Annotated in this window: 420 protein-coding genes, 2 tRNA genes, 24 pseudogenes and 1 CRISPR repeat array (2 of these 447 only partly in view); of the genes and pseudogenes, 254 read left to right on the top strand and 192 right to left on the bottom strand. The window is 66.0% G+C overall.

Translation table 11 applies throughout. From position 1 onward, the window contains the following. A protein-coding gene (locus tag HEQ16_06690; GenBank protein MCO4053728.1) for an autoinducer 2 ABC transporter substrate-binding protein crosses the window boundary here: on the bottom strand, window positions 1–146 show its start. It extends 856 nt beyond the left edge of the window; only the first 146 of its 1,002 coding nucleotides appear in the window; its start codon is at window positions 144–146; its stop codon lies off the left edge, out of view. A 427-nt stretch (window positions 147–573) separates the two neighbouring features. On the opposite strand from HEQ16_06690, the gene HEQ16_06685 reads away from it, so the two are divergent. The 10 genes from HEQ16_06685 to xylB all read left to right on the top strand — a co-directional run bounded on the left by HEQ16_06685 (window position 574) and on the right by xylB (window position 11,597). Further along, window positions 574–1,599 carry an alcohol dehydrogenase catalytic domain-containing protein gene (locus tag HEQ16_06685; protein MCO4053727.1) on the top strand — a complete coding sequence of 342 codons (1,026 nt, stop codon included), beginning with the start codon at window positions 574–576 and terminating at the stop codon, window positions 1,597–1,599. Window positions 1,600–1,624: 25 nt separating this feature from the next. Then, complete coding sequence (locus HEQ16_06680; GenBank protein ID MCO4053726.1) at window positions 1,625–2,980, top strand: sugar ABC transporter substrate-binding protein; 1,356 nt, start codon at window positions 1,625–1,627, stop codon at window positions 2,978–2,980. A 144-nt stretch (window positions 2,981–3,124) separates the two neighbouring features. Beyond that, a complete protein-coding gene (locus HEQ16_06675) occupies window positions 3,125–3,676 on the top strand; it encodes an SIS domain-containing protein (GenBank protein MCO4053725.1) in 552 nt (183 codons plus the stop codon). Window positions 3,677–3,713: 37 nt separating this feature from the next. Further along, window positions 3,714–4,658 (top strand): sugar ABC transporter permease, encoded by a 945-nt coding sequence (locus HEQ16_06670; GenBank protein ID MCO4053724.1) that lies wholly within the window; start codon window positions 3,714–3,716, stop codon window positions 4,656–4,658. After that, complete coding sequence (locus HEQ16_06665; GenBank protein MCO4053723.1) at window positions 4,658–5,482, top strand: carbohydrate ABC transporter permease; 825 nt, start codon at window positions 4,658–4,660, stop codon at window positions 5,480–5,482. The genes HEQ16_06670 and HEQ16_06665 overlap by 1 nt, the downstream gene beginning before the upstream one ends. A 21-nt stretch (window positions 5,483–5,503) precedes the next feature. Continuing rightward, window positions 5,504–6,403 (top strand): TIM barrel protein, encoded by a 900-nt coding sequence (locus HEQ16_06660; GenBank protein ID MCO4053722.1) that lies wholly within the window; start codon window positions 5,504–5,506, stop codon window positions 6,401–6,403. 41 nt (window positions 6,404–6,444) lie between these two features. Beyond that, the gene (locus HEQ16_06655; GenBank protein MCO4053721.1) at window positions 6,445–7,395 is read left to right on the top strand and encodes a helix-turn-helix domain-containing protein; all 951 of its coding nucleotides are present in this window, start codon (window positions 6,445–6,447) and stop codon (window positions 7,393–7,395) included. Next, window positions 7,392–9,020 (top strand): ribulokinase, encoded by a 1,629-nt coding sequence (locus HEQ16_06650; GenBank protein ID MCO4053720.1) that lies wholly within the window; start codon window positions 7,392–7,394, stop codon window positions 9,018–9,020. The genes HEQ16_06655 and HEQ16_06650 overlap by 4 nt, the downstream gene beginning before the upstream one ends. A 2-nt stretch (window positions 9,021–9,022) precedes the next feature. Next, a complete protein-coding gene (ugpC, locus tag HEQ16_06645; protein ID MCO4053719.1) occupies window positions 9,023–10,108 on the top strand; it encodes a sn-glycerol-3-phosphate ABC transporter ATP-binding protein UgpC in 1,086 nt (361 codons plus the stop codon). A gap of 1 nt (window position 10,109) precedes the next feature. Then, complete coding sequence (xylB, locus tag HEQ16_06640; GenBank protein ID MCO4053718.1) at window positions 10,110–11,597, top strand: xylulokinase; 1,488 nt, start codon at window positions 10,110–10,112, stop codon at window positions 11,595–11,597. A gap of 419 nt (window positions 11,598–12,016) precedes the next feature. Here xylB and HEQ16_06635 read toward each other — a convergent pair whose 3' ends face one another. The 9 genes from HEQ16_06635 to HEQ16_06595 form a co-directional block, all read right to left on the bottom strand. Further along, window positions 12,017–12,505 carry a hypothetical protein gene (locus tag HEQ16_06635; GenBank protein ID MCO4053717.1) on the bottom strand — a complete coding sequence of 163 codons (489 nt, stop codon included), beginning with the start codon at window positions 12,503–12,505 and terminating at the stop codon, window positions 12,017–12,019. A 125-nt stretch (window positions 12,506–12,630) separates the two neighbouring features. Next, window positions 12,631–13,011, bottom strand: a complete 381-nt coding sequence (locus HEQ16_06630; protein ID MCO4053716.1) for a hypothetical protein — start codon at window positions 13,009–13,011, stop codon at window positions 12,631–12,633. A gap of 31 nt (window positions 13,012–13,042) precedes the next feature. Next, a complete protein-coding gene (locus HEQ16_06625; protein ID MCO4053715.1) occupies window positions 13,043–13,957 on the bottom strand; it encodes a polysaccharide deacetylase in 915 nt (304 codons plus the stop codon). An 11-nt stretch (window positions 13,958–13,968) separates the two neighbouring features. Continuing rightward, window positions 13,969–14,940: an ATP-binding cassette domain-containing protein gene (locus tag HEQ16_06620; protein MCO4053714.1), complete on the bottom strand. Its 972-nt coding sequence runs from the start codon at window positions 14,938–14,940 to the stop codon at window positions 13,969–13,971. Further along, entirely contained in the window at window positions 14,937–15,950 is a 1,014-nt protein-coding gene (locus HEQ16_06615; GenBank protein MCO4053713.1) for an ABC transporter ATP-binding protein, read from the bottom strand. Before HEQ16_06615 ends, HEQ16_06620 begins: the two co-directional genes overlap by 4 nt. Further along, window positions 15,947–16,726 carry an SDR family oxidoreductase gene (locus HEQ16_06610; protein ID MCO4053712.1) on the bottom strand — a complete coding sequence of 260 codons (780 nt, stop codon included), beginning with the start codon at window positions 16,724–16,726 and terminating at the stop codon, window positions 15,947–15,949. The genes HEQ16_06615 and HEQ16_06610 overlap by 4 nt, the downstream gene beginning before the upstream one ends. Before the next feature lie 18 nt (window positions 16,727–16,744). Continuing rightward, window positions 16,745–17,608, bottom strand: a complete 864-nt coding sequence (locus tag HEQ16_06605; protein MCO4053711.1) for an ABC transporter permease — start codon at window positions 17,606–17,608, stop codon at window positions 16,745–16,747. After that, a complete protein-coding gene (locus tag HEQ16_06600; GenBank protein MCO4053710.1) occupies window positions 17,605–18,528 on the bottom strand; it encodes an ABC transporter permease in 924 nt (307 codons plus the stop codon). Before HEQ16_06600 ends, HEQ16_06605 begins: the two co-directional genes overlap by 4 nt. 19 nt (window positions 18,529–18,547) lie before the next feature. Next, window positions 18,548–20,041, bottom strand: a complete 1,494-nt coding sequence (locus HEQ16_06595) for a peptide ABC transporter (GenBank protein MCO4053709.1) — start codon at window positions 20,039–20,041, stop codon at window positions 18,548–18,550. A 254-nt stretch (window positions 20,042–20,295) separates the two neighbouring features. Between HEQ16_06595 and HEQ16_06590 the strand changes: the two genes are divergently transcribed. Next, window positions 20,296–22,659, top strand: a complete 2,364-nt coding sequence (locus tag HEQ16_06590; protein ID MCO4053708.1) for a penicillin acylase family protein — start codon at window positions 20,296–20,298, stop codon at window positions 22,657–22,659. Between the two features lie 361 nt (window positions 22,660–23,020). On the opposite strand, the gene HEQ16_06585 is transcribed toward HEQ16_06590, so the two are convergent. Together HEQ16_06585 and motA are read right to left on the bottom strand one after the other, a co-directional pair. Continuing rightward, complete coding sequence (locus tag HEQ16_06585; protein ID MCO4053707.1) at window positions 23,021–23,884, bottom strand: chemotaxis protein MotB; 864 nt, start codon at window positions 23,882–23,884, stop codon at window positions 23,021–23,023. A 22-nt stretch (window positions 23,885–23,906) separates the two neighbouring features. Beyond that, window positions 23,907–24,770: a flagellar motor stator protein MotA gene (gene motA, locus HEQ16_06580; GenBank protein MCO4053706.1), complete on the bottom strand. Its 864-nt coding sequence runs from the start codon at window positions 24,768–24,770 to the stop codon at window positions 23,907–23,909. Window positions 24,771–25,173: 403 nt separating this feature from the next. Here motA and HEQ16_06575 point away from each other — a divergent pair, with 403 nt between their 5' ends. From HEQ16_06575 to HEQ16_06540, 8 genes and pseudogenes are all read left to right on the top strand, one after another. Next, entirely contained in the window at window positions 25,174–26,331 is a 1,158-nt protein-coding gene (locus tag HEQ16_06575) for a diaminopropionate ammonia-lyase (protein ID MCO4053705.1), read from the top strand. Window positions 26,332–26,703: 372 nt separating this feature from the next. Beyond that, window positions 26,704–27,222: an oxidoreductase gene (locus tag HEQ16_06570; GenBank protein ID MCO4053704.1), complete on the top strand. Its 519-nt coding sequence runs from the start codon at window positions 26,704–26,706 to the stop codon at window positions 27,220–27,222. Between the two features lie 26 nt (window positions 27,223–27,248). Beyond that, window positions 27,249–29,879: a response regulator gene (locus HEQ16_06565; GenBank protein MCO4053703.1), complete on the top strand. Its 2,631-nt coding sequence runs from the start codon at window positions 27,249–27,251 to the stop codon at window positions 29,877–29,879. A gap of 65 nt (window positions 29,880–29,944) precedes the next feature. Next, window positions 29,945–31,381, top strand: a complete 1,437-nt coding sequence (locus tag HEQ16_06560) for a sigma-54-dependent Fis family transcriptional regulator (GenBank protein ID MCO4053702.1) — start codon at window positions 29,945–29,947, stop codon at window positions 31,379–31,381. A 234-nt stretch (window positions 31,382–31,615) separates the two neighbouring features. Then, on the top strand, window positions 31,616–31,897 hold the full coding sequence (locus tag HEQ16_06555) for a hypothetical protein (protein MCO4053701.1): 282 nt from the start codon (window positions 31,616–31,618) through the stop codon (window positions 31,895–31,897). Window positions 31,898–32,109: 212 nt separating this feature from the next. Next, a complete protein-coding gene (gene tnpB, locus HEQ16_06550) occupies window positions 32,110–32,487 on the top strand; it encodes an IS66 family insertion sequence element accessory protein TnpB (GenBank protein ID MCO4053700.1) in 378 nt (125 codons plus the stop codon). Continuing rightward, window positions 32,478–32,549, top strand: a tRNA-Ile gene (locus HEQ16_06545). Before tnpB ends, HEQ16_06545 begins: the two co-directional genes overlap by 10 nt. 248 nt (window positions 32,550–32,797) lie before the next feature. Continuing rightward, a pseudogene (locus tag HEQ16_06540) lies at window positions 32,798–32,944 on the top strand (transposase). A gap of 242 nt (window positions 32,945–33,186) precedes the next feature. Here HEQ16_06540 and ettA read toward each other — a convergent pair. Continuing rightward, the gene (gene ettA / locus HEQ16_06535) at window positions 33,187–34,839 is read right to left on the bottom strand and encodes an energy-dependent translational throttle protein EttA (protein MCO4053699.1); all 1,653 of its coding nucleotides are present in this window, start codon (window positions 34,837–34,839) and stop codon (window positions 33,187–33,189) included. A gap of 166 nt (window positions 34,840–35,005) precedes the next feature. On the opposite strand from ettA, the gene HEQ16_06530 reads away from it, so the two are divergent. Beyond that, complete coding sequence (locus HEQ16_06530) at window positions 35,006–35,404, top strand: helix-turn-helix transcriptional regulator (GenBank protein ID MCO4053698.1); 399 nt, start codon at window positions 35,006–35,008, stop codon at window positions 35,402–35,404. 100 nt (window positions 35,405–35,504) lie between these two features. Beyond that, on the top strand, window positions 35,505–37,589 hold the full coding sequence (locus tag HEQ16_06525; protein ID MCO4053697.1) for a 3-hydroxyacyl-CoA dehydrogenase: 2,085 nt from the start codon (window positions 35,505–35,507) through the stop codon (window positions 37,587–37,589). Here HEQ16_06525 and HEQ16_06520 read toward each other — a convergent pair. Beyond that, a complete protein-coding gene (locus HEQ16_06520) occupies window positions 37,586–38,494 on the bottom strand; it encodes a pseudouridine-5'-phosphate glycosidase (protein ID MCO4053696.1) in 909 nt (302 codons plus the stop codon). The genes HEQ16_06525 and HEQ16_06520 overlap by 4 nt on opposite strands. A gap of 46 nt (window positions 38,495–38,540) precedes the next feature. After that, complete coding sequence (locus HEQ16_06515; GenBank protein MCO4053695.1) at window positions 38,541–39,506, bottom strand: carbohydrate kinase; 966 nt, start codon at window positions 39,504–39,506, stop codon at window positions 38,541–38,543. Between the two features lie 526 nt (window positions 39,507–40,032). On the opposite strand from HEQ16_06515, the gene HEQ16_06510 reads away from it, so the two are divergent. Further along, on the top strand, window positions 40,033–42,009 hold the full coding sequence (locus HEQ16_06510) for a polysaccharide biosynthesis protein (protein ID MCO4053694.1): 1,977 nt from the start codon (window positions 40,033–40,035) through the stop codon (window positions 42,007–42,009). Window positions 42,010–42,358: 349 nt separating this feature from the next. On the opposite strand, the gene HEQ16_06505 is transcribed toward HEQ16_06510, so the two are convergent. Next, window positions 42,359–43,081, bottom strand: coding sequence for an SDR family oxidoreductase (locus HEQ16_06505; GenBank protein ID MCO4053693.1), 723 nt, complete (start codon window positions 43,079–43,081; stop codon window positions 42,359–42,361). A 33-nt stretch (window positions 43,082–43,114) separates the two neighbouring features. On the opposite strand from HEQ16_06505, the pseudogene HEQ16_06500 reads away from it, so the two are divergent. From HEQ16_06500 to HEQ16_06415, 18 genes and pseudogenes are all read left to right on the top strand, one after another. Beyond that, window positions 43,115–43,255 (top strand): annotated as a pseudogene (locus HEQ16_06500) (IS1380 family transposase). A gap of 379 nt (window positions 43,256–43,634) precedes the next feature. Further along, window positions 43,635–44,549, top strand: a complete 915-nt coding sequence (gene pqqB / locus HEQ16_06495; GenBank protein ID MCO4053692.1) for a pyrroloquinoline quinone biosynthesis protein PqqB — start codon at window positions 43,635–43,637, stop codon at window positions 44,547–44,549. After that, complete coding sequence (gene pqqC / locus HEQ16_06490; protein ID MCO4053691.1) at window positions 44,546–45,283, top strand: pyrroloquinoline-quinone synthase PqqC; 738 nt, start codon at window positions 44,546–44,548, stop codon at window positions 45,281–45,283. The genes pqqB and pqqC overlap by 4 nt, the downstream gene beginning before the upstream one ends. Further along, window positions 45,280–45,573, top strand: a complete 294-nt coding sequence (gene pqqD / locus HEQ16_06485) for a pyrroloquinoline quinone biosynthesis peptide chaperone PqqD (GenBank protein MCO4053690.1) — start codon at window positions 45,280–45,282, stop codon at window positions 45,571–45,573. The genes pqqC and pqqD overlap by 4 nt, the downstream gene beginning before the upstream one ends. Next, window positions 45,573–46,691 (top strand): pyrroloquinoline quinone biosynthesis protein PqqE, encoded by a 1,119-nt coding sequence (gene pqqE / locus HEQ16_06480; GenBank protein MCO4053689.1) that lies wholly within the window; start codon window positions 45,573–45,575, stop codon window positions 46,689–46,691. Before pqqD ends, pqqE begins: the two co-directional genes overlap by 1 nt. Window positions 46,692–47,425: 734 nt before the next feature. After that, entirely contained in the window at window positions 47,426–48,559 is a 1,134-nt protein-coding gene (locus HEQ16_06475) for a PQQ-dependent sugar dehydrogenase (protein ID MCO4053688.1), read from the top strand. Window positions 48,560–48,801: 242 nt separating this feature from the next. Next, complete coding sequence (locus HEQ16_06470; protein ID MCO4053687.1) at window positions 48,802–49,089, top strand: c-type cytochrome; 288 nt, start codon at window positions 48,802–48,804, stop codon at window positions 49,087–49,089. 463 nt (window positions 49,090–49,552) lie between these two features. After that, window positions 49,553–50,686, top strand: a complete 1,134-nt coding sequence (locus HEQ16_06465) for an alpha/beta hydrolase (protein ID MCO4053686.1) — start codon at window positions 49,553–49,555, stop codon at window positions 50,684–50,686. A gap of 184 nt (window positions 50,687–50,870) precedes the next feature. Next, window positions 50,871–51,071: pseudogene (locus HEQ16_06460) on the top strand (IS3 family transposase). A gap of 69 nt (window positions 51,072–51,140) precedes the next feature. Then, complete coding sequence (locus tag HEQ16_06455) at window positions 51,141–52,667, top strand: ATP-binding protein (GenBank protein MCO4053685.1); 1,527 nt, start codon at window positions 51,141–51,143, stop codon at window positions 52,665–52,667. A gap of 262 nt (window positions 52,668–52,929) precedes the next feature. Continuing rightward, window positions 52,930–54,135, top strand: a pseudogene (locus HEQ16_06450) (IS256 family transposase). A 69-nt stretch (window positions 54,136–54,204) separates the two neighbouring features. Beyond that, window positions 54,205–54,444 (top strand): annotated as a pseudogene (locus tag HEQ16_06445) (IS30 family transposase). 168 nt (window positions 54,445–54,612) lie between these two features. Beyond that, window positions 54,613–57,774, top strand: a complete 3,162-nt coding sequence (gene cas9 / locus HEQ16_06440) for a type II CRISPR RNA-guided endonuclease Cas9 (GenBank protein ID MCO4053684.1) — start codon at window positions 54,613–54,615, stop codon at window positions 57,772–57,774. Beyond that, window positions 57,774–58,706 (top strand): type II CRISPR-associated endonuclease Cas1, encoded by a 933-nt coding sequence (gene cas1, locus HEQ16_06435; GenBank protein MCO4053683.1) that lies wholly within the window; start codon window positions 57,774–57,776, stop codon window positions 58,704–58,706. Before cas9 ends, cas1 begins: the two co-directional genes overlap by 1 nt. Before the next feature lie 43 nt (window positions 58,707–58,749). Continuing rightward, window positions 58,750–59,055, top strand: a complete 306-nt coding sequence (gene cas2 / locus HEQ16_06430; protein MCO4053682.1) for a CRISPR-associated endonuclease Cas2 — start codon at window positions 58,750–58,752, stop codon at window positions 59,053–59,055. Window positions 59,056–59,104: 49 nt separating this feature from the next. Then, window positions 59,105–60,133: a CRISPR direct-repeat array (repeat unit 36 nt; unit sequence GTTTTAGCAGAACGAGAAAGGGCTGCAATCCGCAGC). Between the two features lie 71 nt (window positions 60,134–60,204). Then, window positions 60,205–60,879 (top strand): transposase, encoded by a 675-nt coding sequence (locus tag HEQ16_06425; GenBank protein ID MCO4053681.1) that lies wholly within the window; start codon window positions 60,205–60,207, stop codon window positions 60,877–60,879. A 675-nt stretch (window positions 60,880–61,554) separates the two neighbouring features. Further along, window positions 61,555–62,573: pseudogene (locus tag HEQ16_06420) on the top strand (IS30 family transposase). A gap of 34 nt (window positions 62,574–62,607) precedes the next feature. After that, window positions 62,608–62,835 (top strand): annotated as a pseudogene (locus HEQ16_06415) (hypothetical protein). Here HEQ16_06415 and HEQ16_06410 read toward each other — a convergent pair. Both HEQ16_06410 and HEQ16_06405 read right to left on the bottom strand, forming a co-directional pair. Continuing rightward, window positions 62,761–63,261: a DUF4935 domain-containing protein gene (locus HEQ16_06410; protein ID MCO4053680.1), complete on the bottom strand. Its 501-nt coding sequence runs from the start codon at window positions 63,259–63,261 to the stop codon at window positions 62,761–62,763. The pseudogene HEQ16_06415 and the gene HEQ16_06410 overlap by 75 nt on opposite strands. Before the next feature lie 13 nt (window positions 63,262–63,274). Next, window positions 63,275–65,113, bottom strand: coding sequence for a HipA domain-containing protein (locus HEQ16_06405; protein ID MCO4053679.1), 1,839 nt, complete (start codon window positions 65,111–65,113; stop codon window positions 63,275–63,277). Between the two features lie 1,020 nt (window positions 65,114–66,133). On the opposite strand from HEQ16_06405, the pseudogene HEQ16_06400 reads away from it, so the two are divergent. Next, window positions 66,134–66,403, top strand: a pseudogene (locus HEQ16_06400) (IS5/IS1182 family transposase). Window positions 66,404–66,466: 63 nt separating this feature from the next. On the opposite strand, the gene HEQ16_06395 reads toward HEQ16_06400, so the two are convergent. The 7 genes from HEQ16_06395 to HEQ16_06365 all read right to left on the bottom strand — a co-directional run bounded on the left by HEQ16_06395 (window position 66,467) and on the right by HEQ16_06365 (window position 73,533). After that, window positions 66,467–67,870, bottom strand: coding sequence for a carbohydrate kinase (locus HEQ16_06395; protein ID MCO4053678.1), 1,404 nt, complete (start codon window positions 67,868–67,870; stop codon window positions 66,467–66,469). A gap of 13 nt (window positions 67,871–67,883) precedes the next feature. Beyond that, on the bottom strand, window positions 67,884–68,201 hold the full coding sequence (locus HEQ16_06390; protein ID MCO4053677.1) for an L-rhamnose mutarotase: 318 nt from the start codon (window positions 68,199–68,201) through the stop codon (window positions 67,884–67,886). Continuing rightward, on the bottom strand, window positions 68,198–69,190 hold the full coding sequence (locus HEQ16_06385) for an ABC transporter permease (GenBank protein ID MCO4053676.1): 993 nt from the start codon (window positions 69,188–69,190) through the stop codon (window positions 68,198–68,200). Before HEQ16_06385 ends, HEQ16_06390 begins: the two co-directional genes overlap by 4 nt. Continuing rightward, a complete protein-coding gene (locus HEQ16_06380; GenBank protein MCO4053675.1) occupies window positions 69,172–70,140 on the bottom strand; it encodes an ABC transporter permease in 969 nt (322 codons plus the stop codon). Before HEQ16_06380 ends, HEQ16_06385 begins: the two co-directional genes overlap by 19 nt. Further along, entirely contained in the window at window positions 70,137–71,633 is a 1,497-nt protein-coding gene (locus HEQ16_06375; GenBank protein MCO4053674.1) for a sugar ABC transporter ATP-binding protein, read from the bottom strand. The genes HEQ16_06380 and HEQ16_06375 overlap by 4 nt, the downstream gene beginning before the upstream one ends. 63 nt (window positions 71,634–71,696) lie before the next feature. Then, a complete protein-coding gene (gene rhaS, locus HEQ16_06370) occupies window positions 71,697–72,686 on the bottom strand; it encodes a rhamnose ABC transporter substrate-binding protein (GenBank protein ID MCO4053673.1) in 990 nt (329 codons plus the stop codon). A gap of 34 nt (window positions 72,687–72,720) precedes the next feature. Continuing rightward, complete coding sequence (locus HEQ16_06365; protein MCO4053672.1) at window positions 72,721–73,533, bottom strand: DeoR/GlpR transcriptional regulator; 813 nt, start codon at window positions 73,531–73,533, stop codon at window positions 72,721–72,723. 162 nt (window positions 73,534–73,695) lie between these two features. Here HEQ16_06365 and HEQ16_06360 point away from each other — a divergent pair, with 162 nt between their 5' ends. Further along, window positions 73,696–75,792 carry a bifunctional rhamnulose-1-phosphate aldolase/short-chain dehydrogenase gene (locus tag HEQ16_06360; GenBank protein ID MCO4053671.1) on the top strand — a complete coding sequence of 699 codons (2,097 nt, stop codon included), beginning with the start codon at window positions 73,696–73,698 and terminating at the stop codon, window positions 75,790–75,792. 10 nt (window positions 75,793–75,802) lie between these two features. Next, a complete protein-coding gene (locus HEQ16_06355) occupies window positions 75,803–77,047 on the top strand; it encodes an L-rhamnose isomerase (protein ID MCO4053670.1) in 1,245 nt (414 codons plus the stop codon). Window positions 77,048–77,218: 171 nt separating this feature from the next. Here the strand turns inward: HEQ16_06355 and HEQ16_06350 are convergent, their stop codons facing one another. From HEQ16_06350 to HEQ16_06290, 13 genes are all read right to left on the bottom strand, one after another. Further along, window positions 77,219–78,154, bottom strand: coding sequence for an IS5 family transposase (locus HEQ16_06350; GenBank protein MCO4053669.1), 936 nt, complete (start codon window positions 78,152–78,154; stop codon window positions 77,219–77,221). 238 nt (window positions 78,155–78,392) lie between these two features. Beyond that, a complete protein-coding gene (locus HEQ16_06345; protein MCO4053668.1) occupies window positions 78,393–79,457 on the bottom strand; it encodes a photosynthetic reaction center cytochrome c subunit in 1,065 nt (354 codons plus the stop codon). Beyond that, a complete protein-coding gene (locus HEQ16_06340; protein MCO4053667.1) occupies window positions 79,454–80,449 on the bottom strand; it encodes a photosynthetic reaction center subunit M in 996 nt (331 codons plus the stop codon). The genes HEQ16_06345 and HEQ16_06340 overlap by 4 nt, the downstream gene beginning before the upstream one ends. 13 nt (window positions 80,450–80,462) lie before the next feature. Beyond that, window positions 80,463–81,287, bottom strand: coding sequence for a photosynthetic reaction center subunit L (locus HEQ16_06335; GenBank protein MCO4053666.1), 825 nt, complete (start codon window positions 81,285–81,287; stop codon window positions 80,463–80,465). 108 nt (window positions 81,288–81,395) lie between these two features. Beyond that, complete coding sequence (locus tag HEQ16_06330; protein ID MCO4053665.1) at window positions 81,396–81,548, bottom strand: light-harvesting protein; 153 nt, start codon at window positions 81,546–81,548, stop codon at window positions 81,396–81,398. A 33-nt stretch (window positions 81,549–81,581) separates the two neighbouring features. After that, window positions 81,582–81,731: a light-harvesting protein gene (locus tag HEQ16_06325; protein ID MCO4053664.1), complete on the bottom strand. Its 150-nt coding sequence runs from the start codon at window positions 81,729–81,731 to the stop codon at window positions 81,582–81,584. Between the two features lie 140 nt (window positions 81,732–81,871). Further along, a complete protein-coding gene (locus HEQ16_06320; GenBank protein MCO4053663.1) occupies window positions 81,872–82,102 on the bottom strand; it encodes a hypothetical protein in 231 nt (76 codons plus the stop codon). Window positions 82,103–82,239: 137 nt separating this feature from the next. Next, the gene (gene bchZ / locus HEQ16_06315) at window positions 82,240–83,691 is read right to left on the bottom strand and encodes a chlorophyllide a reductase subunit Z (protein MCO4053662.1); all 1,452 of its coding nucleotides are present in this window, start codon (window positions 83,689–83,691) and stop codon (window positions 82,240–82,242) included. Next, entirely contained in the window at window positions 83,691–85,307 is a 1,617-nt protein-coding gene (bchY, locus tag HEQ16_06310) for a chlorophyllide a reductase subunit Y (protein MCO4053661.1), read from the bottom strand. Before bchY ends, bchZ begins: the two co-directional genes overlap by 1 nt. A 16-nt stretch (window positions 85,308–85,323) precedes the next feature. Further along, window positions 85,324–86,355 carry a chlorophyllide a reductase iron protein subunit X gene (locus tag HEQ16_06305; GenBank protein ID MCO4053660.1) on the bottom strand — a complete coding sequence of 344 codons (1,032 nt, stop codon included), beginning with the start codon at window positions 86,353–86,355 and terminating at the stop codon, window positions 85,324–85,326. Beyond that, window positions 86,352–87,287 carry a chlorophyll synthesis pathway protein BchC gene (gene bchC, locus HEQ16_06300; GenBank protein ID MCO4053659.1) on the bottom strand — a complete coding sequence of 312 codons (936 nt, stop codon included), beginning with the start codon at window positions 87,285–87,287 and terminating at the stop codon, window positions 86,352–86,354. The genes HEQ16_06305 and bchC overlap by 4 nt, the downstream gene beginning before the upstream one ends. Before the next feature lie 80 nt (window positions 87,288–87,367). Next, on the bottom strand, window positions 87,368–88,504 hold the full coding sequence (locus HEQ16_06295) for a methyltransferase (GenBank protein ID MCO4053658.1): 1,137 nt from the start codon (window positions 88,502–88,504) through the stop codon (window positions 87,368–87,370). 27 nt (window positions 88,505–88,531) lie between these two features. After that, window positions 88,532–89,392, bottom strand: coding sequence for a polyprenyl synthetase family protein (locus tag HEQ16_06290; protein ID MCO4053657.1), 861 nt, complete (start codon window positions 89,390–89,392; stop codon window positions 88,532–88,534). 141 nt (window positions 89,393–89,533) lie between these two features. On the opposite strand from HEQ16_06290, the gene crtI reads away from it, so the two are divergent. After that, complete coding sequence (gene crtI, locus HEQ16_06285; GenBank protein ID MCO4053656.1) at window positions 89,534–91,072, top strand: phytoene desaturase; 1,539 nt, start codon at window positions 89,534–89,536, stop codon at window positions 91,070–91,072. Next, window positions 91,018–91,932, top strand: a pseudogene (locus HEQ16_06280) (carotenoid 1,2-hydratase). Before crtI ends, HEQ16_06280 begins: the two are co-directional and overlap by 55 nt. 9 nt (window positions 91,933–91,941) lie before the next feature. Here HEQ16_06280 and HEQ16_06275 read toward each other — a convergent pair. The 12 genes from HEQ16_06275 to HEQ16_06220 form a co-directional block, all read right to left on the bottom strand. Then, window positions 91,942–92,133, bottom strand: coding sequence for a hypothetical protein (locus tag HEQ16_06275; GenBank protein MCO4053655.1), 192 nt, complete (start codon window positions 92,131–92,133; stop codon window positions 91,942–91,944). 55 nt (window positions 92,134–92,188) lie between these two features. Beyond that, the gene (locus tag HEQ16_06270; protein ID MCO4053654.1) at window positions 92,189–93,289 is read right to left on the bottom strand and encodes a phytoene/squalene synthase family protein; all 1,101 of its coding nucleotides are present in this window, start codon (window positions 93,287–93,289) and stop codon (window positions 92,189–92,191) included. Next, the gene (locus HEQ16_06265) at window positions 93,270–94,793 is read right to left on the bottom strand and encodes a phytoene desaturase (protein ID MCO4053653.1); all 1,524 of its coding nucleotides are present in this window, start codon (window positions 94,791–94,793) and stop codon (window positions 93,270–93,272) included. Before HEQ16_06265 ends, HEQ16_06270 begins: the two co-directional genes overlap by 20 nt. Beyond that, complete coding sequence (locus tag HEQ16_06260; protein MCO4053652.1) at window positions 94,790–95,788, bottom strand: alpha/beta fold hydrolase; 999 nt, start codon at window positions 95,786–95,788, stop codon at window positions 94,790–94,792. Before HEQ16_06260 ends, HEQ16_06265 begins: the two co-directional genes overlap by 4 nt. After that, the gene (locus HEQ16_06255; protein MCO4053651.1) at window positions 95,785–97,578 is read right to left on the bottom strand and encodes a magnesium chelatase subunit D; all 1,794 of its coding nucleotides are present in this window, start codon (window positions 97,576–97,578) and stop codon (window positions 95,785–95,787) included. Before HEQ16_06255 ends, HEQ16_06260 begins: the two co-directional genes overlap by 4 nt. Beyond that, complete coding sequence (bchI, locus tag HEQ16_06250; protein MCO4053650.1) at window positions 97,578–98,603, bottom strand: magnesium chelatase ATPase subunit I; 1,026 nt, start codon at window positions 98,601–98,603, stop codon at window positions 97,578–97,580. Before bchI ends, HEQ16_06255 begins: the two co-directional genes overlap by 1 nt. A 1-nt stretch (window position 98,604) precedes the next feature. After that, window positions 98,605–99,135 carry a tryptophan-rich sensory protein gene (locus tag HEQ16_06245; protein MCO4053649.1) on the bottom strand — a complete coding sequence of 177 codons (531 nt, stop codon included), beginning with the start codon at window positions 99,133–99,135 and terminating at the stop codon, window positions 98,605–98,607. Window positions 99,136–99,159: 24 nt separating this feature from the next. Beyond that, the gene (locus HEQ16_06240) at window positions 99,160–100,461 is read right to left on the bottom strand and encodes a geranylgeranyl diphosphate reductase (GenBank protein ID MCO4053648.1); all 1,302 of its coding nucleotides are present in this window, start codon (window positions 100,459–100,461) and stop codon (window positions 99,160–99,162) included. Then, window positions 100,458–101,834 (bottom strand): BCD family MFS transporter, encoded by a 1,377-nt coding sequence (locus tag HEQ16_06235; GenBank protein ID MCO4053647.1) that lies wholly within the window; start codon window positions 101,832–101,834, stop codon window positions 100,458–100,460. The genes HEQ16_06240 and HEQ16_06235 overlap by 4 nt, the downstream gene beginning before the upstream one ends. 8 nt (window positions 101,835–101,842) lie before the next feature. Further along, window positions 101,843–102,748: a chlorophyll synthase ChlG gene (gene chlG / locus HEQ16_06230; GenBank protein MCO4053646.1), complete on the bottom strand. Its 906-nt coding sequence runs from the start codon at window positions 102,746–102,748 to the stop codon at window positions 101,843–101,845. A gap of 105 nt (window positions 102,749–102,853) precedes the next feature. Next, complete coding sequence (ppsR, locus tag HEQ16_06225) at window positions 102,854–104,257, bottom strand: transcriptional regulator PpsR (GenBank protein MCO4053645.1); 1,404 nt, start codon at window positions 104,255–104,257, stop codon at window positions 102,854–102,856. Between the two features lie 110 nt (window positions 104,258–104,367). After that, window positions 104,368–105,345: a cobalamin B12-binding domain-containing protein gene (locus tag HEQ16_06220; GenBank protein MCO4053644.1), complete on the bottom strand. Its 978-nt coding sequence runs from the start codon at window positions 105,343–105,345 to the stop codon at window positions 104,368–104,370. Between the two features lie 306 nt (window positions 105,346–105,651). On the opposite strand from HEQ16_06220, the gene bchF reads away from it, so the two are divergent. The 14 genes from bchF (at window position 105,652) to hemA (ending at window position 121,800) form a co-directional block, all read left to right on the top strand. Next, window positions 105,652–106,161 carry a 2-vinyl bacteriochlorophyllide hydratase gene (bchF, locus tag HEQ16_06215; protein MCO4053643.1) on the top strand — a complete coding sequence of 170 codons (510 nt, stop codon included), beginning with the start codon at window positions 105,652–105,654 and terminating at the stop codon, window positions 106,159–106,161. Further along, window positions 106,158–107,441 carry a ferredoxin:protochlorophyllide reductase (ATP-dependent) subunit N gene (locus HEQ16_06210; GenBank protein MCO4053642.1) on the top strand — a complete coding sequence of 428 codons (1,284 nt, stop codon included), beginning with the start codon at window positions 106,158–106,160 and terminating at the stop codon, window positions 107,439–107,441. The genes bchF and HEQ16_06210 overlap by 4 nt, the downstream gene beginning before the upstream one ends. Before the next feature lies 1 nt (window position 107,442). Further along, complete coding sequence (locus tag HEQ16_06205) at window positions 107,443–109,101, top strand: ferredoxin:protochlorophyllide reductase (ATP-dependent) subunit B (protein MCO4053641.1); 1,659 nt, start codon at window positions 107,443–107,445, stop codon at window positions 109,099–109,101. Next, window positions 109,076–112,837, top strand: coding sequence for a magnesium chelatase subunit H (locus HEQ16_06200; protein MCO4053640.1), 3,762 nt, complete (start codon window positions 109,076–109,078; stop codon window positions 112,835–112,837). The genes HEQ16_06205 and HEQ16_06200 overlap by 26 nt, the downstream gene beginning before the upstream one ends. Next, window positions 112,834–113,748 carry a ferredoxin:protochlorophyllide reductase (ATP-dependent) iron-sulfur ATP-binding protein gene (locus tag HEQ16_06195; GenBank protein MCO4053639.1) on the top strand — a complete coding sequence of 305 codons (915 nt, stop codon included), beginning with the start codon at window positions 112,834–112,836 and terminating at the stop codon, window positions 113,746–113,748. The genes HEQ16_06200 and HEQ16_06195 overlap by 4 nt, the downstream gene beginning before the upstream one ends. A 10-nt stretch (window positions 113,749–113,758) precedes the next feature. Beyond that, window positions 113,759–114,475, top strand: a complete 717-nt coding sequence (locus tag HEQ16_06190; GenBank protein ID MCO4053638.1) for a magnesium protoporphyrin IX methyltransferase — start codon at window positions 113,759–113,761, stop codon at window positions 114,473–114,475. Next, entirely contained in the window at window positions 114,472–115,905 is a 1,434-nt protein-coding gene (locus tag HEQ16_06185) for a BCD family MFS transporter (protein MCO4053637.1), read from the top strand. The genes HEQ16_06190 and HEQ16_06185 overlap by 4 nt, the downstream gene beginning before the upstream one ends. Before the next feature lie 27 nt (window positions 115,906–115,932). Beyond that, window positions 115,933–116,721 carry a photosynthetic reaction center subunit H gene (puhA, locus tag HEQ16_06180; protein MCO4053636.1) on the top strand — a complete coding sequence of 263 codons (789 nt, stop codon included), beginning with the start codon at window positions 115,933–115,935 and terminating at the stop codon, window positions 116,719–116,721. Further along, window positions 116,718–117,392 carry a PH domain-containing protein gene (locus HEQ16_06175; GenBank protein ID MCO4053635.1) on the top strand — a complete coding sequence of 225 codons (675 nt, stop codon included), beginning with the start codon at window positions 116,718–116,720 and terminating at the stop codon, window positions 117,390–117,392. Before puhA ends, HEQ16_06175 begins: the two co-directional genes overlap by 4 nt. Window positions 117,393–117,431: 39 nt before the next feature. Further along, window positions 117,432–117,875, top strand: a complete 444-nt coding sequence (locus tag HEQ16_06170; protein ID MCO4053634.1) for a hypothetical protein — start codon at window positions 117,432–117,434, stop codon at window positions 117,873–117,875. Window positions 117,876–117,889: 14 nt separating this feature from the next. After that, window positions 117,890–118,192 (top strand): hypothetical protein, encoded by a 303-nt coding sequence (locus tag HEQ16_06165; protein ID MCO4053633.1) that lies wholly within the window; start codon window positions 117,890–117,892, stop codon window positions 118,190–118,192. Next, a complete protein-coding gene (acsF, locus tag HEQ16_06160; GenBank protein MCO4053632.1) occupies window positions 118,189–119,256 on the top strand; it encodes a magnesium-protoporphyrin IX monomethyl ester (oxidative) cyclase in 1,068 nt (355 codons plus the stop codon). The genes HEQ16_06165 and acsF overlap by 4 nt, the downstream gene beginning before the upstream one ends. Before the next feature lie 36 nt (window positions 119,257–119,292). Next, window positions 119,293–120,369: a DUF3623 domain-containing protein gene (locus HEQ16_06155; protein MCO4053631.1), complete on the top strand. Its 1,077-nt coding sequence runs from the start codon at window positions 119,293–119,295 to the stop codon at window positions 120,367–120,369. Between the two features lie 183 nt (window positions 120,370–120,552). Further along, on the top strand, window positions 120,553–121,800 hold the full coding sequence (gene hemA, locus HEQ16_06150; protein ID MCO4053630.1) for a 5-aminolevulinate synthase: 1,248 nt from the start codon (window positions 120,553–120,555) through the stop codon (window positions 121,798–121,800). A gap of 72 nt (window positions 121,801–121,872) precedes the next feature. Here hemA and HEQ16_06145 read toward each other — a convergent pair whose 3' ends face one another. Next, a complete protein-coding gene (locus tag HEQ16_06145; GenBank protein MCO4053629.1) occupies window positions 121,873–122,274 on the bottom strand; it encodes a cytochrome c family protein in 402 nt (133 codons plus the stop codon). A 246-nt stretch (window positions 122,275–122,520) separates the two neighbouring features. Here HEQ16_06145 and HEQ16_06140 point away from each other — a divergent pair, with 246 nt between their 5' ends. The 4 genes from HEQ16_06140 to HEQ16_06125 all read left to right on the top strand — a co-directional run bounded on the left by HEQ16_06140 (window position 122,521) and on the right by HEQ16_06125 (window position 127,525). Further along, window positions 122,521–124,041 carry a flagellar hook-length control protein FliK gene (locus tag HEQ16_06140; GenBank protein ID MCO4053628.1) on the top strand — a complete coding sequence of 507 codons (1,521 nt, stop codon included), beginning with the start codon at window positions 122,521–122,523 and terminating at the stop codon, window positions 124,039–124,041. Continuing rightward, window positions 124,038–124,322, top strand: a complete 285-nt coding sequence (locus tag HEQ16_06135) for a type III secretion protein (protein ID MCO4053627.1) — start codon at window positions 124,038–124,040, stop codon at window positions 124,320–124,322. Before HEQ16_06140 ends, HEQ16_06135 begins: the two co-directional genes overlap by 4 nt. 5 nt (window positions 124,323–124,327) lie before the next feature. Further along, entirely contained in the window at window positions 124,328–125,506 is a 1,179-nt protein-coding gene (locus tag HEQ16_06130; GenBank protein MCO4053626.1) for a GNAT family N-acetyltransferase, read from the top strand. 93 nt (window positions 125,507–125,599) lie between these two features. Beyond that, window positions 125,600–127,525: a 1-deoxy-D-xylulose-5-phosphate synthase gene (locus tag HEQ16_06125; protein ID MCO4053625.1), complete on the top strand. Its 1,926-nt coding sequence runs from the start codon at window positions 125,600–125,602 to the stop codon at window positions 127,523–127,525. A gap of 13 nt (window positions 127,526–127,538) precedes the next feature. Here HEQ16_06125 and HEQ16_06120 read toward each other — a convergent pair whose 3' ends face one another. Next, window positions 127,539–128,339 carry an MBL fold metallo-hydrolase gene (locus HEQ16_06120; protein ID MCO4053624.1) on the bottom strand — a complete coding sequence of 267 codons (801 nt, stop codon included), beginning with the start codon at window positions 128,337–128,339 and terminating at the stop codon, window positions 127,539–127,541. 221 nt (window positions 128,340–128,560) lie between these two features. On the opposite strand from HEQ16_06120, the gene HEQ16_06115 reads away from it, so the two are divergent. The 3 genes from HEQ16_06115 to mepA are packed head-to-tail and all read left to right on the top strand — an operon-like array spanning window position 128,561 to window position 131,456. After that, complete coding sequence (locus HEQ16_06115) at window positions 128,561–129,424, top strand: UDP-2,3-diacylglucosamine diphosphatase (GenBank protein MCO4053623.1); 864 nt, start codon at window positions 128,561–128,563, stop codon at window positions 129,422–129,424. After that, entirely contained in the window at window positions 129,424–130,458 is a 1,035-nt protein-coding gene (locus tag HEQ16_06110; GenBank protein ID MCO4053622.1) for a glycosyltransferase family 1 protein, read from the top strand. The genes HEQ16_06115 and HEQ16_06110 overlap by 1 nt, the downstream gene beginning before the upstream one ends. Before the next feature lie 41 nt (window positions 130,459–130,499). Further along, on the top strand, window positions 130,500–131,456 hold the full coding sequence (gene mepA, locus HEQ16_06105) for a penicillin-insensitive murein endopeptidase (GenBank protein ID MCO4053621.1): 957 nt from the start codon (window positions 130,500–130,502) through the stop codon (window positions 131,454–131,456). A gap of 29 nt (window positions 131,457–131,485) precedes the next feature. Here the strand turns inward: mepA and HEQ16_06100 are convergent, their stop codons facing one another. The 9 genes from HEQ16_06100 to HEQ16_06060 all read right to left on the bottom strand — a co-directional run bounded on the left by HEQ16_06100 (window position 131,486) and on the right by HEQ16_06060 (window position 141,412). Then, window positions 131,486–132,481, bottom strand: coding sequence for a proline racemase family protein (locus HEQ16_06100; GenBank protein ID MCO4053620.1), 996 nt, complete (start codon window positions 132,479–132,481; stop codon window positions 131,486–131,488). Window positions 132,482–132,556: 75 nt separating this feature from the next. Continuing rightward, window positions 132,557–133,600: a DUF2336 domain-containing protein gene (locus tag HEQ16_06095; GenBank protein ID MCO4053619.1), complete on the bottom strand. Its 1,044-nt coding sequence runs from the start codon at window positions 133,598–133,600 to the stop codon at window positions 132,557–132,559. A gap of 118 nt (window positions 133,601–133,718) precedes the next feature. Continuing rightward, entirely contained in the window at window positions 133,719–134,102 is a 384-nt protein-coding gene (locus tag HEQ16_06090; protein ID MCO4053618.1) for an acyl-CoA thioesterase, read from the bottom strand. A gap of 36 nt (window positions 134,103–134,138) precedes the next feature. Beyond that, window positions 134,139–134,543, bottom strand: coding sequence for a hypothetical protein (locus HEQ16_06085; protein ID MCO4053617.1), 405 nt, complete (start codon window positions 134,541–134,543; stop codon window positions 134,139–134,141). Next, the gene (locus HEQ16_06080; protein ID MCO4053616.1) at window positions 134,543–135,571 is read right to left on the bottom strand and encodes a methionine synthase; all 1,029 of its coding nucleotides are present in this window, start codon (window positions 135,569–135,571) and stop codon (window positions 134,543–134,545) included. The genes HEQ16_06085 and HEQ16_06080 overlap by 1 nt, the downstream gene beginning before the upstream one ends. 53 nt (window positions 135,572–135,624) lie before the next feature. Further along, window positions 135,625–136,842, bottom strand: coding sequence for an MFS transporter (locus HEQ16_06075; protein MCO4053615.1), 1,218 nt, complete (start codon window positions 136,840–136,842; stop codon window positions 135,625–135,627). 102 nt (window positions 136,843–136,944) lie between these two features. Next, the gene (locus tag HEQ16_06070; protein MCO4053614.1) at window positions 136,945–137,223 is read right to left on the bottom strand and encodes a hypothetical protein; all 279 of its coding nucleotides are present in this window, start codon (window positions 137,221–137,223) and stop codon (window positions 136,945–136,947) included. Between the two features lie 11 nt (window positions 137,224–137,234). After that, window positions 137,235–139,262 carry an RNA polymerase sigma factor RpoD gene (rpoD, locus tag HEQ16_06065; GenBank protein ID MCO4053613.1) on the bottom strand — a complete coding sequence of 676 codons (2,028 nt, stop codon included), beginning with the start codon at window positions 139,260–139,262 and terminating at the stop codon, window positions 137,235–137,237. A 248-nt stretch (window positions 139,263–139,510) separates the two neighbouring features. After that, on the bottom strand, window positions 139,511–141,412 hold the full coding sequence (locus HEQ16_06060; GenBank protein ID MCO4053612.1) for a DNA primase: 1,902 nt from the start codon (window positions 141,410–141,412) through the stop codon (window positions 139,511–139,513). 336 nt (window positions 141,413–141,748) lie between these two features. On the opposite strand from HEQ16_06060, the gene HEQ16_06055 reads away from it, so the two are divergent. After that, window positions 141,749–141,901, top strand: coding sequence for a BrnT family toxin (locus tag HEQ16_06055; protein MCO4053611.1), 153 nt, complete (start codon window positions 141,749–141,751; stop codon window positions 141,899–141,901). Then, on the top strand, window positions 141,843–142,148 hold the full coding sequence (locus HEQ16_06050) for a BrnA antitoxin family protein (GenBank protein ID MCO4053610.1): 306 nt from the start codon (window positions 141,843–141,845) through the stop codon (window positions 142,146–142,148). The genes HEQ16_06055 and HEQ16_06050 overlap by 59 nt, the downstream gene beginning before the upstream one ends. A gap of 247 nt (window positions 142,149–142,395) precedes the next feature. On the opposite strand, the gene HEQ16_06045 is transcribed toward HEQ16_06050, so the two are convergent. Continuing rightward, complete coding sequence (locus HEQ16_06045; GenBank protein ID MCO4053609.1) at window positions 142,396–142,866, bottom strand: GatB/YqeY domain-containing protein; 471 nt, start codon at window positions 142,864–142,866, stop codon at window positions 142,396–142,398. Between the two features lie 139 nt (window positions 142,867–143,005). On the opposite strand from HEQ16_06045, the gene carA reads away from it, so the two are divergent. Together carA and HEQ16_06035 are read left to right on the top strand one after the other, a co-directional pair. After that, on the top strand, window positions 143,006–144,214 hold the full coding sequence (gene carA, locus HEQ16_06040; protein ID MCO4053608.1) for a glutamine-hydrolyzing carbamoyl-phosphate synthase small subunit: 1,209 nt from the start codon (window positions 143,006–143,008) through the stop codon (window positions 144,212–144,214). After that, window positions 144,211–144,909 (top strand): class I SAM-dependent methyltransferase, encoded by a 699-nt coding sequence (locus HEQ16_06035; protein MCO4053607.1) that lies wholly within the window; start codon window positions 144,211–144,213, stop codon window positions 144,907–144,909. Before carA ends, HEQ16_06035 begins: the two co-directional genes overlap by 4 nt. A gap of 37 nt (window positions 144,910–144,946) precedes the next feature. On the opposite strand, the gene HEQ16_06030 is transcribed toward HEQ16_06035, so the two are convergent. The 6 genes from HEQ16_06030 to HEQ16_06005 form a co-directional block, all read right to left on the bottom strand. Continuing rightward, complete coding sequence (locus HEQ16_06030) at window positions 144,947–145,339, bottom strand: GtrA family protein (protein MCO4053606.1); 393 nt, start codon at window positions 145,337–145,339, stop codon at window positions 144,947–144,949. Next, a complete protein-coding gene (locus HEQ16_06025) occupies window positions 145,336–147,501 on the bottom strand; it encodes a hypothetical protein (protein ID MCO4053605.1) in 2,166 nt (721 codons plus the stop codon). The genes HEQ16_06030 and HEQ16_06025 overlap by 4 nt, the downstream gene beginning before the upstream one ends. Then, window positions 147,482–148,114 carry an SIS domain-containing protein gene (locus HEQ16_06020; protein ID MCO4053604.1) on the bottom strand — a complete coding sequence of 211 codons (633 nt, stop codon included), beginning with the start codon at window positions 148,112–148,114 and terminating at the stop codon, window positions 147,482–147,484. Before HEQ16_06020 ends, HEQ16_06025 begins: the two co-directional genes overlap by 20 nt. A gap of 101 nt (window positions 148,115–148,215) precedes the next feature. Continuing rightward, window positions 148,216–149,625: a mannose-1-phosphate guanylyltransferase/mannose-6-phosphate isomerase gene (locus HEQ16_06015; GenBank protein MCO4053603.1), complete on the bottom strand. Its 1,410-nt coding sequence runs from the start codon at window positions 149,623–149,625 to the stop codon at window positions 148,216–148,218. A 143-nt stretch (window positions 149,626–149,768) separates the two neighbouring features. Continuing rightward, window positions 149,769–150,566 (bottom strand): creatininase family protein, encoded by a 798-nt coding sequence (locus tag HEQ16_06010; protein MCO4053602.1) that lies wholly within the window; start codon window positions 150,564–150,566, stop codon window positions 149,769–149,771. 768 nt (window positions 150,567–151,334) lie between these two features. Beyond that, window positions 151,335–152,735 carry an FAD-binding oxidoreductase gene (locus HEQ16_06005; protein MCO4053601.1) on the bottom strand — a complete coding sequence of 467 codons (1,401 nt, stop codon included), beginning with the start codon at window positions 152,733–152,735 and terminating at the stop codon, window positions 151,335–151,337. Window positions 152,736–153,019: 284 nt separating this feature from the next. Between HEQ16_06005 and HEQ16_06000 the strand changes: the two genes are divergently transcribed. The 3 genes from HEQ16_06000 to HEQ16_05990 are packed head-to-tail and all read left to right on the top strand — an operon-like array spanning window position 153,020 to window position 155,741. Then, a complete protein-coding gene (locus HEQ16_06000) occupies window positions 153,020–154,039 on the top strand; it encodes an ABC transporter substrate-binding protein (protein MCO4053600.1) in 1,020 nt (339 codons plus the stop codon). Beyond that, a complete protein-coding gene (locus HEQ16_05995) occupies window positions 154,036–154,848 on the top strand; it encodes an ABC transporter ATP-binding protein (GenBank protein MCO4053599.1) in 813 nt (270 codons plus the stop codon). The genes HEQ16_06000 and HEQ16_05995 overlap by 4 nt, the downstream gene beginning before the upstream one ends. Before the next feature lie 5 nt (window positions 154,849–154,853). Further along, window positions 154,854–155,741 carry an ABC transporter permease gene (locus HEQ16_05990; protein ID MCO4053598.1) on the top strand — a complete coding sequence of 296 codons (888 nt, stop codon included), beginning with the start codon at window positions 154,854–154,856 and terminating at the stop codon, window positions 155,739–155,741. Between the two features lie 153 nt (window positions 155,742–155,894). Here HEQ16_05990 and HEQ16_05985 read toward each other — a convergent pair whose 3' ends face one another. Continuing rightward, on the bottom strand, window positions 155,895–156,980 hold the full coding sequence (locus HEQ16_05985) for a D-TA family PLP-dependent enzyme (GenBank protein ID MCO4053597.1): 1,086 nt from the start codon (window positions 156,978–156,980) through the stop codon (window positions 155,895–155,897). 69 nt (window positions 156,981–157,049) lie between these two features. Here HEQ16_05985 and HEQ16_05980 point away from each other — a divergent pair, with 69 nt between their 5' ends. Next, window positions 157,050–157,199, top strand: a complete 150-nt coding sequence (locus tag HEQ16_05980) for a hypothetical protein (GenBank protein ID MCO4053596.1) — start codon at window positions 157,050–157,052, stop codon at window positions 157,197–157,199. A gap of 29 nt (window positions 157,200–157,228) precedes the next feature. Here the strand turns inward: HEQ16_05980 and HEQ16_05975 are convergent, their stop codons facing one another. From HEQ16_05975 to HEQ16_05945, 7 genes are all read right to left on the bottom strand, one after another. Further along, window positions 157,229–157,852 (bottom strand): L,D-transpeptidase, encoded by a 624-nt coding sequence (locus tag HEQ16_05975; protein MCO4053595.1) that lies wholly within the window; start codon window positions 157,850–157,852, stop codon window positions 157,229–157,231. 59 nt (window positions 157,853–157,911) lie between these two features. Then, window positions 157,912–158,700 carry a hypothetical protein gene (locus tag HEQ16_05970; protein ID MCO4053594.1) on the bottom strand — a complete coding sequence of 263 codons (789 nt, stop codon included), beginning with the start codon at window positions 158,698–158,700 and terminating at the stop codon, window positions 157,912–157,914. Window positions 158,701–158,836: 136 nt separating this feature from the next. Beyond that, on the bottom strand, window positions 158,837–158,974 hold the full coding sequence (locus HEQ16_05965) for a hypothetical protein (GenBank protein ID MCO4053593.1): 138 nt from the start codon (window positions 158,972–158,974) through the stop codon (window positions 158,837–158,839). Between the two features lie 386 nt (window positions 158,975–159,360). Continuing rightward, the gene (gene groL / locus HEQ16_05960; GenBank protein ID MCO4053592.1) at window positions 159,361–161,004 is read right to left on the bottom strand and encodes a chaperonin GroEL; all 1,644 of its coding nucleotides are present in this window, start codon (window positions 161,002–161,004) and stop codon (window positions 159,361–159,363) included. Between the two features lie 56 nt (window positions 161,005–161,060). Beyond that, the gene (locus tag HEQ16_05955; GenBank protein ID MCO4053591.1) at window positions 161,061–161,348 is read right to left on the bottom strand and encodes a co-chaperone GroES; all 288 of its coding nucleotides are present in this window, start codon (window positions 161,346–161,348) and stop codon (window positions 161,061–161,063) included. Between the two features lie 158 nt (window positions 161,349–161,506). Next, window positions 161,507–162,400 carry a DMT family transporter gene (locus HEQ16_05950; GenBank protein ID MCO4053590.1) on the bottom strand — a complete coding sequence of 298 codons (894 nt, stop codon included), beginning with the start codon at window positions 162,398–162,400 and terminating at the stop codon, window positions 161,507–161,509. Beyond that, window positions 162,397–162,999: a GNAT family N-acetyltransferase gene (locus HEQ16_05945; GenBank protein ID MCO4053589.1), complete on the bottom strand. Its 603-nt coding sequence runs from the start codon at window positions 162,997–162,999 to the stop codon at window positions 162,397–162,399. Before HEQ16_05945 ends, HEQ16_05950 begins: the two co-directional genes overlap by 4 nt. Before the next feature lie 187 nt (window positions 163,000–163,186). On the opposite strand from HEQ16_05945, the gene HEQ16_05940 reads away from it, so the two are divergent. The 4 genes from HEQ16_05940 (at window position 163,187) to HEQ16_05925 (ending at window position 167,016) form a co-directional block, all read left to right on the top strand. Then, a complete protein-coding gene (locus HEQ16_05940) occupies window positions 163,187–164,089 on the top strand; it encodes a glycosyltransferase (GenBank protein MCO4053588.1) in 903 nt (300 codons plus the stop codon). 16 nt (window positions 164,090–164,105) lie between these two features. Next, window positions 164,106–165,551: a lipopolysaccharide biosynthesis protein gene (locus tag HEQ16_05935; GenBank protein MCO4053587.1), complete on the top strand. Its 1,446-nt coding sequence runs from the start codon at window positions 164,106–164,108 to the stop codon at window positions 165,549–165,551. Further along, a complete protein-coding gene (locus HEQ16_05930) occupies window positions 165,548–165,985 on the top strand; it encodes a hypothetical protein (protein MCO4053586.1) in 438 nt (145 codons plus the stop codon). Before HEQ16_05935 ends, HEQ16_05930 begins: the two co-directional genes overlap by 4 nt. A gap of 269 nt (window positions 165,986–166,254) precedes the next feature. Further along, the gene (locus tag HEQ16_05925) at window positions 166,255–167,016 is read left to right on the top strand and encodes a L,D-transpeptidase (GenBank protein ID MCO4053585.1); all 762 of its coding nucleotides are present in this window, start codon (window positions 166,255–166,257) and stop codon (window positions 167,014–167,016) included. 153 nt (window positions 167,017–167,169) lie between these two features. On the opposite strand, the gene HEQ16_05920 is transcribed toward HEQ16_05925, so the two are convergent. Then, the gene (locus tag HEQ16_05920; GenBank protein ID MCO4053584.1) at window positions 167,170–167,823 is read right to left on the bottom strand and encodes a DUF2076 domain-containing protein; all 654 of its coding nucleotides are present in this window, start codon (window positions 167,821–167,823) and stop codon (window positions 167,170–167,172) included. A gap of 245 nt (window positions 167,824–168,068) precedes the next feature. Beyond that, window positions 168,069–168,656 carry a hypothetical protein gene (locus HEQ16_05915; protein ID MCO4053583.1) on the bottom strand — a complete coding sequence of 196 codons (588 nt, stop codon included), beginning with the start codon at window positions 168,654–168,656 and terminating at the stop codon, window positions 168,069–168,071. A gap of 400 nt (window positions 168,657–169,056) precedes the next feature. On the opposite strand from HEQ16_05915, the gene HEQ16_05910 reads away from it, so the two are divergent. The 3 genes from HEQ16_05910 to HEQ16_05900 are packed head-to-tail and all read left to right on the top strand — an operon-like array spanning window position 169,057 to window position 172,662. Then, window positions 169,057–171,312 (top strand): PBP1A family penicillin-binding protein, encoded by a 2,256-nt coding sequence (locus HEQ16_05910; GenBank protein MCO4053582.1) that lies wholly within the window; start codon window positions 169,057–169,059, stop codon window positions 171,310–171,312. Between the two features lie 50 nt (window positions 171,313–171,362). Further along, window positions 171,363–172,007, top strand: a complete 645-nt coding sequence (locus tag HEQ16_05905; protein ID MCO4053581.1) for a DUF1214 domain-containing protein — start codon at window positions 171,363–171,365, stop codon at window positions 172,005–172,007. Window positions 172,008–172,017: 10 nt separating this feature from the next. Continuing rightward, a complete protein-coding gene (locus HEQ16_05900) occupies window positions 172,018–172,662 on the top strand; it encodes a hypothetical protein (GenBank protein ID MCO4053580.1) in 645 nt (214 codons plus the stop codon). A gap of 31 nt (window positions 172,663–172,693) precedes the next feature. On the opposite strand, the gene HEQ16_05895 is transcribed toward HEQ16_05900, so the two are convergent. Next, the gene (locus HEQ16_05895; protein MCO4053579.1) at window positions 172,694–173,473 is read right to left on the bottom strand and encodes a hypothetical protein; all 780 of its coding nucleotides are present in this window, start codon (window positions 173,471–173,473) and stop codon (window positions 172,694–172,696) included. A 401-nt stretch (window positions 173,474–173,874) separates the two neighbouring features. Here HEQ16_05895 and HEQ16_05890 point away from each other — a divergent pair, with 401 nt between their 5' ends. After that, window positions 173,875–174,993, top strand: a complete 1,119-nt coding sequence (locus HEQ16_05890) for a hypothetical protein (GenBank protein MCO4053578.1) — start codon at window positions 173,875–173,877, stop codon at window positions 174,991–174,993. Window positions 174,994–175,000: 7 nt separating this feature from the next. Here HEQ16_05890 and HEQ16_05885 read toward each other — a convergent pair whose 3' ends face one another. The 3 genes from HEQ16_05885 to HEQ16_05875 all read right to left on the bottom strand — a co-directional run bounded on the left by HEQ16_05885 (window position 175,001) and on the right by HEQ16_05875 (window position 177,873). Then, complete coding sequence (locus tag HEQ16_05885) at window positions 175,001–175,321, bottom strand: DUF1491 family protein (protein ID MCO4053577.1); 321 nt, start codon at window positions 175,319–175,321, stop codon at window positions 175,001–175,003. Between the two features lie 40 nt (window positions 175,322–175,361). Then, a complete protein-coding gene (locus HEQ16_05880; protein ID MCO4053576.1) occupies window positions 175,362–176,087 on the bottom strand; it encodes a peptidoglycan-binding protein in 726 nt (241 codons plus the stop codon). An 82-nt stretch (window positions 176,088–176,169) separates the two neighbouring features. Continuing rightward, window positions 176,170–177,873, bottom strand: coding sequence for a PAS domain-containing sensor histidine kinase (locus HEQ16_05875; protein ID MCO4053575.1), 1,704 nt, complete (start codon window positions 177,871–177,873; stop codon window positions 176,170–176,172). Between the two features lie 453 nt (window positions 177,874–178,326). Here HEQ16_05875 and HEQ16_05870 point away from each other — a divergent pair, with 453 nt between their 5' ends. Together HEQ16_05870 and HEQ16_05865 are read left to right on the top strand one after the other, a co-directional pair. Continuing rightward, complete coding sequence (locus HEQ16_05870; GenBank protein MCO4053574.1) at window positions 178,327–178,590, top strand: hypothetical protein; 264 nt, start codon at window positions 178,327–178,329, stop codon at window positions 178,588–178,590. Between the two features lie 115 nt (window positions 178,591–178,705). Then, entirely contained in the window at window positions 178,706–179,125 is a 420-nt protein-coding gene (locus HEQ16_05865; protein ID MCO4053573.1) for a SufE family protein, read from the top strand. 15 nt (window positions 179,126–179,140) lie between these two features. Here HEQ16_05865 and HEQ16_05860 read toward each other — a convergent pair whose 3' ends face one another. Beyond that, on the bottom strand, window positions 179,141–180,064 hold the full coding sequence (locus tag HEQ16_05860) for an ATPase (protein MCO4053572.1): 924 nt from the start codon (window positions 180,062–180,064) through the stop codon (window positions 179,141–179,143). A 227-nt stretch (window positions 180,065–180,291) separates the two neighbouring features. Continuing rightward, window positions 180,292–180,708 (bottom strand): MucR family transcriptional regulator, encoded by a 417-nt coding sequence (locus tag HEQ16_05855; GenBank protein ID MCO4053571.1) that lies wholly within the window; start codon window positions 180,706–180,708, stop codon window positions 180,292–180,294. 644 nt (window positions 180,709–181,352) lie between these two features. Between HEQ16_05855 and HEQ16_05850 the strand changes: the two genes are divergently transcribed. Continuing rightward, window positions 181,353–183,467 (top strand): S9 family peptidase, encoded by a 2,115-nt coding sequence (locus tag HEQ16_05850; protein ID MCO4053570.1) that lies wholly within the window; start codon window positions 181,353–181,355, stop codon window positions 183,465–183,467. Continuing rightward, window positions 183,467–184,021 carry an isochorismatase family protein gene (locus HEQ16_05845; GenBank protein MCO4053569.1) on the top strand — a complete coding sequence of 185 codons (555 nt, stop codon included), beginning with the start codon at window positions 183,467–183,469 and terminating at the stop codon, window positions 184,019–184,021. The genes HEQ16_05850 and HEQ16_05845 overlap by 1 nt, the downstream gene beginning before the upstream one ends. A 4-nt stretch (window positions 184,022–184,025) precedes the next feature. Here HEQ16_05845 and HEQ16_05840 read toward each other — a convergent pair whose 3' ends face one another. Further along, the gene (locus tag HEQ16_05840; protein ID MCO4053568.1) at window positions 184,026–185,546 is read right to left on the bottom strand and encodes a hypothetical protein; all 1,521 of its coding nucleotides are present in this window, start codon (window positions 185,544–185,546) and stop codon (window positions 184,026–184,028) included. A gap of 230 nt (window positions 185,547–185,776) precedes the next feature. On the opposite strand from HEQ16_05840, the gene HEQ16_05835 reads away from it, so the two are divergent. After that, window positions 185,777–186,376, top strand: coding sequence for a superoxide dismutase (locus HEQ16_05835; GenBank protein MCO4053567.1), 600 nt, complete (start codon window positions 185,777–185,779; stop codon window positions 186,374–186,376). A 70-nt stretch (window positions 186,377–186,446) separates the two neighbouring features. On the opposite strand, the gene HEQ16_05830 is transcribed toward HEQ16_05835, so the two are convergent. Continuing rightward, window positions 186,447–187,301 (bottom strand): ChbG/HpnK family deacetylase, encoded by an 855-nt coding sequence (locus HEQ16_05830; GenBank protein ID MCO4053566.1) that lies wholly within the window; start codon window positions 187,299–187,301, stop codon window positions 186,447–186,449. Window positions 187,302–187,464: 163 nt separating this feature from the next. On the opposite strand from HEQ16_05830, the gene HEQ16_05825 reads away from it, so the two are divergent. Both HEQ16_05825 and murJ read left to right on the top strand, forming a co-directional pair. After that, on the top strand, window positions 187,465–188,460 hold the full coding sequence (locus HEQ16_05825) for a glycosyltransferase family 2 protein (protein MCO4053565.1): 996 nt from the start codon (window positions 187,465–187,467) through the stop codon (window positions 188,458–188,460). Window positions 188,461–188,523: 63 nt separating this feature from the next. After that, window positions 188,524–190,113: a murein biosynthesis integral membrane protein MurJ gene (gene murJ, locus HEQ16_05820; GenBank protein MCO4053564.1), complete on the top strand. Its 1,590-nt coding sequence runs from the start codon at window positions 188,524–188,526 to the stop codon at window positions 190,111–190,113. Between the two features lie 14 nt (window positions 190,114–190,127). On the opposite strand, the gene HEQ16_05815 is transcribed toward murJ, so the two are convergent. After that, entirely contained in the window at window positions 190,128–190,994 is an 867-nt protein-coding gene (locus HEQ16_05815) for a branched-chain amino acid aminotransferase (GenBank protein MCO4053563.1), read from the bottom strand. Between the two features lie 230 nt (window positions 190,995–191,224). On the opposite strand from HEQ16_05815, the gene rph reads away from it, so the two are divergent. From rph to HEQ16_05795, 4 genes are all read left to right on the top strand, one after another. Then, complete coding sequence (gene rph / locus HEQ16_05810; GenBank protein ID MCO4053562.1) at window positions 191,225–191,944, top strand: ribonuclease PH; 720 nt, start codon at window positions 191,225–191,227, stop codon at window positions 191,942–191,944. Then, entirely contained in the window at window positions 191,941–192,591 is a 651-nt protein-coding gene (locus HEQ16_05805) for a non-canonical purine NTP pyrophosphatase (GenBank protein ID MCO4053561.1), read from the top strand. The genes rph and HEQ16_05805 overlap by 4 nt, the downstream gene beginning before the upstream one ends. 11 nt (window positions 192,592–192,602) lie before the next feature. Further along, entirely contained in the window at window positions 192,603–193,259 is a 657-nt protein-coding gene (locus HEQ16_05800) for an MBL fold metallo-hydrolase (protein MCO4053560.1), read from the top strand. A gap of 122 nt (window positions 193,260–193,381) precedes the next feature. Next, complete coding sequence (locus HEQ16_05795; protein MCO4053559.1) at window positions 193,382–194,767, top strand: L,D-transpeptidase family protein; 1,386 nt, start codon at window positions 193,382–193,384, stop codon at window positions 194,765–194,767. Between the two features lie 3 nt (window positions 194,768–194,770). On the opposite strand, the gene HEQ16_05790 is transcribed toward HEQ16_05795, so the two are convergent. Both HEQ16_05790 and HEQ16_05785 read right to left on the bottom strand, forming a co-directional pair. After that, on the bottom strand, window positions 194,771–195,091 hold the full coding sequence (locus HEQ16_05790) for a hypothetical protein (GenBank protein MCO4053558.1): 321 nt from the start codon (window positions 195,089–195,091) through the stop codon (window positions 194,771–194,773). After that, on the bottom strand, window positions 195,088–196,455 hold the full coding sequence (locus HEQ16_05785; GenBank protein MCO4053557.1) for a sulfite oxidase: 1,368 nt from the start codon (window positions 196,453–196,455) through the stop codon (window positions 195,088–195,090). The genes HEQ16_05790 and HEQ16_05785 overlap by 4 nt, the downstream gene beginning before the upstream one ends. Before the next feature lie 201 nt (window positions 196,456–196,656). Here HEQ16_05785 and HEQ16_05780 point away from each other — a divergent pair, with 201 nt between their 5' ends. Genes HEQ16_05780 through vsr form a run of 3 tightly spaced genes read left to right on the top strand, consistent with a single transcriptional unit; the run spans window position 196,657 to window position 199,176 of the window. Next, on the top strand, window positions 196,657–197,805 hold the full coding sequence (locus tag HEQ16_05780; GenBank protein ID MCO4053556.1) for a DNA cytosine methyltransferase: 1,149 nt from the start codon (window positions 196,657–196,659) through the stop codon (window positions 197,803–197,805). Window positions 197,806–197,816: 11 nt separating this feature from the next. Further along, complete coding sequence (locus HEQ16_05775; GenBank protein ID MCO4053555.1) at window positions 197,817–198,752, top strand: DUF4928 family protein; 936 nt, start codon at window positions 197,817–197,819, stop codon at window positions 198,750–198,752. Next, window positions 198,739–199,176 (top strand): DNA mismatch endonuclease Vsr, encoded by a 438-nt coding sequence (gene vsr, locus HEQ16_05770; protein ID MCO4053554.1) that lies wholly within the window; start codon window positions 198,739–198,741, stop codon window positions 199,174–199,176. Before HEQ16_05775 ends, vsr begins: the two co-directional genes overlap by 14 nt. Here the strand turns inward: vsr and lepA are convergent. Then, window positions 199,151–200,953 (bottom strand): elongation factor 4, encoded by a 1,803-nt coding sequence (lepA, locus tag HEQ16_05765; GenBank protein MCO4053553.1) that lies wholly within the window; start codon window positions 200,951–200,953, stop codon window positions 199,151–199,153. The two genes, vsr and lepA, sit on opposite strands and share 26 nt — an antisense overlap. A gap of 124 nt (window positions 200,954–201,077) precedes the next feature. Here lepA and HEQ16_05760 point away from each other — a divergent pair, with 124 nt between their 5' ends. Then, window positions 201,078–201,653 (top strand): helix-turn-helix domain-containing protein, encoded by a 576-nt coding sequence (locus HEQ16_05760; protein ID MCO4053552.1) that lies wholly within the window; start codon window positions 201,078–201,080, stop codon window positions 201,651–201,653. Between the two features lie 156 nt (window positions 201,654–201,809). Here the strand turns inward: HEQ16_05760 and HEQ16_05755 are convergent. Continuing rightward, window positions 201,810–202,876, bottom strand: a protein-coding gene (locus HEQ16_05755; protein ID MCO4053551.1) for an IS630 family transposase whose coding sequence is annotated in 2 segments (ribosomal slippage) — window positions 201,810–202,390 and window positions 202,390–202,876 — 1,068 coding nt in all. Because the reading frame shifts where the segments join, the coding sequence is not laid out codon by codon here. A 463-nt stretch (window positions 202,877–203,339) separates the two neighbouring features. Between HEQ16_05755 and HEQ16_05750 the strand changes: the two genes are divergently transcribed. The 7 genes from HEQ16_05750 (at window position 203,340) to mmsB (ending at window position 208,867) form a co-directional block, all read left to right on the top strand. Beyond that, a complete protein-coding gene (locus HEQ16_05750; GenBank protein MCO4053550.1) occupies window positions 203,340–203,834 on the top strand; it encodes a GNAT family N-acetyltransferase in 495 nt (164 codons plus the stop codon). Between the two features lie 216 nt (window positions 203,835–204,050). Continuing rightward, window positions 204,051–204,893, top strand: a complete 843-nt coding sequence (locus HEQ16_05745; protein MCO4053549.1) for an EamA family transporter — start codon at window positions 204,051–204,053, stop codon at window positions 204,891–204,893. 47 nt (window positions 204,894–204,940) lie between these two features. Beyond that, window positions 204,941–205,882, top strand: a complete 942-nt coding sequence (gene prmB / locus HEQ16_05740) for a 50S ribosomal protein L3 N(5)-glutamine methyltransferase (GenBank protein MCO4053548.1) — start codon at window positions 204,941–204,943, stop codon at window positions 205,880–205,882. A 98-nt stretch (window positions 205,883–205,980) separates the two neighbouring features. Continuing rightward, window positions 205,981–206,304 carry a hypothetical protein gene (locus HEQ16_05735; GenBank protein ID MCO4053547.1) on the top strand — a complete coding sequence of 108 codons (324 nt, stop codon included), beginning with the start codon at window positions 205,981–205,983 and terminating at the stop codon, window positions 206,302–206,304. Between the two features lie 129 nt (window positions 206,305–206,433). Further along, window positions 206,434–207,588 carry an acyl-CoA dehydrogenase gene (locus tag HEQ16_05730; protein ID MCO4053546.1) on the top strand — a complete coding sequence of 385 codons (1,155 nt, stop codon included), beginning with the start codon at window positions 206,434–206,436 and terminating at the stop codon, window positions 207,586–207,588. Between the two features lie 16 nt (window positions 207,589–207,604). Beyond that, entirely contained in the window at window positions 207,605–207,967 is a 363-nt protein-coding gene (locus HEQ16_05725) for a DUF5367 family protein (protein MCO4053545.1), read from the top strand. Between the two features lie 21 nt (window positions 207,968–207,988). Then, window positions 207,989–208,867, top strand: coding sequence for a 3-hydroxyisobutyrate dehydrogenase (mmsB, locus tag HEQ16_05720; protein MCO4053544.1), 879 nt, complete (start codon window positions 207,989–207,991; stop codon window positions 208,865–208,867). A gap of 9 nt (window positions 208,868–208,876) precedes the next feature. On the opposite strand, the gene HEQ16_05715 is transcribed toward mmsB, so the two are convergent. From HEQ16_05715 to HEQ16_05680, 8 genes are all read right to left on the bottom strand, one after another. Next, the gene (locus tag HEQ16_05715) at window positions 208,877–209,101 is read right to left on the bottom strand and encodes a DUF2783 domain-containing protein (protein ID MCO4053543.1); all 225 of its coding nucleotides are present in this window, start codon (window positions 209,099–209,101) and stop codon (window positions 208,877–208,879) included. Next, entirely contained in the window at window positions 209,098–210,711 is a 1,614-nt protein-coding gene (locus HEQ16_05710; GenBank protein MCO4053542.1) for an FAD-dependent oxidoreductase, read from the bottom strand. Before HEQ16_05710 ends, HEQ16_05715 begins: the two co-directional genes overlap by 4 nt. Before the next feature lie 4 nt (window positions 210,712–210,715). After that, on the bottom strand, window positions 210,716–211,669 hold the full coding sequence (locus HEQ16_05705; protein MCO4053541.1) for an MBL fold metallo-hydrolase: 954 nt from the start codon (window positions 211,667–211,669) through the stop codon (window positions 210,716–210,718). Window positions 211,670–211,677: 8 nt separating this feature from the next. Then, window positions 211,678–212,322: a maleylacetoacetate isomerase gene (maiA, locus tag HEQ16_05700; GenBank protein MCO4053540.1), complete on the bottom strand. Its 645-nt coding sequence runs from the start codon at window positions 212,320–212,322 to the stop codon at window positions 211,678–211,680. Beyond that, a complete protein-coding gene (locus tag HEQ16_05695; GenBank protein MCO4053539.1) occupies window positions 212,315–213,325 on the bottom strand; it encodes a fumarylacetoacetate hydrolase family protein in 1,011 nt (336 codons plus the stop codon). The genes maiA and HEQ16_05695 overlap by 8 nt, the downstream gene beginning before the upstream one ends. A gap of 40 nt (window positions 213,326–213,365) precedes the next feature. Next, complete coding sequence (locus HEQ16_05690; GenBank protein MCO4053538.1) at window positions 213,366–214,706, bottom strand: homogentisate 1,2-dioxygenase; 1,341 nt, start codon at window positions 214,704–214,706, stop codon at window positions 213,366–213,368. 151 nt (window positions 214,707–214,857) lie between these two features. Then, window positions 214,858–215,766, bottom strand: coding sequence for a ribokinase (locus HEQ16_05685; protein MCO4053537.1), 909 nt, complete (start codon window positions 215,764–215,766; stop codon window positions 214,858–214,860). Window positions 215,767–215,769: 3 nt separating this feature from the next. Further along, entirely contained in the window at window positions 215,770–217,323 is a 1,554-nt protein-coding gene (locus HEQ16_05680) for an altronate dehydratase (GenBank protein ID MCO4053536.1), read from the bottom strand. Between the two features lie 264 nt (window positions 217,324–217,587). On the opposite strand from HEQ16_05680, the gene HEQ16_05675 reads away from it, so the two are divergent. The 8 genes from HEQ16_05675 to HEQ16_05640 all read left to right on the top strand — a co-directional run bounded on the left by HEQ16_05675 (window position 217,588) and on the right by HEQ16_05640 (window position 225,539). After that, window positions 217,588–218,202 carry a ribonuclease D gene (locus tag HEQ16_05675; protein ID MCO4053535.1) on the top strand — a complete coding sequence of 205 codons (615 nt, stop codon included), beginning with the start codon at window positions 217,588–217,590 and terminating at the stop codon, window positions 218,200–218,202. A gap of 112 nt (window positions 218,203–218,314) precedes the next feature. Further along, a complete protein-coding gene (lptC, locus tag HEQ16_05670; GenBank protein ID MCO4053534.1) occupies window positions 218,315–219,109 on the top strand; it encodes an LPS export ABC transporter periplasmic protein LptC in 795 nt (264 codons plus the stop codon). Between the two features lie 74 nt (window positions 219,110–219,183). Next, window positions 219,184–219,774: an organic solvent tolerance protein OstA gene (locus tag HEQ16_05665; GenBank protein MCO4053533.1), complete on the top strand. Its 591-nt coding sequence runs from the start codon at window positions 219,184–219,186 to the stop codon at window positions 219,772–219,774. 191 nt (window positions 219,775–219,965) lie between these two features. Beyond that, entirely contained in the window at window positions 219,966–220,790 is an 825-nt protein-coding gene (gene lptB, locus HEQ16_05660) for an LPS export ABC transporter ATP-binding protein (protein MCO4053532.1), read from the top strand. 187 nt (window positions 220,791–220,977) lie between these two features. Beyond that, the gene (gene rpoN / locus HEQ16_05655) at window positions 220,978–222,561 is read left to right on the top strand and encodes an RNA polymerase factor sigma-54 (GenBank protein ID MCO4053531.1); all 1,584 of its coding nucleotides are present in this window, start codon (window positions 220,978–220,980) and stop codon (window positions 222,559–222,561) included. Window positions 222,562–222,656: 95 nt separating this feature from the next. Next, complete coding sequence (raiA, locus tag HEQ16_05650; protein MCO4053530.1) at window positions 222,657–223,247, top strand: ribosome-associated translation inhibitor RaiA; 591 nt, start codon at window positions 222,657–222,659, stop codon at window positions 223,245–223,247. Window positions 223,248–223,335: 88 nt separating this feature from the next. Then, window positions 223,336–223,797, top strand: a complete 462-nt coding sequence (gene ptsN, locus HEQ16_05645; protein MCO4053529.1) for a PTS IIA-like nitrogen regulatory protein PtsN — start codon at window positions 223,336–223,338, stop codon at window positions 223,795–223,797. A gap of 119 nt (window positions 223,798–223,916) precedes the next feature. Beyond that, on the top strand, window positions 223,917–225,539 hold the full coding sequence (locus HEQ16_05640) for a fumarate hydratase (protein MCO4053528.1): 1,623 nt from the start codon (window positions 223,917–223,919) through the stop codon (window positions 225,537–225,539). A gap of 43 nt (window positions 225,540–225,582) precedes the next feature. Here the strand turns inward: HEQ16_05640 and HEQ16_05635 are convergent, their stop codons facing one another. Both HEQ16_05635 and HEQ16_05630 read right to left on the bottom strand, forming a co-directional pair. Further along, window positions 225,583–226,620 carry an aspartate-semialdehyde dehydrogenase gene (locus tag HEQ16_05635; protein MCO4053527.1) on the bottom strand — a complete coding sequence of 346 codons (1,038 nt, stop codon included), beginning with the start codon at window positions 226,618–226,620 and terminating at the stop codon, window positions 225,583–225,585. A gap of 329 nt (window positions 226,621–226,949) precedes the next feature. After that, window positions 226,950–228,125 (bottom strand): aminotransferase, encoded by a 1,176-nt coding sequence (locus HEQ16_05630; protein MCO4053526.1) that lies wholly within the window; start codon window positions 228,123–228,125, stop codon window positions 226,950–226,952. A 183-nt stretch (window positions 228,126–228,308) separates the two neighbouring features. On the opposite strand from HEQ16_05630, the gene HEQ16_05625 reads away from it, so the two are divergent. Together HEQ16_05625 and HEQ16_05620 are read left to right on the top strand one after the other, a co-directional pair. Beyond that, window positions 228,309–229,091 carry a 3-hydroxybutyrate dehydrogenase gene (locus tag HEQ16_05625; protein ID MCO4053525.1) on the top strand — a complete coding sequence of 261 codons (783 nt, stop codon included), beginning with the start codon at window positions 228,309–228,311 and terminating at the stop codon, window positions 229,089–229,091. After that, a complete protein-coding gene (locus HEQ16_05620) occupies window positions 229,088–230,110 on the top strand; it encodes a patatin-like phospholipase family protein (protein ID MCO4053524.1) in 1,023 nt (340 codons plus the stop codon). The genes HEQ16_05625 and HEQ16_05620 overlap by 4 nt, the downstream gene beginning before the upstream one ends. A gap of 17 nt (window positions 230,111–230,127) precedes the next feature. Here the strand turns inward: HEQ16_05620 and mutM are convergent, their stop codons facing one another. Beyond that, window positions 230,128–231,015, bottom strand: coding sequence for a bifunctional DNA-formamidopyrimidine glycosylase/DNA-(apurinic or apyrimidinic site) lyase (gene mutM, locus HEQ16_05615; protein ID MCO4053523.1), 888 nt, complete (start codon window positions 231,013–231,015; stop codon window positions 230,128–230,130). On the opposite strand from mutM, the gene ubiE reads away from it, so the two are divergent. The 8 genes from ubiE (at window position 231,014) to HEQ16_05575 (ending at window position 239,251) form a co-directional block, all read left to right on the top strand. Then, a complete protein-coding gene (gene ubiE / locus HEQ16_05610) occupies window positions 231,014–231,919 on the top strand; it encodes a bifunctional demethylmenaquinone methyltransferase/2-methoxy-6-polyprenyl-1,4-benzoquinol methylase UbiE (GenBank protein ID MCO4053522.1) in 906 nt (301 codons plus the stop codon). The two genes, mutM and ubiE, sit on opposite strands and share 2 nt — an antisense overlap. Before the next feature lie 42 nt (window positions 231,920–231,961). Continuing rightward, window positions 231,962–233,500 carry a 2-polyprenylphenol 6-hydroxylase gene (ubiB, locus tag HEQ16_05605; GenBank protein ID MCO4053521.1) on the top strand — a complete coding sequence of 513 codons (1,539 nt, stop codon included), beginning with the start codon at window positions 231,962–231,964 and terminating at the stop codon, window positions 233,498–233,500. 63 nt (window positions 233,501–233,563) lie between these two features. Continuing rightward, window positions 233,564–235,036 (top strand): AMP nucleosidase, encoded by a 1,473-nt coding sequence (locus tag HEQ16_05600; protein MCO4053520.1) that lies wholly within the window; start codon window positions 233,564–233,566, stop codon window positions 235,034–235,036. Window positions 235,037–235,082: 46 nt separating this feature from the next. After that, window positions 235,083–236,306 (top strand): bifunctional phosphopantothenoylcysteine decarboxylase/phosphopantothenate--cysteine ligase CoaBC, encoded by a 1,224-nt coding sequence (coaBC, locus tag HEQ16_05595; protein MCO4053519.1) that lies wholly within the window; start codon window positions 235,083–235,085, stop codon window positions 236,304–236,306. Beyond that, window positions 236,303–236,773 (top strand): dUTP diphosphatase, encoded by a 471-nt coding sequence (gene dut, locus HEQ16_05590; protein ID MCO4053518.1) that lies wholly within the window; start codon window positions 236,303–236,305, stop codon window positions 236,771–236,773. Before coaBC ends, dut begins: the two co-directional genes overlap by 4 nt. 52 nt (window positions 236,774–236,825) lie before the next feature. Continuing rightward, window positions 236,826–237,278: an Rrf2 family transcriptional regulator gene (locus HEQ16_05585; GenBank protein ID MCO4053517.1), complete on the top strand. Its 453-nt coding sequence runs from the start codon at window positions 236,826–236,828 to the stop codon at window positions 237,276–237,278. An 81-nt stretch (window positions 237,279–237,359) separates the two neighbouring features. Further along, window positions 237,360–238,334, top strand: coding sequence for a cysteine synthase A (gene cysK / locus HEQ16_05580; protein MCO4053516.1), 975 nt, complete (start codon window positions 237,360–237,362; stop codon window positions 238,332–238,334). A 122-nt stretch (window positions 238,335–238,456) separates the two neighbouring features. Next, window positions 238,457–239,251, top strand: coding sequence for an ion transporter (locus HEQ16_05575; protein ID MCO4053515.1), 795 nt, complete (start codon window positions 238,457–238,459; stop codon window positions 239,249–239,251). Between the two features lie 34 nt (window positions 239,252–239,285). On the opposite strand, the gene HEQ16_05570 is transcribed toward HEQ16_05575, so the two are convergent. After that, window positions 239,286–240,335, bottom strand: a complete 1,050-nt coding sequence (locus HEQ16_05570; protein ID MCO4053514.1) for a cysteine synthase A — start codon at window positions 240,333–240,335, stop codon at window positions 239,286–239,288. A gap of 90 nt (window positions 240,336–240,425) precedes the next feature. Here HEQ16_05570 and HEQ16_05565 point away from each other — a divergent pair, with 90 nt between their 5' ends. From HEQ16_05565 to HEQ16_05540, 6 genes are all read left to right on the top strand, one after another. Continuing rightward, a complete protein-coding gene (locus HEQ16_05565; GenBank protein ID MCO4053513.1) occupies window positions 240,426–241,724 on the top strand; it encodes a class I SAM-dependent RNA methyltransferase in 1,299 nt (432 codons plus the stop codon). A 1-nt stretch (window position 241,725) separates the two neighbouring features. Next, window positions 241,726–243,129 (top strand): FAD-binding oxidoreductase, encoded by a 1,404-nt coding sequence (locus HEQ16_05560; protein ID MCO4053512.1) that lies wholly within the window; start codon window positions 241,726–241,728, stop codon window positions 243,127–243,129. Between the two features lie 78 nt (window positions 243,130–243,207). Beyond that, the gene (gene pgi, locus HEQ16_05555) at window positions 243,208–244,842 is read left to right on the top strand and encodes a glucose-6-phosphate isomerase (protein ID MCO4053511.1); all 1,635 of its coding nucleotides are present in this window, start codon (window positions 243,208–243,210) and stop codon (window positions 244,840–244,842) included. Between the two features lie 283 nt (window positions 244,843–245,125). Further along, on the top strand, window positions 245,126–246,322 hold the full coding sequence (locus HEQ16_05550) for an aspartate aminotransferase family protein (protein ID MCO4053510.1): 1,197 nt from the start codon (window positions 245,126–245,128) through the stop codon (window positions 246,320–246,322). A gap of 10 nt (window positions 246,323–246,332) precedes the next feature. Then, window positions 246,333–247,256: an ornithine carbamoyltransferase gene (gene argF, locus HEQ16_05545; protein ID MCO4053509.1), complete on the top strand. Its 924-nt coding sequence runs from the start codon at window positions 246,333–246,335 to the stop codon at window positions 247,254–247,256. Window positions 247,257–247,268: 12 nt separating this feature from the next. Beyond that, entirely contained in the window at window positions 247,269–248,273 is a 1,005-nt protein-coding gene (locus tag HEQ16_05540; GenBank protein ID MCO4053508.1) for an Hsp33 family molecular chaperone, read from the top strand. A 7-nt stretch (window positions 248,274–248,280) separates the two neighbouring features. Here the strand turns inward: HEQ16_05540 and HEQ16_05535 are convergent, their stop codons facing one another. After that, the gene (locus tag HEQ16_05535; protein ID MCO4053507.1) at window positions 248,281–248,883 is read right to left on the bottom strand and encodes a 2-hydroxychromene-2-carboxylate isomerase; all 603 of its coding nucleotides are present in this window, start codon (window positions 248,881–248,883) and stop codon (window positions 248,281–248,283) included. Window positions 248,884–249,048: 165 nt separating this feature from the next. Here HEQ16_05535 and HEQ16_05530 point away from each other — a divergent pair, with 165 nt between their 5' ends. Both HEQ16_05530 and HEQ16_05525 read left to right on the top strand, forming a co-directional pair. Continuing rightward, on the top strand, window positions 249,049–250,284 hold the full coding sequence (locus HEQ16_05530) for an argininosuccinate synthase (GenBank protein MCO4053506.1): 1,236 nt from the start codon (window positions 249,049–249,051) through the stop codon (window positions 250,282–250,284). Window positions 250,285–250,531: 247 nt separating this feature from the next. After that, window positions 250,532–250,699, top strand: a complete 168-nt coding sequence (locus tag HEQ16_05525) for a hypothetical protein (GenBank protein ID MCO4053505.1) — start codon at window positions 250,532–250,534, stop codon at window positions 250,697–250,699. 20 nt (window positions 250,700–250,719) lie between these two features. On the opposite strand, the gene fabI is transcribed toward HEQ16_05525, so the two are convergent. The 3 genes from fabI to fabA all read right to left on the bottom strand — a co-directional run bounded on the left by fabI (window position 250,720) and on the right by fabA (window position 253,433). Beyond that, window positions 250,720–251,526 carry an enoyl-ACP reductase FabI gene (gene fabI / locus HEQ16_05520; GenBank protein MCO4053504.1) on the bottom strand — a complete coding sequence of 269 codons (807 nt, stop codon included), beginning with the start codon at window positions 251,524–251,526 and terminating at the stop codon, window positions 250,720–250,722. A 12-nt stretch (window positions 251,527–251,538) separates the two neighbouring features. Next, complete coding sequence (gene fabB, locus HEQ16_05515; GenBank protein ID MCO4053503.1) at window positions 251,539–252,765, bottom strand: beta-ketoacyl-ACP synthase I; 1,227 nt, start codon at window positions 252,763–252,765, stop codon at window positions 251,539–251,541. A 155-nt stretch (window positions 252,766–252,920) separates the two neighbouring features. Beyond that, window positions 252,921–253,433 carry a 3-hydroxyacyl-[acyl-carrier-protein] dehydratase FabA gene (gene fabA / locus HEQ16_05510; GenBank protein ID MCO4053502.1) on the bottom strand — a complete coding sequence of 171 codons (513 nt, stop codon included), beginning with the start codon at window positions 253,431–253,433 and terminating at the stop codon, window positions 252,921–252,923. 202 nt (window positions 253,434–253,635) lie between these two features. On the opposite strand from fabA, the gene HEQ16_05505 reads away from it, so the two are divergent. Further along, window positions 253,636–254,109 (top strand): transcriptional repressor, encoded by a 474-nt coding sequence (locus HEQ16_05505; GenBank protein MCO4053501.1) that lies wholly within the window; start codon window positions 253,636–253,638, stop codon window positions 254,107–254,109. A gap of 64 nt (window positions 254,110–254,173) precedes the next feature. Here HEQ16_05505 and HEQ16_05500 read toward each other — a convergent pair whose 3' ends face one another. Next, window positions 254,174–254,713, bottom strand: a complete 540-nt coding sequence (locus HEQ16_05500) for a hypothetical protein (GenBank protein MCO4053500.1) — start codon at window positions 254,711–254,713, stop codon at window positions 254,174–254,176. Window positions 254,714–254,968: 255 nt separating this feature from the next. Between HEQ16_05500 and HEQ16_05495 the strand changes: the two genes are divergently transcribed. Next, window positions 254,969–255,967: a D-glycerate dehydrogenase gene (locus tag HEQ16_05495; GenBank protein ID MCO4053499.1), complete on the top strand. Its 999-nt coding sequence runs from the start codon at window positions 254,969–254,971 to the stop codon at window positions 255,965–255,967. 15 nt (window positions 255,968–255,982) lie between these two features. Here HEQ16_05495 and HEQ16_05490 read toward each other — a convergent pair whose 3' ends face one another. Further along, window positions 255,983–257,206, bottom strand: a complete 1,224-nt coding sequence (locus HEQ16_05490) for an FAD-dependent oxidoreductase (GenBank protein ID MCO4053498.1) — start codon at window positions 257,204–257,206, stop codon at window positions 255,983–255,985. A gap of 22 nt (window positions 257,207–257,228) precedes the next feature. Further along, window positions 257,229–258,227 carry a complex I NDUFA9 subunit family protein gene (locus HEQ16_05485; protein ID MCO4053497.1) on the bottom strand — a complete coding sequence of 333 codons (999 nt, stop codon included), beginning with the start codon at window positions 258,225–258,227 and terminating at the stop codon, window positions 257,229–257,231. A gap of 211 nt (window positions 258,228–258,438) precedes the next feature. Here HEQ16_05485 and HEQ16_05480 point away from each other — a divergent pair. From HEQ16_05480 to HEQ16_05455, 6 genes are all read left to right on the top strand, one after another. Beyond that, window positions 258,439–258,523 (top strand) — tRNA-Leu (locus HEQ16_05480). A 683-nt stretch (window positions 258,524–259,206) separates the two neighbouring features. Further along, the gene (locus HEQ16_05475; GenBank protein ID MCO4053496.1) at window positions 259,207–260,142 is read left to right on the top strand and encodes a GNAT family N-acetyltransferase; all 936 of its coding nucleotides are present in this window, start codon (window positions 259,207–259,209) and stop codon (window positions 260,140–260,142) included. Further along, window positions 260,132–261,010 carry a hypothetical protein gene (locus HEQ16_05470; protein MCO4053495.1) on the top strand — a complete coding sequence of 293 codons (879 nt, stop codon included), beginning with the start codon at window positions 260,132–260,134 and terminating at the stop codon, window positions 261,008–261,010. Before HEQ16_05475 ends, HEQ16_05470 begins: the two co-directional genes overlap by 11 nt. A 173-nt stretch (window positions 261,011–261,183) precedes the next feature. Further along, the gene (locus HEQ16_05465; protein MCO4053494.1) at window positions 261,184–262,764 is read left to right on the top strand and encodes a D-alanine--poly(phosphoribitol) ligase; all 1,581 of its coding nucleotides are present in this window, start codon (window positions 261,184–261,186) and stop codon (window positions 262,762–262,764) included. A gap of 163 nt (window positions 262,765–262,927) precedes the next feature. Beyond that, entirely contained in the window at window positions 262,928–264,232 is a 1,305-nt protein-coding gene (locus HEQ16_05460; protein ID MCO4053493.1) for a hypothetical protein, read from the top strand. Window positions 264,233–264,236: 4 nt separating this feature from the next. Next, a complete protein-coding gene (locus HEQ16_05455; protein MCO4053492.1) occupies window positions 264,237–264,494 on the top strand; it encodes an acyl carrier protein in 258 nt (85 codons plus the stop codon). Between the two features lie 495 nt (window positions 264,495–264,989). Here HEQ16_05455 and HEQ16_05450 read toward each other — a convergent pair whose 3' ends face one another. The 10 genes from HEQ16_05450 to mscL all read right to left on the bottom strand — a co-directional run bounded on the left by HEQ16_05450 (window position 264,990) and on the right by mscL (window position 274,405). Continuing rightward, window positions 264,990–266,231 carry a Gfo/Idh/MocA family oxidoreductase gene (locus HEQ16_05450; protein ID MCO4053491.1) on the bottom strand — a complete coding sequence of 414 codons (1,242 nt, stop codon included), beginning with the start codon at window positions 266,229–266,231 and terminating at the stop codon, window positions 264,990–264,992. Then, the gene (locus HEQ16_05445) at window positions 266,170–267,228 is read right to left on the bottom strand and encodes a sugar phosphate isomerase/epimerase (protein ID MCO4053490.1); all 1,059 of its coding nucleotides are present in this window, start codon (window positions 267,226–267,228) and stop codon (window positions 266,170–266,172) included. Before HEQ16_05445 ends, HEQ16_05450 begins: the two co-directional genes overlap by 62 nt. A gap of 148 nt (window positions 267,229–267,376) precedes the next feature. After that, window positions 267,377–267,790 carry a DUF3830 family protein gene (locus HEQ16_05440; GenBank protein MCO4053489.1) on the bottom strand — a complete coding sequence of 138 codons (414 nt, stop codon included), beginning with the start codon at window positions 267,788–267,790 and terminating at the stop codon, window positions 267,377–267,379. A 90-nt stretch (window positions 267,791–267,880) separates the two neighbouring features. After that, window positions 267,881–268,957, bottom strand: a complete 1,077-nt coding sequence (locus tag HEQ16_05435) for an AbrB family transcriptional regulator (protein ID MCO4053488.1) — start codon at window positions 268,955–268,957, stop codon at window positions 267,881–267,883. Window positions 268,958–269,346: 389 nt separating this feature from the next. Next, complete coding sequence (locus HEQ16_05430; protein MCO4053487.1) at window positions 269,347–270,009, bottom strand: Crp/Fnr family transcriptional regulator; 663 nt, start codon at window positions 270,007–270,009, stop codon at window positions 269,347–269,349. A gap of 116 nt (window positions 270,010–270,125) precedes the next feature. After that, complete coding sequence (locus HEQ16_05425) at window positions 270,126–270,464, bottom strand: response regulator (protein ID MCO4053486.1); 339 nt, start codon at window positions 270,462–270,464, stop codon at window positions 270,126–270,128. Between the two features lie 102 nt (window positions 270,465–270,566). Then, entirely contained in the window at window positions 270,567–271,199 is a 633-nt protein-coding gene (locus HEQ16_05420; GenBank protein MCO4053485.1) for a response regulator transcription factor, read from the bottom strand. Window positions 271,200–271,211: 12 nt separating this feature from the next. Continuing rightward, window positions 271,212–272,408 carry a PAS domain S-box protein gene (locus HEQ16_05415; GenBank protein MCO4053484.1) on the bottom strand — a complete coding sequence of 399 codons (1,197 nt, stop codon included), beginning with the start codon at window positions 272,406–272,408 and terminating at the stop codon, window positions 271,212–271,214. 145 nt (window positions 272,409–272,553) lie between these two features. Beyond that, window positions 272,554–273,747, bottom strand: a complete 1,194-nt coding sequence (locus HEQ16_05410; protein ID MCO4053483.1) for a pyridoxal phosphate-dependent aminotransferase — start codon at window positions 273,745–273,747, stop codon at window positions 272,554–272,556. A gap of 244 nt (window positions 273,748–273,991) precedes the next feature. Continuing rightward, window positions 273,992–274,405, bottom strand: coding sequence for a large conductance mechanosensitive channel protein MscL (gene mscL, locus HEQ16_05405; protein ID MCO4053482.1), 414 nt, complete (start codon window positions 274,403–274,405; stop codon window positions 273,992–273,994). 241 nt (window positions 274,406–274,646) lie between these two features. Here mscL and HEQ16_05400 point away from each other — a divergent pair, with 241 nt between their 5' ends. Next, window positions 274,647–278,201 (top strand): hybrid sensor histidine kinase/response regulator, encoded by a 3,555-nt coding sequence (locus HEQ16_05400; protein ID MCO4053481.1) that lies wholly within the window; start codon window positions 274,647–274,649, stop codon window positions 278,199–278,201. A 16-nt stretch (window positions 278,202–278,217) separates the two neighbouring features. Here the strand turns inward: HEQ16_05400 and HEQ16_05395 are convergent, their stop codons facing one another. The 5 genes from HEQ16_05395 to HEQ16_05375 all read right to left on the bottom strand — a co-directional run bounded on the left by HEQ16_05395 (window position 278,218) and on the right by HEQ16_05375 (window position 285,219). After that, a complete protein-coding gene (locus HEQ16_05395) occupies window positions 278,218–278,787 on the bottom strand; it encodes a thioesterase (protein MCO4053480.1) in 570 nt (189 codons plus the stop codon). A 103-nt stretch (window positions 278,788–278,890) separates the two neighbouring features. Then, window positions 278,891–281,089 (bottom strand): 3-hydroxyacyl-CoA dehydrogenase, encoded by a 2,199-nt coding sequence (locus HEQ16_05390; protein MCO4053479.1) that lies wholly within the window; start codon window positions 281,087–281,089, stop codon window positions 278,891–278,893. A 17-nt stretch (window positions 281,090–281,106) separates the two neighbouring features. Beyond that, window positions 281,107–282,315 carry an acetyl-CoA C-acetyltransferase gene (locus tag HEQ16_05385; GenBank protein MCO4053478.1) on the bottom strand — a complete coding sequence of 403 codons (1,209 nt, stop codon included), beginning with the start codon at window positions 282,313–282,315 and terminating at the stop codon, window positions 281,107–281,109. Window positions 282,316–282,674: 359 nt separating this feature from the next. Continuing rightward, a complete protein-coding gene (locus tag HEQ16_05380; protein ID MCO4053477.1) occupies window positions 282,675–284,471 on the bottom strand; it encodes an acyl-CoA dehydrogenase in 1,797 nt (598 codons plus the stop codon). Window positions 284,472–284,799: 328 nt separating this feature from the next. After that, window positions 284,800–285,219 (bottom strand): MerR family transcriptional regulator, encoded by a 420-nt coding sequence (locus tag HEQ16_05375; protein MCO4053476.1) that lies wholly within the window; start codon window positions 285,217–285,219, stop codon window positions 284,800–284,802. A gap of 392 nt (window positions 285,220–285,611) precedes the next feature. On the opposite strand from HEQ16_05375, the gene HEQ16_05370 reads away from it, so the two are divergent. From HEQ16_05370 to HEQ16_05350, 5 genes are all read left to right on the top strand, one after another. Then, window positions 285,612–287,261 (top strand): hypothetical protein, encoded by a 1,650-nt coding sequence (locus HEQ16_05370; GenBank protein MCO4053475.1) that lies wholly within the window; start codon window positions 285,612–285,614, stop codon window positions 287,259–287,261. A 1,256-nt stretch (window positions 287,262–288,517) separates the two neighbouring features. Then, window positions 288,518–289,867, top strand: coding sequence for a sel1 repeat family protein (locus HEQ16_05365; protein ID MCO4053474.1), 1,350 nt, complete (start codon window positions 288,518–288,520; stop codon window positions 289,865–289,867). Window positions 289,868–289,998: 131 nt separating this feature from the next. Beyond that, the gene (locus HEQ16_05360) at window positions 289,999–290,922 is read left to right on the top strand and encodes a sulfite exporter TauE/SafE family protein (GenBank protein ID MCO4053473.1); all 924 of its coding nucleotides are present in this window, start codon (window positions 289,999–290,001) and stop codon (window positions 290,920–290,922) included. Beyond that, complete coding sequence (locus HEQ16_05355; protein ID MCO4053472.1) at window positions 290,922–291,719, top strand: hypothetical protein; 798 nt, start codon at window positions 290,922–290,924, stop codon at window positions 291,717–291,719. Before HEQ16_05360 ends, HEQ16_05355 begins: the two co-directional genes overlap by 1 nt. A gap of 155 nt (window positions 291,720–291,874) precedes the next feature. Next, window positions 291,875–292,339, top strand: coding sequence for a DUF3429 domain-containing protein (locus HEQ16_05350; GenBank protein MCO4053471.1), 465 nt, complete (start codon window positions 291,875–291,877; stop codon window positions 292,337–292,339). A gap of 6 nt (window positions 292,340–292,345) precedes the next feature. On the opposite strand, the gene pdeM is transcribed toward HEQ16_05350, so the two are convergent. From pdeM to HEQ16_05335, 3 genes are all read right to left on the bottom strand, one after another. Beyond that, window positions 292,346–292,936, bottom strand: a complete 591-nt coding sequence (pdeM, locus tag HEQ16_05345) for a ligase-associated DNA damage response endonuclease PdeM (protein MCO4053470.1) — start codon at window positions 292,934–292,936, stop codon at window positions 292,346–292,348. Between the two features lie 113 nt (window positions 292,937–293,049). Beyond that, the gene (locus HEQ16_05340) at window positions 293,050–295,569 is read right to left on the bottom strand and encodes a ligase-associated DNA damage response DEXH box helicase (protein MCO4053469.1); all 2,520 of its coding nucleotides are present in this window, start codon (window positions 295,567–295,569) and stop codon (window positions 293,050–293,052) included. Continuing rightward, on the bottom strand, window positions 295,566–296,510 hold the full coding sequence (locus HEQ16_05335) for a methyltransferase domain-containing protein (protein ID MCO4053468.1): 945 nt from the start codon (window positions 296,508–296,510) through the stop codon (window positions 295,566–295,568). Before HEQ16_05335 ends, HEQ16_05340 begins: the two co-directional genes overlap by 4 nt. A 64-nt stretch (window positions 296,511–296,574) precedes the next feature. Here HEQ16_05335 and HEQ16_05330 point away from each other — a divergent pair, with 64 nt between their 5' ends. Genes HEQ16_05330 through HEQ16_05315 form a run of 4 tightly spaced genes read left to right on the top strand, consistent with a single transcriptional unit; the run spans window position 296,575 to window position 299,992 of the window. Beyond that, window positions 296,575–297,624 carry a ligase-associated DNA damage response exonuclease gene (locus HEQ16_05330; GenBank protein ID MCO4053467.1) on the top strand — a complete coding sequence of 350 codons (1,050 nt, stop codon included), beginning with the start codon at window positions 296,575–296,577 and terminating at the stop codon, window positions 297,622–297,624. Further along, window positions 297,621–299,348: a cisplatin damage response ATP-dependent DNA ligase gene (locus HEQ16_05325; protein ID MCO4053466.1), complete on the top strand. Its 1,728-nt coding sequence runs from the start codon at window positions 297,621–297,623 to the stop codon at window positions 299,346–299,348. The genes HEQ16_05330 and HEQ16_05325 overlap by 4 nt, the downstream gene beginning before the upstream one ends. Before the next feature lie 45 nt (window positions 299,349–299,393). Continuing rightward, window positions 299,394–299,690, top strand: a complete 297-nt coding sequence (locus HEQ16_05320; protein ID MCO4053465.1) for a hypothetical protein — start codon at window positions 299,394–299,396, stop codon at window positions 299,688–299,690. Further along, the gene (locus HEQ16_05315; GenBank protein ID MCO4053464.1) at window positions 299,690–299,992 is read left to right on the top strand and encodes a hypothetical protein; all 303 of its coding nucleotides are present in this window, start codon (window positions 299,690–299,692) and stop codon (window positions 299,990–299,992) included. Before HEQ16_05320 ends, HEQ16_05315 begins: the two co-directional genes overlap by 1 nt. On the opposite strand, the gene HEQ16_05310 is transcribed toward HEQ16_05315, so the two are convergent. The 5 genes from HEQ16_05310 to HEQ16_05290 form a co-directional block, all read right to left on the bottom strand. Continuing rightward, entirely contained in the window at window positions 299,970–300,356 is a 387-nt protein-coding gene (locus HEQ16_05310; GenBank protein ID MCO4053463.1) for a hypothetical protein, read from the bottom strand. The two genes, HEQ16_05315 and HEQ16_05310, sit on opposite strands and share 23 nt — an antisense overlap. Before the next feature lie 111 nt (window positions 300,357–300,467). Beyond that, the gene (locus HEQ16_05305) at window positions 300,468–300,815 is read right to left on the bottom strand and encodes a hypothetical protein (protein ID MCO4053462.1); all 348 of its coding nucleotides are present in this window, start codon (window positions 300,813–300,815) and stop codon (window positions 300,468–300,470) included. Continuing rightward, window positions 300,812–301,135, bottom strand: coding sequence for a hypothetical protein (locus tag HEQ16_05300; protein ID MCO4053461.1), 324 nt, complete (start codon window positions 301,133–301,135; stop codon window positions 300,812–300,814). The genes HEQ16_05305 and HEQ16_05300 overlap by 4 nt, the downstream gene beginning before the upstream one ends. 126 nt (window positions 301,136–301,261) lie before the next feature. After that, the gene (locus tag HEQ16_05295) at window positions 301,262–303,220 is read right to left on the bottom strand and encodes a cation acetate symporter (GenBank protein ID MCO4053460.1); all 1,959 of its coding nucleotides are present in this window, start codon (window positions 303,218–303,220) and stop codon (window positions 301,262–301,264) included. A 14-nt stretch (window positions 303,221–303,234) separates the two neighbouring features. Beyond that, window positions 303,235–303,495: a DUF4212 domain-containing protein gene (locus tag HEQ16_05290; protein ID MCO4053459.1), complete on the bottom strand. Its 261-nt coding sequence runs from the start codon at window positions 303,493–303,495 to the stop codon at window positions 303,235–303,237. Between the two features lie 356 nt (window positions 303,496–303,851). Here HEQ16_05290 and HEQ16_05285 point away from each other — a divergent pair, with 356 nt between their 5' ends. Next, window positions 303,852–304,547 (top strand): response regulator transcription factor, encoded by a 696-nt coding sequence (locus HEQ16_05285; GenBank protein ID MCO4053458.1) that lies wholly within the window; start codon window positions 303,852–303,854, stop codon window positions 304,545–304,547. 54 nt (window positions 304,548–304,601) lie between these two features. Next, complete coding sequence (locus HEQ16_05280) at window positions 304,602–304,868, top strand: integrase (protein ID MCO4053457.1); 267 nt, start codon at window positions 304,602–304,604, stop codon at window positions 304,866–304,868. Window positions 304,869–304,872: 4 nt separating this feature from the next. On the opposite strand, the gene HEQ16_05275 is transcribed toward HEQ16_05280, so the two are convergent. Next, window positions 304,873–305,970, bottom strand: a complete 1,098-nt coding sequence (locus tag HEQ16_05275) for a quinone-dependent dihydroorotate dehydrogenase (GenBank protein MCO4053456.1) — start codon at window positions 305,968–305,970, stop codon at window positions 304,873–304,875. Next, window positions 305,967–306,311, bottom strand: a complete 345-nt coding sequence (locus HEQ16_05270) for a DUF952 domain-containing protein (GenBank protein MCO4053455.1) — start codon at window positions 306,309–306,311, stop codon at window positions 305,967–305,969. Before HEQ16_05270 ends, HEQ16_05275 begins: the two co-directional genes overlap by 4 nt. A gap of 158 nt (window positions 306,312–306,469) precedes the next feature. Between HEQ16_05270 and HEQ16_05265 the strand changes: the two genes are divergently transcribed. Beyond that, window positions 306,470–307,105, top strand: coding sequence for a helix-turn-helix transcriptional regulator (locus tag HEQ16_05265; GenBank protein ID MCO4053454.1), 636 nt, complete (start codon window positions 306,470–306,472; stop codon window positions 307,103–307,105). Window positions 307,106–307,270: 165 nt separating this feature from the next. On the opposite strand, the gene HEQ16_05260 is transcribed toward HEQ16_05265, so the two are convergent. From HEQ16_05260 to mutS, 3 genes are all read right to left on the bottom strand, one after another. Continuing rightward, complete coding sequence (locus HEQ16_05260) at window positions 307,271–309,001, bottom strand: lysine--tRNA ligase (GenBank protein ID MCO4053453.1); 1,731 nt, start codon at window positions 308,999–309,001, stop codon at window positions 307,271–307,273. An 85-nt stretch (window positions 309,002–309,086) separates the two neighbouring features. Continuing rightward, window positions 309,087–309,938: a transporter substrate-binding domain-containing protein gene (locus tag HEQ16_05255; GenBank protein ID MCO4053452.1), complete on the bottom strand. Its 852-nt coding sequence runs from the start codon at window positions 309,936–309,938 to the stop codon at window positions 309,087–309,089. A gap of 184 nt (window positions 309,939–310,122) precedes the next feature. Continuing rightward, window positions 310,123–312,831 (bottom strand): DNA mismatch repair protein MutS, encoded by a 2,709-nt coding sequence (mutS, locus tag HEQ16_05250; GenBank protein MCO4053451.1) that lies wholly within the window; start codon window positions 312,829–312,831, stop codon window positions 310,123–310,125. Between the two features lie 226 nt (window positions 312,832–313,057). Here mutS and HEQ16_05245 point away from each other — a divergent pair, with 226 nt between their 5' ends. Beyond that, window positions 313,058–315,328, top strand: a complete 2,271-nt coding sequence (locus HEQ16_05245) for an NADP-dependent malic enzyme (GenBank protein MCO4053450.1) — start codon at window positions 313,058–313,060, stop codon at window positions 315,326–315,328. 175 nt (window positions 315,329–315,503) lie between these two features. Here the strand turns inward: HEQ16_05245 and HEQ16_05240 are convergent, their stop codons facing one another. The 4 genes from HEQ16_05240 to HEQ16_05225 form a co-directional block, all read right to left on the bottom strand. Further along, entirely contained in the window at window positions 315,504–316,034 is a 531-nt protein-coding gene (locus tag HEQ16_05240; GenBank protein ID MCO4053449.1) for a TIGR00645 family protein, read from the bottom strand. A gap of 79 nt (window positions 316,035–316,113) precedes the next feature. Further along, window positions 316,114–316,293, bottom strand: coding sequence for a hypothetical protein (locus HEQ16_05235; protein ID MCO4053448.1), 180 nt, complete (start codon window positions 316,291–316,293; stop codon window positions 316,114–316,116). A gap of 166 nt (window positions 316,294–316,459) precedes the next feature. Further along, complete coding sequence (locus tag HEQ16_05230) at window positions 316,460–317,446, bottom strand: oxidoreductase (GenBank protein ID MCO4053447.1); 987 nt, start codon at window positions 317,444–317,446, stop codon at window positions 316,460–316,462. Between the two features lie 66 nt (window positions 317,447–317,512). After that, the gene (locus tag HEQ16_05225; protein ID MCO4053446.1) at window positions 317,513–318,769 is read right to left on the bottom strand and encodes an MFS transporter; all 1,257 of its coding nucleotides are present in this window, start codon (window positions 318,767–318,769) and stop codon (window positions 317,513–317,515) included. A 240-nt stretch (window positions 318,770–319,009) separates the two neighbouring features. Between HEQ16_05225 and HEQ16_05220 the strand changes: the two genes are divergently transcribed. Continuing rightward, complete coding sequence (locus HEQ16_05220) at window positions 319,010–320,173, top strand: cell wall hydrolase (protein ID MCO4053445.1); 1,164 nt, start codon at window positions 319,010–319,012, stop codon at window positions 320,171–320,173. Between the two features lie 366 nt (window positions 320,174–320,539). On the opposite strand, the gene HEQ16_05215 is transcribed toward HEQ16_05220, so the two are convergent. The 3 genes from HEQ16_05215 to HEQ16_05205 all read right to left on the bottom strand — a co-directional run bounded on the left by HEQ16_05215 (window position 320,540) and on the right by HEQ16_05205 (window position 322,332). After that, entirely contained in the window at window positions 320,540–320,791 is a 252-nt protein-coding gene (locus tag HEQ16_05215; protein ID MCO4053444.1) for a hypothetical protein, read from the bottom strand. Window positions 320,792–321,175: 384 nt separating this feature from the next. After that, the gene (locus tag HEQ16_05210) at window positions 321,176–321,649 is read right to left on the bottom strand and encodes a hypothetical protein (protein ID MCO4053443.1); all 474 of its coding nucleotides are present in this window, start codon (window positions 321,647–321,649) and stop codon (window positions 321,176–321,178) included. Beyond that, window positions 321,646–322,332, bottom strand: coding sequence for a helix-turn-helix transcriptional regulator (locus HEQ16_05205; GenBank protein ID MCO4053442.1), 687 nt, complete (start codon window positions 322,330–322,332; stop codon window positions 321,646–321,648). The genes HEQ16_05210 and HEQ16_05205 overlap by 4 nt, the downstream gene beginning before the upstream one ends. Window positions 322,333–322,461: 129 nt before the next feature. Between HEQ16_05205 and HEQ16_05200 the strand changes: the two genes are divergently transcribed. The 17 genes from HEQ16_05200 (at window position 322,462) to HEQ16_05120 (ending at window position 332,771) form a co-directional block, all read left to right on the top strand. After that, entirely contained in the window at window positions 322,462–322,707 is a 246-nt protein-coding gene (locus HEQ16_05200) for a transcriptional regulator (protein ID MCO4053441.1), read from the top strand. Window positions 322,708–322,796: 89 nt separating this feature from the next. Continuing rightward, the gene (locus HEQ16_05195; protein ID MCO4053440.1) at window positions 322,797–323,627 is read left to right on the top strand and encodes a ParB N-terminal domain-containing protein; all 831 of its coding nucleotides are present in this window, start codon (window positions 322,797–322,799) and stop codon (window positions 323,625–323,627) included. Further along, on the top strand, window positions 323,624–323,935 hold the full coding sequence (locus HEQ16_05190) for a hypothetical protein (protein ID MCO4053439.1): 312 nt from the start codon (window positions 323,624–323,626) through the stop codon (window positions 323,933–323,935). The genes HEQ16_05195 and HEQ16_05190 overlap by 4 nt, the downstream gene beginning before the upstream one ends. Next, a complete protein-coding gene (locus tag HEQ16_05185) occupies window positions 323,932–326,103 on the top strand; it encodes a DDE-type integrase/transposase/recombinase (GenBank protein ID MCO4053438.1) in 2,172 nt (723 codons plus the stop codon). Before HEQ16_05190 ends, HEQ16_05185 begins: the two co-directional genes overlap by 4 nt. 78 nt (window positions 326,104–326,181) lie before the next feature. Then, window positions 326,182–326,946 carry an AAA family ATPase gene (locus tag HEQ16_05180; GenBank protein ID MCO4053437.1) on the top strand — a complete coding sequence of 255 codons (765 nt, stop codon included), beginning with the start codon at window positions 326,182–326,184 and terminating at the stop codon, window positions 326,944–326,946. Beyond that, a complete protein-coding gene (locus HEQ16_05175; GenBank protein ID MCO4053436.1) occupies window positions 326,943–327,545 on the top strand; it encodes a hypothetical protein in 603 nt (200 codons plus the stop codon). Before HEQ16_05180 ends, HEQ16_05175 begins: the two co-directional genes overlap by 4 nt. Beyond that, the gene (locus HEQ16_05170) at window positions 327,542–327,952 is read left to right on the top strand and encodes a transcriptional regulator (protein ID MCO4053435.1); all 411 of its coding nucleotides are present in this window, start codon (window positions 327,542–327,544) and stop codon (window positions 327,950–327,952) included. The genes HEQ16_05175 and HEQ16_05170 overlap by 4 nt, the downstream gene beginning before the upstream one ends. Then, complete coding sequence (locus tag HEQ16_05165; protein ID MCO4053434.1) at window positions 327,939–328,487, top strand: hypothetical protein; 549 nt, start codon at window positions 327,939–327,941, stop codon at window positions 328,485–328,487. The genes HEQ16_05170 and HEQ16_05165 overlap by 14 nt, the downstream gene beginning before the upstream one ends. Next, window positions 328,484–328,756, top strand: a complete 273-nt coding sequence (locus HEQ16_05160; protein ID MCO4053433.1) for a hypothetical protein — start codon at window positions 328,484–328,486, stop codon at window positions 328,754–328,756. Before HEQ16_05165 ends, HEQ16_05160 begins: the two co-directional genes overlap by 4 nt. Beyond that, entirely contained in the window at window positions 328,753–329,262 is a 510-nt protein-coding gene (locus tag HEQ16_05155; GenBank protein MCO4053432.1) for a hypothetical protein, read from the top strand. The genes HEQ16_05160 and HEQ16_05155 overlap by 4 nt, the downstream gene beginning before the upstream one ends. Then, the gene (locus HEQ16_05150; protein ID MCO4053431.1) at window positions 329,252–329,902 is read left to right on the top strand and encodes a DUF3164 family protein; all 651 of its coding nucleotides are present in this window, start codon (window positions 329,252–329,254) and stop codon (window positions 329,900–329,902) included. Before HEQ16_05155 ends, HEQ16_05150 begins: the two co-directional genes overlap by 11 nt. 10 nt (window positions 329,903–329,912) lie before the next feature. Then, window positions 329,913–330,143, top strand: a complete 231-nt coding sequence (locus tag HEQ16_05145; protein MCO4053430.1) for a hypothetical protein — start codon at window positions 329,913–329,915, stop codon at window positions 330,141–330,143. A gap of 48 nt (window positions 330,144–330,191) precedes the next feature. Next, window positions 330,192–330,464 carry a hypothetical protein gene (locus HEQ16_05140; GenBank protein ID MCO4053429.1) on the top strand — a complete coding sequence of 91 codons (273 nt, stop codon included), beginning with the start codon at window positions 330,192–330,194 and terminating at the stop codon, window positions 330,462–330,464. Continuing rightward, entirely contained in the window at window positions 330,461–330,724 is a 264-nt protein-coding gene (locus tag HEQ16_05135) for a hypothetical protein (protein ID MCO4053428.1), read from the top strand. The genes HEQ16_05140 and HEQ16_05135 overlap by 4 nt, the downstream gene beginning before the upstream one ends. After that, window positions 330,721–331,137 (top strand): regulatory protein GemA, encoded by a 417-nt coding sequence (locus HEQ16_05130; protein ID MCO4053427.1) that lies wholly within the window; start codon window positions 330,721–330,723, stop codon window positions 331,135–331,137. The genes HEQ16_05135 and HEQ16_05130 overlap by 4 nt, the downstream gene beginning before the upstream one ends. Continuing rightward, the gene (locus tag HEQ16_05125) at window positions 331,137–332,204 is read left to right on the top strand and encodes a hypothetical protein (protein MCO4053426.1); all 1,068 of its coding nucleotides are present in this window, start codon (window positions 331,137–331,139) and stop codon (window positions 332,202–332,204) included. The genes HEQ16_05130 and HEQ16_05125 overlap by 1 nt, the downstream gene beginning before the upstream one ends. Before the next feature lie 267 nt (window positions 332,205–332,471). Continuing rightward, window positions 332,472–332,771: a hypothetical protein gene (locus HEQ16_05120; GenBank protein ID MCO4053425.1), complete on the top strand. Its 300-nt coding sequence runs from the start codon at window positions 332,472–332,474 to the stop codon at window positions 332,769–332,771. Window positions 332,772–332,791: 20 nt separating this feature from the next. On the opposite strand, the gene HEQ16_05115 is transcribed toward HEQ16_05120, so the two are convergent. Beyond that, window positions 332,792–333,526, bottom strand: coding sequence for a hypothetical protein (locus HEQ16_05115; protein ID MCO4053424.1), 735 nt, complete (start codon window positions 333,524–333,526; stop codon window positions 332,792–332,794). 119 nt (window positions 333,527–333,645) lie between these two features. On the opposite strand from HEQ16_05115, the gene HEQ16_05110 reads away from it, so the two are divergent. The 43 genes from HEQ16_05110 to HEQ16_04900 all read left to right on the top strand — a co-directional run bounded on the left by HEQ16_05110 (window position 333,646) and on the right by HEQ16_04900 (window position 366,213). Beyond that, window positions 333,646–333,909, top strand: a complete 264-nt coding sequence (locus HEQ16_05110; protein MCO4053423.1) for a hypothetical protein — start codon at window positions 333,646–333,648, stop codon at window positions 333,907–333,909. Continuing rightward, on the top strand, window positions 333,906–334,346 hold the full coding sequence (locus HEQ16_05105; GenBank protein ID MCO4053422.1) for a hypothetical protein: 441 nt from the start codon (window positions 333,906–333,908) through the stop codon (window positions 334,344–334,346). The genes HEQ16_05110 and HEQ16_05105 overlap by 4 nt, the downstream gene beginning before the upstream one ends. 107 nt (window positions 334,347–334,453) lie before the next feature. Further along, complete coding sequence (locus HEQ16_05100) at window positions 334,454–335,134, top strand: hypothetical protein (protein MCO4053421.1); 681 nt, start codon at window positions 334,454–334,456, stop codon at window positions 335,132–335,134. A gap of 38 nt (window positions 335,135–335,172) precedes the next feature. Next, a complete protein-coding gene (locus HEQ16_05095) occupies window positions 335,173–335,406 on the top strand; it encodes a hypothetical protein (protein ID MCO4053420.1) in 234 nt (77 codons plus the stop codon). Then, entirely contained in the window at window positions 335,406–335,636 is a 231-nt protein-coding gene (locus tag HEQ16_05090) for a hypothetical protein (GenBank protein ID MCO4053419.1), read from the top strand. Before HEQ16_05095 ends, HEQ16_05090 begins: the two co-directional genes overlap by 1 nt. Continuing rightward, window positions 335,626–335,871, top strand: coding sequence for a hypothetical protein (locus HEQ16_05085; protein MCO4053418.1), 246 nt, complete (start codon window positions 335,626–335,628; stop codon window positions 335,869–335,871). The genes HEQ16_05090 and HEQ16_05085 overlap by 11 nt, the downstream gene beginning before the upstream one ends. Beyond that, on the top strand, window positions 335,871–336,506 hold the full coding sequence (locus HEQ16_05080) for a hypothetical protein (GenBank protein ID MCO4053417.1): 636 nt from the start codon (window positions 335,871–335,873) through the stop codon (window positions 336,504–336,506). The genes HEQ16_05085 and HEQ16_05080 overlap by 1 nt, the downstream gene beginning before the upstream one ends. Further along, on the top strand, window positions 336,506–336,862 hold the full coding sequence (locus HEQ16_05075; GenBank protein ID MCO4053416.1) for a DUF2730 family protein: 357 nt from the start codon (window positions 336,506–336,508) through the stop codon (window positions 336,860–336,862). Before HEQ16_05080 ends, HEQ16_05075 begins: the two co-directional genes overlap by 1 nt. Beyond that, window positions 336,859–337,161, top strand: a complete 303-nt coding sequence (locus HEQ16_05070) for a hypothetical protein (protein MCO4053415.1) — start codon at window positions 336,859–336,861, stop codon at window positions 337,159–337,161. The genes HEQ16_05075 and HEQ16_05070 overlap by 4 nt, the downstream gene beginning before the upstream one ends. A 29-nt stretch (window positions 337,162–337,190) precedes the next feature. Continuing rightward, window positions 337,191–337,790, top strand: coding sequence for a DUF3486 family protein (locus HEQ16_05065; protein ID MCO4053414.1), 600 nt, complete (start codon window positions 337,191–337,193; stop codon window positions 337,788–337,790). Then, window positions 337,780–339,429, top strand: a complete 1,650-nt coding sequence (locus tag HEQ16_05060) for a hypothetical protein (protein MCO4053413.1) — start codon at window positions 337,780–337,782, stop codon at window positions 339,427–339,429. Before HEQ16_05065 ends, HEQ16_05060 begins: the two co-directional genes overlap by 11 nt. A gap of 12 nt (window positions 339,430–339,441) precedes the next feature. Beyond that, window positions 339,442–341,076: a DUF935 domain-containing protein gene (locus tag HEQ16_05055; protein ID MCO4053412.1), complete on the top strand. Its 1,635-nt coding sequence runs from the start codon at window positions 339,442–339,444 to the stop codon at window positions 341,074–341,076. Between the two features lie 112 nt (window positions 341,077–341,188). After that, window positions 341,189–342,394, top strand: a complete 1,206-nt coding sequence (locus HEQ16_05050; GenBank protein MCO4053411.1) for a hypothetical protein — start codon at window positions 341,189–341,191, stop codon at window positions 342,392–342,394. 141 nt (window positions 342,395–342,535) lie between these two features. Further along, window positions 342,536–343,549, top strand: a complete 1,014-nt coding sequence (locus tag HEQ16_05045) for a hypothetical protein (GenBank protein MCO4053410.1) — start codon at window positions 342,536–342,538, stop codon at window positions 343,547–343,549. Between the two features lie 55 nt (window positions 343,550–343,604). Then, the gene (locus HEQ16_05040; protein MCO4053409.1) at window positions 343,605–344,009 is read left to right on the top strand and encodes a hypothetical protein; all 405 of its coding nucleotides are present in this window, start codon (window positions 343,605–343,607) and stop codon (window positions 344,007–344,009) included. Between the two features lie 55 nt (window positions 344,010–344,064). Beyond that, entirely contained in the window at window positions 344,065–344,958 is an 894-nt protein-coding gene (locus HEQ16_05035) for a hypothetical protein (protein MCO4053408.1), read from the top strand. Window positions 344,959–345,035: 77 nt separating this feature from the next. After that, window positions 345,036–345,326, top strand: coding sequence for a hypothetical protein (locus tag HEQ16_05030; GenBank protein ID MCO4053407.1), 291 nt, complete (start codon window positions 345,036–345,038; stop codon window positions 345,324–345,326). 126 nt (window positions 345,327–345,452) lie between these two features. Continuing rightward, window positions 345,453–345,890, top strand: a complete 438-nt coding sequence (locus tag HEQ16_05025) for a DUF1320 domain-containing protein (GenBank protein ID MCO4053406.1) — start codon at window positions 345,453–345,455, stop codon at window positions 345,888–345,890. Next, window positions 345,887–346,366: a virion morphogenesis protein gene (locus HEQ16_05020; protein MCO4053405.1), complete on the top strand. Its 480-nt coding sequence runs from the start codon at window positions 345,887–345,889 to the stop codon at window positions 346,364–346,366. Before HEQ16_05025 ends, HEQ16_05020 begins: the two co-directional genes overlap by 4 nt. Next, entirely contained in the window at window positions 346,363–346,932 is a 570-nt protein-coding gene (locus tag HEQ16_05015; GenBank protein ID MCO4053404.1) for a hypothetical protein, read from the top strand. The genes HEQ16_05020 and HEQ16_05015 overlap by 4 nt, the downstream gene beginning before the upstream one ends. Beyond that, window positions 346,929–347,495: a hypothetical protein gene (locus HEQ16_05010; GenBank protein MCO4053403.1), complete on the top strand. Its 567-nt coding sequence runs from the start codon at window positions 346,929–346,931 to the stop codon at window positions 347,493–347,495. Before HEQ16_05015 ends, HEQ16_05010 begins: the two co-directional genes overlap by 4 nt. 14 nt (window positions 347,496–347,509) lie before the next feature. Beyond that, entirely contained in the window at window positions 347,510–347,716 is a 207-nt protein-coding gene (locus HEQ16_05005) for a hypothetical protein (GenBank protein MCO4053402.1), read from the top strand. A 1-nt stretch (window position 347,717) separates the two neighbouring features. Beyond that, window positions 347,718–348,116: a baseplate assembly protein gene (locus HEQ16_05000; protein MCO4053401.1), complete on the top strand. Its 399-nt coding sequence runs from the start codon at window positions 347,718–347,720 to the stop codon at window positions 348,114–348,116. Continuing rightward, window positions 348,113–349,147 (top strand): hypothetical protein, encoded by a 1,035-nt coding sequence (locus tag HEQ16_04995; protein MCO4053400.1) that lies wholly within the window; start codon window positions 348,113–348,115, stop codon window positions 349,145–349,147. Before HEQ16_05000 ends, HEQ16_04995 begins: the two co-directional genes overlap by 4 nt. Next, on the top strand, window positions 349,147–349,770 hold the full coding sequence (locus HEQ16_04990; GenBank protein MCO4053399.1) for a phage tail protein I: 624 nt from the start codon (window positions 349,147–349,149) through the stop codon (window positions 349,768–349,770). Before HEQ16_04995 ends, HEQ16_04990 begins: the two co-directional genes overlap by 1 nt. Continuing rightward, the gene (locus HEQ16_04985; protein ID MCO4053398.1) at window positions 349,767–351,434 is read left to right on the top strand and encodes a DUF2793 domain-containing protein; all 1,668 of its coding nucleotides are present in this window, start codon (window positions 349,767–349,769) and stop codon (window positions 351,432–351,434) included. The genes HEQ16_04990 and HEQ16_04985 overlap by 4 nt, the downstream gene beginning before the upstream one ends. A 10-nt stretch (window positions 351,435–351,444) precedes the next feature. Continuing rightward, window positions 351,445–351,921 carry a hypothetical protein gene (locus HEQ16_04980; GenBank protein ID MCO4053397.1) on the top strand — a complete coding sequence of 159 codons (477 nt, stop codon included), beginning with the start codon at window positions 351,445–351,447 and terminating at the stop codon, window positions 351,919–351,921. A 22-nt stretch (window positions 351,922–351,943) separates the two neighbouring features. Continuing rightward, window positions 351,944–352,333, top strand: a complete 390-nt coding sequence (locus tag HEQ16_04975; protein ID MCO4053396.1) for a hypothetical protein — start codon at window positions 351,944–351,946, stop codon at window positions 352,331–352,333. Window positions 352,334–352,337: 4 nt separating this feature from the next. Beyond that, window positions 352,338–352,685, top strand: coding sequence for a hypothetical protein (locus HEQ16_04970; GenBank protein ID MCO4053395.1), 348 nt, complete (start codon window positions 352,338–352,340; stop codon window positions 352,683–352,685). A 10-nt stretch (window positions 352,686–352,695) separates the two neighbouring features. Then, complete coding sequence (locus tag HEQ16_04965; protein ID MCO4053394.1) at window positions 352,696–353,109, top strand: hypothetical protein; 414 nt, start codon at window positions 352,696–352,698, stop codon at window positions 353,107–353,109. Further along, entirely contained in the window at window positions 353,106–354,197 is a 1,092-nt protein-coding gene (locus HEQ16_04960; protein ID MCO4053393.1) for a hypothetical protein, read from the top strand. Before HEQ16_04965 ends, HEQ16_04960 begins: the two co-directional genes overlap by 4 nt. Before the next feature lie 2 nt (window positions 354,198–354,199). Then, window positions 354,200–354,619 carry a hypothetical protein gene (locus HEQ16_04955; protein MCO4053392.1) on the top strand — a complete coding sequence of 140 codons (420 nt, stop codon included), beginning with the start codon at window positions 354,200–354,202 and terminating at the stop codon, window positions 354,617–354,619. Window positions 354,620–354,732: 113 nt separating this feature from the next. Continuing rightward, window positions 354,733–355,995, top strand: a complete 1,263-nt coding sequence (locus HEQ16_04950; GenBank protein MCO4053391.1) for a phage tail protein — start codon at window positions 354,733–354,735, stop codon at window positions 355,993–355,995. A gap of 60 nt (window positions 355,996–356,055) precedes the next feature. Continuing rightward, window positions 356,056–356,589 carry a hypothetical protein gene (locus HEQ16_04945; protein MCO4053390.1) on the top strand — a complete coding sequence of 178 codons (534 nt, stop codon included), beginning with the start codon at window positions 356,056–356,058 and terminating at the stop codon, window positions 356,587–356,589. Window positions 356,590–356,596: 7 nt separating this feature from the next. After that, entirely contained in the window at window positions 356,597–357,019 is a 423-nt protein-coding gene (locus HEQ16_04940; protein MCO4053389.1) for a hypothetical protein, read from the top strand. A gap of 155 nt (window positions 357,020–357,174) precedes the next feature. Then, window positions 357,175–359,673: a phage tail tape measure protein gene (locus tag HEQ16_04935; GenBank protein ID MCO4053388.1), complete on the top strand. Its 2,499-nt coding sequence runs from the start codon at window positions 357,175–357,177 to the stop codon at window positions 359,671–359,673. Then, complete coding sequence (locus tag HEQ16_04930) at window positions 359,670–360,092, top strand: phage tail protein (protein MCO4053387.1); 423 nt, start codon at window positions 359,670–359,672, stop codon at window positions 360,090–360,092. Before HEQ16_04935 ends, HEQ16_04930 begins: the two co-directional genes overlap by 4 nt. Further along, the gene (locus tag HEQ16_04925; GenBank protein ID MCO4053386.1) at window positions 360,092–360,322 is read left to right on the top strand and encodes a hypothetical protein; all 231 of its coding nucleotides are present in this window, start codon (window positions 360,092–360,094) and stop codon (window positions 360,320–360,322) included. Before HEQ16_04930 ends, HEQ16_04925 begins: the two co-directional genes overlap by 1 nt. A gap of 1 nt (window position 360,323) precedes the next feature. Then, window positions 360,324–361,400, top strand: coding sequence for a hypothetical protein (locus HEQ16_04920; GenBank protein ID MCO4053385.1), 1,077 nt, complete (start codon window positions 360,324–360,326; stop codon window positions 361,398–361,400). A gap of 145 nt (window positions 361,401–361,545) precedes the next feature. Further along, window positions 361,546–362,334, top strand: coding sequence for a DNA adenine methylase (locus HEQ16_04915; GenBank protein MCO4053384.1), 789 nt, complete (start codon window positions 361,546–361,548; stop codon window positions 362,332–362,334). A 202-nt stretch (window positions 362,335–362,536) separates the two neighbouring features. Next, window positions 362,537–363,082, top strand: a complete 546-nt coding sequence (locus HEQ16_04910; GenBank protein ID MCO4053383.1) for a YcgN family cysteine cluster protein — start codon at window positions 362,537–362,539, stop codon at window positions 363,080–363,082. Between the two features lie 170 nt (window positions 363,083–363,252). Then, complete coding sequence (locus HEQ16_04905; protein ID MCO4053382.1) at window positions 363,253–365,937, top strand: pyruvate, phosphate dikinase; 2,685 nt, start codon at window positions 363,253–363,255, stop codon at window positions 365,935–365,937. Between the two features lie 6 nt (window positions 365,938–365,943). Then, window positions 365,944–366,213, top strand: coding sequence for a hypothetical protein (locus tag HEQ16_04900; GenBank protein ID MCO4053381.1), 270 nt, complete (start codon window positions 365,944–365,946; stop codon window positions 366,211–366,213). A gap of 30 nt (window positions 366,214–366,243) precedes the next feature. On the opposite strand, the gene HEQ16_04895 is transcribed toward HEQ16_04900, so the two are convergent. Further along, entirely contained in the window at window positions 366,244–366,942 is a 699-nt protein-coding gene (locus tag HEQ16_04895) for a haloacid dehalogenase type II (GenBank protein MCO4053380.1), read from the bottom strand. 175 nt (window positions 366,943–367,117) lie between these two features. Between HEQ16_04895 and dctP the strand changes: the two genes are divergently transcribed. The 6 genes from dctP to HEQ16_04865 all read left to right on the top strand — a co-directional run bounded on the left by dctP (window position 367,118) and on the right by HEQ16_04865 (window position 372,882). Further along, entirely contained in the window at window positions 367,118–368,125 is a 1,008-nt protein-coding gene (gene dctP, locus HEQ16_04890) for a TRAP transporter substrate-binding protein DctP (GenBank protein MCO4053379.1), read from the top strand. Next, the gene (locus HEQ16_04885) at window positions 368,058–368,669 is read left to right on the top strand and encodes a TRAP transporter small permease (GenBank protein MCO4053378.1); all 612 of its coding nucleotides are present in this window, start codon (window positions 368,058–368,060) and stop codon (window positions 368,667–368,669) included. Before dctP ends, HEQ16_04885 begins: the two co-directional genes overlap by 68 nt. Then, complete coding sequence (locus HEQ16_04880; GenBank protein ID MCO4053377.1) at window positions 368,666–369,961, top strand: TRAP transporter large permease; 1,296 nt, start codon at window positions 368,666–368,668, stop codon at window positions 369,959–369,961. Before HEQ16_04885 ends, HEQ16_04880 begins: the two co-directional genes overlap by 4 nt. Window positions 369,962–370,034: 73 nt before the next feature. Continuing rightward, a complete protein-coding gene (locus tag HEQ16_04875) occupies window positions 370,035–370,421 on the top strand; it encodes a transporter (GenBank protein ID MCO4053376.1) in 387 nt (128 codons plus the stop codon). A gap of 39 nt (window positions 370,422–370,460) precedes the next feature. Continuing rightward, window positions 370,461–371,435, top strand: coding sequence for an NAD(P)-dependent oxidoreductase (locus tag HEQ16_04870; protein ID MCO4053375.1), 975 nt, complete (start codon window positions 370,461–370,463; stop codon window positions 371,433–371,435). Between the two features lie 16 nt (window positions 371,436–371,451). Then, window positions 371,452–372,882: an aspartate aminotransferase family protein gene (locus HEQ16_04865; GenBank protein ID MCO4053374.1), complete on the top strand. Its 1,431-nt coding sequence runs from the start codon at window positions 371,452–371,454 to the stop codon at window positions 372,880–372,882. A gap of 43 nt (window positions 372,883–372,925) precedes the next feature. Here HEQ16_04865 and HEQ16_04860 read toward each other — a convergent pair whose 3' ends face one another. The 3 genes from HEQ16_04860 to HEQ16_04850 form a co-directional block, all read right to left on the bottom strand. Further along, window positions 372,926–374,215: an FAD-binding oxidoreductase gene (locus tag HEQ16_04860; protein ID MCO4053373.1), complete on the bottom strand. Its 1,290-nt coding sequence runs from the start codon at window positions 374,213–374,215 to the stop codon at window positions 372,926–372,928. A gap of 17 nt (window positions 374,216–374,232) precedes the next feature. After that, a complete protein-coding gene (locus tag HEQ16_04855) occupies window positions 374,233–375,195 on the bottom strand; it encodes a UbiA family prenyltransferase (protein MCO4053372.1) in 963 nt (320 codons plus the stop codon). A gap of 105 nt (window positions 375,196–375,300) precedes the next feature. After that, complete coding sequence (locus tag HEQ16_04850; protein ID MCO4053371.1) at window positions 375,301–376,182, bottom strand: helix-turn-helix transcriptional regulator; 882 nt, start codon at window positions 376,180–376,182, stop codon at window positions 375,301–375,303. Between the two features lie 94 nt (window positions 376,183–376,276). Between HEQ16_04850 and HEQ16_04845 the strand changes: the two genes are divergently transcribed. The 14 genes from HEQ16_04845 to HEQ16_04780 all read left to right on the top strand — a co-directional run bounded on the left by HEQ16_04845 (window position 376,277) and on the right by HEQ16_04780 (window position 391,411). Then, window positions 376,277–376,978: an ABC transporter permease gene (locus HEQ16_04845; GenBank protein MCO4053370.1), complete on the top strand. Its 702-nt coding sequence runs from the start codon at window positions 376,277–376,279 to the stop codon at window positions 376,976–376,978. 5 nt (window positions 376,979–376,983) lie between these two features. After that, a complete protein-coding gene (locus HEQ16_04840) occupies window positions 376,984–377,700 on the top strand; it encodes an ATP-binding cassette domain-containing protein (protein ID MCO4053369.1) in 717 nt (238 codons plus the stop codon). A 26-nt stretch (window positions 377,701–377,726) separates the two neighbouring features. Continuing rightward, on the top strand, window positions 377,727–378,605 hold the full coding sequence (locus HEQ16_04835; GenBank protein ID MCO4053368.1) for a solute-binding protein: 879 nt from the start codon (window positions 377,727–377,729) through the stop codon (window positions 378,603–378,605). Between the two features lie 2 nt (window positions 378,606–378,607). Continuing rightward, the gene (locus HEQ16_04830) at window positions 378,608–379,459 is read left to right on the top strand and encodes a solute-binding protein (protein ID MCO4053367.1); all 852 of its coding nucleotides are present in this window, start codon (window positions 378,608–378,610) and stop codon (window positions 379,457–379,459) included. Between the two features lie 185 nt (window positions 379,460–379,644). Continuing rightward, entirely contained in the window at window positions 379,645–379,914 is a 270-nt protein-coding gene (locus tag HEQ16_04825; protein MCO4053366.1) for an STAS domain-containing protein, read from the top strand. A gap of 41 nt (window positions 379,915–379,955) precedes the next feature. Then, window positions 379,956–380,321, top strand: a complete 366-nt coding sequence (locus HEQ16_04820) for a response regulator (protein MCO4053365.1) — start codon at window positions 379,956–379,958, stop codon at window positions 380,319–380,321. After that, a complete protein-coding gene (locus HEQ16_04815; protein ID MCO4053364.1) occupies window positions 380,318–382,369 on the top strand; it encodes a chemotaxis protein CheA in 2,052 nt (683 codons plus the stop codon). Before HEQ16_04820 ends, HEQ16_04815 begins: the two co-directional genes overlap by 4 nt. Further along, window positions 382,369–382,845 carry a chemotaxis protein CheW gene (locus tag HEQ16_04810; protein MCO4053363.1) on the top strand — a complete coding sequence of 159 codons (477 nt, stop codon included), beginning with the start codon at window positions 382,369–382,371 and terminating at the stop codon, window positions 382,843–382,845. The genes HEQ16_04815 and HEQ16_04810 overlap by 1 nt, the downstream gene beginning before the upstream one ends. A gap of 193 nt (window positions 382,846–383,038) precedes the next feature. After that, window positions 383,039–384,787 carry a HAMP domain-containing protein gene (locus HEQ16_04805; GenBank protein MCO4053362.1) on the top strand — a complete coding sequence of 583 codons (1,749 nt, stop codon included), beginning with the start codon at window positions 383,039–383,041 and terminating at the stop codon, window positions 384,785–384,787. Between the two features lie 74 nt (window positions 384,788–384,861). Beyond that, window positions 384,862–387,081, top strand: a complete 2,220-nt coding sequence (locus HEQ16_04800; GenBank protein ID MCO4053361.1) for a methyl-accepting chemotaxis protein — start codon at window positions 384,862–384,864, stop codon at window positions 387,079–387,081. A gap of 86 nt (window positions 387,082–387,167) precedes the next feature. Continuing rightward, complete coding sequence (locus HEQ16_04795) at window positions 387,168–387,647, top strand: chemotaxis protein CheW (protein ID MCO4053360.1); 480 nt, start codon at window positions 387,168–387,170, stop codon at window positions 387,645–387,647. Between the two features lie 29 nt (window positions 387,648–387,676). Continuing rightward, window positions 387,677–388,519 carry a chemotaxis protein CheR gene (locus HEQ16_04790; GenBank protein ID MCO4053359.1) on the top strand — a complete coding sequence of 281 codons (843 nt, stop codon included), beginning with the start codon at window positions 387,677–387,679 and terminating at the stop codon, window positions 388,517–388,519. A 10-nt stretch (window positions 388,520–388,529) separates the two neighbouring features. Continuing rightward, window positions 388,530–389,630, top strand: a complete 1,101-nt coding sequence (locus HEQ16_04785) for a chemotaxis response regulator protein-glutamate methylesterase (GenBank protein ID MCO4053358.1) — start codon at window positions 388,530–388,532, stop codon at window positions 389,628–389,630. 14 nt (window positions 389,631–389,644) lie between these two features. Continuing rightward, window positions 389,645–391,411, top strand: coding sequence for a hypothetical protein (locus HEQ16_04780; GenBank protein ID MCO4053357.1), 1,767 nt, complete (start codon window positions 389,645–389,647; stop codon window positions 391,409–391,411). Between the two features lie 22 nt (window positions 391,412–391,433). On the opposite strand, the gene HEQ16_04775 is transcribed toward HEQ16_04780, so the two are convergent. The 12 genes and pseudogenes from HEQ16_04775 to HEQ16_04720 form a co-directional block, all read right to left on the bottom strand. Further along, the gene (locus tag HEQ16_04775) at window positions 391,434–392,237 is read right to left on the bottom strand and encodes a DUF305 domain-containing protein (GenBank protein MCO4053356.1); all 804 of its coding nucleotides are present in this window, start codon (window positions 392,235–392,237) and stop codon (window positions 391,434–391,436) included. Window positions 392,238–392,281: 44 nt separating this feature from the next. Beyond that, window positions 392,282–392,659 carry a hypothetical protein gene (locus HEQ16_04770; protein MCO4053355.1) on the bottom strand — a complete coding sequence of 126 codons (378 nt, stop codon included), beginning with the start codon at window positions 392,657–392,659 and terminating at the stop codon, window positions 392,282–392,284. Between the two features lie 115 nt (window positions 392,660–392,774). Then, window positions 392,775–393,161, bottom strand: a pseudogene (locus tag HEQ16_04765) (efflux RND transporter permease subunit). A 78-nt stretch (window positions 393,162–393,239) separates the two neighbouring features. Further along, window positions 393,240–393,467: pseudogene (locus tag HEQ16_04760) on the bottom strand (response regulator). A gap of 141 nt (window positions 393,468–393,608) precedes the next feature. Beyond that, on the bottom strand, window positions 393,609–393,767 hold the full coding sequence (locus HEQ16_04755; protein MCO4053354.1) for a hypothetical protein: 159 nt from the start codon (window positions 393,765–393,767) through the stop codon (window positions 393,609–393,611). Between the two features lie 103 nt (window positions 393,768–393,870). Then, a complete protein-coding gene (locus tag HEQ16_04750) occupies window positions 393,871–395,298 on the bottom strand; it encodes an ABC transporter ATP-binding protein (protein ID MCO4053353.1) in 1,428 nt (475 codons plus the stop codon). Further along, on the bottom strand, window positions 395,291–396,118 hold the full coding sequence (locus tag HEQ16_04745; protein MCO4053352.1) for an ABC transporter permease subunit: 828 nt from the start codon (window positions 396,116–396,118) through the stop codon (window positions 395,291–395,293). Before HEQ16_04745 ends, HEQ16_04750 begins: the two co-directional genes overlap by 8 nt. Next, window positions 396,115–397,068: an ABC transporter permease gene (locus HEQ16_04740; protein MCO4053351.1), complete on the bottom strand. Its 954-nt coding sequence runs from the start codon at window positions 397,066–397,068 to the stop codon at window positions 396,115–396,117. Before HEQ16_04740 ends, HEQ16_04745 begins: the two co-directional genes overlap by 4 nt. After that, a complete protein-coding gene (locus HEQ16_04735) occupies window positions 397,065–397,973 on the bottom strand; it encodes a DMT family transporter (GenBank protein ID MCO4053350.1) in 909 nt (302 codons plus the stop codon). Before HEQ16_04735 ends, HEQ16_04740 begins: the two co-directional genes overlap by 4 nt. Window positions 397,974–398,007: 34 nt before the next feature. After that, a complete protein-coding gene (locus HEQ16_04730) occupies window positions 398,008–399,549 on the bottom strand; it encodes an ABC transporter substrate-binding protein (protein ID MCO4053349.1) in 1,542 nt (513 codons plus the stop codon). A gap of 30 nt (window positions 399,550–399,579) precedes the next feature. Beyond that, a complete protein-coding gene (locus tag HEQ16_04725) occupies window positions 399,580–400,398 on the bottom strand; it encodes a class I SAM-dependent methyltransferase (protein MCO4053348.1) in 819 nt (272 codons plus the stop codon). Between the two features lie 146 nt (window positions 400,399–400,544). Further along, window positions 400,545–400,709, bottom strand: a pseudogene (locus HEQ16_04720) (GTP-binding protein). A 160-nt stretch (window positions 400,710–400,869) separates the two neighbouring features. Between HEQ16_04720 and HEQ16_04715 the strand changes: the two are divergent. Then, on the top strand, window positions 400,870–401,301 hold the full coding sequence (locus tag HEQ16_04715) for a transcriptional repressor (protein ID MCO4053347.1): 432 nt from the start codon (window positions 400,870–400,872) through the stop codon (window positions 401,299–401,301). Window positions 401,302–401,716: 415 nt separating this feature from the next. On the opposite strand, the gene HEQ16_04710 is transcribed toward HEQ16_04715, so the two are convergent. From HEQ16_04710 to HEQ16_04695, 4 genes are read right to left on the bottom strand one after another with little or no spacing between them, the layout of a single operon-like run. Continuing rightward, window positions 401,717–403,222 carry a tripartite tricarboxylate transporter permease gene (locus tag HEQ16_04710; protein MCO4053346.1) on the bottom strand — a complete coding sequence of 502 codons (1,506 nt, stop codon included), beginning with the start codon at window positions 403,220–403,222 and terminating at the stop codon, window positions 401,717–401,719. Window position 403,223: 1 nt separating this feature from the next. Beyond that, window positions 403,224–403,745, bottom strand: coding sequence for a tripartite tricarboxylate transporter TctB family protein (locus HEQ16_04705; GenBank protein ID MCO4053345.1), 522 nt, complete (start codon window positions 403,743–403,745; stop codon window positions 403,224–403,226). Between the two features lie 5 nt (window positions 403,746–403,750). Next, entirely contained in the window at window positions 403,751–404,719 is a 969-nt protein-coding gene (locus HEQ16_04700; protein MCO4053344.1) for a tripartite tricarboxylate transporter substrate binding protein, read from the bottom strand. A 59-nt stretch (window positions 404,720–404,778) separates the two neighbouring features. After that, window positions 404,779–405,870 carry a 4-oxalomesaconate tautomerase gene (locus tag HEQ16_04695; GenBank protein ID MCO4053343.1) on the bottom strand — a complete coding sequence of 364 codons (1,092 nt, stop codon included), beginning with the start codon at window positions 405,868–405,870 and terminating at the stop codon, window positions 404,779–404,781. Between the two features lie 93 nt (window positions 405,871–405,963). Between HEQ16_04695 and HEQ16_04690 the strand changes: the two genes are divergently transcribed. The 11 genes and pseudogenes from HEQ16_04690 (at window position 405,964) to HEQ16_04640 (ending at window position 416,325) form a co-directional block, all read left to right on the top strand. After that, window positions 405,964–406,872 carry a LysR family transcriptional regulator gene (locus tag HEQ16_04690; GenBank protein MCO4053342.1) on the top strand — a complete coding sequence of 303 codons (909 nt, stop codon included), beginning with the start codon at window positions 405,964–405,966 and terminating at the stop codon, window positions 406,870–406,872. Window positions 406,873–407,093: 221 nt separating this feature from the next. Next, entirely contained in the window at window positions 407,094–407,489 is a 396-nt protein-coding gene (locus tag HEQ16_04685) for a RidA family protein (GenBank protein ID MCO4053341.1), read from the top strand. Between the two features lie 173 nt (window positions 407,490–407,662). Further along, window positions 407,663–408,901 (top strand): amidohydrolase family protein, encoded by a 1,239-nt coding sequence (locus HEQ16_04680; protein MCO4053340.1) that lies wholly within the window; start codon window positions 407,663–407,665, stop codon window positions 408,899–408,901. A gap of 29 nt (window positions 408,902–408,930) precedes the next feature. Next, window positions 408,931–409,746 carry an ABC transporter permease gene (locus HEQ16_04675; GenBank protein ID MCO4053339.1) on the top strand — a complete coding sequence of 272 codons (816 nt, stop codon included), beginning with the start codon at window positions 408,931–408,933 and terminating at the stop codon, window positions 409,744–409,746. A 3-nt stretch (window positions 409,747–409,749) separates the two neighbouring features. Continuing rightward, window positions 409,750–410,811, top strand: coding sequence for an ABC transporter ATP-binding protein (locus tag HEQ16_04670; GenBank protein ID MCO4053338.1), 1,062 nt, complete (start codon window positions 409,750–409,752; stop codon window positions 410,809–410,811). A gap of 49 nt (window positions 410,812–410,860) precedes the next feature. Next, window positions 410,861–411,925: an extracellular solute-binding protein gene (locus HEQ16_04665; protein MCO4053337.1), complete on the top strand. Its 1,065-nt coding sequence runs from the start codon at window positions 410,861–410,863 to the stop codon at window positions 411,923–411,925. Window positions 411,926–411,944: 19 nt separating this feature from the next. Beyond that, a complete protein-coding gene (locus tag HEQ16_04660) occupies window positions 411,945–412,817 on the top strand; it encodes an ABC transporter permease (GenBank protein MCO4053336.1) in 873 nt (290 codons plus the stop codon). A gap of 129 nt (window positions 412,818–412,946) precedes the next feature. Next, window positions 412,947–413,261: pseudogene (locus tag HEQ16_04655) on the top strand (transposase). Window positions 413,262–413,369: 108 nt separating this feature from the next. Further along, entirely contained in the window at window positions 413,370–414,242 is an 873-nt protein-coding gene (locus tag HEQ16_04650) for a tyrosine-type recombinase/integrase (GenBank protein MCO4053335.1), read from the top strand. Between the two features lie 9 nt (window positions 414,243–414,251). Beyond that, window positions 414,252–415,449 (top strand): annotated as a pseudogene (locus HEQ16_04645) (IS91 family transposase). Window positions 415,450–415,797: 348 nt separating this feature from the next. Then, window positions 415,798–416,325, top strand: a pseudogene (locus HEQ16_04640) (IS5 family transposase). Window positions 416,326–416,410: 85 nt separating this feature from the next. On the opposite strand, the gene HEQ16_04635 reads toward HEQ16_04640, so the two are convergent. From HEQ16_04635 to HEQ16_04625, 3 genes are all read right to left on the bottom strand, one after another. Beyond that, window positions 416,411–416,983, bottom strand: a complete 573-nt coding sequence (locus tag HEQ16_04635; protein ID MCO4053334.1) for a hypothetical protein — start codon at window positions 416,981–416,983, stop codon at window positions 416,411–416,413. A 292-nt stretch (window positions 416,984–417,275) separates the two neighbouring features. Beyond that, entirely contained in the window at window positions 417,276–417,626 is a 351-nt protein-coding gene (locus tag HEQ16_04630; protein ID MCO4053333.1) for a hypothetical protein, read from the bottom strand. A 24-nt stretch (window positions 417,627–417,650) separates the two neighbouring features. Continuing rightward, a complete protein-coding gene (locus tag HEQ16_04625) occupies window positions 417,651–418,730 on the bottom strand; it encodes an IS630 family transposase (GenBank protein ID MCO4053332.1) in 1,080 nt (359 codons plus the stop codon). A 1,212-nt stretch (window positions 418,731–419,942) separates the two neighbouring features. Between HEQ16_04625 and rfbB the strand changes: the two genes are divergently transcribed. Together rfbB and rfbA are read left to right on the top strand one after the other, a co-directional pair. After that, window positions 419,943–421,010, top strand: coding sequence for a dTDP-glucose 4,6-dehydratase (gene rfbB / locus HEQ16_04620; GenBank protein ID MCO4053331.1), 1,068 nt, complete (start codon window positions 419,943–419,945; stop codon window positions 421,008–421,010). Between the two features lie 39 nt (window positions 421,011–421,049). Then, on the top strand, window positions 421,050–421,940 hold the full coding sequence (gene rfbA / locus HEQ16_04615; GenBank protein ID MCO4053330.1) for a glucose-1-phosphate thymidylyltransferase RfbA: 891 nt from the start codon (window positions 421,050–421,052) through the stop codon (window positions 421,938–421,940). A 271-nt stretch (window positions 421,941–422,211) separates the two neighbouring features. On the opposite strand, the pseudogene HEQ16_04610 reads toward rfbA, so the two are convergent. The 5 genes and pseudogenes from HEQ16_04610 to HEQ16_04590 all read right to left on the bottom strand — a co-directional run bounded on the left by HEQ16_04610 (window position 422,212) and on the right by HEQ16_04590 (window position 426,177). Beyond that, window positions 422,212–422,508, bottom strand: a pseudogene (locus HEQ16_04610) (transposase). Window positions 422,509–422,524: 16 nt separating this feature from the next. After that, on the bottom strand, window positions 422,525–423,601 hold the full coding sequence (locus tag HEQ16_04605; protein MCO4053329.1) for an IS110 family transposase: 1,077 nt from the start codon (window positions 423,599–423,601) through the stop codon (window positions 422,525–422,527). A 265-nt stretch (window positions 423,602–423,866) separates the two neighbouring features. After that, window positions 423,867–424,097 (bottom strand): annotated as a pseudogene (locus tag HEQ16_04600) (transposase family protein). A gap of 70 nt (window positions 424,098–424,167) precedes the next feature. Further along, window positions 424,168–424,956 (bottom strand): ATP-binding protein, encoded by a 789-nt coding sequence (locus HEQ16_04595; GenBank protein ID MCO4053328.1) that lies wholly within the window; start codon window positions 424,954–424,956, stop codon window positions 424,168–424,170. Next, window positions 424,953–426,177: pseudogene (locus tag HEQ16_04590) on the bottom strand (IS21 family transposase). The gene HEQ16_04595 and the pseudogene HEQ16_04590 overlap by 4 nt, the downstream one beginning before the upstream one ends. Before the next feature lie 116 nt (window positions 426,178–426,293). On the opposite strand from HEQ16_04590, the gene HEQ16_04585 reads away from it, so the two are divergent. The 3 genes and pseudogenes from HEQ16_04585 (at window position 426,294) to HEQ16_04575 (ending at window position 429,736) form a co-directional block, all read left to right on the top strand. Continuing rightward, on the top strand, window positions 426,294–427,166 hold the full coding sequence (locus HEQ16_04585; GenBank protein MCO4053327.1) for a tyrosine-type recombinase/integrase: 873 nt from the start codon (window positions 426,294–426,296) through the stop codon (window positions 427,164–427,166). Between the two features lie 9 nt (window positions 427,167–427,175). Beyond that, window positions 427,176–428,373, top strand: a pseudogene (locus HEQ16_04580) (IS91 family transposase). Between the two features lie 416 nt (window positions 428,374–428,789). After that, a protein-coding gene (locus tag HEQ16_04575; GenBank protein MCO4053326.1) for an IS630 family transposase occupies window positions 428,790–429,736 on the top strand; the annotation gives its coding sequence in 2 pieces (ribosomal slippage) (window positions 428,790–429,138 and window positions 429,138–429,736; 948 coding nt in all). Window positions 429,737–429,764: 28 nt separating this feature from the next. Here the strand turns inward: HEQ16_04575 and HEQ16_04570 are convergent. The 9 genes and pseudogenes from HEQ16_04570 to HEQ16_04530 form a co-directional block, all read right to left on the bottom strand. Continuing rightward, window positions 429,765–430,831, bottom strand: a protein-coding gene (locus tag HEQ16_04570; protein MCO4053325.1) for an IS630 family transposase whose coding sequence is annotated in 2 segments (ribosomal slippage) — window positions 429,765–430,345 and window positions 430,345–430,831 — 1,068 coding nt in all. Because the reading frame shifts where the segments join, the coding sequence is not laid out codon by codon here. Window positions 430,832–431,055: 224 nt separating this feature from the next. Further along, complete coding sequence (locus tag HEQ16_04565; protein ID MCO4053324.1) at window positions 431,056–433,119, bottom strand: hypothetical protein; 2,064 nt, start codon at window positions 433,117–433,119, stop codon at window positions 431,056–431,058. Then, the gene (locus tag HEQ16_04560; protein MCO4053323.1) at window positions 433,109–435,178 is read right to left on the bottom strand and encodes a hypothetical protein; all 2,070 of its coding nucleotides are present in this window, start codon (window positions 435,176–435,178) and stop codon (window positions 433,109–433,111) included. The genes HEQ16_04565 and HEQ16_04560 overlap by 11 nt, the downstream gene beginning before the upstream one ends. After that, a complete protein-coding gene (locus HEQ16_04555) occupies window positions 435,175–436,011 on the bottom strand; it encodes a class I SAM-dependent methyltransferase (GenBank protein ID MCO4053322.1) in 837 nt (278 codons plus the stop codon). Before HEQ16_04555 ends, HEQ16_04560 begins: the two co-directional genes overlap by 4 nt. Then, complete coding sequence (gene rffA, locus HEQ16_04550) at window positions 436,008–437,159, bottom strand: dTDP-4-amino-4,6-dideoxygalactose transaminase (protein ID MCO4053321.1); 1,152 nt, start codon at window positions 437,157–437,159, stop codon at window positions 436,008–436,010. The genes HEQ16_04555 and rffA overlap by 4 nt, the downstream gene beginning before the upstream one ends. Before the next feature lie 41 nt (window positions 437,160–437,200). Next, the gene (locus HEQ16_04545) at window positions 437,201–437,578 is read right to left on the bottom strand and encodes a GtrA family protein (GenBank protein MCO4053320.1); all 378 of its coding nucleotides are present in this window, start codon (window positions 437,576–437,578) and stop codon (window positions 437,201–437,203) included. Continuing rightward, the gene (locus HEQ16_04540) at window positions 437,578–438,369 is read right to left on the bottom strand and encodes a GNAT family N-acetyltransferase (protein MCO4053319.1); all 792 of its coding nucleotides are present in this window, start codon (window positions 438,367–438,369) and stop codon (window positions 437,578–437,580) included. The genes HEQ16_04545 and HEQ16_04540 overlap by 1 nt, the downstream gene beginning before the upstream one ends. Window positions 438,370–438,377: 8 nt before the next feature. Further along, a complete protein-coding gene (locus tag HEQ16_04535; GenBank protein MCO4053318.1) occupies window positions 438,378–439,355 on the bottom strand; it encodes a glycosyltransferase family 2 protein in 978 nt (325 codons plus the stop codon). Window positions 439,356–439,582: 227 nt separating this feature from the next. After that, window positions 439,583–439,837 (bottom strand): annotated as a pseudogene (locus HEQ16_04530) (transposase). A 154-nt stretch (window positions 439,838–439,991) separates the two neighbouring features. On the opposite strand from HEQ16_04530, the pseudogene HEQ16_04525 reads away from it, so the two are divergent. Then, window positions 439,992–440,666, top strand: a pseudogene (locus HEQ16_04525) (IS110 family transposase). A gap of 11 nt (window positions 440,667–440,677) precedes the next feature. Here HEQ16_04525 and HEQ16_04520 read toward each other — a convergent pair. Continuing rightward, window positions 440,678–441,744, bottom strand: a protein-coding gene (locus HEQ16_04520; protein MCO4053317.1) for an IS630 family transposase whose coding sequence is annotated in 2 segments (ribosomal slippage) — window positions 440,678–441,258 and window positions 441,258–441,744 — 1,068 coding nt in all. Because the reading frame shifts where the segments join, the coding sequence is not laid out codon by codon here. Between the two features lie 83 nt (window positions 441,745–441,827). Here HEQ16_04520 and HEQ16_04515 point away from each other — a divergent pair. Together HEQ16_04515 and HEQ16_04510 are read left to right on the top strand one after the other, a co-directional pair. After that, window positions 441,828–442,427 (top strand): annotated as a pseudogene (locus HEQ16_04515) (IS110 family transposase). A gap of 239 nt (window positions 442,428–442,666) precedes the next feature. Beyond that, a pseudogene (locus HEQ16_04510) lies at window positions 442,667–442,921 on the top strand (transposase). 146 nt (window positions 442,922–443,067) lie between these two features. On the opposite strand, the pseudogene HEQ16_04505 reads toward HEQ16_04510, so the two are convergent. The 8 genes and pseudogenes from HEQ16_04505 to HEQ16_04470 form a co-directional block, all read right to left on the bottom strand. Then, a pseudogene (locus HEQ16_04505) lies at window positions 443,068–443,770 on the bottom strand (IS21 family transposase). A 327-nt stretch (window positions 443,771–444,097) separates the two neighbouring features. After that, window positions 444,098–444,712, bottom strand: a complete 615-nt coding sequence (locus HEQ16_04500) for a glutathione S-transferase family protein (protein MCO4053316.1) — start codon at window positions 444,710–444,712, stop codon at window positions 444,098–444,100. 32 nt (window positions 444,713–444,744) lie between these two features. After that, window positions 444,745–445,647, bottom strand: a complete 903-nt coding sequence (locus tag HEQ16_04495) for a glycosyltransferase family 2 protein (GenBank protein ID MCO4053315.1) — start codon at window positions 445,645–445,647, stop codon at window positions 444,745–444,747. A gap of 11 nt (window positions 445,648–445,658) precedes the next feature. Next, on the bottom strand, window positions 445,659–446,678 hold the full coding sequence (locus tag HEQ16_04490) for a glycosyltransferase (GenBank protein ID MCO4053314.1): 1,020 nt from the start codon (window positions 446,676–446,678) through the stop codon (window positions 445,659–445,661). Continuing rightward, window positions 446,675–447,805, bottom strand: a complete 1,131-nt coding sequence (locus HEQ16_04485) for a glycosyltransferase (protein ID MCO4053313.1) — start codon at window positions 447,803–447,805, stop codon at window positions 446,675–446,677. Before HEQ16_04485 ends, HEQ16_04490 begins: the two co-directional genes overlap by 4 nt. 22 nt (window positions 447,806–447,827) lie before the next feature. Continuing rightward, a complete protein-coding gene (gene wecB, locus HEQ16_04480) occupies window positions 447,828–448,949 on the bottom strand; it encodes a UDP-N-acetylglucosamine 2-epimerase (non-hydrolyzing) (GenBank protein MCO4053312.1) in 1,122 nt (373 codons plus the stop codon). A gap of 1 nt (window position 448,950) precedes the next feature. Beyond that, the gene (locus HEQ16_04475; protein MCO4053311.1) at window positions 448,951–449,970 is read right to left on the bottom strand and encodes a polysaccharide biosynthesis protein; all 1,020 of its coding nucleotides are present in this window, start codon (window positions 449,968–449,970) and stop codon (window positions 448,951–448,953) included. 23 nt (window positions 449,971–449,993) lie between these two features. Further along, window positions 449,994–450,818 (bottom strand): SDR family oxidoreductase, encoded by an 825-nt coding sequence (locus tag HEQ16_04470; protein MCO4053310.1) that lies wholly within the window; start codon window positions 450,816–450,818, stop codon window positions 449,994–449,996. Between the two features lie 251 nt (window positions 450,819–451,069). Here HEQ16_04470 and HEQ16_04465 point away from each other — a divergent pair, with 251 nt between their 5' ends. After that, window positions 451,070–451,819 carry the 5' portion of an ISAs1 family transposase gene (locus HEQ16_04465; GenBank protein MCO4053309.1) on the top strand. It continues 393 nt past the right edge of the window, so the window shows 750 of its 1,143 coding nt (coding positions 1–750); the start codon lies at window positions 451,070–451,072; its stop codon lies off the right edge, out of view.

Below are 451,819 nucleotides of genomic sequence, written 5' to 3'. Positions count from 1 at the left end.
TCCAGCGCGTTGAACCAGGGAATGCCCGCGATCTTAACGACGGTGACCATCTCCTTCTGCGCCTGAGAAAAAGCCATCCCCGGGAAGCCGGCGCCAGCCAGCGCCGCCGTTCCGCCGATCAACTTGAGTGTTCTGCGTCTATCCATTGTTCCCTCCCAGGAGCCACATTGGGCAACGCTGCCATGTCCCGACCCCTTGTCGGCTGGCAGCGCTTCGGGTTCGCTTCCGTAAAGATCCCGAACAATCTAGCGCCCGAGATTGGAACCCTGAACGAGATTAGAGACCCATCTGGCAGTGGGTGTCAAGCGAGCGGCGCGTGCGCCTGAACGGCACCCGGAGCCGGCGCGACGCATCTTGCTGCGGATGCACGGCACGTCATTATGACGACAAAACAGATAGTTGACCGGGCATCACCGCTCAACTCGCGCGCGATCCAGTCTCCATCCGGACTTGACATTTGTTTTTTGAAAAAACCAGCTGTTGCGTTAACTGCGATGCGATTGTAAGGATTTGCTCGCCGCGCCGGTCGGGGGCCCGGCATCCCGTGTTGCGACCGCAGCAGAGCGTTTTTTCATGAGCCGTGCCCTTCTCCTGTATGGCCCCAGCGACGCGCGCGTCTCGCCATACAACCTGCGGGAAGGTCGTCCGGATGAAGTCCTGCTCGACGTTGCTGCAGTCGGGCTTTGCGGAAGCGACCTTCACTACTTCAAGGATGGAGGCATCGGCGCCGCCGTTATTGGAGACGGCTTTATCCCTGGCCATGAGTTCGGCGGCTTTCTGTGTGAGGATGTCGAGAGTCTTGGACTCAGCCGCGGCACGCTGGTCGCGGTCGATCCCAATCACGCGTGCGGCAACTGCGACTGGTGTCGCAAGGGACACGCCAACCTCTGCCCGCAGGTCGAGTTCATCGGCGCCCCCCCTTTTGACGGCGCCTTGACGGAGCGGATCTGGGTGCCGAGGTCACAGCTGGTGCCCCTGCCGGACGGTTTCGAGGCGATCGATGCCGTGATGCTGGAACCTCTGGGCGTGGCGATCCATGCAGTCGATCTTGCAAGGCCACAGTTCCTGGAGAACGTCGCCGTGCTCGGCTGCGGGCCGATCGGTCTGCTGATCATCCAGGTTCTCAAGATTGCCGGTGTGGGCGACATCCTCGCCGCCGACCCGCAGCCGCATCGCCGGGCGCTTGCCGAACGGCTTGGTGCGACCCGCGTTGGCGAACGCGTGGAGGATATCGTCGCATGGTCGCGCGGCGGCACGCCGCTTGTCGTCGAGGCCACCAACTCGCCCTTCGGGTTCCGCGACGCCGTGCGCAGCGCGCGTATCGGTGGCCGGATCGTCCTTGTTGGCATTCCCGACGGCGATTCCTACACGCTTCCGGCGGCCGAAGCGCGGCGGCGCGGGCTTTCCATCAAGTTCTCGCGCCGCATGGGCGAGGTCTATCCCCGCGCGATCGAGCTTGTTCGGCATCGGCGGATCGATGTCGCCTCGGTGGTGAGCCACCGGATCGGGCTTGATGACGTCCCGGGCGCATTCAAGGCTCTGGCCGAGAACGCGCCTGGCTATTCAAAGGTGCTGGTTTATCCAAACGGGCAAGCATAGGGCCCATGATCTCCAGGAGGAAATGATGAGAAAACTGCTACTTGGAACGATAAGCGCTCTCGTGATCGCGGTGGGAAGCGCCATGCTGGCCCCGGCTCCCGCACAGGCGCAATGGGCCATCGAAAAGGCTGCGGCCCCGTTCAAGGGCACCCAACTCAACGTGATCTTTCTTGACCGTCCCGGCTACCGCGCGGTGATCAAGCTCCTGCCGGAATTCGAGAAGAAGACCGGGATCAAGGTCAACTACGAGATTGTGCCCTACGAGAACACGCGCGAGAAGCAGGTTCTGAACTTCAATTCGAAGGGCGATCTCACCATGGCGCTGGTCGATCTCGTCTGGATCGGCGAGTTCGCCGAGAATGGCTGGATCGTGCCGATCGAGAAGTTCACCGCCGATGCCGCGATCACCGATCCGGGGCTCAACATGAAGGGGTTTTTTCCCCTGATCCTCGACGCTTTCGGGTCCTGGGGCGGCAAGACCTATGGCCTGCCGTTCGACAATTATTCCGGCCTGCTGTTCTACAACAAGTGCATGCTCAAGGATGCCGGGTTCGACAAGCCGCCGGCGACCTATGACGAACTTCTCAATGTCTATGGACCGAAGCTGACCAACCCTGCCAGGAAGCAATATGCCTACGCGCTCCAGTCGCTACGCGGGGAAACGCAGTCGGCGGACAGCTTCATGCGCATGCTCTGGCCCTTCGGCGGTTCGCTCCTCAACAAGGAGTTCAGATCGAACCTGCTCTCGAAGGAGAGCCAGGCGGGCCTCAAGTTCCGGCAGGACCTCATGAAGATCATGCCGCCGGGCGTCGTGTCCTATGACCATTCCGAGGCCGTGAACGCGCTGGCGCAGGGCCAGGTCGCGATGATCACGGAATGGAGCGCGTTTTATGGCACACTGACGGACCCGAAGACCTCCAAGCTCGGCGATTGCCTTGGCGTTGCCCAGGAACCGGCTGGTCCGGCCGGCCGACTGCCCGCGCTTGGCGGCTTCTCCCTGGCGGTGGCATCGCAGGCCACCGAGGCGCAGCAGAAGGCCTCCTGGATTTTCATCCAGTGGGCGACCTCGGAAGAAATCGCGCGTGCCTATGTCGAAGCCGGCGGTGTGTCCGGTCGCACCTCGATCTATGAACAGGCGGATATCAAGGCAAGATTCAAGTTCGTCGAGCCGATGGTTGCCGCATGGCAGAAGGGCGTGCCGGAATTCCGCCCGCGTTTCCCGGCCTGGCCAGCGATCTCGGAAATCGTTGCGGAATGGGGCTCGAAAATGATGCTCGGTGAGGTATCGACCGAGGAAGGCGCCAAGCAGATCGGCACGCGCATGGAGGATATCCTCAAGAAGGAAGGCTATTACGACGGCAAGAAGGCGCTGCGCCAGTAAGCTGTCTCACGGAACGCTGGTCGGCGCGCACTTTGCGGCGACCAGCGCTCGCCTCCCTGTTGGCGCCGGTCGGGACGCGCGCCCGGTCAAGCGCGGCCGTCCGGTTCGGGCGCGCCTGATCCAGTCCCTTTTGCGGAGGCAATCATGACCTCGCTCTACCAACGCGCCCTTGACGATCTTTCGGGCGTCTTTCGCCGCATCGACCAGGCCGCCGTCGACCAGGCGGTCACCGAGATCAGGCGTGCCAACCGCATCGCGCTGTATGGCGTGGGACGCGAAGGCCTTCAGATCAAGGGGCTTGCGATGCGCCTGTTCCATCTCGGCCTCAAGGTCGCGATGGTCGGCGACATGACGACTCCGCATCTTGGCAAGGGTGACCTGTTGATCGTTTCCGCAGGCCCGGGACATTTTTCAACGGTTGAAGCCCTGATGGGCGTCGCGAGGCGGGATGGAGCCCGCACACTCGTTGTCACCGCGCAGGGCGACGGTGTCTGCGCGCGCACGGCGGATGTCGTTCTGCCGATACCTGCCCAGACGATGGCCGATGATTCCGGCGCCGCAACCTCGGTGCTGCCGATGGGCTCGCTCTATGAAGGCGCGCAGTTCATTCTCTTCGAGATCATGATCCTGATGCTGCGCGAAGCCCTTGCCGTCACGCCGGAAGCGATGCGCGCCAACCATACGAATCTCGAATGAGCGCGATCGCGGACGACAGCCGAAAGGCGAAGCCGGCATGAGTGACAAAACGGTCCACGCCGGCACCGGGAAAAACGGGGCAAGGCCGCGCCACGATCCGGGGTATGGCCGCTTCACACCCTTGATGTTTCTGGCCCCGGCAGTGCTGGTGCTCTTCGCGATCGGCATTTATCCGACGATTTTTGCGCTTGTGACGTCGTTCCGGCGCTACAACATCACGCGTCGCGCGGATCTGCTCGATGGATATCCGTTCGTCGGCTTCGACAACTATCTGAAGGTCATGACGGACCAGACCTTCTGGGACAGTCTGGCCCTGACCGGGCGCTTCTACCTCACTGTGCTGCCTGTTCAGATCCTGCTTGGGCTCCTCATGGCCCTGATGCTGCACCGCCCCGGCTGGGGCTTGCTGCGGTCGCTCGCCCGAGTTACGCTCGTCGTGCCGCTGGCGACGACCTATGCGGTGGTCGGCCTGATTGGCCGTCTGATCTTCAACCGGGATTTCGGCGTGGCCAACCAGATCATGGGCTGGCTCGGCATCGCCTCCTCGGATTGGCTTGGCAATCCCGCTGGCGCGTTCATGGCAATCGCGCTCATGGATATCTGGCAGTGGACTCCATTTGTTGCGCTGATTTTCCTGGCCGGGCTGTCGATGGTGCCGGTCGAGATCGAGGAGGCGGCGCGACTCGAAACCAAGAGCCACTGGTCACTGCTGCGCCATGTTCAACTGCCCTATATCCTACCGGGCCTGACAGCGGTTCTGATCCTGCGCTCTGCCGATATCCTCAAGCTGTTCGACATGGTGTTTGTGATGACGCGAGGCGGGCCAGGTTCGGCGACCGACCTTGTCTCTATCTATGTGCAACGTGTCGGCTTCAAGGTATTCGATCTCGGGCTTGCCTCGGCCCAGGCGATCATACTGCTGGTTCTGACGATTATCCTCAGTCGGATCTACATCCGCGTTTTCTACCGGGAGATTGCCTGATGCAACGGCTCTCAACCGCGAGGATCGCGCATGCTGTCGGCCTGATCCTGGTCATCCTGTTCGCCCTGTTCCCGTTCTATTGGATGGTGACATCGAGTCTGAAGAACCAGACCGACCTTCTGGCCTCCCCGCCGGTCTGGAGCTTCGTTCCGACACTTGCCAATTACCAGGAAATATTCGCGGACCGGAGTGTTACCAACGCGGTGATCAATTCGCTGATCGTCGCCTCGGCAACCACGATCCTGTCGGTGCTGCTTGGCACGCCGGCGGCCTTCGCGCTCGCGCGCTACGAGTTTCGCGGCAAGGCCGAGTTGTGGTTCTGGTTCATCTCGAACCGCATGATCAGTCCGATCGTGCTGGCTTTGCCGGTCTATTTGCTCGCGCGCCAACTCGGCCTTCTCAACACGCATGCCGTGCTGGTTCTGATCTACCTCACCTTCAACCTGCCCATCGTTGTCTGGATCTGCACCGACCAGTTCCGGTCGATCCCGTCCGAACTTGAACAATCCGCCCGGCTGGAGGGCGCGAGCCAGTTTGATATCTTCTGGCGCATCTATCTGCCGCTCGGCGTGCCCGGCGTGGCCGTCTCGGCCATTTTCGCCTTCATCTTCTCTTGGAACGAACTGCTCTATGCGCTTGTGCTCATCACCAGCCAGGGGCTGAAAACCGCGCCGGTCGTCGCGACCAACTTCATGTCGGGCTACGAACTTCCATGGGGGAAGATCATGGCCACCAGCACGGTGATCGTGCTGCCGGTAACGATTTTTGCGCTCCTCGTCAGCCGGCACATGGTGCGCGGCCTGACGATGGGCGCAACGAAGTAGAGGCGGCAAGGAGGCCGGCCGATGTCCACCCCCTTCGGTGTCAACCTTTCGTTCTGCGTCAAGCGCTGGGTAACGCCCGACCTGTGGGCCCCACTGGTTCGTAACGAACTGGGGCTGAACCTCGTTCAGTTTTCCTTCGATCTCGTCGACCCAACCTGGCCGGATGACCTGCTCAGGGAGCTTGGCGCCGACATCCGCCGACAATGCGAGGACCATGGCATCTCGATCCACAGCGCCTTCATCGGGCTCGCGCACTACACGTTCAATCAGTTGTTGCACCCAGATCGGCGGGTGCGTGACCTGGCCGAGGGCTGGCTCGGGCGGGCCTATGCCTTCGCCGGCATGGCAGGCATCCGCCGGGTCGGTGGCCCGCTTGGTGCTGTCGCCTCACGGCTCGATGGCAGCGAGCCGGACGCGATTCCGGAGGCCGACTATCACGACATTGTGGCACGCATGCTCAGGCTCGCGAGCGTGGCGAAGCGCGAGGGCATAGAAGAACTGTACGTCGAACCGACGCCTATGCGTCGCGAATGGCCGTGGACCGTTGCACAGGCCCTCACCATGCGCGCCGATGTCGAATGCTCGGAAGTGCCCTGGAAGTTCTGCCTCGACTGGGGCCACGCGACGTTCGAGCCACTCTATGGCCGCTACCGCGCCGGGATGGAGGAATGGTTCGCGGCGCTTGGGCAGTCTGTCGGCGTCATTCACCTTCAACAGACCGACTTCCGCTATGATCGGCATTGGGATTTTACCGAGAGCGGGCTGGTGGACCCGTTTGAAGCGGCGGCATGTCAGCGGCGGGCGGGGCTTGCGGACTGCCCGGTTTTCCTTGAAGTCTTCTACCCGTTCGAGCGCAGCGATGCGTCCGTGCTTGCCGCGATGCGGCAGAGCATGGCATTCGCCAAACCCGCGTTCACGTGAGGAAAGCCGTGGACGCCTCCCCTCCGCTGCAGCCGCCGCCGATGCACCACCTGACGAGCGGCCTCGACTGGCAGGAAGCCCAGGTGCAGGCGCGCGCCGCCTGGTACTATTTTCTCGGCGGCCTGACGCAGCAGGAAATTGCCGATCGGCTGGGCATGACGCGGGTCAAGGTCAACAAGATCGTCGGACAGGCGCGTGCCGACGGGCTTGTGCGCATCGACATCAGCATCCCCTTCGCCAGTTGCGTCGCGCTCGAGGAGCGCCTGAAGGCGCGCTACGCGCTCGACGAGGTGTCGGTCGTGCCGAACACGCCCGATCTTGATGTGCAGCAGCAAGTCATCGGGGAAGCGGCCGGCGTGATGCTCGATCGCCTGCTGAAGGACGGCATCGGGCTCAGCGTCGGCTGGGGTCGCACCCTGCGGGCGGCGGCGAGCCGGCTTCCACAACGCCGCTATGCGAACAGCTGGGTGACCGCCCTGATGGGCGGGCTGACGCGGGGATCAGGAACGAACACGTTCGAGGTCGCAACAGGCTTTGCCGGCAAGCTCGGGGCTGAATGCTATTATCTTGCCGCGCCGATCTACTGCCCGTCGGTGGAAAACCACTCGACCCTGCTCACCCATTACGGCCTTGCCGAAGTGATGCGACGCGCCCGGCAGGGCGATATCGCGATGGTGGCCTGTGGCGACCTGACGTCGCGTTCCCTGCTCGCCTCGACGCATATCGTCAGCGAAAACATCGACGAATTGCGCAAGGCCGGGGCGATCGGCGATCTTCTGGGGACTTTCCTGGATGAATTCGGTCGCCCGGTCGATCATCCGCTCAATGGGCGCGTGATGGCACTGACACCGGACGAACTTCGGGCCTACCCCATCTCCATCCTCGCCTCCGGCGGTCTGCCAAAACTGAAGATCATCGGCGCCATCCTGCACGCGCGCTATGTACGGCGCCTTGTGACCGATGAAGGCGTTGCGGAGGCTCTGCTGTCATGAACCGTCCTCACGGCAGTCTACATCCGGAGTCGTTCCTGCTTGCCATCGATGTCGGCACGCTTTCGGCACGAGCCGGGCTGTTCCGGCCCGATGGCGAATTCCTGGCCGCGCGCAGTGCTGCCTTCGACCTGCTGCAACCTGCGGAACATCACGCGGTTTACAGGATGGATGAGATATGGGCTGCGGTCTGCTCTGCAGTACGCGCCGTGGTCGCTGCCGTCCCCGGGGCCGCGGCGGGCGTCGCGGGGCTTGCCATCGACGCCGCATCCTCCATGGTTCTGGTGGCGGAGGGCGATCCACCACTGGAGGAGCGCTGCGACGTCATCTGCTGGATGGATCACCGGGCGGAAGCAGAAGCCAAACTGATTGATGCAACTGCGGACCGCTATCTCGGTTTCGTTGGCGGGACCGTCTCGCCCGAAATGTTCCTGCCCAAGCTGCTCTGGATGAAGCGGCATCGGCCGGCCGACTGGCGGCGGGTCCGCGCGGTGCGGGCGCTTTCGGACGAGATCGCGTTCCGCGCCACCGGGATCGATCTGGCCTCCGTGTGCAGCCTGGCCTGCAAGTTCCCTTATCTCCCGGGTGATGCCGAGCCCTGGCGGCATCCATTGCTGGACCAGCTTGGCATGTCCGATCTGCTGGAACGGGGCACGCTCGCCGGACAGCCGGGCCGTGTCGGTCATCGCCACGGGTCCCTTTCGCCCGTTGCAGCGCATGGCTTCGGCTTGTCGCCGGGCGTCCCCGTCGCGGTCGGCCTGATCGACGCGGAAGCCGGCGCGCTTGGCGTTCTGGGCCGCGATTTCGCCCCGAAGATGAACCGGATCCTGGCTCTGATTGGCGGCACGTCGACCTGCTACATGAGCTGGGCTGAAGACATGCGGCCGATTTCCGGCATCTGGGGGCCGTTCAAGGATGCGGTGTTCCCCGGGTTCTGGATGCACGAGGCCGGGCAAAGCTTTTCAGGCGCCGCGCTTGATGCGGTTCTCGATCACCACCCCGCCTCGCCCGGAAGGGCCTCAGCCGAGCATCACACCGCGACGATCGCCGAGATCATGACGTTGCTTGATCAGGAAGGCCCGAGCTTCGCCGCGAAACGGCATCTTGTCCCCGACTGGCTGGGTAACCGTGCACCTCTTGGAGACGGGAATGCCCGCGCCATCATGACCGGGATCGGCGTCGATTCCGGGCGGCGCGCCTTCCTTGAGGAATACTACGCGACGGCGCGGGCGCTCGCGCTCCAGAGCAGGCATATCATCGAGCATCTCAATGCGCATGGCTACGCTATCGATCGCGTCAGCCTGTCGGGTGGCCATACGCGCAATCCGCTGCTGGTCCGCCTTTATCGGGATGCCCTCGGGGCCGGTCTTGTGACAACGAAAACCAACGAGCCGGTTCTGCTTGGCACCGCCATGGTTGCCGCTGTCGGGGCCGGGCTACAGCCGGATCTCTTCGCCGCGCTGGATGCGATGTCGGCGCCGCAAAGGGCGCATGCGGCCGATCCGCGATGGGCAAGGGCTCATGATGCAGCCTATGCCACCTATCTGAAGCTCTTCGCGATCCGTAATGAAATCGAGGCGCAATCCACGTCTCTGGCCGCCGAACCTTCAGCGGCAGGGGTCTACTGACGATGTCCTTTCTCAAACTCGATTCCGTGATCAAGCGCTTTGGCAATATCCCGGTTGTTCATGGCGTCAGCCTTACGGCGGAAAAAGGCGAATTCATCGTCTTTGTAGGCCCGTCCGGCTGCGGAAAATCGACGCTTCTGCGCATGATCGCCGGGCTGGAGGACGTGACCGACGGGGATATCCTGCTCGACGGAAGCGTGGTGACGCATGTCGCGCCGGCGGATCGGCAGGTCTCGATGGTCTTCCAGTCCTATGCGCTCTATCCGCATATGAGCGTGTTCGACAATATCGGCTTTGGCCTGAAAATGGCGAAAATGCCAAGGGCCGAGATCAGGACGCGCGTCGCCGAGGCGGCCCGCATCCTGCAGATCGAACCGCTGATGGAACGAAAGCCGCGCCAGCTCTCCGGCGGCCAGCGGCAGCGCGTGGCAATCGGCCGGGCAATTGTCCGCCATCCAAAACTGTTCCTGTTCGATGAGCCGCTCTCGAACCTCGATGCGGAATTGCGCACACAGATGCGCGTGGAGATAGCCCGCCTGCACCGCGATCTTGGTGTCACTATGGTCTATGTGACGCATGATCAGGTCGAGGCGATGACGCTCGCCGACCGGATCGTGGTGCTGCGCGCCGGGCTCGTCGAGCAGATCGGCACGCCGACCGACCTCTATGACAGGCCTGCGAACGTGTTCGTGGCCGGTTTCATCGGCTCGCCGAAGATGAATTTCCTGACGGTGCGGGCAAAAGGCGTGACAGCCGATGCTGTGGAGCTTAGCCACCCTGCCTTCATCGGCGGCGCCATGACGGTTGCCCGCACGCTCGACCGCAGGATCGAACCTGGCTCACAACTGACGCTTGGGCTGAGGCCGGACAATCTCGATATCGGCGGCCCGTCGCCGCTCCTCGCGCTCGTGGCCGAGTTCTCCGAAAACCTCGGTGGCGCGGTCCAGATCTATGCGAGCGGCGTGGAGACGCCGACGATGACGATCCTCGTCAACGGCCGGCCGGATGTGGCGCGCGGGGATGCGCTCAAGGTCGGGCTCGGTTCCGGCAAGCCATACCTCTTCGACATGGATGGACTGGCGCTCTGACATGACGAACTATCTCGGCATCGATATCGGCACGTCTTCGGTCAAGGCCGTGCTATTGGACGAGCGACAGCGGCTGATCGCCGAAGGCAGCGCGGCGCTCGACGTGCAGCGCCCGGCACCGCGCTTTTCCGAACAGGATCCAGAGAGCTGGTGGCAGAGCGCGCTCGCGGCGATTGCCGATATCCGCGCTGCCGCGCCGGCAGCATGGTTGGGGCTGGCGGGCATCGGGCTCTCAGGCCAGCAGCATGGCGCGACCCTGCTGGATGCGGGGGGGAAGGTCCTCCGGCCCTGCATTCTCTGGAATGATGGGCGCGCGGCACCCCAATGCGCTGAATTGCTGCGCCGCCTGCCCGATTTTTCGGCCCGCGCCTCGAACATTCCCATGCCGGGCTTTACCGCGCCAAAACTGCTGTGGGTGGCCGAGCACGAACCGGAGATCTTTGCCCAAACGCGCATGGTGCTGTTGCCGAAGGATTATGTCCGGTTTCGACTGTCAGGAGATTATGTCTCCGAGATGTCGGATTCCTCGGGCACGCTCTGGCTCGACATCCCCGCGCGCCACTGGGACGATACCCTCCTGGCGGCCTGTGACCTTTCGACCCGGCACATGCCGGGACTGGTCGAAGGCTCGGAGGTGTCCGCGTATGTTTCGCCCGACGTCGCGGCCAGCCTCGGTCTTGCCGGGCGGCGCATCCCGATTGCCGGCGGCGGCGGCGACAATGCCTGCTCCGCCGTCGGCATCGGCGCGATCGGAGGGGGTGACGGGTTCTTGTCGCTCGGAACTTCGGGTGTCGTGTTCGGCGCCACGAACGCGCCTGTCGCCCTGCCGGAGCGGACACTGCACGGGTTCTGCCATGCCCTTCCCGGACGCTGGCACGGCATGGCTGTGGTCTTGACGGCGGCATCGGCGCTCGGCTGGATCGCGTCTATTGTCGGCGCCGGCGGCGACATCGCCGGGCTGTTGCGCCGGGTCGAGGCCTTCGCCGCCGTTCCCGGACAGGCCGAGCGCGCGCCGGTCTTCCTGCCATATCTTACGGGCGAACGAACCCCGCACAATGATCCGCTCGCTACGGCACAGTTTGCCGGCCTGACGATCAGGCATGACGCTGCGGCGCTGGCCTATGCCGTGATCGAGGGCGTCGCCTTCGCGCTGGCAGACTGCCTCGACGTGCTGGTTGAAGCGAATGCAGCGCCATTGAACTGCATGCTCGTCGGCGGCGGCGCACGCAGTCATTTCTGGGCCGGGTTGATCGCCGACGCGACCGGGTGCGCCTTTGGCATTCCGGAAGGCGCCGAACTTGGCGCCGCCTTCGGCGCGGCGCGGCTCGGCATGCTGGCCGCCGGTGCAGGGTCCGAGGCAGAGATCTGCGCAAAGCCGGCCATTCGCCACCAGATCATGCCGGACCAATCCGGCAGGCCATATCTGGAGGCGCGACGCACGCGCATGCAAGCGCTCTATTCAGGCGGAGGCAAAAGGCGACGCATCTAAAGGATATTGTTTTTGAAAAAACAACGCGTCGATCCCGATCGCATACACAACAATATTGTCGATACAAAATACCGACGCTGCAAACAAAGGTCGACAGGAAAAATGGGATTTCTTGCTGTCCGCTCTCATGAGAGCATTCCCACACCCAAGGATGGCTCCAGACCTGCCGTCCTTCATCCGTCGCCATCCCATTGTTCGTCTTCGACGCGAAGGGATGGATGTGAATGCCGGGGTGCCCGGCATCACGTTTTGCTGTAAAAAGACGGTCCACCGCCATGATTCACATCGCAATGGGCGGCCTTCTCATCCGCCGAAACGCTCATCCCTGACTTTCCAAACGGACTCCAGGCAGTCAAGTGTTGCTCTGGCCGCGTGAGATTGCGTTTTTACGGACAAAGATAACGCTCAGTCCAACGCCGTCAGTTGAAATAGCTATTGAGAATTTTTGAGGGCTTGCAGGCGTCCTTGCCATCGATCTTCATGCAATAAACCTCGATCTTATCGCCCTCTTTCAGCTCGTCATACATTTCGCGAGTCACAACCATCTGAATTCTTGACAGATTAATCTTGAATCCCGCCGAGAAGTCTGCCATGCAAAACTGACTTTTGGCCACATCAACTTTGCAGTTTGGGTCAACGGCGCCAAATTTAGAGTTGTCGGCCGTGTTTATAGAACCAGACAAGAGATAGGTGTTTCTAAATCTTGACCTCCCCGACGAGGAATTCGAGAATCGCTTGTTAGCTTGCTTTTCGCTAATAGTGATGATTTCTTTTTTGCCTTGACTGAGAAAGATCCTGGCTTCTTCCTTATTGGAAAAATGCATATAGGCGATTAGTCCAAACGCAACTGAGAGTACGATGGCGACAACGGCCAATATCGCTCTAAGGCCTGTGTTTCGGGAGGACATTTTTTTCTCCAGCGTGACGAGGTCCGGATACCGACGAGGCCGGCCGGGGATTCTGACCTTAAGCCGACCGCCTCTGGCGACCTTTTCATAAGTCTATGGGCTGGTATTGTGCGTTTGGGCGGAGGTCAAGCGGCTGGCTGGTCGATTGCGTTCTGTTTGGTCTTTTGCAGGCTCTCGCCCCTGGCCCATTGCCGGACGAGGCCGTTCTTCTGGCAGATGCGCGTTTCATGCTGGAACCAGATCTCGATCTTGCGATTGACGCCCGTCAGTTCCGTAGCCGTGCTGGCCGGAACGCCCGCCACAAACAGCCGCAAAAGCTCGGGTTGAATACCTGGAAGAAGCCGACTCCGGCACCTGTTGCCATCCATCTGACAAAAACAGTCTTTCTCAGCTATCCATGTCAGCCCCAAACAAAAATCCTGTCCGCGCACAGGTCTCATCAGCCCGATTTGCGGCATGGCGGCGATGCGGGCAAGAATGTCGGCGAGCCAGCTCTGCCCGGGCACAAAACTGGCATCCCATTTCGTGAGCGATGCCCTACCGGGCAGAATCCTGAACTCCAGCCTCCGCCTTGCACCAGCACGCCACCTCCTCGTGGCTCGCGAACCAGACTCCCGGCAGCGATTTCGCAAGGCGAATGATTTCGTCCAGCACGAAGATGCGCGACCGGTGACCAATGTGATGCGGATGCATGGTGAGCAGGAAAAGGCCACCCTCCTCGTGGGCGAGCAGCAATTCCCGCCTGAAGATGTCGAGCACGGTTTCAGGGCCGGTATAAGGCCTGAGACCGCTCATCCTGTCCATGTTGAAATAGATCGCGTCGTCCCTGATCCATTCGACAGGCAATTCGACGATGCCTGTCGGGGCCCCTTCATCCAGCAACTCGTAGGGCTCGTCGTCAGCCATCAGCGAGGAGTCGTAAAGCAGGCCCATTTCGCGGATGATCTTGAGTGTATAGGGCGAAAAGTCCCACGAAGCCGTCCGCATCCCGACGGGCCGCCGTCCCGAAAGTTTCTCCAGAGCGTCAGCTGCTCGCAGGGCCAGATCGCGTTCCGTCGCATGATCAAGGCGAGAGTTGAATTCGTGAATCCACGAGTGAATGCCAAGCTCATGGCCGGCTGCAACCACGGCACGCACCTCGTCAGGATGGGTCATGGCCGAGACAGCCGGCATGAAGAAGGTGGCCGGCACGCCGTGCCTTTCCAGCAACGACAGGATACGCGGCATGCCCTTCCGCGCGCCGTATTGGCCCTGGCTCATCTTGCCATAGGAGTTGCCCCCGAAGCGAAGTTCGATCGTCTCGTGATCGCTGTCAAAGGACAGGGCGACAGCGCAGCGCGCGCCATTCTTCCAGACCTTCGGCGCCAGCGAGCGGCCGGCGCGCACATGATTGATCCTGGCGCGCCAGAGCTCTTCCGGAAACAGCCAGGGCTTGTCGTTATCGTGACTCATGGCCAATCTCCTCAGGCATGGTGGCAGGCGACGGATGCGCCGTCGGCGCGAAAGGTCAGTTCGGGCCGCTCGACGCGGCATCTCTCACTCGCCATCGGGCAGCGTGTGCTGAAAGCGCAACCGGGAGGCAGGTTCGAGGGGCTTGGCAACTCACCGCCGAGCACGATGCGCTTCTTGGCCCGCTGCTTCACCGGGTCCGGCTCGGGAGCGGCAGCCAGCAGCGCCAGTGTGTAGGGATGCTTCGGGGCCTCGAACAGCGTCTGGCGCGATGCCAGCTCGACAATCCTTCCCAGATACATGACCGCCACCCGGTCCGCGATGTGTCTGACAACAGCAAGGTCATGGGAAACAAACAGGTAGGACACGCCGTGCTGCTGCTGCAACCTGGCCAGCAGGTTGAGGATCTGCGCCCGCACGGACACATCGAGCGCCGAGACGGGCTCGTCGCAAACCACGAGCGCCGGTTGCAGGGCCAGGGCCCGGGCGATGACGATGCGCTGCCTTTGTCCGCCCGAGAACTCGTGCGGGAAGCGCGCCGCATGATCCGGCTCAAGGCCGACATCCTTCAGCAGCGCCGCCACCCGCCCGCGCAAGGCTGAACCCGAAGCCAGCCCGCGCACAAGAAGCGGCTCTCCCACAGCAGCGCCAACGGTCAAGCGCGGGTTCAGCGACAGCAGCGGGTCCTGGAAGACCATCTGCACATCGGCGCGGACGGCGCGCAGCGCTTCGCTGTCAGTGCTGGAAACCGTCCGCCCCATGACACGGATCGCGCCACGCGTCAGCGGCGCCATCCCGAGGATGGCGTTTGCCAGCGTGGACTTGCCGCAGCCCGATTCCCCCACCAGCCCGAGCGTTTCGCCGGGCAGGATCGTCAGGCTCACGCCATTGACGGCCTTCACAGATGGGTGCGTCGGCTTGAACAGCCCACCGCGTCCTCCGAAATGAACGGCGACATCTTCGATCTCGAGGACGGGTGCGGTCATGCGGCAGCCATCAGGCTTGCGACCTGATCCGAACGCCAGCACGCGGCTTCGTGGAAGTCCGCCTGTTTGACCAGCGGCGGCGCCTCGCTGCGGCACCTGTCCAGCGCCAGCGGGCATCTGTCCGCAAAACGGCAACCAGCCGGAAAGGCAGAAGGCTGCGGAACCGTGCCTTCAATCGTGGCGAGCAGAGCCTTGGGGGCAATCCCCGCGCGCGGAACGCTGTTCAGCAGCAGAGCGGTGTAAGGGTGCCGCGGCGCGCGAAACAATGTCTCCACAGGCGCCGCTTCCGCCACCCGTCCGGCATACATCACCACCACCCGGTCCGCCATGTCGGCCACCACGCCCATGTCATGGGTGATCAGAAGGACAGACGTGCCGCGTGCGGCGACCAGATCACGGATCAGGTTGAGTATCTGGGCCTGGATCGTGACATCGAGCGCGGTCGTCGGCTCGTCCGCAACCAGCAGGCGGGGGCTGCAGATCAGCGCAATGGCAATCATGATGCGTTGGCACATGCCGCCTGACAGCTCGAACGGATACTGGTCAAGCCGCCGTTCCGGATCGGTGATGCCGACGGCGCACAACATGCCCAGCGCCCGCTGCCGGGCGGCCCGGGCCGTGATCGCCTCATGGGCCATCAGCGCTTCGGCAACCTGCTTGCCCACGGTCATCAGCGGATCAAGCGAGGCGGTCGGCTCCTGGAAGATGATCGAGACGTCGCGCCCACGAATGGCCGTCATGTCCTTTTGCCCGAGTTTGGTCAGGTCACGATCTTCGAGCAGGATCCGGCCTCTCGCGATGCTGGCCGCAGGCGGCAAAAGCTGAAGCACGGCAAGTGCTGACAACGACTTGCCGCAGCCCGATTCCCCGACCAGCGCCATGATCTCGCCCTTGCCGATCGACAGCGACAGGCCGTCCACGACAGCAGCGCCGCCGATATGCAGGCACAGATCATCGATGTTCAGGACTTGTTGGGACAAGACTTGCCGGGACAAGATTTGGCCGCTCATCGCGATGACATGATCTTGCCCGGCTCGAAGACACCGAGCGAATTGCCACCATCGACCGACAGGACAGCGCCGGTTATGAAGCTCGCCTTTTGCGATGCAAGATAGAGGACCGCTCCTGAGGCATCTTCCGGCCCGCTCGTGCGCCCGAGCGGAATGCGTGACCTCATCTTTTCGACATATTCGTCCGAGAGCGGGCTGACCACGCTTCCGGGCGCGAAGCCCGGCTCGACCACGTTGACGCGAATGCCATGCTCGGCCAGTTCGATGGCGAAGCCCTTCGAGATGCGCTCCAGCGTGGTCTTTGATGTGCAATAAGGCACGGTCCCCTTGCGCAAGGCCCGCGCCGCCCCTGACGAGATCATGATCACGACGCCTTTCGTGCCGGCATTGATCATGGCCCTGGCGAATTCGCGTGTGACGATGTAGGGAGCCCGGACATTGATGGCGAAGACACGATCGAACTCCGCAGTCTCGATCTGCAGCAGCCCGCCCGCCGGGTAGATGCCGGCGTTGTTGACGACCACATCAGGTACGCCCCAGCGGCTTGCGACCGTCTCGGCCAGAGCCACGATCGAGCTCTCGCTCATGAGGTCGGTTTCCACAACCATGGCGCGGTCAGGATCAATGCCATTTGCCTCGACCACGGCATCGGCTGCCGCCTTGCGGCTATCGCACAGAACCACCCGCGCGCCTTCGCGCCAGAATGCCTCTGTGATCCAGCGCCCGAAGACCCCGGCAGCGCCGGTAACCACGACGATCTTGTCCTTGAATTCCATGGCGTCCTCGCGCTTGTCTTATCGACCTGTCGATTTTGGATCGAGCCTATCCCGTAGCCAGTCTCCGAGAATGTTCACCGAGAGCACGAGCAGGAACAGGCATGCGCCGGGGAAGGCGGTCAACCACCAGGCCCGCTCCACATATTGCCGCCCGGCGCTCATGATCGACCCCCAACTCGGCGTCGGCGGCTGAATGCCAAGGCCAAGGAATGACAATCCGGCCTCGAACAGGATCATCAGCCCGAACTCTGCTGTCGCCACCACCACCAGCGGTCCTGCGATGTTGGGGAGCACATGCCGCCCCAGAATGCGCAGGGTGCGTGCACCTGCCAGTTCGGCGGCGCGAATGTAAGGCAACGTCGCGACCTGCAATGTCTGGGCATAGGCGACGCGGGTATAGCGGGGCCAGCGCGTCAGACCGAGCACAAGGATCAACGTGTTGAAGCCGGGCCCGATCACGGCAACGGCCAGGACCGCGAGCAGAATCGCCGGGATGGACAGCATCGTGTCCACCAGCCGCATGATCACGATCTCGACCCAGCCGCGTCGCCAGGCTGCGATCATCCCCAGAAGGCTGCCAATCACCAGCGAAACAGCCACTGAGGCAACAGCAACCAGCATGGACGCCCGCGCGCCGTGAATCACGCGGGACAACAGATCACGGCCCAGATCGTCCGTTCCGAAGACATAGCCAAGCCCGGCCGCCGTGACATGGCCCGGCGGCCGCAGACGTTGCAACAGACTCTGACGCGCCGGATCATAGGGCGAGAGATACGGCGCGAGAAGGGCGATGGTCACAAACGCGCCAAGGATTGCCGCAGCAATCATGATCGATGCAGGCATCCCGGTCAGGCGGCGGCGAAGGCCAGAAGATGCCTTCATTGGTCGGCCAGCCGAATGCGGGGATCAATCGCCGCATAAAGCAGATCAGTTACAAGGTTGACCGCCACATAAACGAGCGAGACAAAGAGCACGATCGCCTGCACCACGAGAAAATCCCGCGACTGGATCGACTGGATCGCAAGCTGGCCAATGCCCGGCCAGGCAAATACGGTCTCGATGATGATGGCTCCGGCGAGCAGGTTGCCAACTTCCAGCGCCGCGATCGTCACAACCGGGATGGCCGCATTGCGCAGCACATGCCGTGCCACGACATTCCCTATGGACAGCCCTCGGGCCAGGCCGGCTCTGACGTAATCCTTGCCAAGTTCGTCCACCACGGCAATGCGCGCCATCCGTGCAAAGGTGGACATGGACAAAAGCCCCAGCGCGACCGCCGGCATGATCACCGAGGCCGGACCATCCACGCCGGACGATGGCAGCCAGCGAAGCGTCACCGCAAACAGCATGATCATCAGAATGCCCGACAGGAAGGTCGGCATGCTCTGGCCCGTGACCACGATGGCCGCGATGGGCCGCTCGAACCAGCGGCCGCGCCAGACGGCCATGGCGATGCCAGCGGGCACCCCAAAGCCGATCGCCACCAGTAGAGCCGCTCCGGCCAGTGCAAGCGTGTATGGGATGCGGCTGGCTAGGATGTCCCACGCAGGGACGCGCTGCACCACCGATGCGCCAAGCTCGAATTGCGCCAGCCCCTTGAGAAACGCGAGGTATTGCTTCCACAAGGGCTGATCAAAGCCCAGCTCGCGGCGGATGGCGTCGATGTGCTCGCGCGTTGCGCCTTCCGGCACCAGCAGAAGCACCGGATCGCCAGACAGGCGCATGACGAAGAAGACGATCGTCATGATCCCGAACGTCGTCACGAGAGCTTGCAGCAGTCGGCTCAGCAGATAGCGCGACATGGCCCGGTTTTCCCGGCGCTCAGGGTTGCCACTTCATGTCGAACAGGAAGAAGGCCTCGTTCGCGGTGGGCTGCCAGCGCAGCTCGCGCCGCGCTGCGTAAATCGCGTAGTCCTGATAAAGGCCTATGCCCGGCAGGTCATCGCGCAGGATCTCGAACGCGCGGCGATAGTTGGCGAGGCGCTTTGCCTCGTCGAGCGTCACACGCGCTGCGTCCACCTGCTGGTCGTATTCGGGATTGATGTATTTTGCCCAGATCGAGCCGCTGCGAAACAGCGGAAAGATCACGCCATCGGCGTCCTGGCAAGCGCAGCTCCAGCGCCCGAGCGATATTGAACCTGCCTCATCCGGGCGGCCCTGACGCCGCCGCAGGAAGGTTGGATGGTCCATCATCTGGATATCGACCTTGAAACCGACTTCCTGCAGCATCTGCTGGATCGCTTCGACAAGGCGCCGGTCATAGGCCGGGGAGGTCAGGAAACTCAACTGCGCGCCGACCGCATTTGCCTCACGGATCAACTGCCTTGCGCGGCCAGGGTCGAATGCAGGCGCGCCGATGCCTTCGACATAGCCGAAATTGGCCGGTGTCAGCACAATGTCGACCTGCTTGCCATAGCCCTGCAGCAGCGCTTCGATCAGGGTCTTCTTGTCGATCGCATGGGCGATGGCCCGGCGCACGCGAACATCCTGGGTCGGCCCTGCCAGCGCGTTGACGAACATGTAGCCAATCCGCTCGGTCGGCGCGGCCAGAACCTGGAGCTTCTGGTCGGGTTTGATCCGTTCAGCTTCGTCCGGTCCCAGCTGCCGAACGATGTCCGCCCGGCCGGTTTGAAGATCGGCCACCCGCGTCGCCACATCGGGCACGACGCGGAATTCCGCGCTTGCGAAAGGTGGGACGCCTCGCCAGTAGTTCGGGACAGCATCCAGCGTCACCGAAACGCCGCGCTGCCAGGTACGCAATTTGTAGGGACCGGAACCCACCGGTTGCTGGTTGAAGGCCTGCGCGCCCACGCGCTCCAACACTGCCTTTGGCACGATCGAAAGCTTGACCAGTTGCGCCAGCAAGGCCGGATACGGCGATCTGGTCTTCATTGTCACGGCATTCGGCCCGCTGACATCGGCCGAGGCGATCTGGTCAAACTGTGACAACTGAGGGCTGCGCAGTGCCGGATCGATGATGCGGCGGATCGAGAAGACGACATCTTCCGGCGTCAGCGCCGATCCGTCATGGAAGGTGACGCCAGATCGGATTGCAAACTCGATCGTCGTGTCATCGAGTTGCTTCCAGCTTTCGGCAATCTGGCCTATGATCTTGCCGGATGGATCCCTCGTGACAAGATTGTCGAATATATTGCGGTAAATCGTATAGCTGTCCGTGTCCCACTGAAGGTGGGGATCAAGCGTGGCCGCATCGTTGGGCAGATCAATGGTGATGGTTTTGCCGGGCGTTTGCGCCATAGCTGCACCGGCCCACACCATCACGGCGCACAAGCCTGCTGTCAAAATCTTCCGCATATTATTGTGCTCCTATGCCTGTCTTTAACGATATCGTTCAAAAATACAGCGGGGTCGATCGTCGTGTCAAACGCACCCTCCCGATCGGGGCCTCAACGGCCAATTCTGCCAGACATCCGAAACCATCCAAAAAATGAACCTGCGGCGTCGCACAAGCTTCTGTCATAATCTACGGTGGCGAAGATGATTGTGCGCTGAAACGGCCATGCAAACCCTTCCCCAGCTCCATCACACACATTAGGGATTGTCGCGCGATGGAAAAAATCCCTTTTGATGCCGACAATGTTTTTCGCATTCCTGACTTGCACGACGAGGCCTGCATCGTCGTTGACAGATGGGGAATTCCCCATATCCAGGCGTCTTCCCTCTCGGATCTCTGGTTCGTGCAGGGTTTCAACAGCGCCAGGGATAGGCTCTGGCAGATCGATCTCTGGCGAAAGCGTGGCCTTGGGCTGCTTGCAGCCGATTTTGGTCCAGGTTTCCTTGAACAGGATCGCGCCTCGCGGCACTTTCTCTTTCGCGGCGACATGACCGCAGAATGGGCAAGCTATGCGCCCGATACAAGCGAAATCTGCACGCGATTTGTCGGTGGGATCAACGCCTTCATCGCGCTCTGCGACCGGTGTCCGGACCTTCTGCCGCCGGAATTCGGGATCATGGGCACGCAACCTTTGCCCTGGCAGGCCGAGGACGTTCTGCGTATCCGCAGCCATGGCCTGACCCGCAATGCGATCTCTGAAGTGCAGAGACTGAACATGCTCGACCGCGCGGACGCGGCGGCGGATCTTTTGAGGAAGTTCATCCAGCCAGCGACCGATGTGATGCTCGCCGAAGGCGTCTGCGCCGCCAGCGTGCCGATGGAGGCGCTGACCATCTTCAAGCTGGCGCAGGCGAACGTGACCTTCACGCCGGAGCGGCTCGCGGCGACGCTTGACCAGGCTCATCTCTGGAGGCGGGTCAATGAAATGAACGAGGTCTTGTTCGATCCGGATTTTTCGGGATCGAACAATTGGGTGGTGCACGGCTCGCGCACGACGACAGGCTCGCCAATCCTTGCGAGCGACCCACATCGCGCGCATTCGCTGCCGTCGCTGCGCTACATCGTGCATCTCACCGCGCCCGGGTTCGATGCCGTCGGCGCCGGCGAGCCTGCGGTGCCGGGCATCAGCATCGGCCATAATGGCGAGGCCGCCTTCGGGCTCACCATTTTTGGCGCTGATCAGGAAGATGTCTACCTGGAGGAGACTGATCCTGCCGCACCTGATCGCTATCGCCACCACGGCGCCTGGCGCAACATGCGCCCGATCATCGAACCGATCGAGGTGAAGGGCTGCGCAGTCCAGCAGGTCAGTTTTCATCTGACCTGCCATGGCCCGGTGATCTGGCGGAACGAGAGCAAAACCCGCGCTGTGTCCATCCGCTCGGTGTGGTTCGAACCCGGCGCCGCTCCCTATATGGCCAGTTTGTCACTGTTGCGCGCCAGATCGCCGACCACCTTCCGCGCCGCGGCTGAAGCCTGGGGCACACCATCCGTCAATCTGGTCTATGCCGACCGGGGAGGCGACATCGCCTGGTCACCGGGTGGATTCATTCCCCTGAGGACGAACTGGCGTGGCCTCGTACCGGTGCCGGGTGACGGGAGCCATGAATGGCAGGGCATGGTGCCGGCATCATCGCTGCCCTTCACGCTTAACCCGGAAAAGGGATTCTTCGCCACCGCCAACGAATTGAACCTGCCGCCCGACTGGCCGCATGAGCGTTGGCCGGTCGGCTTTGAATGGACCGATGCTTCGCGCGCCACCCGCATCCATGAGGTTCTGGCAGGCTCCAGATCGCATGATGTCGCTGCGTCGCGTGCGCTTCAAACGGACGTTCTTTCAGTCCCGGCGCGGCGGTGCCTCGCATTGCTTGCCGATATCGCCGAGCCCGTGCTTGACGCCGCCGCCGCGCTTTCCCTTCTCAAGGACTGGAATTGCCGGCTTGAGGCCACCAGCGCCGCCGCCGCGCTTTTTGAAGTCTGGTGGCTCAAGCATCTGAAGCCTGCGCTGATTGAACGCCTTGTGGTGGACACTTTCGCCTCCGCCCTTGTTCTGCCGGGAGATACCGAGGGCATTCTCCAGTCCATCGAACATCCAGATGCCAGATTTGGTGAAAATCCCGCGCAGGCACGCGATCTCCTGCTTCAGAATTCTCTGGCCGCCGCCTATCGAGACCTGGCAGCCCGGCTCGGACCTGATGCTTCGGCCTGGACCTGGGGCCGACTGCATCACGGCTATTTTGAACACATGCTCACGCCTCTGCTGGAGCGCGCCAGCAGCCGCAGCCTTGATGTCGGACCATTTCCAAAGGGTGGTTCGGCAGTTACGCCAATGCACACCGGATATCGCGCCAGTGATTTCCGGATTGTCGCCGGCGCCTCTTTCCGGATGGTCGTCGATCTGGCTGATCCCGATCGCAGCGTTGTCATCAATGCGCCTGGGCAGTCAGGCGATCCACGCTCGGTGCATTACGCAGATCTCGCACCGCTCTGGGCGAACGGTGACTACGTCAACATGCTTTATTCGAAGGCGGCGATCACACGGAACACGCACTTCACGTGGCGGCTTCTGCCATGCTGAGCGTCCGCGACGTACGTTTATGCACGTTTGCAATGCCGTGCGGTGCGTCACGTGATTGCGCGGATGCGGGAGAGGCGCTGTCACAATTCTTGGCGCAGCTACTGATCACCACTGACCGCTTGCGGGTGCGCCCGGGCGGTTATGTCAGGCAGTCACGGCGAGCGGACTGACAAGGGGATTGCCGCTCATCGGGGCCTTTGTTTTCCAGCGTCATGCATCTGGCGCGCCGCATGGCCCGCTCATCATTCTGTTCGAGCAGTATGGCGCCGACGAGGCGGGGAATGGGGGGCCTCGTTACGGACGATGCCGACCACATCTGTGCGCCGCCTGATTGTGAAGAGGCAGCGAAAGCGCCTTGTCGTCAGCGCAAGCCGCCCGAGGGGAGCGGCGGCGCCTCATTGAGCAACGTGATCGTCACCCGTCGGTTGGGCGCGATGTAGGGATTGTCGGGGAAAACCGGCTCGGTGTCGGCGCGTCCCACGACGGAGACGAAACGGTCGTGGGGAAGCCCGGCCTGCGACAGAATATCGCGCACGGCGAGCGCACGCCCCGCGGTGATGCCCCAGGAATCGACGGCCTGCACCGAGCCCGGGCGCACGGCCGCCGTGTGGCCGATGATGGAAAGGCGGTTGGGCAGCCGCCGCAACGTGGGCGCGAGCGCCTCGATCACGAGACGGGTGCGCTCATAGGGTTGGACCGAGTCCTCCGGGAACATGGAGCGCCCCTGCTGGTCCAAGAGGGACACGTTCACCCCCTCCTTGGTCGCCTCGACCACGATGTTACGCGACAGCTCGGCAACCTCCGGCATGCTCTGGAGCGCCTGCCGGATGCTGGCGATCGCGCTGTGCTGGGCCTGCGCGTTGGCGGCCGGGCGGCTGGCCTCGCTGGAGCTGCTCGAGCTGGCCCGGCGCGTTGTCTCGTCATGCCCGGCGCCCAACGTCCCATCGCGGGGCGCCGACGACTTTTTGCCTGGCCTGTCTATGGAATTGCCCATCAGCACGCCGCCAGCGCCACTGTTGCTGGGGCTCAGAGCCGCCGGCGCGAAGTATTCCGCCAGGCCGATCTTCTGTTCCGGGGTCGTCATGCTGATCAGCCACATCAGAAGGAAGAACGCCATCATGGCGGTCACGAAGTCCGCATACGCGATCTTCCACGCCCCGCCATGGTGCGCATGAGCGGCCTTCTTGACCTTCTTGATGATGATCGGCTGGGTGGACTTGGCCATCGGGTCACTACTGGAGATTGCGTCAGTTATTGGCGGGCAGATTGGCGGTTGCGGCTTCCACTTCGGCGAAGGTCGGGCGGACTTCGCTCATCAGAGCCTTGCGGGCAAATTCCACCGCCATCACCGGCGGCTGGCCGCCGATATGGGCGAGGAGGCCCGCCTTGAGCGAAAGATAGTACTTGGATTCCGCCTCGAAGGTGCCCTTGAGCGACTGCGCCATGGGCCCGAAGAAGCCGTAGGCGACGAAAACGCCGAAGAAGGTGCCGACAAGCGCGCCGCCGATCAGATGTCCCAGCACTTCCGGCGGCTCGGAGATCGAACCCATCGTCTTGATCACGCCGAGCACGGCGGCGACGATGCCGAGCGCCGGCGTGCCGTCGGCGATCGACTGCATGGCCGCAACGATACGCTCCTGCTCCTGGTGGTGCGTCTCCAGCTCCTCGTCCATGAGGGCGTCTATCTCGTGGACGTTGTCGGCACCCAGCGTCAGCATGCGCATGTAGTCGCAGACGAACTCGACCGCATGATGGTTCGCCGCAAAAGTCGGGAAGGCGTTGAACAGCGTCGATTCGCTTGGATTTTCAATGTGCTGCTCGAGCGCGAGCAGACCCTTCTGCTTCACAAGCCTGTACAGGGAAAACTGCATCGCCAGCAGTTCGACATAGGCTTCCCGCTTGTACTTGGGGCCCTTGAAGATCGTGCCCAGCATGGAGGGCACGGCCTTGAGCACCGGCCCGCTGTTGCCGATGACGAAGGCGCCGATCGCTGCACCGAGGATGATGACATACTCCCATGGCTGCCAAAGCACGCCGAGCTTGCCGCCCATAGCCGCATAGCCGCCGAAGACGCAGAGGAAGACGATGATTGTGCCGACGATCAGCCGCATGGAATTCTCACCCTCGGGCCGCAGCAGGTACAGCGCCCGCGAAGCCGATACTCCTCTGATAAAAGGACCGATCCACGTTAAGGTGGAGTTTAGAGCCATCGGCCCGGAGGTTTGCGAGCGCGGTCCTGCGGCCCCGGCTTTGGTGGGTCCGGCATCCGGATCGGCCTCGCTGCCGGGCTCGCCATCCGCGCTGCTGATCAGGCGCCGGGGCAAACGGCCGGGTTTGCTCGGGGACGGCACGGCCGGGCATTCCACCCCTGCAAGAAAAACAGCGCAGTCCGCGCCGCCTGCACGATAAGCTTGGCTGCGCCTGCCCCTGCTTGTGCTTCACCCTCCCCTCGGATCGACGCCCTTGCCTTTCGTTCACCGCCCTGCCGCATCGCCCTCACCCCGCCCCCATCTCATGCAGGCGCTGGGGCGGGACGGGCGCGCCCTGGCCGAGGCGCTCCTGACGCTCTGCCCGGCCCACAAGCGGACGCCGCTTCATCGGTTGCCGGCGCTGGCGGCCGCGCTGGGGGTCGGCTCCATCGCCGTGAAGGATGAGGGCTTCAGGCTCGGGCTGAAAAGCTTCAAGGCCCTGGGCGGGGCCTATGCCGTGATGCGGCTTGTGCTTGGCAGGGTCGAGGCCGCGCTTGGCCGCCCGGTCGATCCGCGCGCGCTTGTTTCGGACACGGTTCGCGCCATCGCTGCCGGCATGACCCTGTGCTGCGCGACGGACGGCAACCATGGCCGCTCGGTGGCCGCGGGGGCCAGGCTGGTCGGAAGCCCTTGCGTCATCTTCGTGCATGGCGGGGTCAGCCCGGAGCGCGTGGCCGCCATAGCCGCCTTCGGCGCGCGCATCGTGACCGTGCCGGGCTCCTATGACGATTCCGTGGTGGAGGCCGCCCGGCAGGCGTCGCAGAACGGCTGGACGGTCGTCTCCGACACATCCTGGGACGGATACGAGGACATCCCGCTCACCGTCATGCAGGGCTACACCGTGATGGCGGGCGAGGCGTTCGACGCCCTGCCGGGCCCGCCCACCCATGTCTTCGTGCAGGCGGGCGTGGGAGGCGTCGCGGCGGCCGTCTGCGCCCATGCCCATGACATCTTCGGCGTCGCCGCGCCAAAGCTCGTCGTGGTCGAGCCCGAACGCGCCGCCTGCCTGTTCGCCAGCGCCAGGGCCGGCCGCCTGGCCAGCGCCCCGCATGGAGAAGCCACCATCATGGGCATGCTCGAATGCCATGAGCCATCGCCGATCGCCTGGGAGATCCTTGGCGCCCTCGCTGGCGGCTTCGTGACGCTTCCTGAGTCCGCCGCCGTCGAGGCATTGAACCGGCTCGCCCGTCCGCTTCATGATGATCCGCCCATCGTCGCCGGGGAGAGCGGCTGCGCGGGCCTTGCGGGCCTCATCGCCTGCCTTCGCGACCCAGCGGCGCGCGACGCGCTCGGCCTCGACGCCGCAGCGCGCATCCTCATCTTCAACACCGAGGGCGCGACGGACCCGGCGCTCTACCGCAGCCTGGTGGACATGGGCGCGGGTGACGTCGCCGGTGGCGGCGTAGCGCGCGGCGGCCATTGATCGCACTTCGGGTGAAGCGCGGGGTTTCAAGAACCCATCTTTCGACGCTGTTCAGACTGCTCGGGCCTCTTTCCGTCAGCGACAGGCTCCTCGAAGGCGCCAGGGCCATCTGCCTCTGTGTCGTGTTGTTGTGGAGAACCAATCCCCTGGCCGAGATCCGGCGGATCGCAAAATGCGAAATGTTGCAAAACACGATGCTTCAGCCCTTTGCAATTTGCAAAGAATTCTCCAGACATGCCATCACAAAATCCAGATCATGCGTGTTAACCAATTGGAAACCAACAGCCTGTGGCGCGAATGACCTGCCGGGACAAGCTGGCGGTCGAATTTGCAGCGGGCCGCCCCGGCGGTTGCCTGGAGAAGGGATAAACAATGCAAAATGCAAAGTCGCGACTGGTTCTTGTGGTGCTGTGGCTGGTTGGCGCCTTTGCAGTGTCATCTCTCCGGGCCGATGATCTGCCACGGCCGACGGGTGACGTCATCCTGTCCGTGACAGGGAACATCAGCAGGACCAATGCGCCGATGCGGGCTGATTTCGATCGCGGCATGCTGCTGGCGCTGGGTGAGCAATCCTTCACGACCAGCCACAGCTGGGCCGACAAGCCAACGACTTTCACCGGCGTTCCGGTCGCGCGGCTTCTCGATGCCGTCGGCGCGCAGGGCACGAAAATCCGTGCCGGGGCCGTGAACAGTTATTCGGTTGAGCTCGACGTCGCCGAACTGCGTCGCTATCCGGTCTTGCTGGCGATGAAAGCCGACGGCGTCGAACTGCAATTGCGGGATCGCGGACCGCTCTGGATCGTCTACCCGCGGGACAGTTTCCGTGAACTGCGTGACGAGAGCAACAACTTCAAATGGATCTGGCAATTGCGATCGCTTGAATTGCGCTAGGAAGAACGGCAGTGGCTCCTGAGCGCATGGCCGACCCGACGGGTGGCCGAATCAAGCGAGGTCAACCTATCAAGATCGTGATTGCACTGCTGATCACGGCTATCGCGATCATGACTGGCCTGACACTGAACCGCTACTTCGTGATCGAGGAACGGCTCAACTATTCCATCTCGGAGAATGTGATCTGGGGAGCGGCGCAGGCCGAGCTCGAACTGAGCCTGTTCCTGTATGCGCTGGCGGACGCGGCGCAGGACGATTCGTCTGAGCCGCGCGCGAGATTGCAGCAGCGCTTCGATATCCTCTGGAGCCGTATCGGGCTCTACGAAGCCGGCTCGCTGCGTCGTTCGCTGAATGCCAATCCCGGACTGCGGGATCAGATCGATGAACTGGCCGCTGACTTGAGATTGATCGATGGCGCCATCGCGCGGGGTCCGACCGCAGAGGACTTCAAAACCATCCGGGCAACCATGCGACGCCATATCGGGCCTTTGCAGCAACTGACCAATTTTGCCCTGACAAAGGATCGCGTCGAACGGCAGGGGATCCAGAAGACCCAGGAGGACGCACGGAAGGAACTGGCCGTGCTGATGTCCCTGCTCCTGATCACCATCGCCGGTGCAGGAGCGCATCTGTTCTTCTCCGAGCGCCGGGCTCAGAAGCACCTTGCGACGGTCATCCGGTCACGGCGCGAGGCTGCAGCAGCCTGGATACGCCTGAAGGAAGCGATCGAGGCCATCAGTGAAGGCTTCGCCTTGTATGATGCCGAGGACCGGCTCGTCCTGTGCAACACAACGTACAAGAAATTCCATGCCCTTTCGGCAGACGCGATTGTCCCGGGCGCACGCTTTGAGGAACTGCTCCGCTTTGGAATCGGACGCCGCCAGTATCGCGGCGCTGAAGCCGATCCGGAAGGCTGGATAAAGGCGAGGCTCGCCCGGCGCGATCAGGGCATGGAGCCGCTCGAACAGGAACTGGGTGATGGTCGCTGGCTGATCGTCTCCGACCGCCGCACAAGTGACGGAGGCATGGTCGGCATCCAGACTGACATCACCGATCTGAAACGAAATGTTACCCAGCTGACGCAGGCACATCAAAGCCTCGCCGACCAGGCGGAACGGATGCGGAAGCTGGCAGAAGCCGCAGATGACGCCAACCGTGCGAAATCCGGCTTCATGGCCATGATCAGCCATGAAATCAGGACACCGATGAATGCCGTTCTTGGCTTTGCGGACTTGCTCGGCGAAACCCGGCTCGATGCGACGCAGAAGCGCTACATCGCTGGCATTGCCGACTCAGGCACCCATCTTCTCGCCCTGATCAACGACATTCTTGACTTCGCTCGCCTGGAATCGGGCAAGGACAAAGCCAGGCCGGTCCCGACGGAGTTCAGGCCTCTCGTCGATGGCATCATCAAGATGATCACAGTGCTGGCGATGCAAAAGGGACTTCGGTTCTCGGTCGCGATCGGCGCTGAGGTGCCTCATCTTCTCGTGCTCGACCCCGCTTATCTGAGACAGGTGCTGATCAACATCCTTGGCAATGCCGTGAAGTTCACGGAGAAGGGCGGGGTCCACCTCGACGTCACCGCCAGCTACGAAGCTCCGGAGCGCGTGCGGCTCCGCTTGGCCGTCAGTGACACAGGTGTCGGAATCCCGGCGGCGACGCAACAGCGCATGTTCGAGCCGTTCGAGCGTGGCGGGTCATCCGCTACGCTGGCCGTGGGAACAGGGCTGGGCCTGGCAATCTCGCGCCGGCTGGCCTGCGCCATGGATGGCGGCCTGCGCCTTGCAAAGAGCGACGCATCGGGAACCGAGTTCATCATCGAGATCCTGGCGCAGCCATGCACGCCGACATCCGGCATGATTGCAGCAGGCGGGACAGGCCCGACTGAAAGGGGCCCGGATCTGGCGCCGCCCATTCGGCCGCTCGCCATTCTCGTCGCGGAGGACACCCCGGCAAGCCAGCTTGTGATCCGCACGATGCTCGAAAACCGCGGCCATCATGTAACCCTTGTCGCGGACGGAGTGTCTGCCCTGGCAGCAGCAACCAATGAAGATTTTGATCTGATCATTCTCGATATCCAGATGCCCTTCTTGTTTGGAGACGAGGCCGTGGCCGCAATCCGGAAGCTGGGCGGCACGCGCGGCAATGTCATGATTGCGGCCCTGACAGCACAAGCCTTCGAGGAAGATCGCCGCAAGGCCATCACTGCTGGGTTTGATCATCACCTCTCGAAGCCTGTCCGTCCGGGCGACCTGGCGAAACTGCTTGAGCACGCGGCACAGCGCACCCGGCGGGGAGGCCAGGACGGAGCCACGCGCGCGCTTGCCGACGCCGGCGAGCCGGATCTCCTCGCCGAACTTGAGGAGGTCTGCGACGCTTCGACGTTCGCCATGTTGCTGAACGCTGCAGTTGAAAACATCAGTCATGAATGGGATGAAATCGTGAGCGCCGAGTCGGCTGGCGACCATGCGTCCATCTGTCGATCCGCCCACAGGCTGGTCGCGCTTCTTGGGCAATATGGCGGCCGAAGTGCGCTTGAAACGGCGTTGGCAGTCGAACATGCAACTTCCGGGACCTTTGCGGAGCAACTTCCCGCGCTTCATGACGAAATCAAGCGGACGCTTCGGGATTTGCGCAGACGGCAAACAGCGTGAGCGGCACGCTCTGCCGGACGGGTCATGGCCGCATTGATGGACGCCTTCTCAAGGGAGAAAAGCCGGTGCCAAAGCAACCGAAGATTCTGATCGTCGAGGATTCGGTGGCGCTCGGTGAAACCTATCGGGCAATCCTGCAGACAGATGCCCGCAGCATCAGTCTTGCGACCCGGGTGAACGATGCCTTTTCCGAGATCGACAGAAATTGCCCGCATGTCCTGCTGGTTGACGTAAACCTGCCGGATGGCAACGGGCTCGACATCATGCGGGAGGTCAGGCAGCGCGGCCTGCCGATCGTCGTAGTGATGATGACGGCTCAGGGTTCCGTCCAGCTTGCCATCGATGCGATGCGCGAAGGCGCCTTCGACTTCCTCCTGAAGCCCTTTTCGCCCGATCGGTTGCGGGTGACGATCCGCAACGCCATCGAGCGTCGCGCCATGGCAAGCGAGATCGAGGAGATCCGGGAAAGCTTCGGTCGTGATCGCTTCGCCCGGTTCATCGGCAGTTCGCTGGCGATGCAGGCGACCTATCGCATCATCCAGGCGGCAGCGCCGTCGAACGCAACTGTCTTCGTGACCGGCGAGAGCGGCACCGGCAAGGAACTCTGCGCCGATGCCCTGCATCGTTTCAGCAAGCGGGCCAAGGGTCCGTTCATCGCCGTGAACTGCGCCGCCATCCCCAGGGACATGCTGGAAAGCGAACTGTTCGGCCACGCCAAGGGGGCTTTCACCGGTGCTGTCGCCGATCGAAAGGGAGCCGTGCTCAGCGCCCAGGGCGGGACGCTGTTCCTCGACGAGATTTGCGAAATGGATCTCGCGCTGCAGACGAAGCTGCTGCGCTTCTTGCAGACCATGACGGTGCAGCGGCTGGGCGAAGATCAGGTTCGTCAGGCTGATGTGCGGATTGTCTGTGCGACGAACAAGGATCCCCGAAGCGAGGTTGCTGCAAGCCGGCTGCGGGAGGATCTGTTCTATCGGCTGCATGTTCTTCCGGTTGAGATGCCGCCACTGCGTGACCGTGGCGATGATGTGCTGCTGATTGCCCGCGCGTTTCTGGAGCGCTTCGCAGCGGAGGAGGGCAAGACCTGTTCAATTTTCTCCGCAGAGGCCGAGGCCGCGTTGATACGTTTTGCCTGGCCCGGAAATGTACGCCAACTCCAGAACCTCATTCGCAACCTTGTGGTGTTTTCACAGGGAACTGTCATTGAGCTGGCTGATCTGCCGGCCGAGTTGCGACCGAAAACCGGCGAACGCTTGCTGGGGCGGGTGACACTGCCATTGCCGTCGGCCCTGCCGAGTTTCGCTCCTGCCGGAACGGAAGACGGCGAGAAGCGCCCTCTGGTGTCACTCGATGAGGCGATCCGGCTTCATGTCGAGGCCGCGATTGCCATGTGTGGCGGATCAATCCCGCGCGCGGCCGCAATGCTGGAGGTGGCGCCTTCGACGATCTATCGGCGGATCGAAGCCTGGCAGGCAGCTGATGCGCTCCAGGTGGCAACATAGCGAAATGCACAGCGGGTCTGCCGGACCGCTGTCGTTGCAAAATCGAAAGCCCTGAATCGGCCTTTGCTGTTTGATTTGCATTCCGCAAACCCAAGCTGGCCGCCCAGCGACCATCTCTGCCAAGTGAACGACAAGTATCTGATTTAACGACATTTTATTTTTTTCCCGAGATGGGCATTTCGGTACGTAATCTTGCATTGCCATGGCACAGACCTCATTCCGAAGGGACCAGCCATGACCAACGCACATCACCCGACAAGAAGCGCCGCTCCTGCGCCAACCCAAAGCCCCGCAAATCCACATGACACTGCGGCATCCGCCAGCAAATGCAGTCCCGCGCCTGATCAAGTCCCGAAAGCGGGAACAGAAGAGGATGCGCTGATCTGCTGGGAGATTGAACGCGTGCTGGTGAAGGCAATGGCGATGGCCCGGTATTTCGGTCAAGACGCCGTGGAGAACGCCATTGCTCTGGCAAGCCGCATCAACAGGATGGAATTTGACGGGCGAAAGGCCTAGCCCGTCCTATTCACCATGCTGGTTCATTCCGGTCTGCGCCGATCTCCGTGTTGCGCAGGACACGGGTTCCCGTTGCGTGTTTTTCGCTGCGGCAGGGATTTGAACATTGGGGAACGCGCTGGAGGGATCGGGCTGGGGTTGATCGGGGGCGTCACGCCCCTTCGGTCATGAGGGCTTCGGCCTGATCGCGCCGGCAATTTGAAGGAAGAGGCTTGCATCGTATCCACACGCTGAGGGCCGCCTTGCGGGAAGTCCTTTTGGCGCTCAGCTTTCTCCGCTCGTTTGTCTTCTGCTTCCGAGGCCGGCGCGGTGATCTGCTGAAGGTGATCTGGCACGACGGTCAGGCGGCCAGCCTGTATGTGCGGCGGCTGGAGAAGGGCCGGTTCCTGTGGCCGTCACCTGCCGATGGCGTGGTGGCGATCACGCCTGCGCAGATGGGCTATCTGCTCTCGGGCAGGATCATCACAGTGCCCATCATACCGCATCAAAGAAAGGTGCCCTCGGAACACCGCTTACACTGGCAGGGTTGGCTTGGAGGGTTGACCGCCACGCGGCGCGGCGCAATAGGTGCTGTACCGTGGGGCCGGTAGCTCAATGGCAGAGCCGAGTGCTCATAACACTCTCGTTGCAGGTTCGAGTCCTGCCCGGCCCACGGTTTTGCACGCGGCATTGCCCGCATGTGCTCTTTCGGCGCTGATTCCATTTCGCTTTTCCCTGCAATCCGGACCGCTCATAACGGTCTGGTTGCAGGTTCGAGTCCTGCAGGGCCCCCCACTCACCGGTGGAATTGTCGACATGGCAACGCACCATCGATTTCCCGGCGTTGGCCTTCGCCGTGGCCCGGCTCATCGGTCGGCCTGCAGGCTTATTGCGATGAATGCGGATCTTCTTGTTGAGCCCGTCGAGCGAACCTTCGCATGGCTCAATCGATGCCGCCGTCTTGCCAAGGATTGGGAGAAATCCATCGAAAGCTCCACTGCCTCCGCCCATGTCGCCAGCATCCGCATGCTCACGCGACGCATCGCAAGATACTCGATCTGCACGTGAACTTTTGAATCGGGCTCTGAGGTCGGTATAGGCACCAACCAATTTTCCGACCGCTTTTTTGGCAGGCTCCGCTGGACTGCCTGCAATAGCTGCACCTGCAAGAAGCAGGGCACCGCTTACGCCGTCGATCAATATCTGCCCTTTTGGTCAAGCGACTCCGTATGTGTCGCGGGGCTGGCGCAAACGACCGACCAAACGCTGGTGTTGCTGATCGGCTGGCGTGAGGGAATACCCCCCACGCCTCACCTCATGAACTTCTTGTAAGCAATCCGCTTCGGGTTCACGCTGTCCACGCCCAGACGGCGCTTCTTGTCTTCTTCATAGTCCTGGAAGTTGCCCTCGAACCACTCGACATGGCTGTCGCCTTCGAAGGCGAGGATGTGGGTGGCGATGCGGTCGAGGAAGCGGCGGTCGTGGCTGATGATGACGGCGCAGCCGGCATAATCTTCCAGCGCCTCTTCGAGCGCGCGCAGCGTGTCGAGGTCGAGATCGTTGGTGGGCTCGTCGAGCAGCAGCAGGTTTGCGCCGCTTTTCAGCATCTTGGCGAGGTGAACGCGGTTGCGCTCGCCGCCTGAGAGCATCCCGACCTTCTTCTGCTGGTCGCCGCCCTTGAAGTTGAAGGTCGAGCAGTAGCCGCGGGAGTTGATCTCCTTCTTGCCGAGGTAGATGATGTCGTTGCCGCCGGAGATTTCCTCCCAGACGGTCTTCTTGTCGTCGAGGCTGTCGCGGCTCTGGTCGACATAGCCGAGCTTGACGCTCTCGCCGACGGTGATGGTGCCCTTGTCGGGCTTCTCCGCGCCGGTGATCATGCGGAACAGCGTGGTCTTGCCCGCGCCGTTCGGCCCGATGACGCCGACAATGCCGCCGGGCGGCAGCTTGAAGGAGAGGTCGTCGATCAGCAGCTTGTCCTGGAAGCCCTTGGACAGGCCCTCGAAATCCACGACATTGTTGCCCAGCCGCTCGGCGATCGGGATGATGATCTGCGCGGTGTCCGGCCCTTTGTTTGCGGCCTTCTTGACGAGATCCTCATAGCGCTGGATGCGGGCCTTGCTCTTGGCCTGGCGGGCTTTCGGCGAGGCCGAGACCCATTCCTGCTCGGCTGCGATGGCCTTCTGGCGTGAGGCCTCCTCGCGGCCCTCCTGGGCGAGGCGCTTCTGCTTCTGGCCGAGCCAGCTCGTGTAGTTGCCCTCGTAGGGGATGCCCTGCCCGCGGTCGAGCTCGAGAATCCAGCTGGTGACATTGTCGAGGAAGTAGCGGTCATGGGTCACGATCAGGATCGCACCCGGATAGTTGCGCAGATGGTTCTCGAGCCAGCCCGTCGTCTCGGCGTCAAGGTGGTTGGTGGGCTCGTCGAGCAGCAGCAGTTCGGGCTGCCAGAGCAGCAGCTTGCACAGCGCCACGCGGCGCTTCTCGCCGCCTGACAGCTTGTCCACCTTCCAGTCATCGGGCGGGCAGCGCAGCGCGTCCATTGCCTGATCGACCTTGCTGTCGAGATCCCACAGGCCCCTGGCCTCGATCTCGTCCTGCAGGCGGGTCATCTCGTCGGCTGTCTCGTCCGAGTAGTTCATGGCGAGTTCGTTGTAGCGGTCGAGGATGGCCTGCTGGGCGGCGACGCCTTCCATCACGTTCTCGCGGACGGTCTTGGCCTCGTCGAGCCTGGGCTCCTGCGGCAGGTAGCCGACGCGCGCGCCCTCGGCCACCCAGGCCTCGCCCGTCCACTCCTTGTCCATGCCGGCCATGATCTTGAGCAGCGTCGACTTGCCCGCGCCGTTGACGCCGAGCACGCCGATCTTGGCGTCGGGATAGAAGGAGAGATGGATGTTGTTGAGCACCTGCTTGCCGCCCGGATAGGTCTTGGACAGGCCGCGCATGTGGTAGATGAACTGGCGTGACATGGGTCGACGCTCCAGGAAGGCTCTGTTTCGGGGATTGTTGCTCCGCAGGTAGCAAGAGCAGCGCGCCGGTTCAAGGAGATTGGTGGCGCGGCAGGGCGCTGCCCGGCGCGGCCCCGCCATTGAATTAGATCAAGGCGGGGGCATATGATCGCGAGCGCCCGCGACCATGATCGGGCTTGATCCTGGCCTGCGCCATCAAGAGCGGACATATGCGGTGACAGCGACTGACCTGCCGGCCGATGCGGCCCTCGCCGAACGGGCTGAACCGGAGTCCATCCAGCGCATCATGGCGAGCGCGCGCGAGGCAAGCGACTATCTCAAGGCGCTGGCCCACGAGAACCGGCTCATCTTCCTGTGCCTGCTGGCCGAGAAGGAGCGCTCCGTCACGGAGCTTGAGGAGGCGCTGGCGCTCAGGCAGCCGAGCGTCTCGCAGCAATTGGCGCGGCTCAGGCTTGACGGGCTGGTGCGCACGCGCCGCGCGGGCAAGACCGTCTATTACAGCCTCGCCGATGATGACGTGCGGCGATTCATCAAGCTGATCCATGACAAGTTCTGCCCGACCTGATTTGTCATGATGCGCTTGCGGCGCGCGGCTTGCTCCCCCGGAAACGTGCCGCAGCCCGGGTGGGACCCAGCGCCCGCACCCTGAAACGGAATGATCCGCCATGACGCCTTCACCCCCTGTCGTGACCAGCCGCAGCCTCGGCGCGGCGCGGATCATCGAAATCGACAATCCGCCCGTGAACGCGACAAGCCATGCCGTCAGGGCGGGGATTGCCGCCGCGCTGACTGAAGCCGCCGCGGATGATGCCACGACGGCGATCATCCTGGCCTGCAAGGGCCGCGGCTTCGTCGCCGGCGCCGACATCAGGGAATTCGGCAAGCCGCCGCAATCGCCATCGCTGAGCGATGTCTGCCGGCAGATCGAGGCCAGCGCCAAACCCGTGATCGCGGCCATCCACGGCGCCGCGCTGGGGGGCGGCTGCGAGATCGCGATGTCAGCCCATGCGCGAATCGCAGATGCCGGCGCCCAGCTCGGCCTGCCGGAGGTGAAGCTTGGCCTCCTGCCCGGCGCTGGCGGAACCCAGCTCCTTCCCAGGCTCGTGGGGATCGAGCGCGCCCTCGACATCATCACCTCGGGCCGCATGGTCAGCGCGGCCGAAGCTCTCGACATTGGCCTCATCGATGCGGTGGCGGAGGGCAACCTGATCGAGGCTGCGCTGGAGATGGCCGGCCGGATCGCAGGGCAGCCGCCGCGGCGGACATCCCAGCGTCCCGCGCCGTCTGCCGATGCCGACGCCATCAATGCCCGCATCGCCGAGATCGAGCGCAAGGCCCGCGGACAGATCGCGCCGCTTCGGGCCGCACGCAGCGTGCAGGCTGCGGTGCGGCTTGGCTTTACGGCCGGCATCGCGCAGGAGCGGGAGGCCTTCGTCGAACTGATGGCGGGGGAGCAATCGGCCGCCCTGCGCCATGTCTTCTTCGCCGAGCGCGAGGCGGGGCGCGTGCCGGGCCTGGAGGATGTGACGCCGCGCCTTGTCGGAACGGTCGGCGTGGCCGGCGCGGGGACGATGGGTTCGGGCATCGCCGCGGCGCTGGCGGAGGCGGGTCTGCGCACCATCGTGGTCGAGCAATCGCCCGAGGCCGCCGAAAAGGGCCGCGCGCGGATCGTCGCGATTCATGACCGGGCGCTGGCGAGCGGCCGCATCGACGCGGCCAGCCATGGAGCACGGCTTGCCCTCACTGCGGTCGGCAGCGACATGGCCGCCTTCGCCCCTTGCGATCTGGTGATCGAGGCCGTGTTCGACGACCTCGACGTGAAGCAGGAGCTGTTCCGGGCTCTCTCCGCGATCCTGCGCCCTGACGCCATCCTCGCCACCAATACGAGCTATCTCGACCCTGACGCGATCGCGTCCGCCGCCAGCCACCCGGAGCGCGTGGTGGGTCTGCATTTCTTCTCGCCGGCCAACATCATGCGGCTCGTCGAGATCGTGCGCGGCTCCGCGACCGCGCCGGATGTGCTCGCCAGCGCCTTCGCGCTCGCAAAGCGGCTGCGCAAGCTGGCCGTGCTCGCTGGCAATTGCGAGGGCTTCATCGGCAACCGCATCTTTTCGGCCTATCGCCGGCAGTGCGAATACATGCTTGAGGATGGCGCACTGCCCCACGAGATCGACGCCGCGATGGAGGATTTCGGGCTGCCAATGGGCCCCTTCGCCGTGTTCGATCTCGCTGGCCTCGACATCGCCTGGGCGCGGCGCAAGCGGCAGGCAGCGACGCGCGATCCGGCCGAGCGCTATGTCGGCGTGGCCGACACGCTGTGCGAGCTTGGCCGCTTCGGCATCAAGACCGGGGCCGGCTGGTATGTCTACGAGCAGGGCAAGAGGCGGCCCGATGCCGGCGTCGCCGTCATCATAGAGGCGGAGGCGCGGCGCAAGGGGATCGCCCGGCGGCCCGTCCCGGCCGAGGAGATCCGCTCCCGCATCATCGCCGCCATGGTCAACGAGGGCGCGCGGATCCTTGATGAAGGCATGGCGCAACGGGCGAGCGACATCGATCTGGTGTTCATCAATGGCTATGGCTGGCCGGCCTGGCGGGGCGGACCCATGTTCCAGGCGGACCGGATAGGGGCCGCCGCCATTCTGGCCGAGGTCGAGACAATGCACGACCGTGACGGCGCGGGCTGGGAGCCGGCAAGGCTGCTGGTGGAGCTGGCGCGAACAGGCGGGCGCTTCACCAGCTCAAGCGGCTAGGCCATGGCCACCGCAATGCGCGCCGCCAGCGCCGCATTGGAGCGGATGAGTGCGATGTTGGTGGCGAGGCTGCGGCCATCGGTCAGCTCCAGGACCCGGCCGAGAAGATAAGGCGTCACCTCCTTGGCCGAGACGCCGGCGCACGCCGCATCGGCCAGCGCGCGCTCGACGAAGCGGGCCACCTCCGGCGCGGGGATCTCGTGCTCGGCGGGGACGGGATTGCACACCAGCGCGCCGCCGACGAGGCCCAGTTCGTGGCGGACCCTGAGCATCCGCGCGATGGCATCGGCGCTGTCCAGCCGGATCGGCGCGCGGATGCCGCCATCGCGGCTCCAGAAGGCGGGAAGATTGTCGACGCCGAAGCCGACGACCGGCACACCCAGCGTCTCCAGCATCTCGAAGGTCTTGGGCAGGTCGAGGATGGCCTTGGCGCCGGCGCAGACCACCGTGACAGGCGTGCGCGCCAGCTCCTGCAGATCCGCCGAGACATCGAAGGTCTCGGCCGCCTCGCGATGCACGCCGCCGATGCCGCCCGTTGCGAAGACACCGATTCCGGCGAGATGCGCGCAGATCATCGTCGCGGCCACGGTGGTCGAGCCGGGCTCGCCGCTGGCGACGGCATGGGCGAGATCGGCGCGCGAGAGCTTGAGCACGCCGGTCGCCTGCGCCAGCCCTTCCATCTGCCGATCTGTGAGCCCAATGGCGATGCGGCCGCCGAGCACGGCGATGGTGGCCGGCACCGCGCCATGGGCCCGCACCTCGGCCTCGACGCGCCGCGCCGTCTCGACATTGGCGGGCCAGGGCATGCCGTGGGTGATGATGGTCGATTCAAGCGCCACGACAGGGCGGCCCTCTGCCAGTGCTGCGGCGACCTCGGGCGTGGGCTGGCAATGACCGTTCAGCATGGACGCAAACCTCGGACCGTTGTCATGGAGCGTGTCATGGAGCGCGTCATGGAGCGCGCGCATCCGCTCGCGCGGACGAGGCGCCGGCTGCGGCGATAAACCGATCCGCCAGCGCTGGCGAGAGGGCATCGCTGACGCTGAGCGACGATGCGACGGTGCGGGCGGCGACATGGGCGCCCAGCCTTGCAGCCCCTGGCAGATCAAGCCCCGCGCAAAGGCCGCGCAGCGTGCCCGCGATCATGGCGTCGCCCGCGCCGGTGACGTCGACCACCCCGGCCGCCTCGGCCGGAATGCGGACCCCCGAGCCGCCCTGCCATGCCAGCGCCCCTTCAGCGCCCATGGTGAGCACGATGCGCGCCGCCCCGCGCCGCCCGAGCGCCCCGGCCATGGACTCGGGCTCGCCATCCTCAAGCCCCAGAATCGCGGATGCCTCGTCGCGGTTGAGGAACAGGCAGCCGAGGCCGCGCAGATCCTGCGGCAGGCGGCGGGCCTTGGGCGTGGAGATGACGTCGATGGCCAGGGCCAGGCCCGTTCGGCGTGCATGGGCAATGAGTTCGGCGAGCGCCTCGGCGCTGGCGTTGCAATCGGCGAAGAGCCAATCCGCGCCGCAAGCAGCCTCCACCGCATCCGCGACCAGCGGGCCGTAAAGCCCGTCGAGGATGGCCATGTCGGCGGCGGCCAGATGAAGCGCGCCGCCAGGCTCGAGGATGGCGACGTATTCGGCTGTCGCGGCGCCGCTCACGGTCCTGACCCCGGACACATCGACGCCGAGCCCCGCCAGATGGCCGAGCAGGGCGCGGCCGGACGGGTCATCGCCCACGCAGGAGAGAAAGCCGACCTCGCAGCCCAGCCGGGCGAGGTTCTCGGTGACATTGCGCGCCACGCCGCCGAAGCCGATTGACCCGCGCGCCGGGTTCGACGTGCCGGGCCGCACCGGCTCGATGGCGATGAGCTTCCTGTCGATGACCGCGCCACCAAGACAGATGATGCGGGCAGGGCGACGGTCTGGCATTGTCATGTCCGGCTCGGGGCCTCAGGGCGCGGCCATGAGGCTTAACGCCAGCTTCGCCGCTTTGGAAGCCCGGCCGCGATCAACCGGCCAGCGCGCCGACGGCACGGACGCGGCCCCGATGGCTTTTCTCCCATGATCATCACCACGCCGTCATGGCGGACTTCGCGGATGCCATCCCCGGCGGCCGCGCCGCGAGCATGATCGGCTCGTCGGCGCCATCCTGCGCGAACAGAACGATGAATGGGCCGTCCAGCGCGCACGCCACATGACGCTGGAAACCATCGCGCCGATGAGCGACAAACCCATCGTCAACCTGACCCCATCGTGGCGGCCTGACATCAACCGCCCGGGCCGATCCCGATAGCGGCCAGTGGCGCTCAGAAGCTGCACCACGTCCGGGTGCTTGACCTTGCGGCATACATCATTTGTCGTTAAAGAAATGCAAGGCGCTAGGGATTGGTGGCGGGTTGGCGTACACTGATCGAGTCGATCACAAGCAGGCGGGTTGGCTTACAGGATTGTGTTCATGTCACGTGTTGTCCTGCTCCGCGTCCTGGCCACCCTGCATGACATTGGGGTGGCGGTTGCAGCGTTGCCCCTCGCCTATCTGATCCGCACCGGTGACCTGCCCCCGTTCGAAGGCGGGTTCCTGGTGCTGTTTGTGATCTTCGTCGGGCTTGCGCCGGTCATGGCGTTCGCGGTCGGGCTCAATCGCGGCTCATGGCGATATGCGTCGATTTCCGATCTCGGCGGCATCATCGCCAGCGCGATCATCACCACCGCAATCTCGACGCTGGCGGCATTTCTCTTCACGCGGCTGGTGAATGTGCCGGGATCCGTGCCGGTGCTGGCTCTCGGCCTGATGGTCATGATGATGGGCGGCCCGCGCCTGATGTTCCGCCTGTTCAAGGAACGCCACACGCGGGTGAAGTCGGGGAGCGCGCGCGGCGTGTCGTCCGAGCCTGTGCTGCTGTATGGCTACTGCGACGGGGCCTCGAACTTCATCCGGGCGCTCGCTCGCGAGAGAAACCCGTCCTATCATGTGCTGGGCATCATCGACCACAGCGGGCGCCATGTGGGCCGCCACATGCACCGGGTGCCCGTGCTGGGAACGCTGGCCGATCTGGGAAGCATCGTCACACGGTTCGCGCATCGGGGCCTGCCTGTCGGCAAGCTCATCCTGGCTCCAGCGCGGCTGAAGGACGAGGTCATCGCCGGGATTCTCGAGGCCGCCTCGGAGCATGGCATCGTGACCTACCGGCTGCCGAACCTTGTGGAGCTTGATGCCGCCGGGAGCGGAACACGCGATCTGAATCCACGCGCGCTGCGCGTCGAGGACCTGCTCGAGCGTGACGACATCACGCTCAACCTCGAGTCGGTGGCGCGCCTCATCCGCGGGCGGCGCGTGCTCATCACCGGCGCAGGCGGCTCGATCGGCTCTGAACTTGTGCGCCAGATCGCCTCGTTCAACCCCGAGTGGATGACCCTCGTCGAGTCCAGCGAGTTCAACCTTTACCAGATCGACCGGCAACTGGCTTGCACAGCGGCGGCGGGGTCCTTTTCCAGCGTCCTGTGCGACGTGCGCCAGAGCGCCCATGTTCATGCCGTTTTCACGCGCGAGCGGCCGGACATCATCTTCCATGCCGCCGCCCTCAAGCATGTGCCGCTTCTGGAAGCCAACGCGCTGCAGGGAATCCACACCAATGTGCTGGGCACGCAGATCGTGGCTGACGCCGCCATCGCGTCCGGGTGCAAGGCCTTCGTGCTGATCTCGACCGACAAGGCGGTTAACCCGACCAACATCATGGGGGCGACGAAGCGCTTCGCGGAGGCCTACTGCCAGACTCTGGACAGCGCCTCCGGGACCACCCGCTTCCTCACCGTGCGCTTTGGCAACGTTCTGGGCTCCACGGGCTCGGTGGTGCCGCTCTTCGCGAGCCAGATCGCGCGAGGCGGCCCCGTCACCGTCACGCATCCCGACATCGAGCGTTACTTCATGACGATTCCAGAGGCGGTGCGCCTTGTGCTCGCCACCTCGGCGAAGGGGCTGGAGCCGGGGGCCGAACGCTGCGGCATCTATGTGCTCGACATGGGCAAGCCCGTGCGCATCGCCGACCTCGCGAGCCGCATGATCCAGTTGTCCGGCCTGCGGCCTCATGTCGACATCAAGATCCAGTTCACGGGCCTGAGGCCGGGCGAGAAGCTGTTCGAGGAGCTCTTCGAAGCAGGCGAGGAGGAGCTCGTCACCGGTGATCCGTGGCTGCGCGTGGCGCGGACCCGCGTCGTCGACGGCGCCTTGGTCAGGCAGATGATCGACCGGTGCCGCACAGCCGTCGAGACGCTCGACGAGGGCGTCGCCCTTGAGGCGCTGGCCAAGATCGTTCCGGAGTTGCGTCGCACGCGCGGCCATCGCGCAATCACGGTCGAGGCTGCCGGCTTGACCGAGGGCGGCGAGGCCAGCCTGATTTCGATCGAGGACGCCCGGCGCCGCCGGGCAAAGTGACGTGTGCCGCCGGGCAAGGTGACGTGCGCCGTTCCAAGATCGGGTCGATTTGAAACGGATCGATGCTCGCCTTTTCTGGCAGTTCGTCAAGCTACGCCACCCTGCAAAGACGGCCAGGGGCCGGGACAAGGTGATCGCCTGGCTCCAAGATGCTGGAGAACGGCTCCGGACGGCAGGCCCCCGACGGCCCAATGACGAACTACGACTTCACCTGGATATGGGAGGGCCGAGGAACTCGGTATCTTGGAGCATCGGCAATGAAGGAAAGCTGAGGACTGTTCCCCGTCAGCATCCATGAGACAGATTCCGTGTCTTCACGCAGGGAGGATTGCTGGTTCATCGTTCTCTTTTACACCGCAAGAAATCCGCCATCGACGCGAAGGGTTGAGCCGGTAACGTGCGAGGCGAGCGGCGAAGCAAGAAATACACAGGCGGCCGCTACCTCTTCTGGACGTGCCATACGTTTCAGAGGGGTTCGGGCAAATAGCTTGGCTGATATAGCCGGATCGGTTTGCCCCATCACCGTGTCAACATCGCCGGGTGCAACCGCATTGGCGCGGATGTTCAAAGGGGCCAACTCGTCGGCCAGCGCCAAGGTCAGGGCGGCCAATCCACCTTTCGACGCCGTGTAAGCTGAGGCGCGCTCGGCCGATGTTTCAGCGCGGACCGAGGTTATGCTGACAACAGCGCCCCCTTTCAGTTGCGAAACCAACGCCCGGGTCAGAAGGAAGGGCGCGGTCAGGTTGATGGCAAGCGTCCTGTCCCATTCGGCCTCAGCCCCCGCCTCGGTCAGGGGCATCCGGCGGAATACTCCGGCACAGTTGATCAGGGCCGCGATCGGGCCCGAGATGCGGGCCGCAGCTTCCTGCAGCGATGCCCGGTCGGCAAGATCGCAGCCGATCCAGCCCTGTTCGCCTTGGGGGACGGCTTCCGAGCGGTCAATCCTGATCAGGTCGGCACCGCAGGCAGCGAATGCCGCCACGATGGCACGGCCTATGCCCCCGGCAGCCCCGGTGACTACGACTTGCTTGCCTTGGAAAAGATCATCAGAAAAACCGGGCACATGAGCCATTCGGCTATCCTCGTCTCAACGGGTGCGGCGCAGTTCCGGCAATCGGTGTTTGGTCGTCTCGCCGGATACGAGGATGTCAATGATGCCGACCGCCTCGGGCGTGATCCGGCGATGCGCTGGATCGTCGGCGGCAGGGCGGTGACCAAGGAAGCAGCGTCAACCAGCGAGATGGGCGCTATCGGGCCCTTATCCCCCGTCCGCAATCTCTTCTTCCTGCCCGGCTCAAGTCGCTCCGCACTTGGCTTCAACCTGCACAGGCTCCGGGCCTTCGCCCATTGGAAAGCCATCACCGCCTCCGCCTGTTGACGGGATCGGCTATAGAACCTTTGCGGACCACAGAAGTAAACCTGACAAGGCCTGAACGACAACGCCACCAACACTTGCCATGCATGCGGATTGTGATCATAGTCTTGTTGCTGTCGTGGTTGTCACGTTCAGTACGAGGAGGAAACCCATGCGCACTTGGAAAAAGCCTGTCATCGTTGAGAAGTCCTGCGGATGCGAGGTCAGCACCTACGCCGACGCCGAGATCTAGTCTCCGGAGGCTGATCCGATGGATGCGTCTCCTGCGATTCGCATTCTCGGGTCAGCTGCCGGTGGTGGCTTCCCGCAATGGAATTGCCGGTGCCCGGTTTGCCAATTGGCTTGGGCGGGCGATTCACGCGTCAAGCCGCGAACGCAGTCATCCCTGGCGCTCAAGGGCAACGATGGCACATGGGTGCTGGTCAACGCGTCTCCTGACATTCGCCAACAGATCATGGCGAACCCGCCTCTCCACCCGCAAGGCGGCCTCCGGCACAGTCCTATTGCAGCCGTCGTGCTGACCAACGCCGATGTCGACCACGTGGCGGGTCTGCTTGGCCTGCGAGAGCGCTGGCCTCTCAAGGTCCTTGCAACATCGCATGTTCTGGAAGCCCTGCGCCGGAACCCGGTGTTTCAGGTCATGGCGGATGATGTGGTGAAGCGCATCGAGGTGCAGCCTGACCAGCCCTTCAGTCCGGCGCCAGGCATCGAGCTCGAACTGTTCTCCGTGCCCGGGAAAGCGCCCTTGTGGGGCGAGGGAGAGACGGTAGAGACCGAGATCGATGATGGCCGGACCGTGGGTGTTTCGATCGAAGCTGGATCGGGCCGCAAGGCGCTCTACATCCCAGGATGCGCAGCGATGACCGAGGCCTTGCGTCACCGCATCAAAGGCGCAACGCTCGTGTTCTTTGATGGCACGCTCTTCACCGACGATGAAATGATCCGGCTCGGACTGGGCCCAAAGACCGGTCGCCGCATGGGTCATATGCCGGTCAGCGGTCCGGGCGGCACGCTTGAGGCGTTTTCGACGCTGGAGGTGCGCCAGAAAGTATTCTTGCACATCAACAACAGCAACCCGATGATCGTTGATGGTTCGCCTGAACATCAACAGGTCACGGCTGCTGGCTGGGTGGTTGCAGAAGACGGTATGGAGTTCACACCATGACTGCCAGGATGTCACCGGAAGAGCTCGAGCAAGCGCTCAGGAATGTCGGCGCCACGCGCTATCACAATCTGCATCCGTTTCATCGCCTGCTCCATGACGGCAAGCTCTCGCGTGAGCAGGTGGGCGCCTGGGCGCTGAACCGGTCCTATTATCAGGCAATGATCCCGGTGAAGGATGCCACCTTGCTGGCCAGATTGCCGACGCCCGAGCTTCGGCGCAGCTGGCGGCAGCGCATCGTCGATCACGATGGTGAGCACGAAGGCGATGGAGGCTTCGCAAGGTGGCAGAAACTGACGGCAAGCTTCGGCTTCAGCAACAAAGATGTCGAGGCCGGCATCGGCGTCCTGCCTGCGACGAAATTCGCGGTTGAAGCTTATGTGCATTTTGTAAGGGAAAAGAGTCTTCTGGAGGCCATCGCTTCATCGCTAACCGAGATGTTCTCTCCCCAGATCATTCGCGAGCGGGTCAGCGGCATGCTCGCGAACTATTCATTCATCACGCACGAGACGATGGCGTATTTCGACAAGCGCCCGACGCAGGCTGCCCGTGATGTGGATTTCGCCATCGACTATGTGAGAACGCATGCGACGACGGCGGAGCAGCAGAGGGCTGCCATCAAGGCGCTCGAATTCAAGTGCGATGTGCTCTGGGCTCAACTTGACGCGCTCCACCACGCCTATCTGGAGCCGGGGCATCCGCCGCCCGGAGCCTATCGGCTGGAGACGTCTGCATGACGGCCGCAATTGACGCCGCGAGCATCATCAGGCTGCCCCGCGGCGTTAAACTGCGGTTCAACGAGGTGCGCCAGAAGTGGTTCCTGCTGGGACCGGAGAGGGTCTTCGAGCCGGATGATGTGGCCGTCGAGATCCTGCAGCGGATTGACGGGAGACGGACGATCGCGGCCATCACACAGGAACTGGCCGAAGCATTCCATGCCCCGCTGGACGAAATCTGCAACGATGTCTCGAACTTTGTTTCACACCTCATGGAGCTTCGCATGCTCGAACCTGTGGCGGACGCCTGATGAGCGCCCCATCCTCGGCGGGCGAGCGGCTCGATCGGAAGGTCCAGCCTCCGCTTGGGCTGCTGGCGGAACTGACCCATCGCTGCGTTCTCAGATGCCCTTATTGCTCGAATCCGCTGGAACTCGAGCGCCGCTCGGGCGAGCTTGACACCGCGACCTGGAAGCGGATCATTGCGGAAGCTGCCGCCATGGGCGTTCTGCAGATCTACTTTTCCGGCGGCGAGCCGATGCTGAGGCCCGACATCGCTGACCTGATCGCCGAGGCTGCCAAGGCCGGACTGTACACCAACCTGATCACGTCCGGCGTAGGCTTCACGCCAGATGCCCTCGTGCGGGCAGCACAAGCAGGCCTAGATCATGTGCAGCTATCCATACAGGGCGTCGACGCAGCCGCAGCGGATGTTGTCGCCGGCTTCAAGGGCGCGGCGGCGGCAAAACGCCTGCTTGCCGCGGAGATAGCGCGTCTCGGCCTGCGCCTCACCGTGAATGCGGTCGTGCATCGTGGCAATGTGGCGCAGATCCCGGAGCTGGTGCGGCTGGCTGAGGACTGGGGTGCCGCACGCATCGAGATCGCCCATGTGCAGTATTACGGCTGGGCTGTCGCCAACCGTGGACAACTCATGCCCACCCGTGACCAGGTCGATCAGGCGGTCACTGATGTCGCTCATGAGCGCGCCCGGACCAAGGGGCGGCTCGTGATCGACAGCGTCACCCCGGATTACTATGCCACCTATCCAAAGCCCTGCATGGGCGGCTGGGGCGCGCAATTGATGAACATCACGCCATCAGGCAAGGCCCTTCCGTGCCATGCTGCAGAGACAATTCCGGGCCTTGTGTTCGACAACGTCAGGGACAGGAGCCTTTCCGACATCTGGCAGAATTCTGCCGCCTTCAATGCCTACCGCGGCACGGCCTGGATGCAGGAACCCTGTCGCAGCTGTGACCGCAAGGATCGTGATTTCGGGGGGTGCCGCTGCCAGGCCATGCTTTTCGCAGGGGATGCCGCCGCGACAGACCCTGCGTGCACGCTCTCTCCGCTCCATGGAAAGATGCTTGAGATTGCCATTGCCGATTCCGCCTCGATTCCGAAGGGTTACCTATACAGGGCGTTCTCTTGACCTCATGACCTGAGGCTTCCAACCGATGCTGGCCCATCATGTCCGCCGGGGACACGGGTGACCTGATCGGAGACCCGCCCCACTTTTCGGGTCAAGGCGCGAGAGCGCAACGGGAGTTGCTTCGCGTCAGCGAGGCCTGTCCCCAGACACGAGGAGCGGATCAGGGACGATTCTGCCATTTTCATGGGGCTGGACGGCCTCCGGAAAATGATCGCAGAGGCGACGGTCCAGGCGCGCGCGACGGCCGATATGCGGCTCCGTGGCACGATCCCGAATGCGCCAGAATCGACCAGGCCTTTGCTGATGCACCTCGTCAAGGCTGGGCGCGCCCGACAGACCATCATCCTTAAACGGAAGTCCAGTCGATCGCAGCCTTGTTGTTTTGTGTCCGCTTTCTCAGCCGCCCGGCGGCTATTTGGCAGGTCGAAGGCTGCAGGAGCATACTGAATTGCAGCTATGCAAAACCTCATGATTGCGTAGCGTTAGACTTTATTATACGTTTTTGAGCCCATCGAAGGATGACCTCTGGCATGAAATGCTGTAGTCGTTTTTCAGATGAGTTGGCAATAAAAACACTGGAGGAGACATAAATGAATAGATTTGTTGGGGCATTTCTGCCTTTTGCTCTGTTTACTGCTGCAAGTTTTGGAGCCCCTGGCATAGCCCAAAGCCAATCCGGCACGCCGGGACTGACATCAACGAGCATCATGACTGGACGTGATCTGACATGGGACATGGCGTTCCTCCCTGACAGCACCATGTTCTTTACAGAAAAGTGCCGCGGATTGTCCGTTCGTATGCCGTCCGGCACCATAAACCCCTTGATCGGAATCAAGGATTCAAAAGGTTTCCCCGCAACTGCGTCCGACTTGTTCTGCAGTGGCCAGGCTGGCATGAGTGGAGTGGCGGTCGATCCGGACTTCGCGACAAACCGTTTCGTCTACGTGTACTCCGCCTCGACCATGACACCGCCAGCGTCCAACCGGGTTGTCCGATACACGGTGAACGCTGACATGACGGGCGTGTCGAACCGCACCGATATCGTGACGGACATTGCCTACAAGCCTGCAGCCAGTGGCCACCCCTTTGGAGACCCTGGCGCCCACAACGGCGGGCGCTTGCGTTTCAGTCCCGGTGATGGGTTTTTATATGTGACCACCGGCGACACTCACAGCGGCCCCGGACCGCAGAGCCCCACAATACTCGCTGGCAAGGTGCTGCGCATCAACCGCGACGGTGCGGCTGCGCCTGGCAACAATGCGCCGCAAGGCTTTGATGCCCGCGTCTATACCTATGGGCATCGGAATCCACAGGGGATATGCTTCCGGCCCGGCACCAACCAGGCCTTCACTGCAGAAAATGGCCCCTGGCACAGTGATGAAGTGACTGCGCTTGTGGCTGGTGGAAACGGCGGATGGGATCCAAGGCCCAATATGGCAGGTCGCGGTAACTGCACCGATGGCTACTGCGGTTATTCGCCAAATGAAATGGGTGCCATGGACCCCAAAGAACGTGCCGCCGCCATGCCGATGACCGACACGAAGACCTATCCGAATGCCATGAAGCCTGCTTGGAACAATGAGGTGCTCTCCCAGGGCATGTCATCATGCACGTTCCTGAGCGGAGCTCAGTGGAAGGATTGGAACGGGCGCATGATCGTGGGCTACATGGGCATCGGCATTCATGGAACCCCGGTCGGGAACCGCCTCGACGTGCTCAACATCTCGGCTGACGGCCAGTCCTCGACGCGCACGATAGCATCGTTGCCGATGCCAGCGGGACGTTTCCGCTCGGTTGTGCAGGGCCCGGATGGGCACCTGTATGCCGCCACCGATCAAGGTGACGTGTACCAGTTGAAGGCTAACTGACCTTGAAAAAGAGAAGGGCCGCATTGCTCATCAGGCAATGCGGCCCTTCTCAACTGTGTTCATGTTCCGGTTTATCCCTGCCCGCGTGAATCAGAGGTCGCGGCGCCTGATCCGGCTGCCGTACAGGCCCATGAACTCATTCGGCGCGATCAGCTTCCTGCGTGACGAAATAGATATCTGCAAGACTCATTATCGACGCATCTGGAGAAAAATCCATGATTTGTACTCGTCGCATCGTAATCATGCTCTACGCTGTACTCGTGTCTGGCGCGGCTGCGGCCAGCCCGGAATTGACCAGAGCCAAGAATTGCGGTGCATGCCATCATCTCGAACGGAAAATGCTTGGCCCGTCCTTCCAGGCCATTGCAGCCAGATATGCCGATGATCCAGCCGCGGCCACCATGTTGATCGAAAGGGTCATCAAGGGCGGGGGTGGCAAGTGGGGACAGCTGCCTATGCCAGCTCAAGCCAACGTCTCTCCGGATGAGTCTGAAGCGATCGTCAAGTGGATCCTTGCGCAAAAGCCGTGATATGCTGAAGGCGTTGTCAGCTTGATGTCTGCGGTCCGCAAAAGGGCCTGCAACCGATCCCGTTATCAGGCACGGCGGTGATGGCTTTCCACCGAGCGAAGGCCGTTCTGGGATCAGCTCCAGACAAAAGCTGGCCCAGAAGCGCGTCAGGAATGCGGGGGGGATTTGCGTCGTGCCATCGGGAACCTCCATCGGTTCCATTATGGACGCCCGCACACGGAAATCCTTGAGCAGGTTCAGCTTTGCTGGAATAGAGGGTTCTCATATGTGGAACGACCCTGCGGTCAAGTGCCTTCTTTCTGTCTGACCCATAGGGAGCGTTGCGCCCAATTCGTCGCGACGATCAGTCTATGTGCATGTATAACTTGACAAGCGGCTGGGCACGCCCGTGGGGATGAGCTGCCCAGCGCAATGAGCGACTTGCTGAACTTTGCGTGTTCCCTACGCCCGTGGGGATGAACCGGTGCAGCATGAGTTCATCGTCCCCCGCAGCTGGAGCCCCTGCCCCCTGGGTGCGTCGGTCGGCCCTTCTGAGCCCTCCGGCGTGATCGGGTTCCATATGTTGGACCGCCGGCTGGCGGGGTTTCCGGCTTGCCGCGCCAAACCGGCACGCGGGCCGGGCGCGCCGGCAATCGGGCAGCTTCAACTTCCCGGAGCAAACCGGGCAGCAGTTGCACTGGACACGAGGCCAGAGGGCAGGATAATTCCGAGGTCTACACAACGACCGACATATCAGGGGGAAACAGGGATGTTAGTGACGAAGGCGACAAGACGGCAGATCAAGACAAGCGACGGCGTGACGCTGAGTTACCTTGAGGCGGGCGAGGGCAAGCCCTTTGTCATGGTGCACGGCTGGTCGCAGACAGCAGCGCAATGGGCCCACCAGATCAACCATTTCTCCAGGACGCACCGCGTTATCGCGATCGACCTGCGCGGCCATGGCGCCTCCGAGAATGCCGCTTTTGGCTATCGCGTCTATCGCTTGTCTAAGGACGTGCGCGACGTGATGGAGGCGCTGGATCTGAATGGGGCGGTGATGATGGGCCATTCGATGGGCTGTTCGGTTCTGTGGGGTCTTTATGACCTCTTTGGCGCCGAGCGGATCGACCGGTTCGTTTTCGTCGACGAACCCCCCTCGCTGTCGAACAACCCGGTGCTCAACGACGAGACGCGTGCCCAAGCCGGGGCGATCTTTACGCCCGAAGCGACCTATGGCACTGCGCTGGCGCTGGCCGCCGATGCCGATGGTTCCGTCACCTCGGGGTTTATCACCGGCATGTTCACCCCCGATTGCCCCAGGGATATGATAACGGCCAGCATAGCGCTGAACATGGAGATGCCGCGCGACAAAGCGGCGGAACTGGTGGTCGACCATGTGGGCAACGACTGGCGCGACGTGATGGCGCGGATCAACCTGCCTGCGCTGTGCATCGGCGGCAAGCTCAGCCTTGTGCCCTGGTCCTCCGTGGTCTGGCAGGCAGAGCAGATGCCGAACGGACGCTCTGTGATCTTTGAGGGCGACGAGGGCGGATCGCATTTCATGTTCATGGAGAACCCCGAGAAGTTCAACCGCGTCGTTGCGGAGTTCCTGGGCTGAGGCCGGATGCGCTGGCCATCTCCGCCGGCAAGTCGGTGGTGGTGGCCGGTGCGGGGTCGGTCGTGGAAGGCTGGGGCGACGGCAAGGCTGGGGCGGTGGCAAGGCTGGGGAGGTGGCCCGCGCGCGCGAAGGTGGGCGGGCGGCACGCCTGGAGGACGTCTTCGGCGAGGCCCGGCGAATGATGACCATCAACGGGCTTTACAAGGCCGAGGTCATCCACCGACGCGGCCCTTGGAAGTCATTCGAAGCTGTCGAGTTTGCCACACTCGAATGGGTCGACTGGTTCAATCATCGCCGACTGATGCGGCCCATCGGCGACATCCCACCCGCCGAAGCCGAGGCACGCTATTACGCTATGCTGGACGAACCAGCCATGGCCGCATAACTTGACACAATCCGCCTCCGGCAAACCGGGGGTGGTTCAATGCGATTGCATCCGAGGCAGCGCAATAACATGCCGAAACGTAGCATCACCGACGAGGAAATCAGCCTCATTAGGGCGATGCTCGCCCGAAAGATGAAAAACAGGGATATCCAGTTCTATTTCAACCGGCAGGACCGCCCGGTGAATTCCGGGCGCATCACGCAAATTCGCGACGGCTCCTACGGACCAAACGTTGCAGCCTCCACGGATGCCGAGCTTGCAGCTTTCTTGTCATTGTTCAAACCTTCAGCCGTTGGAGTTGCTGTGCCCGAGGCGACGCCTTCCACACCGCTCAGCCGAACCGACTTGGCACGCGCCCTATTCGCCAAGCTGCCAGACGGACGATGGAAGTTGCATGACGGCGAAACCGATCAGCATGAGTGCAAGCAAGAGTTTGACGCGAAGAACATCTTTGGCTTGCTCCGAGCGATTGCCGCTTTGTCGAACAACCGGGGCGGCTATGTCTTTCTTGGCGTTTCGAATGCTGACTGCATCGCCACCGGGATAAATGGCGATTTCGATGGGTTCGATATCGCCAGACTGATCGACAAGGCCAAGACACATCTCGCCCCGACGCCAAGGATCACCGCCAAAGGGTCATTCGTGCTCGACGGCCTGACCGTTGGATTTATTCACGTCGATCTGCACCCGGACCGGCCCGTTATCGTGTGTCGCGATGGAGGAGGAAAGGGAGAGCTTTGTGAAGGAGACATCCTTTTCCGCTACGCTGGACAATCAGCCCGCATCAAGTTCGCTGACCTTCGGTCGATGCTTGAAGAGCGCGACCGCCGAGCCCGCATGGCGCTTGCCGAAGCGGCAGGGAAAATCGCTACTATCGGAACGGCCAAAGCCCTGATTCTGGACACTGACAAGAATGTCCTTGCAGCCGATGGCCGAGAAATCCTGATCGACGAAGAGCTTGCAAAGCAGATCAATTTCATTCGCGAAGGCCAGTTCGACGAAGTCAATGGCGCGCCAGCGCTGAAGCTCATGGGTGAGGTCAAGCCGGTCAACGTCATACAAGAGGCACAAGCGAAGCTGGTTCCGAAGGCAATCTCGCAAGAAGACATTCTGTCTGCTTTCTTGGATCAAAACGCAGTTGCCGAGCCGTTGGAATACATTCGAGCGGCTGTCAGCCAGCCGCGCAAGTGGCTCCCGCTGCACTACTTTGCGAATCTCTCGGGAAAGACTACCGCCGAAATCATTGCGGAATTAACGAAGCTCGAAACGTCGCAGCACAACAAGAAGGCAAATGTCATTGCTCGACTTGAAGGGAAGCAGCCCGCATTCACGAAGACTGTCACGCAAAAGGCCGCATCCCACGTGAAAGAATTTCAGGATGGCGTTATCAAGACGCCTTCGGCTGCCGTGGACGTCTCATGTTTCTGCCAAGGGATTGCAGGTTCGAAGACCACGAAAGCCAGCCTGCAAGACGCCATTGCAGCACTGGCACAATGTCGTGAAATGGCCCTCGCCGCCCAGGACATGAACGCACTCGGAACCGTTTTCAAAGCGGCTTGCCGGGTAGACGAAATGTTCTTCGCTGCCGCGAAGTGAAGTTGCTCCTGCTCACCAAGGAAAGCCCGTTCGTCCGCTTTCCTTCTCGCCGCCTTCCTTCGCTTGTGCGAAGGCGGCTCCAAGGAAAGCGAACTCTCTCTGTCCGGTGGCGTCCCGGTACGTGGTGTAGCTTGACTGTAGCCATCGTCCCGGCTGCGCGCCGTCAACAGCGCCGTAGTAGCCGGGATGATGGCGGTGGCCATTGATCGTTCTTCGGGCGAGGCTCGGGTTTGCGACAACCGTCCAACCCCGAGGAAGACCAATGACCGACGACATGATGAACCTTCGCACGCTGGTGGAGAAGACCCCCGACGCGGATATCCTGCGGGATATGATCGGCCTTGCCGCCGAGCGGCTGATGGAGCTGGAGGTGGGCGCGCGGACCGGGGCGGCTCATGGCGAGAAGAGCGTGCTCAGGCTTGCCCAGCGCAACGGCTACCGCGACAGGGACTGGGAGACGCGGGCCGGGACCGTGGAGCTACGCATCCCGAAGCTGAGGAAGGGCACCTACTTCCCCGGTTTTCTGGAGCCGCGCCGCATGGCGGAGAAGGCGCTGACGGCGGTGATCCAGGAAGCCTACATCCAGGGCGTCTCGACCCGCTCGGTGGACGATCTGGTCAAGGCGATGGGCATGAGCGGGATATCGAAAAGCCAGGTCTCGCGGCCTATGCGAGGAGATCGACGAGCGGGTGCAAGGCCTTCCTCGACCGGCCTATCGAGGGTGACTTGGCCCTATCTGTGGATCGACGCGACCTATGTGAAGGTCCGGCAGAACGGCCGTATCGTCTCCGTCGCCGTCACGGTGGCCGTGGGCGTCAATGCCGACGGTCGCCGCGAAGTTCTGGGCATGGATATCGGCCCATCCGAGGCGGAGACCTTCTGGACCGACTTCCTGCGCAAGCTTCGCCCGCCGGGGCCTGCGCGGCGTCAAGCTCGTCGTCTCAGATGCGCACGAGGGCATCGAAGGCCGCCGTCTCGAAGGTTCTCACCGCCACATGGCAACGCTGCCGGGTTCACTTCATGCGTAATGCTCTGGCCCATGCCGGCAAGAGCGGCAGGCGTGTCGTCTCCGCCTTCATCGCCACCGCCTTCGCGCAGGATGATGCGGTGAATGCCACCAGGCAGTGGCGCGCCGTTGCCGATCAGCTCAGGCCGAAGCTGCCCAGGCTTGCCGTTCTGATGGACGGCGCCGAGCCTGACGTGCTCGCCTATATGAGCTTCCCAGCCCAGCACCGCGACGAAGCTGCACAGCACCAATCCACTGGAACGCCTCAACGGCGAGATCAAACGCAGGACAGACGTGGTCGGAATCTTTCCCAACGAGGCCGCCATCACCCGCCTCGTCGGCGCCATCCTGCTTGAGCAGAACGATGAATGGGCTGTCCAGCGAACCCGCTACATGACACTGGAAACTCTGGCCACAATGAGCGATGATCCCCTCGTCAGCATGCCCGCTGTGGCCGCCTGACATCAACCGCCCGGGCCAACCCCGATAGCGGTCAGTGGTCAGAAGCTACACCACGAACCGGGACACGACCTGCCGGTCTACTTCTGCGATCCGCACAGCCCCTGGCAGAGGCCGTCCAACGAGAACCTCAATGGCCTCGTCCGGCAGTACCTGCCCAAGGGCATCGACCTGTCGATCTACAGCCAGCGTGATCTCGACAGGATCGCCCACAGCCTCAACACCAGACCGCGCGCCGTCCTCGGCTTCCAAACACCCGAGGAAGTCTTTATGATTGAGCTATCGAAACTCGGTGATGCACTTCAGATTTGAGACCGCCCACACAAAAAATTGCGGCGCTCTCGTGTGCGAGAGCGCCGCAATAAACCGGCCCTGTCTTTGGGTTGCCGAGCCCACACGAAGAGACTTTTGCTTGCGAAAAGCAGCCCCTTCTCGTTCTGCTAGGATTTCATGCTAGCATTATCCGCCGGGAGGTCAAGTATGGCATCAGAGCTCGTATTCGGTTTCGACATCGGTACAACGTCGATCGGGTCGGCTGTCGTCAGGATCGACAGCAATGCCGGAACTGGTGACGTTGTCCATTTGGGAGTTCGCATCTTTCCGGAAGCGCGCGACCCTGACGGCATACCATTGAATCAGGAACGCAGGAAAAGGCGCATGATGCGTCGCCAGCTGCGTCGCCGCCGCTCAAGGCGACGCGATCTCAACCAATTCCTAAGCGCGGCGGGCCTGCTGCCCGAATTCAACAAGGCGACGGGTTCGAGATGGGCGGAGGCCATGGCGCTCGACCCATGGCAATTGCGAACGAAAGCAACAGTTGAAGTGCTAAGCGCCACCGAACTGGGTCGCGCATTGTATCACTTGGCGCAGAAACGGCACTTTCGTGGGCGCGACCTTGAGGATACGGGTGCTGATTATGACGAGGCGGCTGACGCGCCGAGTGCGGACGAACAGAAGGCGGCATCCCAACGCGAGAAGGACCGCAACTCTCTGAAAGCCTCCGGCCGAACGCTCGGCGCCTTTATCGCCGAGATTCCAGAACGTGTAGAGCGCCGGCGCGGCCACCATTTTGCGCGGGAAGATGTCGCCGTTGAGTTCCGCGCCATCGTGGGGGCTCAAAGTCCGCACCACGCGAAGCTGCGCGACGTGGATTTCATTGCGGCGCTTGAGCAGGTGATCTTCGACCAGAAGCCGGTGTTCTGGCGGAAAGCGACGCTTGGCGCGTGCCGCTTTATGCCCGGTGCGGAGCTTGCCGCCTCCGCCTCCTGGGCGGCGCAGGAAAAGCGCATGCTGGAAAAGCTCAACAATCTGCGCATCGAGGAAGGTAACGCCCGCCCGCTGGACGAGCAAGAGCGTACCGCGGTTCTTGCCTTGCTGCGAACCCAGGACAGTGTGAGTTGGGGCGGCATTCGCCGGCATCTCAAGCTTTACTGGCGAAAGCATGATTTGCCGGAGAAGCCGACGTTCAATCTGGAACGCGGCGGCGAAAAGGGGCTGATTGGCAACCGGCTTGAAAACCGGCTAGCTTCGACCGTGGGCGAGCGGTGGAAGGCTGATCCGACCCTGCGCGAGCAGATGCGCCGGGAAATCCATGACCGTCTCTACGGTGCCGATTACGGTCAGATAGGCGGTCGCATCGTCATCCGGCGCGAGGCGGAACGTCGGCAGGCACGCGGCGCAGCGCGCGAACGTCTCAAGGCAGACTTTGCTCTGAGCGACGAACAGGCGGATCAACTTGCTCGGCTGACTTTCGCGCCGGGGTGGGAGCCATTTTCGGAAGACGCCCTTTGGAAATTCCTGCCGCGCCTGCAACAAGGGGTGATCTTCGGCGCCCTTTTGGCCGGCCCTGAGGAAGAAGGCTGGCGCATCAGCACGTTTCCCGCTCGCGCCCAGCCTACGGGCAGTTGGGTCGATCGCTTGCCGACGCCCGGTGACCCGAAAAAAAGGCCGCACGGTTCCCAAGAAGAAATCGACCGGCAGAAATCCGTGCGCAACCCGACGGTGCTGCGCGTGCAGAACGAACTGCGCAAGGTCGTCAACAACCTTATCGCCGTTCACGGTCGACCGGACCGCATCAGGGTGGAGGTGGCGCGCGATGTGGGCAAGTCCGCCCGCGAACGCGCCGAGGAACTGAAGCGCAACCGTGACCGCGAGAAGCAACGCAAGAAGGCAGCCGAAGAATTGCAGAAGGGTGGCATTTCACAGCCTTCCCGTGACGACATTGAAAAATGGCTTCTGTGGGACGAGTGCAATCGCCAATGCCCTTACACGGGGCGCATGATCGACTTTGCCGCCCTGTTTCATCATGGCGAGTTTCAGGTAGAGCATATCTGGCCACGCTGGCGATCCCTGGACGACAGCTTTGCCAACAAGACACTTTGTCACCGCGACTTCAATCTGCGTAAGTCCAACCGCACGCCTTTCGAGGCGTTCGAGCACGACACCTCAGGGTGGGAGGCCACGCTCCAGCGTGTTCGTGGCTTTGCGGGACCGCCGGGGCGTGTGGCGATCAAGGTCCGTCGATTCGCGGCAACCGAAATCCCGACTGATTTTGCCGACCGCCAGTTGACCGATACCGGCTATGCCGCGCGCCAGGCAGTAGGCTTCCTGAAGATGCTGTTCCCTGATCTGGGCCATGCGGGCGAAGTGCGCGTAGCGACCCTTTCAGGCCGGGTCACGTCGCGGCTGCGGCATAACTGGGGACTAAACAACATTTTGCACGATAGCGGCAAGAAAACCCGGGTCGATCATCGCCACCACGCACTTGATGCGCTGATCGTGGCGCTGGCGCATCCCGGTTACACCCAGCGCTTGTCCCGCTGGTTCCAGGCGCGCGATGCTGCAATGCCGCAACCCGAACCGGCGCTGGACCCACCATTTCCGGACGTGAGGACTCAGGCGGAACGGAAGGTTGCCGATATTGTGGTTTCTCACCGTGTGCGCCGCAAGGTGTCCGGCCCGCTGCACAAAGATACGACCTACGGCTACGCCGGCCCGGCCGAAGGCAGCACTGGAATAGCCTATCGCTGGTTCGTCACCCGCAAGCCAGTTGAGGCGCTCACCAAATCGTTGCTGGCCGATGATGGCGCGTGGCCAGACCCCCAAGTTCGTGATTGCGTGCGCGCATGGGTGGAAGAGCACGGCGGCGACCCGAAGAAGGCGTTCGTCAACGGCTACCCCACCGTGTCCGACGGCGGCGCGCCGATCCGCAAGGTGCGCATCCGCGCAAAGCAACAACAAAGGCTTATGGCACCCTTGAAGAATGGCTATGCCGATCTTGGCAACAATCATCATATGGCTGTGTACCGTCATCCCGACGGCCGGGTGGAGACCGAGATCGTGAGTTTGTTCGAGGCTGCCGAACGGCTGAGACGGCATCAGCCGGTGATCCGGAAGGAACTGGACGGCGCGCCGATAGTGATGTCACTGGCGCAAGGTGACACCGTTTTATTTCCTGATGGCAAGCTCCAGGGCTTGTGGATCGTCCAGAGCGCCTGGTCCGCCGGGCCGATCGTGCTCTGGCGTGCAGAGGATGCGACTGGAGACACGGTTTTTCGTCCCACAGCAACGTCAATCCTGAAATCTGGTGGACGAAAGGTGGCGGTCGACCCAATCGGCCGTATCCGCCCGGCGAACGACTGATGCTTCGCAAGACGATCGAGATCGCTACTCCCGGTACGCGCCTGTCGGTCGCGAACCGGCAATTGGTGATAGAGCGGCCAGAGCTGCCGAAGGCAACCGTGCCGATTGAGGACCTGGGCGTGCTGGTGATCGACGATGGTCGCGCCAGCTACACTCAGGCGGTGTTTATCGAATGCTTGACGGCCGGGGCCACCGTCATCGTTTCGGGCCGCGATCACCTGCCAGCAGGTATGATGCTGCCAATAGACGGGCACCATGCGCTCACTGAGCGGCATTGGGCGCAAGTGGAGGCCGGCGCTCCGCTGCGCAAGCGACTGTGGCAGGCGATTATCTCAGCCAAACTGCGCCAGCAGGGTCGCCTGCTCTCTGAGGTGACGGGACAGGATGCCGGGCTTGCCGCGCTTGCCGGCCGCGTGCGCTCGGGCGACCCGGACAATCTGGAGGCTCAGGGGGCGCAGCGCTACTGGCCAAAGTTGTTCGGCAGGGAGTTCCGCCGCGATCGCAGCGCCGATGACGCCAATTCGCTGTTGAATTATGGCTATTCCATCGTCCGCGCCGCCTTTGCCCGCGCGCTGGTAGCATCCGGTCTCATCCCCTCGCTTGGCGTGTGGCACCGCAACCGCTCCAATCCCTTCTGTCTTGCCGATGATCTGATGGAGCCGTGGCGGCCAGTCGTGGACTGGAAGGTGCACAGGATCATGGCGGATGCAGATAGGCCTAAAAGTCTGGACGACCGGGCGACCCGTGCAGCCCTGCTCGCCATCTTGAACGAAACGTTAGCCGTGGGCGGCAAGCGCTGGCCGCTGCTGCTGGGAATCGAACAATCTGCCGCCAGCCTTGCCAAGGCATTGCTGCGGAATGATCGCGGCTCGCTCATCCTGCCCGAAAGCCTGCCGCTGACGCCTGACTTGCTCGACGATGGCGCGGGCTGAAGCTCCGCCGGCCTATCCCATCCAGCCCTGGGGGTGGCGCAGCATGTGGGTGATCGCCATGTTCGATCTGCCGGTGGACACCAAGGCCGCACGCCGTGCTTATGCCCGCTTCCGCAAGGACCTTTTGGAAGATGGCTTCACCATGTTGCAGTTTTCCGTCTATATTCGGCACTGCGCGTCCATCGACAATGCCGAGATGCACGCCACGCGCATGGTGGAAAAAGTGCCCGAAAAGGGGGAAGTACGATTCCTCACGATCACGGACAACCAGTTCGGCCGCATCAAAGTGTATGTTGGGAAAAAACGGGACAAGCCTGCATTTGGCCCCTCGCAGCTTCAGCTTTTCTGAGCCAAGAAAGCGAAAAGCCCTCGCGTTCCCAGAGGGTTACGCGAGGGCGGTTTTAGCAGAACGAGAAAGGGCTGCAATCCGCAGCTCAAAGCGCAGCCCCTTGCAATCGTGCGTCGGTTTTAGCAGAACGAGAAAGGGCTGCAATCCGCAGCTTGTAACCGGGGCTGGCGACGCTGCCAACAGTTTTAGCAGAACGAGAAAGGGCTGCAATCCGCAGCTTGAACTTGGCGCACATCGCGGTCGGGATGGTTTTAGCAGAACGAGAAAGGGCTGCAATCCGCAGCAGTATGTGTTCGTGAACCCCGGCATCGGGGGTTTTAGCAGAACGAGAAAGGGCTGCAATCCGCAGCATCGGGACCAATGAGCACGCTTTCCCATTTGTTTTAGCAGAACGAGAAAGGGCTGCAATCCGCAGCGCTTGCGGCTGGGTTTTAGAGATGCGCGGCGTTTTAGCAGAACGAGAAAGGGCTGCAATCCGCAGCGTGCGGCATCGCGCGCATTGCCCGACTGGTCGTTTTAGCAGAACGAGAAAGGGCTGCAATCCGCAGCAGGCGCTTGCATCATAAGAACGCCCGTAAGTTTTAGCAGAACGAGAAAGGGCTGCAATCCGCAGCACGCAGGGACCGGCAAGACTATCCGACTGTGTTTTAGCAGAACGAGAAAGGGCTGCAATCCGCAGCGGGGGCAGCACTACAAGCCCGCTCAAGGCGGTTTTAGCAGAACGAGAAAGGGCTGCAATCCGCAGCCAAACGATATCGGATTGCGCAACGCATGTGTGTTTTAGCAGAACGAGAAAGGGCTGCAATCCGCAGCAGGTAAGGCCGGGTGTAACAGCACCCGGCCGTTTTAGCAGAACGAGAAAGGGCTGCAATCCGCAGCATACGTACTTCGCCCTGCTGGCCGATGACTGTTTTAGCAGAACGAGAAAGGGCTGCAATCCGCAGCCGCTTCCGTCTATTGCCACGGAGGGCGAGGGTTTTAGCAGAACGAGAAAGGGCTGCAATCCGCAGCGTGGTCGTCACCATGGGAATCCCCATTATATGTTTTAGCAGAACGAGAAAGGGCTGCAATCCGCAGCTCGTCCATGCGGCAATTACGGTGACATGATATCAATTGCATGCGCTCGGCAATCGAGTTAAGCTCCCGTTCATGTCGCGCCAGTCCCGCATCACAGTCCCCGGTCTTCCGCATCATGTCACGCAGCGTGGCAACCGCCGGATGGCGGTGTTCGCGGGGCCGGAGGATTATCAGCTGTACATGGACCTGATGGCCGAGCGCTGTGCCGCGCATGATGTGGCGTGCTGGGCCTATTGCCTGATGCCGAACCACATTCACCTCGTGCTGGTGCCCATGAGCGAGGACGGGCTGGCCCGCGCGGTGGGGGAGGCGCACCGGCGCTATGCCGCCTTCTTCAACGCCCGCGCGCGGGTAACAGGGCATCTGTTCCAGGGGCGCTTTTCATCGGTCGCGATGGATGATGCGTATCTTCTGGCGGCGGTGCGCTATCTCGCGCTCAATCCGGTCAAGGCGAAGCTGGCAAAGCGCGCGCAAGATTGGCGCTGGAGCAGCGTGCCGGCGCATCTGGCAGGACGCGATGACGGTCTGGTGCAGGTCAACGCTGTGCTGGAGCGCACCGGTTCGGGGTTTGCCGACCTTATCAAACCCTCGCGGCAGGAAGAACTGGCGCTGGCGGGCTTCGAGATGAAGGGCGTGATCGGCCGCCCCATGGGCTCGGCGGACTTCCTCGAGGCCTTGGAGCAGCGCCTCGGCCGCAAGCTCACGCCGGAAAAGCGCGGTCCGAAGCCAAAGGCGGGTGAGGCGTGATTAATGCAATTGATATCATGTCACCGTAATGCAGAGACCTCAATCAAAAAATTGATGCCGTCCTTTGATTATAACACACTAGTACAGGAAATTAACGACGATGGAGTGATGAAAGCGAAGTTCCTTGGAACTGATGTTGGATACGAAAAAATTCAACTCTTTAGAATTATCAAAGGTGCACATCAGGACGACATCATTTCAAAATTCATTAATGAGTCGTACCACATCGAAAATGAGTATGTCATGCAGCTCAATCCTCATAAGTTTGAAAGCGTGCCGGAGTATGTTGTTGCGGAATGCTCTAGGCTTTTGCAAGACGAGTAAGGTGCTTGGCTAGCAGACCCCCAAGACTTCTAAATGTTGCACGAATGTCGGTGCTTTGTTTTCCTACGGCAGCAATTTGAAGGAGGGGCAAAATCCACTTGGGTCCGTTGATTGCTCACACTAGTCGAGTGGGATCTACGGCGTGTATTAAACCCAAGTCACTTGGACATTGGCGATGTCGGCTTTCTGTCCTGTCGACAGGCGAATGAAGGCGGCGTAGCGGTAACCAAGTTGCAACTTCATTTGTTCGAGTTTCGTAAGGTCAAAAACGTCACTCTCATTGTTCGTAGATTTTTTTACCTGGCCGTCTCACATTTGAAGTGCATCACCTGACGGATTATCGGGTGATTGATGGGCCAAGTTTACAATCACCTCAGCGGTGAGGAACGCAATTTCATTCATCGGCATCTGAATGAAGGTCGGAGCTGTCCTGGATAGCCGGGCATCTGGGGCGCTCTGGACCGACCATATCGCGCGAGATCAAACGCAGTTCTGGCACGGCGCAAGGATATGACGCTTCCTCGGCAGCCTCTTCTTGCCGGGCCAGACGGCGGCGGGGACTGGTCAAGCTGCGCGAGGGGACGATGCTGCGCGAGTATGTGCTGAAGCACTTGCGCCTTGCATGGTCACCGCAGCAGATTTCCGGCAAGCTGAAGGCCATGAGCGATCCTGATGCGAACGGTCCTTCCTTGCCCGTTGTCAGCCACGAGACGATCTACCGGGCGATCTACGTGATCCCGCGCGGAGAGCTGCGCAAGGATCTGATCGGTTGTCTGCGCCAGGCCCACAAGACGCGCGGCGCACGCGGGCGGGGGACAAACCGGCAGGGGCGTCTGCCGGACATGGTTTCGATCCACGAACGGCCTGAAGATGCGCTCAATCGGCTCATTCCGGGCGACTGGGAGGGCGACTTCGTCAAGGGCGCAGGAAATGCCAGCGCCATCGGCACGCTGGTCGAGCGCAAGAGCCGCTACACCCTGATCGCCAGGATGAAGGATTGCGGGGCGCAGGCGGCACTGGACGGGTTCACCAAAGCCTTTGCCAAGGTGCCAAAATTGATGCGCCGCAGCCTCGCCTATGATCAGGGCAAGGAGATGGCCCGCCACAAGGAACTGACCAGCCGCCTTGGCATGCCGGTCTACTTCTGCAATCCGCACAGCCCCTGGCAGAGGCCGTCCAGCGAGAACCTCAATGGCCTCGTCCGGCAGTACCTGCCCAAGGGCATCGACCTGTCGATCTACAGCCAGCGCGATCTCGACAGGATCGCCCACAGCCTCAACACCAGACCGCGCGCCGTCCTCGGCTTCCAAACACCCGAGGAAGTCTTTATGATTGAGCTATCGAAACTCGGTGATGCACTTCAGATTTGAGACCGCCCTGGGTTGGTGGATGTAGCGTAAAGGTATGATATCGTGTAGGATTTGGCTGTTTACACCGATCCGGGCCACGCCATCTCCGCAAGCCACACCCGCCATGACTGACGTTACGGGACTTCCCTTCACTTTTCCAGCCGTGGGAGGCAGGAAAATCACAGCCGCTCTTGACGGCGGTCGGCTGTCATCGGACGGGGGCGTGATGCTTCTGGCTGCCGCTGCACGGCGGATGGGCATTGCCGAACGGCTTGCTGCCGTGAAACGGTGCCCGCCGGTCAAGACCCCGGTTTGCGGCGCGCTGGCGGGCGATGACGCTTGCAATGATCGGTTCAGGACCCTCAAGCAGCTTCTCGACGAGCTGCATGGATTCGTTCGAAGCCTCGCCGTGAATGGCAAGGCTATGGGCGACGTCATCCAGCTCGCGCAGCACCACGGCCTTTGTTTCTTCGTTGCCGAACTGGCGCACCGCGTTGCGGGCGCGCTTGAAGACTTCTCCCTGGCTGGCCTTGGCGGAGGCGAGGACACGCGCCCGGTTGCGGTCAAACTCCTCGCGGACGACTTCCGGCACCAAAAGTTCTATTTCGTCACGATCCACCAGGTCTCCCAGCAGCGTGAGGAGCGGCAGGTTGCGATAGTCCTTGGCAAGGTCGAGCCACACGCTCGTATCGATCAGGAGTTTGAGCATCGCGTTCCTCCTTCTAGGTGAGGGATTCAAGGCGCTCTTTGACGAGCGCGCGCATGGCCGCCGCCGCGTCCGCCGCGGGCGAGGCCGGCTCCACCAGCGGCACGGGGCCCAGGCCGCCTAGCGCGCGGGCGAGTGCGGATGCCAGTTCATCAATGGCCGCGTCCGCGTCGGCAGCCCTGAGACCGGCGGTGGCGGCGAGGGCCTTGAAGTCGGCGCGGCGCAGGCGGTCATCCTTGCCGTTGAGCTTCAGGGCCATGCGGTCGCGCGCAAGGCGCGGGAAGACGCGGGTGGTCACAGCGTCATAGAGCGGCGCGACGCGCACGCTCGCGAACGTATCGCTGCCGGGCTCCGCGATCTTCAGGAGAGCCAGGTTCTTGAGGTGCATGTCGCCGTCGGCAATCAGCCAGGCGAACAGCGCGCGCTTCAGTATGAGGAGCAGGTCAGCATCGGGATCTGTTGAAAGAGGCCGCACGGCGCGGGCGACGCGCTCGATCGTGCCGTCATACTTGGCAGAGGTCGGCACCCCCAGCACCGATGCGAAATCCTCAAGCGCGAGGAACCGCGTATCATTGTCACCCCGGCGGATGTCGAAGCGCTCGACCAGCAAGGCGGGCGGCATGCCGTCGGGCATCGCGACGAGCGCCATGGCGGGCGCCTCAAAGCCCGCCGCCGCGCCCAGCGTCAGCGCCTGCCATTCGATGATGGGCAGCATGTCAAAGCCGCTGGTGCCGGCAGGCTTGAGGATATGCGTGAAGGGACGGCCCTCGCTCGGAATGAGCGCGCCATCGTGTGCCAGGAACATCGGGGCCTTGATCTGTATCCCTGAAAGGCGCGGGGTATCGCTGCGCGCAAAAATCGCGGCGAGGTTGGCTTCAAAGCTTTCCTCGATGGCGGTGCGGCCGGGTCCTTCATAGCGGCCGGTGAATACACCGCCGTTCCTATAAGCGGACAGGCACGTACTGAGAATGTCAGCGGGCAGGGAAGCCAGTTCCTTTTGCGTCTCGGCGATCGTGATGTTCGACATGTAGCGCCGGCCCGCGCGCAGCTGCGCGCGCTCGTCGCGCTCGCCGAGAACCAATTGCAGCCAGCCTTCAGGCAGCAGGGAGACGATGAAGGGCGGCAGCTGGCCGGGCACGGTCTGGCGCACAAGCGGCGGACCTTTTTGGTCGGAAGGTTTCCAGCGCCACTCAAAGCCGTCGTGGGTGAGATTGCCGATCGGTTTCTGATGCCAGGCGACGATCAGGTCCAGAGCGGCTTCGTTCCGCGCGGGTGCGGCGGCAGGGCGGCGTAGGAGGAGACGCTCGGCCTGTTCGCCTTCGCGGTACCACTCATTCTCGCGGGCGAGCGTCCACACCGCGTCGGCGGCTTTCTGGGCGCTGCCATATTCCTCGATGAGGCGCTGCACGATCGTCTCGCGCATGGCTTCGTCAAGAGACTGCGCGTGCTCGCTGCGAATACGGAATGCTTCGAGAAAGCGTTGACGCAATGCAGAGACCGTGACGGTGAACTCGCCCATCCCGTCATCGACGACGGCGGAGGCGACGGAAGGGTGTGCGGGCGTTGCGTTCTGTATGATCTCGAGGGCCCGCAGCCGTGTACGTTGAATCCGCCGCCCGCTGATGAACAGACGACCGTCGCGTGTCGGTCCGAGCAGGACGGCAGTGGCGGCAGACAGGTAAGCCTGCGGATAGAGGTAGCGCGCGATCCGGACCGCATGCTTCATCACCATCGCGTCGACATCATCGCCCGCATCAACGTAAACGCCCCGCATCAGCTGGACGAGCCTCCCGGTCCCGGCCTGGTAGTGGCTGCGGGTCTTGTCTATGTTCTCGCCGACGAGGAAAAGGGCCATTAGTCTAACTTTCGCGTATATCAGATACGAGAAAGTTAGGTTCTCGGCCTCCAAATGTCAACTTTCGCGTGTTTGAAATACGAGAAAGTTAGAAATTGCGGTGTCAGTTTCCCGACGCCAAGCCGCAATCGGCCGCAGAGTCGTCGTTGCCTACCTGTGCACAAGACCGCTCTTGGCGCAACGCTGCAACCTGGCCTGTCCGCACGGAAGTCCGCTTTTGGAACTCTGCTACAACCGGCACAACGACCGGAACGGTGAAGGGTTTCGGGTGCCGGAGGCGTACGAAAGCCTCTCATGCAGGAACCCGCGGTCCGCAACAGATCGCTATGGGGATTTGATGATTTCGGCTTGGGCTTTGGTGGGTTTGCGCGCGGCGCGGCAAGCCGTTGATGACGAGGCCGGTTGCGCATTTTGCCACCAGGCGTTGTCGCCGAGGCCAGGACTGGCGGGCAAGCCCGTGTCATTGTCGCAGTTTGCCGTGTGAACGACATGAGGCTCCTGCGGCCAGAGCGCTGGTGCTGTGACGCGTCTTTCTCGGGTCGTGTCGCGAATTCTGTGGAAATTCCTAGCATTACAGTTTCATATTACCATATGTGGAACGACCCCTTCGGGCCAAGGATAAAGCGGAGACTTTGTCCGTCGGGAGGCGGTGCGCCCATATGTCCGGCCTTTCGCTGCGGCACATTTGGCCGCTGGCCTCGATGAAGTCCGCGTCGCGGGCAGCCAAACAACGGCGCGCACTTGAGGGTGCGTTGGTATAATCGGCTTGTCTCGCGTTGGGATTTCGTCCCGTGTGGTCATCGTCATCATTTTGCACCTTGGTCCTTTCGGCGCGCTGCGGTTGACCGCGCCGGAAGCCTGTTCGTCCTATGTTGTTTCAAGCAGTTGGGGTAGGCTCCACTGCCGCAGTCCATTCGGGCTTTCGATATTCAACGCCCTTGGTCAGAAGCGCGAAGATGATGCGGTCACACGCTCGCCCGCCAGATCGACCAGGTCGAAACACTCACCGGTCAACGCGTCCGGCGGGCCTATGTCGATCGCGGATATCGCGGTCACAAGCTCGAGCGTCAGGACCTGACCGTCGTGATCTCTCACACCCGGGGCATTGTCTCACCGACGATCCGTCGTGAGATGCGGCGACGAAACGCCATCGAACCGGTAATCGGTCACCTCAAAAGCGACGGCCTGATGGAGCGCAACCCCCTCAAGGGTGCGAGCGGTGATGCGATTAACGTCATCCTCACCGCAGCCGGCCATAATCTCCGGCTCCTGCTGGCATGGCTCAGGCTTTATTGTGCCTGGATCATGGCTGCGATAACCGCCGCGCTGGGCGGCCCATATCCCAAACGACAGTCAAAATACGCCCAGGCTTGAACGGAAATCGAATTCTTCACGGACGACCAGCGACCGCCAGGTCTTGGCAAACGCGCAAAGGTCCGCGGCATCAATTGGGCGGGGAACAGGCTGCGTGTCGGGAGCCCGTGCCGCGCCTAGGCACAGAAGCGCCGCTCCTACAGATGTTCCGGTTACCGAGGTAGCGGCTTCTACGCCTTCTGGAGACAGGGAAGAAAGCATTGCAAGATAGTGGGAATTGCGCGCGAAGGGACCTTCAACAATTACCGGGCCCCGGGTGCCGATCAGGTCAAGACAAGTGCGTGTCATCAGCGCAAGATAAAAGGACACGGCCACAAGACGTTGGCCAACAGATTCGGGCTGGGCCGTCCATCGCATCCGATGTCCAGGGAAAGGGCCAGAGTTGGCTTCAACTGCGGGTAGCACCGCCATCTTTCTGGCGAGCACGGCAGCACGATCAGCCTGCGTAATGGGACCGGTGTGGCCTTCGCTCAGGCGTTCGAATTCACGACCGCCCATGAAGCGAGCTGAGGCGACGGGACGACCAAGTGCATCTACATTTATAAGCGTATCTCGGGACGGATCGAGTTGACGATTATCACCGTCAATAGCCATGCAAATCACCCAGGTTCCCGTAGAGACAACAGAAAAGGGCCCCTGTCGGCAGACGAGGTGAGGGTAAAGCGAGGCATTCGAGTCATGGATCCCAACGCTTACCGGTGTCTTGGGAGAAAGGCCCGTCGCGGCGGCAAGCGCTGGACGTAGATTTCCGAGCGTTTCGTCAGGCCGTCGCGGCGAAGCAATTCGGCCGGTCAGGCCCAGCCGCTCGACAAGTGGCGAAAAATCTCCCTGACGGGGATTCCACAGATCGGTATGGCACCCAAGGGAGCACAGATCGCAGGCCGCCTCGCCCGTCAAGAGAAAGCCCCAGTATTGCGGATAGGTGACGATCCGCGAAAGGTGTCGACTTAGCCCGGAAAACTCATTTTGTGCTGAAAGAAGCCAGTGGAGCTGCGCGCCGAGATTGAGCCCCAAAGGCAGGCGCGATGACCCACTTTCGGCAAATGAAGGGCGAAGAGCATCATAAGAAGCGGCCAGCGAAGTCGGGCCAGGATCTTCGTAATCCAGCATAGGGCATGCGAGCTGGTCAGCGGCATCGAGCAGAACGGCCGAGGCACCATGCGTGGTCACAGAGATCGCATCGACCCCCAATTGAGCATGGAAGGCGGCAAGATGGTGGAGGAAAAAGTTCCAGTGACCGGCTAAATCGAAATGCCGGTAAGGCGGGCCGGCACGCGGAGTGTTGGCTTTGGTGACGACTGCGAGTTCTTGCAGGCAGCCTTCCTGCACGAGGGCAAGTTTCACATTGGTCTTGCCAATATCAACTACGGCGACGTTGCGCATGGTTAGGGCAGGGTCAGGACATCTGGAACACGGTGACCAAAGGCTCCGCCACCGGCGCGTTGCCGGGATGGGTCTCCATCAGGTCCGCCATATGCGCCCACCAGCGCTGCATGACGGGGTGGGCAGGCAGATCGTGCATGCCGTGATCGTCGCGCCGCCACAGCACGCCAAACAGGATTCGGCTTTCCCGGTCCAGATGGATGGAATAATCCCGCACGCCCGCGTCCTTCAGTAGGGCCACCAGCTCGGGCCAGATTTCATCATGGCGGCGGATATACTCCGCCTCTGCTCCCGGATGCAGCCGCATCTTGAACGCATATTTGTGCATCATTTCCTCCGCAGCAGACGGGGCAGCGAAATCACGCCGATCAGCAGGAAGCCCAGAAAAATGTTCATCACGATCCCCGGCACGTTCAGCAGGCCAAAGCCAAAAGTGACCATGCCCATGATCAGCGCCGCCAGCACCACGCCCGGAATACTGCCCGACCCGCCCAGAATGCTGACCCCGCCCAGCACCACCATCGTGACCACCTCCAGTTCCCACCCCGTCGCAATCGAGGGGCGGGTGGAGCCCAGGCGCGAGGTCAGGCAAACAGCGGCAATCCCGCTCATCACCCCGGTCAGCAGGAAAAGGATGAACCGCACCCGCGCGACGCGAATGCCGGAAAACTGCGCGGCGGTGGCATTATTGCCGATGGCGAACACCGCACGGCCAAAACTGGTGCGGTGCAGCAGCAGATAATAGACCACCGCCATCGCCGCAAACAGCGCCATCTCAAAGCTGATCACCCACCAGACATAGCCCTGCCCAAAGAACTTGAAGCTCGCCGGATAGCCTGTGAACGCCTTGTCACCCAACACGATGGAGGCGATGCCGCGAAATAAGCTCATGGTGCCGATGGTCACCACGATAGAGGGCAGACCCAGCCCCGCCACCAGCGCGCCATTGATCGCCCCGCACAAAAGCCCGGTACCGATCCCGACCAGCACCAGAACCGGCGTATCCGCCCCGGCCGCCATCGCCACCCCCATTGCGGTGGAAGCCAGTGCGATGATGGAGGCGACCGAAAGATCAATCTCGCCGGCGATGATCAGCATCGCCATGGCAAAGGCGATCAGCGCCTTTTCGGTAAAGTTGAAGGTGGCATCCGACAGATTCCACGCATTCAGGAAATAGGGCGAGGCAAAGCTGTTGGTGACAAACACCGCAATGGCCACAGCGACCAGAATCGCTTCCCAGCTGCGCAATGCGCGCACGGCAGGCGATTGTAGACGGTCAGGCAGGATACGGGTGTGCGGGGTCATCTTGCCTCGGCCGATTTGAGAATGATGCGACCCTTGGCGCGCGATTGGGTGGCATTGAAGGCCACGGCCAGCACAATGGCCGCGCCGGAAATCGCCATCTGCCAGAATGGCGAAATGCCGACGACGGGCAGCGCATTCTTGATCACGCCCAGAAACAGCGCGCCCAAGACAGCGCCGATGATGGTGCCCGCACCGCCCACAATGGCCACGCCGCCGATCACGCAGGCGGCCACCACGTCCAGTTCAAACCCGCCCGCAACAGCGACATAGGCCACCGCGTAGCGCGCGACCCAAAGATAGCCCGCCAGGCCCGCCAGCGCGCCCGAGATCACAAAGGCCGCAAACTGGCTGCGCCCCACGTTGATGCCGGCATACACCGCCGCATGCGGGTTGCCGCCAACAGCATAGAATGACCGGCCCAGCGCAGTGCGTGTCAGCACCACAGTGAACAGCACGATCAGCGCAATCGCCATCCAGCTCATCACCGGCAGGCCCATCAGCACCGTGCGCGGCAGCGCCTTGAACCCGTCGCTCATCTGATGCGCGTTGACCCACTGGCCCCCCGTCATCAAAAAGATCGACCCACGGAAAATCGTCATCGTGCCCAGCGTAACCACAATCGACGGAATGCCCAGCTTCCACACCAGCACCCCGTTCACAGCGCCCAGACCCGCGCCCAGCAGGATCACCCCCGGCAGGATCAACGCCAGCGGCACGCCCGCGCCGTTCATCAGCGCCGCCACCATGCCGCACAGCGCCAGATTGGCCGCAACCGACAGGTCGATGCACTTGGTCAGGATCACGATCATCTGCCCGATGGCCAGGATGATCAGCGGCGAGGTGTCGTTGAACACATTCGCCAGATTGGCAGGCCGCACAAAGGCCGGGAACCGCGCCGCCACCACGCCGATCAGCACCAGAATCGCCAGCGCCAGCAGCGCCTCGCGGGATTTCAACAGGTTCATGCCGCCACCGCCAATCCGGCGGCAGCGCGCACCAGCACCTCGGGCGTCATCCGATCCCCCGTCACCTCATCCACGATCCGGCCTTCGCGCATCACGATCACCCGGTCCGACATGCCCAGCACCTCGGGAATTTCCGAGCTGACCATGATCACCGCCAGCCCTTCTGCGGCCAGTTCCGCCATGAACTCATGCACCGCCGCCTTTGACCCGATGTCGATGCCCTTGGTCGGCTCGTCCAGAATGATCACGCGCGGCCTGGTGGCCAGCCATTTGGCGATGACCACCTTTTGCTGATTGCCCCCCGACAGCAGCCCTACATCCTGATCGAGGCTCGCCGCCCGCAGGTCCAGCCGCTGCGTGTAGTCGCGCGCCAGCTTGAATTCCTCGGCCAGCCGCAGAAATCCCGCGCGCGAGGTGCGCGAAAGGGAGGGCAGCGTGACATTCTGGAAAATCGGCAGGCCCTTGACCGCGCCTTGCTTGCCGCGATCCTCGGGCACATAGACAATCCCCGCCGCAATCGCTTCAGAGGTAGAGCGGATCACCTGCACGGAATCGTCGATCCGCGTCGCGCCCTTTGAGGGCTTGGTGATGCCGAACAGCGCCTGCATCACCTCGGAGCGCCCGGCCCCCACCAGCCCGTAGAACCCCAGAATCTCGCCCCGGTGCAGGGTAAAGCCAATGTCGGCGAATTCGGTCGGATGGCTGTAGCCTGACACGGTCAACACAGGTGGGCCGATGTTGCGCTGGCGCGCCGGGAAGATCTGGTCGACCGACCGGCCCACCATCATCTGCACCAGAGCGCTTTCGCTCACGTCGCCCATCGCGCCCTCGCCGACAAACTGCCCGTCGCGGAACACGGTGTAGCGGTCGGCGATGCGGAAGATCTCGTCAAACTTGTGGCTGATGAACAAGATGGCCTTGCCCTGCGCCTTCAGCGTTTCGACCAGCTCATAGAGCTTATGAATTTCCTTGTGGCTCAGCGCCGCCGTGGGTTCATCCATGATCACCACCCGCGCATCAATCGACAGCGCCCGTGCGATGGCGACCAGATGCTTTGACGCGATCCCCAGATCGCGCAGCCGCAAATCGGGGTTCAGCTTGGCCCCAATCCCCTCCAGCAGCCGCACCGCGCCCGCGCGCATCGCGCTGCGGTCGATCAGGCCCAGCCGCGTGCGGGGCGCATGACCCAGCCAGATGTTCTCGGCCACGGTCAATTCGTCAAACAGCACGGTTTCCTGATGAATCGCGGTCACCCCCGCCGCACTCGCCGCCTGTGCGGTGGGAAACTGCACCTCGGCCCCGCCCATCAAGATGCGGCCCGTGTCGGGCTGATACAGCCCGGTGAGCACCTTCACGATGGTGGATTTGCCTGCGCCATTTTCGCCGATCAGGGCAGTCACCTTACCGGGGTAAAGATCAAGCTGCAGGTCTGAAAGCGCCTTGACCCCCGGAAATGACTTGGAAATGCCGCGCAGCGAAAGAACGGGCTTCATCACGGATTCCTTTGGGAGCAAATGCCCCGGCCGACGGAGCAGCCAGCCGGGGCGGGTGACATATCAGAAGATCGACTTGAACTGTTCGATGTTCGACTTGTCATAGGTGAAGGGGTCCGACATGGCCGCTTCGTTGTTCTTGTCCAGAACCGCCGCGCCGATCCGGCCCATCGGAATGGACGCGCCCGGCTTGGCCGTGGCACCCTTGATCAGGTTGTAAGACAGCATAGTGGCCGCATAGCCCAGATCAATCGGGTTCCAGATCGCGAAGCTTTTCGTCGCACCCGACTCCACCGCGCCCGCCATTTCCGAGGGCAGGCCCAGACCCGTCACGTTGATCTTGCCGATCTTGCCCGCATCCTTCACCGCCTGCGAAGCCGCCAGAATGCCGACCGTGGTCGGCGCGATGATGGCTTTCAGGTTCGGATAGGTGGCCATCAGGCCCCGGGCCTCACGATAGGATTTGTCAGCCAGATCGTCGCCGTACACCGTCGCCACAAGGTTCACGTTCGGATAGTTCGGCAGCACCTTCTTTGCCTCTTCGATCCAGATATTCTGGTTGGTGGAGGTCGAGGTGGCCGACAGAATCGCCACATCGCCGGTGCCTTTGATATGATCGGCGGCCAGCTTGATGATGGTGTTGCCGATCAGCGCGCTGGACGACGGGTTCAGGTGCATCTGGCGGCCTTCCTTGGCCACGCCCGAATCCCACGAAATCACCGTGATGCCACGGCTCATCGCGCGTTTCAGCGCCGGTGCCACGGCATCGGGGTCATTGGCCGAAATCGCAATGGCGTTGACGCCCTGCGCGATCAGCGCGTTGATCACCTCGATCTGGCCTTCGGCGGTGGTGTCGGTCGGGCCGGTGTAGATGATTGTCACACCGCCCAGTTCCGCCGCCGCCTCTTTTGCGCCCTTGGCGGCGGCTTCAAAGAAGCCGATGCCCAGCGCCTTGACCACCAGCGCAATCTTGACGTTTTCCGCCGCCACCGCTTGCGTCATTAGCAAGGTGGCAATCGCCGCCGTCGTCAGTGTCTTTTTCAGAATTCCCATCAGTTCCTCCCTTATGAGCCGTTTCCCATCCGCTTCAGGCGTCGCCTGTGCAGTCCTCGCGTCTGTCCGCGATACCGATATGGATCGCGATCAGCCTGATATCCGCGGCCTCCAGCATGGCGGCGTCGCGGTCTGTAATGCCGTCATCGGTGATGACGGTGTGGATGCGTGACAGCGCGCACAAAAGCAGGCTGGAGCGCGCGGCAAACTTGGTGCTGTCGGCCAAGACCACCAGCTCATCCGCCTGACCGATCAGTTTCTGTTCGGCCTGCACCAGCAGCGGGTCGCCCTCCATCAGGCCCAGCGGGCCAAGCCCCCGGCACCCCATGAACATGCGCCGGGCATAGAAATGGCGGCTGCCGTCTTCATCAAACGGCGACAGGATGATGTTCTGCTCGCGGTAAATCGCACCGGCAGGCAGCAACACGGTGTTCTTGGAATGCTTGAGCAGATGCTCGGCAATCGGAAAGCTGTTGGTGAACACCTGGCAGCGCTTGGCCGTCAGCGGATGCACCATCTGAAAGGTGGTGGTGCCGCCGTTGATGATGATCGCCTCACCATCCGCGCACAGATCCACCGCCGCCCGCGCAATCGCCCGCTTTTCCGCCAGCCGGATTCCTTCGTTCACACTGAAGGGGCGCGCATTGATGCCGACGAACTGCGGTGGTGCGATCGATTCCGCCCCGCCCCGCACCCGGCGCAGCTTCTTTTGCACATGCAAGGTGGCGATATCCCGACGGATCGTCGCCTCGGATGTTCCGGTCAGCGTGACCAGATCGGCGACGGTCGCCACCGGCCGACCTTCGATGGCTGACAATATGAGCCTGTGCCGTGCGCTCTCGTGCATCGCGCTCTCCCTGCACCGCCATACTCCATTGAAAACGATTGCTGTCAATCAGTTTCGATCATGACACATCATTGTATACCGTATAATGATTGAACATGATTGTTTATGATTGACAGGAGGGAGAAGGCTGGCACATTTGCCGCCATGGGCGAGGAGGATTTCATGACCATTAGCGAAAACCGGCTGCAAAATCTGTGGGATGAAGCCCGCGCTTCTGCCATGAGCGAGTCGGAAAAGCTGCTTTACCGCTCCAACCTCTTGGGATCAGACAAGCGGGTGACGAATTACGGCGGCGGCAACACCAGCGCCAAGGTGATGGAACGCGACCCGCTGACAGGCCAGATGGTCGAGGTGCTCTGGGTCAAGGGCTCGGGCGGTGACATCGGCTCGATGAAGATGGATGGCTTTTCCACGCTTTACATGGACAAGCTCAACGCCCTGCCCGGCCTGTATCGCGGCCTCGCCTTCGAGGATGAAATCGTCGGGTATCTGCCCCATTGCACCTTTGCGCTGAACCCGCGCGCCGCCAGCATCGACACGCCGCTGCACGCCTATGTGCCGCGCAAGCATGTCGATCATGTCCATTCGGACGCCATCATCGCCATCGCCGCCTCGGTCAACTCCAAGGAGCTGACCACCGAGATCTTCCGCGCGGATATCGGCTGGCTGCCGTGGAAAAAGCCGGGGTTTGAACTGGGGCTGTGGCTGCAGGCATTCTGCCGTGACAATCCGCAGGCCCGCGGCTGTGTGCTGGAAAGCCATGGCCTGTTCACCTGGGCCGATGATGCGAAAGACTGCTACCTGACCACGCTTGAGATCATCAATCAGGCGGCGGATTGGCTGGATGCGAAATCTGCCGGCAAGCCAGCCTTCGGCGGGCAAACCCGCCCGACCCTGCCCGCCGAAGACCGGCGCGCCGTGGCCGCTCGCCTGATGCCGGTGATCCGGGGCCTGGTCTCGCAAGATCGGCACAAGGTCGGGCATTTCGACGACAGCCCCGCCGTGCTCGAATTCCTCGGCTCGGCCATGCTCGAATCGCTGGCCCCGCTAGGCACCTCCTGCCCCGACCATTTCCTGCGCACCAAGATCCGCCCGCTGGTAGTGGATTTTGACCCGGCATCCCCCGATCTGGAGGCCACCGTCGCCACACTGGCCCCGGCGCTGGATTCTTACCGCGCAGATTACGCCGCCTATTACGACCGCTGCAAACATCCCGACAGCCCCGCGCTGCGCGACCCCAACGCGGTGGTCTATCTGGTGCCGGGCGTCGGCATGATCACCTTCGCGCTGGACAAAGCCACCGCCCGCATCTCGGGGGAGTTCTACATCAACGCCATCAACGTGATGCGCGGCGCCAGCCTTGTCTCCACCTATCAGGCCCTGCCGGAACAAGAGGCGTTTGATATCGAATACTGGCTGCTGGAAGAGGCAAAGCTGCAACGCATGCCGCGCCCCAAGGCGCTGGCAGGCCGGGTGGCGCTGGTCACCGGCGGGGCGGGCGGCATTGGCGCGGCAACGGCGGAGCGCCTGTTGACCGAAGGCGCCTGCGTCCTGCTGGCCGATATCGACGTGGCAGCGGCCAAGGACGTGGCGGCCGGCATGGTAAAGGGCTTTGGCCCCGATGTCGTGCGCACCGTGGCGATGAACGTCACCGATGAATCGCAACTGATCGCCGCCTATGCCCATGCGGCGGTCGAATTCGGCGGCATCGACATTCTTGTGTCAAACGCGGGCATCGCCTCTTCGGCCCCGATCGAAGACACCAGCCTCGCGCTGTGGAACAAGAACATGGACATCCTGTCCACCGGCTATTTCCTTGTCAGCCGTGAGGCCTTCCGCCTCTTTCGCACGCAAGGCATCGGCGGGTCGGTGATCTTTGTTGCCTCCAAGAACGGCCTCGCCGCCAGCCCCAACGCCAGTGCCTATTGCACTGCCAAGGCGGCGGAGATTCACCTCGCCCGCTGCCTTGCCCTCGAAGGCGCCGATGCGGGCATAAGGGTGAATGTCGTCAACCCCGATGCCGTGCTGCGCGGATCAAAGATCTGGTCTGGCGAATGGCTGGAACAGCGCGCGAGCACCTACAGGACCGACAAGGACGGGCTGGAGGAGATGTATCGCCAGCGGTCCCTGCTCAAACGCTCGGTTCTCCCCGAAGATATCGCCGAAGGGGTGTATTTCTTCGCCTCTGACCTCACCGCCAAATCCACCGGCAACATCCTGAATGTGGATGCGGGCAACAAGGAAGCGTTCACGCGCTAGGGGAGCCAACATGGCACACGCATACGACTCCGCCCGCCAGCACTTTGCGGATTGGGGCGTGGATACCGAATCCGCGCTCACCTCGCTGGCCGCCATCCCGATTTCCATGCATTGCTGGCAAGGCGATGATGTAAAAGGGTTCGAGAGGAAATCCGGCACCGCAGGCGGTGGCATTCAGGCCACCGGCAACCACCCGGGCCGCGCCCGCAACGTGGCCGAACTGCGCGCCGATCTGGAATTTGCCTACGAGCAAATTCCCGGCAAGCACCGGCTGAACCTGCACGCCTTTTATCTGGATGCCGACGACATGCCCGACCGCGATGCCATCGAATATCGGCATTTTGCGCCTTGGGTCGATTGGGCCAAGGCGCAGGGGGTGGGGCTTGATTTCAACCCCACCTTCTTTGCCCACCCCAGGGCCGATGACAACCTGACCCTGTCGCACCCCGATGCGGGCATCCGCAATTTCTGGATCGAGCACGGTCGTCGCTGCCGCGACATCGCCGCACAGATGGGCGTTGCATTGGGCAGCCCGGTGATCAACAACATCTGGGTGCCTGACGGGTCAAAGGATGCGCCCGTCGACCGCATGGCCGCGCGGCGGCGGCTGGAGGCTTCGCTCGATGCGATGATGGCCACGCCGCTGCCCAAGGCGCAGATGCGCGACGCGGTGGAATCCAAGCTGTTCGGCATCGGGGTGGAATCCTGCACCGTGGGAAGCCACGAGTTTTACCTTGGCTACGCCATCCGCAAGGGCACCATTCTCTGCCTCGACATGGGCCATTTCCACCCCACCGAAAACGTGGCCGACAAGCTGTCATCGGTGGCGTTGTCGGTGGATGAGATCCTCCTGCACGTCTCGCGCCCCGTGCGATGGGACAGTGACCATGTGATACTGCTCAACGATGATATTCTGGCCATGGCGCAAGAACTGGTCTTTGCCGATCTGCTGGGCCGCACCCATATCGGGCTTGATTTCTTCGACGCCACCATCAGCCGCACTGCGGCTTGGGTCATCGGCACCCGCAACATGCAAAAGGCGCTGCTGCGCGCGCTGTTGCTGCCGCAAGCGCGGCTGAAAGCGGCAGAGGAATCGCTGGATTACACTACCCGCTTGATGCTGACCGAAGAAGCCAAAGACCTGCCCTTCCCCACCGTCTGGGCCGAATTCTGCGCCCGCGCCGATGTGTCCACAGGGGCGCGGCTGATCGGCGCGCTTGAACGCTATCAGGCAAAGGTGGCGATGCGCGGGTGATCGATTTGATTGCACAGAATGTGATCTTTGAACATTGAGCAAGACTTAGAGCTGATCGGCCCCCACTGATGAGACCTGTGCGCGGGTGGGTATTTTCGATTTTATATCAACGCTTTGACAAGTTTGTTGAGAGCCATTGGGCCCGGTGAATTGCTATTCCCCCACCCCGTGTCAGGCTGGTTTTGCTGTGATTGTCAGGGAGCGCTTGAGGTTGCAGGCGATGGCGGTGAGCAGGACCTGGGCGTTTGCCTTGGCGATTCCCCGCCATCGCATGCGCCTGAGGCCGTAGCTTCGTTTCCATGTCCCGAAGATCTTCTCGATCCTGCCACGAACCTGATGGATGGGGCGGTTGTGGGCCTTGAGCCTGCCTAGCGTTTCCTGCTCATCCCGTCCCCACATGGCGATGGCCACGATGCGGGGCGTTCCACCCCTGGCGCGCACGGCTTCGGCAAAGACCTGGCCGCGATAGGCACTGTCGGCGAACACCTCGCCGGGATTCTGCGGAAGCGCCGCAAATCCGGCCCGTCCATCATGGACATTGGCCGGCGTGACCGACACCTCCTCGACCAGCGCAGCACCAGCATCCGCGCCGACATGGGCCTTGAAGCCGTGGACGGCCGGCTTTGTCTTGTGTTTCACCCAGCGCGCTTGTGTGTCGTCCTCGCTGGCAGAGGCGATGATGGTCGCGTCGACAATGGTGCCGGTCTTCACCGTGACCGCCTTCGCCTTGAGTTGCGCGGTCACCGCCTCGAAAACCGCGCGGTCCAGCCCGGCCCCGATCAGGGCGCGGCGGAAGCGGACGAACGCTGTCCGCTCCGGTACCGGTTCAGTGCCACAGAAGCCGCAGAACCGCCGGAATGACGCCCGGTCGTCAAGCGCCTCCGCCAGTTTCACTTCTGACAGATCGTACCAGACCGACAGCAGCAGCGCCTGGAACATCGACAGCGGGGGCCACGCGGCTTCACCTTTCGCGCTGGCATGAACAGGTGCCAGAAGCGTCATGACCGGTGACCAATCGATCAGGGCCGAAAGTGTTTCAAGCGACGAGACCGACCTCGTGCCCGATCCAGAACCAAGCTGCTCCTGCCCAATCACCCGGTGCACCAGTGCTGCCTCCGACTCTCACGCAAGTGAAGTGAACCAGAGACTTAAATCAGTGTCCAGGCACCCGCGCACAGGTCTCATAACCATTGAGCTAAGGGCCCTCGCACGAGGGATACGTTGGCGGCTGGCGTCTCGTCAATGCGAGGGCGGCATGTAAAGCGCGGGCATGCTCGTCAGCAAAGAAAAACCCGGCCCACTGTCAAGCGGGCCGGGCCGTGTTTGCTGCTGTCGCCGCCCGGGGTCAGGGACGGGGGGCGCCAAGCTCCGGATAGTCCGACAGCATGGGAGCGCCGTTGATCGGTTTCTGGGCGCCCTGGTGGCAGGTCGCGCAGTAGGCCTTGGCCGCGTCGCCTTCGGGGCCGAGCTTCTCGGCCGGATAAGTGGCGCTGAGCGGCGCGAGATAACTGCTGTTCACATCCTGAAGCATGCGGATGCCGTGGAAGGCGGTGACGCGTTGCGGCGGCGCATCCTTCCACGAACTGAAATCGCGCGAGTTGTGGCAGAAGGTGCAGTTGACGGCGAGGGACTCCGACATGTGGTTCATGAGCGCGTTCGTGCGTTCAGTGACGGCGATCGTTTCGCCCTTGGCTATCGGCAACGCTGTCTTGCCGGTCACGCGGATCGTCTCGGCATACTGGATCAGCGGTGTGAACGGATCGGCAGGAAGGGACGCCCGTCCAACGTGCTTTCCAGCAAGGTTCTGGCCGTTATTCGCACCAATCCAGCCCCCGCCATCGGCAAGATTCCTGGGGTGCCCCCCGCCCGTGAACCAGGTCTGGGTCGGGATCGGGTTGCCGCGATGGCAGGTGTAGCAGCTCACGCCGGTGGCGCCGACATGGCTTGTCCAGGTCGTGTTGATCTCGCGCGTCATCTGGATCATGCGGCGGGCGGTCTTGTACTGGTACTTTGACTCGTCGGCCATGTTCTCGAGATTGTGGCAGTAGGCGCACCCCTGCCCCGGCTCGGAGCCGGCGACGCCGCCGGGCGCGACCCAGGCCGTCATCGCGACCATGATGCGAGTGAACTCGGTCTCGCTCAGATCGCCCAGCACCTTCACGTTCTGGTAGATTGTTGAGGCGCGGGGGCCATCGCGGTCGCCGGGGGGGATGACCTCCGGCGCCACATTGACTTCATTGAGCGCGGCGACGGTGCGCGCGGTCTTGACCTGCTCCATGCCGGTGCCGCGATAGCCCACCTGGGCGGTGTCGGGCGGGGACTGATCGCAACCGGCGAGCAGCATGCCGAGTCCCAGGGTCAGCGCGGCGAAACCGGCGGCGCGAACGGTTCTTTGCGTCAAGGCTCTCATTTCACCGCTCCAGGAAGCAGGCTGGGATCGACCACCGGCGGGTTCACCATCGGATAGGCCGGGGCGTAACCATAGTGCTGGGCCCAGAGGTACCAGTTGTCGACGACCGTGCCCGTGAGAAGGATGCCGATCCCGCCCGTGATCGGGGTGAGGACTGCGAACCACCAGGCCCAGCGGTGAATCGATTCCATGGTGGCGTTGAAGCCCATCGTCCAGCGCCAGAACAGGGCGGCACGTTCGGAAGCCGTGCCACGATCGACGACCTGCTCGATCTCGCGTTCGCCACCATAACGGGTGACGGCCAGGATGGTGCCGGCATGCATGGCGAAGAGCAGCACGGAGCCATACAGAAAGACGATCGAGAAGGCGTGGAACGGATTGTAGTGCAGGTTGCCATACCGGATCGAGAAGGCCTGCACCCAGTCAAGGTGAGGGAAAATGCCATAGGGAACAGCCTCGCACCAGCAACCCATGGCGATCGGACGGATGAAGCCCAGCACCAGCATGAGCCAGATAGCTGCGGCAAAGGCCCATGGAACGTGGGTGCCCATGCCAAGCGCCCTGGCGCGAGAGTAGGTGCGGGCCCACCAGAACAGTACCGAGGCCGTGAAAAAGAAGCCCGTCATCAGGAACCAGCCACCCTCGTTCAGAGGGATGAACGGATTAAGACCGTGCTTGGCCAGCGGCGGCTCGAGGCCGAGCCAGAAGAGCTGACGAATGAACTGCACCGGGTCCCAATTGACTGACGCCCACATGTTGAGACCGATGATCTCGAAGGCAATGATGCCGCATGCAATCGACAGCAGGCCCCAGACGCCGAGATAGAACGGGCCAATCTGCGCATCGCCAATCTTGCCAAGCCAGTAACTGTGGCTCGTCCTGGTGCCGCGCTCGTAAATGCCCTTTGCAATGGGGATGCCGAGGTCGTCAGGTCCGCGGACCTGAACGCGGGTGAAGATATTCTGGTAGTCTGTGGTTGTCAGAAGACCCATTTTGTCCCTCCCCTCAGGACCAGATTGGCAGATCAAGCCACCAGCTCCACCATCTGGGCCATCCCTGGGTCCAGAACGGTCCGCTGATGACGATGCAGATGGCTGACCAGAAGCCCGCCGAAAGGGCAAGGAACAGACCCAGTCGGTGGATGCCGATCGTGCCGATGGAATAGCCGATGAAATCGCGGAAGTAGGCGTTCTCATGCTCGGGGGTTTTGACCGGCTCGCCGGCCTTGGGATTGGTAGCGGACAGGACCAGCGCGCCATGCAGCGAAAGGGCAAGCGTCGTGGTGAAGAAGAAGGTCACCGCGATCATGTGGGCCGGGTTGTACATGAAGTTCAGGGACTGATACCCAACGTTGGAAACCCAATCCAGGTGGCTGAAAATGCCATAGGGGAAGCCATGGCCCCAGGCGCCGAGCAATAACGGGCGAATCACCACCAGGGTCACATAGGCGAAGATCGCGACGCCGAAGGCGAACGGCACATGAAAGCCCATGCCGAGCTTGCGGCAGATTTCGATCTCACGCAGCATCCAGGACACAAACGCCCCGATGGCGCAGATGGTGATGATCTGCCAAAGGCCGCCTTCGGCCAGCGGGGCCAATCCCAACCCGTATTTCAGGTCTGGCGGCGCTATGTTGATAGTCCATGGATTGAAGGTGCCTTGCAACGACGCGCCGTAAAAGATCAGCACGGTGCCAAGGAACGAAAAGAACGCGGCTGTAACGCCGAAGAAGCCGACATAGAAGGGGCCAACCCAGAAATCGAAAAGGTCCCCGCCGATCAGCGTCCCGCCACGGACGCGGTATTTTCTTTCAAAACTGAGCATTGCCATCGTGTTGGCCCCCGCGTGGACACCCTGAAACATCTCTCTCGCCTCCGTGGGCGAGTAGGGCGGGCAAGTTCGAGCGCATGCGCCGAAGCTCGTCCGCCCTGGTCTGCCTTACCGCTTCGCAACCACAGGCGCGCTGAGCCAGCTGCCGTAGCGCGGCGTGCTGAGCTGCACGAAGTGGTTGACGAGCACCATCGCGAAACAGAAGCCGAGGATTGCAATCAGCGAACGGCGCGGATCGAAAATCAGCCAGATTCTCCACATGTCGAATTCTCCTTCTCTACGTTTCAGTGATCATCAGAACCACGGACGCCACATCCAGATCAGGATGTGCGCGAACAGCGAAGCAGCGCCGAAACCCAAAGTTCCCTGCATCATGAACTTGTGGAATTCCTGTGCCTCACCTTCTGTCAGTCCCGTGAGGGACTGCCTGTCTCTGTCAGCCATGACCTGAGACTCCTCAATACTGGCCGAAGCCGTTACCGCGCCCATCCCGCGCGGCTGGGATCGCCCTCGTGAAACCACGATGACTGCCCGCCCGGTCGCCCGGACAGGATCGCTGGCGGCCCGGTCGCCCGGGCCACGCCTCAGCCCATGAAGGCGAAGGCGATGGTGGCCTCGCTGGCCTGACGGGCCTGCGCGAAAATCGAGATGGGGGAAGCCGGACGAGCCAGAAGGCCGCGGCCGAAGGGCGCCAGGCGTGACATGAGCGCAGCGGCCAGGAACAGCGGATAGGTGAGCGCCACCAGAACCCGGAAAGCGATCCGGTCATGGCTGCGGGCGCGGGAGCGGGGCATTTCAAGTCGCATGTCGGTCATGAGTCACCTCTGATTGCTTTTCTAGCATATTCCAGCGGAGTTGACAGCTATTTTGTCTATTTAATTTGACAGTCGAGGGTCTAAAAAAGGCATATGAATTTTTAATTTTAATTCAAAAAGTATTGTATTTTAAGGTCTTAGCCGGGATTTCGGCCTGAGATCACATCCTGCGCGCGGCTCACGGACGACTCCGTGACCTCGCCGGCTCCCGTGGCGCGCGCGTCGCGCTCGGCGGCGTCGCGAAGGCGCTTGGCAGCGGAGATGCGCACCAGGACGGGGTGCTCCTCGACCACGCGATCAAGCATGGACCTGGCCTTCTCGCTCCATGGCAGCTCCTCGTGCAGGCGCGATGGGGTGGCGTCTATCGCGTCCATTGCGGTCGCGAGGGGGAGGATGTTGAAGAGCGCGTCGAACAGGGCGTTGCAGACCTCCTGGACAAGGTAGGTGGCGCCGGCATAGCCCATGAATGGCGTGCCGGTGTGCCGCCTGATGATGGCGCCGGGGAAGGATGCGGGGATGTAGATGGCGCGCCCCCCGCACTCGGCGAGATACATGCGCTCATTGTAGCTGCCGAAGAGAATCAGCGGCGTCTTGGTCTTGACGAGATCGCGCACCTGATCGTTCAGGGTCTTTTCGCCGGCCTTGCGCGGCACGGCGAAGGTGCAGGGCAGGCCCATCTCGTCCTCGAGGAACTGCCTGATGCCGCGCGTGTAGGTTTCGTTCGCGACGATGGCGAAGGAGGCGGTGGCGAAGAAGTCCTGCGTCACCGAGCGCCACAGATCCCACAGCGGCTTGATGGTGGTGTGCTTTTCACGAGCGATGAAGGGCTCGGGATCAAGGCCCGTGAGTTCGCCCAGCTTGCGCAGGAACCTGGTGGTGGAATGCAGGCCGATCGGCGCCTGCAGGTAAGGCCGGTCGAGCGCCTCGCACAGCAGCCGCCCATATTCGCGGTACATGCAGATATTGACCTCGGCGTCGCCCAGCCGGCCGATGTCCGCCAGATGCGTGCCGAGCGGGAAGCACAGATTGATCTCGGCGCCGATGCCCTCGACCAGACGCCGGATCTCGGCCACGTCGGAGGGCATGTTGAACACGCCGTAGCTGGGCCCGATGATGTTGACCCTGGGCCTGGCGCCCTCCTTGCGGGGCTTCAGCGCCGGCGTCTTCTTCGGGCCGAACTGCTTCCAAAGCCAGGCCATGGCCCGGTTGGCGCATTGCCACTGGTCCTCGTCGATGGTGCGCGGCAGGAAGCGCAGGATGTTGGTGCCTTCGGGCGTGACGCCGCCGCCGATCATCTCGGAGATCGAGCCGGTGACGACCACGGAGGGGAGCCCCGGATCAAGCGTCTTGTGCGCGCGCTTCATGGCGCCTTCGGTGCCATGCTGGCCAAGCTCTTCCTCGCCCAGACCCGTGACCACGATCGGCAGCTCATGAGGAGGCAGCGCATCGGTGTAGTGCAGCACGGATGTGACCGGCAGGTTCTCGCAGCCCACGGGTCCGTCTATGATGACCTGAAGGCCCTTGATGGCGCAGAACACGTAGACCGCGCCCCAGTAGCCCCCTGCCCTGTCGTGATCGAGCACCAGCATCAGACGATCTCCCCCGCCATGCCCATGTCGGTCTTGCCAAGCTTCGCCAGCTGTTTCTTGCGGAACTCCGGCCTGTCGCGCGGCATGTCGGACCAGATCCCGGCCGCATGGCCCTCGCCCACGCCTTCGAAGAAGTCCTTCATCACGTCCATGCGGGCCTTGTTGACCATGGCGGCGTTGACCACCTGGGCAAGCGAGCCCGCGCCGGCGACGCCCATCAGCGGCCGAGCTGAGATCAGATTGGTGAAATAGAGCGAAGGCATCCCCATTGCCTTGGCATGCTGGACCACGGGCGTCGTGCCGATGGCGAGATCAGGCATGTGATATTCCACCGCCGCGAGGTCGTTTTCGAGCGAAGCCCGGAACTGGATGTGGACGTTGCGGGCCTCAAGCCACTCGCGGTCGGGGTCGGACCAGGGGGTGCGCGGGCAGGCCGTGCCAACATACGGAACATGGGCGCCGCTCTCGATCAGCAGACGCGCCACGAGCAGCTCGGAGCCTTCATAGCCGGAAACCGTGATCTTGCCCGTGATCGGCCTTGCCGCGAGCGCGGCGCGGATCATCGGCAGCATCTGGTCCTTGGCGGCCTGAACCATGGCCCTGGACACCTGAGCCGCCTCGCCGATGGCGTCCAGCCAGGCGGCGGTGCCGTCATGGCCCACGGGCGCGGAGCCCACGATGGGCCGACCGGCGGCCTCGAACTCGCGGATCGAGGCGGTGTAGAACGGGTGGATGGCCGCGACTGCGGCGCAATCGAGCGCGGCGTAAAGCTCACGCCATTCGCGCGTGGGAACCACAGGGCCGGCGGCGAGGCCGAGCGCGCCGAGCATCATTCCGATGCCGACAGGATCGGCCGGGAACATCTCGCCAAGCAGGGTGACCGTACGCTTGTCGTTGCGTCCGCCGCGCGGGGCCGCGACAGGGCCGGACTCGGCCTCCTTGCGGGCGAAGTTGAGCATGGCGCCAGCCAGCACGTCCTTGGCCTCGGCATGGGTCGGCACGCCGAAGCCCGGCACGTCGATGCCGATGACGCGCACGCCGTCGATGGTGTCGGGCAGAAGGCGCAAGGGGACGCCGGAGGCCGTCGGCACGCAAAGGTTGATCACCACGATGGTGTCATACTGGTGCGGGTCGGCGAGCAGGTGCACGGCCTCGCGGATGTCCTCGAACAGCTTGCCGGTGACCAGCGTCTCCGAATTGAAGGGCACGTAGCCCACCGTGCGGCGTGCGCCGTAGAAATGCGAGGTGAAGGTCAGGCCATAGACGCAGCACGCCGAGCCCGAGAGCACGGTCGCGGTGCGGCGCATGCGCAGGCCGACGCGCAAGCTCCCGAAGGCTGGGCACATGCTCTGCGGCTGATCGTGCGGGCCCTGCGGATAATCGGCGGCATAGCGCGCCAGCGTGTCGCTGGCCCCGGCGGCGATGGCAGCCTTGCGCATCTCGGCGCGGCCGGCATGGCAGCCGGAGCCGAGCGCCTCGGAGGTGGCCACGGCCCTGGTCGCGGCGGCGATCTCGGCTTGCGAGGGCGCAGCCTTGACCGGCTCGGGCGTGGCCACGGGCGCGGTTGCAGCAGATCGCGGCGGCGTCTTGTTCAGGTTGTCGATCAGCGTGACCATGGCAGCCGCGCTCCGTTCAGGCTTCGTCGTAAATGACTTCGAGGGTGGGCTTCTCGGCGATGACGCCGCCGCACATGTCGGCCAGCGAAGCCGGCTGAAGCACGTAGTCGCGACCCGTGGTGTCGGCAGAGAACAGTCCCAGCAGCCCGTCCTGGCTCAGCGGTGCGGGCCGCATGGGCCTGGATTCACCCACATTGCGCGCCAGCTCCTCGAACATCGGGCCCCAGCGGTCGCCGGGGCGGCCGATGATCTGGTAATTGGCGCTCTTCCTGCGGATGTCCTCATCAGCGGGGATGGACGCGAGAATCGGGATGCCGACGCTTTCGGCGAAGGCAGCAGCCTCGCCCGTTCCGTCATCCTTGTTGATGACCATGCCGGCCACGCCGACATTGCCGCCGAGCTTGCGGAAATACTCCACCGCCGAGCAGACATTGTTCGCGACGTAGAGCGATTGCAGGTCGTTCGAGCCGACCACGATGACCTTCTGGCACATGTCCCGCGCGATCGGCAGGCCAAAGCCGCCGCAGACCACGTCGCCGAGGAAGTCGAGCAGCACGTAGTCAAAGCCCCATTCATGGAAGCCGAGCTTCTCGAGCAGTTCGAAGCCATGGATGATGCCGCGCCCGCCGCAGCCGCGCCCGACCTCGGGACCGCCCAGCTCCATGGCGAAGACGCCGTCGCGCTTGAAGCAGACATCCTCGATGCGGACTTCCTCGCCGGCGGCCTTCTTGCGCGCCGAGGTCTCGATGATGGTGGGGCAGGCCTTGCCGCCGAAGAGGAGCGAGGTCGTGTCCGATTTCGGATCGCAGCCGATCAGCAGCACGCGCTTGCCCTGTTGCGCCATCATGTAGCTGAGATTGGCGAGGGTGAAGGATTTGCCGATGCCGCCCTTGCCATAGATCGCGATGATCTGGGTCCTGGTCTCGTGGACGGCGTCCTCGGCAAGGTCCGGGCCGGGCGCTGGCGCGGCGACTGCGCCGTGAGCTGCCAGGGCGGCCTCGCGCGCATGGCTGGTGGAGGGCGGCGTCAGGGTTGTGGTCACGCTCATGGGCAGGTTCTCCAGTCGAGAATCATCTTGATGCACGCCGGGTCGGCGAAGGCGGTTTCGTAGGCACGGGATGCGTCGGACACCGCAGCGCGGTGGCTGACGAGCCCCTCAAGCGAGAGAGCGCCGCTCGCGGCGAGCGCGATCACGGCGGCGAGGTCGGCAGGCGTGAATTCGGCGGCGATGCGAAGCCTGGCCTCGCGCATGAAGGCGGGCGGAAAGGCGAAGCTCAACGGCGTTTCATAAAAGCCCGCGAGAATGATCTCACCGCCGCGCGCCAGCCTTGCGATCAGCGTGTCCAGCAAGGCGCCGTCGCCGCTGACGTCGCAGATCGTGGCATAGTCGCAGCGGGCGTCGGCCGCCGGATCGATGACCCCATAGCCGTCACCGCCGGAGCGCCGGAGCGGATTGGTCTCCCACACGGTGGGGCTGCCGCCAGCCGCCACGGCGAGCCGGGCGAGAAGCCGGCCCAGGACGCCATGGCCGATGATGAGATCAGGCACAGCGCCGCCGGCCAGCGCATGGTGCGCGGTCGCGGCCAGCGCCAGCAGCACGCCATTCTCGCCGAGCCGCGCATCGATGGGCAGGACCTTGGCGCCGGCGGCGACAAGATGGTGGGCCGCGCCGCCGAACAGGCCGCTCACGCCGCGAAAGCCGCGGGAGCCCGGAACGAAGACATGCTCGCCCGCCGCGCGGCCCGAAGCGGAACCCGCTTCGCGCACGATGCCAACGGTCTCATATCCTGGAACCAGCGGATACTGAAGGCCCGGGAAATGGGGCATGCGCCCGCTCCACAGGAGGCGCTCCGTGCCGGTGCTGATGCCGGACCACAGGACCTCGACCAGCACGTCCTGATCCGTCATGTCCACGAGCCCGACCTGATCGAGGACCAGGTGGCGCGGCTCCTTGAGAATGATGGCGTAGGTGCTCTTCACGACACCCGATCCCTTCGTGCAGGCCAATGGCCTGATGTCATGATACCGAGACGGCCTCAGCTGTCAATTTGTGCTGACACTTATATGGACGCTTTACGGGCATGGATCAGTCCGGACAATAACGGACGCGGCATGGCGATCTGGCGGGCCTCGACGAAGCCGGCGCCGGCCAGAAGGGCCAGGATCTCGGCGGGCGTGCGGGCCCTGCCCTTGCCCATCGCCAGGAGGTAAAACCCGAAATAAGCGTCCGCCATGGGCGCGGACCCGGCATCGCCCGCCATGGGCTCGGCGATCAGGAGCGAACCGCCCGGCTCGAGCGCTGCATGGATCGCCACCAGAAGATGTCGGACGGTCTCGTCGCCATGGTCATGGGCGATGCGCACCAGCGTGATGAGGTCAGCGCCGCCGGGCAGCGCATCCGCCGTGAAGGAGCCGCCCGCAAGGGTGACCCGGTCGCCCAGGCCCGCAGCGGCGAAGCGCGGGCGCGCTGTCTCCACCACGGCGGGAAGATCGAACAGGGTGAGCGCAAGGGCCGGCGCACGGCGCGCGGCCGAGCGCAGGAAGGAGCCGTCGCCGCCGCCGACATCCATCAGGCGCCGGTGGCGCGCGATGTCGTAGGCATCGAGCACATCCTCGGCGACGAATTGCTGCGAGGTGGCCATGAGGTCGGTGTAGGGCGCCACGGCCTCGGCGCCGAGCGCGGCCGGATCGGCGCCGTCAGCATAGGGCCAGTAGCGCGCGAGCTGCGTGGTGTCGGCCTCTCCCCGCAGCAGCGCCAGCGGGTCGGCCATGTCGGCGTAGAACATCGCGTGATGCTCGATCATGGCCTTCACGCCGGGGTTGCCGCGCATGGCAGCGCCAAGCTGGCCAAGGCCGTAGCGGCCGCCTGACCGGAGCTGGAGCAGATCAAGCGAGGCGGCGGCCCGCAGCAGGCGCTCGGACATGGCCGGGCTGAGACTCGTCTGCCGGGCCACTCCCTCGGCATCAAGGGGGCGGCGGGCCAGCAATTCGAACAGGTCGAGCTTCACGCAGGTGAAGAGCACCTGCGAGTAGACGAAGCCAGCGCACAGATCGAAGCAGGCCCGGGCCTTGCGCGCCGAAATGCGCCGCGTCAATGGAAAACGCGCGGCGAGTATCTGGAAGCGCTGGCTGGCGAGCAGCCGGTCACGCGCGGCATAGGCGGCATCGACCAGACGGGCCCATGCGGAGAGCGGCATTGCCGGCACAGTGCCCATGCTGCCTCCTCAAGCGGCCCTGATCGACAGCTCCGGCGGCAGGAAGCGGGTAGCCTCGCGCTCGATCGCTGCCTTGAGGCCGGTCTGTCCCGGGCAGGCCGGGATCGCCTCCACCGCCTCGGCGATGAGGCGGTCGAGCCAGCGTATGGCACCGTCCATGCCCAGTTCCGTAACGGCATTGGGGCGCCCGCGCGCGGCATCCTGGCCGGCGGGCTTGCCCATGCCGTCGGCCGTGTCGGCGGCGTCGCGGATGTCGTCCGCCACCTGATAGGCGCAGCCCAGACGCTCGCCGAGCGTGCGCCAGTCCATGGGATCATGCCCGGCCGCAAGGGCGCCGCCCGACGTCGCCGCCGCGAAAAGCGACGAGGTCTTGGCGCGGTGATATTCGGCAAGCGGGATCATCGGCTCGCTTTCCCAGGCCTGCCCGGCGCAGATGCCATGGGGCGCGCCCACCGCCTTGGCGACGATGCCGACCAGGCCGGCCAGCCGCACGGGATGGGTCGCCGCTTCACGCGCCAGCGTCTCGAAGGCCAGCACGATCAGCGCATCGCCGGTCAGCACCGCGAGAGGCTCGCCAAACGCCTTGTGCACGGAAGGCTTGCCGCGCCGCATGTCGGCATCGTCGAAGCAGGGCAGATCGTCATGAACCAGCGAGGCGCAGTGCAGGAACTCGATGGCGCAGGCGGCCGCATCAGCAGCAGCGGGATCGGAATCGCCGCAGGCGCGGGCGACGGTGATGGCGAGGCGAGGCCTTAGCCTGTGACCGCCGGGAAAGACGGCATATTGCAGCGCCGCCGCCAGCTTGGGAGGGCAGGAGGTCTGGGTGATGGCCAATGCAGCCTGCATGGCCTGCTCGATCCGCGTCATCATGGCCACGGTCTCCTGTGCGGCGCACATTTGTCAATTGAAGTTGACAGATGCAATGTTAGACAGAATGGACACAGGGAGTCGGACTGTCAATTGGGGGCATTCCGGTCTGCCCGCGACGGCGCGAATGCGGTAAAGCAGACCATGCAGGATCGGCGGGTCGTCATCATCGGGGCGGGCATGGGTGGTCTTGCCGCCGCGCTGGACCTTGCCGCGCGGGGCCTCGATGTCACCGTGCTGGAACGGGCCACAGCGCCGGGCGGCAAGATGCGCCAGCTCGCGCCGGGCGGCGCGGCCATGGATGCGGGCCCCACCGTGTTCACCATGCGCCATGTCTTCGAGGGGCTGTTCGACAGCGCGGGCGCGAGCCTTGACGCGCATGTCACCTTGTCGCCCCTGGCTCTTCTGGCGCGCCATGCGTGGCCGGACTCCCCGCGCCTTGACCTTCATGCTGCAATCGAGCCCTCCGCCGACGCGATCGGCGTCTTCGCCGGGGCGGCGGAGGCTCAGCGCTTCCGCGCCTTCGCGGCCGAGACGCGCACGATCTACACCATGCTGGACCGCAGCTTCATGCAGGCGCCAAAGCCCGGCATGCTCGGCCTCACCGCGAACATGATGCGCGATGGCCTGCGCAACCCCTTCGACATGTTCCGGCTCAGGCCGTTCGAGACGATGTGGGATGCGCTGTGCCGCTCTTTCACCGATCCGCGCCTGCGCCAGCTCTTCGGGCGCTACGCCACCTATTGCGGCTCGTCGCCCTTCCTCGCGCCGGCCACGCTGATGCTGGTGGCCCATGCCGAGCAATCGGGCGTGTGGAGCGTGGAGGGGGGCATGCATGCGCTGGCCCGCGCCATCCATGATCTTGCCGTTGTGAAGGGCGCGGCCTTCCGGTTCGGCGTGGATGCCGTGCGCATCCGCACCGGCCCGGGCGGGGTGGACGGTGTGGAGCTGGCCGGCGGCGAAGTGGTGCGGGCGGATGTGGCGATCTTCAATGGAGATTATGCCGCGCTCGGTTCGGGTCTGCTCGGAGAGGCGGCGGCAGGGGGCGTGCCGGCCGCAAGGCGGGAGCGGCGCTCACTGTCGGCCATCGTCAGCTGCCGGCATGCCGGGACAAGCGGGTTCCCGCTGATCCGGCACAATGTCTTCTTCAGCACCGACACCCGCGCCGAGTTCAACCAGTTGCGCGCCGGCGCGGTTCCCGACGAGCCGACCGTCTACATCTGCGCGCAGGACCGCGACGATGGCGGCCTTGCGCAGCCAGGCCCGGAGCGGCTGCTGTGCCTCATCAACGCGCCGGCCAACGGCGACAGCCACGCCTACAACCAGACGGAGATCGCGCGATGCGAAGACAGGGCAGCGCGGCTGATGGCGAGATGCGGCTTGACGCTGCATCAGGGGCCCTTCGCCACAACGACGCCGACGGGCTTCAACGCCCTGTTCCCGGCAACGGGCGGGGGGCTTTACGGACAGGCGAGCCATGGCTGGCAGGCCTCCTTCCTGAGGCCCGGCGCGCGGACGAAGATACCGGGGCTCTATCTCGCGGGAGGGAGCGTTCATCCGGGTCCGGGCGTGCCGATGGCGGCGCTCTCGGGGCGGCTGGCGGCGCAGAGCGTGCTGGCGGACCAGGCTTCGATGCGGCCGTCGCCCCGGGCGGCTATCGCTGGTGGTATGTCGACGCGCTGAGCGATGACGGGCAATACGGGCTTGTGGTCATCGCCTTCGTGGGCAGCGTGTTCTCGCCCTATTACGCGCGCGCCCTGCGCCGCGGGGCGGCCGATCCCGAGCAGCACTGTGCGGTCAACGTGGCGCTTTACGGCAAGGGCGGCCACCACTGGGCGATGACGGAGCGCACGGGCGCCGTGCTGCAGCGCGACGCGGACCGCTTCAGCCTAGGGCCTTCCAGCCTGCGTTGGGATGGACAATCGCTGCACATCGCGGTCAACGAGCGCACCATGCCGTTCATGGGCCGCATCGCGGGCGAGATCGTGCTGACGCCGGAGGCCGTGCTGGGGCAGAGCTTCGCGCTCGACGCCGCAGGTCGGCATTTGTGGCGGCCCATCGCGCCGTCCGCGCGCGTCAGCGTGGCCATGCAGGCGCCCGGGCAGCGCTGGCAGGGACGAGGCTATCTCGACACCAATGCCGGATCGCGCCCCCTCGCGGAGGATTTCACGTCTTGGGACTGGGCGCGGGGCGACACCAGCGCCGGTTCCGTGATCCATTATGATGTGCTCAGGCGGGACGGGACGCGCCTTGACCTGAGCCTCATCGCCCGCGGCGACAGGCTGGAGCCCATCGAGGCGCCGGAGCCTGTGGCGCTCAGGCGCGCCAACTGGCTGATCGGCCGTAATGCGCGCTGCGACGCTGGCGCACGGCCCCAGGTGGCGCTGACGCTTGAGGACACGCCCTTCTACACCCGCTCGATCGTGAAGAGCCGCATTGGCGGGGAGGCCGTCACGCTGATGCATGAGAGCCTTGATCTTGACCGGCTGCGGCGGCGCTGGGTGGAGTTCTTGCTGCCGTTCCGGATGCCGCGCCGCAGCTGAGCGCTCGCTTCAGCGGCGCGTCATCCAGCCCGGCATGGGCGGTGGCGAGAGATCGACATCGGCGCCCTCGCCTGCCGCCGCCCGCTTCTCGCGGTCAAGGCGATCGAGCTTCTTCAGGGACCAGAGCTGATGAAAGCCGAAGGCGAGGAGGCCGCCGAAAAAGGCCGAGAACTCGATGAGCATCAAGGTTCCGATTTCCAACGCGCGCTCCTGCCTTGCTTGCGGCCGCCCGGCGCGGGCGGCATGGTCCGGGGCTTCAGTGCTGCGCCAGCCCCCGAAACGCGGGCGCACCGCGCCGGCCTTCGGTCTCGCGGCGCTTCACGCGCTCGAAAAGCTCTATGACGCCGATGGTGCGGCGCGTAAATCCGCGAAAAGGCCGCAGGAGCTGACCACCCTCGACCGCACGGGGCACCGCCAGGCGCGGCTCGCGCACCACCGCATCGATGAGGAACTGCACCTCGGCCAGCGCCGGATCCTGCGAGTGGTGGCGCAGCAGCCAGCCCGGGCAGCAGGCACGGGCCACCAGGGCCAGCTTGCGCGAGCGTGAAACGACCGCACGGCCGGAGACCGAATCATAGCCGCCGGAGGCGACCAGCCGGCCGATCTCGGCATAGACGAGGCGGGCCGCATGGATCGCGGCGCGGCAATCGGGCGGCAGGTCGCGGATGCCGGCGCAGGAGCGATTGTAAAGCCCGTCCGCCACGCCCAGCAGCCGTCGGACGACGCGGCCGAGCCGCGCATCGAAGACCGGGCGCGCCAGCCAGGCTTCGGGATCGAGCCCCTCCTCCCGCATCCAGTCGCGCGGGAGATAGAGCCGGCCATTGCGCGCATCCTCGCCGACATCGCGGGCGATGTTGGTGAGTTGCATGGCGACGCCCAGATCGCAGGCGCGCGCCAGGGTTCGCGGCGCCCGCGCGCCCATGAGCACGGTCATGAGCACGCCGACCGTGGCCGCGACCCGCGCCGAATAGTCCATCACGGAAGAGAGATCCTCATAGCGCCGGCCTTCAGCATCCCAGGCGAAGCCTTCCAGCAGCGCGTCCATGACCGCGCGCGGCAGGGCGAAGCGCGCCACGGTGACGCTGGCGGCCCTGTCCACCGGGTGATCCTCGGGCAGGCCAGCATAGATGCGGTCGAGCCGGGCATGGAGGCGGATCAGCGCGGGGCCCGGCGCGGCGGATTCATCCACCGCGTCATCGGCCACGCGGCAGAAGGCATAGAGCGCAGTGGCCGGATCGCGCACCGAGCGCGGCAGCAGCAGGGACGCCGCGTGGAAGGATTTCGAGCCGAGGCGCAGCAACTCGCGGCAGGCCTCGATATCGGCGGCGTGCGCCCGGTCAGGCGAAGCGGGAAACATGGGGCACGACCTGATCGAGGATGCGGGCGGAGGTGACGACGCCAGGCAGGCCGGCGCCCGGATGGGTCCCGGCTCCGACAAGGAACAGGTTCTCGATGTCCTCGGACATGTTGTGGGGGCGGAAATAGGCGCTTTGCAGCAGGATCGGCTCAAGCCCGAAGGCGGCGCCGTGGATTGCGTTCAGCTCGTCGCGGAAATCATCTGGCGTCATGATCCGCGAGGTCACGATCTCGTCCTCCAGTCCGGGCAGCAGCGTCTCCGAGAGGCGCTTGGCGATGGCCCGGCGATAGGGCTCGGCCAATTGGCTCCAGTCCGCGCCGCCGGCCAGGTTGGGCACTGGCGAGAGCACATAGAAGCCGTCGCAGCCTTCCGGCGCCATCGAGGGGTCCGTGGCGGTGGGGCGGTGCAGGTAAAGGCTGAAATCGTCGGCCAGCCTCTTGGCGCCAAAGATGTCGTCGAGCAGGGCCTTGTAGCGTGGCCCGAGCACGATCGTGTGGTGAGGCACGGCGTCGTAGCGGCGTTTGGTGCCAAAATACCAGACGAACAGGCTCATCGAATAGCGCGAGCGATCGAGCTTCGCGTCGGTCCACTTGCGGCGCGCATGGGAGGGCAGGAGCTTGCGGTAGGTCCAGGCGCTGTCGGCGTTGGAGACGACGATCTCGGCCTCCAGCCTCTCGCCCGATTCCAGCCTCACGCCGGTGGCGCGTCGCCCATCCAGCGTGATCTCGGCCACCGGGGCCCGATACGTGATCCGGCCGCCCTGACGCTCGATCAGCTTGACCATGCCCTGCGCCACGGTGTGCGTGCCGCCCATGGCGTAGTGCACGCCATGGGTGCGCTCGAGAAAGGCGATGAGCCCGTATATGGCGCTGGCGCTGAAGGGATTGCCGCCGATGAACAGCGGATGGAAGGACAGCGCGATACGGATGCGCTCATCCTTGACGTAGGAGGCCACCAGCGCGTGGATCGAGCGGTAACCCTCCAGCCGCACGATGTCCGGGACCGAGCGGATGAGATCCATCAGCGAGGAATAGGGCACCGTGCCCATCTCCTCGAAGCCGACCTTGTAGAGCAGCTTGCTGCGCTCGAAGAAGCGCTCATAGCCCGCGACATCGCCCGGCGAGAGGCGCGCGATCTCGCGCCGCATGGCTGCGGGGTCGGAGGAGGCATCGAAGGTGGAGCCATCGTCGAAGATCAGGCGGTAGAAGGGCTCCATCGGCACCAGCGTGACATCATCGGCCAGCCGGCCTCCGCAGAAGCTCCAGAGCTCCTCGAAGATGAAGGGCGCGGTGATGATGGTGGGGCCGGAATCGAAGGCGAAGCCATCCTGCCGGAACAGGCGAGCGCGCCCGCCCGGCTGTTCGAGCTTCTCCAGCACCGTGACCTGATAGCCCCGCGCGCAGAGCCGCGCCGCGGCCGCGAGCCCACCGAAGCCCGCGCCGATGACGATGGCGCGCGGCTTGGGCTGGCTCGTGGGCAGGGGATGGCGGACGGGTGCGGTCATGAAGGATTGTCCCTGTGGGGTGTGGCGAAGCCGGATGCGGCGCTGCGGCGCCCGGCGAGGGCCGGCCCGGCGGCGGTGATTTCGCGGCCCTCCGCCGGCGCAAGCGAGAGGGCGCGCCCTTCGAATGCATCCTCGATGAGCCGCACGACAAGCTCCGGCGCTTCCTCATGGGCGAGGTGGCCGAGGCCCTTGAGGCGCAGATGGCGGCTGCCGCCGATCTCGCGCTGCGAGGTGACGGCATCATCGGGCGGGACCATGGCATCCATGGCGCCGACGATGAGCAGCACGGGCGTGTCGACACGGGCGAGGTCACGTTTGAGGCCGGGCAGGTCCCAGTTGGCCATCATGCCCAGCGCCGCGCCGACATGCGCCGGGTTGCGCGCCAGAATGCCATATGTCGCCGCGCCATCGGCATCGATGCGCGAGCCCGTCCGCCTGAGCAGATCGCCTACCACATGGGGATCGCTCGCGCGCCAGGCGAAGAGGCTGGGCACCGCCGGCCAGAGCGCGAGCATCCGTGCGATCGGCGCGAAGACCTGCCCCGCAAGGCCGGCGAACGGTTGCAGGGCGCCATTCACCGAGACGATCAGGCGCGGCGCTATCAGTCCGTCCAGAGCCATGCGCAGCAGGAGCGCGGCGCCGGCCGAATGACCAACACCCAGCGCCGGCTCGACGCCCAGCGCCTTGATGAGCGCTGACAGCGCCCGCGCCATGCCTGGCAGAGACAGCTGGTTGAAGCTCGCGTCACCCGAGAAGCCATGGCCCGGCAGGTCCGGAGCCACCACTGTGAAGCGCCTTGCCAGAGCGGGGGCGACATCCCGCCAGGAATGGGTGCTGGCGCCCGTGCCGTGCAGCAGCAACGCCACCGGGCGCGCCGATTCGAGATCGCCGAGCACCTGCACATGCCAGCGCAGCCCGCCCGCCGCGACGAAGCGGCTTGCATCGCGGTGGGGCCAGTGAGCCCCCTCGACGTCCCAGTCCAGGCGGCGGCTCATCGCGGCACCGGGGCCGGGGCGCCGCTGGCGCGCACCGCCCGCGAGATCATGTCGGAGCTGGCGCGCGGCAGCGGCAGATACAGCGCGCCCATCTCATCGGCGAGCTTGCCGGCGCGGGGCTCGGGGCGCGGGGAATTGTCGACCAGAAGGCTGCGGTGGCCCTGCGCCCTGATCGCCTTGGCGGCGCTCGCGGCTTCATCCTGCGCCTTGGCACGACCGCCGACGCCCTCGCGCGTGACATTGGCCCGGCCGTCCGTGATCAGCACCAGCGTCGGCGTGCGCCCCTTGCGCCGCACCTCGTCGGCCATGAGCCCCGCCGCCATCAGCCCGGCCGCAAGCGGCGTGCCGCCGCCGCCGGGCATGGCCGCCAGTTCCTTCTTGGCGCGGTGCAGCGAGCGGGTGGGCGGCAGGAGAATGTCCGCGCCCGTGCCGCGGAAGGCGATCAGCGCCACCTCGTCGCGCCGGACATAGCAATCGGCCAGCAACAGTTCGACCGCACCCTTGGCCTCGCCCAGCCGCTCAAGCGCGGTGGAGCCCGAGGCGTCCACCACGAAGATGGTGGTGGTCTGCTTCCGGTCGCGGAAGCGGCGGATGCGGAAGTCCTCGCGCCGGATCTCCACCGGCGGGCGCTGGAGCTTGGGGTCGAGCCCGCGCTTGCGCAGCCTCTGCCAGGGCGCTGCGGCGCGCAACGTGTCGAGCAGAGCCAGCCGCACGCCGGAGCGCGGATCGCCGCGCCGGGCGCCAATAGGGCGGCCGCGCCGGATCGTGGCCTGCGCCTCGCCGACCTTGCCGGTCTGGCCTGCGCGCAGGCGCTGCGCTCCGGCCTGAAGCCGCGCCAGAAGCCCCGGCGGCAAGGCGGCCAGCGCGGCCTCCAGCACGGTGTCATCGAGGGCCCGGACCTCGCCCTTGTCGTCATCGGGGGAATCGGGGGGCGTCTCGGGCGGAGGCTCGGGCGGAGGCGGCTCGGCAGCCTGATCCTCCTGCTCAGCCTCGGGCGGCAGATGCAGCGCGCGCGGCGCAATGACCAGACGCGCGGCCAGCGCTGCGTCCTCGTCGGCCACCTCATCGCGCCCCGCGAGCGCGGCGGCAGCGCAGGCGGCCTTGAGCGCAAGGATCGGCACGCGGACAGAACCGACGCCCAGCGCTGCGCAGGCGGCGCACAGCGCCTCAACGAGCCGATCAGCGGCCATGATCCGCGGCAGCCTTGCCTGCGCCGCCTGAACCGAGGCCGCGACATCACCGTTTTCGGTCGGCGCCGCAGACAGGTCGCGATGGCTGAGGGCACGCAGATCGACATGGAACGCCAAGCGCTCCAGGAGCGCGGCGGGCGGGCGCTCATCCTCCGCCAGACCCTCATCCAGCGCGGCGACGCCCAGACGCGCCTCGGCCCTTATGGTGAGGCCATCGCGCTCGGCGGCGACCATGCGGGCATCGAGCGCGGCGGCGATCCCGGCGGCGGCGGCGGCGCGCAGCCGCTCCGCCATGGTGAGGATCAGAGCGCCGCGATGGGCGCGCGCGAGAAGCCCGCGCTGCGCCACGCTGCGGCCAGTGGCGAGCGTGGCGGCAAGATCGAGCCCGCCCAGCAGTTCAGCATCGCCCACATCGGCAGGGGCGCGCAGCACCGGGCCGGCGCCATGGGCGGCGCGGAAGCGCTGAAGCCAGGCATCCCGAACAGGACCCGGTTCCGCGCGGACGAGGACCCCGCCAAGATTGGGATCGACGGCCGCCAGATCGGCGGCCGCGAGCGCGTCCTCCCACAATGTCACGGGACGGGACGCAGGCGCGGGCATCAGCCAAGCACCTCGGCAAGGGCGCGCTCGATGCGGACGCCGGAGCCGACCTCGTCGAGCGGATTGCGGCGCAGCCGATGGCGCAGGGCCGGCATGGCGATGGACTTCACATGGGCCATGGTCGCGGTCCTGGCCTTGTCGAGCGCGGCCACGGCGCGCGCGGCGCGCAGAAGCGTCAGCTCGCCGCGCAGCCCGTCCGTGCCGAGCGCCACGCACAGCTCCGCCACGCGGCGGCGCGTGTCATCCTCGACATCAACGGTGGGCGCCAGCTTCCTGGCGGCGGTGATCTTGCGGCGCAGGCGCTCCTCATCGGCGGCGAAGGCCTCGGCGAAGGCGTCCGGATCGCGGTCGAAGGCATCGCGGCGCTTCACCGCCTCGACGCGCATGGCGATGTCGGTGGGCGTGCGGACATCGACAGAGAGGCCGAACCTGTCAAGCAGCTGGGGACGCAGCTCCCCTTCCTCCGGGTTGCCCGAGCCGATCAGCACGAAGCGCGCCGGATGGCGCACGCTCAGGCCCTCGCGCTCGACGAGGTTCTCTCCTGAGGCCGCCACGTCGAGCAGCAGGTCCACGAGGTGATCCTCGAGCAGGTTGACCTCATCGATGTAGAGAAAGCCGCGGTGGGCGCGCGCCAGCAGGCCGGGCTCGAACGCCTTCTCGCCATGGGCGAGCGCACGCTCGATGTCGAGCGCGCCGACCACCCGGTCCTCGGTGGCGCCAAGCGGCAGGTCCACCACGGGCACAGCCATGGTGCAGGTCTCCCGCCTCGCGCAGTCGCGCCCGCTGCAATGGGGGCAGAGGCCGGCCGTGCGGGCGGGGTCGCAGTGATAGGGGCAGCCCTCGACCGCCTTCATCGGCGGCAGGAGCTGGGCCAGCGCGCGCACGGCGGTGGATTTGCCGGTGCCGCGATCCCCGAAGATCAGCACGCCGCCGATGGTGGGGTCCACGGCCGCCACCAGCAGCGCGCGCTTCATCTCGTCCTGTCCGACGATGGCGGTGAAGGGGAAGGGGAAGGGGCGCGCCATGTCAGGTGCTCCTGATGTCGGAAGGCTGCGCGGGGCCGGCCGCCCCGAAGGGCGGGTTGAGCCGGACGATGGCCAGGTTGAGAGCCCAGGCGATGCTGACCCAGAGAATGTAGGGCGCCAGCAGGAGGCTGGCCGTCGGCGAGATCGGCCAGACATAGAGGATCAAGGCCAGGATCGAGAGCCACAGCGCTCCGGTCTCGATCAGCGCCCAATCGGGACGCCGCCAGCGGAAGAACAGCACGTTCCACAGGATGTTGAGCCCCGCATTCACCGCGAACAGGGCGACCAGCCCGGCGCGGGCGGCACGGCTCTCCGCCCCGACCCAGGCCATCACGGCAGCGGCGACGCAGAGCGTGAAGATGACGGTCCAGACCGGGCCGAAAGCCCAGTTGGGCGGCTTCCAGGCAGGAAAGCGCAGCGAGTGATACCAGGCCCCGATCTCCGTGAGCATGCCGCCCACGGCCGCGACCGCGAAGGCGGCCATTGCGGCCACCAGAATGACCGGCCAGTTGGAGCCGACATAATCACTCATCGCGCGCGCTCTTGAGTTTCCGGATCATGTGCGGGCCAGCCCGATGAGGTGGCCCAGATCCTTGAAGAAGATGCGCACATGCGCCATCGGGTCCTTCCGGACCAGTTCCTTGTTCATGTAGCTTTCCCAGGTCAGGCGCTGGACATCCTTGTCCTTGCAGATCGCCACGAAGCGCTCGCGCAGGCGGTCGTTGCGATACCAGACCCACTGCATGATCCCGAGGATCCAGAAGACGCGGCCATGGGCCTTCATGAAGGCCTTGCGCGCTCCGGCAAGCGCCCGCGCATCGCCCGTGCTAAGCGCGGCATGAACGGCATCGGCGGCAAAACGCGCGCAGGCCATGGCATAGTAGATGCCCTCGCCCGAGGAAGGCGCGACGACGCCGGCGGCATCGCCCACAACGATCACATCCCGGCCATTGTCCCAGCGCTTGAGGGGCTTGAGCGGTATCGGCGCGCCTTCCTTGCGGATGGTCTGCGCGGTGTCGAGCCCCAGATGGCTGCGCAGCTCGGCCACCGAGCCGCGCAGGGAGAAGCCCTTGTTGGCGCTGCCGGTGCCGATGCTCATCGTATCGCCATGGGGGAAGACCCAGGAATAGAAATCCGGCGAGAAGCGGCCGTCATAATGCACATCGCAGCGGGCCGGGTCGTAGGCATCGCTGGCGCCGGCCGGCGCGCGGACGATCTCGTGATAGGCGAAGACGAAGGGGATGCGGTCAGCGCCGGGGATGGCGGCCCGGGCCACGCCCGAGAGCGCGCCATCGGCGCCGATGACGATCCGGGCGCGGATGGCGGCTGCCACGGTCCGGCCCGTCTTCGCGTCGCCTTTGGCCTCGCCCTCGCTGCAGCCATCCTCGCCGGATGGGTCCTCAGCCTGGGCGCGGAGGGTGTAGTGAACGACCGCGACGCCATCGTCATCGCGCGACAGGCTTTCGAAGGAGCCGCGGCGACGCTCCGCGCCGAGGCTGGCGGCGCGTTCGCGCAGCCACTCGTCGAAGCTCTCGCGATTGACCATGCCGACATAGCCGCCCGAATCGATGGGCATGTCCACGAAGCGGCCCGAGGGCGGGATCATGCGGGCCGAGCTGATGCGGGCGCAGAGCAGCTCGTCCGGAATGCGGAAATCCCGGATCAGCCGTGGCGGGATGGCGCCGCCGCACGGCTTGATGCGGCCGGCCTTGTCGAGCAGCAGCACGCTGTGGCCACGGGCGGCAAGATCAGCCGCCGCGGTGGCGCCGGCGGGGCCGCCGCCGACCACGACCACGTCATAGGTTTCATGGGCATCAGCCTTGCGGGCATCGCCTCGGGCGAAGTGCGGAACGGTCATCGGGAAGGCTCCCTGTTGGCCTGGATGGCGATGCTGTGACGGGGTCCGGCGACTGTGGTTGCGGCCGGCTGGGGCGCGGCGGCCCCGAGCGCGGCAACGCGGGCGGCGATGAGCGCTGCAATGAGGAACAGGACGGCCTCGCCCGTGAAGACGGCGGCATAGGCCATGAAGGGCGAGCCGCTGAGCCAGCGCGCCACATCGACCGCGCCTGCGCCGATGAGGCCGCCCGCGCCCATGGCCAGCGCCTGGCCGGCGCCCCAAAGGCCCATGCGCGTGCCCTCCCGCCCGCGCCGCCCGGAGCCGGCCAGCAGCATCATCGAGCCGATGGCCGCGGCGGCATAGATGCCGTTGGCGACGCCCAGGGCAAAGACATTGGCGCGCAGCGGCCAGGCGGGGCCGACATTGGAGGCGATGACCAGCGCGAGCAGCACGATGGCGGACAGCACGCAGCCGGCAATGGTCCAGAAGCCGAGAGAGCCGAGCCGGCCCTTCGCCAGAGGGCCAGCCGCCAATGCGACGAAGATCATGCCAACCAGGACGCCGCCATGTTGCACGCCCGAGAGCTTGGTCGACCCGCCTGGCGTGAAGCCGAAGACGATGCCCGCGAAAGGCTCGAGGATCAGGTCCTGCCCGCTATAGGCCAGCATCGAGATGATGATGAAGAGCGCGAACAGGCGCGCGCGCGGCTCGGCCCAAACCTCGGCGATGGCCGCGCGGAAGGGCATCTCCTGCTCCGCCTCGGACTGCGTCTGCGCCGCAGCCGGGCCCTCGACGCCGGCCACGGCCAGCACGGAGACGAGGAAGGCGAGGCTGCACAGGATCGCTGCGACGGTGATCATGCGGCTTGTCGAGAACGGATCGAGGAAATGGCCTGCGAGGCCAGCCGTGGCGGCAAAGCCGAAGATCATCATCAGCCAGACCAGCGTGGCAGCCGGAGCGCGGCGCTCGGGCGCCACGCGCTTGGCGAGCAGCACCAGCAGCGAGGTGCCCGATGCGCCGACGCCGATGCCGATCAGCACGAAACCGACCAGGGCCAGCGCGATGCCCGCGGCAAGGTTGACGCTCATGAGCGCCGTGGCGAGGGAGGCGACGAAGCCGCCGCCCGCCAGCATGCCCATTCCCCCGACGATCCAGGGCGTGGCGCGCTGGCCCTTGTCGGCACCGAAGCCCCAGCGCGGGCGCAGCACCTGCAACGCATAGTGCAGCCCGACCAGCAGGCCGGGCAGAATCGCCGGCAGGGCCAGCTCCACCACCATGACGCGGTTGAGCGTGGAGGTGGTGAGCACGATGATGGCGCCCAGCGCGGTCTGGACCAGGCCAAGGCGCACGATGCCGATCCAGCTCAGGTCAGGCCGGGACGAGGCGGAACGCATGGGCGACCTCATGACGAACGCAGGGCGAAGGCGGCGGCGAGCATGCCCAGCACGTAAAGCGTGGTGCCCGTGGCATTGTACCAGGCGGCATAGCGGCGCGGATCTGAGAGCAGGCGCGGCATCAGGGCGAGCTGCGCCGCCAGCAGGCCCGCAACCAGCGCCGCGTGCCAGGGGCGGTCGAAGCCCCCGAGCAGGATCACCACCAGAACCTGCGGCAGCGCCATGACCCAGCAGGCCAGCCGAGCAGCTTGCGCCTCGCCCAGTTGCACGGGCAAGGAGCGCACGCCCAGCGCCCGGTCACCTTCCACAGCCTTGAAGTCATTGAGCGTCATGATGCCATGCGCGCCGACGGCATAGATGGCGGCGATGAGGGTGATGCGCCAGTCGGGCGCGGCGGCCGCCATGACCGCGGCGCCGGTGAACCAGGGCAGGCCCTCATAGGAAAAGCCGACGGCGGCATTGCCCCACCAGCCATTCAGCTTGAGGCGCAAGGGCGGCGCGCTATAGGCCCAGGCGAGCGCAAGGCCGAGGACGGCGGCCCAGAAGACCCAGGGGCCGAGCGCCGCCGCGACGAGCAGGGACACCGCCGTCCAGAAGATCGCGATCCACAGGCCCCAGCGGCCAGGAATGCGCCCGGAGGGAATCGGCCGGCCGGGCTCGTTGATGGCGTCCACGTGCCGGTCGAACCAATCGTTCACGGCCTGCGAGGTCGCGCAGACCAGAGGCCCGGCGAGCAGCACGCCCAGAACGATGGCGAACCAGCGCTCCGCAACCGGCAAGCCGGAGGACACAACGCCGCAGCCGAAGGCCCACATCGGCGCAAACCAGGTGATGGGCTTGAACAGCTCCAGCACCGCTGCGGGGCTGGGCAGGGCGCGTGCGTTCACCGGCAAACTGGCGGGGGCGTCGGACATGAAGACGACGCTACATTTGACGCCCGCAGGCGTCAATTTGTGTTTACACCTATACGGCAGGGTTGTCGCGCAGCGCCTGCGAAACGATTGAACCGTCGGTGCGGCTCAATCCTGCCCGGAGAGATCCCCGATGCCGAAGCGGTGGAGCTTGGCGTAGAGACCCTGGCGGCTCAGGCCGAGCATATCGGCGGCGGAGGCGCGGTTGTTGCCGGTCATTTCGAGGGCCGCCTCGATGCAGAGCTTCTCGATGATGTCGCTGGTCTCGCGCACCAGCTCCTTGAGCGGCACGCGGCCGACCAGCTGCTTGAACTCCTCGGCGGAGCGCGGCAGGGCGGACGGCCCAGGCTCCGAACCGGAGCGGCCGGCCGGCCTGATGATGAAGCCAAGATGGTCGGCGGCGTCGCCGATGCCGCCCACGGCTGAAATCTCGACCGTGTCGACCGCGCCATAGGCGCTGCGCAGCACGGTGCTGAAATTGCGGACCACGCCGCCCTCGCGCATCGAGGCCTTCAGGACGTTGAAGTCCACCCCGGCGCGGCCGAGCCATTGATCGAGGTTCTGGCCGACGGCTGCGCCAGCCGTCGCGAGGCCGGCCATGTCGAGGAAGGCGCCGTTGACGCGCTGGAGCGCGCCGGCGGCATCGGTGACGACGAAGGCGTCGGGCAGACGGTCGATGAGGGCTTCGATGGCTGTCGTCGCCGGCCCGTCGCCGCGCTCGCGATCGGAGGGGCCCGTGAGACGGATAAGGAAACAGGCCGCGCCATCCTGCCGGAACAGGGAGGCCTGCGCCGCGACCCGCGCGCCGTTCTCGGCAAGCGTCAGGCCATAGGCAGCGCCGCGGCCGCCATTGCTGGCCACGGTGAGCATGTCCTGCAGGGCGTCGCCACCCTTGTCGGCGAAGAGGCTGGGCAATACGCGTCCGGTGATGCGGCCCGGCGGCAGGCCGATCAGCGCGATCGCGGCCGGATTGGCCTCGGTGATGCGCCGCCCGCTGGAATCGGCAATCAGGATCGGCTCGCCCGTGAGCTGGAACAGCACGCGGTAGCGCGTATCGGCCGCGCGCAGGCGACCATATTCGCGCTCCATCGACTGCTGGAACTGAACGAGCTGCTGCTGGAGCCCGGCGAGCGCGCGCAGGTCACGGCCCACAGCCAGTATCTGGCCGGCATCGTCCAGCTTCATCGCCGAATAGCGGATCGGAACGGTGGCGGCGCCGGCGGCAACGATATGATTGATCTCGCGCAGCCTGCCGGGCAGGCCCGCTGCGGCGTCGGCCAGCAATTGCTGGGCCTTGGGCTTGCTGTCCAGCGACACGGTCTCCAGCCAGGGCCGTCCGAGCCAGGCGCCGAACTCGGAAGGAAGGCGCGCCTCGGCTGCCAGCAGGACATCCCTGACGATCCCGGCCTGATCCATGATGACAGCGACGTCGGCGCTGGCCATGACGATCCGCGCAGCGACCGCGGGGTCGATGTGGACCACCGCATTGGACGGATGGTCGAGCTTCTTCACACTATGAGCCCTCGGAACAGCGCGCAGAACGCGGCGGGGCATTCGTGCGGAGATACAGTGGCGGCCAGACGCTCGGTGGCAGTTATCACGTCGCGACGTGATTTATGTACTTATACAGATAAAGCCAGATGTCGAGGCAACAGTTCCCGCGCCCGCGCGGCGGCCGCGACGCCCTTGCCTACCATCGCATCGGCGCCGGCATAGGCAGACAGCGCTGGCGCAGCCTCGAAGGCGGGACCACCGACCAGAACGACCAGATCCGGATTGGCGGAGGCCGCGCGCAGCCGCATGATCGAGGCGCGCAGCACGTCGGACAGCGAATCATTGCTCAGCGACAGGCCGACCGCATCGAAGCGGCGACGGGAAACCTGATCGATCAGGTCGTCGGCATCGTTGGTGTAGGACAGGCTGGTCTGCCAGCCGGCGTCCTGGAAAACGGCATCCACCACCGCGATCCCGAAGCTGTGCTGTTCGCCCGGGGCGGGAGAGAGAAGGATCGTGGGGCTGTTCGGGCTCGACTGCGTGACAACGCGCTCCCCGCGCAGCGAGTTGAGGATGTTGTGCAGGCGGCCCACCACCATCGTGACATCAGCAAAGCTGCACTCATCATCCTGCCACATGTCGCCAATCATCCGGGCGGCAGGGCCGAGCAGATCGAGATAGATGTCATTGCGCGCGATGCCGCGCGCCAGCAGCACCTCGACCAGCGCGGGCGCGGCATCGATCCCTGCGCTGCGCAGCAGGCGCACGAAGCGCGCCACATCGACCATGCGGATGCTGGCGCTGGTGAAATGAATGTCGCGCTCCCCGCGTTCGGCGTTGAAGCCGCCATCATGCCATGCCTGGGCGGCGGGCGATTCCGCGTCCTGCCCGATCACGCGGTTGGCGGTGATCAGGTTCGGAACGATGTCTCGCTTCACGACGCGGGAGAGCAAGGAAAGGATGTCCTGCTCGAACCGGGACATGCCGCAGGCGCTGCCCGATGAGCCGTCCGGCAAGGAGCAACCGCCGCGGTGGCCGCTCTCCGCATGGGAATCATGCTGAGCCGTCACGCCTTCGGTGTGGCTGGAATAGGTCGAGTCAGACATGGCCAACTCCTTGCTGTTCCCTGTCATCGACGCCCGCCCGGCACGATGGCGGGCACGCTGTGGCAGGTGACAGAAGCGCTCGGGTGACAGGACCCACGCTCACGGCAACCATCTGTTCAAGGATTAACACAGGCCCCCTCCACGGTCCCCCCGGACGACTACGTAGGTAGTCTAAGGCCGGCAAAAATGTAAAGTCAACTTGACGTTCATCGGAATTTACAACAGATTTGGGGACGGGCGCACAGCCGGATCCAGCCCGCCAGCGGGACCAGTGGGAGCTTCGCAGAACATGGGAGGAAGCGTCGAATGAACGGCCGCCATCGCCCATCGCGCGCGCTGCCGCTCTACACCGCCGAGGAGCGCCGCCGGCGCGATGCGTCCCGCTGGACGCTGGTCCAGGGCATCCTCGCGCCGCTCCAGTTCGTCGTGTTCCTCGTCAGCCTCGGGCTCGTGCTGCGCTACCTCGCCACCGGCGAGGGCTTCGCGGCGGCCACCGCCTCGGTCGTTGTCAAGACACTGGTGCTTTACACCATCATGGTCACCGGATCGCTCTGGGAGCACGACGTCTACGGCAAGTATCTGTTCGCGCCCGCCTTCTTCTGGGAGGATGCGGTGAGCATGGTCGTGATCGCGCTGCACACGGCCTATCTCGCCAGCCTTTTCGGCACGTGGCTGAGCCCGGCCGGCCAGATGTGGCTCGCCCTCGCCGCCTACGCCACCTATGTCGTCAACGCCGCGCAGTTCGTGCTGAAGCTCAGGGCCGCCCGTCTCGGCGCCGCCGCCAGCCGGACCGGCATGGCGGAGGCTTCGCCGTGACCGTACACGCGCCCATAGCGCCGGCCGCAGGCTGCTCGGCGCCCGTCGTCGAGCGGCATCGCGGGCAGCATGCCGTGTTCTGCGGCCTGACCGGCATCATCTGGATGCATCGCAAGATCCAGGACGCCTTCTTCCTCGTCGTCGGCTCGCGCACCTGCGCTCACCTGATCCAGTCGGCGGCCGGGGTGATGATCTTCGCCGAGCCGCGCTTCGCCACCGCCATCATCGAGGAGCGTGATCTCGCGGGCATCGCGGACGCCCATGAGGAACTGGACCGCGTGGTGGACCAGCTTCTGGCGCGCCGCCCGGACATTCGCCTGCTCTTCCTCGTCGGGTCCTGCCCATCCGAGGTGATCAAGCTCGATCTCGGCCGCGCGGCGCAGCGGCTGGACAAGCGCTTCAACCCGGACTGCCGGGTGCTGAGCTATTCGGGCAGCGGCATCGAGACGACCTTCACCCAGGGAGAGGATGCCGCGCTCGCGGCGATGGTCCCCGGCCTGCCTGCCTCGCCGGCCGGCGAGGATGCCTCGCTTCTGGTCGTCGGCGCGCTCGCGGATGTGGTCGAGGACCAGTTCCGCCGCCTGTTCGCGCAGATGGGCATCGAGCGCGTCGCGTTCTTCCCGCCGCGTCGTTCCACCGAGATGCCATCCATCGGGCCGGGAACCCGCTTCCTGCTGGCCCAGCCCTTCCTCGCAGAGACGGCGCGTCTGATCGAGGGCCGCGGGGCCGAGCGGCTCGCCGCGCCCTTCCCGCTGGGAGTGGAAGGCACGAGCGCCTGGCTTGCGGCGGCAGCCGCGGCCTTTGGCGTCGATCAGGCGCGCTTCGACGCTGCCATCTCCGCCCCGAAGGCGCGCGCGGTCCATGCCGTGGCGCGCCAGGCGGAGATTCTGGGGGGCAAGAGCATCTTCTTCTTTCCCGATTCGCAGCTTGAGGCGCCGCTGGCGCGCTTCCTCGCCAACGAGGCGGGGATGAGTCTGATCGAGGTTGGCGTGCCCTATCTGCACCGCCAGCATCTGGCCCATGACATGGCGCTGCTGCCCTCCGGCACGCTCATCACCGAAGGCCCCGATGTCGATCAGCAGATCGACCGCTGCCGCGCGGCCCGGCCGGACCTCGTGGTGTGCGGGCTCGGCCTCGCCAACCCGCTGGAGGCCGCTGGGCTCAACACAAAATGGTCGATCGAACTGGTCTTCACCCCGATCCAGGGCTTCGAGCAGGCGGGAGATCTCGCGGAGCTCTTCGCCCGGCCCTTCAACCGCAAGTCGCGGCTGGCGGTGTGACATGCAGCTGACCGTCTGGACCTATGAGGGACCACCCCATATCGGTGCGATCCGCATCGCGACCGCGATGACCGACGTGCATTACGTGCTGCATGCGCCGCAGGGCGACACCTACGCCGACCTGCTCTTCACGATGATCGAGCGGCGGGACCGCCGCACGCCGGTGACATACACCACCTTCCAGGCGCGGGACCTTGGCGGCGACACCGCCGGCATCTTCCAGAAGGCCTGCACCGACGCGCATGAGCGCTTCCGCCCCGCCGCGATGCTGGTGGGCGAATCGTGCACGGCCGAGTTGCTGCAGGACAATCCGGCCGGGCTCGCCGCCGCGCTCGACCTGCCGATCCCGGTCATTCCGCTTGAGCTGCCCTCCTACCAGAAGAAGGAAAACTGGGGCGCGTCCGAAACCTTCTACCGGCTGTGCCGCGCGCTGCTCAGCGCCCGCGCCCAGGGCTTCGAACGGCCGGCGCGGGTGGCCGGCGCGCGGCCGCGCTGCAACCTTCTGGGCCCGACAGCCCTGGGATTTCGCCATCGCGACGACATCACCGAGGTCACGAGGCTGCTTGGCCGGATCGGGGTGGACGTGAACGTGGTGGCCCCGCTCGACGCCTCCGCCGCCGACATCGCCCGCATTCCCGATGCCGACTTCAACATCTCGCTTTATCCCGAGATCGCGGACGTGACGGCGCGCTGGCTGGAGAAGACCTTCCGCCAGCCGCTCATCCGCACGGTGCCGATCGGCGTGGGCGCCACGCGCGACTTCATCGCCGAGGTCATCGCCGTCGCGGGCCTCGATCCGGCCATCGCCGATGCGGTGACGCCATCGCGGCTGCCCTGGTATTCGCGCTCGGTCGATTCCACCTACCTCACCGGCAAGCGCGTCTTCATCTTCGGCGACGCCACCCATGTGCTGGCGGCCGCACGCATCGCGTCGGAGGAGATGGCCTTCACGGTCGTGGGCATCGGCACTTACACCCGCGAGTTCGCCCGCGAAGTCCGGGCGCTCGCCACGAAGCTCGGCGTCGAGGCGCTGATCTCCGATGATTACCTCGAGGTCGAGGCCCGCATCCAGGAGTTGCAGCCAGAGCTCGTGCTCGGCACGCAGATGGAGCGCCATATCGCCAAGCGCCTGCGCATCGGCTGCGCGGTGATCTCCGCGCCCGTGCATGTGCAGGATTTCCCCGCGCGCTACTCGCCCCAGATGGGCTTCGAGGGCGCGAACGTGATCTTCGACACCTGGGTCCATCCGCTGATGATGGGCCTTGAAGAACATCTGATCGGCATGTTCCGCGGCGATTTCGAGTTCGCGGACGGCGCGACCCCCAGCCATCTGGGCGCGGGCCATGGCTCGCACACGAATTCCCGCGCCGAACCTGCGACCGGGCTGCCGGCGGTCACGGCCATGCCGCCAGCGCCCGAGCCGCAGGCAGCGGAGCCGGCCGCTCCGGTCGCGGCCCACACGCTTTTGTCGCCCGTTCTGCCGCCCATCACGGGCGCATCGATCATCTGGGCCGCGGATGCCGAACAGGAACTGAGGAAAATCCCGTTCTTCGTGCGGGGCAAGGCGAGACGGAACACTGAACGCTTCGCAAGCGAGCGCGGCGTGGGCCTCATCACCGTGGACACATTGTACGATGCTAAAGCTCACTTCGGCCGATAACACGGCGCGGGCGGTCACGCCCGTCAGGGTGGTGATCGTGACGCTCGACAGTCATCTGGCGAGCGCCTGCGAACGCGCCCGCGAAACGCTCAGGCGCGACCTGCCGGGCCTGTCGCTGACGCTGCACGCCGCAGCCGAATGGGAGCACGACCCCTCCGCGCTGGACCGATGCAAGGCCGACATCGCGACGGGCGACATCATCCTCGTGACAATGCTGTTCATGGAGGATCACATCCAGCCGGTGATGCCGGCGCTCATGGCTCGCCGCGAGAGCTGCGACGCCATGGTGGCCTGCATGTCCGCGGCCGAAGTGGCGCGGCTGACCCGCATGGGCCGCTTCCAGCCCGGAAAGGGCGGCGGCGGGCCGCTCGCCTTCCTCAAGAAGCTGCGCGGCAAGACCGGACCCGGCCAGGATTCGAGCGCCGGCGCCCGGCAGATGAGCATGCTGCGCCGCCTGCCCAAGATCCTGCGCTTCATCCCGGGCACCGCCCAGGATGTGCGCGCCTATTTCCTGACCCTGCAATACTGGCTCGCGGGCTCGGACGACAATGTCGTGTCGATGGTGCGCTTCCTTGTGGACCGCTATGCCGACGGCCCGCGCGCCCATTTCCGCGGCAAGCTCAAGGCCGCCGACCCGGTCGAGTATCCGGAGGTCGGGGTCTATCATCCGCGTCTCGCCTCGCGCATGGCAGAGTCCGCGCAGGCGCTGCCCCGCCGCGCCGATCGGCGCGGCACGGTGGGCCTCATCCTGCTCAGGTCCTACCTGCTCGCCGGCAACAGCGCCCATTATGAAGGCGTGATCGCCGCGCTAGAGGCGCGCGGGCTCGATGTCATCCCTGCCTTCGCCAGCGGGCTCGACGCGCGCCCGGCCATCGAGCGCTTCTTCGCGCCGCAGGGCCGCGTGGCCGTCGATGCGGTGGTCTCCCTCACCGGCTTCTCGCTCGTGGGGGGGCCCGCCTACAATGATGCGCGCGCGGCCGAAAAGACGCTGGCCGCGCTGGACGTGCCGTATCTGTCGGTGACGCCGGTCGAGTTCCAGAGCATCGAGGAATGGGCCGGGTCGGCACGCGGGCTGCTGCCCGTCGAGGCCACGATGATGGTCGCAATTCCGGAGCTCGACGGCGCGACCGGCCCCATGGTCTTCGGCGGCCGCGGCGGCGGGGAGCAGAAGCAGTGCGACGGCTGCGAGCGGCGCTGCACCTTCGAAGGCGCAATCGGCGCGCGCAATGTGCAGTCCTGCGCCAACCGCGCCGCGCTTCTGGCTGCCCGCGTCGACAGGCTGGTGAGCCTGCGCAAGCGCAGCCGGCACGAGCGCAAGGTGGCGATCACGATCTTCAACTTCCCGCCCAATGCCGGCAATGTCGGCACGGCGGCCTATCTCTCCGTGTTCGAATCGCTCTTCAACGTGCTCGGCGCGATGAAGACGGGCGGCTACCAGGTGGCGATGCCGGCCTCTGTCGAGGCGCTGCGCGATTGCATCCTGATCGGCAATGCCGCGCGTTTCGGCGCGAGCGCCAACGTCATGGCCCGCATTCCCACCACGGAGCATGTGCGGCGCGAGACCCATCTGGCCGAGATCGAGAAGCAGTGGGGCCCGGCGCCGGGCCGCCAGCAGGCCGACGGCGCAAGCATCCACGTGCTGGGCGCCGCCTTCGGCAATGTGATGATCGGCATCCAGCCGGGCTTCGGCTATGAGGGCGACCCGATGCGCCTTCTGTTCGAGAAGGGCTTCGCGCCCACCCATGCCTTCTCGGCGTATTACCGCTATCTGCGTGAGGATTTCGGCGCGGATGCGGTGCTCCATTTCGGTACCCACGGGGCGCTCGAGTTCATGCCCGGCAAGCAGGTCGGCCTGTCCAGCGCCTGCTGGCCCGAGCGGCTGATCGGGGACCTGCCGAACATCTATCTGTATGCCGCCAACAACCCGTCCGAAGGAGCTTTGGCCAAGCGCCGCGCCGCCGCGACGCTGATCAGCTACCTCACTCCGGCCGTGGCGCAGGCCGGGCTCTATCGCGGCCTCGTGGAGCTGAAGTCCTCGCTCGACCGCTGGCGCTCGATGCTGCCGGAGCAGGCCGGAGAGCGCGAGGATCTCGCGGACCTCATCCAGGCGCAGGCCGCAAAGGTGGATCTCGCCGTCGCCGAGCCGCAATGGCTCGATCCCGACAGCATGATCGGCAAGCTGACCGAACAGGTGCTGGAACTCGAATATGCGCTGATCCCGCATGGGCTTCACGTGGTCGGCGAGGCGCTATCGACCGATGAGCGGGCGGACATGCTCTCATCCATCGCCGACGCCCATCACGGCGTGCGCCTGCCGCGCGAGTTGGCGCTGGCCATCGCCCGCCGCGATGCCGTGAAGGACAGCCCGGCCGGCCTCACGCCCGAGCTTCTGGCCGAGCTGATCGGCACCAACCACCTGCTCGACCAGCAGACGGAGCTTGGCGGCCTCCTCGACGCGCTGGACGGGCGCTACATCCGGCCAGCGCCGGGCGGCGATCTGATCCGCAATGCCGCGATCCTGCCCACGGGCCGCAACCTGCACGGCTTCGATCCGTTCCGCCTGCCCAGCGCCTTCGCTGTCGCTGATGGCGCGCGTCAGGCCAGGCGCCTGCTCGACCGGCACATGGAAGGCGGCAAGGCGCTGCCCGAATCGATCGCGCTGGTCCTGTGGGGCACGGACAACCTCAAGACCGAAGGCGGGCCGATCGCCCAGGCGCTGGCGCTGATGGGCGCGCGGCCGCATTTCGACAGCTATGGGCGGCTGTGCGGGGCGGAGCTCGTTCCGGCTGCGGAGCTGGCCCATCCGCGCATCGATGTGGTGATGACCCTGTCGGGCATCTTCCGGGATCTGCTGCCGCTGCAGATCAGGCTTCTCGCCGACGCAGCCTTCCTGGCCGCCTCCGCCGACGAGCCGCTGGAGCGCAACTTCGTGCGCAAGCATGCGCTCGCCTACATGGCCGAACACAATTGCGACCTCGAGACGGCCGCGCTTCGCGTGTTCTCCAACGCCGACGGCACCTATGGCGCCAACGTCAACTTCCTCGTCCAGTCCTCCACCTTCGACGACGAGGACGAGCTGGCCGAGACCTACACGCGGCGCAAATGCTTCGCCTATGGCCGCAAGGGCACGGCGGAGCGCCGCTCGGAGCTTCTGCAATCGGTGCTCGCCGATGTAGAGCTGACCTACCAGAACCTCGATTCCGTCGAGCTCGGCGTCACCACGGTGGACCAGTATTTCGACACGCTGGGCGGCATCAGCCGCGCGGTGCGCCGGGCGCGCAAGGAAGCGGTGCCGGTCTACATCGGCGACCAGACCGCAGGCCCCGGTGTGGTGCGCACGCTCAGCGAGCAGGTGGCGCTGGAGGCGCGCACCCGCATCCTCAACCCGAAATGGTACGAGGGCATGCTCAAGCATGGCTATGAGGGCGTGCGCCAGATCGAGGAGCATGTCGCCAACACCGTGGGCTGGTCGGCCACCACGGGCGAGGTTGCGCCCTGGGTCTACCAGCAGGTCACCGAGCTTTACGTGCTCGACCCCACCATGCGCGAACGTCTCGCCTCGCTGAACACCACCGCCTCGGCCCGGCTCGCGAACCGGCTGATCGAGGCGCATCAACGCAAGTACTGGACCCCCGATCAAGAGACGCTGGACGCCCTGCAGGAAGCAGGCGAAGCGCTCGAGGATCGGCTCGAAGGCGTGGTCACGCCAGCAACATCTTCCGGGAGAGCCGCATGAGCACCTTCGAACTGCCGATCAGGAACCCCGTGGCCCGACGGCCCGGCAAGGGCGACGGCGAAGGCTCGGTGCAGGTCCACATGGACGCGGCACAGGACCTGGGCACTGCAAAGGTCTTCGCGGTCTACGGCAAGGGCGGGATCGGCAAGTCCACCACCTCGTCGAACCTCTCGGTCGCCTTCTCCAAGCTCGGCAAGCGCGTGCTGCAGATCGGCTGCGACCCCAAGCACGACTCGACCTTCACCCTCACAAAGAGCCTGATCCCCACCGTGATCGACGTGCTCGAGACGGTGAACTTCCATTCCGAGGAGCTGCGGCGCGAGGACTTCGTGTTCGAGGGCTACAATGGCGTGATGTGCGTGGAGGCGGGCGGGCCGCCCGCCGGCACGGGCTGCGGCGGCTATGTCGTGGGACAGACGGTGAAGCTGCTGAAGGAGCATCACCTGCTCGACGACACGGATGTGGTGATCTTCGACGTGTTGGGCGATGTGGTGTGCGGCGGCTTCGCGGCGCCGCTTCAGCATGCGGAGCGCGCCGTCATCGTGGCGGCGAATGACTTCGACTCGATCTTCGCCATGAACCGCATCGTCGCGGCCATCCGGGCCAAGTCGAAGAACTATGACGTGCGCGTCGGCGGCGTGATCGTGAACCGCTCCGAAGGCACCGACCAGATCGACAAGTTCAACGCCGCCGCCGGCACCGAGACGCTGGCGCACTTCCCCAATCTCGACGCGATCCGCCGCTCGCGGCTGAAGAAGGCCACCCTGTTCGAGATGGAGGAGACGCCCGAAATCCTCGCCGTGCAGCGCGAGTATCTCAAGCTCGCCGCCGCCCTCTGGGCCGGCAATGAGGGCCTCGTGGTCAATCCGCTCAAGGATCGCGAGATCTTCGACCTGCTCGGCTTCGATTGAGGGCGCACGGATGGATCAGCTGGCCCACCACACACAGAGCTACACCGCCCGCCGGGGCGAACTCGAAACCTATTTCGACCGCACCGCCGTCGATGCATGGGCGCGGTTGACCAGCGACGCGCCGGTGAGCCGCGTCCGCGCCACCGTGCGCGCGGGCCGCGACGCGATGCGGGCTCAGCTGCTGGGCTGGCTGCCTCAGGATCTCACGGGCCGCCGCATCCTTGATGCCGGCTGCGGCACGGGCGCCTTCGCCGTCGAGGCGGCGCGGCGCGGCGCCGACGTCACCGCTATCGATCTGAGCGCGACGCTGGTGAGCCTGGCGCGCGAGCGGTCTCCCCGCGACCTCGGCAAAGGCTCGATCACCTTCGGCGTCGGCGACATGCTCGATGCGGGATTCGGCCGCTTCGATCATGTCGTGGCGATGGATTCGCTGATCTACCATCCCGTCGGCGACGTGGTGCGCTGCCTGAAGGCGCTGGCGGACCGCACCACGGGCTCGATCCTCTTCACCTTCGCGCCGCGCACGCCGATGATCTCGGCCATGTACGGCGTGGGCAAGCTCTTCCCGCGCGGCGACCGCTCACCGGCGATCGTGCCGCTGGCCGAGGCCGACCTCACCCGCCGCATCGCCTTGGAGCCGCTGCTCGCGGACTGGCGCGTGGGCCGGACGAACCGGATCACGCGCGGCTTCTACATCTCCCAAGGCCTGGAGCTTGCCCACAGATGAACGGATCGCGGTCCTCGCTGGCGCTGAACTGGAGGCAGGTGGGCATGAACCTCCTGCCCTTCGCCGATGCTGGCGCAGGCGATCTGCCGCTGCGGCGGCTGCTGAGGCTTTCGCTGTTCCAGGTCTCGGTTGGCATGGCGACGGTGCTGCTGATCGGCACGCTCAACCGCGTGCTGATCGTCGAGATGCAGGTCGCCGCCTCGCTCGTGGCGATCATGGTGGCGCTGCCGCTGCTGTTCGCGCCGTTCCGCACGCTTGTGGGCTTCAAGTCCGACCATCACCGCTCCGCCCTTGGCTGGCGGCGCGTGCCTTACATCTGGATGGGCACCTTGCTCCAGTTCGCCGGGCTGTCGATCATGCCGTTTGCGCTGATCCTGCTCTCGGGCGACACATGGGGGCCGTGGTGGATTGGCCATATCGCCTCGGCGGCGGCCTTCCTGCTGGTCGGGGCGGGGCTTCAGACCACGCAGACGGCCGGGCTGGCGCTCGCCACCGATCTCGCGCCGCCAGAGGCGCGGCCCCGGGTCGTGGCCCTGATGTACACCATGCTGCTGGTCGGGATGGTTCTGGCCGGCGGCGCCTTCTCCCTGCTCCTGTCTGACTTCAGCCAGTTGCGGCTGATCCAGGTGGTGCAGGGCGCGGCGGTTCTGACGCTCGCGCTCAACCTGGTCGCGCTGTGGAAGCAGGAGGCGCGCGCTTCAAACCGGTGCGGCGGCGAGGAGCCGACACCGGCCTTCCGCGTGGTCTGGGCCCGCTTCGCCAATGCTGGCCGCACCCGCCGCTTCCTTCTGGCGGTGGCTCTCGGGACGGCTGCCTTCAACATGCAGGATGCGGTGCTCGAACCCTATGGCGGCGAGATCCTGAAGCTGAGCGTGGCGGAAACCACGGCGCTGACGGCGCTGATGGCCGGTGGGGCGCTGGTCGCCTTCGCGCTGGCGGCGCGCAGCCTGATGAAGGGCATCGACCCGTGCCGGCTGGCCGCCAAAGGGGCCGTCGTGGGCCTAGCAGCCTTCTCCTGCGTCGTGCTTTCGGCCCCGCTCGACATGCCGATGCTGTTCCGTGTCGGCGCCGTGCTGATCGGCTTTGGCGGCGGCCTGTTCTCGGTCGGCACGCTCACCGGCGCGATGGCTCTCGACCGCGAGGGCGGAACGGGCCTGGCGCTCGGCGCCTGGGGCGCTGTGCAGGCGCTGGCGATGGGGCTTGCGGTGGCGGGCGGCGGCGTGCTGCGCGACATCGTCTCGCTTATGGCGACCCATGGGCTGCTTGGGCCGGCGCTGACGTCGCCCTCCGTCGGATACACCTTCGTCTATCACGTCGAGCTTCTGCTGCTCTTCATGACCCTGGTCGCGATCGGCCCGCTTGTCGGCCGCACGACCGAAACCAAAGCCCCATCCCCCTCACCTTTCGGCCTGGCGGAATTCCCCAGCTAGTCCGAGTTCGTCACCAGGAGGCGACACATGTTACCCGGCTCCAGTCCCCTCGGCATCGATCTTGCCGTCATCAGCTTTTGGTTGTTCCTCGCCTTCTTTGCAGGGCTGATCTGGTATCTGCTCCGCGAGAACAAGCGCGAGGGCTATCCCCTCGCCCGCGACACGCAGGACCGCTACAACCGCTTCGAGATCGTCGGCTGGCCCGTGCCGCCGCCGGCCAAGACCTACAAGCAGAGCCACGGCCCCGACCGCGTGGTGGGCCGCGACGGCCAGCCTGACCTGCGCAACCATCCGCTCAAGGCGATGGAGCCCTGGCCAGGCGCTCCGCTCGAGCCCGTCGGCGATCCCATGCTGGCGGCCGTCGGCCCCGGCTCCTATGCCGAGCGGCAGGACGTGCCCGACATTCTCCACAGCGGCAAGAACCGCATAGAGCCGCTGCGCGTGGCCACCGACTACCACATCGAGGGACGTGACCCGAACCCGGTGGGGATGGATGTCATCGGCGGCGACGGCAAGCTGGCCGGCACGGTCAAGGATGTCTGGATCGACCGCGCGGAATATGTCGCGCGCTATCTCGAGGTCGAGGTGCCGGTCGCGGGCGGCGCGCGCAACGTGCTGCTGCCGATCAACTTCACGCGCTTCGACGGCGCCCGCCGCCAGGCCCGTGTGAAGGCCATCTTCGCCAGGCACTTCGCCGATGTGCCGGCGCTGAAGAACCCCGACCAGGTGACGCTGCTCGAGGAAGACAAGATCATGGGCTATTATGGCGGCGGCACGCTCTACGCCTCGCCCCAGCGCGCGGATCCGCTGCTATGAGCAAGGGCGGATATGTGGACGTCCCGCATGACGATTATGCGAGCGAACCGATTCCGGGCGTGCCTGCGCCCCTGCCGGAGGGCGAGAAGCTGCTCTGGCAGGGCTCGCCCGACTGGCGCTCGCTTGCTCTCCACGCCTTCCATGTGCGCAAGGTGGCGATCTACTTCGCCATCCTGATGGCCTGGCGCGGCATGTCCTCCTGGGCTGATGGCAATGGCGTCGCGGAAGCGCTGACCTACGCCATGGGGCTGGCCCCCATGGCGGCGATCGGGCTGTGCATCCTCGCCCTGCTTGCCTACGCCTATGCGCGGATGACGATCTACACCATCACCTCGCGGCGCGTGCTGTTGCGCTCGGGCGTGGCGATGCCGATCACTGTCAACCTGCCGTTCAAGCGCATCGACGGCGCCAGCCTGAAGCTCTACGGCGACGGCACCGGCGACCTGCCCCTGCAACTGGCCAAGGATGACCGGATCGCGATCCTTGCGATCTGGCCGAACATGCGCCCCTGGCGGCTGGGCCGGCCCGAGCCCATGCTGCGCAGCCTGCGAAATGCGGGCGCCGTGGCCGAGGTGCTCAGCGCGGCCTTGAGTGGCGCGCGCGTCCCCGCGATGCGGGCCGAGCCGGGCGTCGTGCCCAAGGCCTCCCCAGAACTGCGGCCGGCGCACTGAGCGCCGACCGCTTTCCCCCGAACAACAGGAGCGCGTGACATGAGCGCCGCCATCATCAGACAGTTTTCCAGCTTTCGCCCCGTGCACGGGGTGTTCATCGTGCTGGCGCTGGTGATCGGATTCGTCGCGGTGGCGCGGGTCACCGGCTTGGGTGTTCTACGGATGCCAGAAGCGGAGGTTGTGCAGTATCGTGACATCAGGTTCGCGGATCGGGCGGATGGTTCGGTCGGCATTTCGGATGCCAAGACCGCTGCCCTCATCCTGATCATCGAGCCAGGCCAAGGCGGCTTCATCAGGGGCGTCATGCGGGGTCGGGCCCGCGAGCGCAGGCTCGACGGCTTCGGCCCGGAACAACCGTTCCGCCTCTCCCGACACGCCGATGGCCGCATCACGCTGGAGGATACGGCAACGACCATCAAGATCGTCCTGAACTCCTTCGGCCCAACCAATGCAGAGGCCTTTGCCAGGCTTCTCCAACAATAACAAGGGGATGGCAGATGCTGCGATACTTTCTCAGCGGGGGGGAGACCGTCCGCGTTCCGTGCACGGTCGATCTTCTGAACACCGCCGAATTCGTCCATGCCCATGTCGTGCTCGAGGGCGTGGATGTCGGCCCTGGCGACACGGTCATCGTCCATGACGCGCCGACCCATGTCGCCTTTGGCGAGCATCGCGTCGAGCGGCGCATGGCCACCGTGACGCGCGCCACCGCGCTCGACCGGCTCTGGACCAAGATCACCGCCTATCTCGAACTGACCGAGCTGTACGAAGTCGGGTTTTCAGCGGGGAGAGCACGATGATTCCGCAGGAAGGCGGGGGCGGCGCTCCCAACTACGTCACCAAGATGGCCACCGAGGAGACGCTGCTCACGCCGCGCTTCTACACCACCGACCATGATGCCATGGACAGGATCGATGTCAGCCTGGTGCGCCGTGAGTGGGACGGGTTGATGAAGGAAATGCGGGACGACCCCAACAAGCATCATTTCCGCAAGCCGGATGATTTCGAGTTCGACCGCGCCACCCTCGATGCGGAACTCGACAAGGAGTTCGTGGATTTCCTGGTTTCCTCGCTCACGGCCGAGTTCTCCGGATGCGTGCTCTATTCCGAGATCAAGAAGCGCATGAAGAACCCGGACATGCAGGAGCTGTTCTCGTTCATGGCGCGCGACGAGAGCCGCCATGCCGGCTTCATCAACGAAGTGCTCAAGGATTTCGACGTCGGCGTCGACATGAGCTTCCTGACCAAGGCCAAGAAATACACCTACTTCAAGCCGAAGTTCATCATGTATGCGACCTATCTGTCCGAGAAGATCGGCTATGCGCGCTACATCACCATCTACCGTCTGCTCGAGCGCAACCCGGACAAGCGCTTCCACCCGATCTTCAAGTGGTTCGAGAACTGGTGCAATGACGAGTTCCGCCATGGCGAGGCCTTCGCGCTGCTGATGCGCTCGGACCCCAAGCTGCTCACGGGCGGCAACAGGCTGTGGATCCGCTTCTTCCTGCTCGCCGTGTTCGCGACCATGTATGTGCGCGACCACATGCGCCCGGCCTTCCACAAGGCGCTGGATGTGGGGATCGAGGATTACGACATGCGGGTTTTCCGCATCACCTCCGAGATCTCCAAGCAGGTCTTCCCCTTCACGATCGACATCGACAACCCCGCCTTCATCGCGGGTCTCAGGCGCCTGCGCGCCATCGTGGAGGCCACCGAGGACGCCAAGGCGCAAGGTGGGCTGATGGGGGGCATCAAGCGCTTCGGGCTCGGCGTGTCGGGCGCTGTCGCCTTCCTCAGGCTCTACATGATCCCGGTGAAGTCGCACGAACTGCCCAAGGATATCCGCCTGGTTCCGGCCTGGTGATGGCAGCTTCGGCCAACTGAACGGAAGGGGCCCGCAATGTCGGAGATGGGACTGCCTGTGCTGCTGGCCATCCTGGTGTGGTGGCTGAGCACGGGCCTGATCCTTTATCTGGACGGGCTGGGACGCGGCTCCTTCAGGTGGAGCATGGCGGCGGCGACGGCGCTGTCCGCCGCCGCGCTCTGGGCGATCTGGCAGACGAGCAGCTGGGAGGGCCCGGCCGGAGCCTACATCGCCTTCCTCTCGGCCCTCATGATCTGGGGCTGGAACGAGATGGCGTTCCTGATGGGCTATCTGACCGGCCCGCGCCGCGCACCCTGCCCGCCGGATGCCAGGGGCTTCCAGCGCTTCACGCTGGCCGCCTCCACCTTGATCCATCACGAGCTGGCCATCGCCGCTTCTGCGGGCGTGATCGCGGCGCTGTGCTGGGGGGGCGAAAATCCCTTCGCGCTGTGGACCTTCGCCGTGCTCTGGATCATGCGCCTGTCGACCAAGATCAACATCTTCCTGGGCGCGCCGAACATTCCTGACGAGTTCCTGCCGGCGCACCTGCGCTATCTCGCCAGCTATTTCCGGCGCCGGGCGATGAACGGCTTCTTTCCCTTCGCCATCACGGCGGCGACGCTGCTGACCGCGCTGTCGGTGCACATGGCGCTGAATGCGCAGAGCACGCCGCTCGAGCGCACGGGCTATGCGCTGCTGACCACGCTCATGGCGCTCGCCGTTCTCGAGCACTGGCTGCTTTACGTGCCGCTCTCCGCCACAAGGCTATGGTCCTGGGGCCTGAAATCCCATCGCCACACCTTGATGCAGGACAATGCGCCCCGGCCTGACAAGGCGATGCTGTCATGGTCGGCCGATCTGACCCGGCCCTGCGATGCGCGCCAGCTCAGCCGGGTCCTTGATGAGGTTCTGACCGGCAGCTTCGGGCAGGTCGAACGCCTCGACGGGGCGGTGAGGGTTGGCGATGGCTGGCTGCGGTTTGCCGTCGCGGATGGGCGCGCTTCCCTCGACAGCATCGGCATGTTGGACGCAAGACAGGCGCGCGTCACCGCCGTGGGGCGCGCCTTCGATCGTGAACGGCTCGGGGCGGCCTTCGCCGCCTGCGCCGCCTGAGACAGCGAATGGACGGGAGCCAGAGCCATGACCGATGACAGCGACGCTCATGCCGCAGAGATCTCCAGCCCCATCGAGGGAATGCAGCCCATGACCAGCAATCGCGGGCCCCGGCGCGATGCCCAGCCCGCGAAGCTCCGCGCTGGCAGGGCGGCCGCGCCCGCGCCCCAGCATCCCGAGCGCATGGCCTTCCGCAAGCCGCCGGAGACCTCGCCCTTTCTCGACTATGAGGAGTTCTTCCGGGCCAAGCTGGATGGCCTGAAATCGGAAGGGCGCTACCGCGTCTTCGCCAATCTTGAACGCCATCGCGGCGCCTTCCCGCAGGCCACGCACCGCAAGGGCGAGGAAGCGCGCAAGGTCACGGTGTGGTGCTCGAACGATTATCTCGGCATGGGCCAGCATCCGGCCGTGCTCGAGGCCATGCACGCGGCGCTGGAGCGCAGCGGCGCCGGCGCGGGCGGCACGCGCAACATCGCCGGCACCACCAACGAACATGTGATGCTGGAACGTGAGCTGGCCGACCTGCACGGCAAGGACGCCGCCCTGCTGTTCACGTCCGGCTATGTCTCCAACTGGGCGACGCTGTCGACGCTGGCCGCGCAAATTCCGGGCTGCGTGGTGCTGTCCGATGCGGGCAATCATGCCTCGATGATCGAAGGCATCCGCCACAGCCGCGCGCCGGTTCAGGTGTTCAAGCACAATGACGTGGGCGACCTGGAGCGGAAGCTCGCCGCGCTCGATCCGCGCACGCCCAAGCTCGTGGCGTTCGAATCGGTCTACTCCATGGATGGCGACATCGGGCCGATCGAGGCGATCTGCGATGTCGCGGATGCCTATGGCGCCATGACCTATCTCGACGAGGTGCATGCGGTGGGCCTCTACGGCCCGCGCGGGGGCGGCATTGCGGACCGGGAAGGGCTTAGCCACCGGCTGACCGTGATCGAGGGCACGCTCGGCAAGGCCTTCGGCGTGGTGGGCGGCTACATCGCAGGCTCGCACGCCATGTGCGATTTCGTGCGCAGCTTCGCCTCGGGCTTCATCTTCACTACGGCGCTGCCGCCCTTCGTGGCGGCGGGCGCGGCCGCCAGCATCCGGCACCTCAAGGCCAGTGGCGCCGAGCGCGAGCGGCAGCATGCCAATGTCGCGAAAGTGAAGGGCCTGCTGGCCAAGGCCGGCATTCCGGTGCTGCACAATGTCAGCCACATCGTACCGGTGATGGTGGGCGATCCGGTGGTGTGCAAGCGCATCTCGGACCGACTGATGGACGAGCACGCCATCTATGTGCAGCCGATCAACTACCCGACCGTGGCGCGCGGCACCGAGCGGCTGCGCATCACGCCGACGCCGATGCACACGGACGCCGACATCGCCGAATTGATCGAGGCGCTGACCGGCATCTGGCGCGATGAAGGCCTGTTCGCCCGCGACTGAGTGCGCCTTGCGCGCATGAAAAAGGGACGCTGTCGCCAGCGCCCCCCGATGCTCCTGGCCTGAAGCCAACCCTCACTGGGTGCGCTTGCCGTCGGCGGAATATTGCTTGAGGAACGCGATCAGGTTGGTGATCTGCGCATCGTCCTTCATGCCGAGATAGACCATCTTGGTGCCTGGGGTGACGGCGCGCGGATCCTTGATGTAGACGCGGAAGTTGTCTTCGCCCCAGGTCTGGTCCTTGATCGCCTGATAGGCGGTCGAGTAGGTGTAGCCCGGAACCGAGCCCTTGTTGCGTCCGAACAGGCCATTGAGCTGCGGGCCGACGCCGTTACGCGCCGTCTCGCCGACCTGATGGCAGGCGCGGCACTGGTTGAACAGGCGCTCGCCGGCGGCCGCATCCTGCGCGGAGGCGGGGGCCTGCGCCATCATGCCGAGCGCAAGAACCGCACCGGACAGAAAAATCCCTGAACGCATTGGGGTAACCTCCGTTTGGATCGCCAATCGTGGCGACAATTTTTCCTGACACGCACTTTCTACGTGTCTCAGACCGCGCTGGATGTTGCTGCTTCCAACTGGACCAGCATCATATCGTTCCAACAGTGAACGGTGTTTGAATATCGCCCACGTGCCGTTCCCACCAAGCGAAGCGCCTGTAAACAAATCATAAAGCATTACCGTCATGATGCTTGCGTGCCGCGTTCCCGGCGCAGGAGCCAAGCCATGACCATCGCGGCGGTCATCCAGAGCCAGATGATCCAGACGCTGCTGCAGGCGCTGCAATCGGCGAGCGATTCGGCTGCGAGGGGCGCCGTTGTCGAAGCGCGTTTCATGGGCTGGAGCGAAGCGCCCGAAGGCATGAGCGCGGCGGCGCGCGGGACACAAGCCATGGCGGCGCCGGGCATGCCCGCGTTCGCCACAAGCGGGCCCTCACCCACGCTTTCGACCGCACGGATCGAGATCGGCGGCAAGCCTGTCACGCTCCTGATCCAGGCCGATGCCGAGCGGCGGGCGGCGCTGATGCCGGGCGCCGTCCTGACGCTCGCCGTCGAACGTGCCGCGTCGCCGGGCCAGCCGGCGCAAATGCGCCTTGTGGGCATAGCCGGGGAGCGTGGCATGGGCGCCGCGACGGACCAGGCCATGAGTGGATCGGCTCCCGCTGCCGTGGGGGGCGCCGGGCCTGCACAGGCTCGCACGGCCGAAATCCTGGCGGCGCGCGCCGCTGCCGGCCCGCTGATGGGTCAAGCGCTCGCCCGTCAGGGGGGGCTTGCCCCGCTCTTCGCCGATCTTGAAGCGCTGGCGCGGGCGCCACTGATGCCGCAGCCCGTGCTGGCCGCCACGCAGGCCGCGCTGGCGCTGCGCTTGGCGCCGGCTGCTGCCGGGAGGGACATTGAGAAGGCCGTGAAGGCTTCGGGCCTGCTGCACGAGGCGCATGTCGCGCGCGGGGCTGTTGCGGCATTGCAGCCTGACCTCAAGGGCGTGCTGCTGGCGCTGAGGCAGAGCCTGCGCGAAGCCCTTGGCCAGGCATCGGCCGCCGTTGCCATGGCGGGTGCGGACCAGGTGGCGCAGCCCGAGCCGCTGTCCGGTCCGATGCCCCCAGGCTTGCCCGAGCAGGCCATGCGCGAAACACGGATGGCCGGCGCAGGCACGCAGCCGACCACGCCGCCAGCCTTTGGGCAGCGCCTCCAGCCCCCGCTGCGCGATGGCCTGCCCGTGCCGCAAGCCGTCGCCCGGCCCAGCATCGATGCAGCGGATGACGCGGCCTCGATGATGACGAAAGTGCTTGAACGGACCGAAGCGGCGATCGACCGCATCAGCCTGAGCCAGTTCGCCTCGCTGCCCAGCGCGCATGAGGCCGCGCAGGCAGCGCCGACCAACCGCTGGTTCACCGAATTGCCGATGGCGCTGGACGGGCGGACCGCCGTGCTGCCGCTCGAGGTCGAGGAGGATCGCTCCGGCGCCGGCGCCGCAGGCGCGCAGGCGCGGCTCTGGCGCATCCGCTTTGCGCTCGACGTCGAGCCGATCGGGCCGGTCCATGCGCTGGTGACGATGCAGGGACGCGACATCGGCGTGGCTGTCTGGGCGGAGCGCGAGGCGACCTCGCGTCTGGTGCGCGACCACTCCCCCGACCTGAGGGCAGCGCTGCTCGACGCCGATTTCGACAAGGCCGAAATCGAGGTGATCGCAGGCCAGCCGGCACGCAGGCCAGCCCCCGCCGGCCACTATCTGGACCGCCGCTCATGAGCGGCGCCCGCAAGCCCGCCGGCATGGCGCCGCGCCGCATGGCCGTGGCGCTGCAGTATGACGGCTCGGCCGCGCCGCGCGTCACGGCCAAGGGCAAGGGCGAGATCGCCGACAGAATCGTCGAGACGGCGCGCGCGGCCGGCGTTCCGGTCGAGGAAAACGCGCTGCTGGCGCAGGCGCTCTCGGGCGTCGAGCTCGATGACCAGATCCCGGAGGATCTCTACAAGGCCGTGGCGCAGGTGATCGGCTTCGTGCTTGGCCTCAGGCAACGGCAGCGGTGATGCACGTGTCTGCTGCCGACGAAGTGGCAATGGCGCGCGAGGACGGGTCTCATGACAGCCCGCCGCCGGCGAATGCGCCGTTCATCGCGAGCCGCATCGACGTGGATCGTTACCGGGTCATGGAGGATGAGTTCGCGGCTCTGGCGATGCGCTCAGCCCACGCCAACCCGTTCATGGCGCCGGCCCTGGTGGCGGCATCGTGGAATGACGGCCCGGCCGACAAGCTGGTCATCCTCATCGTGCGCGATGCAGCGCAACGGCTCGTCGGCGCCTGGGCTCTGCGGCTGGTCCGCGACCTGTTCACCCTGGGCGCGCGCGCCCTGCAGGCGCCGCTCGATCCGCGCTATGAATCCCTGGCGACTCCCGTGCTCGACGAGGCCTGCGCCAGCGAGGCGTTTGCGGCGATGATGAGCCTCTTGCGGGCCTCGCCGGCGCTGCCCCGAATCATCCGTGTGCTGAGCTGGCGCGATGCGTTCGATGGGCTGTGCCCGCCCGATCTCGCCATCGCGCGGCAGGAGCGCTGGCAGCGGGCCATGCTGGCCACCGAGCCGGGCCTTGGCGCCGAAGCCTATCTGAGCCGCCACATGGGTAGAGCCCTGAACCGGCGGCGCAACCGGCTGCTCCAACTGGTGACGGCAGGGCGCATATCCTGCCGGACGGCACGCGGCCCTGACGCCCCCCAGGCCTTCGAAGCGTTCATCGCGCTGGAGAATCGCGGCTGGAAAGGCGCGGCCGGCACGGCGCTGGCCCGAAAGCCCCATGAGGCGGCCTACATGCGACGGATGGTGGCGGCGCTGGCGGCGCGAGACCGGGTCGCCCTCGACCAGATCATGATCGACGGCAAGCCCGCCGCCATCGGGGTGATGATAGAGGCAGGCGGCAACAACGTCTTCTGGAAGGCTGCCTTCGACGAGGCCCATGCCCGCTTCGCGCCGGGCGCGCTGCTGCACCTGATGGTGACGGAGCGGTTGTTCGCCGATGGACGGGCACGGATGGACAGCGGCATGATGGAGTTCACCACGCCCCAATTCCTGCCCTGGTCCGAGCGGGCGGCCATGGCCAGGGTCACGCTGGATCTCGGCGCCGGGGCGGCAGGGGCCATGGTCAAAGCCGGGGCGGCGCTGCGCCATGGGCTGCGGCGTATCCAGCGCGGCCTGCGCGCGCGGCTGAAAGGCGGCGGCTGAAAGGCGGCGGCTGAGGCCCGGCGCATACGTGTCTCCACCCAATGGACGTCAACCTGATTTGACACTAGCATCCGTGGGGCGGGAGAACTTGCAATGCCTCAAACCCCCATGCTCGATCAGGTGCGGCTGCCGGCCGACATGCGAAACCTGTCGCTGGCTCAGCTCAAGCAGCTGGCCGACGATGTTCGCCAGGAGACGATCGACACCGTATCGGTGACGGGCGGGCATCTGGGCGCGGGCCTTGGCGTGATCGAGCTTACGGTCGCGCTGCATCATGTCTTCGACACGCCGCGCGACAAGCTGATCTGGGATGTCGGACATCAGTGCTATCCGCACAAGATCCTCACCGGGCGGCGCGACCGCATCAGGACGCTGCGCCAGGGCGGCGGGCTCTCGGGTTTCACCAAGCGCGCGGAAAGCGAATACGACCCGTTCGGCGCGGCCCATGCCTCCACGTCGATCTCGGCGGGGCTGGGCTTCGCGGTGGGCCGCGACCTGCAGGGCGATGACTTCAACGTGGTCTGCGTGATCGGCGACGGCGCGCTGTCCGGCGGCATGGCCTATGAGGCCATGAACAATGCCGGGGCCATGAACAGCCGGCTGATCGTCATCCTCAACGACAACGAGATGTCGATCGCCCCGCCGGTGGGGGCGCTGTCCAACTATCTTGCGCGGCTGCTCTCCAGCCAGAGCTACATGTCGCTGCGGGACATGGGCAAGCGGCTCACCGCCAGGTTCGGCAAGACCGTGGAGGAGAGCGTGACACGCGCCATGGAGCATGCGCGCGGCTTCATCACCCACGGCACGCTCTTCGAGGAGCTGGGCTTCTTTCATGTCGGCCCGGTGGACGGGCACAATCTCGACGTGCTCGTGCCGGTTCTGAAGAATCTGAAAGCCGCCACGGACGGGCCCATCCTGCTCCATGTCATCACGCGCAAGGGCCATGGCTACCAGCCGGCGGAGATGGCCTCGGACCGGCTGCACGGGGTCGTCAGGTTCGACGTGGCCAGCGGCAAGCAGGTGAAGCCGGCCTCGAACGCGCCGTCCTACACCAAGGTCTTCGCCCAGAGCCTGGTGCGAGAGGCCCGAAAGGACCCCTCGATCGTGGCCATCACCGCTGCGATGCCGACGGGGACCGGGCTCGACCAGTTCGCGCGGGAGTTCGCGGACCGGTGCTTCGATGTCGGCATCGCCGAGCAGCATGCCGTGACCTTCGCGGCCGGGCTCGCGGCGCAGGGGCTCAAGCCCTTCTGCGCGGTGTATTCGAGCTTCCTGCAGCGCGGCTATGACCAGATCGTGCATGACTGCGCGATCCAGAACCTGCCCGTGCGCTTTGCGCTGGACCGCGCCGGGCTGGTGGGCGCCGACGGCCCCACTCATGCGGGGGCCTTCGACGTGGCCTATCTGGCCTGCATCCCCAATCTCGTCATCATGTCCCCTGCCGACGAGATCGAGATGGTCCACATGGTGGCGACGGCCGCCGCCTATGAGGACGGCCCCATCGCCTTCCGCTATCCAAGGGGCGATGGCGAAGGGCTGGAACTGCCTGAAGACGGCGAGGCCCTTCCCATCGGGCGCGGCCGGATGATCCGCGAGGGCAGCCGCGTGGCGCTCCTCTCCTTCGGCACGCGGCTCGGCGAATGCCGCAAGGCGGCCGCCCTGCTCGAGACGATGGGGATATCGCCCAGCATCGCCGATGCCCGCTTCGCCAAGCCGCTCGACCGCGAGCTGATCGCGCGGCTGGCCAGCACGCATGAGGCGCTCATCACCATCGAGGAAGGTTCGGTCGGCGGCTTCGGCGCGCATGTGCTGCATGCGCTGGCCGAGATGGGGATGCTCGACCATGGCCTGAAGGTCAGGACCATGGTGCTGCCCGACATCTTCCAGGAGCATGATACGCAAGAGGCGATGTATCGCGAAGCGGGGCTCGATGCCCGCGGCATTGCCGAGCTGGCCGCCAGCCTGGTCCGGCCCAGCGCTCGCGCGGCGCGCCCTGCCCCGGCCCTGAGCCTCGGCTGAGCCCGCCGCCCCGCTAGCGGCCGGGAAGCACCAGCACGGTCGGGCCCGGCGGCAAGGTGGCGCGGGACACCGTGATCGTGGCCGTGTCGCGCCGCTGCACTGGCCAGTCGGCGCTGGCGCGCGTGAGGAAGCGCTCGAGCGTGGCCTGCCCGAAGAAGTGCATCGGGATGATGATGCGCGGCTGCAGATGCTTGATGACCTCGAACATGCCCTCCATGTCGAGGGTGTAGCCGCCATCGACCGGCACGAGCAGGACATCGGCGCGGCCAATGGCGCGCAGGTGGCCGGGCTCGAGCGTGTGGTGCAGATGGCCCAGATGCACGATGCACAATTCGCCTATCTCGAAGATGAAGATCGAGTTCCCGTCGAAATCGGTGGCGCCCGAAAAGGAGCGGATGTTGGTCGGCACGTTGCGCACGCGCATGTCGCCCTCGGTGACGTCATGGGCGGCGCGGCCGCCTGCCGGGTCCCAGCCGCGCAGCAGATGGGTGATGCCGCTCTCCGGATTGCGCGAGTAATGGGTGGAGTGCGCCTTGTTCATCGTGGCGATGGCGGGGGTGCGGGCGGCGCGCACATAGTCGTTGTAGTCGGTGGCGGCCGTGACGCCCCGCGCGCTCTCGATCAGGAAGGTGGCGTGGCCCACGAAGGTGATGCGCGCCTCATCCGCATTCAGCGACGCAAGCGTCACCCTTGGCGAGAGGGAGGCCATGTCCGGGCGGCAGCCGGGCTCTGCCGCCCGGGCGGCAGCGCCGGGCCATATCATCAGCGCCAGGCAGGCCATGGCTGCAAGAGGTCCGAACAGGCGACCGATCATCCGTCATCTCCCTTGCCGTCGCCATGATGATAGCGGCGGCGGCGCAACTGACCAGAGCGCCAGAGGGCAGCTCACGAAGCCGTGTCGTCGGCATGAGCAAGGGCAAGGCCCGCGCGAGGCCGGAAACTGACAGGAGGTCGCAGCCAAGATGACGCACCCACTGGCCCAACGTCACATGCGCGCCATGTTCCGATCCGTATACGCGTCATTCAGTCCAAGGCCTGGTCATGCCCAAGCGCTTTCGCACCCTGTTCATCTCGGACGTGCATCTGGGCGCGAAGAACTGCCAGGCGGAACGTCTGCTCGACTTCCTCGACGAGCATGAAGCCGAGATGATCTATCTGGTCGGCGACATCATCGACGGCTGGCGGCTCAAGCAGTCGTGGCACTGGCCGCAGGCGCATAATGACGTGGTTCAGGCGCTGCTCAAGCGCGCGCAGCATGGCACGCGCATGATCTTCCTGCCCGGCAATCATGACGAGTTCGTGCGCGACTATCTCGGCCACCGGCTTGGCGGCATCGACATCGTGGACCAGACGCTTCATGTCGGGGCCGACGGCCGACGCCACCTGATCATCCATGGCGACCAGTTCGACGCTGTGGTGACCCATGCGCGCTGGCTTTGCCTTCTGGGCGACTGGGCCTACCGGGCCACCCAGCGGATCAATGCCCGGATCAGCACCGTGCGGCGGATGATGGGCCTGTCCTACTGGTCGTTTTCCGCCTGGGCCAAGCTGAAGGTCAAGAAGGCGGTCAACTTCATGAGCGACTTCGAGATCACGCTGGCCGCCGAAGCCAAGAAGCAGGGCGCGCAAGGAGTGGTGTGCGGCCACATCCACAATGCGCTGATCCGCGACATGCATGGCGTGACCTACATGAACTGCGGCGACTGGGTGGAAAGCTGCACCGCCCTCGCCGAGGACAACGAAGGCCGCTTCAGCATCATCGCATGGAAGCAGCGCAGCGGCGCCGATGCGCAGCAGACGCGCAACGGCCCGGATGGCGACGCGAGCCCGCCGGTGCGGACGCGCGCCGAAACGATCGAGGCCGCGCTGGGCGCCATCCGCCCGCAGGCGGCGGCGTGATGCGGCTGCTGCTCGCCACCGATGCCTGGGCGCCGCAGGTCAATGGCGTGGTGCGCTGCCTTCAGGCGACGATCCATGAGCTGAGCGGACGCGGCGTGCATGTGGACGTGCTCTCGCCGGACCAGTTCCGCTCGGTGCCGATGCCCTCCTATCCCGAGATCAGGCTGGCCATGGTCTCGCGCCGGAGCGTGGCCGACCGCCTGCGCTCGGGGCGCTACGATGCCGTGCATGTCGCGACCGAGGGGCCGATCGGCTGGGCGGTGCGCGGCGTGTGCCAGCGCCTCTCGCTCAGCTTCACCACGAGCTATCACACGCGCTTTCCCGAATATGTGCGGGCCCGCGCGCCCGTGCCCGAGCGCTGGTCCTATGCGCTGCTCAAGCGCTTCCATGGCGCGGGCGCGTCCATGATGGTCGCGACGCCGAGCATGATGCGCGAACTGGCCGCGCTCGGCTTTTCGCGGCTGGCGATGTGGTCCTTCGGGGTGGACACCAATCTGTTCCGCCCCGAACGCGCCATCGCCACGACGCTGCCGCCCGACCTGCCGCGCCCGATCTTCATCACGGTGGCGCGGGTGGCGGTCGAGAAGAACCTGGGGGCCTTCCTCGATCTCGACCTCCCCGGCTCCAAGGTGGTGGTGGGCGACGGCCCGGCGCGGGCGGAGTTGCAGGCGCGCTACCCGGATGTGGTGTTCACCGGGTTCAAATCGGGCGAGGAACTGGCTGCGCTCTATGCGGCGGCCGATGTCTTCGTGTTTCCGAGCCTCACCGACACGTTCGGGCTGGTGCTGCTGGAGGCGTCGGCCTGCGGCTTGCCGATCGCGGCCTTTCCGGTGCAGGGTCCGCGCGACGTGATCGGCGGCCATCCCGTGGGCATTCTCGCCGCCGACCTGCGCGCGGCGGCTCTGGCGGCGATGGCCATCCCCCGCGAGGCCTGCCGCGCCTTCGCGCTGCGGCACTCCTGGGCGGCGGCCACGGACCAGTTCCTCGCCGGGCTGGTCCGCGCCGATGGCGGCGGCGGGCTCAAGCTCGCCTGAAGCGCCTTGCGCAAAGCAGGCGAAGCAGGCACGATTCGATCATGCTGCTTCGCCGCCCTCCGCTTGTCTCCGCCGCGCTCGCCCTGAGCGCGGGCCTCGCCGCGGGCGGGTCAGCCCTGGCGCAGTCGACGGCGCAGGAGGAGGCCCAACGGCGGGCGGCGGTGCTGCAGAACACGCCGGACTGGGCCGCCAAGGTGCAGTTCGGCAAGCGCGAGACGCCGGCCGCCAGCCTTCAGGCCAGGGCCATCGGCTCCTATGCGCGGGGCTGCCTCGCCGGCGCCGTGGCCTTGCCCGTGGATGGCGAGAGCTGGCAGGTGATGCGCCTCAACCGCAACAGGATGTGGGGCCATCCCGATCTCATCGCCTATCTCGAAAGCTTCGCAAAGGATGCGCCGCGGATCGCCAACTGGCCCGGCATCCTGGTGGGCGACATCAGCCAGGCGCGCGGGGGGCCGATGCTCACCGGTCATGCCTCGCACCAGATCGGGCTCGACGCGGACATCTGGCTGACCCCGATGCCGCGCAGCCGGCTCAACCGCGAGCAACGCGAGAACATGTCCGCCACCAACATGGTGCGGCCCGACTGGATGGACGTTAACCCGGCCGTCTGGACGCCAAACCACACCCGGCTCGTGCTCCACTCCGCGCGTGATCCGCGCGTGCACCGCATATTCGTCAATCCGGCGATCAAGGTGGCCATGTGCCGCGATGCAGGGACCAACCGCAGCGGGCTCAGCAAGGTGCGGCCGATGTGGGGGCACAACTTCCACTTCCATATCCGCATGGCTTGCCCCGACGGCTCGGAGGCCTGCCAGGAGCAGGACGCGCCGCCTGATGGCGATGGCTGCGGCAAGGAGCTGTCGGACTGGCTGGCGCAACAGCACAAGGCCATCTTCGCACCGCGCAAGCCGCGGACTGGCCCTGCGCCCAAGCCCAGGCCGCCCATGTCGGTGGATGCGCTGCCGGCCGAATGCCGGCAGGTGCTGGTGGCGCGCTGAGCCCTTGCGGGCTGGCGGCGCGCTGGCCCTCAGGGACGCAGGGCGAAGCCGTGGGCCAACGGATCGCCAGCCTCCACGATGAACTCGCCGCGCCCCATCCAGTGGGCGCTGCCGCCAACCTCGACCGTGACCGCCGGCCAGGATCCCAGCCGTTCCGACTTCTTCACCGCGCCGGTGAAAATGCCGCCCGTGATGGAGCGGAAGCGGCGCGTCTCGCCGGCGCCGACCAGCCCCCTGGCCGAATCGAGCGCCATGCGGGCGGTGACGCCGGAGCCGGTGGGAGAGCGGTCCACCTGCCGCTCGGCGAAGATGCAGATGTTGGCGCTCTCGGCCGGCGGCTCGGAATCGTCGGTGAGGATCGTGCCGTAGAGAAATCCCAGATCGGGCTCGGCCGGGTGATCGATGGGCACTTCGGCACGGATGGAATCGGTGAGCGCGCCGCCCGCCTCGACCAGCGCGGCAAGGGGCGAGGCTGCGAGGTCGAGCCCCAGCCTTGAGGCCGGCACGATGGCATAGAAGGCGCCTCCATAGGCGATGTCGCAGGCCACGTCGCCAAGACCGGGCACCGCGATGCGCAAGCCCTGCCGCAGCACGAAGGCGGGCACGCTCTCGAACGACGCCGCATGGACCACGCCGCCCGCAACCTGGGCGGCGATGCGGACAAGGCCGCAGGGCGCCTCGATGGCGAAGCGCGTGAGGGGCTCCGCTGCAGGCACGCGCCCTGTCTCCACCGCCCATTTCGCCAGCGCGATCGTGGCGTGACCGCACATGGTGGAATAGCCTTCATGATGGGTGAAGAGCACGCCGAAGACTGCGCCGGGCAAGGTCGAGGCCACGGGAATCACGCCATACATGCCCGAATGGCCGCGCGGCTCCCACATCATGGCCCGGCGTACATGATCGTGCCGCTCGCGCGCTTCGCGGCGTTTGTCGAGAATGGTGGCGCCCGTCAGCTCCGGATAGCCGTCCGTCACGATGCGGACGGGCTCTCCGGCCGTGTGCAGATCGTCATAGCTCAACCGCATCGCCACCCTCCGCGCCGTTCAATGGCACGGTTTGTTTCATGGCGCGCGGCGGCTGTCCACGCAGCCGGCCTCGCTTCAATGAATGATGGCGCTCACGTCCCGCGAGAGCACGAAGGTCAGCATCCGCGCAGGGTCCGGCGCATTGATGCGCCCGAACTGCCGCATCGGCTCCAGCAGAGCGCGCGCACCCGGGGCCAGGTCGAGCCTGGCGGCGAGCATGGCCTCGGCATTGGCAGTGGAGAAGCGCGCGGCTTTCAGCACGATGAGCATGCCGTCGATGACGGGCGATTCGAGCGCCTGGATCACAAGGTCAGCGCCGATGCCGGCAAGCTGGCCCAGGCCCTCGGCCACCTCGCCATAGGACTTCATGCCGTAGAGCGTGACGACCTGCTGTTCGGTGAGCGGACCGTCATAGGCGCGTGGCAGGGACTGGACCATGACCATCGCCTCGCCGACGGCGGCCGTGATGTCGCTGGCGCGCGCCTCGGGCGATGCCTGCGCCAGAATGGCCACGACGACCGAGCGGGCCGCATGCAGGATCTGTGTCGCCGTCGTGGCGGGCAGTTGCAGCCGCATGGCCAGGGCCTGCGCGACGACGGTGTTGCCGGCCGCCACCTCGGTGAGCTTGATGGCGCCATCGGGCGACAGGCGCGCCGAGTCGTTGCCGATGAGCGCGACGAGCACCGATTGCTCGCGACGGTCCACCAGCACGTCGGTGATGGTCGTGTTGAGCTCGGGGCGCTGGGCCAGCGCAGCGCGATGGGCTTCGCTGCACGTGCGCGCCACGGTGACGAGGTCATCTTCCGTGAGCACGGGCGAGAGCTGAATGACAGGCGTGGCCACGATGGCGTAAGGATCGCTGGCAAGTTCGCGGATGATCTCACGCGGAGCGCGCTTCATCGGCGCGAGGCGCTCAGCCAGCGCGAGCCGCGCCTGAAGCTCGATCCCGCGCACCAGAACGCGGAACACGTTGTCATAAAGCTCGATGTGCCGATCGCCCAGACGCGGCTCAAGCTCGACATATTGACTGGTCAGGGCCGCGAGGATGGCATCACGGCGCGGCGATTGTTCGCCGGCCACCACTGATTCAAGTCCGGAAAGGGAGAGACTCGGGGTCATGTTCGCACCTTCGCTGTGTGCGAACACCTTTCGGCCATCCGTTTACCGGGCCGTTGACCCAAAAGCTAGAATGCTCCGCTTTCCCCGGAAAGCTTCGCTAAGGATGGAACGCCGCGCTTCAACGCGGAATCGGGCGGGGCCTGCCCTCATCGTCGACAGCCACGAAGGTGAAGGTGGCATCGGTCACCTTCTCCATCTCGTTGGTGCGGAACCGCTGCGCCCAGGCCTCGATCAGGATCTTCATCGAGGTGCGGCCGATATCGCCGATCGAGGTGTAGACGCACAGCACGTCGCCCACCTTCATCGGCCTGATGAAGTTCATCGTATCGACCTTGACCGTGACCACCCGGCCTTGCGCGCGCTCGACCCCGGCGATGCCGCCGGCCTGGTCCATGCGCGCCATGACCCAGCCGCCGAAGATGTCGCCATTGGCGTTGGTGTCCGCCGGCATGGCGCTGATCTTGATCGTGAGCTGGCCCACGGGCCGGGACTGGTCGGGCATGGACGCTCCGGCATTGAAGGCGGCGGGAGCCTGACGCTAGCGGCCCCTTGCAGCCTTGTCATCCTTGTCATCCTTGTCGGCCTTGTCATCATCACCGTCGTCCACATGCAGGACGTGCAGCACGCGATGCAGGATGGGCGTCAGGATCAACCCCGTCGCCACGACAATGAACAGGCCCGAGAAGATGGCGTAAAACCCGGCGAACAGCTTGCCCGCGCGGGTGTGCAGCTCTGTCACCGGGCCCATGCCGGACAGGATCATGGCTGCATTCAGGAACGCATCCGTCATCGCCATGTCTTCGGTCAGGGCATAGCCTGCCATGCCGATGGTGAGGCCCATGCCGGTGAGCGCCAACCAGACAAGGCCGATCCGGACGAGTCTGAGGGCGAACAGGCGCCGGGGCAGAACCGGCGCCGAGACATGTTCAAGTTCGCTCAGCATCAGCCGGCCAACCCAAGCTCCTTGCGCACCAGGGCTGCGCCGGCCGACAGCGCGGCGAGCTTGCCATAGGCCACGGCGTTCGACATCGGGGCCATGCCGCAATTGGTGCAGGGGAAGAGCTTCTCCGCATCCACGAAGGCCAGCGCCGCCCGTATGGTGGCGGCGACCTCTTCGGGCGTCTCGATGTGGTCGGAGGCGACATCGATGGCGCCGGCGAGCACATCCTTGCCCTTCAGCAGCGCGATCAGGTCCATGGGCACCCGGCTGTTGCGGCATTCGAGCGAAACCTGGTCGATGCTGGAGCGGGCCAGAACCGGGAAGGTGTCCTCGTAATGGCGCCAGGTTTCGCCGAGCGTGTTCTTCCAGTCGATGTTGGCCTTGATGCCGTAGCCGTAGCAGATGTGGACAGCGGTCGTGCAGGAGAGGCTGCGGGCCGCCCGCTCAAGCGTGGCGATGCCCCAGTCGGCGACCTCGCCCATGTAGACATTGTAGGCGGGCTCATCGAACTGGACCACATCGACGCCGATCGCCTCCAGTTCCCTGGCTTCCTCGTTCAGCGCCTCGGCGAAAGCCATGGCGAGGTCGGCGCGGCGGCCGTAATGCTCGTCGGCGATGGTGTCGACGATGGTCATCGGGCCCGGCAGCGTGAACTTGAGCTGGCGCCGGGTATGGGCGCGGGCGGCCCGCGCCTCCGCGCCATGGACCGAGCCCTTGCGGCGGATCGGGCCCACCACCGTCGGCACCTCGGCCATGTAGCGGTTGTTGCGGATGCCCATCATCGTCTTCTTGCCGAAGTCGATGCCATCGAGATTGGCAAGGAAGCCGTGGACGAAGTGGACGCGCGCCTGTTCGCCATCGCCCACGATGTCGAGGCCGGCATCCTCCTGCAACTTCACCGCCAGGATGGTGGCGTCGAGCTTGCCCTGCTCGAGCGCGGCGCCCTCCAGCTTCCAGGGCGCCCAGAGCCGTTCAGGCTCGGCGAGCCAGACGGGCTTGGGCAGGGAGCCGGCGAGCGTGGTGCGGAGCATGGGGGACATCCTTCAGGAGGGTCGGCCGCGTTTGCGCTCCCCGGCTCGCCGCGTCAAGCCGGCTGCTGCCGCTTGATGTGCGGCCAGGCATGGAGCCAGCCGATCAGCACGATGTTGACGAGGTTCCAGGCCAGCCCGTGCAGGAAGGCCATGCGGTATGAACCGAAGACGTCGAAGATGTAGCCGGAGGCGAGGCCGCCTGCCGCCATGCCCACGATGGTGGCCGTGATGACGAAGCCGACGCGCGCGCCCGCCTCGCGAGGGGGCATGTATTGCCGCGCGATCATCGCATACATCGGCACGATGCCGCCCTGGAACAGGCCGAAGATGCCGGAGATGATGTAGAGCGAGGCCAGCGCGTCGAACCACAGGTAGAGGAACAGCGCCGCCGCCTGCATGGACGAGCCGATGAGCAAAACCGCGACGCCGCCGATGCGGTCGGCCAGCATCCCTGAGCCGATGCGGCTGATGACGCCAAGGCCCAGCATCAGGGCCAGCATCTCCGCGCCGCGGGCCGCGCCATAGCCCAGATCGGTGCAATAGGCGACGATGTGCACCTGCGGCATCGCCATCGCCATGCAGCAGCCAAAGCCGGCGATGCACAGGATGGTCATCAGCGCATTGGGCGAGAGGCCCAAGCCCGACCGCGCCGCCGCGCTGGCCGCTTCCGCCCGAGCATAATCGGCCTGCGGCGGGCGCCGGCGGAAGAACAGCGTCATCGGCAGCATGAAGGCCAGGAGGATGAGCCCGATGGCGATGTGCGCATGGCGCCAGCCTTCGGTGGAGATGGCCTGTTGCAGCACGGGCGACCACAGTGCGCCGGCGAGATAGTTGCCCGTGGCGGCGATGCCGACCGCAAGCCCGCGCGAGCGCACGAACCAGTGCGAGACATCGGCGATGAGCGGCGCAAAGCCGATGGATGCGCCGGCGCCGATCAGCAGATGGGCCATGCCGAACTGCCAGATCGAGCCTGAAAAGCCGGCCAGCACATAGCCCGAGCTCTGGCACAGCGCCGCGATGATCATGGCCGGTGCGATCCCGAACCGGTCCGAGAGCCGGCCCATGCCGATCGCGGCGGCGGCGAAGCCGACCATCATCATCGTGTAGGGCGCCGAGGCCGCGCCGCGCACCACGCCGAACTCCGCCTGCACGGCGGGAAGCGCGACCACCACCGACCATGAGCCGATGCAGGCGAGCGTGGCGAAGGCCAGCGACAGCCCGAGGCGCTGCCAGGAATAACGGCTGTCAGGGGCGCAGGCGCTGATCGACATCATCAGGCGACCATAGGCGCTGCGCATCCGCCCGCAACTGTCGCCAACGCCGGGCGGCGCAGCCTTGAAAGCGGAACGGGCCGATGCGGAAGGCGCGCGGCCTCAGCTGAAGATGCGGTCGCCCGACTGGTCAATGATCTGGCGGGCCTTGAGGAAGGTCATCTCGATGGCGTCGTCCTTGCCGGGGAAGCGGTCGGCCCGGATGAAGCGGTGGGCCTTCACCTCGCCGTCGATCCGTTTCTCGATGATGCCGCACATCTGCCACTGGCCCTGCTCCTGATAGGGCATGGCGTGGATGAGATAGCCATTGTGCTCGGCGGTGGGCGCAGGAGCCTCCGCCCTGGGTGCGCCGCCGCCGAAAAGCTTCTTGAAGAATGACATCGAAGGCGGCCTCAGTTATCCAGGAAAGAGCGCAGCTTCCTCGACCTTGACGGATGCTTGAGCTTGCGCAGCGCCTTCGCCTCGATCTGGCGGATGCGCTCGCGGGTCACCGAGAACTGCTGGCCGACCTCTTCGAGAGTGTGGTCGGTGTTCATGCCGATGCCGAAGCGCATGCGCAGGACGCGCTCTTCACGCGGCGTGAGCGAAGCGAGCACGCGTGTCGTCGTTTCGCGCAGGTTGCTCTGGATCGCGGCATCGATCGGCATCAGCACGTTCGGATCGGGGATGAAGTCTCCGAGGTGCGAATCCTCCTCGTCGCCGATCGGCGTTTCAAGGGAGATCGGCTCCTTGGCGATCTTGAGGACCTTGCGCACCTTCTCGAGCGGCATGGCGAGCTTCTCCGCCAATTCCTCGGGCGTGGGTTCGCGGCCGATTTCGTGCAGCATCTGGCGCGAGGTGCGGACGATCTTGTTGATCGTCTCGATCATGTGCACCGGAATGCGGATCGTGCGCGCCTGATCCGCGATCGAGCGGGTGATGGCCTGCCGGATCCACCAGGTGGCGTAGGTCGAGAACTTGTAGCCGCGGCGATACTCGAACTTGTCGACCGCCTTCATCAGGCCGATGTTGCCTTCCTGGATCAGGTCAAGGAACTGCAGCCCGCGATTGGTGTACTTCTTGGCGATCGAGATCACGAGGCGCAGATTGGCCTCGATCATCTCCTTCTTGGCCTGCCGGGCTTCGCGCTCGCCCTTCTGGACCATGTTCACGATCTTGCGGAACTCGACGATCTCCAGCCCCGTCTCCGAGGCGAGATTGTGAATGTCCTCGCGCAGTTCCTTGATCCGGTCCTTCTCGGCGGCGACGAATTCCTTCCAACCACGCGAGCCGAGCTTGGAGACGCGCAGCAGCCACTTGGGGTCCAGCTCGCCGCCCTGATGGTTCCTGAGGAAATCCTCGCGGCTGACGCCATAGGATTCGGCGAGCCTGAGCAGCCGGGTCTCCTGGCTGATGAGCCGCTTGTTGATGTCGTAAAGCTGCTCGACCAGCGCCTCGATGCGGTTCTGGTTGAGCGAGAGCGACTTCACCGCCGTGACGATGTCGATCTTCAGCTCGCGATACTTGCGCTCCTGCGCGGGCGTGAGCTTGGTGTTGGCCAGCCGATGCTCGATGTCCTGATCCTGAAGCCGGCGCAGCTTCTTGTAGTTATCGGCGATGGCGTCGAAGGTTTCGAGCACCTTGGGCTTGAGCTCGGCCTCCATGGCGGAGAGCGAGACGTTGTTCTCAAGGTCGTCCTCGTCGAGGTCAGGCTGCGGCGGGGCGATCTCCTCGCCATCCTCGTTGAGGGAGCGAGCGGGTGAGGCCTCGGGCTCGTCGAAGCCGTCCGCGCCCTCGACCTTGGGCGCGCCCTTGCCGTCGGGGCCGGCATAGGTGGCTTCGAGATCGATGATCTCGCGCAGCAGGACCTTGCCCTCGTTCAGTTCGTCACGCCAGATGATGATGGCCTGGAAGGTCAGCGGGCTCTCGCAAAGCCCGGCGATCATCGCCTCGCGGCCGGCCTCGATGCGCTTGGCGATGGCGATTTCGCCTTCGCGGGAGAGAAGCTCGACCGAACCCATCTCGCGCAGATACATGCGGACGGGATCGTCCGTCCGCTCGGTCGCGGCGAGGTTCTGCTCCATCTTGACGGGCATGGCGGTGCGGACGGGCTCGGGGCTCTCACCCTCGATCTCTTCATCGCCATCCGCCTCGGCGCCGGCAGGGGCCTCGGCGGCGGCATCGTCATTGTCGTCCTGCTCGACGACATTGATGCCCATCTCGGAGAGCTGGGCATAGACATCCTCGATCTGGTCCGAGGTGAACTCTTCGGAGGGCAGAACGTCGTTCAGCTCTTCATAGGTGACGAAGCCCCGCTTCTTGGCGAGCTTCAGCATCCGTTTGACAGCCTGATCGGTCAGGTCGAGCAAAGGGCCGTCGGACTGGGGCTTCTTGTCCTCGACCGCCTCGTCGCCTTCGCGTTCTGTCGTCTTCGTGGCCATGCGCCTGTTCTCTCGTCCAGCGTCTTGACGGCAGGAAGCATCCTGAACGCCAAAAAAGGGCTGCCACGGCCTAACTCGGACCATGAACATCCCGTCTGATTCCCTCGGTCGTCAAGATGGCGGCTGATCCGCTTATGGAACAGTTACCATCCGCCAGCCCGAGCCGCGACCGCGCGCCCGGGCCTTCCATATCGCATCCTGACCTGACGCGCGCCGGATCCCCTCATCCGGTCCCGCATGATGCGCTGCTAGCTGGATGTGGCTTCGGTGCCTTCGAGCGAAGACAGCCTTCCCTTCACGTCCAGCAACCAGGCGAGATTATCCTCGCTTGCATCATCCGAAAAAGCCCGTTCAGCCGCCTTGAGTTCGCTATGTAGCGTGCGGGCGCGCCGATGCAAGACGAGAGCCTGGCGAATCATGTCGGAAACGGCGTGAGGATCGGCATCGTGAGCCAGACGGGCCCTGTCGGAAGGTCTCACGAGGCGTTCGAGGCGGGCATGGGCCTCCCGCACGGCCGGCGAAGCCATCAGCCGCCCGATGCCCTCGGCGGTCGATTCGCCGTCCACCACCGCCTGTAGCAGCGCCTGGCACAGGCGCAGCGCGCTGTGGCCCTGCCAGTCTGCCTCGGCCAGCTCATCGGCCATGACGGCAAGGATGGCGGGGTGGGCGGCCAGCCCGATGAGAACTGTCGCCTCGCGCGTGTTGTCGCCCACGCCAGGCGTCGCGAAGATGGCGGAACGGGCCAGCGCCGGGCTGGCACGCAGCGGCTGGGATGACAGACCGCCAGTCATGGCGGCGCGCTGGCGCGGCTGATAGGAGCCCTCGCGCCGATCCGCATAAGGTCCGTCCCGGCGCTCCATGCGCCGGCCGCGCGCCGGCTGCCGCGGGAACAGGGCGGCGAGCCTTGCGTCCATCTCGTCGCGGTAATGCCGCCGCGTGGCCTCGTCCCTGATCTGTGAGAGCACCTGGCCCAGCCGCCGCTCGAAGGCGGCCCGGCGCTCGGGCGTGTCGAGCGGGGCGGCCTCGATCTCGCGCGACCAGATCAGATCGACCAGCGGCCGCGCCGCGGCCAGCACTGCGCCCACGGCTTCGGGCCCGCCCGAGCGCAGCAGGTCGTCCGGGTCCTGGCCCTCGGGCAGCAGCGCGAATTTCAGCGACTTGCCCGGCTCCATGAGCGGCAGCGCGATGTCGATGGCGCGCCACGCAGCCTTGCGCCCGGCCTTGTCGCCATCGAAGCACAGCGTCGGCTCGTCGGCCATGCGCCAGAGCAGGGCGAGCTGATCCTCGGTCAGCGCCGTGCCCAGCGGCGCCACCGCATGGGCAAAGCCCGCCAGGGTCATCGCGATGACATCGACATAGCCTTCAACTGCGATGACCTGCCCCGCATCATGCGCGGCCTTGCGGGCGACGTGATGGTTGTAGAGCAGCCGGCCCTTGTGAAACAGGCCGGTCTCCGCCGTGTTGAGATACTTCGCCGGCGCGTCGGGGCTGAGCGCACGCCCCCCGAAGGCGATGACGCGGCCGCGCACATCGGCGATGGGAAACATCACCCGGTCGCGGAAACGGTCATAGGGCACCGCGATATCGTCGCCATGGATCAGCAGGCCGGCCTCGATCATCAGCTCGGCCGGGATGCCTTTGCCCGCCAGATGGTCGCGCAAGGCGAAGCGCTCGGCGGGCGCATAGCCCAGCCGGAAGCGGCAGGTGGGATCGCCCCAGAGCGCGCGCCCCTCAAGATAGCGCCGCGCCTCGACGCCGCGCGGGCCGCGCAGCTCCGCCTCGAAGAAGGCCGCCGCCAGTTCGATCACCTCGAAAAGGCCCTTGCGCTCCTCCTCGTGACGGACGGCATCCTCGCTGATGCGCGGAAGGATCACTCCCGCCTCCGCCGCCAGCCGCTCCACCGCCTCGGGAAAGGACAGGCCCTCGGTCTCCATCACGAACTTGAAGATGTCGCCATTGCGCCCCGACGAGAAGTCGAACCAGGCCTGCTTCACGTCATTGACGAAGAAGGACGGCGTCTTTTCCTTGCCGAAGGGCGACAGGCCCTTCCATTCCCGCCCAGCCTTGGTCAGCCGCACGCGCCGGCCCACGACCGTGGAGGCGGGCAGCCGGGCCTTGATGTCGTCAAGAATGGAGGGGGGGAACTTCATCGCAGTTGTATAACGCGGTTGGCGCGGGCCGTCATGACGGCGAGACGATGAGTTTTGACAAAATACCAAACGTATATACACTGACTGACAATTCCAAGCCAGAGGCGCGAGTCCCGGTTCGTATGTGACAGGTGTCATCACGACAGGGCAGCCGATGGGGCAGCTGCCTGGGAGCCGCTAGAAACTGGCGGCCGAACATGTGAATTTCGAATGGGACGCGCAGAAAGCGCGCCGCATCCTTGCCGAGCGTGGCATCGATCTGACTGACATGGTCCTGCTCTGGCGTGGGCCCCGCAGCGAGGTCCGAACGGATCAAGATGGTGAACCCGGTGGAAAATCATCGGCGAACTGGAGGGCCGGATCTTCGCGGTGATCTTCACGATGCGTGGCGACACGATACGGATCATCACGCCGCGCCGGGCGAGAAACAATGAAGAACGAGCGTATCGTGAAAGCCACCCTGGACAAGGCGAAGGGTGGCCGCACTGACAGGGCAAGAGTCGATGCCGCGACCGAAGCCGAGCTTGAGCAGATGGACCGTGACGACCCTGATCTTCAGGGCTTCGAGAACGTTGACTGGTCAAGGGCAGACGTCGTTCTCGCTGCGCCCAAATCGGCCATATCCATCCGCCTCGACCCTGACGTCCTCGACTTCTTCAAGGCAGGGGGCAAGGGCTATCAGAGCCGAATCAATGCCGTGCTGCGCAGCTACATGAAGGCTGCGCGCAAGCCCTGAAGCTCCATCACAACGCGGCGACGCGGCGGGCCCTTGCCCTGATCCCGTGATGGCCGTCGGGCTTGGCCAGGGCGCAGGCTGCCAGCGAATCCTCCGTGATTCGGGATCGAAGCCGTGGTCGAGCCCCTCCGCGCGTTGGTGGAACCCGATAAAGAGCAGCTGCTTCACGCCGGGCCAGACGAAGAGAGCCTTGATGCGAACAGGTCCCGGCGCGGCCCTGTCCTGATGCTTGCCCTTTTCCGTCGCCTCAGCCGCCGAGCGCGGACTTCACAAGGCCGCTGGCCTTCGTGAAGTCCATCTGCCCCGCATGGCGGGCCTTGAGCGCGGCCACAACCTTGCCCATGTCCTTCATCGAGGCCGCGCCCGTCTCGGCGATGACGGCGGCGATGGCGGCCTTGACCTCATCCTCGGAGAGCTGGCTCGGCATGAAGGAGGCAATGATCGCGATCTCGCCGTTCTCGGTCGCGGCGAGTTCCGGGCGGCCATTGGCGGCGTAGATGGCCGCCGATTCCTGGCGCTGCTTGATCATCTTCTGCATGAGGGAGAGCACTTCATCATCGCTGGCCTGGGTTCGTCCGGCCCCGCGCGATTCGATGTCCTTGTCCTTCAGCGCAGCCTGAATCAGGCGCACGGCGCTGACCTTCGCCTTGTCGCCGGCCTTCATGGCCGCCTTCAGCTCTTCGGTCAGGCGCTCGCGCAGGCTCAGGGATGGGGACATGGCTCTCGTTCTTTCGTGATTCGCGCCGCCTGCGTTGACGGGCGGGCACTGGCGATTTAAGGCTCCCGCTCCAGACTGCAGGGCGATCAGCCTTGGATCATTGGTGGTCCGGCATGGCCGGTCTGGAAACAGGCATAGCATGACAAGCGCACAAGAAAACCCCGCTGCCGGCGGCTGGAGCGAGCCGCGCGCGACCGCCCTCCTGGTGCTGGCCGACGGAACCGTTCTCGAAGGCTTCGGCGTCGGCGCGATCAGCGCCGCCCAGGGCGAGGTCTGCTTCAACACCGCGATGACCGGCTATCAGGAAATCCTGACAGATCCATCCTATAACGGGCAGATCCTCACCTTCACCTTCCCCCATGTCGGCAATGTCGGCACGAATGAGGACGACACCGAGACGGTGAACGCCGCCGCGCAGACCGGCGCCTGCGGGATCGTGCTGCATGCCGCCATCACCGAACCGTCGAACTGGCGGCAGACGCGCCATTTCGATGCCTGGCTCAAGGCGAAGGGCATTGTCGGCATCAGCGGCGTGGACACCCGCGCGCTGACCGCGCTGATCCGCGACAAGGGCATGCCGAATGCGGTCATCGCCCATTCTCCAGATGGCGTCTTTGACATTCCGGCGCTCAAGGCGCAGGCGGCCGCCCTGCCCTCCATGGACGGGCTCGACCTGGTGCCGAAGGTCACCGGCCAGCAGCGCTATGGCTGGAGCGAAGGCCCGTGGAGCTGGCCGGATGGCCATGCGCCCGTCGCTCCGGCGCGTCACCGCGTCGTGGCGATCGACTATGGCGTGAAGCGCAACATCCTCAGATTGCTGGTGCGCGCAGGCTGCGAGGTCATCGTGATGCCGCCCACCTCGACCACCGAGGAGATCATGGCGCTCAATCCCGATGGCGTCTTCCTGTCCAACGGACCGGGCGACCCGGCCGCGACCGGCGTCTATGCCGTTCCCACCATCAGGGGCGTGCTGGAAGCCGGCACGCCGACCTTCGGCATCTGCCTGGGCCACCAGATGCTCGGGCTCGCCATCGGCGCCCGCACCTTGAAGATGAAGCAGGGCCATCACGGCGCGAACCATCCGGTCAAGGAGCACGCCACCGCCAAGGTCGAGATCGTTTCGATGAACCATGGCTTCGCGGTCGATCCGGCGACCCTGCCCGCCAATGCGCGGGAGACCCATGTCTCCCTGTTCGACGGCTCCAATTGCGGGATCGCACTGACGGACAGGCCTGCCTTCTCCGTGCAGCACCACCCCGAAGCCTCGCCCGGCCCGCAAGACAGCCACTATCTTTTCGACCGTTTCGTGAAGATGATGGACGAGCACAAGGTGAAGAAAATAGCGTGACGAGCTGGCGCGAATACTGGGATTCAGACAACCCGATCTATGTTTCGCAAAGGCACAAGCTGCTGCATTATCGGCTGATTGCGCGCGACATCGCTGCGTTCGTCCCGTCGGCTGAGGCGCATGTGCTCGATCATGGCTGCGGCGAGGCGCTGAGCGCCGATCTGGTCGCGCGCGCATCGAGCCGGCTCTACCTGTGCGATGCCTCCCCCACAACCCGGGCGAGGCTGGCGACGCGGTTCGTCAACGAGCCGAAGATCCACGTGATCCCACCCGAAACGCTGGATATCGCCATCCCCGATGCCAGCCTTGATCTGGTGGTGGCCAATTCGCTGGCCCAGTATCTGACGCGGGACGAGCTGCGGGCGACCATGGCCGTGTGGCGCGCCAAGCTGAAGGATGGCGGCATCGTGATCCTCGCCGACATCATTCCGCCCGATCTCGGCCCCGTCACGGATGCGCGCGCGCTGCTCTCCTTCGCCTTCAGCGGCGGCTTTCTTGCAGCCGCCGTAGCCGGGCTCGTGCGTACGGCCTTCTCCGATTACCGCCAGCTGCGCAGCAAGCTCGGGTTGACCACCTACAGCGCATCCGACATGGGCAGGGTGCTGCACGAGGCGGACTTCGTGGCCGTGCGCCAGCTTCCCAATCTCGGCCATAACCCAGCGCGGCTCTGCTTCGTGGCGCAGCGGCGCGACTGAAGCAGCCTCAGCGCTCCGCTCCCTCTCTTTTCCGGCGTCAGTTCTCCGGCTTGCGGTCCGCGAAGCTCCAGAACTTGTGCCCCGTGAAGCTCAGCCCCATCACCAGCCCGGTGGTCACCAGCTGCATCGGCAGGTAGGGCAGGCCCAGCCGATCCACGAACAGGGTCATGAGCGCCCAGGTAGCGACGAAGCCGCCTGCCGCGATGACGATGAAGCGCCATCCCGCCGCGCCGTGGGAGCGCTCGGTCGTGAAGGTGAAGCGCCGGTTGAGCGCATAGGACACGCCGGCGCCCGCAACGAAGCCGGCCAGCGTGGCCGGCACAGCAGCGACGCCGCACAACTCCACCAGCGCGACCAGCACGCTGTAATGCACCACGGACGTGGCTGCGCCTATCCAGACATAGGAGGCGAGCTGGCCAAGCCGGATCATGCCGTGCCTCCGCCCGCAGCGCAGGCCGCCAGCATCGCGGCGAGGTCCGGCGGGGAAGACCAGTCGATCACCGAAAACGGCAAGGCGGGGTCGCTCAGACGCTCCGGCACCGCACTGTCACGGCACGGCGCGAACCAGCCCAGCCAGGCGGCGCGCACATCATCCTGGGTGGTGAGGTCATTGGCGCCGAGCGCCTCGCGCCGGAAGGCAGCGGACGGGGCGGGCGCGATCAGCGCGCGGGCAAGGCCCGGCCGATAGCGCAGCAGCGCCACATGCGTCACGGCAATCGGCCCGGCGATCTGGCAGGTGCCCAGCCGCTGGACCACGGCATCGCGCGAAATCCTGAGCTTGTGGGCGCGGCTCCAGTCGCCGGCCGGGTCCTGGCCCTCCACCAGATCGCAGAAGGCGGGCAGCGCGCGCAGCGAGCCACGAAACACGGTGAGCGATTCGGGCACGCCCAGCGCCATCAGCCGCCCCTCGCGGACAAGCACGAGCACCCGCTCGGAAGCGCCATAGGCGCAAGCTGCGCCTCGCTCGGCCCCGGCGAGGAGATGCAGCGCGCCGGTGGTCTTGCCGGCGCCTGAGTCGCCGAGAAGCAGCAGCCCCGCCCCGCCATGGCGGACAAGGCCGGCATGCAGCACCCAGGCGCCGGCCGCGGCATAGGCCGGGGTGAGGATCTGGTCCCGCACGAGCTTGCGGAACTCATCGCGGCGGCCAGGGCCCGGCGGCGCCGCCAGCACGATCTGGCGGGCCACATCATCGACCATGGCGCGCGCGCCGCTGGCACTGAAGGCAACCATGCGACGCCCGCCCGGCAGGGGCTGGATGGTGAGGTCCCGGTGCTCGAAGACGTTCTTGCCACGGTGCTGCGCCACCTGCTGCAGCGGCGCGTCGGCTCCGGCGAGGCGGCCCGCGAGACAGGCCGCGTCATCCACGAGGCGGATGTCGATCTCGGCTTCGGGCGCGGATGGCAGGACGAGGCGGCTGGCAAGCGGCACGATGTCGGCGACGAGATCGCCAAGGCCCGCCCCTCGGCAGCGGATGGACGGCGCCCCGTCCGCACCCAGCACAAGGGTCTCGCCCGGGGGCGCGCCGACCGGATCAAGCCCGTAGCGCGAGGCCAGTTCCCGGATCACCGGCAGCGCGCCTGCGCCGAAGCCAAGGGCGCGTGGCTCGCCTGTCACGGCGTCCCACGGCCAGCCCATCACCACGGCGCGCCGTTGCGGGGCGCCATCGCCCGGGCAGAACCGCAACGGCGCCTCGACGGTGATGTCGGGCCTTGCCACGGGCTCTCCGGTCAGCAGATCGACCAGGCCAAGGATGGCGCGGCCACAGGCGACCCCGTTCTCGAGATAGCGCGAGGCGAGCCGCTGGCGCGCATACCAGCGCCGGCCAAGGTCGAGCCCATCATGCAGGGCGCCGAGATCGCGCCAGGCGCGCTCGTGCAGGCCGGGCGACAGCTTCTGCACCAGCCCGTCAGGATCGAGCAGGGGGCGCAGCCGATCCTGGCGGTTCGCGAGATCGCGATAGGCGGCGCGTGTGAAGGACAGCTCATCGCCGCCGCGTTCGGAGCCGAGCAGGCCGAAGCCCAGTTCGAAGGGATTATGTGCGCCGACAAGCCGCCAGCCTTCGCCTGCGTCTCGTTCGAAACGGAGCTGGTCGTTCATCACGCCCACGCCGAGCGCGCGCACGCCCTGCTCGCAGAGCCTGGCGGTGAGCTGGGTCGAGGGGTTGGTGACGACGATGACCGTGCGCCCCGCCAGCGCGGGCATCAGCCCTTCGATGATCGCCATGTTCTCGGTGAAGAGCGCATCCTTGCTGCGCTGGCGCGAGCGGCGCGAGGTGCGCAGGCCCAGCGCCAGCACCAGCGGCCCGGCGCCACCCCCGGGCGGCGCATCGGACGCCACGATCTCCACCGCCAGCGGCGGCAGGTCGGCGAGATGGATGCGCAGCAGCTCGGCGCGGGAATGATGGCGGCACCAGATCCGGAAGCGCAGCGTCGTGCCATGCAGCGCCGCTACCGTCAGCAGCGCCCGAACGGCGCGGCCGGCGCCAAACACGTCCACGATGCGAGGCAGGTCCCGCGCCGGAGGGTCGGCGAGTTCCGGCCGCAGCAGCGTGAGCGCCCCACCCAAGAGCCGCTCAGGACCGCGCGAGGCCAAGCTGGCCGCCTGGATGCCGGCGGCGGAAATCCTCCGCCGTGAAGCCTGCCAGCCGCATCAGCGCCACGGCCAGCGCATCGCCGGCCGCGAGCGTCGCGGTGGAGGAGGTGGTCGGCGCCTGTCCGTTGAGGCAGGCCTCGGGCACGTCCGGCAGGAGCAGGACATGGTCCGCCAGCCGCGCCAGCTCGCCCTCGGCCTTGCGCGTGATGATCAGCAGCGGCAAGGCCCGGCGGCGGGCATCATGGGCGATGTCGAGCAATTCGCGCGTGCCGCCCGAGGCGGAGAGCAGCAGCACCGCATCGCCCTCCAGAACCATGCCCAGATCGCCATGGCTGGCCTCGGCGCCATGAACGAAGAAGGCGGGCGCGCCGGTGGAGGCGAGCGTGGCGGCGATCTTGCGTCCGACATGGCCGCTCTTGCCGACGCCCGAGACAATGATGCGACCGCCCGCCCGGCGCACCGCATCGAGCACGCGCAGCGCGGCAAGCCAGCCGGCATCGATGCCGCGCGCCATCACGCGCAGCGCCTCCGCCTCCTCGTCGACCACGCGGCGCATGGCGTCGATCAGGGCAACATCAGCGGCGGGAGGTGAGGACGGGGCGGCGTCTGGCATCGGCTTCGACCGTGAAACGGGGCGCTCTCATCATAAGCGGGGGCAGTTCCCAAGTCCAATCCCAAACTGATTCAATGGCGAGCCCCGGCCGGGAACGGCGGTCAGCTGCGGTTGTAGACATCCTCGAGGCGGATGATGTCATCCTCGCCCAGATAGCTGCCGGTCTGCACCTCGATGATCTCGGTGTCGATCTTGCCGGGGTTCTCTAGGCGGTGGACTTCGCCCAGTGGAATGTAGATCGAGCGGTTCTCGTTGAGCAGCTCGACCCTGTCGCCAACCGTGACCTGCGCCGCGCCGCGCACGACGACCCAATGCTCGGCCCTGTGGAAATGCTTCTGCAGCGAGAGCCGGCCGCCAGGATAGACCACGATGCGCTTGACCTGGAAGCGGTCCTGCAATTCCAGGGTCTGGTACCAGCCCCAGGGCCGGTACATGCGGGAATGGTCGGTGGCCTGGCTGGCGCCCTGCTTGCGCAACTGATCGACCAGCGTCTTGACCTCGCCGGACCGGCTCTTGTCGCAGACCAGCACGGCATCGCGGGTGGCGACGACAACCGCATCGCTCATGCCGACCACCCCGACCAGCGGGCCATCGGTGGAGGCGTAGACGTTGTGCGAGCTGACCGTGACGACATCGCCTACCGTGACGTTGCCGGCCCCGTCCTTGTCAGAGATGTCCCACAGCGCATCCCATGTGCCGACATCCGACCAGCCGAAGGAGCCGGGGATGACCGCAGCCCTGGTGGTCTTCTCCATCACCTGATAGTCGATCGACTTCTTGTGGGTCTTCTCGAAGGCCTCGGCGTCAAGAACGAGCGCGCCAAGATCCGTCTCGGCGCGCTTGAGCGCCTCGTGCACCGCGATCAGGCTTTCCGGCGAGAAGCGCTCATACTCCGCCAGCAGCGTGGAGGCCTGGAACAGGAAATTGCCTGAATTCCAAAGATAGCCCTCCGCCAGATAGCGCTGGGCCGTGGCGGCGTCGGGCTTCTCGACGAAGCGCCTGACGCGGCATGTCTCGCTGCCGCCAATCGCCTCGCCCGGCTCGATGTAGCCATAGCCGGTCGCCGGCATGGTGGGCTCTATGCCGAAGGTGACGATATGGCCCTGCCGCGCCGCCTCCGCGCCGGCAGCCACCGTGGCGCGGAACCGCGGCACATCGCGCACCAAATGGTCAGCGGCCAGGACCAGAACGAGGTCGTCGGGCCGCTCGCGCGCGATCATCGCGGCGCCGGCCGCGATGGCGGGGCCCGAATCGCGGGCCATGGGCTCGAGGAGCAGGTCGGCCTTGCAACCGATTTCGGCGAGCTGGCGCTCCACCATGAAGCGCAGGCGCTTGTTGGTGACGATCAGCGGCCGGCCGAAGAGCCCGGGGTCGGCCACACGCAGCACGGTTTCCTGAAAGGTCGAACGGTTGCCGATCAGCGGCGCGAACTGCTTGGGGAAGGATTCACGGCTGAGCGGCCACAGGCGCGAACCGGAGCCGCCGCACATGATGAGGGGTGTAATCGTCATGATATCCGTTACCTTTCGGCGTCCCCACGCCCGTTCTATCAGCATAGCTACTTTGCTCAACCGTGGTGCGACCGGCTTGATCGCGATCAGTTAATCATCGCGCGCAGCAAGGGCAGCCCTGAAACCGGAACATTCATGGCACATCACGCCAGGCGTGCGAGCGAGAAGGCACGGACATCCTGAAGCAGCCTGACGAACAGCCCGGCCTGATGCCCGGCCGTGAGCCTGCCCTTCCCGGCGGTGGCGATGGAGGCGTCGCCGGCGGCGCCGTCCGCATGGATGTCCTGCGCGATCCAGGCGAAGGCGGTGACGCCGGTCGGCCTCAGGATCTCGAAGCTCCGGGCGATCTCGACAGAGTTGGGCTCGAAGTTGATGGCCTTGTCCATCTTCACCAACTCGGGCCGGAAATGCAGCATCAGCGAGGTCTCCATGTCGCCGCCATGGATGCCGACCGTCATCTCCTTGTCGGTGTAGAGCCCCGGCGGCTTGCCCAGCCGCGACCAGGACGACGACACCGCCAGCATGTCGAAGCGCACGCGAAGCTCACGGCAGACCACATCCATGAGCGCGACATTGCCGCCATGGGAGTTGACGAAGACGAGCTTCCTCAAGCCAGCGCGATGCACCGCCTCGCCGATCTCGGTCCAGGCCTTCAGCGCTGTCTCGGCGGTGAGGGTCAGGGTGCCGGGCGAGCGGATATGTTCGTTGGACTTGCCCACGCTCTGCACGGGCAGGAACAGCGCATCGAGTTCGGCCGGGCACTGGCGCATGGCCTCGGCCACCATGCCGAGCGCGATCTCGGTATCCGTCGAGACGGGCAGATGCGGGCCATGCTGCTCGATCGCCGCGATGGGCAGGACCGCGATGGTGGCTTCGGGGTCGAGGCCGTGGAAATCGCGGGTGGTGAGATCACCCCAGTGACGGGCGGGCATGGATGGCATTCTCCGGCTGCATCATCGGTCGGGCTGAAGCTAGGCCCTTCGCTCCCTGCATCGCAAGACGAGAAGCAGCTTGCTGCCAGCGTGTTTGTCAACAACGCCTGTCCCTGCGACATCCATGACGTATCTTGCGGGAGACATTCAATGTCCAGAGGATTTGATCCTCAGATCCTGATCGTCCTGCACCAACGCCTTCTCCAGGATCGCGCATGGCCGGAAGCGCAGCATGCCACCGTGTTGGGCCGAACCCTCGGAAGCGCGCTGAAGGCCTTGGAAAATCTGGCGCTGTCTATCGCGTTGAGGCTCGCAACGCAGTCCGTATCAAGATCGGCGCGGCCTCTGCAGACATCAAGGAATCCGGGGACATCACGATCGTTGCGAAGGATTACGACGTGAAGGCCTCCGGCCGCGCCAGCGTAAAGGCATCCGGCGATGTCACCATCATGAGCCGAAAGATCGCGAACAATCGGGGGCGGCTGCTCGGGCAACCCACGGCATCACCACTCCCGCATCGCCCCGCCCACATCCGCGATGAAGCCCTTGCGCCTGAGCTCGCTTGCGACATTCCGGCCTGGTTCACCGCCGGGTCATGATCATGCCGCCGCCCCTCTTCCGAGAGCGCCGGGTCGAAGCCTTCGCGATAGAGATCGCACAGGTCCACCTCATGGCCGGCGCCCCCGAGACCCGCCAGCGCCGCATCGCGGATCGAGGCGTGGAAGCTTTCGGGCAGCGGGTGGCCGTAGAGTTAAAGGATGCGCATGAGGCCCGCCCTCACGCTTTCGGCACGAAGGTCCGCATCTTGCCGGGGTTGAGCAGGCCGTGAGGATCGACATCGTGCTTGAAGCCGAGCTGGTCCGCATCGACCCGCTTGTGCCGCGAGCCATCCTCGAGCGTGTAGACATGCGGGTTGGCGATGAAGACGCCATTGGCCTCATGCAGCGCGATGATCTCGTTCAGGCGCACGGCGTCCGTGTAGATCACCAGCGGCAGGGCCGAGCAGGTCATGCGCCCGCCGAAGCGGATGAACTCGCAATGGGGGATGACCTCGCCCGGGAACATGTCGCGCATCTGGAGCACGCTCTGCATGAGGCGATCATGCGGATACAGGCACTGCAGATAGGTGACGGTGCGGTCGATCTTGAGCGCCTGCAGCGTGGTGTGGTTCCAGGCGAACTCGTAGATCGGCAGCTTGCCGGGCGCTTCCTCGTTGACCGCCTCGTAGGTGACGGCGCCACGCTTGCCGAGGATCATGCGGAAGCTCTCGACGGAGCCCTCCGCGATCATGGCCACCAGCACATGCTTGCCTTCGGGGAAGGCGTGGGACAACTCCCGGAAATAGGAGGGCAGCGGCCAGGCGATGGGCGTCAGCAGCTTCTTGACCACGCCATCGGCCAGCGCGACCGCCTGCCCGACCTGCATGGCCGTCTCGAAATCGTCGAAGGCCACGACAAAGTCGATCCAGGGCCAGGCCGGCGCGGTGGGCATCTCCAGCGCCGTGATGATGCCGGTGGTGCCATAGGCGCGGTTGACGAACTGGGCCGCCTCCGCCCTCAATTCGATGACCCGCGGCGTTTCCTCAAGCGTGACGATGCGCGCGGCGATGATGTTGCCCGGCTCGCGAAGGCCGCCATAGGTCACCGAGCCGACGCCGCCCGAGCCGCCTGCCACGAAGCCGCCGATCGTCGCCATGCGCTTGGTGGAGGGGTGCATGCGCAGTTCCCAGCCGGTGGGGCGCAGCTCCGCGTCCATCTCGTCCATGCGCGCGCCCGCGCCGACGCGCACCACGCCCGGACGGCTCCACTCGATGCGGTTGAGCGCCGTCATGTCGAGAAGGACGCCGCCTTCCAGCGGCACGGCCTGGCCGTAATTGCCGGTGGCGCCGCCGCGGATGGTGAGCGGGATGCGGCGCCGCGCGCAGGAGGCGGCGATGCGGACCACATCGGCCTCATCCCGCGGGCAGGCGATGATCTCCGCCGACTTGCCGTGGAGCTGGGCATTGAGCACCGGCGAATACCAGAAGAAATCGCGGCTGCGGCGGCGCACGGACTGCATCTCGGTGATGACAGGCACGTCGCCGATGTCGGCCATGAAGCCGGCGATGTCATGGGGCGGACGAGCGGGGGCGCCATCGGCGGCCTGCCGGATGGCGGAAGCGGTTTCGGCCAGCGTCATGGGCTTGGATCCTTCGCATAAACAGCCGCTGGCCTGCGTCTGAAGGAGGCAAGCCGGCGCTCGTGAAACCGATTATAGAGCGCTTCGGGCGGATTGCACGGTGGATGGCTGCATAACATGCTTGTTTTCACGGCAAAGTTCTGCCTTCGATTTGAGCACGGATGCACTGGACCGGCATCCCATACGATCCATAATGGTGGCACAGCTATTGCTGGCAAATTCGGGCTCAACATCAGTCGGACGCGTCCGGTCCGACCCATCGAAGTGAGGTTCCTGCCATGACCATGTCGAAATACCGCATCGACCGCCGCGCCGCGCTGGGCCTCCTCGGAGGAGCCGGCGCATCGGTGCTCATCCCCGTCTCGGGCCGCGTCAACGCGCAGACGCTCGACAAGGTCAGCTATCAGACCAACTGGCGCGCCCAGGCCGAGCATGGCGGCTTCTATCATGCCGTCGCCTCCGGCATTTACCGGAAGCATGGCATCGACGCCGACATCCGCATGGGCGGCCCGCAGCAGAACCCCTCGCAGCTCCTCCTCGGCGGCCGCGTGGACATGATCATGTCCAACTCGTTCGAGGCGATCAATTACGTGCGCGAGGGCATTCCCTACATGTGCATCGCCTCGATCTTCCAGAAGGATCCGCAGGTGATCATCTCCCATCCGGGCGTGGGGCATGACGACCTCGCCTCGCTGAAGGGCAAGCCGATCCTGATCGGCGCCGCCGGTCGCACCAGCTACTGGCCGTTCCTCAAGGCCAAGTTCGGCTACACCGACGAGCAGGCCCGGCCCTACACCTTCAACATGGCGCCCTTCCTTGCAGACAAGCAGGTCTCACAGCAGGGCTTCCTGTCATCCGAGCCCTTCGCCATACAGAGCGCAGGCGTGAACCCGGTGGTGCACCTCATCGCCGACGCGGGCTTCGAGAACTACAACACCACGATCAACATCTCGAACAAGATGGCGGCCGAGAAGAAGGACCTCGTGCAGCGCTTCGTCACGGCGAGCCTCGAAGGCTGGGCCGAGTACATCAAGGGCGGGCCCGCGATCGAGGCTGCCAATGCGCTGATCAAGAAGGACAATCCGGACATGACAGACGACAAGATCGCCTATGCGATCAAGGTCATGAACGAGCGCGGCATCGTCCGCTCCGGCGACGCGCTCAGGCTCGGCGTCGGGGCCATGACAGATGCCCGGTGGAAGTCCTTCTACGACACAATGGCCGCTGCGGGCGCGTTCCCGACGGGCCTCGACATCAAGAAGGCCTACTCGCTCGAGTTCATCAACAAGGGCGTCGGCGCGTGAACGCGGCGCTCGACGTTACGGAAAACCGGGCCGTCGCCACGTCGCGCCCGCTCGTGTCGATCCGCGACGTCTCCAAGCAGTTCGCGAACGGCACCATCGCCGTTCGCGACGTCAATCTCGACCTGGCGCGCGGCGAGTTCGTCAGCCTCCTCGGCCCATCCGGCTGCGGGAAGTCGACGCTGCTGCGCATGATCTCGGGCCTGGGCGAGCCCTCACGCGGCACCATCGAATGGCCGACCTCCGCGCATGACGCCGAAGGTCACGCAGAGCCTGATCTCGGCTTCGTTTTCCAGGAGCCGACCCTGATGCCATGGGCCACGGCCCTCAAGAACGTGATGCTGCCGCTCACGCTCAAGGGCGTCGCCAGGCGCGAGGCCGAGGCCGCCGCGGCCGACATGCTCGCCCATGTCGGGCTCAAGGGCTTCGAGGGGTCCTACCCGCGCGAGCTGTCAGGCGGCATGAAGATGCGCGTGTCCATCGCGCGGGCGCTGGTGACCAGGCCGTCCATCCTGCTGATGGACGAGCCCTTCGCCGCTCTCGACGAAATCACGCGCCACAAGCTCAACGACGATCTGCTGAACCTGTGGTGGGAGCAGCGCTTCACCGCCGTCTTCGTGACCCACTCGGTGTTCGAGTCGGTGTATCTGTCGCAACGCATCGTCGTGATGGCGGCGAGGCCCGGCCGGGTGATGGCGGATCTCAACGTGGACGCGCCCCATCCGCGCGATGACCTCTTCCGCACCTCGGCGCACTATGCCGAGTTGTGCCGCGTCGCTTCGCAGAACCTCAAGAAGGCCATCGCCGGATGACCGACATGACAGCCTCAGGCAGCAACCTGGCCGCAACCGCAGGCGACAGCGGCACCGATGCCGAGAACAGGCCGATCTTCGTCGAGGAGCAGCGCATCCTCGGCATCGCCAGGAGCACCTGGCCCGGCATCCTCGCGCCTTTGATGATCGGCATCCTCGCGCTCGGCTTCTGGGAATGGATCGTCCACTACAAGTCCATCCCGCATTATGTGCTGCCCGGCCCCTGGCTCATCGCCAAGACGCTGGTGGCGGACTGGGGCACGCTATCGGGCTCGTTGTGGATCACGCTCAGGATCACGTTCGCGGCGCTGATCGCGGCTGTGACCGTGGGGGTGGCGCTCGCCATCATCTTCACCCAGTCGAAATGGCTGGAGATGAGCCTTTTCCCATATGCCGTGATCCTCCAGGTGACGCCTGTGGTCTCGATCGCGCCTCTCATCATCATCTGGGTCGGCGACATCAATCTCAGCCTGCTGATCTGCGCCTGGATCGTCGCCTTCTTCCCGATCCTGTCGAACACCATCATGGGCCTGAACTCGGCGGACCATAACCTCATCAACCTGTTCCAGCTCTACAAGGCCAATCGCTGGCAGGCGCTGCGCTATCTCAGGCTGCCGGCCGCCCTGCCCTACTTCCTCGGCGGGCTCAAGATATCGGGCGGGCTTGCGCTCATCGGCGCGGTGGTGGCCGAGTTCGTGGCCGGCTCGGGCGGCAATGCATCGGGCCTGGCCTACCGGATCCTCGAATCGGGCTATCAGCTGCGCATTCCGCGGATGTTTGCAGCATTGATCATGATCTCGGTGACCGGCATCGCGATCTTCCTGATGACCAGCTGGATCAGCCACGTGTTCCTGCGCAAATGGCACGAGAGCGCCATCAAGCGCGAAAATTGAAGAGTCGGCGCTCGCTTTGTCATTGCGAGCGCAGCGAGGCAATCCAGGGCGACGCTCTCCGCGCCAAAGGGGCTGGAAAGGCTGCGCTTAGCGGCTCATCATTGATGCCTGGCTGGATTGCCTCGCTGCGCTCGCCATGACCGGGGCGTTCGCTCAGCTCAGCCTGCCGCGCGCGGCGACCGCAATCTCGCCCACGATCTCCTCCCCGCGGATCGCCACATAGCGGTCCACCATGTTGCAGACGACACAGACATGGTTGGGGATGATGCGCACGATGTCGCCCACGCCGGGGCGCTCGTTGCAGGCGGCGAGGTCGAGGAAGCCATGCTCCTCGGCGAAGCGCGCGATCCGCGCCTGCGGATGCTCGATGATGTAGCCAAAGCCATCGAGCCCGCCGCCAGGGTCGGCGGTCAGGGTCTTCGAGCCTGAATCGAGGATGCCGCGCTCGGGCGCGGCGCGGCTGACCACAGTGGCGTAGACCTGGAGCGCGCAATCGGCCAGCGTGGCCTGGCCGCAGGCCATCATCATCCGGTCATTGAAGATGTAGGTGCCGGCGCGGTGTTCGGTGGCGCCTTTCAGCGAGCCCAGATTGGCCAGGTTCGGCGTGCCGCCCGTCGAGATGATCGCAGGGTCGAGCCCATCGGGCCGCAGCGCCGCCCTCACCTCATCCACGAAGCCTTGGGTCTGGAGCCAGCGGTCCTCAGGCGGATACATCAGCAGGCCGGCAAAGCGCAGATGAGGCGAGGCGGCAATCTGCCGGGCAAGCGCGATGGCCTCGCCGGGCGTCTCGACCCCTGCCCGCTTTCGGCCGGTGTCGCATTCGACCACGACCCCCAGAGGTTTTCCCGCCGCGGCCCCGGCCGCAGGCAGCCCCGCGATGGTGACCGGATTGTCGGCGGCGACCGTGACCTCGCAACGGCCCAGAAGCGCGCCGAGCCGCGCCACCTTGTCCTCGCCCAGGATGTTGTAGCTGATGAGGATGTCATCAAGCCCGCCATCCGCCATCACCTCGGCCTCGCCCAGCTTCTGGCAGGTGATGCCCCGCGCGCCGGCATCGCGCTGCATCGCGGCGATGAGCGGGCTCTTGTGCGTCTTGATGTGGGGCCGGTTGGCGACCCCGGCCGCAGCGCAGGCGGCCTGCAGCCGGGCGATGTTGCGCTCCACGATATCGAGGTCGATCACCACGGCCGGCGAGCCGAACTGGCGGATGAGATGGGTCTTGAAGGTATTGCTGATCATGTCGCCATCGAAGACCAGCCAGCCGCCCGGTTCAAGGGGCTGGCCGCGGTGAGGCCATGCCGGGGCGGCATGGCAAGCCACAGGCTTCGCCTTGCGCCCGGCACGCGAATGCCCGGCTTCTGCTCCGGTGGCGAGATCGCGCCGAATGGCGCATCGCGCACGCCGCAGCTTCACAACCAGACGATCACCGTGACGACGATGCACGAAATCGCGGCCTGAGACGAAAGGCGCGGCTCCGGCCGGGCCCCTCAGCTTTGGACGACCACGCGTGTGCCGACCCTGACGCGGCGCATCAGATCGGCGATGTCCTCGTTGAACATGCGGAAGCATCCGCCCGAGACGGCGCGGCCGATCGAGTCGGGCCGGTTCGTGCCATGGATTGCATAGTCGCCGCCCGACAAGGTCAGCGCGCCAATGCCCATCGGATTGTCCGGGGAGCCGCTGGGATAGACCGGCGCCGGGCCCGTGTTGCCACGACGCAGCGATTCAGGCGCTGTCCAGCCGGGCTGCAGATGCACCGCCGTGACGCTGGAAACGCCCGTCCACTGGTTCTGGGCGGCGCCGACAGCCACGGCGTAGCGCATGGCCTTGCCGTCAGGCTCGACGAAATACAGCGTCTGGCGCGACTGCGCGATGACGATGGTGCCAGGCTCCTCGGCGCCCTTGTAGGGGACGAGCGCGCCGCGGGAGGCGCCGATGCTCCTGGCCTGCATGCGCTGCCTGAGCAGCGCCGCAGGGAGGGTCGCGCCGGCGCTCGACGCCACCATGTGGCCGGTGGCGGGAAAGGCCCCTAGATCGCCGAGGCGGCTGGCGCTGCCCAGGCTGGCGAAATCTGCAGCGCCTCCCGTGCAGGCGCCCAGCGACACGGCCATCACAGCCGCCGCAGCGGCTCGATACGCAGAACCCGGCACTCCCAAATCCCAGCCCATGGTCATGCGCGGTTCAAGGCGCGCAGTTTCTCGATGTATTCCTTCGGAAACAGAAGCGAGTTGCTCGGCGGCGTCAGGCCCATATGGCGGGCGATGTCGCCGACGAAGGCGTTGCAGTTATAGAACACGGCGTGCCAGGCAGGCGAGCTGGCCTGCAGATGGCGCACAAAGGCCAGGAGCCCGTCATAGCGCTCCTTGCCCATGGTGATCCGGTAGCGCGCGGTGAAGTAGGTCTCCTCGGTGTCGCCATCGCTCGCGCCGGTTTCAGAAGGCACCGGCACGATGTGGCCAAGCATCCAGGGCAGGACGCTGTCGGTCGCCGGATGCAGCCCGACGATCTCCTGCGTGGCGATGGAGCCATCACGCCTGAGTTCTCCGATGGCTGCGAAGGCGTGGCCATAGCTGGCGGCATTGCGCGCGCGGAACTCGATGTAATGGGTCCTGATCGACACCGGTGCGCGGGTCGCGGCGGCAGGCGCGGCGCGGCTCGCCGTGCGGGTGCGGGCAGAGGACCGCGCCGGCGCGGACTTGTTCGCCACAGCATAGACGCCGGCCGGCAAAGGTTCGGCCGGGGCGATCGAAGCGAACCCGGCCTGCGGCGCAGCTTGCGCGATCGAGGCTTCGGCCGCCATCGGTCCGGCCATTGCGGGAGTGGCGAGCCCAAGGCCCTCGCATGGCCGGCCCGCCGCGAACGTCAGGGCGACGGCGCTGAGTGCGGCCAACCGCACGGCGCGACCGAGGCCGGCAAGGCACTTTGCTGAAGAAGGCAGGTGGAGCGGCAAATCCGTCATGAGTACCACCTCGTTGAGACGCGCTGGAGATCGCGGCGCGTGACGCGCCGATTCGACATTGAAAACCCAACAGCGCAGCGGAAAGCGGCGCTGTTGGGCTGTAGCAGGGAACTGAACGCGCCAGACGCGTCCGAGTTCAGCCGCGGACGGCGATCGGAGCAACCTGCGGCGCAACGACGGGCGACTTGCCCTTGCCGAGCGGCGCCTTGCCGGCGCAAGCACCGAGAGCGGCAGCGGTCAGAACGGCGGCGAGAATGACAGTGAACTTCTTCATGGAAGGACCCTTTTTTGAAGACAAAGATTGCGGGGTCAAACCCCGGAGTTGTTTGGACTCCACTAGCCGGCGAGTGGCAGTGCAATCATGAAACACCGCCAGGCAAAGACGGTTCCGCGCGCGTGCCGAAAGGGAAGCCGCACCGGCGCCGCTTTGTTGCCCGTTGCGTGGCGGAGCTTCGCCTTCACCGTGAGGCCATAGGCGGCGAAGCGATGCCGCAACAGCGCGGGGCGCCTCCCGGAAAGCAACAAAGCCGGCTTGCGCCGGCTTTGAAACGATTCGCAGAGGAGCGGTTGGCTGGACTTCAGACGTCCTTGCCGCGCAACAAAGCCGGCTTGCGCCGGCTTTGAACTCCCATGCCCGCGAAGGCAGGCGGATGGCTGTCCTCAGAAGTCCATGCCGCCCATGCCGCCGCCACCGGGGCCGCCCATGGGCATCGGCGAATCCTTCTTGGGGGCTTCGGCGATCATGGCTTCGGTGGTGATGAGCAGGCCCGCGATCGAGGCGGCGTCCTGGATGGCCGTGCGCACGACCTTGGTCGGGTCGATGATGCCGGCCTTCATCATGTCGACGTACTCGCCGGTCTGGGCATTGTAGCCAGCCGAGTAGTCCTTCGACTCCGCGAGCTTGCCGACGATGACGGCAGAGTCGTCGCCTGCGTTCTCGATGATCTGGCGAGCGGGGGTGGTCAGCGCCTTCTTGACGATGTCGATCCCGATCTTCTGATCCTCGTTGGCGGGCTTGAGCTTGCCGATGGAGCCAGCGGCGCGCAGCAGGGCCACGCCGCCGCCGGGCAGCACGCCTTCTTCCACCGCAGCGCGGGTGGCGTTCAGCGCGTCATCCACGCGGTCCTTCTTTTCCTTGACCTCGACCTCGGTCGAGCCGCCGACGCGGATCACCGCGACGCCGCCCGCCAGCTTGGCCAGACGCTCCTGGAGCTTCTCGCGGTCGTAGTCCGAGGAGGTTTCCTCGATCTGCGCCTTGATCTGCGAAACGCGGCCTTCAATGTCCTTCTTCTTGCCGGCGCCATCGACGATCGTGGTGTTTTCCTTCTCGATGCGCACCTTCTTGGCGCGGCCGAGCATGGCGAGCGTGACGGACTCAAGCTTGATGCCGAGGTCTTCGGCGATCATCTGGCCACCTGTCAGGATGGCGATGTCTTCAAGCATGGCCTTGCGGCGATCGCCGAAGCCCGGAGCCTTGACGGCCGCAACCTTGAGGCCGCCGCGCAGCTTGTTCACCACGAGGGTTGCGAGAGCTTCGCCCTCGATGTCCTCGGCGACGATCAGAAGCGGCTTGCCGGTCTGCACCACGGCTTCCAGCACCGGAAGCATGGCCTGGAGCGAAGACAGCTTCTTCTCGTGGATCAGGATGAAGGGGTCCTCGAGATCGGCGACCATCTTCTCGGCATTGGTGATGAAGTAGGGCGAGAGATAGCCGCGATCGAACTGCATGCCCTCGACGACGTCGAGTTCGGTTTCGGCGGTCTTGGCTTCCTCGACGGTGATGACACCCTCGTTGCCGACCTTCTGCATGGCTTCGGAGATCATCTTGCCGACCGAGGCGTCGCCATTGGCCGAGATGGTGCCGACCTGCGCGACTTCCGCGTTGGAGGTGACCTTCTTGGAGTTCTTCTTGAGGTCGGCGACGACGGCTTCCACAGCCATGTCGATGCCGCGCTTGAGGTCCATCGGGTTCATGCCGGCCGCGACGGCCTTGGAGCCTTCGCGGACGATGGCCTGCGCCAGCACGGTGGCGGTGGTGGTGCCGTCGCCGGCATGGTCGTTCTGACGGGACGCGACTTCGCGGACCATCTGGGCGCCCATGTTCTCGAACTTGTCGGCGAGCTCGATCTCCTTGGCGACGGTGACGCCGTCCTTGGTGATGCGGGGGGCGCCGAAGCTCTTCTCGATGACCACGTTGCGGCCCTTGGGGCCGAGGGTCACCTTGACGGCATTGGCAAGAATGTCGACGCCGCGCAGCATCTTGTCGCGCGCGTCAGACGAAAAACGAACGTCCTTGGCAGCCATGTGTCTACTCCTGTTGGACTTTGAAACGGAAAGGGGAATTCAGACGTCGTCCGGCTTCAGCCGACGATGCCCATGATGTCCGACTCCTTCATGATGAGGAGCTCCTGGCCATCGATCTTCACTTCGGTGCCCGACCATTTGCCGAACAGGACGCGGTCGCCCTTCTTGACATCGAGCGGAACGAGCTTGCCAGCTTCGTCGCGGGCGCCGGAACCGACTGCGATGATCTCGCCCTCCTGGGGCTTTTCCTTCGCCGTCTCCGGGATGATGATGCCGCCCTTGGTCTTCTCTTCGCTTTCGATGCGACGGACGACCACGCGGTCATGCAGCGGACGGAACTTCATGGATGTATTTCCTCTGCTCAACTGAACATTTGGGAGAGGGCCTTGCCGGCCCGGACCGTTAGCAGTCACATCGAGAGAGTGCTAACGGCTGGCGTTGAGATAGGCGTCGTGCCCTGCCCTGTCAAGAATTCCCGGATGAGGATATTGCGGCAGCGATATCAGCCCCGCTTGCGGCCCAGCGCCAGCGAGCCCGCCACGATCAGCGCCGAGCCCGCCACGGTGAAGAACGTCGGCACTTCGCCGAAAAACGTGAAGCCGATGATCGCCGCCCAGACCAGCGCCGTATATTCCGTCGGCGCCAGCCGGGAGGCGTTTGCGCGCGAGAAGGCGAAGGTCAGCACCAGATGACCTGCCACGCCCAGCAGGCCCGCCAGCGCGAACATGACGAGGTCGGCCGCATCGGGCTGCGACCAGGCCCAGAGCGCGAAGGGGGCCAGCAACAGCGCAGGGCCGATGTTCTGGAAGGCGACGATGGTGGCCGGGTGCTGGTTCACCGCCAGCCTGCGCAGCAGGATGATGTTGAAGGCATAGGCGAAGGCGGAAAACAGCGCCGCCGCCACGCCCAGCGTCGAGCCATCGACCCCCGCCTGAAGCTTGGGCCAGAGCATCACCGCCATGCCGCCGAAGCCGGCCAGAAGCGCAATGAGGATGCTCGGATCGAGCCGCTCGCGCAGGAGCACGACGCCGAGCACGGCGATGAAGACCGGGGCGAGGAAGGACAGGCCGATCGCTTCCGCCAGCGGCAGGAGGCTGATCGCGAAGAAGAAGGAGCCGGCCGTGACCACCACCAGCGGCACCCGCACGAGATTGGCCCGTATCTCCGGAGCGGTCGGCCGCGGCGGGCGCAGCCACAGCACCACACAAATGGCGATGGCGCCGCCCATGGCAAAGCGCAGGAACACCGAGACGATGACGGGATGGGCCAGCATCTGGCCCTTCACCACCGCATCCATTGCCGTCAGCAGGAACACGCCGAGCGTGGCCAGCAGCACAGGCGGCAGCGCGAGGCCGCGCGCCTTGATGCCGGTGAGAGCGGCGCCCAAACCCCTCATGGCCGGCGAGCCGGCGCCAGCAGCCACAGATGCTCGGTGGTGTCGGAGATGTCATGCAGGCGTCGCGTGGGCGGCTGGCGCACGAAGCCGAGCCTTGCATAGAAGCTGTGCGCGCGCGTGAAGCGCGAGTCCGTCCACAGCATCACGCCGTCAGACCCAGCCTCTCGCGCGGCGTCGAGAACCAACCCTGCCAGCCGCTGCGCGAGTCCCCTGCCGCGATGGGCGGAGGCGACGTAGAACTTGTGCAGCTCTGTGAAGCGACCGACGGCCATGGGCGCAGCCGCATCGGCTGGCGCGGCGCCAGCCTCGTGCGGGGCGAGCAAGGCCGGGGCAAGCAAGGCCGGGGCGAGCAAGGCCGGAGTGGCGCAGATGCAGCCGATGATCGCCCCTGCTCCATCCTCCGCGACATGCATGCGCGTGCCTCGCGCCGAGGCCCAACGGGCCGGCTCGCGCAACTCGGGAAACTCGTCCCAGGAGAACTGGCAGCCCGGATACTCGGCGAAGCAGGCCATGATGAGCGACGCCACGGCTTCGCCATCGCCATCGCGCACGGGGCGGATGGCCTGGCCGCTGGCATGGGGCGCATCGGGCAAGGACATGAGCCCGTGTAAGACTTCGGCGCGCCCGCGCCTAGCCTCCGCGGCAGGCGAAGGCGCGATGCAACGATGCGCGGGACGCAAGCCGCGGCAGTGGCTCGCGGTTTGCCAAACGCCGGGGTAACGGATTCTTTGGCGGGAACGGCTAGGATCACGCCAGATCGACTCCAAACCCGGACGGAAAGAGACGATGCGTATCGCCGTGATCCTTGCGACAGCAGGACGGCCCGAGGTCGTAGCCCGCGCGGTGGAAGGGCTGGCGCATCAGAGCGAGCCGGCCGAGCGGCTGATCGTGGTCGGCGCCGCGCCAGAAGATGTGGAGCGCGTGCCGGCAGAGGCTGCGGGGCGGCCCGTCGAGGTGGCCATTGCGGGGCGCGGGCTCACCATCCAGCGCAATCACGGCATCGAGATGGTCAAGGAGGATGTCGACCTGATCGTGTTCTTCGATGACGACTTCGCGCCCTCCCGCTTCTGGCTGGCGCAGGCGCGCCGGTTGATGATGGCGGATGGCTCGGTCAACGCCTTCACCGGCCGCATCCTGGCCGACGGAATTCATGGGCCGGGCCTGGGCTGGGAGACAGCGGAAGCCATCGTGGCCAAGGAGGACGCCGCGGCGCTGGCATTGCTCGCCGGAGGCCGAAGCCTGCCCCACGCCAACGCGGGCGACGTGCCGAGCTATGGCTGCAACATGGGCTTCCGCATGAGTGCGATCGGCGATCAGCGCTTCGACGAGCGGCTGAAGCTCTATGGCTGGCAGGAGGACACAGACTTCAGCGCACGCGCCCGCGGGACGGGCAAGCGGGTGCGCTTCGATGAGCTCTGGGGGGTGCATCTGGGAGTGAAGAGCGGGCGCTCGCCGGGGATCAAGCTTGGCTATGCGCAGGTCGTCAACGTCGTCTACCTGATGCGCAAGGGCACCATGACGCCGGGCCATGCACTGCCGCTGCTGGCGCGCAACCTTGTGGCCAATCTGGTCAAATCGCTGCGCCCCGAGCCCGAGGTGGACCGAAAGGGCCGGCTCAAGGGCAATCTGCGCGGGCTGTTCGACGTGCTCACGGGCCGCGCCGCGCCCGAGCGCGTCGGAACCCTCTGAGCGGTTCGGGCGCGCCATGCTTCTTGCCGGCACCTTCGCGGTCAATTCCGCGCTCAACTTCGTGCTGGGCCTGCTTGTCGCCAAGTTCCTGGGGCCGGAGCAGTTCGGGCTTTATGCTCTCGGAGCCGCCCTGCTGGTCCTTGTGAACGCGGCGGGCATCGACTGGCTCAAGCTGTCCGCCATCCGCTTCTACACCAACGGCAAACGCGACAGCGAGCCGCAGGTCCGCGCCACGCTCGATGCACTGGCGGCGTTGTGCACGCTGGGCATGATCGCCCTGCTGCTGGCGGCGCTGGCGGCCGGCATCGACCCCAGGCTGCCTGCGGCGCTGACTATGGCGGCCGTCACCGCCGGGGTTCTGGGCGGGCTTTTCGACTATCACCAGGCGGTCGCGCGGGCGCGGCAGGCGGATGCCGCCTATCTGCGCATGGTCATCATCAAGAACATCCTCGCCCTGATCCTGATGGCCGGCGGGGCATGGTGGACGCACAATCCGTCGCTGGTGCTTGCCGGTTCGGCGCTGAGCTCGCTCGCAGGCGTGCTCGCGGTGCGCCGCGCCCTGTCCGACGGGCCTTTGCGCCTGGGCCTGATCGACCGGTCGCAGACCATCATGTTCGCCACCTACGCTTTTCCGCTGGTGGCGGGCAATGTGCTGCTCTCCACGATTCCGCTGCTCAACCGCGCCTACATGGCCAGCGCGCACGGGCTTGCGGAAGCCGGTTACCTCGCGCTTGCGGCCGATATCGGCTTCAAGGTGCTCGCCACGATCGGGGCCACGGTCGAGATCATGCTGCTGCCGCTGGCTGTGAAGGCGCTCGAACGCGACGGGCTGGACGCCGCCCATGACCGCATCGCGCGCAACATGGTCATCGTGCTCGCGGTCATGCTGCCTGTGGCCGGCGGCTTCCTCGCCGTGCTTCCCGCTTTTGAGGCGCTCATCGTGCCTCAGGCCTTCCACGGGCATTTCAGCGGCTATCTGTGGCTGCTCATGCCGGCCTTCGTGGCCTTGCCGCTCATGCAAGTTGGGTTCAATGCGGTGTTCCTGATGAGCCGGCGCACGCTCGTCTCGGCATTCGCCTGCCTGATGGCGGTGGTGCTCAACCTGGCCATGCTCGGGCTCATCTGGGCGGGCATGGGCGCAGCCTTCGGGCCGGCGGCGGTGGCGCTGGCCATGTCCGCTGCCTTTGTCTGCTGCGCGCTTCTGGTCGGCATCGGCGCCATGCGCCATCGCCGCGCACGCCCCCCGGCGCGCGAACTGGTGGTGATCGGCATCGCGCTGGGCTTGATGCTCATCGGCATCTGGCCCTTGCGCGAACTCCAGCCCGCCTCGCTGGCGCTGACCGCGCAGCTCGCGCTCGGCGGCGTCATCTATCTCGCCATCATGCTGGCCGGCAATGTCGCCGGTTGCCGTGCGGGCCTCCTGGCCTATCTTGTCAGACGCAAGCCGAGGGAAGCCGCATGACGTTCGCATCGCCCCGCATCGCCCTGATGGCGGCCATCATCGCCATGGCGGGTCTGGCCGCAACCGCACCGGCGCAGGCGCAGAGCGCCGAGCAGATGGTGGGGCGCTGGGGCCTGGCCTCCTATTTCCGCGAGGCCGACGCGGCCAAGGTCACGGCCGCAGCGCGTGGCGCGTGCAGCGCGCCCTACATCATCGCCCGCGGGCCCAATGGCGGCGTGCTGCTCAACCAGCCCGACGATCCCGGCAAGAGCGAGCATGTCATCAAGCAGGGCTGGGGCGGAACCACCTATGTCGGCCCGGAAGGGGAAGCCGGCGGCGCCAGGGATCGCGCCTTCCTGGCCTTCGAGCCCGGCCGCTTCGTGCTGCGCTGGGTGGATCCCACCGTTGCCAACCGCTACGGCGTGATGGTCTTCATGCGCTGCGGCGGGCGCTGAAAGCCGGCTTTCGACCTCATTAACCGCGTTTGTCGGCCTCGGGGTAACCATACCGAAGGGAAAACGCGCGTGGTGAATCCTCAACCACGTCAACACCCGATCCATTTACCCGGCATTGAGCGGCGGGGCGCAGCGTGGCGTGACCCTGGCCCTTCCGGCCAGGCTGTCGTGTTGAGTTCAGAGTGTCACACATGCGTTGCGTATCGCGTTTCGTCCTTGCGCTGGCTGCGTTCGGCCTGCCCGGTCAGGCCCTCGCACAGGCCTTCTTCATGGATCCCGCGCAGCCCCCGCGTGCAGCGCGGGCCGCCCATGCACCGCTGCACACCGGCTCGGTTCCACAGGCGCCAGCCGGGCGCCAGCCGGGCGCCTATGGCGGCGGCTTCATCGAACTGCTGATGACCGGACGCGATCCTACGCCGGGCACATACTACCGCGCCCAGCCCGAGCCGCGCCGGCCCGTCGCCGCGCGGCCGGAGCCGTCCCACCAGACCGACCCATTCACGGGTGAGCCCGTGGCCCGGCTGTCCCGGCAGATGGCCGGCATCCAGCCGCGCGCCGAAATCGACCGGCCGATCGAGCGCATGCTCTCCCCGCGCTTCCAAAAGCAGGAGGTGGCCTATGACGGGCCGCACCGCCCGGGCACCGTCGTGATCGACACACCCAACAAGTTCCTGTTCCTCGTTCTCGAGAATGGCCGCGCGCTGCGCTACGGCATAGGCGTCGGGCGGCCGGGCTTCGAATGGGCAGGTGTGAAGAGCATCACCCGCAAGGCGGAATGGCCCGACTGGCGGCCGCCTGCGCAGATGCTCAAGCGCCGGCCCGATCTGCCACGTTTCATGGCGGGGGGGCCCGACAACCCGATGGGCGCGCGGGCCATGTATCTGGGCTCGTCGCTATACCGGATTCACGGCACGAACGAGCCGCACACGATCGGCCAGGCCGTCTCCTCGGGCTGCATCCGCATGACCAATGACGACGTCACCGATCTCTACAACCGCGTGCGCGTCGGGATGCGTGTGATCGTGATCTGATCGTCGACTCGCGCTTCCGGCTCGCCGTGCGCCCGCGCGCCTTTGCGGATCGCGCGGGCCGTCATCGCTCTCTCCGGCCCGCACACCCTGACCCGCCCGCCGCCAAGGGGGGGGTCGTGGCTTCTGGCCAGGATTCGTCTGAACCCGGCTGATTCAGGCCCAGTCGCCGCCGTCGGAGCCGCCGCCATCGTCGAAGGCGCCCGGGTCCTCATAAGAGGCAGGCTCGGCTTGCGGTTCGGCGCCCGCCTCGCTTGCCGCAGGGGCTGCCGCGGTCGAGTCCGCCGCAGCCGCCTTGTCGCCCTGCAAGGCGTTCATCAGCACATTGCCGAGCACCATGCCGCCCGCCACGCCAGCGGCCGTGGTCATGGCCGTGGCAAGAAAGCCGCCGCCGGGCCGCTGGCCCCATGGCCCGGCCTGCGGCTGCGCACCAGCCGGGCCGGCATCCTGAGGCGGGCCGGGGCGGGCCGCCATCATGCCGGCCGGCATCGCGCCCGGCAGCGCGCGGCGCTGCGGCGGCGGTGAAGGCTGCGCGCCGCCGCCGAACAGACCCGACAGGAACCCGCCCTGAGCCTGAGGCTGGCTGCGCAGATCCTCGACCTCCTGCTGGAGCTGTTCGATGCGGGCCTGCAGGTTGAGCAGGGCCTGCTCCTGGACATGGACGGCCTGCGCCATCGCATAGGGCGCATAGGGCTGAGCTGCGAGCCGCTCGGCGATGAGGCGCTCGGCCTCCGGATCGCGCGGCTGATTGGAAACCTGCTTGAGCCGATCGAAAATCCCGGCGATTACGTCGCGTTCCTGCGGCGTCATCGTCTCTCTCCTCTTGTTGTCGCGGCGGGGGGCCGCACCCTTGAGAGGTGGGCCCTGCCCCGGCCCTGCGCAAGGCTTCGCCCGAAGGCTGCGATACGCGCCGCCGGCTCAAGGCCCGGAAAGGGAGGCATACGGGGCGCATGCCGGCGAAAAAAAGCCAGGCCCCGCACGAAGGCGGGAAGACGAAAAAAGCCCCGGCGCGAAGGCCGGGGCAAGGAAAACCGTGGTACGACTGCGTTCGAAGATCAGTAACTCCTGACTGGCGCCCAGGCCTTGGAGCCCGGGTGCACCATGACCTGGCGGTGGCGTGTCCGATAGACTGGCGGCACGACGTCGTATTCGATCGTCGGCGGACGGACCATGACGGCGCGCGAGCGCTCGGCATGAATGGCGGGGATGGTCTCATGAACGAGCCGGGCGTCCCGCACCCTCACATGGCGGTGGCGCGTGGCATACTGCGCGGGGACATCGACCCAGCAGCCGACCTTCTCGCCGAACATGTTGACTGAAACCTGCCAGACCTTGCGGGCCGGGGCGATCATCACGGTCTCGGCCTCGACGGCGTATCTGGCAGGAACATGGTGCGCCACCGTGCGCGCCGGACGGATGGTCACGGTTTCGGTGACCGTCTCGAACTGGGCGGGCACATGCCGGGCAACGCGCTGCGGCGGCCGGACCATGACCTCTTCCGCAACATGCCTGAAGGCTGGCGGGGTCTCGACGAGCTTGTAGCAATGGGCGCCATGGCAGGGCGTGCCGGCCTGCGCCGATGCTGCGCCCAGAACCAGCGCGCCGAGCGCGATCAGCGACATTGAGGCGAAGGCATGTTTCATCTTGAACTCCGATCGATCCGCCAGGCTGCTGCCGTTACGTCGGCGCCGCTTTAATGCTGCTGGACTTTCTCTGTTGTTGCTCTTTCAATTTCAAGATTAATATCTGAACACGGTAAAATTAACCAACTCTACGGGCGTTAACAAGCAAAATTAATTCATCCAACATATCGAACAATAAAATTTTATCGAATTTTTATTTCATATTCACAGCGGAACCCCGAACGCTGCGCCGCCGTTGTTTGGGCCGTGAGCTTCGTTGGCTGCTGCTGGCCTGCTCCGTGCAATCTGGCCGCCATGATGGCGACGAGGGCGCGATTGCGTCCCACGTTGAGACACGGTTTAAGAAACGTTGATCCGGAAGCATGCATTTCGGGATCAGAACAGGATCAGGAACGAGGGCGTGGAATTCCAGCGCAAGACCCTCTGGAGCCGGTTCAAGCGTCTGGCGCTCGGCGCCGACGCAGCGCTCGACTCCGCGCTCCATGAAGCGGCCCGGAGGGCAGCAGACCGGCATGAACGCTTCCGGTCCATGATGGGCGTCTTCGCGGTTTCGGGGGGGCGCCGGTTCGTCGTCGAGTTCGCGAGCGAGGGGCTGGCCGTCGGTTTGGCCGGGCTCTTGCTCCTCACGGCCATGGCGCATTCCGCATTGCGCGACGCCGATGAGGATTTCGTGCGGCGCCAGCCCCTCGCCGTCACCTTCCTCGATCGCTACGGCTCGGAAATCGGCAAGCGGGGCATCCGGCAGGATGACTCGGTCCGGCTGGAGCACCTCCCCGACCATCTCGTCAAGGCGGCCCTCGCGACCGAGGACCGGCGCTTTTATGAGCATGTCGGCATCGATCCGATCGGGCTGGTGCGCGCGCTCAGCGTGAACGCCCGCGCCTCGGGGGTTGTGCAGGGCGGCTCGACGATCACCCAGCAACTCGCCAAGAACCTGTTTCTCAACAATGAGCGATCGCTCGACCGCAAGATCAAGGAAGCCTTCCTCGCCGTCTGGCTCGAGCAGCGGCTCAGCAAGAACGAGATCCTCAAGCTTTATCTCGACCGCGCCTATATGGGTGGCGGCGCCTTCGGCGTGGGTGCGGCTGCCGAATATTATTTCGGCAAGTCGGTGAAGGACGTGACGCTGGCCGAGTCGGCCATGCTGGCCGGCCTGTTCAAGGCGCCGACCCGCTTCGCGCCGCATGTGAACCTGCCTGCCGCGCGGGCACGGGCCCTGGACGTGCTGTCCAACATGGTCGAGGCCGGCTTTCTCACTGCCGGCCAGGTGGACAGCGCGCGGCGCAATCCGGCAACGCCCGTCGACCGGGCACGCGGCTCGTCGCCCGACTATTATCTCGACTGGGCCTTCGCCGATGTGGCGCAAATGGCGGGAACCGGCGCCTTCGGCACGGATCGGGTGCTGATCGTGAAGACGCAGCATGATCCGGCCATCCAGGCCAAGGCGGACCAGGTCGTGGAGCAGATCCTGCGCCAGCATGGCCCCGACTACAGCGCCACCCAGGCCGCGACCGTGACCATGGATGTCGATGGCGGCGTGCGCGCCATGGTGGGCGGGCGCGACTATGGCGCCAGCCAGTTCAACCGCGCCACCGATGCGGCGCGCCAGCCCGGCTCGTCCTTCAAGCCCTTCGTCTACACCGCCGCCATGACGCAGGGCCTGTTCAAGCCCAATTCGATCGTGACGGATGCGCCCGTCTGCATCGGCAACTGGTGCCCCAACAATTACGGCCGGTCCTATGCGGGATCGATGCCGCTGACCGTGGCCATGGCCAAATCGATCAACACCATCCCGGTCCGCATGTCGATCCAGATGGGACGGGCGATGGGCGAGATGCATGAAGGCCGCGCCGCAGCGCTCGGCCGCCGCCGCATCATCGATACGTCGCGGCGCATGGGCCTTGTCTCCACGCCGCTGACCGACAGCGTGGCTTTGCCCATCGGCGCCGCCGAGGTCACGGTCCTCGACATGACGGCCGGCTATGCCACCCTTGCCAGCGGCGGGCGCCAGACCCGGCCCCATGCCGCGATCGAGGTGTTCTCCTCCAACGGCACGCCCATATGGCGCCGTGACCGCGATGCGCCACGCCCCGAGCAGGCCATCGCCACGGGCGTTGCTCAGGACATGAACTTCATCCTGTCGAAGGTGCCCACCGAAGGCACGGGCCGGCGCGCGGCGCTTGACGGGGTCGTGTCGGCCGGCAAGACCGGCACCACCAACGGCTACAAGGATGCGTGGTATGTCGGCTACACCGGCAACCTTGTCACCGGCGTCTGGTTTGGCAATGACGATTCCAGTGAGACGAACAACATGACGGGCGGCTCGCTGCCGGCCATGACCTTCAAGGAAATCATGAACTTCGCCCATGCCGGGTTGGAGCTCAAACCCATTCCGGGCGTGATCACCACACAGCCCGACCCGCGCGCGAGCACGGTTGCGGGTGCGCCCGGGGCCCAGCCCAGCGACCAGTTGCAGCAGCTCAGGGCAGGACATCTCTCGCGCCGCTCCTTTGAGGTGATCACCCGCGTCGAGGACATGTTCCGTTCGGTGCAGCCGGGCGGCGGCGTTGACATCTCGGCGGCCGGCGGGCCCCAGCCTGGCTTCCGCGAGGCCTCGACGAGCCCGCGCGGGGGCCGCATCGCCGAGGTGCGCTGATGGCAGAGGCGCGGTGATGGCAGAGGCGCGGTGATGGCAGGGGCGCGGTGATGGCCGGGAGCACCCGCAAGGCGCCGCTCGTGCTGCCGTGGCGCGACCGGTCCGGAACCGCGCGGCCCGACATGAAGACGCGCCATCTGGCGCTGCTCGTCTTCGGGGCGCTTGCAGCCGGCATGGGCTCGGTCTGGGCGCTGCTGGGCGAGCGCCCGCCGCTCGGAGCCGCCAGCATCGGGCCATGGGAGAGCTTCCCGCGCATGGGGGCGAGCGATGTCGACCCTTATGGCCGCGCCATCCTGGCGCGCGGACCACACCTGCCGCTTGCCGCCGGCGAGGGCGTGCAGTTCAGCGCACGGGTGGACAATGCGGGAGACGCGCTGAGCAGTGCCTGCGACTATCGCCTGACCGGCGCCACCCTGCCCTCGCGCGGCTGGACCATGACCGTGGCGGATCGCGGCGGACGCGCCCTTCTGGCGAACCAGGCGGCGGCGATCAGCGATGCAGACATCGTCACCGATGAAGGCGGGCGCGTGACGGTTTCGCTGTCGGCCCGGGTGCAGCCCGGCGTCTGGCTGCAGACGCCCGATCGGGGTCGTTACACGCTGATCCTGCGGTTCTACGACACGCCAGCCTCGGCAAGCGTGGCGCAGCTCAACAAGGCGGCGCTGCCCGCCATCGAGAGGCTGGGCTGCCCATGAGCGGCGCGTCATGAGCACAGCCGATTCCGATCGCGCGGCCGCAATTGCCACACCTCCTCGCGAGCCGCCCAGGCCGCCGCTTCAGGGACAGGCGCTGCGGAGCGCCGGGCTGCGCCTCGTGCACCGGCTGGCCCTGTTCGTGGCGCTTGCAGGCATCGCGCACCTGCTCACCGTGCTGCTGATCCCGCGCTATGCGCAGCGCGATGCGGCCTCGGTCTTCGCGGCGGCCGGCGAAACCGGACGGGCGGACCTGATCGCCGCTTCCGCCGATCCTGATGCTGGCATCCGCGACGCCGACCCGCTCACCGCCATGGCCGCATGCGGCTTCGACCTTGAGGACGGCCCGTTCAGGATCACGGCGCGGACCGGACCTACACCGCTGTCGATCTCGCTCCATCTGCACGGCGGCGGGGTGTTCTATGCCGTGACCGACCGCGCGGCGCTGCGCGGGGTGATCGAGTTCGTGGTGCTCGACCGCAGCCAGTATGACCGCCGCGTCGCAGCCGACGATGACGGCGAGGCGCAGCGGGAACTCAGGGTGATCGCGCCGGCGCGCCAGGGCATCGTGGTGGCCCGCGCGCTGGTGCGCCAGCCTTCGGACCGGCCTCTGGCGGAAGCGCTGGTGAAGCTGATGGCCTGCGGCGCAGCAGGTTGAGCCACTGCCGCCGCTTCGTTCGGCGCTCGGCTCAATCCTTGAGGATCACGGTCGCGCCGGCGCGGTAACCATGCCCTGCAAGGGCTTCAAGCAGTTTGGCCTCGGCCTCGAGCGCGAGGATGGCGCGCTCGGCCATGACCGCCTCGCTGGAGGGCAGCTCCACCACGAGATTGTCAAGCGCATGGCGGTAATTCGCGAGGCGATAGCGCAGCCGCTCGCGCACCCAGGCCACGATGCCTTCATTCTCCGCGACACGCGCTGCCGCGTTCTCGGGCGTCGGCGGCTCGATGGCCGGCGACAGGGAGACGGTGCGCATGCGGATCTTGTCGGCGACGGCGACGCGTTGCGCGATCTTCCGGAAGGGCGCGATCAACGCCATGTCGGCGACCGCATCCTCGGCGAGGCGCCTGTAGCGCGAGTGCTCGGAGCGGAAGGACCCACTCAGCAGCGCCGCGCCATAGCGGTCGGGCGAGAGCGTCTGCCAGGCCACCGGGATGATGCGGGTGCGTGCCAGTTCCTGGACGTTCTTGTGGAACCAGGAGCGCTCATGGGCTGGCATGATGAAGCGCCAGGCCCGCCTGCGCAGCTCTTCCTCGTCATCGGTCAGGTGGAAGGACGAGACCTGCTCGCCCCGGGCAGAGGCGGCATAGGAGCCGATGGCCGGCATGATGGCATCGTTCCAGATGGAAGGACGCGCCCGGCCCAGATCGCCGACATCGGATGCACAGCCCGCAAGCCCGAGACCGAGGCCAAGCACGGCGATAAGCGCTGCGGCCGGCGGCATAGCCCGGAGCGCGGGTGCGAAACTCACACCCGCTTGCGGCGGCGTTGCGGCCTATCGCTCCCTGGACGGGCGACGCGGGCGTCCGGGGGCACGCCGGCAGCCTCGTCATGCCGTTCATATCTGACGCCGAGGAACAGGATGATCCGCCCTCCCGGCCCGTTGATGTCGCGTGCGGGCCGAGGCGATCGGTTATCCGGCTTCGGCCACGGGATCACCTGACCCATGACGTTCTCCTTGAAGGAAAGCGGACGCTGAAGTGACGCTTCTGGCTCACCAAGGATCGGACAACCGCGTCAATTGCGCGCGATGGCCACCTTGCCGACGACTCACATTCCAACCGCATCAGGCCCGCCGATGGTTAACGGACCGCTAATGCTTTCGTTCTAACCTGCGGACAACAGATCAAAGTCAAAGCGTTGCGTCAAAACATGCCGACCGGACACGATAGCAAATCGCCCTTCGACGAACTGGCCCTCCAGGCCAGCGCCAGCTCGCCCGGGCTGGCCCGCGCCACGCTCAAGGTGCAGGTCGAGCTTTTCCTGCACCAGCCGCCCGCCGAAACTGACAACGAGCCTTTCCTGTCTCTGGCTTTGACGCTCCTGCCCATGGTGGATGAGCGAACGGCGAGGGAGCTGGCGATGCGGCTGGCCGGGCGGGACGAGGCTCCCGCCGCGCTGATCGACGCGCTCTATGCCCGTGGCGGCGGCGTCGCCGAGGCGATCATCGAGGGCGCGATCCGGCTGAAGCCCGCCATCCGGCGCGATGCCGCCGCGCACACCGATCCGAGGCTTGCCGCAAAGCTGGCGGTGCGGCCGGACCTCGAGGACATGGACCAGCTCGAATTGCTGGGCCGCAACGAGCCGGCCGTGTCTCTGGCGCTGGCGCAGAACCATGCCATCTCGCTGCAACGGGCCGTTGCGTCCGGGCTGGTGACGGCCGCCCGCAGCGATCAGCTGCTGGCGCAGGCCCTTCTGGAGCGCACGGATGTCGACATCGTGGAGCTGAGCCCGCTCTATCCCTTCGCCAGCGCCGAGCAGCGGCTGCTGATGCGCGAGGCGATCGGACGACGCATCGTGGAGCGCAGCATTGAGCCGCCCCATCGCGAAGCCAACCTCGATGAGCTGGCGCGCCTGATGGACGTGTCGCTCGAGGGCATCGCGGCCCTTGTCACGGAGATCGCGACGATCACCGAGCGGGACGCGGCCTTCGTGGCCGCCGCTACGAGCGACCCCGCACGGGAGATCGTGGGGCTCGCGCTCCTCGCGCTCGCGATAAGGCCCGAGGACGCCACCCGCATGATCCTGCGCACGGGCGACGCTGTGGCGCAGGATTCGCAGGCCATCCACAGCGTGGTGTGGATGCTCCGCGGCACATCGCGCGCCACTGCCGACATGATCCTCGCCGCCTGCTGGCCGCATGGCGCCTGGCGCACCGGCCAGCATGTTCCGGCCATGGCGCCCGGCGGCAACACATCGCGCCCGCCAGCCGTGGCGACGCGCAAGCCCGGCGCAACGAAGCTTGTCGACCGCATCCGCCGCGTGAAGTGATGCAGCCTCAGAGCCCGGCCTCGCCAGAGCGGTCCTCGACCTCGACGAGCCACAAATCGCTGTCGAAACGGATTTCGCGCGCCATGCGATCCTCCACCGCGAGAGGATCGGCCTCCAGCACCAGCTCGAAGCGGCGCTCGCCATCCCCTTGCGCGAGATCGGGCGGGGCAGGCGCGAACAGGCGCGCGGCGCCGTCCAGCCTGTCGACCTTGATGAAGATGGCCCCGGCCTCGGCCGCGCCACGGCGGCGCAGCATGGCGACGACGCCAGCAGCGGCGCGCTGGCGCAGATAGGCCGATACCCAGAAATCGCTGCGCAGACGCGCCAAGCCGTGCTCCGTGATGCGGCCCCGCCCCGGTAGAGCCTCATCACTCCATGCGGATACCGCTCGCCGCCGTCAACTCGCGCAGCGTGCGTGGGCTCAACTCACGGGTGACCGGGATGCGGCGCTCGCGCTCGAAGCGCTCGATCGCGGCCCTGGTCTCCTCGCCGAACACGCCATCGGCCTTCACCGGCCCCGCGCCGACGCGGTTGAGCGCACGCTGAGCGGCCAGGACGGGCCGGGCCTCAGGCGCAGCCGCGCCGCCAGCCTGCGCCCCTGCGCCGGCGCCGATCTGGCCGGACCGGATGAGATCGCCGATGGGATCGCGCGCGGCAACCTCGCGCGAGGCATCGGCGACCGGCCGGCCAGCCAAGGGCGCGGCAGAGGGCGCGGCAGAGGGCGTGGCAGAAGGCGTGGCAGAAGGCGTGGCAGAAGGCTGAGGGCGCTGGGGCGCCTGAAGCTCTGCCGGGCGCACCGGCGGGGCCGGAAGAGCGGCGACGGCCGCGGGCGCGTCGGGCCGCGCCGGCTGTGCGGCGGAAACATTGATGAAGCTGCGCGTATTGGCCTCGCGCTGGAAGGCCAGCGCATTGAACAGGATCAGCCCCGCCGCAATGGCAAAGGCGCAGTGGGCGAGCGTCGTGCCAGGCCGCGCGCGCAGCTTGCGGCGGAACCAGAGCAGCGGCGCGAAGGCGGCGCCTGCGGGCTGCGCGCGCCGGGCGGGACCCGAGACGTGATGGACGTGATGCGAGCGGGCGGCAAGGGTCATGGACATGCGGAACTCATCTGGAAACAGGCGCTTCCGGTTGCAGGCACAGGCCTGACGCCGGCAAGAGCTATGGTGTGGGGCCGGGCTTTCACGCGCTGAGCCGCGACGCAACAGGAGCGTCCGCCCCGTGGCCCTCGGCTCCATCGAGCGACGGGCGGCGCGCGCGGATGCGCGTCATGATGCTGACCGGCTCGCAGCCCTTGTTCGCCCCGAGGCCGGCAATGGGCAGCCGGAAGGCGACGCGCGTGCCGGCGCCGGGCGCGCTCTCGATCATCATCGAGCCGCCCATGAGGCCGAGCAGGCCTCGCACCACCGACAGGCCAAGGCCCGTGCCCTCATGCAGCCGGTCATAGTTCCCGCTTGCCTGGAAGAAGGGCGCTCCGAGCTTGCCGAGATCGCTTTCCGCGATGCCGCAGCCATTATCGGTGACCGTGAACTCGACATGATCGCGGTCGCGCACGACGGTGACGGAGACTTCGCCGCCGGCGGGCGTGAACTTGACAGCGTTCGACATGAGGTTGAGCATGACCTGCTTGAGCGCGCGGCGATCGGCGATGATGTCGGGCAGCTCCGGCGCGATCGCCTCGGTGAGCGCGACAGCCTTTTTCGCAGCCCGCACGGCGAGGATCTCCTGGCTCGACTGGATGATGCGGGCGGGCTCCACCCGCTCCTGGTCCAGGGTCATCATGCCGCTCTCGATCTTCGACATGTCGAGGATGGCGTTCACGACCTCAAGCAGATGCTGGCCGGAGCTGTTGATGATGCGGGCATATTCATCGCGGCGCGGGTCATCCTGCGGCACGATGGCCGGCTGGGTGAGCAGCTCCGAAAAGCCGATGATGGCGTTGAGCGGGGTGCGCAGCTCATGGCTCATCGTGGCGAGAAACTGGGCCTTGCTGGTGGCTATGCGCTCGGCGTCCCGGCGGGCCAGCTCGCGCCGCTCGTCGGCGGCATGGCGCTCGGTCACGTCGCGCAGGGCGATCACCACGGCATCCTCGCCGCCATATGGCCCGGCAGGGCGCGCCGACATCTCGAACAGGCGCGTGCCATGCTTCGGTTCCGGCCCGACCGCGAGGCGGATCATTGCCTGGCCCTGGCCCGGACCACTGCGCGCATCGGAGAGCGCCTTGAGGTAGGCGGGCCTGTCGCCGATGTTGATCCGCTCGAAGAGCAGGCTTTCGGCGAAGACGCGCCAGTCAAGGCCGAGATGGGCATGGGCTGCGGCGTTGGCGAAGGAGAATTGCCCGCTCGCCTCGCGCCAGAGCACGATGTCGCCGACCGTGTCGAGCGCGACTGTGGCGCGGGCCTCCGAGCGCATCTGGGAATGCGCATGGCGCTCGCCGCGGTTGACGAAGATCCAGGCCATTGCCAGCGCATAGGCGACCAGGACCGAGGACACCAAACCCGATGACAGCAGCGCCCTGGGCTCCACCACGGGCGCACCGGCGATGACGGCCAGTGCGGCAATGGCGCTGACGATGGCGCCGGCAAGCGCCCGGCGCGAGCCGGATATGGCGGTGTCCAGCAGCACGATGGAGAGCAGCGGCAGCGCATGGGACGAAAGGCCGCCCGACTGGACGGCGAGGGCGGCGATGGCCCCGCTCAGCAACACGGAGGATAGGTGATGGGCCCGGTCCAGCTCTCCCGTGCGGGAGAGGAAGACCACCGGCGCCAGCAACAGCAGGACGGAGAAGAGCAGGGTCAGCTCGAACAGGGCAGGCGCGTCGCGCAGCAGGAGATAGACCGGCATGACGCCGCAGGCGATGCTGACGCACACGATGCGTGCCGCCATGAAACGCACATGCGCTTCAGCCGCGCGGCGGTCCCGACGGGCATCCGGATGGACGAGCCTGTCGTGAACTGTGCCCAGGGCTTCGGTGAACCATCCTGACTGCAATACGCCGCTCCCGGAGCGACCTTCACCGGCCACCCGCTTCTTGTGAGCTGCATCCTCGCTGGCTCTCTTTAAGCGAAAGCTAAGGCCGGCGGGCCCATTGGCACGAAAATTCCTTCGAGGGACGAATTAACCAAATAAATCCAGCGTCTTGTGCGTGCAATGCGAGGAGTTCCGTCATCCACGCGGTTTTGCCGGCAAGGTGAACAGAGACTGAAAATCATCATGTGCATTTAGCGCAATGAGCGAACCGCGGCTTCATGGGCGCCTGCTAGGACTGGGCGGAGATCGAAAAAGCCGGCCCGGATTTCGGCGGCGGCCTGTCCCGGGCAAACCCACGGAGAGCACGTCATGCTCAGCACGTTGCGCAATCTGGCGTTGATCGCAGCGATCGCCTGGTGGTCGCCCGTGCACGAACAGGAGCCGACGGCCCGGCTCGACGCGCTGCGGGAAGCGCCGGGCCAGTTGCTGGCCGATGTTGTCGCGGCAGCGCCGGCCTTGGCGGTGCGCGCCGCGGCCGGCATCGACCCGGCCAGCCGCGACGCCCTTGCACGCAAGCTGACCGAGATGGCGCTGGCGGAAAGCCAGGGCGGCGCGCCGCTTCAGCGCCCCTGAGCGCGGCGCGATCTGCGCCAGCGCCACTGCCGCAGGCCAAGCGCCACGCTTGATTTGCCGCGCGATCCGGCCCACATCGCGAGTGCCGCTATCATGCCGGCGGGGCCCCATAGCCATGACCACCACACTCGACGACATCATGGCCGATTTCGACCTGATCGATGATTGGGATGACCGTTACCGCTATCTGATTGAGCTCGGCCGGGACCTTGAGCCGCTTGACGAGGCCGCCCGCACGGAGGCCAACAAGGTGCGCGGCTGCGCAAGCCAGGTCTGGATCGAGACGCGCGCGCTGCCGGACGGCACGCTCGTCTTCCACGGGGACAGCGACGCCCACATCGTGAAGGGCCTCGTGCGCCTGACCCTCGCGGTCTACTCCAACCGCAAGCCTGACGAGATCCTTGCGACCGACGCCGGCGCTGTCTTCCAGAAGCTCGGCCTCGCGCAGCACCTCACCCCGCAGCGCTCGAACGGCGTGAGGGCCATGGTGGAGCGCATCAAGGCCGATGCCCGAATGGCGCTTGGCCCGGCTTGAGAAGCGGGCTCCGGTTCATTCCGTACGCAGCCAGGCCTCCATGGAAGCGCGCTCGGGGCCTGCCTGCCAGCTTGTCAGGGGCGCGCGGCGCGGACCTGTGGCCACATTCGCCAGGCCGTAATGATCCGCCAGACGGCCAAGCGCGAGGCGGAGCACAAGCTTGCCTGATCGGGCCGGCCATGCGCGCCGGGTCTCAGCCTCCTGAAGCGGCACGAGAAAGCCGCAGACATCCAGCACAAAATGCCCCATCTCCGCGCCCAGCAAGCGGAAGGCGGCCCGCACGCGCTGCCGCGCGGCCATCGCGGCATCGGAGGCGAAGGCCGGGTCGCGGATTGCGCCCTGCCCGCTGCTGCTCTCCATCCGGCTCCAGTTGGTGGTGACGCTTGGCAGCATCGCCGCCGCTGTGACGTCGCGGCGAAAGCGCTCGCCGGCGAGATACTGGGCATCGTCGATCAGGGACTGGCCATCCTGGCCCTTGCGGCGGTATAGCCATAGCAGCGGGCTCTCGGCCTCGTTGAAGCGCGCCGCGGCTCCGTCCTCGGGTTGTCCGTGCACGGGCTGGAGGGCCGCGGGACCGTCGGGCGCCGATTCCGCGCCGGAATGGTCTTGGGCAGACGCCGGCGCATAAAGCCCCTTCGCACAGGCGCGGATCTCGCCAAGGCGCAGGCCTTCGTCAATGAGCGCGCGGGGTGCGCGACCTGCGCCCAACGAGCCACGTTCGCTGCCGCGGACGAGGACCACCGCTGCCGGATCGGTGGGATCGCGACGCGCCGTCAGGGCCTGCCCGCGCATCCGCGTGAGCAGCCGTGCCAGTTCCGGGCTCGGCGCAGCCGGCGGTTCACATGGCGCCTGCATTGCCTTGCGTTCCGTTTGCGTTCCGGACTTGCCCTGTGACGCAGCCTTTTGGCCACCCTCCTGGCTGTGATCCCGCTTGGTCATGGCCTGCACTCCTCGTTTGCATAGGATTTTATTCCTATGCAATGGGATGCAAAAAAGCAAGCCCGTGTTGAGCGACGCCAGCAAGGGGCGGCTCACCCATGGCGCGGGTCTTCAGGAAGCGTCACGGGCAGAGGCGAGGCCTACGGCCCGGCGCTGCCGGTCGCATCAAGAAAAACGCAGCCTGACGGATCAGGCCGCGTCTTCTGGAATCATGCAGCGCGCCGCGATCAACGGCCGCGCTTGCGCTTCTGGCCAAGGCCCATCTGCTTGGCCAGCTGTGAGCGGGCTTCGGCATAGTTGGGGGCGACCATCGGATAGTCCTGTGGCAGGCCCCACTTCTCCCGATACTGTTCAGGCGACATGTTGTAGGCCGTGCGCAGATGCCGCTTCAACGACTTGAACTTCTTTCCGTCCTCAAGACAGATGATGTAGTCGCTGGTGATCGACTTCTTGACGGGCACAGCCGGCTTGGCCGGTTCAGACACGACCGGGATGTCCTGCCCGGCCGAGACCTTCACGAGGGCCATGTGGATGTCGCTGATCAAGGAGGGAATATCGGATGACGAGACGGTGTTGTTCGCCAGGTAGGCGGACACGATGTCTGCGGTCAGCTCGATATAGTTAGGCATCCCCGAATCAGACATGATATTGCTCTCCAAATTCTATAAGCGGTTTTTTCAACGGAAAATTAGACCGAAACGCATTGCACGAAGAGGCTGAGCACGAACTGCCCCGCATAAACCCCACCGTGGACACACGCTCATCTGCATAAACTACACGTAGGCGTCCCGTTACTCATAAGTCGCCACGAAACTAACATCAAGTAAAAAGCTTTACGAAATCGCACTCAATTGTCCCTATTCCACCTGTAGCTTGGCCATTCAGCAAAGCAGACAGACACACGGAAAAGAGAGGACCCAGCACCGCCAGGATTGGCGTCAGCGAGGGTTTATTCCGCGCAGATCACGAAAAACGCATGGTTTAGCCGCATTCGCCGACGCGCTCATCGCGGCACGGAGGCGATGCTGGCGTTCAGCGAAATGATGCTCCCGCAGCGCCTTGCGGTGCTGGATGCAGGACCCGGCACACCTTCACAGCCGGACAACTGCATGAATCGGGCGAATACTTGTTGACCAAAGGGCAAGCACTGTCGGAACGCGATCATGCCCCGTCGGCGATGGACTCGCGGCCCTTGCGGCGCAAGGGCCGGCCATGCCCTAGATGACGGATCGAAGCCAGGGCGCGCGGAGCGCGCGCCCTGGCAGAACCATGAGCAAGGCCTGTTCCCATGACCCGATCCCAGAGAGCCAGACCACCGCTTGCCCCGAAGGTCGATGCAAGCTTCAGCGCCCATGGCGAAAGCTGGACTGATGAATATGCCTGGATCCGTGCCGAGAACTGGCAGGAGGTGCTGCGCGACCCCGACACGCTGGCGCCGAACATCGCCACTCTGCTGCGTTCGGAAAACCGCTACGCCAAGGCGCTGCTCAAGGATACCGAGACCTTGCAGAAGCTGCTGGTGGCGGAAATGCGCGCCCGCATGAAGGAGGATGACAGCGCACCGCCCTCCCATGACGGCCCCTTCTCCTATTATGAGCGCTACAATCGCGGCGGGGAACATCCCGTCATCTGCCGCCGGCCCCGTGCCGGCGGCGCGGAGCAGAAGCTGCTGGACGGGCATGCGCTGTCCCGCGGCAAGGATTTCTTCGATCTTGGCGACCATGCCCATTCGCCCGACCATGCTTGCATGGCCTGGAGCGCTGACGAGGCGGGATCGGAACTCTACACCATCCGCGTGCGGGAACTCGGCACGGGCGAGGACCTGTCCGACGCCGTTACGGGAACCATGGGCGACGTGGTCTGGGCCAGCGATTCGGCCAGCTTCTTCTATGTGGCCATGGATGCGAACCATCGCCCTTCGCGCGTGCTGCGCCACATCGTCGGCCAGCCGCAGGCGAGCGATTCGCTCGTCCACGAGGAAGATGATGCGGGCATGTTCGTGTCGATCTCGCAGACACAGTCAGGCGCCTACCTGCTGATCGACATCGGCGACCACGAGACCTCGGAGGTCCGCCTCGTTGAGCTTGACCGCCCCGAGAGTCCCGCCCGGGTGATCCATCCCCGGCAGGTAGGGCTGCGCTATGATGTCGAGCATCACGGGGAGCTCTTCTACCTCCTCACGAACAAGGACGGGGCGATCGACTTCAAGATCATGACGGCGCCGGTGGCGACGCCGCAGATCGACCATTGGCGCGACCTCGTGCCCTTTCGCGAAGGCTGCATGATCATCAGCCATGTCTGCCTCAGAGGCCGGCTGGTGCGGATGGAGCGCGAGAATTCGCTGCCCCGCATCGTGATCCGTGATCTCGCCACGGGCGAGGAAGGCGCCATAGCCTTCGACGAGGAAGCCTACGGGCTGGGCATGGATGCAGGCCTCGAGTTCGACACCGACTGGCTGCGCTTCACCTATGCCTCCATGGCGCGCCCGGCCGAGACCTATGACTACAACATGGCGACGCGCGAGCGGATCCTGATCAAGACGCAGGAGGTCCCGTCCGGCCACAATCCGGCGCGCTACACCGTGCGCCGCATCTTCGCGACAGCGCCGGACGGGGCGCAGGTCCCGGTCTCGCTGCTGCATCTCGCCGATCTCGACCTCGACGGGACGGCGCCCTGCCTGCTTTACGGCTACGGCTCCTATGGCTCATCCATGTCGGCCTCCTTCCGGGTGAGACCGCTGAGCCTCGTGGACCGCGGTTTCGTCTATGCCATCGCCCATGTCAGGGGCGGCACCGAGAAAGGCTGGTCGTGGTATCTTGACGGCAAGCTCGCCAAAAAGCCGAACAGCTTCACCGACTTCATCGCGGTCGGCGAAGAGCTCGCCAGGCTCGGCTACACCAGCCGCGGCCGGATCATCGCCGAAGGCGGCAGCGCGGGCGGGCTGCTGGTGGGCGCCGTGGCGAACATGGCCCCCGACCTCTTCGCGGGGATCATCGCCGATGTCCCCTTCGTTGATGCGCTGAACACCATCATGGATGCCTCCATGCCGCTCACGCCGCCCGAGTGGCCCGAATGGGGCAACCCGATCACCGATCCGGTGGCTTTCAGGACCATCCGGTCCTACGCGCCCTATGAACAGGTGAAGGCGCAGCCCTATCCGCCGATCCTAGCCATCGCGGGGCTGACCGACCCGCGCGTGACCTATTGGGAGCCGGCGAAATGGGTGCAGCGTCTGCGCGCGCGCATGACAGGGGGCGGGCCCATCCTGCTGCATGTCCACATGTCGGCCGGCCATGGCGGGGCGGCGGGGCGATTCGATTCGCTGAAGGAGACCGCCATGGCCTATGCTTTCGCGATCAAGGCGGCCGATGGATTCAAGACGATCGGAGAGGGCTCTGCATGATGCGCCTCAAGGCTTCGCGCTCGCAACTTCTCGTGGTCGACGCGCAGGAAAGGCTGAGCCCGGCCGTGATCGCACCGGACGCGATGCTGCGCAACATCCGCCTGCTGCTGGCGGGGGCTGACCGGCTGGGAATACCGGTCACGGTGTCGGAGCAGTATGTGAAGGGGCTCGGCCCTTCGGTGACGGCCGTCAGGGAGGCGCTTCCCGCATCCGCCGTGACGCTCGAGAAGATCACCTTCTCCTGCCTGTCGGAGCCGGCGATCGCCGAAAGGCTGGCCACGCTCCGGCATGGCGGGCGCGACCTGCTTGTGGTCTGCGGAGCCGAAACCCATGTCTGCGTGCTGCAAAGCGTGCTCGAGGCGATCGAGCAGGGCTTTCATGTGGCGCTGGTCGTGGATGCCTGCTCGAGCCGCGCCGCCGTGAGCATCGACACGGCGCTGGCAAGGGCGCAGAAGGCCGGGGCCGATCTCGTGACGGCCGAGATGGCCGTGTTCGAGTGGCTGGAACGCGCCGCCACGCCCGATTTCCGCGCGCTGGCGCCGCTGGTCAAATAGCGGTTCAGATGGTTCCGCGCCGCCTGGCCATGAACAGCTTGAGCTCCTCCGTGGAACCGAACAGGTGCTCGCCCTCCGGGGTCGTCACGCGGATCTGCCCGTTCGCCAACAAGGCATAGGCGCTGTCGCCCATGGTGTAAGCCGCGACCACGCCTTCGTCGGAGGCCATCGGCGCAGGCGGCGGCTCCAGAAAGGTGGATTCCGGCGCCTGCGGATCGTAAGCAGGCGGCTCTTCTGAAACAGCATCGTCAGATGCATAAGGCTCGCCCGAGCGCGCCGGGCCATGGCCGGCGGCGACATCTGTCAGGATCGGCGCATCGTCGCGATCATCGCCGAACCAGTTGGGGCCTTGGTCCTGACGCTGGTCAGGTCCATGGTCTTCAGAAGGCGCGGAAGCCGCCATTGCATCGGCGGCGACAGGGTCGCCAGGGGGTGCAGCATGAGCCGCATCGACGGCCTCGGCCGGGTATGGCGGGTCCTGATGGAATCGCCCTTCGAGATCCGCGCGCAGAGCGGCGAACGTGCCATCCGGGACGGAGGGGCGCACCGGTTCCGGTTCCAGGAAGGATGGCGCGGCCTCTTCGATGGGGGCGATGTCGTCGGCGGCTGGCAGCGATTGAAGGCTGAGCGCGGCGCGGTCGATGCGGGCGAAATACTCGTGCTCCTCAGCAGAGGGCACAGGCATCCGGAGTTCCGCCGCGGATTGCAGCTCCGGTCCGGGCTCCTGTTCCGGCCCGGGCAGCCTGCCGGGCGCTTCCGAAGGCGCGCCTGCTTCAACATCGAGCTGCGCCAGCAGCCGGTCCAGGGAATGCCGGTCCATGTCTGAAAGCCCGGGCCGGTCGGCCGCCTCATCAGTCGGGACATCGGAGACGAAATCCGGCGCGGGGGAGCGATCCTCGGCCGCGAGGTCGTAAGCCGGGCCTGCATGAGCCGGACCGTGATAAGCAGGAGCTGCGTCATCCGCCACGCCGGCCGGGACGTCGGCTGCCCAGAAGGATGGATCGACGCGGCCTCCGGCTGTGTCCTCGTCTGCTGCCGGCCGGTCGGAGGCAGACGGGCTCACGGCGCTGAAGATGCTCTGCGCAGCCACGGCGAGCGCGCCGGCGGCGGCCACGGCCGGAACCGCGATGGCGCCGCGATCGGGCGCCGGGCGGTCCTGCGCCGATGCAGCCAGCGCCGGCGGTTTGAGCTGGGCCCGCGCGATGTCGAGCTCGAACTGGCTGTCAGCGGGGCCAGGCGCCGCTGCATGCGCGTCAATCGCCAAGGCCTCATGCGCGGATTGCGGATCGAAGCCGGGCGGCGAGAGCGTGGCGGATCGGAGGGCGGACATTTCGGCCGCGAGCGACGATATCCTGAGCAACAGGGTGCCCAAAAGAAGCACGATCAACCCGCACGAGGCGAGGATGGTGCCCGTGACAACCAGGACGCCACCCCAGTCGAGCATGTAATACGGCGCGCCCCAGACTCCCAGGCCGAAGCCTGCCACAAGCAGAAACAGCCCAAGCAACTGCGAAATCAACCCCAACGCACCGTCTCCAATCGACCGGCAAGGCGGTCATATGACACGATTGTAGCCATGAACGCATGCAAAGCCAAATCCTGCGACGGCTCGGCGGTTGTCCTTGGCCCGACGGAGGCCTAACTATCCGAACGAGCTGCTCCCGGCAAACGGGCGCGCGTCAGCACCACGGGGTCTGGCCCGAACCCATCGCGGGCCGGGCCGCCCCCATATCCACGCCACACTGGGAGAGATCCATGTCCTTCACGCTGCCCGACCTGCCCTATGCCCACGACGCGCTCCAGCCCTACATGTCGAAGGAGACGCTGGAGTATCATCACGACAAGCATCACCTCGCCTACGTCAACAACGGCAACAACCTGATCAAGGGCACGGAGTTCGAGGGCAAGAGCCTTGAGGACATCGTCAAGGGCTCGTTCGGCAAGAACGCCGCCCTCTTCAACAATGCCGGCCAGCACTACAACCACATGCATTTCTGGCACTGGATGAAGCCCAATGGCGGCGGCCCGATCCCGGGCGCCCTCGAGAAGGCCATCGTCGACGCCTTCGGCTCGATCGAGAAGATGAAGGAGGACTTCATCGCGGCCGGCGTCGGCCAGTTCGGGTCGGGCTGGCACTGGCTGGCCGTACAGAACGGCAAGATCGTGGTGATGAAGACGCCGAACGGAGAGAGCCCGCTGGTGCATGGCGCCAGGCCGATTCTCGGCAACGACGTGTGGGAGCATTCCTACTACATCGACTACCGCAACCGTCGCCCGGACTACTGCAAGGCCTTCATCGAGAGCCTGGTGAACTGGGAATACGTGGCCAAGCTCTATGGCGAAGCCATCGCCTGATAACTCTTCGGGCATCGACAGGGCGGGCGCTTTTGCGTCCCGCCCTTGTCATGCCGGTGCCCGGCTGGCGTCAGGCGACCGCCGCGCCACCGGGCAGCGTCACAAGCTGGCTGAACCGCGCGGGCTGGAACCCACCCGGCAGCGCGCCGTGCCGCAGCACTTCAAATTCCTGCATCCGTGTCTCCACGACCGGATCGAGCGCCCTCAGCTCGTCGTCGACGAAGCCCGGATGGCACATCATCAGATGCCGGGGGCCGGGCGCGATCACGAAGCGCTCGAGATCACGCGCGAAATCCCGCGCCGGATCGAAAGGCGAGATGCCTGAGAAGCCCGCATTCACCGGAAAGCCCCTCTTCCGCGCCGCACTGCCGAAGCCGCGCGAAAGGGCCGCAATGACGAGCGCCTTGGGCACCGCCACGCCACGGTTTCTAATGGCCGCGATGCTGTCGGCCGGATCGCGAATGTAGAGGCTGCCGGGCGCATAGCGCCGCGCGACCGCATCCAGCAGCAGCGAGCGGACGCCGGGCATGGCATGGACATGCTGATGGCCATCGATGAAATCCGGCGCGCGGCCGGTGGCGTCCTCGAAGGCGGCGAGCTGGCGCGCGATCTCGCGCGCAATCTCGTCCCGCGCGGCGGCCGAGGTCAGCGCGGCCCTTATCACGGTCCGCAGGCCCGGGAAGCGCCCTTCGCGGCACAGATTGGGCATAGAGCCCAGCGGCGCGGCGCAGGTCAGGTTGAGGTGCACGCCCAGATCGGCAACATCGGCATAGACCAGCAGAGGCGCTGCCCAGCCCTTCCAGCCGGGGCGGGAGGTCATCGCGCCGGTGGCGCTGATGCGTCGCGATGCGAGCAGTTCGAGGATCGCCCGGCTCACCCCATCGGTGAGGGCGTAATCATCGGCGCACAGGACGAGGCGGCTCATCTTCCGTTCATTTCCATGCAGACACTGACATTTGCAGGCCGCCCGGGCGCGGCCGGCCACAGCCAAGCTTGCCGCAGGCGTCACGATCGGCTTTTGTACGCCGCTGCGGCTCGCGGCTGACAGGAAGATTAGCGTGGTTCAGGCGGTCAGGACAGATCCCGGCATCGAAGTTTCCGTGGTGATCCCCGTCTTCAACGAGGCGCGGAACCTTCGCCCGCTGATGGACGCCTTGCGCCCGGTGCTTGAGCGCGAGGCAGAAGGCTGGGAAGTGATCTTCGTCGATGACGGCAGCGCCGACGATTCGCTGGCCGTGATCCGCCAGATGAATGCCGAGGACGGTCGGCTCCGCGCTGTCTCCTTCAGCCGCAATTTCGGGAAGGAGATCGCCATCGCCGCCGGGCTCGACCATGCCAGGGGTCGTGCGGTGGCCATCATGGACGCGGACCTTCAGCATCCGCCGGCCGTTCTGGTGACCTTCCTCGCCCGCTGGCGCGAGGGCTACGGCATGGTCTACGGCGTGCGCTCGGACCGGGACGGCGAAGGCCGCGTCAAGCGCAGCTTCGCCCGCGCCTTCTATCGCCTGTTCGAGCGGTTCGGCGAGACGCAACTACCGGAGGGCGCAGGCGATTTCCGCCTGATGGACCGCAAGGCCGTCGATGCCCTGTGCGCCATGGGCGAGCGCGCCCGCTTCTCCAAGGGGCTCTACGCCTGGGTGGGCTTCCGCAGCATTGGCGTCGAGTTTCAGGTCGCCGAGCGCCTGCATGGCGCCACCAAGTTCAATTATCGAAAGCTGTTCAGCTTCGCCTTCGACGGGATTTCGTCCTTCTCGACGGTGCCGCTGAAGATCGCCACCTATTTCGGGGTGATGATCGCCTGCCTCGCCACGGCCGCTGCGATCTACTTTGCGCTGCGCACGCTGCTATTCGGCACCGATCTGCCGGGCTTTCCCACGCTGGTGGTTTCGATCATGTTCTTCTCGGGCATCCAGCTCATCTCGCTGGGCATGATCGGCGAATATGTCGGGCGCATCTTCGCGGAGGTGAAGCGCCGCCCGCTCTACCTCGTCGGCGAGCGCGTCGGCCTCGACGGCATCGATGTCGGCGCGGCGCGCGACGAGCGGCAAACGCCGCGCCCGGCGCTTCAGCAGGGCCACGGCTGACGCCAGGGCTGCGGCGGCTGGAGTTGACCGGCCGTCCCAGCCGCGCGACGGTTCCAATCGCCCATGTTCAAGAAGATTCTCTCTGTTGGCGGATTCACGCTGCTTTCGCGGCTCACCGGTTTCGTCCGCGACATCATGCTGGCGGCCGTGCTGGGCGCCAGCGCCATGATGGACGCCTTCGTGATCGCGCAAAGGCTGCCCAACCAGTTCAGGGCCATCTTCGGCGAAGGCGCCTTTTCCTCCGCCTTCATTCCCTCCTATGCGCGGCTGCGCGAGCAGGCCGGCGTGGCCGCAGCCCAGCTTTTCGCGGACCGCGTCTTCACGCTGATTCTTCTGGTCCAGCTGGGCATCCTGGCGCTGGCCCTGCCCTTCATGCCGTGGATCGTGGCCGCGATCGCGCCCGGGCAGCGCGCAAACCCGGACCAGCTTGCGCTGACCGTGGCGCTGGCGCGCATCGCCTTTCCCTATCTGCTGTTCATCACGCTGGTGACGCTGCAGGCGGGGCTGCTCAATGCCGTCGACAAGTTCGCCGCCGCGGCCTTCGCGCCGGTGCTGCTCAATGTGTCGGTGGTGGCGGCCATGGCGGTGGCCTTTCTCTTTCCCAGCGCGGCCCATGCCGCAGCCTGGGGCGTCGCGATCGCGGGGGTAGCGGAATGGGCGCTGCTGACGCTCGTCGCCCGACGCGCGGGGGTGATGGCGACCCTGACCCGCCCTGCCGTGGACGGGGACGTCAAGCAGTTCCTCACCGCACTGGGGCCGGCCGTGCTGGGTTCCGCCGGGGTGCAGATCGCGGTGCTGGCCGATACGATTCTCGCCTCCTTCCTGCCGTCAGGGTCCTATGCGGCCATCTACTATGCCGACCGCATCTACCAGCTGCCGGTAGGCGTCATCGGCATCGCGGCCGGAACCGTGGTGCTGCCCACGATGAGCCGGCTGATTGCGGCAGGCCAGGAGGGCGCGGCGCATCACGAGCAGAACCGCGCCATCGGCATGACGCTGATCCTGTCGCTGCCCTTCGTCGCGGCCTTCCTCACCATGCCGGACCTGCTGGTGCGGGCCCTGTTCGGCCGCGGCGCCTTCGATGCGGCGGCGGCCGACGGCGCGGCGGTCGTGCTGCTCGCCTACGCGGTGGGCCTGACGCCGGTGCTTCTCATCCGCTCCGTGGTGGCCAGCTTCTTCGCGCGCGGCGACACAGCCACGCCCGTCATCGCCTCGCTCACGGCGCTCGGCGTCAACGTGGCTCTCAAGATCGTTCTGTCGGGAGAGATGGGCGCGGCGGGCCTTGCGCTGTCCACCTCCATAGGAGCCTGGGTCAACCTCGGCATCCTTTATGCGCTGGCGGCGCGGCGCGGCTGGACAACGCCCGACAACACGCTGGTCAAGGCCGCGATCATCGCCTTCGCCGGCGCCATCGCCTTCGAGCTTTGCGTCCTGACGGCCCGTCCCCTCGCCGAACAGGCCGCCTCGTTGCTGCCGCGCGAGCAGGCGCTGGCAGCGGCGATCCTCCTTGGAGCCCCGGCGATGCTGGCCTATGGCGCAGCCGCCTGGGCGCTGGCCCGGCAGCTGCGCTTTGATCTCAGGCTGCCCGGACGCAGGGGCCGCACGCCGCGAGAGGCCGGCAGCGGGGCCAGCGAGCCCTCGCAAGGCCTGTAAGCCGGCTCGCGTCTTCAGACCTTCGCCGCGAGTGCGAAGTCCATGTAGAGTTCGCGGGCCTTCCGCGTGATCGGGCCTGGCTGCAATTCGCGGTCGTCGATGCGGGTGATCGGCATGACCTTGGAATAATTGCCTGACGAGAAGATCTCGTCCGCGGCCTCGAAATCGCCATAGCGCAGCGTCGTTTCCTCGACCGTGTAACCCTCCGCCCTGAGCAGCGCGATGGTGCGCTGGCGCGTGATCCCGTTGAGGAAGGTGCCATTGATGGCAGGGGTCTTCACCACCCCGTCCTTGACCATGAAGACATTCGAGGTCGTGGTCTCGGCGACATTGCCGAGCATGTCGAGGACAAGCGCGTTGTCGAAGCCGGACTGCTTGGCGGCGCGCAGGGCGCGGGCATTGTTGGGATAGAGGCAGCCGGCCTTTGAGTCGGTCGGCATCGTCTCGGGCGTGGGCCGGCGGAACTTCGACAGCGTCACCGAGAAGCCCACGGTGGGCGGAGGCATCGCGGCCTCGAACAGGCACAGGCAGAAGCGGGTGGACTCAGGATCGGCCATGATCGTGGACGGCCCGTCGGCCTCGCCCCAGTACATTGGCTTGACGTAGATCGCCTTGCCGGGCGCGAACTTGCGCGCGCCCTCGCGCGCCAGAGACACGATGTCATCGGCCGCGATGGTCGGGTTGAGGCCCATGCCCTCGGCGGAACGGTTCACGCGGGCGGCATGGCGATCCATGTCGGGCATCATGCCGTCGAAGATGCGGGCGCCGTCGAACACGGTGGAGGCCAGCCATGCGCCGTGCGTGCGCGGGCCCATGATGCCGGGATTGCCGTCGAGCCACTCGCCGTCGAGCCAGTTCCAGGTTTGAGAATACCATGCCATGTCAGCCTCCTCATCCAGCCTGCGACGATCGCGCTGCCCAGGCCCGCCATGGTTTCGGCTTTTCGGCGGCGGCGTCAACCGCCCTCGCCCCTTCGATGGATGACAATGGCTGATGGACCCGATCGGTTCGCGTGAGGCGGCGACGCCGCGCCGCTTGCGCCATGGGGCCCGCGCCCCTAGAGACGCCGTTGCAGGCGCCAAGCGGAGCGCCAGACATCGCAGGAGCCCCCATGCGCCCATCGAAACGACTGCCCAACGCGATGCGTCCGGTGACGCTGGAGCGCGGCGTGGTGCGCTATGCGGAAGGCTCATGCCTTGTCACCTTCGGCGACACGCGTGTCCTCTGCGCCGCCTCGGTGGAGGAGAAGGGCCCGCCCTGGCTGCGCGGCACGGGCAAGGGCTGGGTCACGGCCGAGTACGCGATGCTTCCGCGCGCCACGCTTGAGCGCACCAGGCGCGAGTCGACGACCGGCAAGCCCTCGGGGCGCACCCAGGAAATCCAGCGCCTGATCGGGCGCTCGCTGCGCGCGGTGGTGGACCTCGGCGCGCTGGGCGAAAAGCAGATCGTGGTCGATTGCGACGTGATCCAGGCCGATGGCGGCACGCGCACGGCTTCGATCACCGGCGCATGGGTGGCGCTTCACGATGCGCTGAAATGGATGGAAGGCCGCGCCATGCTGCAGGGCCGCCAGCCGCTCAAGGATCATGTCGCCGCGATCTCCTGCGGAATCGTGGCGGGCCAGCCTGTGCTCGACCTCGACTATATCGAGGATTCGGGCGCGCAGACCGACGCCAACTTCGTGATGACGGGCCGCGGCGGCATCGTCGAGGTGCAGGGAACCGCCGAGGGCGAACCGTTCTCGGAAGAGCAGCTCTCGGCGATGATGGCGCTGGCCAAGGCCGGCATTGCCGATCTCGTGGCGTTGCAGAAGGCCGCCGTGTCGGGATGATCGCGCCAGCCAGCCATCGCTCGCTCACGGGCAAGCTCGTCATCGCCACGCACAATGCCGGCAAGCTCGTGGAGATGACGGCGCTTCTTGCACCATACGGCATCGAGACGGCCTCCGCTGGCGCGCTGGGCCTGCCCGAGCCCGCCGAGACGGGCTGGATGTTCGCCGAGAACGCCGCGCTGAAGGCGCAGGCGGCGGCCAGCGCCACCGGGCTGCAGGCGCTGGCCGATGACTCCGGGCTTTGCGTCGATGCGCTGGATGGCGCGCCGGGTCTGTTCACCGCCGACTGGGCCGGCCATCCGCGCGATTTCGGCGCCGCCATGGGCCGGGTCATCAGCGAATTGGCCAAGCGTCAGGTGCCGGAAGCCCAGTGGCGCGCGCATTTCGTCTCCGCGCTCGTCCTGGCCTGGCCGGATGGCCACCAGGAACTGTTCGAGGGGCGCGTGCATGGCGTTTGCGTCTGGCCGCCGCGCGGTGCGGCCGGCTTCGGCTACGATCCGATGTTTTTGCCAGACGGGCATGGCCGCACATTCGGCGAAATGAGCGCCGAGGAGAAGCACGGCATTCCCGCCGATGGCAGCGAGGGCCTGTCGCACCGCGCCCGCGCCTTCCAGAAGCTGGCAGCAACCTGCCTCACATCCCGTTGAAGGAGAGCGCCATGTCCGAAACCGCGTCAGAACCGGCGATCAAGGTCGCCGTCGTGCCCGTGACGGCCTTCCAGCAGAATGCCTCGATCATCTGGTGCACGCGCACGAACGAGGCGGCGATCGTGGATCCGGGCGGCGATGTGCCCAAGCTGATCGCAGCCGTGAAGGAGCTTGCCGTGACCCCGACCGCGATCTGGCTCACCCATGGCCATATCGACCATGCCGGCGGCGCGGCCGAGTTGGCCGAAGCGCTGTCGCTGCCGATCATCGGGCCGCACCGGGATGACCAGTTCCTGATGGACAACCTCGTCGAACAGGGCCGCATGTTCGGCATTGGCGGCTCGCGCGCGGTGACGCCGGGCCGCTACCTCGCCCAGGGCGACACGGTTTCTCTGGGGGAGGCGATGTTCGCGACCATGCATGTGCCCGGCCACTCGCCCGGTTCGGTGGTGTTCTACCACGAGCCCTCGCGCTTCATGCTGGCGGGGGATACGCTGTTCCAGGGCTCGATCGGCCGCACGGATTTCCCCTATGGCGACCACGCGCAGTTCATCCGAGAGATCAAGGCCAAGCTGATGACGCTGCCCGATGACGTGACCTTCCTGCCCGGCCATGGGCCGGCCTCGACCATTGGCGCGGAGCGGGCCGGAAACCCTTTCATCCGCTAGGCCCACGACAAGCTCTGGCTTGACCATGCCTGAACGCCGGCATGGTTAACCTTCCATACAGATCGGTATGTGACATTGGCTTTCACTGTTCCAGCCATGCGGCTGGCAGGAGGGGTGTGCGTATGCGTTTCCGGCGTTCGTGGAAGCTGTCGTTGTCCGTGGCGCTGGCGGCGCTGTTGTCACCGGCGGCAGTGAGCGGACAGGAACCCCGCGGGCCGGCCCCAGGTCAGGGTGGCCCGGCGGCATCCCAGCCTGGACCTGCCATCGCCACTGCGCTGGCTCCCGCCACGCCGCAGGCCGTGGTGGAGGAAGCCAAGGCCGCGCTGCCGCAGCACACCCACCCGATGTATGGGCCGCACACACTGGAGCACACCCGCGCCGCCCTCGCCTTCTATGAGGAACTGGCCGCAGGCGGCGGCTGGCCCCTGATGCCGCCCCAGGTCGCCGGGCTGAAGCTCGGCTCCAGCGGCGGACTGGTGGAGCAGATCAAGGTGCGGCTGATCCTCACCGGTGACCTCGATCCGCACGCATCGGACGGCGACAGCTTCGACAAGGCCACCGAGACCGCGCTGAAGCGCTTCCAGCTTCGCCATGGGCTGTCCCAGACCGGGTCTGTGGGGCGGCTCACCACGCGGGCGCTGTCCGTGCCCGTCGATGTCCGCATCAACCAGCTTCGCGCCTCGATCCACCGGCTCGAGCGCAACGCCTTCACCTTCACCCAGCGCTATGTCGTGGTGAACATTCCCGGCGCGCAGGTCGAGGCGATCGACAATGGCGTGGTCGAGCGGCGCCATGTCGCCATTGTGGGGAGGCCCGACAGGCCATCGCCCGTGCTGGCCACCCGCATCACGGCGGTGAACCTCAACCCGACCTGGACCGTGCCGATGTCGATCATCAAGGCCGACATCATGCCGCAGATGGCGAAGAATCCGGGCTGGCTCGCCAAGCACAACATGCGGGTGATAAGCGCGGGGAACCAGGAGATCGATCCGCGCACCATCAACTGGGCCAGCGGCAAGAACCCCAACTTCTTCGTGCGGCAGGATCCGGGCCCGACCAATTCGCTGGGCACCATCCGCATCGACATGCCCAACACGCAGTCGGTGTTCATGCACGACACCCCGAAGAAGGAGCTGTTCCGCAACGATGTGCGCTTCAACTCATCGGGCTGCGCGCGCATCGACGGCGTGAGGGAACTGGCGCTGTGGCTGCTGAAGGACTCCGAATGGGATAACCCGGCGCGCATCGACGCCGCCATCGCCGCCAATGAGCGCAAGGACATCCGCCTCGCCAGGCCCGTGCCTGTGGCCTGGGTCTACCTCACCGGCTGGGCCGCTGGCGATGGGCTCATTCATTTCCGCGACGACATCTATGGACTCGACACGCCCGAAGGGCTGGTGACCTCGACGATCTCGCCGCGCAAGCCAGCGCCGCCCAGATCCGAGGTCAAGCCGGCCATGGCACCGCAGCCGCCGGCGCGGCCGGCGACGCCGGTGGCCTATCGCTGAAGCCTACTTCGGCGCGAAGGGATTGACCCAGCTGCGCGAGCTTGCCGCCTGCTCGGGGTAGGCGGCAGAGAGATAATCGAGCAGGACCCTGCGCATGGCGGCGTCCGGCGCGGGCATGGCGTGGCGCTCGGTCATCCATGTCAGCGTCGAATCCCAGCGCTCGCGGCTCATGCCCTGCCGGCCGACGACCTGGAAGGAATGGCAGCCGATGCAGTAGCCGAAGGCATCTTCACGGCCGGGATGGTCGGGAAGCGCCTCGGGCGTCTCGGCGCGAGCCAGGCCCGCGCCCAGCATCAGCGCCACAACAAGCGCAGCCGACCTCATCCGACCAGCACCGCGACACGGTGGAACGGATTGGCGCCGTAGCCTTGTGGATTCCAGTTGCCGGCCACATGCGGCTGGAACTTGCCGGCGCTGTCGCGCGCCCGCACCCACAGCTCGAAATAGCCATCGCCCGGCAGTGTGACCGTGCCGCTCCAGCGCGCCCAGTCATAGCGATTGCGGCGCCCGGCGAGCTGCATGCGCTTCCAGCTCTGGCCGAAATCGACCGAGACATCGACGCGCGTCGGGTGCTGCTCGCCGCCCCAGGCCGCACCCCTGACCGCGACCTCGCGCGTGCCCGCCGCCAGCCGCGCGCCGTTGGCGGGAGCGGAGATGATCGAGCGCGTCGGCATCGAGGTCATGTCCGCAAAATTGGTGCGGCCATCGGCATTGGAGCCGGGGACGATCGGCACCGTTGGCATCCGGTAGGAGGTTCCGCCCATGCCTGCGCCATCATGCGGGTCCTTGCGCACCAGCACGCGCGTCAGCCACTTCGACGAGAGCGAGCCGGGCCAGCCGGGCACAATGAGGCGCACCGGCCCGCCATGGACATGCGGCAGGGGCTCGCCATTCATGGCCCAGACGATCAGCGTGTGACGGTCGAGCGCCTTGGCGACAGGCATGCCGCGCGAGATGGCCTGACGCGTCGCGTCGCCGGAGAGATGAGGGTCCGCACCGAAATGGCCGGTGAACTTCGCATCAGGCTTGAGGCCCGCCGCGCGCAGCACGTCGGCAAGGCGCGCGCCGGTCCATTCGGCGCAGCCGGCGCCGCCATTGGTCCACTGGTTGCCGCGGCCCGGAGGCGTGAAGAAGGAACGGCCATTGCCGCCGCACTCCATCACCATGCGCAGCGTCTCTGGCTTGAAGCGGCTCCTGAGCTCGCCCAGCGTCAGCGTCAGCGGCTTGTCGACCTCGCCATCCACGGTGAAGGACCAGGCGTCGCCCTGCTTTTTGTCCTCCGGCATCTGGCCGTTGTTGCGCACGAAGAAGCGCCCGACAGGGGTCGTGGCGTCATCCATCAGGCTCTCGGGGGTCTCGGCCACCAGCGGGCGGTCGCCGAGCACGACGAGGCCCTTGTCCTTGCCGGGATAATCGAGGAATTGCGGCCCCTTGGGCGTGGCGGCGGCGGGGGCAGGGGCAGCGGCGGGAGCCGGCGCGCCCTGCGCCAGCGCCGCGGGGATCAGCCCGGCCGGCATGTTGGCGCTGAAGGGTATGGCCATGCCCGTGGCCGCGCCCATGGCGGCAAGGCCCGCCCCGCCCAGGAAGCCGCGCCGGGAGGCATCGACCTCGCGCCCGAAGACGACGGCGTCGCCCCTCCCGGCATCGTCGGCATAGATCTCGTCAAGACTGCGTTCGCGCCTGGTCATCGCTTCCTCCCGTTGCCGGCATGGTTCATCCATGCTCTGCAAAGAGGCTAACGCATGAGAGCGGGAATTGTCACGCAGGCGCGCGCGGCGGCCCTTGCGCGAAGGGCCGGGCGGCAACCAATCCGTTGGTGGAAACAGCGGCCGCAGTGTGGACGACTCCGATTCGTTCTGCTTATGTCTCATTCGGGATGGAAAGAGTCGATGAGCCGAACTTTCTACGAATTCTTCGCTGGCGGCGGCATGGTGCGAGCAGGGCTGGGTCCCGGTTGGCATTGCCTGTTCGCCAATGACTTTGACCTCAAGAAGGCGGAGAGCTATCGCGCCAACTGGGGCTCAGGCGAAATGCGCTGCGCAGACGTGGCAACGCTTGAAAGCGAGGACTTGCCCGGCGCAGCAGACCTCGCTTGGGCGTCCTTTCCATGTCAGGACTTGTCGCTTGCCGGGAAGGGCGCCGGACTGAAAGGTGGTCGTTCGGGGACGTTCTGGGCTTTCTGGAAGTTGATGAAGGGCCTGCGCGAGGAGGGCCGTGGTCCGACCATCATTGCGCTGGAAAACGTCGTGGGACTTCTCACGAGCCAAGGCGGCGCGGATTTTCGCGAGCTTGTGAGCGCCATGGTCGCCATTGGCTATCGGGTCGGCGCGATGACGATCAATGCTGAGCGCTTCGTGCCCCAATCGCGCCCGCGCGTGTTCTTCGTCTGCGTCAGGAATGACATGACTATTGACCCGGAACTCATTGCAGCAGCGCCGCCGGCTTGGTGCTCAAGCGCAGCGTTGCTCAAGGCGGCCGGGATGCTTGACGGCTACATGGCTCATCATTGGGTATGGTGGAGGCTGCCTGAGCCGCCCACGCGGAACGTTGGCTTCGGCGACGTGATCGAGGACGATCCTATCGGCGTTGCGTGGCATAAGGCCGAGCAGACCGCGAAGATCATCCGCATGATGTCCCCTCTGAACCTAGCCAAGCTCGAAGCGGCCCAGCGCTCAGGTCTGCGGTACTTCGGCGGTGTCTATCGGCGCACGCGGCCCGACGGCGCGGGCGGCAAGACGCAGCGGGCGGAAGTGCGGTTCGACGATGTGTCGGGCTGCCTGCGCACGCCAGCAGGCGGATCAAGCCGACAGGTCGTGATGCTCGTCAATGGAGACGAGGTCCGCACCCGGCTCCTGTCGCCGCGAGAGGCGGCTAGGTTGATGGGGCTGGACGACGCCTACAGGTTGCCCAGCAATTATAATGACGCATACCACTTGCTGGGGGATGGCGTCGCCGCTCCTGTCGCGGGGTGGCTGGGGGCGAAGCTGTTTGGGCCGATGCTTAAGGCGCAGGTGAGGCACGCGATGGCGGCTGAATGAAGTCACCACAGATGCAGGACGCGCTTCGCAGGTTCGCCATAAGCGCGCAATTTCGCGGCAAGGGCCCTCTTTCAGTCGCGCTTGTCATCACAGACCAAGCTAAACTGCTTGGGTTGCCACTCGATCCTGACGCTCTGCTTACCCAAGGAGGTGGGCAGGTTCTGGAGCTTGGTAAGGCGCGGGTCCAATCCATATTGGCGCGAAACGGTGAAACCCGCGTGCTTTCGGAAGAGGCTGGACGCACGTCCCGCGGCTCGATCGCCAAGATGAGGGCTTATGTGGCCTTCTTGAATCAGATGCATCAGCTTTCATCCCCGCTCGACCTTGCCTTGGTAGAAGCGTTCTGGGTGGAACAAGTCCGCGATTTCTTTAGGGGAAAACCCTTTGCGCTTGCTTTCGACGAAAGCTCGAGCCTTCGGAGTGTCGTCGCCAAACTGCTGGATCAAGCCCTAAAGCGGCAAAAGGAATCGCCAGGAACGACCTTCATGGGAACGATGATGCAGCATCTTGTGGGCGCGAAACTTGAGGTGCTGCTTGGACCGGGCGTCGCAACCCATGAAAGCGCCTCGGCTAGCGACGAGTCCACGCAACGATCAGGCGATTTTGAGGTTGGCGACGTGGCGATTCATGTCACGGCCAATCCCGGCGAAGCGCTTATGCGGAAATGCCGGTCAAATCTGGAGCGCGGTCTGAAGCCATTGATTGTCACAACGAGACGGGGGGCAGCGCTGGCTGACCTCAATGCCGAGCAGTTTGGACTTGGCGCGCAGCTTGATGTCTTTGAAATTGAGCAGTGGCTCGCGTCCAACGTGATGGAATGGTCCGAATTCGGTGCCCGTTCCCGAAGGCTGCAAGTCAGTGAATTAGTCATGGCTTACAACAAGATTGTCGACAAAGTTGAGAGCGATCCGTCGTTAAGGATCGAACCTTCCAGTGGTCGAGGCTGACACCAGCCGCTCTGCCATAATGCGCGCCATCAAGGGGCGCGACACCAAGCCAGAGCTTCGCGTCCGCTCGATGCTGCACCGATTGGGCTATCGGTTCCGGCTCCATCGCCGCGATCTTCCCGGCTCGCCCGACCTCGCGCTGCCATCGCGCAGAATCGCGATCTTCGTTCACGGCTGCTTCTGGCACCTGCATGGCTGCCCACGAAGCCTCAGGCAGCCCAAGGCTAACGCAGACTATTGGAGCAAAAAGCTCGCGCGCAACGCGGAGCGGGATGCGGCGAACATTGTCGAGCTCCGGCGGCTAGGCTGGCGCCCCCTCGTCATCTGGGAGTGCGGACTCAAGGACGAGCCTGCGCTGATCGAGACGCTAAAGGCAGAGCTCGGCCCGCCCGGCCCGATCAATCCATCTTCAGGGCGGCGATGAAGGCTTCCTGGGGGATGTCGACCTTGCCGAACTGGCGCATCTTCTTCTTGCCCTCCTTCTGCTTCTCCAGAAGCTTGCGCTTTCTGGTGATGTCGCCGCCATAGCATTTGGCGGTGACGTCCTTGCGCAGGGCGCGGATGGTCTCGCGGGCGATGATCTTGCCGCCGATGGCGGCCTGGATCGGGATCTGGAACATGTGCTGCGGGATGAGCTCGCGCAGCTTCTCGCACATCACGCGGCCGCGGGCGTCGGCGCGTGTGCGGTGCACCAGCATGGAGAGCGCATCCACCGGCTCGGCGTTGACGAGGATCGACATCTTCACGAGGTCGCCCTCGCGATAATCGGTGATCGCGTAATCGAAGGAGGCGTAGCCCTTCGACACCGATTTCAGGCGGTCATAGAAATCGAACACAACCTCGTTGAGAGGCAGATCATAGACCACCTTGGCGCGGGAGCCGACATAGCCCAGATCGATCTGGATGCCGCGGCGGTCCTGGCAGAGCTTGAGCACCGAGCCGAGATATTCGTCCGGCGTCAGGATCGTGGCGCGGATCCAGGGCTCCTCGATGGCCTCGATCTTCATCACATCCGGCATGTCGGCCGGGTTGTGCAGCTCGATCACGTCGCCATCGGTCTGCAGGATGCGGTAGACCACGGATGGCGCGGTTGCGATCAGGTCGAGGTTGAACTCGCGGCTGAGGCGCTCCTGCACAATCTCGAGGTGGAGCAGGCCGAGGAAGCCGCAGCGGAAGCCGAAGCCCAGCGCGGCGCTGGTTTCCATCTCGTAGGAGAAGCTCGCATCGTTGAGGCGCAGCTTGCCGAGCGCGCCGCGCAGCTCGTCGAACTCCGCCGCATCCACGGGGAAGAGCCCGCAGAACACCACGGGCTGCACCGGCTTGAAGCCCGGCAGCGGCTCGGCGCAGGGCTTGCGATCATCGGTGATGGTGTCGCCCACGCGGGTGTCCGCCACCTCCTTGATCGAGGCGGTGATGACGCCGACCTCGCCGGGGCCGAGGCTTTCGACCGTGACCAGCTTGGGCGTGAGGTAGCCGACGCGCTCGACATCATAGACGGCGCCGGCGCGCATCATCTTGACGCGCTGGCCCTTCTTCAGCGTGCCGTCGATGATGCGCACGAGGACGACGACGCCGAGATAGTTGTCATACCAGCTGTCCACCAGCATGGCCTTCAGCGTCGCGTCCGGGTCGCCCTTTGGCGCGGGCAGGCGGGTGACGATCGCTTCCAGCACCGCCTCGATGTTGAGGCCGGTCTTGGCAGAGATGGGCACGGCATTGGAGGCATCGAGGCCGATGACCTCCTCGATCTGCTCCTTGACGCGCTCGGGCTCGGCGGCCGGCAGATCGACCTTGTTGAGGACGGGCACGATCTCGTGGTTGGCATCGAGCGCCTGATAGACGTTGGCGAGGGTCTGGGCCTCGACGCCCTGGCTGGCGTCCACAACCAGCAGCGAACCCTCGCAGGCCGCGAGGCTGCGCGAGACCTCATAGGCGAAGTCGACGTGGCCGGGCGTGTCCATGAGGTTCAGGATGTAGACCTTGCCGTCCTGCGCCTTGTAGTGGAGGCGCACGGTCTGGGCCTTGATGGTGATGCCGCGCTCGCGCTCGATATCCATCGAGTCGAGGACCTGCTCCGTCATCTCGCGGGCGCTTAGCCCGCCGGTGAGCTGGATCAGCCGGTCGGCCAGCGTGGACTTGCCGTGGTCGATATGGGCCACGATCGAGAAATTGCGGATGTTGTCGATGGATTGCGTCGTCATGCGTGCGCAGATAGCAGCGCAGGCCCGTTCCGTCGAGGGCCGCTGGTCGTCGCCCGGATGCTGCGGACGCAGCCTCGGCGCGCAATGATCTTGACAGATACGATTGTGGAATTATTCTACTATCATGGAACATTTGACAAAGGCCGCGCTCGCCGGGCGCATCCGCTCGGAGCGCCGCGACAAGGGCTGGACGCTTGAGCGGTTTGCGGAAGCCTCCGGTGTCAGCCGGGCCATGATCTCGAAGATCGAGCGCGGCGAGGTGAGCCCAACCGCCGCCATCCTGGCCCGGCTTGCGGCGGGCCTCGGCACCAGCCTGGCCTCGCTGTTCTCCGTGCAGCCCAGTGCGGACGCCCGCACCGCTCCCGCGCTGCACCGCTGGGAGAGCCAGCAGGACTGGACCGACCCTGAATCGGGCTATGTGCGCCGCAACGTCTCGCCTCCCGGCTCGGCGGCAGATGTCGTCTACGTGACGTTTCCGGCGGGCGCGCGCGTCACCTTCGACAACGACAAGCCTTCCGACGGCCTCGAACAGCAGGTCTGGATCCTCGAAGGCGCGATGGAGCTGACCATTGGCGGCAATACCACAAGCCTTTCGGTCGGCGACAGCCTGCGCATGAGGCTGGACGAACCGCTGGTGTTCCACAACCCGGGCGAAGCCGATGCGCGCTATGTCGTCGTGCTGGCGCGCAGGAGCGATTGAAGCCCCCAGAGCAGGCGCCGAGACAGCATGACAGTCCCCGCACCCTACAGCATCCGCCGGATTGAGGCGGCCGAGGCGTCGGCCCGGGCCGATGAGCTCGCCGCCGTTTTGCTCGACTGCGTCTATGGCGGCGCGTCCGTCTCATACTAACGGCCCTTATAACTGACCTGTTTGCGCCCAGTGGCGCATCCCGATTGATGTGATGACGTCGGGCCTTTCGGTGAGCCTGTTCCAGGCCTCGCAGGCTGCATTGATGATGTCGGCGTATGTCTCGAAGACGCGGTTCGAGAGGTAGTTGGCACGCAGATACTGCCAGATATTCTCCACGGGGTTCAGTTCCGGCGCGCGCGAGGGCAGCAGGATCGGCGTGATGTTCTTCGGCCAGTTCAGGTCGCCGGTGATGTGCCATCCGGCTCGATCCAGCAGCAGCACGGCATGAGCGCCTTTGGCGACGTGCAGGGATATCTCGTCGATATGCAGTTGCATCATGTCGGTGTCAGCATGGGGCAAAGCGAGGGCCGCGCCCACGCCTCTTTCGGGGCAGATGGCACCGAAGAGATAGGCGTTCTCATAGCGTTGGTCGGCAGGCTGGGTAGGTCTTGTGCCGCGCCTCGCCCATTGCCGGACGAGCCCGTTCTTCTGGCCGATGCGGGCCTCATCCTGAAACCAGATCTCGATCTTCGTCTTGCGCGTCACGCCCTTGATGTGCGCCGCGAGCGTGTTGGGCCAGTTTTTTTAAAAGCCGCGATGACCTCGCCATCTTGCCCGGGATGCCGTGGCCGGGCGCTGATGTGCGAGAAGCCCAGGTGCTTCAGCAGCTTGCCGATGCTGCGCTGGTGATACGCGATCTTGAACTTGTCCGCGATGACACGTTGCAGGTCGATCCGCCGCCAGCGCACCACGCCGTCTACAGCGCGGTTGGGGCCGGTCTCGACGATCTCGGACAGCTCCACCAGTTGCGCCTGCGACAGACGTCTTGGGTTCCCCCGGCGACGGTTGTCCTTCAACCCGGCAGGGCCTTGCTCATTAAACCGATGCGCCCAGTCCCGTAGCGTCTGGCGGTCCATGCCGCCGATCTTGGCGGCCTCCGCCCGGCTCATCCCGTCCAGCGCCGCAGCGATGGACAGCAATCGTCGACTTTGGTTCGCATCCTTGCCCGATGCCGCCAGGCGGCGCAGCTCGGCGGGAGTATGGCTCGGCTTGATCTCGACAACCTTCGGCATGGCGTGGGTCCTCCACGCACTTTGAATCACGCCGCAGTCAGTTTGGGAACCCTCGGTGAGTCAGGTCAAAGGGCCTTTGGTATCATTCATGGCGGACATGACAAGGGGCGAGGCGCTCGCCTTCTGGGCCAAGGTGGCCGATGGCGTCGGGCGTGGGGAGCGCCTGCTCTTCGTCGCGGAGTCCGAGGGGCGGATTCTCGGCACCGTGCAGGTCGTGGCCGCAGGCCTGCCGAACCAGCCGCACCGCGCCGACATCGCCAAGATGCTGGTGCGCCGCGATGGCCGTTGCCGCGGCATCGGCGCCGCGCTTCTGGCTGCGGCCGAGGCAGCCGCGCACGAGGCCGGCTTCTGGCTTCTCGTGCTCGACACCGTGGAGAATGGCGAAGGCGACCGGCTCTATTCGCGCGGCGGCTGGAGACGGGTGGGGCTCATCCCCAACTTCGCGCTCTGGCCAGATGGCCGCCTGTGCGGCACTGTCTATTTCTACAAGGACCTCAGGGCGCAAGGACCTGTCACGGTGGCGCGCGAACCGCCCGACCAGCCGGAGGTGCGGGCCTTCCTCGAAGCCTCCGATGCCTCATCCGCCGCGCTCTATCCCGCCGAGAGCAACCACATGCTCGACATGGCGGCGCTGCTGGCGCCTTCGGTGCGCTTCTTGGTCGCACGGCGCGGGCGCGAGGCGCTTGGCTGCGGCGCGGTCGTGCTGACGGAGGACCAGGGCGAGCTGAAGCGCTTCTTCGTGACGCCGCAGGCGCGCGGCCAACGCGTTGGCGACGCGCTCGTGGCGGCCGCCGAGGCGCAGGCACGCCAGGCTGGCGCGAAGGTGCTCAGGCTCGAGACGGGCATCTATTCCGCAGCCGCGCTGGCGCTTTACCGGAGCAACGGCTTTCGACCCATCGAAGCCTTCGAACCCTATGCGCCGGACCCGCTCAGCGTCTTCATGGAAAAACGGCTGTGAAGGCCGCGCCTGCCGCGCATGACGGCCCCTACCGTGATGCGCTAGGGCACGGGCGCGGGACAACCTACAAACCTGGGGCCTGCACACCTGGGGCCTGCATACCTGGGGCCTGCACACCTGGGGCCTGCACACCTGGGGCCTGCACACCTGGGGCCTGCACACCTGGGGCCTGCACACCTGGGGCTTGCCGGACTTCCGCCTGATGTCGCTTCGCCCGTGATCGAGACCATTCCCTTCATCGCCATCCTGGCGAGCGCGCTGCTGCACGCTATCTGGAACGCGATCGCGCGCTCGCAGCGCAACCCCGGCGACATCATGGCCTGCGCGGTGATGATGTCGGGCCTTGTCTCCCTGCCCTTTCTGCCGCTGACGGGCCTGCCTTCATCCCAGGCGATGCCATGGCTACTGTTCGGCGTGGCGATCAACAGCATCGGCATCCGCGCGGCGATGGCCGCTTATGAGCGCACCAGCTTCGGTCTTGCCTACCCCATCATGCGGGCCGGCATCCCGCTGATGGCGCTGCCCATCGCGGTGGTGATGTTCGACGAGTGGCCGAGCCCCGGCGGCGGCGCAGGCGTGCTGCTGATCTGCGCGGCGCTGCTGATGCTGGCGCTTGTGGCGCGGCGGGCCGGCAAGGCGGAATTGTCGGGGGTGGGCTTCGCGATGTTCGCCAGCCTGTGCGGGGCGGGCTATGTCGCGGCGGATGCGATGGGCGTCAGGCTCAGCAGCAACATCTGGAGCTATGCGCTGGGCGTAGCGGTCGGCAACGGGCTGATGCTCGCCTTGATCGTGCGGATCGAAGGGCGCAATCCGGCGCGTCTGCTCAGCCAGAACGGCAAGGTCGCGCTGCTGATCGCGGTGATCTCCACCTCGAGCTTCATGATCTATGTCTGGGCGCTCAAGATCACGCCGGTGGCTCCGGCCGCCGCGCTGCGCGAGACCTCCGTGCTCTTCGCCACGGGGATCGCGGCCTTCATCATGAAGGAGCGCATCACGCCGCTGCACTGGTGCGCGGCTGTCGTCGCGCTCGCCGGGATCGTCGCCATCCGCATGCTCTGATGCGCGCGCCGCTTGCCTTGCCGCACGTCGTGTGGGATCGCTCCGGCATGACAGACGCCCTCGCCCAATCACCCAGCCCTCCCTCGGCTGCCGATGAACTGTTCACCTTGCGCGACCTGCTGCGCTATGCGGTGAGCCGGTTCCGAGAGGCAGAACTTGTCCACGCCCATGGCGCGACCACCGCCATCGACGAGGCGGCCTATCTCATCCTCGAGACGCTGCACCTGCCGGTGGACCAGATCGAGCCCTTCATCGACGCAAGGCTGACCCGCACGGAGCGCGAGATGCTGATCGGGCTCGTCGAAAAACGCATCAAAACCCGCAAGCCGGCGGCTTACCTGACAGGGCGCACCTACATCCAGGGCGTGCCGTTCAGGGTCGACGAGCGCGTGATCGTGCCGCGTTCCTATATCGGCGAAATGCTCTTCTCGAACCTGTTCGGCGGCGAAGGCTTCACGCTGATCGAGGATGTGCACGGTGTGGCGCGCGTGCTCGACCTTTGCACTGGCTCGGGCTGCCTCGCCATCCTGGCCGCGCACATCTTCCCCAACGCCATGATCGACGCAGTCGAGCTGTCGCCGGATGCGATGGCTGTGGCCAGGCTGAATGTCGCCGAGAGCGGCTTTGCCGACCGAATCACACTGTTCGAGGGCGATCTTTTCGCGCCGCTGGGCGACAGGCGCTACGATCTCATCATCACCAACCCGCCCTATGTCGACGCCCGGACCATGGCGGAGCTGCCGCCGGAGTTCCGCGCCGAGCCGGCCATGGCGCTGGCCGGCGGGGAGGACGGGCTCGACATCGTGCGCCGCATCCTCAAGGAGGCCGGGCGGCATCTGACCCCCGGCGGCGGCCTGATCTGCGAAATCGGGACCGACCGCGAGATCCTGGACGAGGAGTTCGCGACCGTCGATTTCCTCTGGCTGGACAGCGCCGAAAGCAGCGGCGAAGTGTTCTGGGTTATGGCCGATCAGATCGCGGATCTCTGAACGGCGGCCATCCACGCAATTGTTCCATGCTCTTTTCATGCTGCAACGCACAATAAAATACCTTGACGGCAGGGTCGTTTGGCAGCCTACTCGTGCGCATGAACAAGGATCTCATGCTGGCCCCGGTGGTCATGGCGCAACGTGTGCCGCTTCTGTGGCTCGAACTGTTCGGCATCAGGACCGGACCGCGCGAAAGCGAGCGGATGGTTCAGGAAAAGATGGCTGCCGTCGCCGAGGGCGCCATCGCCATGCAAGTCGAGATGCAGCGCCTCTGGTGGCAGTCCTCCCTGGCGATGTGGCAAGGGGCGAGGCCGCCCGGCCTGATGCAGAGTGGATCGCGGCTCGCCCATGCCGCGCTGAAGCCAGCTGCGAGGCGGGTCAAATCGAATGTGCGGCGCCTTTCGGGGCAGAAGTCGCGCTGACGCCACGGGCTGGCGGATGGTGCGCCGCCATGCAGCCCAGCGCCCACGCATTGTGCGCAATCACCACGAGCCTTATGCCCCCGCAGCGCGCTAGAGTGCCCGTGTGACAGTCCGCACCAAGGCCGCCGCATGAGCCTCTTCGCCCTCACCGAAGACCAGACCGCCATTCGCGAGATGGCCCGCGCCTTCGCGGCCGACAAGCTGGCGCCGGATGCCGTGCGCTGGGACAGGGAGAAGCATTTCCCCGTCGCGGAGATGCGCGAGGCCGCGGCGCTCGGCATGGCCGGGGTCTACATCGCCGAGGATGTCGGCGGGTCGGGACTGTCACGGCTCGACGCGGCCCTCATCTTCGAGGCGCTGGCGGGAGGCTGCCCTACCATCTCGGCCTACATGTCGATCCACAACATGGCCGGCTGGATGATCGATGCCTATGGCTCCGGGGAACAGCGCCGGCGCTTCCTGCCCAGGCTGTGCGCCATGGATCACCTCGCCAGCTACTGTCTCACCGAGCCGGGCGCAGGCTCGGATGCGGCTGCGCTGACGACGCGCGCGTCACGCGAGGGCGACCATTACCGGGTCACGGGCCAGAAGCAGTTCATCTCCGGCGCCGGCGTTTCCGATATCTACGTCACCATGGTCCGCACCGGCGAGGAGGGCCCTGGCGGCATCTCGACCCTGGTGATCGAGAAGGACACGCCGGGGCTGAGCTTCGGGGCCGAGGAAATGAAGATGGGCTGGAACGCACAGCCCACGCGCGCGGTCATCTTCGAGGACGCCCGCGTGCCGGTCGCCAACCGGCTCGGGCCGGAGGGCATAGGCTTCAAGATCGCCATGGCGGGGCTTGACGGCGGGCGGCTCAACATCGGCGCCTGCTCGCTCGGCGGCGCGCAGGCCGCGCTCGATCGTTCGCTGGCCTACATGGCCGAGCGCAAGGCCTTCGGCAGCCGGCTCGACCGGTTCCAGGCGCTCCAGTTCAAGCTGGCCGACATGGCAACCGAGCTGGAAGCGGCACGCAGCCTGCTATGGCGCGCTGCTGCCGCACTCGACGCCAAAGACCCCGAGGCCACGCGGCTATGCGCCATGGCCAAGCGCGTGGCCACCGATGCGGGCTTCGCGGTCGCCAATGACGCGCTGCAACTGCATGGCGGCTATGGCTATCTCGCTGAATACGGCATCGAGAAGATCGTGCGCGACCTGCGCGTGCACCAGATCCTCGAAGGCACGAACGAGATCATGCGCATGATCGTGGCACGCGGCCTGGTTGGCCGCGGCAACAGGGGCTGAGATGCGGCAGGCTGGCATGACGCTGCTGATCGGCCTCGCGCTGGCGCTCGGCATCGCCGCGTTGTTCAGGCTCGCTGGTCCGGCCTTCTTCTTCGAGGGGCGCGCCGCAGCGAACGCTCATGCGCTCATCGGGGCCGTGGCAGGTGGCGCGCTCGGCTTCGCCCTTGCGCGGCTGTGCGGAGGTCTTCGCGGCGTGCTGCTCGCGGCCGTGCCGGGGCTGCTCGTCATGGCTGCCATGACATCGCATTTCGGCCTTGCCTTTCCCAACCTGCCGCCGGCCCTCGACAAAGGCTTTGGCGGCCTCATGCTGTGGTTCTATGGCTTCTGGATGATCGGCGGGCTGACAGGGGCGCGGATGAACGCCACAGGCCGCGCCTGACGGCTTATCGGGGAGGACAACATGACACGCATTGCCTTCATCGGCCTCGGCAACATGGGCGGGCCCATGGCTGCCAACCTCGCCAGATCGGGGCATGAGGTCATCGGCTTCGATCTCGCGCAGGCCTCCTGCGAGGAGGCGAAGGCGCAGGGCGTCGCGATCGCTGGCGCCGCGACCGATGCGGTTCGCGACGCCGACGCCGTGGTGACGATGCTGCCCGCTGGCCGGCATGTGCGGAGCGTCTGGGCCGAGATCGCTCCGGCCATGAAGCGGGACGCGCTGCTGATCGATTCCTCCACCATCGATGTCGACAGCGCCCGCGCAGTCCATGCACTCGCCGGCGAAGCGGGGCTGATGTCGATCGATGCGCCCGTCTCCGGCGGGACAGGCGGGGCGAAGGCCGCGACGCTGACCTTCATGGTGGGCGGGACAGACGCCGCCTTCGGCGCGGCGCGGCCGCTGCTGGAGGCGATGGGCAAGCGCATCGTGCACTGCGGCGGGCCGGGCGCGGGCCAGGCCGCAAAGATCTGCAACAACATGATCCTCGGCATCTCCATGATCGCCGTGAGCGAGGGCTTCGCGCTGGCGGAGAAGCTCGGGCTGTCGCATCAGGCGCTGTTCGATGTCGCATCCACCTCCTCGGGCCAATGCTGGTCGCTGACCACCTATTGCCCTGTGCCAGGGCCGGTCCCGACATCGCCGGCCAATCACGGCTACAAGCCAGGCTTCGCCGCCGATTTGATGCTCAAGGATCTGAACCTGTCGCAGGAAGCCGCCGCAGCCTCGGGTGCGGCGACGCCGCTCGGCGCGCAGGCTGCCGCGCTTTACGCCGCCTTTGCGGCCGATGGCCATGGTGGGGTCGATTTCTCCGGCATCATCGCGATGCTGCGCCAGCGCTGAAGCGTGGCGTCACGCCGGTTCTGATGGCTCGTGGCGCGTCAGGCTGGCCCGTGCGAGCGCCAGCGCGTCGTTCAGCGCATCAGGATCGCCGATCTGGTTGGCGAGGATGAGCACGAGCGCCGCGTTCAGCGCGGCGCTGTCCGCATCGCTCAGGCCGCGATGGGCGAGGATGATGGCGCAGTAAGCGGCATCGGGATCGGTGAAGCGGGCTTCGGGGGCGATACGTCCGGTCATGATCCTGTCGCCTTGTGCAAAGCCGCCGTGATGGCCGCCGCATCCGGCGCGCGGAAGCGGGCCGCGACGTGCCCGTCGGGCCGAATGAGATAGGCCGCCGGGGCGGCGGCATCATAGCGCCGCGCGACAAGGCCCTCCGCGTCGCGCCAGCAGCCTGCGCCATCCCCCACCCTCAAGACGGACAGGCTTTCGGGCAGGCCTTCGGGCAGGCCCGCTGGCGCTTCGCAGCCCTGCACAAGAAGCGTGAAGCCGCGCCCCAAGGCCTTGAGCAGATGCGTGGGCGTGCCGTCCGGAGTCGTGAGCGGCGCATCGGGAGCGGGCGCGCCCGGGGCGGGCCCGCCAGCCCATGCGTCGCGGTCCGGCGTCGAGAGCGGGCTTGCGCTGTAGGCTGTTGGCAAGGAGAGCCGGCCCGAATTGACAAAGCGCCGGGCGAAGGGCTGGGTGCGCGCCAGCGCCAGCGCCGCATCGCGGAACAGATGCTCGGCGCGGGTGCGCGGCGCGATGAAGTCAGTGGCGCGGGTGGAATTGAGGATGTTCTCGTCCGCCGCCTCGGAGCGCTCGGCATCATAGCTTTCGATGAGGGTTTCCGGCGCGCCGGACAGCATGGCGGCCAGCTTCCAGCCGAGATTGTCCGCATCCTGCACGCCGGAATTGGCCCCGCGCGCGCCGAACGGCGAGACCTGATGGGCGGCGTCGCCGGCGAAGACGACGCGACCGTGGACGAAACGCTCCAGCCGGCGGCACTGGAAGCGATAGACCGAGACCCATTCGAGATCGAACTGATCATGGCCGAGCATGCGCGCGATGCGGGGGCGGACGCGCTCGGGCCGCCGCTCCAGCTCGGCATCGGCCTCCGGCGAGAGTTGCAGGTCGATGCGCCAGATGTCGTCGGGCTGCTTGTGCAGCAGACAGGAACGCCCGGGATGGAAGGGCGGATCGAACCAGAACCAGCGCTCCACGGGAAAGGCTGCGGTCATCTTCACATCCGCGATCAGGAACTGATCGTCGAATTGCTGCCCCTCGAAATCAAGGCCCATCATGGCCCGCAGCGGCGAGCGCGACCCGTCGCAGGCCACCAGCCAGTCGGCATCGAGGCCGTAGGACCCATCGGGCGTCTCGACCTGAAGCCTCGCCCCCTGCCCCATGGGCGTGAGGCCCGAGACGCGGTTCAGCCAGCGCAGATCGACCCCCAGCGCCAGCGCGCGGTCGATTAGCAGCTTCTCGACATGAAATTGCTGCAGGTTGATGAAGGCCGGCATGGCATGGCCCGGCTCGGGCAACAGGTCGAACTGGTAGAGCAGATCCTCACCCTGGAAGACCTTGCCGATGCGCCAGCGCACGCCCTTCTCCAGCATGGGAGCGGCGACGCCCAGCCCATCGAAAATCTCCAGCGTGCGCTTGGCGAAGCAGATGGCGCGGGAGCCGTCGCCGATGCGGTCGGAATCATCGAGCAGAACCACCTTGACGCCGCGCTCCGCCAGATCGATCGCCAGCGTCAGCCCCACAGGACCAGCGCCCGCAATGATGACGGGGTGCCGCGCGGGCGTGTCGCGACGCTGATCGGGGTGGAGGCGATAGGCGAACTGCGCGAAGGGGACCGGCGCGTTCATGGCCTCACGCCTGCAGCGCCTTCCACATCGCCACGTCGCGCTCATCGGTCCAGATGCGCGGCCAGGCGATGCCGCGCGCCTCATCCCAGGCGCGGCTGACGTTGAAGGGCAGGCAATGCTCGTAGATCGCGTAGCTGCCGAAGGGGCCATCCATCGCCTTGCGCACCTCGGTGGCCGTTTCCTTCAGGGACAGGCCCCGCGCCACGCTGCGCTGGGCCACGCCAAACAGCGCGGTCAGGAAATCACTGGTGCCATCCATCGCGGCCCGGACCTTCTCGGGCCCGACAAGCGCATCGCCCCGGCCGGGCATGAGGGCCTGAGGGCGCAGGGCGCGCAGCCGCTCGATGGTTGCAGGCCATTCGCCAAGGAAGGCATCGCCGCAATAGCAGGCCGAGCGATACTCCACGAGGTCGCCCGAGAACAGCACGCCGGCATCGGGCACCCAGGCGATCGTGTCTCCGGCCGTATGGCCGCGCCCGGGATGGCTGATCTCGACACGGCGCTTGCCGAGCCACAGGGTCAGCGCGCCCTCGAAGGTGAGGGTCGGCCAGGTGAGGCCCGGAATGCTCTCCTTGCCGCGAAAAAGACGCGGGAAGCGCCCGATCTCCGAGGCCATGTCCTCGGCGCCGCGCTCCACGATCAGGCGGCGGGTGTTCTCGTGGGCGATGATTTCGGAGGCGCCATAGGCGGATGCGCCGAGCACGCGCACGGCGTGGTAATGGCTCAGGAGCACATACTTGACCGGCTTGTCGGTGACGGCCCGGACCCGCGCGATCACATCCGCCGCCATGAGCGGCGTGGCCTGCGCGTCGATGACCATGCAGCTGTCGTCGCCGATGATGATGCCCGTGTTGGGGTCGCCCTCCGCCGTATAGGCATGAAGCCCCTCACCCAGCGTCGTGAAGCTGACGGTCTTGTCGCTGAGATCAGTGTGCGAGGCAAAGGCGGGGCCGGCCATGGCGTCTCCTATTCAGCGTCGGGCTGCAGCGAGGGCAGCGCGCGGCGGAAGGCCTCGATCTCGTTGAGGGCTGCGTCCGTGCGGGCCATCAGGGGATAGCGGGTGAGGTCCACCCCGAAGCGGCGCGCATTGAACATCTGCGGCACGAGGCAGCAATCGGCCAGAGTCGGCGCGTCGCCATAGCAGAACTGGCCGGGGGTCGTGGCAAGGCGCTTCTCGATCGCCTCGAAGCCGGGCTCGATCCATTGCCGCGCCCAGGCGGCGCGCGCCGCCTCATCCGCGCCGTAGACCTCGGTGAGCTTGTCGAGCACGCGCAGATTGCCGACGGGGTGGATGTCGGCAGCGATGGTGAGCGCCAGCTCGCGGATGATGGCCCTGTCGCGCGCCGAGCCGGGCAGCAGCCGCGGATCCGGATGCAGCTCATCGAGATATTCGATGATGGCCAGCGACTGCGACAGGCCAAAGCCAAGCTCTGTCCAGAACGGCACCATGCCGGAGGGGTTGCGGCGGCGGAATTCCTCCGCGCGCTGCTGGCCCTTGCGCAGATGCACAAAGCGATGCTCGACCGCGATGCCCTTCAGGTTCAGCGCGATCCGCACCCTGTAGGAGGCGGATGAGCGGAAGTACCCGTACAGGACACCGTTCTCAACCATGCGCCAGGACCTGCTGCTCGATGGCGCCGAAGATGGAATGGCCCTTCGCGTCTTTCATCTCGATGCGGACGGTGTCGCCAATGTGCAGGAAAGGCGTCTTCGGCGCGCCGGTGGCGAGCGTCTCCACCATGCGGATCTCCGCGATGCACGAATAGCCCGCCCCGCCCTCGCTCACCGGCCTGCCCGGCCCGCCATCGGCGCCCTTGTTGGACACGGTGCCCGAGCCGATGATCGTGCCGGCCGACAGCGCGCGGGTGCGAGCCGCATGCATGATGAGCGCCGGAAAATCGAAGGTCATGTCATGGCCGGCGCTCGCCCTGCCGAAGGGCTTGCCATTGAGGAAGGCCAGCAGCGGCAGCGAGACCTTGCCGCCATCCCAGGCGCCTCCCAGCTCTTCGGGCGTGACCGCCACAGGCGAGAAGGCCGAGGACGGCTTGGACTGGAAGAAGCCGAAGCCCTTGGCCAGTTCTCCCGGGATCAGGTTGCGCAGCGAAACGTCGTTGACGAGCATCACGAGCTGGATCGCGGCAACAGCCTGCTCGCGGCTGGCGCCCATCGGCACATCGCCGGTGACGACCGCGACCTCGGCCTCAAGATCGCAGCCATGATCCTCGTTGACCAGCGGGATCGGATCGCGCGGGCCGAGGAAGGCATCGGAGCCGCCCTGATACATCAGCGGCTCCGTCCAGAAGGTTGCGGGCATCTCGGCCCCGCGTGCCTTCCGCACCAGTTCGACGTGGTTCACATAGGCCGAGCCATCGGCCCACTGATAGGCCCGCGGCAGGGGCGAGGCGCAGTCATGCTCGTGGAAGCGGAAAGACGGCACCGAGCCGTGCTCGAGCTGTTCGGCGAGGTCGCCGAGCCTGGGCGCGACGCGCTCCCAGTCGTCGAGCGCCGCCTGCAAGGTCGGGGCGATGAAGAAGGCATCGGTCGCCCTCGTCAGATCGGTCGTGACGACGACGAGACGACCATCGCGGCCGTGCTTGAGCGATGCGAGTTTCATGCGTTTCCCCGGAAGTGATCGTTCTTCTTGTGCCTGCGCACTATCGCGGTTCCTTGCGCCTCGGGTCAAAGCTCTTTTTCAACTCGCTCCAGCAGCCGATGTAGCTCTTCTGCCGGGTCGGCAGCCCGGCTGCATGGCGCGTGACGCGCTGGGGAAAGCGCGTCTCGAACATGAAGGCCATCGTGCCGGTCAGCTTCACGGGCTTGAGTTCGACATGCGAAGCGTGCTCGAAGGCCGGCGCATCGGGCCCGTGGGGCAGCATCTGGTTGTGCAGGCTGAAGCCGCCCGGCACGAAGCCCTCAGGCTTGGCGTCATAGACGCCATAGATCAGCCCCATGAACTCGCTCATGATGTTGCGGTGATACCAGGGCGGGCGGAAGGTGTTGTCGGCCACCATCCAGCGCTCCGGAAAGATCACGAAGTCGATGTTGGCTGTGCCAGGCTCGCCCGAAGGCGAGGTCAGCACCGTGAAGATCGACGGATCGGGGTGATCATAGCTGATGGACCCGACGGCGGCGTAGCGGCGCAGGTCGTATTTGTAAGGGTAGTAATTGCCATGCCAGGCCACGACATCGAGCGGTGACTGGCCGATCTCGGTGACGAAGAGGTCTCCGCCCCATTTGACATAGAGTCTGGAGGGCTCCTCGCGATCCTCGTAGGCGGCGACGGGGGTGAGGAAATCGCGCGGGTTGGCGAGGCAGTTGGCCCCGATCGGCCCGCGATCGGGCAAGGTGAAGGCGCCGCCATAATTCTCGCAGACATAGGCGCGTGCCGGCCCGTCAACAAGCTCGACGCGGAAGATGACGCCGCGCGGAATGATGCAGATCTCGCCAGGCTCGATCTCGATGACGCCGAATTCGGTGCAGAAGCGCAGGCGGCCCTGCTGCGCCACGACCAGGAACTCGCCATCGGAATTGAAGAGGTATTCCGCCTCCATGGACCGCGTCACCATCACCACATGGGCGGCCATGCCGGCCTGGGTGTCGCTGTCGCCGGCTGTGGTGATGGTCTGCAACCCTTCCACGAAGCTCAGCAGCGCGGTCGGGATCGGGGACGGATCCCATCGGAACTGGCCCAGCATGGGCTGGCGCTCGGCGGCATTGGGCGCCGTGCGGATCAGGCCCGGATCGACAGGCTCGCAAGCTTGCGAATGCTTCACCGTGGGGCGGATGCGGTAGAGCCAGGAGCGCTCGTTCTTGCCTTGGGGCGCAGTGAACGCGGAACCCGAGAGCTGCTCGGCATAAAGCCCGTAATTGCACTTCTGCGGCGAGTTGCGGCCAACAGGCAGCGCGCCCTCGAGCGCCTCGGTCTCGAAGGAATTGCCGAAGCCCGACATGTAGCGCAACCTGGCCTCGACTGTGGTGCGCGCGCCGCCGCTCATGCCGTCGGCCCTGTCGTGCAGGATCTGGATATCGCCCGGCCCGTTCATCGAAACCTCCTGTTTCCATGAGTTATCGCGCGGAAGGGTTGCCGTTGCAAGATAGTTGCAAACGAAACTTTCAGGCACGGCGACGGGGAACCAGCAAGCGGCCTCAGAGGCCGAGCCTGGCCGCCATCGCCTCGATCGCGGCGGCCTCGGGCAGGCTGGGCTGCGCGCCGCGCTCGGTGCAGGCGAGCGAGCCTGCGGCCACGCCGCGCTGCAGCGCCCCCGAAAAGCCGAGGCCCCGGTGCAAGGCCGCTGCGAAGGCGCCGACGAAGGCATCGCCTGCGGCAACGGTGTCGACCACCTCGACCGCGGGCGCGGCCAGAAAGCGGCGCACGCCGCCATGCCAGCCGACGCAGCCTTCGCCCCCGAGCGTGGCGATGCAGGCGATGTCGCGTTCGCGGTCGAAGCGCGCCGCGATGAGGTCAGGGTCGCGCTCATCCCAGCCAAGCGATGCGGCGATGACCTCGGCCTCATGTTCGTTGACGATCAGCATGTCCACGAGGTCCAGCAATTCCGGCCGGACGGGGCCTGCCGGTGCGGCGTTGATGATGACCCGCGCACCAGCAGCCCGCGCGGCCCGCGCAATGAGGATGCGCTCGGGCTCAGGCGTCTCGCCCTGCAGCAGCAGGATGTCGGATTTGCTCCAGCCGTGGTGCGCGAGGGCGCTGGCGCGCGCCTTCAGGTTGGCGCCGGCCGTGACGATGATCTGGTTCTGACCGGCGGCATCGACGCCGATGAACGCAGCGCCGGTGGGCAGGTCAGCGCTCTCGACGCCGGAGAGATCGACGCCGCCGGCCTTCAGAAGCGAAAGCGCGGCCTCGGCCGCGCCGTCGCGCCCGACCGCGCCGCCCATGAGCACGGGCGCGCCGGCCCGCGCCGCAGCCAGAGCCTGATTAGCGCCCTTGCCACCGGGAAAGATCTCATAGGACGGCCCGATGACGGTTTCACCCGCACGCGGCAGACGCTCGACCCGCGCCACATGGTCGAGGATGATGGAGGCGAATACGACGATCATGGCTTACATCGTCGCGCCAAGCTGCCACGGCACGAACTCGGCATCCCCATAGCCAAGCTGTTCGGACTTAGACCGCTCGCCAGAGGCGACGCGCAGCAGGCAATCGAAGATCTCTTGCCCCTTGGCTTCCAGCGTCACGCCGTCGAGAATGTCGCCGCAGTTGATGTCCATGTCATCGATCATCCGGCGATAGATGTCGGAATTGGTCGCGAGCTTGACCGAGGGCGTGGGTTTGCAGCCATAGGCCGAGCCGCGGCCGGTGGTGAAGGCGAGGATGTTGGCCCCGCCCGCCACCTGGCCCGTGGCGGACACGGGGTCATAGCCGGGCGTATCCATGAACACGAAGCCCTTGCCCGTGACCGGCTCGGCATAGCGATAGACGCCCGTGAGGGCCGTGGAGCCGCCCTTGGCAGCGGCGCCGAGCGATTTCTCCAGAATGGTGGTGAGCCCGCCGGCCTTGTTGCCGGGGGACGGATTGTTGTCCATCGACTGGTTGGCGCGGGCGGTGTAGTCCTCCCACCACCTGATCACGTCGACCAGCTTCTCGCCGACCTCGCGGCTGACCGCGCGGCGGGTCAGCAGATGCTCGGCGCCGTAAATCTCCGGCGTTTCGGACAGGATCGCGGTGCCGCCGTGGGCCACCAGCCGGTCCACCGCCATGCCCAGCGCTGGATTGGCGGTGATGCCCGAATAGCCATCAGAGCCGCCGCATTGCAGCGCGAGCATGAGTTCCGAGGCGGGAGCCGTCTGGCGGGTCTTCGTGTTTGCGATGGCCAGCATGCCGCGCACCGCATCAAGCCCGGCCGCCACGGTCTTGCGCGTGCCGCCTGTGTCCTGGATCGTCATGGTCCGGAAGACATCGCTCTCCGACAGACCATAGGCCTCTTTCATCTTGGCGATCTGGAAGCCCTCGCAGCCGAGCCCGACGACCAGCACCGCCGCCATGTTGGGGTTGCAGGCATAGCCCCAGGTCGTGCGCTTGAGCACCTCGAAGGCCGGGCCCGAATAGTCGATGCCGCAGCCCGTGCCATGGGTCAGCGCGATGACGCCGTCCACATGGGGATAGTCCGCGAGGATGCCCGAACGGCGCACCTCCTCGGCGATGAACTTGGCGACCGAGGCCGAGCAGTTCACCGAAGTGAGGATGCCGACATAGTTGCGCGTGCCGAACCTGCCGTTATCGCGGCGAAAGCCCTCGAAGGTGGCGCGGGCCTCGGGCGCGACGAAATCGGTGGGCGGGGCCGCGCTGGCATGGGCATAATCCAGCGCCACGGCAGCGAAAAGGCAGTTGTGGCTGTGCACATGCTGGCCCGGCTCGATCGCCTCGGCCGCATAGCCGATCACCTGGCCATATTTGCGAATCGGTTCGCCCCTGGCGATGGGCAGCACCGCCATCTTGTGGCCGCGCGGAATGCGCGCCTGGGCCGGGGCGCCGGCGGCGACGACGCCCGGATCGACCGGATCCACCGCCACCACGACATTGTCGGCCGCGTTCAGCCTGAGCACGCGCGGAGGGCCAGCAGGCTGGCCCGTGGGCGGTTTCGAGATCACGTTCATGGCAGCCTCCCGCGGGGTGTTCCCGTGCCTTGCGCCGTTCCGGCTTACCGCGTCAAGGTAATGTCAAATGCGCGCGCGCCAACCAAAAAAACACGCATGGCCACCGCGCAACCGGCACGCGCTGGCTGTGGGTGATGGGCTTGCAGGCTTGGGCTCCGGCCGGGGTTGCGCTAGAAGGGATGATCCGCTTCCGGCGGCCCGCCGCGGGTGGGGCCGGCCCTCCTCCCCTCGCGCATTGGGCGCCGTCTTCGAAATGCAGCCGACATGAGCATCACGTTACACCACGGCGATCTGCCCGCCGGTTATGATCCCGGCGCCTCGATCGCGATCGACACCGAGACGCTCGGCCTCAACCCGCACCGCGACCGGCTGTGCGTGGTGCAGATCTCGCGCGGGGATGGCGCCGCCGATGTCGTGCAGATCGCCAGGGGCGCGCCCCCTCCGCCAGTGCTGTGCGGCATCCTCAAGGATCCCGACGTGCTCAAGATCTTCCATTTCGCGCGGTTCGACATTGCAGCGCTGATGAACGCCTTCGGCGTCGCCACCACCCCCGTCTACTGCACCAAGATCGCGTCGCGGCTGGTGCGCACCTACACTGACCGGCATGGCCTGAAGGACATCACGCGCGAGTTGCTCGGCATCGATCTGTCCAAGCAGCAGCAATCCTCGGATTGGGGCGCTGCGGAGCTGAGCAAGGATCAGGTGGCCTACGCCGCCTCCGACGTGCTCCATCTGCACCAGATCAAGGCCCGGCTCGACGTGCTGCTGGAACGGGAGGGGCGCACGGCGATGGCGCTATCATGCTTCGCCTTCCTGCCGACGCGGGCTGCGCTTGACCTGCAAGGCTGGCCCGACATCGACATCTTTGCGCATTCGTGAAGGCGCGCCTGCAGCCGTCCGGCCCGGAACGTGCTAGAGAAGCGTGATCCGGCTGATCATCAGCCATGAAAATGCCCGAACCTCTGCATATGCGCTTGCGATGACCATGGCGATGACACTCGACTCCCCACGCCCTGACCGGGACTGGCGGGCCCAGGACGACATGACGAACGCCATGGCGCGCGCCGCGAAGGCCGAGAAAGCCTATCGCGCGGCGCGGCGTCACAGCCGACTGGTCCGGTTCATGCGCGTAGCGATCCCGATCGGGGCGATCCTGAGCTTCGGGGTTTTCATCGTCTACCCGTTCTTCGATCCATTCCGCGCGGCAGGCATCTCCGTCGGAGCCGTGAAGATGGACGGCACCCGCGTCACCATGGAGAATCCGAGGCTGGCCGGGCACCGCAAGGACAACAAGCCGTATGAGGTGACCGCAGCCAGCGCGGTCCAGGACATCCGCGTGCCCAACGTGGTGGAGCTTACCGAGATGCGCGCCCGCCTCGTCAACTCCGACGACACGGTGATCAACCTTACAGCCAGGACCGCCGTGTTCGATTCGCAGAAGGAACAGCTCAAGATGCGCGACGACGTGCGCGTGCGCACTCAAAACGGGCAGGACGCGACGATGCGGTCGGCCGATGTCGACTTCAAGGCCGGCACGGTCCGCTCGACCGACGGCGTGACGGTGCGCCTGCCGGACATGAGCGTGTCAGCGGATGCGCTCGACATCGTGGACAGCGGCGCAAAGATCACCTTCATCGGCCGCGTCTCGGCGCTGATCGACGACCGCGATTCAGCGGCGGCCCGCCGTCCTGCCGCCGCCGACAGCCAGCCGGCATTGCGCGACCCGCGCAGCGTCCCCATCATCAATCCTGTCGGCGGGACCTCGCCTGCACGCACCACCCCTTGAACGGGAGGCCCTTGATGCCAGCCTTCACCCCTGCCTGCGAATTGGTGGCCGGCCTCCGCCTGCCGCTCGCGCTCATGCTCGCGCTCGGGCTCGGGCTCGGCGCCGCATCCGCATGGGCTCAGGGACAACGGCCAGCGCCCGCCAACGCGCCGCTCACCAGCCTCGGCGAGAACTCCCGCGACCCGATCAAGATCGATGCGGACCGGCTCGACGTGCTCGACAAGGAGAGCAAGGCGATCTTCGCCGGCAATGTCGTGGCGGTGCAGGGCAAGACCACGATTCGCTGCTCGCGGATGACCATCCTTTACGAGAATCGCAGTTTGGGCGCAGCTGGTCAGACGCGGCGCGGCGCCGCGGCTTTGCCTGCCCCCGCGGCCGCCAGCATGGGCGGCGATGGCGGCATCCGGCGTCTGGAATGCGACGGACCTGTGACCGTCACCTCCGACGATCAGGTGGCGACGGGGCAGAAGGCCGTGTTCGACCGGGAACGCGACCAGGTGCTTATGACCGGTGACGTGGCGCTGGCCAAGGGGCCGAACGTGACACGGGGCGAGCGGCTGGTCTACAATACCAAGACGGGGATCGCCAATTTCGACGGCGGCCGGGTGAGAGGCTTCTTCGTGCCGGGGTCGACGGAGCCGCCGACGCCTGCGCCGCGTCGCTGAGGCAAGTGACCTGCAATGTTCGCCCGGTGCCATCTCCGGCAGCAGGCGCGACGAATGACCTGATCTTGGAAGGCGTGGCCCAGTTGAAGTTCCCGTTCCGCTTTCGCGCCAAGCCCGCCGCCGACGTGGCGAGCAGCTCGCTCGTGCCCGAGCTTACGATGCCCGAGCGTCCCGCATCCGCTCCTGCCCCGATGACCTTCACGCCGTCCGGGGCCGGCCGATTCGATGATGACGTTGACGAGCGCCGCACGGCGGGGCTCACGGCCTCGCAGGCGCTCAGCGCCACGGGCGGGCCGGGGGTGCTGTCCGTCACCGGCCTCAAGAAGAGCTATCGCGGCCGGACTGTGGTGAACGATGCCGGGCTCAACGTGCGCAATGGCGAGGCGGTGGGCTTGCTGGGGCCGAACGGCGCCGGCAAGACCACCATCTTTTACATGATCACCGGGCTTGTGGCTGCCGATCGCGGCCGGATCACCCTGGACGGCTACGACATCACGCATTTGCCGATGTATCGCCGCGCGCGGCTGGGCATCGGCTACCTGCCGCAGGAACAGTCCATCTTCCGGGGCCTGTCCGTCGAGGACAACATCCGCGCCGTGCTCGAGGTGGTGGAGCCGGACAGGAAGCGGCGCGAGCGCGAACTCGATGCGTTGCTCGACGAGTTCAACATCACCAGGCTGCGCAAGGCTCCGTCGATCGCGCTGTCGGGCGGGGAGCGGCGGCGCTGCGAGATCGCCCGGTCGCTCGCGGCGCGCCCGTCCTTCGTGCTGCTCGACGAGCCTTTCGCAGGCATCGACCCGATCGCTGTCGGCGACATCCAGACATTGGTGCGCCAGCTCACCGATCGCGGCATCGGCGTGCTCATCACCGACCACAATGTGCGCGAGACACTGGGGCTGGTGGACCGCGCCTACATCATCCATTCAAGCCGCGTGCTCACCGAAGGCACGCCCGCCGAGATCATCGCCAACCCGGATGTGCGGCGGGTCTATCTGGGCGAGGATTTCCGCCTTTGAGGCAGGAGCCGGCAGACCGGGACGTCACATCGCGTCCGGCTGCGTTGAACGCACGCAAGACGCATGCTGCTTTCCTTTGACCTTCCACAATCGGCGTCATAGGTTCTTAATCGCAGGCAAGTTTCATGCCGGGGCGATGGCCTGTCGCGTCGGCATGGTGGTGGAGCATGGGAATGGCTGGGGCTGAATGAGCATATCCGCCAAGCTGGAGATGAGGCAGGGCCAGTCCCTGGTGATGACGCCGCAGCTTCTGCAGGCGATCAAGCTGCTTCAGCTCTCGCATCTCGACCTGCAAGCCTTCGTCGAGGCGGAGATCGAACGTAACCCGCTCTTGGAGCGGAGCGAGGGCGATGGCGGCGATGTCGATGGCTTCGCCCGCGAGGCCGGGGCCGAACCGTCCGAGCCGCCTGGCGAGGCGGGCGCGGAAGGCGGTTTCGACGAGGTGCCCGCGCCTGAATGGTATGGCGAGGAACTCGCCACAGGCCGCCAGACGCTCGAGGAAGGGCTGGGCACGCGGCTCGACAATGTCTTCCCTGACGAGGCGCCGGTCATGGCGCGCCACGAGCAGAGCCCGGAGGCCATGCTGCCCGTGATGGGCGGCGGGGCTGTCGGCGCCGGCGGCTCGGCCAGCTTCGACGATGACCTGCCGGGCGTCGAGGAGACGCTTTCGGTCGAGCAGAGCCTTCACGAGACGCTGGTCATGCAGCTCGATCTTGCGGTCACCGACCCGGTCTCGCGCCTGATCGGCCGCAACATCATCGATGCCATCAACGATGCCGGTTATCTTGCAGAGCCGCTGCAGGAGATGGCCGACCGCCTCGGCGTGCCGGTGGAGAGGCTGGAGGCGCTGCTCGCCATCATCCAGCAGTTCGAACCCTCAGGCATAGGCGCTCGCGACCTCACCGAGTGCCTGACCATCCAACTCAGGGACAGGAACCGCCTTGACCCGGCGATGGCGGCGCTTGTGGCCAACCTGCCGCTGCTCGCCAGGCGCGACCTCGCCCAACTCGGCAAGCTTTGCGGCGTGGATGACGAGGATCTGGCCGAGATGATCGCCGAGATCCGCCAGCTCGATCCCAAGCCAGGCCGAGGCTTTGGCGGCGGCGCTGCGCAGACCGTGGTGCCAGACGTGATCATCCGCGCCGCGCCGGACGGCTCCTGGCTGATCGACCTGAACCCCGACACGCTGCCGCGCGTTCTGGTCAACCAGACCTATCACGCGCGCGTGAGCCGCGCCGCGCGCAACGATGCGGAGAAGACCTTCATCGCCGACTGCCTGCAGACGGCGAACTGGCTGGCACGCAGCCTGGAGCAGCGGGCAAGGACCATCCTGAAGGTGGCCAGCGAGATCGTGCGCCAGCAGGACGCGTTCTTCGCCTATGGTGTCGAGCATCTGCGGCCGCTCAACCTCAAGACAGTGGCCGATGCCATCGCCATGCACGAATCCACCGTCAGCCGCGTGACATCCAACAAGTATCTGATCAGCCCGCGCGGGCTGTTCGAAATGAAGTATTTCTTCACCGCCTCCATCGCCAGCACCGGCTATGGCGAGGCCCACTCGGCCGAGGCCGTCCGTCACCGCATCAAGGTGATGATCGATGGCGAGACGGCCACCGAGGTGCTTTCGGACGACGCGATCGTGGTCAAGCTGCGCACCGCCGGCATCGACATCGCCCGGCGGACGGTGGCCAAGTATCGCGAGGCGCTCGGCATCGGCTCGTCCATGGAGCGGCGCCGGAGCAAAGCGGCTGCGGCCGCCAGAATGCGTTGACAGTCGGCTGGCAACATCCCACCTTCGCTCGACCGGGTTTGCCGGTCGGGGCTTGACCTAGAGCCCGCGGCTCTCCCGTGACGGAGGGACTGAACATGGGCTTGCGTATATCCGGCAAGAATCTGGATGTCGGCGAGGCGATCCGCGCACAGGCGGAAGACAGGGTCGGCTCGGCGCTCGGCAAGTATTACGAGGGCAGCTTCAATGGCCATGTCACCCTTGCCAGGGACGGGACCGGTTTCCGCACCGACGCCGTGCTGCATCTGTCCTCCGGGATGACGCTGGAAGCCTCGGGGCGGGCGCATGACGCCTATCAGAGCCTTGACCGCATGGTCGACAAGATCGAGAAGCGGCTGCGCCGCTACAAGCGTCGCCTCAAGGATCATTCCGGCAACGCGCATGTCCGGCGCGCGCTCATGCAGATTCCGTCCTATGTCATCGAGGCTCCCGACGAGGACCTGGAAGAGGAAACGGCGCCCCATCTGAACGGTTCTCATCCGGCGATCGTGGCCGAATCGACCCGCACGCTTCACGAGCTCAGCGTGGGCGACGCGGTGTCCGAACTTGACCTGACGGGCGCGCCGGTGCTGGTGTTCAGAAACGCTGGCAATGGCCGGGTGAACGTCGTATACCGCCGTCGCGACGGCAATATCGGATGGATCGATCCGCCAGTGGCCATGTCCTGATCTTGTTAAAGGCTTTGCAGACATCGCAATGCGCTCCGTGCCGGGCGCGAAGGCTCTCGGCACGTTCGATGCATCACAGCGGATCACCATGATCATCCACGACCTTCTGACTCCCGACGCCGTGATCGCCCCCCTCAAGGCCAATGGCAAGAAGCAGGCGCTTCAGGAAATCGCTGAGCGGGCCGCCGCCGTCACAGGCCTGCCCGAGCGCGAGATCTTCGAGACGCTGCTGCAGCGCGAGCGGCTGGGCTCGACCGGAATCGGCGAGGGCATCGCCATTCCTCACGGGCGCTCGGCGTCGCTCGACAGGCTGCGCGGCCTGTTCGTGCGTATGGAGAAGCCGATCGATTTCGAGGCGCTTGACGGCCAGCCGGTCGACATCCTGTTCGTGTTGCTGGCGCCCGAAGGGGCTGGGGCCGATCACCTCAAGGCGCTGGCGCGCGTGGCGCGCGTGCTGCGCGATCGCTCCACGCTCGAGCATATCCGCCGCGCCGACGACGCCGACGCGATCTATGCGATCCTGACCACGCGGGCCGCACAGGCCGCCTGATTGCGGGCCGCAGAGTTGCGCGCCGCTGCATCTCCACTTTCGGCGAGCTTGGCACCCGGCGCCTGCCGCCCTATGAGGCAGGCACCCCTCGCCTCCCCGACCGGAGCCGCTCCATGCAGATGACCCATCAGCCGCTGTTTCCGCTCGGCGCCGACACGACCACGTATCGCACGCTGACCACCGAGGGGGTGCGCCTCGAGAAGCTGGGCGCCCATGAGGTGCTGGCGGTCGAGCCCGAGGCGATCAGGCTGTTGGCAGAACAGGCCTTCATCGACATCAACCATCTGCTTCGGCCCGCGCATCTGAAGCAATTGGCCTCGATCCTCGACGATCCCGAGGCCACGTCGAACGACAGGTTCGTGGCCCATGACCTGCTCAAGAACGCCAACATCGCGGCGGGCGGGGTGCTGCCCATGTGCCAGGATACCGGCACCGCCATCGTGATGGGCAAGAAGGGCCGGCTGGTCTGGACCGACGGCCACGACGAGAGCGCCATCGGCCAGGGCGTGATGGATGCCTATTTCAAGCGCAACCTGCGCTATTCGCAGCTTGCGCCGATTTCGATGTTCGAGGAGCGCAACACCAGGAACAACCTGCCGGCGCAGATCGAGCTTTATGCCGAGACCGACCCGGCTCTGGCCCAGGCCTACAAGTTCCTGTTCGTGGCCAAGGGCGGCGGCTCCGCCAACAAGAGCCTGCTCTTCCAGGGCACGCCCTCGCTGCTGACCCGCGAGCGGATGATGGCCTTCCTGAAGGAAAAGATCCTGACACTCGGCACGGCCGCCTGCCCGCCCTATCACCTCGCCATCGTCATCGGCGGGCTTTCCGCGGAGCAGACCATGAAGACGGTCAAGCTCGCCTCCACCAAGTATCTCGACAACCTGCCGACGCAGGGCTCGGAGATGGCCCATGCCTTCCGTGACCTCGAGATGGAGGCGGAGGTGCACAAGCTCACCCAGTCGCTGGGCGTGGGGGCGCAGTTCGGCGGCAAGTATTTCTGCCATGACGTGCGGGTGATCCGCCTGCCGCGCCATGGGGCGAGCCTGCCCATCGGGCTGGGCGTGTCGTGCTCGGCAGACCGCCAGGCGCTGGGCAAGATCACGGCCACGGGCGTGCATGTGGAGGCGCTGGAGCCCAACCCGGCGCGCTACATGCCCGAAATCGACGAAAGCCGGCTCGGCGGCGATGTCGTGCGGATCGACCTGTCACGGCCGATGAGCGAAATCCTCGCCACGCTCTCCTCGCATCCGGTCAAGACGCGGCTGTCGCTTACCGGCACCATCATCGTGGCGCGCGACCTCGCCCACGCCAAGATCCGCGAGCGGCTGGAAAGCGGCGGCTCGATGCCGGATTATTTCAAGAACCACCCGATCTATTATGCAGGCCCCGCCAAGACCCCGACAGGCATGGCGTCGGGCTCCTTCGGGCCGACCACGGCAGGCCGCATGGACTCGTACGTGGACCAGTTCCAGGCCTTCGGCGGCTCGAAGGTGATGCTCGCCAAGGGCAACCGCTCGGCCAGCGTGCGCGAGGCCTGCGCGCGCCATGGCGGTTTCTATCTGGGGTCCATCGGGGGGCCCGCCGCGCGCCTCGCCCAGGACTGCATCCGCAAGGTCGAGGTGCTGGAGTATCCAGAGCTCGGGATGGAGGCGATCTGGAAGATCGAGGTCGAGGATTTCCCCGCCTTCATCGTCATCGACGACAAGGGCAACGACTTCTTCAAGGAACTCAACCTGGGCTGAGGGCCCCGACGCGCCGCGGCGCCGCCGGAGCCCTTCTGGCCAGTCAGGCGGCCTTGCGGGCGCGCGGAGCGATGAGCCCCTTGCGGATCATGGCTTCGGCGATCTGCACCGCGTTGAGCGCGGCGCCCTTGCGCAGATTGTCAGACACGCACCAGAAGCTCAGGCCGTTCTCGATGGTCTGGTCCTCGCGGATGCGGCTGATGTAGGTGGCGTCCTCGCCGGCGCACTCGTGCGGCGTCGCATAGCCGCCATTCTCGCGCTTGTCGACCACCATGATGCCCGGAGCCGAGCGCAGCACCGCGCGCGCCTCTTCGGCCGTGACGGGCCGCTCGAATTCGACGTTGACCGCCTCGGAATGGCCGACGAAGACGGGCACGCGCACGCAGGTGGCGGTGAGCCTGATGGCGGGATCGAGGATTTTCTTGGTCTCCACCATCATCTTCCACTCTTCCTTGGTGGAGCCGTCCTCCATGAAGACGTCGATGTGCGGAATGACGTTGAAGGCGATGCGCTTGGTGAACTTCTTAACCTCGGCGCCGCCGAGCGAGTAGATCGCCTTGGTCTGGCGGTCGAGCTCGTCCATGCCTTCCTTGCCCGCGCCGGACACCGACTGGTAGGTGGAGACGACGACGCGCCGGATGCCGAAGCGGTCATGCAAGGGCTTGAGCGCCAGCACGAGCTGCGCCGTCGAGCAGTTGGGGTTGGCGATGATGTTCCTGGCGGCGAAGCCTTCGAGAGCGGAAGCGTTGACCTCCGGCACCACCAGCGGCACGTCCGGATCGGTGCGCCAGGCGCTGGAATTGTCGATGACGACGCAGCCGGCCGCGCCGATCCGGGGCGACCAGGTCTTCGACACCTCACCGCCCGCCGACATCAGGCAGATGTCCGTGTCGGAGAAGTCGTAATGATCGAGGACCTTGCACTTGAGGATGCGGTCGCCGAACGAGACTTCCGAATTGATCGAGCGGGCGGAGGCGAGCGCGACGACCTCATCCGCCGGGAATGAACGCTCGGCGAGGATGGACAGCATCTCGCGGCCCACATTGCCCGTGGCTCCTGCGATGGCGACCTTGTAACCCATGGTGATGATCCTGACTGGCTTGATCTCCCCCGCTGCTTACCCGAGATGCGCCCGATTGTCAGGTCGATCCGGATGTCTGGCCCCGTGACCCCCGTCGGGGGATGGCCCGGAGCGAGGAAGGCGTCAGCGCGTGGTTTTGCTCACCGTCGCCTTGACGACGGTGGCGGTCGTTTTCGTGGTGTCTTTCACCAGACGGGACGAAAAGGACGGCATGCGCGGACGGGTTCCGATTGCTGGGCCGGAAGGTGCGGGCCCAGTCATGCGGATCGTTGCGTGAAAATCCGGCTTGAGTCAATTCGGCTTTTTGATCGAGGGCGAGCGCCTGGCCATCAGCGGCGCAAGGCGCGGCCCACGGCCTCGACCGCCGCCGCGATGTCGTCGGCGGTCTGGCAGCAGCCGAAGCCGAAGCGGATGCGGTCGCCGCGCAGGTCGGTGATGATGCGCGCCTCCATCAGGCGGCGGTGCATCGAAGCGGCTTCCGTGGTCTCGAATGTCAGGAAATGGCCGCGCTGCTGGCTTGCCATCGGCGTCACGAGCCGTGCGGCGCGGAAGTCGGCCAGCGACAGCGCGCGCACGCCTTCGAGGAAGCGCTCCTGCAGCGCCAGCGCATGATGATGGATGGCCGGCACGGTGAGGCCGATGGCATCCATCCAGGCGAAGACGGCGCGCTGGCGGTAAAGGCCGACGGGATCGAAGGTGGCGCCCCAGAAGCGGCCGCCCTTCTCGCCATAGGGCACGCCTTCCTGCCGGGCCGCGAGCGTGCCGAAGGCGGCATACCAGCCGGTGTCGCGCGGCCTCGGCGCCTGATCCGGCGGGCAGTGGATGAAGCAGGCATTCTCCCCCGCCATGGCGTATTTGTAGCCGCCGCCGAGATAGAAGACGCGCCCCGAAACGGCTGCAAGGTCCGTCGGCAGGGCCATGAAGCCGTGATAGCCGTCGATGCAGATCAAGGTGGCGGGGTCCGGCACCGCGGCGGCCAGCTGGGCGATGTCGCCGCAGGAGCCGCCCGCGTTGAACAGGATCTGGCTGACGAAGACGAGATCGTGCCCGCCTTTCGCCGCCGCAGCCCGCAGGCGCTCGGGGAAGCTGGCCAGCGGCTCATGCGGCACGCGCTCCACGATCGCCAGCGCATCCTCCTCCAGCCGCGCCACCTGGCGCGCGAAGGAATGGAACTCGCCGTCCGAGGTGAGGATGCGCGGCGGCCGGACCTGCGGAAGGGCCGAGAGCAGCCGCGTGACGAAATCATGCGTGTTCGGCGCGAAGGCGATCGTGGCGGGATCGGGCAGGTTCAGGATCGACGCGATGCCGCGCTGCACCGCCGGGATCACCTCGCCAAAGATCACGCCCCATTTCTCGTCCGCGTGAAGGGCCGCGTCATCCCAGCAGGCGAGCTGCGCATGCCTTGTCACGTCGGGCCAGTAATGGTGGCTGTGCGCGGCCAGGTGCGTGCGGCTGGCGGCACGGAAATGGCTGAAGTGGGCGGCAAGGTCGAGAAGGGGCACGATCGGGCCTCCGGCGTCGCAGGGGCCGCCATGGTGCGGCGCGGAGCAGCCCAGATCAAGCATGGCGTGGCGTGAGCTTCGCCTGACTTGCGTGTGAGCCTGACTTGCGCGTGAGCCTGACTTGCGCGTGAGCGTGGAGGCGGTAGGTTGCAGCGCAGCAATTCCTCTCGCAACAGGACCTGATCCATGTCTCTCAAGGGCCGCAACGCCGTCATCACGGGCTCCACCAGCGGCATCGGCCTTGGCATCGCCAAGGCGCTGGCAGCACAGGGCTGCAACATCATGCTCAACGGCCTGCCTACCCCGGACTGCGAGCAGATCCGGGCCGAACTCGCCGCCGCCAGCGGGGTCATGGTGCTGTTCGACCCGGCCAACATGGCCAGGACGGAAGACGTGCGCCATCTGATCCGCCGCACCGAGAGCGAGTTCGGCAGCGTCGACATCCTCGTCAACAATGCCGGCGTGCAGCATGTCTCGCCAATCCAGGATTTTCCCGAGGAGAAGCTCGACCTCGTTTTCCGGATCAACTTCTTCTCGGCCTTCCACGCCATCGCGGCCGCGCTGCCCGGCATGAAGGCCCGGCAATGGGGCCGGATCATCGACATCACCTCGGCGCACAGCCTTGTCGCCTCGCCGTTCAAGTCGGCCTATGTGGCGTCCAAGCATGCCGTGATGGGCCTGACCAAGACGGTGGCTCTTGAGGTGGCGACTGACGGCATCACCGTCAACAACATCGCGCCGGGCTATGTCTGGACGCCGCTGGTCGAGCGGCAGATCCCCGACACCATGGCGGCGCGCGGGCTCACCAGGGAGCAGGTCATCGAGGATGTTATGCTGAAGGCGCAGCCCACCAAGCGCTTCGTCTCCATCGAGGAGGTGGCGGCAGCGGCGGTGTTCCTCGCGTCGGACGCAGCGGGCTCCATCACCGGCACGACGCTGTCCATTGATGGCGGCTGGACAGCGGCATGAGCGCTTCCCCCAAATCCATCCTTCTGGCGCTTCAGGGCGGCGGCGCGCATGGCGCCTTCACCTGGGGCGTGCTGGACCAGCTCATCGAGGACGGGCGTCTGCGCTTCGAGGCGATCTCCGGCACGAGCGCGGGGGCGATGAATGCGGTCGTGCTGGCCGATGGCTGGATCGAAGGGGGGCCGGATGGCGCGCGCAAGGGGCTCGACACCTTCTGGCGCTCGATCAGCACCGACGGCAAGCTCAGCCTCGCGCAGCGCACCATCCTCGACAGCTTCTTCTCGTCCGCGCCGCTGTCGGGCCTCGGCATCGGCGAGTTCTGGCTCGGATTCTTCAAGCATTCGTCCAGCCCCTACAATTTCAACCCGCTCAACTTCAATCCGCTGAAGGACCTGCTGGAGCGGGAGATCAACTTCGAGCGCGTGCGGAGCTGCAAGGAGTTCAAGCTTTTCATCGCTGCCACCAATGTCGAAACAGGCAAGGCGCGCGTGTTCGAGGGCAAGGAGCTGACGGCGGATCATGTCATGGCTTCGGCCTGCCTGCCCACGGTGTTCCAGGCCGTGGAGATCGACGGCGTGCCCTATTGGGATGGCGGATACATGGGCAATCCCGCCCTTTATCCGCTGTTCTACGGCACGGGCAGCGACGACATCCTGCTGGTGCAGATCAACCCGCTGGAGCGCAAGGGCGTGCCCAAGACCGCGCAGGACATCCGCAACCGCCTCAACGAGATCAGCTTCAACGCGACGCTTCTGCGCGAGATGCGCGCCATCGATTTCGTCACGCGGCTGATCGAGAAGGGGCTCCTGTCCACCAGGGAATACAAGAAGATCAGGATGCATCGCATCGCGCTCAGCGAGGCGCTGAGCGATGTCGACGCCTCGTCCAAGCTCAAGGCGAAGCTCGACTTCTTCCTGATGCTGAAGAAGGCCGGCCGCGTCGCCGCGCGCAACTGGCTTTCCAAGCATTACGACGATCTGGGCAGGCGCGCGACGATCGATCTCAAGGCCGAATTCGGCTGAGCGCGGCGGGGCCTGCCTCAGCGCGGCTGGCATGAGGCGCAGAAGAAGGTGGAGCGGCCTGCCTGCACGATGCGCGCGACGGCGCTGCCGCAGCCGGCCGCCGCGCACGGCTCTCCCTCGCGACCATAGACCCTGAAGGCATGCTGGAAATAGCCGAGCGATCCATCCGCATGGGCGAAGTCGCGCAGGGTCGAGCCGCCGGCGGCGATCGCCTCCTCAAGCACATCCCGGATGATGCTGGCGAGCTCATGGGCCTTGGGGCGGGGCCGACCCGTGGGCGTGGCGATCACGCCGGCGGGCAGCTCCGGATGGAGCCCGGCGCGGAACAGCGCCTCGCAGACATAGATGTTGCCCAGCCCCGCGATCAGCCGCTGATCGAGCAGCGCGGCCTTGAGCGGGGCCAGCTTGCCGGCAAAGAGCCGCGCCAGCATCTCCCCGGACAGCTCGTTGCCCAGCGGCTCGATCCCCATGGCCGCGAAATGGCGGCTGGCATGGAGCCCTGACATGGGAGAAAGGTCCATGAAGCCGAAGCGGCGCACGTCATTATAGGTGACGCGCCCGCGCTGGCCGAGCCCGAACACCACATGATCATGAACCGGGTGACGGTTCACCATCGCATGGAACTCGCCCGGCTCATGGGCGGGCGCGCCCGGCGCCTCCACGATGAAGCGGCCGGTCATGCCCAGATGCATGATCAGCGCCTCGCCCGAGGAGAGCTCCGCGACGAGATACTTGGCGCGCCGGCTGAGCGACAGGACCCTCTGGCCCTCGACCCGCGCGACGAAGCGCTCCGGGAAGGCGAAGCGCAGATTCTTGCGGCGCAGCTGGAGGCTTTCGATCCGCGCGCCGACCAGCGCGGGCTCGAGCCCACGGCGGACGGTTTCGACTTCGGGCAGCTCGGGCATGGCGGGCCTTCGAGGTCACGGGCAGGCGGCTGGCTTCTCGCGCGCTCGCAGCAAGTCGCTGTGGCGTCATGCCCGCATAGCGCAGCGGCGCAAGTTTCGCTATGTGTGCGCCATGGAAACGCACGCCAGACCCGCGCCCCCGGCGCATGACCATGACGACGCCACGCATTTCGGCTTCGAGACCGTCCGCCTCGCCGACAAGCAGGCCAAGGTGGACGACGTGTTCCACAAGGTAGCGGGCCGTTATGACCTGATGAACGACTTCATGTCGGCCGGGCTGCACCGGGTCTGGAAGGATGTGCTGGTGTCCATGGCGCGGCCCTCGCGAACGCGGCCATTCCGCCACCTCGATGTCGCGGGCGGCACCGGCGACGTGGCCTTCCGCGTGCTGGAGGCGGGCGGGCCGCAGACGCAGGTCACCGTGCTCGACATCAATGGCGACATGCTGGGCGTCGGGCGCGAACGCGCCGCAAAGCGCTTCCCCGGCGATGACCGCATCGCTTTCGTCGAGGCCAATGCCGAGGCCCTGCCATTGGAGGGCGGCCAGTTCGACGCCTACACCATCGCCTTCGGCATCCGGAACGTGCCGCGCATCGACAAGGCGCTGTCCGAGGCCTACCGCGTGCTCAAGCGCGGCGGCCGCTTCCTGTGCCTCGAGTTCAGCCAGGTGGACATTCCCATGCTCGATGCGGTGTATGACAGTTATTCCTTCAACGTCATCCCGCCGCTGGGCCGGATGGTGACCGGCGAAGCCGCGCCCTACCAGTATCTTGTGGAATCCATCCGGCAGTTTCCGAAGCCCCGCGCCTTCGAGGCCATGATCGCGCAGGCCGGCTTCGCGCGGGCCAGCCACACGATGCTCACCGCCGGGGTGGTCGCGATCCATTCCGGCTGGAAGCTCTGAGCGAAGGCCGCGCGCACCTTGTTCTCGACGCTCGCCTCCGTGATGCGATTGACGCGCGTCGGCTTCGTGCTGGCGCGCGAGGGCGCGCTGGCGCTCATCGATCCGGCCGCGTTGCCGGCAGGCCCGCCGCGCTGGGGCCTGTGGCTGGCGCGGCGCATCGAGCGGCGCGATGTCGGGGGCTCCGCCGAGAGGCTGGCGGCCGCGCTGACCCGGCTGGGGCCGAGCCATGTCAAGTTCGGCCAGTTCCTCGCGACGCGTCCCGATGTGGTGGGCGCGCGGATCGCGGCAGACCTGTCGCAGCTTCAGGACCGGATGCCGCCCTTCCCCACGCCCGTGGCGATCGCCACGATCGAGGCTTCGCTCGGCAAGCCGTGGAAGCAGGCCTTCCATGCGCTCGACGAGCCCATCGCCGCAGCCTCGATCTCGCAGGTTCATCCGGCCATAACGGCGGATGGCCGCAAGGTCGCGGTGAAGGTGCTGAGGCCCGATGTCAGGGCCCGCTTCGGGCGCGACCTCAGGGCCATGCGCCGGGGCGCCGAGCTGGCGGAGCAGTTCTCCGGTGAGGCCAAGCGGCTGCGCGTGACGGGCGTGGTGGACACGCTGATCCGCTCCGTCGTGATGGAGATGGACCTCAGGCTTGAAGCCGCCGCCCTGTCGGAGCTGGCGCAGAACACAGCCGAGGATACGGATTTCCGCGTGCCGAAGCCCGATTGGGAACTGACGGGACGCGACATTCTCGTGGCGGAATGGGTGGATGGCATCCGCCTGTCCGACCTCGCGGCCATCGACGCCGCCGGCCATGACCGGGTAGCGCTCGGGCGCAACGTGATCCAGTCCTTCCTCAAGCACACACTGCGCGACGGCTTCTTCCATGCCGACATGCACCCGGGAAATCTCTTCATCGACGCGCAGGGCCGCCTCGTCGCGGTGGATGGCGGCATCATGGGGCGGCTCGAGCCGAAGGAACGCCGCTTCCTTGCGGAGATCCTGCTCGGCTTCATCACGCGCGACTATCGCCGCGTAGCAGAGGTGCATTTCGAGGCGGGCTATGTGCCGGCGCATCACTCGGTGGCTGATTTCGCGCAGGCCATCCGCGCCGTGGGCGAGCCGATCCATAACCGCAGCGCCGACGAGATCTCGATGGCCAAGGTGCTCACCCTGCTGTTCGAGATCACCGGACTTTTCGACATGAAGACCCGGACCGAGCTGGTGATGCTGCAGAAGACCATGGTCGTGGTCGAAGGCGTGGGCCGCATGCTTGACCCCAAGCTCGACATGTGGAGCACCGCCGAGCCGGTGGTGCGCGCCTGGATCACCCGCAATCTTGGCCCGGTCGGCCGCATCGAGGATGTGGGGCGCGGCGCGCTTTCGCTGGCAGGAGCCGTGGCGCGGCTGCCCGAGATGGTGGGCCGCACCGAGCGCCTTCTGGAGCGCCTCGAGACCGCCGCCGCGACAGGCTTCAAGGTCGACGAGGAGACAGTCGAGGCGATCGGCAAGGCCGAGGCGCGGCACAACCGCTTCGGCATCGTCATGCTCGCGATCATCACCATCCTGGTGGGCTGGATGGCGCTGGCCAGCTGAGGGCGACGGGTCGCGAGCCCTGGCCACGGTTGCCAGCCGCGCACTGCTTGGCATATCTAGTCCATGACAAAGCCGAAGACGTCGTCCTACAGGCCGGTCTCGACTCCCGAGGAAGCCCTCGAACGGCTTCAGGAGCTTTACGAGTCGGCCACCGCAGCCATCCGCAAGGCGCTCGACGCCTACCTGACCGAACGCACCATCCCCACGTCCGAACAGCGCGCCCGCTTCCGCTATCCGGAGCTTCGGTTGAGCTATGATCCGGACAGGACGCAGCATGTGACGCGGCGCGGCTATGCGCGCTTCTCCGCTCCGGGCGTCTACGCCACCACGGTGACCCATCCGGCCGAATTCCGGGCCTATCTGCTGGACCAGCTCACGCCGCTGGTGGAGGACTACGGCGCGACGATGGAGGTGGGTGTCAGCGAGCAGGAGATCCCCTATCCTTATGCGCTGCAGGGCGGCGACGAGCTGGCGCGTGGCGGGGTCACGGCGCAGGAGCTGGCGCGGCACTTTCCCGTGCCGCTGCTCTCCACCATCGGCGATGAGATCGCGGACGGCACCTTCGACCTGTCGGGGCCGGAGCCGAGGCCGCTGAGCCTGTTCGATGCGGTGCGGACCGACTATTCGCTGCGCCGCCTGATCCACTACACCGGAACCGACTGGCGCGGCTTCCAGCGCTGGATCCTGCTCACCAACTACCACCGCTATGTCGACCAGTTCGTGCGCCACGGCATCGAGATGATCCGCAGCGGCGAGGCGGAGCGGCTGGTGGCGCCGGGCGGGCTGGTGATCGATGCGCGCAGCGCGGATGAGTCCGCGCTGGCCCGTCTCGCCGCCGCTCCCTGGCACCGGTTCCAGATGCCGGCCTACCACCTCGTCAAGGCCGACGGGCAGGGCATCACGCTCGTGAACATCGGGGTGGGACCCTCCAACGCCAAGAACATCACCGATCATCTTGCGGTGCTCAGGCCCAATGCCTGGCTGATGATCGGCCATTGCGGAGGGCTGCGCCATGCCCAGGTCATCGGCGATTACGTGCTTGCCCATGCCTATTTCCGGCAGGACCGCATCCTGAGCGATCTGCTGCCGCCAGAGATCCCGATTCCGGCGCTGGCCGAGGTCCAGATCGCGCTGCAGCAGGCGGCGGCGCGCGTCACGGGCGAGAGCGGCGAGGCGCTGAAGAACCGGCTGCGCACCGGCACCGTGGTCACTTTCGACGACAGGAACTGGGAGCTGCAATGGAGCGCGGTGCGCACGCGCATCAACCAGTCCCGCGCCATTGCTGTGGACATGGAGTCAGGCACCATCGCGGCGCAGGGCTATCGGCTGCGCGTGCCTTACGGCACGTTGCTGTGCGTGTCGGACAAGCCGCTTCATGGCGAGATCAAGCTACCCGGCGCGGCCAACGCCTTCTATGAGCGGGCGGTCAACGAGCACCTGAAGATCGGCATTGAGACGGTGGAACTGCTCAAGCAGGCCGGCTCCAGCATCCATTCACGCAAGCTGCGCAGCTTCGACGAGCCGCCATTTCGGTGATAAGCGTAGCGCCCCACGCGGCACGTCATCCGGCAGAAACGACCCCATGCTTCATGGCAAGACCATCCTGATCATCATCGGCGGCGGCATCGCGGCCTACAAATCGCTCGAACTGATCCGCGAGGTGAAGAAGCGCGGCGGCCATGTGCGCACCATCCTGACCCGGGCAGGCGCGCAATTCGTGACGCCGCTCTCCATCGCGGCGCTTTCCGGGGAGAAGGTCCATGACGACCTGTTCTCGCTGACCGACGAGGTGCAGATGGGTCACATCCAGCTCTCGCGCGCCGCCGATCTTGTCGTCGCCGCCCCCGCCACGGCCGACCTCATCGCGCGGATGGCGGGCGGCCAGGCCAGCGACCTCGCCGCCACGGCCCTGCTGGCGACCGACAAGCGCGTGCTGATCGCGCCCGCGATGAACGTGCGGATGTGGCTGCATCCGGCAACGCAGCGCAACCTCGCCACGCTTGTCGCCGACGGCGTGAGCGTGGTCGGCCCCAACGAGGGCGACATGGCCTGCGGCGAATATGGGCCGGGCCGCATGGCCGAGCCCTCCGAGATCGTCGCCGCGATCGAGGCCATGCTTGCGCCGGAGGCCAGGCCCCTGTCGGGCCGGCATGTGCTGGTCACATCCGGGCCGACGCATGAGCCGATCGACCCGGTGCGCTACATCGCCAACCGTTCGTCCGGAAAGCAGGGCCACGCCATCGCCGAAGCGGCGGCAAGGGCGGGCGCGCAGGTGACGCTGATCAGCGGCCCCGTGACCCTTGGCGATCCCGCCGGCGTCACCACGGTCCATGTCGAGACCGCCAACGAGATGCTTGCCGCGGTCGAGGCCGCGCTGCCGGCCGACATCGCGATCTTCGCCGCCGCGGTGGCGGATTGGCGGGTGCAGAACAGCGCGGGGCGGAAACTCAAGAAGGACCGGGGCGAGGCGCCATCCCTGGTGCTGACGCCAAATCCGGACATCCTGGCCATCATCGCACAGCAGGGCGCCGGCCGGCCGCCGCTGGTGATCGGCTTCGCCGCCGAGACCGAGGCGGTCATCGACAACGCGAGGGCCAAGCTCGCGCGCAAGGGCTGCGACCTCATCGTCGCCAATGATGTCAGCCTGTCGGGCTCCGGCATCGCGGGCGGCGTGATGGGCGGCGACGCGAACGCCGTGCATCTGGTCAGCGCCGCCGGCGTGACATCCTGGCCGATCCTGAGCAAGGACGAAGTGGCCCGGCGGCTTGTGCTGCACATGGCCACGCTCGATCCACGCGCGACATGACCGGCGCCGATCCAGTTCCCCTGAAGCTGCTGAGGCTGCCGCATGGCGCCGGGCTGGCCCTGCCGGATTATGCCTCGGGGCAGGCGGCAGGGCTCGATCTGCGGGCGGCGATCCCAGCAGGCGAAAGCGTCACGCTGCGAAGCGGCGAGCGGGTCCTTGTCCCGACAGGCATCGCGCTCCAGATTCCTCCAGGCTTCGAAGCGCAGGTCCGGCCGCGCTCGGGGCTGGCCGTCAAGCATGGGGTGACGGTGCTGAACAGCCCCGGAACCATCGATGCGGACTATCGGGGTGAAATCAATGTGATCCTGGTCAATCTCGGGCCTGACTCGTTCGAGTTGCGCCGGGGTGACAGGATCGCGCAACTTGTTCTCGCGCCGGTTTCGCGCGCGGTCCTGATCGAGGTCTCCAGCCTCGACCGGACTCCGCGCGGGACAGGCGGGTTCGGCTCGACCGGACTGGGGGGCTGAGAAGCGGGTCGCTTGCCACGTCGTCCGTCCATAGCAAAGGTGTCTTTCCAGCATGATCCTGCTTTCGCGCCGCAGCCTTCTGTCCATCGCAGCCGTCGTCGACATCGCCCTCCACGCCCGCCCCCTTCCGGTTTCGGCCAAGATGCTGGCGGCGCGCCACGATCTGCCGCCCCGGCATCTGGAGACGGTGCTGCAGGCGCTGGTCCGCCATGGCATCCTCAAGGGCGTGCGCGGGCCGCGCGGCGGCTATGAGCTGGCGCGGGAGCGCCGCCGCATCACCGCTGGCGATGTGGTGCGCGCCGCCATGTCGGCCACCGGAGAGGATGACCTGCCGCCCCTGCCCCATTCACGCCTGGTCGACGAAATCGTGGGGCCGGAGGTCCGCGCCGCGGGCGAGGCCTTCCTGACGAGGCTCGACGGCATCACGGTCGAGGACTTGTGCAAGAATGCCGAAAAGCAGCGCGTCTTCGGCCTGGACGGCATGACGGCAGATTTCACGATTTGAAATGTGAATTATTTCAATTCGCGATTTCTCTTGTAAAATAACGGAGTCGCGCTTAACTCTCCTCTACGGAAGGAGAGTTCCATGTCCACAGCGCACACGCCAGACGCAAAGCCCCCCGGGCGCGGCCTCATCTATGATTCGATCACTGACACGATCGGCGACACGCCCATCGTCCGGCTCAGGCGCATCGGCGCCGAGCGCGGCATCAAGGCCAATCTTCTGGCCAAGCTCGAGTTCTTCAACCCGATCGCCAGCGTCAAGGACCGGATCGGCGTCAGCATGGTTGATGCGCTTGAGGCGTCCGGCCGGCTCAAGGCAGGCGGGACGCTGATCGAGGCCACGTCCGGCAACACCGGGATCGCACTCGCTTTCGTGGCGGCTGCGCGCGGCTACCGCATGGTTCTTGTCATGCCCGAGACCATGTCGCTGGAGCGGCGCAAGATGCTGGCGCTGCTCGGCGCGGAGCTGGTGCTGACGCCAGGACCGCAGGGCATGCGCGGTGCCCTGGCCCGTGCCCATGAGCTTCAGGCGGAAATCCCCGGCGCCATCATCGCCGGGCAGTTCGAGAACCCCTCGAACCCCGAGATCCATCGCCGCACCACGGCGGAGGAGATCTGGAACGACACCAGGGGCGAGATCGACTATTTTGTTTCCGGCGTCGGCACAGGCGGCACCATCACCGGCGTGGGCCAGGTGCTGAAGGCCCGCAAGCCGGCGCTCAGGATCGTTGCCGTGGAGCCCGAGGACAGCCCGGTGCTGTCCGGAGGCCAGGCGGGGCCGCACAAGATCCAGGGCATCGGCGCGGGCTTCGTGCCCAACGTGCTCGACCGCTCCGTGATCGACGAGGTGGTGACGGTGGGCAACCAGACGGCCTTCGAGACGGCGCGGCTGCTGGCGCGCCTCGAAGGTGTTCCCGGCGGCATTTCCTCCGGCGCGGCCGTGGCGGGGGCGCTCGAACTCGCCAGCCGGCCGGGCATGGAGGGCAAGAACATCGTCATCATCATCCCCTCCTTCGCCGAGCGCTACATCTCGAGCGCGCTGTTCGAAGGGCTTTGAAGGGGCTGCGCTTTCCTTCTGTCCCCAGATTAACAACGGCGGCCGCCAAGGCCGCCGTTGATTTTTGCAGGCCAGGCCCCAGTTTGCGGCGCAGCGAATCAATGCCGCCGACGGACCTCGCCATGACTGCCTTCCTTGCCCCCATCATCAACCATCCGGCCACCGAGCGGGCGGTGATGATCCTCATCATCATCAACGCCATCACGCTTGGGCTCGAGACATCCAAGCCAGTCATGGACGCTTACGGGCCGCTGCTGATCGCGTTGGACCGCATCATTCTCGCCATCTTCGTGGTGGAGCTGGCGGCCCGCATGTTCGTCAAGCGCGGCGCCTTCTTCCGCGATCCGTGGAGCCTGTTCGACCTGTTCGTGATCGGCATCGCTCTGGTGCCGACCTCGGAATCACTGTCGGTGCTGCGGGCCCTGCGCGTGCTGCGCGCGCTGAGGCTGATCACCATCGTGCCATCGCTGCGCAAGGTCGTCGCGGGCCTGATCGGCGCGCTGCCGGGCATGGGGTCGATCGGCCTGCTGCTGGTTCTGGTCTATTACGTGTTCGCCGTGATGGGCACCAAGCTCTTCGGCGAGACCAACCCCGAGTTGTTCGGCTCCATCGGCACGACAGCCTACACTCTGTTCCAGTCCATGACCTTCGACGACTGGTCCAACGGCATCGTCAAGCCGCTGGTCGAGAAGGGCCACACATGGGGGTGGCTTTTCGTCATGCTGTTCATGGTGCTCAGCGCCTTCATGGTGCTGAACCTGTTCATTGGCGTCGTCGTGACGGCGCTTGACGAGGTCACGGCCTCGGAGGCGCCCAAACTGACGCATCCGGCCCATGATGCCGAAATGATCGCCGCCGAACTCAAGGCATTGCGGGCCGAGATCGCCGCGCTGCGGGGGCAGATCGCCAAGACGTGAGCAGGTGAGGCGGCAGACCGTCGCTGGCTCGACGTCAATCGCCGAGGACTGAACCCAGGATGGCAGGGTCGATGCCCGGCCCCCGCTCCAGCCAGCGCGGCGCCGGCAGGCCCTTCCCGCGCAGGAAGGCGGGGTCGAACAGCTTTGAACGGTAGCGCGTGCCATAGTCGCACAGGATGGTGACGATGGTGCGGCCCGGCCCGAGATGCCGGGCAAGGCGGATGGCCCCGGCGACGTTGACCGCCGCCGATCCGCCCACGCACAGGCCCTCATGCTCAAGGAGGTCGAAGCCCACCGGCAGCGCCTCCTCATCCGGAATCTGGAAGGACGCATCCGGCCGGAAGCCGTCGAGATTGGCGGTGATGCGCCCCTGCCCGATGCCTTCGGTGATGGAGGAACCCTCCGCCTTGAGCGTGCCGGTGGTGTAGTAGGCATGCAGGGCCGCGCCGAGCGGATCGGCAAGGCCGATGACCACATCGGGCTTCAACGCCCTCAGGGCCTTGGCGACGCCCGCAAGCGTGCCTCCCGTGCCCACCGCGCAGATGAAGCCGTCGACATCGCCGCCCGTCTGCTCCCAGATTTCCGGCCCTGTGGTGGCGGCATGGCCCTCGCGATTGGCGAGATTGTCGAACTGGTTGGCCCAGACGACGCCGGCGGGCGTGACCTTGTCCAGCGCTTCAGCGAGCCGGCCTGAAACCTTCACATAGTTGTTCGGATTGGCGAAGGGCACGGCCGGAACCTCTATCAGCTCTGCGCCGGCCAGGCGGATCATGTCCTTCTTCTCCTGGCTCTGGGTCTGCGGGATCACGATCACCGTGCGATAGCCCAGCGCGTTGCCCAGGAGCGCAAGTCCGATGCCGGTGTTGCCGGCCGTGCCTTCGACGATGACGCCGCCCGGCCTGAGCGCGCCGCGCGCCTCGGCATCGCGGATGATGGCGAGCGCGGCCCGGTCCTTGATCGACTGGCCGGGGTTCATGAACTCGGCCTTGCCCAGGATGCGGCAGCCCGTGGCCTCGGACGCGCGGCGCAGGGCGATGAGCGGAGTGTTGCCGATGGCCTCGATCACGCCGTTCCTGATGGTCATGCCACGTATCTCCCTGTTGGGCGTTTCCGGCGCCCGCCGAACCTGATAGGCGAAGCGCAGACATCCGTCATCACCTTGAGAGGCTTCCCCTTGGCGCTTCCCCGCCCACTTTCCGGCCCGCTTTCCGCCCCCGGCCCGCGCAGGCTCGTCATCGAACGGCTCGGCGCGCGTGGCGACGGCATCGCCCAGGACGAGGCAGGCCGGGAGGCCGGCTTCGTGACGGGCGCGCTGCCGGGCGAAGTGGTGGAGGCCGCCGGCGATGGCGAGGCGCCCGAGCCTGGCGCCATCCTCACCGCCTCTCCCGAGCGCACGGCGCCGATCTGCCGTTTTTTCGGGGCCTGCGGCGGCTGCGTCATCCAGCATGCCAGCCCCGCCCTCCAAGCCGAATGGAAGCGCGGGCTGGTGGCGCAGGCGCTGGAGCGCGCCGGCATCGCCGCCACGATCAACCCGCTACTCGACGGCCATGGCGAGGGACGCCGGCGGGTGACGCTTCACGGCAGGCGGCGCGAGGCGGAATCGCTCGCGGGCTTCATGCGGGCGCGCAGCCACGAGCTGATCGCCATCGATCACTGCCCCATCCTCGAGGCAAGGCTGGCCCGTGCGCCGGCCATCGCCACCGCCTTGACCGGAGCCCTGGCGGCCTCGGCCAAGCCGCTCACCATCCTCGTCACGGCGACGGAGAACGGGCTCGACGTCGACGTGCGCGGCAACGGCCCGCCGAGCGAGAAGCAGCGCATCGGGCTGACGCAGCTGGCGAGCCAGCTCGACCTGGCGCGACTGTCCATCCATGGAGACACCATCGTGGCGCGGCGCGAGCCTACCCAGCGCATGGGGCGGGCTCTGGTGACGATCCCGCCGGGCGGCTTCCTGCAGCCCACGCTCGCGGGCGAGGCTCTTCTGGGCCGGCTCGCCATGGAAGCGGTGGCCGGCGCCAAGCGGGTGGCGGACCTGTTCGCGGGCTCGGGCCCCTTCGCGCTGCGCCTTGCCGAGACGGCGGAGGTCACCGCCTATGAAAGCGAGGAGGCCGCGCTGGTTGCGCTCGACAAGGCCGCGCGCGCCACGCCGGGCCTTCGGCGCGTCCTGACCGAGCGCCGCGACCTGTTCCGGCGTCCGCTGCTGCCGCTGGAGCTCAAGGGCTTCGATGCCGTCGTGCTCGATCCGCCGCGGGCTGGGTCCGAGGCGCAATGCGTGCAGCTCGCGCAATCGTCCGTGCCGCGCATCGCCTACATCTCGTGCGATGTCGGCAGCTTCGCGCGTGATGCCGCCCTGCTTCTGAAGGGCGGATACCAGCTCGACAGCGTGACCCCGGTCGACCAGTTTCGCCATTCGGCCCATGTCGAGCTGGTCGGCATCCTGTCGAAGGCGAGGCCCAGGGCCGCCAGGAGGTGAGATGAGCGCTCTTCTCGAAAGCCTGTCGCAGATCGTCGGCGCGCGGCAGGTGCTGACCGCCGAGGCTGACATGGCTCCGCACCTCAAGGAATGGCGCAATCTTTTCAAGGGCCGCGCAAGCGCCGTCGTCAAGCCAGCCAGCACTGGCGAGGTCGCGGCCATCCTGTCGCTGGCGCATCAAACCGGCACGCCCATCGTGCCGCAGGGCGGCAACACCGGGCTGGTGGGCGGCCAGATCCCCGTGGCCGAGGGCCGCGAGATCATCCTGTCGCTGGCGCGCATGGACAAGGTGCGGGCCGTGGAGCCCTCCAGCGACACCATCATCGTCGAGGCAGGGGTCACGCTGCAGCGGGTGCAGGAGGCCGCTGATGCCGCAGGGCGGCTGTTCCCGCTCTCGCTGGCTTCAGAGGGCAGCTGCACCATCGGCGGCAATCTCTCGACCAATGCTGGCGGGACGGCCGTGATCGCCTATGGCAATGCCAGGGATCTGTGCCTAGGCCTCGAGGTAGTGCTGGCCGACGGGCGCATATGGAACGGCCTGCGCACGCTGCGCAAGGACAATACGGGCTATGACCTCAAGAACCTCTTCATCGGCGCGGAGGGCACGCTCGGCATCATCACCGCCGCGTCGCTGAAGCTGTTTCCCAGGCCGCAGTCACGGGCCACCGCGTTTCTTGCCGTGCCCGACCCGGGGCGGGCGCTGGCGCTGCTCAACCTCGTCAAGGCGGAGGCGGGCCCGGCGCTGACCACCTTCGAGCTGATGCCGCGCTTCGGGCTCGAGGTCGTGGTGCGCCATGCCGCCGGTGCACGTGACCCATTGTCGGCGCCTTCGCCCTGGATGGTGCTGATGGAGCTGTCATCGCCGCGTGCCGCCGGCCTCGACGCCACGCTGGAAACGCTGCTTGAAACCGCGCTGGAGCAGGGCCTCGTCACAGATGCCGCGATCGCGGCCTCAGAGGCGCAACGGCGCGCGCTCTGGCGCATCCGCGAGGCGATGAGCGAGGTTCAGGGCTACGAGGGCGGATCGATCAAGCATGATGTCTCGGTGCCGGTTGCGAGCGTGCCGGCCTTTCTGGCGCGCGGCATCGCGCTGGTCGAGGCGATGGCGCCGGGCTGCCGGCCGCTGCCCTTCGGCCACCTTGGCGACGGCAACATCCACTTCAACGTCTCGCAGCCGGTCGGCGCGGACAAGGAGGCGTTCCTCGCCTTGTGGGGCGACATGAATGAGGCCGTGCATGGGCTGGTCCGTGAGTTCGGCGGCTCGATCTCGGCCGAGCACGGCATCGGCCGGCTCAAGCGGCATCTGCTGGCTTCGGTCAAGGATCCGGTGGAGCTGGCGATGATGCGCGCCATCAAGGCGACGCTCGATCCGTCCGGCATCCTCAATCCGGGCTCGGTGCTGTGAGCGCGATCCGCGCGATGGAGGTTGGCGAGGGCCGGCGCGGCGGGATAGAAGATGACGGCGCGCAACAATGAGGCAGCGATGACACTGGACATGATCTGGCGCGACCTTGAGGACCTCGGTCAGGCTGCGGCGACGCTCTCGATGCGGACCCTGTTTGAAGAAGACCCGGCGCGCTTCGACCGGTTCTCGCGGCGCTTCGACGACATGCTGCTCGATGTCTCCAAGACGAGCCTGACCCAGGCATCGCTTCGCCGGCTGCTCGATCTGGCGCGCGCGTCCGGGTTCGAGGCCAGGCGCGAGGCCATGTTCCGCGGCGACGCCATCAACGCCACCGAAGGGCGGGCGGTGCTGCACACGGCCCTGCGCAACCGGTCGGGCTGCCCCGTGATGATCGCCGGGCGGGACGTGATGCCGGACGTCAACGACGTGCTGGCCGCGCTGGGCGTCTTCAGCGAAGGCGTGCGCTCCGGCTCGATCGTGGCCCATGACGGCAAGCCCTTCACGGATGTGGTCAACATCGGCATAGGCGGATCGGATCTCGGCCCCGTGATGGCGACGCTGGCGCTGGCGCCGTATGCGGACGGTCCGCGCACGCACTTCATCTCCAACATCGATGGCGCGCACCTTGCCGACAGCCTGGCGGGGCTCGATCCGGCCCGGACGCTCCTGATCGTGGCATCCAAGACCTTCACCACGGTCGAGACCATGACCAATGCCGCATCCGCCCGGCGCTGGCTGGTGGCGGCGCTCGGGGAGGAGGCGGTGGCCTCGCATTTCTGCGCCGTCTCGACCGCGCTCGACAAGGTAGCCGCCTTCGGCATCGCGCCGGACCGGGTGTTCGGCTTCTGGGACTGGGTAGGCGGCCGCTACTCGCTGTGGTCTGCGGTGGGCCTGCCGGTGATGCTGGCGATCGGGCCGCAGCGCTTCGCCGACATGCTGGACGGCGCCCATGCCATGGATGAGCATTTCCGCACCGCGCCGCTGGCCGACAACCTGCCCGTTCTGCTGGGCCTCGTCGGCATCTGGCACCGCAATGCCTGCGGCCACGCCACGCGCGCCGTACTGCCCTATGACCAGAGGCTGGCGCGGCTGCCGGCCTATCTGCAACAGCTCGACATGGAATCGAACGGCAAGCGGGTGACGCTGTCGGGCGCGGCCGTGGGGCGCAGCACCGGCCCGGTGGTCTGGGGCGAGCCGGGCACCAACGGACAGCACGCCTTCATGCAGCTCATGCACCAGGGCACCGAGCCGGTTCCGGCGGAGTTCCTGCTGGCGGCGGAAGGGCACGAACCGGATCTGGCGCACCACCATGCCATCCTTTCCGCCAATGCGCTGGCGCAGGCCGAAGCGCTGATGAAGGGCCGGACCCTCGACGAGGCGAAGGCGCAGCTCGCCGCCCGCGGCCTTTCGCAAGGCGAGATCGACCGTCTGGCGCCCCACCGTGTCTTCCCCGGCAACAGGCCGTCCACCATGCTGCTCTACCGCAAGCTTGACCCGTTCACCTTCGGCCGCATCGTGTCGCTCTACGAGCACCGCGTCTTCGTCGAGGCGGCGATCTGGGACATCAACGCCTTCGACCAGTGGGGCGTGGAGCTCGGCAAGGAACTGGCGACGGGCCTGCAGGGTGTGATCGAGGGTGCCGAAAGCGCGGAAGGCCGCGATGGCTCGACAGCCGGGCTTGTCGGCTGGATCCACGGCTTGCGGCGCGGCTGAGGCCCCTCGCAAGGCTTTCCGCCGGGGGGGGTTGATTGACAGCCAGCCCGGCAAACCGCATAAGAATACTTGCCGTCGGCCCCAGCTGGCGGCGTTTGATTTTGGGGATTCACCGCAAGGTCAGGGCTTATGAAAAGGTTGGTCTGGACAGGGTGCCCGTCGCGCGAGCGACGATGACGGCGGGGGGATGCCGGCGCGGATGCGCCCGGCGCCGCTAACGCTTGCCCGATGACCCCGACCGGCGCCGCCCGCGCCATGCGTGTCTTCAAGAGGACCTTTTCCCGTGATCTCTCCGATTCTTCCCACCTATGCCCGCGCCGACGTCGCCTTTGAACGGGGCGAAGGCCCCTGGCTGATCGCCACCACCGGCGAGCGCTTCCTCGATTTCGGCTCCGGCATCGCCGTCAATTCGCTGGGCCATTCCCACCCGCATCTGGTCAGGACGCTGCAGGACCAGGCGGCGAAGCTCTGGCACACCTCGAACCTCTACCAGATGCCCGAGGGCAAGCGCCTCGCCGAGAGGCTTATCGCCAGCACCTTCGCGGACACGGTGTTCTTCTGCAATTCGGGCGCGGAAGCCAATGAGGCCGCGATCAAGATGGCGCGGAAGTATCACTCCGCCCATGGCCATCCGGAGCGCTTCCGCATCATCACCTTCGAGGGCGCCTTCCACGGCCGCACGCTGGCAACCATCGCCGCTGGCGGGCAGGCGAAATATCTCGAAGGCTTCGGGCCGAAGGTCGAGGGCTTTGACCAGGTGCCGTTCGGCGATCATGACGCGCTCAGGGCCGCCATCGGCCCCGAAACGGCCGCGATCATGATCGAACCGATCCAGGGCGAGGGCGGGTTGCGCCTGGTGCCCAACCAGTGCCTGCGTGGCCTGCGCGCGCTGTGCGACGAACATGGCCTGCTGCTGATCATGGACGAGGTCCAGACCGGGGTTGGCCGCACGGGCAAGCTCTTCGCGCATGAATGGAGCGGCATCACCCCCGACATCATGTCGATCGCCAAGGGCATCGGCGGCGGCTTTCCCATGGGGGCCTGCCTCGCCACCGAGGCTGCCGCCATCGGCATGACGGCCGGAACGCACGGCACAACCTTCGGCGGCAATCCGCTGGCCATGGCGGTCGGCAACGCGGTGCTCGACGTGGTGCTGGCCGACGGCTTCCTGGACCATGTCAACGCCGTCGCGATCTCCTTCAGGCAGAAGCTCGCCGCCTTCGCCGACAGTCACCCCACCGTGATCGAGGGCGTGCGCGGCCAAGGCTTGCTGGTCGGCGTGAAGTGCCGCGTTCCGAACACCGCGTTCCAGGCCGCCGCGCGCAAGGCGGGCCTGCTCTCGGTCGGCGCCGGTGACAATGTGGTGCGCCTGATCCCGCCGCTCACCATCACCGAGGACGAGCTTGTCGAGGCCATGGCGCGGCTGGAACAGGCGGCCCGGACGGTCGAGGCCGACCTGCAGCGCCCTGCGGCGGAATGAACGGGCGAACATGGTGATGCGGCATTTTCTCGACCTGTCGGATTTCTCCGGCCCGCAGCTCAGGGCGATGCTCGACGCCGGGCGCGCCATCAAGGCCCGTCGCCGCACCCCTGCGGCGACGGCCGACATGCCGCTGGACGGCAAGGTCGTGGCGATGATCTTCGACCAGCCATCCTTGCGCACGCGCGCCTCCTTCGAGGTAGGCATCCGCGAACTTGGCGGCTCGCCGATGATGGTGACAGGTCGCGAGATCGAGCTGGGCGAGCGCGAGAGCGTGGCCGACACGGCGCGCGTGTTCTCGCGCTATGTCGACGCGATCATGATCCGCATCCTCGACCATGGCCAGCTGCACGACTTCGCCAGCCACGCCACGGTGCCGGTGATCAACGGGCTCACCAAGACCTCGCATCCGTGCCAGGTCATGGCCGACATGATGACCTTCGAGGAACATTGCGGACCGCTTCACCGCCGCAAGATCGCCTGGACCGGGGACAGCAACAATGTGCTGACCTCCTGGATCCACGCGGCGGGCCGCTTCGATTTCGAACTGCATGTGGCGACGCCCGCGGAACTGGCGCCGCCGGCCCCGCTTGTGCGCTGGGCAAGCGACAACGGGGCGCGTCTCAAGCTGACCACCCGTCCCGAGGAAGCGGTCGAGGGCGCCGATTGCGTCATCACCGATTGCTGGGTGTCCATGGGCGACAAGGAGGGCAACCGGCACAATCTGCTTCGGCCCTACCAGGTCAACGAGCCCCTGATGGCGCGCGCCAGCGACAAGGCCGTGTTCATGCATTGCCTGCCCGCCACGCGCGGCGAGGAAGTGACGGACGCGGTCATGGATGGGCCCCAATCGGTGGTCTATGACGAGGCGGAAAACCGGCTGCATGCGCAGAAGGCGATTCTCGCCTGGTGCTTCGGCCAGATCCAGGCCTGATCCATGACTGACATGCTCTCCCCAGGCGCGGCCATGATGGCCGACGCCAGCCTTGACGACCGCGTGCTGCCGTTCACCGTGGAAGCGCTCGACGTGCGCGGCCGCGTGGTGCGCCTCGGCCCTGCCCTCGACACGATCCTGCACCGCCATGGCTACCCCGAACCGGTGGCGCGGGTGCTTGGCGAGGCTGCGGCGCTGACCGCGCTTCTGGGCGCCTCGCTGAAATTCGATGGGCGCTTCCAGCTCCAGACCAAGTCGGACGGTCCGATCGAGATGCTGGTTGTCGATTTCGACGCCCCCGACCGCATCCGCGCCGTGGCCCGCTTCGATGGCGGCCGCCTTGCCGAGGCGGTGGCGGCGCAGCGCACCAGCACCGCGCAGCTGCTAGGCGAGGGTTATCTCGGCATGACCATCGACCAGGGCAGCCACGCCTCGCGCTACCAGGGACTTGTGCAACTCGACGGGGCTGACGGGCTGGAGGAAGCCGGCCACCGCTATTTCCGGCAATCGGAGCAGATCCCGACGCGGCTCAGGCTCGCCACGGCGCGCGTCGTCGGCTCGCAGGGCGAGAGCTGGCGGGCGGGGGGAATTCTGGTGCAGTTCCTGCCCAGCTCGCCCGAGCGGCAGAAGCAGCAGGACCTCCACCCTGGCGACGACCCCGGCGGCCAGGCGGCGCCCGCGCGCGATGCCGATGGCGTCGAGGATGACGCCTGGGCCGAGGCCAGGGCGCTCGTCGAGACGGTGGAGGACCACGAACTGGTCGATCCGATGCTGGAAAGCGAGCGGCTGATCTACCGCCTCTTCCATGAGCACGGCGCACGTGTGTTCGAGGCGGCGAGCCTGCGCGAGCAATGCCGCTGCTCGGAAGCCAGCATCCTCACCATGCTGCGCCGCTTCTCAGCCGACGACAGGGCCGCCATGGTGGCCGATGACGGCTCGGTGCAGGTCACGTGCGAATTCTGCTCGACGGTCTACCGGTTCAGGCCCGAAGCCATCGCCGCTCCGGACGGCGGCTGAGCGCACTTCAGGGCCTGACCCAGTCGATGGCCTCCTCGAGCCGGTCATCTCCCCAGAACAGCTCGCCATCAGGTGTCACGAAAGCCGGGGCGCCGAAGATCCCGAGCGATTTCGCCAGCTCCGTCTCGGCCTTCAGGCGGCCCTTGATTTCCTCGCTCTTGGAGGCGCTGATGGCTCCCTGGGCGTCGACGCCAGCGGCGCGAAGGGCCTCGACCACCACAGGCTCGTCCTGGATGGAGCGACCTTCCCCGAACGAGGCGTTGAAGCAGGCGCGCGAGAAAGCGGGCGTCCAGCCCGCCTCGCGCCCGGCCAGGGCGACGCGGGCCGCGCTTAGCGAATTCTGCGGAAAGGGCACGGGGCGCTTGAGCGGAAGCCCGAGCTTGACACAGCGGCGCTCCAGGTCGCGCCACATGTACTTCCCCTTCGCCGGGAAAAGATTGAAGGGCGAATTGTTCCAGCCTTGCGCGGCGAATATCGGCCCCAACAGAAACGGCCGCCAGCGCAGGACGATGCCTGCCTCATCTGCCATCTGTTCGATCCGCATCGCGGACAGATAGGAATAGGTCGAGGCGAAATCATACCAGAAGTCCAGAGTGGGGCGTATGGACATTCCTGCCTCGTGCGATTCGTCTCAGACTCTAGGCTTCCCTGCACGCTCCGCAAGGGGTGCATGGCAGCCGGCGATATTGCGCCCGGATGCAGCATCGGCTACCGCACGGGCACGATCATCCCCGCGCCGCCGGCGACCCTGGCGGCCCTTCCGGAAGACCAAGCCATGACGACATCCAAGCGCGTGAACAAAGTCGTGCTCGCCTATTCGGGCGGGCTGGACACCTCGATCATCCTCAAGTGGCTGCAGACCACCTATGGTTGCGAGGTCGTCACCTTCACGGCGGACCTGGGTCAGGGAGAGGAACTGGGACCGGCGCGGGACAAGGCGCTCTTGCTGGGAATAAAGCCTGAAAACATCTTCATGGACGACCTGCGCGAGACCTTCGTCAAGGATTATGTCTTTCCGATGTTCCGGGCGAACGCGCTCTACGAGGGCGTCTACCTGCTCGGCACCTCCATCGCGCGTCCGCTGATCGCCAAGCGGCAGATCGAGATCGCCGAAATGGTCGGCGCGGATGCCGTTTCCCATGGCGCGACCGGCAAGGGCAATGACCAGGTCCGGTTCGAGCTGGGCTATTACGCGCTCAAGCCCGACATCACCATCATCGCACCCTGGCGCGAATGGGACCTGCGATCGCGCGAGCAACTCATCGCCTTCGCCGAAAGCCACCAGATCCCCATCGCCAGGGACAAGCGCGGGGAGGCGCCCTTCTCGGTTGACGCAAACCTGCTGCACGCCTCATCCGAGGGCAAGGTGCTGGAGGACCCGGCGCAGGAGGTGCCCGATTACGTCTATTCGCGCACCGACGGGCCGGAGACCGCGCCCGACACGCCGACCATCATCACCATCGACTTCCATAGCGGCGACGCCGTCGGCATCAACGGCAAGGCGCTCTCCCCCGCCACGCTGCTGGCCGAGCTCAACCGGCTCGGCAAGATCAACGGCATCGGCCGGCTCGATCTGGTCGAGAACCGCTTCGTGGGCATGAAGAGCCGCGGCATGTACGAGACGCCGGGCGGGACCATCCTGCATGTGGCGCACCGCGCCATCGAGAGCATCACGCTCGATCGCGGCGCAGCGCACCTCAAGGAGGAGCTGATGCCGAAATATGCCGAGCTGATCTACAACGGCTTCTGGTTCAGCCCCGAGCGCGAGATGCTGCAGGCGCTGATCGACAAGAGCCAGGAGCATGTCACCGGAACGGTGCGGCTCAAGCTCTACAAGGGCAACACCATCGTCATCGGCCGGATGAGCGCTTATTCACTCTATGATCAGGATCTCGTCACCTTCGAGGAAGGCGCCGTCGCCTATGACCACCGCGACGCGGCGGGCTTCATCAAGCTCAACGCGCTGAGGCTGCGCACGCTCGGCCAGCGCAAAAAGAAACTTGGGCTCTGAACACAGGCACCGCGCGTCAGAACATGCCGCGTCACGAGGCGTTGGCCTGAGAGCCTCATCCCGGGGATACGATCATGACAGGCTTCATCCGTTCCGCCGCCTACGCTGCGGGTTGCTGCGCGCTGGCGTTCGCCAGCGCCGGCCTCGCCCTGACCACGCTGTCGCCCAACAGCCCCGCGCCGGCCAGCAATGAGCTGGGCGCCTGCAAGACGACGCGAGCATCAAGGACATCTGTTTCGACGAGGACGTGCTGACCATCGCCGCCGCCGACACCATGGTCGAGGACACGCCCATCAAGCGCGTCATCATCGGCGAGCCGTATCTCCAGACCAACAAATCTGACACGCCGAGCCGCTTCCTGTGCCTTATCGGAGAGAAGGGAAAGGTGCCCCTGACCTTCTTCACCCGGAATTGAGCCTGCACGAAGCGGCTGGCTCAGGCCTCGTCGCCCTTCAGCTCCACGGTCTTGAGCACGTCGAGAGTTGGCATCGACATCATGTGGAAGCCCGCGTCGATGTGGTGGATCTCGCCCGTGACGCCGCCGGACAGACCCGAAAGAAAATACAGCGCCGAGCCGCCGATCTCCTCGAGGCTGACCGACTTGCGCAGCGGCGCGTTGGCGCGCTGCCAGGAATACATCGCCCGCGCATCGGCGATGCCGGCGCCGGCGAGGGTGCGGACAGGGCCGGGCGACAGCGCGTTGACGCGGATGCCCTGCGGGCCGAAATCATTGGCGAGATAGCGCACCGACGCTTCCAGCGCCGCCTTGGCCACGCCCATGACATTGTAGTTCGGCATGATCCGCATCGATCCGCCATAGGTCAGCGTGATCATCGCGCCGCCATGAGGCATCAGCGCTGCGGCCCGCTTCGCCACCTCGGTGAAGGAGAAGCAGGAAATCACCATGGTACGGGAGAAATTGTCCCGGCTGGTGTCGGCATAGCGACCCTTGAGCTCGTCCTTGTTGGAGAAGCCGATCGCGTGGACGATGAAATCGAGTTCGCCCCATTCCGCCCTCAGCCTGTCGAACAGCGCATCGACCGAGGCGATGTCCTCGACATCGCAGGGCAGGACGAGCCTTGATCCGATGCTCTCGGCCAGCGGCTTGACGCGCTTGCCCAGCGCCTCGCCCTGATAGGTGAAGGCGCACTCGGCGCCGTGCTTCGCCAGCATCGACGCGATGCCCCAGGCGATCGAGTTCTGATTGGCGACACCCATGACGAGGCCGCGCTTGCCGGACATGAGCTGCATGGTTCAGGCTTCCAGCCGCTTCATCACGATGGTGGCGTTGGTGCCGCCGAATCCGAAGCTGTTGGAGAGGACGCAGCCGAGGCCGGCGTTGTCGACCCTCTCGCGCACGATCGGCATGTCCGCGAAGGCGGGGTCCAGTTCCTCAATGTGCGCGCTCTTGCAGACGAAATCATTGTTGAGCATCAGCAGCGAATAGATCGCCTCCTGCACGCCCGTCGCGCCCAGCGAGTGACCTGTCAGCGACTTGGTGGCCGAGATGAGCGGCGAGCTGTCGGCCCCGCCGAAAACCTCGCGGATGGCCTCGATCTCCTTGGCGTCACCCACCGGGGTGGATGTGCCATGCGGGTTGATGTAGTCGACCTTGCCCTGCCAGGTGGCCAGCGCCTGCTTCATGCAGCGCACCGCGCCTTCGCCGGAGGGGGCGACCATGTCGTAGCCATCCGACGTGGCGCCGTATCCGACGATCTCGGCATAGATCTTCGCGCCGCGCGCGCGGGCATGCTCGAGCTCTTCCAGCACCACGACCCCGGCGCCGCCGGCGATGACGAAGCCGTCGCGGTTCGCATCATAGGCGCGCGAGGCTGTCGAGGGCGTGTCGTTGTACTTGGTCGACATGGCGCCCATGGCGTCGAAGAGGACCGACAGCGTCCAGTCCAGCTCCTCGCAGCCGCCAGCGAACATCACATCCTGCTTGCCATACTGGATCATCTCGTAGGCGTTGCCGATGCAATGGTTCGAGGTGGCGCAGGCGGAGCTGATCGAATAGTTCACGCCCTTGATCTTGAACCAGGTGGCCAGCGTTGCGGACGCGGTGGAGCTCATGGCCTTGGGCACGGCGAAGGGGCCGACGCGCTTGGAATTGCCGCTTTCCTTGGCCTTCTCGTAGGCTTCGATCAGCGCAATGGTGGACGGGCCGCCCGAGCCCATGATGATGCCGGTGCGTTCATGGCTGACCTCGCCCTGCTCGAGGCCGGCGTCGAGGATGGCCTGATCCATGGCGACATGATTCCAGGCCGAGCCGCCGCCGTGGAAGCGCATGGCGCGCCGGTCCACCATCGAGGCCGGATCCAGCGTGGGTCGGCCTGCGACCTGGCTGCGGAAGCCATGGGTCATGAAGTCGGTTTCGGTGCGGATGCCCGAACGCGCCTCTTGCAGCGAGGAGAGAACCTCCTGCGTGTTGTTGCCGATGGACGAGACGATGCCCATCCCGGTGACGACGACGCGCTTCATGTGAAGGACTCCAGAGCAGGTGACGGCGGTGAAGCCGCAAGCAGGGATCGTGTTGGCCGCGTCATGCCGCGCCCTGACCTTAACTGCAAGCGCCCCAGGACCAATTCAAGGCCACAAAGCCGCAGAACGACAGGCAAGGCGCGCGATGGCGCAGCTCAGGCGCCGTCGGGCTTGAAAAGGCCGACCCGCATGTCCGTGGTGGTGTAGATGCGCTTGCCATCGGCCTCCAGCCAGCCGTCGGCGATGCCGAGCACGAGCTTGGACTTGAAGACCCGCTTGAATTCGACGCCGTAGACGACCTTCTTGTTGGTCGGCAGAACCTGGTCGGCGAACTTGACCTCGCCGACGCCCAGCGCCCGGCCGCGGCCGGGCAGGCCGAGCCAGCCGAGGAAGAAGCCGGTGAGTTGCCAGAGCGCATCGACGCCAAGGCAGCCCGGCATCACCGGATCGCCCTGGAAATGGCAGGGGAAGAACCACAGGTCCGGCTTCACGTCGAGCTCGGCCACGACCATGCCCTTGCCATGCGCGCCGCCCGTTTCGGTGATGCTCGTGATCCTGTCGAACATAAGCATGGGCGGCAGCGGAAGCTGGGCATTGCCCATGCCGAACAGCTGCCCGCGTCCGCAGGACAGGATTTCTTCGTAGGTGAAGCTCGATTGCCGTTCCATAGCGTCCCACACAAGTCTCGTCGCACGTCGGATCGAACATGAACGCCGACGTACTGCGACGCCTACCATCCGCCGACGGCGGCGGAAAGGCCGGCGCGTCAACAGGACGTAGTTATCCTTGATTGAAGTGCGAGGGCCGGACGAATATGTTGACATGATGCGGGGCCTGCGCCCCGGCACGATTCTGCGGACACGACCGACGATGACGAAGGCGACACATGACGAGCACGGCACGGCGCCCGCGATGCGGCGCTCCCTGGCCGGCTGCCCGGTGCACTCCCTGCGCGAGAAGCTTCGCGGGGTCGGCCTGAGGCCGACGCGCCAGCGCACCTCGCTGGGTTGGCTGCTCTTCGCCAAGGGCGACCGGCATGTCAGCGCCGAAATCCTGTATGAGGAAGCCATGCGGGCCCGCGTGCCGGTTTCGCTGGCAACCGTCTACAACACGCTCCACCAGTTCACCCAGGCCGGCCTGCTGCGCGAACTCGCGGTCGATGGCGCCAAGACCTATTTCGACACCAACCCCTCCGACCACCATCACTTCTACATCGAGGGCGAGGACCGCATGATCGACGTGCCGTCCGACGCCATCACTGTGGCGCAGCTGCCGGCCCTGCCAGAGGGCATGGAGGTGAGCCGCGTTGAAGTGATCGTGAGGCTCAAGCCCAGGGCTGGCTGAGGCCGCCGCTTCCGGTGATGCGTTTCGGGCATCGGCTTGCCGCGCCCGCGCGGCGCAGGCCGGTTCAGTTGATGCGCTCGTTCGGATACACGCCCCAGAGCCGGTCCTGCCGGATGAAGCCCTCGTGGTCGTTGACCGTGATGCGGCACCAGCTGCCGGCGCAGGACTTCACACTGGTCAGCACGTTCGGCGTGAGCCTGGCCACCAGGGCGGAGCGCTCATCGGCGCGTTCGAACAAGGCGATGGCTTCATCGGGCTTCTTCGACCAGGGCATGACGAGGGCGGTGCGGCGGCCCGACAGGAGGCTGTGCAGGACCCAACCTTCGGCGCCCTCCGAATCACGGATGCGGCGCCAGGTCTCGAACTCGGCCGTGATCTCGACCGGCAGTCCCGCGCGCTGGAAGACCCAAGTCGTGCGGTGCTCCTTGGAGGGCCCCTCGCGCAGGTTCACGCGGTCATTCTTGAGGCTGACATAACGCGGGACAGGCAGCCCAGTGACAGCCCCGGCGATCTCGCCCACAGCGAAGGCGCGGGGCATCGCCCCTGGCGAGGCGAGCAGCAGCGCAGCCAGGCCGAGCACGGCGACGGATCGTGAGGACGGCATTCCGATCAAACCTTTTTCCCTGCGCGGCGCGCTGCACGGACGCTTTGCCGGCCATCGCCCCCAGCGCCGAACGCGCGGTCTGGGGCACGCAATTGTGTTCCGCCCACGCCCTGCTAGACAACAGGATGCGGATGAGCATAACCCGCTTCCCAACGCCCTGCACTGTCGTCGAAATGGCGTTAACGGCAGGTTTAGGCGAAGGTGGGGCGGACCATTCCGGCGAGCCCATATGTGTCAGTCGTGACGGAGACCACGATGCCGAACAGGAAGAAGCCGCTGGTGGTCGTCACCCGCAAGCTGCCGGAAGTGGTGGAGACGCGGATGCGCGAGCTGTTCGACGCGAGGCTCAACCTCGATGATGCGCCGATGAGCCGCGAGGCCCTGATCGAGGCGGTGCGCACAGCCGACGTGCTCGTGCCGACCGTGACGGACGAGATCACCGCCGACATCATCGCCGAGGCCGGGGAGCGGCTGAAGCTCATCGCCAATTTCGGCAACGGCTTCGACAACATCGACGTTCCGGCCGCTGCGGCGCGAGGCATCGACGTGACCAACACGCCCGGCGTGCTGACCGAGGACACCGCCGACATGACCATGGCGCTGATCATGGCCGTGGCGCGCCGCATTCCGGAAGGCGCCCGCCTCGTGCCGGACGACAAGTGGCAGGGCTGGTCGCCCACCTGGATGCTGGGGACGCGCATCACGGGCAAGCGGCTCGGCATCATCGGCATGGGCCGCATCGGCCAGGCCGTGGCCCGCCGCGCCAGGGCGTTCGGGCTGTCCATCCACTATCACAACCGCCGCCGCGTGGACCCCCGCATCGAGGAGGAACTGGACGCCACCTACTGGGATTCGCTCGACCAGATGCTGGCGCGCATGGACATCGTGACCGTGCACTGCCCGCACACGCCGGGGACCTATCACCTGCTCTCCGCGCGCCGGCTGAAGATCATGAAGCCCGACGCCATCCTGGTGAACACCGCCCGCGGCGAGATCGTGGACGAGGTCGCGCTGACCAAGATGCTCGACGCCGGGGAACTGGCAGGTGCCGGGCTCGACGTGTTCGAGCACGAGCCGGCCGTGAACCCGCGGCTGCTCAAGCTGGCGCGCGCCCACCGGGTGGTTCTGCTGCCGCACATGGGCTCGGCGACCCATGAAGGCCGGATCGAGATGGGCGAGAAGGTCATCGTCAACATCCGCGCGCTGATGGACGGTCACCGGCCGCCCAACCGCGTGCTGCCCAACATGCTCTGAGCGCGCGGCGGCCGGTCAGGCCCCTGCCCTGAAGAGCGCATCCACCGCCTGCTCCCCAGCAGCCCAGGCGCCGCCCACGGTGCCCCATTGCGCATGGTCGGTCATTTCGCCGGCGAAGGCGAGCCGCCCGCCGAGCGGGCGCGCAAGCGCGTCACGGATCGCGGCCTGGCCGGGCGGCACGCTCGACCAGGATGAAAGCGACAACGGATCCGCCAGCCAATCGCTGACGTGGAGCACGGCGAGGTCGCGGATGGCCCGCGCGCCAAACTGCTCCGCAAGCAGCGCGCGGACGGCAAGACCGGCCCGGAGCCGATGAGGCTGGCGGAGGGCGCGCGCCATTGGCTCGTCGAACTCCAGGTAATGCAGCGGCGAACCATCAAGCCGGGTCAGCAGTCCCGCCCCATCGAGACGCCGGCCTGTCAGCGTGGCGATGCGGTCCGCGCCGCGCCAGGGCGCCGATGGCCAGCGGATCACCGCATGTTCATACACCCCGGCCCGGAAGCCATGGATGGCCGCCAAGACCGCCTCCGGCAGGGGCGGATCGTAGGCGATGGCGCCGCTCCGCAGCACCATTGGCGGGGCCGTGCACAGCGCCTTGCGCGCCTCGATGACGCCGCCCTTCGTGCTCACCCTCACTCCCGCTCCTGACCAGTCGATCACCTGCGCAGCCATGCCCAGGCTCACGGGCAGGCCACGGGAAAGCCGCGCCAGGAGCGCGCCGAACCCTCCCGGAGCGAAGTGGTTATGGGCATATTCCGCGCTGGCGAAATCGCGTGCGCTGATGACCTGCAAAGGCCGGCCGCAGACAAGCCCCGTGATCGCCGCGACAGGCCGCCGCCAGGGGCCAAGGAAGGGCAGCACGGCGGCAGCCGGCTCATCAGGACCAAGGCTGTCGGCCGCCGCCGCCAGAGCGCCTTCGGCGCGTGCGAAGGCCGCGCCATAGGCGATCCGGGCTGATTGCGGCTGCGACTTTCCGTTGATGAACAGGTGCGATTCCTGCGGCGCGGCGCGCAGGGCGATGCGCTCGCGACGGGCCAGCGCCACAACCGGATTGATCGGGCCGGCATGCAGCCAGTGCGCGCCCAGATCGACCGCATGGCCGGCGAGATGCCGTGTCACCACACGGCCGCCGACCCGGCCCCGCGCCTCGATGATCCGGACCGTAAGCCCACGCTCCATGGCGCAGCGCGCGGCGGCAATGCCTGCCGGCCCCGCGCCGATGATGACCAGATCGAGCATGTCGCGGCCAGAGCCGGAAGCCTCAGGACGGGCGTGCGGACTCGAACTGGCCGGATTTGCGGAAGCGCCACAGATAGCCCGGAACAATGGCTTCGATGCTGGTCGGCGTGATGCCGAGCCCCTGCAGCGTGCGTCCTTCGGCTTCAGCATCGGGCGAGACGACATTGTCGGACTGCAGCAAGGTGACCTGATCGCGGGTCATCTTGATGGCGTCGGGCATGAGCCCGAAGGTCAGCCGGTCGACGAACTCGAGCACACCCGCCTGAAGCCGCGCGAGGCCGAAGGGCAGCGGCGCAAGCAGGCGCTTGCGGCCCGTGACCTCGCAGACATAGGACAGCAGTTCGCGGAAGCTCTTCACCTCGGGGCCGCCCAGCTCATGGACGCGGCCACCGGCCACCTCTCCATCCACCGCCCGCGCGATCGCCTCGGCGACATCGCCGACGAAGACCGGCTGGAAGCGGGTTTCCCCGCCGCCGACCAGCGGCAGCACGGGGAGCATGCGGGCAAGCGAGGCGAAGCGGTTGAAGAAGCCGTCCTCGGGGCCGAAGATGATGGAGGCGCGCATGACGACCGCGCCGGGAACATGCTGGAGCACGCCGGCTTCGCCGCGCGCCTTGCTCGCAGCATAATCGGAAGCCGAAGCCGCATCCGCACCGATCGCCGACATGTGGACCAGGGTAAGGACGCCGGCGGCAGCGCAGGCCTCGGCCACGGCCTCGGCCCCCATCGCCTGCACTGTGGCAAAACTCTGGCGGCCCTGCTCCTGCAGGATGCCGACGAGGTTGACGACGGCTGCGGCGCCCTCAACGGCGCGCTTCACCGAAGCGGGATAACGCAGGTTGGCCTGCATGGCGTGCACCTGGCCCACCACGCCCAAAGGCTGGAGATGACCGGCGAGGTCAGGCCGCCGCACGGCAACGCGCACGCGGTAGCCGCGTTTGAGCAAGGCCCGGACGACATGACGGCCGACAAATCCGGAGCCGCCGAACACAGTCACAAGCTTTCCGTTCACCGCTGACATGGCATCCCCGCTGGTCGTGACCGCAACCTTCGCTGCGTCGTAGTCGATCCGGCCTTGCCTGTGAAGCTGGTGAAGGGTCGCAAGCGCCGCAGCGCGGCAGCGAGAGCCTTTCAGCCCCCCATCCTGCCGCGATGCCGCGAAGCGCTTCTTTCTCGCCGGGCGCTTCTTTCCGTTGACAGCTTCGGCCCGGGATCATAAACGGGCATCCGATGCCCAGGTGGCGGAATTGGTAGACGCGCTGGTTTCAGGTACCAGTAGTGCAAGCTGTGAAGGTTCGAGTCCTTTCCTGGGCACCACCTTTTGATTTTCCCGAGGAATTTCAAAAGGTTCCGCAATGTGAGTGGGTGGCCCCCGCCGATTGTTCAACAAGGCTTTGCAACAACGCCGCTCCTGCTGGCCCGGCCCGTGAAGCCGCCGGGCTCTCGATGACCCCCTTCACGAAACGAAGTCCGCCCGACGTCTTGCTTGCGGCGGTGGGACGAGCCTTCCATTTCGATCCCGCGGCAGGCGTCGCGAAGCGCATGATCGTGACGGAGATCGCCGATATGGCGCGGTTCTCCCTTGGCACGCGTCATTTCGCTGAGGTGAAGGCTCGCCCTGGACGCGCTGCCGCCACCATGAGGCGAACTGCCAGGCCATCTGCGTAACGCAGCTTTTGTCTTCGATTAACTGTAACGCACATTACTATCCGCCAGTTAACCCAGATACATGCCTTTCATGGGAATGAAGACCGCAATCCAAGCGATTGCTCGTCTGTGGTGGAGAGATGATTAACGGGACGTCGACCCTCCTCAAGCTGTCCAGCATTATGCCGGTATCCGACTTTGATTTTCGATCGGCCGAGTTTGCTGATCTGGTCGGGCGGTCTGACGCAACGGCGTTCCAGCATCCGTACTGGCTGAGCGCTTTGCATCGCATCTGGGCGCCAGCGCGCGGGGCGGAACCGGTCACGGTCGTGGGCCGGGGAGACGATGGAAGCTTGCGCTTCGTCCTGCCGCTCCTGTTTCGCCGGCACTCGGGCATTGCCTTGATCGAGACGACGGATCTCGGTGTCAGCGACTATGCCGCCCCCCTCGCTGACCGGGCCTGGCTGGGTCGCCTGCATGGCGACGGCGCGCTTGCGAAGGCTGTAGCCCGCGTCCTGCCGCATCATGATCTGCTGCGCATCAGGCCTGTTCGGCCCGAGCACCTGCGCCTCTGGACGGCATTCCTGGGCGGTGAAGTCCGCACATTGGACTTTGGGGCCCATGCGGTTGGCGTGCAGGGCTCCATCGAGAGCTGGCGCGAGCTGGCCTTGTCGGACAGCTTCGCCCGCATGCTGGCTCGCAAGCACAAGCGCTTCTTCAGGGCGCCGACTGCCCGGTTCCACGTCCTGCACGAACCGGGCAGGATCGCAGAGGCGATCCAGCTTATGGCGCGATGGCGCACCGGGCGGTTTGACGGTGACATCATCCAGAACCCTGCTGCACTCGCTTTTTACACGGCTGTAGCGGTCGAGGGCGCCAGCGCCGGCTTCGCCCAGACCTATGCCCTGGAGGCCGATGGTGAGGTTGTCGGCCTGACCTTCGCGATAGGGGCAGGCGGGCGGCTCAACTATCTCCTCATTGGCTGCGACTATGCGCGCTTCGGCCGGCATTCGCCGGGGTTGTTGCTCTACGAGGGCATGATTGCCGACTGGATCGCCAAGGGTGGCGAGGTATTCGACTTCACGATCGGCGACGAGGCCTTCAAGACCGATTTCGGGACCGCTCGCACGGCGATGTCAGAGATCACGCGCGCTGCGAGCTGGCGCGGGGCGATCGCGCTCGCAGCATTCCGTCTGCGCGAGCGCTGGCGGGCGCGCAGGCAGAACGACCCTGGCAACACAACGCCCGCAAGCCGTGAGAAGGAGCCCCGGCATGCCGATGCGGCCTGAATTCCTGACGCAGTCGGTGATCGTCGCGGCTCATCCCGATGACGAACTGCTCTGGTTCAACGCGATCCTCAAGGAGGTGGACGAGGTCATCATCGTGTTCCGCCCGTTCTGGGCGCATCCGGATCTTGCGAGCAAGCGTGCTACGGCCCTGGCTGCCTTTCCGCGCAAGGGGGTCAGCTGCCTCGATTTGCACGAGTCGGGCGCTTATGGCTGCGCAAACTGGCTAGCTCCCGAAGAGACGTCCGACGGGTTGGCGCTGACGATGGAAAGCCAGAAGCGCGAATGGAAGCGATTCTCCAAGAGGGCGCTCCAGCGTGCCGGCATCCCCTTCGCGACCGTCGCCGATCGCAGCGTATTGGCGGCCTATCGGCAAAACACAGACCTTCTTCGCAATCATCTGCGCGGCCGGCTGCGGCCAGGGATGAACGTCTTCACCCATAATCCCTGGGGAGAATACGGCCACGAGGAGCATGTTCAGGTGTTTCGGGTCCTGCAAAGCCTGCGCGCGGAAATCGGCTTCAACCTCTGGATGTCGAACTATTGCACGGAGCGCTCACTGCCCTTGGCGATGCGCTATTTCGAGACATCGCCAGGGCCCTACATCCGCCTGCAGACCGACAAGGCCTTCGCCCAGACGGTCGCCCAGGTCTACAAGGATCATGATTGCTGGACCTGGGCATCGGACTGGAGCTGGTTCGACGAGGAATGCTACATGCCTGCGCCCATGGCGGGCCAAGCCCCGAAGTCTCACAGGCATCTGTTTCCGTTGAACCTGTTCAGCATTGGCGATGAACGTCCCCGTCAATGGCTGCCGGCGCTTGGCGCTGCGGCCATATCGGCAGCTTTGGTCACAGCCATCGACATCTGATCTACATTATTTCACAGCACTTTTATGTTATGTCTATTGTGCTGCCCTTCTACGACCGAGTAATCTTAATTGTGCTGGCTTCTTGACCATCAAGCCTCTCGACCTCTACTAACATTCACGAAAACCGCGCCTTCCATTTCCCGCCTTCCGGCTCAAGCAGGGGGAACAAATCCATGCAGCACAAGCGAAACTTCAACCTCGCCCTACCCTTCATCAACTGCGCTGAACGCCATCCCGAGCGTGTAGCGCTGGTCGTCGACGGCAAGGAGGTGCGTTATCGCGAGCTGGCAGGCAAGGCCGCGCGCCTTGCAGCGTGGCTCGTTGGGAGGCGTCGCAGCGGCCGCGTTGGCGTGCTGGCCACGCGAAGCATCGAGGCCTATGCCGGGATCCTTGGCGCCTGCATGGCCGGCTCGACCTATGTCGCTCTCAACCAGAAATGGCCGGCCGAGCGGCTCATCACCTTGTTTGGACTGCTCGATCTCGACGCGCTGATCGTGGACCGCAACGGGGCAGCCTTGCTGACGCCCGAGGTAAGGGCCGCAGCGCCGGAGCTGATCATTGCACCAGATGCGGGATCGGCGGGTGAAGCGGGCGGCACGCCGTTGGTTTCGCTTGACAACCTTGAGATCGAGCCCCTTCGCGATGCGGTCGAAGTCGGACCGTACGACCCGGGCTACATCATCTTCACCTCCGGTACGACCGGTTTGCCCAAGGGCGTGGTGATCTCGGCCGGGTCGCTGGACTGCTATCTTGAGGAAAGCCGCCGCTGGACGCAGCTGGCCCCGGAGGACCGGGTCGCCGAGGCCCATGACATCACCTTCGACCTCAGCGTGCACAACCTCTTCCTCACCCTGGAAGCAGGCGCATCCTTGCATGTCATGCCAGCCCTGGCATTGATGGCGCCGGCCCATTTCATCCGAAGCCATGCCGTCACCGCGTGGATGTCGGTTCCAACCATCGCCACCATGATGAGCAGGAGCGGGGCGCTGAAGCCCGGTCTCTTTGGCGCCTTGCGCCTGTCGATCTTCTGCGGCGAGCCCTTGCCGGTGGCGACGGCGCAAGCCTGGGCCGCCGCAGCGCCCAACAGCGTCGTCGAGAACATCTACGGGCCGACCGAATGCACGGTCGTGATGCTGCGCCAGCGCCTGACCGAGCCCCCAACGGTGACCGATGGGCGAGGCACGCTTGCGATCGGCACACCGTTTTCGAGCGGAAAGGCTGCAATCCTTGGCCCGGACCGGCGCCCGGTCGCGGATGGAGAGCCGGGCGAGATCGCCCTGTGCGGTCCACAGGTCGGCATCGGTTATTTCGCTGCGCCTGAACAGACCGAAGCCCGATTTTGCGAGATCGGCTGCGAGCGCTGGTATCTCACCGGCGACCTTGGCCTCAAGGACGCCGATGGTGTCTTCCATCACCTGGGACGCATCGATAACCAGGTGAAGGTGAAGGGCAACCGCATCGAACTTGAGGAGGTTGAAGCCCATCTGCGGACAGCTTCCGGCAGCGATCTGGTCGCCGTGGTCGCCTGGCCGATCCAGGATGGAACGCCCCAGGGCCTCGTCGGCTTCGTTGTCGGCGCTGGATTTGCGCCAGAAGCGATCCGGGAGAGAATGTGGCGTACGTTGCCGCGATACATGACGCCGGACACGATCCATCTGCGCGATGCCCTGCCGGTCAACGTGAACGGCAAGGTGGATCGCCGCGCCCTGCGCGAGACGCTCGAGGAGGTTCGCCGTGAGCGCCTGCTCGCTTGAGGTCAGGCAGGAGGCGTGGATCCTCCGTCTTTGGCGGCTGCGCCAGCGCTGGCTTGGCATTGATGCGAACCCCGAGGCACGCGCATTCGCCGGCAGTCTGCGCGGCCTCGTCGTGCTTCATGCAGCCTTCATCGCCGCGCTGGCGATCAGCCTTCAGGTCAGTTTGCCGGCGCTTGCGCTGGTCTGCTTGACCTTGTTCGCGGCCGCCGCATTCCCTCACCGGCGCCTCACCATCCTGTTGATCTCCAGCCTCGTCTTTCTGCTGCTGCGTCCTTTCCGCACCCAGGAATTCACGCAACTGCTGTCGGAACTCTCCGCGAACACGGGGATAGCGCTGACGTTGCCGCCAATGGCTCTGCAAATTGCCGGCGTGCTGGCCTTTCTGCTGTTCGCGCGGGCTGCGATGGCTGGTCAGCGCCGCGGCGGCGCCCTCTGGTCAAAGCGTCCTGTTCTTGTGCATCTGTCGACCTTCTTGGCGTCCTTGGGCATTGCCGCCAATCTCGAGCCCGGACAGTTCGTCCATACTGCGGTGTGGACGTTCCTGGCGGTTTGGGCCTCCTGCTTCTGGTTCCTGGCCTACGCCGCTGTCGACCAGAAAGCCAAGATGGCCCTGCCCGACACGATCCGGGCGCTCTACATGCGCCCCAGCTGGGGCGGTGACGTCGCGCCCATAGGCAAGGGCTTGTCCTTCCTGTCGCGCTTCGAAGCGCACGATGCAGAGGCGCTGGCGGTCACGCGGCTGAAGGCGCTGAAGCTGGCTGTCTGGACCGCGATCCTCAGCTGGGCCTATCAGGCCCTTGCTGCGGTGCTGCATGGAACCCTTGGGGTGCCCAAGCTTGGCGCGATGATCCTCAGCTCCGACCATGCAGCGAGTTTGCCGTTGACGCTGCGCTGGGCCGGGTTGTTCGCCAACTACGCTCTGGACCTCCTGATCATCGCCGCCTGGGGCCATGCGGTCGTGGCGATTGTACGCATGATGGGATACGCCATACCGCGTAACACCGTCAATCCGATGGCCTCGCGCTCGATTGCGGAATTCTGGAACCGCTACTACTATTATTTCAAGGAATTGCTTGTTGATTTTTTCTTCTACCCGGCATTCTTGCGTTTCTTCAAGAATTCACCGCGTCTGCGGATTGCGTTCGCAACTTTCTGCGCGGCCGGCATTGGTAATTTCATCTATCATCTGATTTTCGTTTCCCATGTTTTTGCCAATGGCTCACCCACATTGGAACTTGACCGCCTGGTCACGCTCGCCTTCTATGTCTGCATGCTGTCGGCAGGCCTGATCGTCTCCCAGCTCTGGGGCCGCAAGACCAGCCCGGCGGACGGGGTCTGGTGCCATGATGTCTTGCCGCGCGTGCAGGTCATACTGTTCTTCTGCTTCTTGAAGATATTCGACAGCGTCTGGCTCGAGGGCGATCTGTCGGACCGTTTCACCTTCCTGCTCGGCCTGTTCGGAGCCTGACCCGATGACCACGGCAACCTCTGTTTCCGCGAGGATCGAAACAATCCGGCAGCGCGTTCTTGAGCTGCTGTCAGAAAGGGGCGATGTGAGCGGCGTGCGCGACAGCGACTCGCTGTTCTTTAGCGGGCGGCTCGATTCGTTCGCAGCAACGCAGCTGATGATGCTCCTTGAGGAGACGTTTGGCATTGATCTGGCCGATGCATCGTTTGACGTCACCCAGCTCGACACGATCGACGATATCCGGAGCCTCCTGGACGGTTAGGGCGTGACAGCTGACGTGCTCCCATCTTGAACGCGGTTGCATGGGCGGCCCGATGATGCCGATCGATTGCCTGCAAGCCGTGATCCCGTCGCGGTTCCAGTTCGCGCTGATCGCGCGTCGTGAACCTGGCGGATGCATCGGATCACGGGCAACAATGAGCGGATGCTCCTCCGTGCCATTCATCTGCCGGTGTGCAGCCTTCTCATCGGAGCGACGGCACCGATAGCCGACCAGTCGGCCTCACACGATCATGGTGGTCCGCCAGATCATTCTGACCAGGTGTCCGACCTTGGTCCTCAACAGCAACCATGGCGGAACAGTTAACCCCATTCCGAATGGCGTCGGTCCAGACTTATCCGAGGCTGTTCTGACACAGTAAGGAACCGGCCGCGCCGCCGGCCATGAGCCTGGACGGGCTCGGCGATGCGCGTGGGCCAGCCAGTGCCCGATCGTTCTGCCAAGCCCGCCACGGCTGTTCCTTATGCCCATGCCCGATCAGTCCAGGGGCACCCAGCGAGCGCCGGCGGCGGAGGAGCGCACGGCCGCCTCGATGAAGGCGACGCCCCTGACCCCGTCATCGATGGTGGGGAAGTGCACCCCGGGGGCAGGCGCAGAGCTGCTGCGAGCCGCGATGATGGCCTGCGCCACCTCGCTGTAGATCGTGGCGAAGCCTTCGATATAGCCCTCCGGATGGCCAGACGGAATGCGTGTCACCCGCGCTGCGGCCGCATTGGCCGCGCCCGTCCCGCGTGAGATGATGCGCGGCGCCTCGCCAAGCGGAGACCAGAGGAGCTGGTTGGGATGCTCCTGGCGCCACGACAATCCGCCCTTCGCGCCATAGACGCGGATGGCCAGCGCGTTCTCGTTGCCCGGCGCGACCTGGCTGGCCCAGAGCAGCCCGCGCGCGCCATTGGCATAGCGCAGCATGATCTGGGCATTGTCGTCGAGCGCGCGGCCGGGCACGAAGGCGGTGAGCTCGGCGCACAGCGCGGTGACGGGAATGCCGGTGATGTAATCGGCGAGATTGTAGGCATGGGTGCCGATGTCGCCGATGCAGCCGCCCGCGCCGGATCGCTGGGGATCGGTCCGCCAGGCGGCCTGTTTCTGGCCGCTATCCTCCAGCCTGGTCGTCAGCCAATCCTGCGCATACTCGACCTGCACCACGCGGATGTCGCCAAGCTCGCCCGCCTCGACCATGGCGCGGGCATGCCGCACCATGGGATAGCCGGTGTAGTTGTGCGTGACGGCGAAGATCAGCCCGGATGTCTGCGCCAGCGCCTTCAGCTTCAGCGCGTCCTTCAGCGTGGTGGTCAGCGGCTTGTCGCAGATGACATGGATGCCGGCCTTCAGGAAGGCGGCCGCCGCCGGGGCGTGCATGTGGTTGGGCGTGACGATGGACACGGCCTCGATGCCGTCCTTCCGCCGCGCCTCGCGCTTCGCCATCGTGACGAAGTCGCCATAGATGCGGGCGCGGTCCAGCCCCAGCGCCTCTCCGGAGCGCTGCGCCTTCTCGGGCGTCGAGGAAAGGCAGCCGGCCAGGAGCTGAAAGTGATCGTCCAGCCGCGCCGCCATGCGGTGGACCGAGCCGATGAACGCGCCCTCTCCGCCGCCGACCATGCCAAGGCGGATGCGCCCCTGCCCGGCGTCGCTTCGTGCCTCGACCATGGCTGCCTCCTCAACCCAGTCCCAGGAGACGGTCGATCTGCGCCTTGTCGACCTCGCCGCCGGCGAAATCATCGAAGGCCTTCTCTGTCACGCGGATGATGTGGCTGGCGATGAAGGGAGCGCCTTCGGCCGCGCCGTCCTCCGGATGCTTGAGGCAGCATTCCCATTCGAGCACGGCCCAGGAGGCATAGTCGCAAGCGGCGAGCTTCGAAAAGATGGCCGAGAAATCGACCTGGCCATCGCCAAGCGAGCGGAAGCGCCCGGCGCGGTTGATCCAGGGCTGGTAGCCTGAATAGACGCCCTGACGGCCGCTCGGGTTGAACTCGGCATCCTTCACATGGAAGGCCTTGATGCGCTCATGGTAGATGTCGATGAAGGCCAGATAATCGAGCTGCATCAGCAGAAAGTGGCTGGGATCATAGTTGATGTTGCAGCGGCTATGCCCTTTGAGCGCATCGAGAAACATCTCGAATGTCGCCCCGTCGAACACATCCTCGCCAGGATGGATCTCGAAGCAGACATCGCAGCCTGTCTCGTCATAGGCATCCAGGATGGGGCGCCATCGCCGCGCAAGCTCCGAAAATGCCGTTTCGATCAGTCCTTGCGGGCGCTGCGGCCAGGGATAGACAAAGGGCCAGGCCAGCGCGCCCGTGAAGGAGACCGAGGCGTCGAGGCCGAGATTGCGTGAGGCCTTCGCCGCCAGAAGCATCTGCTCCACAGCCCAGGCCTGCCGTTCCTTGGGCTTGCCGTGCAGCTGGGGCGGCGCGAAGGCATCGAAGGCGGCGTCATAGGCCGGATTGACGGCAACGAGCTGGCCCTGGAGATGGGTGGACAGCTCGGTGATCACCACCCCATTCTCGGCTGCGACACCCGTGAGGTCGTCGCAATAGCTCTTGCTCTCGGCTGCCTTCCCCAAATCGAACAGGCGCCCGTCCCAAGTCGGCACCTGCACGCCCTTGTAGCCGAGCGAGCCGGCCCATTTCGTGATCGCACCCCATGAATTGAACGGCGCCGCCTCGCCCGCGAACTGCGCGAGGAAGATCGCCGGTCCCTTGATTGTGCTCGCCATGTCGGCCTCCCATTCGCAGCATGTCTTGTCGCCATTGGTGGCGGGATGAAGCCGAACCGTGGCGTCGCAGGTCTTCACCGGCAAGGCCACGCGTCGGGCATGAAGTTGCAGGCGCAGGTGAAGCGCGGAGCGTGGAGCGAGGCCCCCCTCAGATCAGTTCGTAGCGGATGTCCATGGCGCCTTCCCACAGCACCTTGCGTCCGAGCGCATGGATGTTCTCCAGGCCGGAGGTGAGGGTGATGAAGTGGTTGCCCGAGAGCTGGCCAGCCTTGGACGCGAAGTTCACGTTGCCATAGGCGAGCAGGATCTCGGTCTCGCTGACGCCGCCTGGATAAAGGATGATCTGGCCGGGCGCGGGATAGCAGGTGTTGTTCTCGTAGCCGACGCCGAAATCGAGATCGCCTAGCGGCGACCACACGCCCTCGCCGCTCCAGCGCACGTGGATGATCTTGCTTGCGAAAGGCATGGCCTTGATGAAGGCGGCGCATGTCTTGGGCGCCAGCGCCTCCTCGAAATGGCCGGTGAAGGAATAGGGGCCGGCGATGACTCTGACCGCTTTCATGAGTGTCGATTCCTGTGCTGTTCCAGCAAGGCCCCTGGCCTGCCTCGCACCAGCTTTAGCGCGGGCGGGGCCGATGTGCCAGCCATGGCCTCACTGGCCGGCGTGCGGCTCGTCATGCCGTGGCTTGCACAGCAGGCGGCCCGCGATGGGCAGGAGAAAGCCAACCGCCATGAAGCGCACCAGATGGTGCGCGCCGACATAGAGCGGATCCAGCCCCAGCACGACGGCCAGCATGGCCATGGCCTCGAGCCCGCCGGGGGCGAAGGCGATGAAGGCCGTGCCGTAGCTGACGCCCGCGAGCAGCGCGGCAGGCCAGGCCAGCAGAGCGCCGATGGCCACGGAGGCGATGAAGGCGCCGATGGCCAGCGGCATGAGCCGACCCACGGCCGCCCTGTCGAGCCCGCCAAGCCGTGCCCCGACCATGCCGCCCAGGATCAGAAAGGCAAGCAAGGTGAGCGGCGCGGGCAAGGAGCCGTGCACGATGTCAAAGGCATGCAGCAGCATGCTCGACAGCGTGGCGCCGATGATGAACGGGGCGACCAAGCCAAGCCGTTTGAGCAGCAGCCCTGCCGCCAGCGCGCAGGCGATCATCAGGACCGTGTCGGGCAGATTGGGCGGCGGAGGCGGCGCAGGAGCCTGGCCGGCGCCGACGCCCGAGATCACCAGCAAGCTTGGTATCGCAGCCACCAGCACGAACAGGCGGAAGAACTGGATGATGGCGATGCGGGAGAGGCTGCTGCCGAGATCACTGGCGACAGCCATCACGGCGGACAGCGCGCCGGGCGCTGAGGCCAGCAAGGCATCCAGCCGGGTCCAGCCGCCGAAACGCACCAGAAACGCGCCGGTGACCAGCACGGTGAGCCCCAGCGACAGCATCAGCAGCATGAGGCTGCCCGGATAACGGGCCGCAGCCTGAACCGCCTCGGGGGTGGCGGCGGCGCCGATGATGATGCCCGACAGCAGCATCCCGGTCTGCACGACGGCATCGGAGGGACCCGCCCAGGGCCGGCGCAGGCCCACCACCGCCACGACCAGCATCGAGCCGGTGAGCCAGCCGGCGGGCACGCCCGCGAAATGCAGCGCCCATCCGCCAAGGGCCGCGACCAGAAGGAGCGCGATGTCTTCGAGCGTGGGGCGATGCGCGGCCATCTGCCTGATGTGACGCATGGCAGCGCTCATGTCATCGGCCCGGCGCGCAGCCTCGGGCTGAGCCAGGCGCAAGACGGACGCCCTTCAGAGAGTGTGACCTTCGCATCAGGCATGGCGCGAGGCTTCGTCTGGCCCAATTGCGCGCAATCAATGCAGCCCACGCCAACGGCCGATGTAATGACCTCATGAGCGCTGCCGACAGGTGACGGCTGCGCCGCACAGGGACCGCGGGAGCCTTTGGCTGTCGCGAATCCGGCGCCCGGCCTAGTCTCGGGGGAGCTAGGCCGGGTGCTTGATGCCCTTCCCTCGCCGTGGCGCCGGCGATGCTTCAACGGCAGGACCTCCTGAACAAGGCGCCGGATGCGCGAGGCGTCGCGCCCAGCCCTGGCGTGCCGGATGCCCCGAGCCTAGGCGCCATTGCCAAACAGCGCATGCGGCCGCAGGATGGCGATCGAGCCGTTGCGCTGATAGGCGATGGCCCCGATCCGCCTGAGGCGCGTGAACTCGCGGCTCACCGTCTCGATCGTGAGGCCCAGGTAATCGGCGATGTCCTGACGGCTCAGCGGCAGGTCAAGCCTGCACCGGCCATCGGCCTGGACGTGAATGAACCAGCCAAGGCGCTGGCGCGCTTCGCGCTGCCCCAGCGCGAAGACGTGATGCAGGGATCGTTCATGCTGGCGCCGGAGCTGCTCGTTCAGCCGCCTGCACAGGCTCTCGTCACGTTCCAGATCGCGCATGCCATGCACGCGCACCTGGCTGGCGGCAAGGGCCTCGGCATCGGCAGGGATGGCGGCACTGCCCGGCGGGCACAGCACATCGCCCGGGCCAGCGAGAAAGACAATGTGCCGGCGCCCATCGCGCTGGCGCAGGCTGAGCGCGACGAGACCGCTCTCGACGACCGGCACGCCCTTTGGCGCCTCGCCCTGCCGCAGCACCGTCTGGCCAGGATCGAAGCCCTGAAGCGCGCCGCCGCCCGGCCCGCGCGCGCTCCACGGGGCGCTCGGGTCATGGCGCGCAGGCCCGTGCCGGTCGATGTGGGCGGATGTGGCATCGCGGGTGGATTGCAGCATCGGGCAGACTCCGCCCCGCCGGAGGCACTGGACCGGATCAGGGCAGGCCAGTCTATCGGGCGGTTCAATCCAAGGCGTGTTGGGAGAAGCGCTTAAGCAATCTTCCGTAGCTTGAGCTAGACAAGCAGGGGCAGCAGTTCGCTGGACAGCGGCTTGCGCATCACCACGATATTGGCGAATTCGCGCATGGCCAGCTTGATGTCGGCCATGGGCAGCCCGGAGATGACGATGACCTTCGGCGGCGATGCCATGGAACGGATGCGGCGGATCACGGCCGAGCCATGCTCGCCGGGCAGGCCAAGATCCACGAGCACGACGTCGGTGGGCGCTACATCATCCCCGGCGCCGAAGGCCTCTCCATCGGGATAAAGAGCGACCTTGCGACCCACGGACCGACACAACTCCGACAGCGCGTCACGCACGCCGTGATCGTCCTCGACGATATGAACCGTCATGCAACCTCGCGCGACTAGCGCTGACCTTTGCTCGGGCCAAACTCTTGGCACGTTTCGTCGGCGAGGCGGAATCCCCACAAATACCTAGGGCCGCCAGCCGGATCAGTTGCGGACCGGCTCACGATAGACCAGCCGCACAAGTTCGGCGGTGTTGCGGGCCTTGAGCTTCTCCATGATGCGGGCGCGGTGGACCTCGATGGTGCGCGGGCTGATGCCCAGGAGCCGTCCCGCCTCCTTGTTCGAGGCGCCGCCCACAATGTGCTCGAGCACGTCGACCTCGCGGGCGGTGAGCATGTCATGGCCGGGAAAAGCGGGCAGCCGGCCATGCATGCTGACGGCTGAATTGCTCGACACGCGGGCGATGGCCTCGCGGACGCGCTTGAGGACAACCGGGCCGTCGAAAGGCTTTTCGATGAAGTCGAAGGCGCCATGCTTCATGGCGTGGACAGCCATCGGCACGTCGCCCTGGCCAGAGATCATCACCACGGGGGCGTGATACGAGGAGCCCCCGATCGCATCGAGAATGTCGAGCCCGGACCGCCCCGGCATGTGCACATCCATGAGCACGCAGCCGGGCTTGAGACGCATGGCTTCGACGATGAACGAGTCGCCGCTCGGGAAAGTCTTGACCCGCAGCCCTTCCATCTCAAGCAGGACGCTCAGCGCATCCCGGACGGCGGCGTCGTCATCGACGATCACGACATCAAGTTCGAAATCGTGAAATGCCTGATTCATGACTTCCATCCCTCATGTTTTGTCCGCTTCGGCTGTCGCGGCCAGTGGCATGGCTGCGGCGCTGTCGCGGTTGGCGGCCCTTTCATGGGCCGCGATGGGCAAGCGCACCGTGAAGCGCGCGCCATTCCCGTTTCCGCCCGGATCGACCACGAGCTCACCGAGGTGATTCTGGACAATCGCGCGCGAAATGGTCAGACCGATCCCCATTCCCGTGCCGGTCTCGCTGCGGAAGGCGCTGAACAGCATCTGCATCTGCGGGGCGGGAATGCCGGGCCCGTTATCGCCGACGCTGAAGCAGACCACCTCGCCCTCGAACCAGGTCCGGACGGACAGGGTGGGCCGATCCTCGCCCTCGCAGGCCTCGATGCCGTTGCGCGCGAGGTTGAGCACGACCTGCTGCACCTGCACGGGATCGATCAGGACGATGGGCAGGTTCTCGGGCCCATGGCGCTCGAGGTGGATGGTGCGCCGACGGCCCAGCATGGCAAGCTCCAGAGCCTCGTCGATGACCTGGTTAAGGTCCGCCCGGCGGCGCTCGGGCGCGCGCTTCTCGACGAGCTGGCGCACCCGCTGGATGATGGAGCCGGCGCGCTGCGCCTCGCGCATCGCCTTGCCCAGAAGCTGGTCGGCGCGCGGCTGGATTCGGGCGTTCTCGGCCTGCAGCCGCCCGACCTCGCGCTCCAGCGCCTGCAAATAGAGCATGATGGCGGTGAGCGGCTGGTTCAGCTCATGGGCGAGGGCAGAGCCCATCTCGTCGAGGGCGGAGACGCGCGTCATGCGGATCAGATCGGCCTGGACCGCCGCGAGACGGCGCTCGGTTTCCCGTCGCGCGCTGAGGTCGCGGATCACGCCGATGAACTGGCGGCCATTGGGCGTCATGGCCTCGCCGACAGACAGATCCAGCGGGAACAGCGAGCCGTCCTTGCGCCGCCCTTCGACCTCGCGGCCTATGCCGATGATCTTGCGTTCGCCGGTGGCGCAGTAGCGCTGGACATAAAGGTCGTGATTGTCGTGGTGTTCCTGCGGCATCAGCATCCGCACATTCTCGCCGATGACCTCCGCGGCCTCATAGCCGAACAGGTCCTCGCAAGCCTTGTTGAAGATCAGCAAGCGCGCCGACACATCCATCACCATGATGCCGTCCGGAGCCGTCTCGAGGACGCTTTCGAGCCGGGCTTCTGAAAGGGATGGCCTCCTGACGGCCTGCATGGCGCTGATCCGCGTGGCTCCAAAACTTTATAACGATTGAATTGACACACAAGTTCAGCAAAATGCAAGCGTCCCTCGGACAAAGGGATAAAATGCAGAGGATAAGCCTCCGGCTATCGAACCGGATTTCACAATTTAAAACATTTCAAAGAGCCAGGATGACGCTGCTCATGCGCCGGACGGCCTCTTCGAGGTCATCATGGCGCCGGGCGTAACACAGGCGCAGGGAGCCTGCGCCTCCGGCTCCGAAGGCGGCCCCCGGCGCCAGGCCGACATTGGCCTCGTCGACCAGCCTGACAGCGAAGGCGCGGCAATCGGTCATGCCGTCCACCTGGAAGAAGTAGTAGAACGCGCCGGCCGGCGCCGGGGCATGGACGCGGCCGGTGGCCCGCAGGCCGTTGACCACGATGTCGCGGCCCTTCCGCGCACGCTCCACCTGATGGGCGATGAAGCCTTCGCCATGCTCCAAAGCGGCGATCCCCGCGCGCTGCACGAAGACCGGACTTCCCGAGGTCGCATACTGGATCAGATTCTCGATCACCTGCCCGAACTGGACGGGCGCCTCGAGCCAGCCGAGCCGCCAGCCGGTCATGGCCCAGTTCTTCGAGAAGGTCTGGACGAACATGATGCGGTCGTTCTCGTCCATCACGTCCTTGAAGGAGGGCGCGCGAAGCGATCCGTCATAGACGAAACGGCCGTAGATCTCGTCGGCCACGATCCAGAGGTCCTTCTCCCGCGCCAGCGCCAGAATGGCGGCGAGCTCTTCCTTTGTCGCGGTCCAGCCCGAAGGATTGGATGGGGAGTTGACGGCGATGGCCCGGGTGCGGGGGGTGACGGCCGCGCGCAGTCGATCAAGATCGAGCGTGACGCCATTGGCGCCCAAGCTCATCGGCACGTCCACGGCCCTGGCACCATTGACGCCGATGGCGGCCGCGATGTTGGGCCAGGCCGGCGTGGGGATCAGCACCTCGTCGCCGGCGCCGGCGATCATCCTGACCGCGAGCTGCACCGCCTGCATGCCCGATGCCGTCACGAAGAAACGTTCCGGCGTCGGGGCCTGGCCGGGGCGGCCGTAAAGCCGCGCATCATAGCGCGCGATCGCCTCACGCAGTTCGGGTATGCCGCGCTGCCAGGTGTAGAAGGTCTCGCCGGCCGCCAGCGAACGCGTGGCCGCCTCGGTGATGAAGGCCGGAGTCGACAGATCGCCCTCGCCCACCCAGAGCGGAATCAGCCCTGGCTTGGTGCGGCCATGATTGACGACATCGACGATGCCGCTCGGCGGCGCGTCGAACGCCTCGGCGCGCAGATCCGCCACTGCGGGAGCAGCCCGCCCGGCCATCGACCCCAGCTTCACATCCGCGCTCATGCCTGCCTCCGCCAACCATCGCCGCCGGCATGCCGCGCCAGCTTCATCTCAGCGAGGCCATACGATGAGCAGGGCTCGGCGCGCCATAGCCCGGCGCATGAAATCTTGCGATCCGACCGATCACCCCGCGCAGGGGTGACCGACCGGATTTCCTGCATGGGCGCGTCGAATGCAACGCCCCGATCGGAGGCCGGGCCGCCTCATCTGACGGCACGCCTCACTTGGCGAGCGCGTCGCGGATCTGTGTCAGCAGCTTGACCTCGTCGGAAGGCTCGGCCGGAGCGGGCTGCGCCGGCGGGGTGGTCTTCTTCATGCGGTTCATGGCCTTGACCACGAGGAACAACACCCAGGCGATGATCACGAAATTGACCACGAAGGTGATGAACTGGCCATAACCGAGGATCGGCCCGAGCTTCTTGGCATCGGCATAGCCCGTGCCGGGCGCGACGGCCGGTCCGAGCGACGCATAGAGGTTGGTGAAGTCGAAGTTGCCGAACATGCCGATCATCGGCATGATGATGTCGGCGACCATAGATTCCACGATCTTGCCGAATGCTCCGCCGATGATCACGCCGATGGCGAGATCAACAACATTGCCTTTCATGGCGAATTCCTTGAACTCCTGAAGCATTTGTCTCATCCTTCATGTCAGGCATTACGGGAGAAAACCGTGCCGTTCACATCAAGCCGGTATGTATTTTTCTACACGGAATCTTGTGTGGTTAGAAGAACATAAATTCCATCATTCTCCTGAATAGCCATTTTTTGCAGAATCCTGCATATCCGCAGCGCAACCCTCGAAATCTGTCCCCAGCGCCCCGGTTGGCGCAAGGCGCGCTGCCCGTTAGCATGGCTCCAAGGAGACCCCTGCCATGCTTCCCGGCTGGTCCATCGTCGTCGCAGCGCTCATCTACCTGTTCATGCTGTTCGCCGTGGCCCACGCTGCGGACGGGGCCGGACGCAAGCTCATGCGCGGGCCGGCGCGCACAACAATCTATGCGCTGGCGCTGGCCGTCTACTGCACCTCCTGGACCTTCTATGGCTCGGTCGGCTTCGCAAACCGGGCCGGACTCGATTTCCTCGGGATCTACCTTGGCCCCATCCTGGTGCTCGGCCTCGGCCACAAGCTCATCGCGCGCATGGTGCGGCTGGCCAAGGCGCAGAACATCACCTCGATCGCGGACTTCATCGGCGCGCGCTACGGCAAGAGCGAGCGGGTCGCCGCGCTCGTCACGCTCATCGCCGTCCTCGCGGCGCTGCCTTACGTGGCGCTGCAGCTCAAGGCCGTGTCGTCTTCGCTGTCGGTCTTTCTCGAAGCCACCGACGGCACGCGCCTGTCAAGCCAGCTGCCCGTGCTGGGCGATCTCGCGCTCCTCGTCGCGCTGGTGCTCGCGGCCTTCGCGGTCGCCTTCGGCACGCGCCACATCGACGCGACGGAGCATCAGGACGGGCTTGTCGTGGCCATCGCGCTCGAATCGGTGGTCAAGCTCCTGGCCTTCCTGATCGGCGGCATCTTCGTCGTCTACTGGATGAATGACGGGTTCGGCCCGCTGATCAGCGCCGCTGCCAGCCCGCCCGGAGGCCTCCTGCCGATCTGGCAGCGCAGTTCGAGCCTGGGCACCTTCCTCACGCTGACCGTGCTGTCCGCGCTCGCCGCGCTGCTGCTGCCGCGGCAATTCCACATGGCCATCGTCGAGAACCGCAGCGAGGGCGACATCCGGCGCGCCGCGTGGATGTTCCCGCTCTACCTCGTGCTCATCAACCTGTTCGTGCTGCCAATCGCCATCTCGGGTGAACTCCTGCTGCAACTGGGTCCCGACGAGCGTGACATGACGGTGCTGCTGCTGCCGCTCAGCCAGGGCGCGGGCGTCATCGCGCTGATCGTGTTCATCGGCGGGCTGAGCGCGGCCACCGCCATGGTCATCGTGGCGTCGGTGGCGCTGGCGATCATGATCTCGAACCACCTCGTGATGCCGCTGGCGGTGCGCGGGCGCGCCCTGGTCGCGACATGGCGGCGCTCGCCCTCCTCCGTGCCGAGCCTTGCGACCGGAAGCGGCGATCTGGGCACGCTCATCATCACGACACGGCGCATCGCCATCGTGGTCATCGTCCTGCTCGGCTATGTCTATTATCGGGCGGCTGGCGATGCGGCGCTGGCCACGATCGGGCTTCTCTCCTTCGCGGCCACGGCGCAGATCGGGCCGGTGTTCATCGCCGGGCTGATCTGGCGCCGCGGCACTGCTCTTGGGGCCTCATGCGGGCTCATCATCGGGCTCGTCACCTGGCTCTACACGCTGCTGCTGCCCAATGTGCTCGGCAGCGACCCGTTCTGGGCCGATTTCCTGCGCAACGGGCCGCTCGGCATCGAAGCGCTGAAACCGACGGCGCTGTTCGGCAGCGACATGCCGCAGCTGGTGCATGGCGTGGTCTGGAGCCTCCTGTTCAACACGCTCGGCTTCGTGGCCGGCTCGCTGGTGCGCCCGGCAAACGCGATCGAGCGATTGCAGGCGGCCAGCTTCGTCTCCACCACCGGGACCGGCATGGGGCAGAACCTCAGACTCTGGCGCTCCTCGGTGACGATCGACGAGTTGCAGGGCACGATCGCGCGCTATCTCGGCGCCGAGCGCACCCGTGCCGCCTTCGCAGGCTTCGGGCGCGTCGATGGCCGCGCCGGCGCGGTGGCGCAGAGGGGGCACGAGGAGGCCGACATCCATGCCATCCGCTTCGGTGAGCATCTGCTGGCCTCGGCCATCGGCGCGGCCTCATCGAGGCTCGTGCTCTCGGTCCTGCTCAAGCGGCGCAACCTCTCCAGCGAGACGGCCTTCAAGCTGCTCGACGATGCCTCGGCAGCGCTGCAATACAATCGCGACCTTCTCCAGCACGCGCTCGACCAGTCCGGTCAGGGCATCACCGTGGTGGACAAGGAACTGAGGGTGATGTGCTGGAACGAGGCCTTCATCCAGCTTTATGAATTGCCGCAATACATGATGCGGGTCGGCACGGGTCTTGACGACATTGTGCGCTTCAATGCGGAGCGCGGTTCCTATGGCGAGGGACCGGTCGAGGACCTCGTCGCGGCGCGGCTGGAGAGCTTCCTCAATGACCGCGAGCCGGTACGCCTCAGGCTCTTCCCTTCCGAGCGGGTGATCGAGATCCGCTCGAACCCCCTGCCCGATGGCGGCCTCGTCACGACCTATACCGACATTTCCGATTCGGTTGCGGTCGAGGAAGCGCTGGAGAACCGGGTGCGGGAGCGCACGGAGGAGCTGACACGCGTCAACAGCGCCCTGCAACTGGCCAAGCAGGAGGCCGACAATGCGAACCTCTCCAAGACGCGCTTCCTGGCGGCGGCGAGCCACGATGTGTTGCAGCCGCTGAATGCGGCGCGGCTTTACGCGCACTCACTGACCGAGCGCGACCGGCAGGCGGGCGCTCCGGAACTGGCGGAGAATGTGGAGGCCTCGCTCGATGCGGTGGAGGAAATCCTGACCGCGCTGCTCGACATATCACGCCTCGATGCGGGCGCGATGAAGCCGGAATTCACGACATTCCGCGTCGACGAGGTGTTCCGCCAGTTGCAGCGCGACTTCGAGCCGATTGCCCGGGAGAAGAATCTCGAGCTTGTCTTCGTCGGCACGCGGGCCGCGATCAGCTCCGACAGGCGGCTCTTCCGGCGGCTGCTGCAGAACCTGGTGTCCAATGCGATCAAGTACACGCCATCGGGCAAGGTGCTGGTCGGTTGCCGGCGGCGCGGGGCCCAGCTGGCCATCCAGGTCATCGACACCGGGCTGGGCATTCCCGCCAACAAGCAGAAGGTCGTGTTCCGCGAGTTCGAGCGGCTGGACCAGGGCGCCAAGATGGCGCGGGGACTGGGGCTGGGGCTTTCCATCGTCGAGCGCATCACGCGGACGCTCGGCCACAAGCTGGCGCTGCGCTCGCAGCCGGGCCGCGGCTCGACCTTCGAGATCGTGACGCCGCGGCTGCTGGCCCTGCCCGCTCCGGCCACGCAGCCCGACCGTCAGGCCAGCGGCTTCGCCCCGCTCAAGGGCATGCTGATTGTGGCGCTCGACAATGAACCGGCCATCCAGTCCGGCATGAAGCTCGTGCTGGAGGGCTGGGGCTGCGATGTCATCACGGTGGCCGACGCGGCGGAGGCGATGGCGGCGCTGGCGGAGCTGGGGCGCACGCCGGACGCGCTGGTGGCGGATTACCACCTTGACGAGGATGACGGGATCGCGGCCGTCAAGGCGATCCGGAACGCGGTGGGCGCCAACCTGCCGGCCACGCTCCTGACAGCAGACCGTTCGCTGGACGTGCGGGCGCGGGCGGCGGCCGACGACATCCAGATGCTGAACAAGCCGCTGCGGCCTGCCGCGCTCAGGGCGCTGCTCTCGCAATGGCGGGTCACCCGGACAGCCGCCGAGTAGGCCGCGCAGCGCCGGCTCAGGCCGCCGGCCCGGCCCACTTCATCGCATTCTTCATCGCGTCTTCCGCATCAAGGAAGGCCTGCACCTCGGGAGTGGGCGCGGGGCTTTCGGCCTTGATGCCCATCTCGTCCATCATGCGCTGCACAGGCACGAAGCCGCGCGCCTTGCGGTCGTACAGGCCGGCCCGGACGAGGGCCACGGCATTGACCACATCCTGCCCGCCTGCTCCCTTCGTGACCAGGCGATGCTCGATCACCAGCCAGGTCTCGGCCCAGCACAGGATGCGGGTCTCAAGATCGAAGGCGCGGAAGGGCCTGAGCTCGCGGCGAAAGCGGATCTTCCCGGCGCTGATCACCGGCGTCCAGCCATGCTTGAGCCAGGCGCGCCAGAACCCGCCGCGAAGCATGAGGTCGGTCCGCCCCAGGTCCATCAAGGTCCAGTAGCGGCCATTGTTCATGTGAAGCGAGGTGTCGAGATCGTGCAGCCACACGCGGAAAGGCACTCGCCCCACAGCGAAGGGCAGGCCGAGCGCCCCGCGCCAGCGCGCCGTGACCACAAGCCAGAGCAGCCGCAGCCAGAGGTTCATCGGCGATGGCGGCCGGCAATCGGCAGTGGGCAGTCGGGCAAGCTTGCCCTGGCGGCAGGCGGGGACGCGCCCCGCCGGCGGCCGGATGCCGAATGCCCCACTCTCAGGCGGCCTTCTTCGCAGCGCGATAATAGCTGCCGCCGGTTGCCGCCATCTCGATCAGATGGGGGTTCGGCGCGAAGCGCTTGCCATAGGTGGCGGCGAGCTTCTCGCACATTGCGACGAACTTCGCGGGGCCCATGCCCTCGATGTAGCTCAGCGTGCCGCCCGTGTAGGGCGCGAAGCCGAAGCCGAGGATCGAGCCGACATCCGCCTCGCGCGGGTCAGTGACGACGCCCTCCTCCACGGTGCGGGCCGCTTCCAGCGCCTGAATGGCGAGAAGGCGGTTCTTCAGCGTCGGCATGTCCACCTGCTCGGGCTTGAGATGGGTGGGCTGAAGCGCCGTCAGCCCCGGCCAGAGGCGCTTGGGAGCGCCTTCGGGGTAATCATAGAAGCCATTCTTGGCCTTGCGGCCGAGGCGGCCCAGCTTGTCGACCATCTCGATGAGCATCGCCTTCTGGCGCTGGTCGATCGAGTCGGGGCCGAGCTGGACTTCGGTCGCCTTCATGATCTTGAGGCCGAGATCGAGCGCGATCTCGTCATTGAGCGAGAGCGGGCCGACCGGCATGCCGGCCTGCTTGCCGGCGGCCTCGATCATGGCCGGCGGCACGCCTTCAAGCAGCATCTCGTAACCCTCGGAGATGTAGCCGAGCACGCAGCGGTTGGCGAAGAAGCCGCGCGCGTCGTTGACGACGATCGGCGTCTTGCGGATGGCGCGGACATAATCGATCGCCATGGCGAGCGCGGCGTCGCCGGTCTCCTTGCCCATGATGATCTCGACCAGCATCATCTTCTCGACAGGCGAGAAGAAGTGGATGCCGATGAATCGGTCCGCCGCCTTGGACGACCTGGCGAGGCCGGTTATAGGCAGGGTCGAGGTGTTGGAGGCGAAGATCGTGCCGGGCCTGATATGGCTTTCGATCTTGCGGATCACCTCGTCCTTGACCTTCGGGTCCTCGAACACGGCCTCGATGATGAGGTCGCAGGCGCCCAGCGCAGCATAGTCGGCCGTGGCGGTGATGCGCTCCAGAAGCGCCTCGCGTTCGGCGGATTTGGCGCGGCCCTTGGCTATCTGGTCGCTCATCAGCTTGTGGGAGTAGGCCTTGCCCTTGTCGGCGGCTTCCTGGTCGCGGTCGACGAGTATGACGTTCATGCCGGCGTTGGCGGTTACATAGGCCACTCCCGCGCCCATGAAGCCCGCGCCGACGACACCCACCGTCCTGATCGAGGTGGCCGGCTCGGATTTCGGACGGCGCGCGCCCTTGTTGAGCTCGCCCATCGACATGAACAGCGTGCGGATCATCATCGCCGCCTCGGTCGAGCGCAGGATCTTCGCGAAATAGCGGCTCTCGACCTTGAGCGCGAGATCCATCGGCAGCTGCAGGCCTTCATAGACGGCCGAAAGGATGGCCTGCGCGGCGGGGTAATTGCCCTGGGTCTCGCGGCGATAGATCGCATTGGCGGGCGGCCAGATCTGCATCCCGGCCGGCGAGTGCACCTTGTTGGAGGGCAGCTTGAAGCCCTTCTCGTCCCAGGGGGCGACGGCGGAGCCGCCAGCCTTGATCCAGTCCTTCGCGGCCTGGACGATGGCGTCCCTGGGCACGACCTGATGGGCGAGGCCCATGTTGCGCGCCGGGAGCGGCTTGATCTGCTCACCCTTGAACAGCATCTGCAGCGCGTCGCCGGTCTGCATCAGGCGCGCCACGCGCTGCGTGCCGCCGGCACCGGGGAACAGGCCGACCTTGATCTCGGGCAGGCCGACACGGGTCTTTGCGTCGTCGGACAGCACGCGGTGGTGGCAGGCGAGCGCAAGCTCGAAGGCGCCGCCGAGGCAAACGCCGTTGACGGCCGCCGCGAAGGGCTTGCCGCAGGTCTCGATCTGGCGGAACAGGAGCGAGAGCTTGCGGCTTTCCTCGAAGAAGAAGCTCATCGCCTCTTCCTCGCCCTTGCTCCTGACCAGCTTGGCATACTCAAGCCCGAGGCCCTGGAGCATGGTGAGGTCGGCGCCGCCGGAGAACTGGTCCTTGCCGGAGGTGATGACGCAGCCCTTGATGGCGGCGTCCGATGCAACATGGTCGATGATCGTCTTGATGTCGGCCATCACCTCGGGTGTGATGACGTTCATCGAGCGGTCGGTCATGTCCCAGGTGGCGAGGGCGATGCCGTCGGCGTCGATCTCGAAGCGGAATTGGGCGAGGTTCATGGTCCTTTCTCCCGATCTCAGACGCGTTCGATGATGGTGGCGACGCCCATGCCGGCGGCGACGCACAGCGTGATCAGGGCCGTCTGCTTGCCGGTGCGCTCTAGCTCGTCGAGCACGGTGCCGAGGATCATGGCGCCAGTGGCGCCGAGCGGATGGCCCATGGCGATGGCGCCGCCATTGACGTTGAGCCGCTCGGGGTCGAGGTCGAAGGCCTGCTGATAGCGCAGCACCACCGAGGCGAAGGCCTCGTTGAGCTCGAACAGGTCGATGTCCTTCAGGCTCATGCCGGCCTTCCTCAGCACCAGCTCGGTCACGTCGACCGGGCCGGTGAGCATGAGGGCGAGGTCGGAGCCGACCGTGGCGAAGGCCTTGATGCGGGCGCGCGGCATGAGGCCCGCAGCCTCGCCGCCTGCCTTTGAACCGACAAGAACGGCAGCTGCGCCATCGACGATGCCGGACGAATTGCCGGCATGGTGGACGTGGCTGACGAACTCGACATCAGGATGGGCGTAGGTCGCCACCGCGTCGAAGCCGCCCTGCTCGCCCATCATGGCGAATGCCGGCTTGAGCGCGGCGAGGCCCTGCATGTCGGCGCTCGGGCGGATGGTCTCGTCCCGGCCCAGCAGGGTCAGGCCATTCATGTCCTTCACCTTGATGACAGATTTGTCGAAACGGCCCGCTTCCCAGGCGGCATGGGCGCGCTTGTGCGACTGCACGGCATAGGCGTCGACATCATCGCGGGAGAAGCCGAACTTGGTGGCGATCAGATCGGCGGCCACACCCTGCGGCATGAAGTAGGTGTCGATGGCCACGGACGGATCGACCGCGATGCCGAAGCCCGAGGCGCCCATGCCGACGCGGCTCATGCTCTCGACGCCGCCGCCGATGGCGAGGTCCTTCTGGCCGCTCATCACCTGGGCTGCGGCGAGGTTCACCGCATCGAGGCCGGAAGCGCAGAACCGGTTGATCTGCACGCCGGGAACAGTCGTGCCGTAGCCGGCCTTGAGCGCCACGGTGCGGGCGATGTCCGCGCCCGCTTCGCCGACCGGATCGACGCAGCCGAACACCACATCCTCGACCAGCGTCACATCGAGATCGTTGCGCGCCTTGATCGCCTTCAGCGTCTGGCTGCCAAGCTCGATGGCGGTGACTTCATGGAGCGAGCCATCGGCCTTGCCCTTGCCGCGCGGCGTGCGCACGTGATCGTAGATGTAGGCTTCAGCCATTGTGGGGTTCCTCCTGAACGTCTTTTCTGGTTGTCATTCCCGGCCGCAGCGAAGCGGAGGGGAAGGGAATCCATCGCGTAAAGCGCCAGGGTGGATCCCCTTCCCGGCCCGTTCGGGCCGCCGGGGATGACACTTTGAGCCAGTGCGCTTTAACTCAGAGTTGCTCTGCCGCTAGGACCATCGCTTTCTGTAATTATCAGCTGCGGTCAAGCAGAACACCACAGAGATTGGGAGTATTGACCAAACTGCTTGATATTCGCCGATGATGACCAATCCGCCCAACAGAGACAGACACCCTGACGCGGCCACCAAACATACCAAAAGGCGCGTATCTTTTGTCATCTTGCCCTGCCCACTTCTCAGAACTGCTCCGCGGTGAACGCCATCGTCATGTCCGACCCGGTCTGGATGCGGGCGACGTGTGCGGCAACTTCCGGCATGGCGCGTTCCATGTAGAAGCGGGCGGTTGCCAGCTTGGCGTTCATGCGCTCGGCCTGTCCATTGGCACCGGCTTTCAGCTTGTCAAGGGCGACGCGCGCCATCTTGGCGTGCATGTAGCCCAGCGCGACGATGCCGAACAGGTGCATGTAGTCATGCGCGCCGGCGCCGGCGTTGTTGGGGTTGGCCATGGCGTTCTGCATGAACCACATGGTGGCCTGCTGGAGCTGCTGCATGGCAGAGCCGAGAGGGCCGACATAGGGCTTCATCGCCTCATCGCCGGCATTCTCCTGGCAGAAGCCGCCAACCTCGCCGAAGAACGCCATGATGGCCCGGCCGCCGTCGCGGCCGAGCTTGCGCCCGACCAGATCCATGGCCTGCACGCCATTGGCGCCTTCATAGATCATGGCGATGCGGGCATCACGCACGAACTGGCTCATGCCCCATTCCTCGATATAGCCATGGCCGCCGAACATCTGCTGGGCCTTGACGGTGTTGTCGAAGCCGACATCGGTGAGCACGCCCTTGATCACGGGAGTCATCAGGCCCATGTGGTCGTCTGCGGCCTGGCGCTCGGCCGGATCGTCGGAGCGATGGGCGACATCGGCCTTCAGCGCGGTCCAGAGGACGAGGGCGCGGGCCGCCTCGTTGAAGGCGCGGATCGACATGAGGTTGCGGCGCACATCGGGGTGAACCAGCAGCGTGTCAGCGGGTTTGTCAGGCTCAGCGGCACCGGTGAGTGCACGGCCCTGGCGGCGGTCCTTGGCGTAGGCAACGGCGTTCTGGTAAGCGACTTCCGAGCAGCCGAGGCCCTGGATGCCGACGGCGAGGCGCGCCTCGTTCATCATCACGAACATGGCGTTGAGGCCCTTGTTCTCGTGGCCGACGATCCAGCCGGTGGCGCCATCATAGTTCATGACGCAGGTCGAGTTGCCGTGAATGCCCATCTTGTGCTCGATCGAGCCGCAGGAGACGCCGTTGCGCGCGCCGAGCGAGCCATCGGCATTGACCAGGAACTTCGGCACGACGAAGAGCGTGATGCCCTTGGTGCCCATCGGCGCGCCCTCGACGCGGGCGAGGACCAGATGCACGATGTTCCCGGCAAGGTCATGTTCGCCGGCGGAGATGAAGATCTTGGTGCCGGAAATGGCGTAGGAGCCGTCGCCATTGGGCACGGCCCTGGTCTTGAGCATGCCCAGATCCGTGCCGCAATGCGGCTCGGTGAGGTTCATGGTTCCGGTCCACTCGCCCGAGATCATCCTGGGCAGGTAAAGCTCCTTCTGCTCCTGCGAGGCATGCTCCAGCATCGCGGCGACCGCGCCCTGGGTCAGGCCCGGATACATGCCGAGCGCCAGATTGGACGAGGACAGGAATTCCTGCATCACGGCGTTCAGCGTGGAGGGGAGGCCCTGTCCGCCGAACTCCTCGGGAACGGGCAGGCCAAGCCAGCCACCCTCCTTGTAGGCCTCATAGGCGGCCTTGTAACCCGTGGGCGTCGTCACCGAGCCATCCGGATGCCGGGTGCAGCCTTCCTTGTCGCCGGACAGGTTTACGGGCTGGAAGACCTCTTCGCAGAGCTTCGCGCCTTCGCTGACGATGGCCTCGACGACATCGGGCGTGGCGTCGGCGAAGCCCGGCAGATTGTTGTAGCGTTCGATCGGAAACACATCATTCAGCAGGAACATCACATCTTCAACAGGCGCCTTGTAGACCGGCATCGCTCAATCTCCCTCGGATCAAGGCCACAATCCTCGCGGCCGCTTCAGGCCTGTGACCTGGCGCGGCGGCGGCGTGGCCGACAGATCGTTCATATGTAAACTATCTTGCCGCAGATGGAAAGACTGGCTCGCAAGAAATCGGCGCGCCAGCCCTTGGCACGCCATACCTTGGCACGCCAGCCCTTGGGCAGAACCGCTGCGATCAGGCCACCGGCTGACGCAGCCCACAGGAAAGGCGGCGCATCAGGATGATGGCCGCCCTGCAGAAGTCATAGCAATTCGTATGGAAAGCGCCCCAACGGCAGACAGCGGAGCTTGAAGCCCTTCTTCAGCCCTTATTGGGGCCGAGCAGGACGTCGCGGCGCTCCTCAAGCTCCTCGATGGCGGACTGGCATTCGCAAAGCTGGCTGCGCAGCAGCTTGAGCTGCTCCTCGATCTGGGGAAGCGTCAGCTTCAGGCCGGACTTGCTCTCCGCGTTCTGCGCGACCATGGCGCGGATCTCGGTGAGCGTGAAGCCAAGCTTCTTGCCCTTGAGGATGAGGGAGAGGCGGACGCGATCCTGCTCCGAGTAGAAGCGGTTCATGCCTTCGCGGCGTGGCGACAGCAGGCCCCGCGCCTCGTAAAAACGCAGGGTTCGCAAGGTCACTTCAAAATCGCGCGCAATATCGCCGATCGTCGACCATTCGCCACCGGAGGTTCCGGCTTCGCCGGATTCGTCGCGAGATGACATTTCGTAAGCTTCGTGCATGGCACATGACACCGTAATGGGTTGGAAAAAACGATCACGAAAAAGACGCGCCGCCTCAAATCCTGTCTGAAAAAATTTCGGACGCCTACTGACCACTATCAAATTGTCTGAACGGCGTCATCTTGCGGTTAACTCATTGCGCAAAATTCATGTTTTCCACAGCCGGCAATGGTAAAATAAAGGCGCATAAACGGTTTTTCAAGACCTCTTAACCCGCTGTTAACCATAAAACGGAAAAAGTTGCCTACATCGGGCTTCGGCTGGAACGTCCGGCGATTCGCATCAGCATCCTGATCGGCTTCGTCGGTTCGCGCCAGCCTCCCAAAGCGAGAACGCCAGACGGGGGGCGTTGTCAGGGACCGGTTGGAGATGCGCCCCGCGGCGAGTGAGCGATGGCCCAAAGCCTGCCCTGGAACGTCAAGGGAATTGACGTGAACACGCGCGAGGCCGCACGTGACGCGGCGCGCCGTGCTGGCATGAGCGTGAGCGACTGGCTCGAGCATGTCATCCGCGAGGAAGCGCTCAAGTCAGGGCACGAGACGCAGCCCGCGCATGACGCCCAGCGCTACGACCTGCGCAGCCGCCTGCAGCGCCTCTCGCGCTCGGGATCGGGCGCGGCCATGGAGCGCGGCACGTGGCACGCTTCAGGCGCCGGCAGCCAGAGCCGCTCTGACCTCCACGTCCTGCTCAATCAGGCCGCGCAGCTCGAACTGCGCACCCGCGATGCGGAAGCCAAGACGACCACGGCGCTGGAATCCATCGTCGATTGGATCGAGAAGGCCGAAAGCCGGATGGCCGCGGCCGAGCGCGCCTCCGCCGAGCGGCAGGAGCGCGCCACCAGCGTGATCGCCGATGCGATCAAGACCGTATCGTCCCGCGTCTCCGATGTGGAGCGCAAGGCGCAAGGCGGCTCGGGCGAAGCCTCCCGGGCGGAGACCCTGGTGGCCCAGCCCCCTTCGGGCCGGCGCCCCACGCTCTCCCGCGAAGGGCTCAGCCACGCGATTTCCGACATCCAGAACCGACAGCGCGAGCTGGAGGCCGGACCTGACCGCCGACGGCCCGCCGCAGTGATGCAGAACCTGCGCGAGGATCTGGACCGCGTCGTGAGCCTGCCCCATGGCGAGCGCCGTATGTCCGAACGCCGCGCCGACGTGACCCCGCTGATGAACGACCTGCGCGCGGATCTCGCACAGCTGCGCAGCGAGATCGCCGGCCTCGCCTCGGCTCCCGCGTCCTCGCGCCTCGAAGACAGCATCCGCGAGCTCGCCCAGCGCCTCGACATGCGCGAGCCGGCGCCGCTCGACGAACTGGCCCGGCCGCTGGCGCGGATCGAGGCTGAACTGTCGCGGCTGCAGCAGCAGGATCCGAGCACTCGCTTTGGCCGCGTCGAGACCGAGATCCAGCGCCTTGGGGCCCGCATCGAGGACCTCGCCGCGCATGCGCATGAACCCCGTCTCATCGCCGCCGCCGTGCAGGAGCTCGCAAGCCTCAAGGACGCGCTGACCCGGACTTCCCAGGCACCGCGCCTCGATAACCTGTCGAGCCAGATCGCCAAGCTTGCCAATGACATCAGTCGGGTCCGCGAGGAGATCGGGCGCGCCAATCCGGCTGGCGAGGTCGAGCGCGCCATCGAGGACATGCGCGAAGCGCTGTTGCGCGAGACGCGCGACGCCAGCGGCATCGGCCACGGGTTGCTGCAGCGGATCGAGCGCCAGATGCAGACGGTCTCGGCGGCGATCAACCAGGTTCCTGCCGGCCGGAACGGCGAGCGCGAGGAGTTTTTCGCTGCTGTCGCACAAGCTGGACCAGCTTGCCCAGCGCACTCAGCCGGAATCCGATGCTCTGGCGCGGCGCATCGAGGATCTTGCGCTCAAGCTCGACGACATGTCCGGACGGGGCGGTGCCCAGCTCATGGAGCGCGTGGACCGGCTGTCCGACCAGATCGAGGCTCTCGCCCAGCGCAGCCCGGCCGGGATCGAAAAGCAGATCGACAAGCTCGCCGCCCGGATCGAAGCGCTGGCCAGCTCGCAGGCTCCGGCTGAGCAGGACCTCCAGAAGCTGGACCTTGCGCCGATCGAGGACATGATCGCCGATCTGGCCCGCAAGTTCGAGGAATCGTCCCGGCCCGAAACCGTAGCCCACGACCGGCAGGACCTCCAGAAGCTGGACCTTGCGCCGATCGAGGACATGATCGCCAATCTGGCCCGCAAGTTCGAGGAATCGTCCCGGCCCGAAACCGTAGCCCACGACCGGCAGGACCTCCAGAAGCTGGACCTCACGCCGATCGAGGACATGATCGCCAATCTGGCCCGCAAGCTCGAGGAATCGTCCCGGCCCGAAACCGTAGCCCACGACCGGCAGGACCTCCAGAAGCTGGACCTCACGCCGATCGAGGACATGATCGCCGATCTGGCCCGCAAGTTCGAGGAATCGTCCCGGCCCGAAACCGTAGCCCACGACCGGCAGGACCTCCAGAAGCTGGACCTCACGCCGATCGAGGACATGATCGCCGATCTGGCCCGCAAGCTCGAGGAAACGTCCCGACCCGAAACCGAAGCCAAGGGCCTGAAGGGCCTTGAACGTCAGATCGCAGCGCTCGCGGACCGGCTCGACATCCAGCCGGCGGCGACCGTCGCCAACGATGGCCTCGAGCGGACCTTGCAGGACCTGATGCGCTCGCTCGGCGGGCTGCGCGACGAAACGGCCAGCGCCGTCGACCGCGCGGCGCGCGCCGCCGTGGCCGAAGCAATGGCCCGCTCCCCGGCTCCGGACGCAACCATGCCGGATCTGAGCGGGCTGCGCGATGACCTCGCGGGACTCAAGGATGTGCATCTCTCGATCGACAGGCGCACCCTCGGCGCGATCGGCGCGGTGAATGACACGCTTGAAAAGATGGTGCAGCGCCTTGCGCAGCTCGAGGACGAAATGGCGCGCGAGCGCGAACCGGTTTCGCCCGCCCCGTCTGCAGGCGGCTCGCGCTTCCTCTCCCCGAGCCAGCTCGAAGCCTATCCACCCCCACCCCCACCCCCACCCCCACCCCCACCCCTCACCGCTCCTGCGCGCTACGCCGAGCCGAGCGCGGGCAGAGGCGACAGCCTCACCGCTGAAAGCGCCCAGCGCATCGAAGCGCGAGTCGCAGAGGATTTGCCGCGCGCCGCCGCGCAGCGCACGCTGCGTCCAGGATCCGCTCCAGCAGAGGCTGCGCGGGCAGGCTGCGCGGGCAGAGGCGACAGCCGCCAGGACCGAGCCGGCCCGCGCTGCGGACCCGCGCATCGGGCCTGCCTTCGCCCGGAAGCCAGTGTTCGATCCGGCTGACAGCCTCCCTGACATGCCGCTGGAGCCCGGCTCCGGCCGCCCGCGTGGCCGCAGCGACGCGGGCCCGGCCGCGCCGCCATCGGCTAATGGCATCAATCCCAGCCTGATCGCCGCCGCACGGCGGGCCGCCATGGCCGCCAGCGCCGAGGCTGAAGCGATAAAGGGCAGCGAGAAGGCCGAAGCCAAGGCCAAGGGCCGCTTCGGCCTGCCGATGGGCCTGAAAGAGGCGCTCGAGAAGCGGCGCAAGCCCATCCTGCTCGGTCTCGCCGCCATCATTCTCGCCATCGGCGCAAGCCAGGTCGCGACCACGCTGCTGCCGGATGCGCCGCCGACCCGCGAGGCGCGGCAGCAGGGCGCCGCCGAAGCGCCGGCATCCGAGCGCCGCGCCGAGCCGCGCGCCGCGGAGCCAACCAGCCCGCCGCCCGCGTCCGCCATCGCTCCGGCTCCCCCCAAGGACCAGACCTCGATGTTGTCGCCGCCTCCCGAGCTGGCTGTCAGCGCCGCGCCGGCGAGCGGGCCGGATGTCACCGGCAGCGCGCGCCCGGTCGAGATGGCCGCGCTGCCGCCGGCCGATCTCGGCCCCGACGCATCGCGCTTTGCCGCGCCGTCCAGCTCGCTGGCGCACGGACGGGTCACCAATCTGGGAGAACTCGCGCCGACGATCGGCACGCCCGGACTGCGCCGCGCGGCGCTTGAGGGCGATGCAAACGCGGTCCATGAGCTGGCGGTGCGGGCCAGCGACGGCGTCGGCATGGCGCGGGACCAGAAGCTGGCGCTGCGCCTGTTCGAACGCGCCGCCGCCGCGGGCCACGCTCCGTCGCAGTTCCGCGTCGCCAACATGCACGAAAAGGGCATCGGCACGGCGCGCGACGCCAAGCTCGCGATAAGCTGGTATCGTCGCGCCGCAGAGCGCGGCAACGCCAAGGCCATGCACAACCTCGCCGTCCTGATCGCGGAAGGGGCCGACGGCCGGCCTGACTATGCGGCGGCGGCGGAGTTCTTCCGCAAGGGCGCGGAGCACGGGGTGCGCGACAGCCAGTTCAATCTCGCCATCCTTCTCGGGCGCGGACTCGGTGTCGAACAGGATCTCTCCCAGTCCTACACCTGGTTTGCCGTCGCGGCCCGGCAGGGCGATGAGGACGCCGCCAAAAAGCGCGATGAAGTCGGCGCGCGGCTGACGCCGGTCGACCTCGCTGCGGGGCGCACGGCCTCGCTCGAATGGAAGCCCAAGCCGCTCGATCCGGTTGCGAACGACGTGGCGGCGCCCGCGCAGGGCTGGGACCCCCAACCCAAGCCTGGCCAGAAGCCCCCCGCGCGGCCGCGCACCACCTGAGCCCATCTGCCGCAGGGGGCGGCCTGACAACCCGAAGCGGCTTGCGCCGCCCGGCGCCACGCAGCAGGGATTGGTTCATCCACCATGCGTCAGGATGGCGCTGACCATTCCTCTCGCAGGACCGCGTGCCGATGCAGATCTACCTGCCCATCGCAGAAATGCCGATCAACGTGCTGTTGATCCTGAGCATGAGCGCTGCGGTGGGGTTCATCTCTGGCATGTTTGGGATCGGCGGGGGCTTCCTCATGACGCCGCTGCTGATCTTCCTCGGCATTCCGCCGGCCGTGGCGGTCGCCACGGAAACCGCGCAGATCGCCGCGTCCTCGATGACGGGCGCGCTCTCCTACTGGCGGCGACGGCAGCTTGATTTCAAGCTGGGCGGGTTCCTGGTGGCGGGGGGCTTGTTCGGCACGGCGCTCGGGGTCCTGGCCTTCAACGCCATCAGGCGGGCGGGCCAGCTCGATGCGGTGATCACGATCTCGTACCTCACCCTGTTCACGGCGATCGGCGGGCTGATGCTGTTCGAGAGCCTGAAGGTCATGCTGCGGGCCCGGGCAGGCGCGCCGGCCAAGCTGCTGCGGGCCGGGCAGCACCCCGCCTGGCTGAAATGGCCATGGCGCGTGCGCTTTCACCGCTCGCGCCTCTACGCCAGCGCCATCCCGATCCTCGGATTCGCGGCTCTTGTCGGCTTCATCGGGGCGATACTGGGCATTGGCGGCGGCTTCATCATGGTTCCGGCGCTGCTTTACCTGTTCCGCGTCCCGACCGCCGTAGTTGTGGGCACCTCGCTGTTCCAGATCCTCATCACCATGACGGCAGCGACGCTGTTTCATGCCGCCACAAACCAGTCGGTCGACATCATTCTCGCTATCCTTCTGATCGTGGGCGGCGTGATCGGGGCGCAGTTCGGGGCGCGTGCGGGGCGCAACCTCAAGGGCGAGATCTTCAGGCTGCTGCTCGCGCTGCTGCTGCTGGCGGTGGGTATCCGCTTTGGCTCGGAAGCTCTGGTTCAGCCGGAGGAGCTTTACTCGATTTCCGTGCAGGGGCAGCGCTGATGGGCAGCGCGCGCGCCCTCGGCTGGTGCTTGCGGCGGGCGCTGGCCGCGCTCGCGCTCAGCCTAGGGCCAGGCCTCGTCCCGGCGCGGGCAGAGACGCTGATCGCGTCGCTCTCGACCCACCGGGTGCTGATCAGCTCGAACTACACCGGCGCGCAGATCGCCGTATTCGGCTCGGTGGAACGCGATGGCCGCACCGTGGCGCGGGCCGATCCTTATGATGTGGTGGTCACCGTGCTCGGGCCACGCAGGCACCTGCTGGTGCGCGAAAAGGCACGGCGAGGGCCGCTCTGGCTCAATAACCAGCAAAGGCGCTTCGTGGAGGCGCCGGCCTTCCTGGCGACTTACACCACGCGCACCATCGCCGAGATGGGCAGCGAGGAGGATGCGCGGCGGCTCCGGTTCGGGCTCCGCAACCGGCTCGTCACCCCTGCCAGCGCGCTTTCGCATGATGATGACGAAGCGCGCTTCGTGAATGCGCTGATCCGCCTCAAGGCCGAGGATCGGCTCTATCAGGAAGTCGAGCGCGGCGTGACCTTCCTGACGCCGAGCCTGTTCCGGGCCGCGGTGGAACTGCCGGCCAGCGCGCCGACCGGGGAATACGAGGTCGTGATCGAGCTGTTCTCGGGGCAGGTTCCGCTGGCGCGGCAGCAGACCAGCTTCGAGGTGGTGCAGATCGGCTTCGAACAGCGCGTGGCCTGGCTCGCCCGCAACTGGGCGCTCGTCTACGGCCTGATGACGGCGCTGACCGCGATCTTCTTCGGCTGGCTCGCCACGATCATCTTCCGGCGCGACTGATGCGAGGACAGGGCGCGCCGCTGGCGGTTGTGCTGGCGGCAGGTTGCGCTATGTGAGGTTCATGCCAGCCGGGAGGCTGGCCTTCGGGCTGGACCCGTCGCCCTCACCTTGTCTCATTTGCCTCTTTCCTGCCTCTCCTGCCAGACCGGGTCATCATGTCAGCCTCCGCCTCCCCGCCAAAGGTTCCGCTGCTTCTGGGCGCGCTCGGCCTCCTGCCCTTTCTGGGCCTGAGCTTCGGCCTCGCCATCGGCGTGACCTTGCCGCTGTTCGAGGATGCCGACAGCATGCGGGTCGGGCTCGTGGGCTACGGCGTCGCGATCCTGTCCTTCCTGGGCGGGGTTCGCTGGGGCCTCGCCATCAAGGAAAGCGAGGAAGGCGGCTCCAAGGCGGACCGGGACTTCATCATTTCCGTGATCCCGGCGCTGATCGGCTGGTTCGCCTGGTTCCAGTCCTCACCGGCAGACCTGTGGTGGCTGGTTGCGGCGCATGTCGCGCTGGGCCTGCTCGACTACGGTCTCGCCTGCCGGATCATCGTGCCTGAATGGTATGGCCGGCTCAGGCTGGCGCTGTCGGGGATTGCGGCTGCCTGCCTGATGCTGGCGGCCATAGCCGGCGGCTGAGTGCGCTCAGTCGGCCAGCAGCAGCGAGCGGCTGATGCCGTAGACGCGGCCTTCACCCAGCATCCAGACATCGGCCCCACAGCCATAGAGCGGACGGAAAGCGGCGTCGCGCACGTTGAGCCCGCCGGTGAAGGCGCCCATGGCCGGCATGACCACCCGCTCGCCATCGGAGATGAAGCAGCGACGCCGAAGCGTGCGGCCCCTGAGCCTGATGCGCGCGGCCGGGTGAAGATGCCCCGCGATCTGCGCGCCGGCGGTGATGGCGCACGGCTCGTGCCGAAGGCAGACGCCGCCAAGGCTATGCATGGCGGCGACATCGCCATCGAGCCCGGGCGCTGCATCGGGGTCATGGTTGCCCAGCAGCCAGAGCCAGTCGCGGCCGCGCTGGAGCGCCCGCAACGCCATGGCGTCGTCCGGGTCGAGCCGCGCCGCGCCTGCCCTGTCATGGAAGCTGTCGCCCATGCACACCACAAGGCCGGGCTCGAAGGCCGCGATGGCGAGGGCGCAGGCTGCAAGCGTGGCGCGCGTGTCGTAAGGCGGCAGGAAGATGCCGCGCGCCGCATAGCACGAGCCCTTCTCAAGGTGCAGGTCGGACATCAGGAGGGCGCGCTCGGATGGCAGCCAGAGCGCGCCGGTGCAGTGGGGCACAGCCTCGAGCGCGCCGACCGGGATGGCGCGGCATGCGCCGTCTACCTTCGCGCTGATCGCCGTCACGCCGCCGCCTCCTGCATCATCAGGGCTTCCGCCTCCGCGAGGATCGCGTCAGCGCTGTCGCCATAGACTGCTTCGCGTCCGATCTCCAACATCACCGAGACCCCGAGCGGGGACACATGATCGAGAGGCTTGTGCACGATCTGGCCCCTGATGCGGTTCAGGCATTGGCCGAGCCGCTGGATGTCGAGCAGGCCGGTCGCTGCGTCGGCGCGGGCCGCGCGCAGCAGCAGATGGCCCGGCTCGTGCCGACGCAGCACGTCATAGACCAGATCGGTGGACATGGTGACCTGCCGTCCGGTCTTCTCCTGTCCGGGGAAGCGCCGCTCGATGAGGCCGGCGATCACGGCGCAGTAGCGGAAGGTGCGCTTCATCATCGCGGATTCATCGAGCCAGGCCTCGAGGTCGTCCCCCAGCATGTCGGGATCGAACAGGCCGCCCAGATCGAGCAGGCCGGCGCGAATGGCGGCCGAGAGATCGCACAGGCCCCAGACGCACAGGCCATAATCATTGCACACGAAGCCAAGCGGACCGAGCTTGAGGCGCTCCAGCCGGCGGGTCAGCAGCATGGCGAGCGTCTGATGGGCAAGCCGGCCCTCGAAAGGGTAGGCGATGAGATAGTGCCGGCCTCCGCGCGGGAAGGTTTCGACCAGCATCTCGGATGGCTGCGGCAGCAGGGACTTGCGGGCCTGAAGGCCGAGCCAGTCGCCCACCTGCGCGGGCAGAAGCGGCCACGCGGCCGGAGTGGCGAGCATGCGCCTGACGCGGGCCGCAAGGAAGGTCGAGAGCGGAAACCTGCCGCCCGCGTAGGACGGGAACTTCGGGTCCGTGCCGGAGGGCGTGCGCGAGGCCACGACCTCATTGCCGGAAATGCCCTCGAAGCGCAGAACCTCGCCGCCGAAGACAAAGGTGTCGCCTGGCAGCATGCTTTCGGCGAAGTATTCCTCGATCTCGCCCAGCACCTTGCCGCCAAAGGCGTTGAGCGCCTTGCCGCCGGCCTTGCGGGACCGCGAGAGCCTGACCCTCAGCGACGGGGATTCGATGATGGTGCCGATGTTCATCCGGTATTGCTGCGCCACGCGGGCATGGGCCACGCGCCACAGCCCGTCCTTGCCGCGCACGATCCTGGCGAAGCGCTCATAGGATTTCAGCGCATAGCCGCCCGTCGCGACGAAGTTGAGCGCAGCGTCGAAGGCCTCGCGCGGGAGCGCGGCATAGGGCGAGGCGGAGACGATCTCGGCATAGGCCTCGTCAGCCGCGAAAGGCTCGGCGCAGGCGAGGCCCAGCAGATGCTGCGCCAGCACGTCGAGCGCGCCTTCCCTCGCATCGGGCGTGTCCTGCGCCGCTTCGGCCACGGCCTCCAGAGCGGCGTGGCATTCGAGGATCTCGAAACGGTTGGCGGGAACCAGATAGGCCTTGGAGGGCTCGTCCATGCGGTGATTGGCGCGGCCCACGCGCTGGATCAGCCGGCTGGCGCCCTTGGGCGCGCCGACATTGATGACGAGATCGACATCCCCCCAATCGATGCCCAGATCGAGCGTAGCGGTGCAGACGATGGCCTTGAGCTTGCCCGCGATCATGGCCGCCTCGACCTTGCGGCGCTGCTGCGCGTCCAGCGAGCCATGATGCAGGCCGATCGGCAGATTGTCGTCGTTCACGCCCCAGAGAGACTGGAACATGTACTCCGCCTGCATGCGCGTGTTGACGAAGACCAGCGTGGTGCGGTGCGCCTTGATGGCGGCATAGATCTCGCCCAGCGCGTGGCGCGCGGTGTGCCCCGCCAGCGGCAGGCGGGTGGCCGGCTGCAGTATGCTGAGCCTGGCCCCGGCCCCGCCCTTGACCGTGACAAGATCGGCCAACGGCCGGGCCACGTCGCCGCTTGCGATGTAGCGCTGCAGGGCCTCCGGCTCGCGCACCGTGGCGGAGAGGCCGACGACGCTGGCCTGCGGCGCCAGCTTGCGCAGGCGGGCCAGCCCGAGCGACAGCAGGTCGCCGCGCTTGGAGGTGACGAGCGAATGGATCTCGTCCAGCACGATGCGGCGCAGCCCTGCGAACAGCGCGCGGGCGTCGCGATGGGCGATCATCAGCGCGACCTGCTCGGGCGTGGTCAGCAGGATGTGGGGCGGCCTCTCTATCTGGCGGGCGCGCCTGGCGGCGGAAGTGTCGCCGGTGCGTGTCTCCATCCGGATGTCGAGGCCCATCTCGTCGACGGGCTTCTCCAGATTGCGCGCGATGTCCACCGCCAGCGCCTTGAGCGGCGAGATGTAGAGGGTGTGAAGCGCGCCCTCCTCGCCTGCGCCATCCGCCCTGGCGGCGGACAATTCGATCAGGCTCGGCAGGAAGCCGGCAAGGGTCTTGCCCGCGCCGGTCGGCGCGACGAGCAGGGTCGACCGCCCCGCACGGGCCTGCGCGATCAGCGCCAGCTGATGGGGGCGCGCCTGCCAGCCACGTGCGGCGAACCAGCGCGCGAAGGCGTCCGGCAAAGCGGGCGCGGGTTCTCCGGCGCCGTCGCCCGTCATGCGGGCTTCGCCAGCACCATGACATAGCCCGGCACGTCGAGGCCGCGATCCTGCCGCGTCGAGACCGAGGCGAAATGGGCGATCGACAGGCCCGAATCCTCGGCTACGGCGCGCAGATAGTCATCGCTGTGCGCGTAGCGGGCATCGACGCCAAGCTCGAAGCCGGCCGCGTCGTGGCCATGGCCCTGATGGGCCTGCGTGGTGAAGACGAAGAGCCCGCCGCCCTCCAGCACGCGTGCGGCTTCCCGGAACAACGGAAACAGATCGCCCATGTAGACCAGCACGTCGGCGGCCACGATCAGGTCCGCGGACGCGGGCTGGCGACGGTCGAGGTCATCGACCAGTTCGCCCACGTCGAGGCTGGCGTAAAGGCCGCTGCGCGCCGCGACGGCAATCATCTTCGGCGAAATGTCGACGCCTTCGATGCGCCGCGCGGCCGCACCCAGTGCCCGCGCCATGAGGCCGGTGCCGCAGCCCAGATCGATGGCGAGGCGGAAGGCGGCGGGCCGGCCGAGGCCCTCGCAGGCCTTGCGCAGCGCCTCCATGACGATGGCAGGGCCGCGATAAGCGAGCGCACCGGTGAGATGCGCGTCGAAGCCTTCGGCGTAGCTGTCGAACAGGGCGCGGACATAGCCCTCGCTGATGGCTTCGTCCGGCGCGAGCGCGCCCAGGCGCGACAGGTCGATGCGCGCGCCAAGTTCGTCCTCCGGGTCGAGGCGCAAGGCTTCCGTGAGCGCGGCGATCGCCTCGGCGTTGCGGCCCATGGCGGCCTGCGCCCGCCCGAGCATGACATGGGCGGGGGCGAAGCCAGCCGCCAATTCGATGGTCTGGCCAGCCAGATCGGCGGCTGCCTGCCAGTCAGCGTCAACGAAGGCGGCCGAGGCATAGGCGAAGCGGCGGTCGGCGATGGCGTCGCCGGTGCTGCGGAGAACAGCTTTCAGCGCCATGTGCGCACCTTCCGTGGAGGCCGGGAGTTCCTATCTGCACGATGAGGATACACGATTCATGCGCCCGCACGAGCTTTTGACCCCAACGCCGGCAGGGCTCTATTGCCCCCTTGCGGATGTGCACATCGATCCCGTCAGGCCCGTGGCCCGGGCGCTGATCACCCATGGCCATGCCGATCATGCCCGCGCCGGCCATGATGCGGTGCTGGCCACCGATGAGACGCTCGGCATCATGGCGGTGCGCTATGGCGAGGGCTTCACCGCCACGCGGCAGGTGGCGCGGCTCGGCGAGCCGGTGCGCATCGGGCCGGTGAGCTTCACCTTCCATCCGGCCGGGCATGTGCTGGGCTCGGCGCAGATCGCCGTTGAGGCGCAGGGGCTGCGAATCGTGGCCTCCGGCGACTACAAGCGCGCCCCTGACAGGACCTGCCAGGCCTTCGAGCCGGTACGCTGCGATGTCTTCATCACCGAAGCCACCTTCGGCCTGCCGGTGTTCCGCCATCCGGACACGGCCGGGGAGGTCGACAAGCTTCTCGCCTCGCTCGCCCTGTTTCCGGAGCGCGCCCATCTCATCGGGGCCTATGCGCTGGGCAAGGCGCAGCGGCTCGTGGCCCTCATCCGCGACGCGGGCTACCGGCGGCCGATCTACGTGCACGGGGCCATGGAGAAGCTGATGGGCTTTTACGAGGCTTCCGGCGTCGCCATGGGCGAGATCCGCAAGGTCGTCGCCGCGGAGCGCAAGACGCTGAAGGGCGAGATCGTCATATGCCCGCCGAGCGCCATCCAGGATCTCTGGGCGCGGCACCTGCCCGATCCGGTCACGGCCTTCGCGTCAGGCTGGATGCGGATTCGTGCGCGCGCCCGGCAGAAGGGCGTGGAGCTGCCGCTCATCGTGTCGGACCATGCCGATTGGGACGATCTGTGCGCCACCATCCGCGATGTCGGCGCGCCGGAGGTGTGGGTCACGCATGGGCAGGAGGATGCGCTGGTGCGATGGTGCGAGCTTGCCGGCATCCGCGCCAGGCCCCTGCGCCTCGCCGGCTATGGCGACGAGGGCGAGGTGGAGCCCGATGCGGCGCCCGGCCCTGCCCCCGTGAAGGTGCCATGAGCGCCGATCTCAACAGCTTCGCTTGGCTGCTGGACCGGCTGGCCCATGAGCCGCGCCGCAACGCCAGGCTTGCGCTCATCACCGCCTATTTCCGGCAGACGGCCGACCCGGAGCGGGGCTTCGCGCTTGCCGCCATGACGGGGCAGCTCGCCTTCGCCAACGCCAGGGCCGGGCTGATCCGCTCCCTGATCATGGAGCGCAGCGATCCGGTGCTGTTCGCCCTGTCCTATGACTATGTGGGCGATCTGTCGGAGACGGTGGCCCTGATGTGGCCGGCGCCTGCGCTGTCCTGCCCCGGGCATGACAAGACCGAACGCAGGGAGGGAGCGCCGCCTCTGGACCCCAACAGGCAGGCGCCTGCGCTGTCGGAGATCGTCGCGACGCTGGCCAGCGCCGACAAGCGCGCGCTGCCTGCGCTGGTCGCCGACTGGCTCGATGCGCTCGACGAGACAGGGCGATGGGCGCTGCTCAAGCTCATCACGGGCAGCCTGCGCATCGGGGTCTCGGCAAGGCTCGCCAAGACCGCCGTAGCGGCGCTGGGCGCGCTCGAGCCCGATGATGTCGAGCAGGTCTGGCACGGGCTTGAGGCGCCCTATCTCAGCCTCTTCGCCTGGGCGGAAGGCCATGGGCCACGGCCCGAGGCCACCGATCCCGCGCCCTTCAGGCCCGCCATGCTGGCTCATCCGCTGGAGGACGACGATTTCGACCGGCTGGAGCCGTCCGCCTTCACCGCAGAATGGAAATGGGACGGCGTACGCATACAGGCCGCGTCGGGGCTCGACGGGGCAGGAAGGCGCGTGACGCGGCTCTACTCGCGCACGGGGGAGGAGATGTCCGGCTCCTTTCCGGATCTGGCCGAGGCGGTGACCTTTGACGGCGCGATCGACGGCGAATTGCTGATCTTGCGCGAGGGCCGGGTGCAGAGCTTCAACGTGCTTCAGCAGAGGCTGAACCGCAAGGCGGTGAGCGCAAGGCTTCTGGCCGAGTTTCCGGCCCATATCCGCGCCTATGACCTGCTTTTCGATGGGGACGAGGATGTCCGCCCGCTGCCTCTGGCGGAGCGCAGGCGGCGGCTCGAGGCCTTCATCGCCCGCCACGGCAATGGCCGGATGGATCTCTCGGTGCAGATGAGCTTCGAAAGCTGGGAAGATCTGGCGGCTGGCCGCGCCGACCCCGCGCGCCTCGGCGCAGGCGCAGACGCCGATGCGATCGAGGGGCTGATGCTCAAGCGGCGCGACTCGAGCTACCTGCCGGGCCGGCCCAAGGGGCTGTGGTACAAGTGGAAGCGCGACCCGGCCTTGCTCGATTGCGTGCTGATGTATGCCCAGCGCGGGCACGGCAAACGTTCGTCCTTCTACTCGGATTTCACCTTCGGCTGCTGGCGCGCCGGCCCGAACGGCGATGAGCTCACCCCGGTCGGCAAGGCCTATTTCGGCTTCACCGATGAGGAGTTGGCGCAGCTCGACCGCTTCGTGCGGAAGAACACCATCAACCGCTTCGGTCCGGTGCGGGAGGTGACGCATGAGCCCGGCGCGGGGCTGGTGCTGGAGATCGCGTTCGAGGGCATCCAGCGCTCGACCCGCCACAAATCCGGCGTGGCGATGCGCTTTCCGCGCATCAACCGCATCCGCTGGGACAAGCCGCCGCGCGAGGCGGACAGGATGGACACGATCGAGGCCATGCTCCAGCGCATCGAGGCGCGGGCCGGGCAGGCAGCGCAGTGAGGGCGGCATGGTGAACCTGAAGGGCGGCTCTTGCGTATGAAGCACATGCTGAAACTTCTTTGCGCCATGGGCCTTGCCCTCCTCACCGGCTCCATCATCTGGGCCTTCTCGCTGGCGCCGTTCTGGCCGAGCGTCGCGGCCATCACCGCCAATCCGTGGGGCGTGGTGACGCTGGTCGACCTCTACCTCGGCTTCTTCATCTTCGCGGTGGTGATCGCGCGCTTCGAGCCGTCGCGCGCCGTGGCGGTGAGCCTCATCGCGCTGATGCCGGTCCTGGGCAATGTCGTGCCGCTCGGCTGGCTCATCTGGCGGGGGCTCGATCTGGTCAGGCCCGCACGCTGATGGTGCGGGCGCTCTCGATCGCGGGCATCGCGCTGCTGGCTTTCGCCAAGCTCTGGGCCTTCATGACGGGCGATCTTGCCGCCACCATGGCGAATGCGGGCCGGGACCCGTGGGGCATCGTGGCGCTGATCGCGCTTTATCTCGGCATGTTCGGCTTCATCATCGCCATGGCGCGCTTCGAGCCCAACCGCTGGATCACGCTGGGCGTGATCGCGGCGACGCCGCTGGTGGGCAACATGGCGCTGGCAGGCTGGCTTGCCTTTCGCGGCCATGCGCTGTTCAGGACACGTCGAGCTGGATGAGGAGTTGCAGCAGCACGGAGACCGCGAAGCAGCCGAAACCCGCGAGCGCAAAATAGCGCGTGAAACGCAGATAGACCTCGCGCATGGCGTCGCCGATCAGTTGCTGCGCGAAGCGGGTGTCGGGGCGCTCGCTGGGATCCAGCAGAAGCCACAGCTCGGTGCGCTTGTAGGGCTTGCGCTCCGAAAGCTCCGCCTTGATGAGCAGCACCGCGGCGCAGAGCATCATGCCGACCGCGCCGGTCTTCAGCGAGATCACAGGATAGCCCGCCGTTCCGATCATGAAGCAGAAGATGGCGAGGCTGGCGAAGCCGCAGGCGCGCGCAACGGCCAGGTTGGCCATGTGGTAAAGACGTGTCCGGTCCATGCCCTCTCCTGCAATCGCTGACGCAAGCGAAGGCTAGCATCGCTCATCCAACACATACAGATCACGTGTTTTACGATTGCGTGAACCGCAGGCACAGGCCGCAGGTTCCCTTCAGACGGAGCGGGCCGTCATGTTCAGCAGCGTCGGAACGGTGAGGAGGAGGATGCCGCCAAGCCAGATCCAGAGCGAGAACGGCGTGCTCTCTTTCAGGCCCTTGCCGCGCTCGTAAATGGCGGCGGGGATGCCGCCGATGGCGAGCGTGAGCGCCGACAGGAAGAGCGAGGTGAAGTAAAATTGCAGGATCGGCGAGGTGATGAAGAAGCCCGCTGCGAAGGGCTTGAGCAGGATGAAGACCGGATCGAAATAGGCGGAGAAATGCATGCCGTTGAGCAGCGACATGCCCGCGATGCCCACAAAGATGCCGTCCTTGCGCAGCATGTTCTCACGTTCGTCGCTCATGGCGTCGGCGCTCCCACGATGTTCGGCATCCAGCCCATGAAGGCGAAGCTCACGAAGACGATGAGCCTCACGAACAGGACCCAGACCACGGTGAGAAGCACCACCACGCGCTCATGGACGGCATAGGGGGTGACAATCTGCACCGCATCGATGGCGGGTTGCGTGATCTGGCGGAAGACGGTCCAGATCACCTTGTCGCTGTCAGGCGGGAAGAACAGGGACAGGATGAAGCGCCCCATCAGCGTGTACATCAGCGCAGCCAGCGCCAGGTTGGGGATCTGGTAGAGCCAGAACAATCCCTGGCTGTCGACGTCGGTCATACGGCTTGGGTCCTTGTGGCGCGTGGGCGAAGCGCAGCCCCCGCTTAAAATGAAAGAAGGGGCGGAACAAGCCGCCCCTTCCTGTTTCGCAGGGAGGCCGGGGCGGACGCGCCGCCCCGTCAAACCTCAGCCGGTCTTCTCGACCATGACGGCCGCGCCGCGCGGGCGACGGATGTCGTCGATGAAGTCCTGCATCTCCTTGTTCGGCGCCGTGGTGAACTTCGAGACGATGATCATCGTCAGGAAGCCGATCGGCATGCCGAACAGACCGGCGGAGATGTTGGCCACGTTGAAGTAGCCGACGCGGCTGGCCAGGGGATGGTTGATCAGAACCATGCCTTGCTGGAACAGCTGGGGCTGCTCGGCCTTGAGCTTGGCGAGGTCTACCAACGGCACGCGGGTGACCGGGTGCACGTTGGAATACATGCCCATTACATCCACGCCGAAGCCCGGGAAGTAGCGGGTCACGACGAGGTAGACGAGCGTGGTGATGAACCCGGCCCAGATACCGGCCACGGCGGCTGCCGAGGTGGTGTTCTTGGACCAGATGCCCATGACGAGCGCCGGGAACAGACCCGCTGCGGCGAGGCTGAAGGCCCAGGCGACCATGGCCACGATGTCCGCCGGACGACCCGACGCCACCCAGGCGGCGAGGATCGCGACGATGACCAGGATGACGCGGGCGATGACGAGTTTCTTCGCCACCGGCGCGTTCTTGTTGATCATGCGGCTGTAGACGTCATGGGACAGGGCGTTGGCGATGGCGAGCAGGAGCCCGTCAGCGGTGGAAAGCGCGGCAGCCAGGCCGCCGGCAGCGACGAGGCCGGAGACGACGTAAGGCAGGCCGGCGATTTCAGGCGTGGCGATCACGATCGCGTCGGCCTGGATCGAGAAGTTGGCGAGACCGAGGATCCCGGTGTGGCCAGCGATCTTGCCGCAGGCGGCGGTGATCGTGGCGACGTCGACGGCGTTGACGCCGCAGATCTGGACCAGTTGGATCTTGCCATAGGTGAACACCCAGCTCGGGAGCTGGCCCAGCGGCTTGCCGATGACGTTCTCGAACACCTCGAGCTTCGCGAAGGCGGCATAGGCCGGCGCCGTGAAGTAGAGGATGAAGATGAACAGCAGCGTCCAGGCCACCGAGGAGCGGGCTTCACGCACGGAAGGCGTGGTGAAGTAGCGCATCAGGACGTGGGGCAGCGAGGCCGTGCCGACCATGAGGCAGAGCACGAGAGCGAAGAAGTTCAGGGGGTCGTAGCGGGCGAAGGGCACGATGTGCGAGGCCGTCGCCGCCACGCCGAGCGCCGCTTCCTTGGCCTGGATCTCGGAGAGAACGTTGCCGTAGGTGAGCTGCGGGATCGGAATGCCGAACTTCTGGGTCGAGAGGATCACGACCGGGACAAGGTAGGCGATGATCAGCACGATGTACTGGGCAACCTGGGTCCAGGTCACCGCGCGCATCCCGCCGAGCATCGAGCAGACGAGAATGCCGACGAGGCCGACGAACACCGCAACTTCGAACGACATGCCCAGCAGACGCGCGCCGATGAGGCCCGTCCCAACGATCTGCGCGACCACATAGGTGAACGAGCAGCTCATCAGCACGACGATGCCGGCGATGCGCGCCGCATTGCCGCCGAAGCGGAAGGCCAGGAAGTCCGGCACCGTGTAGCAGCCGAACTTGCGCAGGTAGGGAGCGATCAGCGTGGCCACCAGCACATAGCCGCCGGTCCAGCCCAGGATGAAGGCGAGGCCGTCATAACCAAGCAGGTAGAGCGTGCCGGCCATGCCGATGAACGAGGCGGCGCTCATCCAGTCGGCGGCGGTCGCCATGCCGTTGTAGAAGGAGGGAACCTTGCGGCCGGCGACGTAATACTCGTCGACCTGCATGGTGCGCGAAAGGATGCCGATGGCGGCGTAGACGCCAATCGTGAAGGCCACGAACAGGTAGGCCAGGATGTGATTGGGAACGCCGACGCGCTCCAGGATCGCTATGAAGATGACGAAAGCCAGGAACCCACCCGTGTATATGGTGTAGACCCGGCCAAGATTGGAGGTGAAATCAGTTTTTGCTTCGGTTGCCATGTCCGGTTCCTCGCTCAATCGTCTTCGGCCATGCCGTACTGGCGGTCAACCTTGTCCTGGGCTCCCGCAAACCAGAACAGCTGCGCCACGAATACGATCAGCGAGCCCTGGGCAGCCATGTAGAAACCCAGCGGGAAGCCGAGGATCTTGATGCCGTTCAGAGCAGGCGAGAACATGTGAATGAAGAAGGAAAAGAAGGCCCAAATGCCTATCATGATGTAGGTCAGGCGTTGGGTCGCTGCCCAATGCGCCTGAACCTTGCTTGGTTCGCTCATCTTGCGTTTCTCCCGATGCAGCCATGCCCAGGATCGAAATGCCCTGAAATCAGACGCTGCGGCCGCCAGCCACCGGGTTTGGCCCGATTGAAACCGGCATGGCGAAACTAAGGCGTCAGGCAAATCACGGATAGTCAGACTAAAGACTCATAAATCGTTAATTATACAATTGTTTTAAGTGTTTATGTGCGTCGCAACAACATCTGCGGAACGTGGAATTTTGGCGGCGCACCGGATTTCCGGTCGTTCAGCACGGTGCGGTCGGTGCGGACTTGTCATCGCGGCCTTGCCATGGCCTAACTTGCGGATGCAGGTGGAAAAGCCGCATCAAGCAAGAATAAAAACGGGAGGAGCACATGCCCAACGAGGTTGGACCCACGATCCTGATCGCTGACGATCATCCGCTTTTCCGGGGCGCGCTGCGACAGGCGCTGACCTCCGCGCTGCCCGGCACGACCCTGCTGGAGGCAGGCTCGTTCGAGGCGGTGATCAAGACGCTGGCGGAGGGCAAGGATGTCGAGCTCATCCTCCTCGATCTGACAATGCCGGGCATGCAGGGTTTCTCGGGGCTGCTGGTGCTGCGGGCCGATCATCCCCAATTGCCGGTGATGGTCGTCTCGGCGAATGACGAGCCGAGCGTGGTGAGGCGCTGCATCGGTTTCGGCGCCTCCGGCTTCATGCCCAAGACGCTGGAGGCCGAGGCCATGGCCGACGCCGTGCAGTCCGTGCTGGACGGCAATGTCTGGGTGCCGGCCGGCATCGACCTCAGCAGTCCGCAGGACAGCGAAACCACCGGAACCATCAAGCGCCTGATGACGCTGACGCCGCAGCAGGTGCGCGTGCTGATGATGCTGTCCGAAGGGCTGCTCAACAAGCAGATCGCCTACGAACTCAGCGTCTCCGAAGCCACCGTCAAGGCGCATGTCTCGGCCATTCTGCAGAAGCTGGGTGTTGACAGCAGGACGCAGGCCGTGATCCTCGCCTCCAAGATCGCCGCGACGGGGTGGCCCCCCCAGGACGCGGCAGCTGCAAGCCACACCACGGCGGCTTGACCCCAGCGCCCTGACCACGGCGCGGTCGGCGCCGGACATCGCGCGAAGGTGACCATGCCGAACCCCAAACTCCAACGCGCGCTGGGCGGCTCGCCACTCGGCGTCATCGTCAAGCTGATCTTCCTGTCGCTGATCGTGGGCGCGATCATGGCCTTCCTCGGCCTGACGCCGCGCAGCCTGTTCCAGGCCATCGGCGCCTTCTTCAGCTACATCCTCAACCTTGGCACGGATTCGATCCGGGAGGTTGCGCAGTGGGTGGCGGCGGGCGCGCTGATCGTGATCCCGGTCTGGCTTCTGCTGCGCCTGTTCGGCCGCCGGTGAGGGTCTAGGCCGGATCGATCGCCGCCTCGCCGGCGGCGATCTCCTGCATGCGCCGGCCTGTCAGGGCCTGAAGCGTGGCGCCCGAGCCTGCCAGATGGGCGAGCAGGCCCGCCTTGATGTCGGCGATCAGGCCCGGTCCCTTGTAGATCATCGCCGTGTAGAGCTGCACGAGGCTGGCGCCGGCCTCGATCTTGGCGAGGGCGCCGCGCCAGTCCTCGACGCCGCCCACCCCGATCAGCGGCATGGCCCCCCCGAGCCGCAGCGCCGCCTGCGCCAGCACCTGCGTGGAACGGGCGAAAAGGGGCCGCCCCGAAAGCCCGCCTGTCTCGCCGCGATGGACGCTGCCGAGGCTCTGCGGGCGCGCGATGGTGGTGTTCGCCACGATGAGCCCGTCGATGCCGCGCCGCAGCGCGACCGCCACGACGCCGTCGAGATCGGCCTCGGAGAGGTCAGGCGCGATCTTGAGCAGGACCGCCGCGGAGCCGGACCCGCGGCAGGCCTGGTTGCGGGCCTCCACCGTGCGGGCGATGAGGTCGTCGAGCTGCGCCTCCGCCTGAAGGTCGCGCAGGCCCGGCGTGTTGGGCGATGAGACGTTGACCGTCAGGAAATCGCAGTGGCGCGCCAGCTTTGCGGCAAGGGTGGCGTAATCGCCCGCGCGGTCGGTCGAATCCTTGTTGGCGCCGAGGTTGACGCCCACGATTCCCCCCCGCGCCCGACGTGCCGCCAGACGCGAAGCGACGACATCGGCGCCGACGCTGTTGAGGCCATAGCGGTTGATGACCGCGCCATCCTCCACGAGCCTGAAGACGCGCGGTCGAGGATTGCCAGGCTGCGGCAGGAGCGTGACGCCGCCAACCTCGGCGAAGCCGACGCCCAGGCCCATAACCCCGTCCACCGCCTCGGCATGCTTGTCGAAGCCGGCGGCGATGCCGACAGGGTTGGGGAAGCGCAGCCCGAAGGCCTCGACCGCGAGGCGCGGATCGTCGGCGGGCGGCGCGCGTCGCGGGGCGGCCGCGAGGGCCGCCACGGTGAGCTTGTGCGCGGTTTCCGGATCAAGCGCGTGAAGCAGCGGCCGGGCCAGATCGAACAGGACGGCCATCAGCGCACATCCCGGGCAAAGACATGGGCGCCGTCAGGGCCGAGAGCGATGGGCGCGACCCAGCGCACGGCAGCGAGCTGGAGCGGCCCGTAAAGATGGGGGAAGAGAGCGCCCCCCCGTGAGGGCTCCCAGCGCAGGGCCGGGCCCAGCGCCTCGGCCTCGACCGCGACCAGCACGAGGCAGGCGTGTCCGGCGAAATGCCGGGCCGCCGTCTCGCGCACCTGCGCCCCGGTGGAGAAATGGATGAAGCCGTCGGCGAGGTCCACCGCCGCGCCCTCGAACAGGCCCGACTTCTCCGCCAGGGTCCAGTCGGCGCCCGGATGAATCTTGTAGATCAGCGCCATGCCGTCTTGCCCCGCTTTGGCGTGGCTTAACGCCGGAGGGGATGCGGTTCAACATCTCCTTCATCGTGCCGGCATAGAATAGGCATGCTGTCTGTTCCAAGGGCTAAATTCCTATGCTAGGATAGGCAAGGATGACCTTTGTCCCCGGAGCATGAGGCATGTTGTCACACGACCAGATCTGGGGCGCGATCGACGCGCTCGCGGAACGTTACCAGATGACGCCCTCCGGCCTCGCCAAGCGCGCAGGCCTCGACGCCACGACCTTCAACCGATCCAAGCGGATTGGCTCGGATGGCCGTGAGCGCTGGCCGTCCACCGAGTCGCTGGCCAAGATCCTCGTCGCCACAGGCGCCAATCTCGACGAGTTCATTTCGCTGGTGGCCAATCTCGGCCGGCAGCACGTCAGGCAGCGCACCATTCCGCTGATCGGCTTCGCGCAGGCCGGCGCCGGTGGTTTCTTCGACGATAGCGGGCTGCCATCGGGCAATGGCTGGGATGAAGTCGCCTTCCCGGACATTTCGGATGAGCGGGTCTATGCGCTGGAAATCAACGGCGAATCGATGATGCCGCTTTACAGGGATGGCGACACCATCATCGTCTCGCCCGCCGCGCCGGTGCGCCGGGGCGACCGGGTGGTGGTGCGCACGGTCGATGGCGAGGTGATGGCCAAGGAGCTCAAGCGCAAGACGCTGAAGACCGTGGAGCTGGCCTCGCTCAACCCCGATCATCCTGATCGGGTGTTGCAGCTCTCGGACGTGTCCTTCATCGCGCGGGTGATCTGGGCCAGCCAGTGATCAGGGCTCGAGCAGCTGCGAGATGCCGCCACCACCATCTTGCTGTCCAGGCCGCCGCGCTGGACGAAGACGTCGAGCGCACCGCCACGCCCGAGAGCAGTTGGACGAACATCACGGCGGACCCGCACAGCACAGGCGCGCCTGCGTCCCCGACTGCGTGCCTGGCTACCGCCCGCTGTCGATCGCCCGACCTTTCATGAACCGCTCGTGCTCGGCGATGAGCGCGCCGCTGAGCGCCTTGCCGATCAGGGCGCGGGTGTTGGCGATGCCGTAGATGGCGGTGAAGGAGCCGAAGCGTGGACCCTGGTCCTCGCCGAAGATGACCTGATAGACCGCCTTCCACCATTCGCCCGTGACGGCGGGCCGTTCCGGCGTCGCGCCCTTCGCCTCCAGGTTCTGGTAGCGCGGCACGGTGCGCGCGATGTCGAGCGCCGCATCCTGGATGGCTTCCGGCGTGGCATCGGCCGGCAGGGCGGCGAGCGCCGCGTCCAGCCGCGCGAAGGCCTCGGACTCCACTGCGTCGGCAGCGCGATGACGCTTCGCCGGCTTCACGAAATCCCGGAAATAGGTGATTGCGTGGCCCACCAGCGCATCCAGCCCGGGATGGGTCTGCGGCGACACGCCGGGCGCATAACGCTGCAGGAAGGCCCAGAGCACGGCCTTGTCCTCGCTGTTGGCGACGCCGACCAGATTGAGCAACAGCCCGAAGGTGACGGTCGTGCGCGGGGCGTTGGCGGCGGCCTTGCCCTGCCCGCCCTGCGCGACCAGCTCCGGCGCGGGCGGCTTGCCGCCATGGATGTGCCAGACCGGGTTGCCCAGACGGTTCTTCCAGTCCTGCTTCTCGTAGCCCCCGAGGAACTGCTGGTAATCATCGACCGCGCGGGGGATGACATCGAAATACAGCCGCTTCGCCTCGCGCGGCTTGGCATACATGAACAGAGACAGGCTCTCGCGCGGGCCGTAGGTCAGCCACTCGTCGATGGTCAGGCCGTTGCCCCTGGACTTGGAGATCTTCTGGCCGTTCTCGTCGAGGAAGAGCTCATAGACGTAATGCTCGGGCGGGACGCCGCCCAGTATGGCGCAGATGCGGTCGTAGATGCCGGCATTGGTCTGGTGATCCTTGCCGAACATCTCGAAATCCACGTCGAGCGCAGCCCAGCGCATGCCGAAATCGGGCTTCCACTGCAGCTTCACCTGCCCACCGGTGACGGGGAGCGTCACGTCGCGGCCATCCTCATCGGCGAAGGTGATGACGCCGTTGCGGGCGTCGACCTCTTTCATGGGCACGTAGAGCACGCGGCCCGTGCCCGGCGAGATCGGCAGGAAGGGGCTATAGGTCGCCTGCCGCTCCGGGCCGAGCGTGGGCAGCATCACGGCCATGATGTCGTCATAGCGTTCCGCCGCCCGCCGCAGCACGGCGTCGAACCGGCCCGAGCGGTAATAGTCGGTGGCGCTCGCGAACTCGTAGTCGAAGCCGAAATGGTCGAGAAAGCGGCGCAGCATGGCGTTGTTGTGCCGTCCGAAGGTGGGCTCCGGCCCCGCGAACGGGTTGGGCACGTCGGTCAGCGGCTTTTGCAGGTGCGCGGCCAGCGCTGCAGGGTCGGGCACATTGTCCGGAACCTTGCGCATCCCGTCCATGTCGTCGGAGAACACCAGAAGCCGTGTCGGGATGCGCCCTTCGGTCAGCACCTCGAAGGCCTTGCGCACCATGGTCGTGCGCATCACCTCGCCGAAGGTGCCGATGTGCGGCAGGCCGGAAGGGCCATAGCCCGTCTCGAACAAGGCCTCGCCCTTGCCGCTGCGCTCCAGCCGCTTCACCAGCTTGCGGGCTTCCTCGAAAGGCCAGGCGGATGAGGCGCGCGCAGCGTCGAGCAAGGCGGGGTCGGAGGGGTTCATCGCGGTTCCGCAGGAGTTGGGCCAGAAGGGTTCGACAGGCCGGCGGTTGTGGCGAAGCGGCGGGCCCGCGTCAACATCGCGGCGTTCAGAACGCGCTCACGGGAAAATAACGCAGGAAGAGCCGCGCGTAGGTGCCGTCATCCCACAGCGTCTGGAGCGCATGGTCCACGGAGCGCTTGAGCAAGGGCTCGTCTGGCCGCAGCACGAAGCCCACACCCTCGCCGAAATGCCGGACGCTGAAATAGGGCCCGCCCTGGAAGCGGAAGCCGCGCAGGCCGCGCGCGCCCAGCCAGATGGCGCCAGCCTGTCCGTCGCCGAAAGCGAGATCCGCCTCGCCGCGTTCGAGCAGCCGAAGCGCGGCCTCGAAATCCAGCGTCTCGATGCGCTCGGTGCGCGGGAAATGCTGGGCGAGATAGGCGGCATGGGCCGTCTCGCGCGGCACCGCCACCCTCACGGCCGGCAGGCCGGCCTTGATGCGGGCCGCATCAAAGCCGGCAGCCCCGACAAAGCGCGCGGGGAAACGGTGATAGACGCGGCTGACGTGGAAACGCGCCTTGAGCTGTGCCGTGACCGGAATCGCGGCGGCGACGATGTCGGCCTGACCCTCGGCGAGCGTCTGCAGCAACATGTCGAAGCGGCGCGTCTGGATGGTGCAGTTTACCGCAAGGCGCTCGCAGACCGCGCGCATGAGATCGACCGAAAAGCCGACCGGCTGGCCGTCCGGGTCGGCGAAATGCAGCGGCGGGAACTCGTCGTCGGTGATCACGCGCAGGTTGCGCGGAATGGGCCCATCAGGCCGCTCGACCCTGACGCGCGGATCGCCATGGAAGGGAATCACCACGGCCTCGCGGGCCGAGCCCGAGGGCGCGGCCTCAGGCGGGCGTTGCTGTGCTCCTTGCGCCCACGCAAGCCCGGCCCCGAAGTCCGCCAACGTCATGACGCAGGCCAGCGCCGCCGCGATGCGTGCGGCGCTCCCTGTGCGTGAGGCCCGTTGGCTGGTCATGGCTGAGGGGTGGCGCAGACGCGGCGTGCCGTCAAGGCAGGCGAAGCGGCGCATTCGGGCGGTTCGGCCTGCAAGGCAAGGTCAAGGAGCCGCAAGGGGCAGGCCAGCTTCGGGCGGTCTAGCCTCGTGCGGCGGCCTTGAGCCGGTAGAGCGCTTCGAGCGCCTGCTTCGGCGTAAACTCGTCCGGATCGATCTCGGCCAGCGTCTCGCGCAGCGCATCGGCCGGCGCGGCCGCGGCCGCGGCCGTGGCCGCGCGGGCCTGCCGGACTGACGCCACGAAGAGCGGCATCTCGTCAAGCGCCGCCGCCCTGGGCCGCTCGCGCTCCGACTTCTCGAGTTCGGCCAGCAGGAGCCGCGCGCGCTCCACCACGGCTGGGGGCAGGCCGGCGATCTTCGCCACCTGGATGCCATAGGAGCGATCGGCGGCGCCCGGCACGATCTCATGCAGAAAGACCACATCGCCGTTCCATTCGGTGACGCGGGCGGTGGCGTTGACGATGCGCGGCCAGGTGTCGGCCAGCTTCGTCAGCTCGTGGAAATGGGTGGCGAAGATCGCCCGGCAGCGATTGACCTCGTGCAGGTGCTCGAGCGCGGCCCAGGCAATCGATAGCCCGTCGAAGGTTGCCGTGCCGCGCCCGATCTCGTCGAGGATGACCAGCGCCCGCGGGCCGGCCTGATTGAGGATGGCTGCGGTCTCCACCATCTCGACCATGAAGGTGGAGCGGCCACGCGCCAGATCATCAGCAGCGCCGACACGGCTGAAGAGCCGGTCAACGATGCCGATCCGCGCGGCCGAGGCCGGCACGAAGGCGCCCATCTGCGCCAGCACGACGATCAGCGCCATCTGGCGCAGGAAGGTCGACTTGCCGGCCATGTTGGGGCCGGTCAGAAGCATGATGCGACCGCCAGCCTCGCCGGTGAGGTCGCCATCATTGGCGATGAAGGCCTTGCCCTCGCGCTTGAGGGCGGCCTCGACCACAGGGTGGCGCCCTGCGCTCACCGCAAGCGCGCCCGATGCCTCCATCGTCGGGCGGCTCCAGCCCTGTTCGGCCGCAAGCTCGGCAAGCGCCGCGGTGACGTCGATCAGCGCCAGCGCCGACGCCGCCGCCCTGATCGTCTCGCCCGCGGCGAGCACGGCCACGCGCATCTCGGCGAACAAGGCCAGTTCGAGCCGCAATGCGCGGTCCGCAGCCGAAGCGATCTTGTCCTGCAGTTCGCCAAGCTCGACCGAGCTGAACCGCATGCAGCCAGCCATGGTCTGGCGATGCACGAAGGTGGCGCGCCAGGGATCCTTCACGAAGGCGTCCCCGGCCGCCTGCGGAACCTCGATGAAATAGCCCAGCACGTTGTTGTGCTTGATGCGCAGCGCGCGCACGCCCGTTTCGGAGGCGTAGCGGGCCTGAAGGGCAGCGATGACGCGGCGGCTGTCAGTCTGCAAGGCGCGCAATTCGTCGAGATCGGCGCGGTGGCCCTCGCGGACGAAGCCGCCATCCCGCGCCATCAGCGGCATCGAATCGCCCAGCGCGGCCTTGAGGCTCGCAGGCAGGGCCGGATCGACGCCGGAAAGCTGCCCCGCGGCGGCCGCCAGCTCTCCGGGCAGGTCGAGAAGGTCGAGGAGCTGCGCGGCAGCCCCGGCGGAAGCCTCCAGACCTTCGGCGAGCGCGATGAGATCGCGCGGACCGCCGCGATCCAGCGACAGGCGGCCGAAGGCGCGCTCGATGTCCGGCACGCGCGCGAGCACGGCGCGCAGCCTGTCACGCAGCTGGCCTTCCGCCACCAGTGCCGCCACGCTGTCGTGCCGCGCCCGGATGGCGGCCAGATCGGTGAGCGGCGCGGCAAGGCGCTCCGCCAGCAGCCGCGCGCCTCCGGGCGTGAGCGTGCGGTCGATGGCGTGGATGACGCTGCCCTGGCGCTCGCCGCCAAGGGTGCGGCTGAGTTCGAGGTTGGCGCGGGTGGCCGCATCGATGCGCATGGCGCCGTCAGCGGCTTCCCGGCGCGGCGGCGAAAGCGGCGCGCGCGCGCCGCGCTGCGTGCGCTCGACATAGGCAAGCGCCATGGCGGCGGCCGCGATCTCGATCCGGCTGAAGGCGCCGAAGGCATCGAGGGTGGCGACGCCGAAGTAATCCTTGAGCCGCCGCTCCGCGGAGGCCGCGTCGAGGCCGCCCTGCGCGAAGGGCGTGAGCGCCGCGCGGGCGCCCTGCCACAGCGGCTCCAGCGCCGGCTCGTGATGCAGGGCCTCGGGCAGCACGATCTCGCGCGGCTCCAGGCGCGCAAGCTCTACCGCCAGCCCGGCCTCCGCGCACTCGGTCACGGTGAAGCGCCCGGTCGAGATGTCGACCGCAGCGAGCCCGTAGCTCCAGCTCTCGTCCGATTGCCGGCGCCGCGCCAGAGCCACGAGCAGGCTGGCGCGGGAGGGATCGAGGAGGTTTTCCTCGGTCACCGTGCCTGGGGTGACGAGCCGCACCACATCGCGGCGCACGACTGCCTTGGAACCGCGCTTGCGCGCCTCGGCCGGGTCCTCGAGCTGTTCGCACACCGCGACGCGGTGTCCCAGCCCGATCAGCCGCTGGAGATAGTCATCGGCGCGCAACACAGGCACGCCGCACATGGGAATGTCCTCGCCGCCATGGCGTCCGCGCTTCGTGAGCACGATGCCCAGGGCGCGGGAGGCAATTTCGGCATCGGTGAAGAACAGCTCGTAGAAATCACCCATGCGGTAGAACAGGAGGCTGTCGGGATTGACTGCCTTGATCTCCAGATACTGCGCCATGGACGGCGTCGCCTTGAGGCTGGCGTCGGGCGCGGCGCGGGCAGAGGGGTCGAACATCCGGCATGCTTAGCCCACTCGCCGCAGTTTTTCATCCCGCCCGGCCCCGGTGTGAACAGGAAAGGGTCCCGGCCGGCGCAGCAGGGCGGCTTCAGCGAGGCAGCTTTTCCATGGTGGAGAAAATCGGGGCTTTCGCAGAGCCGACGCTCTCTTTAGGTTGCGGCTCCTCACCGCACAGAACCCGCGCCGGGCGCCCCCGCGACAGCATCGCCCAAGGATCACCGACATGGCCAAACGCCCGCGCCCGACCTTCACCGATCAGGAAGCCCTTCAGTTCCACTCGATGGGCAAGCCGGGCAAGCTCGAGATCGTGCCGACCAAGCCGATGGCGACGCAGCGGGATCTTTCGCTGGCCTATTCGCCGGGCGTCGCGGTGCCGGTCCTGGCCATCGCGGAGGACCCGTCGAGGGCCTATGACTACACCACGCGCGGCAACCTGGTCGCGGTCATTTCCAACGGCACGGCGATCCTCGGCCTCGGCAATCTCGGCGCGCTGGCCTCCAAGCCGGTGATGGAAGGCAAGTCGGTGCTGTTCAAGCGCTTCGCGGACATCGACTCGATCGACCTTGAGATCGACACCGAGGACCCGGAGGCCTTCATCAACGCGGTGCGCTATCTCGGCCCCTCCTTCGGCGGCGTCAACCTCGAGGACATCAAGGCTCCCGAGTGCTTCATCATCGAGGAGCGCCTGCGCGAGCTCATGGACATCCCTGTGTTCCATGACGACCAGCACGGCACCGCGATCATCGCCGCGGCAGGCCTGCTCAACGCGCTCAAGCTCACCGGGCGGGACATCAAGTCCACCCGGCTTGTGGTCAACGGCGCGGGCGCGGCCGGCATCGCCTGCACGGAACTGCTCAAGGCCATGGGCTTCGCGCCCAACAACGTCATGCTGTGCGACACCAAGGGCGTGATCTGGCGCGGCCGCACCGAGGGCATGAACCAGCAGAAGAGCGCGCACACGGTGGTGACGGACGCGCGCACCCTTGCCGATGCGCTCAGGGGCGCCGACGCCTTCTTCGGCCTCAGCCAGAAGGGCGCCGTGACGCCCGAGATGGTGGCCTCGATGGCGCCGAACCCGATCATCTTCGCCATGGCCAACCCGGACCCGGAGATCACGCCCGAAGAGGTGGCGGCGATCCGTGACGACGCGATCATGGCCACGGGCCGCTCGGACTATCCGAACCAGGTCAACAATGTGCTGGGCTTCCCCTACATCTTCCGCGGCGCGCTCGACGTGCGCGCCCGCACGATCAACATGGAGATGAAGATTGCCGCAGCCGAGGCGCTGGCCGCCCTGGCGCAGGAGGATGTGCCCGACGAGGTGGCCGCAGCCTATCAGGGCTCGCGGCCGCGTTTCGGGCGCGAATACATCATCCCGGTGCCGTTCGATCCGCGCCTGATGACCACGATCCCCCTCGCGGTGGCGAAGGCTGCGATGGAAACGGGCGTCTCGGCCAAACCCATCGTGGACATGAACGCCTATCGCGCGCAGCTCTCGGCCCGCCGCGACCCCGTCGCCGGCACGCTGAACCGCATCTTCGAGCGGGTGCGGCGCTATCCCAAGCGCATCGTCTTCGCCGAGGGCGAGGAGGAGCAGGTGATCCGCGCCGCAGTCTCCTTCGTGGGCCAGGGGCTCGGACGGGCGATCCTCGTCGGCCGCGAGGACCGAATCTACGAGACCGCCACGTTCCTTGGCATCGAGCTGGAGGGCAAGGACATCGAGATCCAGAATGCACGCCTGTCGATGCGCAACTCGGCCTACGCCAACTTCCTCTATCAACGGCTGCAGCGGCAGGGCTACCTGTTCCGCGACTGCCAGCGCCTGATCAACAATGACCGCAACCACTTCGCCGCCGCCATGGTGGCGCTGGGCGATGCGGACGGCATGGTGACGGGCGTGACCCGCAACTACTCCATCGCGCTGGAGGATGTGCGCCACGTCATCGACGAGAAGCCGGGCCACCGCGTCATCGGCCTGTCGATCGCACTCTCGCGCGGGCGGAACGTGCTGGTGGCGGACACGGCGATCCATGAGATGCCGAGCGCGCAGGAGTTGGCCGAGATCGCCATCGAGGCGGCCGGGGTGGGCCGCCGTCTGGGCTACGAGCCGCGCGTGGCGCTGCTGGCCTTCTCGACATTCGGCCACCCGGCTGGCGAACGCTCCGACAAGGTGCGCGAGGCGGTGAAGATACTCGACGGCATGCGCGTCGACTTCGAGTATGATGGCGAGATGGCCGCGGACGTGGCGCTCAACCGGGACCTGATGGCGCAGTATCCGTTCTGCCGTCTGACCCAGCCCGCCAACATCCTCATCATGCCGGCCTTCCACTCGGCCTCGATCGCCACCAAGATGTTGCAGGAGCTGGGCGGCTCGACCGTGGTCGGCCCGCTGATCGTGGGCCTCGACAAGCCGGTGCAGATCGTGCCGCTGGGCGCCAAGGACAGCGATATCGTCAACATGGCGGCGCTGGCGGCCTTCAACATCGGGGGGTGAGGTTGCGGTCGGCTCCGCCGATCAGGAGCGCCACTGGCGCTCTTGAAACGTCCCGACGAACGAGCGGGATGCGCATCGGATCGCTGCACGGCGCGGATGACGAAAGCGCCGCCCGGTCGACACATCCATCAGCGGCGCAAGGGGCCGGCGCCCCGCAAGGAGCGGCGGATGGGTCTCACGCTGCCGGATTCTCGCCCTTCCCCTTCGGCTTTACCGCATCCACGGTCCACTTGTCGGTCAGCGCCATCAGCAGCCCCGACACCACGAACATCATGTGGATGCCGACGAGCCACATCAGTTCGCGGTCGGAGACCTTGCCGACATTCATGAAGGCCTTGAGCACCTGGATGGCCGAGATGGCGACGATGGAGGACACGAGCTTCAGCTTCAGGCCCGTGAAGTCGATCTTGCCCATCCATTCGGGCCAGTCCTTGTGATCATCGGCCTCGATGCGCGAGACGAAATTCTCATAGCCCGAGAAGATCACGATGATGATCAGCGAGCCGGTGAGGGTGAGGTCTACGAGGGCGAGCACGCCCAGGATGATCTCGCTCTCCGTCGCGGTCCAGGCCGTGAGCATGAAGTGAACGGTTTCCTGCCCTGCCTTGATCAGCAGCGCGAAGAGCGCGATGACCAGCATCACGTAAAAAGGCGCGAGCAGCCAGCGGCTGCCGAACAGGAACTTCTCGAGCAGTTTTTCGATCATGGACAAGGCCCCCATGCCCACGCTTTTGGCGCATGCGTGGGTGGCCTGCAAGCGGCCGGGCCCGAAATCCGAAGCGACTTCAGGGCGGGGGCTCTACCGCGCAGGTCCGGCGGGCCTCATCGACGAAGCTCGTGCCGGCAAAGCGGCGGTCCTCGATCACCCGCCAGCGGCCATTGGGCATCTGCGTGGCGCGGGCGACGTAGAGAGCCGTGACGCACTGCGCCTGCTTAGGGTTGAGCCCCCAGTTCCTGATGCGCAAGGCGGCAGCCTCCTCAACGGTGTTCGCGCGACCTGAGGGCTACTGCCGGGCAGCGGCGTCACTGGTGACAGCCAAGACGAGCGGCATAGCGCCAAGCAGAATTTTCCATATTCGACCCATCGTGATTACCCCCCGCCAATCACCTTACGGAAGGTTTCCGGTCAGGTCATCCAATTTCGACAACGATGCGGCCGCGCACCTCGCCCGCGAGGATGCGGGCCGCTGCATCGGGCAAGGCATCGAAGCCGATGGTGGTGGTCAGCCCGGCGAGCCTGGCGCGGTCGAGATCGCGCGCCAGCCGGCTCCAGGCCTCGATGCGGCGGGGCTTGGGGCACATCACCGAATCGATGCCGAGCAGCGACACCCCGCGAAGGATGAAGGGCGCCACCGAGGAGGGCAGGTCCATGCCCTGCGCCAGCCCGCAGGCGGCGATGGAGCCGCCATAGCGGGCCATGGCCAGGAGATTGGCCAATGTGTGCGAGCCGACAGAATCGACTCCGGCGATCCAGCGCTCCTTGGCCAGCGGCTTGCCGGGAACCGAGAGCTCGGCGCGGTCGATGACCTCGGCGGCGCCAAGGCCCTTGAGGTAGTCGGCCTCAGCCATGCGGCCGGTCGAGGCGATGACATTCCAGCCAGCGGAGGCAAGCAGCGAGATCGCGACCGAGCCGACGCCGCCTGCCGCGCCCGTGACCACGACCGGGCCGTCGGCAGGCTTGAGCCCCTGGCGCTCGAGCGCGAGCACGGCGAGCATGGCGGTGTAGCCCGCCGTGCCGATGGCCATGGCCTCGGCGGCGGTGAGCCCTGAGGGCAGCGGCACAAGCCAGTCGCCCTTGACGCGGGCCTTCTCGGCATAGGAGCCGAGATGGGTCTCGCCCGTGCCCCAGCCATTGAGGATGACAGAATCGCCCGGCTTGAAGCCGGGATGCGCCGAGCTTTCCACGATGCCGGCTGCGTCGATGCCGGGGATCATCGGCCAGCGCCGCACCACCGGCGCCTTGCCGGTGAGGGCGAGCCCATCCTTGTAGTTGACGGTCGAGTGCGAGACGCGGAGCGTGACGTCGCCCTCCATCAGCTCGGCTTCGGGGAAGGCCTCCACGGCGAGGCTTTGGCCCGCCTCGCCCTTGCGCAGAACCAGCGCCTTGAACGTGCTCATGCTTGCTGTCCCCTCGATGATGCAACGTGGCGTTTGTGGCGCAGCCCGCAGCGCGCCGCAAGCGAATCAGGCCGGTTGGGGAGCGGCCCCGCGGTCCACCGGCTTCTCGACGATGGGCAGGTTGATCACGGCCGAGGCGATGCCCAGCGCGATGGACAGCCACCAGACCAGGAGATAGCTGCCCGTCGCCTCATAGAGCAGGCCGCCGAGCAGCACCCCGAGGAAGCCGCCCACCTGATGGGAGAAGAAAGCGAAGCCATAGAGCATGGCCATGTATTTCGTGCCGAACATCAGCATCACCAGCGCCGAGGTCGGCGGCACGGTGGAGAGCCAGAGAAAGCCGATGGCGACGCCGAAGGCCAGCGCCGTCGCGGGCGATGCGGGCAACATGATGAAGGCGAAGATCGCCACCGCCCGGCCGAAATAGATCCAGGCGAGCAGATGGCGCTTGGGCATGCGCTGCATCAGCCAGCCCGAGCCGAGCGAGCCTGCGGCATTGGCGAGGCCGATCGCCGCCAGCGTCCAGGCGCCGACCCAGGCCGGCATCGAGATGTCCTTGAGGTAGGCCGGCATGTGCACGGTGATGAAGGCCAGCTGGAAGCCGCAGGTGAAAAAGCCGAGCACCAGCAGCACATAGGAGCGGTGGCGGAAAGCCTCGGCCAGCGCCTGTGAAATGCTCTGGCTGGCGGCGCTCGGCCCGGCTGTTGCGACATGCTTGCCATTGCCGCGCGTGGCCAGAGCGAGCGTGAGCGGCAGCGCCGCCAGCACCGTGAAGGCGAAGATGACCAGCGCCATCTGCCAGCCCATGTTCTCGATCAGGATGTTCCCGATCGGCGGAAAGAAGAACTGGCCGAATGAGCCCGCCGCTGTGCCGGCGCCGAGCGCGATGGGCTTCCACGAATCGGGCAGCAGCTTGGCGAAGGCGGCCAGCACGAGGTTGAAGGAGCAGGCCGACAGCCCGAAGCCGATCAGCACGCCTGCGCCCAGATGCAGCATCCCCGGCGTCGAGGCAGAGGCCATGACCACGAGGCCGAGCGCATATAGCACGAGTCCCACGACGAAGACGCGAACCGTGCCGTAGCGATCCGCGATCGCGCCCGAAAAGGGCTGGCCGAGACCCCACAGCAGGTTCTGGATGGCGAGCGAGAGCGAGAACACCTCGCGCGTCCAGCCATGCTCCGTCGTCATCGGAATCTGGAAAAGCCCGGCCGAAGCGCGCGGGCCGAAGGTGATCAGCGCGACGAGGCAGCCACAGACGATGATCGCCTCGGGCGTCCGCCAGAACGGAACCGGCGTGGCGGAGGGCGGTGTGGTTGCTGACATGAACGGCCTCTGAAGGGATCATCCAAGGCGGTCGAAACGCCTGATATTGAGCCGCGCACGATAGCAGCGCGGCCGTGACGGCCAAGTCATGTTTGGTGATCAAGGCCATTCGCGCGCGGCATGGCAGCGGCCAGCGCTCCGGCTCTTAACCGGGCATCAACCTTACCGGCGCAATAACCATGTTGCACGGCGCGGCAAAGCGCCTGGTGCGTTCGTGTTCGTGTTGCGTGGGTCGGTCGCATGCGTCAGCCTCGGCGTTCATCGGGAGCTTCCGGACAGATGGCCCGCTGGGCGCTGGCGACTGTGGCGCCATGGGCGCTGTCGGCCGGGCTGCTGGTGTCGTTCACCGCCTCCGCCGGAACCGAAACGGGCGGCTCCTCGCTGATCGACATCGAGCGCGCCCTTGTCCGGGCGGACAGGGGCCCCGGCCCTGAGGCGATGGCCGGTCCCTCCCTGATCACACTGGCGAGCGCTTTCCGTCTGCCAGGGCTTGATCTTGGCGCCGAGCTTCAGCATGCGGCGCTGAGCCCGGAGGAGCCCAGGCTGACGCCGCCGCGATCCGCCTTTCTCGAGCCCAAGCCCGATCTCAAGCAGGCGGCGCAGCAGGCTATGGTGTTCCCGCAAATCGACCGCAGCCTCAAGGGCGACCAGTTGCCGCCGCTCAGGCCGAGTGTGACCGACGGCTCGGAGGCCGTACCAGACCAGCCGGAAAAGGCCGATGTGGACCGGCTGATCTTCGGCCTGGAGGACGAGGGCGTGGTTTCGGCGGGCTTCAACCTCGCGTTCATCAATCTGGCCTTGCTGGGCCCGCAGCCGCTCGAGATTCAGCCCGGCGAGGCGCCGGCCACGGAGGCCGCACGCGATGGCGTCCCCGCTTCGCCCGCAGGCCCCCAGATCGCCAGCCTGCCGGCCGATCCTGGCGAAGCGACGAGCATCGCGCCCAAGTCGCCAGCCATGCCGCATTCGCACTTTGCCGAGCTGATCGACGCGCAGAACCAGATCAATGAAATGCGCTGCCTTGCCGAGGCGGTCTATTTCGAGGCCCGCAGCGAGCCCGAGGACGGGCAGGCCGCCGTGGCGCAGGTGGTGCTCAACCGGGTGCGCCACGAGAACTATCCGAACACGGTCTGCGGCGTGGTCTACCAGAACCGATACCGCTTCCTCGCCTGCCAGTTCACCTTCGCCTGCGAGGGCAAGTCGCTTCGCATCACCGAACCCGACGCCTGGCGGGCGGCCGTGCAGATCGCGGCCGATGTGGTGAGCGGCAAGATCTACCTCGACGAGGTGGGCGCCTCGACCCACTATCACGCCGATTATGTCCGCCCCCGCTGGGCGCGCAGCCTCAAGAAGATGGACACGATCGGCCGGCATACCTTCTACAAGCTCCGGCCCGGTCAGGCCTGAACTGTGAAACGAACGATCAAGCTGCATTAGGGGAGAAGCGGGAATAGCCGGGATTTGGCGGGATTGCGCGGTGTTGGCTGGCGTTTCACGCGGCGAAATCATAGCGTTAGGGGGCGAATGATGCGGATGGAGGCGATAACGCATTGTTGGCCTGCCGCGAACGATCAAACCGCAGTAAACACCACGGGCCCCTGCTCGATTGCGCCTAAGTCATTGTTTTTCTGTCCCGCCCAAGCGGAAAGTGGGATGATTTTGGAGGCGGTTCGCCCTGTGCATCCCAGAAGCTCTTTATCACCGAAAAACAGGGACTTAGCGGAAAACCACGGCTCAAGGCGCCCACGCTAACTGGGATGCTGAAAAGGGCCTTCAACCGGCATTGAAGCGGTCGTCAGGCAGCCCATCAGTGGCCCCGCCGAGAGCATCCTGCAGCGCCCTGGCATAGATGCGCGCCACTGCCAGCGCCGCCTCGCTGCTCAAGCGCTTGACCTGCGTCGCGCGGCCGCTCTCGTTCTCGAAATACACGTAGCCGAGGCTGACGCCGCGAGCGTCTTCGATCACATAGGCCTCCTGGAGCTGACGCCGCCGGATAGGCGGCGCGATGCCATCCGGAGCGGTCAAAGCGGCTTCTCCTCGGCGGCAAGACTAGCCCGCTTCCCCCGCGTCGAGCGACCGCGCCCTCCGGAGCGGCGGCTTCCCGATGCACCGCCTGCGCCGGCCGCATCGTCATCGTCCGGGCGAGCGCATGTTCGTTTCGAGCGGCTTGCGGAGCCGTCATTGCAGATGAACAGAGACCCTTCGCAGCGCCTGACGCCGCCCTTTCGCCCGGAGCATGGACGGTTGCCGCGCGCCTCGGCTGCGCCGCCTGAGGTGCCGAGCAGAACGGACACCGCAAGAAGCGAGACGAACCGTCGCCGTGATGGCGTAGGCCATGTATTTGCTGATCTGGCGTCATGCTCTTGCGTCGACATGGCACTTCCCCTCGCCGTGGCAGGACGCGTTTCGTCAACGCGTCAGGTAAACCCGAAAGCTGTCCGGCTGCGTTGCCGAAAGCACGATGACGCCGCGTTCAAGGCGCTGCTCGCCGCGGCGCGTTGGCCCTGTTGCCTGATCGAGAAGCGTCGCCACCATGGCGCTTCTCTGCGCCGCGGTGCGATCATCAAAAGCTCCGACCAACACCCCCAGAATGCGACCGGCCTCAAGAGCGGCACGCCGCCGCTGAGCCTGTTCGCTGCTCGCGGGAATATAGAACGCCACCTCGTCAAGCTCGTCGCCGCCGCGCGCTTCTGCCCTGACATTCTCCCCGAGGGCGAACCGGCAATCGCGGTCTGCATCGCAGCTGATCTTTCGCAGGCTCATCGACACGCCTGCCTTCTTTGCAGCTGCGTTGAAGGCCTGGTGAAACGTATCGCTGGACCATGAGCCGGCCTGAGCGAGACCAGGTGCGAAGAACATAAAAGCGACGAGCAGCAGTCTCACACCACACCTCCTGACCAGAACACCTGGCCCATGATCTTCACCTGGTCGAGGTCATAACCCGAGAGGGTCTCGGGCGGGTATTTGTCGGCGTTGTCGCTGATCAGCGTCAATCCCTTTACGCCGAGCTGCAGGCGCTTGATGACTAGATCGTCGCCGATCATGAGCGCATAGATCTTGCCGTCGCTGGCCCTCGTGCGGGAGGTGTCCACAAGGCTCACCCCGCCGTCCTGAAGGGTTGGGAACATGCTGTCCCCCGAATGCTGGATGAACTGGGCGGATTGAACGCGAACGCCCAGCCGCTGCAGCAGCTGACGTGAGAACGGCAGCCTCCTGAGCACCTCGACGTCATGGTTCTGAATACCGGTTCCGGCGCTGCCGACCGCGCTCATGAGAGGAATCAGAACGGTATCGCTGTCTGCATGGTCGCCGCCGGCCATATCTGGCTGAGCGGATCGGCTTGTTGTGGCGCGATCACCCTTGCCAACAAGCCAATCCAGGCTGACATCGACCGCGCGCGCGATCCGCCCGAGCGTCAACGCCGGCGGCTCGCTTCCACCTCCGAGATATCGCGTCAAAGTCCGCTCCGGCACGCCCGAGATGCGCGCGACAACCCGCACGCCACCGGCTTGGGCCACAGCTTCTTTGAGCCGCTCAGCGAGCGCAGCTTCATCGTCGTTAGTCACAACCGGCCGATCTTACAAAAACTGGCTTGTCGCCATTGACAGATTAAGCCACATATGGCGTATTCCCCACAAGTGACCCGCACATGTGTGGTTAACACGCCAGACCTGGCTTGACGAGATGGACACCCAATGGCCGTGAATTGGAGCCGCGAGAAGATCCTCGCATCCCTGCGTGAGAAGGGCACAACCGCAGCAGCCCTCGCTGATCAATCGGGGATGTCGCGCTTCACCTTCTACAAGGGACTGACGACGCCGTACCCCAAGGTCCAGAACCTCATTGCCAGATCGCTGGGGCAACCGCCGCAAGTCATTTGGCCCGTGTTTTATGACGATTGCGGCCAGCGCCGCCACGTCATCAGGCGGAAGGCCGCGTGATGTCGGACGCGTTCATTCCGCCACGCGCGGTCACGACCGCCGACCTCCGTGACAATCTCGGTGACCGCGAGGTCGAGATCGACGCTATTGTGGTGCCCGAGCGCTTACGGCTTGTGAGCCGCGACCATGTCGAAGCGCTCGCCGTCAGCTTCAATGAGGCAGGGCAAGGTCAGGCTATCGCCGTTGCCGTCATGCCGGGCTCTAACTCGCTCCTGCTGGTCGATGGCGAGCATCGCTACGAAGCGGCCAAGCTGCTCGGATGGACCCGCATCCGCGTGTACGTGCGCGAGATGACGGACAGGGAGCGTGAGAAACACGAGATCCATGCCAACCTGATCCGCAACGAACTCAACGCGCTCGACAGAACCATCTTCGTTGGCAGGCTCTCGGAGATATTCGAGCGAGAGAACGCGCCGGAAGTTCGCGGGGGCGATCGAAAGTCAAAGAAGTGGCTGGAGAAAAATCAAAGGGAAAACTTGTCCCTTTGGTCTTCATTCGACAGCGAAGCGGCCCGCCGCGTTGGTCTGGCGGCGAAGACGATCCAACGGACGAGGGTGCTTTACAACACGCTCACCCCCGAAATCATCGCACACCTGCGCGCCTCGCCGATCGCCGACAATGGCCAGCAGCTGAAGCGCCTCGCCGAGATCGAGGACACCGAGGAGCGGCTGACTGTCGCCAGGACGCTCGCTGAAGGCGCACCGAATGTCGACCGGGCGAAGAACATCGCCGGCATCGGCGCACCACGGATCGACGATCCGGACGAGAAGGTGTTTCAGGCCTTCCTCGGCATCTGGGGCCGCGCCAGCAACAAGGCCCGCTCCTCCATCCGGCAATACGTCGCGCAGTTCGACGGGCCATTGGGCATGCGCGCTCCCGCCGCCCGCAAGGCAAAGGCCGCGAAGGGAGACGCATCATGAGGCTGTCAGTCCTCGAGATGAACGTGGGTCACGGGCTCTATGGAGCCTCTGGCGCAGCGAAAGACCTTCTGGACCTCATCGCGCAAGGTGACGGCCGCCTGCTGATGGCAGAGTTCTATGCCCGTGCGCGACGCCGCACCGGCAGCGTCCTTGTCGACATGGCGATCACGCCCCAGCTGGCTGCGCTTGAGGCTGCAGCGCTCGCGTGCAGGCTCGATGAGCGCATCTCGCCTGATCAATCCGCCGGCCTGATCGGGTTTGTCCTGGAGCGCATCATGCACGCGTTGCCCGAGGGGGCACGCCCATGAAGCTCTGGTACACGCCGTCGGAGCTCGCCGAGCTCGCCTTGCCGGAAATGCCGGCCACCAAGCGCAACATCAACGCGCTGGCCGCCCGCGAGGGCTGGGACCGCTTCGCTTCGCTGTGCCGCCCGCGCGAGGGCAAGGGCGGCGGGCTCGAGTATCATGTCCAGCTGCTGCCTGCAGCGGCGCGCGTGGCGCTCATCGGGGCGGAGCGCGGCGAGGACGCGGCGCTCGCCATCTTCGCCGCGCCCGATGCGCGGCCCGGCCTGCCCTCGCCTGCCATGCTGCAACGGGACGCGCGCATCGCCATTCTGGGCGCCTGGCGCGCCTTCCGCCGCACGGCCGAGCTCAAGGCCACGACGGCGATCATCTACTTCGTCGACCTCTACAACATCGGCAAGATCGACGCGCCGAAATGGGTGCTCGACACCATTCCGCGCCTGTCCGTGCGCACGCTCTCCGCATGGCTGGCCAAGGCCAAGGGCGGGGACATCGACGCGCTCGCGGTGGACCGTGGCGCTGCCCGGCGCGGCAAGGGGCTGCTCGATGTCTACAAGGATGGCGAGATCAGGCTGACGGCGCTGGGGCTCACGGCCCACAACCCGCACCTCTCGGCGGACCACATCCGCACGGTGCTGATCGACCGCTTCGGCGACACGCTCCAGCATGGCGGCCGCGCCCATCCCTTCCCAACGCTCAGGGCCTTTCAAGGGGCCTTGAAGCGCTGGCGCTCCGAACACCAGGATGAGCTGCTCGCGATCACCAATCCCGACGCCTTCAAGAGCACGCGCCGCGTCTCCGGCAGCTACCAGCACAAGGCCACGGCGCTGAATGCCTTCTGGCAGATCGACGCCTCGCCGGTGGATGCGCTGTGCACCGACGGCCGCCACGCGGTCTATGTCTGCATCGACTACTGGTCCCGCCGCCTCATCGTGCTGGTCACCAAGACGGCCCGCTCCGAGGCCGTGGGCCTCTTGATGCGCAAGGCGCTTCTCGCTTGGGGCGTTCCCGACCTCGTCAAGACCGACAACGGCTCGGACTTCGTGGCGCGCTGGACCAAGCGCCTCTTCGCCGCGCTCGAAATCGAGACCGAGACATCGACGCCCTTCTCGCCCGAGCAGAAGGGCGCGGTCGAGCGCGCCATCGGCACCTTCCAGCGCGATTTCTGCGCCACGCTGCCCGGCTTCGTCGGCCATTCGGTCGCGGACCGCAAGGTGATCGAGAGCCGCAAGGCCTTCTCCGCCAGGCTCGGCCTCGACGACGCGCGCGCCTTCAACGTAGAACTGACGGCGGCGGAGCTGCAGGCCCGTGCCGATGCCTGGGCGAATGACCGCTACGCCCACCGCGCCCATGGCGGGCTGGACGGCGAGACGCCCTTCGCGCGCGCCGCCTCCTGGCCGCACCCTGTCCGCCGGATCGAGGACGAGGCTGCGCTCGGCGTGCTGCTGGCTCCGATCGCGGGCGGCGACGGCACCCGCATCGTCGCCAAGCAGGGCCTCAAGATCGAGGGCAGCTGGTATCTCTCGCCAGACCTGATGCCCGGGACACGCGTGCTGGTCCGGCTCGATCCGGCCGATCTCGGCGCGGTCTGGTGCTTTGATCCCGACGCCGAGACCTATCTGGGAACGGCCATCTGCCCGGAGCTGCGCGGCATCGACCGCGCCACGGCGCTGGCCCAGGTCCGCGCGGCGCAAAAGCGCATCATCGCCGAGGGCACCGCGCCGATCCGGAAGGCCGCGGCCGCCTTCAAGCCGCGCGACGCGGCGGACGCCATTGCCCGGCAGGCTGCGATCAACGCTGGCAAGCTCGTCGAGCTGCCGCGCCGCGCCAGCCCCGTCTCGACCCCGGCGCTCGATGAAGCCGCGCTGGTGATGCCGGCCAAGGCTGGCCCCACGGCGCGCGAGATGACGGCGAAGGAGCGGGATCTGGCAGCCGAGATCGAGGCCGATCTCGCCGGCGCGCCGCAGCCCCGTCCGGAACCGGTTCGCAAGCTGCGGTCCGGGCCGACGCCCCAGCAGCTGTACCGCCGCTACCGGGAGCTCACCGAGCTGCTCGAGCTCGGCCAGGCGATCGCGCCGGAAGACACGCTCTGGATGGTGAGCTTCGCCGACAGCGCGGCCTTCCGGGCCATGGATGCGGCCTATCGGGATTTCGGGGAGGCGGCGTTGCGTTGAGCAGCCCCCAAAAGGCGAAGCCGCCCCGGGCGCAATCCGGAACGGCTTCTGTGCAGATCAAACTGAACGGAAGAGAGCATGACACACCCACCGCCTCCCGCACAAGCCCCGCCGACCACCAGCTTCGCGGCGCTGAAGAACGTCGTCCTGATGATGCAGCTGCACCAGCGGCTGAAGGATCGCGGCCCGCATCTGCCCGGCATCGGCGTGATGCACGGCTTCTCGGGCTACGGGAAGACCTATGCCGCGATCTACCTGAGCAACAAGACCAACGCAGCCCGCGTCGAGATCGGCGACAGCTGGACCAAGAAGACGCTGCTGCAGGCGATCCTCCGCGAGCTGGGCGAACCCCGGCCCAAGGGCACCATTCCGGCGCTCGCCGAGATGGCGATCGAGAAGCTGGCGGCCCGCGACGCGCCGCCGCTGATCATCGACGAGGCCGACAAGCTGATCGACAAGGGCATGATCGAGCTGGTGCGCGAGATCCACGAGAGCGCGCAGGTGCCGGTCATCCTGATCGGCGAGGAGGCGCTGCCGCACAAGCTGGAGCGCTCCGAGCGCACCCACAACCGGGTGCTCGAATGGGTCGCCGCCCAGCCCTGCGACGCGGCGGACACGAGGAAGCTCGCCGCGATCTTCGCGCCGCGCCTCTCCTTCGCGGACGACATCATCACCGCCATCATGACGGCGAGCCAGGGCAAGGCCCGGCGCATCGTCACCAACCTCGACCGCATCAAGGAATGGGCCTTCGAGCAGGGCGCGACCGAACTCAGCGCCGCCTCCTATTCAGGCGGCTTCCAGCCCGTCAGCGCGCCGCCCCGCCAGTCGAGGAGGGCGGCATGAAGCGCCACTCCCCACCCTCCGGGCTGAGCAGCCCGCAGCACTATTGGGCCGTGATGGTCGAGCTCAGCGACGCCCGCTTCTCGGTCGCCGACATCCACGGCCGTCAGAACGGCGCGAGCTACGGCACGGTCAAGAAGTACGTGTCGGCCTGCGTTGAGCAGGGAGCCATCATCAAGGTCGCCGAACGCCTCGGCATCGCCGGACGGATGATCGCGCTGTATCGCGTCGTCGACCGTCGCATGCCGGCCCCGATCCAGCGCCGGCCCGACTTCGCCGACGATCGCGGCCGGCGCGCCCAGCAGCTCTGGACCGCGATGCGCGCCCTGCGCAGCTTCACGGTCATCGAGCTGGCGGTCGCGGCCTCCACCGACACGGTCCAGATCAGCGCCCGCCGCGCCCGTGAGTTCGTCAAGGCGCTGGAGAAGGCGGGCTATGTCGCCGAACTCGGCTCGCGCCGGCTTGTGGGCCAGACGGCGCACTGGCGGCTGCTGCCCAACCGCAACACGGGGCCGCTCGCGCCGGCGATCACCAAGGCGGGCCTGGTCGACCGCAACCTGAGCGGGGCCGTTAACCTTAACAGATCGCGGAGGGCGGCATGAAGCGCGGCCCCCAGCCCGGAACTACCACCACCGACTTCCTCGCCAAGGCGCGCGCCGCCTGGGGCGAAGCTCTGCCGCCGGAGGTCGTCGCCCTCGCGCAAGCCTGCAACGCAGCAACGCAGAGCGCAGTTGCCGCCCGCGTCGGCTACTCGGCCGGCGCCGTCTCGGCCGTGCTCGCCAACAAGTATCTCGGCGACATGATCTCGGTCCGCGCCCGCATCCGGGGCGCACTGATGGCTGAGACGGTGATGTGCCCGATCCTCGGCGAGATCGGCCGGGACCGCTGCCTCACCGAGCAGAAGCGGCCCTTCGCCGCCACCAACAGCACCCGGGCGCGGCTCTACCACGCCTGCAAGACCTGCCCCAACCGAAGAGATCAGATGGAGGCTCCCGATGCAGCACGATGACCCCTCAGGCCTTGCGCCGCTCTCCACGCGCCTCCGGCATCTGCGCGGCCTGATGCGCCGCTATGTCCACAGCCACCAGCGCCCGACGGTGGACGCCTGCCGCGAGCTGGTCGACCAGCTCACCGACATGGCAGAGGCGGCGCAAAGGCTCGAGATCCGGGCCGACGATGCCGACGCCCTTGAGGCGGTGGCGCGGGATCTCGACCTGATCACCCATGCCGGCCGCGGCGGCCCATCCTCCAGTTTCCGCCCGCCCGCCATCTCGGAGAAGCGTGGCGAGATCGTCGAACTCCGCAGCCTGCTGGCGCGCCAGCAGGCGGAGCTGCAGGCCGCGCTCGATGCCGGCGACGCGGATGCGGCCGCGGCCCTGATCGCCAACCACGCCTTTGCCGACGTGACGGAGATGGTGCTGGCCGGGCCGGATCCGCGCAGCAAGGGCGCGGCCGAAACGGACCATCGCCGCAGCGCCTCTGTGGTCGTCCTCCCGGTCGTCCAGCGCACCCGCCACGGGCATGACGGCGGAGACGCCGCATGAGCCGCGTTCCTGATCAGCAGACCATGCTCGCCATCGCCGGCGCGCTCGATGCGCGGGACCGGCGCAGCAACCGGCCGGCGCTGGAGCTTCGCCCCGTCCTACGCCGCCCGCTTCTGCCCTCGGAAATCGCCGCCAACCTGCGCGGCATCGACCGGGACATCGGTGCGATCCTCAGCAGGCCGGCTGACCTCGCGGCCCGCGAGCTGACGCTGGCGGCCCTGGGCGGCCAGCTGCAGGCGCTGGCATGCGCGATCGAGGGCGACCGATGAAGGGCGTCATCACTGTCGCTCACATCATGAGCGTGGCCGCCGAGGTCTGGGGCGTCAGCGTCAGCGACATCCAGTCGACGCGGCGCGCCCAGCCCATCGTCGAGGCGCGCTTCGCCACGGCGGGGCTGGCGCGGGAGCTGACCACGGCCAGCTACACGATCATCGGCCGGGCGCTGTGCGACCTCGACCACACGCGCGCCCTGCATGGGGCGAGCCGCGCGGCCGAGCTGGTCGCCTCCGATCCCGCCTTCGCCCTGCGCTACGAGACCGCGCGCATGACGCTTTCCATCATGGAGCGCGCGAGCCTCACGCACCTGATCGAGAGCGTCGACCCCGTCGCGGTCGCCCGGCGCATCGATGAGGCCCCGCGCCGCGCGGCCATGCTGGCCACGGACGCCGAGATCGCCGCCATGGCCGCCCTGATCGTCAAGACCTTCGGGCCGGACGATGGCGAGCCGCTCGCCCTTTCCCTCACCCAGGATCTGGAGACCGAACATGCAGCCTGAGACATCGTCCATCATCGCAAGCCCCGTCATCGACGTCGGCGGCGCGCCCTACATGCGGGACGCCAAGGGCGCGCTCATCCCGCTGGCGCTCGTCAAGCCGGCCGACAAGCTCCAGGACGAGACCGTGCGCAAGGTCATGCGCTTTGCCGCCGAGCTCTCGGAACAGATCGCGCGCTTCAAGGCCCACACCTTCGCGGATCTCTACGGCTTCCAGGAGCTGCTGCAGCAGGAGTATGGCGGCAAGGCCGGCGGCTCGAAGGGCAACGTCACCTTCATGACCATCGACGGGCTGATGAAGGTCCAGATCCAGATTGCCGACCAGATCAGCTTCGGCCCGCAGCTGCAGGAAGCCAAGAAGCTGATCGACGAGTGCCTGCTCGAATGGGGCGCATCGAGCCGCCCCGAAATCCAGGCGCTCGTGGCCAAGGCCTTCTCGGTCGAGAAGGAGGGCCAGATCAACAAAGCCGAGCTGTTCATGATGATGCGGCTCGACATCGAGGACAGCCGCTGGATGAAGGCGATGGACGCGATCCGCGACGCCATCCGCGTGGTCGGCACCAAGGAGTATGTCCGCTTCTACCGCCGCGCCAAGGCCACCGATCCCTTCCAGCCGGTCACGATCGACCTGGCTGCGGCGTGAGGGGGCGGACATGGCCAACGAATTCAGAGTGAGCTGCCCGGTCACCGACACGGACATCGCGGACGCCATGCTCAATGACGCCGAGCTGTTCGCCTGCGTCTTCCACGAGATATCCGAGCAGATCGGGAAGCGCCCCATCGCCGAGATGCTCGACGAAGCCGTCGATCAGATGAGCAAGGAAGCCCGCGCCTTCGTGCGGGAGCTGGCCGGCGAGATCGATCGTGTCGACGCCAAGCCTTGATCGGCCCCGCGCACATCAACCGACCTCCCACCCCAACAGGAGCCTTCAATGACCGTTCAAGACATCAAGAAGCCCGAGACCGAGACCATCACGGCCGCCCACGACATCATCCTCAACGAGGACGCGCCGGAGCTTTCGATCGGCGACGTGGTCGCCATCACGGTCCGCTCCTGGGAGGGCGGCGAGCGCGAGATCAAGGGCGAGATCGCGGACCTCTATCTTCATGGCCGCGTCAAGCTGCGCATCGGCAGGAGCGCGGTGAACGTCTCGGCCCATGCCTGCCGCGTCGTGCTCGCCGCCAGCCACAGGAGGGCGGCGTGAAAGCCCGGCTCGACACGCGCCTCTCGCTCTATGGCGAGAAGCGGCTGACGGACGCGCAGGTCAGGCTCCTGCGAGCGGTTGCGGCCGATGCAGTCGACTTCCTGAAGCACGATGCGCGGACGATATGGTCGTTGGAGCGCCGGCACCTGATCGCATGGGCCGATGGCCGCGTTCATCTTCGCATGATGGACAACGGCATCAAGGTGCTCGCCGCAATCAACACCGCCTCCGCTCCGAGCACTGCGAGGAGCGCCCCATGAGCGCCCTCGCCAGGATCCACATTGCGAAGAAGCAGCTCGCGCTCGAGGAGGAGGACTATCGCGCCATCCTCGAGCGCGCCACGGGCAAGAGCTCGGCGAGGGAAATGACCGAAGCCGAGCGGGGCCGCGTGCTGGCGGAATTCGAGCGGCTGGGCTTCCGCGCCCGGCCGGCCCGCGCCGGGCGGCCAGCCCATGTCAGGCACATCTACGCGCTCTGGGGCGAGCTGCAGGCCTGCGGCGCGGTGGTCCGCGGCCCCAGGGGCGCGCCCGCCCTGCGCGCCTTCGTCAGGCGCCAGACGGGCGTCGCCGCCCCCGAATTCCTCTCCCCTGCCCAGAGCACATCCGTCACCGAAGCGCTGAAAGGCTGGATCGCCCGCATCAAGCAAGACCGAGCCAAGCAGGAGCAGGCCTGATGCCCTCATCGAAGCCGACGCTCGGCTATTCCAGCCGCACCGAAGCCGCCGTCGCGCTGCGCGCCGAGGGGCTGAGCGAGCCCGCGATCGCCGAGAAGATCGGCGTGAGCCGCAATGCCATCGCCGGCCTGCTGGCGAAGGCGAAGGACAACCGGCAGGCGCCCCAGATCGGGCGCGGCACTTCGAGAGGCAACGCCGACAGGCTTGCGGCCAAGGCTGCCGGCATCATGCTGAGCCATGAGGCGGCGCGGCCCATCCATCGGCCGACCTCGGACGGCGCGATGCGCGTGATCGAGCTGAAGCTGCCCGAGGCGCAGTTCGGCAAGCTGGTCGAGATGGCCCGCAAGGCAGCGCGCACCCCGTCGGCTTACGCCACGGACCTCTTCCAGGCCGCCTATTCAGCTCGCTGCGCGCCCACAGGCGACGTTGCGCTGGATGCCCAGGTGGGCAGGCTGGGTACGCCCGAGGTGCCGGCCGGGCCGATGATCGACATGATGATGGCCGAGCTCGATCACGTGCGGGCCGACCTGTGCGCGGCGCTCAAGGAAGCCGCCGGCTGGAAGAATGAGGCGAACAACGCCACCCATGAAATGGACGAACAGATCCGCAAGGCAGCGGAATGGCAGGCCATGGCGGCAAGCCTTGGCAGCCAGCTGGAAACCGCGCTGGCCGGGCACAAAGATGCCGAGCGGCGTTGCCGCCTCATGGCTCAAGCAGCAGATGAGACGAACGGCAAGATCTACGCGCTGCAGGAAGCGCTGCAGGCGCTGGGCGAAGAGCTTGGAGTGGAGCCGGGAGCGGAGCGCGTCGCCGGCCTGCGCGCTGTGTTCGTGCAGCAGGCCGAGGCTATCCAGCAGCTTATGGCGCGCGTCGCCGAGCTGAAGAACGGGCATGATGCCCATCCTCTTGATGCGCCAAACCAGACTGAGAGCGAGCCCCCGACCCTGACCGCCCTGCAGTTTCGCCAGGCGAAGAGCCTGCGCGCGGCCGGCAACAGCCTCGCTGAAATTGCTGCCGCGCTGGGCGTGGACGCCAGCCTGGTGCGCCAGTCGATGGGAGGCAAGTGATGAAGGGTGATCGTCAAAGGAAAGCCGCCCACAAGGCACGCAAGGTCAAAGGCAGGGCACAGGCGGAGCGCGAATTCCAAGGTGGCTGCCGGAGAAAAGTGGAGGTGCGCCGCGCGCCGGCTCCAGTCCTCGGGTTCCATGTGGCTGCTGGAGCATTGGCTGCGGCTGCCGCGATCTCCATGGTCAAGGGGAGACGCTGATGGTCGCCTATTCCTTCACTCGTTTAATGTGCCAAAACAGGTCGGCCTGCAACTTGGGAGCGCGGTCATGACCGCGCCCCGCATCTCGCTCAACCAGCAGATCGAGGCCGTGCGCCTCGCGGAGACCCGTCAACGCTCCTTCGCGGGCGGCCTCTCCGTGAAGCCGATGCGCGGCAAGAGCGCCGAGGAGTATGACCTCCAGCGCCTCGGCGCGGCGGCGCGGACGCTCGAATGGCTGGCTGCCAACGAGCCGGCGATCCGCGCTTTCGCTGCCGTGCCGGCCGACTGCCGCGAGGCGGCGCTCGCCATGGCCCTCGAGCTGGCGCGCAAGAACGATCTTGCCAGAGCCGGAGGGCCAAAGCGATGATCCAGACCGTTGCTCAGGCTCTATGGGGTCAGCCATTCAAGGCTCGCGCCGTCCAAGCCAATCACCTCGCCGGTAATGCTTCTACGGACGCGTCCGGTTACCCTGGCAAAACAATCCCGCTTGACGCCAACTTCCGAGCATCGGTCCAAGGCACGCTTTCGTACCGATCGATCAGCATCGCCATATCGCACGTTGATCATCACGGGGGTGCCAACGAAGCATCCAGCAAATTCGAGCCGGGCACCGACGATAACGCAATCCCTGATGGTAACGCGCTTGCCGATGAACTTCTTGTAGTCGAGGACAAAGTCTTCCCCAGCGAGAACAGGGGCTGCGGGCGTGACACGTTGCGCTCGCGCGGACGGGGACGGGGTGGGTGGAGTAGCCGCCCTCTGAGGGGCGTACTCGACAACAAGGTTCTTCAATCGAACCCCATCCGGGCCGAACAGACTGCCCGCGATCGTCCTGCAGCGCGTGAAAACCTGAAACGTGGCGTACTCGGAATTCACCTGGGCAAGAAGCTTCTCAACCGCCGGACCAAACCGACCGGTCTCTGCCAGGTCCTCGGGCGAAAGGCCAACGCGCCGTGTTTCCCGCATCAAGGTTGCTGCGTTGATCTCGGCCGCATCGCAATTCTCCAAAAGCACTCGTGCTCGAACAGCGTTCTCGATCATGGCCAGCTGTTCGGCCGTCTGCGCACTGGCCAAATTCAAAGCGGCAGTCATGAAGGCCGCAACCAGAAGAACAATACGCATGCTCTCACCCCTTTAAGACCCTGCGCACATCAATCTTTGCCAATGCCGTTCCGTCAAGCGGCGGGTGGCTTGCAGGCCAGGGACCGCAAGAACATCGCCAGGGCCGGAGGGCCAGCCCGATGACCCGCCTCAGGATCTCCGATCACGCCCTGGTGCGCTTCCTCGAGCGGGCCGGCGGGCTCGACATCGATGCCGTCCGCGCGGCGATGGCGGAGGGGCTCGGCCGCGCCGCCGGCATGGCGGAGGAGATGAGGGCCGGGCGCTACACCATCGTCGTCGACGGGCTGCGCTACGTGGTGGAGCGCGGCACGCTGGTGACCGTGCTCGATGGCGACATGACGGCGATCCGCCTGCGCGAGCCCGCCTCGGGGGACCGGGCGTGAGAGATGCGCTGCCCGCCATCCTGCAGGAGATCGCCGACGCGGTCGAAGCCGCGACGGGCGATGCCCGCGCCGGGCTCTCGGCCGCGCTCGCGGTCGCCGGGGCGCGCGGCGGGCAGAGGGTCTGGATCCCGCGCATCCCGGGTCCGCAGCACTGGCTCACCCTCGCAGCCGGCGAGGCGGCCGCCAGGGCCATCGGCGCACATTTCGGAACGGTTCAGGGCGCCGAGATCGAACTGCCCGCCAGCCCGGCCGGATCCTACCTTGCGGAGCAGCGCCGAAGGGCCCGCTTGATCGGAGACGCCATTCAGGCCAATCTGCCGGCCAACGAGATCGCCGCCCGGGCTGGCATCACCCGCCGCGCCGTGCTGAAGGCCAAGGCGAAGGCGCGCACGCGCCGGGCCGGCGACCAGCGCTCCCTCTTCGACGATACAGGCTGAAAGATGGCCGGCGGTGAACCGGTTCACCGCGCCGAATTCCGGGATTGAGCGGCTTGATGGGTGGCAACGAAGCGCCAATGCAGGCGCCCTTGCCGAGGCCCGCCGCCATGTCCGCCAAGCTCACCGCCAGCTCGCTCAAGAAACTCGAGCTTCTGCACCCCGACCTGCGCAAGGTCGTGATCCGCGCGGCCGAGATCACGGCGCAGCCCTTTCAGGTGATTGAGACGGCGCGCACGCTCGCACGGCAGAAGCAGCTGCTGAGGCGCGGCGCGACGCGCACGCTGCGATCCCGCCACATCCTCGCGCCGAACGGCCTCGCCCATGCCGTCGACGTCGTCGCCATGGTTGGCGGCCGCATCTCCTGGGAAGTGCCGCTCTATCATGTCATTGCCGACGCCATGCGCCGCGCCGCCACCGAGATGGGGGTCAGCGTCGAGTGGGGCGGCGACTGGAAGAGCTTCTTCGACGGTCCTCACTTCCAGCTGCCCTGGGCGGCCTATCCGGGCATCAAGGCCGTGACAGATCCCGCGCCGCCCCAGCCGAGCCAGGCGGAAGAGGCCACGCTCATGCCGGGCTCGAAGGGGCGCGCTGTCGCCGCCCTGCAGCGCGATCTGGCGGCACTTGGCTTCCCGCTCACTGACGATGGCGACTTCGGCCCGCGCACCCGCGCCGCCGTGCTGGCATGGACCGGCCAGCAGTTCGGGCCGGGCAAGGCCACCGACATCGTGACCGCCAAGGTGCGCGCCGCGCTCGACAAGGCGCTGCGGCAGGCCCGCCGCGCCGCCTGAAATCAACCTGTTTTCAACGCTGCCTGAAGGACCGTTCCATGACCGATCTGACCGCAACCCGGACCAAGCCCTGGTACGCATCGAAAGGCGTGCTCGGCCCGATCGTCGCCGGCCTTGCCCTCATCGCCAGCCTGTTCGGCGTCACCATCGATCCGGCCACGCAGGCCGTCATCGTCGACCAGGGCGTGGCGCTGCTCACGGCTGCCGTCACCTTCGGCGGCCTCGTCGTCGGCATCTGGGGCCGCGTCTCCGCGGTCAGGAAGATTGGCTGATGAGCGCCTTCCTCGCCAGCCTCGCCCATCTGTTCGCGCTGGCGCGCGGGCTGATGGACTGGGCGCGCGAGAGGGCGAGGGAGCATGCCATCCGGACGGCGGAGGCCGACCGGATCACGGCGGAACAGGAGCGCGCTGCGCGGGAGGCCGAACATGCGGCGAATGACGAACTTGGCGCTCCTCGCGATCGCGGCAATGTGGTTGAGCGGCTGCGCCGGAATGGCTTTTGACGAGGCGTTTTCTGATCGGCCGGTCACGCTGGCCGCAGCTCCGCGCATCGAGCTGAAGGCCTATCCGCCGGCCGAGCAGGCCGGGCTCGCCTACGAGATCACACGCGCCACGGCCATGGACATCTGGCCCGACTATGTCGCCGATTACGGAATGCTGCGCCGCGCTGTCTGCGCGGCCGAGGGCTGGCGCCAGCCGGCCTGCCGGGCGATCCGGCGAAGCGAGGGGCAAAGCTGATGCGCTGGTTGACGGCCTTCTTCCTGTTCTGCGTGGCCCTTGCCGGCCCGCATCTCGAGCTTCGCCGGGACACCGGCGAAGGACTGCCCGCGGGGGTTCTTTCCCTGGGCGTTTCCTCCCTTGACTTCCCCGGCGCGGCGGCATCCCCGGCAGCGGGCGACAAGCGCGCCTCTGCCGCCGCGAGGCGCGCGCCGGGGCCTTTCAGGGTCGAGGTGCTGGCCGTGCTCGATGGCGACACGGTCGAGGTCAGGTTCATGGACGGGCCTTGCGGCCGTCTGCCCTGCATCGGGCAGGAAGCGTCGATCCGGATACTGAACATCGACGCGCCCGAGGCCCATGCCTGCCGATCGAGATCCCGCTCCCGTTCAGGGGGAGCAAGCTGCGCGGCCTGCCCGGCCGAGCACGCCCTGGGACAACAGGCGCTGGCGTTCACGCGGGACCTGGTTGTGGGCCAGGCAACCCGCACCCTGAACGTGCGGCCGGACAAGTTTCACGGGCGCGTCGTCGCCGAGCTGCAGGTGCTCAAGGGCGGCACCTGGCTCTCGGTCGGCGGCGCGCTGATCGAGGCCGGCCTCGCCGTGCCCTATGACGGCCGCGCCAAGCGCAAGCCCTGGTGCAGGCGGAAGACAGGCTGATGGACATCGCAGTGCTCGAATTCGTCCGGTCCTATGGCGGCGCGCTCGCGCTGATGGGCTCGCTCGCCACCATCCTCATCGCAACCAAGTTCGTGACCAAGGAAGCCTTCGCCAAGGAGGCGGGCATTCTGGACGGCCGCATCAGGACGCTCGAGGGCAAGATCGACACGGCCGAGGACCGCATCCTCAAGGTCGAGAACGCGATCGCACACCTGCCCGACAAGACCGGTTTCCACCGCATGGAGATCGCGATGACCGAGCTCAAGGGCCAGCTCGCGGCCATGGACGAGCGCCTCAAGCCTGTCGCGCGCATGGCGGAGCGAATGCACGAACACATGCTGGACACCACCAAATGAGCGACTTCGAGACACGGCTGAAACTGGAGGCGCGCCTCGTCATCCTGAAGGCGCTGGGCGAGCAGCCGAACGGCACCTTGTCGTCTTCTCTGCTCGAGCCTGAGCTTCAGCTGTTCGGGATCGACCGCACGCGGGCGTGGATCCACATGCAGATCCGGCATCTCGCCGACCTCGGCGCCGTCAAGGCCTCTGAACAGGGGACGGTGCTCGTCGCGACCCTGACCACGCTCGGCCGCGACCACCTGGCCCGCCGCATCCGTCTTGAAGGCGTCAAGCCGCCCTCCGATCCGGAGGCGTGAGCGATGAAGCCGGAGCGGGATCGCATGTCATGAAAAGAGGTCGCGGCCGGCTCTCTTCCATCGACCTCCTGCCGGAATGGGCCGAGCCCGCCGTGCAGGCGGCGCTTGGCAAGCTGCGCGACAATGATCTGCCGCAGATCGAGATCCTCGATCAGTTCAATGCGGAGCTGCGGGCGTTGGCCTTTGCAGCGGGCGTCATGGACCCGCCGCAGATCTCGTCCTCGGCCTTCAACCGCAAGACCATGCGCCTGGCAGCCCATGGTCGCCGGCTCGCCGAGACGCGCGAGATCGCCACGGCGCTGGCCAGCAAGCTCGAGCAGGGCGGCGACGAGGATCTGACCCTCATGCTGGCCGAGACCATCAAGACGCTGATCTTCGAGATGCTCGAACGCGCCGACGGCGTGCCGGCCGCCGACTGGTCGGCCGAGATGATGGCCAACTTCGCGCTGGCGCTGAAGAACGCCGAGCAGGCCAAGAAGGTCACGGCCGACATGAAGATCCTGATCGAGAAGAATTTCGCCAAGCAGGCCGAGGCGGCGATCGAGAAGGTTGGCGCGCTGCGCGGGCTGTCGCCAGAGGCCAAGCGCGAGTTCCGGCGCGAGCTCTTCGGGGTCCGCGATGGCGCCTGACGAGCCCGACGACGTCAGCGCGAGGCCGTCGCGCGATGAATGGGCGCTGCTGCGCGCAGCCCAGGGCCGCGCCACGCCGGAGAGCTGGGAAGAGACGCCGGCGCTGCTGAACTACCAGCGCGCGATCGGCCAGGCCTGCGAGGACCATGACGTCGTCTTCGTCGAGAAGAGCCGCCGCACCGGGGCGACCTGGGGAGCCGCGGCCGACGCCGTGCTGCGCTCCGCATCGAGCCGCGCCGATGGCGGCATGGACACGCTCTACATGGGCACCAGCCATGACATGGCGAAGGAGTTCATCGACGCGGCCGCGATGTGGGCGCGCCTGTTCGAACGCGCCGCCGGCACGATGTCCGAGGTCCTGTTCGACGACGGCTCCGACAAGGGCATCCAGGCGCTCAAGATCGACTTCGCCTCGGGCTTCTCGATCGTCGCGCTCTCGTCGAAGCCGCGCTCGCTGCGCGGCCGGCAGGGCTTCGCGATCCTCGACGAGGCGGCCTTCGTCGACAACCTCGCCGAGCTGCTCAAGGCCGCGCTCGCCTTCCTGGTCTGGGGCGGCAAGGTTCTGGTGATCTCGACACACAACGGCGCGGACAACCCGTTCAATCAGGTCATCACCGACATTCGAGCCGGCCGCGCCCGCTACGGCCTCGTCCGCTTCGACCTGGATGAGGCGCTGGCCGACGGACTGTTCGAGCGCATCTGTCTCGTCAATGGCGGCAAGCATGGCGCCTGGTCGCCAGCAGCCGAGGCCGACTGGCGCGAGAAGCTGGTCGACGACTACCGCGACGGCGCGGACGAGGAACTCTACTGCATCCCGTCACAGGGGTCCGGCGTGTTCCTGCCCGGCCCGCTGATCGAGGCGCGCATGCATGACGCGCCGGTGCTTCGGCTCTCCGTGCCCGTCTCGTTCACGCACCTGCCGGCCCATCGTCGCCGTGCCGAGATCGGCGCGTGGATCGACGACGAACTCAAGCCCGCCATGCTGGCGGGGCTCGACCCCATGCTGCAATCGGCGCTCGGCATGGACGTCGGCCGCTACCGCGACCTGAGCGTGCTGGCCCCGCTCCAGATCGGCCGCACCATGCGCCGGGTCTGCCCTTTCCTCATCGAGATGGACCGCCTGCCCTTCGAACAGCAGACGCAGGTGGCGGTTGCTCTCTGGCAGGGATTGCCGCGCCGCATCGCATTCAAGGTCGATGCCACCGGCATCGGGGCTGGCATGGCCGAGGAGCTCGCGCTGCAGCACGGGGCCGAGGCGGTGCGGATCACGCTGGAATTCTACCGGCTGGTCATGCCGCCCTTCAAGGCGGCCTTCGAGGACGACATGATCCTGATCCCGCGCGACGCGGACGTCGCGGCCGACCTGCGCGCTCTCAAGGTGCTGCGCGGCGTGGCGACCCTGCCGGCCCTGCGCAAGGCATCGGCCGGGGGCGGCACGCGCCATGGCGACGCGGCGATCGCATTGGCGCTGGCCTATGAGGCGACGCGCGCGGCCGGCGCGATGGACTATGGCTACCAATCGGCACGCGCGCGGCCGGATCGCGACGGCGCCGACGCCCGCACGGGCCTGCGCCTGCGGTCGACGATGGATGACATGCGCGACGTCATGGTCGGGCGCAGGCCCGACGGGCTCTGGTGAGGAGACACGGCGATGGCAACGTCAACATCGATCCTGGGCATTGACGGACGGCCGCTCGTCGGTGCCGACGGGCTGGCGCTCAAGCCCCGGGCGCTGACCCGCGAGGTCGAGCTGCCGACCATCTCCGGCGTGCGCCAGCTCTTCGGCGAGACGGTCGCCGCAGGCCTTCTGCCCGGACGGCTCGCCGCCACGCTGCGCCGGGCGCAGGAAGGCGACATGCGCGACTTCCTGACCCTCGCCGAGGAAATGGAGGAGCGCGAGCTCCAATACGCCTCGGTGCTGTCCACGAGGAAGCGCGCGATCGCCGGCATCGAGCCCGTGCTCAAGGGACGGCAGGCGAAGCAGAAGGCGGACGAGATCGCCGACGCCATCCGCGAGGACATTCTCGACCGGCCGGAATTCGGTGAGCTGATCGACGATCTGCTGGACGGTCTCGGCAAGGGCTATGCTGCCGTCGAGATCATCTGGGAGACGGGCGCCAGGCGCTGGCGGCCCGCCCGGTTCAAGCGGCATGATCCGCGCGTCTTCCAGTTTGACCGCGAGACACTGTCGGAGCTCAGGCTGCGCGCCGACGCCAACGCCGACGGCGTGCCGCTCGATCCCCTGAAATGGATCATCCACTGCCCAAGGCTCAAATCGGGACTGCCGGCGCGGTCCGGTCTCGCGCGCCTCGCTGCCTGGGCCTTCATGATGAAGAGCTTCACCATGAAGGACTGGATGACCTTTCTCGAGGTCTACGGCATGCCGCTGCGCCTCGGCAAATACGGCCCCGGAGCCTCGGCAGAGGACAAGGCCGTGCTGCTCCGGGCGGTGCGCGATCTCGGCTCGGATGCGGCCGCGATCATTCCCCTGTCGATGGAGATCGAGTTCGTCGAGAGCAAGGGCTTCTCCGAGAAGCCCTTTGAGGGCATGGCCGACTATCTCGACAAGCAGATCTCCAAGGCCATCATCGGCCAGACCATGACGGCCGATGCCGGCTCCTCCAAGGCGCAGGCCGAGGTGCACGACCTGGTGCGCACCGACATCAAGAAGGCCGATGCCGACCAGCTCGCCGCCACGCTCAACCGGATGCTGATCGAGCCCTATGTTGCCGTGAACTTCGGCCCCAACGCTCATGGCGCGTGGCGCGTGGCTCTGCCGGTCAGGGTGGCGCGGGACATCACGGCGCTGGCCGACGCGCTGCACAAGCTGGTGCCGCTCGGGCTCAAGGTCCGCCAGGACGAGGTACGCGAGCCGCTCGGCCTGACCGACCCCGAGGATGACGACGAGGTGCTGTCGCCGCCGGCCGCTGCCCCTGCAACGCCAGAAAGAGCCACGCCCGCGCCGCCGCCTGCCACAGCGCTCAACAGCCTCTTCGACAGGGCAGGCTGCCCCGGCTGCGGCGAGACAAGGCGGGCGCTGAACACCGCGGCCGAGACGGACGAGATCGACAAGCTGGTCGACGAGCTGATGGCCGACTGGCGGCCGGATCTCGCGCCCATCGTCGAAGCGGTCACTGAGGCAGCCGCTCAGGCGCAGAGCTACGCAGCCTTCGAGGAGGCGCTGAACGCCATGGCCGCGACCCTGCCGGTTGCCCGGCTGGCGCGCCGGATCGCGGTCGGCACGCTCATCGGACGCGCCGCCAAGCGGCCCGAGGCTTCGGAATGATCCGAGAAGCGGTTTTAAAGCGGGCAGGACGGCCAAGAGCAGGTTGCCACGCGCATGTGGCCACTGAGCAGGCCGCGGCCGCCCACGGGCGTTTTGTGCGGGCAAGCATCAGGTGAGCGAGCTCGGCGCCATCCGCGACGCGGTGACCGGCTATTTCGACCGGCGGCCGACCGTGGCGACGCGCGCCTGGGATGCCTTCACGCCGGCCGAGCACGCCTTCGGCTTCACGGTCGCCCGCAGCGCCGGCTTCGACATTCTCGACGACATCAAGACCGAGCTGCGCAAGGCCATCGGCGAGGGCATGCCCTTCCATGAATTCCGCCAGGCGCTGGAGCCGACGCTCAAGGCGAAGGGCTGGTGGGGCACCCGCGAAAGCGTCGACGCCACGGGCAGAACAGTGACAGAGCAACTGGGCAGCGCGCGGCGGCTGAACCTGATCTACGACGCCAACATCCGTTCGGCGCAGGCCGCCGGCGAATGGATCGACCTGCAGGCGAACAAGGACTTCCTGCCTTTCCTCGAATATGTCGTCTCGCTTTCGGAGCGAAAGCGCCCCGAGCACTGCGCCTGGGTGGGGACCACGCTGCCGGTCGACGATCCATGGTGGCGCACCCACTTCCCGCCCAATGGCTGGCGCTGCAAATGCCGCACGCGCCCCCGATCGGAGCCGCGCGATGACCTGCCGCCGGCTAAGCTGCGCAGGCCGCCGCTCGATCCACAGCCATGGACATCCAGAACAACCGGCCAGACGAGGGCAGTGCCGAAGGGCATCGACCCTGGCTGGGACAACAATGCCGGAATGAGCCGCCAGCGCATGGCCGGGCAGGAGCTTGTGTCCCGCATCGAGCGCATGAGCTCGGACGATGCCAGGCGCGCGGCGGTGGCGGGTCTCAGGCAGGACCCGGCCTTTGATTATGTCGTGCGGAACAAGGCCGGCTTCGACCATGCGCGGCGGCTCGAGCCCCAGCAGGCCGAAATCGGCCGGCTGCGCTGGCCTGTCGCTGTGCTGAGCGATGCCGTCGCGGCCCGGTTGCCGCGCGCCGGCGCATCACGCGTCATCACGGTCTCGGCCGCCGATGCTGCCAAGATCGTCGGCAAGCATGGCCTCGATCTCGCGGCATTGCCGCTCCAGGAGATGCTGGATGCCAACGAGCCGGTCGTGGAGGGATCAAAGCTGATGCTGCCGCGCCGGATCGATGGCCGGCCTCATGTGATCGTCATCAAGGCAAGCGCCGTGGGCGAGCTGTTCCTGAACAGCATCCACGTCGTCAGCGACCGGCAATGGCGGGAGATGATCGACGCGGCCGGAGGGTCGTAACCCCCTCATGCACAAGGCAGCGCTACTGGCTCGACCGCGACGCTGATCTAGCATAGGCTGCGCTGATCCGCAAAGCGGGCGGGCCATGACGGTGAACCGGTTCACCGCGCCGCAGCCCCGGCTACCCCGCCACTGTGGGGCATGCTTCGCAACACAGCCCTCCAGCGTGCCCTTTGCTCCGCCGCGGCCGACATGCCCCAGGCGGCCGGCCGCGCGGTCGCGCTCAATGCCGCCGGCGGAGCCCCCGACTGGATCATGCTCTATCCGGCCGGACGTCTGGTCGTCGGCCGCGACAAGCGCCGCTTCCACGTGTCCGACCCCGAAGCCATCGTCGCCATGACGCGGCCGATGCTGCCGCTCGTGATCGACTATGAGCACGATTTCGAGCTGCGCTCGCCGGGCGACGACACGCCGGCGGCCGGGTGGATCGAGGAGCTCGAGGTCCGCGATGGCGCCATCTGGGGCCGCGTCGACTGGTCGGCCCGCGCCGCCAATTCCATCGCTGCGCGCGAGTGGCGCTTCATATCTCCGGTCCTGCTCTACCGGCGCGAGACCGACCCGATGGAGGTCGCCGCCATCGCCTCTGCCGGGCTCACGCACCGCCCCAATCTCGACCTCAAGGCGCTGAACCGCGCCGCGCCATCGACCATGCCTTCCAAGGAGGATCCCGTGAAGGAACTGCTGATCAAGCTGCTCGGCCTGAAGCCCGATGCCAGCGACGCCGAGATCGTCTCCGCCTGCAATGCGCTGAAGGTGGAGCACGACAAGGCCCTCAATGCCCAGAGCGACGTCACGCGCTTCGTGCCCAAGGCCCAGCATGACGAAACGCTTGCGGCGCTCAACAAGGCCCGGGCCGAACTCGACGCCATCGCCGAAGCCGACCGCAAGGCCCGCGCCGGCAGCCTGGTGGACGACGCGGTCAAGGCCGGGAAAATCGCCCCCGCGGCGCGCGAGGCCTATGTCGCGCTGGCGCTGAACAGCTTTGACGCCACCAAGGCCGCGATCGAGGCCATGCCGGCTGTGCTCACGCCTGGCGCAGACCCGGAGCCGAAGACCGACCCCGCCAGCACGGCTGGCGCCCTCACCACCGAGGAAAAGGCGCTGTGCAGCACCCTCGGCATCGACGAGGCGGCCTACCGGAAGGCCGCCGCCTGACGCCGGCGCGGCCGGCATCTGAAACCAACCCGCCCCTCATCACAGGACGACGACCATGCCCCTCTCCACCGAGCGCGATACCCCCGCCAAGGGCACAGACATCCGCACCGCGCCGCTCGCGGCCACCACACGCATCTTCAAGGGTGCGCTCGGCGTGCTCAATGCGGCGGGCAAGGCCGTGCCCGGCGCGGTCGCGCTCAACCTGATCCCGCTCGGCCGGGCCCGCGAGACCTTCGACAACAGCGCTGGTGCGGCCGACGCCGTCACCGGCGAGTTTGATGTCGGCACCTTCCTGTTCCGGAACCTCGCCGGCGATCCGGTCCTCGCTGCCGACCTGGGCAAGGACTGCTTCATCGCCGACGACGACGCGGTTGCCCGCACCAACGGCACGGGCACCCGCTCCGTGGCCGGCAAGGTCCGCGGCGTCGAGCCGGCCGGCGTCTGGGTCGAGATCATCTGACCTCCCTTCAACAGCCCTTCAACGCTCGCCTCATGAGCATCCAGAGGACCCCTCCATGATCATCAACAGCGCCAACCTCCGGATGCTGATCACCGGCTACCGCGCCAACTTCCAGACAGGCCTCGCCGGCGTCGCGCCGATGTGGGACCGCATCGCCACGCTGGTCACCTCAACCACCTCCGAGGAGCTCTACCCCTGGCTCAGCCAGATCCCGGGCATGCGGAAGTGGATCGGCGAACGGCAGATCAACAACGTCAAGGCCGATGCCTACCGGCTCGTGAACGAGAAGTGGGAGGACACGGTCTCGGTCGAGGGGTCCAAGATCGCGGATGATCGCTACGGCATCTATGCGCCGCTGATGACCATGCTCGGCGACGCCGCCGCGCGCCAGCCGGACGAGCTCGTGTTCAAGACGATCGGCAACGGCTTCTCGACCAACTGCTTCGACGGGCAGTTCTTCTTCGACACCGACCATCCGGTGATCGACGCGAACGGCGTCACCCAGTCGGTCAGCAACATGCAGGCCGGCGGCGGCACGCCCTGGTATCTGCTCGACACGAGGAAGGCGATCAAGCCGCTCATCTTCCAGGAGCGGCAGAAGCCGCGCTTCAACGCGCTCGACAACCCCGACGACCAGAACGTGTTCATGCGGGACGAGTTCATCTACGGGGCCGACAGCCGCAACACGGCCGGCTTCGGCTTCTGGCAGACGGCGTTCGGCTCCAGGGCCACCCTCAACGCCGCCAACTTCGAGGCTGCCTACTTCGCCATGACGGGCTTCAAGAAGGATGGCGGCGAGCCGCTCGCGATCACGCCGAACGTGCTCCTCGTCGGCACCTCCAACCAGCTCGCGGCCGAGCGGGTGGTGAAGCTGCAGCGCCTCGCCAATGGCGAGGACAACGTCAACTGGCAGCGCGTCGAGATCATGGTCGCGCCCTGGCTGCCCTGAGCGGGCGTGCCTTCGCACACAGCCCTCCGGACCACCGGAGGGCTGCAGCGAGAGCAACCCCTACCCAGGAGGCCGCGATGGCCGACGCAAACAAGAAGAAGCCCGACGCCGCTGCCCCCGACGCCGCGGTTTCCCAGACCACGACTGCGCAGCCCGAGACAGTGCAGATGAAAGCCGTCGGGCCGATGGTCGAGATCAGCTGCCCGTCCGGTCCGCGCCGCCGCGCCGGCCTCTCCTTCGGCCCCGTGCCGGTGACGATCGCGGCCGGCGAGCTGACCCGAGAGCAGCAGGACGCCATCGAAAGCGACGCGATGCTGGTGCTGCGGCCCGGGAAGGCCGCGGAAGAAGAGCCGGCGCCGGCCGCCTGACGAAATACCCCAGAGGAGGGTCTGGTACGGCTTAGCTAAGGCCCCCAGCACCGTTTCGGAATGCCACGAGCATAGGGGCTCAGCCCGCCCTCCGCCCGATCCTGAAGTTGCCTTGAAGAGGGCCTGATGACCTACGCCACGCTCGCCGACATCGAAGCGATCTACGGGGCGGGGCACCTTGAAACCCTCGTGCCGGCCGACGTCGACCTGGACGTGGCCGTGGCGCGCGCGCTGGCCTCGGCCAAGGGCATGATCGACCCTTACCTGCGCAAGCGCTACCAGCTGCCGCTCGCGGTGGTGCCGGCCGCGATCCGCGATGCCTGCATCGATCTGGCCTGCTGGAAGCTGGCGCCGTCTTCCGACCGATTGAGCGAGGAGATCGCCAAGCGCGCGAGGGTGCAGCTCGATTTCCTCAAGGACCTCGCCGCCGGCAAGGCGGATCTCGACGAGCTCGAGGCCTCTCCCGGCTCGGGCACGGTCGCGGGCGCCGAGAACATGGCCGGCTCCGAAGGCGGCGCGCAGTTCTCCTCCGCTCCCCGGCGTGACCGGAGGAGCGGATTATGAGCTTCACCATCAACCTCACGAAGCTCGGCTTCACGGATGCCGACACCGCTCTCGGCAGGCTCAACCCGCTCCAGGGCGAAAAGCTGCTGACGGGCCTCGGCCGGCTTATCCGCGAGCAGACGGTCGAGCGCATCCTGGGCGGCGGTCCCAGCCCGGGCGGCGCAGGCTGGCGCGACACGATCGAGATGAGGAACCCGATCCTCAACCGGTCGGGCGCGCTCGCCCGGTCGATCGATTACCGCGCCTCGGCCGACAGCCTCATGGTCGGATCGAGCCTGACCTACGCCGCCATCCACCAGTTCGGCGGCGAGATCCGGCCCAAGACCGCATCGGCCCTCGTCTTCATGCTCGGTGGACGTCTGGTGGTCACGCAGAAGGTGACGATGCCGGCGCGCCCCTATCTTGGCCTTTCAGCCGAGAACCGGGCCGAGGCGTCGCGCAGCGTGGTGGCCTATCTCAGAAGGATGCTGGGATGAGCCGCGTCCTCGATCTGCTCAACGCCGTGGCCGACATGCTGGCCGGCCTGCCCGGGCCGGAGGGGATGCTGTTCGCCGACGTGCGCGTCGAACTCGACCGCTACGAGCTCAAGGATCTGCTCGAGGAGAGCACGAGGACGCCGGCGGCCCGGGTCTGCTACCTGCGCGGCGCGCCGAAGCGTCAGACCAGCGGCCGGCTCGACCGCGACGTCTCGGTCGCCGTCATCCTGATCGCGCGCCGGACAGGCCGCGCCACGCCCGCGCTGTCCTCGGCCGACGCCGCCGTGCTCGACCTGATGGAACAGGTGACCGGCGCGATCGCCGCAGACCCCTACATGGGGCTTGGCCGCATCTCGGCGGCCGAGATCGGCGACGAGCTGGTCGCGGTGTCCGACGCCACCTCGAAGAAGGCCATGGCGATCGGGCTGGTCGAAGCCAAGTGGTGCCTGCTCGACGTGCATGCTGGCCAGCCCGAAGCCGCCATGTCGGCCGGCGTGATCGTCGATCCGCGCCCGGTCAGCATCACGGTGGGCGGCGAGACGCTCCCCCCGGAGGACGCGCCATGAGCGAGGTCGCGCGCGAAATCCGCAAGCTGTGGAAGGCGATCGAGGGCGCGCGCCAGCGCCGCGACGAGACGCTGGTCGAGGCCGTGGTTCATGAGCGCCAGGGCGCGAAGCTCAAGGTCGAGATCGGCCAGGACGAAAAGGGCCAGCCGATCATCTCGCCCTGGCTGAAGGTTCCCGCCAACACGGGCAAGCGCAACGGCGGCGTCTCCCGGTTCTCCAAGTTCGGCATCGGGGAGGCTGTGCTTGTGGTCAGCCCGTCCGGCCGGCTGGGGCCGCGCTCGGCCGTCATGCCCTGGGTCGACACCGACGACGATCCATCGCCCGGCACGGCCGAGGCGGATGGAGAGGTGGTGGCGATCGGCAATGCGAGGCTCGAGATCCGCGACGGCTTCGCCCGGCTCGCGGTCGGCGAAGCGAGCATCACCATCACGCAAGGCGCGATCACCATCGCTGCCCCGCTCGTCCAGATCGACGGAGCCGAGCTCAAGCACAACGCCAAGAACGTCGGCGACAGCCACGGCCATGTCACCGCGCCGCCCGGGCCACCCGGCCCGCCCGTCTGAACAGGAGAGACAAGATGAGCCCCGACAAGAAGCGTGACTATGCCGTGCTGGATCCCGACGCCCTCTGGGTGGCTGGCCAGCGCGTGCCGGACAGCCGCACCGTCTCGCTGACGGAGGCGCAGGCGAAGTACGAGCTGCTCGCCGGCACCATCCGCCCGGCCGAGGCGGCCGAGGCCAGCGCGCCCGAGCCGAAGCAGCCCGCCCAGAAGGCGCGCAGCTGAGATGGCGCGCGCCGGCATGGATCGCGCGACAGGGCGGCTGCTGGCCGGCTGGGAGCATTGCGCCCAGTCGATCGCGGTCATCCTGACGACGCGCATCGGCTGGCGCGTCATGCGGCGGCGGTTCGGCGCCCAGGTGCGCGAGCTGCAGGACCTCAACCCGGATCCCGCGACCCTGCTCAGGCTCTATGCGGCCATCGCGGAGGCACTGAGGCTCTGGGAGCCGGGCTTCCGGCTGTCGAAGATCGCGGCCACGCGCATCGGCGCCGACGGCGTGGCCCTATTCGAGATCGAGGGGCAGTATTTCCCGCGCGGTCATCTGGGCGACTACAGCGCCGGGGAGACGCGCGCTGCGCGCCTCGCAGCCAATGATGCCGGCTTCAGGATCGAGGCCGCAGCATGAGCCGCTTCACGCCCATCGACCTTGCAGCCTACCCCGTCTCGGACGTGCTCGAGAGCCTCAGCTTCGAGACCTATCTTGCGCGCGACAGGGCCGAGCTGTCGGCACGCTGGGCCGCACGGAGGCTGGCGCGGCCGGAGCTGCCGGCCTTCGACACGCTGTTCCTTGAAAGCGATCCGTCATCGATCATCCTTGAGGTCGGCAGCTACCGCGAGATGATCCTGCGCGCCCGGGTCAACGACGCGCTGCGCTCTCTCACGCTGGCCGGCGCGGCCGGTCGGGCGCTCGACCATGTCGGCGCCACCTATTACCGCACGCCGCGCCTGGCTGGCGAGGATGACGAGACCTATCGCCAGCGGCTCGCCATCGCGCCCGAGAGCTGGTCGACGGCGGGGCCGGTCGGCGCCTACGTGTTCTGGGGTCTGTCGGCCTCCGCCGACCTGCTCGACATCGCTCCTTACTCGGAAGACGAGGCCGTGTGCCTCGCTCCGCAGGTGCGGGTCGTGACGCTGCCCAAGGCCGGGGTCGGACCCGGCGCGGCCGCCCAGATGCGGGCCGACGTGCTCGCCCGGCTTCGGCGCGCCGACCTTCGGCCGATGGGCGACCTCGTCACGGTGGAGGCGGCCGTGCCGCTGCCCTTCGACCTCACGGTCAACCTGCGTGTCCGCTCCGGGGTCTCGGCGGCCATCGTCAGAGCTCAGGCCGAACAGCGTTTGCGCGGCTTCTGCCTCGGCCGGCTGCGCTGGGCGGGGGAAGACGAGACCGGGCCGGTCTGGCTGATCGGCCGGACCTTCACGGTCGAGACGCTGGCCGGCGTCGCGATGGGCGGCGATCCCAACGTGCTCGACGCTGACGTGGTCGGCTCCGACATCAACCCGCCCCATGCGAGCTACACGGACGCGCTGCTGGCCGGCGTCGGCCTGCCTGGCTTCACCGTGCCGGCCGCAGGCGTCATCCAGCACCTTTTCAACGCGCCGACGCTTGGCGCGCTCACCGTCAACGTCACGGCAGCGCCTGTCGGGTGGGTCGGCTGATGATCGCGGATCTCGACCTCGCCCCGCCGAACGCGACCGACCTCGAGCGCGAGCTCACGCGGCTGTCGTCGCGGCTCGACGCGATCGACCCGGCTGTGATCGAGGCGATCTGGGACGCCTGGCGCTGCCCGGCCCCCTTGCTGCCATGGCTCGCCTGGGCGCTCTCGGTCGACTGGTGGGACGACGCCTGGTCCGAAATCCAGAAGCGGCAGGCGATCGCCGACAGCCCGGACTATCATCGCCGCAAGGGCACGCGCTCGGCTGTGGAAAGCATCATCGCGTTGTCGGGCCGCGCCTACGAGATCACGGAATGGTTCGAGCAATCGCCGCCCGGACGGCGCGGGACGGCGACGGTCCATGTCGAGGCCGAGCTTGGAGAGATCCTCGCTCTTTCGCACCGCATCCGGCCGCTGGTGATGACGTCCAAGCCCAAGAGCAGGGCGGTGTTTATCGGCATCGGCCCGCGGGCGCCGGGCAGCATCGTGTTTGGCGCCGGCATCCTTGACGAAACGATCACCGAGATCTCGCCCTACAGCTACCAGGGCGAAAACGCTGATGCCGGCCTGACGATTGGCATCGGGTTCCTAGACGAAACGCTCACCGAAATCGGGACGCACGCATGACAACCGGATTGCTCATCACCAGCGCAGGCCAGTCGGCCATTGCGGCTGACCTCGGCGGCGGGACAAACCTTGTTCTCAGCCATGTCGCTTTTGGCGACGCCAGCGGCGTGCCCTACACGCCGGTCGTGGGGCAGACCGCACTGGTCAACGAGCGCTACAGGGCCACCATCGCCTCAGTCGCGGTGATGGCCAACGAGATCATTGTCGACGCCATCCTGCCGGCGGACACGCCCGATGCCAGTTCCCGGCCGTCGCACGGCTTCAACGTCTGGGAATGCGGGCTGTTCTCGTCTGCTGGCACGATGATCGGCGTTGCGCGGATGAGCGGCGGATACAAGCCGCCGCCGTCTTCTGGTCAAGCCGCCGTCGCAACCTTCCGCCTCAAGCTGGCCGTCTCCAACCCCTCCGCGATCACCGTGGTCATCGACCCGCAGGCACAGATCATCCTCGGGCGGCATGTCCGCCCGTTCTGGATGGCGATCGACGGAGTGCTCAACGCGCCGCCGGCATCGCCCGCGATCGGAGCCACCTACGTGATCGGCGCCGCGCCGACCGGGGCGTGGACAGGCTTCGCGGGACGGCTGGCGCAGTGGGTGGGTGTTTGGAGCCTTGCCACCGCGCCTGAGGGGCATCTGGTCTGCGACAACTCCGCAACGGTGCTGAGCGCGAGCCGGTTTCTTCGGAGATCCGGCCTAAGCTGGGTTTCAGGCGTGATGTCAGCGGCGGCGGTAGGGTTCGCCGATCCAGTGTTCGTCCGCGACCAAAGCCTGAACTACCGCACGGCCAGCGGCACGGCCAATGCGATCGGCATCACTCTCGACCCCGCGCCCGCCAGTTGGGCGGCCTTGGAGGGCGTCCCTCTCAACATCAAGCTCACCGCCACCAACACCGGCGCGGCGACGCTGGCCATCGCGGGGCTCAGCGGCACGAGGTCAATCCTCCGCCCGGGCGGCGCACCACTCTCGCCCGGCGATCTTGGCGCGGGCCTCATCGCGCGGCTGATGTATGACGGCGCGGCCTGCCAGCTCGCCGGCCTCACGCAGCGTTTCGGCGGAGGTCGGCTCACCTACGACACACCGGGTACCTATTACTGGACGGTCCCGCCCGGAGTTTACAGCTTCCGCGGCCTGGCCAAGGGCGGCGGGGGCGGCGGCGGGGGCACGGCCACGGCCGCGCTGTCGTATTCAAGCTCCGGCGCCGGTGGCGGCCAAGGTGTAGGCGATTACACTTGCACACCTGGCGAGGTGATCACGATCATTGTCGGTTCTCCGGGCTCTGGCGGTGTCGGGGGTCCGAGCCCCACAGGCGGCACAGCCGGAGGCTCGTCGTCCATCTCCGGCCGCCTCTCCGCTACTGGAGGCGGACCGGGCTTCGCGGCCAACGGCGCCGTGATGACGTCCACCAGCGCCGGGGGGACAGCCTTGGGCTTCACCGCGCCGCAGCGCACCGGGTCAGGCGGCAACGTCGCTTACCAAGTGGGCGGCGGAAACTACCTGTTGGCGCGCGGCGGCGACAGCGCTGACGGTGCGCAGGGCCGCGATCAGGTCACCGCCATCTTAACCAACGGCGCTCCGGGCGCGAACCCGGGGGATGGAGGCAACGGCGCGGCTTTGGGCGGCTCCGGCGGCAATGGCGCTCCGGGGCGTGTCGTGATTGAGTTTTAAGGAAAGCGATATGCTGAAGATCATGCGTTTGGACGAGCGTGGCGCGGTGGCTGAAGTCGTCGATGTTCCGCCCTCTTATCGGGACCGACCATCGAGCCCCGATGACTTCTTTCCAGGGGCAGGCTTCGTGATCCACGAGCCGGGCGCCGAGGTCGGGATGGTGCGCAAGGGCAAGGGTTGGGCGCACCCCCCGCCTCCTGCGCCCGCTCCGGGAGCGCTGCTCGCGGCGATCAAGGCGGAGGCCGGCCGGCGCATCCTGGCGCGCTTCCCGGCCCACGCCCAGTCCAACGCGCTCGCGCTCGGGCTCAACGCCAGCATGGACCATGGTCCTGACCCCGCCGGCTGGCCCGCCGAGCTGCAGGCCGAGCTCGCGCGGCAGCGCGCGCTCTGGGACTGGACCAAGGCGGTCCGCGCCCGCTCGAACGAGCTCGAGGCCGAACTGCCTGCCGATCCGGCCGACGACAGGCACTGGCCGCCCGCGCCCTGATCACCCCAACGGAGACTGACCCATGTCTGCCACCAACGACTTCGAGAATGCGCTGCTTGCCCATGCGCTGGGCTCAGCCCCGCTGGCAATGCCGGCCGCCAACTGGCTCGCCCTGTTCACGGGAGATCCCGGTGAGGCGGGATCGACCGCCACCGAGATCGCCGGGGCGGGCTATCAGCGGCAGGCCGTGGCCTTCACCGCGCCCGTCTCCGGCTCGGCCTCGAATGCGGCCGACATCACCTTCCCGGCCGCCAACGGGGCCGCCTGGGGCACGATCAGCCATTGGGCCATCATGTCCGCGCAGGCGGGCGGGACGATGCGCATCAAGGGATCGTTCCAGACCCCGCGGCTGATCGCCGACACGGACACGCTGGTGGTGCGCGCCGGCGACATCACAGCCTCGCTGGACTGACCCCATGGCCATCCAGGTGTGCCGGGGCGATGAGCTGACGCTGCCCTTCCTGCTCACGGCAGGCGGCGCGATCGTCAACTTGTCGGCCGGCGAGCTGACGGCCCAGCTGCATGTCGGCCGCGAGCTGGCGCTGACACTGACGGCCGGAGCCGGCATCACCATCGAGAACCCCGCTCCGCCGCCGGCCGCTCCCGGCGCGGCCCAGTCCCGCCACGGCGTCGTCACGCTGACGGAGGCCGAGACCGAGCTGCTCGGCCGTGGCGCGCTGAACCGCCTGCGCCTGCGCTTCACCACCAGCATGGGGCGGCGCATCTCGTCACTTCCGGTCACGATCGAGGGGATCGACCCATGAGCGTCCTGTCATGAGCGCGCTTGGCCGCCCCCGCTCCATCGCCGGCGAGCACGCGCTCGTCATCTTCAGGCTGCGCGGCGTGACCGACGCGCCGGACGCGATCCGGATGGGCGGGGCGGCTCTCATCAGCCTGACGACGGCGGGCGAGGCCAGGCGCCGCCGCATTAGCGGCGCTGGAACCGCCGCGATGGCGATGACGACGACGGGGCAAGCGGTGCGCACGCGCCGGTCCGGGCCGGGTGACGCCGCCCTGGTGGTGACAACGGCCGCCTCGGCGCATCGCCTCCGGCGCGCTGGCTCCGGCACGGTCGCGATGATTGTCGCCACGACGGGCCGCAGCTTCATCAGGCCCTCATGGGCGCGGGCCGACAGCATCCTCGACTTCAACTTTCGGGACGGGCGCCACACTCTCGGCGGGGCGTGATCCCGGACCTTGCACCCTTCACCTTCGTCCGCGCGAGTTCGGGCCTGCTGCTGACGCCCGACAGGTCCGCGCTGCTCGCTCCCTTCGCAGACAACGCGCAGCGGCGGGATGCAGCACGCGGCCTGCGCATCGAGACCGGGGCGATGAACAGGGCGCTCAACAACCAGACATTGTCGGGCTCCAACACCTTCGTGGGCGGGGCAGCCACGCATGCCATCGCGCTGAACGCGGAGGCGGCTCCGGACGGAACCCTGCGCGCCGCCCGCGCAACCTATGGCGGGGCGTCCGGTTCAGGTCACTTCCGCGTGCCATGCAGCGGCCTCGTCAATGGCGCGGTCTATGCGGTTGGGGCCTTCATCCGGCCGGTCGCGATGACAGGTCTCACGCTCTTGTCCGTCGATGTCGGCGACGGCGCGACCACGAGCGGCAACAGCATCTCGCAGCTTGTACCCGGCGAGTGGCGCTGGGTGTCGTTCACGGGCGCGATCGCTGGCGCGCAGCAGTGGGTCGATTTCAATCTCGTCGGCAACCCCAGCGCAGTCTGGGTCTTTCACATCTGGATGCCGCAGGTGACTGACGTCCCCACCAGCCCGATCATCACAGGAGCCGGTCCGATCGCGCGGGCGATCGAGAGCCTGGCTGCGCCACTGCCATTGCCTGTCGCCCACACCATGATCGTGATGGGCCGTTCCGCCGCGTTCACCGGGTCGGTCGAGAACCAGGAGCTCGTCCGGCACAACAGCCCAAGCCTCGGGCCCCGCATCATCAGGTTCCCGGACAGGACGCTCGCGGCGGGTGGCCTTGGCGCGGCATCCCAGAACCTCGGCATCCTTTCAGACAACACGCTGTTCTGCGCCGCCTACACCACGGACGCGGCCGGCACGGCCGCATCTGCGAACGGAGGCACCGTCATCAACAGCTCGACGCCGGCCGACGGGAGCACCACCAGCACGCTCCAGATCGGAGCACAGAACCCGGGCGGCGGCAGCGCCTGGAACGGCGACATCGAGCGGGTGATCGTCCTGCCGCGGCGCGTGCCAAACGCCGAGCTCCAGGCGCTGGCGACGCGCGCCACGTACGGAGGTTGAGCATGATCGACCAGCTTCACCAGTTCGAGGATCTGGCGTCCGCCGTCGCCGCTTTTCCCTGGCCGGCTGGCGAGGACGGGCTGCCCGTTCCTGCCACTGTCTGGGGCTCGGGAGGGCTCGCCGTCATGATCTCCGACGTGCGGATGCTGGCTCCTGCACTGGACATGATCGACCCCGCGACGGGCGAGCCCGTCCGTGGCACCGCCCCCGCTTCCGGGACATGGCTTGGTCTCGCGATCGATGATGACGCCGTTGCCTCCGCGCTGCGCGCTCGGCCGAGCTTTCGGCTTCAGTACCTGCGCCCCGCCGGTCCGACGCCCTGGCGCGCAGCCGTGACCCACGCGGCCCCAGGCCTCGACATCGCCGCCATGCCTGTCGCCAGCGCCGGCAGCTTCGCGGGAAGCGGTTATCTGTTCGACTGAGGGGAAGGGCACGGCACGCGGCGGTGAACCGGTTCACCGCGCCGGCTGCATCGGGTTCTGAGGCACGGTGACGGCACACAAGCCATCCGTCAAGCCTTCACCGGAGCCTGCCCATGTCCCTCGCCGAACGCTTCCATGGCACGCGCGTCTTCCAGGGACCGCAGAAGGCCCGGCCCATCGCCACCGAGGATTACTCGACCATCGGCGCGCTCGTCGTGGCCCCGGTCGCCGATGCCTCCAGGTATCCGCTCAACACCGCTGTGACCGTGTTCACCGCCGACGCGGTGGCGCGCGCCGCGCTGGGGACGGGCGGCAATGTCGACGCTGTCTGGGACGCGATCGACGACCAGGCGGATGAGACCTTCGGCTCGGCCGAGCTGCAGATCGTGCGCGTCGAACCCGGCGCCGGCACGGGGCAGGCCGCGATCGAGGCGACCATTGCCAACATGGTCGGAAGCGGCGGAGTTCTCACCGGCGCTCACGCCTTCAAGGTGCCGACGAAGAAGGCCAAGCTCTACATTGCGCCGGGCTTCACCAGTCAGAGGCTGGGAAACGCGGCCAACCCGGTGGTTGCCGAGCTGCTAACGATCTCGGCACGCCACCGAGGCATTGTCATCAAGGATGGGCCAAACACGACCAAGGAGGCTGCCCAGACCTCCAGGGCCGATTTCGCCAACCAGAAGCGGCTCTATATGGTTGATCCGCATGTGCGCGTCTCGGGCACGGGCGGCAACCCGGTGACGCAGCCCGCGTCGGGCCGGGTGGCTGGCCTGTTCGTGCGGCGCGACAAGGCCGTCGGAGGCCCGCACGTCTCGCCCTCCAACCAGTCGATGGGCGGCATCGTCGGCGTGGCGCGGCCGGTTCCCTACTATGACGGCGACCCCGACAGCGAAGCGAACTGGCTCAACAACCAGAACATCGCCACCATCATCGAGAACGGGGTGCTGTGGGGCAACGACACCTGCTCGAACGATCCGCTCTACCGGTTCGTGAACGTCGTACGGACCGAGGACGCGATCGACAGTGCGGTGGTGAAGGCCTTCCGCTGGGCGCCGGCCAACAACCTCAACGTGCCGCTCGCGGTGGCGATCGTGAACAGCCTCGACCAGTTCCTGTCGGACGCGACCGAGCGCGGCTGGATCATCAGGGGCACGGTCTCTTACGAACCGGCCGCAAACTCCTCGGCCAACTTCGTCTCCGGCCAGCTCACGATCGACTATGACCGCGAGCCCTATGCGCCGCTGCATGACCTGCAGTTCCGCGCCAGCCGCAACCCCGATTATTACGACGAGGTCGGCCTCGCGATCAGCAAGGCGGTCCAGCAGCTGACCACGGGCCGCACCCGGCTGATCTACGGCGTCAACCTCAACGGCTGAAACCTCGGCGGCATAGGGGCGCGAGCCCGGCTTCAACCGCTCTTGAAAAGGACATGAACCATGGCTTCGCTCGCCTTCCTGCCGATCCGCGCGGCGAACATCTTCGCGGACGGACTCAATGTCGGCCTGCCGCTGACCGGCGCCAAGGTGCCGCTGCCGGCCGAGACGGGCGAGAGCGTCACCTTCGCCGGCGTGCGCGGCGCCATCGAGCTGATGAACACCACCGAGGCGATCGAGCTCGCCTTCACCACCAAGGGGCTGCAGCCGGACCTCATCAGGCAGTTCGCCATCGGTTATGGCGAGCGGCGCACCTACACGCTGCTGGGCGCGCTGGTGGACGAGATGGCGCTGACGTCGGCCAACCGCGTCATCCAGCTCGAGGCCACGGTGATCGGCCGCATGTCGACCGCCGACATCGAGAAGTTCGAGGGCGGCGGCATGCCGGGCACCGAATACGCCATCAAGTCCGTGAGCCGCTACGTGCTGCGCGCGGGCGGACAGGTGCTGGCGCGCTACGACCTGATGCTGGGCGGCTGGCTGGACGCCGGCGGCATCCAGGGCCAGATCGCCCAGACCATCGGCCTGAACGTCTGAGGGCGCGATGGCGATCGATGACCTCCAGCCTGTCGCCGCTGCCGCGGAGATGATGCGCGGCCCGGCGGCACGCCCGCCAAGGCAAGGGCCCGTCGTGGTCCCGGCCGATCCAGACGCATGGGGCTTCACCTATGTCCTGAAGCTGCCCGTCACAGTCGACGGAGCGGCGCTCGAGCGCGTGCAAGGCCGCGCCATCACGGTCGGCGAGATGGCGCGGCTGGTGATGGAAGACGACAGCGAGGACAGCCTTTCGCTCCGCGCCCGCGCCATGGCTTGCAGCCTTCACCCTGATGTCTTCGCCGGCCTCAGCGCGGTGGATGGAGCGGCGATCGCCGAGCTGCTGCGCCCTTTCTTGCCGGCCGGCCTCGTCGCGGCGGAGGACGAGGCGGCCGAGGACATGGCGGCCGAAGATTTGGCGGCCCCGCGCTAGCGCCCCACCGGAAGGGGCTGGCTCGGGTCCCGCTGATCGCGGCGGACCTCGCCAGGGCGGCTCACACGCCCCTGCCGGCGATCCTGGCGATGACGCTGCCCGAGCTGTGGTTCTGGCACGGCGAATTCTGCGACCTCACAGCCGGGGGCTGAGCCATGAGCAATCTGCGCGTCAAGCTGATCCTCGACCTGGTCAACCGGATGAAGGGACCCGCCGCCGATGCGCGCGACGGGCTGAAGAAGGTTGGCGCCGAAGCCGACAGGCTCAAGGCCAAGGGCGGAGCCGAGCGGCTCAAGCGCGACATGCTGCTGCTGGGCAGCGACGGCCGGAAAGCAGCCGGCGCGGTGCGCGACGTTGGCGCCGAAGCCGACAGGCTCAAGGCCAAGGGCGGAGCCGAGCGGCTCAAGCGCGACATGCTGCTGCTGGGCAGCGACGGCCGACGGGCGGCCGGCGCGGTGCGCGAGGTGGGCGTGGCGGCCGACAGGCTGGGCCGAACGCGCGGCGCCAAGCCCCTGCGAGATGATCTGAAGGCCACCGAGCAGCAGGCGAAGCGCACGGCGGCTGCGCTGGCCGCGAGCGGCATGGGCGGAGCATCGGCCGGCGCCGGCATGGGCGGGGCGCTTGCCATGGCCGGGCGCAGTGCGATGTTGCCTCTCGTGGGGGCTTTCGGAGCCTACACAGCGACGCGCGCGACGGTGGGTCAAAGCATCTCCTTCGAGAAGGCCATGGCGGAGGTGAAGAAGAAGGTCGATCTGCCGGAGGGCGAGACCTTCACAAAGCTTGAGCGTGACATCGTTTCCATGTCGATCGCGCTTGGGCAGAGCCGCGAGAACGTGGCGGCCGTGGTGGCCGAGGCAGGGGCTGCGGGCACCGCCTTCAAGGATCTGGCTGGCTTCACACGCCTCGCCACCAAGGCTGGCGTTGCCTGGGATATGCCGATCCGGGAAGCGGCGCAGAAGCTCTTCGAGGTCAGGTCATCGACGGGCAAGAACCTTGCCGAGCTTGGCGACTATGTCGACAAGGTCAACGCGCTGGGTGACAGCTCGGCCGCCAAGGAACGTGACATTCTGGAGATGTCGGGGCGCTCGATCGCGGCGGCAAGGGAAGCGGGCGTGTCCGAGGACACCTCATTGGCTTTCCTCACGGCGATGCGCTCGATCGGCATTCAGCCCGAAGTGGGCGCCCGCGGCTTCAACGCACTCGTGTCCAAGATGGCGACCGCCGACGAGACCAAGAAGGTCAGCGAAGGCCTCGAGATGCTGGGGCTCAACGCCAAGACCATGGCTCAGAGGATGAAGACCGATGCCACCGGCGCGTTGACGGAGCTGTTCACCGCGCTCGACAGGGCCAAGGACCCGGTCAAGGCCGCTGTGAAGATCTTCGGTCAGGAATGGTTCGACGAAATGCTGCGGACCAAGGGCTCCATCGCTGAGGTCCGCAAGAACCTCGAGATGCTGCGTGATCCATCGAAATGGACAGGATCGGCCGAGCGCAACCTCAACATCGAACTGGCCACGACCGCGAGCCATCTGGAGCGCCTCAAGGCGCTGTCCGGAGAGGTCGGCGACAGGCTCGGACGATGGGCCTTGCCTGGCATCAACGAGGCGATCGAACGGGTGATCGCCGGCATGAACGCGCTCGATGAGCGGGCTGCAGGCAAGAAGGCTGAGGAGACGGCCGTCAGCACGGCCGCTGACAAGATCGAGCAGGATCAGCCAATGACGGCGGAGGCTCGGGAACGCTACGTCCGCGACCGGCGCTTTCGGGCGCGCGTCGACCAGATGGTGGCGGGCCGAAAGGAAGACAGGCGCAATGTCGCCTCGGACAATCGGTTGCGAGCCAACGAAGCGTATTCGGAACGCGACAAGCTCGCGTCGTCGATCGCCGTTCGCCGCCAAGGAGGCGCGACAGAAGAGCAGCTCGCCTTCTCAGTCAGGCGGCTGGCGGAGCTGAATGCTGAAGTCGATCGTTTGGAAGGCCGCAAGATCGACCCTCGCAGGCCAGCCGACCAGGAAGAGCGCGGTCGACAGGACCGTGGCGAGCGCCTCGCGCTCGAGACACGCGCTGCCGACCTTGCCGAACAGGTGCGCGAACTGAGGGCGGCAGCGAAGGAGGCGGCCGGCAGGGTGGATCGCGGAAACTTCTCAGCCGACGCCAGCGCCGTGGAGCGCAGGCTCCGGGCCACAATGCAGGAGATTGTTCCGCTGGCGCAGGTGCCTGGCGCGAACTTTGGCGTGGGAGGTGCGAGGGACAACACTGGAACTGGTGGCAGGAGCACGGGGCGGGCGATCGGCTCTTTCGGCCTTGGCGGCGGGCAGGCCATCAAGGATGCCTTCACGATCGATCTCGGCGAAGCAGGGATGACGATGATGGAGCGCTTCAGCAGCGGCATGCGGCAGGGCCAGACCGAAGCAGAGGGTGCCGCTGCGGGTGTCGGCGACGCGGTCAAGGCGCGGCTTGACGCTGTAGATGGGACCGCCGCTGGCAGACAGGTGGGAACCGGATTTGCAAACGGCATCCGTGAGAGCGTGCCCGACGTCATGGCGGCGATCAACGAGCTTGCATCAGGCTCAATGGCGGGATTGGCACGGGCCAGAGGCACCTCCCTTAATACGGTTCGGCGCTCGCTGACGGATGGGGGCAACGCTGAATGAGCCTCGCCCTCCTCGCCCTTGGCCCTTACGTCTTTCGCATCGCGCCGCTGACGCTCCAGAAGATCGAGCGCGAGGTGACGGTGAGCCACCCGGAGATCCAGCGCTTCGGCGCGGCGCCGGCGCGGCAGTTCACCTCGCCCGGCTCGGGCAAGCTGAAGATCGAGGGGCTCTATTTCGACGGGGAGTTCGGCGGGCACGAGGACTGGCTTGCGCTGGCGGCCCTGGCGCGCAGCGGCGCCGTGGTCGACGTCATTGGGTGGGGCTCGGGCGCGGCCTTCGGCAGCGTGATCGGGGCGATGGTGATCCTGACCATCGGCGACACCCACGAAATGATCGGGCCCGACGGGATCGGCCGCAAGACGGCCTTCTCGATCGAGCTGGGTTCTGCCGGTGGCGGCGCGTCGGGAGGGCTGTTCTGATGACGCAGCGCGTGACGGTGACCCGCGAGGGGATGATGGTCGACCAGCTGGCGTTGGCGGCGACCGGCTCGGACGCAGGCGGCGCGGTCGAGGAGACGCTGCGCCTCAACCCCGGCCTCGCGGCCGTGCTGGCGCGGGCCGGGCACCGGCTGGAACTCGGCCGCGTGGTCACAGCGCCGGAAGCGAGCGCGGGCCCGGCCGTGATCCGCACCGTGAAGCTGTGGGACTGAGATGTTCTATCCGGTCACGCTCGCGAACGGGTTGCTGGGCGGCGCAGGCAGCGAGTTCCTCGCCGGCCGGAGGCCCATCATCATCGTCCTGGTCGACGGCAAGCCGGTCTCGGCCGGGTTCTACTCGCTGCTGATCAGCGCCACGCTGGTCGATAATGAAGGGGACGAGGTCGACCGGCTGACGATCGAGCTCGATGACGCGGACAACCAGATCGAGCGGCCGCGCAAGGGGGCGGTGATCACCTGCCAGATGGGTTATCTGGAGACGGGGCTCGTCGACAAGGGGCGGTTCAAGGTCGAGAACGTCACCGAGCAAGGCAGCGTCGACCGGGGCCAGACGCTGACAATCGAGGCCCATGCCGAGGACCTGCGCAAGGACGCCAAGGCGGCCGGCCAGAAGGCCTATGAGGACAAGACCTTCAGGGAGATCGTCGACGAGGAGGCCAAGGCCATGGGGCTCGAGGCCGTGGTGGCGCCCGAGCTGGCATCCCAACGCTTCGACTGGCGTGTGCGCTGGAACGCCTCGCGGCTCGATTTCCTGACGCGGCTGGCGGACGAGATTGGCGGCATCGTCAAGCCGGCGGGCGGCAAGCTGATCGTGCAGAAACGCGGCTCCGGCAAGAGTGCATCCGGGCAGGACCTGCCCGAGCTCGTCATCCGCCGCTCGGACTGTTCGGAGTGGAGCGGCAAGCCCGTTGGCCGCATGGAATACGGCCAGGTGGTGACCTACTGGACCGATCCCGCCACGGGCAAGCAACGGACGGTCAAGACGCCGACCGAGCGCAAGGGGCCGGACTTCACCATCCGCGAGCCCTATCCCGACGAGAAGGCCGCTAGGCGCGCCGGCGAGGCGCAGGTGGGCAAGCTCAACAGGGGCACCGGCGAAGCGAGCTTCACGCTCTACGGCAACCCTGCCGCGGGCGCCGGGCAGAAGGCGCTGGCGTTGGGCTTCTCCCCCAGCCTCGCCGGGGAATGGGTGACGGCGACCGTGACCCACAGCTTCAAGGCCGGCCCCAGCGGCGGCTACACCACCGAGATCGAGGTCAAGGCGCCGGAGAGCGGCCGGAAGGACGAGTAGCAAGGGAACGACGGGGCCGCCCGAAAGCGGCAGCGGGGCCAAAGCCGGCAAGCACAAACCCCGCCCGATGGCATCTCACGAAACATCGCCCGCCGGCTGCCCGAGGGCAGCGGCTGCAAGGGCCGTGATTCGTGGAGCGAGAGCAATGCTGGAACCTGTGAGACCCATCAGCCCGGTGGCTGGCTATGTCGGCGGCAAGCGCCAGCTGGCGAAACGCCTTGTGGCCGCGATCGGAACGACGCCGCATGACGGCTACTTCGAACCGTTCGTGGGCATGGGCGGCGTGTTCTTCCGCCGCGACCAGAGGCCAAGGGCCGAGGCGATCAACGACCTCAGCCGCGACGTGGCGACCTTTTTCCGGATCCTTCAGCGACACTACGAGCCGTTCCTCGACATGCTGAAATGGCGGCTGTCGAGCCGGGCGGACTTCGAACGGCTGATGGCGACCGACCCGGCGACGATGACGGATCTGGAGCGGGCCGCGCGCTTCCTGCAGATCCAGAGGCTGACCTTCGGCGGCAAGGTCGCCGGCCGAACGTTCGGCGTCGACACGCGCGGGCCTGGCCGCTTCGACGTGGCGCGCCTTGCTCCTCTGCTCGAGGCAGCCCATGAGCGGCTTTCGGGCGTCTGGATCGAATGTCTGCCCTATGCGGATTTCATCAAGCGGTACGATCGGCCCGGCGCGCTGTTCTTCCTCGATCCGCCCTACTGGGGCTCCGAGCACTATTACGGGAAGGAGCTGTTTGGCCGGCCGGACTTCGCGGCGCTCGAGGCGGCTTTAAGGCACCTGAAAGGGCGCTTCATCATGACCGTGAACGATGTCCCGGATCTGCGGGAGATGTTCGCCTGGGCCACGATCGAGACGGCGGAGCTGACCTACACCGTGGGGGCCGGCAACCGGACCACAGCCCGCGAGATCATCATCCGAAACTGATGTTTCGGAGCATGCGCGCGATTTTCGAGTTGCTGCAGTTTGATCGTGCGCGCGCTGCCATTTGATTTTGCGCGCTACATGAACGCACCGCCCCCCCTGTCAGACGCGCCCCCTATCAAAACAGCCAGGACTGGCGCATATCCGCGAGCCAGGGGGCGCGTGACGTCGTGGACCCTGAACGCAAGCTGGAGATCGGCTGCCCATGAATGAAGCGCCCTTCTGGACGACCAGGACACTTGACCAGATGAGCCGGGCCGAATGGGAAAGCCTGTGCGATGGCTGCGGCCGGTGCTGCCTGATCAAGCTCGAGGACGAGGACAGCGGCGAGATCCACGCCACCGATGTCGGCTGCAAGCTGTTCGACGCGGCCAGCTGCCGCTGCAAGGACTACCCCAACCGCGCCCGCAAGGTGCCCGACTGCGTGACGCTGACTCCTCAGGCGGCGCGCGACCTGCGCTGGCTGCCGCCCACCTGCGCCTACCGGCTGCTCGCGGCGGGCGAGGACCTGCCCTGGTGGCATCCGCTCGTTTCGGGCGATCCGCAGACGGTCATCGACGCCGGGGTGTCGGTGAAGGGACGGGTCTTCGCCAGCGAGGACGAGGTGCTGGTCGAGAATCTGATGGACCGGATCAGGCCGTGGCCGCTGCGCTGGCCGGAGGCGGCCCGGCGGCCCCCAGCGGCTGCCCCAGCGCCTTCCGATGAGCGCAACGGCGGACGCAACGGCGCCCATGGCCAAGCTGGCGATTGAGGGCGCGCGCGCAAAGCGTCGTCCCGAGGCATGAGCCCGCGATGGCAAAAGGACGGCATTGATATGTGTGCCGGATTTTGACACAAGAAGCGCGTCTTTTCGCAAGTGCGAGACAATCATACGACGCGAGGCCAAGCCGCAGACGCGGCCCCCATCGGCGAGGACTTTTGATGAGCGGCAAGAAGTGGGTCTACACCTTTGGCGACGGCAAGGCCGAGGGCCAGTCCAGCATGAAGAATCTTCTGGGTGGCAAGGGCGCCAACCTGGCCGAGATGTGCAATCTCGGCCTGCCCGTTCCTCCCGGCTTCACGGTCCCGACGGATGTGTGCGTCTATTACTATGACAATGGCCAGAGCTATCCGCCCGAGTTGAAGGGCCAGGTCGAGGCCGCGCTGGCAGAAGTGGGCCGCATCGCGGGCAAGGCCTTCGGCGACCCCGCCAATCCGCTTCTGGTGTCGGTGCGCTCGGGCGCGCGCGCCTCGATGCCGGGCATGATGGACACGGTGCTCAATCTTGGCCTCAACGATGTCACGGTGGAGGCGCTGGCCCGCGCTGCGGGCGACGAGCGCTTCGCCTATGACAGCTATCGCCGCTTCATCACCATGTATTCTGATGTGGTGCTGGGCTGCGACCATCATCATTTCGAGGAGACGCTCGAGGACTACAAGGACCGCAAGGGCGTGCAGCTCGACACCGACCTCAAGGCCGAGGACTGGAAGGTTCTGGTCGGCAGATACAAGCAGATCGTGAAGAAGGAGCTGGGCCGCGACTTCCCCCAGGATCCGCACGAGCAGCTCTGGGGCGCGATGGGCGCGGTGTTCGGCTCGTGGATGAATGCGCGCGCGATCAAGTATCGCGAGCTCAACAACATCCCCGCCGCATGGGGCACGGCCGTCAACGTGCAGTCGATGGTGTTCGGCAACATGGGCGACACGTCGGCCACGGGCGTCGCCTTCACGCGCAACCCCTCCACCGGGGAAAGCGAGCTTTACGGCGAGTTCCTGATCAACGCCCAGGGCGAGGACGTGGTGGCGGGCATCCGCACGCCGCAGGACATCACCGAGCGGGCCCGCAAGCTGGCAGGCTCCGACAAGCCCTCGATGGAATTGGCGATGCCGGAAGCCTATGCGGAGCTTGTCCGCATCTACGGCATTCTGGAGAAGCATTACCGCGACATGCAGGACATGGAGTTCACCGTCGAGAACGGGAAGCTCTGGATGCTGCAGACACGCTCGGGCAAGCGCACGGCCAAGGCGGCGCTGCGCATCGCGGTCGAGCTTGCCAATGAGGGCCTTGTCACGCGGGAAGAGGCTATCCTGCGCGTCGAGCCCGGCTCGCTCGACCAGCTCCTGCACCCCACCATCGACCCGCGCGCCGAGCGGCGCATCATCGCCACCGGCCTGCCAGCCTCCCCCGGCGCGGCCACGGGCGAGGTGGTTTTCACCTCCAACGAGGCCGAGACCCTCAAGAAGGCAGGCAGGAAGGTCATCCTCGTGCGCGTGGAAACCTCGCCTGAGGACATCCACGGCATGCACGCCGCCGAGGGCATCCTCACCACCCGTGGCGGCATGACCAGCCATGCGGCCGTGGTGGCGCGCGGCATGGGCAAGCCTTGCGTCTCCGGCGCGGGCACGATCCGCGTGGATTATGCCAGGAAAACCTTCACCGTCGGCAGCCACACCATCAAGGCCGGCGACTTCATCACCATCGACGGCGGCACAGGCCAGGTGATGCTCGGCGAAATCCGCATGCAGCAGCCGGAACTGGCCGGCGAGTTCGCGACTCTGATGGTGTGGGCCGACAAGGTGCGGCGCCTGAAGGTGCGCGCCAATGCCGAGACGCCGCTGGACGCCCGCACCGCACGCGAGTTCGGCGCCGAAGGCATCGGCCTGTGTCGCACCGAGCACATGTTCTTCGAGGGGGACCGCATCGTCGCAGTTCGCGAGATGATCCTCGCGGATGATGAGGCGGGGCGGCGCAAGGCGCTGGCCAAGCTGCTGCCCATGCAGCGCGCGGACTTCATCGAGCTGTTCAAGATCATGCAGGGCCTGCCTGTCACGATCCGCCTGCTCGATCCGCCGCTGCACGAGTTCCTGCCCCATACCGAGGCGGAAATGCAGGAGGTGGCCTCCTCCATGGGCGTTCCGCTCGAAAAGCTGAAGCGCCGGGCCGCAGACCTGCACGAGTTCAACCCGATGCTGGGCTTCCGCGGCGTGCGCCTCGCCATCGCCTATCCCGAGATCGCCGAGATGCAGGCTCGGGCCATCTTCGAGGCGGCGATCATCGCCGCGAAGGAGACCGGCCACCCGGTCGTTCCCGAGGTGATGGTGCCACTGGTCATGACCAAGCCCGAGCTGGACCTCGTGAGGGGCCGCATCGACGCCATGGAGAAGGCCGTCGAGGCCGAGACGGGCGCCAAGTTGACCTACCAGGTCGGCACGATGATCGAGCTGCCGCGCGCCGCGCTGCGCGCCAGGGACATCGCCGCATCCGCCGAATTCTTCTCCTTCGGCACCAACGACCTCACCCAGACCACGCTCGGCATCAGCCGCGACGATGCGGCCTCCTTCCTGGGCCCGTACACGGCCAAGGGCATCCTGCCCGCCGACCCGTTCGTCACGATCGATCGCGACGGCGTGGGCGAGCTGGTCAAGCTGGCCGTCGAGCGAGGACGCGAGACGCGGCCCGACATCAAGCTCGGCATCTGCGGGGAGCATGGCGGCGATCCGGCATCGATCGGATTTTGCGAGGAAGCCGGCCTCGATTACGTCTCGTGCTCGCCCTACCGCGTGCCGATCGCCAGGCTGGCCGCAGCGCAGGCCGCGCTCGGAAAGGTCACTGCCAGGGAAGGCTGAGGGTCCATGCCCGACAAGCTCGGACGAATCGATTACGCGTTCTTCGCGCTCATGCTCGCGACAGGCGTCGGCGTTGCGGCCTACGTGGCCCGCAACCCGGCGCTGGCCGATGCGAGCATTCCCCCCATCATCTGGCCGATCGCCGTCTCGTTCGCCTTCGACATGGCGACGCTGGCCATGCAGGGGGGCGGCAGGCCTCCGCTCGCCATGCCGATCCGTGCGGTCGGCGTCATCGGCGCCATGCTGCTCTACACCTTGCTGGTGGGCGTGATCTGACAGGGCGCAGCCCATCGCGGGCGGCGGCCCTCAGCCAGAGCGCGCCGCCTGCACCCAGGCCGCCAGTCCGCCAAGGTCCGTGATCGCCGCGACGGGCGGAAGGTCGGCATACTCATCGGGCATCCTTGCCCGGTTGCACCAGACCGGCCTGAACCCGAAGGCAGCCGCGCCTGCGATGTCCCACCGGTTCGACGAGACAAAGACGACCTCGCGGGCCACGACGTCGAGCCGGCGCAGCACCGGCTCGTATGCCGCCGCCGGAGGTTTGAAGGCGCCGATCTCATGCACCGAAATCACCGCATCGAGACGATCACCAAGCCCGGCGGCCGTCACGGCGGCGGCGAGCATGTCGGGCGAGCCGTTCGACAGGATGGCGGTGCTGAGGCCCAGCGCGCGCAGGCCCGAAAGCGCCACCGGCACGTCCGGATAGGCCGCCAACGTCATGTAGGCGGCCAAAAGGTCGGCCCGCAGCGCCCGATCAATGATTCCGAAGCGCGCCAGCGCATAGTCGAGCGCCTCCTCCGTCAGCGCGCGGAAATCGCGATAGCGGCCGATGAGGGAACGCGTCCAGGTGTATTCGAGCTGCTTGACGCGCCAGAGGTCCGACACGGGAGCCGCTTGCTGCCCCAGCCGCGCGGCATGGGCCGCCACCGCCGAATGGACATCGAACAGGGTGCCGTAGGCATCGAAGACGACGGCGCGGATGGCGGTGGTCGAGGAATTGTCCATGCACGCAGCATGGGCGGTCGTGCCGGGGCCTGCAATTGACAAATGCGCCATGTTCCCCAATCTGCATGCGCGCTGCATCCGCGCCTGCGACGACATCCCGCGCGGCTGGCGGCGCGACAACAACAACCGGAAGAGCGCGCTCGAACCGGGTTTCAGATTCCTGGGAGGATAACCGATGGACCGTCACTTCACCCGCCGCGCCATGCTGCGCGCATCCATGGCTGCTGGCGTCGGCGCCGCAGCGCTCGCCCAGGGGCTGTCACCGGCCATGGCGCAAGGGGTGACGCTCCGGCTGTCATCGCCCGCCTCGCCGACGGACCAGCGCGCGCTGGCCCTCACCGAGATTTTCGGCCCGGCCATCAAGGACATCGCGACCTTCCAGCCGCACTGGAACGCGACGCTGTTCCGTCAGGGCACCGAGCTTGAGGCCATCGCCCGCGGCAACCTCGAAATGTCGATCGCCTCGGCGCAGGAACTGGCTGCGCTGATCCCCGCCTGGTCGATCTTCACGGCCGGCTATCTGCTGCGCGACGCCGACCACCAGAAGAAGGTGTTCGCCTCGGATGTGATGGACGGGCTGAAGAAGACCACCGAGGACAGGCTCGGCGTCAAGCTTCTGTCCGTGATGTATCTGGGCCGCCGCCAGCTCAACCTCAGGATCGACAAGGAGATCAGGACGCCTGCGGATCTGGCCGGCGTGAAGCTGCGCATGCCAAATTCGGAGGCCTGGCTGTTCCTCGGCCAGGCGCTGGGCGCCAGCCCGCTGCCGCTCGCCTTCACCGAAATCTACACCGCCCTGCAGTCGGGCGCGGTCGATGGCCAGGACAACCCGCTGCCCAGCGTGCGGGACTCCAAGTTCCACGAAGTGACCAAGCAGATCGTGCTCACCAGCCATCTGGTCGACCAGAACTACCTCGCCATCTCCAAGCGCGTCTGGGACCGCTTCACGCCGGCGCAGCAGGCCGTGATCCAGAAGGCCGCCGACGACGCCTCGGAGCTGGGCCGCCAGCGTCAGCTCGCGCTTGAGACGGAGCTTGAAGGCTTCTTCAAGGCCCAGGGCCTCAAGGTCTACACGCCCGATGTCGAGGCCTTCCGCAAGAAGGTGCAGACCGATTATGCCGCGTCCAAGTTCGCGGCGGATTGGCCACCGGGGCTGGTTGACCGCATCAACTCAATCCGCTGAGCCTTCGGCGCAGGCGCGGAGAACCGGTTTGACCAGACTCCTCGACCGTCTGCGCCTGGCGGCCCTTGACGTTGCGGCGCTGATGCTCGCCGCGCTATTCGTCATTTTCCTGATCCAGATCGCGGCGCGCTACGTCTTCGGCGCGCCACTCGCCTGGACGCTGGAAGCCTGCCTGACCCTGTGGCTGTGGGTGGTGTTCTGGGGCGGCGCCTTCGTGCTGGGCGAAAAGGACCATGTCCGCTTCGACGTGCTCTACACCTCCGTCAGGCCCCGGATCAGGCGGGGGCTGGCGATCATCTCGGCGGTGGCCATATCGGGCGGCTTTCTCGCGGCGCTGCCGGCGACCTGGAGCTATATCGACTTTTACCAGATCAAGCGCTCGTCGGTGATCGGCATCCGGCTCGATATCGTGTTCAGCATCTACGGCATCTTCGCCGCGATGCTCGTGCTGCGCTATGCGCTGCGGAGCTGGGCCTTGCTGCGGGGCGCCGATCCTGACGTGCTGGACGGGCGGCAGGCCGGCGATGGATACAACGCCCAATGAGCTTCGCCCTCGCCTCGTGCCTGTTCACGCTGATTTCGCTCGCCACGATCGGCGCGCCGATTCCGCTGTCGATGATCGTCTCCGCGATCATCTATCTGGCCGTGAAGGGCCAGGATCTGGGCCTCGCGGCGGAGCAGATCATCCAGGGCCTTTATGATTCCTTCGTGATCCTCGCGATCCCCCTGTTCATCGTGGCCGCGAACTTCATGAACGCCGGCACGATCTCGGCGCGCCTCACCGATTTCTGCCTGGCCATCGTCGGCCGCCTCAAGGGCGGGATGGGGCATGTCAACGTCGTCACGAGCGTGATCTTCGCGGGGATGTCGGGCTCGGCCGTTGCTGACGTCGTGGGGATGGGCAAGTTGTCCATCGACATGATGATCAAGGACAATCGCTACCCGCTGGGCTATGCGGCGGCGATCACGGCCGCGACCGCCGTCATCGGCCCGATCATCCCGCCCTCGATCCCGATGGTGCTCTATGCGATCATCTCGGATGCTTCGATCGGCTATCTTTTCCTGGGCGGCGTGGTGCCCGGGCTGATCATGGCCGGGGCCATGATGCTGCTCAACACCTACACGGCGCACAAGCTCGACGTTCCGCTCGAGGAGCCTGTCCCGCTTCGGCAGATCCCGCTTGTCACATTCCGCGCGCTGCCGGCGCTGATGATGCCCATCATCCTCCTCGCCGGCATCTATGGCGGCGCGACCACCCCGACCGAGGCGGCCGCCATCGCGGCGGCCTATGCCTTCCTCGTGGCGGCGGTCGTCTACAGGGCGCTGAGCTTCAGCGACATCCGCACGGTGATGCATGACAGCGTGCGCTCCTCCGCCTCGGTGGGCCTCATCATCGGATCGGCGCTGGTCTTCAACTACATCGTCGCGAGCGAGAACATTCCCGCGCAGGTCAGCGCCATGCTCAAGGGCATCGACGTCTCGCCCCTGATGTTCATGGTGATGCTGAACGTCCTGTTCCTGGTGCTCGGCTGCTTCCTGGACGCCTCCACCATCATCCTCGTGATCATCCCGGTCTTCATCCCGACGGTGAAGGCGCTCGGGATCGATCTGGTGCATTTCGGGGTCGTCGCGATCGTCAACTGCATGATCGGGCTGATCACGCCGCCCTACGGCGTGCTGCTGTTCGTGCTCAACGCGGTCACGGGCATCCCGCTCAAGATCATCATCGACGCGATCTGGCCCTGGGTGATCACGCTGATCATCTGCCTGCTGGTCATGATCCTCGTGCCGGAGACGGTGCTGTGGCTGCCGCGCCAATTCGGTTATGCGGGCTGATCCGTCAGAAGCCGCTAACGCTAAGGCACGATAGTATTCGCCGGCGGAGGGGAGACGATGGTATGACGGCCTCATGCCCAACACCTCGCCCGCCATCGCCTTCCTGCCGCTGATCCTGTTCACGGTGCTGACCAACGCCGCCGCGCAGATCATGCTCAAGAAGGGCATGAACAGCGTGGGAACGCCCGACATCGGGGGCGACGGGCTGGTGATGACCGTCCTGCGGGTTGTGTTCAACCCCTTCGTTTTCCTTGGCCTTGCCACCTTCGTCGTGAGCATGGCCTCGCACCTCATCGTGCTGTCTAGGGTGCAGCTCTCCTACGCCTATCCCTTCCTGAGCCTCGCCTATGTGGTGGTCGCCGCCTACAGCTATTTCTTCTTCGCCGAGGATGTGGGCCTCGCGCGCCTTGCCGGGATTGGCCTGATTGTTACGGGCACAATCCTTATTGCACAGAGCTGACGGGCTTGGTGCACCAGACTGAAACAGGAGTGTCAGCAAATGAAGCACATCATCATCGGCGGTGACGGATTTGTGGGACAGCGGCTGGCGAATGACCTCGCCGCGCTCGGCGAAGATGTCATCATCGCCGACATCCACAACTCGGCCCATGCTGCCTACCGCAAGGCCCGCTTCATCCGCATCGACGTCACCGATCCGATGACGCTGGCCGCCATCCCGCTCGCGCCGGATGACGTGGTCTACAATCTTTCGGCCAAGATGCTTTCGCCGATCATGCCACGCGCCAAGCGCCATGAATTCTTCTGGCCCGTGAACTACAATGGCACGCGCAACATCCTCGAATGGATGGCCGGCAACGGGGCGACGCAGCTCGTGCAGTTCACCACCGACATGATCTATGGCCACTCGGTCACCGTGCCGCAGACCGAGGACCATCCGGCCCAGCCACTGGGCGAATACGGCATGAGCAAGCTGGCCACCGAGCAGTTGTGCGAGGAATACCGCAAGAAGGGCTTCCGAATCTCGATCTTTCGCCCGCGCCTCATCATCGGGCCAGGACGGCTCGGAATCCTGTCCAAGCTGTTCAAGCTGATCGACCTCCACCTTCCCGTCCCGATGATCGGCGCAGGCAAGAACCCCTATCAGTTCATCTCGGTGTTCGACTGCGCCTCCGCCTGCCAGGCGGCCTGGCGTGCGGGCGTGCCCAACACCGCCTACAATCTGGGCTCGGACGATCCGCCGCCCGTGCGCAAGCTGCTGGCCGACCTGATCCGCCATGCGGGCAGCCGCTCGATCCTGCTGCCGACCCCGGCCTGGGCCGTCAAGCGCACCCTCGACGTGCTGGACATGATCAACCGGCCGTTGATGGACCCCGAGCAGTACCTGATCGCAGACGAGATCTGCATCCTCGACACGACGAAGGCCAAGCGCGAGCTGGGCTGGGCCCCACGCTACAATGACAGCGACATGCTTGCCGCCGCCTACTCCGAATATCGCCGCAACCTTGGCCAGTGAGACGCACCCAAGGGGCATGGCAGCGCTTGACATTGGCGTTGCCGCGCCCTCCCGCCCGCGCCTTTTGAGCGTGGAGGACGCCAAGGCGCTCAACACCTCCACCATACGCGAGCTGTTTTCAGCGCACATCAACCCTGGCCAATTGCATTTCATGAGGCTGCTCGGCTTCGACAAGGTCAAGGTCGAGCGCGCCGAGGGCATGCACTACATCACCGATGACGGCCGGCGCATCCTCGATTTCTTCGGCGGTTTCGGCTCCGTCGCCTTTGGCCATAACCATCCGCGCATCCTGGCGGCACGCAGGCGCTTTGCCGACGAGAATCGCCACGAGATCTGCATGGCCTTCATGTCGCAGTATGCGGCGGCGCTGGCCCACAACCTCGCGCAGATCGCGCCCGGCGACCTCGACATGGTGTTCCTCGGCTCATCCGGTTCAGAGGCCATGGAGGCGGCGATCAAGGTGGCCGAACAGGCCCAGGGCCCGGCGCGGTCCAAGGTGATCTACGCGGCCAATGCCTTCCACGGCAAGACAAAGGGGGTGCTGTCGATCACTGACTCGAGCCTCTACCAGCAGCAGTTCGCGCTGGTGGACAACCAGGTGAAGGTGCCCTTCGGCGATATCGGCGCCATCCGCCGCGCCGTCGAGGCGGACCCCTCCATCGGCATCATCGTGCTGGAGACCATCCAGGGCGGCGGCGGCATCATCGAGGCGCCGACCAGCTTCTGGCAGGCGCTGCGCGCGCTGTGCGACAAGCATGGCCTGCTCTGGGTGGCCGACGAGGTGCAGTGCGGCCTCGGGCGCACGGGCCGCTTCTTCGCCTTCGAGCAGCATGGCGTGATCCCGGACGTTACCGCGCTCGCCAAGTCGCTTGGCGGCTCGAAGTCGGCCATGGCTGCGATGATCGCGCGGCGCGAGGTCTACATGAAGGCCTATGGCAAGCCGAAAACCGCGCTGATCCACGGCCCCGCCACCTTCGGCGGCATCGGCGAGGCCTGCATCTCGGCGATAGAGGGCCTCAACATCCTTTACGACGAGGATCTGATCGGCAATGCCGAGCGCGAGGGCGCCCATCTCATCGCCCGGCTCGACGCCATCAAGGCCAAGCACCCCTCGCTCCTCAAGGATGTGCGCGGCCGTGGCTTCATGGTCGGCGTCGAGTTCAACGACTTCTCGGAGACGCTGCCCTTCGGGCTCAAGCATATGGTCGCCCTGCTCGACGACAAGCTCAAGGGTTCACTCTGCGGCTTCGTGGGCGCGCTGATGCTCAAGGATCATGACACGCTGGTCGCCTTCACCGAATACAACCGCAATGTCATCCGCCTCGAGCCGCCGCTGATCGCGACCCGCGCCGATGTCGACCGATTCTGCGATGCCTTCGACGAGCTGCTCTCGCGCGGCGTCGCCCGCATCATCACCGACTATCTGCGCAAGGTTGCGGTGAAATGAGGCGCTGAAAGCCAGACCTGGCGCGCGCCGGCAGCCCGCAGGCTCAGCCTGTGACGCGGCGCCAGAAGCTGGAGCTGAATGCCGGATCGACATGGCGCGAGAAGGCGCGCCAGTGCGGGAAGGAAGCCTCGAAGGTGCCGGCGGACATGCGCGCATCCTTGTAGGGGTTGACCCGTCCCCCCGCCTCCAGCGTGATCCGGTCCAGCCGGGCCAGCAGCGCATCGGTGCGCGCGCCGCGATAGGGGAAATCCAGCGTCAGCGTCGCGCCCGGCATGGGGAAGGACATCAGCCCCGGCGAGGCCAGATCCCCGAAGAGCTTGAGCACCGTCAGGAAAGAGGCATCCCCGGCGCGGTGGGTGGCGCGAAGCATCTCGGCCACAGCCTCAGCCGCGGCCGCCATCGGCACGACACACTGGAACTGGCGCAGGCCGCGCGGGCCATAGGCCCTGTTCCAGCCCTTCACCGCATCAAGCGGATAGAAGAACGGCATCAGCGGCACGAGGCGGCCGCTCTGGGCCCGGCCATTGGCCGTGCGGTAGGCCGCGTTGAAGGCCGATAGCGTGAGCCGGTTGATCAGCGCGAAAGGCGGCGTGAACGGCAGGAAGGGCAGCATCCTCGTGGGCGGAACCGCCCCTGGCTCATCGGCATGGTTGGCCCGGAAAAAGACACCGCGCCCGAGCGCGGCGCCCGTGGCGAGCGAGTCGATCCAGGCCACGGTGTAATCATGGCTCGCGTCGGATCGCGCTGCGATGTCGAAGAAGCCGTCAAGGTTGGCGAAGGGCAGCACATCCTGCCGCATGAAGGGCCCGCGCACCTTCAGCAGTTGCAGCGCCACCCGCGTGATCAGCCCGGTGAGCCCCAGCCCGCCGACCGTGGCGGCGAACAGCTCCGCATTTTCGTGCGGAGAGCAGCGCAACATGGCGCCGTCGGAGCGCGCGAGGTCGAACCAGAGGACATGGCGGCCGAAGGCGCCGGCACTGTGATGGTTCTTGCCGTGCACGTCATTTGCGAGCGCGCCAGCGATCGTGACGAAGCGCGTTCCGGGCGTCACCGGCACGAACCAGCCCTGGGGAAGCGCCGCCGCGATGATGTCGCCCAGCAGGGCGCCAGGCCCGCATTCGATCACCCCGCTCGCGGCATCGATGCGGGCAATGTCCGACAGGCCGGAGGTGTCGATGAGGGCGCCGCCATCGAGCAGGCAGCTGTCGCCATAGCTGCGGCCATTGCCGTAGGCGAGGATGGGGCCGGCGCGGCCGGACCCTGCCGCCAGCCATTCGCCGGCCGGCACGGCGCGGCTGCCTTCAGCGCTGAGGCCGCCCCAGGAGGTGAAAATGCGCCGCGCCGGAGCGGTCACAGGTAGCTGGCGGCGAGGAAGACGCCCACGGTCAGCAAGCCCATGAGCTGACTTCGCCAATCGCTCATCATGAACATGAGCGGATCGTCCGCCATCTCGCCGCGCCGCGCCAGAACCCAGAGCCGGGCCATGACATACAGCACCACGGGGCAGATCAGCCAGATCAATTGCGGATAGGTGTAAAGCCCCGAGACCGCGCGGCTGTCGACATACAGCGCGAGGATGAGCGCGGAGACGAGCGCCGAGGAGATGCCCAGCTGCGACAGCGTCTCGAGATCGCCCGCCTGGTAGCCGCGGCCCATGGCGCGAAGTCCGACACCATCGCCGCGATCGCGCAGCTCTGCATAGCGCTTCAGGAGCGCGAGGCTGAAGAAAACGAACATGGCGAAGGCCAGAAGCCAGGACGAGATTGCGATGCCCGTGGCGGCATTGCCCGCGAGGATGCGCAGCACATGCAGCGCGGCAAGCGCGAGCACATCAACCAGCAGCTTGCGCTTGAGATAGAAGACATAGACCTGCCCGAGAATGATGTAGGCAGCAAGCGAGGCAAGATACCACAGCGGCTCGGGCATCTGCAGCGCCATCACCAGCGCGCCGCCCAGCAGCACCGGGATGAGGCCAATGGCGTGCCCTGGCTTCATCAGACCTGCAGCGAGGGGCCGGAAGCGCTTGGTCGGGTGCTTGCGGTCGGACTGGATGTCCACAAGGTCGTTGACGAGATAGGTCGCCGAGGCCGCCATGCAGAAGCCGGCGAAGGCCAGCACCGACCACCACATCAGATGCGGGTTATACAGTTGGTGGCCGAGGATGACCGGCACGAAGATCAGCAAGTTCTTGGCCCAGTGATGCGGGCGCAGCGCCCTGATCCAGGCAGCCAGCATCACGCCCAGCGCCACCGGCCCGGCCAGCGCTTCGCTTGGATAGACGGTCTGGTCCCGCAGATCGACCACTGGCAGCACACCCCTGTTGCTCTTGGCGGCAATCTGACGCGTCGTGCCTCCAGAACCAAGAAAAATGGCCCCGATTGGCTAACGAAAAGCTCCACAGCCGATGAGCGCGCCCGCTCAGCCGTTGAACCGGACCGTGCCGGCGGCGGTGACATCTAGCCCGCCGAGCCCCGAAGCGTGGCGCGCGAACTCGCCCATGCGCATCAGCGCCAGCAGCGCCTGCGGTCCGGGCTCGAAAAAGGTGCGCCGGCGCATGGCGAGGTCGAAATGCTCCCAGGCCAGAGGCACGAAGCCAAGGCCTGCCGTCAGTGCCACGGCCCGCGTCGCGAGGCCGCAATCCGCCTCGCCATCGCCGATGGCGAAGGCGATGTCGGCGCCCGTGGCGAAAGCCTGCGGCAGCATCGCCAGAGCCTCCATGCCGAGCCCGGCCTCAGCCATAAGCCGGTGCAGCAGCATCTGGGCGCCCGCGCCCCCCTGCCGGCCGGCAAAGCGGGCGCGGGCCCGTGCGGCATCGGCCAGCGCGCCAAGGCCGAGCGGATTGCCGGGGGCCACGACCAATCCCTGCTCGCGACGCGCGAAGGCGATGAGCACGCCATCATGCAGGGCGTGGCTGCGGGCCAGAACGGCCGGATTCGGATCATCCTCGTCGAGCGCATGGCAATGGATCGCAGCGATGCTCACCTCGTCGCGGCCAAGCTTGTCGAGCCCCGCCTTCGAGCCGATGCACAGCAGCGCAAGGCCTGATCCGGACCGGCGCGCCGCCCATTCCAGAAGCGGATCATGACTGCCGCCGATGATGGGGGGCGGGGGCCGCAGGTCAAAGCCATGGGGCCTCGCCAGCCCGCTTTCGATCCAGCGATCCAGCGCCGCGCGCGGAAACAGCCATTTGCCGGTCACTTTCGAGCACGGCACTTCGCCATGAGCCGCCAGCTCATATAGCTTGCGCTCCTTGATGCCGAGATAGGCCGCAGCCTCCTCCGTGCTCAGGAATGGGCGCATATTGACCTGCATCCAGATGCATGAATTCCGTGATTGCACTTGCATACAGGTTAATCGTATCAAACGTCAAGAATTCGCCAAGCCTTCAGGACCCATGGACGTTTCCTCTGCCTTCGCAGCCGCCCTGGCGCTGATCGTCGAGCTTGATCCGCAGTTCGTGCAGATCGTCAGGCTGTCGCTCAGCGTGACGCTCAGCGCCGTGTGCCTCGCCGCGGTCATCGGCCTGCCGCTTGGCGCGCTCCTGGCCGTGACGCGATTTCCGGGGCGCTCCGCCGTGATCGTGCTCATCAACGGGCTGATGGGGCTGCCCCCGGTCGTGGCGGGGCTGATGATCTTCCTGCTTCTGTCCCGGTCGGGGCCTCTTGGGGCGCTGGGCTGGCTGTTCACGCCCACGGCCATGGTGATGGCGCAGACGCTGCTCGTGCTGCCGATCATCGTCGCGCTGACCCGCGTGACCATCGAGGAGCTGTGGGGCGAGTATTGCGAGCATCTGACATCGCTGGGCCTGACGGGGCGGCGAGCCATCCCGACGCTGCTGTGGGACGGGCGCTTCGCGCTCGCCACCGGGATCCTGGCCGGCTTCGGCCGCGCCAGCGCGGAGGTTGGCGCTGTGCTGATCGTGGGCGGGAACATTGCCGGCTATACGCGGACGATGACCACCTCGATCGCGCTGGAAACATCGAAAGGCGATCTGCCGCTGGCGCTCGGCCTCGGCCTCGTCCTCATCGTGCTGACGCTGCTCGTCAATGCCGCCGCCTTCGGCGCGAGCCGCATCGGCGCGCGGTTCGCGGGGTGAGCGCGATGCGGGACGCCGCCTCCATCCTGCCGCTCACGATCGAGCGCCTGTGCTTCGAGGCTGGCGGGCGCGCCCTGCTGCGCGATGTCGGCTTCGTGCTGCCACGGGGCGGCATCACCGCCATCATCGGCCCCAACGGTGCAGGCAAATCGCTGATGCTGCGGCTGTGCCACGGGCTCCTCGCGCCCACGCGCGGCGCCCTGCGCTGGGCCTCGCCTCAGGCCGGGCCGCGCAGCCGCCATGCCATGGTGTTCCAGCGGCCTGTGATGCTGCGCCGTTCGGCGCGGGCCAACATCACCCATGCGCTGGCCGCCATTGGCCTGCCCGATGTGGGTGCGCGGGCGGACAGGGCGCTGGCCCGCTTCGGCCTGGCCGAATTGGCGGAGCGGCCGGCGCGGCTGCTTTCCGGCGGCGAGCAGCAGCGCCTCGCCATCGCGCGGGCCTGGGCGCAGGAGCCGGAGGTGCTGTTCCTGGACGAGCCGACCTCGCAGCTCGATCCGGGCGTCACCCGGCAGATCGAGCAGATCCTCACCGTGCTTGAGGCGGAAGGGATGACGATCATGATCGCCACCCATGATCTGGGACAGGCGCGGCGTCTGGCGCGGCGGGTGCTGTTCTTCGACCGCGGGCAACTGATTGAGGATGCCCCGTCACATAGTTTCTTCGCGGAGCCAACCAGCGCGACCGCGCGCGCCTTCATCGCAGGCGACCTGCCATGGTGAGCCGGCATGGACAAGGGAGAGAGAGCATGATCACCAGACGCGTCATTGGACTTGTTGGCGCAAGCGTCCTGCTTGCCAGCGCTGCGCTGGCGCAGGCAAGTCTGCCTGCGGCGGGTCCAGCGCCGTCAGGCGCGGCAGCGTCGGGACCGCGCTTCATCACCGTGTCATCGACCACTTCGACGACCGATTCCGGCCTCTTTGGCCATTTGCTGCCGATTTTCCAGCGCAGCACAGGCATCGAGGTGCGCGTGGTCAGCCAGGGCACGGGGCAGGCACTGGACACAGGGCGCCGCGGCGACGCGGACGTGGTGTTCGTGCACGCGCGGGCGCAAGAGCTTCGCTTCGTGGCGGATGGGTTCGGCGTCGAACGCAAGCCGGTGATGTACAATGACTTCGTCCTCATCGGCCCCAAGGCAGACCCCGCCGGCGTGGCTGGAACGAGGGACATTGGCGCGGCGCTGAAGGCCATTCGGGACAAGGCCGCGCCCTTCGTATCGCGCGGCGACAAATCCGGAACCCATGCGGCGGAGCTTGCCCTGTGGAAGGCGGCCGGGCTCGACATCGATCAGGCAAGGGGGCCATGGTATCGCGAGATCGGGCAAGGCATGGGCGCTGCCCTCAACACCGCTTCCGCCATGGGGGCCTATGTGCTGTCGGATAGGGCGACGTGGATCAACTTCCGCAACCGGGGTGAGTCGACCATCGCTGTCGAGGGTGACGGGCGGCTGTTCAACCAGTACGGCGTCATCCTGGTGAACCCGCAGCGGCATCCAACCGTGAACGCAACCGACGGCCAGCGTTTCATCGACTGGCTGGTGGGGCCGGATGGCCAGCGGGCCATCGCGGCCTATCAGGTCAACGGCCAGCAGCTCTTCTTCCCCAACGCGACACAGCCGGGCGTCTGAGGATGACAGGGGCCGCTGCCTCCCGGAGAGCGGTCCTGCGCCTGGCCGGCGCCTTTGGCGCGGGCCTCCTTGCGCCAGCGCCGGGCTGGCCGGACGAGCGCTTCATCACTGTCGTCTCCACGCACACCACGCAGGATTCCGGCCTGCTCCGTCATCTGGCGCCCCTGTTCAAGGCCCAGACCGGGATCACGATCCGCTTCGTCATCTTCGGCTCGGGCCAGGCGCTCGATACTGCCCGGCGCGGCGATGCCGATGTCGTGCTCTCCCATTCGCGGGTCGAGGAGGAGCGCCTTGTGGCCGATGGCCATGCGCGCGCGCGGCGGCCGGTCATGTACAACGACTTCATCATCGTCGGGCCGGCATCGGACCCGGCCGGCATCAGGGGGATGGGCAGCGCGGCGGAAGCGCTGGCAAGGCTGCGCAGCCGGGCGGCGACGTTCATTTCGCGCGGCGACCGCTCCGGCACGCACATGGCGGAACTGGCGCTCTGGGCCCTCGCCGGCGTGCAGCCCAACCAGCTGCGGGGCGCATGGTATCGCGAGATCGGCCAGGGCATGGGGGCGGCGCTGAACATGGCGGCAGCCCAGAATGGCTATGTCCTGACCGATCGCGGCACCTGGCTGAACTTCCGCAATCGGGGCGAGCTGGCGGTGCTTGTGGAGGGCGACACGCCGCTGCGCAACCAGTATGGCGTGATGCTCGTCAACCCGGCACGCCATCCGCATGTGAAGGCGGAACCTGGCCAGGCCTTCGTCGACTGGCTCACGGGCCCCCACGGTCAAGCCGCGATCAACGCCTACATGATCAACGGGCAGCGCCTGTTCTTCGCCAACGCCGCAATGCCGGACGCCTGAGACACGTGTGGCCCGCCCGGATCTGGCCGCCGACCATGTCGGAAAGCTGGCTCCACGGCCTTGATGCCTGACTCAGAGATCAGAAAAGCGACGAAGTTTGCATTAATTTACCGAGTATTTTTACAAAGGTTTAAGCCGCTCGCCTGCATATACACTCATAGATTGTATAAGCGTTAGGGTGCAACTTGAAGAACAGTCCCTCCCTTGATCAGATCTTCAGCGGCGAGCTCGTGCTGTCGACGGCCACGGATGTCCTCACAGAAGCCAGGCAGGTGACGTTCCCCCCTGGGGAGATTGTTCTGGACGGCTCGCGCCTCACACGCATCGATCTTGCCGGGCTTCAGATCCTGGTTGCGGCCGGCAAATCCGCCGCGCTCGCGGGCGCTGCGCTGCGCATCGAGAACAGCAGCGAACCGCTTCAGGATGCCGCGCGCCGCGCCGGCCTGAGCCTCTGAAGCGCCACGACACATCTCCTTATCCTTCTTCGGAGCAAGCCATGGCAGCAATCCTCACAGTCGACGATTCCCCCAGCATACGGCAGATGGTCAAGATGGTCCTGTCCTCGGCAGGCCATGACGTGGCCGAAGCCGGCGACGGCGCTGAGGGTCTCGAAAAGGCCAAGGCGCAGCGCTTCGACCTTGTCCTCACCGACCTGAACATGCCCGTGATGAACGGCATCGCCCTCATCAAGAACCTGCGCCAGCTTCCGGCGCTGACCGGCACCCCCATCGTCTTCCTCACCACTGAATCGGATGAGGCGGTGAAGATGGAAGCCAAGCAGGCCGGCGCCACGGGCTGGATCACCAAGCCGTTCAAGCCTGAGCAGCTTCACGCCGTCATCGCCAAGCTGGTGCGCACATGATGGACCTCGATCCCGCCGATGTCTTCCGCCAGGAGGCCGCCGAACTTCTCGAAAGCCTCGAGGCCTCCCTGCTCGATCTCGGCCAGAACCCCGGCGACGGCGAGCTGGTTGATGCGGCCTTCCGGGCGCTGCACACGATCAAGGGCTCGGGCGCCATGTTCGGCTTCGACCGCGTGGCCTCCTTCACCCATGATTTCGAGACCGCCTTCGACCTGATCCGCAAGGGCAAGATCGCAGCCGGCAAAGAGATCGTGACCTTGTCGCTGGAAGCGAAAGACCATATCCGCCAGCTTATCGAGGACCCGATCAGCACCAGCGAGGCCACTGGCCAGCGCATCGTCGCCAGCTTGCAGCAGCTGCTCGCAGGCAGCGGCGCGGCCGGCGCGCCGCACAACAGCCTCGCAGCCGCCGCACCGGCCGAGGCCGCCGCGGGGCCTGCAAAGCACGAGGGCTGGCGCATCCGCATCGCTTTTGCGCCCGAGGTCATGCGCAACGGGGCCAACCCCCTTGCCCTGCTCGACGATCTGCGCGGGCTCGGCCCGTGCACGATCACGGCCAATACAGACGCCGTGCCGGAGCTCTCCGCGCTTGAGCCGCTCGAGTGCCTGATCACCTGGACGGTCGAGCTTGCCGCGGGTTGCCCGCGCTCGGACATCGAGGATGTGTTCCTGTTCATCCGCGACGAGATGGAACTGGCGATCGAGCCGCTGGCCGCAGCCGAACCTGGCGAGGCGCAAGCGGCGCCAGCGCTGAAGACCGAAGCGACGAGCGCCAGCGCGCCAGTGGAACCCGAAGCCGCGGCTGCCGCCCCATCCGCCGAGCGCGAGCCAGCGGACAGGAACGAAGCGGTTCGCCGGACGGACGCAAAGGGCCAGACCGTGCGCGTGCAGGCCGAGAGGCTCGACGAGCTGATGGACCGGGTGGGCGAACTCGTCATCGTCCAGGCGCGCCTGAGCCAGATCGCCCATGCAGGCGGGGATCTTTCGATCAAGGCGATCGCCGAGGAGATCGAGAGGCTGGCCTCAGGGCTGCGCGATTCCACCATGGGCGTGCGGATGGTGCCGATGGGCTCGCTCTTCGGGCGCTTCCGCCGCCTGATCCACGACCTGTCGCGCGATCTTGGCAAGCCCGTCGAATTCGTCACCGTCGGCGAGGACACCGAGCTCGACAAGACCATGATCGAGCGGCTCGCCGATCCGCTGGTCCACCTCATCCGCAACTCCATCGACCATGGCATCGAACAGCCCGAGCGGCGTGCGGCGTCGGGCAAGGCGGCGACCGGGCGCATCGAGCTTTCGGCGCGCTATGTGGGCGCGCAGGTGCTGGTCACCGTGCAGGATGACGGCGCCGGCCTCGACACGGCGCGCATCCGCGCCAAGGCCGAGGAAACCGGACTTCTCGCTCCCGGCACGCCGATGAGCGACCACGACATCCACCAGTTCCTGTTCCACGCCGGCTTCTCCACCGCCAAGACCGTCTCGGCCCTTTCGGGCCGCGGCGTCGGCATGGATGTGGTCAAGCGCACCATCGAGGCGATGCGCGGCACGATCGATGTGTCCACCGTGGCTGGCAAGGGTTCGTCGATGACGCTGCGCCTGCCGCTGACGCTGGCCATCATCGATGGCCTGCTCGTGCGGGTCGGCCGCAGCCGCTACATCATCCCGCTCTCGGCCATCGAGGAGTGCATCGAGCTGACGCCGGCCGTCGAGGCCCGGGCGCGCGGGCGCAACATGCTCGACGTTCGCGGCGACCTCGTTCCCTTCCTCAAGCTGCGCGAGTTGTTCACCGAGCCCGGCGAGGCCGAGCCGTTGCAGAAGATCGTGATCGTCACCATCGGCGAAACCCGCGTCGGGCTGGTCCTCGACCAGATCATCGGCAGCCACCAGACGGTCATCAAGACCCTGAGCAAGCTGCATGCGGATGCCGTCATGTTCTCGGGCGCCACCATCATCGGCGATGGCTCGGTCGCGCTCATCCTCGACGTCGCGCAGCTTCTCACGATGTCCCACACCCAGCGCAGCGCCGAACGGCACACGGAGGCAGCATGATGGACGCCCAGGTCACCGCATCCCTGCCGGCCGGCGCACGTGCCGACTCCACCTTGCAGGTCCTTATGGTCGGGCTGGGGCGTGAGATCCTCGCGATCCGCACCGAAAGCGTGCGCGAGATCATCGACCCGGTTCCGCTCACTGTCGTGCCCGGCGCGCGCAGCTTCCTGCCGGCGCTCATCAACGTCAGGGGCAACGTCATCCCGCTTGCGGATGTCGCGCTGCGCCTTGGCCTGCCACGCGGCCCGGAGACGCCCGACACGCGCTTCGTGGTCGTGGCGGTCGAGGTCGATGGCGACCCGGTCACCGTGGGGCTCATCGCCGACAAGGTGTTCGAGGTCACCGAGGTGGAGTCCGCCCAATCCATGTCGACGCCACGCATCGGCGCGCGATGGAATCCCGAATTCGTCCAGTTCATGCTCCGCTGGGGCGAGGAATTCGTCCTCGTGCCGGATCTCGAGCTGTTGCTGAGCTGATCCCCCGCCCCCTTCACCACCATTCGTTCCGCAGGCGGGCCAAGAGCGCCGCCCCCCAGACAGGACAAATCGAATGCCTGACGCTGTCAAAAAACGCTCTGCGCTCAAGGGGATCGCCGCCAAGATCACCCTGGTCCAGCTCATCTCGAGCGTAACGATCGCGGGCTGCGTAGGCGGAGTTGCGATCTTCGGCATGTTCCGCCTCGAAGCGAATGTGGAGAGCCTGTACTCCAACCGCGTCGAAGCCATCCAGCAGCTCAAGCAAGTCTCCGACGCCTATGGCGTCGACATGGTCGATGCCGCCCACAAGGTCAGGGCCGGTGCGCTGAGCTGGAGCGCGGGACAGGAGACCCTCGCCAGTGCCGCGACGAAGATCGACCGCGAGTGGAAGAACTACAAGTCCGGCTCGCATTCGGCGGTTGAAGTCGCCCTCGCCGACAATGTGGCCGCAGCGCGGAGCAAGGCGGCCGCCAAGATTGGCGAGTTGCGTGAGATCATACGTTCACAGGACATGCCTAGGCTCGAGAGCTTCATAGCCAGCGAACTTTACGCCACGATCGACCCCATCTCCGAAGCCGTGGGCAAGCTGACCGAATACCAGCTGGGCGCTTCGCGCGAACTGCGCAACCAGAGCGTTACGCTGTTCGACCAGCTCAAACTTCTGATGATCGCCTTGAGCATCGGCATCACGCTGCTCGGCCTGGCCATAACCATCATGGTCGCGTTGGGCATCCGCCGCAACCTGGCGGCCGCGCTGAGCCTCGCCAACAAGGTCGCCGTCGGCAATCTTGACGAGACTGTCGAGGTCAGCAGCCAGGACGAGATCGGCGATCTGATGAAGGCGCTGGAAACCATGGCGACGAACCTCAGGGGCTCGGCGGATGTCGCTGACGCCATCTCCAATGGCGACCTGACCGTGAATGCAAGCCGGCTGTCCGATGAGGACCGCCTCGGGATCGCGCTGGAGGGCATGATCGCCAAGCTGCGCTCGATCGTGAGCCAGGCGGGTTCCGCCGCGTCCAATGTCGCCGCCGGGAGCCAGCAGCTTTCGGCGAGCGCGGAGCAGATGTCGCAAGGTTCGACCGAGCAGGCTGCGGCCACCGAGGAAGCCTCGTCCGCGATGGAGGAGATGGCGGCCAACGTGAAGCAGACGGCCGAGAACGCGCTGGTGACCGAGAAGATCGCCGCGCAGTCGGCCAAGGATGCGGAGGCCAGCGGCATCGCCGTGGGCCGCGCGGTGGATGCGATGCAGACCATCGCGGCCAAGATCAACATCGTGCAGGAGATCGCACGCCAGACCGACCTTCTGGCGCTCAACGCCGCGGTCGAGGCAGCCCGCGCCGGGGAGCACGGCAAGGGCTTCGCGGTGGTGGCCTCCGAGGTGCGCAAGCTCGCCGAGCGCAGCCAGGCAGCCGCCGCCGAGATCGGCACGCTCTCGGGCGACACGGTGAAGGTGGCGCAGGAAGCCGGCGCCATGCTGTCCCGGCTGGTGCCCGACATCCGCAAGACCGCCGAGCTGGTCGAGGAGATCACCGCCGCCTGCCGCGAGCAGGATGTCGGTGCCAGCCAGATCAACCAGTCGATCCAGCAGCTCGACAAGGTGACCCAGCAGAACGCGGCAGCCTCCGAGCAGGTCTCCGGCACATCCGAGGAGCTGGCCTCCCAGGCCGAGCAGCTTCAGTCCACCATCTCCTTCTTCCGCATCGATGCGGCCAGCGGGTCCCGGGCTGAACGCGCGCGCCCGGCCAGCCACGAGCCGCTCGACGGCGCGGTGACGCAGCTGCGCGCCAAGGCCGCCGTGATGAAGGCCGCAAACCGGCCCAAGGCCAAGGCCGAAGCCAGGAAGCCGCAGGCGGAAGCCCGCAAGGTCGCCAATGGCGGCTTCGCCTTCGACCTCGATGGCGGCGGCGACGCCACCGACAACGACTTCAAGCGGTCCTGACCACAAGGCGGGGGGAACACCCCCGCCCGGCGCCAGGCCGACATGTTTCCTCCCAAACTGAAAAGGTCACCCTCATGAAACTGAGCATCAAGTCCAAACTTGCCGGTGCCTTCGGCATCGTGCTGACGCTCGGCGCCATCGCCGGCGGCGTCTCCTACCAGCAACTGGCGAACCTCGACGCGGTTCGGCTGGGGCAGGAGCAGCTGGCCATTCGCGTCGACAAGGTAAGCCAACTGATCGCAGACGTGCAGACCTCGATCAGCTACGAAAAGAGCGCGATCCTGGCAACCGAGGATGACGACGCGGCCAAGCATGCGGCCACGGCGATTGAGATGAGAAACAAGGCCCTCAAGCTCAAGACCGATCTGAACACCAACATCACAGCGGCGGAAAAGCGCCTGCTGGACGCAGTCGTGCCGAAGCTGGACAAGATGGTGGAGCTGCAGGATCAGGTGCTGCGCAACGCCAAGCTCAACTCGAACAGCCACGCCGCGCAGTACTGGCACAAGCAGGGGGCTGAGGCGATCGCCGGGTTCATGCGGGCCTGGGATGATGTCTTCACCCAGGTCGATGCGATCCGCTCGGAGCCCGCAACGCGCGCCGCCGTTTCGATCCAGACCACGCGGCTCTATACACGCCGCCTGCTGATGGAGGTGAGCGAGAGCTTCTCCGCCAGTTCGCTTGCCGAACTCGATGGTTTCCGCACCCGGGCTGCCCGCACTGCGGAACTCGTGCGTCAGGAGACAACCAAGACGGTCGCGCTCGTGTCGGGCGTTGACGTGTCCGCCAGCACGCTTGCGCCCGCGACCGACAAGCTGCTCGAAATGGTCCAGAAGGTTCAGGAGATCGTTCTGGAGGCCGGCGGGATCAAGGCGATCCAGATCTCGACCGGGGAAGGCCGCCGCAATTTCGTGGAGCTTGAAGCCGCGCTTGACGCCTACAGCGGCCATCTTACCGCCGTGAACGCGACCACCTCCAAAAGCGCCTCGGATGCGGCGGCGATGGCGAAGACTCTGCTGTTCTCGATCATCGGGGCCAGCATCGTGATCGGCGCAGTGGCGGCCTTCTTCCTCGCCCGCTCGATCTCGCAGGGCCTCGGCGAAGCTGTGCGGATCGCCCGCGCCGTCGCCGTCGGCAATCTTGACGAGACTGTCGAGGTCAGCAGCCAGGACGAGATCGGCGATCTGATGAAGGCGCTGGAAACCATGGTGACGAACCTCAGGGGCTCGGCGGATGTCGCTGACGCCATCTCCAATGGCGACCTGACCGTGAATGCAAGCCGGCTGTCCGATGAGGACCGCCTCGGGATCGCGCTGGAGGGCATGATCGCCAAGCTGCGCTCGATCGTGAGCCAGGCGGGTTCCGCCGCGTCCAATGTCGCCGCCGGGAGCCAGCAGCTTTCGGCGAGCGCGGAGCAGATGTCGCAAGGTTCGACCGAGCAGGCTGCGGCCACCGAGGAAGCCTCGTCCGCGATGGAGGAGATGGCGGCCAACGTGAAGCAGACGGCCGAGAACGCGCTGGTGACCGAGAAGATCGCCGCGCAGTCGGCCAAGGATGCGGAGGCCAGCGGCATCGCCGTGGGCCGCGCGGTGGATGCGATGCAGACCATCGCGGCCAAGATCAACATCGTGCAGGAGATCGCACGCCAGACCGACCTTCTGGCGCTCAACGCCGCGGTCGAGGCAGCCCGCGCCGGGGAGCACGGCAAGGGCTTCGCGGTGGTGGCCTCCGAGGTGCGCAAGCTCGCCGAGCGCAGCCAGGCAGCCGCCGCCGAGATCGGCACGCTCTCGGGCGACACGGTGAAGGTGGCGCAGGAAGCCGGCGCCATGCTGTCCCGGCTGGTGCCCGACATCCGCAAGACCGCCGAGCTGGTCGAGGAGATCACCGCCGCCTGCCGCGAGCAGGATGTCGGTGCCAGCCAGATCAACCAGTCGATCCAGCAGCTCGACAAGGTGACCCAGCAGAACGCGGCAGCCTCCGAGCAGGTCTCCGGCACATCCGAGGAGCTGGCCTCCCAGGCCGAGCAGCTTCAGTCCACCATCTCCTTCTTCCGCATCGATGCGGCCAGCGGGTCCCGGGCTGAACGCGCGCGCCCGGCCAGCCACGAGCCGCTCGACGGCGCGGTGACGCAGCTGCGCGCCAAGGCCGCCGTGATGAAGGCCGCAAACCGGCCCAAGGCCAAGGCCGAAGCCAGGAAGCCGCAGGCGGAAGCCCGCAAGGTCGCCAATGGCGGCTTCGCCTTCGACCTCGATGGCGGCGGCGACGCCACCGACAACGACTTCAAGCGGTCCTGACCACAAGGCGGGGGGAACACCCCCCCGCCACTGTGGCCCAACGCGCCCCCCATGCCGCCTTTCGCGGCGCAATGACCGAGGCCAACATGGCTGACTCCGCACAATATCTCACACTGGGTCTCGGACAGGAGACCTTCGGCATCGACATCCGCGGCGTGCGCGAGATACTCGACATGCAGCCCATCACCCGGCTCCCCCATGCGCCGCATTTCCTCATCGGAATCATCGATGTGCGCGGCGTGGGCTACCCCGTGGTGGACCTGCGGGCCAAGCTGGGCCTGCCGCGCGTCGAGCCCACGAGCGCGACGCGGATCATCATCATCGACGTGTCCCTGAGCGGGCGCACCATGGGCATCGGCTTCGTGGCCGACCGTGTGCTCGAGGTCACCCGGCTAGACGACACCCAGGCGGATGCACCGCCCGAGGTCGGAGGCCGCTGGGTGTCGCGCTATATCTCCTCCATCGGGCGGAAGGATTCAGGCTTCGTCATCATCTTCGACCTGGCGCGCCTTATGGAAGAGGATGACGTGAACGCAGTCGCCGAAAACGCAGAGGTCGCAGCGTGAACGCCCTGAAGCCCTTGCTCGATCCAGAGATGGACCACCTCTCTGATCGCCATTTCGCTGCGATCGCCACCGCCATCGAAAGCCGCGCCGGCATCAAGCTGCCGCGCGGCAAGCGCACCATGGTGGAGGGACGCCTGCGCCGGCGCGTGCGGGCGCTGGGCCTCGACAGCCTGCGCGATTATGGCACCCATCTCTTTGATGCGGGTGGCCTTGCCGCCGAGATGCCCGAACTCATCGAATGCGTCACCACGAACAAGACCGATTTCTTCCGCGAACCGAGCCATTTCGACTTCCTGCGCGATGGCGCCGTCCGGGAGATCGGCAAGTGGCAGGGTTCGGCGCTGCCATCCTTCAAGGTCTGGAGCGCTGCCGCCTCCACGGGGGCGGAAGCCTACACCACCGCCATGGTGCTGCAGGATCTGGTCGATTCAGGCCGCATCCGCCGCTACTCCGTGCTCGGGACGGACATATCGGTGGAGGTGCTGAACGAGGCGCAGGCCGCCATCTATCCGCGCGAGTTCGTGGAGCCCGTGCCTGCCGACATGCGGCGGCGCTTCCTGATGGCCTCACGGGATCCGGCCTCGGCCACCGTGCGGATTGTGCCCGAACTGCGGGCCCGGGTGGCGTTCCAGCAGCTCAACCTCATAGATGCGGCCTATCCTTTCGACCGTGACATCGACATCATCTTCTGCCGCAACGTGCTGATCTATTTCGAAAAGGACGTCCAGCGCGCGGTCGTCACGCGTCTGTGCAGCCATCTGCGGCAAGGCGGCTTCCTGATCCTGGGCCATTCTGAATCGATGGCTGCCAGCGGCGTGGCTGGCTTGCGGCAGGCCAGACCCACCATCTTCCAGCATATCGACAAGGCATAGCGAGGCAGCGATGAATCCGATTCGTGTTCTAATTGTCGATGATTCCGCCTCGGTGCGGCAGGTCCTGTCGTCGATCCTCAACGACGAGCCCGGCATCAGCGTGATCGGGGCGGCGTCAGACGCCTTCGCGGCCGCTCGCCGGCTCCAGTCCGAGCTGCCCGACGTGATCATCCTCGACATCGAGATGCCGGGCATGAACGGCCTCACCTTCCTGCGCAAGATCATGGAGCAGCGGCCCATCCCGGTCATCATCTGCTCGACGCTGACGGAGGCCGGCTCGCCCATGCTGTTCGACGCGCTGGAAGCCGGCGCGGTGGACGTGCTGCCCAAGCCGCGCGTCGGCACCCGCAATGCGCTGCTGGAGACGGCGGACCGGCTGTGCCATGCGGTCCGCGCCGCAGCCCAGGCGAGGCTCAGGCCCAAGCGCGCGCGCATGGAGATCGAGAAGAAGCTGTCCGCCGATGCTATCCTGCCGCCTCCGGTTCTCCGCAGGGATCGCGTCGCCACGGATCGCATCGTCTGCATCGGATCGTCCACGGGCGGCACCGAGACCCTGCGCGAGGTGCTTGAGCAGCTGCCCGAGACAAGCCCCGGCATCGTCATCGTCCAGCACATGCCCGAAAGGTTCACCGGCGCCTTCGCACGCCGCCTCAACGGGCTTTGCAGGATGGACATCAAGGAAGCGGAGGATGGCGACGAGCTGACGACCGGGCGCGTGCTGTTCGCGCCGGGCAACCGGCACATCGTGCTGCAGCGCACCGGCCAGCGCTATCATGTCGCGATCAAGGATGGCCCGCCGGTCTCGCGGCACCGCCCGTCCGTGGACGTGCTGTTCCGCTCCGCCGCGCAAAGCGCCGGGGCCAACGCCATGGGCGTGATCATGACCGGCATGGGCGATGACGGCGCGCGCGGCCTGCTGGAAATGCGAAATGCAGGGGCGATGACGCTTGCGCAGGACGAGGAGAGCTGCGTGGTCTTCGGCATGCCGAAGGAGGCGATCGCGGCCGGAGCGGTGCAGCGCATCACGCCCCTTGCGCGCATTCCGCGCGAGATCATGGACTGGCCCTCGGCGCAGCGCAGCGCGCCGGGCCCGGCCGCGCGCAGCGCCTAGCCCGGTCTCGCCACATGCAACCTGCGATCCAGATACTGGCGAGGGACACGATGGCGCCGGGGCCTTTCGTGCCCGATGACGTGCTGTCCCTCCTGCGCGAGGGCGAGGCCGACATCGACCGGACCTTTGCGGAGGTGGGTCAGCGCTTCGGCGCGGGCCTCGCCATGTTCGACAGCCTCAAGGGCCGCCTGCGCGCGGTGGCTGAGGAGATCGGGCACCCGGAGATGGCCGAGGCGCGCGAGGCGCTGGCCGGGCTCTCGCGCGACATCCTCTCACTGCAAGACAGGCTGGTCGATGAAAAGGCCGCGCTGGAGGCCCTCAAGGACCATAGCGAGGCGGCCGGCCGGCTGCTTGGCGAGCTGTGGTCGAGCATGCGGCTCGTCGGCATCCTGACCCAGAACCTGCGTATCGAGCGCGCCAGCATCAGGGGGCCGGCGCGCGATCTGGAAGCCTTCGCGGAAGAGGTCGGGACCTGTTCGCAGCGCGCGCGCGATGTGATCGACAGCTGCGCGCGGAGCCATCGCGAGATCACGAGCCGGATCGCCGCCGCCCTCAAGGCGCAATCCGCCTTTGACGGGCAGATGGGCGCATCGCTGTCGCAGCTTGCGGAGCAGATCGACCAGAGGCTGCGTGAGCTTGGCCAGCGGCAGGCCGCCACCGCAGGCGTGGTCGACGAGATGGCCGCCCATTCCGGTCGGGTCATCATGGCCACCAGCGAGGCCGTGATAGCGCTCCAGTCCGGCGACAACATCCGCCAGCGCATCGCGCACATCATCACCGCGCTCGGGATCGACGATGGCAGTATCGAGGGTCTCAGCCCGGTGCTGACGACGTTGCAGGGCGCGCAGCTGAGGGCCACCGCCGCGCTGCTGGACGAGGATTGCGGCCGCGTCAGCGAAACCCTGGCGCTGCTGGGCGACGAGACCGGGCGGCTGACCCGCTCGGTGGAGGGCTTCGTCGGCGCGGGCGATGCGGGATCGTCGACCTCGCTGGTCGCCGATCTCGAGACCGGGCTCGGCGCCGCTTCCGAGATCCTCGGCCATTGCGACCGGGCGCGCAGCCGCGTCGATCATGTCATGGCCGAACTCATCACCTTCCTCGAAGGCTTCGAGACGGCGGTGACGGAGTTGCGTCGCACCGTGCTGGACATCGTGTTCCTGGGAACCAATGCAGGCTTGCGCGCCGCGCATCTGGGTGAAGGCGGCCGCGGGCTGGTTGTGATCGCCAAGGAGCTCAAGAGCGGCGCCGACCTGGTCGAGCGTCAGGCTCGCGAGCTTGGACCCACCTTCGGGCGCATGCTGGCCGCTTCGACCGAACTGCGCCAACGCGCGGTCGATGCGGGCCGGATCTCGACCTTCGATGCCACGGTGCAGGGCTCGCTCGGGCGCATCCGGCGCGTGGGCGAGCGTCTGGGGGACCTCCTGCAACGCCTGCATGATGACGCCGCCGCGTTTTCAAGCGACATCGTTGCGGCCCGCCGGGCCTTCATGGCGACGGCCGCGCGCACGGACGGAATCGAGGACATCGCAGCGCGGCTTGAAGCCATGGCCGATGACGCGCAGGGCCATGACGCAGCGGACCCGGCGGCCATCACCTCCGTGCTCGCGCAGAAGGTCTGGCCGCTCTACACGATGAAGGCCGAGAGAGAGGTCCACCGCGCCGTGCTGGCCGCCCATGGCCTCGACGATGGGCAGCCGGCGCCCGCCCCCGCGGCCGAAGCCGGATCGCAAAGCGGCGCGGACTTCGACTCCTTCGACGACTTCACCGACTTCGCCGCCTGAAGCTGACAGGCGGCAACGAGGCTCAGCCGCCGTTGCGGCGCAACCAGTCCAGCATCGAGGCGATCTCCTCGGACTGGGTGCGGATGACATCGCGCGCCAGCTTGCGCATGTCCGGGTCGGCGCCATGGCGAAGCTGGATCTTCGCCATCTCGACCGCGCCTTCATGATGGGGGATCATGCCGAGCATGAAATCGCGGTCTGCGCTGCCGCTGGGCGGCAGGTCCATGTCTGCATGCATGCGCGCATTGGCTTCCTCAAAGGCTTTTTTCACCAGCGCAGCGCTTGGCCCCGGCGCGGATGCTGCCTTGAGCGAAAGCCAGCCCTGCATCCGGGCGATCTCGGCCTTCTGGGCCGCGATCACGGCATTGGCCAGCGCCCTGACCTCGGCATCATTGCCGAACTTCAGCACGATCTCGGCCATGTCCACCGCGCCCTGGTGATGCGGGATCATGCCGCGCGCGAAGTCGACATCGGCATTGCCCGTGAGGGGAACGGCCATGTCCTTGTGCATCCTGGCATTGGCGGCGGCGAAGGCTTGGGCCGCCGGATAGGCCGGCTGTGCCTGGGCGGCGCCATGGCCGGCATGGCCGCCTGAAGCTGGCGGGTTAGCCTGCGTGCCCTGGGGCGCGGGGCTTGCTTGCGCGCCCTGGGGCGCGGGGCTTGCTTGCGCTCCGTGCGCTCCGTGGGCGCCTTTCCCTCCATGGGTGCCGTGGGCGCCTTGACCGGCGCGGGGCTGGGCCGGCGCGGAGCCATGCCCGCTGTGCTGGGCAGCCAGCGGCACGGCCGCGGCGGCGAGGAAGGCGGAGACGATGACGAGCGTTTTCATGATGGCTCCTGTTGTGTCGGGTTACCGTAAGGTCGGTTGATGCCTCAGTTCACGCGGCCCGTCGCAGTCTTGCCGGCGTGGTCGGTCAGTTGCACCGCGCCCTTCACCGCCTGGAGCGCGACAGGCGTGGTCCCGGTCAGGCGGCTGCCATCGGGGGTGGGCTCGAGCGTCACGCGGTGGGTCTTGCCGTCGACCACGAGGATGGCGAGGGCCTTGAAGCCGGTAGCCGGCAAGGGCTTGTCATTCAGGTCGGAGACCAGGACATCGAGCGTGGCGCCCTTGCCGATGACCTCGATGTGATAGCTGCCCGCATCGACCAGCGCGCCCCCATTTGGCCCCTTGCGTGGTTCGTGGGCCAGGGCCGCCAGCGGCGACAGGATCAGCAGGACGGCGGCGACAAGGGCGCGCAGGGTGGCGGACATGGGCCTGGCTCCTCAGAAGGCTTCGGCGGATTGCGGCTGGTCGCGGCGGGCAAGCGCCGCAGCGGTCTGGTCGGCGCGCACGCCATCGACCAGACGGCGCAGGGGCGCGGCCCCATAGCGCCGTCATCAGCACCGGCGTGAGGCGCTCCAGCGAGCCGCGCGTGACCAGAGCGCGCATGTCCGCCCCGCTTTCAAAGGGCATGCGCTCATGCACGGCGAGGTTGATCCAGTGGCTGACCTTCAGGATGCCGTTGCGCGCCGCGATGCCGGTGAGCGTGATGAAGCCGATCATGGAGGCGACCGAGAGCGGCTGGCCCGCCCACCATAACGCCGCGACCGAGCCGATCAGCGCCAGCGGCACCGAACCCATGATAACGAGAGCGAAAAGCACGGACCGGTAGCGGCTGTAGAGAATTGCGAAGACCATGGCCAGCGACACCAGCGAGAGCAGGCTGATGGTGCGGCTGGCCTCCTCCTGCGCCTGGAAGGCGCCTTCGAGGCTGAGGGTCGCCTTGCGCGTGCCGGAAGGGGTCTCGATCTCGATGGCGGCATCGGTTACGGCCTCGTTCGTCACGAAGCGGTCGCGGCACAGGTCCAGCCCGCCTGCGCCCGGAAGCATGAGGTCGAGCACCACCAGATCGATCGGCTGCCTGTCGAGCGCGGCGAGCATGTCAGTGCCGTCCCGCGCCAGCACGACCTCAAGGCCGTTCTGGCGGAAGAAGCTGGCGAGCAGGTCCCGGATCTGGCCGTCATCGTCGACGATCAGGATCCGCGCCATGGGCTCCGTGGAAGGCAGGGACGCATTCATCGCAGGTTCGGGCTCGGCAGGTCAGCGCGGGCGGCCTCCTGTTTCCGCCCTTTTCCGGCCTGATGTCAAACCATGGCTGCCGTTCTGCGTCTGCCAAACCGATTCAGGCCAGGGCGTAAAGCGCCGGCAGGAAGAGGATGGTCAGGATAGCGGCCACAAGCATGCCGCCCCGATGGTGATCGGCATCGACCCCCGGAAGGCGGAGGTCGAGATCGGGATCATCGCCAGCACGGCCGCCAGCGCCTTGGGCGCCAAAGGGCGCGCGCGGCGCTCGGTGGCTTCAACGATCGCGTCCTGCAAGGGCGCCCGCCACCACATCCTGCTCGATCTGATCCACCGGAAACATGGTGTTGCGCATGATCATCCGGCCAGCGCGATCAGGCGCGGGCTTGCCGCCCTTGGCTCAAGCTCGCGGACCGAGTGCGAGATGATCGTCCGCGATCGCGGCGAGCAGCGCCTTATCGTGGCTGATGAGGACAAGGCCGAGCCGCTGTTGATCGACGGTTGCACGCAGGAGCCGCATCGTCTCACGCTGCACCACCGGGTCGAGCCGCGAAGTCGGCTCATCGGCGATGATCGCCACCGGATCAAGCAACAGGATGCGTGCCAGTGCGAGCCGCTGGGCCTCGCCGCCGGAAACCTCGCTGGGGCGGCGGCTCATCAGCCGATCATTGACCTTCAGCCTTTCAAGCAGCGGCGGCAGATCGCGTGCGACCGAGAGGCCGGACTTGACGTCTTCGAGCGCAAGGAACTGGCGCGCAAAGGTCAGGTGCGGCACGAAGGCCCTGATTGGATCCTGATGCAGCTTTTGATAGCGCTGCCGACGGGTCCGGATGGCGGATGGAGCTGCGACGATGTCGACCCCGCCCCATTCGACGCTGCCGGCGATCGGAGGGCGCAGGCCAAGCAGAATGTCGCCCAGCGTGCTCTTGCCGCTGCCGCTCGGCCCCGAGATCGCCAGCACGCCGCCTTTCGGGAGATGCAGGTCAAGGTCCTCGAACAGCATCGCCCCCTTTGGCCAGCCGAAGGCGAGACCGTGCGCGGACAGCGCAAGGCTGGTCATGTCGCAGCAGCGGTGGCAGTGCGGCCAGTGCCGCGGATCGGCGGCCAGCCAGGTTCGCGCGTACTCGCTTTGGGGCGCAGACAGAAGTCCTGCGCTCGGTCCATGCTCTATCACCCGGCCATTCCGAATAATCGCCAGTTCTCCGCAAAGCTCCTCTGCGAGCCTGCGGTCATGGGTGATGACGAGCAAGCTGCGTCCGGCGGCTGACAGGCGCTTGAGTGCGGCGATCGCCTGAGTCACGCGGTCGGCGTCGAGGCCCTTGGTCGGTTCATCGGCGACGATGATCGGCGCGCCGACGCCCAGCGCCGAGGCGACCAGCACGCGCTGCGCCATGCCGCCTGACAGCGTGAAGGGATAGGCTTCTGCGGTCGAACCAGGCAAGTCGAAAGCTGTGAGGGCCGGCTTGATCGCCTCCTCGTCAAGGCCGGCCAGCGCCATCTGCCGCTTTACGCGCATGGTCGGATCGAGCGCCGCGGACGGCTCCTGCGGGATCAGCATGATCTGCTCGCGCCACAGTGCGGCAAGGAGTTTCGGTTCGTTCGCAGGGATTGGCTCGTGGCCGCCGACCCTGATGTCTCCCGTGACGGACAAGCCGGATGGCAGGAGGCCGAACACGGCCTGCGCGATCAGGCTCTTGCCGCTGCCGGTCTCGCCAATGAGCGTGAGAACGCCCCCGCGCGGCACGGACAGCGACACGTCGTCGACAAGCGCGACGCCGTTCCTGTCGCGGATGGAGAGATGCGAGATCGTGAGCGCAGCTTCAGTCATTGCCACCTCCCGCCGGGTCCGCAGCAAGCGCGCGGCCCGCCAGGGTCAGGGTCAGCACCGAAAAGAAGATCATCACACACGGCGCCGCCATCTGGACGAAGCCCTCAGTGAGGAAGGGCAGGAGTTCGTTGATCATCGCGCCCCATTCGGGTGTGGGCGGTTTCAGGCCAAGCCCGAGGAAGCCGAGCGCGGAGATCGACATGATGGCCTGCCCGACGCCGAGCGTGGCCAGCGGCATCACTGCGCGCAGCACGGGCGGCAGGACGTGGCGGGTGAGGATGGTGCGCTCGGAGAAGCCCGCGAGGCGCGCGGCCTCGACATGGCCTTCCCGGAGCACGCTCGTGGCCACTGCCTCGGTCATGCGGGCGTATTGCGGCCAGAGCGCCAGTTTCAACCCGATCAGCATCGGCCAGATGCCGCCGCCCAGGAAGCCCGCGAAGAGGAGCGCCAGCAGCAGGCCTGGGAAGGCCAGCATCAGATCGGCCAGACGCATGATCAACGCCCTGACAAACACGCCGCCATTGGCTGCGATGAGCCCGAGCGTGATGCCCACACTGGACGCGAGCGCCACGCACAGGACAGCAAGCCCAAGCGAATGAGGAGCGCCGGCCAAAACACGCGAGAGGATGTCGCGGCCGACATGGTCGGTGCCAAGCAGGTGATTGATGCCTGGCGCCTCCATGACCCGCATCAGATCCTGCGCATTGGGGTCCTGCGGCGCAAGGAACGGACCTGTCAGGGCAAGGCCAGCCAGCGCCGCCAGCGGCCAGACGGAAGGCGGCAGGCTCCGCGCGCGGACAGGCTCTAGAACGAGGCTCATGCGCGCGCCTCCGCGAGGCCGCGCGGGTCGAGCCAGAGGCGCATGAGGTCGGCCAGCAGGCTCACGACAGCGAAGGCGAAGCCGATGATGAGGCCCGCCCCCATGATGACCGGCACGTCGCGCGCGATCAGCGCCTTGACGAGCAGTTCGCCGAGGCCCGGATAGTTGAACAGCGTCTCGATGACCACGAAGCCGTCGATCACGAAAGCGAATTGCAGCGCGGCATAGGTCACGACCGGAATCGCGGCGTTGCGCACCCCATGGTGCCGGAAAGCGGCGGCCGGGGTCAGGCCCTTCACCCGCGCATAGGTCATGAAGAAAGCCGAACGCACCTCCGCCACCGCGTTGCGGATCACGGGGATTGAGAACGCGACGAGCGAGAGTGCCAGCGTGAAGGCCGGCAGCACCATATGCGCCCCCGTCCGGAAGCCGGCCGGCGGCAGCCAGCGCAGCGTAAGCGCAAAAAGCGTGATGAGCCCAATGCCGACGAGGAAGGTGGGCAGCGAGGCGAGCGTCACAGCAAGCGCATTAGTCATCCGGTCGACAGTGCCGCCGGGCCTGAACCCGGCCATGACGCCGAGCGGCAATGCGATCAGATAGGACAGCAGCCAGCCGATCAGGCCGAGTTGCAGGGTGAAGGAGGCGTGATAGGCGAGTTCCTGCGTGACCGGCTTGCCCGACAGCAGCGAGCGGCCGAGATCGCCCTGAGCGAGGTTCCCCATCCACTGGCCGTATTGCACGATCAGTGGCCGATCGAGACCTTCCTCGCGGCGGATGCGGTCGGCGGTCTCTGGCGTGACGCGCTCGTCGCCGACGCGGGCGGCCGCGATGCGCAAGGCAAGATCGCCTGGCAGCGCGTGCACGAAGACAAAGCACAGTGAGGCGAGGACCGCGGCTGTCGCCAGCGCCTGCCCGATGCGAAGCATGATGACGCGCAGGACCCCGTTCATGCCGGCACGCCCTTCAGCCGCGCGCCGATCCGGTCGGCGACGGCGACGCAGGCCGCAGCGATCACGATGAGCAGCGCGCCGAGCAGGCTGATAGGCTCCGGCCAGAGCGCGAAAACGGCGAGGTCGAACAGGATGGCCCAGATCATCGCCGTGTACTCGAACGGCGCCAGCGTCGACACCGGCGCGCGTGCCACAGCCTCCGTCATGGCGATATGCGCAAAGCCGCCGAACAGGCCCGAAGCGATCAGCGCGAGGAGCGCTGTGTGCCCGACATCGGCCCAACCAAATGGCCAGGTGGCCAGCCCGCAGGCCGCGCAGACCACCGCGAAATAGAACGCAATTGCCGCCGGCGCTTCGGTCGCCGTCAGGCGCTTGATCTCGGTCTTGGCGAGCGCGGTGGTTGCAGCGCAGGCAAGCCCAGCGCCCACGCCGATCAGCGTGCCGACCGCGAGTTCCGGTCCCACCATTGCTGGCCAGAGCATCAGCCCGACGCCGAGGAAGCCGAGAAGCGTCGCAGCCACCACAACGATCCCCGGACGCTCGCCCAGCGTCGCGATGGCGAGCGGTACGACGATGAGCGGAGCAAGGAAGGACAGCGCGGTCGCAAGCGCCAACGGCAGATGCGCAATCGAGAGGAAGGAGAAGAACATCGCCGCACAGCCGTAGAGGCTGCGCTTCACATGGCCGAGCGGCCGCTCGGTCCTGAGCCCATGGCGAAGCTGACCGCGCCAGGCGAGATAGACGAGGATCGGCACGAGCGCGACCGCGCTGCGCCAGAAGACGATCTGGCCGACCGGCGCCTCGACGGAGGCCAAACGCACCGACAGGCTCATCAGCGAGAAGAACAGCGTGGCGAGCAGGCGCAAGGCAATCCCTGCGCCTGCTCCACCAACAATCCCGGCCATCGCGGTCGAGACGCTGCTCACCGGCTTCCAACCATCAACCGAGGCTCACCTTCTGCAGCATGTAGCGCGTTTCGAACGGATCGATGACAAGGCCCTTCACCCGCTTGTTGACAGCAACCGTGTGCTCGAACCAGGCAATAGCCGCGACCGGCACCTCGTCCCGGATAATTTTCAGGATATCCTTTCGCAACGTTGCCTTGCGGCTCTCGTCGAAGCTCTGGACATACTCGTCGGTGAGCGCCTTGACGCGGTCACGGCCGGGCCAGTTCAGCGTGCCCCAGGTCGAGCGCTCGCGGGTGAAATCCGGGATGATCGTGGCGATGACTTCGGGCACGTTGACATAGGTGCGCGCAACCATGGTCATCTGCATGGTTCCAGCCTGAATCGCGGCGGGAATGGCCGCCGAGGGGCTCGGCTCAATCGACAGTTCCATGCCGATGGTCTTGAGTTGCGCCTGGATCGCGGTCGCCATCACGGCAAGTTCAGGACGATTGGCGAGGGTGAGCACCTTCGCGGAAAGGCGCGCACCCTCCTTCGCGCGCACACCGTCGGCACCGCGTGTCCAGCCAGCCTGATCGAGCAGTGCATTCGCTCCAGCCACGTCGAAAGGATAGGCCGGCAGGCTTTCGTCATGCCAGGCGGGCACGGCCGCAGGCAGCAGCTGTGTCGCTGCCGATCCGGGATGGCGCAGGACAGCCGAGGCGATACCCCTGCGGTCAATGGCCATGTTGATGGCGCGGCGTACGCGCACATCCGCAAATTGCGGCAGCCCCGAATTGAACGCCATGACCCGTACGCGCGGAATGGTGAGGCTCTCGACCTTCATCTGTCCCGCCGCATCGATGCGCGGAGTCGCAGCTGGCACCGTCGTGAAGATAATGTCCTGATCACCGGCGATCGCGACATTGGTGCGCGTGTCGCCATTGGGAATCGCGGTGTAGCGGGCGCGCGCGACCTTTGGCTTCTCGCCCCAGTAGCGGTCGAAGCGTTCAAGCTCGATCACGGTCTTCCCGTCGATCGATGTGATGCGGAACGGGCCGGTAGCTATGACGCGGCTCACCTTGCCATCTGCCCCCCACGAGGCTGGCGCAAGAATGACCGAGGCATAATCCACCAGCACAGCAGGGAGATGGCTGAAGGGCGTCCTGGTCTTGAGGACCAACGTATCACCCTCGACGGTCAGCTGATCGACCGGGATCTGCTGCATGCTCTCTCCGGCGAGCGAACGCCTGAGGCTTGCTGCCGCAGCTTCCGCCGTCACCGGCGTGCCGTCGTGAAAGACGGCGCCCGACCGGATCTTGAAGCGCCAGGTCAGTCCGTCATCGGCCACCGTCCAGCTCTCCGCAATGCCGCCGACCAGCTTGCCATCCGGCTCGACCATCACCAGCGTCTCGGCGATCTGCATCCGGGTCATGATGTAGCCGGTCTCGGTGGGTTCGTTCGATGTCCATTCCCAGGGAGCAGCGACGCGCAGGACGCCCACCTCCTGAGCGGAGGCGAGCGAGGGGAAGGCGAGTGCTGTTGCCGAAGCGGCAAGCGCCAGCGCCGAGCGGCGGGTGATCGGAGTGCTGGTCATGGAGACATCCGTGTTGCGAAAGTGAATGAGTCAGGCTGCGGCGCTGGTTGGCTTTGCGGCGCTGACGATGAAGGTGCTGCCTTCATAGGTCGCGAGCAGGCGAAGCCGCTCGGACCAGGAAGCGGCGCGCCATTGATGACGACGAACGGAGGTCAGATCGTCCGAAAGAATGGAGACAAAGCCCGCGTCGCGCAGCAGGGCGATCAGCGTTTCTCGCGTCAGGCCGTCCCGAAACGGCAATTGGTTCATGATGCGCTCGTGGGCCGCCTGATCCCAAAGAGGTTTTTTGCCACCGAGGCGATCGAGCAGCGCCGACAGGCGCTTCAGGAACCTGGCGCGGGGGCCTGCCCGCACCCAATCGCCATCCACGATCACCACGCGCTGTCCGGGCTTAAGCACGCGGAACCAGTCGGCGAGCGCGGCGGCGGGGGCGGTCAAGGTCCAGACCAGATGCCGCGTGACCACGAGGTCGTAAGCCGAGTCCGGCATCATGGTGTTCTCGGCGTCGGCGAGATGGAACTGAACGGGAGAAGCTGGATGCTTGGCTTTCGCGCGCTCGATCATCGTTTCGCAGAGATCGATCGCGTCGATCCTGCAGCCCAGCTGGACAAGCGCGCGCGTCACCTCGCCTGTGCCGGAGGCAAGCTCAAGCACCTTGAACCCGGCTCTGATCGCACCATGATCCCGAAAGAGCGCGCACCAGGCTTCGAGCTCGCCGGCTGTACGGATCTTGTGGCCCCAGGAGTGGTCGAAGGTTTCGGCGCGCTTGGTCCAGTAGGCCCGAATTTCGTCCTTGAGGCCGAAATTGCTGCGAGGAGCGGGTTCGGTGATCGGTGTCGAAGCGGTCATGGATAAACCGCCGGTCGCACTTCGACTTGCATCGCGCCCGGCATCAGCGGGGGCACTCGATCAAGCAGGCCAGCCTGCAACGATTGCGGACGCTCGAACCGTTCCATGAACCCGTCCGTGCCTTCGCCGCAGAGAATGAACGCATCAAGCTCGGCGTCGATGTTCACCTCGCTCATGTCATTGACGATGACCGCGACCTTCATGCCCTCACGGTTGTTCAGGATATGGTTGAGCAGCGTGGTCTTGCCCGCGCCGAGGAAGCCAGAAAGCACTGTCACTGGCAGACGATTGTCGGATTGGGACTTGGCCATGATCTCTTGAGGGTGTAACGTTATGACACTCAGATGAGTGTAGTAGTATTATACCCTTGCGATGGTCAAGGAGGTCTCGGCCATGGCCGGCGAAAAAGCATATCATGAGCGATGCGGGGGGCATGGCCATGTGCACGCGCCCCACTCTGACGTGGCAGCAATGATTGACCGCGCCCGCGCGTTTGCAGTTGCGCGGAAAATCCCGTTCACCGAGATGCGAGCGCGCGTTCTGACCGTGCTGGCCCGCGAGGAAAAGCCACTCACCGCTTATGAGATCACGGATCGCCTCAGCGTCCCGAAGAAAGTCCAGGCGGTTCAGGTCTACCGCGCGCTCGACTTCCTTCAGGAGGCCGGCTGCGTCCACCGGCTCGCATCAAAGGCGTCGTATTTTGCATGCGATCATGAGCATCACCCTGGTGAAGCCGTGGTGTTCATGGTGTGCAGCCAATGCGGCACGGTGCAGGAAGCGCCATCGGATCTGGTGGCCCGAGGTCTCCTGGGCGCAGCTGAACATGCTGGCTTCAAGCCTGTTCATCCAATCGTGGAGCTGGAAGGCGAATGCGCGCGGTGCCTGGACGCAAAAGCGGCATGAACGGTACGGCCTCGGTCACTTATGGCCGATTTCGCACAATCCAGAGCAGATCTCCCCGCATCCGGATTCCGATCTTCCCTGATTGCTCCCGTTCATAGCCAGACGCTGCGCTGGTTGTGGTCTGTCCGGAACGGGTTGCGAACTCGTCGGCGGTCCGCCCACCGAGGCTCGTGTGGGATCGGTGTGGCTCGGCATGGCATGTCCTGACCGACTGTCCTCCCGAAGCTCCCCTGCCGAGAGACCCTCGGAGGGGAGGGGAGCGGCTGAACCAAGGAGTCGGACGCTATTGTCATATCGGCGGAAAGGGGCGCGGACGTTGGCGTGCTCCCGCCGCCAATGGCTCAATCTCGCCTCTCGATGTCGACTGGAGCGGAGATGGGCCTCGGCGACGCGCAACCGTCCCCTTGCGAACCGGCTACCCTTCCTTGAAGGCGGTCTCCCGCCCTCGCCGGACCTGAGGCAGAAGCGCCGTCAACATAGCAAAAGCTGCGATGGCGAGCAGGCTCGCCGAGACTGGGCTGCCGACAAATGTCGTCGGATCGCCGTCCGATATGATCAGAGCCTGTCTCAGCTTTTCTTCGAGAAGCTTGCCGAGCACGAACCCCAGCGCCAACGGCGCCGGCTCGAAGTCGAGCCTGTGCAGCGCATAGCCAAGCAGCCCGAACAGACCCGTCATGACAACAGCCGTCGCATCGTTTGAGAGCGAGTAGACTCCGATGCAGCAGAACAGCACGATCGCCGGGAACAGCAGGCGATAAGGAACGGCCAGCAGTTTCACCCAAATGCCGATCAGCGGCAGGTTGATGACAAGCAGCATGACGTTGCCGACCCACATCGAGGCGATCAGCCCCCAGAAGAGCTGGGGATTCCGGTCGATCACCTGAGGTCCGGGAACGATGCCCTGAATGAGCATCGCGCCAACCATCAAGGCCATCACCGCGTTTGGCGGCAGGCCAAGAGTAAGCAACGGTATGAAGGACGTTTGCGCGCCCGCATTATTGGCCGACTCCGGACCCGACACACCGGCCTGGGCGCCCTTGCCGAACGTCTCTGGTTCAGGAGAAAGGCGCTTCTCGATCGCATAGCTTGCAAATGGCGCAAGGATAGCCCCGTTGCCGGGCAGAATGCCAAGAACGGACCCCAGCGTGGTGCCGCGCAGGATCGCCGGCAGGTTACCCTTGATCTCGGCTGCTGTTGGGAGCAGGCGACCGATCCTCGTTCGCGCGACATCCCGCTTTTCGGGATCCGCAAGGTTCTTGAGGATCTCGGCGAAGCCGAACAGGCCCATCGCAATAACCACGAACTCTATTCCATCGTAGAGATGGTGGACGCCGAATGTAAGGCGTTCCCGACCGGTCTCCAGATCGGTGCCGACACATGAAAGCAGCACCCCGAAGACGATCATGGCGACCGCCTTCAGCACCGAGCCGCGCGCAAGAACCACCGCGAACACGAGGCCCATGATCATCAATGCGAAATACTCGGAAGGTCCGAACAGGAGGCCCAGCCGGGTCATCGGCGCAGCAAGGGCCGCGATCAGAAGCGTCGCGATGGTCCCGGCGATGAACGAGCCGATAGCCGCAAGTCCAAGCGCAAGCCCAGCTTCGCCCCTCCTTGCCATCTGGTGCCCGTCCAGCGCGGTGACGACGGCCGTCGCCTCGCCCGGTATGTTGACGAGGATGGCCGTCGTCGAGCCGCCATACTGCGCGCCGTAGTAGATCCCGGCAAGCATGATGAGGGCGCCAGTGGGGTCCAACGACATGGTGATCGGCAGCAGGATCGCGATCGTCGCGACTGGGCCCACACCTGGCAGGACGCCGACAAGTGTGCCGATCAGACATCCGAGGAAACAGAGGCCGATATTCTTGAATGTCAGCGCGACCGAGAAGCCAAGGCCGAGATTGCCGATGACGTCGCCCATGTCAGTATCCTATCAGCCAGGGAGCAACGGGGATCGGCTGTCCCAGCCCGTATCGGAAGAGCAGGAGGCAGAAGGCGGACAGGCCGGCCGACAACAGGCCGAGTTGTCCGAGACGAGTGTCCGACGTCGCCATGCCGGCGATGAATACCGTCAGCGGCCCCGCGATAACCAGACCAAGCGCCGGCAATTGCAGGGGACCGAGGCTAACGCCGCGGATGGTGATCGCGAAGACCACGATGGCCCCGAGAAGCGTAATCGTCCCGCGCCACGGCCAGCCCGAAAAGACCGGGCTGCCGGTCCGCCACGAAAGTGCGATCTGCGCCACGCCAAGAGCCATCATGATCAGGGACAGCGAAACGGGCAGCAGGCCCGATCCTACCCCTGAACTCGTCTTGATCGGCAGTTCCATCGAACCCAGCAACGCTCCGCCACCGACGAGCAGCAGAGCCAAACCGGCAATGAAATCCCTCGAACGCAATCCCCGCGCCGCAGCGGGCGGCGGTCCGTCGCTCACCTCCGCCATGGCTGTCACTCAAGCGTGATGTTGGCGCTGCTGACGATCTGTCCCCAGCGCTCGCGCTCGCGGGACATGAACTCGCCGAACTCACGCGCGCCCTTTCTGGATGGGATGGCGCCATCATCGGACAAACGCGCCAAGACCGTGGGGTCACGAAGTGTCTCTTGCGTCGCCGCCTCCAACCGCTCGCGGATGGCCCCAGGCAATCCGCGCGGGCCCAGAAGCCCATACCATGCTGAGGCCGTGTAGTTTGCCACGCCGGCTTCTTGCGCTGTCGGCAAGTTCGGAAGGCTTGGGAAACGCGCCTCGGTCGTCACTGCAAGCGCCGTGAGCTGGCGGCCCTCGATAAGGCCTACAGCGGACGGGATAGTCGTCACCATGAAGTCGATGTGGCCGCCGACGAGGTCGTTGAGTGCAGGTCCGGCGCCCCGATAGGGCACATGGCGCGCGTTGAACTGGGCGACCTGTCCGAGCAGGAGCGCTGCCAGATGACTTGCAGACGCATTGCCCGCGGAGCCGTAAACCAATTGGCGGGTCTTGGCCAGGCGGACCAGGTCGCCAAGCGTTGTAGCCTGCAGCCGCGGGCCGACGACGACGACGAGGCCTGCATCAGCGATCAAAGCGATGGGGTCGAGCGTTGTTGCCGGATCTGAGCGCAAGCGGCGGAACAGATGCGGGTTCACCACCATCGGGCCCTGGTTGCCGATCAGGAGCGTGTATCCGTCCGGGGCAGCTGCAGCCACAGCCTCCGTGCCAAGATTGGCCGCCGCGCCTGGACGGTTCTCGACAATCACCCGACCATTCAGGACCGTCTCCAGCCGCTGCGCGAACACCCGCGCGATGGCATCCGTCCCACCACCGGCCGCGTAGGATACGATCAGCGTAATCGGCTTGGTTGGGTAGGCGCCCTGGCCGAACACCGGGCTGGCCAGAATGGAGGCGGCTGAGCCCCCGAGCAGCACATGACGTCGCGTAAGCATCTTTGTCTTTCCTCCTGATTGAACGGCTTCTGTGGGGCCGCCTTCGACTTCTGCATAAACTAAATTGCCGTGGTTGGCCGATCTCCGATCCCGCGAACAAGCACGGACCCCTCGAAGAGCCGCCGCGCGGTGCGGACGATGTAGGCCGTTGGCTTCTCCGCGCCCGCCTGCTGCTCCAGCGTCACCTCAATGCGACCGCTCGGATGTTCGATAACGATCACCACCGGGGGGGCTATGTCTCCGGTGATCTCATTCACGATCGTGCCTCGTACAGAGGCGGCGAGCGCGAGTCCGACGGCGCCAGTGGTCGCAATGGCGGTATGGCAAACATGCGGCATGAAGTATCTCGCAGCAAGGTGCCCACCGGCACCTGGCCGAGCCACAAGCACCGGCTTCGGGACGACGAGATCATCGACCCGGCCAAAGCCCAGGGCAACCCCGGCTGCGCGACGTACAAGCTCCAGCTTGCGCTTGAAGTCGGTCTCCCGATCGAGTTGCTCCGGCGTCTCTGTGCCCACGAACCCGAAGTCCTCCGCACGTGCGACGACCAAGGGCATCGCGGAGTCGATCAGCGTCACATCGACGCCGTGCAGCGAGACGATCGGCGTCTCGGTTGGGATGAGGCGGCCGGTGCGCAGACCCACCACATCCTCAAAGCCCAGCAACACCGGCGCGGCCGTTCCCGGAACACCGTCTATGCTTGCATCGCCACCGTATGCGACGCGGCCGCCTGGTGTCGAAACTTGCGCTGCAACAAGCGCGCCGGTGTTCACATTGTGGATGCGGACCGTGGTCCGTTCAGCCTGGGGGCGAACGAGGCCCGCTTCGATGGCGAAAGGGCCTACCCCTGCGAGCATGTTGCCGCAGTTTGGCGAAGTGTCGACGGAGCGACCCATCACGTCGACCTGGGCGAACAGATAATCAACGTCGGCCTCCGGGCGGCTCGCCGGACCAACGATGGCGACCTTGCTTGTCAGCGGGTTGCCGCCACCGATCCCGTCTATCTGGAGGAAATGCCCGGAACCCATCGCTTCGATCAGCACCGCATCTCTCGCCGCGCGATCTTGAGGAAGATGCGATGCGAGGAAGAACGGCCCTCTGGAGGTGCCGCCCCGCATGAGCACGCATGGTATGCGAACGAGGTCGTCCATCGCTTCATCATTCCGGAATAGTCTTGGCTCTTGATTTGCGTGTCGGAATAAATGGCGGTTGTAAATTGCAAAGATTTTTATCATTAATGCAAAATGAGCATTAATTTCGAGATTCTCGACCTTCGGGCCTTTCTGGCGGTTTTGGAGCACCGCTCGTTCCGCCGCGCTGCATTTGAGTTGCACTTGTCCCAGCCCGCCTTGTCCCGCCGGATCAAGAATCTGGAGGACACCATCGGCACGGTTCTGATCGAGCGCTCGACACGGCATGTCGCGCCGACCCGGATCGGCCAAGCACTGCAACCATTGGTGAAGCGACTTCTGGATGAGTTCGAGGACTCGATTCTGTCGATCAGCGATCTGAGGCGCAACCAGACTGGCCGCGTCACGATTGCATCCATACCCACTGCGGCCTTCTACTTCCTGCCAAGGGTTCTTCAGGATTTCCGCGCCGCACATCCTGGCATCAAGTTCCGCATTTTCGATCTGGGCGCAATCGAGGGCCTGGAAGCTGTTTTACGTGGTGAGGTGGAATTCGGCATCAACATCACCGGAGCAGGCAGGGCGGACCTCTGCTTCACACCGCTTCTGGAAGATGTGTTCGTGTTGGCATGCCGCCGGGATCACACGCTCGCGGCAGCAACGCGATTGAGCTGGAAGGACCTGATTGGTTATCCGCTCATCGGTGTAAGCCAGTCGAGCGGCAACCGTGCGATCCTGGATCGAGCGCTGGCCTCCGCCGAGGTTCGGCTGGACTGGATGTATGAAGTCAATCATTTGTCGACCTCGTTGGGCTTTGTGGAGGCCGGGCTCGGCATCGCAGTCCTGCCTAAGCTTGCCACTCCGCAGTCGGGGCATCCGCTTATCGCAACTGTCCCGATAGTCGATCCGGTCGTGAGCCGAACGATTGGAATCGTGGAACGTCAGGGTGCACGGCTATCGCCGGCTGCGGCACGCTTCAAGGAGACATTGGTGCAGCAGTGGGGCCGCAGCGGGGCCGGGTGAGCAGGCTGGCGTGACCAGGAGACAGTTTCAACTCGGCATCCGGCGCAGCCGATACGGCATTGAGCCGTAACCCGTGGAGGCTTCTGAAGACGGGAAAGATCGTGCCGATTGCATCAAGGCGGCGATCGGAAGCCACACCACGCCCGGGAACTTCACCCTCGCCCAGCCTGAAGGTGCTTTCGGGCGGGGCATCAACGCATCGGAGCCGACAGGAGTTGTGCATGCAGCGCGAGGTCATCGAGGTCCCCGTCATTTCGGAGGCGATCCGCCGGCTCGGGGCTCCAACCTCCGCGCTGGTCCGCGCCGGCGGACTGCTCTTCACCTGCGGAATGCCGCCCGTCGATTGCAGGACGGGCGACATCGTCAAGGGCGACATCGCGGTCCAGACGCGGGCCGCGCTCGACGCGCTGGAGGCGACCCTCACTTTTGCCGGCTCATCACTGGCCCATGCGGTGAAGACCACGGTGTTCATTACCGATCCTGCGCTCATGGGCACGGTCAACGCGATCTATCGCGAGCGATTTCCTGCCGGGTTTCCGGCGCGCACCAGCGCCGGCGTCAATCCGTGGCCGGCGCCCTTCGACATCGAGATCGAATGCATTGCGGTCATTCCCTAACGCCATCTTGCGCCTGTGGATAATGTATGCACCGATGATCGCCCCCAGACCGCCAGCGCCGTCGCACTGGCTCAAATCAGGATCGGTCGGTTTTTCCGGCGGCAGGCGCGCGGTGCGCCACGCGTGCGGATCGGAACAGCGAACGGTCAGCATTGCCGCCCGAGGACCGCCCCATGAGCCTGACCCTGTTCCGCAACTTTCATCTGCTCGATCCCGCCATCTCCGACGATCTTGCGGGCGGCTACGAGATGCTCGTGGAGGGCGACACGGTCAGGGAGCTGTCTGACAAGCCCATCAAGGCCTTGAACGCCGCCGTGGTGGATTGCGGCAAGCGCACGCTGATGCCGGGCCTGGTCGACTGCCATGTCCACGTCATCGCCACCATGGTCAACATCGGCCAGAACGCGCTCGTGCCGGACGCGCTCATCGCCTACCGCGCCGCGCGGATCATGAAGGGCATGCTGGATCGCGGCTTCACCACCGTGCGCGATCTCGGCGGCGCGACCTACCCGCTGGTCGAGGCGCAGGAGCAGGGCCTGATCGAGGCCCCGCGCCTGATCATCCCCGGCAAGGCGCTGTCGCAGACCGGCGGCCATGGCGACAGCCGGTCGCGCTACGACCGCCGCGACCCCGAGACCTGGACGCGCTCGCTCGGCTCGCTCGGGCGGCTCGCGGACGGCGTTGACGCCGTCAGGATGGCCTGCCGCGAGGAGATCAAGCAGGGCGCCCATTTCATCAAGATCATGGCCAATGGCGGCGTCGCCTCGCCGAATGATCCGATCCACTTCCTGGGCTATTCGCGCGAGGAGATCCTTGCGGCCGTCGAGGAAGCGTCCAATGCCGGCACCTATGTCGCCGCGCACCTTTACACCGACGAAGCCATCCGTCGCGCGGTCGAGTGCGGGGTCCACAGCCTCGAGCATTGCAACCTGATCCAGTCCAAGACAGCGGCATTCGCCGCCGAGAAGGGCGCCATCGCCTGCCCCACCCTCGTGACCTACGAGTATCTCGGCGTCGAGGGGCCGGCGCTCGGCCTCGACCCGATCTCGGTGGGCAAGGTCGACACGGTGCGCCTGGCAGGGATGAAGTCGCTCGAGATCATGCAGGACGCCAGGCTCACCATGGCCTTCGGCTCCGACCTTCTTGGCGAGATGCATCGCCACCAGTCCGAGGAATTCGTCATCCGGGGCCGCGTCCTGCCGGCGATCGAGGTGATCCGCTCGACGACGGTCCATGCCGCCCGACTTTGCCGCAAGGAAGGCAAGATCGGCACGCTCCGGGCCGGCGCCTATGCCGACGCGGTCCTGGTCGACGGGAACCCGCTGAAGGACCTGTCCCTGCTGACCAGGCAGGGCGCGCATCTGCCCCTGATCATGCAAGGCGGGCGCATGCACAAGAACCAGCTCTCCTAGGGCACGGTTCGCTTGAGGGGATCGACAACATGATCGCGGATGGACGGCTTGCGGGAAGGGTGGCGCTGCATGGCGTCGCCTGTCTGACCCTCAGCTTCATCCTCATGCCGCTGGTCTTCGTGACCTGGCTGGCCTTCTTCGCGCAGGAGATTCCCTCCTTCCCGCCAGAGGGCTATTCGCTCAAATGGTTCGGCGCGATCGGCAACAACCGGAACTTCGTCACCGGGCTCTGGACAAGCGTGCAGGTCGCGGTGGCGGCCACCGTGATCGGCCTTGCCCTCGCGGTGCCGGCCAGCCTGATCCTGGCGCGCAGGCAGTTCACCGGCAACGCCGCGATGAGCCAGTTCCTGCTGCTGCCGCTGGTGGTGCCCGGCGTGGTCATGGGCACGGCCATCTATGTCTTCCAGATCGAGACGGAGATCGCCACGGGCCTGCCGATCCTGGGCTCGATCGGCGGCCTCATCGCGGGCCACACGCTCATCGTGATCCCGTGGACAGTCCGGCTCGTCACAGCCAGCCTCGCGGGGCTTGACCGGGCGGCGGAGGAAGCGGCCCAGAGCCTCGGCGCCAACCAGTGGACCACCTTCTTCCGCGTCACCTTGCCGGCCATCCGGCCCGGCGTCGTGGCTGGCGCCCTGTTCGGCTTCGTGACCTCCTTCGGCAATCTAGAGATGAGCCTGTTCCTCGTGGGGCCAGGACGCATCACGCTGCCGATCGCCATCCTCCAGTATCTGGAATGGAAGATCGATCCGACCGTCGCCGCCGTCTCCGTCCTCCAGATCCTGCTCATCGCAACGGCGATGATCATCACCGACCGCTACGTCAAGCTTGCCCGAGTTGTCTGATCGATGGCCTCACTGACCCTTGACGGACTGACCAAGAGCTACGGCGATGTCGCCGTGGTCAAATCCGTTTCGCTCGAGGTCCGGGATGGCGAGTTTCTCGTGCTGCTCGGCCCGTCCGGCTGCGGCAAGACCACCACGCTGCGCATGATCGCGGGCTTCGTGCCGCCGAGCGGCGGTTCGATCCGCATCGGCGATCAGGACATCACCAGCCTTCCGCCCTGGAAGCGCAATGCCGGCCTCGTCTTCCAGAGCTATGCGCTGTTTCCCCACATGACGGTCGCACAGAACGTCGCCTTCGGGCTCGAGATGCGAAAGGCTTCACGCAGCGAGATCGGCCCGCGGGTCGCCGAAGCCCTGCGGCTCGTCCGGCTCGATGGCTATGGCGAGCGCTATCCGCGCCAGCTTTCCGGCGGGCAGCAGCAACGCGTGGCGCTTGCCCGCGCGCTCGTCATCCGGCCCGATGTGCTGCTGCTCGACGAGCCGCTCTCGAACCTCGACGCCAAGCTGCGCCTGCAGGTGCGCCTCGAGATCCGGGCGCTGCAGCAGCAGACCGGCCTGACCACGGTGATGGTGACCCACGACCAGGAGGAAGCCCTGACCATGGCGGACCGCCTCGTCGTCATGTCCGACGGCGCGGTCCGCCAGGTCGGCACGCAGTCGGACCTGTACGAGCGCCCCGCCGACCTGTTCGTCGCCGATTTCGTCGGCCGCTCCACGATGATCGCGGGCATGGTGACGGGCGATGGCGCCTTCCGCTCGGATGGCGGGCTTGCGCTCATCTGCCCGGCTGCGTCCCGGCAGGGGCCCGCCACCATCGCGCTGCGACCCGAGCGGCTCACGCTTGGCCCAGCCGCGCGCGGCCTCGACAATCATGCTGCGGGCACGGTGAGCTTCGTGTCCTATCTGGGCGCGATGCTCGACGTGCATGTGCGCCTGAACGACGCCGACCATGTCATGGTGCAGATTCCCAACAGATCCGACAGCCTCGCTCCGGCCGTCGGCGACGCGATCGAGGTCGGCTGGCCGGCCTCGGCCTGTCTCGTGTTTGCGCGCGAGGCTGCCTGAAACTGCGGCATCCGCCGCCATTCGAGTCACAAGAAGGGGAGAAGTCGAAATGTCGAAGGTCACCAAGGGAATTGACAGGCGCACCACGCTGAAGGGCCTCGGCCTCGCAGCCGCAGGAGCGCTGTTGCCGGCCGTCGGCTCCAGCGAGGCCACAGCGCAGGCCGCCGGGCGCGTCGTCGTCGGCACGTGGGGCGGCGACTATGCGCGCCTGCTGTCCAAGAACGTCGAGGAGCCCTTCCTCAAGCCCAAGGGCTTCGAGGTCGTGCAGGACCAGGCGTCGGATGCGCCGCGCCGGGCCAAGATGGTCGCCGAACGCCGGCTGCCGCGCGGAACGACCGATATCCAGGGACTGTCGGCCGCGCAGATGTTCGAGATGGATGCGGCGGGCGTCGCCGATCCGATCGACTATTCCAGGCTCAAGAATGCCGCCAACCTCATCCCGATCGCGCGCTATCCGTTCGGCGTCGGCCACATCATCTCCGGCAAGGTTGTGGTCTACAACCCGAAGCTCGTGACCCCCGCCCCCACGAGCTACAAGGATTGCTTCGATCCGAAATATGGCAACAAGCTCGGCTTCATCGACATCCAGTACCAATTCGTGATGCTGGCAGCGGGGCTTGCCGCCACAGGCGACATGACGAGCCTCGAGAAGGGCAAGGAACTGCTGCTCGCCGCAAAGCGCGCCGGCGCCCGCATCTATCCCACCAACGAGGCCTTCGCCCAGGCTCTGAAGACCGAGGAGATCAGCATCGGGATGATGTGGAAGGCCCGCGCCGTGCAGTGGCAGAATGCCGGCATCTCGGTCGATTCCGTTGCTCCGAGTGAGGGCACCATGGCCTATGTCTCGGGCTTCATGATCCCGAAGAACGCGCCCAACAAGGCCGCCGCCTATGCCTACATGGACGCCATGCTGGAGAAGGGCGCACAGGAGAACTTCGCCATCGACATGGGCTTCAATCCAACCGTGACGACAGCCGCCGTCGCGCCCGACCTCCAGAAGCGCATCGGCTTCACCGAGGAGGAGAACAAGAAGATGAAGGATCTCGACTACGCCTTCCTCGCGCAGAACGACGCGGCGATGAAGGAGTGGTGGGACAAGGTCTTCAAGGCCTGATCCGGGACAGCGGCTCGCCATGGCGCATGCTTCACAACGACCGGTCGGCGAGCCCGGCAACCTCACGGCGGCGGGCCTGCTCGTGCCCGCCACCATCTTCGTCGCGATCGGCCTGCTTGTGCCGATCGCGATCCTCTTCCGCTACAGCCTGAACGCCTTCGTTCCGGGCAAGCTGATGGTCGATGCGCTGACCATCGCCAATTATGTCAAGTTCTTCACCGACCCGTTCTATCTGCAGGTTCTGTGGCGCACCGTCCGCGTCGCGGTTCTTTGCACGATCTTCTGCCTGATTTTCGGCTTCCCGCTTGCCTACGTGCTGGCGCGCACCCAGTCGCGCTACAAGAACCTGCTCGTGATGGCAATCGTGCTGCCGCTGTTCGTCGGCAACGCGGTGCGTGCCGCCGGCTGGATGGTCGCCTTCGGATCGAAGGGCTTCGTCAACGCCAGCCTGATGGGCATGGGCGTGATCTCCGTGCCCATCGAGATCATGTACACCGAGATGGCGGTGGTCATCGGCATCATCGCGGTCAACATGCCCTTCATGGTGCTGACCCTGCAAAGCGTGATCGAGGGCATCGACCGCAATGTCGAGGAAGCGGCCTTCTCGCTCGGCGCGCCGCCCATGACCATGGCGTTGCGGGTGCTGTTTCCGCTCGCGCTGCCAGGCATCCTCGCGGGCGTGATCCTCACCTTCATCCTGGCGATGAACGCCTATGCGACGCCGGTTCTGCTGGGCGGGCCGAAGTTCCAGACCATGGGGCCGCTGGTCTTCTCCACCTTCGCGCAGCAGAACAACTGGCCTTTCGGCGGCGCCGTCTCCTTCATCCTCATGACGGTGACGCTGATCCTCACCATCGCCTCGAGCCTGCTGATCCGCCGCCGCTACGCCTGAGGCTCGCGCCAGATCCCGACGCCCCCCGCGCAAACCCACAATCCACCCCTCAGAGCCCGATTTAAAAGGAGTTGAGCGATATCAGTAGGTTGTGATTCCCTTTTGGTGCTGAATCAAATGGGGTTTCCGATGACCTGGACTGCTATCGCTCGTGCTGAGCATAACCGTGATCGTTTGCGGTTTCCAAGTGATTTGACCGACCGGGAATGGGCACTGATCGCGCCGATGGTTCCCGCCGCCAAGCGCGGCGGTCGGCCCAGAACCACGGACATGCGCGATGTGGTGGAAGCGATCCTGTTTATTGCTTCGAGCGGATGCCAATGGCGCATGCTGCCGGGTGATTTCCCACCTGTCTCGACCGTGCGCGGCTATTTCTATCGTTGGCGGGACAGTGGCCTTCTGGAAACCATGAACCAGCTTCTGGTGATGGCCGCACGCGAGATTGCGGATTGAACGAACCCGCTGTCGCGGGAGGGGTGCGCGGTTTGTGACGGGCAGCTCCTGATGGGAAGGTTTGGGTGTTGAAGCCACTCATCCCACCAGGAGTTCCCGATGACCGAAGCCAAGCCTGCGATGAGCGCCCTGCGCCGACGCATGATCGACGACATGACACTGCGCAATCTGTCTCCAGCCACACAGCGATCCTATCTGCATGCGGTGACGAAGTTCAGCCGCCATTTTGGGTGTTCGCCAGACTGGCTTGGTCTGGAGGACGTGCGTTCGTTCCAGGTGCATCTGGTCAGCCAGGGGATCTCCTGGCCCGCGTTGAACCAGACGGTCTGCGCCCTGCGTTTTTTCTACGGCGTCACACTGGACCGCGCCGAGATTCCCGAGCGCATCGTCTACGCCCGCACACCGCGCAAGCTGCCTGCGATCCTGGGGGCGGACGAGGTCGTGAGCTTCCTGGAGGCAGTACCCTCCCTGAAGACGCGCGTCGCGCTGACGACGGCTTATGCAGCGGGCCTTCGGGCCTCGGAGGCGGTGAGCCTGAAGGTTACCGACATCGACAGCGCCCGGATGGTGCTGCAGGTCCGGCACGGCAAGGGCGCGAAGGACCGCACTGTCATGCTCTCTGCCGCGCTTCTGGCGATCCTGCGCAGCTACTGGCGGCTGGCACGCCCAGGCGATTGGCTTTTCCCCGGTCGCGGCCCGGACAAGCCGATGGATGTGCAGGTTCTGCACGCGGCCTGCCGCTCGGCTGCAAAGGCGGCAGGCCTGACGAAGAAGGTCAGCGTGCATACGCTGCGCCATAGCTTCGCCACCCATCTTCTGGAGAGCGGGACCGATATCCGCATTATCCAGGTGCTGTTGGGCCACGCCAATCTGTCGACGACGGCGCGCTACACCCATGTGGCGACCACGACAATCGCCAGGACGCGAAGCCCGCTCGATCGGCTCGACCTCACCGTGACGCCTCCCGTCTGAGTAACGGAGATGCACAGCGCTCTGGAGGTGGCGGATGTCTTCCGCCGCCACGGTCCTGCTTATCGCCGGGAACGGCCCGTGCCGCTTGGCCGGGTCGAGACGCGCGTCATGAGCGCCATCGCGCTGTGCCGCACGGCAGCTCTGGGCGGGCATGTGGAAGCTTGCGACGGCTGCACGCACAGCCGCATCGCCTACAACTCTTGCCGCAACCGCCATTGCCCGAAGTGCCAGGGCGCGGCGCGGGAGGCATGGCTGGCGGAGCGGGAAAAGGATCTGCTGCCCACGTCCTACTTCCATGTCGTCTTCACAGTGCCTGCCCCGATCGGCGCGCTGGCCTTCCAGAACAAGGCCATTGTCTACGCCATCCTGTTCGAGGCGGCGGCCTACGCGCTGAGGACCGCCGGCCGTGATCCGCGCCATCTGGGTGGCGAGGTTGGTGCCGTCGCCATTCTCCACACCTGGGGGCAAGCGCTCACACATCATCCTCATGTGCATTGTCTGGTTCCGGGCGGTGCACTGGCCCACGATGGTCGGTGGGTCGCCTGCAGGCCGAACTTTCTCCTGCCCATCCATGTCCTCTCGCAATTGTTCCGCCGTCGCTTCGTCGAGAGGCTCCAGGAGGCCAGAACCACGGGTCAACTTGGCTTCTTTGGCGAGCTTGCCGTCCTCAACGATGTCGAAGTCTTCACTTCCTGGCTCGCCGCGCAGCGACGCACCGACTGGGTTGTCTATGCCAAACCGCCCTTTGGTTCGCCGCAGCATGTCTTGGCCTACCTCGGTCGCTACACCCACCGTGTCGCCATCGCCAACAGCCGCCTCGTCGCCATGGACGACAAGCAGTGTCTCTTTCCGCTGGCGGGACTATCGCCATGGCAGTGCTGTCCGCGTCATGAAGCTCGATGCAGGCGAGTTCATTCGCCGCTTCCTGCTGCACGCCCTGCCAGACGGCTTCCACCGTATCCGCCACTTCGGCTTCCTCGCCAACGGTTGCCGCCGCATCAAGCTGGCTGCCATCCGTCAGACTATTGCTGCCGCCGAAGCTTGCGGGATCGGTCATCCGCGCACCACTGAACATGACGCTGCGGTCAAGCACGCTCCAGAGCCAAAGCAGAAGGCCCTCGATCCAGTGATCTGTCCGTGCTGCGGGGGAACTATGCGCATCACCCGGCTCCTGCCACGCTGCCAGCCCTGCCCAGACACCTCATGACGACAGTTCGCAGCCTTCGACCATCCGGCATCATCAATCCGCTCGCTGATACGTTGCGGAGTACGACCCCTTGCGCCCTGCAGCATCGAACGACAACCAGATCAACCCTTGGCATCGCCAACATGGTACAGAAGCGCTCGCTCCGGCTCATTGCATGCTGCAGAATAGCTGGCGGCAATCAGCGAACAGGGCGGATCAGGGCCAGACCCCGTGCCAACAGCAAGATCTGTTGCCGCACTCGCCAGCAACTATCCCCATAGGCTCCCGCGCCAGCGGGTTCGTTCAATCCGGCTTCAATGAGGTCGCGCATCGCGGCCCGCACGACGATCTCAGCCGCGCGACCTCACAGAGATTGAGGGTAAGCAGGCTCAGCCCACCGCCGGCATCATCGACAGCCAGAGCGTCAAAACCACCGAAAGTGGCGGGATTTCGGGGTATGATGCAGGAAAGAAAATCAAAGGCCGCAAGCGCCATATCATCACCGACACGCTCGGCTTCCTGATCTTCGTGCTGGTCCACGGTGCCAACATTCAGGATCGTGATGGTGCTCCTGACCTGCTCAAGGCGATCCGCTTCCGCTGTCCCTGGCTGCGTCATATCTTTGCTGATGGCGGCTATGCTGGGGGCAAACTGAAGGATGCCATGCGAGGCCATGGCCGCTGGACAATCGAAATCGTCAAACGGTCCGATGCCGCAAAGGGCTTCGTCGTCCTGCCCCGCCGATGGGTGGTCGAGCGAACATTCGCATGGCTCAATCGATGCCGCCGTCTTGCCAAGGATTGGGAGAAATCCATCGCAAGCTCCACAGCCTTCGCCCATATCGCCAGCATCCGCATGCTCACCAGACGCATCGCAAGACACTCAATCTGCACGTGAACTTTTGAATCGGGCTCTGAGTAATGGCGGGGCGGAGGAAACCGGGTGCGAGTGATCTGCTCAGGATTGTGCGCAATACTTCCGGCTACGAAGAATAGTCGTTTCGGTGGCGTCGGCGCAGATTGACATTTGCAGGAAGCGATCCGTCAACGATCAGCTTCAAAAATGACCGTACAATCGTTCTTCGGAGTTCAACGTCTTCCCGCATGAGGGCGGCTGCGACCTGGGCACCGTGTTCGATATCAGGGTCTTCATCCGCAACGACCTGAAAGTTGTCCGGATAAGCGGAAAGCGACATTAGGTGAAACGCGCCCATTTCCGGCGTTAAGTCACGCTCAAGAGTGCGATAAATCACCAAAGCCATCCCCATCCGCCATTCATTTTCTTTTTCTGATGGCACGGAGAGCGGCACCTCGGGATCACGATCTGCGTGTTTTAGCTTGTTCCACAGTTCGACGAGGCGCGAGCTGCCAATTTCGCTCAGTAGATCCTTTAGACGGAGATGTTCGCCCTCGTTCTCATGCTGATGCAGGTCGCGAAGAACACCAAACGCCGCCATGGTCAGCGCGTGAACAGCCAATGGATCACGAGCATCTAGCCAAAGCCGAATGGCTTCATCGAGAAGTCGCCGCGCACCGTCGCGTCTCGTGAGGGTCAATCCCGTCTTCAACAATGGAACTATTCGAAGCTAAACGCACACGATCGCAAATGTGCGAAAACCTGAGTAATGGCGGACAGGGCGGGACTGTCCGTCCCGAGCCCTCGAACCCTTGATTTCCTTGTGCTTTTTCAGCCAAGGCCGGCTCTAGAGATGAGCCGAGGTGTACAAACAGGTGTACATTTCGGTGTATATTCGCACCCGGACCGGTGGCCCGGATGCAATGGCAGCATGATAGCGCGCCGCTTTCAGGGTCGCAATGGATCCCCTCGGGACAGCGCACAGTGTGTGGTCAGTGCTTGCGGATCAGGTGGTCGATGTCGGCGCCGAGCGCGGCGAGCAGGATCGACAGGCGCTTGGGGTCAAGCTCCTCCTCACTCAGTGCCATCGACACGGCGGAAAACTTGCGGCGCAGGCAGCGCAGGCAATCGACCGGCGCGACGGCGACATCGAGATGGGCCTGCTCCTCGGCAATGAGCATGCCGGAAAGCGCCGCGTCGGACGCGCCAGTTGTGGAATCCGCGAGATCGGCGCGCACCGCCATCAGACGGGCGAGCGCAGGCTCCAGGGCGCGGTGCGCTTCCCCCTCGGCAATGAGAGCGTAGGGCTTCAAGACTTGATCGCCGCGACGATGCGCGGCCATATGCGTGACAGCCATGGTGGCCTCCTAGTGGACAGAATCTAACGCTTGGTGCCCGCGTTTGACAGCTGCGATTATGGCGTCGGGGTCTGCGGTCCAGGAGAAGGGTTTTGGCTCCCCGTTGTGCTCTTTGAGGAAGCGGTTGATGGCGGCCTGAAGATCGACGACTGAGACAAAGACGCCGCGCTTGAGGATGCGTTTTGCGAGCTTGGCGAAGAAACCCTCGACCGCATTGAGCCATGAACAGGACGTTGGCGTGAAGTGGAAGGTGAAGCGCTGATTGCGCATGAGCCATTGCATGACCTTGGGATGCTTGTGGGCGGCATAATTGTCGAGAATGACATGGACCGCCTTGCCTGCCGGAACCTGCGCATTAATGGCGTTGAGGAAGCGGATGAACTCCTGATGGCGATGGCGCTGCATGTTCTGGCCGATGACGGTTCCGTCGAGCACGTTGAGGGCCGCAAAGAGCGTGGTCGTGCCGTTCCGCTTGTAGTCGTGGGTCATGGTGCCCAGCCGCCCCTTTTTCATGGGCAGTCCGGGCTGGGTGCGGTCGAGGGCCTGGATCTGGGATTTCTCATCCAGCGATAGAACGATGGCGTGCGCGGGCGGATTGACATAGAGGCCGACCACGTCGCGCAGTTTCTCGGTGAACTTCGGGTCGTTGGAGAGCTTGAACTGGCGCATCCGGTGCGGCTGGAGGCCGTGCGCCTTCCAGATGCGGCGCACCGCGCTGGCGCTGATGCCGGAGGCTTTGGCCATGGCCTGCGCCGTCCAGTGCGTGGTCTCGCTGGGGGGATCGGCCAGCGTCAGCGCCACCACACGCTCCGCCACTTGAGGGCCGAGCGGCTTGATGCGCGAGGGGCGCGTCTTGTCGCGCAGCAGGCCATCGATGCCTTCGCGCATGAAGCGCTCCTGCCAGCGCCAGACCGCTGTCTTGGAAACGCCCGCCTCACGCATGATCGACGCCGTGCCAGCGCCCTTCGCCGTCAACAAAACGATCCGACAGCGCCAGACATGCTTTTGGGGAGAATTACGATTAACGACAATGGCTTCGAGCCGCAGAAGTTCAGAGGCCGTGACTGTGATGGATATTCCTGTGCGCATGCGCCAGATTCGCACGAACAACCAAAATGGGGAATCCCAAATCGGACTCGCCCGTCAGGCGCGTTCCACTAGCTAGGTTGCTGTGGTCAGGCTGTCGGGGGTGCGGCAAACACTCCCGGCAGCCGCCGGATCGGTACGGTGAACGCATGTTCCGGATCCCCACACAAAGGGCAAGGAGCCGCCGCGGAGGTGGTTAGCAAAGAGCGATCGCGCGACCGCCCCATTGCCGCCCTGCGCTCTGCCGGCACACAGCTGAGGATCGTGCGTATATGCCGCGAGTTCGACAGACAGGGAGAACGAGCTGGCTGTCGCGAACTACCCTGCGATGCTGCGCAATTTTGAATAGAAATGGGCACCACTCCGCCCTCGGTTGTTTCGACTTTGTATCGAAGTCCGGCCTTCCTAACTCGAACAGCGGCAGTCTTGGTATTAACACTGATCCGCTCAACCACCGTTTCGAACCCGCCGGTGGCCTTCACCGCCACAACCGTAGGAGATCGTGGAGCTGGCGTCTTGGCCGGCGCAGCGATTCTGTCGCCGTCGCACTTCACACTGAACGCATCGCCGCTCGGCCGTACATGCACGTCCAGCCGATCCTTCAGTACGTCGATTTCAACAACCACGGTGGTGTCCATCCTATCCCATCTTTGCGTAAGCGTGCTTTCCTTCAAGCGGCCAGGCGACTGTCCAAGTTCCATGGATCGACAGCGAGGACCTTGGCTCACGCACGGTTTGGCGTCCCTCAGGCGCGTCGGTTCCTGACTTCCACCGCGAACCCTAATGTAACAAAGAATACTACATGAGAGTTCCAAGAGGAAGGGCCTGAGCTACACGCCGCGCTGTCTTGGCCTCAATCGCCCGGATAGCAGCGGCCATGTTGGCCGGGCCCTTCACGCCGGCGGGGTTGCGTTGGGGCTGGCCAGCACAAAGTCGTCAATCCGCGCAGCCGATGGGCTTTGCGGCGGCGCTCGACCATCTGCGTCGAGTGGGGGCGGTCAGCTGGCGGAGGTCCAGGCGCGGACAGCTGCGCTGGACGCCCCGTTTCGGCGATTTGTCCATGTTCGTCCGGCGAGCGCTTGACTGGTGGCGCGAGCTGATGCACCGCAGCTCAGGCCTGCCACGCTTGCCTGCGCGGGGCGGCATGCCAAAGCCGGGTCGACGGCGGCGGTCTCCGCCGGGACAGGTGCCGGCTGCGCGATGGGAGAGAGGTTCATGCGGATTATCGTCACCGGCGGCGCGGGCTTCATCGGCTCGGCGGTGTGCCGCCATTGCGTGCTTCATCTGGGCTGGACGGTCCTCAACCTCGACAAGCTGACTTATGCTGGCAATCTCGCCTCTCTGCGCAGCCTCGACAGCCATCCCGGCCACCACTTCGCCAAGGTCGACATCTGCGATCGGGCGGCGGTGTCGGCGCAGTTCGCGGCGTTCGAGCCCGACGGGGTCATGCATCTGGCCGCCGAGAGCCATGTCGACCGGTCGATCAACGCCTCGGGCGACTTCATCGCCACCAACATCGTCGGCACGCATGTGATGCTGGAGGCGGCGCGCGCCTGGTGGAGCGCCCTACCGCCAGATCGCGGGGCCAGGTTCCGCTTCCTGCATGTCTCCACCGACGAAGTCTACGGCTCGCTGGGCGAGGAGGGGCTGTTCACCGAGGCTACGCCCTATGATCCCAGCTCGCCCTATTCCGCCTCGAAGGCCGCGGCCGACCATCTCGTCAGCGCCTGGACGCGGACCTACGGCCTACCTGCGATAATCTCGAACTGCTCCAACAACTACGGGCCGTTCCACTTTCCCGAGAAGCTGATCCCGCTCGTCGTCCTCAATGCGCTGCATGGCAAGCCGCTGCCGGTCTATGGCGAGGGCCTCAACGTGCGCGACTGGCTGCATGTCGAGGATCACGCGCGGGCGCTGGCGTTGATCCTGAGCAGTGGGCGCGTCGGCGAGACCTACAATGTCGGCGGGCGCAACGAGCGCCGCAACATCGACGTCGTCGCTCGGATCTGTGAGGTGCTGGACAGGCTGTCCCCGGGCGGCGCGCCGCACGCACGGCTGGTCACGCATGTGGCGGACCGCCCCGGCCATGACCGGCGCTACGCCATCGACGCCTCCAAGCTTGAGGGCGAACTGGGCTGGCGCGCGAGAGAGACCTTCGAGAGCGGCGTCGAAAAGACCGTGGCATGGTACATCGAGAACGAATGGTGGTGGCGTCCGCTGCGCGAGAAGGTCTATGCCGGAGAGCGCCTTGGGCTGACGGTCGGCAATGGCGACGCACGCTGAGCGGACACGGGACGGGGCCGCCGCGGGCGGGAGGGCGCGATGAAGGGCATTATTCTAGCGGGCGGCAGCGGCACGCGCCTGCACCCGATGACGTTGGTGACGTCCAAGCAGCTGATGCCGGTCTACGACAAGCCGATGATCTACTATCCGCTGTCGGTGCTGATGCTGGCCGGCATCCGCGAGATCCTCGTCATCTCCACCCCCCATGACCTGCCGCAATTCCAGCGCCTGCTCGGCGACGGCGCGAGCTGGGGCGTCTCGCTGAGCTACGCCGAGCAGCCCTCGCCGGACGGCCTCGCGCAGGCCTTCGTCATAGGGCGGAACTTCGTGCGGGGCGGGCCGTCGGCGCTGGTGCTGGGCGACAATATCCACTATGGCGCCGGCCTTTCCGGCGTTCTCAAGCAGGCGCGCAGCCACGGACGCGGCGCGACGGTGTTCGGCTACCATGTCACCGATCCCGAGCGATATGGGGTCGTGGAGTTCGACGCCGCGATGCGGGCGGTGAGCATCGAGGAGAAGCCCGCGAAGCCCAGATCGAATTGGGCCGTCACCGGACTGTACTTCTACGACGAGCAGGTGGCCGACATCGCCGCCTCGATCAGGCCCAGCGCGCGCGGCGAGTTGGAGATCACCGATGTGAACCTGCGCTATCTGGAGATGGGCCTTCTCAACGTGGTGAAGCTGGGGCGCGGCTTCGCCTGGCTCGACACCGGCACCTCCGACTCCCTGACCGATGCCGCAAGCTATGTGCGCGCGCTGGAAAAGCGCCAGGGCCTGCGCATCTGCTGCCCCGAAGAGGTGGCGTTCGAGCAGGGCTTCATCGACTCGCGGCAGCTGCACAGGCTCGGCGAGGCGCTCGGCAAGAGCGCCTATGGGCGATACCTTATAACCATCGCCCAAGCCGGCGCAGAACCTCCGCGCGTTGTTTGACGCTTGGGTGCAGACGCCATATGGAAGCCGCCTGTCGCAGGCGATGGCTGGCGATGCTTCTGGCATGCTATCCCCGCGATGCCATTGATCACTTGGCCGTGAGGCACGTGGGTTGAAGCTGTCTTTCGATGCCACGCTCTACCGGCCTGCGCCTTACGTCGCGGAGTTCCACGCCAGAGCGACGGCGGTGGCGCGCCAGTTCGCCCAAGAAGAAGTGGCTCGGTTTGTTTGAACAGTTTCCGTGCCGCCGATAAGTGGTTTCGCCCTTGGGTTACGCCACCGCCGGGTTTGGCTGCAGCGCAATAATGAAGGCCTGATCGGGCGTCTGCCCGGCCAGCCCCTGATGAGGGCGCCTCCGGTTATAGAAGTCCAGATAGCGCCCGATGGACGTCCGCGCCTCGGTGACGGACGCGTAGGCATGCAGATAGACCTCCTCGTGCTTCAATGATCGCCACCGACGCTCGATGAAGACGTTGTCCCGCCAAGCCCCCTTGCCGTCCATGCTGACGGCGACGCCGTTTCCGATCAGCATCGTGGTGAAGCGCGGGCTGGTGAACTGGCTTCCCTGGACGCCCTTCTGTTTGTCAAGCGGCGATGCGCGATGCGTTGATTTCGCGCTGGAAGTGCATGATGAGTGTGGACACCTCGCGGGCGAGATAGCGCTTGAGGGCACGGATGGCGTCGAGCTTGGAGTGACCTCCGGCGACACGCCGTGCAACGAACTCCCTGGTCCTCTGGTCGGTGCGCAGCCGCCCGATCGCGATGATGTGCAAGGCGCTGTTCGCTGCCCGGTCTCCACCCCGGTTCAGGCGATGGCGGATTGTCTTGCCTGATGATGCCGGCACGGGGCTAACGCCGCCCGCAAAGCTCGCCTCCGATCGCATGCGTTCAGGATTGCCACCGGCGGTGAGCAGGAGCTGCGCCGCGCCGACGTAGCTGATCGAGTTGCGCTCGATCAGGTTGGGCGCCAGCTCCTGGACGATCGCTGCGATCATAGCGTCGAGATCGGTGATCTCGTCATGTAGTTCGAGGTAGCGCCGCCCCAGAGACTTGAGGCTGATCCGGTAGGCAGCCTCGACATCACGGTAAGCGGTCAGGTCCGGACGCCAGGCTGCGAGCGTGCGCACGAGCTGCATCCGGGTCATGACGCGCAGCTGGTCTCGCAGGCCGTCGGGCGCGGCGACGATGGCATTGTAGATCATCTGCAGGGCAATGCGCCTGGCCGTCACCGCCGTCTTGCGGCAGGCCACGAGCACGCGCAGCGCCTCGATCATGCCGTCGCGGCTGCGGGGTGTGACGGTGCGCTGGCCCGAGAAGGCGGCATGGGCGGCGTTATGCGCGTCAAGATCGTCATTTCTGCCGCACTTGCGCCGGTCCTGCCTGTCAGGGGCCGTGACCTCCAGCACGGTGACGTCCGCCTGCTGCATGAAGCGCAGGAGGCCTGCGCCATAGCTGCCGGTCGATTTCACGTCGACACGCTGCAGTGTTCCGAAGGAACGCATCCAGGCGAGCATCTGGCGGTAGCCTTGCCGGGTGCTGGCGAACGAGCGGGTGCCCAGAACTCGGTCTTGATGGTCGACGACGGCTGCGACGTGCAGATCCTTATGGGTGTCCACGCCTCCGACGACGGTGCTCGCGGCTGATTCATTCTTGCTGTCTATGGTCGCTCTCCTCGCTTGAACGAACGGCTTCGCTAGGATCAGCTGCATGGACAGGAAAGTCACGTGACCGGATGCGGTCAAGCCCTTCTCGGGTCACAGGCAACGGCGAGGCGAGCCCTCACCGCAAGGCGTTCCCGGGCGGCCGACAGGTCCAGCGAAAAGACACATCGGTCGATCTGAGTGCGGGTCAGACCGCACCGGGCGCCTTGCGGTGCCAGCTTAACCGGGAGGTCGATCGGTGTTCGAGTCAGGCCGACCGGGAACTGGCGTTGATCCATTGACTGTCGGCGTTGAAGATCGCCGGCCGCCCGAACCACGCCATAGCCTCGTGCAGCGCCTCGATGCAGAAGTCGGCGTCCATGGTGTTCGACAGCCGCCAGGCCAGCACCCGGCGGCTGAACCAGTCGATCACAGCGACGAGGTAGAGGAAGCCGCTCCGCATCGGGATGTAGGTGATGTCCATCGCCCACACCCGGTTCGGCCGTGTCACCGGCAGCTTGTGTCCAGCGACAATCGGATCTGGCCCCTCTATGACAGCAGGAACTGACCCCCTTTCCGTTGGATGATTAGGTATTGGGTGGTGCTGGCGCCGAAGCGGGCTTCTGCAGAAGCCCGCTTCGGCGCTTTTCGCGGAGCCGGTAACTGTCGCCGTGGATCGTAATGACGTGGCCGTGGTGGAGCAGCCGGTCGAGGATGGCGTTGGCGACGACAGGGTCGCCGAACACCGAACCCCATTCACCTACGGCCCGGTTTGAGGTGACGAGCATCGCGCCCCGCTCGTAGCGCCTGCTGACCAGCTGGAAAAACAGATGTGGGGCGTCAGGCTCGAAGGGCAGATAGCCGAGTTCGTCGATGATCAGGAGCTTGGGCTTTGCGTAATGCGTGAGCCGCTCCTCGAGCCTGCCGTCGCTGTGAGCCTTGGCGAGCTGGGCGACCAGGGTGGTGGCTGGAGTGAACAGTACCGAGTAGCCCGCCACAATGGCTTCACGGCCCAGCGCCACGGCGAGATGCGTTTTCCCTATGCCAAGCGGCCCGAGCAGCAAGACGGTTTCACCATTGGCGATGAAGCGGCCCGTGGCGATCTCGCGGATCTGCGCCTTGTCGAGCGAGGGCTGCGCGCCGAAGTCGAAGCCCGTGAGGTCGCAGGCAAAGGGGAAGCGGGCGAGCCCATATCCCATGTCGATGCGCCGCTGGTCGCGGCGGGCGACCTCGCGCTCACAGAACATGGTCAGAACCTCGCGGATCGTGAGGTCGCGTCGGTCGGCCTCGTCGATCAAGCTGTCGAACTGATCGCGCATGGCGCCGAGCTTCAGCCGAGCCAGCAGCGCGATCAGGTGATCGTGCGCATCCATCAGAAGCTTCCTCCAGCCACCGCCTCGTACTCCGCCAGCGGCCGCAGCAGTGCCGCCTGCGTCGGATCGACGACAATCTCGGGAGGACGACGGATTGGGCCCGCCCGGCTGCCGACGAGGCTGGCGAGATGCGCGTCGTCGACGGCGCGGCCGTGGCGGCCCTTCAACTCGGAATGGAGAGCAACCTCGCGGCCGCCATGGTGGACGCGGATCGCGCCTGCGCTGACCGCTACGCGGACCGGCTCGCCGATCAGCCGCCAGGGCACGGAATAGGCGTTGCCGTCGATGGCGACCGCGCAGTCGGCGCCGACGCTGCGGATCAGGTTACGCATCGCGCTGAAGGCAGGTATGCCGGTAAGCGGCTTCAGCGCTTGCGCCTCGTCGTGCCGGAAGCGATCGATCGGCGACGCGCCCGTGGTGCCATGGATGCGCCGGTCCGCGACCTCGCGTGTCCAGGCTGCCAGGGGCGCCTCCATTTCCGCCCAGCTCGCGAACGAGCGCCCGGCGATGGCGTTGCGCTTGACGTAGCCGACGCCGCGCTCGTCCTTGCCCTTGGTGCGTGCCCGGTATGAAGCACAGGCCCGGACCCGGAAGCCCGGTGCCGGGCGAAGGCGTGCAGCCTGGGATGAAGCACGACCTCGCGGCTCGATGGTCATGGTCCAGGATCAGCGCGCGGGCATTGTCGAGCAGGACCTCGCGCGGCACGCCGCCGAAGGCCTGGAACGCGCCTTCCATGCCGGCGAACCAGCTCTCCTGCTTCTCGTGGCCAAAGGGCTGCACATGAAGCCGACGCGAGTAGCCCAGCGTCGCCACGAAGAAGAACACCTTCGTTGGCGCGCCGCCAAGCTCGACCCGCCGCTCGCCGGAGTCGATCTGCAGCTGCTGGCCCGGCTACGTCTCGAAGCACACCGTCGCTCTCGCTTCCGCCACCAGCTCGCGCCGCAGCGGCGCCACCGCACGTTCCACCGTGCGGAGACTTACCCTGACCCCCTTCTCGACGGCGAGCTCCTGGCGGAAGACATCGGCGTTGCCGCGATGGCGGCGGAAGCGTTTGGCCAGCCAGTCGGCCAGGCCGTCGAGCCGCTTCGTGCGCGACGGCGTCACGCAGGGACGCCAATCGCCATAGCGAAGCCAGCGCTTCACCGTATTCTTTGAACACCCAAGCTCGGCAGCAATCCGCTTCGCGCCCCAGCCCAGGGCCCTAGAGCGGAATCCGATCTGAATGAGTCGAGAGGGATTGAACGAACCCGCTGTCGCGGGAGGGGTGCGCGGTTTGTGACGGGCAGCTCCTGATGGGAAGGTTTGGGTGTTGAAGCCACTCATCCCACCAGGAGTTCCCGATGACCGAAGCCAAGCCTGCGATGAGCGCCCTGCGCCGACGCATGATCGACGACATGACACTGCGCAATCTGTCTCCAGCCACACAGCGATCCTATCTGCATGCGGTGACGAAGTTCAGCCGCCATTTTGGGTGTTCGCCAGACTGGCTTGGTCTGGAGGACGTGCGTTCGTTCCAGGTGCATCTGGTCAGCCAGGGGATCTCCTGGCCCGCGTTGAACCAGACGGTCTGCGCCCTGCGTTTTTTCTACGGCGTCACACTGGACCGCGCCGAGATTCCCGAGCGCATCGTCTACGCCCGCACACCGCGCAAGCTGCCTGCGATCCTGGGGGCGGACGAGGTCGTGAGCTTCCTGGAGGCAGTACCCTCCCTGAAGACGCGCGTCGCGCTGACGACGGCTTATGCAGCGGGCCTTCGGGCCTCGGAGGCGGTGAGCCTGAAGGTTACCGACATCGACAGCGCCCGGATGGTGCTGCAGGTCCGGCACGGCAAGGGCGCGAAGGACCGCACTGTCATGCTCTCTGCCGCGCTTCTGGCGATCCTGCGCAGCTACTGGCGGCTGGCACGCCCAGGCGATTGGCTTTTCCCCGGTCGCGGCCCGGACAAGCCGATGGATGTGCAGGTTCTGCACGCGGCCTGCCGCTCGGCTGCAAAGGCGGCAGGCCTGACGAAGAAGGTCAGCGTGCATACGCTGCGCCATAGCTTCGCCACCCATCTTCTGGAGAGCGGGACCGATATCCGCATTATCCAGGTGCTGTTGGGCCACGCCAATCTGTCGACGACGGCGCGCTACACCCATGTGGCGACCACGACAATCGCCAGGACGCGAAGCCCGCTCGATCGGCTCGACCTCACCGTGACGCCTCCCGTCTGAGTAACGGAGATGCACAGCGCTCTGGAGGTGGCGGATGTCTTCCGCCGCCACGGTCCTGCTTATCGCCGGGAACGGCCCGTGCCGCTTGGCCGGGTCGAGACGCGCGTCATGAGCGCCATCGCGCTGTGCCGCACGGCAGCTCTGGGCGGGCATGTGGAAGCTTGCGACGGCTGCACGCACAGCCGCATCGCCTACAACTCTTGCCGCAACCGCCATTGCCCGAAGTGCCAGGGCGCGGCGCGGGAGGCATGGCTGGCGGAGCGGGAAAAGGATCTGCTGCCCACGTCCTACTTCCATGTCGTCTTCACAGTGCCTGCCCCGATCGGCGCGCTGGCCTTCCAGAACAAGGCCATTGTCTACGCCATCCTGTTCGAGGCGGCGGCCTACGCGCTGAGGACCGCCGGCCGTGATCCGCGCCATCTGGGTGGCGAGGTTGGTGCCGTCGCCATTCTCCACACCTGGGGGCAAGCGCTCACACATCATCCTCATGTGCATTGTCTGGTTCCGGGCGGTGCACTGGCCCACGATGGTCGGTGGGTCGCCTGCAGGCCGAACTTTCTCCTGCCCATCCATGTCCTCTCGCAATTGTTCCGCCGTCGCTTCGTCGAGAGGCTCCAGGAGGCCAGAACCACGGGTCAACTTGGCTTCTTTGGCGAGCTTGCCGTCCTCAACGATGTCGAAGTCTTCACTTCCTGGCTCGCCGCGCAGCGACGCACCGACTGGGTTGTCTATGCCAAACCGCCCTTTGGTTCGCCGCAGCATGTCTTGGCCTACCTCGGTCGCTACACCCACCGTGTCGCCATCGCCAACAGCCGCCTCGTCGCCATGGACGACAAGCAGTGTCTCTTTCCGCTGGCGGGACTATCGCCATGGCAGTGCTGTCCGCGTCATGAAGCTCGATGCAGGCGAGTTCATTCGCCGCTTCCTGCTGCACGCCCTGCCAGACGGCTTCCACCGTATCCGCCACTTCGGCTTCCTCGCCAACGGTTGCCGCCGCATCAAGCTGGCTGCCATCCGTCAGACTATTGCTGCCGCCGAAGCTTGCGGGATCGGTCATCCGCGCACCACTGAACATGACGCTGCGGTCAAGCACGCTCCAGAGCCAAAGCAGAAGGCCCTCGATCCAGTGATCTGTCCGTGCTGCGGGGGAACTATGCGCATCACCCGGCTCCTGCCACGCTGCCAGCCCTGCCCAGACACCTCATGACGACAGTTCGCAGCCTTCGACCATCCGGCATCATCAATCCGCTCGCTGATACGTTGCGGAGTACGACCCCTTGCGCCCTGCAGCATCGAACGACAACCAGATCAACCCTTGGCATCGCCAACATGGTACAGAAGCGCTCGCTCCGGCTCATTGCATGCTGCAGAATAGCTGGCGGCAATCAGCGAACAGGGCGGATCAGGGCCAGACCCCGTGCCAACAGCAAGATCTGTTGCCGCACTCGCCAGCAACTATCCCCATAGGCTCCCGCGCCAGCGGGTTCGTTCAATCCGGCTTCAATGAGGTCGCGCATCGCGGCCCGCACGACGATCTCAGCCGCGCGACCTCACAGAACCCTCCAGATTCCCAAATCAGGCATGAGGTGATTCAGACTGTCTGCCGGATGGAGGCCGGCAGGCATGTCGAGAGCGCTGTCGATCGATCTTCGGGTTCGCGTTCTGGGGGCGGTCGCGGCCGGCGCGACGCATCGCGAGGCTGCGGAGCGTTTCGGAGTCAGCGCGGCCAGCGTCAGCCGCTGGCGCAGCCGCGAGCGAGATCAGGGCGATCCACGTCCCAAGGCGCTTGGCGGTGACCGGCGCTCGGCTCGGATCGAGGCCCATCATGACGCGGTGATGGCTGCGCTCGGTCCGGAGAAGGATGCCACGATCGAGGAGGTCCGCGCCAGCCTGGCGAAGCAGGGCCTCGCCTTCGGCTTCGGCACGATCCAGCGCTTCTTCGCCCGACATGCCGTCACGCGCAAAAAAAGACCGCGCACGCGACCGAGCAGGATCGTCCCAACGTCCTGACCCGGCGCGAACGATGGTTCGAGGATCAACTCGACCTCGATCCCGACCGGCTGGTCTTCATCGACGAGACATGGGCCTCGACCAACATGGCGCGCCGCCATGGTCGCTGCCGGCGCGGGACAAGGCTTCGGGTGGGCGTTCCGCATGGCCACTGGAAGACGACGACCTTCGTCGGCGCGCTGACCCTGCGTGGCTTCATCGCGCCGTTCGTACTCGACGGGCCGATCAACCGCGACGCCTTCGAGACCTATGTCGCCAAGGTGCTGGTTCCGGAGCTGCGTCCCGGCGACATCGTCATCATGGACAACCTGTCCAGCCACAAGGGGCCGCGCGTGCGCGAGATGATCGAGGCGGCAGGCGCTGAACTGCGCTACCTCCCGCCCTACAGCCCCGACTTCAACCCCATCGAGAACGCCTTCGCTAAGCTCAAGGCAATGCTCAGGAAGGCGGCCGAGCGAACCGTCAGCGGCCTCTGGGACGCCATCGGCCGCTTCATCGACATGGTCCCGCCCGCCGAATGCGCCAACTACTTCAGCGCCGCAGGATATGATGCAGCGTGATCGGATTCCGCTCTAATACTAACGGCCCTTACAACTGACCTGTTTGCGCCCAGTGGCGCATCCCGATTGATGTGATGACGTCGGGCCTTTCGGTGAGCCTGTTCCAGGCCTCGCAGGCTGCATTGATGATGTCGGCGTATGTCTCGAAGACGCGGTTCGAGAGGTAGTTGGCACGCAGATACTGCCAGATATTCTCCACGGGGTTCAGTTCCGGCGCGCGCGAGGGCAGCAGGATCGGCGTGATGTTCTTCGGCCAGTTCAGGTCGCCGGTGATGTGCCATCCGGCTCGATCCAGCAGCAGCACGGCATGAGCGCCTTTGGCGACGTGCAGGGATATCTCGTCGATATGCAGTTGCATCATGTCGGTGTCAGCATGGGGCAAAGCGAGGGCCGCGCCCACGCCTCTTTCGGGGCAGATGGCACCGAAGAGATAGGCGTTCTCATAGCGTTGGTCGGCAGGCTGGGTAGGTCTTGTGCCGCGCCTCGCCCATTGCCGGACGAGCCCGTTCTTCTGGCCGATGCGGGCCTCATCCTGAAACCAGATCTCGATCTTCGTCTTGCGCGTCACGCCCTTGATGTGCGCCGCGAGCGTGTTGGGCCAGTTTTTTTAAAAGCCGCGATGACCTCGCCATCTTGCCCGGGATGCCGTGGCCGGGCGCTGATGTGCGAGAAGCCCAGGTGCTTCAGCAGCTTGCCGATGCTGCGCTGGTGATACGCGATCTTGAACTTGTCCGCGATGACACGTTGCAGGTCGATCCGCCGCCAGCGCACCACGCCGTCTACAGCGCGGTTGGGGCCGGTCTCGACGATCTCGGACAGCTCCACCAGTTGCGCCTGCGACAGACGTCTTGGGTTCCCCCGGCGACGGTTGTCCTTCAACCCGGCAGGGCCTTGCTCATTAAACCGATGCGCCCAGTCCCGTAGCGTCTGGCGGTCCATGCCGCCGATCTTGGCGGCCTCCGCCCGGCTCATCCCGTCCAGCGCCGCAGCGATGGACAGCAATCGTCGACTTTGGTTCGCATCCTTGCCCGATGCCGCCAGGCGGCGCAGCTCGGCGGGAGTATGGCTCGGCTTGATCTCGACAACCTTCGGCATGGCGTGGGTCCTCCACGCACTTTGAATCACGCCGCAGTCAGTTTGGGAACCCTCGGTGAGTCAGGTCAAAGGGCCTTTGGTATAACATTCCAACCGGACCACTCAGCGGGGGCTGATCACGGCTCGCGCACGAGCATTGGTGGCCTTAGCCTGAAGCACGCCCGGCTGCGTCACAGCCAGCGAATCAATGAGTCCGAAGCATAGCCTGCTTCAAGCTTGGACGCTCAGCGCACGCGCCAGAGCAGGAAGTGCGCGCCTGTTCCAACAGCCTCCACACGTTCCGGCAGGTCAGGCAGGAGGGTGCGGTCAGCCATGATGAAGATGTTTCCGCCTGGAGGAAGGGACATGGCGAGCGCGAGCATGTGCGACATCGCGAGATCGCCCTTCCGGGCCGCTGCGTCCATGGCCGCATTCATCTCTGCAGAACGCTCCATAAGCACACGTGAGAGTCCGCTAGAGGCCCGGCCGGGCACAAACGTCAGGGCGTAGTTGCTCATGCCCTGGGCCGGCGCATATACGAGCGCCCAGAACGTGCGGCAGTAAAAGGTGCCCGTCGCGAGGCGTGGGACGAAGATAACGGTGGCGTCCTGGCTCATCTGCACAGGATGCATCAGCGCGGCGTCGGCCGGGTCCAGGCAGGATGCGACGGAGGTATGAAGGGCTTCGGTGCCCCCCGCGAGCGCGGCGGCTAAGCGGCGCGGGGCCTCCGACACCAGCCACTGCGCTCCGGGGCCGCGCAACTGCGCCAAATGTACCAGCAGAAGCCCCCCCACGAGCGCCAGTGGAATGGCCCGCCACCCGCCCGTCACCCGCGTGATCAGACGCTGGAAGCCCAACGCACCCAGCATGCACAGCGAAACATTGGCGAAGTTGAGAAAGGAAAAATGACTGTAGCCGGGCGCCTCGAATAGGAAGACGGCGAAAATGCCCGCGATCGCAGCACCCACCAGAAACAACGCTGGCTTGCTCCGCGTCAAGCTCTCCAGCCCGGCCCAGAGTGCGGGAAGCAAGAAGGAAGTCTGGAACAGCGCGATGGCCACGAACGCCACGGCGCCACTCGGCAAGGGCGGCAGGCCCGCCGCCATCAGCATGTGCGGAACGGTAAGCAGGTATTGCGTTGGGGCAGTGAGATACTTGAACGGGTGCCCGTTGAAATGGACGAAGCCAAGGCCGTTCAGCCCACCGCCAGGGTTGAAGAACAGCACCCAGCCAAGCGCTAAGCCGACGATGCAAGCCGCTAGGTCGACAAGCAGGTGCCATGGGATGCGGCGCGTGCCCCAGGCGGCGACCAGCAGATGCAAGCCCAGCGCGCAAAGAAGTACGGGCGGCGCCACAGCGCGGGCACCGGTGAGCAGGAGCATGAGCAGCACAAGCACGATCGCCCGGCCCAGCGGACTCGCCTCTTGTTCGTGGGTCAGCACCCACAACGTCACGAGGAAGAGCGCCACGGCGAGGAAAGGCGAAAGCAGGAGGACCCCGCTGAAGGGCATGAAGGTGGCAAAGACCTGCCCCGCGATCGGCGGAATGCCGACGATCCAGAAAACCCCAAGGAGCGACAGCGCCGCTGCCCACCAATACAGGCCAAGCAGTCTCTGCCCAACGGCCAGCATCGCCCCTGCGGCCGCGAAGGCGAAGACCAACGGTGCGTGGCGCGCCACCAACGCATCCAGCGGCAGGCCGGTGATGCGTGCCACTCCCAGCACCCAGAGATGCGCACCATAATTGTAGGACCAGTCCACGCCCGGCAGCAGGAGGTTGCGCGGCGGCCACCCGCCCTCAAGGCCGCGGACGATGTTGCCCTGGAAGGCGGAGTGGAACGAGAAGGCCCAGTCCGTATCGCCCGCCAGCACATTGGCCATGCCCATGAAGCTGGAGAGGCAAAGGAAAACCGTCGTCAGAGGCCACCAGGCGAAGTGGGGCGGGCCGGCAGGGCGCCAGCCGCGCCGGTAAGCCAACACCAACGAGGCCGTGGCAAGCACCGGCAGCGCCAAAAGGGGGGCCGCATTACCAAGGAGCCAGGCCGGCAGGACCGCCAACAGGTTCACAGCAAGCCCGACCGGCAACACCATCAGCGCAAGCCACCCGCTCCTGCGGGCACCGCGTGGATCCCACCAAGCCAGGGCGGCAGCACCGGGTAATGCGTTGAAGGCCAGCACGTAGGACAGCAGCAGCGCCCCCTGCCAGGCGACGGGATGCGCCAGCAGAAGGGTCACCCAGAGGAGGAGCAGCGACACCGTGATCGAGGCGCCCCCCCAAAGCCAATCGCGCGTCGTGGCGTCAGGGTTCATGTCTAAGTCCGAACCCGCCCAGTCCCTTCCGAAGCGGCAAGCTGTGCCAGTTTACCGGCAAGACGGCCGTGAGCACAGAGGGAAGCGGGCCCGTCAAGGGCAGAGCGGTGAGAGCGACCGCACATCGAGCGTGGGAGGCGGGAAGCTGCAGCCCCTCAAAATGCTGGGTGCCCCGGTAGAAAGCCGGAAACACCGCCGTGGCCCCGGGCGCCAAGCTGATCTGCGAATCAAGCTTCTGCCAGACCTCGGGCCGATGCGCGTAGACGAGGCCAACGGAGGCGGGGAGTTGCGGACAATCCGCCCCTTCAAGGACAAGCAACATCCGGTTGGCATGTGCGCGCACGTCATGCTGGATGCCGACCTCGGGCAGGCGCACGGTCATGGCGTCGGGTGGCGCATCGATGAGTGCCTGTCCCTCCGGCGGGACGGGCACTCGCCAAAGGATCGTGCCATCGGGGTTCTCCTGTCGGACGGCGGCGATCGGCTCGCGTGGATGCGCGAGCAATTCGGCAAAGGCCTTGGTGAGGAGGCGCTGCTGCACCTGCGCCAGACCCATGTAAAGTACCCCGACTGCGCCCAGGGCCAAGGCCGTGGTCGCGGCGAAGGATACGAACACCGGCGCCAGCATGCGCCAGCGCCACAGGGCAAGCGGAATGGAGAGCAAGCCTATTACCCAGATGAATTCCAGATGGAAAGCGTGGCGTGTGGAAAACTGTATGCCCGGGTATGCCAGGAGGGTAACCAGCAGCAAGGCGAGGCCCGCCGCCTCCCGGCCGCTGCGCGATGCGGCCAGGAGCAGCCAGGCGAACACGCCCGCGGCGCCCAGCGCAGGCATCCAAGGTTGAGCGAGGTGGCCGTAAAAGAGGGGATCTTGCCATTGCACGGCTGGGACCGCGAGCCTGACCGGCCCACCAGGGTCGGGAGGCAGGCGTCCTGCCGCAGTCATGGCCGGAAAACCGAGGATCCAGGCGGTAGACTTCAGCGCCTGAGCCATGAAGTCAGCCGCGAACAGAGGTGCCCAGCCGAGCAGGTGCTTGGTCGACAGGGTAATCGCCTGGCTGGGCTGATAGCCGGCTTGGCCCTCATTCGCATCCCAGCCTGGACGTGAGGGACGCTCGGCGGCGGCAACGCCGCTCAGGGTCAACTCATCCAGATAGGCATGGCCCAGTGCATAGGGCGCTGGCCGCAGCATGGCAAAGGCGCGGAATGGCTCCGTAGCCCCCTGGATCGCGAGGAAACCTGCGGCGGAGCCCAGCCCCTGCACCAGTATTGGCGAGGCGGCAACCAGGAAGGCGGCGGCAAAGCCCGCGACAGGATGAAACCGGGCAAGAACGCTGCCCTGCGCTGCGATGATCATCACCAGCGCGCCGAGCGGCAGCAGGAGGGCCAGGTCGGAGCGGAACCCGAAGCCGACCCCCACGACCAATCCTGCCCCCACGCCGCAGGCCAGCGCCGCCGGCCCCGGCCGCGCGCGAAGCGTGAGCACGAGCAGCACCAGCGCCCACAGGAAGAAGGGCCCCTTCGAGAAATCGCGCAGAAGGAATACCTGGGTGAGAGCCACAGGTGACAGCGCGATGATCGTTCCTGCCAGGGCAGCCAGCGGCCAGGGCAGGAACAGCCGCGCCAGCACAAATCCCCCCGCCCCGTATGCCGCACCGAAGACCGCCGCGAGCGGCAGCATGGACGATTGAGTGATCCCGAGCACCGACCAGAGGGCCGCTGCACTGATTCCCATATAGAGCTGCATGCCGTGAAAGAAACCCGGCGGCCCAAGCCGATCTACCGCGATGCTGGCACAGTCGAAGGCCGGCAAGGTACGGTGCAAAAGAAACTGCGCCATTTCCGGCGACAAGGCATCGGGGCGCCGGAAGCCCAGGCCGCAGGCCGCGACCAAGGCCTCAGGTGTGAACATCTGATAGAAGAACAACGCACCGGCTGTATTGGCCGCCGCAAAGGCGCCCCAACCGCCCAAGGCGGCGGTCGAAAGGCCTGCGAGGATGGGCCAAGGCGACATCAAAAGCCACGGCAGCCGGCGGCGCCCGCGCAGCGGATGCCTCACGGCCGATCCGCCACCACGAGGCAGCTGGTGCCGAAGGGGATTGTGCCGCCAGCCTCAATGCGACGCGCTTCAAACTTCAGCAGCTTTTCCATCGTCCAACCGAAAGCGCCGCCTGGCGTATGCTCTCCGTCCGTGCGCGCCGCGCTTGAGGGCCCCAGCAAGCCCAGGCGCGATGGCAGGGTGCGCAACAAGAATACGGGGAGCGGAAGGGGCGCAAAGAGATAAGTGGCAAATTGCGATCGGAAACCAGCCGCCTCAAGAACCCGTTCGAGGCCTGGCAGATTGTAACGCCGGAAGTGCCCGGCGTCCTGGTCCTCCCGGGAGAAGAGCGCCTGGTAGGCCGGCACGGTCAGGAAAAGGCGACCACCGGGTCGCAGCAGACGCTGCACTTCGGCCAGGGCGCCGGCTTCGTCCTCGATATGCTCAAGGACGTCGAACATGCCGACACCGCTGAAAGCTTGCGATGGGAGCGCGGCATCCTCGATGCGAGCGCAGATAACGGGTGAAATGCCGCGCGCATGAGCAGCAAGCGCGCCTTCCACGCCGGGTTCGAGCAGGGCGCAGTCCACACCCTCCGCGACGAGTGCCTTCGCGACGAACCCGTTTCCTCCCCCGATGTCCAAGAAGGGGCCGTCCGGCCGGAAGCGACGCGCAAGATGCGCGAGGCAACGATTACGGTGCAGGAACCAGAACGACCGGTCTTCAATTTCCCGAAAGAGCGCATTGGCGTCTTCCGGATAGGATACGGGAACGCTGCTATGCGCGAACCAGATGCCCTGCGGGCCGAGTTCGAGCGCCGATGTTGCGGCAACAACCGCATGGGCCGCTATCATCCAGGCATCCGCGAGCTGTAGAAATCACGAACCGCCTCGATAACAACCGTTTGGTCCTCATCAGACAGATCATAGTAAATCGGCAGCCGCACAAGTCGAGCGCTGTTTTCATCCGTCGCAGGCAACCGAACGTCGGGCAACCCAATCTGGCGGGCAAAGGGGGAGGAGTGCAGCGGCACATAATGGAACACGGCCAGGACGCCGCGTTCGCGCAGGTGGGCGATCAGCGCCGTGCGCTCCTCGACATCTGACGTAAGGAGGTAAAACATGTGATGATTGCCATCGCAATGCGCGGGCGAATGCGGCAGGCTGACGAGACCCGCCTGCTTGAGCGAGGCGAAGCCCGCGACATAGGCCGCATGGAGAGCTGCGCGTCGGGCCGTGATCGGCTTCATGTTTTCAAGCTGGCCCAGCAGAAATGCGGCGAGCATGTCTGACAAGACGTAGGAGGAGCCGAGGTCCACCCAGGTGTATTTATCCGACTGCCCGCGCAAGAACTGGCTACGATTGGTTCCCTTCTCTCGCAGGATTTCCGCACGCTTCAGAAGTATTGGATCGTTGACAACCAGGGCGCCGCCTTCTCCACAGGAAAAATTCTTTGTCTCGTGGAAAGAGTAGCAGCCAAGGTGGCCGATTGTGCCGAGCCAGCGGCCCTTGTAGCGCGCGAATACGCCTTGCGCTGCATCCTCGATGACGAACAGGTCATGGCGGGCGGCGATCTCCATGATCTCATCCATCTCGCAGGCAATACCGGCGTAGTGGACGGGCATGATTGCCTTGGTGCGCGGCGTGATCGCACGCTCGATTAGACGTTCATCAAGATTGAGCGTGTCGGAGCGAACATCTACGAACACAGGCGTCGCGCCGCGTAGCGCGACGGCATTTGCGGTGGAGACAAATGTGTAAGAGGGCATGATGACTTCGTCCCCAGGGCCCAGGTCGCACAGCAGCGCCGCCATCTCCAGCGCTGCCGTGCATGAGGTAGTCAGCAGCACTCGATGCGCGCCGAATTCTTGCTCTATGAAGCGCTCGGCTCGTTTGGTGAACGGTCCATCCCCGCTCGCATGCCCGCCTGCGATCGCCTCTTGCAAATGTACAATCTCGGCACCCACCACGCAGGGCTTATTGAACGGAATTCGAATGGTCATGGTCCTGCTTTTCCCGGCCCTTTGGGCGGGGCACCGGCGGCTCATCTGCCTGGAAACACCCAATATTTTTGCATCAAAAAAAGCATGATGGCAAGGATGAACGTTACCAGCGCTTGCACAATCTCGTGTGAGTAACCGAGCCGTTCCGCGAACAGCCATAGGATGGTGAGATTGGTGAAGAAGCCAAATCCGTACGCCGCGCAATACCGCAACAAGGCGCCATCATGGATATTCCTGTCGGAGAAGGTGATCCGCCGGTTCAACAGAAAGCCGGCTAGCACCGCTCCACAATAGGTGACGGTCATCGCGGCGAGCGGTGACCCTCCAGCGAGCGTGAATAGCAAGTACAATCCGTAGAAGACGATGTTTACCACGCTCCCCACGGCCAGGAAGCGAAGAACGCGCCAAGCATTCTTCATCAGTCCGGCCGGAGAGGCCCGCGGGGGCACCAGTGAAGGGTGATTGCCGGCGGAGGAAAGCGGAATCCGAGGGAGACGTATAGGTTGAGGGCTGCGCTGTTGTGCGATGAAATGCTGGTTTCGACCTCCGACATTCCCTCGGCCGCGTGCTGCGCAAGCATCGCCTGCCACACCCGCCGCCCAAGCCCCTGCCCCGCCAGACCCGGCGCCAACCCGACGAGTGACCAGAAGCAGCGCTGCGGCGTGGATTGCTCTACCACGAAGAAGGCAATGATCCGCCCGTCGAGGCAGCACTTCATGACCCGCTGTGCAGGGTTGTGGAACGCGCTCTCCGCCCATCCGGCATAGCGGCGGTTGCCGATTTCGGCCCCGACGAGTGGGTCGAGGTGCAGGCGGCCCGCCTCGAAAACTTGTTGAGCGATGCCGCGGATTTCATCCTGCTCCGCGAGGGTGGCGGGCTCGATGGCTAGATCGGCCTCGGAAGGGAAGCGGCTAAGGTCAGTAACTAGCGGCCGGTAGTTCAGTTCAATGAAGCGGAAGCCTCGCGCTTCGAGGAAGCCACTCTCGGCGATGCGCTCATGCGCCAGACGCGCCACAACCAAGCCAACCTCGTTGCGATCGCACCAGTCTCTGAAGGCGCTCCAGCCCTGCTCCAAGCCCTGCGGATCAAGCAGGCAAAGGTCAGTGATCGCCGCTGTCCCGACCCGCAATATGGGGCGGTCCCAGGGGGCCAAGTGGGCACGCAGCACGAGATCGGGACCCGCGAACTGCTCCTCCGTCACAGAGAACATGTGAAAGCTCAGCCCACGACCGCCATCGCAGCCAGAGGCTGCGGGGCGGCATTCTGATCGCCAAGGGTTTCGGCGACGAAGTAGGCGGGGCGATCCATGCTGCGGAAGTGCATCCGCGCAAGATATTCGCCAATGACGCCGAGTGCGAAAAGCTGAGCGCCGGAGAAGATGACGATCAGCGAGGCTACCGAGGCAAAGCCAGGAACCACGCCGCCCCGAATGAGATAGTTCAACAGGACGACGCCAAGGATGATGAGGCCAAACAGCACGAAGGCAAAGCCGACTAAGCTTGCCAGCTGCAGCGGAAGCGTCGTGAAACCGGTCATGAGGTTGACCGCGTGCTGGATCAGCTTGCGTAAGGTGTAGCCCGAAACCCCTTCGGTACGCGGGTTGTGTTTCACCCGAACTGCAGCGAAAGCGCTGGTCGTCCAAGTGAGCAGCACGTCGATGGAAACGAACGGGCTGCGGTAATTTGCGAAGCCATCGCGCAGCCGGGTGCGGAAGACTCGGAAGGCGCTAACGCTGCGCGCGGTCTCGGGCCCCATTGCCTCCGCCAAGGCGATCTTGGTGAGGCGGGTTGCAAGGTTCCGCAACAGCCCGTGCTGCTCCTTCAGCGGCGCCCCATAGACGACATCGTTGTCGCCAAGCTCCGCCAGCAGTGTGGAAATCTCCGTCACTGGGTGTTGGAGATCATCGTCCATGGTCAGGATCAGATCATGTCGAGCCGCCCGAATACCGACGAGGAGAGCATTGTGCTGGCCGTAGTTCCGGCTCATGCGCAGCCCGCGCACGTTCGGATTGGCCGAAGCCAGCCGCGAAATTACCGACCACGATCCATCCTTCCCGCCATCTTCAACAAATATGATCTCGTAGTCAGTGGCTAAAATGGGAAGTGTTTCGATCAATTGGAAGTATAGCGTTTCGAGGGTTGCTTCCGCGCGATAGACAGGAATGACAACGGATAGAGTGATAGCCTGAACTGTCATTCCAAACCTCTTTTGGTACCTAAAGACGGGTGTGGAAGCATAACAGGCTTGGGGGCCGCCTTCAAATAGGATTGGGATTGACTCCACGGGGGCAGGATCGGCCCCCACTGAGTGGTCCGATTGGAATGTTAGTGCATTGACGGCCTCGACGCCATCGCGGGCGGTGGTCGGCTTGCCGATGGATGGGTTTGCGCTGCAGCCTGTGCAGCCATGGCAGGCACAAAGCCCTCCGGGGCCGGTGGTTTGTATCCGAGCGATCCGTGCGGGCGCTCGGTGTTGTAGTGTCGCCGCCAGCTCTCGATGACGATCTTCGCCTCGGCGAGCGAGTAGAAGATCTCTCCATCGAGCAATTCATCCCTCAGGCGGGCGTTGAAGAACTCGATGAAGCCGTTCTCCCAGGGCGATCCCGGTGTGATTTAGATGATCTTGGCCCCGACCGCCGTGATCCACTTCTGAACGGCCATCGCGACGAACTCCGGGCCATAGCACGTCGGGAAGCGTTGGTTCGGAAGCCGCCAAAGCCCTGATGGAGACAAGGCCGCGAAGCGGCCGAAGGCTCCATCAGGGCAAGCCACGGCCGGCTGGCAGGTCTCTAAAGTGAGGTTGTCGAGACAACACCTTGGAGGCCAACCGACCATGACCAAACTCTCTTCTACACCCGCCAACGCCGTGCTGATAGCGATCGACATGGCGAAGAACCGTCAAGAGGTGCTAATCGAGCATCGCGAAGGCGGACGGCGCCGGCGCATGACGGTGCTGGCGACGAAGGCGGACTATGACGGGCTCGCCGAGCAGCTCGCGGCCATCGGCCGGCCTGTCGTGGTCGGGTTCGAGGCGACCGGCAATTACCACCGGACGCTCGCGCACTGGCTGCTCACTGCGGGGTTCGAGCTGCGTCTCATCTCCTCGGTCGCGCTCGCCCGCACGAGGGAGGCGCTGTACAATGGCTGGGATAAGAATGATCCCAAGGACGCGCAGGTCATCCTGCACATGCTGCGGATCGGCGCCACACAACGCTATGTCGACCCGCTCGCCGCCGGCATCAACGATCTCCAGGAGCTGTCGAAAACCCACGAGACGATCTCCAAAATGAAGACGCAGACCTGGCATCGCATCCTGACCCACTACCTGCCGCTGTACTTCCCCGAGATCGCCCGCTTCGCCGGCAATAGCCGGTCCGACTGGTTCCTCGCGATCCCCGAGCGATTCCCGACGCCCGCCAGCATCACCGCGCTCGACCGCGGGACGTTCTCCGCCGCGGCTTGGCCGCTCATCGGCCGCAAGGTCTCAAAGGCACGCCTTATCAATGATACTAACGGCCCTTACAACTGACCTGTTTGCGCCCAGTGGCGCATCCCGATTGATGTGATGACGTCGGGCCTTTCGGTGAGCCTGTTCCAGGCCTCGCAGGCTGCATTGATGATGTCGGCGTATGTCTCGAAGACGCGGTTCGAGAGGTAGTTGGCACGCAGATACTGCCAGATATTCTCCACGGGGTTCAGTTCCGGCGCGCGCGAGGGCAGCAGGATCGGCGTGATGTTCTTCGGCCAGTTCAGGTCGCCGGTGATGTGCCATCCGGCTCGATCCAGCAGCAGCACGGCATGAGCGCCTTTGGCGACGTGCAGGGATATCTCGTCGATATGCAGTTGCATCATGTCGGTGTCAGCATGGGGCAAAGCGAGGGCCGCGCCCACGCCTCTTTCGGGGCAGATGGCACCGAAGAGATAGGCGTTCTCATAGCGTTGGTCGGCAGGCTGGGTAGGTCTTGTGCCGCGCCTCGCCCATTGCCGGACGAGCCCGTTCTTCTGGCCGATGCGGGCCTCATCCTGAAACCAGATCTCGATCTTCGTCTTGCGCGTCACGCCCTTGATGTGCGCCGCGAGCGTGTTGGGCCAGTTTTTTTAAAAGCCGCGATGACCTCGCCATCTTGCCCGGGATGCCGTGGCCGGGCGCTGATGTGCGAGAAGCCCAGGTGCTTCAGCAGCTTGCCGATGCTGCGCTGGTGATACGCGATCTTGAACTTGTCCGCGATGACACGTTGCAGGTCGATCCGCCGCCAGCGCACCACGCCGTCTACAGCGCGGTTGGGGCCGGTCTCGACGATCTCGGACAGCTCCACCAGTTGCGCCTGCGACAGACGTCTTGGGTTCCCCCGGCGACGGTTGTCCTTCAACCCGGCAGGGCCTTGCTCATTAAACCGATGCGCCCAGTCCCGTAGCGTCTGGCGGTCCATGCCGCCGATCTTGGCGGCCTCCGCCCGGCTCATCCCGTCCAGCGCCGCAGCGATGGACAGCAATCGTCGACTTTGGTTCGCATCCTTGCCCGATGCCGCCAGGCGGCGCAGCTCGGCGGGAGTATGGCTCGGCTTGATCTCGACAACCTTCGGCATGGCGTGGGTCCTCCACGCACTTTGAATCACGCCGCAGTCAGTTTGGGAACCCTCGGTGAGTCAGGTCAAAGGGCCTTTGGTATGACATCTACGAGACGGCCTGCGCTTCGGTCGCGCTGCCGGTGCCGGAGACATCGGCGGCCATCACCATGTTCCGCGTGGTCATTGCGCAGGGCCGCAGCCTGATCCACCAACGTGCCGAGATCGAGCGGCTGGCTCATGCCAGGCTCGCCGACCACGTCGATTACCAGCTGCTGCGCAACATCCCAGGCATTGGTCCGATCAACGCGCTGACCATCCTCGCCGAGGCCGGCGATCTGCGCCGCTTCAGCCACCATCGCCAGTTCCTGAAGTTCTGTGGCCTCGATCTCGCCACCTGTCAGTCGGGCGTGTTCCGCGGTCGCACCAAGCTGTCCAAGTACGGCAACGCGCGCCTGCGCCGGACCTTCTGGATAGCCGCCCAGGTCGCCGCGCGTCAGCGCGACAACAGCTTCCGCGACAAGCTCGGACGATACGTCGCCGGGCACGCGGACGATGCCGACCGTCGCCGCAAGGCAATGACGGCACTCACCGCCAAGATGGCGCGCGTGGCTCACGCCGTTGTCAAGACGGGAACAGAGTACCGACCGTTCCTCGAGCGGTCGGACGCCAGGTGGAAGGACCCCTCTCTGCAAGTGCCGTAAGGGCGCGTGTCGAGCGACCCTGTAGATAATGTTCGGGCCTTCCACCTGGGTGCGTATCTCATCTTAAGGATCGCGAGGACCACGGCTGCTCAGGCGCCGCTGGATCCTGTGTTTGCTATGGCAGGGAGCGATCCCGTTGACGGTGGAAGCCATCTGGCTCAGATTGCATGCAGCGCCGATCGTCGTCGGCGCATCGAGACCTGCTGGCCAAAAGCCGCCAACGCTTCCCGACGTGCTATGGCCCGGAGTTCGTCGCGATGGCCGTTCAGAAGTGGATCACGGCGGTCGGGGCCAAGATCATCTAAATCACATCGGGATCGCCCTGGGAGAACGGCTTCATCGAGTTCTTCAACGCCCGCCTGAGGGATGAATTGCTCGATGGAGAGATCTTCTACTCGCTCGCCGAGGCGAAGATCGTTATCGAGAGCTGGCGGCGACACTACAACACCGAGCGCCCGCACGGATCGCTCGGATACAAACCACCGGCCCCGGAGGGCTTTGTGCCTGCCATGGCTGCACAGGCTGCAGCGCAAACCCATCCATCGGCAAGCCGACCACCGCCCGCGATGGCGTCGAGGCCGTCAATGCACTAACATTCCAATCGGACCACTCAGTGGGGGCCGATCATGCCCTCCTCTCATCCCGACGCCGGATTGCAGAACTCCGGCTCGAAGAGATATTGGCTCGCCATTGCCGCGAACCGCGCGTTGACCTGCCGAGTCTTGCCGGCGCCGATCCGGTCGACTGCTGTGCGCATGTTGTCGAAGATGACGCGCTGCGGCACCCCGCCCAGCACGCGGAACGCCTCGTTCAGCGCATCGAACAGCATCTCGTATGTCTGCAGCAGATAGGCCCGCACGCTGAAGGCCCGGCTGTGCGAGAGCTTGGTGTGCGCCGCCTGAAGCTTCGTACGCTCGCCGCCCAGCACCGCCCAATCCTCGCTCCAGTCGAACTGGAACGCTTCGCCCGGCGCGAAGATCAGAGGCACGAATGTGCCGCGGCTGCTGGCCTGCGCCTCGCGCTGCCTTCCAAGCTCGCACGAAGGCTGCAACGCGGTTGTAGGAGCCGCCATAGCCCAGCACCACAGGATCGGCATGCATCCGCTTAGCCGTGCGCCGCTGCTTGCGGGACCGGCCAACCTCGACCCGCAGCCAGGCCGTCAGCTTGCCCGCGAACGCGTCCAACTGGCTGGGCCTGTCCGGAACCTTGAACCGCGGCTTCACATCGCCTGCTCGCAGATACTTCCGGATCGTGTTGCGCGACAGTGCCGTCCGCCGCTCGATCTCCCGGATCGGCATCCCATCGCGAAAATGATAGCGCCCGATCACGCTCAATAATGCCATTTCGATCACTGCATGTTCTCCCGACGCAAACGCCAGGGCAAAGCTCAGAACATGGGTCAAATCTCAGTGGAAACTTGTCGACCTCCCGGGTCAGTTCTCAATGCAAATCAACAGCCCGCTCATCCCACGTCAAAAAAGTGCCCTCGGAACAAGGCTTACCCTTCAGACGAACATGCAAACCGTCAATCGCGCCTCAAAGCGCCTGAAACGCATTCTTCACGGGCGACAAGATATTGTAAACTCAGAGAGTGTTTTTATTGTTGGTGACATGTTCACGCTGCAGCTGGTACACGCGCTTTGTTGGTCTGCCACAGCAGTGCTAGGGCTTCAGATGACAGGCGGTGCAGGATCGCGGTGGCGCGTCGCCTCGAAGGCCGGCACGGCAGCGGCGAACGACTCATGCCAGCCCACCAATACGGGGTGGTCCGCCCGCCATGAACCGGCAAACCGCAGATCGAGGTAACCAAGTGCGGCAGCCAGCGCGAAATCGCCGCGCTGCAGGCGATGGCTGGCACGGTTCACAATGACGGCGGCCTGCTTCAGCCCGCGCTCGATTTTTGCACCCTGATGCATTATCCAGCGCGGCTCGCGCCGATCTTCCGCACGCCAGCGCTGTTCGTAAACCTGCAGGACGATCGCCTCGATGATGCCGTCGCAAAGCGATTCATAGGCCATCTGCGCAAAGCGATCCTCCCCGGGTAGGGTCAGCGGGTCGCCGGCGAGGCTGTCGAGATATGCACCGATCACCGCAGAATCGAACAGGGGCCCGGTGGGGGTCACCAGCGTCGGGATCTTACCGAGGGGATTGGCGCAAAGAAATGCGGACGGCGGGGCTGCTGTGTCGATGATGCGCTCCTCGACTCGATCGGCGAGCCCGAGATGGCGCGTCAGCATGCGCACCTTGCGGGCAAAGGGAGAGGCTGGCGCACAGAACAGGATCATCGCATCTCCTTCAGAGGCAACAGGGCCAGCGCTCATGCCCGCCCCACATAAAATTTTGCCCGGCCCCGAGCCACGGCAAGGCCGCCTGCCGCCAGTCGGCCGATCGTATGGAGCGGACGATGCGAGAACGCCGTCATTGCCGGGCCGACCATGCGGGACCATTTGCCCTCAAAGGCGTAGGTTCCCGCCGCCTGAAGCCAGATATCGGCTAGCGCCTGCCGGCGGTCGGAGGGGGAAAGCGCGGCAAGCACATCCGCGTGTTTTACAAGCAACAGCATGGCTGAAAGCTCAACCACATCGCCCAGGCGGGCGCGTCTATTATAGACGCGCGCCAGTGGATCGCGCACCGCCACAATCCGACCCCTGCGGGTGTAGCGGATCAACCAGTCCCAATCCTCGAACCGCGGCAGCTTCTCGTCGAGAGGACCAATGACATCGAATATGCCGCGCCGCGTCAACTGCGTCGTGCCGGGGCTCAAATCGCAGTCCATGGCGAGTCGACGAGCCCAGTCGTCGGTGTCCTCCAGCGGCTGCTGGCGGGTAATGGCATGGTCGAGCAGGTGCATCTCGACGCCGGTGCAGGACACACCCGCATCCTCAGGGGCGGCGGCGAGTCGAGCTGCCTGCACCTCAAGCTTGCGCGGCAGCCACTCGTCATCGGAATCCAGGAACGCGATCAGGTTTCCCCGCGCGGCGGCGATGCCGCTGTTCCGGGCAGCCGAAGCTCCGCCGTTCTGCGTGCGCCGGATCAGGCTGATACGAGGATCATCGATGGCCATGACACGTTCGGGCGAGCCGTCGCTCGATCCGTCATCCACAACGACGATCTCGAAATCGTTCAGCGTCTGAGCTTGAACGCTGGCGATGGCGCGGCCAATCGAGCCGATGCGGTCGAACATCGGAATGATGACGCTCACATACGGGGTTGTGGACATCGGAAATGATCTCAGGGCTGGGGCCGGTTTGCGCCGAACGTTTGGTCCACGACGCTCTGCCAACGATAGGCGCGTGGCAGCACGGGGGAGACAAGCGCATGCAGCGAGCCCGATGCGGGCTGGGCCGCGGCATAGATGAGATGGCGCAGAGCCCGGCGCTGGCTATGGTCGATGCTGCCCTTCCAGCGCCACTTGATCGCGTAGGACCGCAGCGCATAACGGAAGGCCGGCACGTCGGGGGCGCGCAGCCCCACCAGGGCAGCGTGGTAATAGGCCGCGCTCCGCGCCTGGGCCGACAGCGCCCGCACCCCTGTCGGCACATCCGGGCGAGCCAGCAGCCGCTCGATAGTCTCGATCTTCTGACGTGCAAGGGTCGGGCCCTGGCTGCGCCGGGTCAGGCCGCCGGGGTGTAGGCGCCAGCTTGCAAGCACCTGCGGCAGGCGTCGGATTCTGGCCCCGTTCAGGCCGAAGCGCAGCCAGAAATCGTAATCGGAAATGAGGGCGGCTTTCGCATCGCGCACCGGCTCATTGAATGCGGGACCAAGGCGGAAAAATGCCCCCGGGCCGGGGATGCAGTAATGCTGGCCGAGCATCACATTGTAATCGTACTCGCGTGTGCGCACGGTGACGATCTCGCGCCCCGCCGAATCGATCTTGACCCAATCTGGGTAGACTGCATCTAGCGCCGGATCTGCTGCAAAGGCCGCCCGTGTCGCGTCGAGCAGCCCAGGCAGAATGGGATCGTCCGCGTTAACAATGCCGGTGATACGACCCGCGCGGTTGCCGGGCCCCGCCGCGAGGAGATGGGCTATGCCGGCATTGACCGCTGCCACCTCGCCGCCGTTGGGCTGCTGCAGGATAAAGGCGCGCGGGCAGGCGGCGGCAAGGCGGGAAATTGTATCGTCGGTCGAGCCGTCATCGACGACCAGATACCGGTCCTCAGTCTTCAACTGGGCGGCGATCGAGCAGGCGGTTTCGGCGATGTATGTGCCGCCATTGTAGACCGGAGTGATGATGTCGAGCCCGATCATTGGACGCCTACCCCGACCACGAGACGGCGATAGAGCCGCGCATGTGCCTGAAGCATCGCATCGATGCCATAGCGTCCCCGCGCCTGCGTGAAACATGCCTCCCAGATGGGATCGCGCATCACAGCAAAGGACAGCGCATCGGCCAGCGCGGCAGAATTGGCCGGCGGGGCCAGCGCCGCACGCGGGCATGGCAGCTGCGCCACATCGCCGACGTCGGTTGCCGCAACCGGCTTTTGCATCACCAGAGCTTCGAGTAGCACCAATGGCATGGCCTCGCCGTAACGGGATCCGAGCATCACCGCATCGGCCGCATCGATCAGCGCCGCCATGTCCCGGATTGGTCCCAGAGGCCGGACGGCGTCACCGAGTCCATGGTGGGCGACAAGACTTTCAAGCTCGGGATGGCCCGCCTCCATGCCCCGCCCAGCCAGCAGCAGCACCGCTTGCGGCCGGCGCTGACGAAACAGTGCAAAGGCCGCAAGGCAGTTGGCGATGTCCTTCTGCGGATCATTGCGGGCGCTGAGAAGGACGGCGCAGGCCAAATCGTCTAGCCCGAGCCCCGCGCGGGTACGCTGCCGGCGCTCTGGATTGGCCCGGAACAATCCGGTGTCGACGCCATTTTCTATCACCAGCCCGGGCTCGGGCGCATAGCCGTGCTGTTCGTGCAAAATTCGGGCGGCATGGGCGCAATAGACAATAGCTTGCGCCCGCCGGGAGGTACGAGCCAGCAGCCGGTCGACCAAATGAAGCAACGGATTGGCGCGCAGGTCTGGAAAGGTGGAGTTGTGGATAGACCAGATTCGGGGGATCTGGCGCGGCACCATCAGCGTTAGAAGCGCACCGTAATACAGCCAGCCCTGGATCAGATCCGGCTTGAGTTCGTCAACCAATGCGCGCAACCGTTGGCGGCTCGCCGGCAAACGCCGCAGCGCCTGCCAGCGACGACCAAGATTCAGCCCCAAGTCATGGATTTTGACCTCGGCGCGGGGAAAGAACACCTCATCCTGCATCAAGGCGATGTGATGTACAGTCTCGCCGCAGCGCTGCCGCGCCAGCTCGAACAGCAGCCGTTCCGCACCGCCCTGCCCCAGGTGAGGCGCGACATGCAGGACAGTGAGCCGGCTCATCCCGATCCCCACGCGCCAGGCGTCATGGCTTTCGCCAGACAGTCTTATTGATGTAGTCGATATAGCTCAGTACGATGGCCACGACCTTGCGCGAGACCGGCCCAGCAACATAATCTCCAACCGAACGTGCCTTAAGTTCCACCGTGGCGTGCATGACGAAGCGGACGCTGTCAAGCACGGCGGACCGTTCTAGCCCGCACATCACCAAAGTCCCCTCATCCATGCCCTCGGGCCGCTCATGAGCCTGACGGATGGTGACCGCGGGAAAACCGAGCAGCGAGCTTTCCTCGGTGAGGGTGCCGCTGTCAGAGATTACGCAGGCTGCCGTCAGCTGTAGCTTGATGTAATCGTGGAAGCCGAATGGCGGCAGGAACTGGACGCGCCGGTCGAGGAACATGTCGCCGAGACTCTCCAGGCGCTTGCGTGTACGGGGATGCGTCGAGACGATCACCGGCCAGTCATAGGTCTCGGCCAGACCGTTGAGGGAATCGATGAGGTCGCGCAGGTTGCGGTCGCTATCGACATTCTCCTCGCGGTGGCTGGAGACGACGAAGAAACGCTTCTCTGTCAGCCCGAGGCGCGGCAACACGTCGGACGCCTCATACTGCGGTCGGAAATGGCTGAGCACCTCATCCATGTGCGAGCCGACGTTAAAAGTAAGCTCCGGCGGCAGGCCCTCCGCCAGCAGATAGCGCCGGGCATGTTCGGTTAGCGTCATGTTGACGTCCGCGAGATGGTCGATGACCTTTCGGTTCAGTTCCTCCGGCACGCGCTGGTCGAAGCAGCGGTTGCCGGCCTCCATGTGAAAAACCGGAATCTTTCGCCGCTTGGCAGCGATCACAGCAAGGCCCGAGTTGGTATCGCCGTAGATCAGTACGGCTTCGGGCCTGACCGCCGCCATGACGCGGTCGGAACGTCGCAGCACCTCTGCGATCGTGTCCACCGCCGTCTCGCCTGCGGCTTCAAGGAAATGGTCCGGCCGGCGGATGCCCAGATCCTTGAAGAACACCTCGTTGAGACCGTAGTCGTAATTCTGGCCGGTATGGACAAGGACGTGATCGGTATGCGCGTCAAGCAGCGCGATGACGCGGCACATCTTGATCAGTTCGGGGCGCGTGCCAACAATCGACATGACCCGGCGCATGTCAGGAGCCTAGCTCGCTTTTGATGTAGTCGAGGCCCATCAGCAGTTTCTTGACGCCTTCGACATCGAGTCGCTCAGTGTTGTCGGAAGTGTAATCATCGGATCTTGAGATTTTACTTTCGCCCTCGACGAAATACTTGGCATAGTTCAGATCGCGCCCATCCTGCGGCACGCGAAAATAGCCGCCATTGTCGATCGCGCGTGCCATCTCTTCACGTGAGACGAGGGACTCGTAGCGCTTCTCGCCGTGGCGCGTGCCGATGATGTTGACTGGCACTCGCTTGTCGAAGATCTGCATCACGGCCTCAGCCAGATCGCCTATCGTGCTGGACGGCGCCTTCCTAATGAAGATGTCGCCCTGCTGGGCATTCTGGCAGGCATACATGACCAGATCGACTGATTCTTCCAGCGACATCAGGAACCGCGTCATGCCCGGGTCGGTGATGGTGATCGGCTGGCCGGCCTTCACCTGCGAGACGAACAGCGGAATCACCGAACCGCGCGAGGCCATGACGTTGCCATAGCGCGTCGCGCAGAGCGTCGTGTCGCTCTCATCTAGCAGGCGGGCGCGCGCGATGGTGATCTTCTCCATCATCGCCTTGCTCATTCCCATGGCGTTGATCGGATAGACGGCCTTGTCAGTCGACAGCATAATGACACGCTTGGCGTCCGCATCGACTGCCGCCTCCAGCACGTTGCTGGCACCGATCACGTTGGTACGCACCGCTTCCATCGGGTAGAACTCGCAGGACGGCACCTGCTTGAGGGCCGCGGCGTGGAAGATGAAATCCACTCCCCGCATCGGCGCCTTGAGGCTCTGGGGCTCGCGCACGTCGCCGATGTAGAAGTTCACGCGGTCGTTCCTGAGGGACAGGCGCATGTCCTCCTGCTTCTTCTCGTCCCGGCTGAACACTCGCACCTCGCCGATGCCTTCGTTTAGAAAGCGCCGCAATACCACATTGCCGAACGAGCCCGTGCCTCCAGTGATCAAAAGGGTCTTTCCCCGAATGTCCATTCTCATCATCTCTCAAACACGTACAGATTTCAGCGTGCGGCATGCATGCGGGCAACCAGTTCCGGCCAGGGCGGCGCCACATAGCCGGTCCTGGCACTGAACCGCGACCCATCCATCGACCGGTCAATGGCCACCACGTCATCCGGCACGATCTCGATCACCTTGCCATAGGTGGATGCCACCATGTTAAGCAGGTCGTATTTGCTGACCTTGTCGGACGCAACATGCCAGACACCGCACAGCGCAGCGTCTGGGAGGACAACATCGCGGATGATGCGGGCGATCTCCACCGTCGGCAGCCCGGTGTAGATGGCCTTGCGGTAGCCCTTGACGCTTGGTCCGGGCTGGCTGAGGAACCAGTCGATCAGCGAATGGGCTGAATTGAGCTCGTGGCCGATAATTGAGGTCCGCAGAGTGACCGCATGCGAATAATCGACCTCGCCGAGAAACTTGCTCTTTCCGTAGAGATCCTCAGCGTTCGAGGGATCGCTTTCGGTGTAGTCGCCCTTGCGCCCGTCAAAGACGCAATCGGTTGAAATGTGCACGAGGCGGGCGCCGGCCACCGCGCACAGCTCGGCGAGCCTGTGCGGAAACAGCGCGTTGAGTGCGATAGAGACCAGCGGATCCTTGGCCGCCGACAGCTGCTTGACGACACCGACGCAGTTTATCACCACATCGGGCCGAACATCCCCCATGAGGCGGACCAGCCGGTCCTGATCGGTGGCGTTGATATCAGTGACGAGGCGCGCATCCGTCGTCTCAACAAGTTCCGCGGGCTTGCTGCCTCGCACTGTGCCGGTGACCTGAAAACCATCCGAGGCACTGAACAGCCTGAAGGCGGCATTTCCGAGCATCCCGGCTGCCCCAACAACTAAAACATGTGTCAAAGTACAATCTCCAGCCGGAGAGGCGGCGCAAGCGCTACCTGCCCGATCAGCAATCCGCAAGTCCTGTCCGTTCGTTGCGCAAACTATCCAAGCGCCCTCTCATTGTCGAGCAAAATCCCGAGAGACCACGGCAACTTTGTCAGGTTAACGGCGGAGCGCACGGGATAGCTTTGGAGTATGGCTTCTGATTCAACGGGCTCGGATCAGGAGCCCGAACGATGGATCAGATTTTCGTCAAGGACCGGTTGCGCCTTCTGCTGGATCACTTCGGACGCGTCGGGGACCCGCGCGAGAGCTGCAAGGTCAAGTATCCGCTTGCGGAAGTGCTTTTTCTGGTGACCTGCGCGTCTGTCGCGGGTTGCGACGACTATGACGAGATCGCCGATTGGGGCGATGCGCATCTGCCTTTCCTGCGCGAGCATGCCGAGTATTTCTTCGGCACTCCCAAGGAGGATTGGCTGCGGGTGGTGCTGAACCGGATCGATCCGGCGCTGTTTGCGGCCTGCTTCACGGCCTGGGCGACGCAGCTGCGACCGGACGCGGCGGACCTGATCGCGCTGGACGGCAAGACAGCGCGCCGCAGCGGCGAGGCTGGCCGCAGTCTGCCCCCCATCCATCTGGTCAGCGCCTGGGCCTCGACCCAGCGCCTCGTGCTGGCGCAGGAGGCCGTGGACGCCAAGGACAACGAATGCGCCGCCATGCTGGCAATCCTGGAGCGGCTGACGCTCAAGGGCGCGCTCGTCACCATCGACGCCATCGCCACCAACCCGTCCATGGCCAAGGCGATCACGGACAAGGAAGGCGACTATCTTCTGGCCCTCAAGCGCAACCAGCCGACCCTGCACGACGAGGTCGCGGCCTATTTCGACGATCCGGCCACGACAGGGCTCGCCACCAGCATCAGCGTCGACAAGGATCATGGACGCATCGAGACCCGTACCACCACGGTCAGCCATGAGATCGGCTGG

Origin of the sequence: Bosea sp. (in: a-proteobacteria) (genome assembly GCA_023910605.1) — a bacterium.
Taxonomy (GTDB): domain Bacteria; phylum Pseudomonadota; class Alphaproteobacteria; order Rhizobiales; family Beijerinckiaceae; genus Allobosea.
This window is presented reverse-complemented; position numbering and strand designations above follow the sequence as displayed.

Excerpts from the sequence above, each read along its gene's own strand:
- HEQ16_06685 (MCO4053727.1), top strand. The coding sequence starts at position 574 with ATGAGCCGTGCCCTTCTCCTGTATGGCCCCAGCGACGCGCGCGTCTCG.
- HEQ16_06680 (MCO4053726.1), top strand. The coding sequence starts at position 1,625 with ATGAGAAAACTGCTACTTGGAACGATAAGCGCTCTCGTGATCGCGGTG.
- HEQ16_06675 (MCO4053725.1), top strand. The coding sequence starts at position 3,125 with ATGACCTCGCTCTACCAACGCGCCCTTGACGATCTTTCGGGCGTCTTT.
- HEQ16_06670 (MCO4053724.1), top strand. The coding sequence starts at position 3,714 with ATGAGTGACAAAACGGTCCACGCCGGCACCGGGAAAAACGGGGCAAGG.
- HEQ16_06665 (MCO4053723.1), top strand. The coding sequence starts at position 4,658 with ATGCAACGGCTCTCAACCGCGAGGATCGCGCATGCTGTCGGCCTGATC.
- HEQ16_06660 (MCO4053722.1), top strand. The coding sequence starts at position 5,504 with ATGTCCACCCCCTTCGGTGTCAACCTTTCGTTCTGCGTCAAGCGCTGG.
- HEQ16_06655 (MCO4053721.1), top strand. The coding sequence starts at position 6,445 with ATGCACCACCTGACGAGCGGCCTCGACTGGCAGGAAGCCCAGGTGCAG.
- HEQ16_06650 (MCO4053720.1), top strand. The coding sequence starts at position 7,392 with ATGAACCGTCCTCACGGCAGTCTACATCCGGAGTCGTTCCTGCTTGCC.
- ugpC (MCO4053719.1), top strand. The coding sequence starts at position 9,023 with ATGTCCTTTCTCAAACTCGATTCCGTGATCAAGCGCTTTGGCAATATC.
- xylB (MCO4053718.1), top strand. The coding sequence starts at position 10,110 with ATGACGAACTATCTCGGCATCGATATCGGCACGTCTTCGGTCAAGGCC.
- HEQ16_06635 (MCO4053717.1), bottom strand. The coding sequence starts at position 12,505 with ATGTCCTCCCGAAACACAGGCCTTAGAGCGATATTGGCCGTTGTCGCC.
- HEQ16_06625 (MCO4053715.1), bottom strand. The coding sequence starts at position 13,957 with ATGAGTCACGATAACGACAAGCCCTGGCTGTTTCCGGAAGAGCTCTGG.
- HEQ16_06620 (MCO4053714.1), bottom strand. The coding sequence starts at position 14,940 with ATGACCGCACCCGTCCTCGAGATCGAAGATGTCGCCGTTCATTTCGGA.
- HEQ16_06615 (MCO4053713.1), bottom strand. The coding sequence starts at position 15,950 with ATGAGCGGCCAAATCTTGTCCCGGCAAGTCTTGTCCCAACAAGTCCTG.
- HEQ16_06610 (MCO4053712.1), bottom strand. The coding sequence starts at position 16,726 with ATGGAATTCAAGGACAAGATCGTCGTGGTTACCGGCGCTGCCGGGGTC.
- HEQ16_06605 (MCO4053711.1), bottom strand. The coding sequence starts at position 17,608 with ATGAAGGCATCTTCTGGCCTTCGCCGCCGCCTGACCGGGATGCCTGCA.
- HEQ16_06600 (MCO4053710.1), bottom strand. The coding sequence starts at position 18,528 with ATGTCGCGCTATCTGCTGAGCCGACTGCTGCAAGCTCTCGTGACGACG.
- HEQ16_06595 (MCO4053709.1), bottom strand. The coding sequence starts at position 20,041 with ATGCGGAAGATTTTGACAGCAGGCTTGTGCGCCGTGATGGTGTGGGCC.
- HEQ16_06590 (MCO4053708.1), top strand. The coding sequence starts at position 20,296 with ATGGAAAAAATCCCTTTTGATGCCGACAATGTTTTTCGCATTCCTGAC.
- HEQ16_06585 (MCO4053707.1), bottom strand. The coding sequence starts at position 23,884 with ATGGCCAAGTCCACCCAGCCGATCATCATCAAGAAGGTCAAGAAGGCC.
- motA (MCO4053706.1), bottom strand. The coding sequence starts at position 24,770 with ATGCGGCTGATCGTCGGCACAATCATCGTCTTCCTCTGCGTCTTCGGC.
- HEQ16_06575 (MCO4053705.1), top strand. The coding sequence starts at position 25,174 with ATGCAGGCGCTGGGGCGGGACGGGCGCGCCCTGGCCGAGGCGCTCCTG.
- HEQ16_06570 (MCO4053704.1), top strand. The coding sequence starts at position 26,704 with ATGCAAAATGCAAAGTCGCGACTGGTTCTTGTGGTGCTGTGGCTGGTT.
- HEQ16_06565 (MCO4053703.1), top strand. The coding sequence starts at position 27,249 with ATGGCCGACCCGACGGGTGGCCGAATCAAGCGAGGTCAACCTATCAAG.
- HEQ16_06555 (MCO4053701.1), top strand. The coding sequence starts at position 31,616 with ATGACCAACGCACATCACCCGACAAGAAGCGCCGCTCCTGCGCCAACC.
- ettA (MCO4053699.1), bottom strand. The coding sequence starts at position 34,839 with ATGTCACGCCAGTTCATCTACCACATGCGCGGCCTGTCCAAGACCTAT.
- HEQ16_06530 (MCO4053698.1), top strand. The coding sequence starts at position 35,006 with ATGATCGGGCTTGATCCTGGCCTGCGCCATCAAGAGCGGACATATGCG.
- HEQ16_06525 (MCO4053697.1), top strand. The coding sequence starts at position 35,505 with ATGACGCCTTCACCCCCTGTCGTGACCAGCCGCAGCCTCGGCGCGGCG.
- HEQ16_06520 (MCO4053696.1), bottom strand. The coding sequence starts at position 38,494 with ATGCTGAACGGTCATTGCCAGCCCACGCCCGAGGTCGCCGCAGCACTG.
- HEQ16_06515 (MCO4053695.1), bottom strand. The coding sequence starts at position 39,506 with ATGCCAGACCGTCGCCCTGCCCGCATCATCTGTCTTGGTGGCGCGGTC.
- HEQ16_06510 (MCO4053694.1), top strand. The coding sequence starts at position 40,033 with ATGTCACGTGTTGTCCTGCTCCGCGTCCTGGCCACCCTGCATGACATT.
- HEQ16_06505 (MCO4053693.1), bottom strand. The coding sequence starts at position 43,081 with ATGGCTCATGTGCCCGGTTTTTCTGATGATCTTTTCCAAGGCAAGCAA.
- pqqB (MCO4053692.1), top strand. The coding sequence starts at position 43,635 with ATGGATGCGTCTCCTGCGATTCGCATTCTCGGGTCAGCTGCCGGTGGT.
- pqqC (MCO4053691.1), top strand. The coding sequence starts at position 44,546 with ATGACTGCCAGGATGTCACCGGAAGAGCTCGAGCAAGCGCTCAGGAAT.
- pqqD (MCO4053690.1), top strand. The coding sequence starts at position 45,280 with ATGACGGCCGCAATTGACGCCGCGAGCATCATCAGGCTGCCCCGCGGC.
- pqqE (MCO4053689.1), top strand. The coding sequence starts at position 45,573 with ATGAGCGCCCCATCCTCGGCGGGCGAGCGGCTCGATCGGAAGGTCCAG.
- HEQ16_06475 (MCO4053688.1), top strand. The coding sequence starts at position 47,426 with ATGGCGTTCCTCCCTGACAGCACCATGTTCTTTACAGAAAAGTGCCGC.
- HEQ16_06470 (MCO4053687.1), top strand. The coding sequence starts at position 48,802 with ATGCTCTACGCTGTACTCGTGTCTGGCGCGGCTGCGGCCAGCCCGGAA.
- HEQ16_06455 (MCO4053685.1), top strand. The coding sequence starts at position 51,141 with ATGCCGAAACGTAGCATCACCGACGAGGAAATCAGCCTCATTAGGGCG.
- cas9 (MCO4053684.1), top strand. The coding sequence starts at position 54,613 with ATGGCATCAGAGCTCGTATTCGGTTTCGACATCGGTACAACGTCGATC.
- cas1 (MCO4053683.1), top strand. The coding sequence starts at position 57,774 with ATGCTTCGCAAGACGATCGAGATCGCTACTCCCGGTACGCGCCTGTCG.
- cas2 (MCO4053682.1), top strand. The coding sequence starts at position 58,750 with ATGTGGGTGATCGCCATGTTCGATCTGCCGGTGGACACCAAGGCCGCA.
- HEQ16_06425 (MCO4053681.1), top strand. The coding sequence starts at position 60,205 with ATGTCGCGCCAGTCCCGCATCACAGTCCCCGGTCTTCCGCATCATGTC.
- HEQ16_06410 (MCO4053680.1), bottom strand. The coding sequence starts at position 63,261 with ATGCTCAAACTCCTGATCGATACGAGCGTGTGGCTCGACCTTGCCAAG.
- HEQ16_06405 (MCO4053679.1), bottom strand. The coding sequence starts at position 65,113 with ATGGCCCTTTTCCTCGTCGGCGAGAACATAGACAAGACCCGCAGCCAC.
- HEQ16_06395 (MCO4053678.1), bottom strand. The coding sequence starts at position 67,870 with ATGCGCAACGTCGCCGTAGTTGATATTGGCAAGACCAATGTGAAACTT.
- HEQ16_06390 (MCO4053677.1), bottom strand. The coding sequence starts at position 68,201 with ATGATGCACAAATATGCGTTCAAGATGCGGCTGCATCCGGGAGCAGAG.
- HEQ16_06380 (MCO4053675.1), bottom strand. The coding sequence starts at position 70,140 with ATGAACCTGTTGAAATCCCGCGAGGCGCTGCTGGCGCTGGCGATTCTG.
- HEQ16_06375 (MCO4053674.1), bottom strand. The coding sequence starts at position 71,633 with ATGAAGCCCGTTCTTTCGCTGCGCGGCATTTCCAAGTCATTTCCGGGG.
- rhaS (MCO4053673.1), bottom strand. The coding sequence starts at position 72,686 with ATGGGAATTCTGAAAAAGACACTGACGACGGCGGCGATTGCCACCTTG.
- HEQ16_06365 (MCO4053672.1), bottom strand. The coding sequence starts at position 73,533 with ATGCACGAGAGCGCACGGCACAGGCTCATATTGTCAGCCATCGAAGGT.
- HEQ16_06360 (MCO4053671.1), top strand. The coding sequence starts at position 73,696 with ATGACCATTAGCGAAAACCGGCTGCAAAATCTGTGGGATGAAGCCCGC.
- HEQ16_06355 (MCO4053670.1), top strand. The coding sequence starts at position 75,803 with ATGGCACACGCATACGACTCCGCCCGCCAGCACTTTGCGGATTGGGGC.
- HEQ16_06345 (MCO4053668.1), bottom strand. The coding sequence starts at position 79,457 with ATGAGAGCCTTGACGCAAAGAACCGTTCGCGCCGCCGGTTTCGCCGCG.
- HEQ16_06340 (MCO4053667.1), bottom strand. The coding sequence starts at position 80,449 with ATGGGTCTTCTGACAACCACAGACTACCAGAATATCTTCACCCGCGTT.
- HEQ16_06335 (MCO4053666.1), bottom strand. The coding sequence starts at position 81,287 with ATGGCAATGCTCAGTTTTGAAAGAAAATACCGCGTCCGTGGCGGGACG.
- HEQ16_06330 (MCO4053665.1), bottom strand. The coding sequence starts at position 81,548 with ATGTGGAGAATCTGGCTGATTTTCGATCCGCGCCGTTCGCTGATTGCA.
- HEQ16_06325 (MCO4053664.1), bottom strand. The coding sequence starts at position 81,731 with ATGGCTGACAGAGACAGGCAGTCCCTCACGGGACTGACAGAAGGTGAG.
- HEQ16_06320 (MCO4053663.1), bottom strand. The coding sequence starts at position 82,102 with ATGACCGACATGCGACTTGAAATGCCCCGCTCCCGCGCCCGCAGCCAT.
- bchZ (MCO4053662.1), bottom strand. The coding sequence starts at position 83,691 with ATGCTGGTGCTCGATCACGACAGGGCAGGGGGCTACTGGGGCGCGGTC.
- bchY (MCO4053661.1), bottom strand. The coding sequence starts at position 85,307 with ATGGTCACGCTGATCGACAACCTGAACAAGACGCCGCCGCGATCTGCT.
- HEQ16_06305 (MCO4053660.1), bottom strand. The coding sequence starts at position 86,355 with ATGAGCGTGACCACAACCCTGACGCCGCCCTCCACCAGCCATGCGCGC.
- HEQ16_06295 (MCO4053658.1), bottom strand. The coding sequence starts at position 88,504 with ATGCCGCTCTCCGCATGGGCCCGTCTGGTCGATGCCGCCTATGCCGCG.
- HEQ16_06290 (MCO4053657.1), bottom strand. The coding sequence starts at position 89,392 with ATGATGACGCGGATCGAGCAGGCCATGCAGGCTGCATTGGCCATCACC.
- crtI (MCO4053656.1), top strand. The coding sequence starts at position 89,534 with ATGCAGGATCGGCGGGTCGTCATCATCGGGGCGGGCATGGGTGGTCTT.
- HEQ16_06270 (MCO4053654.1), bottom strand. The coding sequence starts at position 93,289 with ATGTTTCCCGCTTCGCCTGACCGGGCGCACGCCGCCGATATCGAGGCC.
- HEQ16_06265 (MCO4053653.1), bottom strand. The coding sequence starts at position 94,793 with ATGACCGCACCCGTCCGCCATCCCCTGCCCACGAGCCAGCCCAAGCCG.
- HEQ16_06260 (MCO4053652.1), bottom strand. The coding sequence starts at position 95,788 with ATGAGCCGCCGCCTGGACTGGGACGTCGAGGGGGCTCACTGGCCCCAC.
- HEQ16_06255 (MCO4053651.1), bottom strand. The coding sequence starts at position 97,578 with ATGCCCGCGCCTGCGTCCCGTCCCGTGACATTGTGGGAGGACGCGCTC.
- bchI (MCO4053650.1), bottom strand. The coding sequence starts at position 98,603 with ATGGCGCGCCCCTTCCCCTTCCCCTTCACCGCCATCGTCGGACAGGAC.
- HEQ16_06245 (MCO4053649.1), bottom strand. The coding sequence starts at position 99,135 with ATGAGTGATTATGTCGGCTCCAACTGGCCGGTCATTCTGGTGGCCGCA.
- HEQ16_06240 (MCO4053648.1), bottom strand. The coding sequence starts at position 100,461 with ATGACCGTTCCGCACTTCGCCCGAGGCGATGCCCGCAAGGCTGATGCC.
- HEQ16_06235 (MCO4053647.1), bottom strand. The coding sequence starts at position 101,834 with ATGCGTTCCGCCTCGTCCCGGCCTGACCTGAGCTGGATCGGCATCGTG.
- chlG (MCO4053646.1), bottom strand. The coding sequence starts at position 102,748 with ATGTCCGACGCCCCCGCCAGTTTGCCGGTGAACGCACGCGCCCTGCCC.
- HEQ16_06220 (MCO4053644.1), bottom strand. The coding sequence starts at position 105,345 with ATGTCTGACTCGACCTATTCCAGCCACACCGAAGGCGTGACGGCTCAG.
- bchF (MCO4053643.1), top strand. The coding sequence starts at position 105,652 with ATGAACGGCCGCCATCGCCCATCGCGCGCGCTGCCGCTCTACACCGCC.
- HEQ16_06205 (MCO4053641.1), top strand. The coding sequence starts at position 107,443 with ATGCAGCTGACCGTCTGGACCTATGAGGGACCACCCCATATCGGTGCG.
- HEQ16_06200 (MCO4053640.1), top strand. The coding sequence starts at position 109,076 with ATGCTAAAGCTCACTTCGGCCGATAACACGGCGCGGGCGGTCACGCCC.
- HEQ16_06195 (MCO4053639.1), top strand. The coding sequence starts at position 112,834 with ATGAGCACCTTCGAACTGCCGATCAGGAACCCCGTGGCCCGACGGCCC.
- HEQ16_06190 (MCO4053638.1), top strand. The coding sequence starts at position 113,759 with ATGGATCAGCTGGCCCACCACACACAGAGCTACACCGCCCGCCGGGGC.
- HEQ16_06185 (MCO4053637.1), top strand. The coding sequence starts at position 114,472 with ATGAACGGATCGCGGTCCTCGCTGGCGCTGAACTGGAGGCAGGTGGGC.
- puhA (MCO4053636.1), top strand. The coding sequence starts at position 115,933 with ATGTTACCCGGCTCCAGTCCCCTCGGCATCGATCTTGCCGTCATCAGC.
- HEQ16_06175 (MCO4053635.1), top strand. The coding sequence starts at position 116,718 with ATGAGCAAGGGCGGATATGTGGACGTCCCGCATGACGATTATGCGAGC.
- HEQ16_06170 (MCO4053634.1), top strand. The coding sequence starts at position 117,432 with ATGAGCGCCGCCATCATCAGACAGTTTTCCAGCTTTCGCCCCGTGCAC.
- HEQ16_06165 (MCO4053633.1), top strand. The coding sequence starts at position 117,890 with ATGCTGCGATACTTTCTCAGCGGGGGGGAGACCGTCCGCGTTCCGTGC.
- acsF (MCO4053632.1), top strand. The coding sequence starts at position 118,189 with ATGATTCCGCAGGAAGGCGGGGGCGGCGCTCCCAACTACGTCACCAAG.
- HEQ16_06155 (MCO4053631.1), top strand. The coding sequence starts at position 119,293 with ATGTCGGAGATGGGACTGCCTGTGCTGCTGGCCATCCTGGTGTGGTGG.
- hemA (MCO4053630.1), top strand. The coding sequence starts at position 120,553 with ATGGCCTTCCGCAAGCCGCCGGAGACCTCGCCCTTTCTCGACTATGAG.
- HEQ16_06145 (MCO4053629.1), bottom strand. The coding sequence starts at position 122,274 with ATGCGTTCAGGGATTTTTCTGTCCGGTGCGGTTCTTGCGCTCGGCATG.
- HEQ16_06140 (MCO4053628.1), top strand. The coding sequence starts at position 122,521 with ATGACCATCGCGGCGGTCATCCAGAGCCAGATGATCCAGACGCTGCTG.
- HEQ16_06135 (MCO4053627.1), top strand. The coding sequence starts at position 124,038 with ATGAGCGGCGCCCGCAAGCCCGCCGGCATGGCGCCGCGCCGCATGGCC.
- HEQ16_06125 (MCO4053625.1), top strand. The coding sequence starts at position 125,600 with ATGCCTCAAACCCCCATGCTCGATCAGGTGCGGCTGCCGGCCGACATG.
- HEQ16_06120 (MCO4053624.1), bottom strand. The coding sequence starts at position 128,339 with ATGATCGGTCGCCTGTTCGGACCTCTTGCAGCCATGGCCTGCCTGGCG.
- HEQ16_06110 (MCO4053622.1), top strand. The coding sequence starts at position 129,424 with ATGCGGCTGCTGCTCGCCACCGATGCCTGGGCGCCGCAGGTCAATGGC.
- mepA (MCO4053621.1), top strand. The coding sequence starts at position 130,500 with ATGCTGCTTCGCCGCCCTCCGCTTGTCTCCGCCGCGCTCGCCCTGAGC.
- HEQ16_06100 (MCO4053620.1), bottom strand. The coding sequence starts at position 132,481 with ATGCGGTTGAGCTATGACGATCTGCACACGGCCGGAGAGCCCGTCCGC.
- HEQ16_06095 (MCO4053619.1), bottom strand. The coding sequence starts at position 133,600 with ATGACCCCGAGTCTCTCCCTTTCCGGACTTGAATCAGTGGTGGCCGGC.
- HEQ16_06090 (MCO4053618.1), bottom strand. The coding sequence starts at position 134,102 with ATGCCCGACCAGTCCCGGCCCGTGGGCCAGCTCACGATCAAGATCAGC.
- HEQ16_06085 (MCO4053617.1), bottom strand. The coding sequence starts at position 134,543 with ATGCTGAGCGAACTTGAACATGTCTCGGCGCCGGTTCTGCCCCGGCGC.
- HEQ16_06080 (MCO4053616.1), bottom strand. The coding sequence starts at position 135,571 with ATGCTCCGCACCACGCTCGCCGGCTCCCTGCCCAAGCCCGTCTGGCTC.
- HEQ16_06075 (MCO4053615.1), bottom strand. The coding sequence starts at position 136,842 with ATGTCGATCAGCGCCTGCGCCCCTGACAGCCGTTATTCCTGGCAGCGC.
- HEQ16_06070 (MCO4053614.1), bottom strand. The coding sequence starts at position 137,223 with ATGTCATTCTTCAAGAAGCTTTTCGGCGGCGGCGCACCCAGGGCGGAG.
- rpoD (MCO4053613.1), bottom strand. The coding sequence starts at position 139,262 with ATGGCCACGAAGACGACAGAACGCGAAGGCGACGAGGCGGTCGAGGAC.
- HEQ16_06060 (MCO4053612.1), bottom strand. The coding sequence starts at position 141,412 with ATGAAGTTCCCCCCCTCCATTCTTGACGACATCAAGGCCCGGCTGCCC.
- HEQ16_06050 (MCO4053610.1), top strand. The coding sequence starts at position 141,843 with ATGAAGAACGAGCGTATCGTGAAAGCCACCCTGGACAAGGCGAAGGGT.
- HEQ16_06045 (MCO4053609.1), bottom strand. The coding sequence starts at position 142,866 with ATGTCCCCATCCCTGAGCCTGCGCGAGCGCCTGACCGAAGAGCTGAAG.
- carA (MCO4053608.1), top strand. The coding sequence starts at position 143,006 with ATGACAAGCGCACAAGAAAACCCCGCTGCCGGCGGCTGGAGCGAGCCG.
- HEQ16_06030 (MCO4053606.1), bottom strand. The coding sequence starts at position 145,339 with ATGATCCGGCTTGGCCAGCTCGCCTCCTATGTCTGGATAGGCGCAGCC.
- HEQ16_06020 (MCO4053604.1), bottom strand. The coding sequence starts at position 148,114 with ATGCCAGACGCCGCCCCGTCCTCACCTCCCGCCGCTGATGTTGCCCTG.
- HEQ16_06015 (MCO4053603.1), bottom strand. The coding sequence starts at position 149,625 with ATGACGATTACACCCCTCATCATGTGCGGCGGCTCCGGTTCGCGCCTG.
- HEQ16_06010 (MCO4053602.1), bottom strand. The coding sequence starts at position 150,566 with ATGCCATCCATGCCCGCCCGTCACTGGGGTGATCTCACCACCCGCGAT.
- HEQ16_06005 (MCO4053601.1), bottom strand. The coding sequence starts at position 152,735 with ATGACGCTGGCCGAAACCGCTTCCGCCATCCGGCAGGCCGCCGATGGC.
- HEQ16_06000 (MCO4053600.1), top strand. The coding sequence starts at position 153,020 with ATGTCGAAATACCGCATCGACCGCCGCGCCGCGCTGGGCCTCCTCGGA.
- HEQ16_05990 (MCO4053598.1), top strand. The coding sequence starts at position 154,854 with ATGACAGCCTCAGGCAGCAACCTGGCCGCAACCGCAGGCGACAGCGGC.
- HEQ16_05985 (MCO4053597.1), bottom strand. The coding sequence starts at position 156,980 with ATGATCAGCAATACCTTCAAGACCCATCTCATCCGCCAGTTCGGCTCG.
- HEQ16_05980 (MCO4053596.1), top strand. The coding sequence starts at position 157,050 with ATGGCAAGCCACAGGCTTCGCCTTGCGCCCGGCACGCGAATGCCCGGC.
- HEQ16_05975 (MCO4053595.1), bottom strand. The coding sequence starts at position 157,852 with ATGGCCGTGTCGCTGGGCGCCTGCACGGGAGGCGCTGCAGATTTCGCC.
- HEQ16_05970 (MCO4053594.1), bottom strand. The coding sequence starts at position 158,700 with ATGACGGATTTGCCGCTCCACCTGCCTTCTTCAGCAAAGTGCCTTGCC.
- HEQ16_05965 (MCO4053593.1), bottom strand. The coding sequence starts at position 158,974 with ATGAAGAAGTTCACTGTCATTCTCGCCGCCGTTCTGACCGCTGCCGCT.
- groL (MCO4053592.1), bottom strand. The coding sequence starts at position 161,004 with ATGGCTGCCAAGGACGTTCGTTTTTCGTCTGACGCGCGCGACAAGATG.
- HEQ16_05955 (MCO4053591.1), bottom strand. The coding sequence starts at position 161,348 with ATGAAGTTCCGTCCGCTGCATGACCGCGTGGTCGTCCGTCGCATCGAA.
- HEQ16_05950 (MCO4053590.1), bottom strand. The coding sequence starts at position 162,400 with ATGAGGGGTTTGGGCGCCGCTCTCACCGGCATCAAGGCGCGCGGCCTC.
- HEQ16_05945 (MCO4053589.1), bottom strand. The coding sequence starts at position 162,999 with ATGTCCTTGCCCGATGCGCCCCATGCCAGCGGCCAGGCCATCCGCCCC.
- HEQ16_05940 (MCO4053588.1), top strand. The coding sequence starts at position 163,187 with ATGCGTATCGCCGTGATCCTTGCGACAGCAGGACGGCCCGAGGTCGTA.
- HEQ16_05935 (MCO4053587.1), top strand. The coding sequence starts at position 164,106 with ATGCTTCTTGCCGGCACCTTCGCGGTCAATTCCGCGCTCAACTTCGTG.
- HEQ16_05930 (MCO4053586.1), top strand. The coding sequence starts at position 165,548 with ATGACGTTCGCATCGCCCCGCATCGCCCTGATGGCGGCCATCATCGCC.
- HEQ16_05925 (MCO4053585.1), top strand. The coding sequence starts at position 166,255 with ATGGATCCCGCGCAGCCCCCGCGTGCAGCGCGGGCCGCCCATGCACCG.
- HEQ16_05920 (MCO4053584.1), bottom strand. The coding sequence starts at position 167,823 with ATGACGCCGCAGGAACGCGACGTAATCGCCGGGATTTTCGATCGGCTC.
- HEQ16_05915 (MCO4053583.1), bottom strand. The coding sequence starts at position 168,656 with ATGAAACATGCCTTCGCCTCAATGTCGCTGATCGCGCTCGGCGCGCTG.
- HEQ16_05905 (MCO4053581.1), top strand. The coding sequence starts at position 171,363 with ATGGCCGGGAGCACCCGCAAGGCGCCGCTCGTGCTGCCGTGGCGCGAC.
- HEQ16_05900 (MCO4053580.1), top strand. The coding sequence starts at position 172,018 with ATGAGCACAGCCGATTCCGATCGCGCGGCCGCAATTGCCACACCTCCT.
- HEQ16_05890 (MCO4053578.1), top strand. The coding sequence starts at position 173,875 with ATGCCGACCGGACACGATAGCAAATCGCCCTTCGACGAACTGGCCCTC.
- HEQ16_05880 (MCO4053576.1), bottom strand. The coding sequence starts at position 176,087 with ATGTCCATGACCCTTGCCGCCCGCTCGCATCACGTCCATCACGTCTCG.
- HEQ16_05875 (MCO4053575.1), bottom strand. The coding sequence starts at position 177,873 with ATGGCGGCACGCATCGTGTGCGTCAGCATCGCCTGCGGCGTCATGCCG.
- HEQ16_05870 (MCO4053574.1), top strand. The coding sequence starts at position 178,327 with ATGCTCAGCACGTTGCGCAATCTGGCGTTGATCGCAGCGATCGCCTGG.
- HEQ16_05865 (MCO4053573.1), top strand. The coding sequence starts at position 178,706 with ATGACCACCACACTCGACGACATCATGGCCGATTTCGACCTGATCGAT.
- HEQ16_05860 (MCO4053572.1), bottom strand. The coding sequence starts at position 180,064 with ATGACCAAGCGGGATCACAGCCAGGAGGGTGGCCAAAAGGCTGCGTCA.
- HEQ16_05855 (MCO4053571.1), bottom strand. The coding sequence starts at position 180,708 with ATGTCTGATTCGGGGATGCCTAACTATATCGAGCTGACCGCAGACATC.
- HEQ16_05850 (MCO4053570.1), top strand. The coding sequence starts at position 181,353 with ATGACCCGATCCCAGAGAGCCAGACCACCGCTTGCCCCGAAGGTCGAT.
- HEQ16_05845 (MCO4053569.1), top strand. The coding sequence starts at position 183,467 with ATGCGCCTCAAGGCTTCGCGCTCGCAACTTCTCGTGGTCGACGCGCAG.
- HEQ16_05835 (MCO4053567.1), top strand. The coding sequence starts at position 185,777 with ATGTCCTTCACGCTGCCCGACCTGCCCTATGCCCACGACGCGCTCCAG.
- HEQ16_05830 (MCO4053566.1), bottom strand. The coding sequence starts at position 187,301 with ATGAGCCGCCTCGTCCTGTGCGCCGATGATTACGCCCTCACCGATGGG.
- murJ (MCO4053564.1), top strand. The coding sequence starts at position 188,524 with ATGTTCAAGAAGATTCTCTCTGTTGGCGGATTCACGCTGCTTTCGCGG.
- HEQ16_05815 (MCO4053563.1), bottom strand. The coding sequence starts at position 190,994 with ATGGCATGGTATTCTCAAACCTGGAACTGGCTCGACGGCGAGTGGCTC.
- rph (MCO4053562.1), top strand. The coding sequence starts at position 191,225 with ATGCGCCCATCGAAACGACTGCCCAACGCGATGCGTCCGGTGACGCTG.
- HEQ16_05805 (MCO4053561.1), top strand. The coding sequence starts at position 191,941 with ATGATCGCGCCAGCCAGCCATCGCTCGCTCACGGGCAAGCTCGTCATC.
- HEQ16_05800 (MCO4053560.1), top strand. The coding sequence starts at position 192,603 with ATGTCCGAAACCGCGTCAGAACCGGCGATCAAGGTCGCCGTCGTGCCC.
- HEQ16_05795 (MCO4053559.1), top strand. The coding sequence starts at position 193,382 with ATGCGTTTCCGGCGTTCGTGGAAGCTGTCGTTGTCCGTGGCGCTGGCG.
- HEQ16_05790 (MCO4053558.1), bottom strand. The coding sequence starts at position 195,091 with ATGAGGTCGGCTGCGCTTGTTGTGGCGCTGATGCTGGGCGCGGGCCTG.
- HEQ16_05785 (MCO4053557.1), bottom strand. The coding sequence starts at position 196,455 with ATGACCAGGCGCGAACGCAGTCTTGACGAGATCTATGCCGACGATGCC.
- HEQ16_05780 (MCO4053556.1), top strand. The coding sequence starts at position 196,657 with ATGAGCCGAACTTTCTACGAATTCTTCGCTGGCGGCGGCATGGTGCGA.
- HEQ16_05775 (MCO4053555.1), top strand. The coding sequence starts at position 197,817 with ATGCAGGACGCGCTTCGCAGGTTCGCCATAAGCGCGCAATTTCGCGGC.
- lepA (MCO4053553.1), bottom strand. The coding sequence starts at position 200,953 with ATGACGACGCAATCCATCGACAACATCCGCAATTTCTCGATCGTGGCC.
- HEQ16_05760 (MCO4053552.1), top strand. The coding sequence starts at position 201,078 with ATGGAACATTTGACAAAGGCCGCGCTCGCCGGGCGCATCCGCTCGGAG.
- prmB (MCO4053548.1), top strand. The coding sequence starts at position 204,941 with ATGACAGACGCCCTCGCCCAATCACCCAGCCCTCCCTCGGCTGCCGAT.
- HEQ16_05735 (MCO4053547.1), top strand. The coding sequence starts at position 205,981 with ATGAACAAGGATCTCATGCTGGCCCCGGTGGTCATGGCGCAACGTGTG.
- HEQ16_05730 (MCO4053546.1), top strand. The coding sequence starts at position 206,434 with ATGAGCCTCTTCGCCCTCACCGAAGACCAGACCGCCATTCGCGAGATG.
- HEQ16_05725 (MCO4053545.1), top strand. The coding sequence starts at position 207,605 with ATGACGCTGCTGATCGGCCTCGCGCTGGCGCTCGGCATCGCCGCGTTG.
- mmsB (MCO4053544.1), top strand. The coding sequence starts at position 207,989 with ATGACACGCATTGCCTTCATCGGCCTCGGCAACATGGGCGGGCCCATG.
- HEQ16_05715 (MCO4053543.1), bottom strand. The coding sequence starts at position 209,101 with ATGACCGGACGTATCGCCCCCGAAGCCCGCTTCACCGATCCCGATGCC.
- HEQ16_05710 (MCO4053542.1), bottom strand. The coding sequence starts at position 210,711 with ATGAACGCGCCGGTCCCCTTCGCGCAGTTCGCCTATCGCCTCCACCCC.
- HEQ16_05705 (MCO4053541.1), bottom strand. The coding sequence starts at position 211,669 with ATGGCCGGCCCCGCCTTTGCCTCGCACACTGATCTCAGCGACAAGACC.
- maiA (MCO4053540.1), bottom strand. The coding sequence starts at position 212,322 with ATGGTTGAGAACGGTGTCCTGTACGGGTACTTCCGCTCATCCGCCTCC.
- HEQ16_05695 (MCO4053539.1), bottom strand. The coding sequence starts at position 213,325 with ATGAAACTCGCATCGCTCAAGCACGGCCGCGATGGTCGTCTCGTCGTC.
- HEQ16_05690 (MCO4053538.1), bottom strand. The coding sequence starts at position 214,706 with ATGAGCGGCGGCGCGCGCACCACAGTCGAGGCCAGGTTGCGCTACATG.
- HEQ16_05685 (MCO4053537.1), bottom strand. The coding sequence starts at position 215,766 with ATGATCGTCGTATTCGCCTCCATCATCCTCGACCATGTGGCGCGGGTC.
- HEQ16_05680 (MCO4053536.1), bottom strand. The coding sequence starts at position 217,323 with ATGAACGTGATCTCGAAACCGCCCACGGGCCAGCCTGCTGGCCCTCCG.
- HEQ16_05675 (MCO4053535.1), top strand. The coding sequence starts at position 217,588 with ATGAGCATCACGTTACACCACGGCGATCTGCCCGCCGGTTATGATCCC.
- lptC (MCO4053534.1), top strand. The coding sequence starts at position 218,315 with ATGACACTCGACTCCCCACGCCCTGACCGGGACTGGCGGGCCCAGGAC.
- HEQ16_05665 (MCO4053533.1), top strand. The coding sequence starts at position 219,184 with ATGCTCGCGCTCGGGCTCGGGCTCGGCGCCGCATCCGCATGGGCTCAG.
- lptB (MCO4053532.1), top strand. The coding sequence starts at position 219,966 with ATGACCTTCACGCCGTCCGGGGCCGGCCGATTCGATGATGACGTTGAC.
- rpoN (MCO4053531.1), top strand. The coding sequence starts at position 220,978 with ATGAGCATATCCGCCAAGCTGGAGATGAGGCAGGGCCAGTCCCTGGTG.
- raiA (MCO4053530.1), top strand. The coding sequence starts at position 222,657 with ATGGGCTTGCGTATATCCGGCAAGAATCTGGATGTCGGCGAGGCGATC.
- ptsN (MCO4053529.1), top strand. The coding sequence starts at position 223,336 with ATGATCATCCACGACCTTCTGACTCCCGACGCCGTGATCGCCCCCCTC.
- HEQ16_05640 (MCO4053528.1), top strand. The coding sequence starts at position 223,917 with ATGACCCATCAGCCGCTGTTTCCGCTCGGCGCCGACACGACCACGTAT.
- HEQ16_05635 (MCO4053527.1), bottom strand. The coding sequence starts at position 226,620 with ATGGGTTACAAGGTCGCCATCGCAGGAGCCACGGGCAATGTGGGCCGC.
- HEQ16_05625 (MCO4053525.1), top strand. The coding sequence starts at position 228,309 with ATGTCTCTCAAGGGCCGCAACGCCGTCATCACGGGCTCCACCAGCGGC.
- HEQ16_05620 (MCO4053524.1), top strand. The coding sequence starts at position 229,088 with ATGAGCGCTTCCCCCAAATCCATCCTTCTGGCGCTTCAGGGCGGCGGC.
- ubiE (MCO4053522.1), top strand. The coding sequence starts at position 231,014 with ATGGCGGGCCTTCGAGGTCACGGGCAGGCGGCTGGCTTCTCGCGCGCT.
- mutM (MCO4053523.1), bottom strand. The coding sequence starts at position 231,015 with ATGCCCGAGCTGCCCGAAGTCGAAACCGTCCGCCGTGGGCTCGAGCCC.
- ubiB (MCO4053521.1), top strand. The coding sequence starts at position 231,962 with ATGCGATTGACGCGCGTCGGCTTCGTGCTGGCGCGCGAGGGCGCGCTG.
- HEQ16_05600 (MCO4053520.1), top strand. The coding sequence starts at position 233,564 with ATGACAAAGCCGAAGACGTCGTCCTACAGGCCGGTCTCGACTCCCGAG.
- coaBC (MCO4053519.1), top strand. The coding sequence starts at position 235,083 with ATGCTTCATGGCAAGACCATCCTGATCATCATCGGCGGCGGCATCGCG.
- dut (MCO4053518.1), top strand. The coding sequence starts at position 236,303 with ATGACCGGCGCCGATCCAGTTCCCCTGAAGCTGCTGAGGCTGCCGCAT.
- HEQ16_05585 (MCO4053517.1), top strand. The coding sequence starts at position 236,826 with ATGATCCTGCTTTCGCGCCGCAGCCTTCTGTCCATCGCAGCCGTCGTC.
- cysK (MCO4053516.1), top strand. The coding sequence starts at position 237,360 with ATGTCCACAGCGCACACGCCAGACGCAAAGCCCCCCGGGCGCGGCCTC.
- HEQ16_05575 (MCO4053515.1), top strand. The coding sequence starts at position 238,457 with ATGACTGCCTTCCTTGCCCCCATCATCAACCATCCGGCCACCGAGCGG.
- HEQ16_05570 (MCO4053514.1), bottom strand. The coding sequence starts at position 240,335 with ATGACCATCAGGAACGGCGTGATCGAGGCCATCGGCAACACTCCGCTC.
- HEQ16_05560 (MCO4053512.1), top strand. The coding sequence starts at position 241,726 with ATGAGCGCTCTTCTCGAAAGCCTGTCGCAGATCGTCGGCGCGCGGCAG.
- pgi (MCO4053511.1), top strand. The coding sequence starts at position 243,208 with ATGACACTGGACATGATCTGGCGCGACCTTGAGGACCTCGGTCAGGCT.
- argF (MCO4053509.1), top strand. The coding sequence starts at position 246,333 with ATGGTGATGCGGCATTTTCTCGACCTGTCGGATTTCTCCGGCCCGCAG.
- HEQ16_05540 (MCO4053508.1), top strand. The coding sequence starts at position 247,269 with ATGCTCTCCCCAGGCGCGGCCATGATGGCCGACGCCAGCCTTGACGAC.
- HEQ16_05535 (MCO4053507.1), bottom strand. The coding sequence starts at position 248,883 with ATGTCCATACGCCCCACTCTGGACTTCTGGTATGATTTCGCCTCGACC.
- HEQ16_05530 (MCO4053506.1), top strand. The coding sequence starts at position 249,049 with ATGACGACATCCAAGCGCGTGAACAAAGTCGTGCTCGCCTATTCGGGC.
- fabI (MCO4053504.1), bottom strand. The coding sequence starts at position 251,526 with ATGTCCGGCAAGCGCGGCCTCGTCATGGGTGTCGCCAATCAGAACTCG.
- fabB (MCO4053503.1), bottom strand. The coding sequence starts at position 252,765 with ATGAAGCGCGTCGTCGTCACCGGGATGGGCATCGTCTCGTCCATCGGC.
- fabA (MCO4053502.1), bottom strand. The coding sequence starts at position 253,433 with ATGGAACGGCAATCGAGCTTCACCTACGAAGAAATCCTGTCCTGCGGA.
- HEQ16_05505 (MCO4053501.1), top strand. The coding sequence starts at position 253,636 with ATGACGAAGGCGACACATGACGAGCACGGCACGGCGCCCGCGATGCGG.
- HEQ16_05500 (MCO4053500.1), bottom strand. The coding sequence starts at position 254,713 with ATGCCGTCCTCACGATCCGTCGCCGTGCTCGGCCTGGCTGCGCTGCTG.
- HEQ16_05495 (MCO4053499.1), top strand. The coding sequence starts at position 254,969 with ATGCCGAACAGGAAGAAGCCGCTGGTGGTCGTCACCCGCAAGCTGCCG.
- HEQ16_05490 (MCO4053498.1), bottom strand. The coding sequence starts at position 257,206 with ATGCTCGATCTGGTCATCATCGGCGCGGGGCCGGCAGGCATTGCCGCC.
- HEQ16_05485 (MCO4053497.1), bottom strand. The coding sequence starts at position 258,227 with ATGTCAGCGGTGAACGGAAAGCTTGTGACTGTGTTCGGCGGCTCCGGA.
- HEQ16_05470 (MCO4053495.1), top strand. The coding sequence starts at position 260,132 with ATGCGGCCTGAATTCCTGACGCAGTCGGTGATCGTCGCGGCTCATCCC.
- HEQ16_05465 (MCO4053494.1), top strand. The coding sequence starts at position 261,184 with ATGCAGCACAAGCGAAACTTCAACCTCGCCCTACCCTTCATCAACTGC.
- HEQ16_05455 (MCO4053492.1), top strand. The coding sequence starts at position 264,237 with ATGACCACGGCAACCTCTGTTTCCGCGAGGATCGAAACAATCCGGCAG.
- HEQ16_05450 (MCO4053491.1), bottom strand. The coding sequence starts at position 266,231 with ATGATTTCGCCGGCGGCGAGGTCGACAAGGCGCAGATCGACCGTCTCC.
- HEQ16_05445 (MCO4053490.1), bottom strand. The coding sequence starts at position 267,228 with ATGGCGAGCACAATCAAGGGACCGGCGATCTTCCTCGCGCAGTTCGCG.
- HEQ16_05440 (MCO4053489.1), bottom strand. The coding sequence starts at position 267,790 with ATGAAAGCGGTCAGAGTCATCGCCGGCCCCTATTCCTTCACCGGCCAT.
- HEQ16_05435 (MCO4053488.1), bottom strand. The coding sequence starts at position 268,957 with ATGCGTCACATCAGGCAGATGGCCGCGCATCGCCCCACGCTCGAAGAC.
- HEQ16_05430 (MCO4053487.1), bottom strand. The coding sequence starts at position 270,009 with ATGCTGCAATCCACCCGCGATGCCACATCCGCCCACATCGACCGGCAC.
- HEQ16_05425 (MCO4053486.1), bottom strand. The coding sequence starts at position 270,464 with ATGACGGTTCATATCGTCGAGGACGATCACGGCGTGCGTGACGCGCTG.
- HEQ16_05420 (MCO4053485.1), bottom strand. The coding sequence starts at position 271,199 with ATGAATCAGGCATTTCACGATTTCGAACTTGATGTCGTGATCGTCGAT.
- HEQ16_05415 (MCO4053484.1), bottom strand. The coding sequence starts at position 272,408 with ATGCAGGCCGTCAGGAGGCCATCCCTTTCAGAAGCCCGGCTCGAAAGC.
- HEQ16_05410 (MCO4053483.1), bottom strand. The coding sequence starts at position 273,747 with ATGGCCGGGCGGGCTGCTCCCGCAGTGGCGGATCTGCGCGCCGAGGCG.
- mscL (MCO4053482.1), bottom strand. The coding sequence starts at position 274,405 with ATGCTTCAGGAGTTCAAGGAATTCGCCATGAAAGGCAATGTTGTTGAT.
- HEQ16_05400 (MCO4053481.1), top strand. The coding sequence starts at position 274,647 with ATGCTTCCCGGCTGGTCCATCGTCGTCGCAGCGCTCATCTACCTGTTC.
- HEQ16_05395 (MCO4053480.1), bottom strand. The coding sequence starts at position 278,787 with ATGAACCTCTGGCTGCGGCTGCTCTGGCTTGTGGTCACGGCGCGCTGG.
- HEQ16_05390 (MCO4053479.1), bottom strand. The coding sequence starts at position 281,089 with ATGAACCTCGCCCAATTCCGCTTCGAGATCGACGCCGACGGCATCGCC.
- HEQ16_05385 (MCO4053478.1), bottom strand. The coding sequence starts at position 282,315 with ATGGCTGAAGCCTACATCTACGATCACGTGCGCACGCCGCGCGGCAAG.
- HEQ16_05380 (MCO4053477.1), bottom strand. The coding sequence starts at position 284,471 with ATGCCGGTCTACAAGGCGCCTGTTGAAGATGTGATGTTCCTGCTGAAT.
- HEQ16_05375 (MCO4053476.1), bottom strand. The coding sequence starts at position 285,219 with ATGCACGAAGCTTACGAAATGTCATCTCGCGACGAATCCGGCGAAGCC.
- HEQ16_05370 (MCO4053475.1), top strand. The coding sequence starts at position 285,612 with ATGGCCCAAAGCCTGCCCTGGAACGTCAAGGGAATTGACGTGAACACG.
- HEQ16_05360 (MCO4053473.1), top strand. The coding sequence starts at position 289,999 with ATGCAGATCTACCTGCCCATCGCAGAAATGCCGATCAACGTGCTGTTG.
- HEQ16_05355 (MCO4053472.1), top strand. The coding sequence starts at position 290,922 with ATGGGCAGCGCGCGCGCCCTCGGCTGGTGCTTGCGGCGGGCGCTGGCC.
- HEQ16_05350 (MCO4053471.1), top strand. The coding sequence starts at position 291,875 with ATGTCAGCCTCCGCCTCCCCGCCAAAGGTTCCGCTGCTTCTGGGCGCG.
- pdeM (MCO4053470.1), bottom strand. The coding sequence starts at position 292,936 with ATGTCCGACCTGCACCTTGAGAAGGGCTCGTGCTATGCGGCGCGCGGC.
- HEQ16_05340 (MCO4053469.1), bottom strand. The coding sequence starts at position 295,569 with ATGACGGGCGACGGCGCCGGAGAACCCGCGCCCGCTTTGCCGGACGCC.
- HEQ16_05330 (MCO4053467.1), top strand. The coding sequence starts at position 296,575 with ATGCGCCCGCACGAGCTTTTGACCCCAACGCCGGCAGGGCTCTATTGC.
- HEQ16_05325 (MCO4053466.1), top strand. The coding sequence starts at position 297,621 with ATGAGCGCCGATCTCAACAGCTTCGCTTGGCTGCTGGACCGGCTGGCC.
- HEQ16_05320 (MCO4053465.1), top strand. The coding sequence starts at position 299,394 with ATGCTGAAACTTCTTTGCGCCATGGGCCTTGCCCTCCTCACCGGCTCC.
- HEQ16_05315 (MCO4053464.1), top strand. The coding sequence starts at position 299,690 with ATGGTGCGGGCGCTCTCGATCGCGGGCATCGCGCTGCTGGCTTTCGCC.
- HEQ16_05310 (MCO4053463.1), bottom strand. The coding sequence starts at position 300,356 with ATGGACCGGACACGTCTTTACCACATGGCCAACCTGGCCGTTGCGCGC.
- HEQ16_05305 (MCO4053462.1), bottom strand. The coding sequence starts at position 300,815 with ATGAGCGACGAACGTGAGAACATGCTGCGCAAGGACGGCATCTTTGTG.
- HEQ16_05300 (MCO4053461.1), bottom strand. The coding sequence starts at position 301,135 with ATGACCGACGTCGACAGCCAGGGATTGTTCTGGCTCTACCAGATCCCC.
- HEQ16_05295 (MCO4053460.1), bottom strand. The coding sequence starts at position 303,220 with ATGGCAACCGAAGCAAAAACTGATTTCACCTCCAATCTTGGCCGGGTC.
- HEQ16_05290 (MCO4053459.1), bottom strand. The coding sequence starts at position 303,495 with ATGAGCGAACCAAGCAAGGTTCAGGCGCATTGGGCAGCGACCCAACGC.
- HEQ16_05285 (MCO4053458.1), top strand. The coding sequence starts at position 303,852 with ATGCCCAACGAGGTTGGACCCACGATCCTGATCGCTGACGATCATCCG.
- HEQ16_05280 (MCO4053457.1), top strand. The coding sequence starts at position 304,602 with ATGCCGAACCCCAAACTCCAACGCGCGCTGGGCGGCTCGCCACTCGGC.
- HEQ16_05270 (MCO4053455.1), bottom strand. The coding sequence starts at position 306,311 with ATGGCGCTGATCTACAAGATTCATCCGGGCGCCGACTGGACCCTGGCG.
- HEQ16_05265 (MCO4053454.1), top strand. The coding sequence starts at position 306,470 with ATGTTGTCACACGACCAGATCTGGGGCGCGATCGACGCGCTCGCGGAA.
- HEQ16_05260 (MCO4053453.1), bottom strand. The coding sequence starts at position 309,001 with ATGAACCCCTCCGACCCCGCCTTGCTCGACGCTGCGCGCGCCTCATCC.
- HEQ16_05255 (MCO4053452.1), bottom strand. The coding sequence starts at position 309,938 with ATGACGTTGGCGGACTTCGGGGCCGGGCTTGCGTGGGCGCAAGGAGCA.
- mutS (MCO4053451.1), bottom strand. The coding sequence starts at position 312,831 with ATGTTCGACCCCTCTGCCCGCGCCGCGCCCGACGCCAGCCTCAAGGCG.
- HEQ16_05245 (MCO4053450.1), top strand. The coding sequence starts at position 313,058 with ATGGCCAAACGCCCGCGCCCGACCTTCACCGATCAGGAAGCCCTTCAG.
- HEQ16_05240 (MCO4053449.1), bottom strand. The coding sequence starts at position 316,034 with ATGATCGAAAAACTGCTCGAGAAGTTCCTGTTCGGCAGCCGCTGGCTG.
- HEQ16_05230 (MCO4053447.1), bottom strand. The coding sequence starts at position 317,446 with ATGAGCACGTTCAAGGCGCTGGTTCTGCGCAAGGGCGAGGCGGGCCAA.
- HEQ16_05225 (MCO4053446.1), bottom strand. The coding sequence starts at position 318,769 with ATGTCAGCAACCACACCGCCCTCCGCCACGCCGGTTCCGTTCTGGCGG.
- HEQ16_05220 (MCO4053445.1), top strand. The coding sequence starts at position 319,010 with ATGCGTCAGCCTCGGCGTTCATCGGGAGCTTCCGGACAGATGGCCCGC.
- HEQ16_05200 (MCO4053441.1), top strand. The coding sequence starts at position 322,462 with ATGGCCGTGAATTGGAGCCGCGAGAAGATCCTCGCATCCCTGCGTGAG.
- HEQ16_05190 (MCO4053439.1), top strand. The coding sequence starts at position 323,624 with ATGAGGCTGTCAGTCCTCGAGATGAACGTGGGTCACGGGCTCTATGGA.
- HEQ16_05185 (MCO4053438.1), top strand. The coding sequence starts at position 323,932 with ATGAAGCTCTGGTACACGCCGTCGGAGCTCGCCGAGCTCGCCTTGCCG.
- HEQ16_05180 (MCO4053437.1), top strand. The coding sequence starts at position 326,182 with ATGACACACCCACCGCCTCCCGCACAAGCCCCGCCGACCACCAGCTTC.
- HEQ16_05175 (MCO4053436.1), top strand. The coding sequence starts at position 326,943 with ATGAAGCGCCACTCCCCACCCTCCGGGCTGAGCAGCCCGCAGCACTAT.
- HEQ16_05170 (MCO4053435.1), top strand. The coding sequence starts at position 327,542 with ATGAAGCGCGGCCCCCAGCCCGGAACTACCACCACCGACTTCCTCGCC.
- HEQ16_05165 (MCO4053434.1), top strand. The coding sequence starts at position 327,939 with ATGCAGCACGATGACCCCTCAGGCCTTGCGCCGCTCTCCACGCGCCTC.
- HEQ16_05160 (MCO4053433.1), top strand. The coding sequence starts at position 328,484 with ATGAGCCGCGTTCCTGATCAGCAGACCATGCTCGCCATCGCCGGCGCG.
- HEQ16_05155 (MCO4053432.1), top strand. The coding sequence starts at position 328,753 with ATGAAGGGCGTCATCACTGTCGCTCACATCATGAGCGTGGCCGCCGAG.
- HEQ16_05150 (MCO4053431.1), top strand. The coding sequence starts at position 329,252 with ATGCAGCCTGAGACATCGTCCATCATCGCAAGCCCCGTCATCGACGTC.
- HEQ16_05145 (MCO4053430.1), top strand. The coding sequence starts at position 329,913 with ATGGCCAACGAATTCAGAGTGAGCTGCCCGGTCACCGACACGGACATC.
- HEQ16_05140 (MCO4053429.1), top strand. The coding sequence starts at position 330,192 with ATGACCGTTCAAGACATCAAGAAGCCCGAGACCGAGACCATCACGGCC.
- HEQ16_05130 (MCO4053427.1), top strand. The coding sequence starts at position 330,721 with ATGAGCGCCCTCGCCAGGATCCACATTGCGAAGAAGCAGCTCGCGCTC.
- HEQ16_05125 (MCO4053426.1), top strand. The coding sequence starts at position 331,137 with ATGCCCTCATCGAAGCCGACGCTCGGCTATTCCAGCCGCACCGAAGCC.
- HEQ16_05120 (MCO4053425.1), top strand. The coding sequence starts at position 332,472 with ATGACCGCGCCCCGCATCTCGCTCAACCAGCAGATCGAGGCCGTGCGC.
- HEQ16_05115 (MCO4053424.1), bottom strand. The coding sequence starts at position 333,526 with ATGCGTATTGTTCTTCTGGTTGCGGCCTTCATGACTGCCGCTTTGAAT.
- HEQ16_05110 (MCO4053423.1), top strand. The coding sequence starts at position 333,646 with ATGACCCGCCTCAGGATCTCCGATCACGCCCTGGTGCGCTTCCTCGAG.
- HEQ16_05100 (MCO4053421.1), top strand. The coding sequence starts at position 334,454 with ATGTCCGCCAAGCTCACCGCCAGCTCGCTCAAGAAACTCGAGCTTCTG.
- HEQ16_05095 (MCO4053420.1), top strand. The coding sequence starts at position 335,173 with ATGACCGATCTGACCGCAACCCGGACCAAGCCCTGGTACGCATCGAAA.
- HEQ16_05090 (MCO4053419.1), top strand. The coding sequence starts at position 335,406 with ATGAGCGCCTTCCTCGCCAGCCTCGCCCATCTGTTCGCGCTGGCGCGC.
- HEQ16_05085 (MCO4053418.1), top strand. The coding sequence starts at position 335,626 with ATGGCTTTTGACGAGGCGTTTTCTGATCGGCCGGTCACGCTGGCCGCA.
- HEQ16_05080 (MCO4053417.1), top strand. The coding sequence starts at position 335,871 with ATGCGCTGGTTGACGGCCTTCTTCCTGTTCTGCGTGGCCCTTGCCGGC.
- HEQ16_05075 (MCO4053416.1), top strand. The coding sequence starts at position 336,506 with ATGGACATCGCAGTGCTCGAATTCGTCCGGTCCTATGGCGGCGCGCTC.
- HEQ16_05070 (MCO4053415.1), top strand. The coding sequence starts at position 336,859 with ATGAGCGACTTCGAGACACGGCTGAAACTGGAGGCGCGCCTCGTCATC.
- HEQ16_05065 (MCO4053414.1), top strand. The coding sequence starts at position 337,191 with ATGAAAAGAGGTCGCGGCCGGCTCTCTTCCATCGACCTCCTGCCGGAA.
- HEQ16_05060 (MCO4053413.1), top strand. The coding sequence starts at position 337,780 with ATGGCGCCTGACGAGCCCGACGACGTCAGCGCGAGGCCGTCGCGCGAT.
- HEQ16_05055 (MCO4053412.1), top strand. The coding sequence starts at position 339,442 with ATGGCAACGTCAACATCGATCCTGGGCATTGACGGACGGCCGCTCGTC.
- HEQ16_05045 (MCO4053410.1), top strand. The coding sequence starts at position 342,536 with ATGCTTCGCAACACAGCCCTCCAGCGTGCCCTTTGCTCCGCCGCGGCC.
- HEQ16_05040 (MCO4053409.1), top strand. The coding sequence starts at position 343,605 with ATGCCCCTCTCCACCGAGCGCGATACCCCCGCCAAGGGCACAGACATC.
- HEQ16_05035 (MCO4053408.1), top strand. The coding sequence starts at position 344,065 with ATGATCATCAACAGCGCCAACCTCCGGATGCTGATCACCGGCTACCGC.
- HEQ16_05030 (MCO4053407.1), top strand. The coding sequence starts at position 345,036 with ATGGCCGACGCAAACAAGAAGAAGCCCGACGCCGCTGCCCCCGACGCC.
- HEQ16_05025 (MCO4053406.1), top strand. The coding sequence starts at position 345,453 with ATGACCTACGCCACGCTCGCCGACATCGAAGCGATCTACGGGGCGGGG.
- HEQ16_05020 (MCO4053405.1), top strand. The coding sequence starts at position 345,887 with ATGAGCTTCACCATCAACCTCACGAAGCTCGGCTTCACGGATGCCGAC.
- HEQ16_05015 (MCO4053404.1), top strand. The coding sequence starts at position 346,363 with ATGAGCCGCGTCCTCGATCTGCTCAACGCCGTGGCCGACATGCTGGCC.
- HEQ16_05010 (MCO4053403.1), top strand. The coding sequence starts at position 346,929 with ATGAGCGAGGTCGCGCGCGAAATCCGCAAGCTGTGGAAGGCGATCGAG.
- HEQ16_05005 (MCO4053402.1), top strand. The coding sequence starts at position 347,510 with ATGAGCCCCGACAAGAAGCGTGACTATGCCGTGCTGGATCCCGACGCC.
- HEQ16_05000 (MCO4053401.1), top strand. The coding sequence starts at position 347,718 with ATGGCGCGCGCCGGCATGGATCGCGCGACAGGGCGGCTGCTGGCCGGC.
- HEQ16_04995 (MCO4053400.1), top strand. The coding sequence starts at position 348,113 with ATGAGCCGCTTCACGCCCATCGACCTTGCAGCCTACCCCGTCTCGGAC.
- HEQ16_04990 (MCO4053399.1), top strand. The coding sequence starts at position 349,147 with ATGATCGCGGATCTCGACCTCGCCCCGCCGAACGCGACCGACCTCGAG.
- HEQ16_04985 (MCO4053398.1), top strand. The coding sequence starts at position 349,767 with ATGACAACCGGATTGCTCATCACCAGCGCAGGCCAGTCGGCCATTGCG.
- HEQ16_04980 (MCO4053397.1), top strand. The coding sequence starts at position 351,445 with ATGCTGAAGATCATGCGTTTGGACGAGCGTGGCGCGGTGGCTGAAGTC.
- HEQ16_04975 (MCO4053396.1), top strand. The coding sequence starts at position 351,944 with ATGTCTGCCACCAACGACTTCGAGAATGCGCTGCTTGCCCATGCGCTG.
- HEQ16_04970 (MCO4053395.1), top strand. The coding sequence starts at position 352,338 with ATGGCCATCCAGGTGTGCCGGGGCGATGAGCTGACGCTGCCCTTCCTG.
- HEQ16_04965 (MCO4053394.1), top strand. The coding sequence starts at position 352,696 with ATGAGCGCGCTTGGCCGCCCCCGCTCCATCGCCGGCGAGCACGCGCTC.
- HEQ16_04955 (MCO4053392.1), top strand. The coding sequence starts at position 354,200 with ATGATCGACCAGCTTCACCAGTTCGAGGATCTGGCGTCCGCCGTCGCC.
- HEQ16_04950 (MCO4053391.1), top strand. The coding sequence starts at position 354,733 with ATGTCCCTCGCCGAACGCTTCCATGGCACGCGCGTCTTCCAGGGACCG.
- HEQ16_04945 (MCO4053390.1), top strand. The coding sequence starts at position 356,056 with ATGGCTTCGCTCGCCTTCCTGCCGATCCGCGCGGCGAACATCTTCGCG.
- HEQ16_04940 (MCO4053389.1), top strand. The coding sequence starts at position 356,597 with ATGGCGATCGATGACCTCCAGCCTGTCGCCGCTGCCGCGGAGATGATG.
- HEQ16_04935 (MCO4053388.1), top strand. The coding sequence starts at position 357,175 with ATGAGCAATCTGCGCGTCAAGCTGATCCTCGACCTGGTCAACCGGATG.
- HEQ16_04930 (MCO4053387.1), top strand. The coding sequence starts at position 359,670 with ATGAGCCTCGCCCTCCTCGCCCTTGGCCCTTACGTCTTTCGCATCGCG.
- HEQ16_04925 (MCO4053386.1), top strand. The coding sequence starts at position 360,092 with ATGACGCAGCGCGTGACGGTGACCCGCGAGGGGATGATGGTCGACCAG.
- HEQ16_04920 (MCO4053385.1), top strand. The coding sequence starts at position 360,324 with ATGTTCTATCCGGTCACGCTCGCGAACGGGTTGCTGGGCGGCGCAGGC.
- HEQ16_04915 (MCO4053384.1), top strand. The coding sequence starts at position 361,546 with ATGCTGGAACCTGTGAGACCCATCAGCCCGGTGGCTGGCTATGTCGGC.
- HEQ16_04910 (MCO4053383.1), top strand. The coding sequence starts at position 362,537 with ATGAATGAAGCGCCCTTCTGGACGACCAGGACACTTGACCAGATGAGC.
- HEQ16_04905 (MCO4053382.1), top strand. The coding sequence starts at position 363,253 with ATGAGCGGCAAGAAGTGGGTCTACACCTTTGGCGACGGCAAGGCCGAG.
- HEQ16_04900 (MCO4053381.1), top strand. The coding sequence starts at position 365,944 with ATGCCCGACAAGCTCGGACGAATCGATTACGCGTTCTTCGCGCTCATG.
- HEQ16_04895 (MCO4053380.1), bottom strand. The coding sequence starts at position 366,942 with ATGGACAATTCCTCGACCACCGCCATCCGCGCCGTCGTCTTCGATGCC.
- dctP (MCO4053379.1), top strand. The coding sequence starts at position 367,118 with ATGGACCGTCACTTCACCCGCCGCGCCATGCTGCGCGCATCCATGGCT.
- HEQ16_04885 (MCO4053378.1), top strand. The coding sequence starts at position 368,058 with ATGCCGCGTCCAAGTTCGCGGCGGATTGGCCACCGGGGCTGGTTGACC.
- HEQ16_04880 (MCO4053377.1), top strand. The coding sequence starts at position 368,666 with ATGAGCTTCGCCCTCGCCTCGTGCCTGTTCACGCTGATTTCGCTCGCC.
- HEQ16_04875 (MCO4053376.1), top strand. The coding sequence starts at position 370,035 with ATGCCCAACACCTCGCCCGCCATCGCCTTCCTGCCGCTGATCCTGTTC.
- HEQ16_04870 (MCO4053375.1), top strand. The coding sequence starts at position 370,461 with ATGAAGCACATCATCATCGGCGGTGACGGATTTGTGGGACAGCGGCTG.
- HEQ16_04865 (MCO4053374.1), top strand. The coding sequence starts at position 371,452 with ATGGCAGCGCTTGACATTGGCGTTGCCGCGCCCTCCCGCCCGCGCCTT.
- HEQ16_04850 (MCO4053371.1), bottom strand. The coding sequence starts at position 376,182 with ATGCGCCCATTCCTGAGCACGGAGGAGGCTGCGGCCTATCTCGGCATC.
- HEQ16_04845 (MCO4053370.1), top strand. The coding sequence starts at position 376,277 with ATGGACGTTTCCTCTGCCTTCGCAGCCGCCCTGGCGCTGATCGTCGAG.
- HEQ16_04840 (MCO4053369.1), top strand. The coding sequence starts at position 376,984 with ATGCGGGACGCCGCCTCCATCCTGCCGCTCACGATCGAGCGCCTGTGC.
- HEQ16_04835 (MCO4053368.1), top strand. The coding sequence starts at position 377,727 with ATGATCACCAGACGCGTCATTGGACTTGTTGGCGCAAGCGTCCTGCTT.
- HEQ16_04830 (MCO4053367.1), top strand. The coding sequence starts at position 378,608 with ATGACAGGGGCCGCTGCCTCCCGGAGAGCGGTCCTGCGCCTGGCCGGC.
- HEQ16_04820 (MCO4053365.1), top strand. The coding sequence starts at position 379,956 with ATGGCAGCAATCCTCACAGTCGACGATTCCCCCAGCATACGGCAGATG.
- HEQ16_04815 (MCO4053364.1), top strand. The coding sequence starts at position 380,318 with ATGATGGACCTCGATCCCGCCGATGTCTTCCGCCAGGAGGCCGCCGAA.
- HEQ16_04810 (MCO4053363.1), top strand. The coding sequence starts at position 382,369 with ATGGACGCCCAGGTCACCGCATCCCTGCCGGCCGGCGCACGTGCCGAC.
- HEQ16_04805 (MCO4053362.1), top strand. The coding sequence starts at position 383,039 with ATGTTCCGCCTCGAAGCGAATGTGGAGAGCCTGTACTCCAACCGCGTC.
- HEQ16_04800 (MCO4053361.1), top strand. The coding sequence starts at position 384,862 with ATGAAACTGAGCATCAAGTCCAAACTTGCCGGTGCCTTCGGCATCGTG.
- HEQ16_04795 (MCO4053360.1), top strand. The coding sequence starts at position 387,168 with ATGGCTGACTCCGCACAATATCTCACACTGGGTCTCGGACAGGAGACC.
- HEQ16_04790 (MCO4053359.1), top strand. The coding sequence starts at position 387,677 with ATGGACCACCTCTCTGATCGCCATTTCGCTGCGATCGCCACCGCCATC.
- HEQ16_04785 (MCO4053358.1), top strand. The coding sequence starts at position 388,530 with ATGAATCCGATTCGTGTTCTAATTGTCGATGATTCCGCCTCGGTGCGG.
- HEQ16_04780 (MCO4053357.1), top strand. The coding sequence starts at position 389,645 with ATGCAACCTGCGATCCAGATACTGGCGAGGGACACGATGGCGCCGGGG.
- HEQ16_04775 (MCO4053356.1), bottom strand. The coding sequence starts at position 392,237 with ATGAAAACGCTCGTCATCGTCTCCGCCTTCCTCGCCGCCGCGGCCGTG.
- HEQ16_04770 (MCO4053355.1), bottom strand. The coding sequence starts at position 392,659 with ATGTCCGCCACCCTGCGCGCCCTTGTCGCCGCCGTCCTGCTGATCCTG.
- HEQ16_04750 (MCO4053353.1), bottom strand. The coding sequence starts at position 395,298 with ATGACTGAAGCTGCGCTCACGATCTCGCATCTCTCCATCCGCGACAGG.
- HEQ16_04745 (MCO4053352.1), bottom strand. The coding sequence starts at position 396,118 with ATGAGCCTCGTTCTAGAGCCTGTCCGCGCGCGGAGCCTGCCGCCTTCC.
- HEQ16_04740 (MCO4053351.1), bottom strand. The coding sequence starts at position 397,068 with ATGAACGGGGTCCTGCGCGTCATCATGCTTCGCATCGGGCAGGCGCTG.
- HEQ16_04735 (MCO4053350.1), bottom strand. The coding sequence starts at position 397,973 with ATGGCCGGGATTGTTGGTGGAGCAGGCGCAGGGATTGCCTTGCGCCTG.
- HEQ16_04730 (MCO4053349.1), bottom strand. The coding sequence starts at position 399,549 with ATGACCAGCACTCCGATCACCCGCCGCTCGGCGCTGGCGCTTGCCGCT.
- HEQ16_04725 (MCO4053348.1), bottom strand. The coding sequence starts at position 400,398 with ATGACCGCTTCGACACCGATCACCGAACCCGCTCCTCGCAGCAATTTC.
- HEQ16_04715 (MCO4053347.1), top strand. The coding sequence starts at position 400,870 with ATGATTGACCGCGCCCGCGCGTTTGCAGTTGCGCGGAAAATCCCGTTC.
- HEQ16_04710 (MCO4053346.1), bottom strand. The coding sequence starts at position 403,222 with ATGGGCGACGTCATCGGCAATCTCGGCCTTGGCTTCTCGGTCGCGCTG.
- HEQ16_04705 (MCO4053345.1), bottom strand. The coding sequence starts at position 403,745 with ATGGCGGAGGTGAGCGACGGACCGCCGCCCGCTGCGGCGCGGGGATTG.
- HEQ16_04700 (MCO4053344.1), bottom strand. The coding sequence starts at position 404,719 with ATGCTTACGCGACGTCATGTGCTGCTCGGGGGCTCAGCCGCCTCCATT.
- HEQ16_04695 (MCO4053343.1), bottom strand. The coding sequence starts at position 405,870 with ATGGACGACCTCGTTCGCATACCATGCGTGCTCATGCGGGGCGGCACC.
- HEQ16_04690 (MCO4053342.1), top strand. The coding sequence starts at position 405,964 with ATGAGCATTAATTTCGAGATTCTCGACCTTCGGGCCTTTCTGGCGGTT.
- HEQ16_04685 (MCO4053341.1), top strand. The coding sequence starts at position 407,094 with ATGCAGCGCGAGGTCATCGAGGTCCCCGTCATTTCGGAGGCGATCCGC.
- HEQ16_04680 (MCO4053340.1), top strand. The coding sequence starts at position 407,663 with ATGAGCCTGACCCTGTTCCGCAACTTTCATCTGCTCGATCCCGCCATC.
- HEQ16_04675 (MCO4053339.1), top strand. The coding sequence starts at position 408,931 with ATGATCGCGGATGGACGGCTTGCGGGAAGGGTGGCGCTGCATGGCGTC.
- HEQ16_04670 (MCO4053338.1), top strand. The coding sequence starts at position 409,750 with ATGGCCTCACTGACCCTTGACGGACTGACCAAGAGCTACGGCGATGTC.
- HEQ16_04665 (MCO4053337.1), top strand. The coding sequence starts at position 410,861 with ATGTCGAAGGTCACCAAGGGAATTGACAGGCGCACCACGCTGAAGGGC.
- HEQ16_04660 (MCO4053336.1), top strand. The coding sequence starts at position 411,945 with ATGGCGCATGCTTCACAACGACCGGTCGGCGAGCCCGGCAACCTCACG.
- HEQ16_04650 (MCO4053335.1), top strand. The coding sequence starts at position 413,370 with ATGACCGAAGCCAAGCCTGCGATGAGCGCCCTGCGCCGACGCATGATC.
- HEQ16_04630 (MCO4053333.1), bottom strand. The coding sequence starts at position 417,626 with ATGGCCGCGCATCGTCGCGGCGATCAAGTCTTGAAGCCCTACGCTCTC.
- HEQ16_04625 (MCO4053332.1), bottom strand. The coding sequence starts at position 418,730 with ATGCGCACAGGAATATCCATCACAGTCACGGCCTCTGAACTTCTGCGG.
- rfbB (MCO4053331.1), top strand. The coding sequence starts at position 419,943 with ATGCGGATTATCGTCACCGGCGGCGCGGGCTTCATCGGCTCGGCGGTG.
- rfbA (MCO4053330.1), top strand. The coding sequence starts at position 421,050 with ATGAAGGGCATTATTCTAGCGGGCGGCAGCGGCACGCGCCTGCACCCG.
- HEQ16_04585 (MCO4053327.1), top strand. The coding sequence starts at position 426,294 with ATGACCGAAGCCAAGCCTGCGATGAGCGCCCTGCGCCGACGCATGATC.
- HEQ16_04565 (MCO4053324.1), bottom strand. The coding sequence starts at position 433,119 with ATGAACCCTGACGCCACGACGCGCGATTGGCTTTGGGGGGGCGCCTCG.
- HEQ16_04555 (MCO4053322.1), bottom strand. The coding sequence starts at position 436,011 with ATGATAGCGGCCCATGCGGTTGTTGCCGCAACATCGGCGCTCGAACTC.
- rffA (MCO4053321.1), bottom strand. The coding sequence starts at position 437,159 with ATGACCATTCGAATTCCGTTCAATAAGCCCTGCGTGGTGGGTGCCGAG.
- HEQ16_04545 (MCO4053320.1), bottom strand. The coding sequence starts at position 437,578 with ATGAAGAATGCTTGGCGCGTTCTTCGCTTCCTGGCCGTGGGGAGCGTG.
- HEQ16_04540 (MCO4053319.1), bottom strand. The coding sequence starts at position 438,369 with ATGTTCTCTGTGACGGAGGAGCAGTTCGCGGGTCCCGATCTCGTGCTG.
- HEQ16_04535 (MCO4053318.1), bottom strand. The coding sequence starts at position 439,355 with ATGACAGTTCAGGCTATCACTCTATCCGTTGTCATTCCTGTCTATCGC.
- HEQ16_04500 (MCO4053316.1), bottom strand. The coding sequence starts at position 444,712 with ATGATCCTGTTCTGTGCGCCAGCCTCTCCCTTTGCCCGCAAGGTGCGC.
- HEQ16_04495 (MCO4053315.1), bottom strand. The coding sequence starts at position 445,647 with ATGTCCACAACCCCGTATGTGAGCGTCATCATTCCGATGTTCGACCGC.
- HEQ16_04490 (MCO4053314.1), bottom strand. The coding sequence starts at position 446,678 with ATGATCGGGCTCGACATCATCACTCCGGTCTACAATGGCGGCACATAC.
- HEQ16_04485 (MCO4053313.1), bottom strand. The coding sequence starts at position 447,805 with ATGAGCCGGCTCACTGTCCTGCATGTCGCGCCTCACCTGGGGCAGGGC.
- wecB (MCO4053312.1), bottom strand. The coding sequence starts at position 448,949 with ATGCGCCGGGTCATGTCGATTGTTGGCACGCGCCCCGAACTGATCAAG.
- HEQ16_04475 (MCO4053311.1), bottom strand. The coding sequence starts at position 449,970 with ATGAGAATGGACATTCGGGGAAAGACCCTTTTGATCACTGGAGGCACG.
- HEQ16_04470 (MCO4053310.1), bottom strand. The coding sequence starts at position 450,818 with ATGCTCGGAAATGCCGCCTTCAGGCTGTTCAGTGCCTCGGATGGTTTT.